The 328,906-nt window shown below is 53.1% G+C and carries 312 protein-coding genes, 17 tRNA genes, 1 rRNA gene, 1 other RNA gene, 1 pseudogene and 1 riboswitch (1 of these 333 running past the window's edge); of the genes and pseudogenes, 249 read left to right on the forward strand and 83 right to left on the reverse strand.

The genetic code is table 11. The features are described 5' to 3' along the window. From tsf to frr, 3 genes are all read left to right on the forward strand, one after another. A protein-coding gene (gene tsf / locus L2W58_RS00360; protein WP_236100961.1) for a translation elongation factor Ts crosses the window boundary here: on the forward strand, positions 1–27 show its final stretch. Its footprint begins 567 nt before the window's first position; 27 of the gene's 594 nt are visible here — the last part of the coding sequence; the start codon falls outside the window, past its left edge; the stop codon is at positions 25–27. 77 nt (positions 28–104) lie between these two features. Next, positions 105–827: a UMP kinase gene (gene pyrH, locus L2W58_RS00365; RefSeq protein WP_236100962.1), complete on the forward strand. Its 723-nt coding sequence runs from the start codon at positions 105–107 to the stop codon at positions 825–827. 41 nt (positions 828–868) lie between these two features. After that, positions 869–1,429 carry a ribosome recycling factor gene (frr, locus tag L2W58_RS00370; RefSeq protein ID WP_236100964.1) on the forward strand — a complete coding sequence of 187 codons (561 nt, stop codon included), beginning with the start codon at positions 869–871 and terminating at the stop codon, positions 1,427–1,429. Between the two features lie 59 nt (positions 1,430–1,488). Here the strand turns inward: frr and ade are convergent, their stop codons facing one another. Continuing rightward, positions 1,489–3,204 (reverse strand): adenine deaminase, encoded by a 1,716-nt coding sequence (gene ade, locus L2W58_RS00375; RefSeq protein ID WP_236100965.1) that lies wholly within the window; start codon positions 3,202–3,204, stop codon positions 1,489–1,491. A gap of 98 nt (positions 3,205–3,302) precedes the next feature. Further along, the gene (locus L2W58_RS00380; RefSeq protein ID WP_236100967.1) at positions 3,303–4,604 is read right to left on the reverse strand and encodes an NCS2 family permease; all 1,302 of its coding nucleotides are present in this window, start codon (positions 4,602–4,604) and stop codon (positions 3,303–3,305) included. Between the two features lie 178 nt (positions 4,605–4,782). Between L2W58_RS00380 and L2W58_RS00385 the strand changes: the two genes are divergently transcribed. Genes L2W58_RS00385 through L2W58_RS00395 form a run of 3 tightly spaced genes read left to right on the forward strand, consistent with a single transcriptional unit; the run spans position 4,783 to position 6,689 of the window. Further along, on the forward strand, positions 4,783–5,739 hold the full coding sequence (locus L2W58_RS00385) for a 2-hydroxyacid dehydrogenase (RefSeq protein ID WP_236100969.1): 957 nt from the start codon (positions 4,783–4,785) through the stop codon (positions 5,737–5,739). A 22-nt stretch (positions 5,740–5,761) separates the two neighbouring features. Then, positions 5,762–6,109 (forward strand): hypothetical protein, encoded by a 348-nt coding sequence (locus L2W58_RS00390; RefSeq protein WP_236100970.1) that lies wholly within the window; start codon positions 5,762–5,764, stop codon positions 6,107–6,109. Between the two features lie 13 nt (positions 6,110–6,122). Beyond that, a complete protein-coding gene (locus L2W58_RS00395) occupies positions 6,123–6,689 on the forward strand; it encodes a manganese efflux pump MntP (protein WP_236100971.1) in 567 nt (188 codons plus the stop codon). Positions 6,690–6,743: 54 nt separating this feature from the next. On the opposite strand, the gene L2W58_RS00400 is transcribed toward L2W58_RS00395, so the two are convergent. Continuing rightward, the gene (locus tag L2W58_RS00400) at positions 6,744–7,934 is read right to left on the reverse strand and encodes a pyridoxal phosphate-dependent aminotransferase (RefSeq protein WP_236100972.1); all 1,191 of its coding nucleotides are present in this window, start codon (positions 7,932–7,934) and stop codon (positions 6,744–6,746) included. A gap of 210 nt (positions 7,935–8,144) precedes the next feature. Here L2W58_RS00400 and hpf point away from each other — a divergent pair, with 210 nt between their 5' ends. The 14 genes from hpf (at position 8,145) to L2W58_RS00470 (ending at position 22,209) form a co-directional block, all read left to right on the forward strand. After that, a complete protein-coding gene (gene hpf, locus L2W58_RS00405; protein ID WP_236100973.1) occupies positions 8,145–8,693 on the forward strand; it encodes a ribosome hibernation-promoting factor, HPF/YfiA family in 549 nt (182 codons plus the stop codon). An 87-nt stretch (positions 8,694–8,780) separates the two neighbouring features. Further along, entirely contained in the window at positions 8,781–9,119 is a 339-nt protein-coding gene (locus L2W58_RS00410; RefSeq protein ID WP_236101335.1) for a hydrogenase maturation nickel metallochaperone HypA/HybF, read from the forward strand. Beyond that, positions 9,116–9,778 (forward strand): hydrogenase nickel incorporation protein HypB, encoded by a 663-nt coding sequence (gene hypB, locus L2W58_RS00415; RefSeq protein ID WP_236100974.1) that lies wholly within the window; start codon positions 9,116–9,118, stop codon positions 9,776–9,778. The genes L2W58_RS00410 and hypB overlap by 4 nt, the downstream gene beginning before the upstream one ends. Next, the gene (locus L2W58_RS00420) at positions 9,775–11,745 is read left to right on the forward strand and encodes an ATP-dependent helicase (RefSeq protein ID WP_236100975.1); all 1,971 of its coding nucleotides are present in this window, start codon (positions 9,775–9,777) and stop codon (positions 11,743–11,745) included. Before hypB ends, L2W58_RS00420 begins: the two co-directional genes overlap by 4 nt. After that, on the forward strand, positions 11,705–12,589 hold the full coding sequence (gene coaE, locus L2W58_RS00425; RefSeq protein WP_236100976.1) for a dephospho-CoA kinase: 885 nt from the start codon (positions 11,705–11,707) through the stop codon (positions 12,587–12,589). Before L2W58_RS00420 ends, coaE begins: the two co-directional genes overlap by 41 nt. After that, positions 12,586–15,216, forward strand: coding sequence for a CBS domain-containing protein (locus L2W58_RS00430; RefSeq protein ID WP_236100978.1), 2,631 nt, complete (start codon positions 12,586–12,588; stop codon positions 15,214–15,216). Before coaE ends, L2W58_RS00430 begins: the two co-directional genes overlap by 4 nt. A 4-nt stretch (positions 15,217–15,220) precedes the next feature. Beyond that, positions 15,221–15,823: a site-2 protease family protein gene (locus L2W58_RS00435; RefSeq protein WP_236100979.1), complete on the forward strand. Its 603-nt coding sequence runs from the start codon at positions 15,221–15,223 to the stop codon at positions 15,821–15,823. A 9-nt stretch (positions 15,824–15,832) separates the two neighbouring features. After that, a complete protein-coding gene (gene surE / locus L2W58_RS00440) occupies positions 15,833–16,624 on the forward strand; it encodes a 5'/3'-nucleotidase SurE (RefSeq protein WP_236100980.1) in 792 nt (263 codons plus the stop codon). Positions 16,625–16,885: 261 nt separating this feature from the next. Further along, entirely contained in the window at positions 16,886–17,056 is a 171-nt protein-coding gene (locus tag L2W58_RS00445) for a hypothetical protein (RefSeq protein ID WP_236100982.1), read from the forward strand. Positions 17,057–17,101: 45 nt separating this feature from the next. Further along, positions 17,102–18,148 (forward strand): threonine synthase, encoded by a 1,047-nt coding sequence (gene thrC / locus L2W58_RS00450; RefSeq protein ID WP_236100983.1) that lies wholly within the window; start codon positions 17,102–17,104, stop codon positions 18,146–18,148. Then, entirely contained in the window at positions 18,145–19,092 is a 948-nt protein-coding gene (gene thrB / locus L2W58_RS00455; RefSeq protein ID WP_236100985.1) for a homoserine kinase, read from the forward strand. The genes thrC and thrB overlap by 4 nt, the downstream gene beginning before the upstream one ends. A 1-nt stretch (position 19,093) precedes the next feature. Further along, positions 19,094–19,564: an ACT domain-containing protein gene (locus L2W58_RS00460; protein ID WP_236100987.1), complete on the forward strand. Its 471-nt coding sequence runs from the start codon at positions 19,094–19,096 to the stop codon at positions 19,562–19,564. A gap of 63 nt (positions 19,565–19,627) precedes the next feature. Further along, the gene (locus L2W58_RS00465) at positions 19,628–20,461 is read left to right on the forward strand and encodes an aminotransferase class IV (protein ID WP_236100989.1); all 834 of its coding nucleotides are present in this window, start codon (positions 19,628–19,630) and stop codon (positions 20,459–20,461) included. A gap of 68 nt (positions 20,462–20,529) precedes the next feature. Beyond that, entirely contained in the window at positions 20,530–22,209 is a 1,680-nt protein-coding gene (locus L2W58_RS00470) for a sensor domain-containing protein (protein ID WP_236100990.1), read from the forward strand. Here the strand turns inward: L2W58_RS00470 and L2W58_RS00475 are convergent. After that, the gene (locus L2W58_RS00475; RefSeq protein WP_236101336.1) at positions 22,201–23,223 is read right to left on the reverse strand and encodes an aldo/keto reductase; all 1,023 of its coding nucleotides are present in this window, start codon (positions 23,221–23,223) and stop codon (positions 22,201–22,203) included. The genes L2W58_RS00470 and L2W58_RS00475 overlap by 9 nt on opposite strands. A gap of 762 nt (positions 23,224–23,985) precedes the next feature. Between L2W58_RS00475 and L2W58_RS00480 the strand changes: the two genes are divergently transcribed. After that, complete coding sequence (locus L2W58_RS00480) at positions 23,986–24,918, forward strand: DUF5018 domain-containing protein (RefSeq protein ID WP_236100991.1); 933 nt, start codon at positions 23,986–23,988, stop codon at positions 24,916–24,918. A 1-nt stretch (position 24,919) separates the two neighbouring features. Here the strand turns inward: L2W58_RS00480 and L2W58_RS00485 are convergent. Continuing rightward, positions 24,920–26,469: pseudogene (locus tag L2W58_RS00485) on the reverse strand (IS3 family transposase). A 98-nt stretch (positions 26,470–26,567) separates the two neighbouring features. Here L2W58_RS00485 and L2W58_RS00490 point away from each other — a divergent pair. The 9 genes from L2W58_RS00490 to L2W58_RS00530 all read left to right on the forward strand — a co-directional run bounded on the left by L2W58_RS00490 (position 26,568) and on the right by L2W58_RS00530 (position 42,734). After that, positions 26,568–27,368: a Synerg-CTERM sorting domain-containing protein gene (locus L2W58_RS00490; protein WP_236100993.1), complete on the forward strand. Its 801-nt coding sequence runs from the start codon at positions 26,568–26,570 to the stop codon at positions 27,366–27,368. 205 nt (positions 27,369–27,573) lie between these two features. Further along, positions 27,574–27,753, forward strand: coding sequence for a hypothetical protein (locus L2W58_RS00495; RefSeq protein WP_236100994.1), 180 nt, complete (start codon positions 27,574–27,576; stop codon positions 27,751–27,753). A 411-nt stretch (positions 27,754–28,164) separates the two neighbouring features. Next, positions 28,165–28,656, forward strand: a complete 492-nt coding sequence (gene brxF, locus L2W58_RS00500) for a BREX-3 system P-loop-containing protein BrxF (RefSeq protein WP_236100996.1) — start codon at positions 28,165–28,167, stop codon at positions 28,654–28,656. Between the two features lie 16 nt (positions 28,657–28,672). Beyond that, positions 28,673–32,413 carry a DUF6079 family protein gene (locus tag L2W58_RS00505; RefSeq protein ID WP_236100997.1) on the forward strand — a complete coding sequence of 1,247 codons (3,741 nt, stop codon included), beginning with the start codon at positions 28,673–28,675 and terminating at the stop codon, positions 32,411–32,413. A 24-nt stretch (positions 32,414–32,437) separates the two neighbouring features. Beyond that, entirely contained in the window at positions 32,438–35,281 is a 2,844-nt protein-coding gene (locus L2W58_RS00510) for a DNA methyltransferase (protein WP_236100999.1), read from the forward strand. Beyond that, positions 35,281–37,089 carry an RNA-binding domain-containing protein gene (locus L2W58_RS00515; protein ID WP_236101000.1) on the forward strand — a complete coding sequence of 603 codons (1,809 nt, stop codon included), beginning with the start codon at positions 35,281–35,283 and terminating at the stop codon, positions 37,087–37,089. The genes L2W58_RS00510 and L2W58_RS00515 overlap by 1 nt, the downstream gene beginning before the upstream one ends. A 26-nt stretch (positions 37,090–37,115) precedes the next feature. Continuing rightward, entirely contained in the window at positions 37,116–39,992 is a 2,877-nt protein-coding gene (locus L2W58_RS00520) for a DEAD/DEAH box helicase (RefSeq protein WP_236101001.1), read from the forward strand. Then, a complete protein-coding gene (gene pglZ / locus L2W58_RS00525) occupies positions 39,985–41,979 on the forward strand; it encodes a BREX-3 system phosphatase PglZ (protein ID WP_236101003.1) in 1,995 nt (664 codons plus the stop codon). The genes L2W58_RS00520 and pglZ overlap by 8 nt, the downstream gene beginning before the upstream one ends. Further along, on the forward strand, positions 41,979–42,734 hold the full coding sequence (locus L2W58_RS00530; RefSeq protein WP_236101004.1) for a hypothetical protein: 756 nt from the start codon (positions 41,979–41,981) through the stop codon (positions 42,732–42,734). The genes pglZ and L2W58_RS00530 overlap by 1 nt, the downstream gene beginning before the upstream one ends. Before the next feature lie 146 nt (positions 42,735–42,880). On the opposite strand, the gene purE is transcribed toward L2W58_RS00530, so the two are convergent. The 10 genes from purE to purC are packed head-to-tail and all read right to left on the reverse strand — an operon-like array spanning position 42,881 to position 52,943. Then, a complete protein-coding gene (gene purE, locus L2W58_RS00535) occupies positions 42,881–43,396 on the reverse strand; it encodes a 5-(carboxyamino)imidazole ribonucleotide mutase (RefSeq protein WP_236101005.1) in 516 nt (171 codons plus the stop codon). After that, positions 43,393–44,673 carry a phosphoribosylamine--glycine ligase gene (gene purD / locus L2W58_RS00540; RefSeq protein WP_236101006.1) on the reverse strand — a complete coding sequence of 427 codons (1,281 nt, stop codon included), beginning with the start codon at positions 44,671–44,673 and terminating at the stop codon, positions 43,393–43,395. Before purD ends, purE begins: the two co-directional genes overlap by 4 nt. A 2-nt stretch (positions 44,674–44,675) precedes the next feature. Next, complete coding sequence (purH, locus tag L2W58_RS00545; RefSeq protein WP_236101007.1) at positions 44,676–46,211, reverse strand: bifunctional phosphoribosylaminoimidazolecarboxamide formyltransferase/IMP cyclohydrolase; 1,536 nt, start codon at positions 46,209–46,211, stop codon at positions 44,676–44,678. Beyond that, positions 46,208–46,798: a phosphoribosylglycinamide formyltransferase gene (gene purN, locus L2W58_RS00550; protein ID WP_236101008.1), complete on the reverse strand. Its 591-nt coding sequence runs from the start codon at positions 46,796–46,798 to the stop codon at positions 46,208–46,210. The genes purH and purN overlap by 4 nt, the downstream gene beginning before the upstream one ends. Further along, positions 46,795–47,787 carry a phosphoribosylformylglycinamidine cyclo-ligase gene (purM, locus tag L2W58_RS00555; RefSeq protein ID WP_236101009.1) on the reverse strand — a complete coding sequence of 331 codons (993 nt, stop codon included), beginning with the start codon at positions 47,785–47,787 and terminating at the stop codon, positions 46,795–46,797. The genes purN and purM overlap by 4 nt, the downstream gene beginning before the upstream one ends. Then, positions 47,768–49,141: an amidophosphoribosyltransferase gene (purF, locus tag L2W58_RS00560; RefSeq protein WP_236098680.1), complete on the reverse strand. Its 1,374-nt coding sequence runs from the start codon at positions 49,139–49,141 to the stop codon at positions 47,768–47,770. Before purF ends, purM begins: the two co-directional genes overlap by 20 nt. A 1-nt stretch (position 49,142) precedes the next feature. Then, a complete protein-coding gene (gene purL / locus L2W58_RS00565) occupies positions 49,143–51,290 on the reverse strand; it encodes a phosphoribosylformylglycinamidine synthase subunit PurL (RefSeq protein ID WP_236101010.1) in 2,148 nt (715 codons plus the stop codon). A gap of 2 nt (positions 51,291–51,292) precedes the next feature. Next, complete coding sequence (gene purQ / locus L2W58_RS00570; RefSeq protein ID WP_236101011.1) at positions 51,293–51,973, reverse strand: phosphoribosylformylglycinamidine synthase subunit PurQ; 681 nt, start codon at positions 51,971–51,973, stop codon at positions 51,293–51,295. Then, a complete protein-coding gene (purS, locus tag L2W58_RS00575; RefSeq protein ID WP_005662404.1) occupies positions 51,970–52,221 on the reverse strand; it encodes a phosphoribosylformylglycinamidine synthase subunit PurS in 252 nt (83 codons plus the stop codon). The genes purQ and purS overlap by 4 nt, the downstream gene beginning before the upstream one ends. Further along, positions 52,221–52,943: a phosphoribosylaminoimidazolesuccinocarboxamide synthase gene (purC, locus tag L2W58_RS00580; RefSeq protein WP_236101012.1), complete on the reverse strand. Its 723-nt coding sequence runs from the start codon at positions 52,941–52,943 to the stop codon at positions 52,221–52,223. Before purC ends, purS begins: the two co-directional genes overlap by 1 nt. Before the next feature lie 228 nt (positions 52,944–53,171). Between purC and lepA the strand changes: the two genes are divergently transcribed. The 7 genes from lepA (at position 53,172) to speD (ending at position 62,366) form a co-directional block, all read left to right on the forward strand. Further along, on the forward strand, positions 53,172–54,980 hold the full coding sequence (gene lepA, locus L2W58_RS00585) for a translation elongation factor 4 (protein ID WP_236098685.1): 1,809 nt from the start codon (positions 53,172–53,174) through the stop codon (positions 54,978–54,980). Further along, on the forward strand, positions 54,967–56,139 hold the full coding sequence (gene hemW / locus L2W58_RS00590; RefSeq protein WP_236101013.1) for a radical SAM family heme chaperone HemW: 1,173 nt from the start codon (positions 54,967–54,969) through the stop codon (positions 56,137–56,139). The genes lepA and hemW overlap by 14 nt, the downstream gene beginning before the upstream one ends. Before the next feature lie 2 nt (positions 56,140–56,141). Further along, a complete protein-coding gene (locus L2W58_RS00595; RefSeq protein ID WP_236101014.1) occupies positions 56,142–58,016 on the forward strand; it encodes a YgiQ family radical SAM protein in 1,875 nt (624 codons plus the stop codon). Then, the gene (murB, locus tag L2W58_RS00600; RefSeq protein WP_236101015.1) at positions 58,013–59,011 is read left to right on the forward strand and encodes a UDP-N-acetylmuramate dehydrogenase; all 999 of its coding nucleotides are present in this window, start codon (positions 58,013–58,015) and stop codon (positions 59,009–59,011) included. Before L2W58_RS00595 ends, murB begins: the two co-directional genes overlap by 4 nt. Before the next feature lie 88 nt (positions 59,012–59,099). Then, positions 59,100–59,882 carry an amino acid ABC transporter ATP-binding protein gene (locus tag L2W58_RS00605; RefSeq protein WP_255700285.1) on the forward strand — a complete coding sequence of 261 codons (783 nt, stop codon included), beginning with the start codon at positions 59,100–59,102 and terminating at the stop codon, positions 59,880–59,882. After that, a complete protein-coding gene (locus L2W58_RS00610; RefSeq protein ID WP_236101016.1) occupies positions 59,882–61,444 on the forward strand; it encodes an ABC transporter substrate-binding protein/permease in 1,563 nt (520 codons plus the stop codon). Before L2W58_RS00605 ends, L2W58_RS00610 begins: the two co-directional genes overlap by 1 nt. Positions 61,445–61,544: 100 nt before the next feature. Beyond that, on the forward strand, positions 61,545–62,366 hold the full coding sequence (speD, locus tag L2W58_RS00615; RefSeq protein ID WP_236101017.1) for an adenosylmethionine decarboxylase: 822 nt from the start codon (positions 61,545–61,547) through the stop codon (positions 62,364–62,366). 66 nt (positions 62,367–62,432) lie between these two features. Here the strand turns inward: speD and yedF are convergent, their stop codons facing one another. Next, positions 62,433–63,065 (reverse strand): sulfurtransferase-like selenium metabolism protein YedF, encoded by a 633-nt coding sequence (gene yedF, locus L2W58_RS00620; protein WP_236101018.1) that lies wholly within the window; start codon positions 63,063–63,065, stop codon positions 62,433–62,435. A gap of 175 nt (positions 63,066–63,240) precedes the next feature. On the opposite strand from yedF, the gene selA reads away from it, so the two are divergent. The 24 genes from selA (at position 63,241) to L2W58_RS00740 (ending at position 82,920) form a co-directional block, all read left to right on the forward strand. After that, the gene (gene selA / locus L2W58_RS00625; RefSeq protein WP_236101019.1) at positions 63,241–64,644 is read left to right on the forward strand and encodes an L-seryl-tRNA(Sec) selenium transferase; all 1,404 of its coding nucleotides are present in this window, start codon (positions 63,241–63,243) and stop codon (positions 64,642–64,644) included. Beyond that, positions 64,641–66,554, forward strand: coding sequence for a selenocysteine-specific translation elongation factor (selB, locus tag L2W58_RS00630; RefSeq protein WP_236101021.1), 1,914 nt, complete (start codon positions 64,641–64,643; stop codon positions 66,552–66,554). Before selA ends, selB begins: the two co-directional genes overlap by 4 nt. A gap of 66 nt (positions 66,555–66,620) precedes the next feature. Continuing rightward, positions 66,621–66,875, forward strand: a complete 255-nt coding sequence (locus L2W58_RS00635) for a Veg family protein (protein WP_236101023.1) — start codon at positions 66,621–66,623, stop codon at positions 66,873–66,875. Between the two features lie 30 nt (positions 66,876–66,905). Further along, the gene (locus tag L2W58_RS00640) at positions 66,906–67,760 is read left to right on the forward strand and encodes a 4-(cytidine 5'-diphospho)-2-C-methyl-D-erythritol kinase (protein WP_236101024.1); all 855 of its coding nucleotides are present in this window, start codon (positions 66,906–66,908) and stop codon (positions 67,758–67,760) included. A 9-nt stretch (positions 67,761–67,769) separates the two neighbouring features. Further along, positions 67,770–68,564, forward strand: a complete 795-nt coding sequence (locus L2W58_RS00645; RefSeq protein ID WP_236101025.1) for a phosphoribosyltransferase family protein — start codon at positions 67,770–67,772, stop codon at positions 68,562–68,564. A 76-nt stretch (positions 68,565–68,640) separates the two neighbouring features. Continuing rightward, complete coding sequence (locus L2W58_RS00650; RefSeq protein WP_236101027.1) at positions 68,641–68,823, forward strand: ferredoxin; 183 nt, start codon at positions 68,641–68,643, stop codon at positions 68,821–68,823. 71 nt (positions 68,824–68,894) lie between these two features. After that, positions 68,895–68,971 (forward strand) — tRNA-Ile (locus tag L2W58_RS00655). A 64-nt stretch (positions 68,972–69,035) separates the two neighbouring features. Then, positions 69,036–69,809: a Nif3-like dinuclear metal center hexameric protein gene (locus L2W58_RS00660; RefSeq protein WP_236101029.1), complete on the forward strand. Its 774-nt coding sequence runs from the start codon at positions 69,036–69,038 to the stop codon at positions 69,807–69,809. Between the two features lie 34 nt (positions 69,810–69,843). Then, positions 69,844–70,845 carry a tryptophan--tRNA ligase gene (trpS, locus tag L2W58_RS00665; protein ID WP_236101030.1) on the forward strand — a complete coding sequence of 334 codons (1,002 nt, stop codon included), beginning with the start codon at positions 69,844–69,846 and terminating at the stop codon, positions 70,843–70,845. Positions 70,846–70,883: 38 nt separating this feature from the next. Further along, positions 70,884–71,627 carry a segregation and condensation protein A gene (locus L2W58_RS00670; RefSeq protein WP_236101032.1) on the forward strand — a complete coding sequence of 248 codons (744 nt, stop codon included), beginning with the start codon at positions 70,884–70,886 and terminating at the stop codon, positions 71,625–71,627. After that, positions 71,599–72,186 carry an SMC-Scp complex subunit ScpB gene (scpB, locus tag L2W58_RS00675; protein WP_236101033.1) on the forward strand — a complete coding sequence of 196 codons (588 nt, stop codon included), beginning with the start codon at positions 71,599–71,601 and terminating at the stop codon, positions 72,184–72,186. Before L2W58_RS00670 ends, scpB begins: the two co-directional genes overlap by 29 nt. Further along, positions 72,167–72,889 carry a pseudouridine synthase gene (locus tag L2W58_RS00680; RefSeq protein WP_236101034.1) on the forward strand — a complete coding sequence of 241 codons (723 nt, stop codon included), beginning with the start codon at positions 72,167–72,169 and terminating at the stop codon, positions 72,887–72,889. The genes scpB and L2W58_RS00680 overlap by 20 nt, the downstream gene beginning before the upstream one ends. 21 nt (positions 72,890–72,910) lie before the next feature. Next, the gene (locus L2W58_RS00685; RefSeq protein WP_236101035.1) at positions 72,911–73,792 is read left to right on the forward strand and encodes an HDOD domain-containing protein; all 882 of its coding nucleotides are present in this window, start codon (positions 72,911–72,913) and stop codon (positions 73,790–73,792) included. Between the two features lie 8 nt (positions 73,793–73,800). After that, positions 73,801–74,469 (forward strand): (d)CMP kinase, encoded by a 669-nt coding sequence (gene cmk / locus L2W58_RS00690; RefSeq protein WP_236101036.1) that lies wholly within the window; start codon positions 73,801–73,803, stop codon positions 74,467–74,469. A 61-nt stretch (positions 74,470–74,530) separates the two neighbouring features. Beyond that, the gene (locus L2W58_RS00695) at positions 74,531–75,106 is read left to right on the forward strand and encodes a lysophospholipid acyltransferase family protein (RefSeq protein ID WP_236101037.1); all 576 of its coding nucleotides are present in this window, start codon (positions 74,531–74,533) and stop codon (positions 75,104–75,106) included. Further along, positions 75,096–76,190: a GTPase HflX gene (hflX, locus tag L2W58_RS00700; protein WP_236101038.1), complete on the forward strand. Its 1,095-nt coding sequence runs from the start codon at positions 75,096–75,098 to the stop codon at positions 76,188–76,190. Before L2W58_RS00695 ends, hflX begins: the two co-directional genes overlap by 11 nt. 24 nt (positions 76,191–76,214) lie before the next feature. Beyond that, positions 76,215–77,105: a YicC/YloC family endoribonuclease gene (locus tag L2W58_RS00705; RefSeq protein ID WP_236101039.1), complete on the forward strand. Its 891-nt coding sequence runs from the start codon at positions 76,215–76,217 to the stop codon at positions 77,103–77,105. Positions 77,106–77,111: 6 nt separating this feature from the next. Further along, positions 77,112–77,366, forward strand: a complete 255-nt coding sequence (locus L2W58_RS00710; protein ID WP_236098708.1) for a DUF370 domain-containing protein — start codon at positions 77,112–77,114, stop codon at positions 77,364–77,366. Beyond that, positions 77,359–77,952 carry a guanylate kinase gene (gmk, locus tag L2W58_RS00715; protein ID WP_236101040.1) on the forward strand — a complete coding sequence of 198 codons (594 nt, stop codon included), beginning with the start codon at positions 77,359–77,361 and terminating at the stop codon, positions 77,950–77,952. Before L2W58_RS00710 ends, gmk begins: the two co-directional genes overlap by 8 nt. 1 nt (position 77,953) lies before the next feature. Next, on the forward strand, positions 77,954–78,214 hold the full coding sequence (gene rpoZ, locus L2W58_RS00720) for a DNA-directed RNA polymerase subunit omega (RefSeq protein WP_236101041.1): 261 nt from the start codon (positions 77,954–77,956) through the stop codon (positions 78,212–78,214). After that, positions 78,189–79,403: a bifunctional phosphopantothenoylcysteine decarboxylase/phosphopantothenate--cysteine ligase CoaBC gene (gene coaBC / locus L2W58_RS00725; protein ID WP_236101042.1), complete on the forward strand. Its 1,215-nt coding sequence runs from the start codon at positions 78,189–78,191 to the stop codon at positions 79,401–79,403. Before rpoZ ends, coaBC begins: the two co-directional genes overlap by 26 nt. A gap of 2 nt (positions 79,404–79,405) precedes the next feature. Continuing rightward, positions 79,406–81,196 (forward strand): primosomal protein N' family DNA-binding protein, encoded by a 1,791-nt coding sequence (locus tag L2W58_RS00730; RefSeq protein WP_236101043.1) that lies wholly within the window; start codon positions 79,406–79,408, stop codon positions 81,194–81,196. A 10-nt stretch (positions 81,197–81,206) separates the two neighbouring features. After that, positions 81,207–82,541, forward strand: a complete 1,335-nt coding sequence (gene der / locus L2W58_RS00735) for a ribosome biogenesis GTPase Der (RefSeq protein WP_236101045.1) — start codon at positions 81,207–81,209, stop codon at positions 82,539–82,541. 103 nt (positions 82,542–82,644) lie between these two features. After that, the gene (locus L2W58_RS00740; RefSeq protein WP_236101046.1) at positions 82,645–82,920 is read left to right on the forward strand and encodes an HU family DNA-binding protein; all 276 of its coding nucleotides are present in this window, start codon (positions 82,645–82,647) and stop codon (positions 82,918–82,920) included. 64 nt (positions 82,921–82,984) lie between these two features. Here the strand turns inward: L2W58_RS00740 and rsmA are convergent, their stop codons facing one another. The 3 genes from rsmA to nifJ form a co-directional block, all read right to left on the reverse strand. Further along, positions 82,985–83,791, reverse strand: a complete 807-nt coding sequence (gene rsmA, locus L2W58_RS00745; RefSeq protein WP_236101047.1) for a 16S rRNA (adenine(1518)-N(6)/adenine(1519)-N(6))-dimethyltransferase RsmA — start codon at positions 83,789–83,791, stop codon at positions 82,985–82,987. Between the two features lie 65 nt (positions 83,792–83,856). Further along, positions 83,857–83,934, reverse strand: a tRNA-Pro gene (locus tag L2W58_RS00750). A 118-nt stretch (positions 83,935–84,052) separates the two neighbouring features. Next, entirely contained in the window at positions 84,053–87,577 is a 3,525-nt protein-coding gene (gene nifJ / locus L2W58_RS00755) for a pyruvate:ferredoxin (flavodoxin) oxidoreductase (protein ID WP_236101048.1), read from the reverse strand. 281 nt (positions 87,578–87,858) lie between these two features. On the opposite strand from nifJ, the gene trmB reads away from it, so the two are divergent. The 3 genes from trmB to coaD are packed head-to-tail and all read left to right on the forward strand — an operon-like array spanning position 87,859 to position 89,801. Continuing rightward, a complete protein-coding gene (gene trmB, locus L2W58_RS00760) occupies positions 87,859–88,785 on the forward strand; it encodes a tRNA (guanosine(46)-N7)-methyltransferase TrmB (protein ID WP_236101049.1) in 927 nt (308 codons plus the stop codon). Beyond that, entirely contained in the window at positions 88,782–89,279 is a 498-nt protein-coding gene (locus L2W58_RS00765; protein ID WP_236101050.1) for an RsmD family RNA methyltransferase, read from the forward strand. The genes trmB and L2W58_RS00765 overlap by 4 nt, the downstream gene beginning before the upstream one ends. A gap of 12 nt (positions 89,280–89,291) precedes the next feature. Then, a complete protein-coding gene (gene coaD / locus L2W58_RS00770) occupies positions 89,292–89,801 on the forward strand; it encodes a pantetheine-phosphate adenylyltransferase (protein WP_236101051.1) in 510 nt (169 codons plus the stop codon). Here coaD and L2W58_RS00775 read toward each other — a convergent pair. After that, complete coding sequence (locus tag L2W58_RS00775; protein WP_236101052.1) at positions 89,791–90,990, reverse strand: tRNA(Met) cytidine acetate ligase; 1,200 nt, start codon at positions 90,988–90,990, stop codon at positions 89,791–89,793. The two genes, coaD and L2W58_RS00775, sit on opposite strands and share 11 nt — an antisense overlap. Positions 90,991–91,072: 82 nt before the next feature. On the opposite strand from L2W58_RS00775, the gene L2W58_RS00780 reads away from it, so the two are divergent. The 25 genes from L2W58_RS00780 (at position 91,073) to L2W58_RS00895 (ending at position 112,688) form a co-directional block, all read left to right on the forward strand. Next, entirely contained in the window at positions 91,073–92,266 is a 1,194-nt protein-coding gene (locus L2W58_RS00780; protein WP_236101053.1) for an acetate/propionate family kinase, read from the forward strand. 156 nt (positions 92,267–92,422) lie between these two features. Then, on the forward strand, positions 92,423–92,881 hold the full coding sequence (locus L2W58_RS13190) for a YceD family protein (protein WP_420827980.1): 459 nt from the start codon (positions 92,423–92,425) through the stop codon (positions 92,879–92,881). Beyond that, on the forward strand, positions 92,838–93,035 hold the full coding sequence (gene rpmF, locus L2W58_RS00785) for a 50S ribosomal protein L32 (protein WP_236098722.1): 198 nt from the start codon (positions 92,838–92,840) through the stop codon (positions 93,033–93,035). Before L2W58_RS13190 ends, rpmF begins: the two co-directional genes overlap by 44 nt. Before the next feature lie 147 nt (positions 93,036–93,182). Further along, on the forward strand, positions 93,183–93,788 hold the full coding sequence (fapR, locus tag L2W58_RS00790; protein WP_236101055.1) for a transcription factor FapR: 606 nt from the start codon (positions 93,183–93,185) through the stop codon (positions 93,786–93,788). Then, complete coding sequence (plsX, locus tag L2W58_RS00795) at positions 93,772–94,791, forward strand: phosphate acyltransferase PlsX (protein ID WP_236101056.1); 1,020 nt, start codon at positions 93,772–93,774, stop codon at positions 94,789–94,791. The genes fapR and plsX overlap by 17 nt, the downstream gene beginning before the upstream one ends. Then, positions 94,791–95,795, forward strand: coding sequence for a 3-oxoacyl-ACP synthase III family protein (locus L2W58_RS00800; protein ID WP_236101057.1), 1,005 nt, complete (start codon positions 94,791–94,793; stop codon positions 95,793–95,795). Before plsX ends, L2W58_RS00800 begins: the two co-directional genes overlap by 1 nt. 10 nt (positions 95,796–95,805) lie before the next feature. Continuing rightward, on the forward strand, positions 95,806–96,750 hold the full coding sequence (fabK, locus tag L2W58_RS00805; protein ID WP_236101058.1) for an enoyl-[acyl-carrier-protein] reductase FabK: 945 nt from the start codon (positions 95,806–95,808) through the stop codon (positions 96,748–96,750). Between the two features lie 26 nt (positions 96,751–96,776). Then, positions 96,777–97,733, forward strand: a complete 957-nt coding sequence (gene fabD, locus L2W58_RS00810) for an ACP S-malonyltransferase (RefSeq protein ID WP_236101059.1) — start codon at positions 96,777–96,779, stop codon at positions 97,731–97,733. 1 nt (position 97,734) lies between these two features. Then, a complete protein-coding gene (gene fabG, locus L2W58_RS00815; protein WP_236101060.1) occupies positions 97,735–98,481 on the forward strand; it encodes a 3-oxoacyl-[acyl-carrier-protein] reductase in 747 nt (248 codons plus the stop codon). Positions 98,482–98,513: 32 nt separating this feature from the next. After that, a complete protein-coding gene (acpP, locus tag L2W58_RS00820) occupies positions 98,514–98,765 on the forward strand; it encodes an acyl carrier protein (RefSeq protein WP_005662313.1) in 252 nt (83 codons plus the stop codon). Positions 98,766–98,881: 116 nt separating this feature from the next. Next, positions 98,882–100,123 (forward strand): beta-ketoacyl-ACP synthase II, encoded by a 1,242-nt coding sequence (gene fabF, locus L2W58_RS00825; RefSeq protein ID WP_236101061.1) that lies wholly within the window; start codon positions 98,882–98,884, stop codon positions 100,121–100,123. 7 nt (positions 100,124–100,130) lie between these two features. Beyond that, entirely contained in the window at positions 100,131–100,865 is a 735-nt protein-coding gene (gene rnc / locus L2W58_RS00830) for a ribonuclease III (RefSeq protein WP_236101062.1), read from the forward strand. A 57-nt stretch (positions 100,866–100,922) separates the two neighbouring features. Further along, positions 100,923–101,924 carry a TRAP transporter substrate-binding protein gene (locus L2W58_RS00835; protein WP_236101063.1) on the forward strand — a complete coding sequence of 334 codons (1,002 nt, stop codon included), beginning with the start codon at positions 100,923–100,925 and terminating at the stop codon, positions 101,922–101,924. 73 nt (positions 101,925–101,997) lie between these two features. Further along, a complete protein-coding gene (locus tag L2W58_RS00840; protein ID WP_236101065.1) occupies positions 101,998–102,459 on the forward strand; it encodes a TRAP transporter small permease in 462 nt (153 codons plus the stop codon). A 1-nt stretch (position 102,460) separates the two neighbouring features. After that, a complete protein-coding gene (locus tag L2W58_RS00845; RefSeq protein ID WP_236101067.1) occupies positions 102,461–103,738 on the forward strand; it encodes a TRAP transporter large permease in 1,278 nt (425 codons plus the stop codon). Positions 103,739–103,830: 92 nt separating this feature from the next. Then, on the forward strand, positions 103,831–105,075 hold the full coding sequence (locus L2W58_RS00850) for a Zn-dependent hydrolase (protein ID WP_236101068.1): 1,245 nt from the start codon (positions 103,831–103,833) through the stop codon (positions 105,073–105,075). An 18-nt stretch (positions 105,076–105,093) separates the two neighbouring features. Then, on the forward strand, positions 105,094–106,380 hold the full coding sequence (locus tag L2W58_RS00855) for a dihydroorotase (RefSeq protein WP_236101069.1): 1,287 nt from the start codon (positions 105,094–105,096) through the stop codon (positions 106,378–106,380). A gap of 47 nt (positions 106,381–106,427) precedes the next feature. Then, positions 106,428–106,982 carry a bifunctional pyr operon transcriptional regulator/uracil phosphoribosyltransferase PyrR gene (pyrR, locus tag L2W58_RS00860; protein WP_338033049.1) on the forward strand — a complete coding sequence of 185 codons (555 nt, stop codon included), beginning with the start codon at positions 106,428–106,430 and terminating at the stop codon, positions 106,980–106,982. Continuing rightward, positions 106,979–107,899: an aspartate carbamoyltransferase catalytic subunit gene (locus tag L2W58_RS00865; RefSeq protein ID WP_236101070.1), complete on the forward strand. Its 921-nt coding sequence runs from the start codon at positions 106,979–106,981 to the stop codon at positions 107,897–107,899. Before pyrR ends, L2W58_RS00865 begins: the two co-directional genes overlap by 4 nt. Next, positions 107,896–108,825 (forward strand): amidohydrolase family protein, encoded by a 930-nt coding sequence (locus L2W58_RS00870; RefSeq protein ID WP_236101071.1) that lies wholly within the window; start codon positions 107,896–107,898, stop codon positions 108,823–108,825. Before L2W58_RS00865 ends, L2W58_RS00870 begins: the two co-directional genes overlap by 4 nt. 31 nt (positions 108,826–108,856) lie before the next feature. Continuing rightward, positions 108,857–109,603 carry an iron-sulfur cluster-binding protein gene (locus L2W58_RS00875; RefSeq protein WP_236101072.1) on the forward strand — a complete coding sequence of 249 codons (747 nt, stop codon included), beginning with the start codon at positions 108,857–108,859 and terminating at the stop codon, positions 109,601–109,603. After that, complete coding sequence (locus L2W58_RS00880; protein ID WP_236101073.1) at positions 109,596–110,510, forward strand: dihydroorotate dehydrogenase; 915 nt, start codon at positions 109,596–109,598, stop codon at positions 110,508–110,510. Before L2W58_RS00875 ends, L2W58_RS00880 begins: the two co-directional genes overlap by 8 nt. Before the next feature lie 29 nt (positions 110,511–110,539). Further along, positions 110,540–111,253 carry an orotidine-5'-phosphate decarboxylase gene (gene pyrF, locus L2W58_RS00885; protein ID WP_236101075.1) on the forward strand — a complete coding sequence of 238 codons (714 nt, stop codon included), beginning with the start codon at positions 110,540–110,542 and terminating at the stop codon, positions 111,251–111,253. Beyond that, the gene (gene pyrE / locus L2W58_RS00890; RefSeq protein ID WP_236101076.1) at positions 111,250–111,825 is read left to right on the forward strand and encodes an orotate phosphoribosyltransferase; all 576 of its coding nucleotides are present in this window, start codon (positions 111,250–111,252) and stop codon (positions 111,823–111,825) included. The genes pyrF and pyrE overlap by 4 nt, the downstream gene beginning before the upstream one ends. Before the next feature lie 8 nt (positions 111,826–111,833). After that, the gene (locus tag L2W58_RS00895; RefSeq protein WP_236101078.1) at positions 111,834–112,688 is read left to right on the forward strand and encodes a hypothetical protein; all 855 of its coding nucleotides are present in this window, start codon (positions 111,834–111,836) and stop codon (positions 112,686–112,688) included. Positions 112,689–112,721: 33 nt separating this feature from the next. On the opposite strand, the gene selD is transcribed toward L2W58_RS00895, so the two are convergent. After that, positions 112,722–113,759 carry a selenide, water dikinase SelD gene (gene selD / locus L2W58_RS00900; protein WP_236101079.1) on the reverse strand — a complete coding sequence of 346 codons (1,038 nt, stop codon included), beginning with the start codon at positions 113,757–113,759 and terminating at the stop codon, positions 112,722–112,724. Between the two features lie 150 nt (positions 113,760–113,909). On the opposite strand from selD, the gene prfB reads away from it, so the two are divergent. After that, positions 113,910–115,005 (forward strand): peptide chain release factor 2 gene (prfB, locus tag L2W58_RS00905; RefSeq protein ID WP_236101081.1). Its coding sequence is split into 2 segments (ribosomal slippage): positions 113,910–113,981 and positions 113,983–115,005, totalling 1,095 coding nucleotides; the frame shifts between segments, so codons are not numbered across the junction. After that, positions 115,002–116,780 (forward strand): SpoIVB peptidase S55 domain-containing protein, encoded by a 1,779-nt coding sequence (locus L2W58_RS00910; RefSeq protein ID WP_236101082.1) that lies wholly within the window; start codon positions 115,002–115,004, stop codon positions 116,778–116,780. The genes prfB and L2W58_RS00910 overlap by 4 nt, the downstream gene beginning before the upstream one ends. Positions 116,781–116,835: 55 nt before the next feature. On the opposite strand, the gene L2W58_RS00915 is transcribed toward L2W58_RS00910, so the two are convergent. Continuing rightward, positions 116,836–118,245: a zinc-binding metallopeptidase family protein gene (locus L2W58_RS00915; RefSeq protein WP_236101083.1), complete on the reverse strand. Its 1,410-nt coding sequence runs from the start codon at positions 118,243–118,245 to the stop codon at positions 116,836–116,838. Positions 118,246–118,287: 42 nt separating this feature from the next. Between L2W58_RS00915 and tmk the strand changes: the two genes are divergently transcribed. The 9 genes from tmk to L2W58_RS00960 all read left to right on the forward strand — a co-directional run bounded on the left by tmk (position 118,288) and on the right by L2W58_RS00960 (position 125,708). Next, a complete protein-coding gene (gene tmk / locus L2W58_RS00920) occupies positions 118,288–118,929 on the forward strand; it encodes a dTMP kinase (protein WP_236101084.1) in 642 nt (213 codons plus the stop codon). Further along, the gene (locus L2W58_RS00925) at positions 118,917–119,351 is read left to right on the forward strand and encodes a DUF327 family protein (protein WP_236101085.1); all 435 of its coding nucleotides are present in this window, start codon (positions 118,917–118,919) and stop codon (positions 119,349–119,351) included. The genes tmk and L2W58_RS00925 overlap by 13 nt, the downstream gene beginning before the upstream one ends. Beyond that, on the forward strand, positions 119,327–120,091 hold the full coding sequence (locus tag L2W58_RS00930) for a hypothetical protein (RefSeq protein WP_236101086.1): 765 nt from the start codon (positions 119,327–119,329) through the stop codon (positions 120,089–120,091). Before L2W58_RS00925 ends, L2W58_RS00930 begins: the two co-directional genes overlap by 25 nt. Continuing rightward, complete coding sequence (locus L2W58_RS00935) at positions 120,063–121,418, forward strand: PSP1 domain-containing protein (protein WP_236101087.1); 1,356 nt, start codon at positions 120,063–120,065, stop codon at positions 121,416–121,418. Before L2W58_RS00930 ends, L2W58_RS00935 begins: the two co-directional genes overlap by 29 nt. Then, positions 121,418–122,353 carry a signal recognition particle-docking protein FtsY gene (gene ftsY / locus L2W58_RS00940; RefSeq protein WP_236101089.1) on the forward strand — a complete coding sequence of 312 codons (936 nt, stop codon included), beginning with the start codon at positions 121,418–121,420 and terminating at the stop codon, positions 122,351–122,353. The genes L2W58_RS00935 and ftsY overlap by 1 nt, the downstream gene beginning before the upstream one ends. After that, entirely contained in the window at positions 122,353–123,093 is a 741-nt protein-coding gene (locus L2W58_RS00945) for a hypothetical protein (RefSeq protein ID WP_236101091.1), read from the forward strand. Before ftsY ends, L2W58_RS00945 begins: the two co-directional genes overlap by 1 nt. A gap of 5 nt (positions 123,094–123,098) precedes the next feature. Then, positions 123,099–124,400, forward strand: coding sequence for an adenylosuccinate lyase (purB, locus tag L2W58_RS00950; RefSeq protein WP_236101092.1), 1,302 nt, complete (start codon positions 123,099–123,101; stop codon positions 124,398–124,400). Positions 124,401–124,417: 17 nt separating this feature from the next. Next, on the forward strand, positions 124,418–125,431 hold the full coding sequence (gene glpX / locus L2W58_RS00955) for a class II fructose-bisphosphatase (RefSeq protein WP_236101093.1): 1,014 nt from the start codon (positions 124,418–124,420) through the stop codon (positions 125,429–125,431). A 79-nt stretch (positions 125,432–125,510) separates the two neighbouring features. Beyond that, positions 125,511–125,708: a cold shock domain-containing protein gene (locus L2W58_RS00960; protein WP_005662254.1), complete on the forward strand. Its 198-nt coding sequence runs from the start codon at positions 125,511–125,513 to the stop codon at positions 125,706–125,708. 68 nt (positions 125,709–125,776) lie between these two features. Here the strand turns inward: L2W58_RS00960 and hypF are convergent, their stop codons facing one another. Then, entirely contained in the window at positions 125,777–128,038 is a 2,262-nt protein-coding gene (gene hypF / locus L2W58_RS00965; RefSeq protein ID WP_236101094.1) for a carbamoyltransferase HypF, read from the reverse strand. A 68-nt stretch (positions 128,039–128,106) separates the two neighbouring features. Between hypF and L2W58_RS00970 the strand changes: the two genes are divergently transcribed. The 47 genes from L2W58_RS00970 to ribB all read left to right on the forward strand — a co-directional run bounded on the left by L2W58_RS00970 (position 128,107) and on the right by ribB (position 175,495). Then, complete coding sequence (locus tag L2W58_RS00970) at positions 128,107–128,628, forward strand: cob(I)yrinic acid a,c-diamide adenosyltransferase (RefSeq protein ID WP_236101095.1); 522 nt, start codon at positions 128,107–128,109, stop codon at positions 128,626–128,628. After that, a complete protein-coding gene (mnmA, locus tag L2W58_RS00975; RefSeq protein ID WP_236101096.1) occupies positions 128,612–129,661 on the forward strand; it encodes a tRNA 2-thiouridine(34) synthase MnmA in 1,050 nt (349 codons plus the stop codon). The genes L2W58_RS00970 and mnmA overlap by 17 nt, the downstream gene beginning before the upstream one ends. Positions 129,662–129,674: 13 nt before the next feature. Further along, the gene (locus L2W58_RS00980) at positions 129,675–132,137 is read left to right on the forward strand and encodes a Lon protease family protein (protein WP_236101097.1); all 2,463 of its coding nucleotides are present in this window, start codon (positions 129,675–129,677) and stop codon (positions 132,135–132,137) included. Continuing rightward, positions 132,134–132,853: an endonuclease III domain-containing protein gene (locus tag L2W58_RS00985; protein ID WP_236101098.1), complete on the forward strand. Its 720-nt coding sequence runs from the start codon at positions 132,134–132,136 to the stop codon at positions 132,851–132,853. Before L2W58_RS00980 ends, L2W58_RS00985 begins: the two co-directional genes overlap by 4 nt. A 19-nt stretch (positions 132,854–132,872) precedes the next feature. After that, complete coding sequence (locus L2W58_RS00990; protein ID WP_476700525.1) at positions 132,873–134,567, forward strand: GspE/PulE family protein; 1,695 nt, start codon at positions 132,873–132,875, stop codon at positions 134,565–134,567. An 11-nt stretch (positions 134,568–134,578) separates the two neighbouring features. Beyond that, entirely contained in the window at positions 134,579–135,670 is a 1,092-nt protein-coding gene (locus L2W58_RS00995; RefSeq protein ID WP_236101101.1) for a type IV pilus twitching motility protein PilT, read from the forward strand. A 14-nt stretch (positions 135,671–135,684) separates the two neighbouring features. Continuing rightward, positions 135,685–136,938: a type II secretion system F family protein gene (locus L2W58_RS01000; RefSeq protein ID WP_236101103.1), complete on the forward strand. Its 1,254-nt coding sequence runs from the start codon at positions 135,685–135,687 to the stop codon at positions 136,936–136,938. A gap of 77 nt (positions 136,939–137,015) precedes the next feature. After that, complete coding sequence (locus L2W58_RS01005; RefSeq protein ID WP_236101105.1) at positions 137,016–137,477, forward strand: type II secretion system protein; 462 nt, start codon at positions 137,016–137,018, stop codon at positions 137,475–137,477. 4 nt (positions 137,478–137,481) lie between these two features. After that, entirely contained in the window at positions 137,482–137,865 is a 384-nt protein-coding gene (locus tag L2W58_RS01010) for a type IV pilus modification PilV family protein (protein ID WP_236101106.1), read from the forward strand. Beyond that, positions 137,862–138,737 (forward strand): PilW family protein, encoded by an 876-nt coding sequence (locus tag L2W58_RS01015; RefSeq protein ID WP_236101107.1) that lies wholly within the window; start codon positions 137,862–137,864, stop codon positions 138,735–138,737. The genes L2W58_RS01010 and L2W58_RS01015 overlap by 4 nt, the downstream gene beginning before the upstream one ends. Beyond that, positions 138,734–139,312: a hypothetical protein gene (locus L2W58_RS01020; RefSeq protein ID WP_236101108.1), complete on the forward strand. Its 579-nt coding sequence runs from the start codon at positions 138,734–138,736 to the stop codon at positions 139,310–139,312. Before L2W58_RS01015 ends, L2W58_RS01020 begins: the two co-directional genes overlap by 4 nt. A gap of 14 nt (positions 139,313–139,326) precedes the next feature. Further along, the gene (locus L2W58_RS01025) at positions 139,327–142,497 is read left to right on the forward strand and encodes a pilus assembly protein (protein ID WP_236101109.1); all 3,171 of its coding nucleotides are present in this window, start codon (positions 139,327–139,329) and stop codon (positions 142,495–142,497) included. Positions 142,498–142,847: 350 nt separating this feature from the next. Then, a complete protein-coding gene (pilM, locus tag L2W58_RS01030) occupies positions 142,848–143,792 on the forward strand; it encodes a type IV pilus biogenesis protein PilM (protein WP_236101110.1) in 945 nt (314 codons plus the stop codon). After that, on the forward strand, positions 143,789–144,364 hold the full coding sequence (locus L2W58_RS01035; RefSeq protein ID WP_236101111.1) for a PilN domain-containing protein: 576 nt from the start codon (positions 143,789–143,791) through the stop codon (positions 144,362–144,364). The genes pilM and L2W58_RS01035 overlap by 4 nt, the downstream gene beginning before the upstream one ends. Then, complete coding sequence (locus L2W58_RS01040) at positions 144,361–144,870, forward strand: hypothetical protein (RefSeq protein WP_236101112.1); 510 nt, start codon at positions 144,361–144,363, stop codon at positions 144,868–144,870. Before L2W58_RS01035 ends, L2W58_RS01040 begins: the two co-directional genes overlap by 4 nt. Before the next feature lie 6 nt (positions 144,871–144,876). Then, a complete protein-coding gene (locus tag L2W58_RS01045; RefSeq protein WP_236101113.1) occupies positions 144,877–145,476 on the forward strand; it encodes a hypothetical protein in 600 nt (199 codons plus the stop codon). 21 nt (positions 145,477–145,497) lie between these two features. Beyond that, a complete protein-coding gene (locus tag L2W58_RS13150; RefSeq protein ID WP_236101115.1) occupies positions 145,498–147,210 on the forward strand; it encodes a type II secretion system protein GspD in 1,713 nt (570 codons plus the stop codon). Positions 147,211–147,306: 96 nt separating this feature from the next. Next, positions 147,307–147,879, forward strand: coding sequence for an elongation factor P (gene efp, locus L2W58_RS01055; RefSeq protein WP_236101116.1), 573 nt, complete (start codon positions 147,307–147,309; stop codon positions 147,877–147,879). 30 nt (positions 147,880–147,909) lie between these two features. After that, positions 147,910–148,350 (forward strand): CD1247 N-terminal domain-containing protein, encoded by a 441-nt coding sequence (locus tag L2W58_RS01060; RefSeq protein WP_236101117.1) that lies wholly within the window; start codon positions 147,910–147,912, stop codon positions 148,348–148,350. A gap of 7 nt (positions 148,351–148,357) precedes the next feature. Further along, complete coding sequence (locus tag L2W58_RS01065) at positions 148,358–148,909, forward strand: Asp23/Gls24 family envelope stress response protein (RefSeq protein WP_236101118.1); 552 nt, start codon at positions 148,358–148,360, stop codon at positions 148,907–148,909. A 51-nt stretch (positions 148,910–148,960) separates the two neighbouring features. Further along, a complete protein-coding gene (locus L2W58_RS01070; RefSeq protein WP_236101120.1) occupies positions 148,961–149,443 on the forward strand; it encodes a hypothetical protein in 483 nt (160 codons plus the stop codon). Continuing rightward, complete coding sequence (nusB, locus tag L2W58_RS01075; protein WP_236101121.1) at positions 149,440–149,871, forward strand: transcription antitermination factor NusB; 432 nt, start codon at positions 149,440–149,442, stop codon at positions 149,869–149,871. Before L2W58_RS01070 ends, nusB begins: the two co-directional genes overlap by 4 nt. Then, entirely contained in the window at positions 149,864–151,090 is a 1,227-nt protein-coding gene (gene xseA, locus L2W58_RS01080) for an exodeoxyribonuclease VII large subunit (protein ID WP_236101122.1), read from the forward strand. The genes nusB and xseA overlap by 8 nt, the downstream gene beginning before the upstream one ends. 4 nt (positions 151,091–151,094) lie before the next feature. Further along, positions 151,095–152,117: an S-methyl-5-thioribose-1-phosphate isomerase gene (gene mtnA, locus L2W58_RS01085; RefSeq protein ID WP_236101124.1), complete on the forward strand. Its 1,023-nt coding sequence runs from the start codon at positions 151,095–151,097 to the stop codon at positions 152,115–152,117. Beyond that, positions 152,114–153,364 carry an adenosylhomocysteinase gene (locus tag L2W58_RS01090; RefSeq protein ID WP_236101125.1) on the forward strand — a complete coding sequence of 417 codons (1,251 nt, stop codon included), beginning with the start codon at positions 152,114–152,116 and terminating at the stop codon, positions 153,362–153,364. Before mtnA ends, L2W58_RS01090 begins: the two co-directional genes overlap by 4 nt. A 4-nt stretch (positions 153,365–153,368) precedes the next feature. Continuing rightward, complete coding sequence (locus L2W58_RS01095) at positions 153,369–154,643, forward strand: amidohydrolase (protein ID WP_236101126.1); 1,275 nt, start codon at positions 153,369–153,371, stop codon at positions 154,641–154,643. Between the two features lie 15 nt (positions 154,644–154,658). Then, positions 154,659–157,295 carry an alanine--tRNA ligase gene (gene alaS / locus L2W58_RS01100; protein WP_236101127.1) on the forward strand — a complete coding sequence of 879 codons (2,637 nt, stop codon included), beginning with the start codon at positions 154,659–154,661 and terminating at the stop codon, positions 157,293–157,295. Beyond that, positions 157,292–157,708 carry a Holliday junction resolvase RuvX gene (ruvX, locus tag L2W58_RS01105; RefSeq protein WP_236101129.1) on the forward strand — a complete coding sequence of 139 codons (417 nt, stop codon included), beginning with the start codon at positions 157,292–157,294 and terminating at the stop codon, positions 157,706–157,708. Before alaS ends, ruvX begins: the two co-directional genes overlap by 4 nt. Before the next feature lies 1 nt (position 157,709). Then, positions 157,710–160,289 (forward strand): DNA mismatch repair protein MutS, encoded by a 2,580-nt coding sequence (gene mutS, locus L2W58_RS01110; protein WP_236101130.1) that lies wholly within the window; start codon positions 157,710–157,712, stop codon positions 160,287–160,289. Further along, complete coding sequence (gene mutL / locus L2W58_RS01115) at positions 160,286–162,043, forward strand: DNA mismatch repair endonuclease MutL (protein WP_236101132.1); 1,758 nt, start codon at positions 160,286–160,288, stop codon at positions 162,041–162,043. Before mutS ends, mutL begins: the two co-directional genes overlap by 4 nt. Positions 162,044–162,047: 4 nt before the next feature. Beyond that, a complete protein-coding gene (miaA, locus tag L2W58_RS01120) occupies positions 162,048–163,004 on the forward strand; it encodes a tRNA (adenosine(37)-N6)-dimethylallyltransferase MiaA (RefSeq protein ID WP_236101133.1) in 957 nt (318 codons plus the stop codon). Further along, complete coding sequence (gene ispH / locus L2W58_RS01125; RefSeq protein WP_236101134.1) at positions 163,001–163,828, forward strand: 4-hydroxy-3-methylbut-2-enyl diphosphate reductase; 828 nt, start codon at positions 163,001–163,003, stop codon at positions 163,826–163,828. Before miaA ends, ispH begins: the two co-directional genes overlap by 4 nt. A gap of 32 nt (positions 163,829–163,860) precedes the next feature. Next, positions 163,861–165,399: a S1 RNA-binding domain-containing protein gene (locus L2W58_RS01130; protein ID WP_420827976.1), complete on the forward strand. Its 1,539-nt coding sequence runs from the start codon at positions 163,861–163,863 to the stop codon at positions 165,397–165,399. Between the two features lie 80 nt (positions 165,400–165,479). Next, on the forward strand, positions 165,480–165,974 hold the full coding sequence (def, locus tag L2W58_RS01135; RefSeq protein ID WP_236101136.1) for a peptide deformylase: 495 nt from the start codon (positions 165,480–165,482) through the stop codon (positions 165,972–165,974). Further along, positions 165,971–166,906 carry a methionyl-tRNA formyltransferase gene (fmt, locus tag L2W58_RS01140; protein ID WP_236101138.1) on the forward strand — a complete coding sequence of 312 codons (936 nt, stop codon included), beginning with the start codon at positions 165,971–165,973 and terminating at the stop codon, positions 166,904–166,906. The genes def and fmt overlap by 4 nt, the downstream gene beginning before the upstream one ends. Next, positions 166,903–167,700 (forward strand): zeta toxin family protein, encoded by a 798-nt coding sequence (locus tag L2W58_RS01145; RefSeq protein WP_236101139.1) that lies wholly within the window; start codon positions 166,903–166,905, stop codon positions 167,698–167,700. Before fmt ends, L2W58_RS01145 begins: the two co-directional genes overlap by 4 nt. Before the next feature lie 41 nt (positions 167,701–167,741). Continuing rightward, positions 167,742–167,957 (forward strand): 4Fe-4S dicluster domain-containing protein, encoded by a 216-nt coding sequence (locus tag L2W58_RS01150; protein ID WP_040383460.1) that lies wholly within the window; start codon positions 167,742–167,744, stop codon positions 167,955–167,957. 11 nt (positions 167,958–167,968) lie between these two features. Further along, the gene (gene vorB / locus L2W58_RS01155; protein WP_236101141.1) at positions 167,969–169,027 is read left to right on the forward strand and encodes a 3-methyl-2-oxobutanoate dehydrogenase subunit VorB; all 1,059 of its coding nucleotides are present in this window, start codon (positions 167,969–167,971) and stop codon (positions 169,025–169,027) included. A 12-nt stretch (positions 169,028–169,039) separates the two neighbouring features. Next, positions 169,040–169,786, forward strand: coding sequence for a thiamine pyrophosphate-dependent enzyme (locus tag L2W58_RS01160; protein ID WP_236101143.1), 747 nt, complete (start codon positions 169,040–169,042; stop codon positions 169,784–169,786). 13 nt (positions 169,787–169,799) lie between these two features. Further along, the gene (locus L2W58_RS01165; RefSeq protein ID WP_236101144.1) at positions 169,800–170,363 is read left to right on the forward strand and encodes a 2-oxoacid:acceptor oxidoreductase family protein; all 564 of its coding nucleotides are present in this window, start codon (positions 169,800–169,802) and stop codon (positions 170,361–170,363) included. Between the two features lie 3 nt (positions 170,364–170,366). Beyond that, positions 170,367–170,909: an NUDIX hydrolase gene (locus L2W58_RS01170; RefSeq protein WP_236101146.1), complete on the forward strand. Its 543-nt coding sequence runs from the start codon at positions 170,367–170,369 to the stop codon at positions 170,907–170,909. A 50-nt stretch (positions 170,910–170,959) separates the two neighbouring features. Continuing rightward, entirely contained in the window at positions 170,960–171,853 is an 894-nt protein-coding gene (locus tag L2W58_RS01175) for a tyrosine-type recombinase/integrase (RefSeq protein WP_236101148.1), read from the forward strand. Positions 171,854–171,873: 20 nt separating this feature from the next. Next, positions 171,874–172,692, forward strand: a complete 819-nt coding sequence (locus tag L2W58_RS01180; protein WP_236101149.1) for a purine-nucleoside phosphorylase — start codon at positions 171,874–171,876, stop codon at positions 172,690–172,692. A 2-nt stretch (positions 172,693–172,694) separates the two neighbouring features. Further along, positions 172,695–174,005 carry a thymidine phosphorylase gene (locus L2W58_RS01185; protein ID WP_236101151.1) on the forward strand — a complete coding sequence of 437 codons (1,311 nt, stop codon included), beginning with the start codon at positions 172,695–172,697 and terminating at the stop codon, positions 174,003–174,005. Then, entirely contained in the window at positions 174,006–174,410 is a 405-nt protein-coding gene (locus L2W58_RS01190; protein WP_236101153.1) for a J domain-containing protein, read from the forward strand. A gap of 62 nt (positions 174,411–174,472) precedes the next feature. Next, positions 174,473–174,571: transfer RNA gene (locus L2W58_RS01195), tRNA-Sec, on the forward strand. A 68-nt stretch (positions 174,572–174,639) separates the two neighbouring features. Further along, positions 174,640–174,774, forward strand: a riboswitch (FMN riboswitch). 82 nt (positions 174,775–174,856) lie between these two features. Then, complete coding sequence (ribB, locus tag L2W58_RS01200) at positions 174,857–175,495, forward strand: 3,4-dihydroxy-2-butanone-4-phosphate synthase (protein WP_236101155.1); 639 nt, start codon at positions 174,857–174,859, stop codon at positions 175,493–175,495. Here ribB and clpB read toward each other — a convergent pair. Further along, entirely contained in the window at positions 175,492–178,089 is a 2,598-nt protein-coding gene (gene clpB / locus L2W58_RS01205; RefSeq protein WP_236101156.1) for an ATP-dependent chaperone ClpB, read from the reverse strand. The genes ribB and clpB overlap by 4 nt on opposite strands. Before the next feature lie 114 nt (positions 178,090–178,203). Continuing rightward, positions 178,204–179,613: a cysteine--tRNA ligase gene (cysS, locus tag L2W58_RS01210; RefSeq protein ID WP_236101157.1), complete on the reverse strand. Its 1,410-nt coding sequence runs from the start codon at positions 179,611–179,613 to the stop codon at positions 178,204–178,206. Between the two features lie 111 nt (positions 179,614–179,724). Here cysS and L2W58_RS01215 point away from each other — a divergent pair, with 111 nt between their 5' ends. The 38 genes from L2W58_RS01215 to L2W58_RS01395 all read left to right on the forward strand — a co-directional run bounded on the left by L2W58_RS01215 (position 179,725) and on the right by L2W58_RS01395 (position 216,219). Further along, entirely contained in the window at positions 179,725–181,194 is a 1,470-nt protein-coding gene (locus L2W58_RS01215; protein ID WP_236101158.1) for an excinuclease ABC subunit UvrC, read from the forward strand. Further along, positions 181,178–182,248 carry a bifunctional diaminohydroxyphosphoribosylaminopyrimidine deaminase/5-amino-6-(5-phosphoribosylamino)uracil reductase RibD gene (gene ribD, locus L2W58_RS01220; RefSeq protein ID WP_236101160.1) on the forward strand — a complete coding sequence of 357 codons (1,071 nt, stop codon included), beginning with the start codon at positions 181,178–181,180 and terminating at the stop codon, positions 182,246–182,248. Before L2W58_RS01215 ends, ribD begins: the two co-directional genes overlap by 17 nt. Continuing rightward, positions 182,221–182,874, forward strand: a complete 654-nt coding sequence (locus L2W58_RS01225; RefSeq protein ID WP_236101161.1) for a riboflavin synthase — start codon at positions 182,221–182,223, stop codon at positions 182,872–182,874. Before ribD ends, L2W58_RS01225 begins: the two co-directional genes overlap by 28 nt. Then, positions 182,874–184,118, forward strand: a complete 1,245-nt coding sequence (locus tag L2W58_RS01230) for a bifunctional 3,4-dihydroxy-2-butanone-4-phosphate synthase/GTP cyclohydrolase II (protein WP_255700288.1) — start codon at positions 182,874–182,876, stop codon at positions 184,116–184,118. The genes L2W58_RS01225 and L2W58_RS01230 overlap by 1 nt, the downstream gene beginning before the upstream one ends. Positions 184,119–184,131: 13 nt before the next feature. Continuing rightward, the gene (ribH, locus tag L2W58_RS01235; protein ID WP_236101162.1) at positions 184,132–184,611 is read left to right on the forward strand and encodes a 6,7-dimethyl-8-ribityllumazine synthase; all 480 of its coding nucleotides are present in this window, start codon (positions 184,132–184,134) and stop codon (positions 184,609–184,611) included. A gap of 5 nt (positions 184,612–184,616) precedes the next feature. Next, positions 184,617–185,894 (forward strand): serine--tRNA ligase, encoded by a 1,278-nt coding sequence (serS, locus tag L2W58_RS01240; RefSeq protein WP_236101163.1) that lies wholly within the window; start codon positions 184,617–184,619, stop codon positions 185,892–185,894. 247 nt (positions 185,895–186,141) lie between these two features. Further along, positions 186,142–187,764: a WecB/TagA/CpsF family glycosyltransferase gene (locus L2W58_RS01245; RefSeq protein ID WP_236101165.1), complete on the forward strand. Its 1,623-nt coding sequence runs from the start codon at positions 186,142–186,144 to the stop codon at positions 187,762–187,764. Beyond that, positions 187,745–188,215 (forward strand): CBS domain-containing protein, encoded by a 471-nt coding sequence (locus L2W58_RS01250; protein WP_236101166.1) that lies wholly within the window; start codon positions 187,745–187,747, stop codon positions 188,213–188,215. Before L2W58_RS01245 ends, L2W58_RS01250 begins: the two co-directional genes overlap by 20 nt. Further along, complete coding sequence (locus L2W58_RS01255) at positions 188,202–188,570, forward strand: hypothetical protein (protein ID WP_236101168.1); 369 nt, start codon at positions 188,202–188,204, stop codon at positions 188,568–188,570. The genes L2W58_RS01250 and L2W58_RS01255 overlap by 14 nt, the downstream gene beginning before the upstream one ends. Then, positions 188,567–190,483 carry a V-type ATP synthase subunit I gene (locus tag L2W58_RS01260; protein ID WP_236101169.1) on the forward strand — a complete coding sequence of 639 codons (1,917 nt, stop codon included), beginning with the start codon at positions 188,567–188,569 and terminating at the stop codon, positions 190,481–190,483. Before L2W58_RS01255 ends, L2W58_RS01260 begins: the two co-directional genes overlap by 4 nt. Continuing rightward, a complete protein-coding gene (locus tag L2W58_RS01265; protein WP_236098809.1) occupies positions 190,468–190,686 on the forward strand; it encodes an ATPase in 219 nt (72 codons plus the stop codon). Before L2W58_RS01260 ends, L2W58_RS01265 begins: the two co-directional genes overlap by 16 nt. Then, entirely contained in the window at positions 190,686–191,315 is a 630-nt protein-coding gene (locus L2W58_RS01270; protein ID WP_236101170.1) for a V-type ATP synthase subunit E, read from the forward strand. The genes L2W58_RS01265 and L2W58_RS01270 overlap by 1 nt, the downstream gene beginning before the upstream one ends. Then, complete coding sequence (locus tag L2W58_RS01275) at positions 191,263–192,303, forward strand: V-type ATPase subunit (protein WP_236101172.1); 1,041 nt, start codon at positions 191,263–191,265, stop codon at positions 192,301–192,303. The genes L2W58_RS01270 and L2W58_RS01275 overlap by 53 nt, the downstream gene beginning before the upstream one ends. A 13-nt stretch (positions 192,304–192,316) precedes the next feature. Beyond that, positions 192,317–192,589, forward strand: coding sequence for a V-type ATP synthase subunit F (locus tag L2W58_RS01280; protein WP_236101173.1), 273 nt, complete (start codon positions 192,317–192,319; stop codon positions 192,587–192,589). After that, positions 192,586–194,355, forward strand: a complete 1,770-nt coding sequence (locus L2W58_RS01285) for a V-type ATP synthase subunit A (protein ID WP_236101174.1) — start codon at positions 192,586–192,588, stop codon at positions 194,353–194,355. Before L2W58_RS01280 ends, L2W58_RS01285 begins: the two co-directional genes overlap by 4 nt. Continuing rightward, positions 194,342–195,709, forward strand: coding sequence for a V-type ATP synthase subunit B (locus L2W58_RS01290; protein WP_236101176.1), 1,368 nt, complete (start codon positions 194,342–194,344; stop codon positions 195,707–195,709). Before L2W58_RS01285 ends, L2W58_RS01290 begins: the two co-directional genes overlap by 14 nt. A gap of 1 nt (position 195,710) precedes the next feature. Then, positions 195,711–196,337, forward strand: coding sequence for a V-type ATP synthase subunit D (locus L2W58_RS01295; protein WP_236101177.1), 627 nt, complete (start codon positions 195,711–195,713; stop codon positions 196,335–196,337). Then, the gene (locus tag L2W58_RS13195; RefSeq protein ID WP_420827977.1) at positions 196,334–196,798 is read left to right on the forward strand and encodes a 23S rRNA (pseudouridine(1915)-N(3))-methyltransferase RlmH; all 465 of its coding nucleotides are present in this window, start codon (positions 196,334–196,336) and stop codon (positions 196,796–196,798) included. The genes L2W58_RS01295 and L2W58_RS13195 overlap by 4 nt, the downstream gene beginning before the upstream one ends. Before the next feature lie 17 nt (positions 196,799–196,815). Beyond that, a complete protein-coding gene (locus tag L2W58_RS01300; protein WP_420827978.1) occupies positions 196,816–197,133 on the forward strand; it encodes a YbaB/EbfC family nucleoid-associated protein in 318 nt (105 codons plus the stop codon). Beyond that, positions 197,133–197,744: a recombination mediator RecR gene (gene recR, locus L2W58_RS01305; RefSeq protein ID WP_236101181.1), complete on the forward strand. Its 612-nt coding sequence runs from the start codon at positions 197,133–197,135 to the stop codon at positions 197,742–197,744. The genes L2W58_RS01300 and recR overlap by 1 nt, the downstream gene beginning before the upstream one ends. Positions 197,745–197,788: 44 nt before the next feature. Continuing rightward, entirely contained in the window at positions 197,789–198,952 is a 1,164-nt protein-coding gene (locus L2W58_RS01310) for a PIN/TRAM domain-containing protein (protein ID WP_236101183.1), read from the forward strand. Further along, positions 198,949–200,097: a 2-C-methyl-D-erythritol 2,4-cyclodiphosphate synthase gene (ispF, locus tag L2W58_RS01315; RefSeq protein ID WP_236101184.1), complete on the forward strand. Its 1,149-nt coding sequence runs from the start codon at positions 198,949–198,951 to the stop codon at positions 200,095–200,097. The genes L2W58_RS01310 and ispF overlap by 4 nt, the downstream gene beginning before the upstream one ends. Positions 200,098–200,161: 64 nt before the next feature. Next, the gene (guaB, locus tag L2W58_RS01320; protein ID WP_236101186.1) at positions 200,162–201,637 is read left to right on the forward strand and encodes an IMP dehydrogenase; all 1,476 of its coding nucleotides are present in this window, start codon (positions 200,162–200,164) and stop codon (positions 201,635–201,637) included. 42 nt (positions 201,638–201,679) lie between these two features. Then, on the forward strand, positions 201,680–201,874 hold the full coding sequence (locus L2W58_RS01325) for a hypothetical protein (RefSeq protein ID WP_236101187.1): 195 nt from the start codon (positions 201,680–201,682) through the stop codon (positions 201,872–201,874). A gap of 122 nt (positions 201,875–201,996) precedes the next feature. After that, positions 201,997–202,542 carry a ribosome maturation factor RimP gene (locus tag L2W58_RS01330; RefSeq protein WP_255700289.1) on the forward strand — a complete coding sequence of 182 codons (546 nt, stop codon included), beginning with the start codon at positions 201,997–201,999 and terminating at the stop codon, positions 202,540–202,542. Then, a complete protein-coding gene (gene nusA, locus L2W58_RS01335; RefSeq protein WP_236101190.1) occupies positions 202,543–203,643 on the forward strand; it encodes a transcription termination factor NusA in 1,101 nt (366 codons plus the stop codon). A 57-nt stretch (positions 203,644–203,700) separates the two neighbouring features. Then, positions 203,701–203,958 (forward strand): RNase P modulator RnpM, encoded by a 258-nt coding sequence (rnpM, locus tag L2W58_RS01340; protein WP_236101191.1) that lies wholly within the window; start codon positions 203,701–203,703, stop codon positions 203,956–203,958. Then, positions 203,951–204,283, forward strand: a complete 333-nt coding sequence (locus tag L2W58_RS01345; RefSeq protein ID WP_236101192.1) for a hypothetical protein — start codon at positions 203,951–203,953, stop codon at positions 204,281–204,283. The genes rnpM and L2W58_RS01345 overlap by 8 nt, the downstream gene beginning before the upstream one ends. Continuing rightward, positions 204,276–206,237 carry a translation initiation factor IF-2 gene (gene infB / locus L2W58_RS01350; RefSeq protein WP_236101193.1) on the forward strand — a complete coding sequence of 654 codons (1,962 nt, stop codon included), beginning with the start codon at positions 204,276–204,278 and terminating at the stop codon, positions 206,235–206,237. The genes L2W58_RS01345 and infB overlap by 8 nt, the downstream gene beginning before the upstream one ends. Positions 206,238–206,322: 85 nt before the next feature. Continuing rightward, entirely contained in the window at positions 206,323–206,709 is a 387-nt protein-coding gene (gene rbfA, locus L2W58_RS01355; RefSeq protein ID WP_236101194.1) for a 30S ribosome-binding factor RbfA, read from the forward strand. Further along, on the forward strand, positions 206,678–207,640 hold the full coding sequence (locus L2W58_RS01360; RefSeq protein ID WP_236101195.1) for a DHH family phosphoesterase: 963 nt from the start codon (positions 206,678–206,680) through the stop codon (positions 207,638–207,640). The genes rbfA and L2W58_RS01360 overlap by 32 nt, the downstream gene beginning before the upstream one ends. A 10-nt stretch (positions 207,641–207,650) precedes the next feature. Then, on the forward strand, positions 207,651–208,571 hold the full coding sequence (gene truB / locus L2W58_RS01365; RefSeq protein ID WP_236101196.1) for a tRNA pseudouridine(55) synthase TruB: 921 nt from the start codon (positions 207,651–207,653) through the stop codon (positions 208,569–208,571). Then, positions 208,568–209,536: a riboflavin biosynthesis protein RibF gene (ribF, locus tag L2W58_RS01370; protein ID WP_236101197.1), complete on the forward strand. Its 969-nt coding sequence runs from the start codon at positions 208,568–208,570 to the stop codon at positions 209,534–209,536. The genes truB and ribF overlap by 4 nt, the downstream gene beginning before the upstream one ends. Beyond that, a tRNA-Arg gene (locus L2W58_RS01375) sits at positions 209,527–209,602 on the forward strand. The genes ribF and L2W58_RS01375 overlap by 10 nt, the downstream gene beginning before the upstream one ends. Positions 209,603–209,938: 336 nt before the next feature. After that, a complete protein-coding gene (locus tag L2W58_RS01380) occupies positions 209,939–210,343 on the forward strand; it encodes a DUF1850 domain-containing protein (protein WP_236101198.1) in 405 nt (134 codons plus the stop codon). A 27-nt stretch (positions 210,344–210,370) separates the two neighbouring features. After that, positions 210,371–212,329 carry a TRAP transporter permease gene (locus L2W58_RS01385; RefSeq protein WP_236101199.1) on the forward strand — a complete coding sequence of 653 codons (1,959 nt, stop codon included), beginning with the start codon at positions 210,371–210,373 and terminating at the stop codon, positions 212,327–212,329. A gap of 117 nt (positions 212,330–212,446) precedes the next feature. Beyond that, on the forward strand, positions 212,447–215,221 hold the full coding sequence (gene ileS / locus L2W58_RS01390; RefSeq protein ID WP_236101201.1) for an isoleucine--tRNA ligase: 2,775 nt from the start codon (positions 212,447–212,449) through the stop codon (positions 215,219–215,221). Next, positions 215,197–216,219, forward strand: coding sequence for an RluA family pseudouridine synthase (locus L2W58_RS01395; RefSeq protein WP_236101204.1), 1,023 nt, complete (start codon positions 215,197–215,199; stop codon positions 216,217–216,219). Before ileS ends, L2W58_RS01395 begins: the two co-directional genes overlap by 25 nt. Here the strand turns inward: L2W58_RS01395 and L2W58_RS01400 are convergent. Continuing rightward, entirely contained in the window at positions 216,143–217,858 is a 1,716-nt protein-coding gene (locus L2W58_RS01400; protein WP_236101206.1) for an Rqc2 family fibronectin-binding protein, read from the reverse strand. The genes L2W58_RS01395 and L2W58_RS01400 overlap by 77 nt on opposite strands. A 97-nt stretch (positions 217,859–217,955) precedes the next feature. On the opposite strand from L2W58_RS01400, the gene L2W58_RS01405 reads away from it, so the two are divergent. The 50 genes from L2W58_RS01405 to L2W58_RS01650 all read left to right on the forward strand — a co-directional run bounded on the left by L2W58_RS01405 (position 217,956) and on the right by L2W58_RS01650 (position 263,812). Continuing rightward, positions 217,956–218,030: transfer RNA gene (locus tag L2W58_RS01405), tRNA-Ala, on the forward strand. A 143-nt stretch (positions 218,031–218,173) separates the two neighbouring features. Then, a tRNA-Pro gene (locus L2W58_RS01410) sits at positions 218,174–218,251 on the forward strand. Positions 218,252–218,267: 16 nt separating this feature from the next. Continuing rightward, positions 218,268–218,343 (forward strand) — tRNA-Gly (locus L2W58_RS01415). 8 nt (positions 218,344–218,351) lie between these two features. Beyond that, positions 218,352–218,428, forward strand: a tRNA-Arg gene (locus L2W58_RS01420). Positions 218,429–218,440: 12 nt separating this feature from the next. Next, positions 218,441–218,517: transfer RNA gene (locus L2W58_RS01425), tRNA-His, on the forward strand. Between the two features lie 10 nt (positions 218,518–218,527). Next, positions 218,528–218,603, forward strand: a tRNA-Lys gene (locus L2W58_RS01430). Positions 218,604–218,633: 30 nt separating this feature from the next. After that, positions 218,634–218,709, forward strand: a tRNA-Lys gene (locus tag L2W58_RS01435). 20 nt (positions 218,710–218,729) lie between these two features. Further along, a tRNA-Leu gene (locus L2W58_RS01440) sits at positions 218,730–218,814 on the forward strand. Between the two features lie 190 nt (positions 218,815–219,004). Beyond that, a complete protein-coding gene (locus tag L2W58_RS01445; protein ID WP_236101207.1) occupies positions 219,005–219,316 on the forward strand; it encodes an Hpt domain-containing protein in 312 nt (103 codons plus the stop codon). An 82-nt stretch (positions 219,317–219,398) separates the two neighbouring features. Continuing rightward, the gene (tig, locus tag L2W58_RS01450) at positions 219,399–220,685 is read left to right on the forward strand and encodes a trigger factor (RefSeq protein WP_236101208.1); all 1,287 of its coding nucleotides are present in this window, start codon (positions 219,399–219,401) and stop codon (positions 220,683–220,685) included. Positions 220,686–220,715: 30 nt separating this feature from the next. Then, positions 220,716–221,294 carry an ATP-dependent Clp endopeptidase proteolytic subunit ClpP gene (clpP, locus tag L2W58_RS01455; protein ID WP_236101344.1) on the forward strand — a complete coding sequence of 193 codons (579 nt, stop codon included), beginning with the start codon at positions 220,716–220,718 and terminating at the stop codon, positions 221,292–221,294. A 119-nt stretch (positions 221,295–221,413) separates the two neighbouring features. After that, positions 221,414–222,709 carry an ATP-dependent Clp protease ATP-binding subunit ClpX gene (clpX, locus tag L2W58_RS01460; protein WP_236101209.1) on the forward strand — a complete coding sequence of 432 codons (1,296 nt, stop codon included), beginning with the start codon at positions 221,414–221,416 and terminating at the stop codon, positions 222,707–222,709. Between the two features lie 3 nt (positions 222,710–222,712). After that, complete coding sequence (gene lon / locus L2W58_RS01465) at positions 222,713–225,028, forward strand: endopeptidase La (protein WP_236101210.1); 2,316 nt, start codon at positions 222,713–222,715, stop codon at positions 225,026–225,028. Continuing rightward, positions 225,028–225,639, forward strand: a complete 612-nt coding sequence (gene yihA, locus L2W58_RS01470) for a ribosome biogenesis GTP-binding protein YihA/YsxC (RefSeq protein ID WP_236101211.1) — start codon at positions 225,028–225,030, stop codon at positions 225,637–225,639. Before lon ends, yihA begins: the two co-directional genes overlap by 1 nt. Before the next feature lie 12 nt (positions 225,640–225,651). Then, a complete protein-coding gene (locus tag L2W58_RS01475) occupies positions 225,652–228,315 on the forward strand; it encodes a valine--tRNA ligase (protein ID WP_236101212.1) in 2,664 nt (887 codons plus the stop codon). Beyond that, on the forward strand, positions 228,312–229,637 hold the full coding sequence (locus L2W58_RS01480; RefSeq protein ID WP_236101213.1) for a bifunctional folylpolyglutamate synthase/dihydrofolate synthase: 1,326 nt from the start codon (positions 228,312–228,314) through the stop codon (positions 229,635–229,637). The genes L2W58_RS01475 and L2W58_RS01480 overlap by 4 nt, the downstream gene beginning before the upstream one ends. 77 nt (positions 229,638–229,714) lie before the next feature. Then, the gene (locus L2W58_RS01485; RefSeq protein ID WP_236101214.1) at positions 229,715–230,368 is read left to right on the forward strand and encodes a purine nucleoside phosphorylase YfiH/LACC1 family protein; all 654 of its coding nucleotides are present in this window, start codon (positions 229,715–229,717) and stop codon (positions 230,366–230,368) included. A gap of 47 nt (positions 230,369–230,415) precedes the next feature. Beyond that, positions 230,416–231,387 (forward strand): Gfo/Idh/MocA family oxidoreductase, encoded by a 972-nt coding sequence (locus L2W58_RS01490; RefSeq protein ID WP_236101216.1) that lies wholly within the window; start codon positions 230,416–230,418, stop codon positions 231,385–231,387. A gap of 98 nt (positions 231,388–231,485) precedes the next feature. Further along, positions 231,486–231,734, forward strand: a complete 249-nt coding sequence (locus tag L2W58_RS01495; RefSeq protein WP_236101217.1) for a flagellar biosynthesis protein FliR — start codon at positions 231,486–231,488, stop codon at positions 231,732–231,734. Then, positions 231,727–233,559 (forward strand): hypothetical protein, encoded by a 1,833-nt coding sequence (locus L2W58_RS01500; protein ID WP_236101219.1) that lies wholly within the window; start codon positions 231,727–231,729, stop codon positions 233,557–233,559. Before L2W58_RS01495 ends, L2W58_RS01500 begins: the two co-directional genes overlap by 8 nt. A 30-nt stretch (positions 233,560–233,589) precedes the next feature. Beyond that, positions 233,590–235,272, forward strand: a complete 1,683-nt coding sequence (locus L2W58_RS01505; RefSeq protein WP_236101220.1) for an acyl-CoA mutase large subunit family protein — start codon at positions 233,590–233,592, stop codon at positions 235,270–235,272. 29 nt (positions 235,273–235,301) lie between these two features. Then, positions 235,302–235,715 (forward strand): cobalamin B12-binding domain-containing protein, encoded by a 414-nt coding sequence (locus tag L2W58_RS01510; protein ID WP_236098847.1) that lies wholly within the window; start codon positions 235,302–235,304, stop codon positions 235,713–235,715. Between the two features lie 4 nt (positions 235,716–235,719). Continuing rightward, a complete protein-coding gene (meaB, locus tag L2W58_RS01515) occupies positions 235,720–236,673 on the forward strand; it encodes a methylmalonyl Co-A mutase-associated GTPase MeaB (protein ID WP_236101222.1) in 954 nt (317 codons plus the stop codon). 12 nt (positions 236,674–236,685) lie between these two features. Beyond that, positions 236,686–238,245 carry an acyl-CoA carboxylase subunit beta gene (locus L2W58_RS01520; RefSeq protein ID WP_236101223.1) on the forward strand — a complete coding sequence of 520 codons (1,560 nt, stop codon included), beginning with the start codon at positions 236,686–236,688 and terminating at the stop codon, positions 238,243–238,245. 16 nt (positions 238,246–238,261) lie between these two features. Continuing rightward, positions 238,262–238,669 carry an OadG family protein gene (locus tag L2W58_RS01525; RefSeq protein WP_236101224.1) on the forward strand — a complete coding sequence of 136 codons (408 nt, stop codon included), beginning with the start codon at positions 238,262–238,264 and terminating at the stop codon, positions 238,667–238,669. A 30-nt stretch (positions 238,670–238,699) separates the two neighbouring features. Then, positions 238,700–239,104: a biotin/lipoyl-containing protein gene (locus L2W58_RS01530; protein WP_236101345.1), complete on the forward strand. Its 405-nt coding sequence runs from the start codon at positions 238,700–238,702 to the stop codon at positions 239,102–239,104. A gap of 16 nt (positions 239,105–239,120) precedes the next feature. Further along, complete coding sequence (locus L2W58_RS01535) at positions 239,121–240,242, forward strand: sodium ion-translocating decarboxylase subunit beta (RefSeq protein WP_236101225.1); 1,122 nt, start codon at positions 239,121–239,123, stop codon at positions 240,240–240,242. Between the two features lie 26 nt (positions 240,243–240,268). After that, the gene (gene upp / locus L2W58_RS01540; RefSeq protein ID WP_236101226.1) at positions 240,269–241,363 is read left to right on the forward strand and encodes a uracil phosphoribosyltransferase; all 1,095 of its coding nucleotides are present in this window, start codon (positions 240,269–240,271) and stop codon (positions 241,361–241,363) included. 38 nt (positions 241,364–241,401) lie between these two features. Further along, positions 241,402–242,253, forward strand: a complete 852-nt coding sequence (locus L2W58_RS01545) for a glycosyltransferase family 4 protein (RefSeq protein ID WP_236101227.1) — start codon at positions 241,402–241,404, stop codon at positions 242,251–242,253. 85 nt (positions 242,254–242,338) lie between these two features. Then, on the forward strand, positions 242,339–243,613 hold the full coding sequence (murA, locus tag L2W58_RS01550; RefSeq protein WP_236101228.1) for a UDP-N-acetylglucosamine 1-carboxyvinyltransferase: 1,275 nt from the start codon (positions 242,339–242,341) through the stop codon (positions 243,611–243,613). An 11-nt stretch (positions 243,614–243,624) separates the two neighbouring features. Next, positions 243,625–244,458 carry a hypothetical protein gene (locus L2W58_RS01555; protein ID WP_236101229.1) on the forward strand — a complete coding sequence of 278 codons (834 nt, stop codon included), beginning with the start codon at positions 243,625–243,627 and terminating at the stop codon, positions 244,456–244,458. Further along, positions 244,451–245,071 carry a uracil-DNA glycosylase gene (locus tag L2W58_RS01560; RefSeq protein WP_236101231.1) on the forward strand — a complete coding sequence of 207 codons (621 nt, stop codon included), beginning with the start codon at positions 244,451–244,453 and terminating at the stop codon, positions 245,069–245,071. Before L2W58_RS01555 ends, L2W58_RS01560 begins: the two co-directional genes overlap by 8 nt. After that, positions 245,064–245,762: a polyprenyl diphosphate synthase gene (gene uppS / locus L2W58_RS01565; RefSeq protein WP_236101232.1), complete on the forward strand. Its 699-nt coding sequence runs from the start codon at positions 245,064–245,066 to the stop codon at positions 245,760–245,762. The genes L2W58_RS01560 and uppS overlap by 8 nt, the downstream gene beginning before the upstream one ends. Further along, positions 245,746–246,573 (forward strand): phosphatidate cytidylyltransferase, encoded by an 828-nt coding sequence (locus L2W58_RS01570; protein ID WP_236101233.1) that lies wholly within the window; start codon positions 245,746–245,748, stop codon positions 246,571–246,573. Before uppS ends, L2W58_RS01570 begins: the two co-directional genes overlap by 17 nt. Next, positions 246,570–247,730, forward strand: a complete 1,161-nt coding sequence (gene dxr, locus L2W58_RS01575) for a 1-deoxy-D-xylulose-5-phosphate reductoisomerase (protein ID WP_236101234.1) — start codon at positions 246,570–246,572, stop codon at positions 247,728–247,730. The genes L2W58_RS01570 and dxr overlap by 4 nt, the downstream gene beginning before the upstream one ends. Before the next feature lie 4 nt (positions 247,731–247,734). After that, positions 247,735–248,772, forward strand: coding sequence for an RIP metalloprotease RseP (gene rseP / locus L2W58_RS01580; RefSeq protein ID WP_236101236.1), 1,038 nt, complete (start codon positions 247,735–247,737; stop codon positions 248,770–248,772). 14 nt (positions 248,773–248,786) lie between these two features. Beyond that, entirely contained in the window at positions 248,787–249,839 is a 1,053-nt protein-coding gene (gene ispG, locus L2W58_RS01585) for a flavodoxin-dependent (E)-4-hydroxy-3-methylbut-2-enyl-diphosphate synthase (RefSeq protein ID WP_236101238.1), read from the forward strand. A gap of 51 nt (positions 249,840–249,890) precedes the next feature. Beyond that, complete coding sequence (gene argF / locus L2W58_RS01590; protein WP_236101240.1) at positions 249,891–250,835, forward strand: ornithine carbamoyltransferase; 945 nt, start codon at positions 249,891–249,893, stop codon at positions 250,833–250,835. Positions 250,836–251,019: 184 nt separating this feature from the next. After that, positions 251,020–251,760: an NAD(+) synthase gene (nadE, locus tag L2W58_RS01595; protein ID WP_236101242.1), complete on the forward strand. Its 741-nt coding sequence runs from the start codon at positions 251,020–251,022 to the stop codon at positions 251,758–251,760. Between the two features lie 36 nt (positions 251,761–251,796). Then, a complete protein-coding gene (locus L2W58_RS01600; RefSeq protein WP_236101244.1) occupies positions 251,797–252,543 on the forward strand; it encodes a YebC/PmpR family DNA-binding transcriptional regulator in 747 nt (248 codons plus the stop codon). Positions 252,544–252,547: 4 nt separating this feature from the next. Next, positions 252,548–253,039: a crossover junction endodeoxyribonuclease RuvC gene (ruvC, locus tag L2W58_RS01605; RefSeq protein WP_338033054.1), complete on the forward strand. Its 492-nt coding sequence runs from the start codon at positions 252,548–252,550 to the stop codon at positions 253,037–253,039. Positions 253,040–253,043: 4 nt separating this feature from the next. Then, the gene (gene ruvA / locus L2W58_RS01610) at positions 253,044–253,652 is read left to right on the forward strand and encodes a Holliday junction branch migration protein RuvA (protein ID WP_236101247.1); all 609 of its coding nucleotides are present in this window, start codon (positions 253,044–253,046) and stop codon (positions 253,650–253,652) included. 21 nt (positions 253,653–253,673) lie between these two features. Beyond that, positions 253,674–254,699 carry a Holliday junction branch migration DNA helicase RuvB gene (gene ruvB / locus L2W58_RS01615; RefSeq protein ID WP_236101347.1) on the forward strand — a complete coding sequence of 342 codons (1,026 nt, stop codon included), beginning with the start codon at positions 253,674–253,676 and terminating at the stop codon, positions 254,697–254,699. Continuing rightward, a complete protein-coding gene (locus L2W58_RS01620; protein WP_236101248.1) occupies positions 254,696–256,075 on the forward strand; it encodes a SpoIID/LytB domain-containing protein in 1,380 nt (459 codons plus the stop codon). The genes ruvB and L2W58_RS01620 overlap by 4 nt, the downstream gene beginning before the upstream one ends. A gap of 54 nt (positions 256,076–256,129) precedes the next feature. Further along, on the forward strand, positions 256,130–257,164 hold the full coding sequence (gene queA, locus L2W58_RS01625) for a tRNA preQ1(34) S-adenosylmethionine ribosyltransferase-isomerase QueA (protein ID WP_236101249.1): 1,035 nt from the start codon (positions 256,130–256,132) through the stop codon (positions 257,162–257,164). A 47-nt stretch (positions 257,165–257,211) separates the two neighbouring features. Beyond that, complete coding sequence (mltG, locus tag L2W58_RS01630) at positions 257,212–258,186, forward strand: endolytic transglycosylase MltG (protein ID WP_236101250.1); 975 nt, start codon at positions 257,212–257,214, stop codon at positions 258,184–258,186. 29 nt (positions 258,187–258,215) lie between these two features. Then, on the forward strand, positions 258,216–259,352 hold the full coding sequence (locus L2W58_RS01635; RefSeq protein ID WP_236101251.1) for a GTPase: 1,137 nt from the start codon (positions 258,216–258,218) through the stop codon (positions 259,350–259,352). Positions 259,353–259,360: 8 nt separating this feature from the next. Beyond that, positions 259,361–260,716, forward strand: a complete 1,356-nt coding sequence (locus tag L2W58_RS01640) for a TldD/PmbA family protein (RefSeq protein ID WP_236101252.1) — start codon at positions 259,361–259,363, stop codon at positions 260,714–260,716. Between the two features lie 92 nt (positions 260,717–260,808). After that, on the forward strand, positions 260,809–263,067 hold the full coding sequence (locus L2W58_RS01645; protein WP_236101253.1) for an FtsK/SpoIIIE family DNA translocase: 2,259 nt from the start codon (positions 260,809–260,811) through the stop codon (positions 263,065–263,067). Continuing rightward, positions 263,051–263,812, forward strand: coding sequence for a thiamine diphosphokinase (locus L2W58_RS01650; RefSeq protein WP_236101254.1), 762 nt, complete (start codon positions 263,051–263,053; stop codon positions 263,810–263,812). Before L2W58_RS01645 ends, L2W58_RS01650 begins: the two co-directional genes overlap by 17 nt. Positions 263,813–263,827: 15 nt before the next feature. Here L2W58_RS01650 and rpmB read toward each other — a convergent pair whose 3' ends face one another. Further along, on the reverse strand, positions 263,828–264,022 hold the full coding sequence (rpmB, locus tag L2W58_RS01655) for a 50S ribosomal protein L28 (protein WP_005662052.1): 195 nt from the start codon (positions 264,020–264,022) through the stop codon (positions 263,828–263,830). A gap of 100 nt (positions 264,023–264,122) precedes the next feature. Between rpmB and xseB the strand changes: the two genes are divergently transcribed. The 13 genes from xseB to rsfS all read left to right on the forward strand — a co-directional run bounded on the left by xseB (position 264,123) and on the right by rsfS (position 275,419). Next, on the forward strand, positions 264,123–264,347 hold the full coding sequence (gene xseB, locus L2W58_RS01660; RefSeq protein WP_236101255.1) for an exodeoxyribonuclease VII small subunit: 225 nt from the start codon (positions 264,123–264,125) through the stop codon (positions 264,345–264,347). A 43-nt stretch (positions 264,348–264,390) separates the two neighbouring features. Then, positions 264,391–265,236, forward strand: a complete 846-nt coding sequence (locus L2W58_RS01665; RefSeq protein ID WP_236101256.1) for a polyprenyl synthetase family protein — start codon at positions 264,391–264,393, stop codon at positions 265,234–265,236. Between the two features lie 13 nt (positions 265,237–265,249). Continuing rightward, positions 265,250–267,115, forward strand: coding sequence for a 1-deoxy-D-xylulose-5-phosphate synthase (dxs, locus tag L2W58_RS01670; protein WP_236101257.1), 1,866 nt, complete (start codon positions 265,250–265,252; stop codon positions 267,113–267,115). Continuing rightward, entirely contained in the window at positions 267,087–267,899 is an 813-nt protein-coding gene (locus tag L2W58_RS01675) for a TlyA family RNA methyltransferase (protein ID WP_236101258.1), read from the forward strand. The genes dxs and L2W58_RS01675 overlap by 29 nt, the downstream gene beginning before the upstream one ends. Next, positions 267,896–268,780, forward strand: coding sequence for an NAD(+)/NADH kinase (locus L2W58_RS01680; RefSeq protein ID WP_236101259.1), 885 nt, complete (start codon positions 267,896–267,898; stop codon positions 268,778–268,780). Before L2W58_RS01675 ends, L2W58_RS01680 begins: the two co-directional genes overlap by 4 nt. Positions 268,781–268,784: 4 nt before the next feature. Next, positions 268,785–270,449, forward strand: coding sequence for a DNA repair protein RecN (locus tag L2W58_RS01685; protein ID WP_236101260.1), 1,665 nt, complete (start codon positions 268,785–268,787; stop codon positions 270,447–270,449). Between the two features lie 153 nt (positions 270,450–270,602). Next, on the forward strand, positions 270,603–270,914 hold the full coding sequence (gene rplU / locus L2W58_RS01690; protein WP_236101261.1) for a 50S ribosomal protein L21: 312 nt from the start codon (positions 270,603–270,605) through the stop codon (positions 270,912–270,914). Next, complete coding sequence (locus L2W58_RS01695) at positions 270,914–271,243, forward strand: ribosomal-processing cysteine protease Prp (RefSeq protein WP_236101262.1); 330 nt, start codon at positions 270,914–270,916, stop codon at positions 271,241–271,243. Before rplU ends, L2W58_RS01695 begins: the two co-directional genes overlap by 1 nt. Further along, a complete protein-coding gene (rpmA, locus tag L2W58_RS01700) occupies positions 271,233–271,526 on the forward strand; it encodes a 50S ribosomal protein L27 (RefSeq protein ID WP_236101263.1) in 294 nt (97 codons plus the stop codon). The genes L2W58_RS01695 and rpmA overlap by 11 nt, the downstream gene beginning before the upstream one ends. 127 nt (positions 271,527–271,653) lie before the next feature. Next, entirely contained in the window at positions 271,654–272,955 is a 1,302-nt protein-coding gene (gene obgE / locus L2W58_RS01705) for a GTPase ObgE (RefSeq protein ID WP_236101264.1), read from the forward strand. A gap of 8 nt (positions 272,956–272,963) precedes the next feature. Continuing rightward, positions 272,964–273,602 carry a nicotinate-nucleotide adenylyltransferase gene (gene nadD, locus L2W58_RS01710; protein WP_236101265.1) on the forward strand — a complete coding sequence of 213 codons (639 nt, stop codon included), beginning with the start codon at positions 272,964–272,966 and terminating at the stop codon, positions 273,600–273,602. 212 nt (positions 273,603–273,814) lie between these two features. Then, complete coding sequence (locus tag L2W58_RS01715) at positions 273,815–275,056, forward strand: LCP family protein (protein WP_236101266.1); 1,242 nt, start codon at positions 273,815–273,817, stop codon at positions 275,054–275,056. A 15-nt stretch (positions 275,057–275,071) separates the two neighbouring features. Next, positions 275,072–275,419 carry a ribosome silencing factor gene (gene rsfS / locus L2W58_RS01720; protein WP_236101268.1) on the forward strand — a complete coding sequence of 116 codons (348 nt, stop codon included), beginning with the start codon at positions 275,072–275,074 and terminating at the stop codon, positions 275,417–275,419. Positions 275,420–275,560: 141 nt separating this feature from the next. Here the strand turns inward: rsfS and tpiA are convergent, their stop codons facing one another. The 22 genes from tpiA to rnpB all read right to left on the reverse strand — a co-directional run bounded on the left by tpiA (position 275,561) and on the right by rnpB (position 298,219). After that, positions 275,561–276,304, reverse strand: coding sequence for a triose-phosphate isomerase (gene tpiA, locus L2W58_RS01725; protein WP_236101269.1), 744 nt, complete (start codon positions 276,302–276,304; stop codon positions 275,561–275,563). 13 nt (positions 276,305–276,317) lie between these two features. Beyond that, positions 276,318–277,502 (reverse strand): phosphoglycerate kinase, encoded by a 1,185-nt coding sequence (locus L2W58_RS01730; RefSeq protein ID WP_236101270.1) that lies wholly within the window; start codon positions 277,500–277,502, stop codon positions 276,318–276,320. 3 nt (positions 277,503–277,505) lie between these two features. Next, positions 277,506–278,525 (reverse strand): type I glyceraldehyde-3-phosphate dehydrogenase, encoded by a 1,020-nt coding sequence (gap, locus tag L2W58_RS01735; RefSeq protein WP_236101272.1) that lies wholly within the window; start codon positions 278,523–278,525, stop codon positions 277,506–277,508. A gap of 25 nt (positions 278,526–278,550) precedes the next feature. After that, positions 278,551–279,342, reverse strand: coding sequence for a DNA-binding protein WhiA (gene whiA, locus L2W58_RS01740; protein WP_236101273.1), 792 nt, complete (start codon positions 279,340–279,342; stop codon positions 278,551–278,553). Positions 279,343–279,441: 99 nt separating this feature from the next. Next, entirely contained in the window at positions 279,442–280,554 is a 1,113-nt protein-coding gene (locus L2W58_RS01745; protein WP_236101274.1) for a gluconeogenesis factor YvcK family protein, read from the reverse strand. A gap of 49 nt (positions 280,555–280,603) precedes the next feature. Beyond that, positions 280,604–281,485 carry an RNase adapter RapZ gene (gene rapZ, locus L2W58_RS01750; protein WP_236101276.1) on the reverse strand — a complete coding sequence of 294 codons (882 nt, stop codon included), beginning with the start codon at positions 281,483–281,485 and terminating at the stop codon, positions 280,604–280,606. After that, a complete protein-coding gene (locus L2W58_RS01755) occupies positions 281,486–281,857 on the reverse strand; it encodes an SPOR domain-containing protein (protein WP_236101278.1) in 372 nt (123 codons plus the stop codon). 299 nt (positions 281,858–282,156) lie between these two features. Further along, the gene (ftsZ, locus tag L2W58_RS01760) at positions 282,157–283,380 is read right to left on the reverse strand and encodes a cell division protein FtsZ (protein ID WP_236101279.1); all 1,224 of its coding nucleotides are present in this window, start codon (positions 283,378–283,380) and stop codon (positions 282,157–282,159) included. A gap of 26 nt (positions 283,381–283,406) precedes the next feature. After that, positions 283,407–284,699 carry a cell division protein FtsA gene (gene ftsA / locus L2W58_RS01765; RefSeq protein WP_236101281.1) on the reverse strand — a complete coding sequence of 431 codons (1,293 nt, stop codon included), beginning with the start codon at positions 284,697–284,699 and terminating at the stop codon, positions 283,407–283,409. Between the two features lie 27 nt (positions 284,700–284,726). Beyond that, positions 284,727–285,299, reverse strand: coding sequence for a hypothetical protein (locus tag L2W58_RS01770; RefSeq protein WP_236101282.1), 573 nt, complete (start codon positions 285,297–285,299; stop codon positions 284,727–284,729). A 244-nt stretch (positions 285,300–285,543) separates the two neighbouring features. Further along, positions 285,544–286,986 carry a UDP-N-acetylmuramate--L-alanine ligase gene (gene murC, locus L2W58_RS01775; protein WP_236101284.1) on the reverse strand — a complete coding sequence of 481 codons (1,443 nt, stop codon included), beginning with the start codon at positions 286,984–286,986 and terminating at the stop codon, positions 285,544–285,546. Positions 286,987–287,001: 15 nt separating this feature from the next. After that, on the reverse strand, positions 287,002–288,060 hold the full coding sequence (locus L2W58_RS01780) for a UDP-N-acetylglucosamine--N-acetylmuramyl-(pentapeptide) pyrophosphoryl-undecaprenol N-acetylglucosamine transferase (RefSeq protein WP_236101285.1): 1,059 nt from the start codon (positions 288,058–288,060) through the stop codon (positions 287,002–287,004). Continuing rightward, a complete protein-coding gene (locus L2W58_RS01785) occupies positions 288,057–289,151 on the reverse strand; it encodes an FtsW/RodA/SpoVE family cell cycle protein (RefSeq protein WP_236101287.1) in 1,095 nt (364 codons plus the stop codon). The genes L2W58_RS01780 and L2W58_RS01785 overlap by 4 nt, the downstream gene beginning before the upstream one ends. Further along, the gene (murD, locus tag L2W58_RS01790) at positions 289,148–290,509 is read right to left on the reverse strand and encodes a UDP-N-acetylmuramoyl-L-alanine--D-glutamate ligase (protein WP_236101289.1); all 1,362 of its coding nucleotides are present in this window, start codon (positions 290,507–290,509) and stop codon (positions 289,148–289,150) included. Before murD ends, L2W58_RS01785 begins: the two co-directional genes overlap by 4 nt. A gap of 18 nt (positions 290,510–290,527) precedes the next feature. Further along, complete coding sequence (locus L2W58_RS01795; RefSeq protein WP_236101290.1) at positions 290,528–291,481, reverse strand: MraY family glycosyltransferase; 954 nt, start codon at positions 291,479–291,481, stop codon at positions 290,528–290,530. Next, positions 291,478–292,848: a UDP-N-acetylmuramoyl-tripeptide--D-alanyl-D-alanine ligase gene (locus tag L2W58_RS01800; protein ID WP_236101292.1), complete on the reverse strand. Its 1,371-nt coding sequence runs from the start codon at positions 292,846–292,848 to the stop codon at positions 291,478–291,480. The genes L2W58_RS01795 and L2W58_RS01800 overlap by 4 nt, the downstream gene beginning before the upstream one ends. After that, positions 292,845–294,347 carry a UDP-N-acetylmuramoyl-L-alanyl-D-glutamate--2,6-diaminopimelate ligase gene (locus L2W58_RS01805; protein ID WP_236101293.1) on the reverse strand — a complete coding sequence of 501 codons (1,503 nt, stop codon included), beginning with the start codon at positions 294,345–294,347 and terminating at the stop codon, positions 292,845–292,847. The genes L2W58_RS01800 and L2W58_RS01805 overlap by 4 nt, the downstream gene beginning before the upstream one ends. Positions 294,348–294,354: 7 nt before the next feature. Then, the gene (locus L2W58_RS01810) at positions 294,355–295,974 is read right to left on the reverse strand and encodes a peptidoglycan D,D-transpeptidase FtsI family protein (protein WP_236101294.1); all 1,620 of its coding nucleotides are present in this window, start codon (positions 295,972–295,974) and stop codon (positions 294,355–294,357) included. Then, on the reverse strand, positions 295,971–296,378 hold the full coding sequence (locus L2W58_RS01815; RefSeq protein ID WP_236101295.1) for a hypothetical protein: 408 nt from the start codon (positions 296,376–296,378) through the stop codon (positions 295,971–295,973). Before L2W58_RS01815 ends, L2W58_RS01810 begins: the two co-directional genes overlap by 4 nt. A 20-nt stretch (positions 296,379–296,398) precedes the next feature. After that, a complete protein-coding gene (gene rsmH, locus L2W58_RS01820) occupies positions 296,399–297,298 on the reverse strand; it encodes a 16S rRNA (cytosine(1402)-N(4))-methyltransferase RsmH (protein WP_236101296.1) in 900 nt (299 codons plus the stop codon). Next, positions 297,295–297,810: a division/cell wall cluster transcriptional repressor MraZ gene (mraZ, locus tag L2W58_RS01825; RefSeq protein ID WP_338033051.1), complete on the reverse strand. Its 516-nt coding sequence runs from the start codon at positions 297,808–297,810 to the stop codon at positions 297,295–297,297. Before mraZ ends, rsmH begins: the two co-directional genes overlap by 4 nt. Before the next feature lie 71 nt (positions 297,811–297,881). Beyond that, positions 297,882–298,219, reverse strand: an RNA gene (gene rnpB, locus L2W58_RS01830) — RNase P RNA component class A. Positions 298,220–298,300: 81 nt separating this feature from the next. Between rnpB and L2W58_RS01835 the strand changes: the two genes are divergently transcribed. Then, the gene (locus L2W58_RS01835) at positions 298,301–299,110 is read left to right on the forward strand and encodes a CheR family methyltransferase (RefSeq protein ID WP_236101297.1); all 810 of its coding nucleotides are present in this window, start codon (positions 298,301–298,303) and stop codon (positions 299,108–299,110) included. Positions 299,111–299,166: 56 nt separating this feature from the next. Here the strand turns inward: L2W58_RS01835 and L2W58_RS01840 are convergent, their stop codons facing one another. The 34 genes from L2W58_RS01840 to rrf all read right to left on the reverse strand — a co-directional run bounded on the left by L2W58_RS01840 (position 299,167) and on the right by rrf (position 328,779). Next, positions 299,167–299,790, reverse strand: a complete 624-nt coding sequence (locus L2W58_RS01840) for a V-type ATP synthase subunit D (protein ID WP_005661995.1) — start codon at positions 299,788–299,790, stop codon at positions 299,167–299,169. A 12-nt stretch (positions 299,791–299,802) separates the two neighbouring features. Further along, positions 299,803–301,215: a V-type ATP synthase subunit B gene (locus tag L2W58_RS01845; RefSeq protein WP_236101298.1), complete on the reverse strand. Its 1,413-nt coding sequence runs from the start codon at positions 301,213–301,215 to the stop codon at positions 299,803–299,805. Next, the gene (locus L2W58_RS01850; protein ID WP_236101299.1) at positions 301,205–303,001 is read right to left on the reverse strand and encodes a V-type ATP synthase subunit A; all 1,797 of its coding nucleotides are present in this window, start codon (positions 302,999–303,001) and stop codon (positions 301,205–301,207) included. Before L2W58_RS01850 ends, L2W58_RS01845 begins: the two co-directional genes overlap by 11 nt. 22 nt (positions 303,002–303,023) lie before the next feature. Continuing rightward, positions 303,024–303,359, reverse strand: coding sequence for a V-type ATP synthase subunit F (locus L2W58_RS01855; protein ID WP_236101300.1), 336 nt, complete (start codon positions 303,357–303,359; stop codon positions 303,024–303,026). Beyond that, positions 303,349–304,362 carry a V-type ATPase subunit gene (locus L2W58_RS01860; RefSeq protein ID WP_255700333.1) on the reverse strand — a complete coding sequence of 338 codons (1,014 nt, stop codon included), beginning with the start codon at positions 304,360–304,362 and terminating at the stop codon, positions 303,349–303,351. The genes L2W58_RS01855 and L2W58_RS01860 overlap by 11 nt, the downstream gene beginning before the upstream one ends. A gap of 15 nt (positions 304,363–304,377) precedes the next feature. Further along, entirely contained in the window at positions 304,378–304,959 is a 582-nt protein-coding gene (locus tag L2W58_RS01865) for a V-type ATP synthase subunit E (protein ID WP_236101304.1), read from the reverse strand. A 30-nt stretch (positions 304,960–304,989) separates the two neighbouring features. After that, positions 304,990–305,466 carry a V-type ATP synthase subunit K gene (locus L2W58_RS01870; RefSeq protein ID WP_005661983.1) on the reverse strand — a complete coding sequence of 159 codons (477 nt, stop codon included), beginning with the start codon at positions 305,464–305,466 and terminating at the stop codon, positions 304,990–304,992. A gap of 63 nt (positions 305,467–305,529) precedes the next feature. Then, entirely contained in the window at positions 305,530–307,527 is a 1,998-nt protein-coding gene (locus tag L2W58_RS01875; RefSeq protein WP_236101306.1) for a V-type ATP synthase subunit I, read from the reverse strand. After that, on the reverse strand, positions 307,514–307,840 hold the full coding sequence (locus L2W58_RS01880; RefSeq protein WP_236101308.1) for a cell envelope biogenesis protein TolA: 327 nt from the start codon (positions 307,838–307,840) through the stop codon (positions 307,514–307,516). The genes L2W58_RS01875 and L2W58_RS01880 overlap by 14 nt, the downstream gene beginning before the upstream one ends. A gap of 207 nt (positions 307,841–308,047) precedes the next feature. Then, positions 308,048–308,123 (reverse strand) — tRNA-Gly (locus tag L2W58_RS01885). A 56-nt stretch (positions 308,124–308,179) separates the two neighbouring features. Continuing rightward, positions 308,180–309,544 (reverse strand): 23S rRNA (uracil(1939)-C(5))-methyltransferase RlmD, encoded by a 1,365-nt coding sequence (gene rlmD, locus L2W58_RS01890; protein ID WP_236101310.1) that lies wholly within the window; start codon positions 309,542–309,544, stop codon positions 308,180–308,182. A gap of 73 nt (positions 309,545–309,617) precedes the next feature. Beyond that, a complete protein-coding gene (locus L2W58_RS01895; protein ID WP_236101312.1) occupies positions 309,618–310,187 on the reverse strand; it encodes a 2-oxoacid:acceptor oxidoreductase family protein in 570 nt (189 codons plus the stop codon). Beyond that, positions 310,187–311,005: a 2-oxoacid:ferredoxin oxidoreductase subunit beta gene (locus tag L2W58_RS01900; RefSeq protein ID WP_236101313.1), complete on the reverse strand. Its 819-nt coding sequence runs from the start codon at positions 311,003–311,005 to the stop codon at positions 310,187–310,189. Before L2W58_RS01900 ends, L2W58_RS01895 begins: the two co-directional genes overlap by 1 nt. Before the next feature lies 1 nt (position 311,006). Beyond that, the gene (locus L2W58_RS01905) at positions 311,007–312,143 is read right to left on the reverse strand and encodes a 2-oxoacid:acceptor oxidoreductase subunit alpha (protein ID WP_236101315.1); all 1,137 of its coding nucleotides are present in this window, start codon (positions 312,141–312,143) and stop codon (positions 311,007–311,009) included. Then, entirely contained in the window at positions 312,136–312,345 is a 210-nt protein-coding gene (locus tag L2W58_RS01910; protein ID WP_005661975.1) for a 4Fe-4S dicluster domain-containing protein, read from the reverse strand. Before L2W58_RS01910 ends, L2W58_RS01905 begins: the two co-directional genes overlap by 8 nt. A 58-nt stretch (positions 312,346–312,403) precedes the next feature. After that, entirely contained in the window at positions 312,404–313,072 is a 669-nt protein-coding gene (tsaB, locus tag L2W58_RS01915; protein WP_236101317.1) for a tRNA (adenosine(37)-N6)-threonylcarbamoyltransferase complex dimerization subunit type 1 TsaB, read from the reverse strand. Positions 313,073–313,075: 3 nt separating this feature from the next. After that, positions 313,076–313,549 (reverse strand): tRNA (adenosine(37)-N6)-threonylcarbamoyltransferase complex ATPase subunit type 1 TsaE, encoded by a 474-nt coding sequence (gene tsaE, locus L2W58_RS01920; protein WP_236101318.1) that lies wholly within the window; start codon positions 313,547–313,549, stop codon positions 313,076–313,078. Beyond that, positions 313,546–313,779 carry a hypothetical protein gene (locus tag L2W58_RS01925; RefSeq protein ID WP_236101319.1) on the reverse strand — a complete coding sequence of 78 codons (234 nt, stop codon included), beginning with the start codon at positions 313,777–313,779 and terminating at the stop codon, positions 313,546–313,548. The genes tsaE and L2W58_RS01925 overlap by 4 nt, the downstream gene beginning before the upstream one ends. After that, positions 313,776–315,287: an NAD(P)H-hydrate dehydratase gene (locus L2W58_RS01930; protein WP_236101320.1), complete on the reverse strand. Its 1,512-nt coding sequence runs from the start codon at positions 315,285–315,287 to the stop codon at positions 313,776–313,778. Before L2W58_RS01930 ends, L2W58_RS01925 begins: the two co-directional genes overlap by 4 nt. Next, complete coding sequence (gene acpS, locus L2W58_RS01935; protein WP_236101321.1) at positions 315,271–315,660, reverse strand: holo-ACP synthase; 390 nt, start codon at positions 315,658–315,660, stop codon at positions 315,271–315,273. Before acpS ends, L2W58_RS01930 begins: the two co-directional genes overlap by 17 nt. 211 nt (positions 315,661–315,871) lie before the next feature. Beyond that, positions 315,872–315,946 (reverse strand) — tRNA-Val (locus L2W58_RS01940). 77 nt (positions 315,947–316,023) lie between these two features. After that, positions 316,024–316,836 carry a pyrroline-5-carboxylate reductase gene (gene proC / locus L2W58_RS01945; RefSeq protein ID WP_236101322.1) on the reverse strand — a complete coding sequence of 271 codons (813 nt, stop codon included), beginning with the start codon at positions 316,834–316,836 and terminating at the stop codon, positions 316,024–316,026. 29 nt (positions 316,837–316,865) lie between these two features. Continuing rightward, the gene (gene rlmB / locus L2W58_RS01950) at positions 316,866–317,675 is read right to left on the reverse strand and encodes a 23S rRNA (guanosine(2251)-2'-O)-methyltransferase RlmB (RefSeq protein WP_236101323.1); all 810 of its coding nucleotides are present in this window, start codon (positions 317,673–317,675) and stop codon (positions 316,866–316,868) included. Beyond that, positions 317,672–320,485 (reverse strand): excinuclease ABC subunit UvrA, encoded by a 2,814-nt coding sequence (uvrA, locus tag L2W58_RS01955; RefSeq protein WP_236101324.1) that lies wholly within the window; start codon positions 320,483–320,485, stop codon positions 317,672–317,674. The genes rlmB and uvrA overlap by 4 nt, the downstream gene beginning before the upstream one ends. Then, entirely contained in the window at positions 320,442–322,451 is a 2,010-nt protein-coding gene (gene uvrB, locus L2W58_RS01960; RefSeq protein WP_236101325.1) for an excinuclease ABC subunit UvrB, read from the reverse strand. The genes uvrA and uvrB overlap by 44 nt, the downstream gene beginning before the upstream one ends. 62 nt (positions 322,452–322,513) lie before the next feature. Beyond that, positions 322,514–324,436 carry an ATP-dependent zinc metalloprotease FtsH gene (gene ftsH, locus L2W58_RS01965; RefSeq protein WP_236101327.1) on the reverse strand — a complete coding sequence of 641 codons (1,923 nt, stop codon included), beginning with the start codon at positions 324,434–324,436 and terminating at the stop codon, positions 322,514–322,516. A gap of 18 nt (positions 324,437–324,454) precedes the next feature. Then, a complete protein-coding gene (gene hpt, locus L2W58_RS01970; RefSeq protein ID WP_236101328.1) occupies positions 324,455–324,997 on the reverse strand; it encodes a hypoxanthine phosphoribosyltransferase in 543 nt (180 codons plus the stop codon). Between the two features lie 15 nt (positions 324,998–325,012). Further along, a complete protein-coding gene (tilS, locus tag L2W58_RS01975) occupies positions 325,013–326,380 on the reverse strand; it encodes a tRNA lysidine(34) synthetase TilS (protein ID WP_236101329.1) in 1,368 nt (455 codons plus the stop codon). 227 nt (positions 326,381–326,607) lie between these two features. After that, positions 326,608–326,904 carry a YerC/YecD family TrpR-related protein gene (locus L2W58_RS01980; protein WP_005661955.1) on the reverse strand — a complete coding sequence of 99 codons (297 nt, stop codon included), beginning with the start codon at positions 326,902–326,904 and terminating at the stop codon, positions 326,608–326,610. A 95-nt stretch (positions 326,905–326,999) separates the two neighbouring features. Next, positions 327,000–328,016: a pyridoxal phosphate-dependent aminotransferase gene (locus L2W58_RS01985; protein WP_236101331.1), complete on the reverse strand. Its 1,017-nt coding sequence runs from the start codon at positions 328,014–328,016 to the stop codon at positions 327,000–327,002. A gap of 145 nt (positions 328,017–328,161) precedes the next feature. Then, positions 328,162–328,248: transfer RNA gene (locus L2W58_RS01990), tRNA-Leu, on the reverse strand. Between the two features lie 106 nt (positions 328,249–328,354). Next, positions 328,355–328,431, reverse strand: a tRNA-Met gene (locus L2W58_RS01995). Positions 328,432–328,437: 6 nt separating this feature from the next. Then, a tRNA-Met gene (locus L2W58_RS02000) sits at positions 328,438–328,513 on the reverse strand. Between the two features lie 151 nt (positions 328,514–328,664). Next, positions 328,665–328,779 (reverse strand): 5S ribosomal RNA (rrf, locus tag L2W58_RS02005). Positions 328,780–328,906 lie beyond the last annotated feature (127 nt).

The raw sequence follows: 328,906 nt of genomic DNA on the forward strand, positions 1-328,906 counted from the left end.
TTCGCCAGATTCTCGATCGGAGAGTAGTTAGATCAACGATAGAGGGGCTCAGGGATTCCTTATCCTGGCCCCTTTTTTTTGGAAAAACACGGGGGGATTCGTCAGTGGCAGAGTTTAAATACAAGAGGATATTGTTGAAGCTTTCCGGAGAGGTGTTGGCCGGCAAGCTCGGTTTCGGATTGGACTTCGACGCCATCAGAAGCATATCCCACCAGATCGTGGAGATCTCGAGAGCAGGAGTCGAGGTCGGACTGGTCGTAGGGGGGGGCAATTTCTTCAGGGGTAAACAGGCCGTCGACGAGGGCATAGAGAGGTCTCAGGCCGATTACATGGGAATGCTTGGTACTGTTATAAACTCCCTGGCTCTTCAGGACGTACTGGAGAAACAGGGCATCCCCACCCGGGTTCAGACGGCCATCCAGATGCAGGAGATAGCCGAGCCCTATATCCGAAGAAGGGCCCTCAGACATATGGACAAGGGACGTGTTCTCATCTTCTCCGCCGGGACAGGCTCTCCCTATTTTTCCACTGACACGGCAGCGGCTCTTCGGGCCGCAGAGATAGGTGCCCAGTGTCTCGTGAAGGCCACCAAAGTCGACGGCATATACGATAAAGATCCCATGAAGAACTCCGATGCCGTCCTCTATTCCTCCTTGACCTATATGGATGCTCTGAGGCAGAGAATAGAGGTCATGGATGCCGCTGCCTTCTCCCTGTGTATGGAAAACAAGATTCCCATAGTGGTCATGAACGTTCTGGAGGACGGTAGATTGGCCGATTTCTTGATCCGAGGTAAGAAGATTGGTACGATAGTTTCGGGGGAATAGCCGGATCACAGATCAGCGCCACCGAAAAGGAGAGTGTTTCCATGAGCGAGGTAACGAAGTTCGATCTTGAAGAGAAAATGGAGAAAGCGGTGGACTTCCTTAAAGGGGAGTTCGTAGGAATCAGGACGGGAAGGGCTCATCCTGGTTTGGTAAGCGACATCAAGGTGGACTACTACGGAGCGTCGACTCCGCTTAAACAGCTTGCCACCATAAGCGTTCCGGAGGGGAGATCTCTTCTTATAACTCCCTTCGACAAGACCGTCCTTAAGGACTTGGAGAAGGCCATCTTAGCCTCCGATCTCGGCGTAACCCCCCAGAACGACGGACAGGTCATAAGGCTGAACCTGCCGGAACTCACGGGAGACAGGCGTAAAGAGCTTACCAAGATGGTCCATAAGCTTTCCGAGGAGGCCAGGATCGCGGTAAGAAACCTGCGTAGGGACTGTAACGATTTCTACAAGAAAAAGCTGAACGAATCGGAGATAGGCGAGGATCAGTACCATGACTTTTTGGATCAGATCCAGAAGATAACCGATGGGTACATACAGGATATCGACAAGGTCATGAAGGACAAGGAAGAGGAGATCCTCACCAAGTTCTAGCCTTTTTAAAAAGCGGAGGAGAAGGGAACCCCCTTCTCCTCCGCTTTTATATGTTCTTTTCATACGAAAAGATCCAGCAGCCCCCCAGCGTCCAGATCGACGTATCCCTGATCCGTCAACTTGAGCGTAGGTATCACCGATAGAGACAGAAAGGCCATGATCATAAAAGGATGTTCCAGAGAACAGCCCAGCTTTTCGACCGATATCTCCATCCTCTCGTATTGCCCCATGATCTCTTCGGGGCTTTCCTGGCTCATAAGCCCTCCGACCGGCAGTGGTAGGGAGGACAGGATTTTTCCGTCCAACACGGAGACGAATCCACCACCTAATCGTCTCAGCTCCTGGAGAGCCGACACCATGTCGTCGTCGTTCGTCCCTATGACGCCGAAATTATGAGCGTCGTGGGCCACCGAGGATGCTATGGCACCTCCTGTTAAGCCTATTCCGTGAACGAACCCTATGCTCACCCTGCCGCTGTCGGTGTTTCTGTCGACCACCGCCATCTTTACGACGTCCTTCTCGATGTCGGATATAACAAAGCCGTCTTTTATCTTTGGGGGCATTATGAGATGCTCCGTCACCAGCTGTCCCGGTTTTGTGCCTATCACCCTTATATTCCCGCCTTGGAATTTTACCTTCAGATCTTCCGAGTCGGGGATCTTGGTCGTCTTGGACGGCGATGGATAGCGTCCCTCTCTGGCAAGAGGGTAGTTGGACAGGGACCCGTTTTCCGCCACCAACGTACCGTCCTTCCAGACCATCTCGGCTCTGCAGTTTTCCGTGGAGTCGATGAGGACCATGTCGGCCCTGTAGCCCGGCGCAATGGCCCCTCTGTCCTTCAGTCCGAAATAGTCCGCGGCGGAGAGAGTCACCATCCTGAGAGCGGTCAGGAAGGATATCCCGAGCCTCTGAGCCATCCTGAGCTTCTCGTCCATGTGTCCTCTGCTTAAGATGTGGGGGACGTTGAGATCGTCGCTCACCATCATGGATCGACATCCCCGTCTCTCGTCCTGGACTATCATCGGGGCCAGATCCTCCAGGTTGTGCTCGCTCGCTCCCTCTCTTATCATCACCCACATGCCTCTGCGAAGCTTTTCTACCGCCTCGTCCAGCTCGTAGGATTCATGGTCCGAATCGCATCGGCTCAGGAGGTAGGCGCACAGGTCCTTTCCCGTGAGGCCCGGAGCGTGTCCGGTCTTCACCTGATCTCCCGAGACGAGTATCTTGCCCCATAGATCGGGATCGCCTTCCAAAACGCCCGGGTAGTTCATAACCTCTCCGAGGCCGGTGCACCATCCTTTTCGAAACATCCGGTCCAGGGCCATAGAGTCCAGTCTGTCGAAGGGGGTCTCGAAGGGGGAGGCCGGAACGCAGGACGGAGCGTTCAGGAATACGTCCATAGGAAGGGTTCTAGAGGCCCTGTGCATATACTCCAGACCGGCCATTCCGGACGTGTTGGCTATCTCGTGAGGATCGGCGAATACCGCAGTAGTCCCTCTAGGAAGGACCAACTCGGCGAATCCCTCCGGAGTCAACATGGTGCTCTCTATGTGACAGTGTCCGTCTATGAACCCTGGAACCAGATATTTCCCGGCCCCGTCAACTGTTCTCTTGCCTGTGTATCCTTCTCCTACCCCGACTATGAGGTCGCCCGAAACGGCTACGTCGGTCACCTCCAGCTCGAAACTGAACAGATTGGGAACCGTGACGTTGGATATAACCAGGTCCGCCGTCTTTTCGCCTCTGGCCTGAGCCAGCATGGATTTCACGTTCATGTCGAATAACTCCCCTTTCTGTTTCATCTCACCCACTATAGAGAGGGGCAGGGCTCTCTAAACGAAAGCCCTGCCCCTTCTTTGTCGTTCGGTGAGTTTTACACGAATATCTCCTTGAGAATGAATATGACGAAAAGTCCCCACATTACGGGGCTTATCTCGTTTTTCTTACCGGCCGCGAACTTGAGGATCACGAAAGTGAGGATGCCGAACTCTATCCCGTTGGCTATGCTGTAGGTGAAAGGCATGATAAATATAGCTATAGCCGCCGGAATAACGTCGGTGTAGCTGTCGAAGTCCAGGTCCTTGAGGCTCATCATCATGTAGACCCCGACCATGATCAGAGCGGGAGCGGTCGCACAGGCCGGAACGATGGACACTATGGGACTGAAGAAAATGGCCAGAAGGAAGAGTACCGACGTCACGAGAGCGGTGAGCCCGGTCCTGCCGCCCTGTTCGACTCCGCTGGCGCTTTCGACGAAGGACGTGATAGTAGAGGTGCCGAGAACAGCTCCGCAAGTTGTCCCTATGGCGTCCGCCATTAAGGCGTTTCTGGCCCTGGGTAGGTTGCCCTTGTCGTCGAGAAGTCCGGCTCTGTTGGTGACCCCTACCAGAGTGCCGACCGTGTCGAAAAAGTCCACGAAGAAGAACGTAAAGACTATTATCCAGAAGGTTCCGTTCGCCAGCTGGGAGAAATCCATCTTCATGAAGATCGGAGCGATGGAGGGAGGCATGGAGACTATCCCTTCCGGCATGGAAGCCACTCCCATAGGCACAGCTATGGCAGTTACGGCCAGGATTCCCCACAGGATGGCTCCCTTGACTCTGTGGGCTTCCAGGGCCATCATTATGACGAAGCCTATTATCGTAAGTATGACCGGCTTGGAGGCCAGATTGCCCAGACCTACCAGGGTGGCGGGATTGTCTACGACGATTCCCGATCCCTCAAGACCTATGAGGGCTATGAAAAAGCCTATTCCGGTGGAGATGCTGATCTTAAGGGATTTCGGTATACTGTTGACTATAGCCTCTCGTACCTTGGTCAGTGTAAGGACTATGAATAGGAGTCCTTCCACGAAGATCGCCGCTAAGGCCACTTCCCAAGGTATGTTCATACCCAGCACCACGGAAAAGGCGAAGAAGGCGTTGAGTCCCATGCCGGACGAGAGAGCTATGGGGTAGTTGGCCATTAACGCCATGAGTAAAGTTGCCAGAGCGCTGGCGAGACAGGTCGCTACCATGAGAGGACCGAAGGGCATCCCCGTTTTGGACAATATGCCCGGGTTGACGAAAATTATGTATCCCATGGTCATGAAGGTGGTGATACCGGCCATAACCTCCGTCTTAACGTCGCTCCCGACTTCTTTCAGCTTAAACTGCCTTTCTAGCCAACTTGCCACGATGATCCCTCCTGAAATAATGAAGATGTCTTTACTTAAAGAATATAATATAAGTATAGACCTGGTTGAAAAGCATTTCAACGAGATGCCCTGTCGCAGGGGATCAGGATTTTAAATGCTTTCTCTCCGAATCGTCTTATGATACCTTTGAGATGCTCTGTTGAAAAGGAGGAATACCATGAATAAAGTCTATGTATGCCATAAAATTCCGGAGGCCGGTTTAAATTTATTGAATGGAAAAGTAGAATATCGGTGCTGGGACGGAGATGGACCGGTTCCGAGGGATCTGCTTTTGAAGGAGATATCCGACGTGGACGGAGTTATCACCATGTTGACCGAGAAGGTGGACTCGGAGTTCTTCGACAACGCCCCGAGGGTTAAGGTGGTCAGCAACTACGCGGTAGGTTACAACAACGTCGACGTGGAGGAGGCCACTTCTAGAGGGGTAAAGATAACGAACACCCCTGGCGTTCTGACGGAGGCCACCGCCGACATAGCCTTCGGGTTGCTTGTGGCGGCGTCCCGCAGGTTCACCGAGGCGGAGAGGTATCTTCGTTCCGGAAAATGGACCTGTTGGCATCCCACCATGTTGTTGGGACGGGAGATATTCGGCAAGACCCTGGGCTTGATAGGCTTCGGAAGAATAGGGAAGGCCGTGGCCCGAAGGGCGGCCGGATTCGGCATGAAGGTAATCTATCATACCCCTTCGGGAGGTCCTGCGACGGCTCAGGACGACTGTCCCCGATGGGTCTCATTTGAAGAGATCCTGGAGAAAAGTGACTATCTAAGCCTCCATTGCCCTCTGAACGATCGTACGAGAGGGCTTATCGGTAAGAAAGAGCTGGAAAGGATGAAGCCGGACGCGGTTCTGGTGAACACATCCAGAGGCCCTGTCGTGGACCAGACGTCACTCTACGAGTCTCTCAGAGACGGGGTCATCGGCGCCGCCGGTTTAGACGTCTACGACGAGGAACCGATATCGTCGGATGATCCCCTACTGTCGCTCGAAAACGTGGTCATGTTGCCCCATATAGGCAGCGCCACCAGGGAGGCAAGGGATGCCATGGCTACAATGGCCGCTTCCAATATGCTGGACGTGCTGGAAGGAAAGGAACCGAGAAACCCGGTGAATTGACATCGTGTATAGGGGGAGTTCGATGAAAAAGTATCTTGCGATTTTCTCAGCTGTTTTGCTGGCCTTAGCTTCGATAGGGACGGCCTGGGCGGCCTTGCCAGACTCGGGCAAGGTGGACGGTTATTTCAACCTGTCCTGGAGCAAACCTCATATAAAGTGGAATCGTCTCTATGTGACGGTAAAAAACGACGGCGAGCTCTTTCAGCCCCTGAAGGCGAAGGTAGTCTTTCAGGGAGCGGGAGGAGAAGACCTTGGAATAGCTGTGTTCGACGTTGGCATCCCTCCCAAAAAATCCCTCAGGGTCTACGGGCCTATAGAACGGGGGGAAAATATCGGCGAGGCGGTGAAGCTCGTCTGGTCTGCCAATTGAACGGTAACGGTGGATGTCCGAGATGGGTGTGGTAGTAGCTACGGCGTCCGCCCTGGCGATGGACGCTTTCTCGGTCTCTCTAGGCGCCGGGGCCTGTCGGTGCGGCATGCCGGTAAGGCAGATCCTACGGATGGCCTCTATGTTCGGTTTTTTTCAGTTTGCTATGCCTCTGTTGGGTGGGGTTTTGGGAGCTACCGCCGTGTCATTCGTGTCGGCCTGGGATCACTGGATAGCCGCCGGTCTTCTCTGGTTTGTCGGGGGAAACATGATATTCGAGTCTATCAAGCCAGACAAAGACTGCTCCGGTCTAGACACGGCCAAGACCAGGGTCCTGCTGGGATTGGCCGTGGCTACCTCTATAGACGCCATGGCGGTCGGTTTTTCCACCGCCACTTTAGGGGAGTCCGTCATGCCTTTGGCCCTCGCTGCTGGGGTTATAACCTACCTTCTTTCCGTCTTCGGAGCGATGGCCGGGTGTCGTCTGGGAAGCGCCACTGGACACAGAGCGGAGATGTTGGGAGGCCTTTGTCTCTGCCTAATAGGTTTGGAGATATTGGCAAGCCATATGAATTGGATATAGGTAAAGTAAACGGGGTCCTCTTCGAAGGGCCCCGTTCGTAGTACGTCGTTTCGTTTAACTCAGCTTCTCTATGAACTCCTTGAGTCGTCTCATTCCCTCTACGATCTCCTCCGTCGAGTTGGAGTATGAAACCCTTATGTGTCCCGGTGCGAAGAAGGCGCTTCCTGGAACCATGGCCACATAGGATTTCTCCAGCAGTTTCTGACAGAAATGGACATCGTCGGTCAGTTTCTCTCCGTCGCTGCTTTTGCCCAGGGCTTTTTTAACGTTGACCAGAACGTAGAAAGCCCCCTGGGGTTCTACGAACTCGATCAGAGGTATCTCGCCGAGGAGCTTGAGGATGAGGTCTCTTCTGTCGGAAAAATGACCGTGCATCTTCACGATGTCATCGTCGGCTTCCTTGAGAGCTCCGAGGGCTGCGTACTGAGCGATGGAGCAGGGATTGGAGGTGAGATGTCCCTGCACCGCTCCCACCTTGGCCATCAGTTCGGACGGTCCCAGGGCGTAGCCTATTCTCCATCCCGTCATGGCGTAGGCCTTGCTGACCCCGTTTATAATTATCGTATGATCCCGGACCTCAGGAGCCAATGCGACTATCTGATGGTGAGCGGCATCGCCGTAGACCAGCTGTTCGTATATCTCGTCGTATATTATGACTATGTCTTTCTCAACAGCGATGGCGGCCAATCCCTTAAGGGTATCCTCGTCGTAGACGGCACCGGTGGGGTTGTTAGGCGAATTTATCATCATGCATTTCGTCTTGTCCGAGATCATCCGTTTTACCTCGTCCAGGTCCGGTATGGAGTTGGTTTCGGATGTGTCCACTATGACCTCTTTGCCCCCGCATAAGCGGATTTGTTCCACGTAGCTGACCCAGGCGGGAGCGAACACCATGACCTCGTCTCCCGGATCTACGATACAGCTGAGGGCTTCGTAGAGAAGTATCTTGGCTCCCGCTCCTACGACGACGTCTCCTGGGGCGTACTCCAGGCCGAATCTCTTGGAGTAGTAGGAACACACGGCCTCCTTGAGCTCCGGTATTCCGGTTCCGGGAGTATAGTGGGTGTAACCTTTTTCCATTGCCTCTACTGCGTACTTGAGGGCGGACTCGGGCGAGTTGAAGTCCGGCTCTCCGGCACCGAAGGAAATTACGGGCTTACCCTCCCTCTTCATCGCCTTTGCCTTGGCCACCACGGCCAGAGTGGCCGAGGGTTCAAGCGTTCGTGCCCTTTCAGAAAGAACCATTCCGCTCATCTCCTTAGATTATTTGTCGTTCCGGAATCGCGTATAGCCATTTAAACAAAAAAAACGAGGAAAAGCTACAGCGCTCTCGTCCTTTTGACGAAAGTCGTTTATACTTTATGTAAGCCTCCATCGGTTGCAGGGATGTGAGGACAGGTGTTAAAATACGATTGCGTAGATAGACGCACCTGTTGGAGGAAGGGAGGAAATAGAATGGACATTCGTTTTGTTGCTCGCAACGTGGAACTGGCGGACGAACTGAAGGAATACATGGAGAGGAAGCTCTCCAAACTGGAGAAATTCTTCCCCAAGATCCTTGATAACCAGATCGTCCTCAATCTCAGTCGGGGTATTCACACCGTCGAGGTGACCTCCAACGTCAACGGCGTCATCATGAGGGGAGAGGAGAGGGATTCGGATCTGAGAAAGGCCTTCGATATAGCCCTCAAGAATCTTGAGAGGCGCATACGCAGGCACAAGAAGTATCTTGTCGATAGAGTTCAACTGAAGACCCACGACGTGTCGTTCAACATAGACGACATCTTGGCGGATATGTCGAAACCGTCGGTGGAGGAAAAAGAGGAGAAGATCGTCAAGGTCAAGAAGTTCCCCCTCAGGCCCATGAGCGCAGAGGAGGCCTGTATGCAGATGGACCTTCTGGGGCATTCGTTCTTCATCTTTTCCAACGCCGAGAACGGTGCCATGAACGTCGTCTACAAGAGAAAGTCCGGCGGATACGGCCTATTGGAACCTACGGACTAGACTTGAACCTTACCGGAGGGGCCCTAGGGGCCCCTTTTTAAATTGCTATGAGTTTTCTGCTTCGGCGGAGGTGATCGCTTGCACGAGATGTCTTTGGTCAGCGCTATTCTGGAAAGCCTCGAAAAGATGGTGGACGAAAACGGATGGTCCTCGGTCAAATCGGTGACCCTCAAGGTGGGAGCCATGCGTCAGGTAATACCGGACGTCATGAAGTTCGCCTTCGACGTATCGGTGAAAGGAACTCCCATGGAAGGGGCGGAACTTGCTATAATCTCGGTGCCCATAAAGTTTTCCTGCCGGGGCTGCGGAGCCCGTTGGGGCGAGGAGGAACTTGGGTATCTCTGTCCTTTCTGTGGAGGGACGAACGTGGATATGGACCAAGGAATGGAACTAGAACTGGAATCCCTGGAGGTGCAGGAACGATGACTACGAAAAAAGTAGAAGTTCAACAGGCGGTTATGGCGGCGGATCTCAGCTACGCTCAGAAGATCAAGGATCGTCTGAAGGAGAAGGGGATCCTCATGGTCAACCTCATAGGCTCTCCCGGTTCCGGCAAGACCACCCTTCTGGAGAAGACCCTGGGCAAGGACGGCCTCAGAGCGGCAGTGATAGAGGGCGATGTCGCCACCGACAGGGACGCTAAGAGGATCGAGGCCACAGGTGTGCCTTCGATCCAGATAAATACCAACGGAGGTTGTCATCTCGAGGCGAACTGGGTGGACTCCACCATAGACAAGCTGCCTTTGGACGAGCTGGACATAATCTTCGTAGAGAACGTGGGTAACCTGGTGTGCCCCGCCGAGTTCGACATAGGAGAGGATCACAAGGTCGCCATCTCCTCCGTGCCGGAGGGGCCGGACAAACCCCTCAAGTACCCTCTGCTTTTCACCGAGGCTTCCGCCGTGGTCCTTACCAAGACGGACCTGCTTCCCTACGTGCCTTTCGACCTGGATCTCTACTGGGGCGATGTCGGTAAACTGAACCCTAAGGCGAAGCGTTTGGATATGTCCTGTGTCAAGGGTGAGGGACTGGAGGAATGGTCTCGGATCCTTCGGGGCTGGCTAGAGGAGAAAAGGAACGGATGACGAAGGACTCTCCTGTCCTAGAGAGTCTTAATCCTCGACAGAGGGAGGCGGTCTCCTACGAGGGGACCCCTCTTCTCGTCTTGGCCGGAGCCGGAAGCGGTAAGACCAGGGTCTTGACGAGCAAGCTGGCCTGGCTTGTATCGGAACGGTCGGTTCCTCCCTGGCGGATCCTGGCCGTCACCTTCACCAACAAAGCCGCCCGTGAGATGAAGGACAGGGTCGACTCCATGCTGGACGGCGGATACCCCTACGGTCAGATCTCCACATTCCACTCCTTTGGGCTTCAGATGCTCTTCAGAAACAGAGATGCCCTGGAGGCTCGGGGTTACAGGAGAAACTTCGTGGTCTTCGACAGAGGCGACTCGCTTTCCCTGGTGAAAAAATCCATGAAGGCCATGAATATGGACACATCTCAGACGGAGCCGTCATGGGTCCTGGAATGTATATCCAAGGCCAAGACCGCTTCGGATCCGGTTACCATGGACGGAGCTATTCTGGAAGGGGATATGGCGGAGCTCTACAGCCGCTACACCAAGTCCCTTAAGGAACAGGGAGCTTTCGATTTCGACGACCTCATCGTCGTTCCGCTTCATCTCATGTCCACCGATCGGGATATACTGAAAAAAGAGAGGGATAGACTGGACTGGATCCTGGTGGACGAATACCAGGACGTGAATCGCCCCCAATTCGCCCTCCTTCGCCTTCTGGCCGGAGACTCTCCTAACGTAATGGCTGTAGGGGATCCGGATCAGTCGATCTACGGATGGAGAGGGGCGGACATGTCGGTTATCCTTGGATTCGAACGGCACTTTCCCGGATCGAAGGTGATCCTGCTGGAACAGAACTACAGATCGACCGAGACCATACTGGATGCCGCCAACTCGGTGATAGGCAACAACGTAAACCGTCCGGAAAAGAGGCTATGGACAGCTCGTTCCGGAGGAGAGCCTATAAACGTCGTGACCTTGGGGGACGAACGTTCCGAGGCCCGTTACGTATCCGATGTGGTCGAGGAGCTGCTGTCCCTCGGATACCGTTACACCGACATGGCTGTGCTTTACCGGATGAACGCCCTTAGCAGAAACTTCGAACAGGAGTTCGTGAAAAGGGGAGTCCCTTACAGGGTCGTCAAGGGCACCGCTTTCTATGACAGAAAAGAGATAAAAGACGCCATCTCCTATCTTCGTCTAGCCGTGAACCCCAGAGACACCAGCGCTTTGGCGAGGGTGGCCAACGTCCCCCCTAGAGGGCTGGGGGCAAAGGGATTGGAGTCGGTGGAGTTCTATCTCTCAACCCACGCTTCCGAGGCCAGGACGACCTGGTGTCGCATAGCGGACGGAGGTTGCGGCCTTAGAGGAAAGGGCGATAAGGGCATAAGGGATCTGGCCCGGCACATGATATCGCTGATAGACATAGGCTCCGACTTGAATCGTGCCGTTGAGTATATAATGGACGTTATAGGCTACGGATCCTATCTGGAGAAGGGGTACCCCGATCAATTCGAGGAACGCAGGGAAAACGTCATGGAACTTACCTCCATCTCTCCCGGGTCCGAGAGTCTGGAGGACGTCCTGGCTGAAATAGCCCTCTATACCGACCAAGAGGTAGACGACATACCCGATGGTATCAGCCTGTCCTCTCTCCACGCCGCCAAGGGGCTGGAATTTCCGGTGGTGTTCGTTGTTGGAATGGAGGAGGGGATCTTCCCTCACGGAAGATCACTGGACGGAGGAAGAGACGAACTGGAGGAAGAACGAAGGCTTTGTTACGTCGGAATGACCAGAGCCGAAGAGAGGCTATATCTGACCTCGTCTCGTTTTAGGCGTCTTTTCGGTTCCGTGATGAATAACGACGTTTCCAGATTCATATGGGAGATACCCGAGAACTACCGGGTCGTAGAGAGCAGAGCAGGGGAGGGACCTAATCATGTTCGTTTTGGGAATTACCGGGGATATCGGCGCCGGTAAGTCCACAGTGGCCTCTATCTTGGGTAACATGGGTGCCAGGGTCATAGACGCGGATCAAATAGTCCGTAGACTTTGGAACCACAGGGAGCTTGTGGATGCGGCCCGAGACAGATGGGGCGACACCGTCTTGAACGAAGACGGAAAAATATCCCCCTCCGCTGTCGCGGAGCGTTTTTTCGGAGAAGAGACGGAATATCGTTGGCTTTGCCGACTCATCCATCCCATGGTTCGAAGCGAGATGGCCTCCGGGCTTTCAGCGGAACGGGGCTGGGTGGTGGTGGAGATTCCATTGCTTTTCGAGTCCGACGTTCCCTATTGGTGCGATATGACACTTTACGTGACGGCGTCTCCGGAAAACAGGGTTGCGAGAAACTCCTTGAGAGGTCTGAACGGAGACGAACTGGACCGGAGAGAGAAATTCCTCACCCCTTCTGAGAAGAAAAAATCCATGGCGGATCTGGTGATCAGTAACGACGGATCCCTGGATGAACTGAAGGAGATCCTGAAGTCCCACGGCGAGAAGATGCTTCGGATGTCGTCCATATGCACGGTCAAGATCCAATGCGCCTTCAAGAAACAGGCCAAGCAGCTTATATCGGGTATTCTCGGCAAAAAACTGGCATACCAGGCCAACCTGGCCTCTCTGGAGACGGCCTATTCCAGATATGACCAGTTTCTTACGGATAACTGGGAGGTCCAGTTCTACACCCTGGCACCTCTGGTGCCGGAGATATCCCGAGTGGCTTCGGAGATAATGAAGAAGGAACCGACTCCTCTCGCAGTCGCCGATGTCCTGAGGGCTAGCCTGTCTTTCAGAGAGGCTCTCTGCGAGGCCTGTCTTTGAAGGTTATCACCAGTCACGTCGGCAGCGACTTCGACTCACTCGCCAGCATGATCGCCGCCGGGAAACTCTATCCCGACGGCGTTCCGTGTTTTTCCGGGTCGGCTGAACGAAACGTCAGGGATTTTCTGAAAAGACATCGAGACCGATGGACCGTCCTGACACCAAGAAAAATCAGGATGGACGAGGTCACCCAGCTGATAGTCGTCGATACCAGGTCCGTCCGGAGATTGGGCGTTCTTGCCCCTTTGGCGGGGCGTCCGGACGTGGACGTCCACGTCTACGACCACCATCCGCCCTGCTCCGACGAGATAGACGCTTCCAAAAAGGTGATAGAGCCTGTGGGAGCGGCGGTCACCCTCATACTCGAGGAGGTGCTCCGCAGGGGAATAGCTCCGACTCCCCACGAGGCCACCCTTTTCGCCCTTGGCATATACGAGGACACCGGAGGGCTCATATTCGGCGGAACCACCACGCGGGACTATGAGATGATGTGTCGCATGAGGGAATACGGCGCGGATTTCACCCTTATCCCCTCCGCTATCGAGATGGGCCTTTCCGCATCGGAACGCAGAATGATGGATAAGCTGGTGGAGAACGCCTGGGAGAGGTACATAGCCGGTGCCAGGGTCGTCTTCACAATGGCGGCGGTCGATACCTATGTCGAGGGGTTGTCCCTCTTCGTCCACCGTCTTCGCGATTTTTTCAGCGCCGACGTAGTCCTGTCCGCCGTGAGGATGGAAGGGCGCACCTACGTCGTGGGCAGAAGCAGGCAGAACGTTCTCGACGTGGCATCTCTGCTTAAACCTCTTGGAGGAGGAGGCCATCCCCAGGCGGCGTCGGCGACGGTAAACGACAGGAGTCCTCAGAGGATTCTCCTGTCTCTCGAAAGCCAGGTGGAGGAGCTTATAACCCCGGCTATGACCGTGTCGGGGATAATGACCAGCCCCGTCATGGCGGTGGACGAGGATAGCTCGGTGAACGACTCCTACAGGATAATGCTTCGCTACGGTCACTCCGCCCTTCCCGTTACCAGGAATGGAGGTCTGATAGGTCTTATAACCAGAAAGGACCTGGACAAGGCCCAGCTGCACGGATACGGAGAGGCCATGGTGGGAGAGTTTATGACGGAAGGGGTCATAACCGTTTCCTCTCAGGCCTCCATAGAGGAAGCCCATCGCTCCATGGTAACCCACAACATCGGCAGACTGCCGGTGGTACGAAACGGAGATCTGATAGGAATAGTCACCAGAACCGACCTTCTGAGGGCACTCTATCCCGCATCTATGCCCATGGAGGAAAGACAGATAGCTCCGGATTACCCTTGGACCGAGCCGATGGAACGTCTGTTGGACAAGGGGCTTTCCTGCTCCGACAGAGAACTGCTTAAAATGATGGGCCGCAGGGCTCACGAGATGGGAATGGCTGCCTACGTCGTAGGAGGTGTCGTGAGGGATCTCCTACTCGATCGGCCCGTCTCGGATCTTGACGTGGTGGTGGAGGGCGACGCTACCGGCTTCATAAAATCCTGGGAGAGAGACGGTGCCGACGTATCGCTTCACGGTCGCTTTAAAACAGGCACGATCTCCTTCCCCGACGGGAGAAAGGTGGATGTCGCCACTGCCAGGAGGGAGTTTTACGAATTTCCCACGGCCCAGCCGACCGTCTCCAGCGATTCTCTGAAACACGATCTGTACAGGAGGGATTTTACGGTCAACGCCATGGCTCTCTCCATCGGAGGGGAGACCTGGGGAACCCTTATAGATTACTTTGGAGGAAGACGGGATATCCTGTCCCGTAAGCTGAGAACCCTGCATAACCTCAGCTTCGTGGAGGACCCGACCAGGATCTTCAGAGGGGTCAGACTCGAGCAGAGGCTCGGTTTCGACCTAGACGACAACGCCCTGAGAACGATGAAAAACTGCGTAAGAGGCGGCTTGTTCGGCGGACTCTCCGGGTTTCGTTTGAGATCGGAGCTGGAGATATCACTGATGGAGCCCAGGCCCTGGCCCATAGTCAAGAGAATGGCCGAACTGGGACTCTGGGAGCCCCTCTTTCCGGGAATACACCTGGGCAACAGGGTAGCCAGAACTCTGCGTCGCCTCTCCGTAGCGAGAGGCAGAATGGCCAAGGAGTTGATCCCTCTGGGAGAAGACCTCTGGATAGCCCCTCTGGCCGCCTTGCTCCAGGAGGGACCAGACGACCTGTGGCCCAGGGTCGCCGATAGATTGAACCTCGGTGCCAGGGAAAGATCTCTTCTTCGGATGAGCGTTGACGGACTGGGAGGGGCGGAGGAAGCCATAGGAGGTCGATCTCCCAGAAAAAACTCGGAGATAGTGACCTTTTTGAGGGATGTCTCTCCGGTGGTCGCCCTCTACTGGGCTCTTTCCACCGCCCGTTGGCGTTTCAGGAGAAGGATACTGCTGTATCTGACCAGGCTCATCAAGGTGAAGCCCATGTTGTCCGGAAGCGATATATTGGCCATGGGATATTCAGAAGGACCTCGCGTCGGGGAAATCCTGGACTCGCTGCTTCTGGCCAGGCTGGACGGAGCTGTCGACACCAGAGACGACGAAATCGCCTGGGTAGCTCGAAATTTTAAAAGAGAAGTAGAGATGGAAGGGAGATAACCATATGTCTGGACAAATCGCCGATATACTTTTGGCCCTGCCTGCCGTGCTTTGGGCCATATCCTTTCACGAATTCTGCCATGGTTGGGTGGCCTATCAGCTTGGAGACCCTACCGCCAGAGACGCCGGCAGACTTACGTTGAACCCCTTGGCCCATTTCGACGTAATAGGGGCCATAATGTTGCTGTTGTTCCATTTCGGATGGGCCAAGCCCGTTCCCATCGACCCTCGTTACTTCGGCAAGCCCAGGAGGGACATGGTATTGGTATCGGTAGCAGGGGTGGCGGGAAACATCTTCACCGCTTTGGTCGTAGGTCTGATACTGCGTTTCTTTCCCGGTCCCTTCATGGCCAGCCCGGCTCTCGGAAGGGTCATGATACTGATGGTCTACGTAAACGTAGGGCTTGCGGTGTTCAACCTCATCCCCATTCCCCCTCTGGATGGATCGAAACTGATCTACCCTCTTCTTCCCCGATCCTGGATGAAGGGCTGGTTCTACCTCGAGAGGTACGGAATGATAGTGTTGCTGCTTTTGGTCGCAGTCGGGGTGGTCGGGGCAATAATGCGTCCCGTCATGTACCTTTTTCTGAGACTTATATTGGCTTGAGGTGGATATATGAGATTATTCATTACCAACGATGACGGAGTATACGCTCCTGGAATAGCGGCTCTGGCCAAGGCCCTTAGCGACGGAGGCCATCTCACGACAGTGGTAGCTCCCGATAGAGAGAGGAGTTCCGTAGGTCACGCCATAACCCTGACCAGACCATTGAGGGTCTGGTCGGTTGCCAGCGACCTCTACCCTAAGGACCTGGACGTCCACGCCTGCGACGGAACCCCCTCGGACTGCGTGGTACTGGGAGTGGACGAGGTCTCCTCCGGCACGGACATAGTCATCTCCGGGATAAACAACGGTCCCAACCTGGGAGACGACATAACCTATTCCGGTACGGTATCGGCTGCGATGGAGGGATCCATCATGGGGTATCCCTCGGTGGCAGTGTCGCTGAACTGTTCCAGAGGAGACGAAGAACTCCATTACGATGCTGCCGCGGCGGTAGTGGTCCGCTTGGTCGATTGGCTTTCCCACAACCCCATGACGAACGACATAGTTCTGAACGTAAACGTTCCGAACCTGCCTCTGACCATGATGAAGGGGTTGAAGGTTACCCATAAGGGAGTCAGGGTTTACGCCGATAAGGTCACCAAACTACAGGATCCCTTCGGACGTACCTACTATTGGGTGGCCGGTAGACCGGAAGACGATCTGGTCGAGGGCAGCGACGTATGGGCGGTTGCTCACGGCTACGTCTCGATAACCCCGATACACATGGATATGACCCATTACGGCACCTTGGATACCTTGAGATCCGGAGGTTTGGAAAAGACGAGAATTTCCGAGGATTGAGAGGATAAAAAAGTGGCGATGGGGGGGATCCCATCGCCTGGGGTGGTGGATTTTGGAGGGTTCCACAAAACGTCCGCTTCTTGCGGACGACTACATAATAGCATTGGCCCCCTTTATGTCGATATAGGGAAAACCCCCTAATTTACTCCGTACTTTTGGATCCATAAAATCGAGCGTCCCGTCCTTGACATAGTTATGTCGTTGCTGTAAAGTGCTTTATCAACCAAATCGGAATAAAGCGATGAAGAGAGCCAGTACCGATTGAAACCGGTCTCAGAGAGGGGAGCTCGTGGGCTGAAAGGCTTCCCGGCAAGGACTTTCGGGAATACCACCTCGGAGCTTGTCATGTACTTCTTTAGAGAGCCGGTTTTCTACCGGAACTGGAGTGGAACCGCGGCCGGAGTCGGTCGTCTCCAGGCATTGGGCCTGTAGAGATGATCGGGTCCGGTTTTACTTTATCTAGAGGAGGTCTTTTTCATGGCTCAGGGAATTTTAAGGAGATACGGCGAACACCTTCCTATAACGGACAGAACTCCCGATCTGTCTCTCTGCGAAGGGAGCACCCCGCTTATCCCTCTGATAAATCTCGGTAGGGAGTTGTCAGTCGAGCTTTACGCTAAATTCGACGGTTTAAATCCCACCGGGTCCTTCAAGGATAGAGGGATGGTTCTGGCGGTGGCGAAGGCGCTTGAAGAAGAGGCCCGTTCGGTGGTCTGTGCCTCCACAGGCAACACCTCTGCCTCCGCCGCTGCCTACGCCGCCAGGGCAGGTATCCCCTGCTTTGTGGTCCTTCCTGCCGGCAACGTCGCCATGGGAAAACTCGCCCAGGCCATCGCCTACGGAGCTAAGGTAGTGCCTATAGAGGACAATTTCGACGTCGCTCTGGACCTTGCAAGAAAAGGAGCGGAGGAGATGGGCATGGCGATAGTCAACTCTGTCAACCCCTACAGATTGATGGGGCAAAGAAGCGCCTCCTGGGAGATCTGCGACGAGCTGGGCGATCGGCCCGACTGGCTGGTGTTGCCCGTGGGCAACGCTGGAAACATCTCCGCCTATAGGGAAGGCTTCGATTACTATTCCTCTTTGGGACGCTGCTCCGGATTGCCCCGGATGGTAGGGGTTCAGGCTTCCGGTTCAGCCCCTCTGGCATTGGGACGGGAGTTCCCCGAGCCGGAAACGGTGGCCACCGCCATAAGGATAGGCCGTCCGGTAAACGCGGAGAAAGCAAAAAAAGCCGTGTCCGACAGCGGGGGAACCTTCCTCGCGGTGGACGACGACGAGATACTGAAAGCACAGAGGCTCCTGGCCGGTAGGGATGGGCTCTTCGCCGAGCCCGCCTCCTGTGCCGGAGTGGCGGGGCTGATGAAACTGAAGGAACAGGGCGAGTTGCCCGAGGGCATCAGAATAGTCACGGTTTTGACGGGGAACGGCCTAAAGGATCCGGACGCCCTTCTATCCAGGATCTCCCCGATCGAGCCGGTGAAGGCTCAATGGTCCGTCCTGGAGGAGATCTTCGGGTCATGATATCCGTAAGGGTCCCAGCCACCAGCGCCAACATGGGGTCGGGGTACGACTCCATAGGCTTGGCTCTGGGGTTTTACAATGTGTTCAAGGTCAAGGGATTTCTTGAAAGAGAAATCTACAAAATAGAGGTATTGGGCGAAGGGGCTGGCGAGGCGGAAAAACCGGAGGAAAACGGTTTCGTCCTGGCCTACGAGGCCACCTGTCGGCGATGGGGAATAGAACCCCCCGGGCTGGACTTGTTGAGCCTCAACGCGATCCCGTTTTGCCGAGGTTTGGGAAGCTCCTCTTCCGCCATAGTCGGAGGAGTGATGGTGGCGAACGAGCTCAGGGACGAGCCCCTTTCCAAAGAGGAGCTTCTGCCCCTCATGGTAGAGTTGGAGGGACACCCGGACAACGTGGTTCCCTGCTGCCTGGGCGGTTTCGTGGTCAGCTGCTGGCTCGATGGAGACCTGCGCTACGTAAGGCTCCCCTGCGGAGAGGATGAAATGACCGCCGTGGTGGCCGTTCCAGACGTGAGGGTCCCTACCTCTCAGGCGAGAGCGGCTTTGCCTAAAACTGTCCCTATGGAAGACGCTGTTTTCAACCTGGGCCGTTCCGCTCTTTTGGCCGCTTCCTGGGCCACCGGAAAGTGGGAAAACCTCTCATGGGCGGTAGGAGACCGTCTTCATCAGCCATTTCGGTCGAAGCTTTTTCCCGGAGGGGAGAAAATCCTCGAGACCTTGAGGGAAATTCCCGGATGCGATGGCGTGGCAATAAGCGGATCCGGCCCTACCATGGTGGCCTTCACCAGATGGTCTCCTGAAAAGCTCGCCAGGCCTATGTGCCGGATTTTCGCCGAGGCCGGAGTTCACTCCCGGTTTTTCGTATTGGACGTAGATCGTTACGGAGCATCGGTCGAAACGACGGCTGATTTTAGAGTTCCCGAAGAGAGGAGATGTCGATAAAATGTCCGGCTGTTCCATAGATACCATCGTCTGCGACGTCGACGTCGCTAAAGTGGCGGTGCTGGGGGTTCCCGATCGCCCCGGCATAGCGGCCCATCTTTTTTCCGCCCTTAAGGAGGCTCAGGTGCCAGTCGAGATGGTCATTCAGAGCGTCATGAGAGGCGACGTAAACGACATAGCCTTTCTGATAAAGGACTCCCGCATAGGCGAGGCCATAGACGTCTGTCGCAAGATGCCCGGCGAAATAGGCGCCCAGGGAGTGACCTTCGATACCGAAATATGTCGAGTGGCCCTTTACGGAAAGGGCTTTTCCGACCGCCCAGAACTGCTGTCCGACGCCTTTTCCGCCCTGGCCGAGAGAGGCATAAACCTGGAAATGATAGTGGAGACTCCGGAATCTCTGTGTTGCATCCTGGCTAAATCCAGATCGGAAGAGGCGTTGGATATTCTCAAGAAAAGGTTCGATTCCTGAATTTTTTGAGGTACAATACCGGGAGTGCCATGAAAGTTTACATAGACCTTTGGAGGGATCGATTTGAGACTTTGCTATATGGACGGAAACTTCCTTCCCTTTGATCGTGCCGCTCTTCCTCTCTCGGATCACATAATACTTCGAGGCATAGGAGTCTTCGATCTCGTCAGGACCTACGGCAGAAGGCCCATGATGATGACTTACCATCTGGAAAGACTCTTGAAATCCGCTTCGGCTCTGGGAATAGAGAACAAACTCGGAGTGGAGGCTATGAAATCCATAGTCAGAGAGGGAATCGGCCGGATGGATGGAGACGGAGAGGTTCTGGTGAACTTCTACATAACCGGAGGAGATAATTTCGTGGACGGATGTCGTTTCCCCGATCCACGTTACTTCGTTTCCTTTCAGGACCTGGTTCTTCCCGATAAGGAGCTTTACTCCAAGGGAGTCAGGCTTTTCCCCCTGGACAGAGCCAGGCTGATGCCCTCGGCGAAAAGCATAGACTACAGTGCCGCCTTGGCAAAAAACAGCGTCGATCCCGGGGCCCTCGAAGTGCTTTACTGTCCAGGGGGCGGAATAACCGAGGCGGGACACAGCAGTTTCTTCATGATAAAAGACGGAAAGGTCGTAACCGCTCCGGACGACGTGGTTCTAGCCGGAACCACTCGATCTCTTCTCCTTCAGATACTGACGGAAAACGAGATAGACCTGGAGCTGCGGGTTCCGTCTCTGGAGGAGCTGTCCGAGGCCCAGGAGGCCTTTATAACCGGATCGGTGAAGGAGATAATGCCGGTCGTTCAGGTAGGGGACATGACGGTGGGAGACGGCAATCCCGGAGAATTTACCGGTAGGATAAGGACACTATACAGAGAGAACATACCGAGATGGTTGGAGTAGGAAAAATCGTCTCTCTCGTTCGCTCGTTTTGCGAGAAAGCGGTAAAACAGGTTGAACCGATCGATCCTATGAGCCGTAAGGACAGAATTTCCCTGAAAAGACTCTTTCAGACCCTGCCGGACGGAGTGGTCCTGCTGGACCAAGACGAGAGGGTGGTGGACGTCAACGACGCTTTCCTCGGTATATTCCGTTTCTCCAAAAAAGACCTGCTGGGGAATAAACTGGACGAGATGATTCTTCCCCCCGACAGGGTGGACGAGGGACTGGCGATAAACCGAAGGATACTGGAAGATAAAAAAGTGGAGTTAGAGGGAACCCGTCTCAGAGGCGACGGAGAGATCATAAAGGTAATGATCTTCGGGTGTCCCATAGAGGTGGACCGAAAACTCGTCGGTTTCTACGGCATATATCGGGACGTCACGAGGCAGGCCGAGGTAGAGGCGAAGGTCCGTCGTCTGGCCTTTCGAGACGAACTGTGCGACCTTCCCAACAGGGTGTCTTTCGTGAGGGAAGGTCGTTTCAGGGTAAAGAGGGGCGACCCCTTCTCGATACTCTACATCGATCTGGACCGGTTTAAAAACGTGAACGATACCTTAGGACACGCCATAGGCGATGAGCTGCTCCGTTACGTGGCAGACCGCATCTCCAGGGCGCTCGACCCCTCCGCCATGGTATCTCGTCTAGGCGGCGACGAGTTCGGCGTCATGATATATTCCGGCGATTACTGCGACGCCTACTCGGTGGGTAAATCGATATTGGACTGTATGGACGGGCCGTTCAAGCTTTCCGAAAGGTCCCATATATCCATAGGCGCCTCGGTGGGAATCTCCGTCTATCCCGATCACGGCATCACCTGGGAAGACCTTTTCGGCCATGCCGATATAGCCATGTACGAGGCTAAGAAATCGGGGCGAAAGATAGTCTTCTTCGACGACGTAATGGGGGTCTCTTTTCGGGAGCGTATAGGAATGGAACGTCGCCTCGCCGACTCTCTTGTAAGAGAGTCGGGGCTCTCTTTGGCATACCAGCCAAAGGTGGACATGTCCTCCGGAGAGGTCTTGGGATTCGAGGCCCTCTGTCGTTGGAAAGACGGAGAGGAGGACCGCTCTCCCGAGCTTTTCATACCGGCCGCTGAGGAAACAGGCCTCATAGTTGACCTGGGACGATGGGTTATGGAGAAGGCCTGTCGTAGAGGAGCCCTCTGGCTGGAGGAGGGGCTTAGAGTTCCCCTGGCCGTTAATATATCGGCGAAACAGGTTCAACAGGACGACTTCGTACTTATGGTAGGTCGAATCCTGGAGGAAACGGGATTCCCTCCGGAACTTCTGGAGCTGGAGCTGACCGAGTCGACCCTGATGAAAGACCTGGACAGAAGCTGCAGTATGCTGGAAAGTCTGAAGGAACTGGGCGTCTCCCTCGCCATAGACGATTTCGGAACGGGATATTCGTCCCTAACCTATATGGCCCGTTTCGACGTGGACGTCCTCAAGATAGACCGATCCTTCATGCCGGGTAAAGAGGCCCCATCTTTGAACGAGGCTATAGTGAAGAGCGTCGTGGCCCTCGCCCGTGCGAGAGGGCTTAGGGTTATAGCCGAGGGAGTGGAGACGGAGGAACAGAGGGATCTGCTCCTCCGCATAGGCTGCGTATCGGCGCAGGGCTTCCTTTATAGCCGCCCCGTGCCGGAAGAGGCCGTCGCCGATATGTTTTCTCGTGGCTTCGGTTCCCTTCAGCCCTCCTTAGGGTAGTTTTTTGCCGGTTTTTTCCCTGTAGAACTCTCTGTAGAAGACGAGGTTTTTCCTGAGCAGCTCCGGGGTATCCAGGCCGTAAGGACAATGGTTCTTGCAGTGATCGCAGTGTATGCAGTCCTCTATCTTTTCCATCTTGTCACGCCACTCGTCGGACATGAAGGGCTGCCAGGGCATCCTTCCCAAAAGGAGGGACATCCTGGCTGCCTGAGGAATGTCTATTCCGGCGGGGCAGGGCAGACAATAGCCGCATGAACGGCAGAAATCGCCGGAAAGTGCCTTTCTGTCCTCGTCTATGAGATCCTGGAGCTCCTCCAGCGACGGGGGAGCCGCTTCCAACTCGATAAACTGTTCCAGCTCCGACTTTTTCTGCATTCCCCATATGGGCACCACGTTATCGAACTGTCTCAAAAAGGCGAAGGATAATCTGGCGTCGGTGATAAGCCCGCCGGACATACCCTTCATGGCGATGAACCCTACGTTCCTTTTCGAGCATTCCTCCACCAACTCCACGTCCCTCTGGGCCGACAGATGGTTCAGGGGAAACTGCACCGTGTCGTAATATCCCGAGCGAACCGCCTCCATAGCCCTGTCCAGGCTGTGGTTGGTGTAGCCTATGAAACGAACCTTTCCCTCTTCTTTCAGCTCTGCCAGGGCGTCGTACATGCCGTCCTCTCCGCCGGGCAGAAAGACTTTCTTCGGATTGTGAAACTGCAGTATGTCCACGTAGTCGGTCTTCATAGTCGCCAGACTGGTCTCCACGTGCTCCCTTAGCTCTTGGGGCGTCGTGGCGTGGCTTTTGGTGGATATAACGATGCTGTCTCGAACGTCCGACAACGCCTTTCCGATCTTTTCCTCGCTGTCCGTGTAGGCCCTGGCGGTATCGAAGTAGTTGATTCCCTTCTCGAACGCCTCTCTCAACAGATCTGCCGCATCCTCAAGCGGAATCCTCTGTACCGGAAGAGCGCCGAAGCCGCTTCTGGTGACGGAAAGCCCTGTCCTTCCTAAAATCATCTTTTCCAAATGAAGCCCCCCCTCTCTGTGTAGATTATAGGGCAAGAGAGTCTCTCTTGGGTAAGAGGAGTGGAAGATGTGCCTAAATATACGTTTAGGGTAGTTACGACTTAAAATGTCGTATGTCTGGTGTAGTGTTTTAATGTCAATCTTTCTGAAGGTCAGGAAAGGGCTGAGTGGAAGGTTTAGTTATTCTTGCTGAAAACATTATCTACAAAATGCAATTACTCAGCAAGCTAGGTTGTTGGAATGTCTGTAAGGGGGTGTTAGAACAGGGCAGGAAGATACCTTATTAAAGCTGAAATTCTTTAAACAAGGAGATCTTCTCAATTAAAAAGAAAGAGGTTTTTGTTGTGACAAAAAGATTTATTAGTCTGTTCTTGTTCCACCTGGGCCTCGTCTTTCTCACAGTCTCAAAAACCATCAGATCCCATACCAGCGGACAATGCCGTCGATGTTCCATTGGACCAAACGCTATCCTGGGCACGCTGTTATAACGAGGATGGAACTCCAATAGCAGGATATACTATTCAAGTAAGAAACGAAAAGGGAACGTACATGAGCAGTGGAAGTATTTCATCTATAGGGTCAAGTAGAATTACTTTCGAAACGTCCGGCTTTTACCCAGGGGATAAGTACACTTGGGAAGTTAGTGCTAGGGATAACAGGGGGGCTGTTTGGAAAAGTACGTTTAGTTTTACGACAACAGCCGTAGCATTGCAGACCGGAAAAGCAATTCTTGCGTACTCTATTCCCGGTCAGGTGAACTCTATAATCGACAGCTCCGCTCATACCGTCACCGTGACTATGCCTAGCGGAACGGATGTATCCTCTCTGGTAGCCGAATTTACCCTCTCAGGCGGAGCCTCTTCTGAGGTCGGCGGAGTAGCCCAGACAAGCAAGAAGACCGCCAACGACTTTACGAATCCCGTTACCTATAGAGTTACCGCCGAGGATAAAAGCGTCCAGAACTGGGTAGTCAGGGTAAACGTTGCCCCAGCTCCAAGGATCGGCAAGGATATAACCAGTTACTCTATTCCCGGTCAGGTGAACTCTATAATCGACAGCTCCGCTCATACCGTCACCGTGACTATGCCTAGCGGAACGGATGTATCCTCTCTGGTAGCCGAATTTACCCTCTCAGGCGGAGCCTCTTCTGAGGTCGGTGGAGTAGCCCAAATCAGTAAAAAGACCGCCAATGACTTTACGAATCCCGTTACCTATAGAGTTACCGCCGAGGATGAAAGCGTTCAAAACTGGGTAGTCAGGGTAAACGTTGCCCCAGCTCCAAGAATCGGCAAGGATATAACCAGCTACTCTCTTCCCGGTCAGGTGAGTTCTATAATCGACAGCACCGCTCATACCGTCACCGTGACCATGCCTAGCGGAACGGATGTATCCTCTCTGGTGGCTGATTTTACCCTATCCGACGGAGCCTCCGCTGAGATTGGGTCTCTAATTCAGGAGAGTGGGGTAACCGCTAATGATTTTACATCTCCCGTCCCTTACAAGATAATCGCAGAAGATAAGTCTTTTCTGAATTGGACTGTCACGGTATATCTAGATACCGATCCTGTTACACCGGTGATACCAAAGGTTGAGCCTTCCGATATAGAACCTTTTAAATTGGAAGATGAAGATATAAGCTCCGGAGCCTGTCAAGCGAAATGTCGCAAAAAGATCGAATTGGAATGACTCAGTCTCTGCGCTTTTCCTGGGACTCTTTCTCCGGGTTCAGATAGACCGCCTCCTCGATGGAGCAGTTTCTTATCGGCCTGTTTCTCCATCTGTCCGGGTGTTTTCTCTTGGCTTCTTCCAGGGTTTTCTTCCTCTTTGCCAGTATCTCCGGGGCTTTCCCGTTATGCCTCTGCTCCGGCGTCACGTAGTTTAAGGCGCTGTGACGGTGGGTATGGTTGTACCAGGACACGAACCGGTAGGTCCAGGCCCTAGCGTCCTCTATGTCCCTGAAGCCTCCGCTGGGGAAGGCCGGTCTGTATTTCAGGGTCTTGAAGATCGATTCACTGTAGGGGTTGTCGTTGCTTACCCTCGGTCTGCTGTGGGAGAACAGTACTCCCAGTTTTTCCATGGTGGCCCTCAATGTGGCGCTTTTCATTGGGCTTCCGTTGTCGGCATGCAGGATCAGAGGTTTGTCGGCAAGGCGGATCTTCTCCGACAGGACCGCTTTGGTTACCACCTCTGACGCCAGCTCTCCCGATTCTTCGTCGTAGATCTCCCAGTCGACTATCTTTCTGCTGTAGAGGTCTATTATGAGGTACAGGTAGTAGAACAGGCCCTTGGCCGGTCCGCAGATGTAGGTTATATCCCAGGACCATAGCTGGTTGGGGCCGTCGGCTTTATGGGTTGTTATAGGTCTTTTTACCGGAGCCGCCGTTCTGCCTCTATGGTTGATCTGTCTGTGTTTCCTGAGTATCCTGTAGAATGTCGATTCAGAGGCGATGTATATGCCTTTTTCCAGTAGATCGTTCACTATCTGGGCTGGCGGTGCGCTGGCGTATTCCGGGCTGTTGGCTATCTCGAGTACTTTCCGTTCTTCCTCTTGCGATAGTTTCTGAGGGGTCTTTCTGGGAGCGTGAGGTCTTTGGTCCTCTTTTACATGGCCCTCTTTGCACCATCTCTGGAAGGTTCTCTCAGTTATGCCGACCTCTCTACAGGCTTTAGCCTGGGTAGCTCCGCTCGATACGGCTTCTTCGATCAGTTCTACTGCTTTACGGCGATCCGAGGCACCGATCAGTCGTCCTCGTTTTCCCCCCAGATCGCCTGGACTTTTTTTCTCAACACTAGCAGGGCAGCCGCTTCGGCCAGGGCTTTGTCCTTACGTCTGAGCTCCTGTTCCAGCTTTTTGTGATCCTTCTTTACCTGGCTTACCTCATGCATAAGCTCCCTGACCTTGAGGCTCTGGCCGTCGTTTGCCTCCTCGCAGGAGTTTCGCCAGCTTATAACCTGTTCGACGAACAGGCCCTTTTCCCTGCAGTACCGGGCCAGCTCCTCCTCGTTCATGGTGTAGGTCTCGTGGACTATGAGAAACTTGTCTCTGGAACTCCAGCTGTCCGGTCTATCTTCATCGCAGGGAGCGGCCTTGCCGGACGCACGGAGCTCTTTTCTCCAGTTGTAGAGGGTGGTCACCGTTATGCCAGTCTCCTTCGATAACTTAGGTATGGATATGTTCTCCGGCGGCATCATTCTCTTTTTGATTACCTCTTTTTGTTCTTTGCTGTACCTAGCCATGTGTCGCACCTCCAGGGAGCCTCTCTCGACTCGCTAAACTAGTCTATCATGCGACACCTATTTTGGCAGGTAGGGGCTCTGACAGTGGAGCAAAGCCTATGACTTCCAGTGAGACAGCAGACATAGTCAACGGCAACGGAGATCTTTTGAAATTATTTAGCGAGGATAAAGTAGCGGAGATAGTTGCCGTGAATCTTGACGGTGATGTAAAGGATATAAAGTTTCCTGCAAAGAAGGATCACGCTAAGAACGTGACGGATATAGCCGTTAAATACGAAGGCTCTCAGGCTATAACTCCTGTGATTGCTCAGATAAAAAATAATGATTCTGATGATGGAGATAACTTTGATTTATCTCTTCCTGTGGCCCAGATCAGGTCTCTTATGGCGAACGTCTCCAATAACACCCTGACCTTCCGTCTTAAAATCTCCTCAAAAGAAAGCGTGATAATGTTCAACGGGAAAAATTTGGTAGCGGAAAGACTCGCTACGGTAGAGGAAAAGGACGGAGGGTACTACGTTGTTGTAAATGTGTCCAATCGTCCAGGAACTGGTTTGACCTTCGAGGATCTATCGGGGTCCGTGTTTGCTGTGGATACGGAAGAGCATCTGATACAGACTATCATGGAAAAGATAGGCTCAAAGAATTATAGCTATCAGGATCTTGTAAACATGGGATTATTGAATCTTGATTCGTCTAAATGGTATGAATATAAGAGTGAAATAGATAAACTGGTGGATCCAGTAAAAGAGGATATTCAAAAAGCTATCGATGCAATCAATACCGCAAAGCCTGTTCCCGCAAGCAGTGGAAGCGGTGGTGCTGGATGCTCTATAGGTGGGATTGCCCCAGCGGCATTTTTCTTGCTCTTGCCTTTGTTCCTGTTCCAGAAGAAATAACCGTATCAAAAAGTCCTCTTGCCTGAATGGCTAAGTTACCGAAGCCTAAACAGAGCGAGAGTTGCCACGGAGAGCGCCATTTTATGGCGCTCTCCGATCTGGTGCAGTTCAACTGAATCATCAGCTAATGTGAGAGCTAAAAACCCTATTTTTAAGATTAGCTTGCTATGTTTATGAAGCATTTTTAGATGTGAGGAGGGGTAATATGAAAGATACAAAATTAGAGCGAGAAAGCGTGGTCGATAATTCAGATCCGCAGCCTTTTGGTACTGAGACTATAGTAAAAATTTTCATGCTTGTATTTCGTGTGGTGGGCTTTATAGCAGTAGCTATAGTATCAATAGCTGCTGCATTAACTATACTCTATTCGGGAGGAAGGGATTGATAGCCGAAAAAGGGCCCACCATAACGGCACACAGCGAAGAGAATCGGTTCTCTGAGATGTTCCATGTTCATGTAGGCTCTTTTACTCCCACTTGTAGGATGTACATGTTTTGTCTTCCCGGTGTTATCTGTGGTATCGTAGATTTACGGTAGCCTTCCCTACCCTTCTGGGAGGGCTACTGCCACGTTGTACTTCAAGTAAACGTACGAAAGATATTGTACGTTATTGGCGAATTAGAGGAACAAGTGGTATGTTCCATTTTGGAACATACCACTCAACACGGAGCCATTGGGGGAAAACACAGATCCAACCGATCAAGCTCTGTGCATAGGTTGAGACTGGTGGCGCGGATACTCATACATCCGATGATAAATCGGATAAATAATTATGAGTCATAGATAGGAGCAATAAATGGTAGATCCAATAGAAAATCAAGTGATACGATTGCTCGAAGCAGCGGAAGATCTATATCACCGTCTTGTGTTGATAGTTGGAAAAAGTGGTTCCGGTAAAACTTCCGTTGTTCAAAATTTGGCAAAACTGTATGATGTCGAGCCTATCAATATCAATCTGTGCCTATCGAAGGAGTTGCTTGAATTAACTAGAAAACAAAGGCAATTGAGGTTGGGCAGGATTTTAGCACAGACAGTCAACGGGAATGGGGACAAGGTTTTTCTGGACAACATTGAGATCCTTTTTGATGTTGAGCTTAAGCAGGATCCGTTGCGCTTGTTGCAGGGAATATCCCGAAATTTAACTGTTGTGGCATCTTGGAATGGCACCTTTGAAAAAGGCAAGCTGATATATGCGGAGCCAGGTCACCGAGAATATAGAAGTTACGATTTAACAGACACTCTGGTTGTCTGCGTGAGCGGTGAGGCTACGTTAAATTTAAAAAACTAAGTGAGGGTAGACTAATATGAAGTACGGAGAGCTAATTCAATTTGATCCGATAGAATCGGTCGTTCAGCTACGGGATGCTGACAAAAAAAGTGCTGCTCATCAACTGGTTGATACCTACGTAATTTCTGATGAAATGGCAGAGCGAATGGTTCGCCTTGTAATTCCTCAGCTTCAGTTTGAACAGCCTCTAGATAACAAAGGCCTCTTGGTGGTCGGTAATTACGGTACCGGTAAATCTCACTTGATGTCTGTCGTTTCCAGTATTGCTGCCGATGCATCTCTGCTTGACAGTCTAAACCACGAAAGCGTTAAGTCGGACGCAGAAAAGATTGCCGGTAAATTTAAGGTCATCCGTACAGAAATTGGAGCAACGACCATGTCACTCAGAGATATTCTGGTGGCAGAGCTGGAAGAGCATCTCGAGAATATGGGCGTAAGTTACCTCTTCCCGGACTCGGGAACAATCACCAGCCATAAGCGGGTTTTTGAAGACATGATGTCCAAGTTTGGCGAAGTTTTTCCTGAACAAGGTCTCCTACTGGTAGTCGATGAGCTACTGGATTATCTGAGGACTCGAAAGGATCAGGAGCTTATCCTCGATTTGAACTTCCTTCGCGAAGTCGGCGAGGTTTGCAAGGACCTTCGCTTCCGTTTTATGGCCGGTGTGCAGGAAGCCATATTTGACAGCCCGAGATTCGCCTTTGTCGCTGACAGCATTCGTCGGGTAAAAGACCGGTTTGAACAGATACTTATTGCCCGAAACGACGTTAAGTTTGTGGTCTCGGAGCGTCTGTTAAAGAAAACCACAGAACAACAGGCAAAGATCAGAGATTATCTCACCCCGTTTGCAAAATATTACGGTGGCATGAACGAGCGCATGGACGAATTTGTCCGGCTGTTTCCGATACACCCTGATTACATAGATACGTTCGAAAGAGTGACCGTTGTCGAAAAGCGTGAAGTCCTCAAAACCCTATCCATAGGCATGAAGGGCTTTTTGGATAAAGACGTCCCGGACAACGAGCCCGGCCTGATCGCCTTTGACAGCTACTGGAATACCTTAAAACAAAATCCATCCTTCCGGGCTATCCCAGAAATCCGGGAGGTGATTGACTGTAGTCAAGTGTTGGAATCACGGATCGAAAACGCCATCACCCGCAAGCAATACAAACCCATGGCACTGCGCCTGATCCACGCGTTATCCGTCCACCGCCTAACCACTGGTGATATCTACGCGCCAATGGGAGCCAGCGCAGAGGAACTGCGCGACCGTCTCTGTCTGTTTGATCCATTGATTGCAGAACTTGGCAGCGATGAGCCCGATAGGGACTTGCAGACCCACGTTGAAACCGTTCTTCGAGAAATACATAAAACCGTCAGTGGTCAGTTTATCTCCTTTAACGCTGATAACCGCCAGTTCTATCTTGACCTAAAGAAAATCGACGATTTTGATGCCCTGATCGACAAACGGGCCGAGAGCTTGGGTGATGCACAGCTCGATCGATTCTATTACGAAGCCTTAAAACGAGTCATGGAATGCCAGGACTCGACCTATGTGACCGGTTACAAAATATGGCAGCACGAACTGGTCTGGCAGGAGCACAAGGCTGCCCGCACCGGCTACCTCTTTTTCGGTGCACCCAACGAGCGATCTACTGCCGTACCGACCCGGGATTTTTATATCTACTTCATTCAGCCAAACGACCCACCACGATTTAAAGATGATAAGGTCAGCGACGAGGTCTTCTTCCGCTTAAAGCCGTCAAAGGATACCGGTGAAGAATTCCAGACATCTCTGAAAAGCTATGCCGCAGCCCTCGACTTAGCGGGCACATCTTCAGGCCATGCCAAGGCCACCTATGACGCCAAAGCGAATGGCTTCCTGAAAAAACTGGTGCAATGGCTGCAAAAACATATGTTGGAGGCCTTCGAGGTTACCTATCAGGGCCGGGCCAAATCCATGACGGAATGGGCAAAAGGCAAGTCCATCAGAGACATTTCAGGTCTATCACCGCACGAAACCATCAACTTCCGGGATCTTGTTAACACCATTGCCGGAGTGTGCCTTGCACCTAACTTTGAAAATCAGGCACCCGAGTACCCGTTTTTTCCCGTCCTGATTACCGAGAGCAACAGGGCCCAAGCGGCCCAAGATGCTCTCCGGGCAATCGGCGGCCAGAACCGAACCAAACAGGCAACGGCTGTACTAGATGCCTTGGAACTTCTGGATGGAGAAAAGATAGCCCCTTACAAATCCAAATACATAAGTTTCATCCTCGACATCGTAAAGGCCAAAGGTCACGGCCAGGTCGTCAACCGGAATGAAATCATCAAGGACGATCACGGTTTGGAATATATGAATCCGGATAGCTCTCGTCTTGAACCGGAATGGGTAACGGTACTGATAGCCGCTCTGGTTTACTCCGGCGACATCGTTCTGTCTATCCCTGGGAAGAAGTTCGACGCTACCGGACTCCAGCAGCTTGCGGCAACTGGAATGGATGAACTCATCCGATTCAAGCACATTGAGCAACCCAAGGAATGGAATCTCCCGGCACTCAAGTCTATGTTCGAACTTCTCGGCATGACACCTGGAATGGCCCAGCTGATTACTCAAGGCAAAGAAGAACCGATTCAGGATCTGCAGCAAGCCGTAGGAAAACTGGTTAAACGGATCGTGATGACACAACAGGCCTTGCGTGAAGGGCTTTCCTTCTGGGGACTTGATCTTCTTGCCGGGACCGATCTGGCCAATCAGGTATCTGGACTGGATGCTGCCAAGACGTTCCTTGAGTCGCTCCAAGCCTACACATCACCGGGCAAATTGAAGAATTTCCGCTACAGCATGGACGAAGTGAAGGCCCATGAAAAAGCGGTAAAAGCGCTGGATGATCTAGATGCTCTGCGAAAATTTGTCATGGACCACAGTCCGACGGCCTCATGGCTTTCAACCGCCGAGGGCGTCCTACCTCCAGAGCATAACTGGGTGAACCGCATGAAAACCACCCGGCAGGATGTACTGGAAATGCTCAATCAGACTGACCTGACAAAGCTGGCGAACCAGTCCCAGGTTATCGGGGCAAAACTTCAGCAGCTTAAAAAAGACTACATCGTTGTCTACATCGGCCTGCATACCAAGGCCCGACTGGGCGTAAACGACGACAAACGCAAAGCAGCCTTGGTGGAAGACCATCGACTGCAGACGCTCCTTAAGCTGGCAGGTGTCGATCTGATGCCGAGACAGCAACTCATTGATTACCAGAACCGGTTGGCCGGGCTGAAAAGCTGCTTTGCCTTGACCGAAGGGAATTTGGATACCACACCGGTCTGTCCTCACTGCGGGTTCCGCCCATCGGTGGAAACTGGTGTCGCCCAAGGATCACAGATGATCGATCAGATGGATAACGATCTCGATGCCATGGTGGGTAAGTGGACTTCAACTCTTTTGGCTAATCTGGAAGATCCAATTACTCAAGCTAACATGGATCTACTGAAGGCGGAGGATCGTGAGCCGCTGGAAGCCTTTATCAAATCCGGGGAGCTTCCGGTTCCGTTGGATACAAACTTTGTCCACGCCCTGAAAGAAGTGCTGTCAGGATTGGTAAAAGTATCGGTTAATGCGCAGGAGATACAAAAAGCATTGCAGATTGAAAGTGGCCCGGCAACACCTGCGGAAATCAAAAAACGGTTCGACGATTTCATCGATCAGCTGACCAAAGGCCAGGATCCGGCTAATGTGCGAATCGTAATGGAATAATACCAGACGGGCGGGATATAAAATATGATCAAAAAAAAGAATTTATTGAAGAAAAACGTCGCTCTCGGCAAACCTGACGGCGGAAACCTTTTCGATGAAGAGGTTGTGTCAGATGATGGGCCGGTGAAATGCCTCGGTCTGGAATTTGAAAACGACGACGCCAGGCGTGCCCACTTTACGGAGGAACTGCGCAAAAAACTGCAGGATCCGGAATTCCGCAAGATTGAGGGCTTTCCGATCGGTGAAGATGAGGACATCCTAAAACTGAGCGATCCGCCATATTACACCGCCTGCCCGAACCCATGGATTGCCGATTTTATTGATGAATGGGAAAGGCAGAAGCCGGAAAAGCCAGCGGATTATCATTATCATCGGGAGCCTTTTGCAGCTGATGTCAGTGAAGGAAAAAACGACCCGATCTACAATGCTCACTCCTATCATACCAAGGTGCCTCACAAAGCAATTATGCGCTACATCCTGCATTACACCGAACCGGGCGACATTGTTTTTGATGGTTTCTGTGGAACCGGAATGACAGGTGTGGCTGCCCAGATGTGTGGTGATCGGGATGTGGTCACGTCGCTTGGTTATCAAGTGAAACCAGATGGTACTATTCTTCAGGAAGAGACTGATGAGGATGGCAAAAAAGTATGGAAACCCTTCTCAAAACTCGGCGCTCGCAAGGCCGTGTTAAATGACCTGTCTCCTGCGGCTACCTTTATCGCTTACAACTACAACACACCGGTTGATGTTTATGCATTTGAGAGGGAGGCAAAACGTATTCTCGCTGAAGTGGAAGAGGAATGCGGCTGGATGTATGAAACACTTCATACGGATGGTAAGACGAAAGGCAAGATTAATTATGCTGTGTGGAGTGATGTGTTCGTTTGCCCTGAATGTGCTGGTGAGGTTGTGTTTTGGGATGCCGCGGTCGATAAAGAAGCAGGAAAAGTTAGAGACTCTTTCCCATGTCCACATTGTCACGCTGAATTAACTAAACGAAAAATGGAACGTGCCTGGACAACGAAATTTGATTCCGCCCTGAATGATTCTGTTAAACAGGCAAAGCAAGTGCCCGTTATTATTAATTATTCGATAAAAGACCAGAGTGGTCGTTTTGAAAAAAGTCCGGATAAAAACGATTTAACACTGATTGAGAAAATTGAGAACAGCGAAATCCATTACTGGTTTCCAAATTATCGCATGATGAAAGGAAAAGAAACCCGCCGCAATGATCCTGCTGGTATCACCCATGTGCATCATTTCTATACAAAAAGAAATTTATGTGTGTTAGCTGCTGTTAGAATAAGAAGCTCTTCAAGTTTTTTGATTAGTCAACTTGCTATGTGGTGGACGTTAACAAAACTCTATAGATATAGATGGGCGGGTGGAATAGCGGGTGCTGGGGGTGGCCCAATGGCAGGAACATTATACATTCCATCTTTGATTAAAGAAATTTCAGTATTGGTCTCTGCAGTGGACGTATTCAATAAGAATATTCGCAAAAAAAAATTATTTGCGAACTTCTTGAGGCACCCGCTTTCAACGAGTTCCGCTAATTGGATTGATTATAACAACAACAGTGTGGATTACATCTTTACGGATCCACCTTTCGGAGCCAATCTCAATTACTCAGAGCTTAGCTTCATTTGGGAATCATGGTTAAAAGTATGGACGAATAACGTGCCAGAGGCTATTGAAAACTCTGTTCAAGGCAAGGGCGCTACAGAGTATCGAAACTTAATGGCTGGCTGCTTCAAAGAAGCCTACCGAGTGCTAAAGCCTGGTCGCTGGATGACGGTTGAGTTTTCAAACACCAAAGCATCGGTTTGGAGTAGTATCCAAACAGCCCTTACTGAAGCTGGATTTATTGTAGCAAACGTTTCGGCCCTCGATAAGAAGCAAGGAAGTTTTAAGGCAGTAACAACGTTAACAGCTGTTAAACAAGACCTTGTTATCTCAGCCTATAAACCCAATGGTGGCTTTGAAGAGAGGTTCGAGGAAGAGGCTAAATCTGAAGAGGGTGTCTGGGATTTCATCCAAACTCACTTAAAATACCTACCAGTAACTAAAAAACTGGGATTGGACTTTGTCGCAATACCTGAACGTGACCCACGAATCCTTTACGATCAGGTTATTGCCTATTACGTGCGCAAAGGCTACAACGTTCCCATCGACAGCCAAGATTTTCAGCTTGGCTTATCACAACGTTTCCCCGAGCGTGATGGCATGTACTTCCTGCCGGAACAGGTGGCGGAATACGACCGTAAGAAGATGATCGGTGGCGGCAGGCCACTGCAACAGTCGCTGTTTATTTCCGATGAAGCATCGGCCATCGAATGGCTTCGCAGTCTTTTGCGTGACAAGCCGCAGAGCTTTCAGGATATCAATCCACTCTTTATGAAGGAGATTGGTGGCTGGAGCAAAAGTGAGATAGGCTTGGAGCTCTCCACACTGCTGGAGCAGAACTTCCTGGCATACGACGGCAAAGGCCCCGTTCCCGACCAGATCCACAGCTACCTCTCCAGTAACTGGAAGGATATGCGTAATCTGCCGAAAGAGGATCCGGCGTTAGTCGCCAAAGCCAAAAATCGCTGGTATGTGCCCGATCCTAACAAAGCGGGGGACCTTGAAAAACTGCGCGAAAAAGCCCTCTTGAAAGAGTTTGAAGAATACAAGCAGGCCAAAAAGAAGCTCAAAATATTCCGGCTTGAGGCGGTTCGCGCTGGATTCAAGAAAGCGTGGCAGGAACGGGACTATAAAGTGATTATCGCCGTAGCCGAAAAAATCCCGAACAACGTGCTTGAGGAAGATCCCAAGCTGCTCATGTGGTACGACCAAGCGGTTACACGGGTGGGAGACGAGTAATGACGGAACAAGAAATTTTTGATCTTCTTAATCAGCATGAGTGGAAGGATGTTGAGTTTAAAGAAGCCCGAACTTCAGTTCCTAAGAGTGCTTATGAATCTGTCTCTGCCTTTGCTAATACTGAAGGTGGGCACCTTGTTTTTGGTGTAAAAAAAGATGGTTCCGATTTCGAGGTTGTTGGGGTCATAGATGTAGACAAGGTTCAGAACGATTTCATTACAGCTCTCAGGCAAAAGGACAAAATCAGTTGCATCATCGATGTAAAAGAGGACTTGAAAACGGTTTCGGAAAAAGACCTGCTTATTTTTTATATCCCGGAAGCAAATCGTTCTGAAAAACCAGTTTACCTGAGTGGTGATATGAAAAGAAGCTTTCTCCGCAAAGGTGCATGTGATGTCAAATGCTCTGATGCAGAATTGAAACGCCTGCTGAGCGATGCGTCAAAGGATCGATATGATGGTGGCACTGTTAATTATGATATCGGTAAATGCTTCAACTCAAAGGATATTGCCTGGTATCGTCGCCAATATGAAGAAAAAGCTGGAACACGAAGTTATGCTGATTTAGATGATGAAGAGTTTTTGTTTCAATTTGGCTTGGTTAAAGAGACTGAATCGGGTCGAAAACCAACCGTTGCTTCCATACTTCTATTTGGTCAGGATGGCTATCTGAGAGGTTTTCTGCCAAGGCCGATTATTGACTGCCAGCGTTATCTCTATAAGTCCGATGCCATCGGTATTGAGCGCTGGCATGATCGGATCGTTTGCGATTACAATCTTATACAGACTTGGGCCTCGATCATGGAATGGTATTATCGCTTTGCAGAAATTCCTTTTGAAGTTGATCCCAGAACCATGCAGCGGAAGGACCAGCCTGTTGACTACATTCCTTTCCGTGAAGCCATTGTAAATATGTTGATTCATCAGGATTACTCGGATCATGTCCGCAAGCCTGTTATTCAGCATTTTTCTGATTTAACCCGCTTCTGGAATCCAGGTGATGCGTTTGCTTCAGTCGAAGATTTACTCGATCCCGGCGAAAAAGAGACAAGAAATCCACTGATTGTCAGTGCTTTCAGGCGAATAGGATTCAGTGAAAACGCTGGTTGGGGTTTGCGTGATGTGTTCAAGTCATGGCGGGGATTGGGTCATGTTCCTCCCGAGATTATCAATGATAAACCAAAGAAAGCTTTCGAACTTATTTTAAAAAAGGAAATATTGATTTCAAACTATCAACGAAAGTTCCAAGAAGCTATCGGCGTTCATCTCTCTGAAGATGAAGCCGCTGTGTTTGCATTTGCATGTAAAAAGTTTACACCGTTTTCTCTGAGTGAAATAAGAGCTGTCATTAACAAACCTGTCTCCACCTGTACTGATGTGGCAAATCAGCTGGTTAATCAGGTTTTGCTGGTAAAACTGGCAGATAGCCTCTTTGAACTAACACCCGTTATGAGACAGAGGTTTCAGGCCGAGACCCAAGTCGAGGCCTATGTTGAGGAACAAGAGGCCCAAGTCGAGGCCTATGTTGAGGAACAAGAGGCCCAAGTCGAGGCCCATGTAAGCCTGACATCTACAGAGCGAAAAATTTTGTTTGCATTAGTAGAAAACGAGAAATCAGCCAAGGAACTCACTAAAGCCGCTGGTTATAAATCCAGGACCGGTAATTTCAAGCGTAGTCTTGAGAAATTATTGTCAGAAAAACTGATCCAAATGACAAACCCTGAAAATCCCAAGGCCAGCAACCAGAAATATGTTATTTCTGAACACGGTTTCAGACTTTTAAAAGCATGGGAGGATCCGAGTGACTAATTTGGCGTCGATGGAGATCGTTGTCTATGAGTAATATGTGGAAGTACAGCACCATACACAAAAGCGCCTGCAAGGTTGTTGATGAACAGACATTGTGGGGGCAGACGGTATGCCGTGTCTGGTTGCCGAATCAGGATGCAGTTGTTCGAGTTTCCCAATCTGACCTGCAGTCGCTGTCGAGCGACTGGCATCCGAGAATTGAAGGTCACCGAATAACCTATATCTCAGCAGCGGCCAAGGTGGCCGAGGTTTTGGAAGGATCCTCCAGAGGATCTGACGGGCATGTCTTGCTGGCTCCTATGGAGTCAAACGTGATCCCGCTGCCTCACCAGATTCACGCACTCTCACGGGCAATATCCAGTGATCGTGTCCGCTACCTGTTAGCTGATGAAGTCGGTCTTGGAAAAACCATCGAAGCCGGGCTTGTGATGCGTGAGTTGAAATTACGCGGTCTGGTTCGTCGTACATTGGTGGTGGCTCCAAAGAGTCTGGCCATGCAGTGGGTGTCAGAGATGAGTACCCATTTCAATGAATCCTTTTCCTTGGTTAACCCGAGCGATCTGGATGCTTTGGAACGTTTGGAACGGCCGGGTCAGTACGTCATCGGAAAAACAGATCACATAAGTGATTACAACCCGTGGATGCGGTTTTCTCAGGCAATAGTGACGCTGGATTCTGTTAAACCGATAGCGCGTCGTAGAGGTTGGTCAAAAGAAAAGATTCGGGCGTACAACCGGAATCGTTACGAGAGACTGGTCCAGGGCCAATGGGATTTGATCGTCGTGGATGAGTCACATCGAATGGGTGGTAGTACCGATCAGGTGGCTCGCTACAAACTGGGACAAGGACTCGCCGAGGCGGCACCGTATCTCCTCCTTTTGTCGGCAACACCTCATCAAGGGAAATCCGATGCCTTTCAGCGTCTGATGAGTTTGCTTGATCCGATGGCTTTCCCTGATTTGGAAAGCGTGACCCGTGACAAAGTTTCTGAGTTTGTAATACGGACCGAAAAGCGCAAGGCGGTGACGGCAGAGGGCAAGCCGCTGTTTCTGCCGCGAATCACACAGACGTTAGGTGTGGATCTGGAACGAAATCCGGCACAGGTGGCTTTGTACGATGCGGTTACTGACTACGTGAAAAAAGGCTATAACCGCGCGATAAAGGACCGAAAACCACACATCGGGTTCCTGATGGTTCTTCTGCAGCGAATTGTCACCTCAAGCTCTTACGCAATCCGCTGTACATTGGAACGAAGGCTGCATGCGCTGGAAAACTTGCGAGAAACTCATGCATCCCCAGGCGAAGAAGAACTTGAGGATTTCACAGACCTTGATGGACAGACGCAGCTGGACTTGTTGGTTGAGGTGAACGAACCAGGCAGAGCCAAAGAGATGGCGGAGGTGAATGCTCTGCTGGATCTTGCCCGGTCCGCTGAAATAGCCGGGCCTGATGTCAAAACAGAGGCTCTGATGAGCCTCATCTTTCAGTTACAAGGAGAGGAAAATGACGACCAGCTGAAACTGCTGATTTTTACCGAATTTGTTCCAACGCAGGTTATGCTCCAAACTTTTCTTGAGGAGCGAGGCATACCTTGCGCCATATTGAACGGCTCCATGAGCATGGATGAACGACGGATGGCTCAGCGTGATTTTCGTGATAATGCTCGGATTCTTATATCAACAGATGCTGGTGGTGAAGGTCTGAATCTACAATTCTGCCATGTAGTGGTTAACTACGATTTGCCGTGGAATCCTATGCGTATTGAACAGCGGATCGGTCGTGTCGACCGTATTGGTCAAAGCAAAATAGTCCGGGCAGTCAACTTTTTATATGAAAACTCTGTTGAAGGCCGGGTGCGGGAAGTGATTCAAACCAAGCTTTCCATCATTCTGAATGAAATGGGTATCGATAAAACCAATGACATTCTGGACACCTCACTGTCCGGCGAGGTGATCGAAAAGATGATGACTCACGTCATTATGGAGGACTCTGACCTGGATGCCGAGGTCGATCAGACGGTGCAGAACCTTCAGGAAGAAATGCAGCGGGTTCGAGAGCAATGTGCTGTATATGGAATATCTGAAGAGCCGGACCTAGCGGCGATGGAAAAACTGCGCAGCCATCCTCTGCCTTACTGGATCGAACAGATGACGACCCATTATCTGCAAACGAAAGAGTGTAAATTGGAAAAGGATCTGCTTGGCTGGAATTTCACATGGCCAGATGGCGAAAAGGTGCAAAGTGCGGTCTTCCAGTCTAGAGACCTTTCAACCGATGGGGACCTCCTGTCGCTTGAAAATGCTTGGATTCGCGGCTTGGCCATGAATCTGCCGCAGTTCATTCCCGGACAGCCTTTGCCTTGTGTATCTATAAACGGACTCCCTAAAATCGTTTCAGGTCTGTGGGGCCTTTTTGAAATCCGCTTGTCTGTGGGGCAACCTGATAACTTTCAAATCAGAGTTCCTCTGACAAGACGGAGTTACTTCCCGGTTTTCATGAGCAATGAGGAAAAGTTGTTCATGCCAACCGCAAGGCATATCTGGGATCAGTTGTTAACCAATGATCTTCGCATAGATAGCCTGAAAGGTTCAAAAGAGTCCATTGTGGCTGGCGAAAAACTTCTGTGGGCAGCCGAAAAGGTCGGACAGGAGCTTTTTGAGACGATGCAGGAAGCTCATTTTGCCGCATTATCCCGTGAAGAAGAGCGCGGTATGATTGCCTTTACATCACGTCGTAAAGCCATCAAACGGTTGGGATTGCCGGAAGTTCGACAGTTCAGACTGGCCCGTTTGAATGAAGATGAATTACAATGGCGCAGCGAGCTTAAGTCCGCCCGACAAATAGTACCGGAAATGCGGCCGCTGTTAATGCTCAATATTGAAAATGGAGGTATTTGTGAGTAGCTGGCGAAGCACCATCCTTGAAAATTTTGTACCGAATGTCGCCAAACTGACGCTGGTATCTGATCCTGATTGCCTGCTGACCGAGGAAAAACTGGCAATGGGGCTGCGAGACCGTGGGTTTGATCTCATCGAGTTTAATGACCCCATGGAGTTCAGATATGCCTATGAGTCGAAATATCGATCCATTTGGGACCGGGGCGAATATACCGATTTGGTTGTGGTCCTTCGCTTGCAGAATGCTGAGCTGGAATCGCTGCCTTACGACCTGCTCCAGGCTGGCCGCAAACTGTCGTTCAACCTGGGTGACCTCTTCCCCAATCTGAGCTACCCGGTCATTGAGAAACTCGACCGGGGCTTGCTGGACTTGCTTTATGAAGCCCAGCGCAAGTCGCCACCGGATCGCATGGGCGACAACACCACCAAGGATTTTATCCTTCGACATGTATTTGGTGTGGCACCAGAACTCATATCCACAGAGGTTGAGCTTCTCCGCTTTTTGTTGCGGTTACACTACGGGAATTTGGCAATACCATCAATGCTGGCAGATAGGTTGGTTGATGTATTTGAAAGCAGTGGAAGTTTTAAAGGCTGGAGTCTGTCTCAGATCATTCCAGATGCAGAGCAGTTCTTTGTATTCATACAGGAACGCTGGCCAATATTCCTTGAAAACCTGAATCAAGCAAATCAGGTCAAAGAAGATTCTGAAGCCTACGGCTTAAAGTTCCAAGGGCCTGTGATACTTCCTTTCGACCATCAAGATATTAGGGTTTATATCGATAATTTATTTGTTGAGGGTAAACTTACACCGGTCGACTTGCCCGGCATGGATATAGCGAAAGATTCGTGGGTTTTAAGCGGTATTTCAGCAGCCCAATCAGATGGCGAGGGTCTCAGGATTTCTCGGCTGTTTGAGATTGTTGATACAGCCGACTTATCGACGGATTCGAGATACACTGACTGGATTGCGTTCTCCATGAAATGGGCGGAGCTTTCAGCGCTCATACATACGGCAAGCAATGCCCGGTATAAGAAGCGTTATAGTGAAATAGGTCAAAAGCTGAATAGCTGCTTTGCCGATTGGCTGGAAACTCATTATGCTAGCCTTATAAACCTACCGCCCTCAACTCCAGCAATGTTGCACCACGTGCCGCGACATCTGGCCCGATCCATTGAAGATCAAAAGAATAAAAAGATAGCACTGGTGGTTATAGATGGCCTTTCGCTGGACCAGTGGATAACGGTTCGAAACATAATCCAGAAGCAAAACAGCGATCTTGTCCTGCGCGAATCAGCAACGTTCGCGTGGATACCAACGCTCACGTCTGTTTCACGACAAGCCATATTTTCAGGCAAGCCGCCGATTTATTTTCCCTCTTCCATCAACTCAACAAACAGCGAAGAGAAACTGTGGAAACAGTTTTGGCAAGGCCATGATGTTCCGAAGCTGGAGATCATTTATAAACGCAGTCTCGGAGATGGTGATGCCGAGGTCGTTATGGATAACTTAATCAATCCGGCACATACTAAGATCATTGGGCTGGTAATCGATAAAGTTGACAAGATCATGCATGGAATGCAGCTCGGAGCGGCAGGCATGCATAATCAGATAGATCAATGGTGCCGAGGTGAATACCTGACCTCTCTGCTTAATTATCTGAGTAACCATGGCTATGAAATTTGGATAACCTCAGATCATGGCAACGTAGAATCGATAGGCAAGGGACGACCAACGGAAGGTGCTATTGCGGAGAGCCGTGGAGAAAGGGTTCGTATATATCCGACACCGGAACTGCGCTCACAGGTCTCTTCTATATTTCCCTTTGCGCGAGAATGGCTTCCGTCGGGGCTGCCAGACAATTATTTCCCATTAGTTGCCTCCGGGAATGATGCATTTGTTGATGAAGGAAAGTTGATTGTCGGCCATGGAGGTGTTGCTATCGAAGAAGTTATTGTGCCTCTGATCAAAGTAGAAAGGAGGACACAATAATGAGAAAGCGACACGACAAACTGGGCATCAAGCAGACCATTCAAAAACACTGGATGGACTATGTTGTTAAAATGATGTTGGCTGGATTCAGGGAAAAAGAAATTAGAATGGAATTAGATGAATTTTTAGCAACGCAAAAACAAAGCGGTGGTACCGGTCAGAGAGGTAAAAAAACATATGGCATGGCTATCAGTATCCTCGCATCGTGGTTTGCACCGGATAAAGATTTAATTCCCTTTAGGGATCATGCTCTTGCACTTATTCGGAATGAGAATCCCCGAAACTGGCTTCCGTATCACTGGGCGGTTATCTCTGCGTCATATCCCTTCTGGTTTAATGTCGCAAAACAGACTGGGAGGCTTTTCAGCCTCCAAGATCAGATTACACAGGTTCAAGTTTTCTCCCGGCTCAAAGAGCAATACGGCGACAGGGAAACGGTGGCTAGAAATGCCCGGTATACAGTCCGATCTTTTGTTGCGTGGGGCGTGTTAAAGGATTCCAATGCCAAAGGCTGCTATGAACAATGCAAACCGACGTCGGTCAGTGAACCGAACCTGACAATTCTTTTATACGAAGCCGCTCTATATGCTGATAAAGAAGGAAAAGCCGCTCTTGGATTATTGAAAAGCAACCCGGCATTCTTCCCATTTCAATTACCCGTATTGACAGGCGACTACATCTCACAGCAGAGTAATACTATTGATGTCGTCCGCTACGGACTGGATGATGAGCTTTTGAAGCTGAAGTATTTATAAAAGGATATTGTACGTTATCTATCCTCCAGAATGCTATAAGGGAAAACTTGGGTATTCAGGATGAAAGAAAATACTAAAGTCCATGTCGAAAAGCAGTCTTCCCCGCCCTCTATCAAGAGGGCGGGGAAGACTGCTTTTTTCTGGGGCTATTTAAACGCTTCCTCCGGCACCTCCGGAAGCTCCAGGGTCGATCTGGATTTGCGGACCTTTTCGGCCTGTTCCACCCGGAGGTCTTCCAGGTTTTTCGCTGTTTTTTCGTCCAGGAGGGCCACTATCCTGGCAGCCAGAAGGGCGGCGTTGGCCCCTCCGTCTATTCCTACCGACGCCACGGGAACGCCCGGAGGCATCTGGGCCACCGAGTAGAGGGCGTCCAGCCCTCCCACGGTTCCGGCGGAAACCGGAACCCCTATGACCGGCAGGGAAGTGTGGGCGGCCAGCACGCCGGGAAGGGCGGCGGAAAGTCCCGCCACGGCTATGATGGCCATTAGCCCTCGTTTTTCTCCGTTGGCGGCGTAGGCCGCAGCGTCCTCCGGGGTTCTGTGGGCGGAGGCCACCGTCACCTCGTAGGGGATCTGGAGCTTGTCCAGCATGTCTCCCGCTTTTTTGGCGATCGCTTTGTCGCTTGCCGATCCCAGAACTATGCCTATCTTTGCCTTGGTCATCTGTCTTCCTCCCTCGGTCTCTCCGTGTTTGCCGCTATGTCCTTTCGATAGAAAGCTCCCTGGAATTTTATTTTTTCGGCTTTTCCGTAGGCCCTTTTTCTGGCCTCGTCGTGGGTATCTCCTGTGCCAACCACGGAAAGCACCCTTCCCCCCGCCGTAACCGTCTTGCCGTTTTTAAGCGCCGTTCCCGCCTGGAAGACTGTAACTCCTTCCTCTTCGTCGTTCAGTCCCTCTATGGGATATCCCTTTTCGTAGCTGCCCGGGTATCCTTCCGAGGCTATGACCAGGTTGACCGAGCACAGGTCCTTGAGAGACCACTTGGCCTCCGAGAGTTTTCCCTGGGCGCATCGGAGACAGGCCTCCAGCCAGTCGCCGTCGAAGAGGGGAAGCAGTGCCTGGGTCTCCGGGTCTCCCAGCCTGACGTTGTACTCCAGCAGGTCGATCCTGCCCTCCGGAGAGACCATCAGCCCCGCGTATATGACGCCACGGTAGTCTATGCCGTCTTTTTTCAGTCCCGACAGGGTTTTCTCCACGATCTCTTGCTCTATCTTTTTGGTCATCTCGGGGTCCACCCAGGGAACCGGAGCGTAGGCTCCCATTCCTCCGGTGTTGGGGCCTCTGTCCCCGTCGAAGGCCCTTTTATGGTCCTGGCTGGTGTGGAGGAGTCTCCATGTCTCTCCGTCGGTGATTATCATCACAGAGACCTCCCGTCCCGTAAGGCCGTTTTCCACCACGAGGGTCTTTCCGGCCTCGCCCAGCGATCCGTCCAGGAGCTCTTTGCAGGAGTCCAGCGCCTGGGAGAGGTCGTCGGAGATGAAAACTCCCTTTCCCGCCGCAAGGCCGTCGGCTTTCACTATGTAGGGGGGCTTCCTTCCCTCCAGGGTCTCTCTCGCCTTGTCCATGCTGCGGCATATTTTGAACGGGGCGGTGGGTATGCCGTGTCTGGCCATGAATTCCTTGGAGTAGGCCTTGCTGGCCTCCAGCATGGCTCCGGCCTTTCCCGGACCGAACACCGGAATACCGGCCCTGCGAAGTTCGTCGGAGACGCCGGATACCAAAGGCGCCTCCGGGCCCACCACGACCAGGCTTATCGAGAGGTCCTCGGCTAGTTTTACGACCGATTTCCCGTCGCAGGGATTCCCTTCGTGGCATGTGGCTATCCCGGCTATCCCCGGGTTGCCCGGCAGGACGTGCAGTTCGTCGCAGAGGGGCGATTTAGCCAGGGCCCAGGCTATGGCGTGTTCTCTACCGCCTCCGCCGAGTACGAGTACCTTCATGGTCAGTGCCTGAAGGTCCGCCAGCCGCTGAGAAACATGGATATGCCAAGTTCCTCGGCTCTGGACTTGACCTCGTCGTCTCTGACGGAGCCGCCGGGCTGGATTATCGCCACGATTCCGGCTTCCGCCGCCTTTTCCAGTCCGTCTGCGAAGGGGAAGAATGCGTCGGAGGCCATAACAGCTCCTTTGGCCTTATCTCCCGCCTGGGAGGCGGCGAACTCGACGGCGAAGACCCTGCTGCAAAATCCCATACCTATTCCTACCGCCGCTCCGTCTTTGACCATGGCGACGGCGTTGCTCTTGGACAGGCAGGCTGCCTTCCAGGCCAGAAGCATGTCCTCCCAGAGGTCGAGTCTTTTAGGGCCGATCCACTCGCCCGAGTCGGGGGAGGGCAGAGGAGGAAGCTGGTCTTTCTGTGCCAGCAGTCCGCTCCAGGTTCCGGTGATCTGCCAGGGCATCACCCGGCCTCCGTTCCACTTTATGAGCCTTAGTGAGGGACGGCGTTTCGTCAGGTATTCGACCGCTTTTTCGTCGAAGTCCGGGGCGGCGACTATCTCCGTGAAGTGTTCGCCTATCCTCTTGGCCGAGTCGAGGTCGACCGTCCTGGTAACCCCTACGACCCCGCCGTAGGCCGAAAGAGAGTCGCATTCGAAAGCCCTGTCGTAGGCGTCTCCTACTGTGTCTGCCACCGCCATGCCGCAGGGGGTGGTGTGCTTCAACACTACCGCTCCGACGTCCTTTTGCATCATGGCCATTCCTCTTAGGGCTCCGTCCAGGTCGAGTATGTTGTTGTAGGAAAGGGGCTTGCCTGCCAGCTGTTCCCATGGTAGTTCGGAGAGGGATGGCAGATAGAGTCCGGCGGTCTGATGGGGGTTTTCACCGTATCTCAGAGGCTGAGCCAGTTTAAGGTTGAGAGGCAGGTCCGAGGGTATCTCTTCCTGTTCCTCCATATCCCTGCCCAGCTCGGAGGACAGACCGGCGGTTATGGCCGAGTCGTATCCCGATGTGAGGGCGAAGGCCTTGAGGGCCAGAGACTGTCTGGTGGATACGGATATATCTCCCTCTTTGTCCAGCTCCTCTACTATGGAGTCGTAGTCGGCAATGTCAGATATCACAGTTACGTGGCGGTAGTTCTTGGCCGCAGCTCTCAAAAGGGTTACCCCGCCTATGTCTATCTTCTCTATGAGCTCGTCCAGCCCTCCGCCGGATCGGACCGTTTCCTCGAAGGGATAGAGGGTGCAGACCACCATGTCTATCAGGGGAATTCTGTGGGTGTCGACGTCGGCCATGTCGCTTTCGAGTTCCCGTCTGGCAAGTATGCCTCCCGATATGGCCGGGTGCAGGGTTTTCACCCGGCCTCCCAGCATGTGGGGCACTCCGGTCAGGTCGGCTACCTCTACGACCTCGACTCCGCCTTCTTCAATGGCCTTTGCGGTTCCCGAGCTGGAGACTATCTCCCAACCTCGCTCGGATAGCGCCTTGGCGAACTGGACCACTCCGGTCTTGTCGTAGACCGATATGAGGGCTCTTCTCTTCATCTGGAATCGTCCTTTCCTGTGTGAATTATCCCGGAGAAGAGTTTCTCCAGGGTTCTCCAGTATTGTCTGTGTTCCGCTCGGTGGATCCTTCTTTCCAGGGTTTCCATGTTATCGTCCGGTTTTACCCTTACCGGCATCTGGGACAGGATAGTTCCGTGGTCCACCAGTTCGTCCACCAGGTGGACCGTTACCCCCGTCACCTTTACACCGTAGTTCCAGGCGTCCTCTATTCCGTGGGCTCCGGGGAAGGAGGGGAGCAGGGCGGGGTGGATGTTCACGATCCTTCCGGCGTGAGAGGATACGAAGCCCGGCGAGAGTATTCTCATGAAGCCGGCCAGTACGAGCCAGTCCAGGTCGTGACGACGCCAAAGGCGGTGGAGATGTTCCTCCGCCGCCTCTTTGCCGTTTTCGTAGGGCAGTAGCTCGGTCTTTATCCCTCTGGCGGCTGCCTTCTCCAGGCCGGGGGCTCCGGGTCGGTCCGACGCCACGAAGGAGACGTTGGCCTTCAGATCTCCCGATTCCACTCGGTCCAGGATGGCGTCCATGTTGGAGCCTCTGCCGGATATCAGCAGTCCTATGGAGGTCATGCCACCGTACCGAAGACCACCGGGGTCTCCCCTTTTTCTCTCAGTTTTTCCGTAACTTCGTCGCGATTTTCCGGGGCAACCACCAGGGTGTATCCTATTCCGAGGTTGAAGACCCTGCGCATCTCCGATTCGTCCACGCCTCTGTCCGAGATGTAGTCGAATATGGCCGGTCTGTTCCAGGAGTCGAAGTCTATCTCGGGGAGCATTCCCTTCGGAAGGGCTCTCTCTATGTTTTCCTCCAGGCCCCCTCCGGTGATATGGGCCATCGCCTTTATCTTTCCGGTTTTTAGAGCCGAGAGAACCGGACGGGGATAGAGCCTGGTGGGTTTTAGCAGGGCGTCCGAGAGGGGCTCTCCCAGTTGGTCGATCTTTTCGTGAAGTGAGGCGGCGAGCTCTTTCTCCAGTGCCTTTCTGACCAGAGAGTAGCCGTTGCTGTGTATGCCCGAGCTTGCGAGCCCTATCATGAGGTCGCCTCTTTCGACGCAGGATCCGTCTATGAGGTCCTCTCTGTCTACAGTTCCCACAGCGAAGCCTGCCAGGTCGAATCCGTTGGGAGGGTACACCCCGGGCATCTCGGCGGTTTCGCCTCCGAGAAGAGCGCATCCCGATTCGAGACAGGCGTCCATGACTCCCTCGACTACGGGGATGAGTCTGTCCGAGTCCAGCTTGCCGCAGGCCAGGTAGTCGAGGAAGAGTATAGGTCTGGCTCCGCAGGTTATCAGGTCGTTTACGCTCATCGCCACCAGGTCCTGGCCCAGTCCTTTGAGTTTTCCCGCGGCCTCGGCTATCTCCAGCTTGGTGCCGACACCGTCGCAGCAGGCGGCCAGAAGAGAGCCTCCGCCCATGTCGTAGAGGCCGCTAAAGCCGCCTATTCCACCTACTACGTTAGGGTCCTTGGGTCTTTGGGACATGAGCTCGCCTATCCGCTTGACCCAGCGGTTGCCTCCGTCTATGGTGACTCCCGATTCCTCATATGTCCAGTTCTTCATATTTCTCTCCGTCCTCCATGTAGGATCCGCTGAAACAGGCGGTGCATACCTCGCAGGCCGGCAGGCCAATGGCCTCTACCAGGTCCGTCTCGGTAAGATAGGCCAGCGAGTTGGCCCCTATTTCGGCGCATAGGGCCTCTTCGTTGGATCGGGCCGCCGCGAGCTCCTCCCTGGTGGGGGTGTCTATGCCGTAGTAGCAGGGAAAACGCACCGGCGGAGAGGATATCCTCATGTGTATCTCCGAGGCGCCGTAGTTTCTCAAAAGCTCTACCATCTTTCTGGAGGTCGTTCCACGGACTATGGAGTCGTCCACCACAGCCAGGCTTTGACCCTTTATTAGCTCTCTTATCGGGTTGAGCTTTTTCCTTACACCCAGCTCCCTCACCCTCTGGGTGGGTTCGATGAAGGTCCGTCCGGAGTAACGGTTCCTGACTATGGCTTTCTCGTAGGCTAGCCCCGATTCCTCGGCGTAGCCCATGGCCGCTATCGTTCCGCTGTCGGGCATTCCAGTAACGCAGTTTCCCGAGCAGGGAGACCTTCTGGCCAATCTACGGCCCAGCTCTTTTCTTACCTGATAGACCGATTGTCCCGCTATCAGGCTGTCCGGTCTGGCGAAGTAGACGAATTCGAAGGCGCAGAGGTATCTCCGCCTTGGCTCCACCGGGATCCTGAGGGAATGGAGGCCGTCTGTGTCTATCACCAGGATCTCTCCCGGATCGAGCTCCCGGATCATCTCCGCCCCTACCAGGTCGAGGGCGCAGCTCTCGGACGATATGTAGTAGACGTCGTCTCTCTTGCCCAGGGCGAGGGGACGGAATCCCCAGGGATCTCTGGCAGCCACCAGGCGGTCCTTCAGGGCCACAGCGAGAGAGAATGCTCCCTTGAGTTTTCTCAGAGAGTCGACCAGGGCGTCCAGCTCCGTTTTGTGGGGTTGGTGGGCCATGAGGTGGAGGATGACCTCCGTGTCGGTGGTGGACTGAAATATGGCCCCTCTGTTCTCAAGGTATCTTCTTACCCCCGAGGCGTTGGATATGTTGCCGTTATGGGCTATTGCCACCGGGCCCCTGCAGTAGTTTGCCGCCAGGGGCTGCACGTTAGACAGTCCCGAGCCTCCGGCAGTGGAGTAGCGGACGTGTCCTATGGCGGAGCTCGCCGGGATGCCCGACAGTTCCGCCTGGTTCAAAGCCAGGTGTACAAGGCCCTGTCCCTTTATGGTCCTTATCTGATTTTCTCCGTCGATCCATGCTACTCCCGCCGATTCCTGTCCTCTGTGCTGGAGGGCGTAGAGGCCCAGGTAGACCTCCTCGAGGACCGGATTGCCGGAGGCGGAAAAGGCGCCGAAAACTCCGCACATATCAGAGATTCCAGCTTTCCCTGATCTCGGATACCGACAGATCTACCAGGTCGTCCAGGGTCAGGCGGTTTCCTCCGACCTGTCCTATCTCCGTCACGGCGTAGCCCTTCCAGAGGGCTCTGAAGAGAACCAGTCGGTTTTTAGGCACCGAGTAAACGGCCCTGGGGCCTCCTTCTCCGAAGATGAGTACGTCCCTTCTGGTGGGGAAGGGTATGGATATAGAGGCTCCCAGACCGCTGGTTCCGGCCTCCTTGGCCAGGGCCACAGCCAGTCCGCCTCCTGCTATGGGCATTCCCGACGAGGCTGCCCGTCTTTTGGCCGTCTCGATCGCCCTCAGGATGAACTCGTTTTCCAACTCTCCATCGAAGTCCAGAGGTTTGCCCCAGATGCGGCCGGTCTTGTTCTGTAGGTAGGATCCTCCGTCGAGCCTCGGGTTCGGCATTCCCACGTAGAAGAGCCTGTCTCTCTCTCTCCAGTTGCCGGAACTGAGGAGCTCCTCGGGGTTTTCGACGAATCCTACCGTTCCGACCAAGGGAGTCGGCAGAATGGGGCCGTTGGCGGTCTCGTTGTACAGGCTGACGTTTCCGGACACCACTGGGCAATTCAGTGAGGAGCAGGCCTCGGCCATTCCCTTGGCGGATTGCTCCAGCGTCCAGAATTGCTCGGGTTTCTCCGGAGATGGGAAGTTCAGGCAGTCGGTGGTCCCGGCCGGTTTCGCTCCGGCTACGGCGAGAGCCCGGCAACTTCTGGCCACGACCTCGGCTGAGCCGTTGTAGGGATCTAGCCAGCACATGAAGGGCTGGGCCTCCATGGACATGACGGCTATGCGGTCGGAGCCCTCGATCCTTACTGCGCTCACAGGGGAGCCCGGACCTATCACCGTGTTGGTCTGGACCATCGAGTCGTACTGTTCGAATATCTCTTTTCTGGAGCGATGGGAATGGGAGCCCAGAAGGTTCAAAATCTCCTCGTTCCAGTTTTCCGGAAGGGGAAGCGAGTCGAGGTCGAAGTTCCAACGGTCCTCCAGGTTTTTCGGTCTTTTGGAGGGCCAGGGGATCTCGGGGCAGTCGCTGCCTATGACCGATGCGGGCATGTCGGCGACGGTGTCTCCCTTCCAGAGGATGCGGTAATGATCGCCCTTTTCGGTCTCTCCTATGACGGCGCAGTCCAGCTCCCATTTTCCGGCGACAGCCATCACCTGGTCGACCTTTTCCGGCTCGACTATGAGCAGCATCCTCTCCTGAGACTCGGATAGGGCTATTTCCCAGGGCTCCATTCCCTCGGCCCTGAGTGGAACGGCGTCGAAGTCTATGGTCATGGCGATACCGCTCTTGGCGGCTATCTCGCTGGAGGAGGAGAGTATCCCCGCCGCTCCCATGTCCTGCATGCTGACCAGCAGGTCCTTGTCCCGCAGTTCCAGACAGGCCTCTATGAGGAGCTTTTCCGCGAAGGGATCGCCTATCTGGATGGACGGGACCCCCGAACCGTCCTCGGCTAGCTCCACCGAGGCGAAGGCCGCTCCGGCTATGCCGTCCCTTCCGGTCTTGGAGCCAAGTATCAGTACCTTCTGGCCAGAAGAGGCCGTCTGGGAGCTCACCATCCTGTCGGTCGGGACAAGTCCGGCGCAGAAGGCGTTCACCAGTGGATTGCCCCTGTAGCTTTCGTGATAGACCGTCTTGCCGCCCACGGTGGGAACGCCTACGCAGTTACCGTAACCTCCCACTCCCTTTACGACTCCGTCGGCCAGTGCCTGGGTCTTCCTCTCCTCCGGGTCCCCGAAGAAAAGTCCGTCCATGGAGGCTACCGGCCTGGCTCCCAGGGCCATTATGTCTCGGATTATGCCTCCTACCCCCGTGGCGGCTCCCTGATAGGGGGCGACTGCGGAGGGATGGTTGTGGCTTTCCACCTTGAAGGCCAGCCCGAGTCCGTCTCCGGCGTCGACGACCCCGGCGTTCTCCCCCGGCCCGAGGAGGACCCTGTCTCCGTCCTTGGGGAAGAGCCTAAGGAGCGGCTTGGTCGACTTGTAGCTACAGTGTTCTGACCACATTACCCCCATGATCTGAAGCTCCAGGTCGTTGGGCTCCCTTCCGAGTCTGGCTTTCAGGGCGTCGTATTCCTCTTTGCGGAGTCCCGCTTTGGAGTAATCCATAATCAGGCACCGGTCCTTTCGATCCATCTCTTTATCGACAGCCACATGGGAAGTCCGTCGTCTCCCCCTACGGCTCTATCGGAATATCTCTCCGGGTGGGGCATCATCCCAAGGACGTTCCCGCCTTCGTTGAATATACCGGCGATGTCGTTCAGGGCCCCGTTGGGGTTCCCTCCGCTGTAGCGAAACGCCACCTGCCCCCGTTTCTCCAGGAGATCCAGCTCATCCTCTGGAAGGTGGTATCGACCCTCGTAGTGGGCTATCGGTACCGTTATAACCTGCCCCTTTTCGTAGCCGGAGGTGAAGGCGGTGTCGTTCCGTTCCACCGATATCTCGACGGGGCGACAGATGAAGGCCAGGTCCCGGTTGACCAGTAGGGCCCCGGGAAGCATCTTGGATTCGGTCAAAACCTGAAAACCGTTGCATATTCCCAGCACCAGACCGCCCCGATCGGCGTGCCGTTTCACGTCGGCCATGATGGGAGCCGTGTGGGCCATAGCGCCGCAACGGAGGTAGTCGCCGTAGGAAAAACCGCCGGGCAGAACGACGAGGTCGGTCTCTCCTGGAAGCTCCGTCTCTCCGTGCCAGACCAGCTCGGCCTCGTCTCCCGTCGCGTGTTTTATGGCTTTGACCACGTCTCTGTCGCAGTTGCTGCCGGGGAAGACCACCACGGCGACGTTCATCTCAGTTCCTCCACCTTTACCGTGTAGTCCTCGACTATGGCGTTTACGAGAAGATCCTTGCACATTTTATCGAAGGTTTCCTTGGCGGAATCGATGTCGGAGGCCTCTATTTCGACCCGGATGTATTTACCTACTCTGACGGAGGGGTCGTCGTAGCCCAGCCTCGTCAGGGACGCCGCGACGGCCTTGCCCTGGGTGTCCAGGACTCCCTCTTTCAGATATACCAGTATCTCCGCTCCGTAACGCATCAGTTATCCTCCTTCTTCTCGGAAAGACGGCGCCATATCTCCCTGTAAGCTCCGAGCACGTCTCCCAGGTCTTTGCGGAAACGGTCCTTGTCCAGGCTCTGTCTGGTCCCCTTCTGCCAGAAACGGCAGGTGTCCGGGGAGATCTCGTCGGCCAGCAGAATGTTGCCTTCTTTGTCCTTGCCGAACTCCAGCTTGAAGTCCACCAGGTCTATATCTATGGAGGAGAAGAGCTCGCTAAGCACCGAGTCCACCGTGAGGGCCATCTCGGTCATCCTGTCCAGTTCTTCGTCGGTGGCCCATCCGAAGAGCACCGCATGGTCTCTTATGACGAGAGGGTCGTCCAGCTCGTCCTCTTTATAATAGAACTCCGCCAGAGGTCTGGGAAGCTTCATTCCCTCCTCGACCCCGAGCCTTCTGCATATGGAACCGGCTGTGACGTTGCGGACCACCACCTCCAGAGGGACTATGGTGACCGGTTTTACCAGCTGTGAAAGCTCGTCGATCCTTTCGATGAAGTGACTGTCTATGCCCTTGCTCTTCAGATATCTGAATATCCAGGAGCTTATCATGTTGTTCAGTTCTCCTTTTCCCTCCATCTCCGCCTTTTTCTTGGCGTTGAAGGCGGTAAGGGAGTTTTTATACTTCAGATATAGGGCGTCGGGGTCGTCGGTAGCGTAGAGTCTCTTTGCCTTTCCCTCGTACAGCATTTCACGGATCTCCATGGCAGTTACCTCCCGGAATAAGATACTGACATTATCACCTTGAGGTCTATAAATGTCAACTATAGAGAGAGGCTCGATGGAGGGTTCCGTTTCGGATGGGGTTCTACCTGAGACGGTGCGGTTTTGTCCCGTCTCTGATATCATAGTCTGGTTCGGGTCCCTCTTTCGGAGGGACCGAAACGGGCCCTTTAGGGGGCGCTCTTTCTATCTGTGAGGTGTTTTTTCTATATGGATCCTAAAAGGATAAGAAATTTTTCGATTATAGCTCATATCGATCACGGTAAGTCCACCATAGCCGACAGGATGCTGGAGTTTACCGGTACTATCGATAAGAGAAACATGAAGGAACAGGTTTTGGATTCCCTCGAGCTCGAAAGGGAGAGGGGAATAACCATAAAGTCCGTTCCGGTACGCATGGACTATACCGCTTCGGACGGCGAAAAGTACGTGTTGAACCTTATCGATACCCCGGGCCACGTGGACTTCAGTTACGAGGTATCCCGGTCTCTCGCCGCCTGCGAGGGGGCTCTGTTGGTGGTGGATGCTGCTCAGGGGGTGGAGGCTCAGACCCTTGCCAACGCGTATAAGGCCATCGATCAGGATCTGGAGATAATTCCGGTCATAAACAAGATAGACCTTCCCTCCGCACGTCCCGACGAGATTCGCCAGGAGATAGAGGACGTGGTCGGTCTGGACGCCTCCGATGCCGTGTTGGCGAGCGCCAAGAACGGAATAGGCATTGAGGATGCCCTGGAGAGGGTGGTGGGGATTGTTCCCCCTCCGAAGGGAGACGCAGACGCTCCTCTGAGGGCTCTGATATTCGACTCGGTGTACGATAACTATCGAGGGGTCATATGCTACATAAGGGTCGTGGACGGAAGGATCTCTGCCGGAGACGAGATAATTTTCATGGTCACCGGCAGACGCTACACCGTCGAGGATGTCGGGGTGTTCCGTCCGGGTTTCACCTCCGTCGAGTCCCTGGGGGTCGGGGAGGTCGGCTATCTTACAGCCAGCATAAAGACCCTGGACGAGGCAAGGGTCGGGGATACCGTCACCTTCTACAACAAAAAGGCAGATAAGCCACTTCCGGGCTATCAGGCTGTAAAGCCGGTGGTCTATTGCGGTTTCTACCCTGTGGACAGGGACGAATATACCCAGCTTAGAGAGGCTCTCGAAAAGCTGAAGCTGAACGACGCTTCCATAGAGTTCGAGCCAGAGACCTCGACCGCCCTCGGCTTTGGTTTTCGCTGCGGTTTTCTCGGGTTGCTCCACATGGATATAACCAGGGAGAGGCTTCAGAGGGAGTTCGACGTTCAGCTGGTGGCGACGGCCCCCAACGTCGTTTACAGGATGGAGACCAAAAAAGGCGAGGAGATAGAGGCCCACAGGCCCTCGGATTTTCCCGAGGTCGGGGATATCGCCTCCGTGTCGGAGCCTATGATAAGGCTCACCGTTTACGTTCCTTCCGATTACGTCGGGAAGGTCATGCAGCTCTGTCAGGAGAAGAGGGGTACCTTCGTGTCCATGGACTATATCACTCCCGAGAGGGCGAGGGCGATTTACGATCTTCCTCTGGCGGAGTTCATCGTCGACTTTTACGATAAGCTTCAGTCCCAGACGAGGGGTTATGCCTCCCTGGACTACGAGCACGTGGGATTCGGAGAGGCCAAGCTGGTCAAGGTCGACGTTCTCATAAACCACGAGCCGGTGGACGCTTTCTCCTTTATCTGCCATCAGGACGACGCGTATCACAGAGGTCAGCAGGCGATCAGGAAGTTAAAGGAGATAATTCCGAGACAGATGTTCGAGGTTCCTCTTCAGGCTTCTGTGGGATCCAAGATTATAGTCCGTTCCAACGTTAAGGCCCTGAGGAAGGACGTTTTGGCCAAGTGCTACGGCGGTGATATAACGAGGAAGAGGAAGCTTCTGGAGAAGCAGAAGAAGGGCAAGGAAAAGATGAAGATGATAGGGAAAGTTTCCATTCCTCCCGATGCCTTTATGTCCTTCCTCAACATGGACGATGAAAGTAACTAGTCATATCCTCGATTTCGAGGGAGGTAGAGAGGGGCTTTCCGAGCCCCTCTCTGTTTACCTTCACGTGCCTTTCTGTAGGTCCAAATGTCCTTACTGTTCTTTCGCCAGCTCTGTTCCTCGTCTTGGGGACGTGGACCTTTATCTTTCGGCTTTGGAGTCGGAGCTTATCGGACTGAGTCGGCTATCCGGAGGGCCCCTTTCGGTCAGGACCCTCTACATAGGAGGAGGAACTCCCACGGTCTTGTCAGTTGAGGAATGGATCAGGCTGATGGATCTGCTGGATCGATATATCGACCGTGGTTCGATCGAGGAGTTCTCCGTAGAGGCGAACCCCGAGAGCCTTTCCGACGGCCATCTTCGGTTTTGGAGGGACAGAGGGATCTCCCGAATCAGTATAGGGGTTCAGAGTCTGGACGACGACGAGCTTCGATGGCTCGGTAGACTTCACGATTCGAACGAGGCGAGACGGGCTGTTATTGCGTCGGTGGCGTCCGGTTTCGACGTCAGCGGTGATCTGATGTTCGGCCTGAAGGGGCAGACCCTCAGAAAATGGCACCGGAGCCTAAAGGCCTTGGCGGAGCTGGGGGTCGGTCATATGTCTCTGTATCAGCTTACCTTGGATAACGATTCCTTTTGGGGGAAAAAACCGCCCGAGGGGGTCTTCGACGGTTACGGCCACTATCGATGGGCCCAGTGGTATCTGCCGAGGATCGGTTTCGACCAGTACGAGATAGCGAGTTTCGCCCTCGAAGGGCGCTGGAGCCTGCACAACCTGGCCTATTGGAACAGGGACAACGTCCTGGGGCTCGGGCCGGGAGCCTGGGGATATTTAAACGGTCTGAGGTACGAGAACGATCCGTCCCTGTCTGGGTATTGCGATTCGGTGAGGTCCTCCGGTTTTGCGGTGGTCTACAGCGAGAGGATCGGCGGCGTCGCCGAGGCGTCCGAGTCGGCCATACTGGCATTGAGGACCAAATGGGGAATCGATCTGGACGGTTTCTGTCGAAGGTTCGGATCTGGAGCGAAGGCCCGGTTGTTGAAGTGTCTCTCGGAAATTCCCGATAACTGTCTCGACTGGAGAAAGGGCTCGGTGGCCCTGACCCGTAAGGGAATGAGGGTGGCTAATTCCATATGGGAGAGGCTTCTGTGGGAGGAGTAGATATGTTGGATCGCAGAGATTTTCTTCCTGTGAACAGGGACGATATGGAGGCCCGGGGCTGGAACGAGCTGGATTTTCTGTTCGTGAGCGGAGATGCCTATGTGGATCATCCGAGCTTCGGGCCCGCCGTGATATGTCGATGTCTCGAGGCGGCGGGTTTTAAGGTCGGAATAATCGCACAGCCGGACTGGCGGGGGCGAGAGGATTTTACCGCGATGGGCCGTCCCAGGCTGGGGGTGTTGGTGTCGGCGGGGAATCTCGATTCGATGCTCAACAAACTGACCGCTGCGAGGAACAGGAGAAGAAGCGATAGCTATTCGCCTGGAGGGGCGCTCGGTCACAGGCCGGACAGGGCTACCTTGGTCTACTGTAATATAGCGAGAGAGCTCTGGGGCGACGTCCCGTTGATTATAGGAGGGGTGGAGGCCAGCCTGAGAAGGATGGCCCATTACGATTATTGGTCCGATAAGGTGAGACGGTCCATACTGATCGACAGCCGTGCGGATATCCTTGTCTATGGAATGGGGGAACGACAGATTCTGGAGATAGCCTCGAGGCTGGCCTCCGGCGAGTCTGTGTCGGATTTGACCGATATCGGAGGGACCTGTTACAGGTCTTCGTCGGTTCCGGAAGAGGCCATAGAGGTTCCCTCTTTCGAGGAGGTTCAGAAGGACAAGAGGGCTTTTGCCGAGGCTTTTCGGCTTTGGTATGGAGAACAGGATCCCTTCAGGGGAAGGTCCGTCTGTCAGAGGCACGGAGATAAAACGGTTGTCCAGCTTCCCCCTGCCATGCCTCTGTCGACCGAGGAGATGGACGGCGTCTACGATCTTCCCTACGTCAGGGAGCCCCATCCCATGTACGACGATTTGGGCGGGATTCCGGCGATAGAGGAGGTCCGCTTCAGCATAGTGAGCCATAGAGGCTGTTTCGGAGACTGTTCGTTCTGTGCCATTTCGGCCCATCAGGGCAGGATAATCCAGGCCAGGAGCCATCGTTCCATATTGAAAGAGGCGGAGAGATTGGTCTCCATGGACGGTTTTAAGGGGTACATCCACGACGTTGGAGGTCCTACTGCCAACTTTCGTCATCCATCATGCTCGAAGCAGTTGAAGGTCGGAACCTGTCGAGATCGACGCTGTATGGCGCCTAAACCCTGCCCCTCTCTGGATACGGATCATTCGGACTATATGGCTCTTTTGAGGAAGATAAGGATGCTCCCCAAGGTCAAGAAGGTGTTCATACGATCGGGCATCAGATACGACTATCTCATGGAGTGTGGCGACGAAAGCTATCTCGAGGAGATATGTCGCCATCACGTCAGCGGAATATTAAAGGTGGCTCCCGAACACTGTTCCCCCCGGGTCCTTAAGCTTATGGGCAAACCCTCTATAGACGTGTTCCTCAAGTTCAAGAAGGCTTTCGATAGGATCAACGAAAGGATAGGCAAGAAGCAGTATCTCATTCCCTATCTGATATCCAGTCACCCCGGTGCGACTTTGAAGGATGCCGTTGTCATGGCGGAGTTCCTGAGGGACCTGGGGCACATCCCGGATCACGTTCAGGATTTCATACCTACGCCAGGCAGTCTGTCCACCTGTATGTATTACTCCGAGATGGATCCCTATTCTGGAAGGTCTCTCTTTGTCGCCAAAAGAGGTCACGATAAGGCGCTTCAGAGGGCTTTGTTGCAGTACGATAGGGCGGAAAACAGGGCCCTGGTGGTGGAGGCGCTGGAAAAAACGGGGCGGACCGATCTTATAGGCAGAGGTCCTGAATGTCTCGTTAGAAACTATACCGAAAAAAAGAGGACCGATAAAAAGACGGAGAAGGTCCGGGTACGAAAGGAAAAGAAAAGAGGACGGAGGGGTGGGAGATGATACGAGTTCTTCGTATGTTGGAGAGTATGGGGATTCCTTTCTCCTTAAACGAACCTCTGAAAAATCACTGTACGTGGAGGATCGGGGGGCCGGCGGACCTTTTCGTCCAGCCCCGCACCGACGAGGAAGTGGCCGCCACGGTCTCCGCTTTTCGCCGTAACGACGTTCCCTGGTTGGTGATAGGCAGAGGGTCCAACCTGCTCTTCGACGACGACGGTTTCCGAGGGGCGATACTGAAGATCGGCAGGTCCTTAGGGGGATTCGAGATCCGAGAGGACCGCGTTACGGTAAGAGCCGGCACGTGGGCCCCCTGTCTGGCGAGGGCCAGCGCCTCCGCCGGACTTTCCGGATTGGAGCACGCAGTAGGGATTCCGGGAAACGTCGGTGGATTGATAGCCATGAATGGAGGCAGTCTCAGAAGGTCCATCGGCGATTCGGTGGAGTGGGTTCGCTTCCTGGACGAGGACGGAGCCCTTAAGGTGTTCTCTCCCGACGAGTGCGGCTTTTCATATCGTCGTTCCCGCTTTCAGGATGGACGGAGGGTCGTGGTGGCGGCCGGGTTCCGGCTGAAGAGGTCAACGCCCGGCGAGGTGAGATCCGAGATGGAGAATGTTCTCAAGGAAAGAAGACGGAAGTTTCCTCTGAACTATCCGAATTGCGGATCGGTCTTCAGCAACGATACGGAGATATTCCCACTTTGGGGAGCTCCGGGAAGGGTAATAGAGTGTTGCGGACTAAAGGGGCTTCGAATGGGCGATGCCATGGTGAGCGAAAAACACGCCAACTTCATAATAAATCTAGGGGAAGCCGGCTCCTCCGATGTGATAGGGTTGGTCAGGACGATTCGGTCGGTAGTTAGGGATTCCATAGGTCGAGATATACCCTGCGAGGTCAGATATGTGGAGCCAGAAAAGGGCATGGTTCCCCTACACGAGATCTTCCGGTCAGGCGATAACCCAAGATTAGAGCAGAAGGAGCAAGAAAAAGGGTCATAACCCTTTCTCTTGCGTGGCTTTTATGTCATACTACGTCTCTGACGCCCTCAAGGGGCGATCCGTTTTAAGTTAGGAGAGTGAGAAGGAGTTGAAAAAGAACTGCGAGGTCCTCATAAAAGTAGAGGATCTCCACAAGAGTTTCGACGACGAGAAGGTGCTCAACGGGGTGTCCATAGACATCAAGGAGGGAGATCTAGTCTCCATAATCGGTCCTTCCGGATGCGGCAAGTCCACTTTCCTGAGGTGTATAAACGGGCTGGAACTTCTGGATTCCGGGACAATCTCAGTAGCGGGCAAGATTCTGAGGCGAGATCCCTCTGAACGGCAAACCGGACAGAGATTTATGAAGACCGCTCACGATATGAGGAAAGAGATAGGCATAGTGTTCCAGGGATTCAACCTTTTTCCCCATAAGACCGTGATCGAAAACGTCATGCTGGCTCCCATGGTCGTAAAGAAGAAGTCCTATGAAGAGGCGGAGGAGATAGCCAGAGCCATCCTTTCCAAGGTCGGCCTTCTGGGATACGCCGGACGATATCCGGTTACCCTTTCCGGTGGTCAGGCTCAGAGGGCCGCCATAGCCCGGGCCCTCGCCATGGCTCCGAAGGTGATGCTTTACGACGAGCCTACCTCGGCTTTGGATCCCGAGCTGGTCGGAGAGGTCCTCCAGGTAATGAGGGATCTCGACGCCGAGGGAATGACCCAGGTGCTTGTGACCCACGCCATGCATTTCGCCAGAGATGCTTCCGATTACGTCGTGTTTATGGACCGTGGCGAGATAGTCGAGATCTCCGACGGAGACGAGATGTTCTCAAACCCCAAGAACGAGAGGACCAGAAATTTCCTTCGTCACATGATGGAGGTTGCCTGATGTTCCGCCTACTGTCGGTCTTTTGTGCGTTCTTTTTCTCTTTTTTATCGGTTACCGGAGCCTTTGCCTCCAATACCATGTCTCCCGGCGTCCTGACCTGGGGAGGCGATACGGAGGGCGGAGCTCCCTATATGTTCCACCATGCTGACGACATAGGTGAACTCGTAGGCTACGAGGTGGAGATAGTCGAGGCCATAGCGGAACAGATGGGGCTTTCCACTCGATTCGTCCAGAACGGATGGGACAATCTCATCCCGGGGTTGGAAAGACATCTGTACGATATATCCATAGACGGGCTGGAGATTACGCCGGAACACAGCGACGTCGTCGATTTTTCCATGCCCTATTACGTCACCCATCTTCAGATAGCGGTGAGAAGGGACAATTTCGACATCACCGATCTCGAATCCTGCAAGGGCAGGGTGGTAGGGACGTTGAAGCAGTCTTACTCTCAGTACGTCCTTGACTCTCTGGAAGGGGTGGAGGTCCGTACCTACGCCGACGAGATAAACGCCTATACCGATCTTGTCAACGGAAGGCTGGACGCCACCCTTTTCGACGCCCCTATCGCCCTCTATTACGGAGGTCCTATGAGAGAGGTCAAGTTCGTAGGCCCGGAGATAGGCAGAATCGAGTACGGAATAGCGGTGTGCAAAGGTGAAGAGGAGCTTTTGAGCCAGTTGAATCAGGCCATAATGACCCTTAGAGACGACGGCACTATCCGTTTTATACTGGAGAGGTGGAACCTGTGGAATTCCCTGTCTGCAGAGGAGTTTCAGGATCTAGGGCCGGTCAAGACGACTCCGGACAGATACAACGGATGGATTGAGAGCCATAGGCCCGATTCCACATGGAAGGATACGGTTCGAAGATATATGTCTTTCATGCCAAAGCTTGGAAGGGCGGCTGTCACTACGATAGAGGTGTCGCTGGCTGCGATGGTATTGGCGGTGCTCCTCGGATTGTGCCTCGCCATCGTCAGGGTGTTCGGACCTGCGCCTTTGGCGGTGTTGTCGACGTGGTACGTAGAGATCATAAGAGGGACTCCCGTTTTGATTCAGCTTTTCTTCATTTTCTACGGTCTCCCAAACGTAGGCATAAAGCTCGATCCCTTCACCGCCGGGGTGATAGGTTTAGGGTTGAACTACGCCGCCTACGAGGCCGAGATATACAGGGCGGGATTGATGGCGGTTCCGGCCGGTCAGATGGAGGCGGCCTTGGGATTGGGAATGACCAGGAGAGAGTCTCTGCGCCACGTCGTGGTTCCTCAGGCGGTCAGGATGGTGTTGCCTCCTGTGACCAACGATTTTATCTCTTTATTGAAGGATTCCTCTCTGGTCTCCGTCATAACTTTGGTGGATCTCACCAAAGCTTACGGACAGATAGCTACGACCTATTACGATTATTTCGGGACGGGATTGATCGTGGCGGCGATTTATTTTCTTCTGGGATACCCCTTCATCCGACTGGCTCGTTGGACCGAGGCCAAGCTGGAGGCCTCTCTGATACCAGACAGGGTCCGCCGGCAGAGAAAAAGCGGTTTGGGAATGAGGCTTTTTTGAGGTATGGAGAATTGAGTGGTATATTCGGAAAGAGGCGTTTCTCCGAAAGGCCGTCCCGGCGGTTGTCCGGGCTACCCTGTTCACGTCTGGGGGGCTTACGATGACGGAAGATAGAATAAAACTGTATGGTTTCAACAATCTTACAAAGAGCCTGTGCTTTAACCTGTACGATATATGCTATGCTCAAAGTCTGGTGGAGCGTAAGGAGTACATAAAGTATATCGACGACGAGTATTCCGCCGATAGGCTCACCGCCATCCTGAGCGACGTGGCGGATATCATAGGGGCCACCATCTTGAACGTGGCCAAACAGGACTATGAGCCTCAGGGTGCCAGCGTAACGATGCTGATAGCGGAGGAACCCGTTCCTCCGGAGCTCAGAGGCAGCGAGTCGGAGAGAGGGCAGTCCGCTTCGCCTGGGCCTTTGCCCAATACCGTGATAGGTCATCTCGACAAGAGTCACATAACGGTCCATACCTATCCGGAACAACATCCGGATAACGGTATAAGCACCTTCAGGGCCGATATAGACGTGTCCACCTGTGGAAGGATATCGCCTCTGAGGGCTTTGAATTACCTGATCCACAGGTTCAATCCCGATATCGCCTGTATAGATTATCGTGTAAGAGGGTTTACCAGAGACATAGATGGCAATAAGTACTTCATCGATCACGATATAAACTCCATACAGGACTTTATCTCGAAGGACACCATAAACAGGTACAACATGTACGATGTCAACGTTTACCAGGAAAACCTTTTCTGCACCAGGATGACCCTCAGGGATTTCGACCTGGACGATTATCTGTTTCACATAAGTGCGGACGATATCCGACCCTCAAAGAAAAAGATAATCATGGACAAGATCAAGACGGAGATGGCGGAGATCTTCTCTGGAAGGAACCTGAAGTCCTTCAACTGATAAAGATAAAAAGGCGGCAGACGAGGATCGTTCGATCCTTCCTGCCGCCTTTTTACTGTTCAACGTTTACAGCGAGAGTATGGAATCGGCTTTTAGCATGGCCTCGGAGATGTCGAACATGTTGGATATCTCTCCGACTCCCACCTGATCGGCTATGCCGAAGTGGTTTACGCAGGTTCCGCAGACCAAAATCCTGCATCCCTTTTTCTCCAGTTCGATTATGCTTTCGCAGGTCGAACTGTCCTTGAGAGCCAGTCTTACTCCCTCGTTCATGAAGGCCAGGGTCTCCGGTATAAGTTCGTCGTCCAGTTGATGAAGGGTTCCTAGGAAGCCTTTTATAAGGATCTCCCCCAGGTCTCTATCGGCGCCTCCCAGGATGTCTTTGGTGATGATGACGGCTATGGCTTTACTGCCGCCGGATGGTCCATGGCTTCTTTCCTGTGTATCTTCGGTCGGGTTAGTTCCATCTTCTCCCTCGGAAGGACCTTCTCCTCTGACTCCCGTGACAGCTATATCCAGGTCGTTTTCCGCCTCCAGGACAACCTCGAATCCCTTGCTTTTGAGCAATCTCGTGACGTTCTGTCCGGCGATGGCGTTGTCCACTATCACCTTGATCTCCGAGGCCCCTGCCTCTATGGCTTTCTTCGTCATTATCACAGGCTGAGGGCACATCTTTCCCCTGGCGTCCACTGTTTGCATTACGATCGACCTCCTATGGATATTCTGTATGCAGCCGTAGCTCTAGGCTTGAAGCCTTCGGTCTGTTATCATCGATTGATCGAAAGGTCTTTCCATAACTGCAAAGAAATTATATCATTACTATTAACCTATTTCACCCCTGCGGGGGAATTCGTATCGGGTGGTGACGGTCCTAATGGCGGACAGAGATATACAGGGACTTCTTCGTGGAATTCCCGCGATGGAGAGGGTTTTGAACGACGAGAGAACCTCTAGGTATCTAGAATATCTGGATAGAGAGAGACTGAAGGAGCTGTGTTCCTCCATATTGAACGACGTTAGAGTCGAGATCCTGTCCGGAGAGAGGACGCAATTTAAGTATGAGGATCTGTTCTCTTTGCTGGACGACAGGGTTGAGTCCATGTCCGCACCCAGTCTGAGATCGGTGGTGAACGGTACCGGAGTTGTGGTTCACACGAACCTCGGAAGATCCTGTCTGTCGTCTGAGGCGGTAAGTGCGGTTTCCGAGGTCGCCGGTAGATACAACACGCTGGAGTACGATCTGGAAGCGGGGGAAAGAGGTCAGAGGAACAGTCACGTGGAGTGGCTCCTCTGCAAGCTTACAGGAGCGGAGGCCGCCGTAGTAGTCAACAACAACGCCGGAGCCGTCCTGCTCTGCCTCGCCGCTCTCTCCGCCGGTCGATCGGCTGTGGTCTCCAGAGGTGAGCTGGTGGAGATAGGGGGTTCCTTCCGGATACCCGACATAATGACCTTTTCCGGAACCAGGCTGGTCGAGGTGGGAACTACGAACCGAACCCACCTGAGGGATTACGAGAGGGCGGTCGACGAGGATACCGCCATGGTCATGAAGGTCCACCCGTCCAATTTCAGGGTGGTGGGTTTTCACAAGGAGGTCTCTAGAGAGGACCTGGCCGCCCTCGCTAGGGATAAAGGTGTTATCTTCATGGAGGATCTCGGCAGCGGTATATTGGTCGATCCAGGTAAGCTGGGGCTCTCGGGAGAGCCCACTGTCGGCGACTGTATCGATGCCGGAGTTGATCTGGTCACATTTTCCGGAGATAAGCTTCTGGGCGGACCTCAGATAGGGGCCGTGGTGGGAAAGAAAAAGCTGGTGGACTCAATTCGAACCTATCCTCTCTTAAGGGCCCTCAGGTGCGATAAGATGACTCTGGCAGCTCTAGAGGCCACTTTGAGGCTCTATCTCAGAGGGGATTGGAACAAGATCCCCACTTTGGGCATGCTCTCTCTCGACGGAGATGCGATAAAAGAGAGATGCCTATCCCTCATGGAGACCCTGGCACCGGTGCTCGAAGGGGCCCATATGGAGGTCGTCGCGGTGGACGACGCAGTCGGTGGAGGGGCCTTCCCTGCCACGGCAGTTCCCGGATTCGCTTTATCCGTATCCTTGCCCGATCTAAGCTCCGGAACTATTCAGGAAAGGCTCAGGTTCTGCGACGAACCTGCGGTGGTCGGGGCTAGGGACGGCAGGGTGTTGATCCACGGCAGGACCCTGATGGAGGGAGACCGGGAGCGGTTGGTTCGAGCTTTTTCGTCTATCCTGGAGGAGGGGTCGAGATGACCGAGGAAATGTCCCTCGTAGTAGGTACTGCCGGGCATATAGACCACGGAAAAACCCATCTGGTCAAGGCATTGAGCGGCGTGGACTGCGACAGGCTTTCGGAGGAGAGGAAGCGGGGGATAACCATAGAGCTGGGCTTTGCACCTCTGGAGCTTCCCAGCGGCCGAGTTGTCAGCGTGATAGATGTTCCCGGACACGAAAAGTTCATAAGACAGATGGTTGCGGGGGCCTCCGGTCTGGACGCCGTTTTGCTCGTGGTGGCCGCCGACGAAGGGGTTATGCCCCAGACCAGAGAGCATCTGGATATAATCGAGCTCCTCGGAGTTCGAGAGGGGTTCGTGGTGTTGACCAAGGCGGACCTGGTCGACGAGGAGATGTTGGAGCTCGCGGCGGATGACGTCCGAGATCTGGTAAAGGGAACCTTCCTTCAGGACAAGCCTATATTGGCGGTTTCCTCTGTGACGGGGGAGAATCTGGGTGCCGTCATGGACGAGATGGACAAGCTTGTGGACGAGGTCGTCCCCAGAGATAGAGAAGGGGCCTTCTTCATGCCTATAGACCGATCCTTTCCCGTGGCGGGATTCGGAACCGTGGTGACCGGGACGGCCTACAGGGGCAGGGTATACCAGGGCGACGACATGGAGATATTGCCGGCGGAGTTGGACACGCGGGTTAGAAGCCTACAGGTTCACGGTTCTTCGGTCGATTCCGCCGAGGCAGGTCAGAGGGTGGCCATGAGTCTGAACGGTCTTTCCGTGGATCAGCTCAACAGAGGAGACGTCGTGTGCGCCTCCGGCGTGTTCAGGGCGTCCAGCTGTCTGGACGTGGGATTGAAGGTCTTGCCGGGGGCTATAGAGGGAATTTCCCATTGGCAGAGGCTCAGGGTCCACCTGGGAACCTCGGACGTATTGGCGAGGGTGGCTTTCCTGGACAGAAAGGAACTTCTTCCCGGAGAGGAGGCGGTCGCCCAGCTCGTTCTGGAGGAACCGGTCGTCGCCTCCATATGTCAGAGGTTCGTCGTTCGCTTTTACAGTCCTTTAAGAACCATAGGCGGAGGAGAGGTCCTCTCTCCCTACGGGAAAAAAGCTCGAGGGAGAAGGGCGAGAGGGGAGGCCGTCGCCAGGCTGGAGGCGTTGATGGGGTCCGATTCTAGAGAGGATCGCATAGCGGCACTGGTGGATTTTCACGGAAGGATCCCTTTCGACGACCTGATAGTGCAGACCCAGGAGACCAGAAAGGGATTGACCGAAATATTGAAGGACCTTCTGAAATCCAGAGGGGTATCGGTTATACCCGTAGGCAACGGCATAGTCATCTCCGACGGAGAGAGAGTCCGACTGGAGGGTTCTATCCTGAAACGGTTGGAGACCTTTCACGAAGAGCACCCTCACCAGGAGGGAGAGGCTGCCGACAGGCTGGTGAACGGTCTTTTTGTCGACGAGGACAGGAAGTTCGGTCGTGCTTTCGTCGGCTGGATGGTTGACGGAGGGGTACTGATATCCAAAGAGTCCCTGCTCTCCCTTCCGGGGTTCGAGAAAGAGGACGATCAGGCTTTTCAGGCGAAGGTGGACGTTCTGAAAGGACTGTGCGACGATGCGGGGTTTCAGCCGCCGGTTTTGATCGATTGTCCTAAAGCCCTTGGAATGGACGAAAAAGAGTTTTCCCGTTTTCTGACCGATGTCAGACGGATGGGTTTGTTCTCCGTGGTTGACGGGACATTTCTGCTATCCTCCGATGTGGAAAAACGGCTGCTTTCCGCTCTTAGGGAGGTAGACGGAGGGATAACCATAGCTTCCGTGAGGGATATAACCGGAAGCAGTAGAAAGTTTGTCTTGCCCCTCTTGGAATATCTCGATGGCAAAGGGGTTACCAGAAGGGTGGGGGATAGAAGAATAATCTTAGGTGGTTAAAAAATTTGAATTTTTTGGATGGATATGTTAGAATGTCCTTATCCCTGTGAAAAGAGGAGGACTCTCATGGCCTGTTCCATTCAATCGATTCGTCAGAGGGTGGCTCGATACAAGGGAAACACGGTGCGGTATCGTGCCACCAAGGGACGTCGCAAGACGGAGGAAAGACGAGGGGTGATTCTGGAGACATACCCGTGTCTTTTCACCCTTTACGTGGAATCTCAACACAGCAAGGTTTCCTTCAGTTACGCTGAGTTGTTGACAAAAGAGGTGGAACTGGAGCTTATCAAGGATAACGCCAGTACCTCCGAATATCTCTGACCAGCATTCTTTTTCAGGAGTGATCCTATCATGGAGATCCTTGTTCCCAGCGACGGTAAGATAAACCTATCGTTGAGAATCGTCGGCCGAAGGGAAAACGGCTATCACGATCTGGTATCGGTTTTCATGAGGATGCCGTCGTTGGAGTCCTTGAACATCGTTCCGTTAAAAAAACAAGATGTCGATGATGTCGTAGAGATGAGGAATATATCGATAGACGGCGTCAATTTAGTCAAGAGGGTGATCGATCTTCTCCGTGGAAGAGGAGTTTCGGTCCCCTCTCTCTCGGTGTCCATAAATAAGGAGATTCCTCCTGAAACGGGTCTTGGATGCGGTTCCGGGAACGGTGTGGCCATATATAAGTGGATTGAGTCGTGTTGCGAGAACGTACCTCATCCGGATGTCCTGGCTTCCATAGGGGCGGATCTGCCATTTTTCGCCCAGGATGTATCTTTGGCCCTGGTGGAGGGAGTGGGGGAGGACGTGAGCTTTCTCCCTCCTTTGGAGCTCGGCTGCGCCCTCTTTATCCCCGTTTGGCGTTCTGCTACGTCCGATGCCTACGGAGATCTCGACCGCTGCTTTTCGGAGCTCTGGCCTAAAGGTCCCGAAGAAGCTCGGAAGGAGGCCTTGTCCATAGTGGAGGGGCTCTCCAAGGGATCTAAAATCGGGCTTCTTCCCAACGATTTTCTGAAACCTCTTATGGTCTCTCATCCCGAATACAGGTCGATATTCGATGGCATCGAAAAATCCGGAGCCTTGGCCTGGGGTCTCAGCGGCAGCGGTAGCGCGGCTTTTGCTTTATATCGAAAAGGTAGCCTCGTGAAGGGTAGGTTGGGCCACCTTTATGAGCTCGAGTGTATCGAAAAAATAATATTGGTGGAGTGATAGTGAATTATGAAAGGACAACGCACCGGGAGGCTTATAAGGATAGTATCTAAACTTCTGACCTGCCCTTCGCGCCAATTCTCGGTCACGTCGTTGGCAGACGATTTCGATGTGTCCAAGACGGTGGTCAGCGACGACGTCTCCATCATAGACGAGGCCCTTCAGGCCGAGGGGTTGGGGCGGGTTCGAGTGGACAGAGGTAGGTCCGGAGGGGCATTTTTCGTGCCTCAGGTGTCTCAAGCCAGAAGGGAGGTTTTTCTGGCTCGACTTGCCGAGGTGCTTTCCAAGGAGGACAGGATTCTTCCCAGCGGACTGATATACTACAGCGATATACTGTTCAACCCTAAGTTTACCTGGGAGCTGGGGCTGATATTGGCCTCCGATTTCTACGATACCCGTCCGGATGTGGTGATGACGTCGGAGGTGAAGGGTATTCCGCTGGGAATGTCCACCGCTCAGGCGCTAGGCGTTCCGTTGGCCGTGTGTAGATTTAGGAACAGGGCAAGCGATGGTCCTGCCGTATGCGTCCATTTCGCCACACAGACCGGAGATGTCCGTGCTATGTACATGGGAACCAAACAGATAGGCCAGGGCAGCAGGGTACTGGTCATAGACGATTTCATGCGAGGTGGAAGCACCGCTTCCGGGATGTGTCAGGTAGTCCGGGAGTTCAAGGCCGAACTCGTCGGGATAGGTGTCTTTCTCGCAGCTCTGGAACCTCGAAAGAAGGCCGTAGAGAGATATTCCGCCTTGCTTCGTCTGGATATGTCCGGCGAGGGGGCTAGGGTGTCCATCTCGGGGTGATTTTGTTGTATACACTAAGATTGACGCCGACGAAGCTATGGTATAGAATGCCCCACTATGAGGGGGGTGCCCTTGTATGCGTGTCAGTATCGACAGCGATAAATGCATTGGCTGTGGAGTGTGTGTCCAAATTTGTCCGGAGGCCTTCACCCTTGACGAATCAAGAGGTATCGCGAGGGTTCTTCGCCCTGAAGGGGCGGATTGTGTGGAGGAGGCTAGGGATAGTTGTCCCGTATCGTGCATAACGGTGGAGGAATAAAATAAAACCTCGAATCGGCGATTTTGCCTCTTGAACAAGACGATAGTACCGGTTATAATAAGCGCCGTTCCGGGCCCATAGCTCAACTGGTCAGAGCCACCGGCTCATAACCGGAAGGTTCCAGGTTCGAGTCCTGGTGGGCCCACCAAGAGCCAAGCCGTTCCTTCGGGAGCGGCTTTTTTTTTAGGAAAAATACGACTGAGGGGGAAATGATGAATATAGACGCTTTGAGCCGTGTGATGGAGGAAGTTGCTTCTTTGGCCTGGGCGGAGGATTGGGACAACTGTGGAGTTCTGTTGAGATCCCGATCGGGGAACGTAGGCCATATCGCCGTTGCCCTCGACCCTACGGCGGAGATCGTTCGATCTGCCTCCAGTGCTGGGTGCGACTGTCTCGTAACCCATCATCCTCTTATCTTCTCTCCTCTCCGGCGTCTTGATCCTTCTATACCTTCTAATGAGGCGGTTTTCGAGTTGATAGAGAGGGATATGTCGATTCTCTGCTGCCATACCAGTTGGGATAATTCCCCGGTAGGGACGAACGTCTCTCTGGCGAACTCGATAGGGCTAGGTTCGGTTGAGCCGATGCTGTTCGAGGACAGAGGATGGGGGGTAGGGGCCGTAGGAAGGCTGGAGCCCCGTCCCTTCAGGACCCTTGCTTTGTCGGCAAAGGATCGATGGCGACTTTCTTTCGCCCGACTTCACGGAGATCCTGAGAGGATGGTCTCTAAGGTCGCTTTGTGCGGCGGATCGGGAGGTTCTCTGTGGAGAGATGCTCTGGCTGCCGGAGCCGAATTGTATATAACGGCAGACGTGAAGTATCACGATGTACAGGATGCCGTAGCTTCCGGACTGTCGGTCCTGGAGGTGGATCACGGCGAGATGGAATGGGCTTCCATGGGGGATTTGGCCGCTCACGTAGGTAGGTTGTCCGGATTGGATACCCTCCTGCTGGAGAGACCGTCCTGCTCGGGAGAGCTCGTTTAACCTGACTGGGGTAGGAAAGGAGCTTCTTCTAGATATGAAACTTAGAACTTTCAGCGGAATGAGACCCACCGGTAAGCTGCATCTGGGGCATATGGCAGGGGCTTTGTCGAATTGGATAAAGCTTCAGGAGGATCCGGGGTACGATTGTTTCTATGGCATAGTCGACTGGCACGCCATGATGTCCGATTACGCCAACAGCTCGATCATAAAGGAAAACTGCCGGGAGGTCCTCCTGGACTGGCTCGCTGTGGGCCTTGATCCGGAGAAATCGACCATATTCGTCCAATCCCACGTTCCGGAGCATACGGAACTTTCCCTGGCTTTGGGGATGGTTACTCCTCTTGGCTGGCTTCAGAGAAATCCGACATACAAGGAACAGATTCTAAACATACAGAACAAGGACCTCAGCACCTTCGGCTTTCTGGGATACCCCGTGCTGATGGCAGCCGATATACTTCTGTATAGGTCTTCCGTCGTGCCCGTGGGAGAGGATCAGTCGGCTCATTTGGAGATCACCAGGGAGATCGCTCGTCGGTTCAACAACTTCTACGGCGAGGTCTTTCCCGAGCCGGATATCCTTCTTACCCCTACACCTAAAGTGCCAGGCACGGATGGTAGAAAAATGAGCAAATCCTACGGTAACAGTATCAACATAGCCGATACTGAAAAGGAGATGTGGGATAAGCTCAGGACCATGATGACCGATCCCGCCAGAGAGAGAAAGACCGATCCAGGGGATCCAGGCAAGTGTCCGGTATGGGATATCCATAAGGTATTCAATCACGACGAGGACGAAAAGGCGGGTCTAGCCTCCGGTTGCAGGGCCGGTTCCATCGGCTGCGTCCAGTGTAAAAAAGCCTTGAAGGAGCACGTTGTGTCCATTATGACTCCGATCTGGGAGAGACGGGCATATTACGAGTCTCGTCAGGAAACGTTGGACGATATACTGTGGAACGGAGCCGACAAGGCTAGAGTCGTCGCCAGGGAGACTATGGACGCCGTATTGAAAGGCATCGGCTTCGTCCCTCGTAGATAGATCTGCGGTCCATCCTTGTCTGAATCGGTGGTGATGCTATGATCCGTATAGATATCGAAGGTTTTTCCGGGCCTCTGGATCTGCTCTGTCATATGATGGAGAGCCGTGAGATCGAGGCCTCTTCGGTCAGCGTCGCCGAGGTCGTCAGGATTTACGGCGCCTATCACGCCCAGAAAGGCGAGGTCCCGATAGAGGCGGTGGCCCATTTTCTGGTCCAGGCTGCTCGACTCATATTGGACAAGGCTCTGGCTTTGATGCCTCAGAAGGTTACCGATGAGGCCGACGAGGTCTGGGATCAGGAGTTCGTAGAGGACTCTCCGGATATCGAGGATATGCTTCTGCGTTATCGTCCCTACAGAAAGGCCGCTGGTCTCTTGGCGGAGCTCTTGGCCGAAACGGGACTTCGTTCCTTCCGGAGTCCCTTGCCTCTTCCTCCATCCTACGATATAGGGGATCTCTACTCCCTGTCCTCCATCTGGTGGTGTCTGATGAAATCCAGAGAGATGGTCTTCTATGATCCCGAAGATGCATGGGAGGACGATCATCTGGCGGGGATGCCCGCCCCTATCCCCGAGGAGAGCCAGGTGGAGAACAGGATGGACCTGGTGATGGACGAACTCGGCAACGGCAGGATTTACCTTTCCGCTTTTCTGAGAGGTAGACCCGGAGCTTCCGAGTTGGTAGTTACGATTCTGGCCCTCTTGGAGCTTTCCAGAGGGAATAGAATAAGTCTTAGGCAGGAGGAGCAATTTGGTGACGTCCTCGTTCTTTCAAGAAGATAAAGGGCTTTCTGTTCTCAAGCGCATTGAGGCGGTCCTTTTCGTCGCCTCCGAGGGGGCTACCGTGACTGATCTCGCCGAAGCGGTGGGAATAGACGAAAAGACTGTTCTGTCCGGGCTGGAGGCCCTCTCTGAAAAATACAGGGAAGGGTCCCACGGCATAGAGCTGGCCTTTTTGGGCGGGGCATGGCATCTTTGCACCGTCTTGGACGTCGCCGACGCCGTCGACTGTTTCAGGGAGGCAAACGAGAGGGAGCGTATCAGACTGAGCAAAGCGGCCCTGGAGACTCTAGCCGTTGTGGCTTATAATCAACCTGTAACCCGATCGGAAATAGAGGATATAAGAGGGGTGAGATGCGAGAGGGTGATAGAGACTCTGTTGAGCCACGGTTTGGTGCGTATCTCGGGGAGAAAGAAGAGCACCGGTTCTCCCCTGCTCTACAGGACCACCGATTCATTTCTCAAGGTCTTCGGTTTGGGAGCTATCTCCGATTTACCTACGGTCTCCGAGATAGAGGAGCTGCGTTCCCGACGGGAGGACGATGACGGTGAGACTCAATAGATATCTCGCTTTGTGCGGAGTGGCATCCCGGCGTAGGTCCGAGGAAATACTCAGATCCGGCAGGGTAAAGGTAGGAAACGTGATCGTTACCGATCCTGCTATGGATATAACGGAAGAGGACCAGGTATCCGTAGACGGAAAGTCTGTATGCCTTCAGAGGTCCGTCTATATCGTTATGAACAAGCCCAAAGGCTACGTCTGTGCTGCCGAGGACCGGTTTTACCCTACCGTGGTAGGTCTTGTGTCACCTGATCTGATGGGTAAGAGGATCTATCCTGTCGGGCGTCTGGACAGGCAAAGCGAGGGACTCCTGGTCTTGACGAACGACGGAGATTTCTGTAATGCTTTGATACATCCCAGCGCTGGATATCAAAAAACCTACGAGGTATTGCTGGATCGAATCCTCACGGAAGAGGAGCTTTCCTCTTGGCGCAAGGGGGTTCCGATAAACGGGAGGATCGTGTCTCCGGTTTCGCTTCGGGTCATGGATAGAAATCCTGCCGGAAGGTGGATATCGATAGTTCTACAAGAGGGACTGAAAAGGGAGATCAGGGTAATGGCGTCTTATTTTTCCCTCTCGGTGGGTGTCCTCTTTCGTAGAAAAATTGGTAAAATGGAGTTGAGGAAACTCAAATCAGGGGAATACTGTGTTGTGGAACTCCAACGGTTATGGCGACTTATCCGTCAGGGAGGAAGCGTCTAGTTCAAGGCAGGAGATGGGTTGATGGACGATCGAACCAGACAGCTGATACAGAATCGTATCCTCAGCAGACTGAAGGAAGTCAAGTCCTTCCCTCAGTTTGTTATGGAGACCTTGAGAGCATTGGATAACCCGGACAGCAGCGCGTATAACGTCGCAGGCAGTCTCTCGAAGGACGAGGGGTTGGTCATAAGGACTTTGAAGTTGGCGAACTCGGCTTTTTACGGGCTTCCCAGAAAGATCTCCAGTATTCAGGAGGCGGTAGCCCTCCTGGGTTATAAAACGATCAAAAATCTGGTTATAGCCGCAACGGTCTATCAGAGGATGGACAACTCCTTTGCCGGTTACGCTCTCGATAGAGGGGATCTGTGGAAACACTCCCTCAGCGTAGCCTATGCGGCCAGATATCTGGCGGAGAGAACCAAGGCCTGCCTTCCCGATGAGGCCTATATAGTAGGTATGCTTCACGCCATAGGAAAGATAGTCCTAAACGACTATATAAAATTTGGTTATCAGATAATAGTGCGTATCGTGGATACCGATAAGACCCCCTTCGTGGAGGCGGAACGGATGGTGCTGGGGTTCGATCACGCCCAGGTGGGAGCCATGCTGGTGGAGAAATGGAATCTACCGGAATCTCACAAAGTGGCGATTCAGTATCAGTACTCTCCCGACGACCTTCCGGAGGATCTCCAGGAATATCGAGGGCTTGTGGACATTATCCATCTGGCTAACTCTTTGGTATTGATGCTGGGAGTAAGCGGAGGAGCGGATGCTCTTCAGTATTCTCTGTCGGAGACGGTTCTGCAACGTCTTGGGCTAGAGGACAGGGTTGAGGAGCTCTTGTCCGAGCTGGTCGACATCATGGACAAGGTATCGGAAGAGATGGAACTCATGGAGGAGTAAGGCCTGCTATGGCATCTAAGAATATAGTCATCACCGTCGATGGACCTGCCGGTGCCGGAAAGAGTACCGTGGCCAGGAGAGTCGCCTCTGAGCTGGGAATTGCCTATCTGGACACAGGGGCTCTGTACAGAGCCCTGGCCTATATACTGGATAGCCGTGGAATCTCTCCCGAGGAGGGGGGGGACCTGAATAGGTCTCTTAGATCCATCTCCGTTTCACTCGAAGGCGGCAGGGTCACGGTGGACGATGTCGACGTAACAGATATGATCCGTACTCCTAAAGTGGATTCCATTGCTTCGTCCTATTCCGCCCTTCCTTCGGTCAGAGAGAAGCTTTTGGATCTACAGAGAGAGCAGGCTCTTTCCGGTGGTTTGGTCGCCGACGGTAGGGATATGGGTACGGTGGTGTTCCCTCTCGCTCCTTTGAAGATCTTTCTGTCCGCCTCGGAGGAGACCAGAGCCGATCGTCGCTGGCGTGAGTTGAGAGAAAAGGGGCAGGCGTTTCCCTTCGAGTCTATATTGGAAGATATAAGACGGAGGGACAGGGCAGATATGGATAGGACCTGCTCCCCTCTGAGAAAGGCCGATGATTCGATTTCCATCGATTCATCGGATATGACGATCGACGAAGTGGTGGCGAAGATCGTCTCCATCGCTTCGGAGGTCCGACATGATTAATGCCTTTATATATCAATTGGTAAGACGGTTTTGTTTCGTTTTTTTAAGACTCCATAATTGTTTGAAGGTAGAGGGCAAGGATAAAATACCTGTGGAGAGGCCCTTCATAATGGTGGCCAATCACTGCAGCAATCTGGATCCCGTGGTTTTAGGCGCCGCTTTCCCCGATCGTTTGAGATATCTGGCAAAGGTGGAGCTTTTCGAGGGATCCCGCCTGTTCGCCTTGTTGATAAGGACTCTGGGAGCTATTCCGGTCAGCAGGGATTCCTCCTTGAGCGCCGGAGGAGCCCTGAGGACGTTTCTACAGCTTCTTGAGGGGGGAGAATCGGTTCTCCTTTTTCCCGAGGGGGCACGGTCTTTGGACGGCAGACTGAAGGAGCTGGAGGGAGGAGTGGCCCTTCTGGCGGTTAGGACCGGAGTGCCTATCGTTCCGGCTTACATATCCGGGACCTTTGACGCCATGCCGGTAGGTGCTAACAAGATAGGCTGGAACTCCATAGAGGTCAGATTCGGAGATTCTATAGACCCCTCCAAGATGCTCGAAGACGGGATGTCCTCCAAGGAATGTCGCTCTTTGATACTGTCTGAACTGGACAAATCCCTTAAATCCATGGAGGCAGTAGCTCTTGGCGGTTGAGAGGGGTAGAGCGGTTTTAATCGCTTTGGAGCGTATGGAGGAGGGGGAGCGCCTTCTTCTGGAACTTGAGCTTCTGTTGACGAACCTGGACGTAGACGTCGTCGAGAGGGTAATTCAAAGGCGGGACTCTCCGGACCCCGCTTTCTTTTTAGGGTCTGGAAAGGCAAGGGATCTCAAGAGGATCTGCGATGTGGTCGATGCAGGACTGATCGTCAGCGATAGGCCTTTGACCCCTCGGCAGATGGCGAATCTGAAGACGGAGTCGGGGCGGTATGTCTGGGACAGGCCTTTGATCATAATGAAGATATTCGAGGAACGGGCCAGGACATCGGAGGCGAAGCTTCAGGTGGAACTGGCCCGATGCCGCTATGAATTGCCCCATCTTCGCGGTCTTGGACATCAGATGTCCAGACTGGGGGGCGGAATAGGAACCAGAGGGCCCGGCGAGACCGAGTTCGAGAGACACAGGAGAAAGCTCGAGAGACGTATAAGAGATATAACGAGAAAACTTGTCCAGGTGAAGAAAAGGCGAAAAAGCCAGCGAAAGCGACGTAGCCGTTCCGATATTCTAACGGTAGCTATGGTCGGATATACCAACAGCGGAAAATCGACTCTTCTACGTCGACTATCGGGAGACGGATCCATATACGTGGCCGATGCCCTTTTCGCAACGTTGGACACGTTGGTACGTTCGATATCAATGTCAGATGGACGGACGATCCTACTGACCGATACGGTCGGCTTCATAAGGGAGCTTCCTCCTACCTTGATAGCGGCTTTCAGGACGACTTTGGAAGAGGCGGCTGCGGCCGATTTTCTGTTGGTCGTACTCGATGGAAGCGACCCGGATGCTCTGGAGACCCTTAGAGTCGTTAGGGATACCCTCAAGGATATAGAAGCCATAGAGATCCCTAGGGCGGTCTTGCTGAACAAGGCGGATCTCATAGATCGATCCACCCTGAACGGCCTCCTGACCAGGATAAGATCCGAAGGCGAGGACGTAGAGGCTATAAGCGCGTCGAAATGGGATGTAAAGGAGATAACTCCCGTCTTGGAAAAGCTCGTCTTCAGGACAGGTCTGTAGAAAAACGGAGGTGGATTGATCGTTATGTTGACAAGCATGACCGGTTTTAGCCGAGTATCGGTGGATAAGGATTGGGGTACCTTGACCGTGGAATTCTCCAGCGTCAACTCTCGCTATCTGGAGGTCTTCGTGAAGTCCGGGAGAGAACTGGCTTCGGAAGATCCACTGATACAGGGTGCAGTCAAGAAAAGACTCAACAGAGGAAAGGTCCAGGTCAGGGTAGAGTTGTCCTGGGCTTCCGAGTGCCGTATGGGCAGGATAAACCCCGATGTCCTTAGCTCCTATCTGTCACAGGTGAAAGACGTGGTGCTCTCCATGGGAGACGGGGCGGACGAACTTCCCTTGAACGGAATTTTAGGATTGCCAGGGGTTTTGGATCTTCCATCCGCGTCTTCCTCGTCGATGAAAGATGAAATATCCTCGGTTTTAGCCGATCTAACCTCTAGGGGACTGGACGAGTTGGTCTCTATGAGGGAGAGTGAGGGTGAAAAGCTCCTTGATGATATCTCCGGATGTCTAGAGGACTATCGGGCCATAGTATCCAAAATAGATTCTCTTTGGCAGGGATGTGCGGACAAGGCCTTTGAGTCGCTCAGAGATAGGGTTCAGGCGGTGGCGGATCGTTTCGAGATATCTGTGGACGAGGGACGGCTTGCCCAGGAAATGACGGTAATAGCGGATAAGTGGGATATATCCGAGGAGATCTCCCGTACGGACAGCCATATAGGTCAGTTCGAGAAACTGCTGGACGAAAAGGGCCCCAGAGGGAGAAAGCTGGATTTTCTTCTCCAGGAGATGAACAGAGAGATCAACACGATAGGCTCTAAAGTGGCGGATGCCGAGATACGATGGCTTGTGGTTGACGGAAAATCCTTGTTGGAGAGGATTAGGGAACAGGTTCAAAACGTGGAGTGATCGTCTGTGGGACAGAGGCTCGTTCATATAGGATTCGGAAACATGGTGGTAGCCGAGAGGGTCGTAGCCATAATACATCCTACTTCGGCTCCGATGAAACGTCTGAAAGAAGAGGCTAAGGAGACCGGTCGTCTCGTAGATGCCACTCAGGGACGAAAGACAAGGGCCATATTGGTGACCGACAGCAATCACGTTATATTGTCGGCCATCCAGCCGGAGACTATCGTCAACCGTTTTTCCGGCGAGGAACCAGATGGTTAAACGCTACCGCCGAGGGCGGTTGTTCGTCTTCTCCGGACCAAGCGGAGCAGGTAAAGGGACCGTACGCAAGGAGCTGTTTCGAAGGGTGGAGGATCTGGTTTTTTCCATCTCTTGTACCACTAGACCTCCGAGGCCAGGAGAGATCGACGGGGTAGATTATCGTTTTATAGAGCAGGAGGAGTTCAAACGCAGGATCGCCGCCGGTGACTTCTTGGAGTGGGCCGAGGTTCACGGAAATATGTACGGTACCCTCTGCTCCGATGTCGAACGGTACCTAGACGAGGGCAAGGACGTCGTGTTGGAGATAGACGTTCAGGGTACCCTGCAGGTTAAGGATAGATGTCCGGACATAGTTATGGTTTTTTTGACTCCGCCTTCTACGGAAGAGTTGGAACGCCGTCTTCGACAAAGGGGATCGGAGGACGAACGGACCATCAAGCTAAGGTTGAAGAACGCTCTGGGAGAGATGGCCTTGGCCGACAGATACGATCATATCGTGGTTAACGACGACCTTCAAAGGGCGGTTTCGGAACTGGAGCGAATCGTTTACGATTATCGCGAGGGAAGAGGTAAGAGGAGGGGTTAGGTTGAAGTTTTTCGATGTAGATAAGATCAAAAAAAACTCAGGGGTATCCAATAAATATCTTCTGACTACGGTCGTAGCAGCCAGGGCTAGGAGCCTGAGCGAGGACAGGGGAAGCAGGACGCTTGAAGAGACCGGAAAGGGAGAGAAGGTGATCTCCATAGCTCTTTCCGAGCTGGAATCGGACAAACTCTCGGTTAAGATGGGAGTTGTCGAAGAAGAGGGAGGATCCTCCTCCGATGAAGAGTCTGGCTCGGTCGAGTAGAGTCCTTCTGTGTGTGACCGGTGGAATAGCGGCATATAAAGCCCCTCACCTGGTGAGGGGCTTTATCCGGTCCGGATGGGAGGTTAAGGTGGTTATGACCGAGGCCTCGGAGGCTTTTGTAAGCCCCATGGTCCTAGCCACGTTATCCCATAACAGGGTATGGCGTGATCGGGACTATCTTTCCGACGAGTCTGGTTGGCATATACCCCATATCTCTCTGGCGGAATGGGCCGATGTTATAGTGATCGCTCCCTGTACCGCCGATACCGCCGCCAGGCTTGCCATTGGAAATGCCTCGAAGGTGATGGACGGAGCCGTTTTGGCCTCCAAGGCTCCAGTGGTAGTCTTTCCTGCCATGAACGTCAATATGTTGGATCACAATGCTACCCGGAGGAATCTGGATACATTGGAATCCATGGGATACGTCGTGGTCGATCCCGATTCGGGGGACCTGGCCTGCGGATACGAGGGCAGAGGTCGTCTTCCCGACGTGGACGTCATAGTGGCGGAGGTCGAAAGGGCTCTTCGTCCCAAAGATCTGGCAGGTCTGTCCGTGGTGGTCACGGCAGGCCCCACAAGAGAGTTCTTGGATCCCGTGCGATACATATCCAATCCCAGCAGTGGCAAGATGGGATACGCTATAGCCAAGGAGGCTTGGTACAGAGGAGCGGAGGTTCGTCTCATATCGGGACCGGTAGCCCTTGAGCCGCCTCATGGCATCCAGGTTATACCCGTCACCTCAGCCGAGGATATGCTCGAAGCTGCCATCCGAGCCATGGACGATTGCGACGTGATGGTAAAGGCTGCGGCTGTTGGGGATTACAGGTTCGTCTCCAGGTCGGAACATAAGATAAAACGAGAGGGGAAATCGGAGGTATCCTTCTCGATGGTAGCCAACCCCGACATAGCGGCTACCTTAGGAAAGATGAAAAAAACAGGGCAAATCCTGGTAGGATTCGCCGCCGAGACGGACGACCTTAAGGAAAACGCTCTGAGAAAACTGAGATCCAAGGGATTGGATCTCATAGTAGCGAACGATCTCACCGAACCTGGGAGCGGTTTCGGAACCGACACCAACAGGGTAACGATCTTCGACGTCCAAGGAAACCCGAAGGAGATTCAAGGGGATAAGACGGAGGTCGCCGGTGTTATCTGGGACGAGGTCCTCTTGCGACGAGAGGGGAGCTGAATGTGACTTGGTTTCCTGAAGTCCTGGTTCCGGGGCCTTGGTGGTCGGGGTTGACCTATCGTCATGATCGACCTTTGGAGTCGGGCGTCAGGGTAAGAGTTCCGATAGGACGAGGATACCGAATAGGTTTCGTCTCTAGGTGCGATGACACTTCCTCCTGGCCGGAGAAAAAGGTAAGGCCGATTATGGAGGTTTTGGATGAATCCTCTACGATACCGGACGTGTCCTGGCGTCTTATGACCTGGGTTGGTCGTTCCTTTCTATGCGGCGTAGGCCAGGCTCTTTCCTCTATGCTGCCGGAACAGATATTGAAGGGAGAGGATCTCTCTCCCTTCATCGATATATCAAAAAAAAAGGAGAAGTCGTCTTTTTCCATGGAGGGTCTTTATCGTTGGTTGGACGACGATCGTCTCAGCCGTTACGAGGAACTTCTGGGAAACGGTAGCACTAGGGCTATTATCTCCTTCCCGGAGCAGATCAGGGCCAAGGCTTTTCTGAAAAGGCTGGAGGACGACGGCATTGTCGGAGGCCTTCTCTGGCCCAATACCGGCGGAAAGAAAAAGATGGAAGCATGGCTTTCCGTCAGGGACGGAAACAGTCGTTTCGTGGTGGGGGGGCCGGGGGTGATGGCCGCCCCTTTTGAACCCGATCTCGTCGTGGTGGAGGACGAGGGTAACGACTCCTATCGTATGCAGCGTCATCCCCGGTTGAACGGCAGAAGTGTATTGACCAGGCTGGCCATGGACTCGGGATCCCGTCTGGTCGTGGGAGGGAGGATTCCGTCCTCCAGGGTGTTCCGAGAGATCCGTCCCGATGAGGAACGGGGACGTCCGGAATCGAGGATCGTTTTTATCGATCTCAACGAGTCAAACAGGGTATCTGTGCCGGGAGCTTCCGACGAGATTCCTCTGGCGGAGGGAACTATGACCAGGACCCTCGATACGATGGAAAACGGCAAGGTTGTCCTTTGGATACTGGATAGAAAGGGATACGTTGGAGACCTGAAATGCGACGATTGCGAACACCCGCTCAGGTGTGACTGTGGGGGGGCATTGAGGCTATTCGGAGGAAGGGGACGGTGCGTACGCTGCGGAAAGACCTTCGATGTTCCGAATAAGTGTCCTAACTGCGGTGGTCCGGTTATAATGGGTAGACGTCCGGGACTTGAGGCCCTCTTGCCGATAGCCCAGGCCATGGTCTCTAAGAAGAGGGTTTTCGTCTGGTCCGCCGACGATCCTAAGAGGACAGTGGATAGACGGAACAGAATAAAGGAGTTATCCTCGGGGGGCTTGGTCGTAGGAACCAGAAAGAGCCTGGAGTTATGTGATATATTGGATGTTGGGTTGGTCTGTTGGCTTGATTCGGATGGAGAGGCCAGAAGATCCGAACACGACGCCAGATACAGCGCCTATACCATGATATCCGAGTCCTGCTGGAGAGGTCCTTCTCCGGAGGGACGACAGGTTGTAGTCCAAAGCAGACGTCCCGGTAAGGGATGGCAGGTATCCCTCCTCTCCGGGTGGACCTCGTTTTGGAGAAGAGAGCTTGTGGAGAGATCTGAACTGGAGCTTCCGCCGTTTCGTTATCTTGTGGAGATCAGGGTGAGCTGCAGGTGCAAGGAAAGACTGATCGAGAAGTTGGTATCGGCGGGGTTGGACGTAATGGACCCCGATCCCTTTCAGGATCTGATATGGGTGGCAGTCAAGCACCTTCACCGGATTTATCTGGCCCTGGAATCAGAGTATGTCATAGGATCCGCCGAATATCCGAAAGTGGTCCTCTGGACCGACTAGGGAGGAAAAGATGGCAATCGTAACCATAGTGGGACGTCCCAATGTAGGGAAGTCCTCGTTGTTCAATAGATTGATAGGGGAGAGAAGGGCTATAGTGGATGACGTTCCAGGAGTAACCAGGGACAGACTCTACGGCCAGGTTGAATGGAGGGGAAACAACTTTTACCTCGTGGATACCGGTGGCCTTTTGCTGAGGGACGAAGACCCCATAATGGAAGGGATGAAGGGGCAGATCCTCCAGGCAATGGAGGAAAGCGACGTCATCCTCCTTTCCGTGGACGGCAGAGAAGGTCTGACATGGATGGACGAGGACATAGCCATGGTGATCAGAAAGGGCGTCCCGAAACCTGTTATCGTCGTCGTAAACAAGTTGGACGACATGAAGTTCGATGAGTTGGTCTACGAAGCCTATGGCCTAGGTTTCAAAGACGTCGTGGGCATAAGCGCCATACACGCCAGAGGTATAGACGATCTTTTGGACAGGGTATGCGAGCTTCTTCCAGAGGACGACAGGTCCTTTGAGGAGGAGGACGAGATAAAGGTCGCCCTGGTTGGCAGACCTAACGTAGGTAAGTCCAGTATTCTCAACAGGCTTCTGGGTGAAAATCGTTCTTTGGTGAGCGACGTTCCCGGAACTACCAGGGACTCCATCGATTCTCTCATGGAGTTGGACGATGGCAGAAAGCTTCGTCTCATAGACACCGCCGGCCTCAGGCGTAAGAGCCGTTTCAAGGATGACATAGAGTATTATTCCTTCGTCAGGACCATGGAAAGCATCGACCGGTCGGATGTCGCCATATTGGTGGTGGATGCGGTTGAGGGGGTCACCGATCAGGACAAGAAGCTCGCTTCTTCCATAGTGGAGAGAGGCAAGGGAATAGTCCTGGTTATGAACAAATGGGATCTTCTCAAGGGCGACGGAGAGAGGATAGGAGATGAAAAAAGGGATTCGGTAAGGGATTCCCTGGTTTTCGTAGACCATGCTCCTCTAGTGTTCTGCTCCGCCTTGACCGGAAGAGGTGTGGGAGCGAAGCTCCTAGACGCAGTATTGGGGGTCTACGATAGGCGTAAGAACAGGTTCGGAACCACTAAGCTGAACGGCTTGTTGCGAGACGTCCTGGCCTTCGAGAGGCTCCCTAGCGATAAAAAGGGGAAGCTTCTTAGGATCTATTACTGTACTCAGGCAGGGGTGGAGCCCCCTATGTTCGTGTTTTTCGTGAACGACAGAAATATAGTTACCAGGTCTTTCGAAAATCACATGATTAATCAAATCAGAAGACTGGGTGACTACGACGGGGTACCTATACGCCTTTTTTGGCGTAATAGTGACGGAAAAAGGCGCTGAGGCTTGACCACGACTGGCTGAGCTGATAAAAATAGCAGGGAGGACTTAGTTCTTCCCGCGTGTAGGAGTCGTTTTATTTATCCTTTTGAGGAGGTAGTTTGACGTGACCAAAACTGAACTTGTCGAGGCAGTGGCTAAATCTGCGGAACTAAGCAAAAAGGCTGCAGGAGAGGCGGTATCTGCCGTTTTGGAAGCAGTTGAGGAGGCCCTGGTCAAGGGTGAAAAGGTCCAGCTTGTCGGGTTTGGAACCTTCGAGGTGAGAGAGAGAGCGGCTAGAACCGGCAGGAATCCCCAGGATCCCGAGAAGACCATAGAGATTCCCGCCAAGAAGGTCCCTGTGTTCCGTCCTGGGAAAGCACTCAAGGACAGGGTCAACTAGAACATTCCCGGTCACGAAAGAGTGGCATGGTCGAGACGTTCCGTCTCTTCCATGCCACTCTTTTTTAAATCGTCTGTTTTAGGGATTCCACGAACTCCAGCCATTGAGATACCGAAAGGGTTTCGGCTCTCGCTTCCGATGGAATTCCTGATCGGTCCATGAGAGCTAGAATTTCTTCCTTTTTGATCCCGAGGGAGACTAGGTTGTTTGCCAGTTTCTTTCGTCTCTGAGAGAATCCGGCCTTAAGTACCTTTCGCCAGAGGTTGTCTGAGGGCAGATCTCTCCTTCTCTCTATCGTCAGTTCCACCAGAGCGGAGGATACCTTAGGGACAGGTCTGAAGGACCCGGGGGAGACTTTCATGTATGTCTTGGCCGAGCCCATGGCCTCCAGAGTTATCCCCAGAGGATAACGTTCCTTGGTACAGGCCTGTGCGACAAGTCGGTCCGCCGCCTCTTTCTGAACCATCAGTATCATATAGCTTAGGCCGTAGGGAGCCAGTTTCTCCAGTATAGACCATATCAAAGGGGTCGTTACGTGGTAGGGAATGTTTGCCACCACCTTGGACGGAGCCGGCCTAAGTTCTCCGTAGGGAAACTTCACACCGTCTCCCCAGTGGAGGGAAAAACGGTCGTCTCCTTCTATGTCCTGGAGGAAGGGCTCCAGCCTTCTGTCGATCTCTATGGAATGAAGATGGGAACAAGGAGACGATAGTATCTCCCTCGTAAGAACTCCCTGTCCAGGACCTATCTCGAGGATCACGTCGTTCTCCGTTATATGGGCTCTCTCCACCGTTCTTCGGACTATGTCCCTGTTGATCAGAAAATTCTGTCCCAGGCTGGTTTTCGGAGTAAAAGAGGGTGTATCTCTCATAGGATGTTGGACCTCCTGAAATATGAAAAAAACGGGAAGCCTTTACGGCTTCCCGTTGATAATTCTGGTCGGGACGAGAGGATTCGAACCTCCGACCACCTGAACCCCATTCAGGTACGCTAGCCAGGCTGCGCTACGTCCCGCCTCAACGAAGAGCATTATACACGGCCTACACCTTTCGGTCAACTGTCAAAAACGGCGGGAGACCGCTTTTTTACGGCCTCCCGCTTAGAAAAATTGTTCCGAATATATTTTTATGCTTTAGTTCTCGGCCAGCTTCTTGTAGGTCTCGTAGCGCCTCTTGGCGTCCCTCTCAGCGGCCTCGAAAAGCTGTTCCGCCACCTCGGGGAAGGTCTTCGTCAGAGAGGAGTAGCGTACCTCGCTGAGGATGAAGTCCTTGAAGGATGCCTTGGGCTCCTTGGAATCCAAGCTGAAGGGGTTCTTGCCCTCTTCCGCCTCGGGATTGTAGCGGTAAAGATGCCAGTACCCTGCCTCTACGGCCTTCTTTTCCTGATTCTGGCTGCGTCCCATGCCTTCCTTGAGGCCGTGGTTAATGCAGGGGGCGTAGGCGATGATGAGAGAAGGTCCGTCGTATGCTTCGGCCTCGGCCATAGCCTTTACAAGCTGGTTTTTGTCTGCTCCCATGGCCACCTGAGCTACGTAGACGTAGCCGTATGTCATGGCCATGCGTCCCAGGTCCTTCTTGGCTATCTTCTTGCCCGATGCGGCGAACTTGGCTACAGCGGCGGTCGGTGTGGACTTGGAGGACTGTCCGCCCGTGTTTGAGTAGACCTCGGTATCGAAGACCATGACGTTCACGTTCTCACCGGAGGCCAGGACGTGGTCCAGTCCGCCGTAACCGATGTCGTAGGCCCAGCCGTCTCCTCCAAAGATCCAGACGGATTTCTTGACCAAGTAGTCCTCAAGCTCGGCTATGTCGTCCAGCAGAGCGTTGCATTCGGCGCAACCAAGATCTCTGTCGAGTATAGATCTGACCTTTTCGGCGGCTTTCTTGGAGGCCTCTCCGTCGTTATAGGAGGCGAGCCATTCCTGAAGGGCTGCCTTGACGTCTTCGTCTATATCCTTGGCGACCAGGGCCTTTGCCTTCTCTACCAGGCCTCCTACGATGCTCTTGACCGACAGGGCCATTCCGTACCCGTATTCGGCGTTATCCTCGAAGAGGGAGTTAGCCCAAGCGGGACCCTGTCCCTTTGCGTTGGTGCAGTAGGGCATGCTTGGAGCGGATCCGCCCCATATGGAAGAGCATCCCGTGGCGTTGGCGACGATCATCCTGTCACCGAAGAGCTGGGTTATCAGCTTGGCGTAGGGAGTCTCTCCGCATCCGGCGCAGGCTCCGGAGAACTCGAGCAGGGGCTGAGAGAACTGGCTTCCCTTGACAGTCTTTACGTTGACCCTGTCGGACTTATCGCTTACTGCGACGGCGAACTCCCAGTTCTCCGCCTGAGGATCGGTTTGGGTGGCCAGAGGCTTCATCTCCAGCGCCTTGACCGGGCATATGTCGGCGCAGTTGCCGCATCCAAGACAGTCGAGAGGACTGACCTGCATCCTGAACTTGAGACCTTCCAGCTCCTTGCCCTTGGCGTCTAGGACCTCGAAGTTCTTCGGTGCCATAGACATCTCATCCTCGTTAAGAAGGACCGGCCTGATGGCAGCATGAGGACATACCATGGCACACTGGTTGCACTGTATGCACTTGTCCATGATCCACTCGGGAACGTCGACGGCCACGCCTCGTTTTTCGTATGCCGCTGTTCCGCTGGGGAAGCTTCCGTCCTCCCGTCCGATGAAGGCGCTCACAGGAAGCTGGTCGCCCTTCTGGGCGTTCATAGGCTTACAGACTTCCTTGATGAACTCGGGAAGCATGTCATCTCCACTGCAGCAGCAGGCATCCTCTGCGTTTTTCCAGCTGTCGGGGATCTCTATCTTCATGAGACCGTCCGCTCCCTTGTCCACAGCTGTATCGTTCATGGCGACGATCTTATCGCCCTTCTTACCGTAGGTCTTTTTGTTGGCTTCCTTCATATATTTAATGGCGTCCTCGTAGGGGATGACCTTTGCCAGTTTGAAGAAAGCGGACATCATTATCATGTTGATCCTGTTGCCCAGACCGATCTCCTGTCCAAGGTCGATTCCGTTGATCACGTAGAAATCGGCCTCTTTTTCGGCCAGAGCCCTCTTTACGTTGGCCGGAAGATTGGCCTCCAGAGCCTCCATGTCGGTCCACTGGGTGTTGAGAAGGAACGTGCCGTTCTTCCTGAGCCCGTCGAGGACGTCGTAAAGGTGGACGTACTCCTGTTTGTGGCAGGCTATGAAGTCGGCGTCCTTGATGAGGTAGGTCGACTTGATGGGCTTCTTGCCGAAGCGAAGGTGGGATATGGTGACACCTCCGGATTTCTTCGAGTCGTAGGAGAAGTAGCCCTGGGCGTACATATCGGTGTTATCTCCGATGATCTTGATGGCGTTCTTGTTGGCTCCTACAGTGCCGTCCGAACCGAGCCCCCAGAACTTACATCTGATCGTTCCCTCCGGAGCCGCGTTGATCTCTTCTTTGGGCTCAAGGGATAGTCTGGTGACGTCGTCTACGATGCCGATTGTAAAATGGTTTCTGGGCTCGTAGAGCTTGAGGTTATCGAAGACGGTCTTGAGCCAGCTCGGAGTAGTGTCGTTCGAGCCGAGGCCGTAACGTCCACCGACTATGATGGGACGCTCGGGTTTCTCGTTGAAGAGGGCGCATACGTCCTCGTAGAGAGGTTCTCCGAGGGATCCCGGTTCCTTGGTGCGGTCGAGGATGGCGATACGTTTGACCGTAGCGGGAAGCACCTTGAAGAAGTGCTTGGCCGAGAAGGGCCGGTAGAGGTGGACCTTGATGATACCGACCTTTTCCCCTTTGGCCATGAGATAATCCACGGTCTCCTCGGCCGCCTCGGTGGAGGAGCCCATGAGGATGACGACGTTCTCCGCCTCGGGATCTCCGTAGTAGTTGAAGGGGGCGTAGTGACGGCCGGTGAGCTCGCTGATCTGGTTCATGTAGTCCTCTACGATGTCCGGCACGTCGAGATAGAAGCGGTTGGCCGCTTCCTTGGCCTGGAAGTAGATGTCCGGATTCTGGGCGGTTCCCTTGTGATAGGGATGCTCGGGGTTGAGGGCTCTCTCCTTGAAGTCTCTGATGGCGTCCCAGTCGACCATATCGGCCAGATCGTCGTAGTCGAGAACCTCTATCTTCTGTATTTCGTGAGAGGTACGGAAACCGTCGAAGAAGTTGAGGAAGGGGACGCTGGATCTTATGGCGGAGAGGTGGGCTACCGCCGTCAGGTCCATGGTCTCCTGTACGCTGCCGGATGCCAGCATGGCGAACCCTGAAGCACGACAGGCCGTGACGTCGCTGTGATCCCCGAATATGGAGAGAGCGTGACCGGCGACGGCTCTGGCGCTTACGTCGAACACTCCTGGAAGCAGCTCTCCTGCGATCTTGTACATGTTGGGAAGCATGAGCAGAAGCCCCTGTGAAGCGGTAAAAGTGCTTGTAAGGGATCCTGCGGAGAGAGAACCATGGACGGCTCCGGATGCGCCTGCTTCGGACTGAAGCTCTGCTAGCTCGACGGTTCTTCCGAATATGTTCTTTCTGCCGTGTGCTGCCCACTCGTCCACGTATTCGGCCATGGGAGACGACGGAGTTATCGGATAGATAGCCGCCACCTCGGTGAACGCATAGGAAACATGGGCCGCAGCCGTGTTCCCATCCATAGTTTTCCACTGCTTTGCCATAAAATTACCCCCTCTTGATATGGTGAAGAATAAGAATTATCTTGTATACCCCATACAACCTATCATAGCACCGCCGTCTTGAAATGAAAAGCGTTTGCGATAAGAGGCTGAATTATACACCATACAGGCTACTCTCCTCCTGATTATACCAACGAGAGTTAAAGAGTCAAAGCAAATCGTCGACGATCGGGTTATAAGGTATAATGACGAACTGTCCTGTCCGACCTGGAAATGGCTACGACAGGGGTACTTGTATTTTTTTGTTGGAGGTTTTTATGGTCATGAAAAGACAGGATGTCCTATTGGAGCCGTCTGTATCGGGAGTGCCAGTTGATCCGGAGCAAGGTGGCAGAAAGATGGTGGAGATCGGCTTCGGAAACGGGGAGTTTCTTACGCACCTGGCCGAGTTGAACCCCGATACGACAATCTATGGATTGGAGATCTCTATGACCTGCGTCGGCAAGGCGGTAAAAAGGGCCATCAGGGAGGGGCGTGAGAACGTCAGGATAATATGCGGCGATGCCCGATTCCTCCTGAGAGAGTGTTTTGGCGACGAGTCTTTGGACCGAATATATATGAGTTTCCCCTGTCCCTGGCCCAAGGAACGCCATGCCAGAAGGCGGGTCACCCACAGAGGCTTTTCCGACGTGGTGGCGTCGGTTTTACGTATAGGCGGCTGTTTCGAACTGGCCACCGACGAGAAATGGTACGCTGACGAGGTCGCATCCATCTTGGATAGCCATCCCTCTCTTAGTTTGATCTCTTTCGAGGTGAACAAACGAAGGGAGATAACGACGAAATACGAGAGAAAATGGCTGGAACAGGGCAAGGATATATACCTCTTGGTCTTCGAGAAAATCGGTAATTTTACAGTGGATAGGATTGTGGACGGAAGGTGTGACGACATGCACGTAGCCGTGAAATCGGACGAGTTGGATATGGCGGTTTTGAAGGATGAAAAATTGGGTATCTCCGAGGGAGAGGACGGTTTGCACTGGACTTTGGAGAGGATCTACTCCGATTCTAGAAAATCGTGGCTTATTCAGGCGATAACCTCCGACGATGGTTACGAGCAGAAGTTTTACGTGAGGGTAGTGCTCAGGGAAAACGGAGCGTTGGTCAAGGTTGACGGGATCTGTTCTCCTTATCTTACCCCCGCAGTCCGTAGGGCCTTGGATGCGATCGCAGGAAGCATCAATAGATCATGAAGGAGGTTCGTCCCACTACCGGCCTGGTGGTTCAGGCTCTTTTCAATATCCTGGGTAACCTGAATGGGGTAGCCTTTCTGGACCTCTTTTCCGGAACGGGACGGATAGCCTTCGAGGCCTGCAGAAGGGGGGCGGATCCGGTCGTCTCGGTGGAGTTGGTTCGATCCAGGTCAAAGGCCATATGGAAGGCCAATAGCTTCGATTCTCACACCCACATTTCCATGGACGTCAGAAAAGGTTTATCCTGGGTATCTAGAAAGGGTTTCGTCTTCGACGTCGTTTTCGCCGATCCGCCCTACGGAGCCCGATGGAACGAGACTCTTCCGAATTTAATTCTCTCTCGCAGAGAGATACTGAAGGAGGACGGGGTCTTCGTGTTCGAGCATGGCAAGGAGGAGCCCGTAAAGGTCTCTTTCCCCTGGATCCTGAGAGACGAGAGATCTTACGGAAGGTCGGTACTTTCCTTTCTGGAGCTCTATTCGTCGGACTTATAAGGAGGGGTAGTGGTGAGCCATACCATCAGGGCCGTCTATCCGGGGTCCTTCGATCCCATAACGAACGGCCACGTCTACATAGCCGAGAGAGCCGCCGGGTTGTTTGACGAGCTGACGGTATCCATACTTATAAACCCGGAGAAGAGGGCTACTTTCAGCGTCGACGAGAGAAAGACCATGGCGATAGAGGCCCTGTCCCATCTCCCTAACGTCAAGGTAGATTCGTTCACCGGGCTTTTGGTAGATTTCTTGCGACAGGAGCGGAGTCGCATAATAATAAGGGGATTGCGGGCTCTTTCCGATTTCGAGTACGAGTTTCAGCTTGCCCAGATGAACAGACAGCTTGCTCCCGAGATAGAGACTTTATTTATTGTGACCGACGCCAGGTATTCCTATCTGTCGAGCCATGCGGTAAAGGATATCTTTAATTTCGGAGGTCCGGTGCAGGAGATGGTTCCCCCCGGTGTGTATCGTCGTCTCAGAGAGCGGTTTCCCCATTTCGACAAGGAGATTAGACGATGATGGGAGGGGTTATGGCGTCTTTGCCGGGCGCTCCCCCCGGAAGGAGTAGCTCCCAGATGTCACAGCTGCGTCTTTCCATCGACAGCATGGATTTGCCGTAATCCCGATCCAATTGGGCGAATTTAGATATCACCGGAAGGGTGCCTACCTTGTCTATTCTCTTGAGTAGATCTCTTCCTCTTTTGGTAGCTCCCAGTGCCCTCAGATAGGCCGGGCCTTTTTCTTGATATGCCCTGTTCTCCTCATGCCTTAGGCCGACGAGAAAGTGTATCATGTTTCTCTGAAGCCTTCCTCTGGGGTATCTTCTGGACGTGCACCGATCGATGAAGTCATCCCAGCCGGTGGATTTTCCGAAGGCCTTTATAAACCTGTTTTCTATACCCTCCCCGAACTCGGCGTATTTTCCGAGCTCTTCGCTGGAGGTTCTGGTTAGCAGAAAACGGATTTTTTCCCACAGGGTGTCCTTGTCAAGGAAGCATCTTCCTCTCGATATCTCTCTCTTCAGGATTTTACTGCAGAAGGGGGGAACTCTCTGAAAAGCTTTCTCTTCTTTTCCCCTTATGGCCTTTCTTATAGCCGTTGCGCTGGGGAATTCTACGGATATGGAACGATCATGATATTCGCCCCCGATTCTTTTTATGGGAAGAGGGGCTATATCGTACCCTTTTTCCTTTATCCTCATCATGTAGGATATGGCTAGGCTGTTGTTGGGTTGAGAGAGGATCTCTCCGGCGCCGGGTAGCAGGAAATCCACGGCTCTGGCTCTGGATTCCACGTAGGAAAAACCTTCATTTAAAAACTCATGAAGGTTTAACTTGAAAGGTTTAGGTTCCTCCACTAAAATAGCCACGATGTCCTGGAATTCAGGAGCAAGGGTCTCCATGCCGAAAGATATGCGGTCGATCACCCCGGTCGATTCAATTATGTCGACGCCGGCGTTTGCGAAAACACCGGCGTTGTGGCATGAAAAGACGACTGGAAGTTCCAGCACTAGGTCCGCTCCGGAGTGCAGGGCCATCTCCGCACGGCTCCACTTATCGATAAACGCTGGTTCCCCCCTTTGGGTGAAGTTGGAGGATAGAACCACTACCACCGGGTCTCCGCTGGAAGATGCCTTCTCGACGTGGTGCAGGTGTCCCATATGAAACGGGTTATATTCGGCGATGATACCGATCGCTTTTTTACACATCGAAATGCCCCCTTCGGAGTTTCCGTTCGGGGATAACATTATGCCATGCAATGCAAAATGGTCAAGGAGGCTTATAGGCGATATGAAAGTTCTGGTTATCAACTGCGGTAGTTCTTCACTCAAATATCAGCTTTTCGATATGGAGACCGAAAACGCTCTCGCCAAGGGATTGGTGGAGAGGATCGGTATAGAGGGCTCCAGGATCAAACATACCAAGGCAGGGCAGGACGCCGTGGTTACCGAGACCGCTATACCGGATCACAAGGTTGCGGTGAAGCTCGTGCTGGACGCTCTTCTCGACGGGGAGCACGGAGTGCTTTCCAGCCTGGACGAGCTCAGCGCCGTGGGGCATCGAGTCGTTCATGCCGGAGAAAAGTTTGCCTGTTCCGTCCGTCTGGATGACGCGGTCATGGCTGCGCTCAAGGAGTGTATCCCTCTGGCCCCTCTGCACAACCCGGCCAACATCACCGGCATAGAGGCTATCACCTCGGTGCTTCCCGACGTTCCTCAGGTTGGGGTTTTCGATACGGCCTTCCACCAGACTATGCCCAAGCACGCCTATATGTACGGTGTGCCTTATCGTTATTACGAGGACTACAAGGTCCGTCGCTACGGCTTCCACGGCACCAGTCACTTCTTCGTGGCCAACCGCTGCGCTGAGATCATGGAGCGTCCCATCGAAGAACTCAAGATCATCACCTGCCACCTCGGGAACGGCAGCTCCATCACCGCCGTCAAGGACGGAATCTGCGTCGATACGTCCATGGGATTCACCCCTCTTGCTGGGGTTCTCATGGGGACCCGCTGCGGTGATATCGATCCATCCATAGTCAAATTCATCGCCGATAAGGAAGGATCTGTGGACAAGGCCGACACGATCCTCAACAAAGAGAGCGGGGTTCATGGCGTTTCCGGTATCAGCAGCGACCTTAGAGATATCGAGGATGGCATGGAGAGGGGAGACGAAAGGGCTACCTTGACCTTTGAGATGCTTTCCTACAGTATAACTAAGTACATAGGTGCCTACGCCGCCGCCATGGGAGGCGTGGACGCCATAGTGTTCACCGCCGGTATCGGAGAGAACTGCAAGGCCATAAGAGAGACCGTCACCGAGAGCCTAGGTTTCCTGGGCGCCTCGGTGGACAAGAGCAAGAACGATTTCAGAGGCGAGGAAAGGGTCATCAGCTCCGACGACTCTAAAGTCAAGGTCATGGTGATACCCACCAACGAGGAACTCGTTATAGCGAAAGACACCAAAAAACTGGTGTCCTGTTAACCCAAGGAGGCGGTCCTTTTGGTTTTCCGCGATAGCCCACCGGAGAGTTGGCGTTTCTTTGTGGATGTTCCGGAAGAACCGCTTCTGCCCTCCGAGAAAAGATGGTCTCTGGATTTTCAGGATCTCATAAAGCTCGGGGGTGGTACCTATCGGTGCGTGTCCCCCGTCGAAATTTCGGCTAGGACGGTACGGAACGATGGAGCGGTCAGGATATCTCTCCAGCTCTCTTTTAGGGTTGAAACGGAATGTTCTCGTTGTCTCTCTTCTCTGGAGGTTGCAATAGACGAGAATTTCGAGTATTGTTATGTGTCGCAGCCCGACGAAGAAGAGACGGAGGATGTCGAACTTGACGAGGTGATAAAATCGTTACCTCAGATCGGAAAAACCATCGACATCTCCGGTGACCTTTGGGAGTGTTTCGTCGTCTCCATGCCCCTTTATCCGGTTTGTCCCGAGGGGTGTGATCCGATTGGGCCGAGCACTACGAGGAAAGAGGGAGAGGCGGCGGATCCCCGATTCCAAATTTTAGCCGATACATTCGGCAGCTCTTCAGGTAAAGGAGGGAAAATCGATGGCAACTCCAAAGTCAAGGGTATCTCATCGCAGGACTCATAACAGGAAGGCTCAGTGGCTTGGACGTCTCGAGACGCCAGGTCTGACGGCCTGTCCTCACTGTGGCGAGACTATCCAGAACTACCATGCCTGTCCCGAGTGCGGTTATTACAGAGGCCGTAAGGCTATCGAGGTCGCAGCGGACAAGGAAGCCTAACAAAGAGGCGAAGATAAAAAGAGGGGGCGGGATTTTCCCGTCCCCTCTTTTTTATGAGGTTCGCTCTTGACCGGCAGGGTAAAAATTCCTATACTTGCCTGGTATTCAAATCTGATGTTAGGACCAAGTGATAAGGGAGGGGGCGCCGTGGCACGTTCGATAAACCGTAAGATGCGACACGAACGGCTGTCTCAGCTCATAAGACAGAATCCTCTTTTGTCCGACGAAGAGCTGGCCTTGGCTTTGGATGTCAGCGTAAGCACCGTTCGTCTCGATAGAACCCTTCTGGGGGTTCCGGAACTCAGAGAGAGAACCAGACGGATGGCGGAGCAGGCTACTAGCAAGTTGAGATCTCTCAAACAGGAGGAGTTCATCGGAGAGCTACTGGAGCTCGAACCGAATCGTTGGGCTCTTTCGGTCCTGAAGACCAGACAGGAGATGGCCTTCAGACACACGGAATATGTCTGGGACCATTACATCTACGCTCAGGCCTCATCTTTGGCCATAGCCGTGGTCGGAGCCGATATGGTCATCGTTGGATCCATCAGAGGTAGATTCAAGGCCCCCGCAAAGGTGGGGGATGTCCTTATGGCAAGGGCCAAGGTGGGTGTCCATAAGGGAAATAAATACATAGTCAGCGTCAGAACCAGGGTCGGCGAGAAAGAAATTTTCGTTGGTCGATATATCGTCGTGGCGCTAGATTCAGAGGCTGAGAGAAAGGTAAGAGGTGAGAGGCTTGATACTGGCGCTTGACGCAATGGGAGGGGACTACGGTCCCGCTGAGAACTGTCTTGGAGCCGTAGAGGCCTGTCGGAAATTTCCCGATCTCGATATAGCCCTGGTGGGTGACAGTGATCGGATAAAAATGGCTGTAGATTCGGTCGAGTCCTCCATAAGGGGTCGTCTGCACATAGTGAGTGCGGAGGAGTCCATATCCATGGACGAATCCCCCGCCAGGGCCATAAGATCTAAAAGACGTTCCAGTCTTCGCTTGGCCATGGAGATGGTCCGTTCCGGTGAGGCCGGAGGATGTATCTCCGCAGGCAATACCGGGGCCATAGTCGCCGGAGGGGTCCTGGTGGTAGGGAGGATATCCGGCATAGATCGTCCTGGGTTGGGCGTGGTCTTGCCCACACTGGAGAAGCCTACTCTTCTGATAGACGTAGGTGCGACCATTAGGTGCAAGCCCCTCAATCTGTCCCAGTTCGCCGTTATGGGATCCTTGTTCATGAAACATATGGTCGGAGTGAACCGACCTGACGTGAGGCTTCTCTCCAACGGTTCCGAGGAGATCAAGGGAGACGAGGTCATATCGGAAGCCAGGACAATGCTTGTGGAAAACTCCCATATCGATTTTGGCGGATATATAGAGGGAAACGGAGTTCCTTTCGGTCATGCCGATGTAGTCGTCTGTGATGGCTTTTCCGGCAACGTTATGTTGAAGTCCTTCGAGGGGCTTGGAGAGCTGGCCCTTAAGATCTTGAAAAACGAGGTTGATAAAAGGATCCTTGCCAAGATGGGGCTCGTGTTCTTTCTTCCGATGCTCAAGGATCTGCAGCATCGGTTCGACTATCAGAAGTTCGGCGGGACGCCTCTTTTGGGCGTCAACGGAGCGGTGATCAAGGCCCACGGTCGTTCCAAGGCCCCCGCCATAACGAGTGCCCTCGGCGTGGCCAGGGATTTTGTGTTGAAAAACGGAGTTAGTAAGATCAAAGAGGAGATAACCGATCTCCTGCCTGGAGAGGAGGACGTTTAATGGCGTTACTTCAGGGACACCCCGTCCGTCTGGTGGCAACCGGGATGGCGGTTCCAGAGAGAGTGATGGATAACGAAGAACTGGCGAGGATGGTCGATACCAGCAACGAATGGATCTTGGAGAGGACCGGCATAAGGGAGCGCAGAATAGCTTCCAAGGACGAAAATGCCAGCGATCTGGCCATCGCTGCCTGTAGACAGGCTATCGATAGATCCGGAGTGGACGTCGAGTCCATAGACATGGTGGTAGTCGCCACCAACTCCCCGGACACCCTTTTCCCCAGCGTAGCTGCCAGGGTACAGGGAGCCATAGGCGCGTCCAAGGCAGGGGCTTTCGACGTCCAGTCCGGATGTACCGGTTCCGTCTATTCCCTATCCGTGGCTTCTTCCGGAATAGCTTCCGGCCTTTGGAACAGGGTGTTGGTGTGCGGTGTAGAGGTTTTATCCAGACTGATAGACTGGGAGGATCGGACCACCTGCGTGCTCTTCGGAGACGGAGCCGGAGCGGTGATACTGGAAGCGGGAGAAAAGGGAGATCCTGGAGTTATAGTTTGCGATATGAAGTCCGACGGGACCAAATGGGACTATATCACCCTTCCTGGAGGGCTGTCCTCCCTCCCTGCCAGCAGCGATACTTTGGCGGAAAAAAAACATTTCGTATCGATGAAGGGTAATGACGTTTTTAAGTTTACCCAGAGAGTTCTTCCAGGATATCTGAAGGACGTATGTTCCGATGCCGGCATATCCCCCTCCGATATCGATCGTTGGATATTTCATCAGGCAAACCTCAGGATCATGGAGGGAGTCCTCAAACGGCTCGGGGTCTCGGATGACAGGGCGATCAATAACCTGGAAAGGTATGGAAATACCTCTGCTGCCTCGGTTTTTCTGGCTCTGAATGAAGCCTACGAGGGTGGACGTATAACCTGTAACAGCGGACAGAAGGTGTTGATTACCAGTTTCGGTGCCGGAATGACCTACGGTGCCTTTATATACGAGGCGTGAGGTGAGAGACATGAGACTTGGTAAAAGGGTTACCGAGCTTCTTGGAATTGACTATCCCGTAGTCCAGGGTGGAATGGCCTGGGTTGCCGAGGCCGAGTTGGCCGCTGCCGTAAGCAACGGTGGAGGGCTCGGTATCGTCGCTGCGGCCAGTATGCCTCCGGAGCTTCTGGACAGGGAGCTTAAAAAGGTTCGCACCCTTACCGATCGTCCTTTCGGGGTCAATATAATGTTGATGTCTCCCACCGCGTCGGATGCCATAGAGGTGGCGGCTGCGAATCGAGTCCCTGTTGCCACCACTGGGGCGGGGAGTCCGGGAAAGGTCTTGGAACGCCTGAAGCCGTTGGGGACGAAGGTAGTTCCGGTGGTGCCTACGACCGCTTTGGCTCGGAGAGTAGAGAGACAGGGAGCCGACGCCGTGATAGTCGAGGGATGCGAAGCTGGAGGCCACATAGGAGAGCTGACCACGATGGTGGCGACTCCTTTGGTGGTAGACGCGGTAGATATACCTGTAATAACCGCCGGAGGAATAGCCGACGGAAGAGGCATGGCCGCAGCCTTTGCCCTCGGAGCCGAGGGAGTTCAGATTGGAACTCGTTTCGTCTGTGCTTCCGAGTGCAGGGTTCACGAAAACTACAAGCTCGCCATCTTAAACGCCAAGGACAGAAGCTCCGCTGTGACGGGACGTCCTACCGGACATCCGGTTAGATGTATAAGAAACAAACTAACCTCCCAGTTTGACCACATGGAGATATCCGGTGCGTCCGTCGAGGATATCGAGGCACTGGGTGCCGGTAAGCTTAGAGCAGCTGTGGTAGATGGGGACGTCGATTTTGGATCGGTCATGGCCGGTCAGATCGCCGCCATGGTATCTAGGATACAGCCGGCGTCCGAGATAATCGAGGAGATATGTAGAGAGGCCGAGGAGGTCCTATCTAGACTGGGATCGACGAAATAACGGTCCTGGAGAGGAGCTGTAGCCGTATGAGTATGAAGAGATTCGCGCTTTTGTTCCCCGGTCAGGGAGCTCAATCCGTCGGAATGGGCAGGGATCTTTACGAGAGTTTTCCCTTGGCTCGCAGGGTTTTCGACGAGGCCGACGAGGCTTTGGGTTTCTCTCTGAGTTCTATCATATTTGAAGGTCCCGAGGAAAAACTGACCTTGACGGAGTTCACCCAGCCAGCGTTGCTTACAGTTAGCGTGGCCATTTTCAGGGCCTTGACCGAGGACAAAGGAATACTTCTTACCCCCGATTTTGTGGCGGGGCACAGCTTGGGAGAGTATTCTGCCTTGGTCGCGTCGGGGACCCTCTCTTTAGCCGACGGCGTCCGGTTGGTCAACGCCAGAGGCCGTCTGATGCAAAAGGCTGTTCCAGAGGGAGAGGGAGCTATGGCTGCGATCCTCGGTTTGGAGGATTCGGATGTTCGGGGTATCTGTTCCCGATTCGACGGAGACAAGGTGTGCGAGGCGGCCAACTTCAACTCTCCTGGTCAGGTCGTGATATCCGGGGATTCCGAATCGGTGGCTAAAGCTATCGAAGCCGCCAAGGAGGCTGGGGCCAAGAGGGCTATCCCCTTGAACGTCAGTGCTCCGTTTCACTGTCGACTGATGACCGACGTGGCGGACGATCTCTCCAGGGAGATGGAACGTTGCGGTTGGTCCGATTCGTCCTATCCCCTGGTCGCGAACGTCTCCGCTTCGCCTGTTACCTCGGTGGAGGATATCAGATCTGGACTTTATCGACAGACCTACAGCCCGGTCCGGTGGGTGGAAAGCATGAAATGTATGTCCGATGCGGGGGTCTCCACCTTCCTAGAGCTCGGTCCTGGAAAGGTCTTGGCGGGGTTGGCGAAGAAATGCGTCAAGGGAAGCAAGACTCTCTCGATAGGTTCCGCCGAGGATTTGGATAAAGTCGTTGACTTTCTCGAGGAGGATAAATAAAATGCCCGAGAACGGCAGAGTTGCCTTGATTACCGGTGGTTCCAGGGGAATAGGAAAAGCCATCGCTCTGGAGCTTGCTTCTAGAGATCTAAGAGTAGTGGTGAACTACAGAAGCTCATCCAAGGCGGCCGACGAGGTAGTAAAAACCATATCCGACCTGGGAGGAGAGGCTATAGCCGTCAGAGCCGATGTTTCCGATCCCGATCAGGTAAAGGAGCTCTTCAAGATAGTCTCTACAGAGTTCGGTTCAGTGGATATACTGGTGAACAACGCCGGAATAACCAGAGACGGCCTCCTCATGAGGATGAAGGAATCCGATTGGGACGCAGTCATAGACGGAAACCTTAAGTCCGCATATCTTTGTTCCAAAGAAGGAGTCAAGGGAATGGCGAAAGGACGCTGGGGGCGTATAGTGAACATGGCCTCGGTGGTTGGACTTATAGGCAACCCTGGACAGGCTAATTATTGTGCCTCGAAGGCGGGTATAATAGGCTTGACCAAGAGCATAGCAAGAGAGTACGCTCAGAGAGGAATAACGGTCAACGCCGTGGCTCCCGGATTCATCGCCACCGATATGACCGATGTCCTTCCGGAGTCGGTGAAAGAGGAAATGTTGAAATCCGTGCCAGCCGGTCGTGCCGGGACAGTCGAGGACGTCGCCAAGGCGGTGGCTTTCCTGGTCTCGGAAGATGCCTCGTATATCAATGGTCAGGTCATAGCCGTCGATGGCGGAATGACCATGGTTTGATCCTGAATTTGACGAAGGGAGGTGACGTTGCCATGAAGAGAGATGAAGTACTTGCCCGCCTTAAGGAGATCATCATAGATCGTCTTGATGTGGAGGAGGAGCAGATTAAACCCGAGGCCTCCTTTGTCGAGGACCTGGGGGCTGACTCCCTCGACATCGTCGAGCTCATCATGGGAATCGAGGAGGAGTTCGACATCGAGATCCCCGATGAGGACGCGGAGAAACTCACCAGTGTCGGTGAAGCTATCGACTACGCCAGCAACAAGCTCGGAATCGAGGGGTAGAATACTCCCTTTTTCGATCCGGAGAGGGGCGGTCGACCGCCCCTCTCGCTCAAATCATGGCGAGGCAAGAGTTAGAGTGTCGTGAACTCCCCTGCGCCGTAAGGAGTGGACATCCTTTGAAAGACAGACGAGTCGTTATCACCGGGCTAGGGGTCGTCAGTCCCATAGCCAATGGTAGAGAGGCATATTGGCAGGCTCTTAAAGAGGGAAAAAACGGCGTTGGCGCTATAACGTGCTTCGATGCCTCGGAGTTCTCGGTTCAGGTCGGAGCGGAGGTAAAGGATTTTGATCCGACCCAGTGGCTTCCCAAGAAGGAGGCTAAAAGGGCCGACAGGGTCATCCAGTTCGCCGTGGCTGCTTCGGATATGGCCATGGAAGATGCCGGTCTCAAAGCGGAGGACCTTGACTCCAATAGATTCGGCGTTTATATCGGTTCCGGACAGGGTGGAATCGAAACCTGTTTCGATAGTTTCCAGACGATGATGACCAAGGGACCCAAGAGGGTCAGTCCTTTCTTCATCCCCATGATGATAGGAAATATGTCCGCCGCATACGTGGCCATCAGGCATCAGGCCAAAGGTCCAAATATGTGCGTCGTGACCGCTTGTGCTACCTCGATACACAGTATCGGAGAGGCTACCAGGACTATAGAGAGAGGCGACGCGGACGTCATGCTCTGTGGCGGAACCGAGGCCGCCCTTCGCTCTATCTGCGTGGCAGGTTTCGCAGCCATGAAGGCTCTCTCCACGAGAAACGACGAGCCCGAGAGGGCAAGCCGTCCTTTCGACAAGGACAGGGACGGTTTCGTCATCGGAGAGGGTGCGGGGGTTCTGGTCCTGGAGACCCTCGAGAGCGCCAAGGCCAGAGGGGCCCATATCTATGGCGAGGTAGTCGGCTACGGTTCTACCTGCGATGCTGGCCATATAACAGCCCCGGATCCGGAGGGGAAAGGAGCCTCAAGGGCTATGAAGATAGCTATAGACCAGGCCGGTTGGTCCGTCGACCAGGTCGATCTGATAAACGCTCACGGAACCTCGACCCCCCTCAACGACAAGGTCGAGTCCATCGCCATAAGAAACCTGTTCGGCGAGGCCGCCGATCGTGTCATGATCAACTCCACTAAGTCCATGATAGGTCATTGCCTCGGAGCGGCGGGAGCTCTAGAGACAGTAGCTGCCCTTCAGTCCGTGGAGGAAGGTATCGTACATCCGACCCTTAACCTCGACGAGAAGGATCCGGATTGCGACGTAAACGTCATAACCGAGACTACCGAGGCCAAGGTGGACAGGTTCTTGGTCAACAGCTTCGGTTTCGGCGGACACAACGGCGTCCTGGCTATCCAGCGTTTCATCGATTGATATTCTCATGTACGGACGGAAATGGGAAAGAAGTCTTTCTCTGATTCAGGACCGTCTGGGATACAGCTTCACCGATATAGAACTGCTCCGTGAAGCCCTGACTCATTCGTCCTACGCCCATGAGTCAGGGCTTCGTTCTTGGAACGAGAGATTGGAGTTCCTGGGAGATGCGGTTCTGGAGTTGGCTACCTCGACGAGACTTTTCAGGGCGATGAAGGATATGGACGAAGGGGGACTGACCAGGCTCAGGGCACGGTTGGTCCGTAAGGAAGCTCTTTTGACGTGGGCGGAGGCATTGAGTCTCTCGGGAGTTCTCAGGGTCAACCGGGGTCTAAGAAAAAAGGGGGAGGGTGGCGATCTCTCCTCCATGCATGCCGACGCCATAGAGGCCATCTTCGGAGCCGTCTATATGGACGGAGGTTTCGATATGGCGGAATCGGTGGTGAACCGCTATCTGGATTTTATGTTTGAAAGAGGGGATTATCTTCAGGACGGAAACTCGTCCATCGACCCCAAGTCGGAACTTCAACAGATCCTACAGATAAGGGGAGAGCCATTGCCGGAGTACAGGATCATTTCCCGTGAGGGACCTCCTCATAGTCCCAGATTCGAGGTGGAACTGTATGTATCGGAGGTCCTCCTGAGCAGGGGAAGAGGAAGATCGATAAAAGAAGCGGAGGTCCAAGCGGCTCGAGATGCGTTATCTTTGGTGCGATCGGTTGCAAAAGAGTTGCCTCGCTGATATAATCCTCGAATTCGAGGTCTCCTGGACTCAATCTATGTGATGGAGGTATAGACAATGAGACGTTTGATAACGGCACTTTTCGTTTGTTCCATAGTGATCGCCTCTACGGCGGCTTTTGCGGCCGACTATCCGAAGATGACGATACGCCTGAGCCACAATCAGCCGACGGGAAGCCCGGAGGATATAGGCGCAGAGACCTTCAAGGCCATCGTGGAGGATCGATCGGGCGGAAAGATGGAGGTTCAGATATTTCCCTCCATGCAGATGGGGTCCATGAGAGAGCAGACCGAGTCCGCCCAGATGGGGACCCTAGACATAACCATACAGCCCGTCTCTGTGCTGACCCCTTTCGTGGAGGAGCTTCAGATAATAGATTTCCCCTTTCTATGGCCTTCCACCGATGAACTCTATCGGGTGATGGACGGACCGGTCGGGCAGCGCTTCTACGAATTCACCGAGCCCAAAGGGCTGGTCTCTTTAGGGCTTTGGGCCTCCGGTTTTAAGCAATTCACTACAAAGGGTATCGATATCCACGTTCCGGAGGACTTCAAGGGAGTCAAGATGAGGGTCATGCCATCTCCCCTCCTGATCGCCCAGTATAAAACCTGGGGAGCCAACCCCATCCCCATAGAGTATGCCGAGCTTTATAATGCCCTTCAGCAGGGAATTGTCGACGGGCAGGAAAACCCGATCCAGACGATAGCGATGAACAAGCTCTACGAGGTCCAAGACAGATTGATATTGAGCAACCATGGTTTTCTGGCCTATATCTTCGTGGTCAACAAGGGCTGGTTCGACGGTCTTCCCGACGACGCCAGAGAGCTTGTACTGCAGGCGGAGAAAGAGGCCAGGCTTGCTGAGAGAGGGGCCCAGGCCAAGAAGGAAGCGGAATACCTGGACGAGATAAAGAGCTCCGGAATATCCGTCACGGAGCTGACCGACGAGGAATACGAGGCCTTTTCGAAGAAGAGCCGCTCTGTCCACGACCAGTTCGCAAGCACCGATGCCATGAAAGAGCTTCTCTCCGCCTGTTACGACGAGTTGGGGAAGAACTGATCGGATCTTAGGATCTTTTCGGGGCTGGAGGGATTCCTCTCGCCCCTTTTTTTAACCTCGGGGGATGGATATGATGAGGATTTTGGATCGTCTGGAGGAGGGTTTTTGCGCCATGGCCCTGTTGGCGACGGCTTTGATACTTTTCGTCAACGTCACCTTGCGCTACGTCTTCAGCGCCAGTACCAGCTGGGCGGAAGAGCTTATAAAGTATCTGATGATATGGATAACCTTCGTGGGAGGAAGCCTGTGCGTGAGAAGAGGAGCCCACATAAGGATGGATTTCCTGCTCGGAAAACTTTCTCCCAAGAGTAGAGGGGTGGTCGACAGGGTTATCTACCTGGTTTCCGCCGTATTTTGCGGCTTCCTGGCCGCCTATGGGGTGCAGATAGTTTCTTTCAATTTCAGGTCAGGGCAGGTGTCCCCGGCTCTGGAGGTACCTATGTGGATCGTCTACTCCGCCATTCCCATAGGATCGGGACTTATGACGTTGCGTTTTCTACAGCGGATGGCAACGCCCTCGGAAGGGGTGAACTGACTTGACCACTGTCTTGATATGCACCCTCCTGGCGGCACTCTTCGGCAGTGTCCCCATCTTCATAGCCCTGAACGGTGCCGTTTTGATATGCGTGCTTCTCTTCACCCATATGCCTCCTATGGTTATCGTACAGAAGGCCTTCGGTGGAATAGACAAGTTCGCTCTCATGTCCATGCCTTTTTTCATCTTCGCAGCGAACGTTATGGACGTGGGCGGACTGTCGAGGCGTATCCTCGACTGGACCAGGAGCATGGTAGGTAGCACCAGAGGCGGTCTGGCCTACACCACCCAGGCTACCTGTATGGTTTTTGGGGCCCTTTGCGGATCCAGCCCCGCCACAGTAGTGGCCATGGGGAAGCTGCTGTATCCCGAGCTGGTCAGGGAAAATTACCCTAAAGGCTTTTCCGTAGGGTTGATAACGTCGGCGGGGTCGGTTGCACTGATAATTCCTCCCAGCATAACCCTGATAATATATGCGGCCGCCACCGGTACCTCGGTGGGGTCTCTCTTCATGGCCGGAATCAGCGCCGGTGTCGTCTACGGACTTGCGAGTATAATCTATATCTGGTTTTTCTCCCGCTCTCATAATCTGGCCTTGTCCGCTCCCTCAAGCCGAAGGGAGATATGGGAAAAGAGCAAACAGGCCGTCTGGTCCCTTATGGTCCCGGTCATAATTCTAGGCGGAATATACATGGGCATATTCACCCCCACCGAGGCGGCGGGTATCTCTGTCGTGTACGCCCTTTTCGTGGGGATATTCATATACAGGGAGATAACTCTCAAAGGTCTATACGACGTATGCCTCAGCTCGGCGATTACCTGCGCTCAGGTCCTTATTCTGGTGGCTGCGGCTCAGACCTTTGGGTGGTTTCTGACAGTCGTCCGAATTCCTCAGGCTATAACCTCCGTGGTCGTCTCTAACGTGACGTCCCCCTGGATGTTTCTGGGAATAGTAAACGCCGTCTTGCTGGTGGTAGGGATGTTCATGGAGGGTATAGCCGCGATAATAATACTTGCCCCTCTGTTTTTTCCTATAGCCATGAAGATGGGAATAGATCCCCTTCACCTTGGTATAGTCATGGTGGCTAATCTCTCCATAGGGAACTTCACCCCTCCCTTCGGATTGAACCTCTTCGTCGCCAGCGGAGTTACGGGGCTTTCCATGTCGGAGATAATACCAGCGGTGATGCGGTTCATCCTGGTGAGTCTGGCGGGGGTGTTGATCATAACCTACATTCCGGCTATCTCCACTTTTCTTCCAAAACTAGTCTATCCTTGACGGTCTCCCCTCGTCGTACCGAAGCCCCCTTTTCCTGAGGGGGCTTTGTGCTATGCTAAAAGCCTATTCATAGATGGGAAGGGGCTGTTCTTATGCAGTCGGGGTTTAATCTTTGTCTCGATGCGGTCAGAAGGATAAACTCTCATGGCAGATCCGAGACAGGAGGGGTCTCCCGCATCGCATATACCGAGGAAGACCGTCTGGCAAGGGAGACATTGGTGGAGATAATGCACGAGACCGGTTTTCAGGTCGAGATAGACGAGGTGGGTAACATAAAGGGGACCCGTTGGGGGAGCCGTCCCAGCGCCCCTCCTATAGCAGTAGGTTCCCATATAGACACCGTGCCCGATGGAGGCGAGTTCGACGGTATCCTGGGAGTAGCGGCAGGACTGGGCGCCGTCCTCGACGTGGCGGAACGCTGTCCGGACCACGTCAACCCTCTTCAGGTGATAGTCTTTTCCGGTGAGGAATCCAGCCGTTTCGGGGTGTCGAACGTTGGCAGCAAGGCCGTTACGGGATATGTGTCCCTCAAGGATTTCTTCGATCACAGAGACGACCAGGGGATATCGATCTTCAAGGCTCTTAGAGACTTCGGCCTCTCTCCCGAAAAGGCAGATCGTTCCAGGATTTTGCCCTCGGACATGAAGGCTTTTTTCGAGCTCCACATCGAACAGGGACCGTTTCTGGACCAAACCGGCATAGACGTGGGAGTCGTGGAGGCCATCGCCGCCCCAACCAGGCTATCCCTGGAGATCCTCGGGGAATCGGCCCATTCGGGAGCCTGTCCCATGGATATGAGAAAGGATGCCCTGGCGGCGTCCTCCGAGATAGTTCTGGCGGTGGAAAAATTGGCCAAGGAGGAGTCGGCCTTCAAGACCGTCGGAACGGTCGGAGATTGTAAGGTATTCCCGGGTGTCATGAACGTGGTTCCCGGTAGATGTTCCCTTAAGGTGGACATCAGGGGTATAGACGGAAAAAGCATAGGTCGGGTTTTCGACGGACTTTTGAAGGAGATAGAGAGGATCTCCGCCTCTCGTAACGTGGAGATAAAGAAAAAGATTTTTTCGAGGGGAGATCCGGTGGTCCTGGATGGACGTTTGAGAAGGCTTCTGGGGCAGGTATGTGAGGATATGGAGATCGGATGGACCGATATGCCGAGCGGAGCGGGGCACGATGCAATGTACGTTGCGTCGGTTATACCTACTGCAATGGTATTCGTCCCCTGTGTGGGAGGGATAAGCCACAGTTCGGAGGAAAAGGTGGAGATTGGTCGTATCCGTCCGGGCTACAGGGTTCTCGCAGAGGCGTTATATCGTCTGGTGGCGAAAGATCGATAGTTGGGAGGCGTGTTTTAGATGATACGTTTGTTTTCAGGGGCTAGAGTGATCGATCCCCGTCAGGGATTGGACGATATATCGGACATATTGGTGAGAGACGGAAAGATCGCAGCGGTAGGCAAGGATCTGGCCTCGACGTTGGGACGAGACGTGGAGAAGGTGGACCTGAGAGGCTACGTCGTAGTGCCTGGCCTCATAGATCCTCACGTCCATTTCAGGGACCCCGGCCAGGAACATAAAGAGACCGTCATCTCCGGTTGTGCCTCTGCCGCTGCCGGAGGCTACACCTCGGTCATAGCCATGGCAAATACATCTCCCGCTGTGGATTCGGTGGAGACCCTCAACTACGTTCTGGAGAAAGGGAAGGGGGGCCCCGTCCGGTTTTGCTCCGTAGGGTCTGTGACTTTGGGACTGAGGGGGGAGGAGCTATCCCCGATGGATAGTCTGGCCGAGGCCGGCGCGGTGGCTTTCTCCGACGACGGCTTTTCTATCGTGGACTCGGAGGTCATGTACAGGGCTTTCGAAAAGGTCGCCGAACTGGGGCTTCCCATATCGGTTCACTGCGAGGACCCTCATCTATGGGGAGACAGGACGATGAATCGGGGAGCTTTGTCGGATGCCTTGAAGGTGAAGGGCGTTCCCAAGGTGGCGGAGGAGGTCATGATCCAGAGGGATATTCTTTTGGCCTCCAAGACGAAGGCCAAGGTCCACATACAGCATGTCAGCACCGCTTTAGGGGTCGAGATGATACGTCGGGCCAAGGAGGACGGCATAGAGGTCACAGCCGAGGCGACCCCTCACCATCTAATCTTGACCGAGGAAGTCGTTCCCGTTCACGGATCTCAGGCCAAGATGAGCCCCCCTCTGAGAGAGGCCATGGACGTGGAGGCCTTGAGAGATGGTCTCAGGCTGGGGATTATAGACGTCATAGCGACGGATCACGCTCCCCACTCCGAAGAGGAAAAGGGCAGAGGGCTTCTGGAATCGCCTAACGGAATAGTAGGTCTTGAGACTGCTGTTCCCATGATCTTGACCGAGCTTGTCGGCAAGGGGCATCTTTCGATAAATCGAATGGTGGAGGCCATGTCCTGCGCTCCCGCCGGGATATTCGGCCTTCCCGGAGGTTCCCTGAAGCCTGGCTGTGTGGCGGATATGACTGTGTTGGACCTGGAGGCGAGATGGACGATAGACGCCGATCGTTTCGAGTCCAAAGGAAGAAACACCCCCTTCGACGGATCTCCGGTTGTGGGGGCGGTTATAGGGACAGTTTTAGAAGGTTTGATGCAACCGGTTGCAAATAAATAGCGTAACTGCTATAATGCCTCCAGTTCAGATTATGAGGAGGCGTAGCGGTGAAGCTGAGGGAAAAAGCTGTCGTCATGACCGCGGAGGACATGGAGAGGGTGCTCCGCAGGATCGCAAACGAGATCATCGAGCGCAACCGAGGGCTTCAGGATCTGGTCATCCTGGGCATACAGAGGAGAGGGGTCTATCTGGCTTCACGTATCAGAAAGATCCTTCTCGAATCGGAGGGAGTTAAACTCCCTAAGGGAGAACTGGATATAACCCTTTACAGGGACGATCTGGCCGTTTTGTCCGACGAGCCTATCGTTCACAGCACCTCCATACCGGTGGATGTCTCCGGCAAAACACTGGTTTTGGTCGACGATGTCCTGTTTACAGGTAGGACCATAAGGGCGGCTCTCGAGGCTCTGATGGACCTGGGGCGGCCGGGGGCTGTCCAGCTGGCTATCCTGGTGGACAGAGGGCACAGAGAACTTCCCATACAGCCGGATTTCCTTGGAAAGACGGTTCCCACCTCCAAGAGCGAGGTCGTGGAGGTTCGAGTCGAGGAGCTGGACGGAGAGGATCGGGTCCTGATATGCGAGAGGGAGGGCCTGTCATGAGCTGGTCCAGAAGAAATCTTTTCGACCTGGAGGACTGGGACCGTCGTGATTTCGAGGTGTTCCTGGAGTTGGCCTCGAAGCATAAGGCATCTCTCGACTCTCCGAAGAGAAGGGGAGAGATACTGAGGGGCCGAACAGTGGTGAACCTCTTTTTCGAGCCCTCCACCAGGACGAGAACGTCTTTCGAGATGGCCGAACAGTTTCTCGGAGCGGAGGTCATAAACTGGGCGTCTTCCGGATCCAGCCTGTCCAAGGGCGAGACCCTCAGGGACACGGCCTGGACCTTGAAGGCCATGGGGATCGACTCTATAGTGATGAGACACGGGATGGCAGGTTTCCCCATGTATCTGGGAAAGCTTCTGCCGGATGTCTCGATAATCAACGGGGGAGACGGTGCGAGGAGCCATCCCACCCAGGCCCTGTTGGACCTCCTTTCCGCTTACGAGAGATTGGGCGGCCTTGACGGAGTTAAAATGGTAGTCGCAGGTGACGTCAAGCACAGCAGGGTGGCCCGAAGCGTAGCCAAGGCCTTCAGGACCATGGGAGCCTCGATCTCCTTTTCCGGTCCCAGGTCACTCATGCCCAGCGATCTAGGGTCCTTCGGGGTATCCTACAGGGATAACGCTAAGAAGGCTATGCGTGAGGCTCGGATCGTCTATCTTTTGAGAATACAGAGAGAGCGCCAGGATCAGGGCTTATTTCCGTCCTTCGAGGAATATCACCGTTTTTTCGGCGCATCCAGGGAGGACATCTCGGAAGGTGCGGTCGTAATGCATCCCGGCCCTATCAACCGGGGCGTCGAGATAGCCTCGGATGTGGCGGATGGTCCCAACAGCCTGATCCTAGATCAGGTCAGGAGCGGGGTCGCAGCCAGGATGGCCGTCCTCGAACTCTGTCTCGGAGGTGAGGCGCTATGAGGGTTAAGGGTTTTGTGGATCTTTTCGTCAGAGGAAATTCCCGCTCTGTCGATAGGCTCTGCGTACTGGCGGGATCAGGAGGTTACGGAGCTTTAGGGGTCATAGCCAACCTAGAGGCTTCGGAATTAGACGGAGTTGCGATCGTCCCTGTGGTCGATGCGTTGAAGCCCGATGGCACCATGGCCAACATAAGGACCTCCCAGGAGCTTTTAGGGGCTGGTATGATATATGGAGGTCGAGCTCTAGGCGGAAACAGCGAGTTGCTTAGAAATGTCATGGCATATTGCTCCGGTCTTGGGTGCCGTCTGGCGCTGGTGCCGGACGAGGAGCCTCTGACCAGGGGAGCTCTGGTATCGGAGGGCAGGGCTTCCTCCGTATCCGGAATGAAGGGCTTCCCGGTGGTAGCCGAATCCATAGGCATATTCAGGGCGATGGAGATGGCAGGAGAATACGATCTCCCTCTTCATCTTCACGGTGTCTCCACCAGCAGGGGACTGGATATGGTGAGAGAGGCCAAGGCAAAAGGTTCCGACGTGACCTGTTCGGTGACATCTTTTTCCCTGTGTCTTACCGAGGAAGACCTTATCAAGTCTCGATGGGATCCGTATCTCAAGACGGAGATACCCCTGAGGTCCGATAGCGACAGAAAGGCCCTCTGGGAAGGGATCGAGGACGGAACGGTTGATGCGATCACCAGCGGTCATGTCCAGATATCTGAGGAGGACAAGATGGTTCCGTTTCCGGAGGCTCCCTTCGGTTTCGAGACCTTGCCCGATGCGGCTCTATCGCTTTTGAGAACTAGACGGAGCGAGTTTCCCGACGTCTCGGAAAAGAAGTTGCTCGGATGTCTCACCTCGGGCCCTGCCGGACTTCTCGGTCTTGAACATGAAGGAGATCTCTCGAGGATAGCGGATGGATACCTGTAGGTATTTTTGAAAAAATAATGGGGGTGGGGATATGAGCGGCAATGTCGACGATTTTCCCTGTAAGATAACGGCCAGAGAGATGGTAGGAGAGGATATATTGTCGATCAGGGTGAGGTGTCCCTCTATAGCCGAGTCCATCTATCCGGGGCAGTTCGTGCTCCTTAGGGATCCCTCCTGGGGGATGGACCCTCTATTGATGCGCCCCTTCGCCGTGTCGGCGGTACATGGAGAGGATCTTGAGTTGCTGATAAAGCTGATAGGGCGGGGAACTTCCCTTCTGGCGGAACGTTCCGTAGGCGACGATCTCGTGGTCAGAGGACCTATGGGACGTGGCTTTTCATCTCCGAAATCATCGCCTATATACGTAGCTGGAGCTTTGGGAGCCGCACCTCTTTTATTTGCCAGGCAGGTCTTCGGGGCGGGACGATTCGTCCTAGGGGTTCCCGGAGAGGGGTGGGGGCCGTTCGTGGACCATCTGGAAGCGAGGTGTCCCGAGATAGAGGTCTTCTCCGACGATGGCTCCATCGGAGTCAGGGGAACGGCTCTCGACGGTCTTGAAAAAGGGGAGTCCAGTCCGATATACGCCTGTGGGCCCATGGGAATGATGGCGGCTATGGTAAAACTGGAGCCTGTATCGTGTCAGGTAAGCCTGGAAAGTCGGATGGCCTGCGGAATCGGAGCTTGCTGTGGCTGCGTCATAGAGACGGTCCAAGGCAAGAGGCGCGTCTGTGCCGACGGCCCTGTCTTCAATTTGGAGGAGGTCGTATGGAATGCTTGATCTTTCGGTGAATATCGGATCGGTGCCCCTTAGATCTCCTGTGATAATAGCCTCCGGTACGTGGGGTTATGACGAATCTCTTTGGAGAGAGGACCTTCTCCGTCATGTCGGAGCCGTCTGTTCAAAGGCCATAACCGAATCGCCTAAAGACGGCAACCCCGGCCATAGAATATGGGAAACCCCCTGCGGCTTGTTGAACAGCATAGGTCTTCAAAACACCGGAATAGATGATTTCGTCGACGAAAAGGTTCCCAAGCTCAAATCTTACGGCGTTCCTATAATAGCCAACGTGTCCATGGAGGACGAGATAGGCCTCGTCCGAATGGTGGAACGACTGGTGGAGGTGGCGGACTGCGTGGACGCCATCGAGCTTAACGTGTCCTGTCCCAACGTGGACAAGGGGTGTATGTCATGGGGGGTAAGTCCTGTCCTGACGTCTCAGGCGGTGTCTATGGTACGGGAGATCTGGAAAGGGCCTCTATGGGTCAAGATGACCCCTCAAGCCCCCGATCCGGAGGGTGTGGCCAGAGCCGCCGAGGATTCCGGCGCTGATGCATTGGTCGTGGCAAATACATGGCTGGGCATGGCTATAGACGTCGACGGCAAAAAAGCGGTCTTCGACAGGGTGGTAGCGGGATTTTCCGGACCGGCGGTCTTCCCGATGGCCCTTCGCCTCGTATGGCAGGTCTCTGCAGCCGTGTCCATTCCGGTCATAGGCTGCGGCGGAGTCTCCTCCGGTCGCGATCTTCTGTCCATGATAATGGCCGGAGCTACCGCCGTAGAGCTTGGCACCGGGATGTTCAGGGATATTCGTCTTCCCGAGAATATCCTCAGAGAAGTGAAGGCCTATATGACCAAGGAAAAAGTAGAGGATTTGAGATCTCTTGTAGGAATCGCCAAAAGGTAGGCGACGATTTGGAACGAGGAGGAATTTTTATGCACCGAGACGACGAGCTTCCCCTGATAATGGCCCTGGACCTCGAGACCCTGGCGGATGCCAGAAAGACGTTGAATCTAGTGAGGGGGAAACTTGATTACGTAAAGATAGGTCCGAGACTTTTCGCCCTCGGGGGAGTCCATTTCGTAAAGGAGATGGTGGACTATGGCTTCAAGGTCTTCCTCGATCTCAAACTCCACGACATACCTAACACCATACGTCTAGCGGTGGAGGCTTTCGGAGGGATAGGACTTTGGTCCCTGACTCTGCACGCGGCGGGAGGTCGAAGGATGCTGGAGGAAGCTGTGGCTGCAAGGGATAGAATGGGTTCCTCTATGAAACTTTTCGGTATCTCGGTGCTGACCAGCTTCAACGAAGAGGTCTGGTCGGAGGCGACCCCTGGTTGTCCCATGGAAGAGGCCTTGAGGCAGAGGGCATGGCTGTGCGACGACTCCGGACTCGACGGAGTGGTCTGCTCTCCTCTGGACCTTCCGGTGATAAAAGACAGAGTCAGCCCCGGACTTCTCAAGGTGGTTCCCGGGGTCAGACTGACCTCTCTGGGAGACGACCAGACCAGGATAGCCACTCCCTGCCAGGCTATAAAGAACGGTGCGGACTACGTAGTGATGGGACGTCCAATATACAAGGCGGACGACATAGAATCGGCCATGAACGTTATAGGGGATTCAATAAGAGAGGGGCTCAAGGGATGAGTCAGATAAGGGATAAACTTGAGGAGCTGATGGTGGCGTCCGGAGCGTATCTGAAGGGGCATTTCCTCCTGACATCCGGCAAGCACAGCGGCCATTATATGCAGTGCGCTATGATGCTTCGTTTTCCCGATAAGGCGGAGTTCGCCGGTCGTAGCATAGCCGAGACGCTGAAGGGAAAGTCCATCGATTTTGTCGCGTCTCCTGCTATCGGAGGGCTCATAATAGGGCACGAGGTAGCTAAAGCCCTCGGTGTTCCCTTTATCTTCTGCGAGAGGGAAAACGGAAAGATGTCACTCAGGAGGTTCCCTGTTCCTGTCGGAGAGCGGTTCGTGGTGGTGGAGGACGTCATCACCACCGGAGGCTCCGCTGCCGAGGTGGGAAAGTGCCTCTCAGAGGCTGGCTGCGAGTGGGTGGATACCGCCTGCATAGTGGACAGAAGCGGAGGAATGCACTGCTTCGATAGGGATCCCGTATCTTTATGGAAGGTCTCCTTTCCCGTGTACGATCCGGACGAATGTCCCCTCTGCTCGGACGGCAGCAAACCTTACAAACCGGGCAGTCGTCAGGTCTGATTTGTGTCATGATTTCTAAGACGACCATCGGGCCGAGGGCGAGGGGTTTCGCTCTCGCCCTCGCCGTCTTTTTTTTAGCCGAGAGCCCGTCCTTTTCCGCTTCTCCCTGGAAACTTGCCGTCACCGATCCCTGTCTGGCCTCCATGGCGTCCTTTTTGGGGGGGGTAAACCTTTCCGTAGTGCCTCTCTCCGGTTGGGACGACGGGAAATTTGTCCGGTACAGGATAAAGAGGGACGATATGCCGGATAGGGCCCTGTGTCTGGACAGGTCGGACGGTAAAAAATATGGGCTATCACTGGAATCTGCCGGAGTAGCCGTCCTCTACAGCGATTTTCCCGCCGACCGTCCCACAGAAGAGATCTTCTCCGATCCGGCCTCTCTGCCTTTCATGGGACAGAGAGTTTTGGTAGCCATAGCCGACCTTGATCCCGATGGCTACAGTTACTACCAGCGTCGCCTGGCGGAGTTTCAGAGTAGGCTGGACAGCACGGTGTCTATGGGGAGACAGCTTTTGAGAGGTGCCAGGGTCCTCAGTCTCTCCGGATCCTCTGACTTGCTTTTCTCTGCGGCCGGATGCGTGGTGGAATCTCCTACGGGGGACATGGTGTCTCAACTTGCCGGGATCCTTCCGGCAAAAAAAGACAGCGGAAAGAAAGACCTAGTCAAGATCTTGACCTCATGGAAGGAAGGATACGATGCGGTGTTGGTCGACCATCTATCCGATCCAACTCTGATAGATGTCGCTTGCAAAATCTCCGGGTTCGTATGGATGGATCCATTGACGGCGGAGACCGATCCGGTCGAGGTTTTGAACGACCGGTATCTTGCCCTGTGGAACGTCCTCAGATCCAAGGAAAAATGAGAGCTTCCCGGACCAGTCCGGGAAGCTCTCGGTTTAAACTATCTGGATTCTTCCGTCTCCTTCTTTGAAACGTCCTATGACCGTGGCCTTCTCGAAGCCGTTTTCTATTGCCAGCTCCATAAGCTCCTCACTTTTATCGGGAGGTACGGTCAGGAGAAGCCCTCCGCTGGTCTGAGGATCGAAGAGGAAATCTGCTTTTTCGCCCATCGAATCCAGTCCGTCCACCCTTCCCTCGTAAAGGGATCTGTTGGTGTATGCTCCTGCGGGAAGAAGTCCCATGGAGGCCAGATTCAGGGCACCGTCCATCAGAGGCAATTTTTCAGATTCCAGTTCCAGATTTACCTTTTTGCTCGAAAGCATATCTAGGCAGTGACCGGCCAGTCCGAAGCCGGTGACATCGGTGCAGCTCTTGATGGTTTTTCTCATCGATCGAGGCATCTTCAGTGGCAGATCGTTCAATTTGCTCATCCACTTCGTAGCGTCTTGGGCCCATGCAGGGTCGTCCACCATATCTGCCTTTACCGCGGTTGCTATTATGCCGCTTCCCAGGGGTTTGGTCAGTATGAGCAGGTCCCCCGGGTTCGCTCCGGTCGTCTTCCAGAGGGAGTCTCTTTCCACCTCTCCGAAAACACAGAGCCCGTACTTGGGCTCTTCGTCCTCTACACTGTGTCCCCCCATGAGGAAGGCACCAGAGTCGATTACCTTCGAGTAACCTCCTTCCATTACACCCTTTAGGGTATCCAGGGGAAGACAGTTTATGGGGAAGGCGACGATGTTGAGGGCTACGAAAGGTCTGCCCCCCATGGCGAATACGTCGCTTATGGCGTTGGCCGCCGCTATCTCTCCCCAGGCTTTGGGATCGTCCACCACGGGGGTTATGAAATCCAGTGTGAGTATACCGACCCTATTCTCGTCTATCTCCCAAAGAGCAGCGTCCTCTCCGCAGTCCCAGGTCGTTATAAGACGGTCGTCTTCGGGGACTGGAAAGGCCTTCAATACCTCGTTTAGGTCCGCCGGACCTATCTTTGCGGCTCAGCCGCTCGTCCTTGACATCTCGGTCAGTCGAGGCATGGAGACACCTCCTTTTTTATCGCTTATCTTCATGGTGATTATACATGAAAAGAAGTGATTTGTGTCCTCCGTCGTGCCCTATGCCGTACCTTAAGAGATGTTATAATGATGACCTTATCGATTTTATAAGTGAGAAACGGAGGACGGAAAGTGAATAATATATCCACATCCGCTGTATTGGAGGAACTTCAGGCTCTGCTGTCGGACCTGCAGGAAAGTCTTTGACCTGCCTTCATTAAGAGGCGAAACCGGCAGACTTCACGAGATAATGGCTTTGCCCGATTTCTGGGGAAGAGACGATGCCCAGCGAATATCCACCGATCTAGCCAGGCTGGAGAACAGGATCTCCTCTTGGGACAGGATGAGATCCGAGTATCAGGATCTGGTCGTCCTGGCGGAGCTTCTGGACGAGGAGGACGACCAGGAGTTGAAAGCGGAGTTTTCCTCCAGGTCCGAGAGCCTCTCCAGGTCGATGGAGGCTTTCAGCATGGAGCTTCTCCTGAACGGGGACTACGACGGTAACAACGCTATAATGACAGTCCATGCCGGTTCCGGAGGGCTGGACTCTCAGGACTGGGCGGAGATGCTATACAGGATGTACCTCCGTTGGTGTGAGTCCAATGACTATAAAACCAAGATCCTGGACTATCAGAGAGACGAGGAAGGTGGCATCAAAACGGTGACTTTGTTGGTCGAAGGCGATTTCGCCTACGGTTATCTCCAGTCGGAGGTGGGGGTTCATCGTTTGGTTCGCATATCTCCTTTCGATACCGCGAAAAGAAGACACACCAGTTTCGCCTCGGTAGATGTCGCTCCAGAGCTTCCTGACAACGTCGAGGTGGATATCAGGACCGAGGATCTGCGCGTAGACACCTTCCGGTCTAGTGGAGCAGGGGGTCAGCACGTCAATATGACCGATTCGGCGGTTCGCATAACCCATATCCCGACCGGTATAGTCGTATCCTGTCAGAACGAGCGATCTCAACATATGAACAAGGCGGTGGCGATGCAGGTGCTGAGGGGAAAACTATACGAGAGATCTATGTTGGAAAGACAGGATGCCCTGGATAGCCTCCATGACAAGAAGGAGATCTCATGGGGCAGCCAGATAAGGTCCTATGTTCTTCACCCCTACACCATGGTCAAGGATCATAGGACAGGCGAGGAGACGGGAAATGCCGCTGCGGTCCTGGACGGGGACCTGGAGCGGTTCATCCTGTCCTATCTCAGATGGAGAAAGAGATGAACCGCTTCTTCAGATATCTGTCTCTGTCTCTTGCCGTAGTCGCTCTATGGACAGCATCTCCTTCCACGGCAAACGTTACGTTTTCTCCGAATGTACCTACCATGGACGTCGAAGACGTGGTTCCCGGTCTTAAGGGAAGGGCCTACACCGTCGTCTCCGGGACTTCCGTGAAATCATTTCCCGTTACGGTGATAAGCGTGATTCCCCAGAGCGGATCCCCTTCTAATCTTGTTCTTATTCGGGCTGAGGGGCCGATAATCGAGGCCACCGGTGGAATCGCCGCCGGCATGAGCGGGAGCCCTGTCTTCATCGGTAAAAAACTGATAGGGGCCATTGGTTACGGATGGAACTTCAGCGATCACAGGCTTGGCTTGGTGACCCCGATAGATGATATGTGCCAGGTCTTCTCCTGGGAGGACATGGAGAGAAAGTTCGTGCCTCCCGTCGACTATCTATTAGAGACGAGCAAGGCTTCGTCGGATTTGGACCCCAAGGCGGAGAGGATGGTACTTTCCCTGTCAGGGATAGGAGGGCGATCTCGTCAGAGGTTGTCCGAATCCTTGGATATGCCTGTGGTATCGGCGGGATCTTCCTGGAGGGGGGCAGATACCGTGGAATACGGGGCCTCTCTGGTTCCAGGAAGCGCTATAGGGGTGCTTCTGGTATGGGGGGATGTCACCCTAGGTGCCACCGGAACCCTTTCCGCCTTGGCGGACGACGGTCGTTTCCTGGCCTTCGGCCATCCGTTCATCTCCAACGGGGCGGTGGCCTATCCAGTGACCAAGGCCTGGATACACCACGTCATACCGAGCGTCGAAGCACCCTTCAAGATCGGCTCATTCGGTCCCATAATAGGAACTGTGACCCAAGATAGACCTCAGGCCATTGGAGGACAGGTGGGCTCCTTTGCGCCTGCTCTGGATCTTTCTCTCCGTTTTCACGACAGAGATCAGGGGAAGAGGGAGATACGCCGTTTCAGAGCGGTCCCTGAGCCGTTTTTGGTCTCCAGAGCCGTTCCTGCCGTGTTCATGGGGTTGACCGACGGTCTCTGGGGCAGAAAAGGAGCGGGCACAGCCAAGTTGACCGTAACCTTCGAGGGAGGAGGGCTCCCGAGAGGTTGGACCTACACAAATTACCTGTTCTCTCCGTCCGATATAGTGGAGACAATGTCCAAGGAGGTCGAGGGGTTGGTGTCCACGGTGGCCTTGAATCCCTTCAGAGAGCTTCTGCCCCTGGGGGTCCATTTTGCGGTGGATGTTACCAGAGATCCCCGTATCCTATATGTCGACTCCATAAGACTGGACGGCGATACCTACAGCCCGGGGGACACCGTCACTGTATCGGTCGATCTAAGACCCTACAGAGGCAAATCCAGGACCAGAGAGTTCTCCCTTATAGTTCCGGAAAAAGCAGTCGGTTCATGCAGGGTAGCCGTCAGGGGCGGCGGTCTGGGAGAGCCCGACGGCGGTGAGATGGGGGATATGGATCGCTCGATATCCAGCCTTCCCGAGCTGTTAGGCGAGTTGGACGATAGGGAGAGGAATAACGAGGTCGTGATAGAGTTGATCTATCAGGACATGGGGGCCGAGATGCCCGAGGACTTCCGTTCTCCCCGGTCGCTGGAGTTCCCCGGCGAGATAAGACGGCGTAAGATAAAAGAGGGCTCGATGAGGGTCTATCGTTCGGATTATTATGTCGACGGAAGTCTTCAGAAAAGCTTCGTTGTGGTTCCTGAAGGCAAGGAAGGCGAAGGAGTTTCTAAGGAAACGGAGTAAGCGCAGAGAGAGGATGGCCGAAACGATCTTTCGTCATCCTCTCTCTGCTTGGAATCTATGTGGAAGGTCGAGATGCGTGTTCTAAATCGCTCCACAGCGCTATGTAGGACCGATATAGCGTCTCTACGTCGGCAACGCTGGCTATCTCCATAGGGGCGTGCATCGATAGGAGCGTCGGTCCCATATCCAACGTGTCCATCCCGGTCCTGGCCAGATATTTTGCGATGGTTCCTCCTCCGGCTTTATCCACCGTTCCGAAGCTGCCCGTCTGCCATGGAATCTCCGCTCTATCCAGGCAGGCTACCACCGACGCCACGAATTCGCCTCGTGCCTCGTTGCCGTCGTATTTTCCGCCGCTTCCGGTGAACTTGACCATCCCCACGCCGTTTCCTATGAGAGCCTGTTGATCTCTGACGTAGTTCTTCTTGTAGAGGGGGTTCATCCCGGAGGTCACGTCGGCGCTTATTGCACAGCTTTCCGAGTAGAGTCTTCTTAGGGAGAGAATATCCGATCTGTTCTCCGCAGATCGAAGGAGCTCCAGGAGGAATAGATCTAAAAAGGTTCCCTGGATTCCACCTATGCTTTCGCTGCCTATTTCCTCCCTGTCGACAGCTACGAAGACAGCTGTTTTATCAGGAGTCTCCATATCGCAGAAGGCCTTGTAGGACATGGAAGTACAGATCCTGTCGTCCAGTCCGTAGGCCGAAACCATCGACTTGTCCAGCCCTGCGAACCTAGCCGGTCCCGCCGGTACGAGGGCTAGATCGGCGGACAGAAAGTCCTGCTCTTCCATGGAGAACCGATCCTTTAAAAGAGACAGTATGCTCTCTTTGATCGGATTCTCCATCTCGTCGTCCTCTATAGGGCGATGGCCGACTATGGCGTCGAGGTCCTCGCCCACGACCGTCTCCGACGCCTTCCTCTTCGCCATATCCCTGTCCACGTGGGGTTCCAGGTCCGGTATCATGAGGATCGGTTCGAACGCATCCTCTCCTATGACGATGTGTTCGGAGGTTCCGTTACCTCTGTGGATCTCTCCGTGTAAGGCCAGAGGGACGTTAGTCCATTGATATTTTTTCAAACCTCCGTAATAATGGCAGTCGAGAAGGGCCAAGTTGCCTTCCTCGTAAAGAGGGCGACTTTTTACGTCGACCCTGGGAGAATCTATATGGGATGCAATTACCGTGACTCCCGAGGACAGGCCTTTTCTGCCTATCTTAGCTGCGAGAAGAGCCCGTCCTTTCCAGTTCATGTGAACCGTATCGCCCGGTTTTAGAGAGGGCGTCTCTCTTACCTCCTTGGATCCTTTTCTTTCGAGATCCGATTGGAGCCACCGTACCCACTCCCTCTCGGTCTTATAGGCGGTTACTGTGTCCATAAGAAATCTTAGGGATTCTGTCATGTCGACCTTGCCGTATCGGGTCCAGCTTTTGGTGCGGTCTTTTTTCGTTTTTTTGTCGGTCATGATGATCCTCCTTTTCTTTTTTATGAGAAACGAGGGTATTATATGCGACAATTGTCTTTAGCGCATCGTTCGGGGTTGTTCATATCTCTGGAAGGTATCGATGGCTGTGGGAAATCGACCCAGGCCATGTTGTTGAGAGATCACCTGGAGGAACGAGGGCGTTCCGTGGTCCTTACCAAGGAGCCTGGAGACTGGTCCCACGGCGGGGAGATCAGGCGTATACTCCTCGACGGGGATCTCCGTCACGAGCACACCGAGCTTTTCCTGTTCATGGCGGACAGATGCGAGCATCTTCTGCAGGTAGTGATTCCCGCCCTGGATAGAGGCGACATAGTCATATGCGACAGATACACCGACTCCACCCTGGCATATCAGTGTTTCGGAAGGGGGCTGGATCTGCCCTTCGTGGAGGGGCTTTTCGATTGGAGTAGGTTCCCCGTTCCCGACATGACCATCTGGATAGACGTTCCGCTTTCCTGTTCTCTGGGTAGAATCAGCTCGAGAGGAAAACTCGATCGCATAGAGGAGGACTCCGCTTTTCTCGATAGAGTTCGGTTCGGTTTTCAGTCGCTGAGTGAGAGCTATGAGGATAGAATTATAAGGATCGACGGAGAGGGAGAGGAACACGTCGTCTTTTCCCGCTTGATGGAGTCCTTGGAGGGGTTGATTCCTTGGCAGCTATAAATAGAATTTCCGGGGACCGTTCCGGTGGAGTGGAAGTTCCTCTGAAGGGCGACGGCCGGGCTGTTTCCTCATCAGGTGGAAGAGGCAGCTCCTTCGATCAGACTGTCCAGGTCATGGAGCTCGAGGCGCTTTTCAAGGAGCTCGAGGACGTAGGGACGAAGCTCTCCAGCGTTCCATCTACGGTTATCATGTCCAGATATAGGGAATTGGTAAGGCAACTTTTGGACAGGGCCCTTAAGGGCGTGAGGCTCCGAAGGGACCTAAAGTGGCGTAGAGGGGATAAAAGGGGTTTCCTGGTAGTCGAGCAGACCGACGCCTGGTTGGAGGAGCTGGAACAGGTGCTTTTCAGGGAGAACAATCGCACCAGAGCTCTCAGACTTATGGAGGATATAAAGGGATGTCTGATCTCTCTTCTTTTCTAGATTCCAGCGCTGCCTGGGGAGAAATGGAATCCACCTTGAAGAGGGGGATGCTGCCGTCCGCTCTGGCCATGGTAGCTCCTCAATCTCTGCATACATCTCTTTTGAGAAAGGCCGCCGAATTGTGGCTTTGCGACGATCTGAGCGGATGCGGGAGCTGTCATTCCTGCCTCTCATGGTCCGAGGACGGACACCCGGATCTCATCGTCGCCTCCGAGGAAGGTGCGCCTTCGGTGGACCAATGTCGTAGAATGTCGGAGGAGCTGTCCCTGCGTCCCGTGGTGGCCTCCAGAAGGATAGCGGTGATTCCCGACGCCGACAGGATGTCGCTCAACTCCGCCAACAGTCTTTTGAAGATAACGGAAGAACCGCCTGAATCGGGACACCTGTTTTTCCTGCTGGGAGAGGACCATATGATACCTACCCTGAGGAGCCGGGTCTGGACCCTTCGTTTTTCACCGAAGGACCTGCTTAAATCGGTGTCCTTGCCGTCGGGAAAGGGAGAATGGATCAACTGGTTGGGCAAAACTGCTCGTCTTGACAGGGGAGACCTGCTCCTGGAGCTGGAGGGTATGTCGAGAAAACTGGTCGAAGAGAGCAGGTTCAGAGCGGCGTCCGCCGTAGATCAGTTGATATTCATGGCGGAGCGGACCCATCTGTCTACGGCCATGATAGGGGATTTGGCTTTTTTATCTATCGAGGAGGAGTATCCTTTTGAGCGTATATTTGACGGTATTTGGTAAGCCCAGATATCTGGGCATAATGGAAGTCGACTCCCCCGTCTTGGTTCCGGGGGAGCCTGTGGTGATAGAGACTATGAGAGGCGTCGAGACCGCCACAGTAGGAGGTCCGATCTCGGAAGAGCAAACGGAGCTCTACAGAAAGGCCAACGAGAACAGCCCCAAGGACGGGGCACAGGGAGGGGAGCCGGGACTCCAGACCGTGGCTTTCGTGGCACAGGCGTCGGAGGATGATATCGTGGCGGATCAGGAAAACCGTCTGGACGAGGAAGACGTTCTTTTCAAGGCCAAACAGCTCCTGGGGGAACATGATCTGGCGATGAAGATAGTAGATGTGGAGTATCTTCTGGACAGAAAAAAACTCTTTTTCTACTTTACCGCCGAGCAGAGGATAGACTTCAGGGCCTATGTCCGCGATCTTGCCAGGGAATTTAGAACCAGGATAGAGCTTCGTCAGATAGGCGTAAGAGACGAGGCCAAGGTAGTGAGAGGGATCGCCCCCTGCGGAAAGCCCTGTTGCTGTAGCTACTGGCTGCACAGCTTCCTTCCCATCGGTATCAAGATGGTCAAGGAGCAGAACCTCGCTTTGAACCCTACCAAGATATCCGGACTTTGCGGAAGGCTGATGTGCTGTATGAGCTACGAACATCATGTCTACAGGGATCTTTGGAAGAAACTTCCCAATCCCGGCAGCAAAATACGGAGTTCCAGAGGCACCTTTATACTGGTAGGGGTGGATATAGATGGAGAAAACGCCCTTATGAGAACCCCTGAGGGAGCCCACGTTCCCATATCGGTGGAACGTTTTGCCGATTTTAAGGAAGCGGTGATGGCAGGAGAGGACTGGCAGCCCTTCGTAGCGGTTTCGGACCAGGAGGAAGAGAAGCCTCCGATCGAGCCGATGTTTGCCATGTCGACCTCCACTAAGTCGGTCCGGAAGGACAAGGACGAGCCCTCGAAAAGGGAAGTGCGCTCCGGTTCATCGGAGAAACCGTCTGGGAAAGGGGCTTCTGGAGACGACGGCCCTTCGGATAAGCCGAGAAGCTCCAGCAGCAGGAGGAGAAGGAGAAAGAAAAAGAAACCCTCGGTGCCATCTGGAGAAAAGACGACCGATAAGTCTCAAAGTCAAAAGCCCCCCAAGGATAAGGTCAAACAGGGAGATCCTGAAACCAAGAATGGAGGAAGGGAACAGAACTCCCCGGAAAAGGGAGACTCCAAACCCAAGCCCAAGCGTCGCAGGAGAAGAAAGAAACCTGGCAATAATAAAAATGTTGATAAAAACGTCAAAAAGGACGGAAACGACGTCTCCAAGGGAGGTACCACGGACTGATGGCTTTTTTCAAGGGCATTGCTTCCAAGTTGGCCAACGTCAGGGAAAAATGGAGCGAGGGGGTCGCCTCTCTCTTTTCCGGCAAGTTGGACGACGAGTTCTGGGAGGAGCTTACGGATCGTCTTATCGCCGGAGACGTAGGTGTAGAGCTTTCCGAGAAGTTGTCCGAAGAGCTTAAGGAAGCTTCTCGTAGAGAGGGAATAAAAGAACCGGAGCCCCTTCTGATTCGTTTCAAGGAGATGCTTTCCTCCCGCCTTGAGTCGGTTCCAATGATGGGAAAGCCTCTTTCTCCCGGATCGGGACTCTCGGTCGTGGTCATGGTAGGGGTCAACGGCAGCGGCAAGACCACTACCACGGGAAAACTGGCTCAGCAGTTGGTGTCTCAGGGTAAAAAAGTGGTGCTCGCAGCTGCGGACACATTCAGGGCGGCTGCCTCGGAGCAGCTTCACGTCTGGGGTGACCGTATAGGTATAAGGGTGATATCCCAGCATCAGGGCAGCGACGCCGGAGCCGTGGCATACGACGCCATAAACGCCGCTAAAGCGTCCGATGCCGATGTGGTCATAGTCGATACGGCCGGAAGGCTACAGGCGAAGCACAACCTCATGGAGGAGCTAAGGAAGGTCTATCGGGTCATCACAAAGGAGGTCCCGGCAGAAAGGATCGAATCCCTCCTGGTGTTGGACGCCGTCATGGGACAAAACGCGTTTCGGCAGGCCGAGGTCTTCAACGAGGTAACCCCTCTTACCGGAGTGGTACTGGCAAAATACGACAATACCGCCAAGGGAGGGATCGTCTTGGCCATCGCGGACAAGCTTAAACTTCCCATCAGATACGTCGGTCTTGGCGAGGCAATAGAGGACCTGGCTCCTTTCGTTCCGTCCGAGTTCGTCGACGCCCTTCTCAGATCCTCCGATGGATCAGGAGAGGAATGATGGAGGTGTCTGTCGAATATGGCACCGGCGTGCCGGTGGACGAGCTTCTCAGAAAACTTTATAGCTTGAGGATAGATTGGGTCGTCATAGAGAAAAAGAAAAAAAAGGTCGTTCTCCACAAAGAACGTCTCATCTCCTTCATGGGTATGGGGCTGGGCGATTCGCCAGTAGAAGAGGTTTTGAAGGGTAAGCGATTCTCTTCATTCGAGGACATTCCTCAGGGTGAAAAAGTCCTTTTTCTCGACGATAAGGGCGGCAGGATAGAGGGGTTCTATCGGGAACCTCCGGATGCGCCTGTCACACCTCCCTGGTGGTCCGTTCCTCTGCCAATAGTGAAGATAGACGGTGGTACCGAGTTGAACGAAAAGGCGGCGGCTCTCTTCGGTCGGCTGTCCCTCACCGCGAAAGAGATAAAATCCCTCGGAGAAAAAGGGGAGGCTCTTCTGTCCAAGGGGAAGAAACGACTATACCTTTCCGAAATAGAGGGGCCTTACTACCTGGCCGAGGACGTCAGCGGCGAGATCTCCATGGCGGAGGATATCGGATGGTGGGCCGCCGTAGGGCGGGCCTTGGCGGAAAGGCTTCGTCGTGAGGGCAAAGATTTGGTCAGAAGGGATCGTATGAGCCAGGCGGAGGCCGACAACGAACTGTTGCCCTGTCGGTGGGAAAACGATCTGTTAGGATATCTGGAGATAAAGGACGGAGGAACCGCCGGTTCCCCGTCGACGGGAGATGAATAGCTGTTATGATCGGTCGTTATGAGACTGAGGATATGCGCGGGATATGGTCCTTGGAAAACCAGTATAGAAGCTGGATGGAGGTAGAACTGGCGGTCTGTAAGGCCTGGTGCGATCTGGGAGTCATTCCGAAAGACGCACTTGAGGAGATCGAGACGAAAAGCGATTTCGACGTGGACAGGATCGCCGCTATAGAGGCGGAGGTTCATCACGATGTCATAGCCTTCGTGACGGATATGGCCTCACAGGTAGGTCCTAGCGGCAGGTACATCCATCTTGGACTCACCAGCAGCGACGTACTCGACACAGCCAGCGCCCTGAGACTGAGACAGGCTCTGGATGTCGTGGTGAAGCAACTGGACTCGCTTTGCGATGCCGTGTGGAAACTGGCCGACGGGCATCGTCATACCCCCTGTGTAGGAAGATCTCACGGCATCCATGCCGAGCCTACGACTTTCGGTCTCAAGGTATTGAACTGGTACTCGGAGCTTATGAGGGATAGGGAGAGACTTATCTCCGCCAGGGAGAATATCGGCTACGGAAAGCTTTCCGGAGCCGTGGGAACCTTCGCCCATAGTTCCCCTGAGTTCGAGGAGAAGGTCTGCGCTTCCCTCTATCTGAAGGCCGATCCGGTGTCGACCCAGGTGGTCCAGAGGGATAGGCACGCTCAGGTCTCCTACGCTCTGTCGAGCTTGGGCTGCGCCATGGAGAGGATCTCCACCGAGATACGCCATCTTCAGAGGACCGAGGTATTGGAGGTTCTCGAACCCTTCGGCAGCAAGCAGAAGGGCTCCTCCGCCATGCCTCACAAGAAAAACCCCATACTCTGCGAGAGGATAACCGGCATGTCCCGTCTCCTCAGATCCTATCATCTTGCCGCCCTCGAGAACGTGGCCCTGTGGCACGAGAGAGACATAAGCCATTCTTCGGTGGAGCGTATCGCCTGGCCCGACTCGTTTCATCTGGTCCATTATATGGAAAAACTTCTACAGAGGGTAGTATTAGGGCTCACGGTGAAGGCCGACAACATGAGACGCAATCTCGACCTTACCAAAGGACTTGTCTTCAGTCAGAGGGTGCTGCTGCAGTTGGTCGAGCGTTTTGGTCTGAGCAGAGAGGCGGCCTACTCGGTGGTCCAGTCGAACGCCATGAGGTGCTGGGATGGGGAGGGTGCCTTCATCGATCTTCTCTGGAAAGACGAGAGGATCAATGGAGCTCTCGAAAGGGAGGAGTTGGAGGAGTTATTCTCCGAGGACTATTATTTCCGTCACGTCGATTCGGTGTTCGATAGATTCCCCAGTAGGGAATAATTCGGGAGGTCTTACATATGGTTGTCGATTCTCGCTGCGATAAAACCCCTGACCGCAACATGGCTCTTGAGTTCTGTCGGGGGACCGAAGCCGCCGCCATGGCGGCGGGGCGTTGGATGGGACGGGGGGACAAAAACTCCGCCGACGGTGCCGCCGTCAACGCCATGAGGTATATGCTCAACACCATCCACATGGACGGAATAGTCGTCATCGGTGAGGGGGAAAAGGACGAGGCCCCCATGCTGTTCAACGGAGAAAAACTCGGTACCGGCGACGGCCCTCAGGTGGACATAGCGGTCGATCCCATAGACGGGACCAGACTCACCGCATTGGGACTGAGCGGCGCAATCAGCGTGGTGGCCATAGCCCCAAGAGGGACGATGTTCGATCCCAAGTGCGTTTTTTACATGGACAAGCTGGTGGTCGGCCCGGAGGCCAAGGACATGGTGGACATAGAGGCCCCCGTGGCGGAGAACATAAACAGGGTGGCGAAAGCCAAGAAAAAAGACGTATGCGACGTGACAGTAGTCGTTTTGGATCGCCCTAGACACACGGATCTCATCGCGGAGATAAGGGAGGCAGGCGCGAGGATAAAGCTCATTCCCGACGGAGATATCGGGGGAGCTCTCCTGACCTGCAAGAGCGAACGTGGGGCCGACATGCTGATGGGCATCGGAGGAACCCCCGAGGCGGTCATAACGGCCTGTGCCGTGAAGGCCCTTGGTGGAGGGATGCAGGGCAAGCTTTGGACTCGAACGGAGGACGAGAAAAACTGTGCCATAGGCCAGGGACTTGATTTTTCCAAGGTCCTGTCCCTTGACGACCTGGTCTCCAGCGACGACGTCTTTTTCTCCGCTACCGGCATCACCGACGGGGACTTTCTGACCGGCGTACGTTACGAGAGCGAGAGGATCAAGACCAGCTCTCTCGTCATGAGGTCCAAAAGCGGAACGGTAAGATACGTAGAGGCGATTCATCGCCCTAAAAAGCTTGACGCTATCAGCGGTATCGATTATAAAGATTGTAGGTAGGGGACGACGAATAGCAGTCGCTCCTGAGGAACTTGCAACGTTCGTCGCAGGTGTACACCCATTTTAGGAGGCACAAGTAATGAAAGGCACAGTCAAATGGTTCAACGGCACCAAGGGGTACGGTTTTATCACCACCGAAGAGGGGAACGATGTGTTCGTCCACTTCAGCGCGATTCAGATGGATGGGTACAAAACCCTTGAAGAGAACGACGTGGTCGAGTTTGAGATCACCAACGGTGAGAAGGGCCCCCAGGCGTCGAACGTTACCAGAGCGTAACTAGTCTCTACAGCCCTGAAAACCACAACGGAGGACGGCCCAATGGGCCGCCCTCCGTTTTTTAGTTCTCAAATCCGCCATCGCCATCCGGCGATTGCCGCCTGACCTACCGACACGGACTCGTCGTTAGGGGAAAGCCTTCGGTGGGTCAATACACAGAATCCTCGGTCCTCAAGTCTGGGCACAGTCTGCCTCAAAAGCATCCGATTTTGCCATACCCCGCCGGACAGGGCGACCCTCTTTACCCCGGTATCCTTCGCTATTTTCGTGCATATCTCCGATATTGACTTGGCCAAAGATGCGTGGAATGCCGATCCGCCCTGGGTCACGGTGGGTTTCTCCTCCATCAGCCACCTTATGAAGGGACGCCAGTCCAGAATGATCCCCTCTGCGTCGTTCCATATGTCCATATCGACGGGAACCTCGTCGGTATAGGAAGCCTGGGCCTCAAGCTCCATGGCGGCCTGTCCGTCGTAGCTTACTCTGTCTCTGCCGCCGAGAATCGCCGATACTCCGTCGAAAAGCCTGCCGCAGGAGGAGGTTGAGGGGGATGACTTCATGGTTTTCAGTATGATTTTCGCTTTCTCGGCTCGTTCCGGCCACATACGGCTGACTTCCTTCGTAGCCTCTTTTTTCCCTAGGGCCTCTGTCAGTAAAGACAGGGAGTAGCGCCAGGGCTCCAACACCGAACGGTCTCCTCCCGGAAGTCCGGCTGTCATAAAATGGCCCAGTCTTCTGTAGCCGGACCAGTCTCCCAGTAGAAATTCCCCTCCCCAGATCGTGCCGTCCGATCCGTATCCCGTTCCGTCCATTATGACCCCTATGGTAGGCTCGTTTATGTCGTGTTCCGCCAGACAGGCGGCCAGATGGGCATGATGATGTTGAACCGCCATGGATCTCTCCACCTCGCCCAGCGCCCTCAAGGCGGTCTGAGTCGATAGATACAGAGGATGCATGTCGTGTGCTAACGCCTTGGGCCGTATGTTGTAGAGCTCTGTGAAATGGTCCAAGGTCTGACGATAGTATTCCAGGGTATCCATCTGTTTGGCGTCTCCGAGATATTGACTCGGGAAGATCAACCCCTCCTGGGTCAGGGAGAAGGTGCTCTTCATCTCCGCTCCTGCTGCTAGTATGTGTGGCATGGATATGGATAGGTCGATCGGGTTGGGGACGTAGCCTCTGCCCCTTCTGAGCATCACGGTTCTATCCCCCGAAAGGGCGACAAGAGAGTCGTCCACCTTCATGCATATATCCCTGTTATGCATCAGAAAGCCGTCGGCCACGTTAGCGAGTCGGGATAGGGCCTCCTCGTTATCCGATATGAGAGGCGAATCGGTGGGGTTCGCGCTGGTCATCACGAGAGCCCCCATTCCCTCCACTATCAGATGATGAAGCGGTGTGTAGGGTAGCATTATCCCGACGCTGTTTTGGCCCGGAGCCACCGATTCCGCTACGGAGCCGGGCTTTTTCTCACACAGAACGATGGGACGCCTGGACGACGTCAGGAGAGCTGCTTCCTCATCCGATATGAGGGCTATCTCCTTGGCGGAATCCAGGCTCTCCGCCATTATCGCAAGAGGCTTGTCCGGGCGCCTCTTTCTCTCCCTGAGGGTGGATACCGGATCGTCCTCGAAGGGGTCGCAGGCAAGATGGAAACCTCCGAGACCCTTTATCGCCACCACCTTTCCCGCCTTCAGGTATTCCCTGCATCGACCGATGCCGTCTTCCCCGAGAGAGGTTTCTCCTCCTTCGGTTTGAAACCATACGGAAGGGCCGCAGTCGGCGCAGGCGTTGGGCTGAGCGTGATATCTTCGGTTTCCCTGATCGGTGTACTCGCCGTTGCACCTGTCGCACATGGGGAATACGGACATGGTAGTCTTGGGCCGGTCGTAGGGGAGCCCCGATACTATGGAGAACCGTGGCCCGCAGTCGGTGCAGTTTATGAAGGGGTAACGGTATCTTCTGTCCGATGGATCCCTCATCTCCGCCAGACATCTGTCGCAGGTGCCTATGTCGGGAGGGATCAAAACCCTCTGTCTCTCGGTTCTCCGGCTTTTGCCTATTACGAAAGGTCCGGGAGAGTCTCCGTCCGTCTCTCTCTCCGAGATTATCGTTATGGAATGGATGTCCGCCGGATCGGGCTTGGTGTCCTTAAGATCTTTGATATAGTTGTCTATGGACCTCTCCGTTCCTCTGAGGACGATAACCACGCCGTCGGAGCTGTTTATCACCGATCCTCCGAGTCCCAGAGAAGAGGCCAACTTCGCGCAAAAAGGACGAAAACCGACGCCCTGGACGACGCCGGTGACGAGAATTTCTTTTTCCGTCAACTTGATCCCTCCGTTCAGTGGCATTTTACTACTTTATGTGAAACAGTGGTGTGGAAGGAGATTTAACCGTGAGAGACAGAGGATTGATGCACGTATACTACGGTACCGGAAAGGGAAAGACCACCGCGGCCCTGGGATTAGCTATAAGGGCCTTGGGTGCTGGCTTTTCCGTCGGGATTGTGCAGTTTATGAAGGGTTACCCCTATTCGGAGGTCGCGCTGTTGGAGAAGCTAAATGGCCTGGAGCTGGTTCAGACCGGTCGTCCCGATTACGTCTACAAGGGAGAGGAGACCGACGAGGATCTAAGAGAGGCCGCCAGAGGAATGGAGGCAGCCAGGCGGTTCATCTACGAGGAAATTCGAGACCTGGTCATACTGGACGAGGTCTCGGTTGCCCTGGATTACGGTCTTCTGAAGGAGGGCGACCTGCTGGAACTTATCGACAACCGTTCGGAATCGGTGGAACTGGTGGTCACCGGTCGGTATCCATCGGAGGCGATACTGGAGAGAGGGGACTATCTGTCGGAGATAGTCTCCCGTCGTCATCCCTACGACAGAGGAGTTCTGTCCAGAAATGGCATCGACCACTGATCGCAGGGTCCTTCTGGGAGTCAGCGGCGGCGTCGACAGCTGCGCCGCCGCTCTGTTGCTCAGAAGGTCCGGATACGAACCTATCGGGGTCCGGCTTATCCTCAAGGAAAAGGAGGATCGGCTGGACGAGGCCAGGTTGAAGGGGCTTGACTCGCTGGGGATACCGGTGGTGGAGGTAGACGGCAGAAAAGCTTTTCGATCCTCCGTGGTGGAGCCCTTTCTGGAGGCCTACGAGAGGGGTACCACTCCCAACCCCTGCGTGCTCTGCAACGAGAGGGTCAAGTTCAGGCTCCTCTTCGAAGAGGCCGATCGAAGAGAAATCCACCTGGTCGGAACGGGACATTACGCCGGGATAACCCCCTATCGCGGCGATTCGGCCATAATCAGGGCCGAGATAGGGGGGAAGGATCAGAGCTATATGCTCTATCGACTTCCGTCAGAGTGGCTCGATCGTCTGATCTTTCCTCTGGAAAAATTGTCCAAACCGGAGGTTCGGGATCTGGTCTTCCGCGAGTTCGACGACGAGGAACTGAGATCCGGCGATAGCCAGGACATCTGTTTCATCCCGGGATCGCTTGACTCCTTTCTGGACGAGAATTTGAGGGAGGAGGCTGGCCCGGGGCCCATGATCTCACTTTACGGAGACGTGCTGGGCCGTCATAGAGGGTTGTGCCGTTACACCGAAGGACAGAGAAAGGGGCTGGGGCTGGGAGGAGGCCCATGGTTTGTCGTGAGGAAGGACAGGGCCGAAAACGCCCTGATACTGGGCAGAGAGGCGGATACCTCCGTTGTCAGAATAGGATTTTCTATGCTAAAATGGCAACATAAAGTAAATGAAGGATCGGTTTACATGATTCAACATCGTTATCGCTCCGCACCGGTCCCGGCGGTTTTATCCAGGTTAAATCAGGGCTATGCGGAGGTCCTGTTGGAAAAACCGGCAAAAGGAGTAGCGCCGGGGCAATCCTTGGTGCTTTACGATGGCCCCTGTCTGTTGGGTGGTGGAATCATAGATAGGGTATACAGCCGATAAAGGAGGAGTTTTTATGTCTTTAAAGGAATTGTTGCGTCTAGACCCCGAGGCGGTCAGAAGGACTACCGACCCCTCCTCGCTGGACTGTTCCTCGACCGAGGAGGTCGATTGCCTCACCGGTTTCATAGGTCAGGAGAGGGCTGTCCGTTCCATGGAGTTCGGTCTCTCGGTCAACAGCAAGGGATACAACATCTTCGTCGTCGGCAACTCAGGCAGCGGCAGGACGACCTATGCCCTGGACAGCCTCAGAAAAAAGGCGAAGGAGATGGATGTACCGGACGATCTGGTATATGCCTATAACTTCGACAATCCCGGGGAACCTGTGGCCTTATTTCTTCCCGCCGGACAGGGAAAGGCCATGGAGTCCGCCTTTGAAAATCTTATAGACGAGCTGAAGAGCGTCATAAACAAAGCCTTCGAAAAGGGGCACTACGAGGACACCAAGGCCCAGGAGGTCAAGGCCTTCCAGGAAGAGGTAAACGAGAAGATGGAGGAGGTCAAGGCCTGGGCCTGGGAAAGAGGCTTCTCCGTCAAGAGAACCCCTCAGGGATTCGTGAACATCCCCTTGACCGACGACGTAGACGAAGAGGGCAACTCCACCAGGAGGGAAATACAGCCTGAAGAGTTCGAGGCCCTTAGCGAGGACAGACAAAAGGAGCTCCAGAAGGAATCGGAGGAGATATCCCAGAAGACCCTGGGAGTTCTCAGGGATATCAGGGACAAGGAGAAAGACCTCAAGAAGAAGATAAGCGAGCTGGAGTCGGAGATATGCAGAAACGCCATTCAGCCCGCCATAGACGACGTCAGAGAGCGTTTCGGCGTTAACGACAAGGTCCTCGGCTGGATAGACGCCTATACCTCCAGCGTCATAGACAACTTCGGTGTGTTCGTGGCGTCGGCCAGGGACGACAATACCGAGGTCGATTTCAGCGTCTATCAGGTAAACCCCATAGTGTCCAACGACCCGGAAGACGGAGCTCCCGTCATATGGGAGACCAACCCGACCTACTATAACCTCATGGGAAAGGTCGAGTACGAAAGCCGCCAGGGATATCTCTATACCGACTTCAACAAAATAGTGGCAGGAGCCATACTCAAGGCCAACGGAGGATTTCTCGTTTTGGACGTGGACCTGCTTTTGAGAAACTTCATGTCCTACGAGGGACTCAAGAGGGTTTTGAGAACAGGAACCCTCCACATAGAGAACCTGGGCGAACAGTACGGCGCCGTTCCCATGTCGTCCCTCCGTCCGGAGGGAGTGGACATATCGGTCAAGGTCGTGTTGGTCGGTACCCACTATCTGTACCATCTGCTTCAGTACTACGATCCAGAGTTCCGCAAGATGTTCAAACTTCGGGCGGAGTTCACCTCCGACATGGAGAGGACCGCCTGTACCGAGCACCAGATGGCCCAATTCATAACCACGGTCGTCAAAAGAGAGAAGGGGCCTCATTTCACCGCCGAGGCGGTCGCACAGGTCATAGATTGGTCGGCCCGCCTCTCCGGGGATAAGGACCGCCTGTCCATACAGTTCAACCGGATAATAGAGGTCATAGTGGAGGCCATAACATGGGCCAAGCTGGACAAGGCTGAGCTTGTCTCCAGGAGCCACGTGAGAAAGGCGATAGAGGAAACCCGCTATCGAGCCAGTTTGGTGGAGGAGCGGATCCGTCGTGCCTTCGTGGACGGGGTCATAAGGATAGACACCGAGGGAGAGGCGATCGGACAGATAAACGGACTGGCCGTCATAGACCTCGGAGACTATGCCTTCGGACATCCCGCCAGGATAACCGCCAACACATACATGGGCAAGGAGGGAGTGGTCAACATCGAGAGGGAGACCGCCATGGCCGGCCCCATCCACAACAAAGGTCACCTCACCTTGAACAGCTATCTCGGCATGAAATACGCCCAGGATATGCCCCTGACCCTGTCGGCCAGCATATCCTTCGAGCAGAATTACGGAGGCATAGAGGGAGATAGCGCATCCTCCACCGAGCTCTACAGCCTTTTATCCTCTTTGGCGGAGGTCCCTATAGATCAGTCCATAGCCGTCACCGGATCGGTGGACCAGTTCGGAAACATCCAGCCGATAGGAGGGGTAAACGAGAAGGTGGAGGGGTTTTTCTCCTATTGCAAGGAGAGAGGGCTCACCGGCTCCCAGGGAGTGATAATACCCCATCAGAACGAACGGCATCTCATGTTGAACGAGGAGGTCGTAGAGGCCATAGAGGACGGGCTGTTCCACGTCTGGAAGGTGCACTCGGTGGACGAGGGAATAGAGGTGCTCACTGGGATACCTGCAGGAAATCCCAACAAGAGGGGCAATTATCCCAAAAACTCCATACACGGTAAGGTCAAGGCCAAGCTCAAGAAGTGGATGAAGGACGCCGCCAGAATACACAAGGAAATGTCCGGAACGGCGGATAAATCGGTAAAAGCCAAGAAGAATAAGGTGGAGGAACAGCTACTGTGAGCAGACTTCTGTCCGAGGTGGGGGGCGGGTTACTCAGCTCGTTTTCTTCAGTCGGGGACGATCTTCTATCGGTGCTCGATGTGCTGGAGGAACTGTGGGGTCAGGAAAAGAACCCCATGGTCTCCGCCTTCGACGATCCCCTGGACGGGCTGATGTTGACAATCCTGTCTCAGAACACGAACGACAACAACAGAGACAGGGCCTTCGATAAATTGAAGGCCCTGTATCCCCTTTGGGAGGACGTCGCGGCGGTCACCCCCGACGAACTGGCCGACGCCATAAGGGTCGCCGGCATCGCCAACGTCAAGGCCGCTCGAATGCTGGACGTGCTGAAGATAATCCACGACGAGCTTGGCGAATACGGTCTGACGAGGCTGAAAGAGCGGGAACCGGACGGCGTAAGGGCCTTTCTCGAGGGTCTTCCAGGCGTCGGCCCTAAGACCGCTGCCTGCGTCCTGGTCTTCGATATGGACATCCCCGCCTTCCCCGTGGACACCCATGTCGCCAGGTTCTGCCGTCGGATGGAGTGGGTTGCCCCCTCGGCTAATCCGGTAAGGATACAGGAATATATGGAGAAAATCGTCCCGGACGAGCGAAAGAAAGGCGCCCACCTCAACATCATCAGTCACGGTAAATCCATCTGTAAGGCTAGGAAACCGATCTGTTCGAGATGTCCTCTGGCGGATTCCTGTCCATCCTCGGAAACGGGGAGATAAAGTCCTTTCAGGAAAAGGAGTGTATGAGTTGGAATCGTTTAAAAACGTCAAACTCGGGGATCTTCTTATAAAGTCCAACGTCCTCACGGAAAAACAGCTCGAATCCGCTTTGGAGGAACAGAAGCAGACCGGCATGAGACTGGGAGAGATCCTCCTGAAAAACGGCAGACTGTCGGAATTTCAACTGGTGGAGGCTTTGTCTAAACAGCTTCATCTTCCGATGGTGTCCACCTCCAGATATCGTCCTATGCCGGAGGCCCTTCGGCTGATACCTCAGAACGCGGCGGAGAGGCTTCGTGTCATTCCTCTTACTATAACCGACGACGGAAACCTCATGGTGGCCACAGCCGATCCTCTGGATCTAGTGGCGGCCGACGAACTCAGGATGATATCCGGCAAGGAGATATCCTTCGGACTCTGTCCTGGTTCTCAGATACTCAGGGATCTTGGAAGGATATACACTATGCAGGAATCCCTGGACGACGCCGAGATAGAGGTGGTCGACTCCAGCTCGGAGGGCAGAGAGCTGGATCTGGGGATCGCGATCAGGGATGGTGCGGCGGCCGACGATGCCCCGGTAATAAAAATCGTCAACAACATACTGGAGCAGGGGGTCAGAGAAGGGGCCTCGGATATACACATAGAGCCTATGGAAAAAAGCACCCAGGTCCGTTTTCGCGTCGACGGACAGCTTTTCAACGCTTTGGACTTCTCCAGAGGGCTCCACCCCGCAGTGACGTCCAGAATAAAGATAATGGGTAATATAGATATATCGGAGAAGAGGAAACCTCAGGACGGAAGGATTCTGATAAGAGTCCTGGACAGAAAGGTGGACCTCCGAGTGTCCACCTTGCCCACCATCTATGGGGAGAAAACGGTCATAAGGGTCCTGGACCAGAGCAACGCAATGGTGGGTCTGGAAAAACTCGGATTCGACCAGGAGGATCGGGACAGGCTGGATCGGCTTCTAAAGATTCCCTACGGGATAATCCTCGTGACCGGTCCCACCGGAAGCGGAAAATCCACAACGCTGTACTCCTTTTTGGAGAGGATAAACAACCCCGACGTCAACATAGTGACCATCGAGGACCCGGTGGAGTACTCCATAAACGGCATAAGCCAGGTACAGGTCAGCGAAAAGGCGGGCCGAACCTTCAGCTCCGTGCTCAGAGCCATCCTGAGACAGGACCCGGACAAGATAATGGTCGGAGAGATAAGGGACGGCGAAACGGCCAATCTCGCCATAAGGGCAGCCTTGACGGGCCACCTGGTTCTGTCTACCTTGCACACCAACGACGCCACCAGTGCCCCTATTCGTCTGGAGGACATGGGGGTTCCTCCCTTTTTGGTCGCGTCCTCTCTCATCGCCGTCATAGCTCAGAGACTTGTTCGGCGCCTCTGCGAAAACTGCAAGGAAAGATACGTCATCCCCGACATTCTCTGTTCCGAACTGGGTATTCCTCAAGGATCGGAGGCCTATCGACCCCAGGGATGCGACGCCTGTCGGGGAACCGGTTATTCCGGCAGGACCTCCCTGTTCGAGATAATGGAGCTGGACGATTCCATAAAGGACGGGATCATAGACCAGGATACCGCCTCTAAAATACGAACCAAGGCTGTCAAGATGGGCATGAGAACACTCCGTGAAGCTGGCGTTTCCAAAGTCTTGGAGGGCGTCACCAGCATGGAGGAGATGATGAACGTCACGATCTAGGGGGAGATGTCATGTCCTTGTCCGTCAGAATCCACGATCTGCTGGGAGAGGTTGTAAAGAAGAGGTCCAGCGATCTTCATCTGAGCGTAGGGAACCGTCCGATAATGAGGATCGACGGGTGCCTTGTAAAGGTCTCCAACGTGGGTGTCGTAGAGGAGGACGATATGGAGACTATCCTGTCGGACGTCCTGTCCGAGGATCAGCGTGAGACCTTTTTCGAGAAGAAAGAGATGGATTTCGGCTTTTCTTTCAAAAGAGACGACCTGGAGGCCCGGTTCAGAGGAAACTGTTTCTACGAGCTGGGCAATCCCGCCATGGCCCTCAGGCTTATCCCTACGGACATAAGGACATTGGATCAACTTTTGTTGCCTCAGGCTCTCGAGTCGCTATGTGAGCAAAAAAGAGGACTGATGCTGGTCACAGGGCCCACCGGACACGGGAAAAGCACCACGTTGGCGGCGTGCATCCAGCACATAAATTTGACCCGAAAGGAACATATAATAACCATAGAGGATCCTGTAGAATATATGTACAGGTCGGAAAACTCCGTCGTGCATCAAAGAGAGGTGGGATCCGATACAGCTTCCTTCGCCGAGGCCCTTAAAAGGGCTTTAAGACAGGACCCCGACGTCATCCTTATAGGAGAGATGCGAGATCTTGAGACCATAGGAGCGGCCATAACAGCTGCCGAGACGGGCCATCTGGTCTTCGCTACCCTACACACCAGGGATGCCTCTCAGTCTATCGACAGGATGATAGACGTATTTCCTCCCCATCAACAGCAGCAGATAAGGCTTCAGCTTGCGTCATCGCTGATAGGGATCTGCTCTCAGCAGCTTATCCCTATGCCGGGGGGCGGCCGAGTGGTGGCTACCGAACTGCTCAGGGTGAATCCGGCGGTGAGAAACTGCATAAGAGAGGGTAAGACGGGTCAGATCAAGACCATAATGCAGACTGGCTCGGAGGTCGGAATGCATTCCATGGAGCAGGATCTGTCTCGACTGGTGTTAAAGGGCATGTTGACTTTCGAACAGGCCGGAACCTATGCCTACGATCGCAAGGACTTCGAGCGCCTCGTGTTCGAGGCCGACGATCTTGGATAAGGCGGTGATTGGCCGTGAAATATCGTTATAAGGCGAGAGCCTCGGACGGGAAAATAGACGTGGGAGTTATAGAGGCCAACGACACCCGATCCGTGGTCGCTCAGATTCGAAAGAAAGGCATGCTGCCAGTCTCCATAGAGGAGGGAGGCGGATCGGTAAAAGATAAGGATCGATCGTCAGGAGGTTCCCGGTTCTCTTCGTCGGAGGGACTTTTCGGTCGGCTTCAGAGGATCGGTACGGTGCCGTTGAAGGATAAGGCGGTTTTCTTTCGCCAACTGGCCACTATGGTAAGAGCCGGGGTCAACCTGGGATCCTCTCTGGATATACTGGCGGAACAGACTAAAAACAAGATACTCACCGATGGTATCTCCAAGGTCAAGAGAATGGTCGACGGAGGGCAATCCCTCAGCTACTCGATGGGGAAGCTACCGGTCTTCCCCCCTCTGTCCATATCCATAATCCAGGCCGGAGAGGAAGGGGGATCTCTGGACACCAGTCTCGAGAGGGTGGCCGATTTTCTGGAGCGTCAGGACGCCCTCAAGAAAAAGATCGTCTCCGCCGTAACCTATCCCGCGGTGGTGATGGCCTTCTCGTTGTTCGTTCTCTATCTCCTGATAACCGTGGTCATGCCCAAGTTCGCGACGGTATTCACCAACCTGAAAATAGAGTTGCCCTGGGCGACGAGGACGATGTTCTCCTTCGGACTCTGGATGGCCGATAACTGGGTGTATTTCGTCCTCTCCGTGGCGGGGCTCGTAGCCGCTACGATATTTCTAGCTCGGTGGGGTAGGACCAAACCCTTCATGGACAGGGTCAAACTGAAGTTGCCTATCTTCGGAGACCTGATATTCAGGGCGGGAATGGCCAGATCCACCAGAACTCTGGCGTCCCTCACCCATTCGGGTATCCCCATTCTCCAGGCCCTGGACATGACGTCTCGTATCGCGGGAAACACGGTATTCGAGGGGGCGTTCAAGGTTTTGGAGCGATCCGTCAGGAAGGGGGCCGGTCTGGGCGAGACCGCCAGAAACGTCAAGCTGTTTCCCCCCATGGTGGCCCATATGCTCAGCGTAGGGGAGGAGACCGGCCAGGTGGACGAGATGCTCAACAAGGTGGCCGACTGGTTCGAGCTAGAACTGGACGAGAAGATAAAGAGGCTCACGTCCATACTGGAGCCCCTTCTGATAGTCTTCGTAGGAGGAATAGTGGCCTTGGTGGCTCTCGCCATCTTTTCACCTATCGTTACGGCCATACAGGAGATGCTTTAAGGCTGGACCAATCAAGTGTGTGATGCTATATTCGGCATATAGATAAAAACATAAAAATAAATGGGAGGAATGTGAACATGAAGATGAGCGATAACGTAAAGGCAAAGAGAGCGAGAAAGGCAAGAGGGTTTACTCTGGTCGAGCTGCTGATAGTCATAATAATCATCGGCATACTGGCCGGAGGAATGCTTCTGGTTGCCGGAAGCGGAACCGACAAGGCCAACGCCACCAAGATAGTCAGCGACCTTAGGAGCCTAAAGTCCGCAGCGCTTATGTACTACGCCGACAACAACGCGTGGCCTGCTGAAGGTGACGTTAAGGACGTGTTGGGAAAGTACATGGACAGAGAGCTTGTTGCAGGAGACTATGAGTATAAAGTAGTGTCCTTCGACATGGTAGGGTATAAGGGGGATTTGGTTACTAATGAAGAAGGCGTGAGAGAGAAATTGACGTCCATGGCAACTGAAACTGGTCTTTACAACATAAATGGGACACCATACAACGACAATAACGACGGTGTCTACATGAGGGTTCGCTAGGAGCATGTCCCGCGGCGCCTTCTCTCTCGTAGAAACCCTGATAGCCATGCTAATACTGGCGGTCGCCCTGGTCGGTCTGGCGGTAGTTCCGATAGCCACCACCAGGTTGATGGTCCATGGCGCGGAGAGGGAGAGGGCTACGTCGGTTGCCATGACCAGGCTTGAGGAGGTGGAGGGGGTCCGTCTGGACTCCTCCTCCATCCCCGCCTGGGTCGTGGTGACCAGCGACGACAGAGGCTACCTGTGGAATCGAACGGTCCATAGCTCCGCCAGTTCGGACCTCTGGACTGTTACAGTCGAGGTCGAGTGGTCGGGGCTAATGGGAAGCGGATCTCTGTCGGTCTCCCGGGATTACGGACCTTTTTCCGTCAGAGGAGGTTCCCTATGATCCGTGTCTACGAAAAGGGGACGAAAAAAAAGAGGGCCTTCACCTTGCTGGAGGTCTTGATTGCGTTGTTGATAACCTCGCTCGTGGCCGGATCAGCAGTATCCCTCCTTTACACTTATTTGAGAAATTACGAGCAGTCCTCGGAGTACACGACCGCCCTTGAAAAGGGGCAGATGGTCCTGGCCTATCTGGAGTCCGCGGTCTTATCCGCCGGGCTGGGATTGCCATCCGATCCTGGCGGCTATTCTCACTGCGTCGAAAGCGATTCTCTTTTGAAATCCTGGGGCGCTCCTGTCTCCATAGTTGACGAAGGGAAAAGAATTCGGTTGGTTTATGCCGTCCCCCTGGACGTCGTGACCTCTGCGATGACCGACTTCTCCCCCGGAGGTTCGACCTCGGTTTCTCTTACCGGTAACGTCGGTGGGATGACCTTGGAACAGGCATATCTCTCCAAGTCCTCAGGGCAGAGATGGGTATCATTTTTGTCCGTAGAGGCCCCCTTTGTAACAGATTCAAACGGCAACCCTCTGGATCTGGTTTTCAGAGGAAAATCTCCGGCGACGTCCGCCCAGCATGACCCTCTTATCATGATTAGGACCATGGAAGCCTACGCCTCCGGCGGGGTCTTCTACGTAAATGACAATAACGTGTCATCTCAGCCGGTGGTAAAGGGGGTCCTGAAGGTGTTCTTCGAAGAGCTTCCCGGAAATGTGCTAAAGGTCAGCGTGTTGACCAGAGGGGATGTCAGGGAAGACAGCCCCGTACCTCAGGAAAACCTGCCGTGGCCTGATGCCGGCGATATGCCCACCGCGGACGACTATCGCTATCGGTTGAGTATGACGACCTCTTTTTGGCGGGTGAGAAACAGATGAGGCGTTCCGGCTTTTCTCTGGTTTTGGTGCTGATAGTCTTGACGGTTGGATCCGCCTTCGTCTTTGCCTCTCTCTACATAGTGGAGAATTTCCACAGAAGCTCCTCGAGGTCGATAAGAAGGATGGAGATGTACAGCATGGCCGTTTCGGAAATTGAACACATGAAGGCCTGGTTGACTCTGGAGCTTGAGGATAAGCCCTTCCCCCTGATGAAATATCACGGCGGATATTTCTCCTCCTGGGACGAAGATCCCGACGACGGCGTCTCCTTCGACGTCCTGCTGGCCAGGGTTGACGATTTCCCCATGATACGCGACGGGTCCACGGGTAACTTGACGTCCAAAACGGCGGTCTACGACCTGGTGTATAGGGACAGCGGACTTGCCTATATTGCCGGTTTGCCTCCCAGGCGTTCGGGTGAGTTGCACGTCGCTTCGGAGGGGGAATCCGAAAAGGAGGAGAACTACGGAGGAAACGTAGAGGGGCTGTCGGTATATCTAGTAAGGACTACAGTAAGGGACGATCAGGGGTTTCACATCACGCTGGAACAGACCGTGGAAAAATCGCAGAATTGAGGAGGTAGATTGTGATGAAAGGTACCGCAGCCTTTAAATATTTTATCGCGTCTTTTCTGTCCTCTTTGTTCCTCTCCCCCTTCGTCGCTGCCGCCTCAGACCTTCCCAGCGTATTCAAGCCCGTTCCGGAGGAATATTCCACCCCCGTCCCTCCAAACGTCCTTCTGCTCATCGATACGAGCGGCTCAATGCTGTTCGATCTTGAGGGGGATACCACTCACGGTGACGGAAGCAAGCCCTTTAGCGATCAATATTATTACGGAAGGGACACCGACCCCGGCAACAACGATCCCGACGACGGTTCTCTATCGTATTATCCTCCCGTAACCTATCTGTCCGACGAAGAGGTGTCCGATCTTCGATATGATACTCTTCTTGGCCTCATGGGACGAAAGGGGAATCGCTACCTGCACCCCAACGACAGCAGGATGTACATATTGAAGAAGGTCCTCTGGTCCATCTTCACAGACCCCTCCATGGTGGAGGGCTTGAAGATAGGTTTATGTACCTATCATCAAAGAGAGAGATATGGCGTTCCGGGAAGCGGATATGTCTCCTATGAGTTCCCCTCTTACTGGGGGGGGTGGTACTGGGAAAGACAGAGGCTCTCCTGGCAACCCACAGGCGAAAGCAAGGCGCTTATGAGATTGGGGCTGGACGTAATAGGTCCTTTTTTCTATGCTCCGTCGAACTTTTACGGCGGCGTGCCGGACGGTAAGCTGGGGACAAGCCACTGGTACGACCTTCTGGCCCTGATAGACGGAGTGGAGACCTCCGAAAACGACGAGTTGAGAGCCGTCGGTGGCACTCCCTTAGAGAGATCCATCCTTTCCAGAGGCAATAATCCCAAAAATTGCGCCTATGCCTTCATTCAGTCGGAGATAGAGTACCCCTGTCAGGACAACTGGTTGATAGTCCTCACCGACGGAGAGGACTCCGATCCCAGAGCCAAACCGGAGGACGCTGTCGAAAAACTCTACCGGGCCAACCTAGACGATCCCGACTGGCCTAACCCGTATGGAAAAAAAGCTCGGCCGGTCAGGACCTTTGTGATAGGTTTAGTCGATTTTCAGTCTGATACACTCGACGCGATGGCTGACGAGGGACGGGCTTGGGAGGTGGACGAGAGCATAAAGAAGACCGCCTATTACGCTACAGATACGGACTCCCTCCTGGAGGCGTTTCGAACTATCTTCAGGTTGATACAGAATGGCAGATCGTCCTCGGTTCCTCCCGACGTTCAGACGAACTTGTCCGAGGAGGGCGATATCGTCTATGCGGCCTCTTTCCTCCCTAGAACCGACGGTGCATGGCCGGGCTATCTCTACAAGAAAAGACTGACGTCTCCCGACGGATATGAGACTATTTGGGATGGATCGGAAGGGCTGCCTCGGTGGGACAGGCGGAATATATATCATGCTCCTTGGTACGATTTTTCCGGTGAGTCCCTTTCCGGCAGCAATCTAAAGAGGTTTCCTACGGGAGGGACGGAGGCTTCCTCCGTGGCCTACCAAGCCGGCGTGAGCGATTCCGATTCGGCTAATTTCGTCCGTTGGGTTCGAGGTGGAAGTTGGAATCATAACTCCGACAGGGTCTCTCCTATGGTGGATCTCTACAGGGGGGATATCTTGCTGATGGAAGGTCCTCCCGGGACCAGGTCCGACCCCGATTTTAGCTCTTTCGTCTATGAAAACCGCTCCAGAGACGTGGTGCTCTTTTCTCAGGGGAACGGCGGGATTTTGCAGTTTTTTGACGACGAGACAGGCAGGGAGTTTCTGGGGATTATCCCTCCCAATCTTCTTTGCCGTTCCCGTCTTGCCGGATTAGTGGACAACCCGGTAGAACCCGAGATGGGAAGTTCCAGGTATCTTCTGGCCGGTCCCATAGTGGTGGAGGACGTTAAGATAGAGACTCCCTACGGGGTTACCGGAGAGAGATACAGAACTATCTTGCTGGGGTCCCTCGGCTACGGCGGTTCCGGCCTTTACGCTTTGGACGTCACCGATCCCGTCAAGCCCCGTTTCATATGGGCCAGAGATAGCTTGGTCTACTCGGACAACGGTTTTATCCCTGAAGATAACGGGCTGGTGTGGAGTTACTCTCAGAAAGGATCCCACCTTACTTCCGGGGATAACGCAGTCCCATCCCTCAGGAGGGTGATAGGAAAGCCTTTTATCGGATGGATAGACGACGGCTGGGAGAGAAAATGGCTCGCCCTGTTCGGAGCCGGAGCGGGCAGCACTGTAAGATCCTCGGATGGAGCTATCTCCTTTCAACACGTCGACGATCAGGGGGGAAGGGCCATATACGCTTTGGACGTCTCCGACGGATCGGTGTTTAAAACCATCTCAGACGACAGAATGGGGCAGGTCATCGCCGATGTGGCCGTCAGCAAGGGGGATGGAAGGCCCGACTATCTCAGAATATCCCGTTCCTACGTCGGTGATACCGAAGGACAGCTGTGGCGCCTCAATTGGGAGGGGAACGATCCCTACAGCTGGAGTCTAGACATGATAGGGGACCTGGCGGATGGAGAGGATCGGCCTCCTCTGGTGCACGGGGTGGACCTCTCCTTGAAGAACGGACGGAGATGGATCTTTGCCGCTACGGGAGATCCTTACGATCTTGTCCCTAGAGGGTCCGATCGCCCTGGCTCGAATTGTCTGGTAGGCTTTAAGGAGCCGGACTCGGAATCCGGAAAGATAGCCAGGGAAGACCTCAAGGTTTTGGTCTTTAACGACGACCTTCTTGACGAGGACGATAGAGAGCCGGGATGGATTATACCCTTGGAGAGAGGGGAGTTCTCAACGACCCCGCCTTTGATCTACAGGGGAAAGTTTTTTGGAAGCACCTACATAGCTTCTCAGGGGAATCCCTGCGAGCCGGGGATCGCTAAGCTTTACATGTTGAAAGCTTTTGACGGAGCTGGGGCCTTTTCGGGAAAGTCCAGGAGTCTATCTTTGCCTGGCATTAAGATAACCGGAATGGAGGTCAAGAACGGAAAGGTCGTGATGGGAGTCCTTAATCCCGGCGGTAAGGAAGAAGATGAATTTGATCTTCCCGAGGGGCTGGGTGCTAAAATGGATTCAGACGGAGCTGTCCTCTCCATAGAGGTTCCCGATGATGAAGAGGGGGGCTCGAATGGGGACGTTATGCGTTCCGGATACTGGAGGAGGTTATGGTGACTCTTAAGGGAAAAACCAGGATCGCAGGGTTTCTTTTTCTGTATTTGTGTTGTCTGGCGTTGCTCCCTAAACGTGCAAGTGCCGAGGCTTTCGAGATCACCGGAACGATAACGCGAGTGGAGCGTTCAGCGAAGATTTTCTATTTGAGTCAGGAAGGCGAAATAGTACTCCCCATCCACTGGGACGATAAAACGTCCTTTTTCGACGTGGATGATAGCAGGATTTCGTCCGAACGTTTCTTTGATCTCTTTTTCGACAGTTCGACGTGGGTTTCCGTGGAGGCTGGACAAGAGGGAATGTTCGCTTTGTCCGCTTCGGTAGCTTTGGAAATACAGTGACGGAGGTTTTCAATGGCTTTATGGAATAGAAAAAAGACCAAAAACGGCTTTGCCGGCTTAGCCATAATGACCAACGGGATATATTACCTTGAAATCCTTCGATCCAATTCGATGCTGACGGTCAACCATTATGAGTTCGTCAGTTACGGCCACGGAGCGGTGAAGCAGGATTCCTTGGTGGATCAGGATGAGGTTGAGAGGGCCATTAAGGAGCTGTCGGATAGAATAGGCGGTTTTAGCTTTGACGTATCTCTTGGAGTTCCCTCCAGAGACGTCATGATAAAGAACGTCGATTTTCCCGATATGGATACGGAGATGGCCAAAGATGTCCTCCATTGGGAGTTCGACAAAAACTTCCCCTTCGACGCCTCGGAGGCCCTTTATGATTCGGACGTCATAGAATTGCCCGACGGGGGAAAACAGGATCGCGTTCACCTGGTGGTGGCCGCCGTAAGGAAGAGCAAGATGCAGGGATTTCTTGAGAAGCTGGTCGAGTCGGGGGTCCCCTTATCATCGGTGGAACCAAACAACGTAGCCGCTTTCAGGGCGATAAGCAAGGGGATGTCCTCTTCCGAACAGGGATACATGGTTCTGATAATAGCTGCGGAGTCTATTCAGGTCATGGTAGGCTTTAGGGAAAGCAGCCTTCTATTCCGTTCCGTGCCATTCCCCGCCGATTCGATGATGTCTCTCGATGAGCTGTCCAACCGGGTGGTCAGCGAGATTCAGGCCACAGGCAACTACGTTCGTACCCTTTTTAGGGGTATTCAATTGGATACCGTGCTTTTTGCCGGAGATATGTCCGTGAGGGAACAGATCGTCAAAAGGCTGGAGGACGAGTTTGATTTTTCGGTAAAGAGCGTCGATCCTTGGTTGAAATGGGGCATATCCGATTCGCCCGAGGAAACCGGCGATTCCGATGTGGTCGTTGGTTTGGCTGTGAGGGATCTGCCATGACCGTTCGTCTTAACCTCCTGCCTCCGGAGCTGCGTCCGGTAGAGAAGTCCAACAAGGTCAATCTGGTCAAGATCTTGGCCATGTCGATTTCCGCCGCGGCTATGGTCGTCTGTATCGGGGTCCTGTTCAGCGGTATCCTGCGTTCCTATTCGTTACAGAAAAAAATAGACGAAACCGAGAGCAGGAAAGAGGCCCTTTCCATTCAGTCGGTCAATCTCATCTCGGAACTGGAACGACTCAGAGAGAAGGAAAGTCTGGTGGCGGCGACTCTGAAGCTTTTACACGGGGATCTTCCTCTTCTGGAGATATTCAGACAGATAGAGCTTTCCTTGCCCGATGGAGTCTGGCTGGAGTCATTGAGAGCCGAGCCGGGGAAGCTTCAGATAAACGGGTTTTCCTATAACGAAAACGATGTGGTCCTGTTCGCTACCGGGTTGATGGAATCGCCGGCGATATCGCAGGTCGGCTTTCCCAATACCAGGAGGGTCTCCAACGAGGGGACAAGCTTGGTCGAGTTTCGTCTTTTATGCACGGTCTCTGATTTCAAGATCGGTGAGGAGGTATCTCCATGACCGAGCTTAGCTGGAGGAAGGTCTTCGCGATAGCCACCTTTGCGGTTCCATTGCTGATCCTGTCCCTTGCGTTGATTTTGACCTCTCACGTGGAGCGACTTCAGGAGGAGCTTCTGTCCGTTCAGAGAGATTTTGACGTTTTAAAACGACAGACCCTGTCCACGGAGAGGCGTATATCTATGTATAAGGAGATCATCGGTCCCATCTCGGATGCCTCCGTCGTCAACAGCCCCGAAAACGAGGTCGATCTGTTTTCCCTAGTACAGAGACAGCTTACCGCTAACGGAGTTCTATCCAGGGTTATAGACGAGGCCTCTATGAAGGGGAATACCGGCGATCAAGCCGTTAAAATAAGTTTTGAGGGCCCTTATTCTTCCTTTATAAAAACTTTGGCCGATTGGAGAAGGCTCGATGTCGCTTTGAGGGTTAAGAGCCTGACCTTTGGAGGTTTTAAGGATAAGCTAGTCCGAGGCGATATAGTCTTGGAGACGGTGGCGGGGAAGTGACGTCTGATGGGGTTTAAAACTACGTGGTTGGAAGGTGCCAAAGGATGGTTTGACGATCTGCTGGAAGGCGATGAGCGGTTTTACAGGGGGGCTCGTTGGACTTTTTTTGCCTTGATCGTCGTTGCCCTTGGCTGGGGCGGGTTTTGTTTCGTCGCCCTTTGGCGGGGTGCTCATATGGCAGAGTCGGAGAGGACGGTTCGTCCGCTGGATCTATCTAGGGATAGAGAAAGATTGGAAGCCTTAGCCTTGAATTACGATTCCGTTCAGGCAGAGAGGAAGGACAGCCTTCGCCTAGCCAACGATATCATAAGGATAGGGAGAAATCCGATGGTTCGTATGGAGGCTCCTAAAAACGTACCGGTGGCCTCTACCGAGCCGTCCGTGGAGGACCTGGTCGACCTGCCTCCTCTGGTGATAGTTCGAGCCGTCATGGTTATGGGGAAAGATGCCTCCGCCGTGGTGGATATAGACGGAATAGGCAACGGTATGGTGGTGAGAAAAGGAACCACCTTTGCCGATAAAAAAGGTCGATTCCTCGCCATAGGGACCGATAAGCTGATCTTTCGTTGGAACGGAACCAACGTATCGGTTCCGGTGAATCTCTAGTCAAGTGGGAGGGCTGTCGACGTGAGAAATAAAACTATCGCATTCTTCGTTGTTCTATTTGCCTTTGTCTTTGCGCCGGGACCTCTTTTTTCGGAGCCTCTGCCGCCATCGGTTCTTTCCGGGATAACTCCTCAACAGGTAGGGGCCGACAGGATAACCGTGACCGTCCAGGGAATGAATCTACCCCGTCCCGAGGTGGCAAATCAGGACGGAGGACGTATAGATCTGATATTCAAGGGGACCACTGTCCCCTCGTCTCGCTGGGAGAGGATCTACAATTTTCCCCTTCTCTCCAAGGTTGAGATGGATCACGTAGAGGGCGGTTTAAGGGTCAGGTTCATCACCGGAGAGAAGATAGTTCTTCACTCAGTAAAGGGAGATTCTCCCTGTAACAGGGTTTTTCTAGATTTCAGAACTGTCTCGTCTTTGAACAGGGAGGATAGTTCCAAAAAGCTGAAGGAGCCCCGTAGGATTCCCACCGACGGAAGCGATCCGTTTCAGACGAACAAGAGGATTTCCGTCGACTTCCGTTCCGTAGGTATACAGGACGTCTTCAGGATGTTGGCGGACATGATGAAGGTGAACATCGTTCTGGATCCCTCTGTGGCGGAGGTTCCTCCTCTCACCATGAGATTCGACGAAGCCCCTCTTCGGGAGGTCTTCGGCTATCTCATGAGGCTTTACGGCCTCAGCTACGCCAAGGTGGGAAAAACCTTGGTGATAGGCTCTCCCGAGGGTATATCCAAGGTAATGGGAGAGGAGAAGACCAGAGTCTACGATGTGGCCTATTCTGACGTAAAAACTCTTCCGGACATGCTAGGAGGCCTCACAACCATACCGAAGGAAAAGATCACCGTGGACGAGAGACTGGGAAGGCTTTTCGTCAAGGGGTCGGAGAATCAGCTCTCCGATTTCGAGAGGGTGCTTCAGACCGTGGACGATCCAGGCAAGCAGGTCATGCTTCGTGCTAGGATAATAGAGATAAAAGACGAGGCTTCCGACGAACTCGAGACGATGCTCAACGCGGTCTACAAGCATTGGTGGCTGAGTACCAGTTCCTCCGGAGCCGAGGGTGGCTATTCTTACGTGAAGGACCCCGATACCTACGATCCTCCTACCGGAGAGAACCGACCTGGAGGTATAGAGTTTCCCGGCATAGAGATACCCGATATAGGAACTGGAGGCATTCGCCTTCTCGATACGGGACTCAAGGCTCTGGTCACGGCCAACAAAGGCAAGGTGTTGGCCAATCCTTCGGTTATAACGGTCAGTGGTCGGAAGGCGTCTATAAAGTTGGTCGAAAACCTGAAGTATATCTCCGCCAGAGACGATGCCGGGAACCCAACCTACAGCGACGAGGAGGTAGGTCCAAAGCTGGAGTTTACACCCGTGGTCGGAAGGGACGGTATTATCTCGGTGGAGCTCTCCATCTCGACTGGAGAGGTCATAGCCTGGAAGGAAGGTAACCAGGGAGAAGAATTTCCCCAGACCAGCGAGAGAGAGGTGGTTACCTCCATAAGGGTGAGAGACGGGGAGCCCTTCGTGGTCGGAGGGTTGTTCAACGAGAGACATACGGAAAACACCACCAAGATCCCTATACTGGGGGATATCCCTCTGCTGGGAGAGTTCTTCAAGTCCAAGAGCAAGACGGACGACAGAACGGAGGTCGTCATGGTTGTGATTCCCTATATATTGAACGTCGCCGACGGCCCTATAGAACGATGGGACCTTTGATTCCTTCGTCATGGGGATAATCGACGTTGACAGGTACGGTCATAAGTCCGTATTATTGTGCTATTCGAGACGCGACACGAACTAGGAGGTTCATAGATGGCACAGGTAGTGGATACAAGCAAGTTTTACCCCGGCATCAAGATATTGTGGCAGGAAGGAATGTGGGAGGTCGTAGAGTTCCAGCACCATAAGATGGGAAGAGGCGGAGCGGTTGTAAAGACCAAGCTGAGAAACCTCGATACCGGATCGATCATAGAGAACGCTTTCCGCTCCGGAGAGAAATTCGATAGGATCGTCTTCGAGGAGAAGCCCGCTCAGTTTCTATACCAGGACGGAGATAGCTATGTCTTTATGGACATGGTAAGCTACGATCAGATCTATCTTTCCACCGAGGTGCTGGGCAAGGCCATCAAATACCTGACGGACAATCTCGAAGTTACTCTGGAGATGTACGGAGAGAGGATCATGGGAATAGAGCTGCCTAACAGCGTGACCCTGAAGATCATAGAGACGTCTCCTAACTTCAAGGGAGATACCGCCTCCGGCGGTGGAAAACCCGCGACTACCGAGACGGGGCTTACCGTGACGGTGCCGATGTTCGTGGAGGTCGGAGAGGATATAGTGGTAGATACCAGGACGGGGGCTTATCTGGAACGTGCTAAAAAGTAGGTCCTCTATCGTTGTCTGAGGAGGTTCGGGATGAGTGCGAGGGAAAAGATAGCCTATATCAAGGGATTGCTCGATGCGGGAACGCCGAGGGACGATTTTGAAATGGCCCTGTACGGTGCTATCGTGGAGGCCCTCGACGCCGTAGTGGACGACATGGATCGGCAAGATGAATCCTTGGTGGCCTTGACGGAAGAACTGATGGATCTCTCCGATTACTGTGATGGTCTAGGCGAGGATCTGGACGCCATCGAGGAGGGATGGTTGGGCGATCGGGTATTGGGCCAGGAGGACATCCTCACGGCGGAGGAAGACGAACCGGAAGGGGTCGACCTCTATCGGCCGATACTTTGTCCCTACTGTTCCACCATGTTCTACTACAGACCGGACCTATGCGATGAAAACGATACAGTCCAATGTCCCAACTGCAGAAGGACCTTTGCGCCTTCCGAGGTCGAGCTCGAGGAGGAATGATTGACCTATGGATGATATGAATCACACTGTGGTCGAGACGGAAAAGACGGAGATCGTCGACGTAGAGAGCGCCGTTGCCGAGGCGGAAGGCGAACTTCCGGGAGATGTGGCCGGGAAGGTCCATATATCCGAGGATGTCATAACGGAGCTTGCCAGACAGGCTCTACAGAAGGTCACCGGAATTCAACCGGCAAGCTCCGGAATTGCTTCCAAGCTTGGGTTGGGGCGAAAGGTGACCGAGGGAGTAAAGGTCTACGTCGACGAGGGAGAGAATCCGTCCATCTCGGTCGACGCTTTTCTCATGGTGAAATACGGTCTTCGAATTCCCGACTTAGCCTGGGACGTCCAGGAGACAGTAAAGAACGAGCTGGAGGGGATGACCGGTTACGCCGTCAATTATGTGAACATATACGTTCAAGGAGTGTACTTCGACGAACCGAAAGTCGACGAGTCCTCCGGGGAAGTCGTCGAGCCAGCGGAGTCTACGGAAGAAGAACCCCGAGATGATAACGAGGCGATAGACGAGCGTTCCGAGACGCAATCAAAGGACCAGGAATAGCTTGAGGGTCGGCTCGAGTTCGAGTCGGCCTTTTTTGATTAGGAGGCCACCGTGTACGTAAAGTGGATGGACAACGGTCGAGGTAGAATCTGGCTTTCTACGTTAGGGTTGAAGGCCTTCGTGGAGAGCCATCTTCCCGAGGGCGTCAGCTGTAGGGATATCGAGTTTTTAGGTGAGAAAAATCAGATCTTTCTCTCTCTGGTCTTGAGCGATACCACGTTGTATCTTGATAAGCTGTCGACGTCGGAGGAGCTGACGGAACGTCTCGAGGCTCTCGGGCTCGATGCAGTGGTCTCGTGGAAGCACGTCTCCGACGTGGAGGGCGAGGACGGTCCGGGGTTGACGGAGCGGCCTTACTTTTGGGGCATAATCGGCGCCGTCGTTGCGGCCCTTTTGAAGCTTGGACTTAAGGGGACCCTGGAATGTCTTCTGGCAGGTGCCGCTTTTTACGGATTTGCTTTTTTCTTTCGTTCCGATAAGGGGCAGCATTGGACCTCTCGGATCGCCAGGTTTTTCAAGGAGATGATGGATTGAAGGTCGGACGAGGTCATTATAAAAAACATCGGGCCCGGGAAGTGGCTCTTCAGCTTCTCTATTCCATGGACGTGACTAAAAAACACGATGCCGAGAAAGCGTTGAACGATTTTTCCTTCGAGGATGAGATCGACATCGAGGAGGCCGTCAGAGCCCTCTTATTGGGGGTTATGGACCATCTGGAAGAGATAGACAATCTCATAAACGTCAACGTCGTGGGGTGGAGGGGAGACCGTATGGTCGCAGTGGATCATGCGGCCATACGGTTGGCCGTTTACGAAGGCCTGATAGCCCGTGTTGTCCCCGTCCCAGTGGCCATATCCGAGGCAGTGGAGCTGGTCAAGGTCTTCGGTACCGACGAATCCGGTCGGTTCGTGAACGGAGCTCTGGCCAGAATATTCCGCGCCGTTCCGGAAGACGATGAGTGAGGTCGTCCCCAACAGGGGGATCCTCTCGGTAGACGAGCTGTCCTTTAGGATAAAAGACGCTATAGAGAGTTACCCGGGAATGGGGAAAATAGCGGTCCAGGGCGAGATCGTAGACCTGAAACGACATAGCAGCGGTCATTGCTACTTCACCCTATCTGGGCAGGAGAGCCGCATAGCCGGGGTTCTCTTCAGGTCAGATGCCGCCGGGGTCGTCAAATGGCCTCGTCCCGGCGACGAGGTCGTCGTCGGTGGACGGGTGTCCTCCTATCCTCAGAGAGGGATATACCAGTTGTACGCCAGGAGGCTGTTCCCCTTGGGAAAGGGGGCCATCTCGAGGGCGAAGGAAGAGCTCAGGGCGAAGCTCTCCAAGGAGGGGATTTTCGCTCCGGAGAGGAAAAGGCCTATCCCTCCCTACCCGGAAAGGATACTGTGTATAACCTCCGCCACCGGTGCGGCTTTCAGAGACGTGGTAAAGGTTATGGGGACCAGAAATCCGTCGGTGGAGTTGGTCCTCATCCCTGCTACCGTGCAGGGAATCGACGGTCCGGACGAGATAGTCGAGGCCTTTGCGAAGGTGCCATCCCTGTTGCCTGCCGATGCGGTGTTGCTCGTCAGAGGCGGAGGAAGCAGAGGAGATCTCAATCCTTTCGACGACGAGGCGGTTGTGAGGTCCATCTCCTCCTGCCCCGTTTCGGTCGTGGTGGGGGTGGGTCATCAGGTCGACTTCACCCTGTCCGATATGGCGGCGGACAGGCGTTGTGCTACTCCCTCGGAGGCGGCAGAGGTGGTCGTCCCCGACAGGACCTACCTCTACAGCCTTCTTTCCAACGGGAAAAACCGCCTTAAAAAGGCGATGGAGAGGGAGATCGATCGACTCGCCACCCGCGTCGTCGACAGGGAGATCCTCCTGACTCGACTCGTGGTGGGAGATATCGACCGTCTTAGAAAGGACGTCGACGGTCTGTCTCGTAGAGCCGTATCTGCGACTGAAAAGACGGTCGTTTCCGAGATCGGGAGGCTTGCAGGGCTATCGGCGGCTTTGGACGGTGCCTCCCCCCTGAGGATTCTGGGAAAAGGTTACGTTTCCTGTCGAGACGAAGCTGGTACTCCCGTCTGTTCTGTGAGGTCTATGACTCCCGGTAAAAAAATATCCCTCGATTTTCTGGACGGAAGAGCCGACTGTCGAGTGGAGTCGTCGTGCGTTGTGAAAAGGAGCTGATTGGATGGTCCCCGATACGTTGAAATGGAACGAAGGGGAGCTTGCCCTTTTGGATCAGACGAAACTTCCATGGGAGGTCGCCTTCGTCCGTTGTAAAACCTGTGAAGAGGTGGCCTCCGCCATAAAGTCCATGGTGGTGCGAGGCGCCCCTGCCATCGGGGTAGCGGCGGCCTACGGCATGGCTTTGGCCCGTCTGGGCGGAGAGGACATGCAGGAGGCTAGGTCTCTTCTGATGTCGACTCGCCCTACGGCGGTAAACCTCCGATGGGCCCTCGAGAGGATCGACAGGTTAACCGGAGCCTCTCCTGCCGCTGTCGTCGGTGAGGCAATGGCGATACATAGGGAGGATCTCAGCATAAACGAGGCCATCGGGGAATACGGAACCAGCCTTATACCGGACGGGGCTACCGTCGTCACCCACTGCAATGCCGGAGCCATAGCCACATCTGGCTGGGGAACCGCTCTCGGCGTCCTCAGATCCTGCGTGCGTTCCGGCAAGAGAATTCGGGTGTACGCCGACGAGACCCGTCCCAGGCTTCAGGGAGGACGTCTCACCGCCTGGGAGCTTCGGGAGGATGGGATAGACGTCACGGTCATGACCGATGGAATGGCGGCCTGGCTGATGAAAAAAGAGAAGGTAGACGCCGTCCTGGTCGGAGCGGATCGGATAGCGATGAACGGCGATACCGCCAACAAGATAGGTACCTACGGACTTTCCATCGTCGCGAAGTCCCACGGAGTGCCTTTCTACGTAGCCGCCCCTATGAGTACCTTCGACGAAGGTCTTTCCGACGGAGATGGCATACCCATAGAGGAGCGGGACGGTTCGGAGATAAGATCTCCCTACGGTTCGAAACTGATACCGGAGGACGTTCCGGTCTGGAACCCCGGGTTCGACGTCACTCCCGGCGAGAACGTGACCGCCATAGTTACGGAGATGGGGGTTCTCAGACCTCCCTACCTGGAGTCCATAGCGGAGACGATTGACCGTCGTCTAAAAGACGAGAGAGGATGTGCTGATCGATGAGGAATTTTTCCGTGGCCGACATGGATATGGCCCCTAAAGGCAAGCAGAAACTGGACTGGGCCTGGCAATATATGCCGGTCCTTTCGTCGTTGGAGAGGCGTTACTCCGATGAGAGACCCTTCGACGGTGTGCGATTGGCCGCCTGTCTTCATCTAGAGGCCAAGACCGCCTGTCTGTTGAGGACCTTCTCCCGTCTGGGGGCTGAGGTCTTCGCCGCCGGCAGCAACCCCCTTTCCACCCAGGACGACGTCTGTGCCGCTTTGGTCTCCGAAGGGGTGCACGTTTTTAGTCACAGAGGCATGGATCACGACAGCTACTTCGGTTATCTTAGAGACGTTTTGAACAGCGATCCGGAGATAATAGTCGACGACGGAGCCGATCTAGTGGCGACCTTGTTGGACGAGAGGAAGGACCTTATAGGAAAGGTCAAAGGCGGTTCGGAGGAGACCACCTCGGGGGTAAAGAGGCTCAAGGCTATGGAGAGACAGGGAATCCTTCCGTTCCCGATGATCTCCGTCAACGATGCGGACAGCAAGTACCTTTTCGACAACCGCTACGGCACCGGTCAGTCCGTGTGGGACGGGGTTATGAGGACCACAAACAGCCTCATCGCCGGCAAGGTAGTGGTGGTCGCAGGATACGGCTGGTGCGGCAGAGGGGTCGCCATGAGAGCAAAGGCCCTGGGTGCCAGGGTGGTCGTGACCGAGATAGACCCTCACAGGGCGTTCGAGGCCCTTATGGACGGCCACGAGGTAATGACCATGGATGCCGCCGCACCCTTGGGAGATATCTTCCTCACCTTGACCGGCAACCTGGACGTCATATGCGCCAGACACATGGATAAGATGAAGGACGGAGTCATACTGGGCAACGCGGGACATTTCGACGTGGAGATATCGAAGTCCGATCTGACCTCGATAGCCTCCGGTGTCTCCGAGGTCAGACCCAACGTTACCTGCTACAGGACGGAGGACGGTCGAAATATCTACCTCCTGGGGGAGGGACGCCTGGTTAACCTGGCGGCGGGAGACGGACATCCCATAGAGATAATGGATCTCAGCTTCGCGCTGCAGCTCCTGTCGGCTCTTCACGTTCACAGGAACCACGAAGACATGGATTCCAGGCTTTATCCGGTTCCGGAGGATATCGACCGTCTGGTTGTTTCCACCAAGCTGGAGTCCCTGGGAGTCTCTTTGGACGAGCTTTCCGAGTCTCAGAAGGCCTATATGGCAGACTGGAGGGAGTGAGTCAATGACGATGCTTCTGAAGGACGTGATGTTTCTCGACGGATCGATGGATTCTGCGAGGTCCGGCGATATCCTGATCGAGGACGGGAAAATATCATCGGTCGGGAAGGCAGGAAGCCTGATCGGAGACGATATGGTGGACGGCAAGGGACGGATGGCGGTACTGCCCGGTTTCGTGAACTGTCATACCCATGCCGCCATGAGCCTTCTGAGGGGGTTGGGAGAGGAGAGGCCTCTGAAAGAGTGGCTGGAAGAACAGATCTGGCCGGTAGAGGCGAACCTCAACCCGGAGAGGATATACTGGGGAACCCGATCCGCCCTCATGGAGATGGCCTCCTCCGGTACCACCTGTTTCGGCGATATGTACTTCGAGATGGACAAGGTGACAGAGGCCGCCAAGGCATGCGGTATGAGAGCAGGGATCTGCCGTGGTATAGTCGGAGGCGACGAATCCAAAATAGAGGAATCGCTCGCTTTGGCCGATAGATATAAAGACGATCCCATGGTAACGGTGCAGATGGGTCCCCATGCTCCCTACACGGTGCCCTTAGACGTCATGAAGAGGATAGCCTTCTCCGCCAAGGATAAAGGTATGTCCGTACATCTTCACTATCTCGAGACGGAGTGGGAGCTTGGATACCTGAAGGACGAGTTTGGAACCGGCGCCATGGAATATCTGGAGAAGACCGGATTGTGTGACGTTCCGGGACTCATTCTGGCTCACTGTGTATGGTTCCCGGAGGGCGAGCTCTCCGATCTGTCGAGGATACCGGCTACTGTGGTACACAATCCCGGCAGCAATCTGAAGCTCGGCAGCGGGGTGGCTCCGGTGAGCTTGATGATCTCCAGCGGCGTATCGGTGGCCTTGGGCACCGACGGAGCCGCCAGCAACAACCGTCTGGATATGTGGGGCGAGCTGAGAACCGCGGCATTGCTCCATAAAGGGGTATTGAGAGACCCGTCTATCGTAACCGCCAAGGAGATACTGGACGGGGCTACCTACAGGGGCTATCGAGCTCTGGGGTTCGAGAAAGCCGGACTGATCAGAGAGGGCTGGAAAGCCGACCTGGTCCTGGTCGATCTGGATGGGCCTAATTACATAGGGGTGAACGAGGAGAACCTGGGGGTTTTTCTCGTATATGCCGGTTCCTCTTCCGACGTGGCGGGGACCATGGTGGACGGTAGCTGGATCTACATAAACGGGGAATTTCCCGGACAGGACGAGGAAGAAGTCCTCTCCAACGCCCGTAAGGCACGGGCTGAACTGATACGCCGTTAGGGGTGACCGATAATAATGGAATGGAAAAGCGGCAAAGAGATCCGTCGACTGTTCGTCGATTTCTGGGTCTCCAAAGGTGCCAAACACTACGATAGCTTCTCTCTGGTTCCCGAGGATCCTACTCTATTGTTCACCATAGCAGGTATGGTCCCCTTTAAGAAATATTATCTCGGCATAGCCGAACCGGATGTGGACAGCGCAGTAACCTCTCAGAAGTGCGTCCGAACTAACGATATAGACAACGTGGGACGTACCGCCAGGCATCATACCTTTTTCGAGATGCTCGGAAACTTCAGCTGGGGCGGGTATTTCAAGAAAGAGTCCATAACCTGGGGGTGGGAGTTCCTCACCGAGGTCATCGGTCTAGATCCCGACCGTATGTACGCCACCATATATAAGGACGACGAGGAGGCCTTCGACGTCTGGACCAAGGACGTCGGACTTCCCGACAGTCGTATACTTCGCTTCGGTGAGGACGAGAACTTCTGGTTCATGGGACCTCAGGGACCATGCGGTCCCGACTCGGAGATCCTCTACGACCAGGGACCGGCCTTTTCCTGTGGGCCGGACTGCAAGCCCGGTTGCGACTGCGACAGATACCTTGAGATATGGAATCACGTGTTCACCCAGTACGATCGCCAGGAGGACGGCTCTCTGCTTCCTCTGCCGAGGAAGAACATCGATACCGGCATGGGACTGGAGAGACTCACCTCTTTGGTCCAGGGGGTCAGCAACGATTTCGAGACCGATCTGTTCCGTCCCATAATGGATCACGTGTGCGATATGGCCGGAATAGGATATGGCGACGGTCCCGAGGGGGATATGGCGGCTAAGGTGATCTCGGACCACATAAGGGCGGTCTCCTTCATGATAGCCGACGGCATTCTTCCCTCGAACGACGGGCAGGGCTACGTTCTGCGCCGTCTGCTCAGAAGGGCCGCCCGTTACGGCAGGTTGATAGGTCTCAAAAAGGCCTTTCTGACCGACCTAATACCGAACGTCATGGATATAATGGCCGATCCCTACAGGGAGCTTCTGGACAACCGTCTCACCATAGAGCAGGTGGTGGCGGTGGAGGAAAAACGTTTCGGTCGTACCCTGGAGCAGGGCAGCGATCTCCTCCATCAGGAGATATCCTCGGTGCTTGCCGGAGATGGAAGCATACTTTCCGGAGATGTAGCATTCGAGCTTTACGATACTTACGGTTATCCTCTGGAGCTGACCAGAGAGATCTGCGAGGAAAAGGGGCTCTCCGTCGACGAGGACGGCTTCCGAAGGGAGATGGAGGTTCAAAGGGAGAGGGCTCGATCCTCCAGCAAGCAGGCTAACGCCGTGATGACCGGAGACCTCTACGCCGAGTTGCTTTCCGAACATGGAGCTACTCCCTTCTTGGGGTACGATTCCCTTGAGATGGAGGCAGATCTGACAGTTCTGATGAAGGACGGAAAGGTTGTCGACAGCGCCTCGACGGGAGACTCTGTTGAACTTTTACTGTCCCGAACTCCCTTCTACGCCGAGAGAGGCGGTCAGGTGGGAGATCAGGGCTTCGTCAAGGGAGACGGCTTCGTCGTAGAGGTGGAGGACACACTTCACCCGGCGGGAGATCTCATAGTTCACAGGGGAATGGTCACCAGCGGAACCGTAAAGTCCGGTTGCGAGGTTAGGGCGATGGTGGACAGGGACAGGCGGGAAGCCATAACCAAAAACCACACCGCCACCCATCTTCTCCATGAATCGTTGATAAGGGTCCTCGGCGGGCACGTCAGACAGAACGGCTCTCTGGTGTCCGACCGATTCCTCCGTTTCGACTATACCCACTTCGAACCTCTGAGCTCCAGCGAACAGGACGAGGTGGAGCTTATGGTTAACCAGGAGATACAGAACAACAAACCTCTCAAGGTAGACGAGACCGATCTCGCAACCGCAAAGAACCTGGGAGCGAAGGCTCTTTTCGAGGAGAAATATGGGGACAAGGTAAGAGTGGTATCCATATCGGAGTTTTCCTCCGAGCTCTGTGGAGGGGTCCACGTTCGCGCCACCGGAGAGATAGGTCTGTTCAAGATCATCAACGACGAGAGCATAGGATCGGGCATCAGACGCATTACCGCCATGACCGGGATGAACGCCTTCAGAAACTACCAGAACATAACAGGAACCCTGAAAGAGCTTTCCTCTAATCTGGGGGTCCGTCCGGCCAGGTTGATAGAGAAGATACAGTCCATGGACGAGGAAAACAGGGAGCTTCAGAAAAAGCTTCAGCGCTACACGATCCGTTCGGCTATGGATGATCTCAAGGAGAGCGTGGTCAAGACCGACATAGGCCAGGGAGTGTCCCTCTACGTGGCCTCTATAGAAGGGGTTACCCCCGATCAACTTCGAGAGGTCGGAGACAGCATAAAGGATAAGGACCCCGGATCGGTGACCCTGTTGATATCCAGCGACGGAGATCGTACCCAGATGGTCTGCATGGTCGGTAGCGGTGCCGTGGAGAAGGGACTGCACGGAGGGAAGATCGTCAAGGAAGTGGCCGTTTTGTTCGGTGGAAAAGGCGGCGGTAAACCCACCATGGCCCAGGCCGGCGGCCCCAAGATCGACGATATGAAGGATATCCTCGATAAGGCTGTGGCCATAGTGAAAGGGTACGTAAAGTGACGAGAAGAATCGTGGCTTTGGATATGGGGACCGTCCGAATAGGGGTCGCCATGAGCGACCCCCTGGGATCTTTTGCCCAGGGGGTCGCGGTATGGGATGCCGAAGGAGACTGGCTCTCCGATTTGAGAGAGCTCGTCACCTCTCGGAACGTCTCCACCGTTGTGGTAGGGCTTCCCATAAGGGAGAACGGGACGAAGGGACCTTCCGCCGAGAACGTGGAGGCCAAGACCGAGGCGGTAAGAGAGGCATTTCCCGATTTGGAGATAGTGATGTGGGACGAGAGATACACCTCCACCATAGCCAACAGGGTGCTGATCGAGGGAGACGTGTCCAGAAAAAAGAGAAAGGGTCAGGTGGATAAGGTAGCCGCCACAGTGATATTGCAGGGATATCTGGATTCCCTGAGGAGGTAATATGTTGAAAAGCTTCACCTTGCCGGATGGAGTAAAAATGACTCCTATGTTGGAGCAATTCGTCCGGTGGAAAAACGAGTACCCCGAAGCTCTTCTTTTCTTTCGCATGGGAGATTTCTACGAGCTTTTTTTCGACGACGCCAAGGTGGCCTCGGAGGTTCTCGATATAGCCTTGACCGCCAGAGACCAGGGCAAAAAGATCCCCATGGCTGGGATCCCTCATCATGCGGCGGAGAGCTACCTTGGAAAATTGATAAAAAAAGGCTATCACGTGGCCATATGCGAACAGATGACCGAGCCGGACGGCCGTTCTCTGGTGGATCGTCAGGTTATAAGACTGGTTACTCCCGGGACCTATCTTCCGGAAGAGACCGGAAACGACGGACGACTGGTCGCGGTTCGGAGACTGGATCGGCACAGATGGGCGGTTGGATCGCTGGAACCGGGAACCGGTTTTCTGGAGGCGGGGGCGATGCCTTTGGACGAGGTAAGAGGGTTCCTGTCCGCCTACAGAGGATCGGAGATACTTCGCCCCAAAGGGAAGCTCCCGGAGGAGATAGCTTCCCTTATCGAGAGTGCCCCGATTGTCGAACTGCCTGTGGAGGAATTCGATCCAGCCGGAGGAGCCAGATGGCTTCAGCATAGATGGGACCTGGCCTCTCTTCAGGGTTTCGGTTTTCAGGATGGCGCTCCGGAAATAGGGGTCGCTGCAGCCCTGCTTCGTTATCTGGAGGAAACTCAGTTCGGAGCTGCCAGACACGTATCGGGAATAACCCCGGTGCTTTCCTCCCGATATCTGCACCTCGACGTAACCACTCAGAGGAACCTCGAGCTTTTCGACGGTGACGGACCGTCTCTTTACGACATACTGAACCGGTGCAAGACGGCCTGCGGAAGAAGACGTCTGAGAGAGTGGATAACGAGGCCTTTGATGGATCCAGGGGAAATCTCCCGCCGTCTCGACGTTCAGGAAACCCTTATTAACTCCTCGGACGGATTGAACGATCTGCAGGAGGGACTCGGGCGTTGCAAGGATATCGAGAGATCTCTGGCGAGGTTGCACATGCGATCGGGGAATCCCAGGGACCTGGCGGCGGTCAGGGATACCTTATCCGCTCTCCCCTCCATAGAGGAGGCCCTTAAAAGTGTGGGTTTGTCCCATCTGCTTCCCTGTAACGACGACTTTCACGGCATATCGGATCTTCTCTCCAGGGGGATTGAGGACAGTCCGTCCAGGGTTCTCGGAAGCGGAAAAATCGTGAGAGACGGTTTCGACGATAAGCTGGACGAATGGAGGAACTTTGCCGAGAGAGGTCAGGGATGGCTGAACGATTTTACCCAGAGGGAGAGAGATCGGCTTTCAATTCCCAGGCTGAAGACGGGATATTCCAGGGTCTTCGGGTATTACGTGGAGATAGGAAAGGGCTCTATGAGGGACGATCTCGAGCTTCCCGAGGATTACAGGAGACGGCAGACCCTGGTTTCGGCTGAACGTTACACCACTTCGGAGCTGGGCGATTTCGAGGAAAGAATGTCGAGATCGGAGGGGGAGGTTCGAAAACGAGAGACCGAGTTGTACGGTATGCTCTTGGAGAAAACCCTGGAAGAGACAGAAAAGCTCCAGTCTCTAGGCAGAGCGTTGGGGAATCTGGATGTCCTGGCCTCCCTGGCGGAGGTCTCCAGAGAGAGAGGATATATCAGACCTGAATTCAGCGATGGCGGAGACATCTCGATAAAAGGAGGCCGCCATCCCGTAGTCGAGGCCGTACAGAAAGAAATTCCATTCGTTCCGAACGACGTGGATATGAAGATGGAAGGAAACAGGTTGGCCATAGTTACTGGGCCCAACATGGCGGGCAAGTCTACCTATCTCAGGATGACCGCCCTTCTCGTCATAATGGCTCAGATGGGGACCTATATACCGGCGGAATCGGCAGAGCTGGGACTCTGCGACAGGGTTTTCACCAGACTGGGAGCCAGAGATGAACTGGCCTTCGGGAACAGTACCTTCATGGTCGAGATGGTGGAGACCGCCAACATACTGCACAACGTCACGGACAGAAGCCTGGTCATTTTAGACGAGGTGGGACGAGGAACGTCCACCTACGATGGCATGAGCATAGCCTGGGCCGTCCTGGAGTACCTCCAGGGTGCCTGTGGTCGCTGTCCCAAGGTTCTTTTCGCCACACACTATCACGAGCTCACCGCTCTGGAGGGGCGGATGCCCCACGTCTTCAACCTGAGGGTGGAGGTGGAGGAGCGTCCGGACGGGGTGACTTTTCTTCACAGGGTGGTTCCCGGTCCTGCCGATAGATCCTACGGAGTCGAGGTGGCTCGGTTGGCCGGATTGCCCCGAGTGGTTTTGTGCCGGGCTCAGGAGCTTTTGGAACGTTTCGAGAAAAGTTCGGAAGATGGGGCGTCGGTTCCGGAACCCTCCGTTCAGATGGAGTTTTTCGACCTGAAGGGAGATGCCATAATACAGGAACTAGCCTCTCTATCCCCGGACGAACTGACCCCTATTCAGGCTCTGGAGAAAATCTACGAGCTGCACGAGGAAGCCCGAAAGGCGGTGAAACCTTGACGATCCATAGATTGCCCCAAACTGTAGCCATGAGAATAGCGGCGGGAGAGGTCGTAGAAAGACCGATCTCCGTCGTAAAAGAGCTGATGGAGAACAGTCTTGACGCGGGGTCCTCCAGGATCTCCGTATCGGTGATCCAAGGCGGTCGCCTTTCAATCGTGGTCGAGGACGATGGTTGCGGCATTACCCGAGAGGATCTGCCTCTAGCAGTGGAAAGCCACGCTACCAGCAAGATATGCTCTATCGAGGACCTCGAGGCCATTGCGACCTTGGGGTACAGAGGAGAGGCCCTAGCCAGCGTGGCGGCGGTGAGCCGCCTGGACATAAGGAGCAGGACAAACCAAGAGGACAGCGGCTCCTGGCTCAGGATGGAGGGGGGGGGCTCTCCCGAGGTGGACGAGCAGAACTGTCGTGTGGGTACCAGGGTACAGGTGGACGATCTATTCTTCAATCTTCCGGCGAGGCGCAAGTTTCTTAAGAGCGCCAGAGCGGAACTTCGAAGGGTAACCAAAGTAGTTCAGGAGTTTAGCGTCGCCTATCCCTCGGTTGCCTTCATCTTGAACAGCGACGGTAAAAAGATCTACGAGACCCAGGGGACCAGGGACAGGGTGGATGTCCTGAAGGGCCTTTGGGGGAACGAACCGGAGATACTGACCTCGTCGGGGGCTAGAGGCCCTTACTCGGTCACCCTTTGGTGGCAGAGGATCTCCAAGGTCTCCCGGGTTTCCGTAATGGCTTTCGTCAACGGCAGGAGGGTGGAGGACGGAACGATCAGGGCGGCTATCTCCTCCGGCGAGACCCATCCGGGAGGGAACTGGGCCGTATGGATAGAGACCCCGCCAGACGAGGTGGACGTGAACGTACATCCGGCGAAGACGGAGGTCCTCTTCAGACATGGAGGCGATCTCTTTGCCGCGGTCAGGGACGGAGCGGTCTCCATGAAAGGCCGGACCTTGCCGGAGTGGAAAAGCCGTCCGTTCCCGCGAACAGGATCTCCTGCCGGGGCCTATGCTCCGAAATACGCTCCGAAAGGAGAAGCTCTCTTCAGAGGGGTGGAACCTTTCCCTTCCTCTTCCGGATCCGGCGGCGATACTCGCCCCAGGTCCTTTAAATTTTCCTCTGTCCCTGCAGCGGAATCCTCATTCCTTCCGATCAGGGAGCAGGTTAGCGACCCCGTGGAGGTGGACGAGGGGCCCCATATCTCATATCTGGGACAACTGAATTCGGGATACCTCGTTTTCGACGACGGTGGCGACATGGTCTTGATGGACCCCCATGCGGCACACGAGAGGATAAACTTCGAGAGGATAAAGAAGCGCTGTTCTTCCGGGTACGGAACTCAACACTTAGCCGCTCCCGTTCACCTGCCTCCTACGATGGCATCCGAGGTCGATCACAGGGAGGAACGTCTTGTCTCTGTCGGTTTCGTCTTTTCCGTCGGCGACGGGGAAACCACGCTGGAGGGGATTCCCGACGTCCCCGGTTGTTCTTCCGTATCTCCCGTCGATATGCTCAGGACCACCATCGCCTCGCTGTCGGAAAACACCGATACAGGCGAGATAATGTGGCTGAAGTGGGCTACCTTGGCGTGCAAGGCCTCGGTGAAACTTACCTGGAAGCTGTCTCGGGAGGAAGCCGTAGCTCTTTGGAGAGATCTCACCCATTGCGAAACCCCCTCCGCCTGTCCTCACGGGAGGCCCGCTGTGTTGAGACTTTCCTCTGAGAAGATGGCCTCCCATTTCGAGAGGAGTTGAATCTTTGGCTATTCCGATATTGGCCGTTATAGGCCCTACCGCCGTGGGGAAGACCTCCCTGAGTCTGGACTTCGCCAAGGCACTGAACGGAGAGGTTATATCGGTGGACTCCAGGCAGGTCTATCGTTATATGGATGTAGGCACCGATAAAGTGGATCATACGACCAGGAGGGAGATACTGCACCATCTCATAGACGTAGTCGACCCCGATGAGACCTTCAGTGCCGCGGATTTCGCCGAACAGGCAACCGCCGCTGCCGATAGAATAAGGGAGAGAGGGAGGGTCCCCATCCTGGTAGGAGGAACGCCGTTTTACTACAGGGCCATGTTGGACGAGGTCCTTACGATCGACGTTCCCTCCGATCCGGATATCCGAAGGGAGCTGGACGCAGTAGGAGACGAGGAGAACGGTCCTGCCAAGCTACATTCCATCTTGGAGGAGGTGGACCCAGATAGCGCCTCGAGGCTTCACGTCAACGATACGGTGAGGGTGATAAGGGCCATCGAGATATTCAAGCTCTCGGGCAAGCCCTCTTCCTGGTGGCGCGATCGTCCCAAGAAGGAGAGCGGACGGTTCGCCCCATTGTATTTCGGTCTGACCAGGCCGAGAGAAGAGCTTCATCGAACGATAGCCAAGAGGGTTCGTCAGCAGTTTCACGGTGGCTATCCCGAAGAGGTTCGCTGGCTTCTGGACAACGGTTTCTCTCCCGAGCTCCCGTCTATGAAGGGTTTCGGCTACAGAGAGCTGGTACTCTACCATATGGGTAAGATGTCTCTGGAGGAGGGAATCGAGTCCGACACCGCGGCTACCAGACGGTTTTCCAAAAGACAGATGACCTGGTTTAGAAAATTTTCTCCCGCCATATGGTACGATCTCTCGGAAAAAGAGTATAATAAAGTGTTGTCGTCGATGATCGATGAGGCGGTGCGCCATCTGAGAGCCGGGGGTGTCGTCCTGTGAAAGTAGCTGTGGCGGAGCCTACGGGGCTTTGTTTCGGAGTTAAGAGGGCCATCCGTACGATGGAGGAAGCCTTGGAGGAGAAGGGAAGGGTCTTCTGTATAGGCAGCCCTATCCATAACCCTCAGGAGGTTCAGCGATTGGTGGACAAGGGACTGGTCGTAGTGGAAGACGACGATTGGATCCCTCCTGACCAGCCCGTTTTCGTGAGGGCTCACGGGATATCTCCGGACGTGCATCGGCGACTTCAGGACAAAGGCGCCCGCATAATAGACGGGACCTGTCCTTTCGTTAGAAAAGCTCAGGAGATGGCAGGCAGGCTGTCGAGAGAGGGGTATTACCTCGTGGTTCTCGGCGACGAGAACCATCCGGAGATAAAGGGTATCCTAGGTTACGTAGAGGGACCTTATATGGTGGTTTCCGGGAAAAAAGATCTCCGAGCTATTGATAAAATCGATAAAATTGGTATTATATCTCAGACGACCCAGCAGGAATCGACCCTCAAGGAGCTGGTGTCAGAGGTGGTTGGGTTGGCTAGAGAGATAAAGGTCTCCAACACCATATGCAGAGCGACCGTGGAGCGTCAGGAGGCCGTTCGCCGTTTGGCCGATAAGGTCGACGGTATAGTGATAATAGGTGGCCATAACAGTGCCAATACGGGGAAACTTTTCCGCATTGCGCAGGAGTCCGGCACCCCTGCGCTCTGGGTTGAGCAAGCGGATCAGCTCGACGGGAGGTGGTTGTCGGGAAAGGGTACGATAGGTATCGCCGCCGGAGCAAGTACGCCGGATTGGCTTATCAAACAATTACAACAAGCGATGCTTTAACCATCGCAGGACGTCAGGGGGATGTCAAGATAATGAGTGAAGATATGCAGAACTACACAAACGAGGAAAACATGACCGAGACCATGGACGAGTCCGCACCTATGACTATGGAAGAGCTTCTCGAGAGCACCGGTGGGCTCGAGGAGATCCACAGAGGCAAGGTGGTTTCCGGCAAGGTAGTGGACCAGGTCGACGGTGGATGGCTCGTAGACGTGGGCTACAAATGTGAGGGTTTTCTGCCTACCAGAGAGTGGAGCCATCATATATTGGTCGACGACAACGAGGAGCCCGAGCTTGGACAGGAGCTTCAGGTCCAGGTGGTCAACATCCGTCAGGGTGAGGAATCTCAGCTCATCGTCAGCCGTTGGCGCTGCGAGTTCGATCGTAGATGGCAGGAGCTGGAGGAGAAGATCTCCGGACAGGAGACTTTCTCCGTCAGAGGACTTCGCAAGGTCAAGGGCGGACTTATGGTGGACTGCTGTTCGCTAGAGGGATTCATCCCGATCTCCCATCTCGCCGAGGAGGGAAGAGGGGTAAACCCCGGCAAGTTCATCGACGAGGTGTTCGACGTAAAGCTTCTCGAGAAGGATCGTCGCAAGCGTCGTCTCGTGCTGTCTCGCAGGACCATACTGGACGAAGAGCTCAAAGAACAGAGGGAAAACTTCTACAGGGACGTGACGGAGGGAACCGTTCTGGAAGGGACGGTCAGTAGCCTCACCTCCTTTGGAGTTTTCGTGAACCTCGGTCCTATCGACGGTCTTGTCCATATCAGCGAGCTTTCCTGGCAGAGAAACGCCAAGCCCAAGGACATCGCCAAGAAGGGCGACACGGTCAAGGTCAAGGTTATAGGTATAGATCAGGAGCACAACAGGATCTCTCTCAGCGTAAAGCAGACCCAGAGCGATCCGTGGGAGACCATCACCGAGAGGTGGAAGGACGGCGATACCGCAACCGGAACGGTCACGAACGTAACCGATTTCGGCGCTTTCGTGGAGGTCGAGGCTGGAATAGAGGGCCTTATCCACATAGGAGATCTGAGCTGGACAAGGATCAAGCATCCTAAAGAGGTTATCAAGAAAGGCCAGGAGGTCGAGACCGTCGTTCTCAACGTGGATCCGGTCAAGAAGCGCCTCAGCCTCGGATACAAGCAGCTCAACGATCCGTGGGATGGCATAGAGGACAGATATTCCAGAGGACAGGATATTCCGGTTAAGGTCGTCCGTCTAGCCGACTTCGGAGCTTTCGTGGAGCTCGAGAAGGGTGTGGAGGGCTTGATCCATATATCCCAGCTCAGCACCAGGAGGGTAGAGAAGCCCGGGGATGTCCTATCCGAGGGGCAGGAGGTCACAGCACGGGTGATCGAGGTAAACCCCGACGATCGTAGGATTCGTCTCAGCATAAGCGCTCTCGAGGAGGGCGATAAGAGGCAGAGGGCTCCTCAGAGTGGAGCTAGGAAGAAAAAATCCGACGGTGCCAACCGTCCGATGACCAACTTCCAGTCCGAAGAAGGCCCCATAACCCTGGGCGACGCCTTCGGCGAGGCTCTGGGTAACCTATTCGACAAAGAGTAGCATAGACAGAGTACGTTGCCGCTTACGCCATCCTCCTGAAAAGGGGATGGCGTTTTAGCGTTAATCAGGAGGTTTTTATCTTGTCAGATAGAACTATAAGGATATATCCCGATCCGGTTCTTCGAGAGCCTACCAGGGAGATAGAACGGTTCGACGACGACTTCAGATCTTTCCTAAAGGAAATGGAGTCCTTGATGTACGAGTACGACGGAGTCGGCCTGGCCGCTCCTCAGGTGGGGGAGTCCCTCAAGGTGGCGGTTATCGCCTACGAGGGAAAGCTTTACGTTTTGGTCAACCCCAGGATAGTCGACTATGACGGCCGACAGATGGACCAAGAGGGGTGCCTCAGTTTTCCTGGAATCTTCGAGGACGTAGCTAGGCCAGCTTCTGTGGTGGTGGAGGCTCAGGACGAAAACGGAGAGCCCTATTCGGTCGAGGCGGAAGGTTTTCTCGCCAGAGCGATGTGTCATGAGATCGATCATCTGAACGGCAAGCTCATGATAGACCATCTATCTCCCATGAAAAGAGAGATGGTCAAGAAGAAACTCAAAAAGAGAAAGAAAGAGGATCTATGAGCTGTTGGTTTATGGGAACCGGGAGTTTTGCCTCCCTCTGCCTGAGCCGCATAGTGGAACTGGGCCTCATCCCAAAGCTGGTAGTGACCATGCCTCCCAGAAGAGGCGGTCGAAGAGGGTTGGCTGAAACCCCTACCCCTGTGGACGTCCTGGCTACGGAGCGTAGCTTGAACGTCCACAGATCGATAGACGTAAATTCCGACCGAACTCTGCTGGATCGTATGGAATCGGACGGTCCCTCGGTTATATTCGTGATCGACTTCGGTCAGAAAGTCGGAGAGCCCTACCTTTCCATCCCGGAATACGGATGCCTGAACGTCCATCCTTCTGCATTGCCTCTTTACAGAGGAGCCGCTCCGGTCCAGAGGGCCATAATGGACGGAGCCAAGCAAACCGGCGTGACCGTTTTTCGTCTGGTCGAAAAGATGGACGCCGGGCCGATCCTGATTTCTCAGTCTATCGAGATAGATTCGGAAGAGACCGGCGGAGAGTTACTCTTTCGACTTGCATACATAGGTGGCGATCTTTTGAATAGAGGGGTACACTTATTGAAAGAGAAGGGAATTTCCCTTCAGGATCAAGATCACCTTAAAGCTACCTATGCCCACAAGATAGACAAGGCCGAGGCTCTTCTCTCCTGGGAGATGTCGGCTGTTGCTTTTCACAACACCACCCGAGCCCTCAATCCCACCCCGGGAGCCTTCACGTTTTTCCGTGATAAAAGGCTCAAGATATGGAGAACCACTCTAACGGAGAAAGACCTAGACGACGTCGTCGGTGCGGTAAGAATAGACGAGGAAGGCTTTCCCGTAGTGCGTTGTTCTTCCGGTTCCGTAAAATTGATGGAAGTACAGCCTGAGGGCAGGAGGACCATCGACGGGAAGGATTGGTTCAAGGGTTCTCACCTTTCGGAAGGAGATCTTCTGCTATGACCCAAAGCCGAAACAGATTCGTAGATCTCATAAACAGACATTCCTGGCCCAAGGCGATCGCTGTGACAGGAGCTTTGGGTTCCGGCAAGACCGAGTGGGTTCTTAATCTGGCGTTGGGGTTCAGTTCAGTCGGTGAGGACGTGACCATCGCGGACGTGGACATAATAAACCCCTATTTCTGCATCCGTCAGGTCAGTGAGACCCTGGAGGACAGTGGATTCAAGGTACTTACCGCTCCGGACAGCGCTAAATGGGCCGATATGCCCCTGGTGACGGCTCAGGTAGACTGGGCACTTTCTGAGCCCAACGGCAGGTTGCTCATGGACGTAGGGGGAGATGCGGAAGGAGCGCTGGCGTTAAAAAAGTACAAGGATAGAATGGTTTCCGCTGGATATCTGCTTATCCTCGTGGTAAACGCCTACCGTCCAATGACCTCGACAGTAGAGGGGATCTCCAAGATGAGAAAACGTATGGAAGAGATCGGCGAACTTGAAGTAGGAGCGCTGATCTGCAACTCTCACCTCATGACTGAGACTACTGTAGATGTCGTAGAAGAAGGCCTGAAACTGGTGGAGGCTGCCGGAAAAGAGATGGATCTTCCGGTCCTCTACACCGGAGTGCCACCTCAACTTGACGACGAGGCCGTAAGGAGATTCGCCAGCAGAGAGGCGTCCCCGTGGCCCGTTTCACGATATATGTTGCTTCCATGGGAAGAGGGTGCCATGTGGTCTACAGGGGTACCCTCCAAAAACCAAGGAGCTCGAATCCTCCGTCAGGAGGCTGACAAGGGCTAAAGTAAAGTGCAGCAAAAAACGCGAGAGGGGTGTTGTTGCTCATGGCAAAAGGGCGAATAGAAGTCGCCGAAGAGTACTGCAAGAGCTGTGGCCTGTGCGTGGCCGCCTGCCCGGTCAAGGTGCTTCGTATTTCGGATCATCTTAACTCGAAGGGTCACCGTCCAGTGGAGCAGTACAAGGAAGGTTGTATCGGTTGTGGGATGTGTGCCATCTCCTGTCCCGATGCGGTCATCGAGGTCTACAAGGAAACGGAGTAGGGGGGATCGATATGGCTAAGGTATTAATGAAAGGAACCGAGGCGATAGCTGAGGCTGCCATCCAGGCCGGTTGCAGATATTTCTTCGGATATCCCATCACACCGCAGAACGAGATCCCCGAGTATATGTCTGCTCATCTTCCCGAGCACGGAGGGATCTATATTCAGGGAGAGAGCGAGGTCGCTTCGGTCAACATGATACTGGGTGCCGCTGCCACGGGATACCAGGTAATGACCACGTCCTCCAGCCCGGGAATCTCTCTTATGTCCGAGGGACTCAGCTATATCGCCGGATCGGAGCTTCCGGCTGTCGTGGTCAACGTCATGAGAGGAGGCCCAGGTCTCGGAGGTATCCTACCGTCGCAGGCGGACTATCTTCAGGCTACCAAAGGCGGTGGAAACGGAGACTATCATCTGATGGTGTTCGCTCCCAGCACCCTTCAGGAAACGGTGGAGGTCGTACAGTCCGCATGGGATTACGCCTTCAAATATAGAAACCCGGTCATGATCCTGGCCGACGGCTTCATGGGACAGATGATGGAGCCGGTGGAGATAACCCCTCATGAGACGGAGAGAGGGGACTGGAAAAACTGGGGACTGGGAAACAAGGGAACCAGAGAGGGTAAAAAGAGATCTCTTATCAAGAGCATGTATCTCACCGCCGAGCTTCTTGAGGCACATAACAGCAAGCTTCAGGAAAAGTACGACAGGATGCAGAAAGAGGACGTCAAGTGGGAGGAGCTTCACGTAGAGGACGCCGAATTGGTCATAGCTTCCTACGGAACTACCGCCCGTATCGCCAAGTCCGCCATAAGTCACCTGAGAGAGCAGGGGTACAAGGTCGGAATGATCCGTCCCATAACCCTGTTCCCCTTCCCCTACGAGCCCTTCGAGAAGCTTACCGATAGGGTGAAGCATATTCTAGATCTCGAGATGAACATGGGGCAGATGATAGACGACGTCAAGATCGCTACGAAGAGCCGTTTCCCCGTCAGCTTCTACGGTCGTTGCGGTGGAGTAGCCCCCTCGGTCGAAGAGATCGAGAATCAGTGTAAGCAAATCCTGGGATAGGGGGTCCTCATAATGGCTGAAACCAAAGTTTATTCTCGTCCTACGACCTGGGCAAAAGACATCCACACCCATTATTGTCCCGGTTGCGGTCATGGAATAGCCCACAGGATGATCTGCGAGGTCATCGATGAGATGGGCATACAGGAAGAGACTGTCAGCATGTCCCCGGTGGGATGTGCTGCGATGATGTACGACTATATCGACATAGATTACGTCGAGGCAGCTCATGGTAGAGCTCCGGCAACCGCCACCGGTATCAAAAGGGTTCTCCCGGACAAGTTCGTCTTTACCTATCAGGGAGACGGAGATCTGGCCTCCATCGGCATGGCAGAGATCGTCCACGCCGCCAACAGGGGGGAGAAGTTCTGCACCTTCTTCATCAATAACGCCATATACGGCATGACCGGTGGACAGATGGCACCTACGACCCTTATAGGTCAGAAGGCCACCACCTGTCCTCAGGGAAGAGATCCCGAGCTTGCAGGATTTCCTATGAGAATGTGCGAGATGCTTGCCACACTGGAGACCCCTGCCTATATAGAGAGAGTCTCTTTGGCCAAGCCGAAGTACATCATGCAGGCCAAGAAGGCCTTTCAGAAAGCCTTTAACTACCAGAAGGAAGGCAGAGGGTTCTGCTTCATAGAGGTCCTCTCCACCTGCCCCACCAACTGGGGTATGAACCCGGTGGAGGCCTTCGAGTGGCAGATAGAGAAGATGATCCCCTACTATCCTCTGGGCGTCTTCAAGGACTTCGAGTAAGGGGGCCGGTGATATGTCCGATAAGTTTTACATGGATCTTCTAGCCGCCGGCTTCGGCGGACAGGGAATAATGATGTTGGGGCAGTTGGTAGCCTATTCGGGAATACACCAGGGACGTCACGTGACCTGGATTCCCGCCTACGGTCCCGAGATGCGCGGAGGTACCGCGAACTGCTCCTGCGTGGTGAGCAGCGAGGAGATCGGATCTCCCGTCGTGGGCTCCGCCGACGTAGTGGTTGTGATGAACCAGCCTTCGCTGGAGAAGTTTGCTCCCAGGGTCAAGCCCGGTGGGTATCTCATCTACAACAGCGATCTCGTTGAGTATTCCTCTCCCAGGACGGACGTAACGGTCCTTCCCGTTCCGGCTCAGACGATGGCCCACGATCTCGGAAGCGACAGGGTTGCCAACATAATAATGCTCGGAGTTATCGTCAAGGCCTCCGGCATGGTGTCCAAGGAGGATGCTCTTGAGACCATAAAGGAGAAGCTTGGAGCCAAGAAACCCAAGTTCCTTCCGATGAACCTCGAGGCCTTCGACAAGGGTATGTCCGTAGCCGAAGAGCTGATAAACAGATAGCCCATGGATCAAAGGGAGAGGTCGATAGCCTCCAGGTCGGTTTACGAGGGGAATATACTGAACCTTCGTGTGGACGACGTGGTAATGCCAAACGGTAGAGAGACCAAGAGAGAGGTCGTCGAACATTCTCCCGCGGTCGGAATCGTGGCCGTTCAGGACGGATGTCTGTTTTTGGTGGAACAGTTCAGATATGCGGTGAGAACCTCTATCTTGGAGATCCCGGCAGGCATAGTCGAAAAGGGTGAATCCCCCTTCGAGACCGCTTGCAGGGAGATACAGGAGGAGATAGGCTATCGAGCCGACCGAATGGAGGAGATCGGGAGACTATACACATCTCCGGGGTTCAGCGAGGAAGAACTGATTTTCTTCTGGGCCGAGGGGCTCTCCCCTTCGAAACTTCCCGCCGACGACGACGAATCGATCGTGGTACGCAAAGTGCCTATATCTGAAGTTTGGAATATGATCCGAGACGGGACGATCCGAGACGGTAAGACCGTTGCGATCCTTTCCCGACTGGCTTTAGAGGGAAAAATAGCATATCATTAAGGGAGGCCTTGTGCCTCCCTTTTCGTTATCCTTCGTCAGGAGCTGAGTCTATGACGTCTTTCTCTTCCATCCTAGGACAATTTTTAAGCTATCTCTCTCTGGAGCTGGGCGAGAGCCAGAACACCTGCAAAGCTTACCGTGTCGATATAAGTCAATGGAACGATTTCTGTTCCCGATCGGGCAGGGATTCCGTTGCCTCCGACTCGGACCTTTACGGAAAATACGTCCACTATATGAGATCGATCGACCTTGCTCCGGCTACGATTCAGAGGAAGTGCGCCGCGGTCAGGACATGGATTAACTTCTTGGTCGTGGAGGGCTATGTCTCGGACGATGTCCCTATGCCGACCTTGCCGGATAGGCCTAAAAGACTGCCTCAGCTTTTGACCGAAGGCGAGATCTCCAGGCTTTTAGGGGCCTGTGACGGGGACCCCATGGGGTATCTGGACTTCAGGGATAGAGCCATATTGGAGACCCTTTACGGATGTGGCCTGAGGGCCTCCGAGCTATGTTCTCTGAAGCTGAGGGATCTTCAATTCGAGAGGGGCAGTATGATAATATTCGGCAAGGGGAGCAAAGAGAGAATGGTCCCCTTGGTGGGAAGCGCTAGACGGTGGATTGAGCGTTTTATAGACGAGGCAAGGCCGTCGGTGGTAAAAGAGGGCGTCGACCAGGTTTTCCTGTCCAGAAACGGACGTCCAATGAGGCGGGAGTCTCTGTGGAAGATGATAAGAAAAAGAGGCTCCGTTGCAGGTATCTCTCAGAGTCGTCTTCATCCTCATGTGATAAGACATACCGTGGCCAGCCATCTTCTAAGAAGAGGCATGGATCTTCGGACTCTGCAGGAGTTTCTGGGACACGAGTCCATCGGCACTACGGAAAAGTATCTTCATTTCGATCAGGAGCTGCGGGATGTCTACGACCGTAGTCATCCTAGAGCATAGATACCCAGGAGGTAGATCGTATGATCAAAAAGATAGACGAGGCGTTAAGTACTATAAAGGACAGAGTCGGCTTTACCCCGGATATCGCGGTGGTACTGGGCTCCGGGCTAGGAGCCTTGGCCGATGCCATAGAGAATCCCATAGTGATTCCCTACGAGGAGATCCCCCATTGGCCTATGTCGACGGCTCCAGGCCATGCCGGTAGGCTGGTGGCAGGGTCTTTCTGCGGTAAATTCGTCGTAGCCATGCAGGGAAGGCTGCATTTCTACGAGGGCTATCAGATGGACCAGGTCGTCTTTCCGGTAAGGGTATTCGGAAGATGGGGAATACCCTATTTCGTGGCCTCCAACGCCAGCGGCGGGATAGGTTACGGACTGGTGCCAGGGGATATGGTCTTGATACACGACCACATCAACCTCATGGGCACCAACCCTCTGATAGGTCCCAACCTCTCGGAACTGGGAGAGAGGTTCCCCGATATGTCCTACGCCTACGACAGGGATCTTCTGGATATAGCCGAGGAAGTGTCGAGGGATAAAGGAATAACAACAAGAAGAGGGGTATACGTGGCCTTCACCGGGCCTTCCTACGAGACCCCGGCGGAGATACGCATGGCCCGTACCCTTGGGGCCGATGTGGTCGGCATGTCCACCGTTCCGGAGGTCATAGTGGCCAGACAGGCCGGCATGAAGGTCTTCGCCGTCTCCTGCGTGGCCAACTATGCAGCAGGTATGACCGCTTCGGCTCTTTCCGAGCAGGAGGTCCTCGACGAGATGGGCAAGGCAGCGGGAAAGCTTACCGCCCTTGTCGGCGGGGTAATAGAGAAGCTGGAAATGTAGCCATGTTCGACGTCTTGAGGTTCATAGAGACCAAAAGGGACCGAAGGAAACACGATAAAGGGGATATCGAGGCCTTCGTGACCGACGCTCTGACCGGACAGGTAAAGGAATATCACATCGCCGCCTGGCTGATGGCGGTCTACCTCAACGGGATGGAGGAGGACGAGCTCCTGAGCTTTACCTCCGCTCTCGCCGAATCGGGAAAGAGGGTTTCCTTCCCTAAAGGATTGAACTGCATCGATAAACACAGCACCGGCGGCGTGGGAGACAAGACCTCTATGGTTCTGGTCCCCTTGGTGGCCTCCTGCGGCGTTCCGGTGGCAAAGCTCTCGGGGAGAGGGCTTGGCTTTACCGGAGGTACTGTGGATAAGCTCGAATCGATCCCGGGATTCAGGGTCGATATGTCTCTGGCAAATTTCAGCGATCAGGTGGAGAGGATCGGTTGCGCCATCGCCGGTCATTCTCACGATCTGGCGCCGGCGGAGGCCCTTTTCTACGAGCTCAGAGACGTGACCTCCACCGTTCAATCCGTACCTCTCATCTGTTCGAGCATCGTGAGCAAGAAGATCGCCGGGGGAGCCTCCGGCTTCGTCTTCGACGTAAAATACGGTTCCGGGGCGTTGATGGAGAGTCTTCAGGACGCGGAGATCCTGGCGAAATCCCTGGTGGACGTATCCGATAAGCTGGGTTTCCCAAGCTCTGCCCTCATAACCTCCATGGAACAGCCACTAGGAAGATGGGTAGGAAACTCTATGGAGGTTGTCGAAGCCATAGAGGTTCTGGGAGGCGGTGGACCTGAGGATACGGTGGATCTGTGTCTTGATCTTGCGGGAGAGATGATCTTTCAGGGCGGCCGGGCCGATTCTCCCGATTCGGGGCGGGCCATGGCCCGAAATGCCCTTGATTCGGGAGAGGGACTGAGAAAATTCGCCGATCTCGTCAGAGAACAGGGTGGAACGGAGGAGGTTCTCTTTAATCCTGAAAGATATCTCAAACACGGTCCGATGGTGCACGAGGTTAAAGCCGAGACCTCCGGTTTCGTCTATTCGGTGGACACCAAATCCGTCGGAGAGGCGGTCCGCAGGATAGGCGGTGGACGAATGAACAGGGAAGATCAGGTAGATCCCGGCGCCGCTATAGAGATAATGGTCGGTATCGGCGATTCCGTTACGGCAGGACAGCCTTTGATGAGGCTTTTCTGTAACGATAGATCCCTGGCCGATTCAGGCGTTCCCTTTGTTGCGGGAGCTTTTTCCATTCGGGAGGAGCCTTCCGAGGCGCCTAAGCTGGTTCAGGAGAGGATAGGAAGGTAGATGGCCCTCATCCTTCGTCTGTTGCGGCTTCTGCTTCCCCTGTTTCTGTTTTATCTGATCGGCAAGATACTGAGGAGTTTCATAGCCGTTTATATGTATCAGAGAAGCCGGGGAGGCGGTGGATTTGGCGGATTCGGTTATGGAAATCCAGGCGGGGAGAGATCTGGAAGCGGAGGATTCTCCTACGATGGTCGTTCGACGATCGATCCCTATATCGTACTGGGTTGTTCCAGATCCAGTTCTACCGACGAGATAAAGAAAAAATACAGAGAGCTTATAGCCAAGTATCACCCCGATAGATTCGTGGGGATGAGTCTGGACGACGATTTCGTGAAATTGGCTTCGAAAAAATTTCAGGATATACAGGCCGCCTACGATTCCATAAGGAAAGAGAGGGGTTTTTGACGACTGCTTTCCTCGGGGTTTTCAAATCGATCCTTATGGGGTACAATACATCACGTTTCGCTGGAAGCGAATGTGTCCTGGTGGGCGCCCCGGGCTTCAAACCCGCGCGGGAGGCGGTATAGGCCGTCTCCGGTGAGTTCGATTCTCACACGCTTCCGCCAAAATTAAGACAAAAAGCCGCCTGTAAGGGCGGCTTTTTTTATGGTCTCATATATGCTATAGTTTCGACAGCCATTCTCGGGGCGGGGTGAAATTCCCCACCGGCGGTGTTCCGGATTTTTCCGGTAAGCCCGCGAGCGCTCAACGCGTTGATCTGGTGAGACTCCAGAGCCGACGGTCACAGTCCGGAAGAGAGAGGATGCCGCATCTTAAATGGACATTCCCCCCCTTTTGCCTTCCCTTGTCCCGAGCCATGGTATCTCTATTCTCTCGGGAGGTCTCTTCAAGTGGAACTAACGTGTACATCCAAATGCAGCTGCCCAGTGGAACAGGCCCTTTCGTCCCTCAGAAGAGGGGAGGGGGTCCTTGTCGTCGACGATAGGGACAGGGAGAACGAGGCGGACCTGATTTTCTCCGCCCGATCCCTCACCGAGCCGCAGATGACTAGGCTTATTCGGGACTGCAGCGGCATAGTGTGTCTCTGCATGACCGAGGAGAAGGCCAAAAACCTGGACCTTCCTCCGATGGTATCGAAGAACACCAGCCGTTACGGAACGGCTTTCACCGTCTCCATAGAGGCGGCGGAGGGCGTTACCACCGGAGTGTCCGCCTCGGACAGACTGACCACCGTCAAGGCAGCGTCGGCGGAGGGTGCGATTCCCTCCGATATACATCGCCCCGGCCATGTCTTTCCTCTTGTGGCCCGTCCAGGAGGTCTCCTGGAGCGACGGGGACATACGGAGGCCACGGTCGATCTTATGAGGTTGGCGGGGTTGGACCCCGTCGGGGTCCTCTGCGAGCTTATGGACCCCGACGGATCGGGCGAGATGGCCAAGGGCGAGGCCGTAGAGGAATACGGAGCAGCCAATGGTTATCCCATACTGTCCGTGGAGGAGATTGTATCCTTCCTCGGGGAGAGAGGTTAGTCTATCTTAACCGCCAGCTCTCCGTCTTCGACGGAGACGGCTACCTCCATCGCGTCCCTCGGGTCGGCGATAATGGCCCTCGCTATCTTGCTCTCCAGGACGTGGCTTATGAATCTCTTCAGAGGCCTGGCGCCGTAGACCGGATCGTATCCGTCGGCTCCGATCTTTCTCATCGCCTCGTCGGTAACCTTCAGGATAACGTTTCTATCCTTTAGGCGGGAGCGTAGGTCCTCGAGGAGCAGGTCCACTATGAGGACTATCTGTTCCTGGTTCAGAGGAGTGAACAGGACGATGTCGTCGACCCTGTTCAAGAACTCCGGGCGGAAATGTCCTCTGAGCTCTCCCATAACCGAGTTCTTGACGTCCTGAGGTATCTCCCCGGACGGCATGATTCCCTGAAGCAATCCGGCGGAGCCTATGTTGCTGGTCATTATTATCACGGTGTTCTTGAAGTCGACGGTCCTGCCGTGGCTGTCGGTTATCCTGCCGTCGTCCAGTATCTGCAGGAGGACGTTGAAGACGTCCCTGTGGGCCTTCTCTATCTCGTCGAAGAGGACCACGCTGTAGGGCTTTCTGCGGACCGCCTCGGTGAGCTGACCTCCGTCTTCGTAGCCCACGTATCCCGGAGGGGAGCCTATGAGACGGGCTACCGAGTGTTGTTCCATATATTCGCTCATGTCGATCCTGACGATGTTTTCCTCAGTGTCGAAGAGGGATTCGGCCAGGGCCTTGGCCAGCTCGGTCTTGCCGACCCCTGTCGGTCCGAGGAATATGAAAGAACCTATGGGACGGCGAGGGTCTTTTATGCCGGCTCTGGCCCTCATTACGGCGTTGACCACCAGGTCCACCGCCTCGTCCTGGCCTATGACCCGGCGATGGAGGATCTCGTCCAGTCGGAGAAGCTTTTCCCTCTCTCCCTCGACCAGTCGCGAGACGGGGATGCCGGTCCACTTGCTGACGATCTCGGAGACCTCCTCCTCGGTGACCTCTTCCCTGAGGAGCCTGGTACCTCCGGCTTCCTCCATGGCCCTCTCCCTTTCGGCCAGTTCCTTACGGAGATCGGGAAGCCTTCCGTGCTTCAGCTCGGCGGCCCGGTTCAGGTCGTAGTTTCTCTCGGCTTCCTCGATCTCTCGGCCGATTCGATCTATCTCCTCCCGGACGGAACGGACCGACTGGATTCGTTCTTTTTCCGCCTCGTAGCGGGACCTGAGGGAGGCGGCCTCCTCACGGAGGTCCTGGAGCTCCCTCTGGAGTTCCTTGAGCCTCTCGGCGCTGGCTTGGTCGTCCTCCTTCTTTAGGGCGGCCTCCTCGATCTCCAGTCTCATGACCTTTCTGGAGACCCCGTCCAGCTCGGAGGGCATGGAGTCTATCTCGGTTCGGAGCATGGCGCAGGACTCGTCTATGAGGTCTATGGCTTTGTCTGGAAGGAAGCGGTCGGTTATATAGCGGTCCGATAGTACCACCGACGCCACCACGGCGCTGTCCGTTATCCTTACGCCGTGATGTACCTGAAAGCGTTCTCTGAGACCTCTAAGTATGGATATGGCGTCCTCGACAGACGGAGGATCCACCATGACGGGCTGGAAACGCCTCTCCAGGGCGGCGTCTTTCTCGATGTAGCGCCTGTATTCGTCCAGAGTGGTGGCTCCTATACAGTGGAGCTCCCCTCTGGCTAGCATGGGCTTGAGCATGTTGCCGGCGTCCATGGATCCCTCGGTCTTGCCGGCTCCGACTATGGTGTGGAGCTCGTCTATGAAGAGAAGAATTCGGCCGTCGCTTTCTCTGACCTCGTTAAGGACCGCCTTCAATCGTTCCTCGAACTCGCCTCGATACTTTGCTCCGGCGACCAGGGAACCCATATCCAGCGCGAAGACCCCGTGCCCCTTGACGCTGTCCGGAACGTCTCCGTTCAGTATCCTCTGGGCCAGGCCTTCCACTATCGCCGTCTTGCCCACGCCGGGTTCGCCGATGAGGACGGGATTGTTCTTTGTCTTTCTAGACAGTATACGGATGACCCTCAGGATCTCCTCGTCCCGGCCTATGACGGGATCGAGTTTGCCGTTTTTGGCCTGTTCGACCAGGTCTACTCCGTATTTCTTCAGGGCCTCGTAGGTGGTCTCGGGGGTGGCGCTCTGGACCCTCTGGTTTCCTCGAAGGGAGGTGAGAGCTTTTAGGAAGCGATCTCGATCGACGCCGCAGGAACGGAGCAGTTTCGCCACCGGGTCTGGGGCTCCGTCCACCATGGTACCGAATATGTGCTCCACCGATACGTATTCGTCCTTGAGTTCCTTCGCTCTTTCCTGGGCTGACAGCAGCATCCTCGACAGCCTCTGGGAGACGTAGATCTTCTCGGGATCGTAGCCGCCTCCGCTTATCCGGGGCTTCTTCGACAGAGCGTCTCGGAGAGATGCCCTCACCGGCTCAATCGGGACGTCCATCCTGTCGAACAGGGATGGGACAAGGCCGTCCTCCTGAGAGATAAGCGCCGACAGGAGATGCTCGACGTCGACCTCCTGGTGTCCCTCTCTTATGGAGATGTCCCTGGCGGCTGAGAGGGCCTCCTGAGATTTTAAAGTCATTTTCTGTAGGTCCATGGGGTAAGCCTCCTCTTGTTTGACCTTTCTTGACGTATGATACAAGGTCAGGCTTAGTCAGTCAAGGGGGGGTAAAAAAAAGCGGCCGAAGCCGCTTTTAGATCGCTTTTTAGTCTATATTTTTTTCTTCCACTTGGTTCCCTGTGGGGTGTCCTCTAGTATGACTCCCTTGGCCGCCAGCTGATCCCTTATGGCGTCGGACGTGGCAAAGTCCTTGGCGGATCGGGCTTCCTCTCTCTTTCGGATCAGGGACTCGATCTCCTCCGAGTCGTCGTCTTGACCGTCCGAATCCAGGCCTATCAGGCCCATTATGGAGTCGACGTCCCGGAAGAAATCCTCTACCGCCTTTATGCTCTCCGAGGACAGGGAGTCGCTGTCCTTGAGGTAGCCGTTCACGGTGGAGACCGCCTCGAATATATGTCCTATGGCACCGGCGGTGTTGAAGTCGTCGTCCATGGCCGCGACGAAATCGTCTCTGTGCCGCTTTATGGACTCGACTACGTCGTCCTGTTCCTGGGAATGAGGACGGTTGTCGACGGCATAACGGAAGTCGCTCCAGCAGTTGTGGAGCCTTTCCAGGGCGGCGGTGGCCTGCTGGAGGCCCTCGGGACCGAAGTTAACCGGCGACCTGTAGTGGGCACCGAGCATGAACATCCTTATTGCAAGGGGGGAGTAGTGTTTTCTGGCCTCCCTGGCGGTCATGAAGTTGCCCAGCGACTTGGACATCTTTTCCTTGTCTATGAGGATATATTCGTTGTGGAGCCAGTAGCGTACGAAGATCTCCTCCGTAGCGGCCTCCGCTTGGGCTATCTCGTTTTCGTGGTGGGGAAAGGTCAGGTCCGTCCCTCCCGAGTGGATGTCCAGGGTGTTGCCCAGGTATTTCATCGCCATGGCGCTGCACTCTATGTGCCATCCCGGTCGTCCCTTGCCCCAGGGGCTGTCCCAGGCCGGTTCTCCTGGCTTTTGGGCCTTCCAGAGGACGAAGTCGAGGGGGTTTTTCTTGGAGCTGTTTACCTCTATCCTGGACCCGGACTGTAGTTCCTCTATGTTCTGTCGAGAGAGTTTGCCGTAGCCCGGGAAGGAGGATACGTGGAAGTAGACGACTCCGTCGACCTCGTAGGCGTGTCCCGATTCCTCCAGCCGTCTTACCAGGTCTACTATCTCCTCGATGTGTTCAGTGGCCCTGGGGTAGTGGGTGGCCCTCTTTATGCCCAGGGCGTCGGCGTCCTCGAAGTAGTCCGCGATGGTCTTCTCCGCCAGCTCCTGGACCGTTATGCCCATCTCGTTGGCGCGGCTTATCATCTTGTCGTCCACGTCGGTGAAGTTTTGGACGAAGGTTACCCTGTAGCCCGAGAATTCCATGTAACGTCGAAGGACGTCGAAGACGATGAAGGGTCTGGCGTTGCCTATATGGAAGTAGTCGTAAACCGTGGGGCCGCAGCTGTAAAAGCCGACCTCGCCGTCCTTTAGGGGGACGAAGGGCTCTTTTTTTCTTGTTAGATCGTTGTATAGAACAAGACTCATGACGTGAAACCTCCATCTTTTCGTTTGGGTGGAACTGGATTTCCAGATACATACTGATTATACTGTTCCTCTAATATTTTTCCACTTTTTCACCTATGTTCGGAGGTAGCCATGACGGATCGACTGGAACGTCTCAAAAAATTGGTACGAACCTTTCCCAACAGGCCGGGGGTCTATCTCATGCACGGCTCCGACGGCGAGATCATATACGTGGGTAAGGCGAAGTCGCTTAAGAAGAGGGTCTCGTCCTACTTTCGGCACGCTTCCGGCTACGCTTCCCCAAGGCTCAGGAAACTGGTGGCCTCCATAGAGGATATATCCACCATAAGGACCGAGACCGAGGCGGAGGCCCTCATAGTGGAGTCACGTCTGATAAAGAAGATAATGCCTTTCTTCAACGTGGATCTCAAGATGAACGAACGATATCCATACGTCCACGTCACGGACGACGATTTTCCAAGGCTGGAGGTGACTCTCCGCAAGGGCGAGGGACTCCATATAGGTCCCTATGTAAGCGCCGGAGAGCTTCGGAGAGTGTTGCGGCTGATAGAGAGATATTTCCCCCTCAGGACCTGCCGACACGATTTTTCCAAGGTCCATCTGAGTCGTCCCTGCCTGAGACACTCTCTGGGAAAGTGTCTGGCTCCCTGCGTGGGGTTTTGCTCCAAAGGCGAATACGGAGACGTCCTCGACGACGTGGTACTGTTGCTTCGGGGACAGACGCTGGAGGTTACCGACAGGCTCAGAAAGAGGATGGACAGGAGGGCCAGGGAGATGAGGTTCGAGGAGGCGGCGAGACTCAGGGATACCCTGAGGGCCCTGTGGCGTTTCTCCAGGCAGAAGGTGTCCGCCACACTGTCCGCCGATCTGGACGAAGATACCTGGCAGGTACTTTGCGATCTTCAAGGAATAGTCGGCTTGCCTACCGTTCCCTGGCGCATCGACGGTTTCGACATTTCCCATTCGTCGGGACACGAGACCTACGGGGTGGTCGTGGTCTTCGAACAGGGGTTGCCCAACCCATCCCTATACAGGCGCTTCGGCATAAGGGAGGTCCAGGGCATAGACGATTTCAGGTCAATGAGGGAGACCGTGACCAGGAGATACAGAAAATGTCTGGAGGGAGAGGCCCCTCTTCCTCAGCTCATACTGATAGACGGAGGTCCCGAACAGCTTCGCTTCGCCTCCGAGGCCCTGTCGGAGCTGGGCCTTTCGATCCCGGTGATATCCCTAGCGAAGAGGGAGGAACTCGTCTTCACCTTGGATTCGGAGGAGCCTATCGAGTTGGAGAGAAACGACCCGGCGTTGAGGTTGCTCCAGAGGGTGAGGGACGAGTCCCATCGCTACGCCATAACGACCCACAGAGGGAAGAGACAGGAGCGGCTCAGACGCTCCGCCTTGGAGGAGATCCCCGGAATAGGTAAGCGCAGGGCAGCCGCCCTTCTTGCTCGGTTCGGAAGCGTCCAGCAGATCGCCAGGCTCGGAGAATCCGCTCTGATGGAGGTTTCCGGAATAGGGAAATCCCACGCCAGGAATATATTGAGACATCTCGGAGGTATCGACGATGAAAAACAGGGTTGAAGACGCCACCTATATGAGGAGAGCCCTCAGTCTTGCTATGAGAGGGACCGGCTACACGTCCCCTAACCCCATGGTCGGATGCGTCATAGCGAGGGACGGTGAGATACTGGGAGAGGGGTATCACCGTCGTTGCGGAGCCCCCCATGCGGAGAGGGAGGCATTGAGATCCGCTGCCGGAGGGGTAGCGGGTGCCACTGCCTACGTTACGCTGGAGCCCTGTTCCCATCACGGCAAGACCCCTCCTTGTGCTCCCGCCCTGGTTGAAGCCGGTATATCGAGGTGCGTCGTGGCTACGGTAGACCCGGACCCCAGAGTTTCTGGGCGGGGAATCGAGATACTTCGTTCCGCCGGGGTGGACGTGTCCATCGGGGTTTTAGAGGAGGAGTGTCGGTGGCTCAACAGAGGGTTCATCAAAGGAGCTCTCGCCGGCATGCCCTGGGTAACGGTAAAGGCCGCCCTCAGTCTGGACGGCGATATGTCCCTCCCGGACGGGAAAAGCAAGTGGATAACCAACGGTACCTCCAGGGTAAAGGCTCATCTGCTCAGGTCCGAATCGGATGCGGTCATGGTCGGCAGAGGCACGGTAACCGCGGACGACCCCGCCTTGACCGTGAGGGATGCTCCAGGAAGGTCGCCTATTCCCGTCGTGATCGGAGGGATCGATGAAAATCGGCGTGTCTTTCTGGACGATAGATGTATAATCTATACAAAACGATTCGCAGGGCTAAAGGGAGAGAGGCTGATCCCAGAAAAGAACGGACAGGTCGATCTGGAGACGGTCCTGAGAGATCTCTACGGATCTGGAGTCAGGAGACTGCTGGTGGAGGGCGGAGGACGTATCATCTCGTCCCTTCTGAGTGATGGTCTCGTCGACGAGGTCTCCTTGTTCGTGGCCCCCAAGATTATGGGGAATGGACAGACGATGACGCCCGGCATGATTTTGTCTTCGATGGAGGACTCGATGAATTTATCTCTGATCTCGTGCAGAGATCAGGATGGAGATCTATGGTTGGAGGGGGTTTTCCCTTGTTCACGGGACTTATTGAGACGGTAGGAACGGTTCGTTCCATAGGAAGGAGCGACGGGGTCTTCGTGATCTCCGTCGATGCCGGTTCTATGGCGGATACGCTCTTTCAAGGAGAGTCTGTCGCGGTCTCCGGTGCCTGCCTGACCGTAAGGTCGTCCGGAGGAGGGCGATTCGAGGCAGACGTGACGGAGGAGACCATGAAGAGGACCAGGTTTTCCTCTCTTAGGCCCGGGGACAGGGTGAACCTGGAGAGGGCTCTAAGGCTGGACAGCGGTCTGGACGGGCATATAGTGACGGGGCATGTTGATGGGACGGCGATATTGAGGTCTTTCGTCCGTTCTGGCGGTTCGTCCGAGATGATCTTCGAGATTCCGTCGGAACTAAAGAGGTACGTCGTCCACAAGGGGTCCATCGCATTGGACGGCATCAGCCTTACGATAGCGTCTTTGGACGGTCCTCTGGTCTCCGTGGCGGTGATACCGACCACCCTGAGCGATACCAATCTGTCCAACCTATCTATAGGGGGCGTTGTTAACCTGGAGGTCGACGTGTTAGGACGTTACGTCGAGCGCCTTCTGGGTTTGAAGGTAGAGGAGAGCTCCCCCCGTGGGGGGGGATTGAGCATTGAACGACTTGACGAAATCGGATGGTGATGGCTGTGAGTTCGAATAAAGACATTTTTGCTTCCATAGAGGAAGCCATAGAGGATATATCTAAAGGTAGGATGGTCGTCGTCGTGGACGACGAAGACAGGGAAAACGAGGGCGATCTCGTGATGGCAGCCGAATGTGCCACAGCCGAGTCGGTAAACTTCATGATCCGCCACGCCAGAGGTCTGGTCTGCGTGCCAATAACGGAAGAGCAGGCCTCCCAGGTCGGTCTGGAGCCTATGGTGAGGGAAGGGAGCGACCGTCATGGAACCGCTTTCACCGTCAGCGTGGACCTTAGGGAAGGAACGACCACCGGCATATCGGCGGAGGAAAGGGCCATGACGGCCAGGGCTTTGGCCGATCCCGGGACCGTTCCGTCAGATCTGATGAGGCCGGGGCATGTGTTTCCTCTCGTAGGAAGAAACGGGGGAGTTCTTAAACGGTCGGGACACACCGAAGCGGCGGTGGACCTGGCGAGGTTGGCCGGAATGAGTCCCGCCGGGATGATATGCGAGATCATAAAAGACGACGGATCCATGGCCAGACTGACCGACCTCGGTGAGTTTTGCCGCGAACACGGTCTCAAGCTGATCTCAATAAGGGATCTCATAAGATACAGGACCGAGAGGACCGTTCTGGTTGAGAAGGTGGCTGAGATAGTCCTTCCCACCGAGTACGGCGATTTCAAGGCTCATGCCTACAGGAGCCTTCTGGATGATGTTCCGGACAAGCTTCACATCGCCTTGGTGAAGGGCGATCTCGACGGAGAAGTCCCCGTTCTGGTAAGGGTTCATTCCGAGTGCATGACGGGAGATGTCTTCGGATCCCTGCGATGCGACTGCGGTCCTCAGCTTCACGCCGCCCTTTGTGCGGTGGAAAAGGAAGGCAGAGGGGTGGTTCTGTATATGCGTCAGGAAGGTAGGGGAATCGGCTTACTGGAAAAGCTGAAGGCCTATCGTCTTCAGGAGGAAGGGATGGATACGGTGGAAGCCAACGTCGCCCTTGGTCATAAACCGGATCTCCGGGATTACGGACTGGGCGCCCAGATACTTAAGGACCTCGGGCTCTCCAGTATCAGGCTTATGACCAACAATCCCCTCAAGGTCGTGGGGTTGGAGGGATACGGTCTGACCATAGAGGAACGGGTTCCGGTGATAATAGAGCCGAACGAACATAACCGCAGATATCTGGCTACCAAGGAAGCCCGCATGGGGCACGTCCTTCACCTTAAGGATATTTTGAACTGAGAGGAGCTAAGTCATGAAGGTATATCAGGGAAAACTCGTGGCCGAAGGCGGACGTTACGCCGTCATCGTATCGCGATTCAACGAACTAATATCGTCCAAGTTGCTGGAAGGGACTAAAGATGCCCTTTTTCGCCACGGGGTCAAGGTAAACGACGTGGAGGTGTTCTGGGTTCCCGGAGCCTGGGAGATCCCTCTTGTCGCCAAGGAACTGGCTCTGTTGGGCAAGTTCGATGCCGTCATAGCTTTGGGGGCGGTCATAAGGGGTGACACCCCCCATTTCGAATACGTGTCCTCGGAGGTCTCCAAGGGGCTGGCCAATATAGGGTTGGACCAGAGGACTCCGATCAGTTTCGGCGTCCTGACCTGCGATAATCTGGAGCAGGCGCTTCTAAGGGCCGGAAGCAAGGCCGGCAACAAAGGAGCTGAGGCGGCGATCGCGGCTTTGGAGATGGTGAATCTACTCAAGGAGATAAGGATAACCCGGGAGGGATAATAGATATGCTCGATATAAAATACGTCAGAGATCACATGGACGAGGTCAGAGAGTTTCTGAAAGCCCGTAATCACGATTTCAACCCCGATTCGATTTTGGAGCTCGACGCCAGAAGAAGAGAGCTCATATCCGAGGTGGAGGAGCTGAAGGCGGAGAGAAACGCCGGATCGAAGAAGGTCGGAGCGGCCAAAGCTAAGGGCGAGGATCCAACGGTTATCATGGAGAGGATGAAGGCCATAGGGGAGGAGATCAAGGCTCTGGACCAAAAGGTGGGCGAGGTCGACGCCGGTTTGGACGATCTCATGCTTCAGGTTCCCAACAGGCCCCACGACTCGGTGCCGGTAGGAGTGGACGAGGACGATAACGTGGAGGTCAGGAAATGGGGAGAGCCTCGCGAATTCGACTTCGAGCCCCTTCCACATTGGGATCTCGGCGAAAGTCTGGGGATACTGGATTTCAAGCGAGGGGTCAATTTGGCCCAGAGTCGTTTTACCGTCATGGCTGGGCCCGGTGCCAGGTTGGAGAGGGCTCTTCTGAACTTTATGCTCGATCTTCACGTGGACCGTCACGGGTATAAGGAGATAAACCCTCCCTTTATGGTTAACTCTGCCGCCATGACCGGAACAGGTCAGTTGCCGAAGTTCGCCGACGATCTCTATCGGATCGCCGACGACGACCTATGGCTGATCCCGACAGCGGAGGTTCCTCTGACCAACCTTCACGGCGGAGAGATCATGGAGGAGTCGGATCTACCCCTTTACTACACTGCGTACACCCCCTGTTTCAGAAAAGAGGCGGGAAGCCACGGCAGAGACATTAGAGGGATAATGAGACTGCACCAGTTCGAAAAAGTGGAGATGGTGAAGCTTTCCACCCCGGAAAACAGCTACGAAGAGTTGGAGAAACTGACCTCCAACGCGGAAGAGGTCCTTCAGCTGTTGAAGCTGCCTTACAGGGTCATCACCCTCTGTACCGGAGATATGGGGTTTGGGGCCTCCAAGACCTACGACATCGAGGTATGGTTGCCCTCTCAGGGGCGCTACAGGGAGATCAGCTCCTGCAGTAACTGCGAGGATTTTCAGGCTCGCCGAATGAACACCAGATATAGACCCTCCGAAGGAGGAAAACCGAGATTCATCCATACCTTGAACGGATCGGGAATCGCTATAGGCCGTGCTCTTATAGCGGTAATGGAAAACTATCAGCGTACCGACGGATCCATAGAGATCCCGGAAGTCCTTATCCAATATATGGGCGGGCTTAAAGAAATTACTAATAGATGATCTTATAGGAAAAACGCCGGCTTCTGGCCGGCGTTTTTCCTGGAAAATAGCCGGGTCCGCTGGTACAATAGAAACGATGTTATACAGAGCGGTACTCCAAAGAGAGTATCCTTGAAGGGAGCCTTTTTTCGTCGTGATACATTATCTTTCCTCCTCGACTGCTTTTGTCCTATCCTCCCTGGTGCTCGTGTCGTTCATGTTGCAGAGACTCTACCGGAGGACTTTATCGAAAGAACGTTATTTTTATATGAGAGATCTGACTCTGGTGGGAGTCTGGATGCTGTTTGCCCTTTGGACCGGAGACAGCGAAATTCGTGTCGTCGTAGGTATGGCGTTGTTGGGGTCTATAGTCGGCATGGTGCAGCACACTTCTCCGAACAAGAAACTCTCTTGGCTTTTCGGAGTGGTCGGCTTTTTTTTCGCCCTGGTAGGTCCTAGAATCTCATTCGTAGGCATGCCGGGAGGGCAATATCTTTATCTTTCCTCTTATTCATCGATCCTGATGACAGCCCTTTGGGTGACGGTTTTTCCTCTTTTGTTTCAGAGATTGGACGATATTCCTGGGTTGGCCGGACATCTTCTCGGGGTAAGTTTTTCCTTAACCTTGCTGATATCCTCGATTTCGGGGCAACAGGTAGGAGACGCTTTTCTCATGTCTATTGCGGGGGTCTCTTTCGTCGCGGTCTTCTGGAGCAGACTGGGCCATAACTATCGCCAGCTTGGAAAGCCCCTTTCCTCGTTTTGGGGTATGTTGGTGGCGGGGGCCTCTCTGGTCGGGGTGACCAAGGGTGTGACCTTCACCACTTTGATGGTGATACCGATGGGGCTCTACGCTCTTCCGATGATGGAGCTATCCCTGTATTTGGTCAGCCATGCTGTCCCTCTGGGTAAATGGGGCAACGTGTCCATCTATCACAGGATGATGGACAGAGGGGTGGATCATCCTGGTGCGGTCAAGTTCGTCACGTTCCTCTGTCTTTTGATCGGTACGGTAGTATCCTTCGTGCAGATAGGCATAAACGATACCACCAGGCCGGCCTTTTTATCCCTTTTGGCTGTGTCTATAGCAGTAGTGGTCTCCTGCCTCAAAGGTTCGCAAAGCAGGGCTAGAACCGGTCTTTGGGGAGTCCGTATCGATGGCATGTCGATGAACTACGCTCTTTCCAAAGTAAGGGGAAGGTTTTTGTCCGGGGCTCCGTCTGCCATGATAGTGACGGCTAACGCCCTGTCTTTTTATAGGGCTAAAAAAGACCCTCTGTACAGGGAAATTGCGGATTCAGCCTGGCTTACCCTGCCTGACGGTGCCGGATTGGTCTGGGCTCTTAAGTTCTTGGGCGTTCCTGTGGTCGAGCGGGTGGCCGGCATCGATTTTATGCATGGATTATGCCGTCTTGCCGCAGTGGAGAGATGGCCTATCTATCTGCTGGGAAGTAAGCCCGATGTCGTATCCTCTGCCGCCGTCGAACTGGAGCGACTTTATCCCGGCTTAAAAGTCGTAGGCTATCGTGACGGTTATTTCGACGATTTGGAGGATCAAGATATCCTGCAGGGCATTCGGAGTTCGGGGGCTAAGCTCCTCTTTACTGCCTTGGGTGTTCCTAAACAGGAGGCCTGGTTGAGCCGTTATCTTCCCGAGATGGACGGTGTCGTCGGGGTCGGTGTCGGAGGAAGTTTCGACGTGATATCCGGAAGGCTTAGAAGGGCTCCTCTTTTGTGGCAAAAATGTGGTCTGGAATGGCTGTATAGACTTATTCAGGAACCTTGGCGTTTGCGCCAGGATGTCGATTTGGTGTTGTTCGTATTCTCCGTTCTATTGGAGAAGATAGGGTTCTCCGGCTGGAGGGGTAAAGATGAAAACCATCGTAGCTGAAGACATTATGAGCCGAGATCTCACGGCGGTGATGTCTCAAGACCGCGTTTTCGACGCCATCCATGTACTGTACTCTCATGGGTTGTCCGGTCTTCCCGTTATAGACGATGATTGGAGGTTGGTCGGGTATCTGTCCGAGTCGGATATTCTGAAGCCAACCATCCCGACCTATCTCGAGATATTGGCTCAAAGTACGTTTTTCGGAAACGAGGAAAACCTTCTTTTTCAGCGTTTTGGAGCTATGAAGAACGACCTGGTTCAGGATTTTATGCAGAAAGACCCCGTTTTCGTCTCTTCCGATACGAGCATAATGACCGTTGCGGATATGATGCTCAGAAAGAAGTTCAAGCGTCTTCCCGTTACCGAAGAGGGCAGGCTGATAGGGATAATCGACAGAGGTGCTTTTTGCGAGTTTCTGATGGAAGGCGGTATCGAGGGTGTCTCATCGTAAGGATAACCCCGTCGACTCCCTTTCCTCGACTCTATGGTCCGTCGAAAACGATCGACTGGAGCAAAGCAGGATTGAGTTGGCGGCGGATCTAGCCCAAAAGGAGAAAGAGATAGAGGCCGAGCTGGACATGGCCAAGTCGAGGCTGAAGGAGATGGCGGACCGAACCATAGAGTTGTTGGGGGAGGAGTTTGCCGCTATGGAGTCCGAGGTGTTGGATGAAGAGAGGCGAGGTCGGGCCGAGAACCTCAAGGTTCTTGAGAGTTTAAGGGAGGATCTCTCCCATTGCGGGATGGAGGATATCGTGGATAAGGCCTTTACCCTGATCGCTTTTCCCGAAAAGGAGGATTGCTCTTGATCCGTAAGATGATCCGAGTTGCCATATGGGGTTTGACCTCAAGGCAGAGAGAGATCGTCTCTTTTCTTCACGATCAGGGAGTCCTGCACGTGGAGCATGGAGAGACCGTCAGGATAACCGATGAGGAAGCCGACTCTCTGCGCCTTCTCAGAGGCAAACTGTTGGGTATGATCGAATCCCTTGAATGGGATAGTTGGAACGAGATAAGGGACGAGGATCTAGACGACTTAGGTCGGAATCTGACCTTGCCTTTCTCTCAGATGATAGAGGAAACGAACAAAAGTTTGGACCATTTCAAAAAAGAGCTATCCGATCTTCTGGAACGGAGAGAGGAAGCTCGACGTCTTAGGAATAAGCTCAAGGGAGCCAGCCATATATCGGTACATTTCAGATCCTTCGTACAGTCAGAAAACGAGGAGAATAGGGATGCGTCGATATGGTGGCTTCGAAAGGAGCAGGTTCCGAAGATCCTGTCAGAGATTCAATCCATCCTCGTGTCCGATCATAGTGGAAGGGGCCCCGTCCCCGAGCTCCATCATCATGTCTTTCATATAAGAGAAAAAGAGAGTCTTCTTGCCGTGGGGATCCCTCTGGAATATCGCGGGCCGGTCAATCTATGCCTAGAATCGGAGGGTCTCGTTTCCTGGACGCCTCCAGGATGCGATCCCGGTACGGGATTGCTCCGATGTATGGAGTACATGGACGAAAAGTTGAAAGAGAATCCAAAAGTCTGTGATTGCATAGAGGATACACTTTCCGGTGTTAGGACTCAATGGGGGAGTCGTCTAGGAGCATTGTTCATATTGATAGATGAGAGACTCGAAGAGCTGGTCGTCGAACAGAGGGGAAAGGACATGGGAGAGGCGTTCATGTTGGAGGGCTGGCTTCCCGAGGACGAGCGAGATCCCCTATGTGAAAAGCTGAAAAAAGTCTTCGGTGATGACGTCATGGTTCGTTGGCGATATCCTACCTCCGATGAATGGCAGGTGGTACCCACTGCTATATCGAATCCAACCTTGTTCAAGCCTTTCGAGATATTTTTGAAGCTGGTCTCACCTCCGAGCTATAGAGGTACCGATCCTACTGTGATGATAGGAATATTCTTCCCCTTCTTTGCAGGATGTATCATAGGGGATGCCGGTTATGGGGTTGTTTTAGCGTCTTTGGCCTGGTGGATAAGAAAGAGGACAGACAATCCGATGGTAGCCGACGGGGCATTTGTTTTGCTGACCATGGCCTTTTGGAGCGTTATCTGGGGTGTAATCTACGGAGAATATTTTGGAGACGTAGCTCACCGTATTTTCGGCATAGAGCCCTTGGTGGTAGAGAGGTCTCATGCGGTTGTTCCCGTTCTGGCTTTCACAGTGGCCTTGGGGCTGGCCCATATATTGTTGGGATTGGCGTTGGGCGTGATAGAGGGGATCAAGAACAGATCTCACCACCTGTGGATGGAGCGTGGAGGAAATATAGTGGTAATTCTCTCTATGATCGGGGCTTTATGTGCCACTAAAGGGGTTATACCACAGAGTTTCTTCTCCGTCTCTATGATAGTCTTGGCGATCGGCCTGATATTGTTGATAGCCGGAGGCGGAGTTGGAGGGCTTGTCGAATCTATGAGCTCTTTCGGCAGCATCCTCAGCTATGTGAGGATAGGTGCGATCGGTCTTTCCTCGGCCATATTGGCCATGGTTGCATCCAAGTTCGTCGATGTGTTGGGTGTTTCCTTTTTAGGGATTTTTATCGCTTTAGCGATACATCTGTTAAATTTCGTTTTGGCGACGGCCGAGTCGGGGCTGCATTCCGCCAGGCTACACTACGTAGAGTTTATGGGTAAATTTTACAGTGGCGGGGACACCGAATATCGTCCTTTCGCAAAGAAGAGAAGGAGGAGTTTCAATTGGAAAAAGCGATGATTGCCTTGGCTGCTGCTCTGGCGGTTGGACTGCCCGCACTTGCTACCGCGATCGCTCAGGCTAAAATAGGAAGTGCCGCTGCCAGTACTATAGCGGAAAAGCCGGAGACCGCGGGGACGATGATAATTTTGGAGGCGATTCCCGAGACGATGGTTATATTGGGCTTCGTCGTGGCTATAATGCTCATCCTTCAATTTGCGTGATGACCGTCTCCGATAGATCCGATCTGGAGGATTTTCTCTCTTCTATCCGTAAGGAAGGGGAGGAACGCCTGGAGAAAAGGAGATCGGAGATAGAGGATCGCATCGCCGATATGATAGCTCTTCGCAGGCAAGAGGTCGAATCCCTGATGAAGGATATGAGGGAGGAGCAGCGAAGAAAGATCGATGGCATGAGGCGAGAATCCAGGCTGAAGCTAAGGGGAGAGATGCAGAGAGCCGTCGAGGATATCCAGAGAGAGCTTGCGGAAAAGGTAAGAATAGCTCTTGAAAAACGACTGGATTCATTGACGGTATCCGAGGGTGACTATCTAGCCTCGGTGGAAGCTTTGACCGATGAGGCTTTGTCTGTTTTGGGAGAGGACGCCTCTTTCTCGGTATCGCCCTCTTTGGTGGATTGCCTTTCCCGCGACGGTCGCGCTCCGTCACCTCTCGACGAGGACGATTGGGGTGGCTGTGTGGCAGTCGACACAGAAGGAGGGGCCGTAGTTGACAACACCTTCAGATCCAGGCTCGATAAGGTCTTCCAAAGGGCAATCGGAGAGTTGGCTGTCCGGTTTGATGAGGTCATGGAAAGACACCCTGACGTTCGGGGACGACTACGGCTATCTTAACGCGAGGCTTGGAGGAGAATGGGGGTATTTCTACCCTTATTCCTTTTTTTACGGTATGGCGGACAAGAATTTGGAAGAGCTGGAACAGATCTTCCTTTCGAGCCCTTATTCATCCCACTATCGTAAGGAGTTAGCCACCTCGGAGACGTCGGTTTTAGAGCGCATAAAGAGGTCTATGGCGGCGGGATCGGCGGAGAAATTTCGTAAGATGAAAAACTGGTCTCCCGAAGAGGGGAAGATCTTGATGCCGATAATATCCATAAGGGCCGATATATACAACGGCAGAGCTCTGATAAGAAAGTATCACAGCGATAGAGCTCCTGTTACAGCGCCTAAATGGCATGATTACGGTTTTCTAGGCGGAGATTTTTTCGACGAGATATGGAGAGAGGGGAATCACGTAGCGGAGGCTATCGAGCTGTGTTACCGTCTAGGTTCTCCTGCGGCCTTCGCCTTGTCCGAGGCATTGGACGTGCTCCAATCGTCGGGAAACCTCGCTATGGCGGAGAGAAATTATCTAAAGGGATTGCTCTCCATATGTTACGGATCCCTCAAAAGAAAAAACGATAATTACGCTTTGGTCGAAGATTACCTTGGTCGGACGGTGGATCTTTGGAATCTCCTCATATGGTTCAGGAGAAATAGCGGAGATTCGGCTTTCCCTGTAGAGTATCTCGACGGTGGAGCTTTTTTCCCCGTGAATCGTCTCGAGGAAAGCAAGACTATAAAATCCCTGTTGCGGCACACCCCTTGGATGGAGGCTTCCATCTCGGAGGAAGACAGACATTCCGAGGTCGGGCGAATCTTACAGGATAAATTCTTCAGGTGGCAGATATCCCAGAGAAGAAAGAGTTTTATGGGTATCGGAGTTGCCATGGCCTATATGGCTCGCCAGATAGTGGAGTGGCGAAACATGGAACTGTTGGCCGTGGGCTTGGCCGCAGAGCTTTCGCCGGAGAGGATTCGTACCCTCCTGTGGAAAATTTAGAGGAGGCCCGCCGATGGAAGATCCGCAGCGAACTGTAGTGTTGGGACGCAGGCTCTTCATAGACCTATGGAGTCTTTTGGGGTTGGAGCCGGTATCATGCGAGACCCCGGAGATGCTAAAAGACTGTCTACCCAGGATGTTGGACAGAGACGACGTGGTCTGTATCGTCGTCGAGGAAAGCTGGTTCGACAAAGTTCCCGTTGCCCTTAAGACGAGACTTGAGCGGATGGAAAAACCCCTTTGGGTCACCTTACCTACGTTGAATATAGAGGAGCACATGGAATGAGAAGAGAATCCACTATATGGGGTATCGCAGGACCGGTCATAAGGGCTGCCGTCGATTTCCCGGTATCGATGTACGAGGTCGTTCATGTCGGCCGTCAACGTCTATTGGGAGAGGTCGTCAGGATACAAAAGGGCACGGTTGACATTCAGGTCTATGAAAATGCCGACGGGATCGCTGTGGGCGATCCTCTTTTTTTCTCTGGCAATCTTCTTTCGGTAGAGCTGGCTCCTGGACTTCTGGGTTCGGTTTTCGACGGTATCGGTCGCCCTCTGAAGGTGCTGGGTAAAGAAGGCCCCTTTTTGGAGAGAGGAAGATCTATTCCGACGGTCGACAGGTCGAAACTCTGGCATTTTATCCCCCTCCTCAAGGTCGGAGACAGAGTGAACCCGGGGGATATCGTCGGGACGGTGAAGGAGTGCGATGCCGTCGAACATCGCATAATGGCTCCCCCGGATTTCCGATCCTCCGAGATACTTTCGATCTTAGCGGAAGGCGATTATACCGTAAATACAGTCATTGCGACCTGTGACGGAGGAGATATATCCATGTTCCAGAGATGGGACGTGAGAAGATCTCGACCTGTAGGGAAGCGTCTGAACCTGGATAGGCCACTGATAACCGGTCAAAGAGTTTTGGATACCCTGTTTCCCCTCGCTCTAGGCGGGGCCGCTGTCTTGCCCGGTGGATTCGGAACGGGAAAAACGGTTACCCAGCAGTCGATAGCGAAGTGGTGCAACGCAGACGTAATAATATACATAGGATGCGGCGAGAGAGGCAACGAGATGACGGAGGTCCTTGAGGAATTTCCGGAGCTAAAGGACCCCTATAGGGACGCTCCCCTGATGGACAGGATGATCTTGATCGCCAACACCTCCAATATGCCAGTTGCGGCCAGGGAAGCCAGCGTCTATCTCGGTATAACCATGGCCGAGTACTACAGGGACATGGGGTTGAACGTGGCTATAATGGCCGATTCCACCTCTCGTTGGGCCGAGGCCCTCAGAGAGATCGGAGGGCGACTGGAGGAGATGCCCGGAGAGGAAGGATATCCTGCCTATCTGGGAACCCGACTGGCCGAATATTACGAAAGGTCCGGCCGATCGGTACTTCTGGGATCTCCGGAGAGAGAGGGGTCCATAACGGTTATCAACGCTGTCTCTCCTGCAGGTGGAGATTTCTCCGAGCCGGTCACCCAGGCTAGTCTGAGGCTCTCAGGGGTCTTCTGGGCCTTGGATAAGACCTTGGCTCAGCAGAGGCATTTCCCCTCTGTTCAATGGAATCAAAGCTACAGTCTTTACGAACAGGAGATGGAGCGGTTCTATCGGGAAGAGGTCTCCGATCTGTGGGACGACCTAAAAGCCTTTCTTAGAGGGCGTCTCGCCCTGGAAAGAGAGCTCAGAAATCTGGTCCAGCTGGTCGGCAGAGACGGGCTTTCCGATAAGGATAAATGGATTCTGTCGTTCGTGGACATATTGAAATCGGTTTATCTCCAACAAAATGCGTTTGACGATGTCGATGCCAGCTCATCCTTGAAAAAACAGTTTTCCCTTTTGTCCAATCTTAAAAGATTGGACGATATGGTGGTTGCTGCCCTGTCCTCGGGAGCCAGGCTCGAGACTATATCCGATTTCCCCATGGTCAGGGACCTTCTCGATCTTCGAGGACAGGATGAGACATCGATGGGGCGAAACTTTTCGTCCTGGATCTCCAAGTTGGAGGAAAGGCTCAAGGCTTCCGTCGTGGAGGTAGAAGATGAAACTCTATAGAGAAGGTTACAGAAATATAGCGGGTATAGCGGGCCCTTTGCTTTTCGTCAGAGGAGTGAAGAAAGGGGGCTATGGCGAACTCGTGACCGTGGAAGACGGAAAACGGACCAGAAAAGGTCAGATACTTCAAGTAGAGGGAGATCTCTGCGTCATACAGCTTTTCGACGGAGCCATGGGACTCTCCACCGGAGATACGACGGTATGGATGGACAGGGACGTCGTCAAGGTTCCGGTCGGGATGAACCTAATAGGGAAGATTCTGAACGGCAGGGGGCTGGACGAACGGGGCGAGGAGATACTTTTCTGCGAGGATCGAATACCGGTTTCCGGACTTCCCATAAATCCAGCCAGAAGACGCAGCCCTAGATCGTTTATTCAAACCGGAATATCGACGATAGACGTGATGAATACCTTGGTCAAAGGGCAAAAACTGCCCATCTTCGCAGGGTCGGGACTTCCGGCAAACGAGGTAACTACACAGATAGTCCGTCAGGCCAAGGTAAGGGAGAATAGCCAGTTTCTGGTGGTTTTCGCCGCCATGGGGATAACGAAAAGGGAGTCTCAGTATTTCATCGAAAGCTTCAAGAATACCGGAGCGATAGAGAAGGGGGTCTTTTTCTTAAACCTAGCCAGCGATTCCGCGGCGGAAAGACTTCTGACTCCCAGGATGGCCCTCACCGTGGCCGAGTATTTCGCCTTTCAAAAGGGCTACGATGTATTGGTCGTAATGACCGATATGCTCCATTACTGCAACGCTTTGAGGGAGATAAGCGCCGCTCGAGAGGAGGTCCCCGGCAGGAGAGGATATCCTGGATATATGTACTCCGATCTAGCAGATCTGTATGAAAGAGCCGGTTCGATAGACGGTTCCGCCGGAAGTATAACCCAGATACCGATAATAACCATGCCGGACGACGACATGACCCATCCGGTTATCGATCTGTCGGGATACATAACGGAGGGGCAGATAGTTCTGGGAAGGGACCTTCACGATAAGGGCATCTTTCCTCCTATAGACGTTTTACCCAGTCTCAGCCGTCTTATGAATAAAGGCATAGGCAAGGATCAGACGGTGGATTATCACAGGGCTATGGCGGATCAACTTTACTCTGCCTACGCCAAGGCCAGGGAGCTCATCAAGCTCAGGCTCATAGTCGGAGACGACGGTCTGACCGAGATAGAACACAGATACATCGCCTTTGGCAAGTCCTTTGAGGAGAGTTTTATCGACCAAAGAGGCGGAGATCGTAACCTGGAGGATTCCCTAGAGGAGGCTTGGAGAGCCCTTCGGGCCCTCCCGGATCAAGAACTTTTTAAACTGCCCCAGGAGATGGTCTCTCGGAGGGAGCGTTAGGATGAGCCAGTCCTCCGCCACAAGAGACCGACTTCTAGAGGTATCGAGCAGGATAAAGGATATCGCCTTTGGAAAAGGGCTTTTGGAGAAAAAGAGAGATGCCTTTATCCGCGCTATGGAGGGGGAAAAGAAACTCTTCTACGAGCTTCAGGACCAATATAGAAAACTCTGCAGCAGTATAGCGGCGATATACGGTCTGATCAGGGTCTATGAAGGTTCTCACACCATAGATCTTCTAAGGCTTCAGCATCCCCTTCTAAATCTGAGGCTCTTCAGGGAGTCGCTTATGGGGTGTCGATACACCAGGTTCGAATCAGAACCCTCGGAAATCGAGCATCGGTTTAGATTGGACATGGATCCGGCTTTATCGTCGTTGTACATAGAGGAGCTTCTGTTCCTGCTGGAACAGGCCGAATCGATGTTGTGGCGCTATATAACGTTGAGAAGCAAGATACAGGCCTTCGAGAGGGAACTGAGAAAGACCAATCTGAAGATAAACACGTTGGAACACTCGCTTTTGCCGTCTCTATCGGAAGAGAAGAAGAAGATTCTAGAGGTGTTGTCCGAGAGAGAGAGACAGGAAAGATATGCCATTAAAAAACTAACCGGAAAGAAGAAACGTAAATGAAGTTATCCGTTTTGGCAGTAGGCAAGCCCAAGGACAAGTCTATCCTCAAGGGGATTGACTCTTACATAAAGAGAACAACACCTCATCTGCCGATATCCTTGGATTATCTTCCGGATGGGAGAGGTCTTTCTCCGGAAAAATCTACGGAAAGGGAGAGTAAAGCCATTCTCAGATATCTTACGCCTCGAGATCACGTGGTCCTTTTGGACGAGAAGGGGTCGACAATGACCAGTCGGACCTTTTCGTCCTATTTGTTTTCCAGGTTGAAATCGGCTCATGGGAGGTTGGTCTTTATCATAGGAGGTCCTTTCGGTTTCAGTGAAGACGTTCGTAAAAGAAGCGATGAGATGTTATCATTATCTCCGATGACCTTGACCCACGAGATGTGTTTGTTGTTTTTTTCTGAACAGATATATAGAGCCTTAATGATATCTAAGAACACGTCGTATCATCACGATTGATCTGTGGAGGGATTTATATGAAAATGAACAACATCATGAAACAAGCTCAGAAGATGCAGGCCCAGATGCAGAAGGTGCAGGCTTCGTTGGCAGATGACCGCGTCGAGGGGAACTCCGGTGGGGGGATGGTCACCGCTATCGCTAACGGTCACGGTGAGGTTCTTTCGCTTAAGATATCTCCTGAGGTGGTGGACCCCGAGGATATCGAGATGCTGGAGGACCTGGTTCTGGCGGCGGTGAACGAGGCGGCCAGAAAGGGACAGGAACTGGCTCAGAAAAAGATGGGGCAGATAACCGGTGGTCTGGGAGGTGCCCTAGGAGGGCTAGGACTCTAATGGCTCTCCCTGGACCTTTTGAACGGCTGATAGGTCTTTTGAAGAGACTTCCCGGAGTCGGAGAGAAGAGCGCCAGAAGGATGGCGTTCTTCGTTTTTCAGGCTCCGGAGGGATATTCCATGGAATTGGCTGACGCTATCCTGTCTTTGAAAAAAAGTCTATCGGTATGTGAGATATGTGGTAATTTAACGGATAGACAGCCCTGTAATATATGCTCCGATCCCTTAAGAGATCGTTCTATCTTATGTGTCGTGGAAGGGATAGAAGATCTTCTCAGTATCGAACAGGCCGGGGTGTACGATGGACTTTACTATGTCCTTGGAGGCACCGTCTCTCCACTGGACGGAGAGGATCTCCCGGAAGGGAGTCTCGATGGGTTGATAAACATGATAGAGAGGGGGAAGGTCTCCGAGGTTATAATAGCCACAAATCCCCGGGTAGAGGGGGACATGACCTATCACGCCGTCCTGTCCGCCCTGAAGGGTATGTCGGATCTCAAAAAAAGCAGGCTCTCTTATGGGCTCCCTGTTGGAGGAAGCATAGAATTTGCCGATAGGGTGACTCTCCATGCCGCTATGGATACCAGAATTTTTGTCTCCGGAGAAGATTGATCTTAATGAATAATTAGGTATGATATCCAGGAAGGGGTGATTTTATGACGGAAGGACTCATAAAAATAATGAAATTCATCTGCAGGGTTCTGTTGGCTCTGTTGGGAGGAATGGCAGGTTATCAACTGGCCTTCGCTATAGTTCCACATCTGTCCGAGTGGATTGGGACCGATCGTTTTTTAAGTAAATTTGCTCTTAGTGGTATCTGCGTCTTTATATGTGGTTCAATCGGCTTTTTAATAGCTCCGTTTTTTCTTCGCATACTCGGCCTTATAGGGACTCTTTTCGAGAAACATCTGCAAAGCACGAAATGGCAGGATATATCTGCTGCCACGACTGGACTTTTCGTCGGTCTTCTGCTGGCCAACCTGGTGGCGATGCCTTTTTCCGGTCTTCCCGTAGGACCTTATGTAGCGGTATTTCTCAATATAGTGATAGGTTACGTTCTGGCTAGGCTGTTCGTTAAGAGACAGAACGATATCAGGGGGGTATTGGCTCCCTTCGTAGGTCTCAAACAGAAGATAGCCTCTTTCAAGGGCAAGGGCAACGAGGTAGTTATAGAGGACATGGAAGGGAATACCGCCATGTCTATGGCCATACCGGGGAAGATACTGGATACGAGCGTGATAATAGACGGTCGAATATTGGATATAGCCAAGACCGGTTTTCTAGAAGGCGCCATCATTCTTCCTCGCTTTATACTGACCGAGCTTCAATCCGTAGCGGATTCCAAGGATCCCAACAAGAGAGCCAGAGGACGAAGAGGTCTCGATGTCGTAAAGGCCTTGCAGAAGATCTCATTTTTGGAAATCGTAATAACCGAGGTCGGTTTGAAGGATCTGGATGCCGATTCGGTGGACAGTGGCTTGATCGTTTTTGCCCAAAAGATAGGCGGGAAGATCCTCACTACGGATTACAACCTGAACAAGGTAGCACAGATCAGGGATATCGTGGTTCTCAACGTAAACGATCTGGCCAACTCACTGAAACCCTCTCTTTTGCCGGGAGAATCGGTGGTCGTCGACGTCATCAGGGAAGGGAAGGAACCGCAACAAGGGGTAGGCTATCTCGATAACGGGACAATGTTGGTCGTGGAGGACGGAGAGAACTACATCGGCCACAGAGTAGAGGTCGTCGTGACGTCTATGCTTCAGACCTCCGCCGGTAGGATGGTTTTCGGAAGGATAAGAAGAGAGGTCCGCGAGTGAGCGAGTGGGCTTTTATTATCATGGCTGCCGGCAGCGGCAGCCGACTTGGTGGAACACCTAAACAGTTCAGATCGCTTGGAGGTCGCCCCATGTGGGAATGGTCCTTCGATTTGGCTCGTAACCTGGGGATCGAGGAGATAGTTCTCGTTCTGCCGGAGGATTGGGACGATAGGGTATACCCTGTGAGGACCAGGGAAGGGCTGTCGATCATAAGGGGTGGCCGTACCAGATCCCTTTCCGTTAGGAACGGAATCGCTTCGGTTAGGTCAAATAAGTTGCTGATTCACGATGGGGCCAGACCCTTTGCGAAGATCTCCATGTGCGAAAGGATCATGTCCGCTGTGTCGCGGGATACTGGAGCTATCCCTTTGCTGCCGGCAAGGGACGCATTAAAGAAGGTCTCCGTCGACGACGTCGTGAAGACCATGGATCGTTCAGATATCAGAATGACACAAACCCCTCAGGGTTTTCCCAGGGAGGGGCTGTTGAAGGCGTTGTCTCTCTCGTCGGAAGAGGCCAGAGACGAAGCCGAACCCTGGATTTCCAACGGTGGCGTCATCGTCCCTGTCGAGGGCGACGAGATGAATTTTAAGGTCACTACCGAGGGGAATTGGGAGATGGCCACCTGTTTGGCCGATAGAAACTCGGCCGGAGAGATAAGAACCGGAATAGGTTTCGACGTCCATCCGTTGGTGCCGGGTCGTTCTCTTGTCCTAGGCGGTGTGCCGGTTTCCTCGCCGATGGGGTTGGAGGGACATTCCGACGCCGATCTGATATGCCACGGTATTTCGGACGCAATCCTGGGAGCGGCGGGGTTGCCCGATATCGGCCGTCTTTTCCCGGCCTGCGATGACGCTTATAGGGACGCTGATAGCTATGAGCTTCTACGAAAGGTAGTCTCCAAGGTGGAGGAGTGCGGATGGTCGATCGTCTGGCTTGACGTCGTTTTGCATGCCCAGTTACCCAGAATCGGTGAAACCGTGATCGACATAACCAGGAATCTTGATTCCATATGGAACGATGGGGTACGTAGAGTCAATCTCAAGGTGAAGTCGGGAGAGGGCGTCGGATCGGTAGGATCGGGGCATTGTATGATGTGTTACGCGGTCGCTACGATAAAAAAACACATTCATGGGGTTGCATAAAGCGGCAAATCCACTATAATGCTCACAATTTACGACTAACCCGATAAAATATGAGGAGGCTGTCATGGATATTTCTAAAAAATTCGCGCCCTATGACGGTTTTACCTTCGACGATGTGTTGATAGAGCCTCGATACAGCGAGGTCCTTCCGTCGGAGGTCAAAGTCGAGAGCTGGCTTACGCCGGAGATAAAGCTTAACATACCCATATGCAGTGCGGCTATGGATACCGTTACGGAAGGTCGCTTGGCTATCGCCGTGGCTAGAGAGGGCGGGATTGGTATAGTCCACAGAAACACGCCCTTGGAGAAGCAGGCCAGAGAGGTGGACAAGGTAAAAAGATCCGAGTCGGGGGTCATCGTCGATCCTTTTTATCTTCATCCCGAGGATCATCTGAGCCAGGCTCTTGAGCTGATGTCCCATTACCATATATCGGGAGTTCCGATAGTAGACGATGGCAAAAAACTGGTAGGTATAATAACGAACAGAGATCTCCGTTTTATCCGTGACTATGATCAACCGATATCCGAGGTAATGACCTGGGAAAATCTGATCACCGCTCCGGAGGGGACCACCTTGGACGACGCACAACATATATTGATGTGCCATAAGGTGGAGAAGCTTCCGATAGTCGATTCCGGTGGGGTCCTGAAGGGACTTATAACCATAAAGGACATCCAGAAAGTCAAGGATTTTCCCAACGCAGCTAAGGATCCGTCCGGAAGGCTTAGGGTCGGAGCCGCTGTCGGAGTGGGGGCAGACGTCTACGACAGAGTGGACGCATTGGTAAAGGCTGGGGTAGACGTGGTCGTAGTAGATACGGCCCATGGCCATTCGATCAAGGTCCTGGATACGGTGGAAGCTATACGCAGAAGACATCCGAATTTGCCTCTTATCGGAGGAAATATCGCCACAGCTGAGGCCGCTAAAGCCCTTATAGACAGAGGGGTGCAGGCGGTCAAGGTCGGAGTGGGTCCCGGATCGATCTGTACTACCAGGATAATAGCTGGCATAGGGGTTCCTCAGTTGGCTGCTATAATGAATGTAGCGTCCGAAGCGACCCCTAGAGGGGTCAAGGTTATCGCCGATGGAGGCATACGCTATTCCGGAGACGCGGTAAAGGCCTTGGCTGCCGGTGCCGATTCGGTCATGATCGGCTCCCTTTTGGCAGGAACCGAGGAAAGCCCGGGAGAGGTCATCATCTATCACGGCAGGTCCTATAAGAGCTATCGTGGGATGGGATCCCTGGGTGCTATGAAGGGCGGATGCAGCAAGGACCGTTATTTTCAGGAAGGTGCAAAGGAAAACAAACTGGTCCCAGAGGGGATCGAAGGATTGGCAGCCTACAAGGGGTCGGCGGGAGACGTTATCTTCCAGATGACCGGTGGCATTCGCTCAGGGATGGGTTACGCCGGAGCCTCCGATATCGAAGATCTGCATCGTCATGCTCGTTTCGTAAAGATGACCTCCGCCTCGGTCAAGGAAAGCCATCCTCACGACGTCGTAGTTACCAAGGAAGCTCCGAACTATTGGGTCGATTGATCCTTACGGGCTTTGACTAGATAGACAAAGGGGGGGAGTCCCTTGATTTCCAGAGATTTCCATTACTATAAGAAGATCAATATGGATGGTTCTTCACTGTTCTTCGGATTGGACGATCTCGAAGGTCTGGAGGAAGAGGTCTTCGCAGACCAGGAAATCCGTCTTATACCGGAAGAGGATTTTACCGCTACGGTGGACCTATGGTGGGGGGATTTCCTCTCCGATGTCTCAGAATAATCTTGTTAGGCATAGTTATGCGTGATATACTAATTCAGACGCTGGGTCGAATGTCCTGGACCGAGAAGAGTGGGCCCCCCCACTCTTCATTTTTTATGTAGTTATATAAGGAGTCGAAAAGCATGGAGGGGAAAAACTTCCCTAAAGAAGAAATACGTAAAATCGTCGAAAGCTTAGGTTACGAATTCGTCGGTCTCGAGGTGAAAAAAGAATCTGCCGCCTCTTTCGTCAGAGTTTATCTGGATTCTCTGGGTGGAATATCCGTGAGGGACTGCGAGATTGTCTCCCGAAGGATCAACAACTGGCTGGAGGAATCCGGAGAGGATCTTCTCGACGAACGCTATTATCTGGAGGTTAGTTCTCCCGGTTTAGAGAGACCGTTATTGAGTTTGGACGATTTTCGCCGTTTCTCGGGGAAAGAGGCATCCATCCGTTTTAACGAACTCGTAGAAGGACGTCGTCGTATAAACGGAGTCATCTCGGTGTCTCAGGATGATTCTATAAGAGTGGAGAACGAAGACGGTGTATTGGAGTTCCCTCTAGAAGCAATCCTCTCAGCTAAGTTAAAATATGTTCTCGAGAAAAATAAAAAGCCCAACAACACCAGGAAGAAAAAAGGCACGAAAAAGAAAAACAAGAGTAAGAAAGTACGTGAGGAGGATCAGTAGATGCAGCTGGGGAGCGATTTTATTCGAGCTTTGATGCAGCTAACGGAGGAGCGTAATCTCTCGCAATCCATAATTCTGGGCAGTATTGAGGCGGCCCTGGCTTCGGCTTATAAGAAATACAAGGAAAAAAACCTTGAGCCCGAGGTGAAGATAGACGGAGAGACCGGAGACATCTCGATCATGGAGATCAGACGGGTCGTAGATGAGGTGAGAAATCCCGATGCGGAGATAACTTCGGAGGACGCTGCAATCCTGGGTTTCCCTGGGCTGGTCGAGGGAGACGTGGTCAAGACAGAGGTAGAGATCGCCCCTGAGAGTTTCGGACGTATAGCGGCTCAGACCGCCAGACAGGTGATAATTCAGCGCTTGAAGGATGCCGAGAGGGAGATCATCTTCAACGAGTTCTCCGAAAGGGTAGGAGATCTCGTCAACGGTGTCGTGTTCAAGGCCGAAAACGACCAGATTCTCGTCCGTATAAGCGAGAGGACCGAGGCAATGCTCCCCAGGGAAGAGCGCATAAACGGAGAAAACTACGAATTGGGCTCTAGGATGAAATTTTACCTGTTGGATGTTCGCCAGACGACCAGGGGTCCTAGAATCGTGGTCTCCAGAACCCATCCGGGGCTATTGCGCCGCCTTATGGAGCTGGAGATACCGGAGATCCGAGACGGAGTGGTCGAGATACATGGGATCGTTCGGGAGGCCGGAGCCAGGGCCAAGGTTGCAGTGACCACCTTGGATCCCAATGTCGATCCTGTCGGGGCTTGTGTCGGAAACGGTGGCTCCAGAATCAAGACCATAAGCAACGAGCTCAACGGAGAAAAGATCGACGTGGTAATATGGAGCGATGATCCTCTTCAATATATAAGAAATACCCTTTCTCCCGCTAAGGTGGTCAGGGTAGAGCCGGTTTTGGAGCAGGAGAAATCCGCCAAGGTATTTGCCCGTCCCGATCAGCTTTCTCTCGCCATAGGAAAGGCGGGACAAAACGTTCGTCTTGCTGCCCGTCTTACCGGGTGGAAAGTGGACATCAATCCCCTAGAGGCTCCGGAAAAGGATTCGATGCCTACTTTGCAGGATTTGTTCGAGGATATCCCATAAGAGGCGAGAGGTTGTAAAATAGTGGTGGTTCCCAAAAAGAAATCGAAGAACCCTAGGATGTGTCTAGTATGTCGTAGACACGACGTACCCGCGAACTTTATTCGTGTAGTTCGTCGTCCCGACGGAACCGTCGTCGTAGACGATTCAGGAAGGGTCAACGGTCGAGGGGCATATCTATGCCCCTCCAGTCGCTGTGTTCAGACGGCGTTTCGTCAAAAACGTCTGGATAAAGCCCTCAAGGTAAGGGTGCCGGAGGACATTTACCTTCGTTTGCTTGATAGGGTTAGGGGCTTGGAGGATAGCGACGATGCCTGACCTCTCGTGGATGTCCTTTTTAGGGCTCGCCAGGAGGGCGGGGGTCTTGGTTATAGGACAGGATAACGTCTTCGCCGTCTTACAAAAGAACAAAAAAAACTACGTCGTGATAATGACTTCCGATAGATCCGATGCCGTAGCCAGAAAGGCTAAAAAAGAGGCCTTTTCTCGCCATAGTTTTTTTCAGTTGAGGACGATAGAGAGAGAAAAACTAGGCGAGGCCATAGGGTTGGCGGGTTGTCAAATTGTAGCCCTCCCCGAAGGAGAAGGGCTTACCGATGCCGTAATTTTGCGATTAAAAGAAGGGGGAGAGGCCATTGAGTAAAATCAGGGTCTACGAGCTTGCAAAGATGCTGGAAATGAGCAACAAAGAGCTTATGGAGATACTGCACGATATGGACGTGGAGGCTACGAGCCATATGAGTTCTTTGGACGTGGAAACGGCTCAACAGATTGAGGATATAGTGAAAAATTCCTCTGGTAATGAAAGAAAAACCTCCAGAAAAGAGGATAAACCTAGGGTAGGAATCTCCGTTCCGGAAGGATCTTCCATCAAGGAAGTGGCGGATATTCTCAAGGTCTCCCCTGCAGATGCCGTAAAGACCCTTATAGCTCAGGGCGTGATGCTACCTGCATCGGCACAGGCCGACGATTCGGTGTTGGCCATGCTCTCGGATGCTTACGAGGTCGATATCGAGTGGGCCGTCGAGGTCGTCGACGAGGAACCTCATAAAACCACGTTGAAACCGGAACTTAAGGGCAAGAACCTTCAGCCAAGAGCCCCTATCGTGACGGTTATGGGGCATGTCGATCACGGCAAGACAACCCTTCTGGATACCATCAGGAACACGAACATAACGGCTAGGGAAGCTGGCGGAATAACGCAGCATATAGGGGCTTCCAGGGTTAGCCATGATGGCAAGGATATCGTCTTTCTCGATACCCCGGGACACGCCGCTTTTACCTCCATGAGGGCCAGAGGTGCTCAGTGTACCGATATCGCCATTTTGGTGGTGGCAGCCGACGATGGTGTAATGCCTCAGACCATAGAAGCCATAAACCACGCCAAGGCCGCCGGAGTTCCCATAATAGTGGCGGTCAACAAGATGGATAAGCCTGGAGCCAATCCCGACAGGGTCAAACAGCAGCTCAGCGATCAGGGACTGATTCCCGAAGATTGGGGCGGAGACACCATAATGGTCCATGTCTCGGCGAAGTCCGGCGAAAACATAGACCAGCTTTTGGAGATGATCCTTCTCGTCGCTGAGATGGAGGAACTCAAGGCCGATCCGACCGTTTCTCCCGAGGGAGTCGTCGTAGAAGCCGAGTTGGACAAGGGCAAGGGCTCGGTTGCCACGGTTCTGGTTCAGCAGGGAACCCTTAAAAGAGGGGACATCGTGTTGCTGGACTCCTCCTGGGGAAAGGTTCGGGCCATGATAGACGCATCGGGCAAACAGGTGAAGGCAGCCGGCCCCAGCACTGCGGTGGAGATCCTGGGGCTTAACGAGGTTCCTCAGCCGGGAGAGCGTTTCTTCGTGGTGGAAAACGAAAAGACCGCAAGGGATGCTATCGCGGCCAAGGAACAGGAGAAGCGCCTGGAGGCTAACAAGATGGCTCCCAGGATGACCCTGGAGGAACTCTACAGCAAGATGCAGGACGGCGAGACCCCCATGCTGAACTTGCTGATCAAATGTGATGTCCAGGGAAGTATAGAGGCTCTTACCGGTTCTTTGGACAAGTTGACGACCGATGAGGTCGGAATAAACATCGTCCATACCGGTGTGGGTGGATTGTCCGAGTCCGATATCATGTTGGCATCCGCATCGGACGCCATAGTCATCGGTTTCAACGTTCGTCCCGACGCCAACGCCAAGAAAATGGCGGAGAAAGAGCACGTCCAAGTCCGTCTCTACCGGGTTATATACGATATTATCGATGACATCAAGGCGGCCATGGAGGGAATGCTTGCTCCGGACATAAGGGAAAAAATAGTCGGTCAGGCGGAGATAAGGGAGATCTTCAAGGTTCCCAAGGTGGGAAAGGTCGCCGGATGTATGGTGACGGAAGGCTCCGTCAAGAGGGGGTCGAAGGTCCGGTTGATAAGAGACAGAGTGGTCTACTGGGAAGGAGAGCTTTCCGCTCTCAGGAGGTTCAAGGACGATGTTGCCGAGGTGACCTCCGGTTACGAGTGTGGAATGAGCTTCGCTAAATTCCAGGATATAAAAGAAGGCGATGTCGTAGAAGCCTACGAACTGATAGAGGAAAAGAGAACCCTATAGTAACGGGGACTGTCCGCCGGAGGCCGCATCGCTGGACCTCCGGCGAATACTTTCGAAATTATCATCGATAAGTGAGGTGATTCCTATGGCGGGATTTCGAATAGAGAGAGTCAACAAAGAACTTCAAAGGGAAATATCCCGTCTCCTGGAGTTCTCCGTAAAGGACGAAAATGCCAAAAGAGCGGTTATAACCGGGGTCGACTGCGCTAAGGACTTGAAATCGGCAAAAATCTATTTCACGACTATTTCTCAGGAAGATCGTCGTTCTGTCTCGGAGTCCTTGAAAAAAGTGAGAACTTTCCTCAGATCCTCCCTCGCTCAGAGTTTGAGGATAAGGACGGTTCCAGAGTTGCGTTTCATCTACGATACGAGCGGAGAATACGGGAGATCTATCGACAGACTTCTAGATATGGTGGTAACTCATGACGAGGACTCCGATTATGTCGAGGGTGACGATGGAGAACGAGAATAAGGCCCTCTTGATTACCACCTTAAAAGATAGCGATATTTGGATATTGGTAAGTCACGTAAAGCCCGACGGCGATACTCTGGGGTCCGCAAGCGCTCTTTTTAAAATAGGTCTGTCTTTGGGAAAGGATGTTCGATGGTACGGCAAGGATCCTTTTCCCGAGCGCTATCGTTTTTTATTCGCCTCCGAGCGTTATGAATCGGTCCAATCCCTGCCGGACATCCCAGAGCACTCCGTAGTTATCGCTTTGGACGTGAGTACCCTCGATAGAGGAGTAGAAGGAATGTCTAAAGGGGAAAAACTGGTGGTTATCGACCATCACGGCGATAACGCCAGATTCGGGGATATCAACTTGATAGAGGATGTCTCCTCGGTCGGGGAGATGATCTACCGTTTGGCAGGAGATCTGAACGTGTCGATCTCGGCCGATATGGCAGAGTCCATATACGTGGCGATAGCTACCGATACAGGTGGCATGACCTTTTCCAACACCGGTGGGAAGACCCTGAGAATCGTGGCCGATCTTCTTGATTGTGGGTTGCCCCTTCAGCGCGTCGTAAGGATGCTTTATCATAACGACACGGTTGAAAGACTTCATCTTTGGGGACGGGCATACGAACGTGTGGTTCGACTAGATGGTCTGTGTTATTCGTGGTTGTACGATGCGGACTTCGAGGAGACCCATACAGAACAGGACGATACGGAATCGTTGGTCAACTCTCTTATGAAAATCAAGGATACCAAGGTCGCTGTATTGTTCGTCGAAAACGATAAAGACGTGAAGGTAAGTCTTCGCTCCGACGGTAGTTTGTCCGTCAGAGAGATAGCTCATCTATGGAACGGCGGAGGACATCCATGTGCCTCCGGATGCCGATTGACAGGTCCCATGGACGAGGTGATCGCCCGTGTCCTCGACTCGATTTACAAACGGTAGAGACGGCTTTTTGATAATAGATAAACCCGAGGGAGTCAGAAGCACCGCCTGTGTCTCCGCAGTAAAGAGGGTTTTCGGCAGAGGCGTCAAGGTGGGGCATGCCGGTACGCTGGATTCCACGGCCCAAGGGCTGCTGATCGTCCTGGTCGGGAAGGCCACCCGTCTATGTCGTTACGTTATGGATCTGCCAAAAAACTATCTGGGAATCGTCAAGTTCGGAATGAAGACCTCCACCGACGATGGAACCGGAGATATCCTGAGCTCTATGGATGGTGAACTCTCTATCGACCGGAGATCATTGGAATCTTTAGTGCCATCCTTTTTGGGAATAAGGATGCAGCGCCCTCCCTCCATATCGGCCTTGAAGGTCGACGGTCGGAGAGCTCACGTCGTATCCAGATCGGAGAAGTTGATGGCGTTACCGTCGAGACCGGTCTTTATAACCTCCTTAGAAGTTCAGGGGGTTTTTGCCGATAAAGGAGAGGCCGTCATAGAAGTGGTCTGTCATAAAGGCACCTATATAAGGAGTATCGCCAGGGACATGGGAGATATGTCCGGATATGGGGCCCATCTGAGCTCCTTACGCAGAATCTCTACCGGGCCCTTTGACGTATCGGATGGGGTGTCCTTTTCGGAGGAGATGGACTGTCTCGACAAAGAGGTGCTCTCGCAATTCCTGCTTCCTGTGGATTTCATATCCCGAGCTTACAGGAGCTATGAGATAACGAGGCATGAAGATCTTGGATCTCTCAAGAATGGACTTTCTCTTCCCCTTTCCACGCTGAGGCCTATAAAAAACGATAAGGCCTGGTGCTGCTCGAGGGCTGTAGTCACAGGGGAAGGTCTTCTGTCGGTATGCAGGTTCCGTTTTGAGGACGACCGTTGTTATCTGGTTCCTGAGACCAATCTGCTGCTGGAGAGTCCTTCATGATAGTCGTTCTGGGGGCCTTCGACGGCTACCACCTAGGGCATCAGAGGCTTTTCTCCGTCGCATCCTCCATGGCCGAGAGGGAATCCTGCGGATGGGCGGTAGTCTCTTTTACCCCTCATCCCAAGACTGTACTGATGCACGAAAGAGTCTCCTTGCTCTTCACTGAGGAAGAAAAAATCCTTTTGAGAGAAATACTGTCCATCCCGACGATGATACAGTTTCCCTTTACCTCTCGGCTTTCCTCGATGGACCCGGAGGATTTTTTTTCCTACATGGATAGAGAGATAGGCGTCTCTGGTGTAGTCGTAGGGGATAATTTCAGGTTCGGGAGGGAAAGAAGGGGAGATGTCGGCACCCTTTCGGAGATATGTAATGCCAAAGGAATTCCGTTTAGTTCAGTGCTTCCGGTTACCATCGATGGTTCCGTGGTAAGCAGCACCTCGATAAGGGATCTAATCTCTAGGGGCAAGGTTTCGGAGGCCTCGACTAGACTAGGTTATCCCTTCTTCATGAGAGGTCACGTAATAGAGGGATGCAGAAGAGGACGGAAGATGGGGGTTCCTACTGCTAACCTATCCTTCCCGTCCACTAAGATAATTCCCAAACCAGGAGTGTACGCCGGTGCTGCCTATCTGGACGGCGAATGGTGCCCTGCAGCCATCTCGATCGGAAATAATCCCACGTTCGGCGATATATCGGAAAACAGGGTAGAGGTCCATATAATCGATAAAAACGAAGATCTCTACGATCAGACTCTATACGTTCTGTTTTTCGATAGGCTCAGATCCGAACGACGTTTCCCCGATCCCGAAAGGCTCGCAAGTCAGTTAAAGGACGACATAAAGAGGACCAAGGGAATTTTCGGGGGTAAAAGCGATATCCTTAGACCTTTTTATAATTCCTCGGCCTTGAATTGTATGATATACCGTGGTACAATTCCCTTCGTTCCAGGTGCGGGCCTGTAGCTCAGAGGATAGAGCGACGGCCTCCTAAGCCGTAGGTCGAGGGTTCGAATCCCCCCAGGTCCGCCATTTGATTTTGATATCGCTGAATAGAAGGGTCTCTCCTTAGGGGGAGGCTCTTTTTTCTTTATCTGATCTTTGTCTGAACCTTTTTCGTGGTGGTTGGTTTATCAAATAAAACGATAGGCCATATAAGCGGTTTTCTTTTTTCTGATTAGATAAAAGGGCGTATCTTTTTAGACTACTCCATTGTGATTAGCTCCCTGAGGCGCTATAATTTGTAAATGCGTTCACCTGTGAATGGGGGGAGGGGCGATAATAACGATCAGAAGGGCTGCTTTATTTATAATATGTGTTTTTTTAATTTATTTTGTGTGTGTCGACGTAACCGTAATATCTCTAGCGGTGGGAGAAGAGGTCCTGGTCGACGAATATATGTATCCCGGAAGCTTGTTCGAGACCGGTTATATTCACTCTGTTCAAAAAACCCCGGTGGAGGACGTCTACGTCGTTGTCGATGGAAAACTGTGGCTTTGGGAGGAGCGGGTGGTCTCTCACAACGCAGGTCTTCCGTCGGAATCCCCTTATCGTGGGTATTATCTGTCGGATAAAGAGTGGATGCATTTTTTCGGTGGACGCTACAGCACAAAGAGGTATATGCTGAGAGTCGGAGATGATGTGTTGGGGCGAAACGTATGCCGTTTTTACGGTCGGCCCGACTGGATCGATCTGTTCGATATCGTTCCAGGTAAAAGATGCGTAGTCTCTGTAGAGACGAAGCCTTTTTTGACGACTCTCGTGGGGATGTGAAGTTAAAGATAAGAGGGAGGGGTTTGTTTGAGCGACGTCTTAGAGGGAAAGATCGCCGAGGAAAATCAGACCATTGATCTCGACGATCTGAGAAAAAAATTCGATACCGAGGCTAGATACAGGGAATTAGGGGATTGGCAGGGTATGTTGATAACTATCCTGGCGGTCTCTATGTCCGCGTTTCACTTTTATACCTCGGGTTTCGGGCTTTTGCTTGCCCTTCAACAAAGGGCGGTACACTTGGCTTTCGTCATGGCCCTGGTGTTCCTGCTTTATCCGGCAAGGCAGAGCTCTCCCAAGGATAAAATTCCCCTGATGGATTTCGCCTTGGCCGCAGTGGCAGCTTATTCCGCTCTTTACCTGGTGATAAATTTCAACGAACTAGTCAACAGGGCGGGGCTTCCGACTCAGATGGACATAGTTATGGGCTTTGTCTGTATATTGCTTTTGCTAGAGGCAACCAGAAGGGTGTCCAGTCCAATATTGCCCTGCATAGCTATTTTCTTTCTCATCTACTGTTTTTATGGGAGGGCCTTTCCCGAGCTTTTTCAGCATAGGGGATTCAGCATAAAGAGGATCATCAACCATATGTACCTCGGGACGGAGGGGGTTTTCGGTATCCCTCTCGGGGTGTCGGCGACCTTCGTCTTTATGTTCATATTGTTTGGCTCAGTCCTTGAGCAGACCGGACTCGGAAAGTTCATCATCGATCTGGCCATGGCTCTGGCCGGACATAGCACCGGTGGTCCCGCCAAGGTCGCGGTTTTGAGCTCCGGACTTATGGGATCGATATCCGGTTCCTCTGTGGCTAACGTATGTACTACAGGTATGTTTACCATCCCATTGATGAAGAGCGTGGGCTATCAGAGTCATTTCGCCGGAGCGGTTGAGGCGGTTGCATCTACCGGAGGACAGATAATGCCACCGGTGATGGGGGCGGCGGCTTTCATAATGGCTCAGTTTCTTGGTATTCCCTACATACATGTGGCTCTCGCTGCTATCGTTCCGGCCTTGCTTTACTACTTTGCCGTTATGATTCAGGTCCATCTGGAGGCCAATCGACTTGGTCTGAAGGGACTTCCCAAGGAACAACTGCCTAAATTGGTTCCCCTTCTGAAGGAAAAGGGGCTTTTGTTGCTTCCCATAATCGGGATCATCTATTTCCTGATAGCCGGATATACTCCCCTGAAGGCCGCTTTTAACGGCATTCTTATAAGCATAGCCGTGTCTTATTTCAACAGGGATACCTGGCTTACCCCGAAGAAGCTGGCAGCAGCGTTTGAAAACGGAGCCAGAGGCGCTATAGGAGTGGCCTGTGCCTGTGCTACCGTAGGTATAATAGTCGGGACAGCCACATTGACCGGACTGGGCCTTAGAATAGCCAGCGCCGTAGTCGCCATCGCTGGCGGCAAGCTCCTTCCAACCCTGCTCCTGACCATGGTTGCATGTATACTTCTCGGGGCCGGGTTGCCTACGACTGCCAACTTCATAGTCACGAGCACCATGTGTGCACCAGCTTTGTTCCAGTTGGGAGTCGCTCCTATCGCGGCCTATATGTTCGTCCTCTACTTCGGTATAGCAGCGGATCTAAGCCCGCCCGTCGCGTTAGCAGCCTATGCCGGAGCTGGAATAGCGGGAGCCGATCCGTTTAAGACCGGGGCGACGGCTATAAAATTGGCCCTGGCGGGTTTCCTGGTTCCCTACATATACGCGTACAATCCGATATTGGTTTTGGTTAATTTCACTTTGGGAAGATTCGCCATGTCAGTTGGCACGGCCGTGCTAGGGGTGTTCCTGCTGGGGATGAGCACCGTCGGTTTCTACAAATGTCCCATGAACCCGGTCTTTCGTATAGTCGCTTTGTCCGGTGCTCTCTGTCTGTTGATACCGGGTATTTACAGCGATTTAGCCGGACTCTCCGTTTTGGTGGTGCTGCATATTCTTCAAGCTGCTAAAGCGAAACGGTTGAACGCTTCCGCCGCCTAGAGACAAAAAACATCACGTATCGTCCCAGTTAGGGACGATACGTGATACAATTTTATTGTTCTATTTTGCGCCGCCTCTCCCGGGGCGGCATTTCCGTATTGAGAGGTGACCTGGTTAATGTCGAAAGATTTTAAGGAGACTTTGTGTCTACCTAAGACCGATTTTCCCATGAGGGCCGGTCTGGCCAAGAAAGAGCCCGGTTTTATAGAGGGTTGGGAAGAGATCGATCTCCATTCGCTGATGTTGAAGAAAAACGAGGACAAGCCTTCCTTTATACTGCATGATGGCCCTCCTTATGCCAACGGTGATATCCACATTGGGACGGCTTTTAATAAAATTATTAAGGATTTTATAGTTAAATTTAAGTCCATGCGAGGCTACAGATGTCCCTATATTCCAGGTTGGGATACCCATGGCCTCCCCATAGAGCTGAAGGTACTCAAAGGTGAGGGCGTCGACAAGGATTCTATCGATCCGGTGGAGCTTCGCCGTCGCTGCACCGACTATGCCCTTGGTTTCTTGGATTCCCAGCGCTCCCAGTTCAGGCGTCTCGGCGGTGTCGGCGATTGGGAAAATCCTTACATAACCCTGAAGCCCGAGTACGAGGCTGCACAGATAGGTGTCTTCGCAGATATGGTGGAGAAGGGATTAGTCTATAAAGGCCAAAAGCCCGTATATTGGTGCATCGACTGTCAGACGGCTCTGGCCGCTGCTGAGATCGAGTACGGTGACGAGTCTTCCCCGTCGATTTACGTGGCCTATTCCATGCCGGACGTAGCCGAAAGGATCCCCGAGGTAGCAGGGAAGGACGTCAACGTAATAGTATGGACGACGACTCCCTGGACCCTGCCTGCGAGCATGGCTGTAGCCATTCATCCTTCCTACGAATATGTCTTCGTCCCTTCGGGGGACTCGGTTTACCTTCTGGCCAAGGCGTTGATAGGCGACGTAGAGAAGGCCACGGGAATGACCTTTGGAGAGCCACTCGCTACGGTTAAAGGGGCGGAGCTGGAGAAGGTCGAGGCAGTTCATCCTTTCTACGAGGACAGGAAGACCCCCGTCCTTTTGGCCGATTACGTTGTCCTTGATACTGGGACGGGCTGTGTCCACACGGCTCCGGGACACGGAGTCGAGGACTACGAGACAGGTGTCAGATACGGCATAGAGGTATATAATCCGGTGGATCCGACCGGAAGATATCTTCCAGAGACCCCTTTAGTCGGCGGTATGACTCTGGACGAAGGTGCCTCGTTGGTTCTGAAGACCTTGACCGACAACGGCAGGCTTTTGGGACAGCTTGAGATACTTCACTCATATCCTCATTGCTGGAGATGTAAGAAACCGGTGATCTTCCGTTCCACCGATCAATGGTTCGTAAACGTGGCTCAGTTCCGTCAACAGGCGTTGGACGTCATAGAGAACGAGGTCAAGTGGATTCCCGATTGGGGCAAGGATAGGATCTACAACATGGTGCGGGATCGCTCGGATTGGTGTATCAGTAGACAGAGGGTATGGGGAGTGCCTATCCCGGTCTTCTACTGCCAGGATTGCGGAAAGATGTTGCTGGATCCCGATGCGATAAGACTGGTTCAGGAAAAGGTCAAAGAGAGGGGCGGAGATGTCTGGTGGCAGGAGTCGCCGGAGGAACTGCTGGGCGACCTGTGCAAGTGTCCCTCTTGCGGCAGCGGCAATTTGAAAAAAGAGAAGGACATCATGGACGTGTGGTTCGATTCCGGCATCAGCCATTTTGCGGTTCTGGAAAATCGTCCGGAACTTTCCTGGCCGGCGGACCTTTACCTCGAGGGCAGCGATCAGCATAGAGGATGGTTCCAGACCTCTCTGTTGACCTCCGTCGCCACCAGAGGAGTAGCTCCCTATAAGGCTGTCTTGACCCACGGTTTCATCGTCGACGGTAAGGGAAAGAAGATGTCGAAGTCCATCGGTAACGTCGTGGCTCCTCAGGAGATCATAGATACCAACGGTGCCGATATACTGAGACTCTGGGTAGCCTCGACCGATTATAAAAACGACATTCGCATCTCGAAAACGATCATAAGGACCTTGAGCGAGGAGTACAGAAGAATAAGAAACACGGCTCGCTTCCTGCTGGGGAACCTGTGTGATTTTAACCCGAGTACCGATTCCGTTTCGGAGGCGGAGATGTCCTCTTTCGATAGGTGGATCCTGTCCAGGTTGAACAGGCTTATTAAGAGGGTTACGAAGGGATACGATTCCTACGAATTTCACATCCCGACCGTATCTATCCATCAATTCTGCGTAAACGAGTTGGGCTCTCTCTATCTCGATGCAGCCAAGGACTCTCTTTACGCAGACACCCCGAACTTCAAGGGCCGCAGGGCTATTCAGACCGTCATGTGGAGGATCGTTACGGCTTTGTCTACCATGCTGGCTCCCGTGCTGAGTTTTACGTCCGAGGAAATATGGCGGGAACTCAGAAAGATCGACGAGTCTCTGGAGAGGAGCGTTTTCCTGGCAGATTGGCCCCTCTTCGAGGAAAGAGCCGACGATGAGGACCTTGAGAAAAAATGGAGTGCCGTGATAAAACTAAAGGGCGCCGTCAGCAGGGCACTGGAGGCTTCCAGAGGCAGGGGCGAGATCGGGCAGTCCCTGGAGGCCGCCGTATCGGTGGTGAAGCCGGACGGAGATATCTCCGACTATCTTTCTCGAGAAGATTGGGAGTACGTGACCATAGTATCGTCCTTCAAGTGGGTGGATAAGGAAGGAGACGGTTTCGTCGAAGATCAGGATACGGGATATAAGGTCCTGGTGGAGAACACCCCAGGCGAGAAGTGTCCTCGTTGCTGGAAATACGTTACAGAGGTAGATGAAGAAGGTCTGTGTCCCAGATGCCAGAGCGTAATGAGAGGCTAGACCCGATAAAATCATTAGACGAGGAGAGCCTGTCCGATCAAGGACAGGCTCTCTCGGCCTGTCCTGAAGAAGAGGAGATACTGGTTCCCTCGGATATGGACGGTGTTCGTCTGGATGCCTTCTTGTCCGATTTCCTAGGCGTCTCCCGAACCTTTATACAGAGAGTGATCAGAGACGGTTACGTGAAGGTCTTTCAGGGAAAGAGAGTGAAACCGTCCAGGCCGATTCTGGCGGGAGAGTCTCTAAGGTTCAGGCTTCCGCCTCCACAGAGGATGGACCTCGTCCCCGAACCGGTCGATTTTTCCGTCGTCTACGAGGACGACGATATAATCGTCGTGGATAAGCCTGCTGGAGTGGTTGTACATCCGGCTCCCGGACATTGGAGGGGAACCTTGGTGCACGGTTTGCTTTACAGCTATCCCGATATAGGCACCATAAACGATGTGGTCCGGCCTGGTATAGTCCATCGACTTGACTCGACTACCTCCGGTCTCTTGGTCGTAGCCAGGAACACCGAGTCCTTGAACGAACTTCAGCGTTCCTTCAAAGACAGGGAGGTGGGGAAGTTCTATCTGGCCTTGTCCGATGGGCGTGTCGTCGGAGAGAGGATTTCCTTGGACGCTCCTATCGGAAGGGATATACACAACCGTTACAGGATGACCGTGACGGATGACGGCAAGGACGCCCGTACGGATGTCTACCCTCTCTGGAACAGAGGAAGATACTCTTTTCTGATATGTGAACTGCACTCGGGGAGGACCCATCAGATAAGGGTGCACCTCAGATATCTGGGCGCACCCCTGGTGGGAGATGAACTTTATGGTTTTAGGAAAAAAGTCAGGAAAAACGATTCCCTTCTGGAGGGGCGAGTTTTTCTCCATGCCTGGAAGCTCGTATTCCCTCATCCTAGGACGGGCGAGATCATGAATTTTCGTTCCGTTCTTCCTCTAGAGCTCTCGTCGGTTCTTTCAAGAGTTCTCTCCATAGGCCGGAATTGACCGTTATGGAGTCGCTGTTTTTATAGGTTACCTGCGCCGGTCCGGCTCCCTGTATATGACGGACGTGTTTTCTCCTCGTGTAGTCCACCGAAGAGCTGGGGAGGTTGGCTCCCTTGGAATAATAGACGGATAGGGATGCACATATCCTTATCGCCGTATCCAACAGAACTTGGTCGTGGGGGGGGGCTTTTAATATGACATGGCTTCCCGGCATTTCATGTATGTGGAACCATATGTCTTCCGGCCCGGCCATACGGAAGGTCACGTGACGATTTCCTCTCTCGTTCATGCCTACCAGGATAAGACTGTCTTGGAAGTCATACCGTATATATGGAGGTTCTTTATCCTCTTTACTCTTCTTGCGTCTTTTATCTCTCGTGGCGTCGTCGCTTTTTCCCGATATTTCCGAGACCATCTGTCGGAGGAGGCCTATGTCTTCGATTCTGTCCAGATTATCCAGCTCTGCCTCCATTTCCTCTTTCTCTTTAAGTACCTTTTCCCTGTGTGCGAGTACCGACTTTTCGTCGGAGGCGTACTTTTTGTATTTCTTGAAGTATGTAGCGGCGTTTGCCGACGGGGAGAGATCGGGGTTGAGTTTCACCGACAGCCTGATTTCTCGTCCCTTTTCGTCCCAATAGGGTAGTTCCATTTCCGGCGTCCTAGGCGGTATCACATGTAGGTTAGACAGGATGGCCTCTCCCTTTATACGAAAAACCTCGGCTTTGTCTATCATTTTGAGCTGGCTAGACACTCCTTCGATGTGTCGATCGAGGCTTTTTATCCTCTTGGAAAGTCTTTTTTTGCCCTCCGATATCAATTTGGATCGAACCTGTTCCAGGGCTTTCCAAAGAGATATATGCCTAAAGACCTCTATGGCCCCTCCTTGCCGAACTTTTCCCGACTCCAGAGGACGAGGCCATATGGAGGTATAATCTCCTATGTCCTGGACGATCCCCTCGCCGTTTAACATCTTCTTCAGATCAAAAAAAACCTCGTCCTGGGTTAGCGATCCTTTTTCGATCTCTATCAGTAGTTTTTTAGACAGCTTTTTGCCTATGCCTATCGGTTTTCTTAGATAATCTATGATGTTCAATCTCTCTATGCCATCGGGCGATATTCCCTGTACTGGCGGTGGAGATACGTAGGTTTGCCCTGGGAGCACGCTTCTGTAGCGGTTTACGTCCGGATGCACATGTCTGGCAGGCTCTATTATGGTTCCCTCCCTGTCCAGAAGAATTACGTTGCTCAGCCGCCCCATAAGCTCTATTATCACGGTGTATTCGTTCTCTATCCCCGCCCCCACGAACCGTCTTATGTCGATGGCTATTACCCTGTCCATCTTTTCCTGACGGATGCTCTTTATTCTTCCTCCCGATAGATACTTGTTGAGTGCTAGAGGAAGCCCGCCTCGGATCGGTTTTAGCTCTCTGCATAAAAACGCCTGTTTCGTAGAGAGAAGTGTCGCCCCGAAGTTTTCCTGTCCCCAAGATATAAAAATGTTTTTATCCCTCATTCTGAAGAGAATCCAGTCCTTACCGCCCTCTATTTTTGAGGTCGATTTTCCCTCCAACAACGAAGAAAGCTCTATCGAAAGGGCACGAACCAGTTCTGGGCCATATCCCATAAAATCACGCTCCATCCTCGATTTTTTGCCGTAGGATGTTAGGGTAATCCTTTTTTCTTCGCTTGACAAGATCGCCTCATATCCGTACAATTATCGCCGTCTTGTGACGAGAGGGGCTGTGGCGCAGAGGGAGCGCGATTCCTTCGCAAGGAATAGGTCGGGGGTTCGAGTCCCCCCAGCTCCACCAGATTAGGTCATCGGTCTTTTTTGTCTTTTCTGTGGATCGTCATGGGGTTGGGAAATGCTTGACGGAGTTGGTTTCCTGTTGTATCATTTCCCGGTACCGAGTTTGGGCGCTGCTAGGTCAAGTTTCACCCTTCAGCTAGAGTACGGGGCGTAGCGCAGTCTGGTTAGCGCACCTGCTTTGGGAGCAGGGGGTCGAAGGTTCGAATCCTTTCGCCCCGACCATATTTACGATGGATATGCGGAAATAGCTCAATTGGTAGAGCACTAGCCTTCCAAGCTGGGGGTTGCGGGTTCGAGTCCCGTTTTCCGCTCCATTTTTTTTGCGCCGGTAGCTCAGTTGGATAGAGCAACGGCCTTCTAAGCCGTGGGTCGCGGGTTCGAATCCTGCCCGGCGCGCCAAGAGTCTTTATGGTGAGTGTAGTTCAGTTGGTTAGAACGCTGGATTGTGGTTCCAGAGGTCGGGGGTTCGAATCCCCTCACTCACCCCATTATCTTTGTGGATCGTTAGCTCAACTGGCAGAGCACCTGACTCTTAATCAGGGGGTTACAGGTTCGATTCCTGTACGATCCACCAATTTTTCCGTCTTGGTGATGCCTTTTAATGGGACCGTTAGCTCAACTGGCAGAGCACCTGACTCTTAATCAGGGGGTTACAGGTTCGATTCCTGTACGGTCCACCATTTTTTCCGCCAACGACGATGCGAGAGTGGTGGAATTGGTAGACACGCTGGATTTAGGATCCAGTGCCTTCGTGCGTAGGGGTTCAAGTCCCCTCTCTCGCACCATTTTCCTCGTTAAAAGCTTTCCCTTCATCTATCACCCTTCCCTTGAGTATTTTTATTCTCCTTTGTATGATAAGCTGTTTTTGGGGACGTGTCGTTTGGGTGTCCTCTATTTTGTATATAAAATTCAACTAATGCAGGGGTGTTGCCCGTGTCCGAGTCCTCAAGTCAACGAGAAAAGCGCTTGCTTGACATGGCAGGGGGAGACGTAAGACTAGCCGTAGAGTTGGCCCGCATCTTTTTATCTCATTACGATGAGATGCATCGTTCCCTGGCCGATGCCGTAGGGCGTCGAGATCCGTTGGAAGTCCGGCGGATGGTCCATTCGATAGAGGGTAGCTTAGGGGCAATGGGAAGCCTCGAATCGATAGAGAGGCTGTCCGCTATAGGTCAGGCCGGCCGTGACGAGCGTCGCGATCTTTTAGAGAAACTGTTTTCCCTCTATGAGGAGTCTATCGAACGTTCTAACGACGAGATACGTCTGTTCATAGATGCACAGAAATGAATGATTTAGTAAAGGAAGTTCGTTTGTGATATACTACCGTGGTTGTTCAAGATATAGGTTGTCGTGAAAGGGGTTGCCTCTCGTGAGATCAGAGATGCTGTCGCAGGAAAAGAACGTAGTTACCATAAAAGCGGTTGTTGAAAAAGAGGACTTCAAAAAAGAGGTCTCCAAAATGTATGATAAGCTTGCCAAAAACGCGGCTATTCCAGGGTTTCGCCGAGGGAAGGCCCCCAGAAAAGTCCTAGATCTTCGCTTTGGGAAAGAAGCTATTTTGGCAGAGGCTCTGGAGGAGATGATTCCATCTCTTCTGGGAGAGATAACCACCGATTACGATTTGAACCTTATCGAGGATCCGGATGTTAAGATCGACGTTATGGAAGACGGTAAGGACGTGGAGTTGACTTTGGTGTTCGAGGTCGAGCCTGAGGTATCACTGGCCGATCTCTCCGAGATCCAGGTTGTAAAGCCTAAGATGAGCGTGACCGACGATCATGTATCGGAAGCGATCGATGATCTTCGTAAGAGACATTCCTCTCTAGAGTCGGTGGATCGTCCCAGCGCTCCGGGAGACGTCGTCGTAGCGGATTACTCGACGGTAGTGGTCGATGACGAGGGAGAGGAGATAGTCTCCCATCCTGCCGAGACCCACTCTTTCGACCTAGTAGAGGAGACCTTGAGGCCCGAGATCTATCAGGCCTTGGTTGGTGTATCTCCCGAGGACGAAAAGGACTCGCAGGTAGTTATAGACGAGGATTATAAAGACGAGAAGTTGGCGGGAAAGACCGCTAAGTATAAGTTTACCGTAAAGGAAGTCAAGGAGAGGGTTCTGCCGGAGCTGGATTCATCCTTCTTTGGTCAGGTATTTGGTGAAGAGGGCGAGGCCATGGAGGAAGGCTCTTTCAGGGAAGCTATCTCTCAGCGTCTCGGAGATCACATGGAAGGTGAGGCTCAGCAGGCTGCCGAGGGCAACATGGTCAGAAAATCGGTCGACGCCTCCGAGGTGGAGGTTCCCGTCTCCATGGTGAACAGACAGGTAGAAAACCTCAAGAAACGAATGGAAGAGCAGGGAGTCGCGGATGTCGACGATTCTAAGCTGACCTCTCAAGCCGAACGGGACGTCAAGGAGTTTCTGGTCCTGGAGGCTTATGGCAAGGAGATGGCAGTGGAGCTCACCAAGGAGGATCTCGACGAGGAGTTCCAGCGTGTAGCCGATAGTTACGGAGTCGGAGTAGAGGCGGTAAAGGGAGCTTTTCTTAAGAACAAGGATAAAATCAACGAGATAGCTCATAGCCTAAAGGTCAAGAAGACGATCTCCGCCATGATGGAAAAGGTCTCCGTCGAGGAAAAGGAGATGGGCCAGGCTCAATAGCCAGGACAGGGAGGAGTTACCTCGATGTCGATGTATGTCCCTTACGTCATAGAGCAAACGGGCCGAGGAGAGAGATCCTACGATATCTATTCCAGGCTCTTGAAGGACCGAATCGTCTTTATAGGAGACGAGATCAACGATGGTCTGGCGAACTCGGTGATAGCCCAGATGTTGTTTTTGGAGAGCGAAAACCCCGATAAGGACATCTATTTTTACATCAACTCTCCCGGTGGTTCTACCACCGCGGGGTTGGCGATATATGATACTATGCAGTACGTCAAGTGCGATATCTCGACCATAGTCGTAGGTATAGCCGCCAGTATGGCGGCGGTACTCTTGACCGCCGGTACGGCGGGGAAAAGGGTATCCCTTCCTCGAAGCAGGGTGATGATCCATCAGCCTTGGGGGGGCGCCAGGGGCAAGGCGTCCGACATGGCTATTCAGATCAAGGAGATTTTGCATACTAAAGAGACGTTGAATCGGATTCTCGCCGATCACAGTGGACAGGATTTCGATAAGATATGCGAAGATACGGAAAAGGACTTCTATATGTCAGCTGACGAGGCCATGGCCTATGGGCTTGTGGACAAGGTCATCGATAGACGATAGAATTCGTAACCGCCGAGACGCAGATAAGGGAGCCCGCAAATCGGGTATCCCTTATTTGTGCATTATGGGCGTTAAAGCGTCGTCCAGGTTCCTATCCGATCGCAAGGAGGACGAAAAAAATGAGAAATTTTGATGAAAAAGGCCGGACCGGAGATAAAGGGATTCGTTGTTCCTTTTGTGGAAAAACCCAGGAAGAGGTGGTCAAGCTTATCGCCGGCCCTGGTGTCTACATATGCAACGAGTGCATTAACCTCTGTTCTCTGATACTTCAGGAAGATCAGGCCTCTCAAGAGTCGGGAAAGACCCTCTCGGTAAGGGAGCCTTTTATGGACTTCAATAACATCCCTAAACCAAGGGAAATCAAATCCTACCTGGATCGCTACATTATCGGGCAGGAAAAGGCCAAGAGGGCTGTCTCCGTATCGGTCTATAACCACTACAGGAGGATTCAGAACAACGTCGCTAACGAAAGCGATGTGGATATCCAGAAAAGCAACCTGCTGTTGGCCGGTCCTACCGGGTCAGGAAAGACCCTGATCGCCCAGACACTGGCCAAAAAACTGAACGTTCCCTTTGCTATGGCGGATGCCACCGTTCTTACAGAGGCCGGATATGTCGGAGAGGACGTCGAGAACATCCTCGTCAGGCTTCTCCAGGCCGCCGATTACGACGTTTCCGCCGCGGAGAGAGGGATCATCTACATAGACGAGATAGACAAGATAACCCGTAAATCCGAGTCCACGTCGATAACCAGAGATGTCTCGGGGGAGGGGGTTCAGCAGGCGTTGCTCAAGATACTCGAGGGAACTTTGGCCAATGTGCCCCCCAAGGGTGGCAGAAAGCATCCCTATCAGGAGTTCATACCGATAGATACCACCAACATCCTCTTTATATGCGCTGGGGCCTTCGACGGTCTTGAGGATATAGTAGCCAGAAGGATGAACAGAAAGATGATAGGTTTCGGAGGCGAAGTCCACAGCAAGGTGTCGGCCAAGAGGTTTGAGCTTCTCTCTCATGCCGAACCGGATGACCTGATGGCCTTCGGTTTTATACCGGAGATCATAGGCCGTATACCTGTTTTGGTCCCAATGGAGACCCTGGACGTGGATGCCTTGGTCAAGATACTTACCGAGCCCCGTAACGCTCTGGTCAGGCAGTATGAAAAGCTTCTTGAGCTTGAGAACATCGACCTGGAGTTCACCGAAGGAGCCCTAAAAGCCGTAGCCGAAAAAGCCATGATCAAGAATACCGGGGCCAGAGGACTAAGAACGATAATGGAGAGCAGGATGTTGGATCTTATGTACGATATCCCTTCCAGAGAGGACGACGTCGTCAAGATAATTCTGGATGAAGGGTTTATCGACGGATCGGAGCCGCCCAGATATGTTCTCGGAAGCGATGAGGAGGTAGCCTAGCCTATGGCCTATGTTCTTCCCGTTCGGGACATGGTGATGTTTCCGGGGGCCATCGCTCCTCTTTTCGTAGGACGTCCCAGATCCCTCAAGGCCATAGAGCTTTCCATACTCGAGGATCGCAAGATCTTCGTAGCGACCCAGATGGACCTATCGGTAGAGGACCCCGGAGAGGGAGATCTTTACTCCATGGGGACCCTCTGCAACATACTTCAGATGGTCAGGGTTCCGGACGGATCGACCAAGGTGTTGCTCGAGGGGCTCGGACGCATGAGGGCCAGGGCGTTCGTCAAGGAAAGGGACGTTCTGTCGGCCGATATCGTCTCCGTGGAGACAGGGCGCTGGAGGAAAGACGAAAAGATAGAGGCGCTAAAGAGAAGCGTAATGTTGGCGTTCGAGGAATACGTGACCCTTCACCCAAAACTTCCGTCGGAGATCCTCATCTCGGTCAATTCGGTGAAAGACCTGGATAAGATGTCCGATCTGGTCGCGTCCCATCTGACCATAGATGTCGACAAAAAACAAAATCTACTGGAATGCAACCGCATGGATACCAGGTTGGAGCTTCTTCTCAAGACGTTACTGGAGGAAAACGAACTTCTGAAATTGGAACACGATATCCACGACAGAGTTCAACAGGAGCTGGAACAGGGGCAGAAACAGTATTATCTGAGGGAGCAGCTGAAGATCATTCGTTCCGAGTTGGGACAGGACGATTCGGAATCCGAACTGGACGGGTACGAAAAGAAGATCGTCGATGCAGAGCTTCCTGATGAAGTGGAGGAACGGGCCAGAGAGGAACTTCGAAGATTGGGCAAGATGCCGCCTTTGTCGGCGGAGGCCACGGTCGTGAGGAGCTATATAGACTGGATCTTGGGGATGCCTTGGCACAAGGAAACGGAGGACAATCTCGACCTCTCCTCGGTGCGTTCCGTCCTGGAATCCAATCATTACGGTCTCGAGAGGATAAAGAAACGCCTCCTTGAGTTCATAGCGGTCAGAAAACTGGCGGGGGACCAGGCCAGAGGAGGAATCCTCTGTCTTGTCGGACCTCCCGGGGTCGGAAAAACCTCGTTAGGCCGTTCCGTCGCCGATGCTATGGGAAGAAAGTTTGTCAGCATGTCTCTGGGCGGAGTAAGAGACGAGGCGGAGATACGAGGCCATAGGAAGACCTATATCGGATCCATGCCTGGCAGGATAATGCAGAAGATAAAGCAGGTGGGGACAAAGAACCCGGTTTTGTTGATGGACGAGGTCGATAAGCTGGGCAACGATTTCAGAGGGGATCCGGCGTCGGCCCTTTTGGAGGTGCTCGATCCGTCGCAAAACGATCGTTTTGTGGACCATTATCTGGAGGTACCTTTCGATCTCAGCAAGGTCCTGTTCATTACCACCGCCAACGTCACCCATACGATACCGAGCGCCTTGTTGGACCGTATGGAGGTTATAGAGCTTTCCGGTTACGTAATGGAGGAAAAACTGAGGATAGCGAAGAAGCACCTGTTGCCCAAGCTTCTCAGGGAGAACGGCCTGACCAGGAAAGACCTTACCATCTCCGACGGAGTCTATCGAAAGATAGTGGGAGAGTACACGAGAGAGGCGGGCGTGAGAAACCTGGAGAGGAACATGGCCTCCCTCTGTAGGAAAGCGGCGATGAAGATCGTCGAATCGGAGAGTTCCGACGAGGAAGTCGGCCCTGTTAGGGTGACCGCTAAAAACCTGAAAGACTATCTTGGTGCTCCCAAACGGTACGATCTCAGGCTTCCCAAAACTCCCCGCAGAGGAGTGGCTTTGGGCTTGGCCTGGACTCAGGCCGGTGGAGAGGTCCTGGTGATTGAGGCTATCTCTACTGAGGGGAAGGGGCAGGTCACCTTGACCGGCAACCTCGGTTCCATTATGCAGGAATCGGCACAGACCGCCATGGGGTATCTGAAAGGTCACGGTGGGCAGTTCGGTCTTAAAGACGTCGACTGGAGCGGCCTCGACGTCCATCTACACGTTCCTGAAGGCGCTATCCCGAAGGACGGACCCTCGGCCGGTATAACCATGGCCGTAGCCATATTGTCGGTCTTGGCCGGTAGAAGATACCTCCCGGACGTGGCTATGACTGGCGAGATCTCCCTCCTGGGACAGGTCCTCCCGATCGGGGGCATCAGGGAAAAGATTTTGGCAGCCAAGAGAAACGGTATCAAGAGGATTGTCGTTCCCGAGGGCAATCGCCCCGACGTGGAAGAACTGGAAGAGTGGGTTAAGGACGGTCTTCGTTTCGTATTCGTCTCTTCCGCTAAAGACGTCTTTAAGCACGCCTTGGAGTCCGATTGATGTCCAGATGGAGAGCGGAGCTTGTCCGTACAGCTTTCGAGGCCCGTCAGTTTCCAGAACCTAAGTTGCCGGAGGTCGCCTTGGCAGGCAGGTCGAACGTGGGAAAATCCAGTCTGCTGAACGCTCTTATCGACCAGAAAATAGCCCATATCAGTTCGAAGCCGGGAAAAACGAGAAGCATAAATTTTTTCGAGGTCTCTTCTGGAGGAGCTCCTTTCACCTTGGTAGACCTTCCTGGTTACGGATTTGCTTCGAGGAGCAAAAAAGAACAGGACCAGTGGCGTAAGCTTATAGAGAGGTACGTATCTTCCAGGCAAAATCTGTCCTTGGTCATACACTTGGTCGATTTTCGTCACGGACTTCTGAAGAACGATGTAGAGCTTCAGGACTGGATCTCCGCTCTCGGCGTGCCAATGCTCACGGTCTTTACCAAGGTGGACAAAATTGCCAGGGGCAAAAGAAAGGGCGAGCTTCACAAGTACATCAAGTCCGGTCTGAAATCCGTCGACGTCCCTATCCTCACCTCTACGGAGGGGAAGTTGGGAATAGACGAGTTACGAACCTTTATATCGGCCTATCTGGAAGAGTGGAACCGTTATGTGGATAGTTAAGGGGGAAAAAAGATGACAGAGAGGAACAGGGAACTTCCTAAAAACTACGATCCTAAACCGATCGAAGACAGGTTTTATCGGTGGTGGCTGGACAAAGGACTCTTCGAGGCGGACGTAGACAAGGAGAAAGAGGCTTTCAGCATAGTCATCCCCCCCCCTAACGTGACCGGCTCTCTTCACATGGGGCATGCCTTCAACAACACCTTTCAGGACATTATATGCAGATACAAGAGGATGAGAGGCTATAACGTTCTGTGGCTTCCCGGAACGGATCACGCCGGGATAGCCACCCAAAACGTCGTGGAGAGGGAGCTTGCCAAAGAGGGTATCTCCAGACACGACATGTCCAGAGAGGATTTCATCGACAGGGTATGGGCGTGGAAAGAGGAGTACGGCAACAGGATAATAAATCAGCAGAAAAAGCTAGGGAACTCCTGCGATTGGCGTCGTCTGAGGTTCACCATGGACGAGGGGCTCTCCAAGGCGGTACGTGCCGTCTTCGTGAGGCTTTACGAAAAGGGACTCATATACAGAGGGAAATACATCATAAACTGGTGCCCCAGGTGTCAGACCGCACTTTCCGATCTGGAGGTAGAGCACTCGGAGGAGCCGGGTAAGCTTTACTACGTCGCCTATCCGATCGTCGGGGAGGATGGACATATCCTCGTAGCCACCACCAGACCTGAGACCATCCTTGGAGACGTTGCAGTAGCCGTCCATCCCAGAGACGAGAATAATCGCTCTCTGATAGGCAAAAAAGTGGTGGCTCCTTTAACCGGAGGCAGGGAGATACCCATAATAGAGGACAACATGGTGGATCCCGAGTTCGGAACGGGATTCGTCAAGATAACCCCCGCTCACGACCCGAACGACTTCCTGGTGGGACAGAGACACGGTCTCGAACAGCTCCAGGTGATCGATGCGCAGGGCGTGATGAACGAGAACGCTGACCCCTATGCAGGCATGTCCGTCGAGGAAGGACGGAAAAAGGCCGTATCGGACCTCGAAGAACAGGGTTACCTCAAGAAGGTCGAGGATCTTCCTCATCAGGTCGGCCATTGTTACAGATGTAACACCGTCGTGGAACCCTATCTGTCCGAACAGTGGTTCGTCAAGGCGAAGCCGTTGGCCGATAGAGGAGTCCAATCGGTCGAAAACGGCGAGATCCGATGGTTGCCTGAACACTGGACTAAAACCTACTACCAGTGGATGGAGAACATCAGGGACTGGTGTATCTCACGTCAGCTTTGGTGGGGACATCGGATCCCTGCCTGGACCTGCCAGGACTGCGGACATATAGTGGTCGCCGAGGAAGACCCGACAGGATGTCCTAAGTGTGGATCGTCCGCCTTGATTCAGGACGAGGACGTGCTTGATACATGGTTCAGCAGCGCCCTGTGGCCTTTCTCGACCTTGGGCTGGCCCGATAACACCGAGGAGTTGGAGCATTTCTACCCAACTTCCCTGATGGTAACAGGATTCGACATAATATTTTTCTGGGTCTCTAGGATGATAATGATGGGACTGGAGTTCATGGACGAGATCCCCTTCAACGACGTCTACATCCATGCCTTGGTGAGAGACGAACAGGGACAGAAGATGAGCAAGTCCAAGGGTAACGTGATCGATCCTCTTATCATGATCGACCAGTTCGGTGCCGACGCCCTTCGTTTTACCGTAGCTGCCCTTACGATGCCCGGAAGGGACATACTCTTGAGTCCAAGCAAGATAGAGAACTACAGGCATTTCCTTAATAAAATATGGAATGCCAGTCGTTTTGCTCTGATGAATCTGGGCGATTCGGAGCCCTCCCGACCCGATGAGAAGGATCTTAGGCTTCACGATAAGTGGATAATGGATCGGCTGTCCAAGGTGAACTCACAGGTCACCGATTATTTGGACGAATATCTCATAGGCGATGCCGCCAGGTTGCTCTACGATTTCATCTGGGGAGACCTTTGCGATTGGTATGTGGAGATGAGCAAACCCGCTCTCTGGGGAGACGAGGGCGAGGACAGAAAGGAAGCCTCCCTCTGGGTCCTTCTCGACGTCTTCAAAGAGACCCTCTCGTTGCTTCACCCCTTTATTCCTTTTCTGACGGAGGAGCTGTGGCAGGCTTTCGGTTTTGGACAGGAGCCGATGGAAAAGGAGACGTGGAAGGTCAGATCCTCCGACGAGAACTCCGATGTCCTGGAGAAATCCATGGAGACCCTCCAGGATATGATAAGGGCTATAAGGAACCTTAGAGCCGAGGCCGGTTTGCCTCCTCAGAAATCTGTAGATTCCGTGATGGTGAGGACCGATTCGACGGACACTGTCGAACTGGTAAAGGAGAACGAGGATATGATATCCCTTCTCGCCAGGGTGGAGACGATATCGGTGGTCTCGACCGGATCCGACGCTCCCGGCAAGTCTCTCAGCTCCGTGCTCGGTTCGGGGATAGTCTATCTGCCGGTAGGAGATCTTCTGGATATCGACTCTGAAATACGGAGATTGGAGCAGGAAAAGGAACAGGTGGAGAGCAACCTTTCCAAGAGCGAAAAGAAACTGGCCAACCCTAATTTCGTAGAAAGGGCCCCCCAAGACGTCGTGGAAAAAGAGCGCTGTAGGATCGAGGAGTTCCAACGAAGAATCCATAGGATAGCGGAAAATATCGCCAGCCTTTCCGAAAAATGAGCGAAAAAATAGAGATAGAGAGATACGACGAGATCGAGAGGCTTATGATGGACCTGTCCAGCCCTGGGATACATCCCGGGCTAGGCAGGGTCATCCGTCTTTTAAACATCATGGGAAATCCTGAAAGGTCCTTTCCCGCCGTCCACGTGGTCGGCACCAACGGTAAGGGATCCACTTCCGCCATGATAGAGGCGGCCTTACGAAGCTCGGGATATTCTACAGCTCTCTACACCAGTCCCCATCTTCTGCATTTCGGCGAGAGATTAACCCTAAATGGCGAATGCGTGTCTCCGGAAGACTGGAGGAGATCGATCCTTCGGATATTCGAATGTGTCGATGAAGACCCCTCGCTAAAAGAGGACAGGCCTACCTACTTTGAGATCATGACGGTATGCGCCTTGGCTTTGATCTCCGATAGATCTCCCGACATAGCGGTGATAGAGGCTGGCATGGGAGGCCGTCTGGATGCCACCAACGTGTTAGGCGACGTCAGGTTGTCGGTGGTCACGCCTATCGCATTGGATCACAGCGATTTTCTCGGAGATACTGTGGAGGCGGTGGCGGAGGAAAAATTCGCAGTCGTAAGAGATGGAGGACGAGCCGTCTTCGCCGGAGACGGAGGAGGAAAGCTCTCTCGACGTTTCAGGGAGATATGCGACAGTCGAGGCTGCATCGACGTTGTGGCGGATGAGACGATAGATATAGATCTGGACAATTTATCCCTGTCCCTTTCAGGTACGACGGTATCTCTTAAAAGAGAGGGCGAGACCGTCGATCTCGGCCTCTCTTTATTGGGTAGATACCAGGTAGACAACGCACGTCTGGCCTATCTGGCCTGCGATATCCTCAGGGAAGATTTTCCTCGCATAAATAAGACGGATCTCCTGAGAGGTTTCTCCATCACCAAATGGCCCGGGCGCTTGGAGGTATTGAGAAAAGAGCCTCCTCTGCTTCTGGACGGGGCTCATAACCCCCACGGGATGTCGGCTTTAGTAGCCTCTTTGGGCGATCTGGTCGGATCTCGAAGCCTCGGAGTCGTCTATACGTCCATGTCCGACAAAGACTACACCGCCGTGTTGGGCATACTGTCCGGCAGAATGTCCTGCCGGCTGTACTGTACCGAGATCCCCGACAACGAGAGGTGTGCCGAAGCCGAAAAACTGGTCCAAGCTGCGAAGGACATGAGATGGACGGCCCCTCCGGTCGCCGTAACCGATCCATCGGAAGCCCTGGATCTTGCCTCCGAGGAGTGCGATATCGTCCTCGGCTGCGGGAGTCTCTATCTATTGTCCTGGATATACAGGAACTACGTAAAGCCATGATCCCTTCTTTTCTCATATCGACCGGAACAAATGGAGATGTGCTCGAGTTTTTGGAGGGGGACTCCGTTCGTGGCGCTATGACGTTGCGTTCTTTTGATCGTCGTCCTCAGGACGACGTGATAAAGTCTCTGTCAACCTTGGGAACCGTGATCTCCCCTAGACAGGTGCATGGCGTCGATATAGTTACCGATCGGGACGACATCGCCTCCCGCGCCTTCGGGGACGGAGTCATTCTGACGTCCGGAGGATACATAGGGACGATTCAGGTAGCGGATTGTTACCCCGTACTGCTCTCGGGAAGCTCTCCCGCACCTTGGCGCCTTCTTCTCCATTCGGGATTCAAGGGAACCGTTGACAATATAGTCCTTGCCGGATGGCGCAGACTGCTGGAGATGATGGACGTGGATGTCGGGCTGTCTCGTGCCTGGATAGGTCCGGGAATAGGTCCTTGCTGTTATAGCCGAAGAATCGACGATCCCTGGACCGATAAAGCGATGTGTTTGCTTAAAAGTGACTTTTGGAGACAAGACGGCGACTCCGTATGGTTCGACATGGCTTTCGCTATAAGAAGTCAGATCGAAGGATTGGGTATTGACCCTAAGAACATCGCCGTCCATGGGGAATGTACTTTATGCAACTCTTTCCGATATCTATCCTATCGAAGCGGGGATAAAGAGAGCCGAATGGTATTTTTTTCATCCATAGATGCCACTTTCGACGCTTATCTGTGATACTGTAGACGGAAACAATAGAACCAGGCCGATTGGAGTGAGTACTGGTGGAATTGAAGAGAATGGGCGTCGTTGGAGTAGGCCATCTTGGGCAGCACCACGCCCGAATTTACACCGAGATATTGGGAGCTCAGCTTGTCGGGGTGATGGATGAAAATTCCGAAAGGGTTTCCTCTATAGGTCAACATCTCGGGGTTCCGTATTACGACGATATAGATGAGTTTCTCGATTCGACACGTCCTGACGGTCTCAGCGTGGTGGTCCCTACGGTGAACCACTTCGAGGTCGCTAAAAAAGCTCTCCTTAGAGGAATCAACGTATTGATAGAGAAACCGGTTACCACGACCGTTGACGAGGCGGAACAACTTTTGACAATGGCGGCGGAAAAAGACCTGGTACTTCAGGTCGGACATATAGAGAGATTTAACAGTGCCATACAGTACGTGTCAAAGATATCTCACAAGCCCATGTTTCTTCAGTCCAGACGACTCGGTCCTTTCTCGTCCAGGATCAGCGACGTAGGGGTAGTTTTGGATCTTATGATTCACGATATAGACATAGTCCTCTCTCTGGTTAATTCGACCATAGTGAATATCTCCGCTACCGGTAGAAAAATTCGTTCCGACTACGAGGATATAGCCTCCGCTCAACTTTCCTTCGAAAACGGGTCGATGGCCCATATTCTCGTGAGTAGAGTCTCGGAGAGGCGGCTTCGTCAGATGGAGATAATGGAACCGGAGAGGTACCTCTCCATAAACTACGAGACTCAGGACGTATCCATACATCGTTGCGTCAATCAAAGCGGTACCGGATTAGTTGAGGTCATAGAGCACCCCATATTTCCCAAGAGCGAGCCTCTGAAGTTGGAACTGCAGCATTTTGTAAGCTGCGTCAGAGACGGCAAGCAGCCATTGGTGGGCATTTCAGATGGCAAGAGAGCTCTGGAGATAGCTGTGGAGGTATTGAAACAGATACATCGAAATAACTCACTGTCGGATCATGCGGAAGAGGCTGTATAGCCCTATTCTATGACCCCAAGTAGTGTAAAATGAAGGGAAGAGGCTTGCCTCTTCCTTTTTTTTATATCGGTTTCAATAACTGTAGGGGAGGGTTCCGAATGAGTATTTTTACGTCCATACCGGCGGTAAACCTTCAGGCGTTGTTGGCCTTGGGATGTTTCGGCCTGTGTCTGTTTTTCGCAAGGGTAGTGAGGAGAATATCAGAGGGAACGATACCGGGAGGAGCGGGGTCTATCCTTTATCTTAGAGTTTTAATAGGTTTTCTCTTTGCCGCTTCTATCGCTCTCGGACTGGCCTCTTTCGCCGGTATCGACATCCTTAAGGGAGGAATCTTCTTTCATGGTTAAAAAGATCTGTGTGTTGGTTGTTATGTTGATTTTCGTGTCGGTGGGGTCCTTGAAAGCTCAGGAGCCGATTCAACCGGTTAAGGGAGACAGAATGATCTCCGAGCGGTTTTTTACCGATTCTTACAGAAAATTGATCCAAAGGAAGTATTGGAGCTCTCTAGAGAGCATCGACGACAGTCTCAAAGCGGACCCGTATAACGTGGATTGCTATCTGTTAAGAGCCATAGTGGAGAGGGCTATGGGACTATCGGAAAGGGCTCTGGGAGATTTGAATTCCTACCTAGAGGTTCGACCTAGAGACGCTACCGCAAAGGGCTTTTTCAAGGGATTCTCTGAGAATGACGGTGACCCCTTTAGAAGAATTCCGGTTAAGTATCAGGGGTATTCGCAATCGTTGAAGACGTTTTTCAAGTTATCTCCTCAGGTTACGACCGGTACCTTGGGGTTGGCTGGTATCGGCTTTTTCGGGGATAGTCTGGCCGTATGCGATCGTCTTTCCGACAGAGTTCGGTTTTTTTCCTCTATGGAAAGCAGTGAGCTGTCTTTTAACTCCCCCGTCGCTTTGGTACCTCTGAGTTTGAATCGTTTCGTTATGGCGTCGGAAAAGGGAACAGTCGTTGAGTACGAGAAGGACGAAGGTCTTTTTAACGTAGTCAGAAGCGGAGATCTTGAAGAATCCCTAGAAAGCGTCGCGTTTTTGTCGGATACCAAAATGGTAGCCGCTCTTCCAGACGCCAGAAAAGTGGTGCTCTACGACTATCCATCCCTGAACCGAATATCCGAATGGTCTCCTCCCAAAGGAGGCCTTTTCGAGCCTCGAGGCTTGGCCGTAAGGGGGTCTTCGATAGCGGTATCCGACAGGAGCGGCGACAAGATCTTTATCTTCTCATGGAATGATCAAAGCTACGTTGAACTGGCTAAAGAGGCTCCCCGTTCTCTTATATGGGGGGTAGGAGGCGATCTGCTCTCCCTTTCCGACGATGGGACTATGACGGTCTTCTCTCCCGAAGAGGACGGGAGCTGGCATATCTCCGACGAAATAGAGATAGAAGAAGGCTTTTCCATGACAAGGATGAAAGACCAAGTCTATATAGTCAGAGCCGATGGAAGGGCGATAACCGCTTTGCTTCCAGTTCCGTCAGTTAAGAATGGCGTAACGAGAGACATGATACTCTACGAGCCTCTTCTCGAGGGGATAAACGAGGACCAAGGTACGGCGATATCGGTGAGGATGTCCATAAACGGTCCTCTGATAAGTTACACAAAAGACCAGAGCGGGGTTCTGTCGACGGTATGGCAGGATACCATGAAGCCCGGCCGAATCCTCTCGATTCAAGATGAAGTAGGCTCCGAAGCCATTCTGGTCTCCGGTAAAAACCTGCGTAGAACAAGCGATTCCAGGGCATTGGTGATATCCCAAGAGGACGATTCTCTGGAAAGAGGGCTCAGGATGATCTGGGAGGAAGGCCTTCCCGTATCTCAACTTATACTCGACTCATCTATAGATCTGAGTAAAGAACAAATTTCTCGAATTTTGAGGTTTTGTCTTATGAACGGTGTTTCAATCTCAGCTTGGAGCACGAAAATACCTTCAGATAATTTGATATTGGCGGTTGAAAACACCGGAGGAACGGTTTACTATTCCAACAGTCTGTCGAAAGAAAATATTTTTCCTTTAAAAACGAACAGTTTCTTTATCAAGATTTTTTATCCGGATACTGTATATTCTTCGGGGTATCCCAGCAAAAACATGTTATCAACCATCGCAGATTTTGGTATGATCTCTTATCGAGGTTGGCTTCCGGTTTGGCCGGACCTTTTATAGGCTATAAGCGTACACTAAGGGGGAAAGAGCGTGTTTGACAAAAAGATTTTGGAAGAAGTCCGTAGGTTGAAGGAAAGCTACGACGCTTCGGTGGAGAAGACCATCGTCAAGCGTCCGGAGCGAAGGAAGAGTTTTACCACCGGTGGTGGTATACCGTTGAAGCGTCTGTATACACCTCTTGACATCGAGGGGGTCGATTACGAGAGGGATCTGGGCGTTCCGGGATCATATCCCTATACCAGAGGAGTCCAGTCTACCCAGTACAGAGGCCGTTTCTGGACAATGAGGCAATACGCTGGGTTCGCCACCGCCGAGGATTCCAACCGTCGTTACCGTATGCTCATGGATCAGGGAACGATGGGGCTTTCCGTCGCCTTTGACCTTCCTACCCAGATAGGTTACGATTCGGATCATCCCATGGCAGCCGGCGAGGTCGGCAAGGTTGGAGTCGCCATAGACAGTCTTGCGGATATGGAGATCCTGTTCAACCAGATCCCGTTGGACAAGGTCTCCACCTCCATGACGATCAACGCTCCTTCTTCCGTCCTCTTGGCGATGTATATAGGGGTTGCCGAAAAACAGGGTATCTCGATGGATCAGCTTTCCGGCACGATCCAGAACGACATCCTCAAGGAGTATATTGCCAGGGGAACCTATATATTTCCGCCTAAACCTTCTATGAGGTTGATAACGAATATCTTCGATTTCTGCAGCAGGAACGTACCGAAGTGGAACACCATATCCATCTCGGGCTATCATATCCGCGAAGCTGGAAGCACCGCCATTCAGGAGGTAGCCTTCACCCTTGCCGATGGCATCGCTTACGTGGAAGCCGCTATAAAAGCGGGGTTGGACCCCAACGTTTTCGGTAAGCGTCTCTCCTTCTTTTTCAACGCTCACAACGATTTTATCGAGGAGATCTCCAAGTTCCGGGCCGCCAGGAGACTTTGGGCCAAGATCCTCAAAGATCGTTTCGATGTCACCGATCCCAAGGCTCTCTCCCTTCGTTTCCATACCCAGACCGGTGGTTGTACCCTCACGGCTCAGCAGCCGGAAAACAACATCGCCAGGGTCACCATACAGGCCCTTGCCGCGGTATTGGGGGGGACGCAGTCTCTACACACCAACAGCATGGACGAGGCTCTTGCCCTTCCCACGGAGAAGAGCGTCCGAATTGCCCTCAAGACCCAGCAGATCATAGCTCATGAATCCGGAGTCTGTAACACGGTAGATCCCGTGGCAGGATCCTATGCTGTAGAGAGCCTCACCAACGAGATCGAGGATCAGGCTATGGCCTATATCTCCAAAATAGACGAGATGGGCGGAATGATGAGTGCAATAGAGAAGGGGTACGTCCAGAAGCAGATTCAGGACGCCGCCTACGATTATCAGCTGTCCATCGAGGAGAACGACAGAATCGTCGTAGGGGTGAACAAGTTTACCGTCGAGGAGGAAAAAGGGAGTCTTCAGCTCTTAAAGGTCGACGAGTCGGTCGGTACCAATCAGGCCAAGAAGCTCAAGGAGCTTCGCGAGTCCAGAGATAACATAGCGGTGAATAACGCTCTCGACAAGATAAGAGAGACGGCCAAGGACGAGGGGGCAAACTTGATGCCCGCCATCCTGGACGCTGTTCGCTGCTACACCACCGAGGGCGAGATCTGCGGAATCCTTCGGGATGAGTTCGGAGAGTACAAGGAAAATATCGTCCTGTAGGACGTATCCATTTGGGGGGAGACTGTTCAATGAGTGATCGTAAAATTCGAGTTGTCGTAGCGAAACCCGGTCTCGACGGTCATGACCGCGGAGCCAAGGTAATAGCCAGAGCTCTCAGGGATGCCGGCATGGAGGTAATCTACACCGGTCTTCGTCAGACCGTCGATCAGATCGTGGACACCGCGATCCAGGAGGACGTTGACGCAATCGGAATAAGCATACTCTCCGGAGCTCATCACCATTATTTCAAGGCTATCATAGAGGGTCTTGCCGAAAAAGACGCAAAGGATATCATAGTCTTCGGAGGTGGTGTCATACCGGAAGCCGATATCCCTTCTTTGATGGAGATGGGAGCTGGCGCCATTTTCGGTCCCGGAACGCCTACGTCGACCTGTGCCACATGGTTGAAAGAGGCGGTCGCCAAGAAACGGGAAGCCGAGTAGATCGATGATAGAGAAAGCCCTGTCCGGAGACGTCAGGGCCATGGCCCGTCTCATCTCTGAGGTGGAGAACGAGACGGCTAGGTCCGAAAAGATCATGAGAGAGATATATCCTCATACCGGGAAAGCCCATATAATCGGTGTGACCGGAAGCCCGGGATCGGGTAAGAGCTCGCTGGTCAACAGGATGATCGCATCGTTCCGCGGGCAGGGAAAGACGGTTGGCATAATAGCGGTGGACCCCTCCAGTCCGTTCAGCGGAGGGGCCATCCTTGCGGACCGTATAAGGATGCAGGAGCATAGCGGAGATCCCGATGTGTACATTAGGAGTATGGGTAGCCGTGGTTCCCTAGGTGGACTAAGCAAATCCACCTACGAAGGTGCCCTCATTCTAGACGCCTGCGGCAAGGATATCGTCATCGTGGAGACCGTGGGAGTCGGTCAGTCCGAGATAGATGTGGTTAAGATTGCCGATACCGTATGTCTGGTGTTGGTCCCCGGAATGGGCGACGATATGCAGATAATGAAGGCCGGAATAATGGAGATAGCCGACCTTTTCGTGATAAACAAATCCGATCGAGACGGTGCCGACAAGGTCGCCGCCGAGGTCCAGCTGATGCTGAAGATGTTCCACGATGGCACAGGATGGTATCAACCGGTTACCCTTACGTCCGCTGAAACCGGTAGCGGACTGGAGGAGCTCTCCGATACGATAGAGCGTCACCGTCGTTATCTCGAGACATCGGAGGAGGGAGAGCTTCGTTTAAAAAGACGACTTCAATGGGAGGTGGAGGAAATTGTCCGTCGCCGTATCGCCAAGGCAACAGAGTCCGCCTGGGATCGGCGTCAGGAGGAGTCCGTGCTGGAAAGTCTCTATCAAAAGGAAACCGATCCCTATCGGGTGGCTCAGGATGTGCTCGTGAGCGCTTTGGACGAGGTTCGATCCGGTCAATACGTTTAGGAGGGAATGGGAATGGCTATAAAGTCGATTGATGAGCTCTGTAACGGCCTTTTGGAAAAAAGAGAAAAGGTCAGTCTTGGAGGCGGCGAGAAGGCCGTAGCTAAGCAGAAAGAGAAAGGCAAGCTGACCGCGAGGGAGAGAATAGACCTTCTGCTCGACGATGGGTCTTTCGTCGAGATAGACGAATACGTGGAGCATCGTTGCCATAACTTCGGAATGGAGACCAAGAAATTCCCCGGAGACGGTGTCGTAACGGGATGGGGAACGGTTGAAGGACGGAAGGTTTACGTCTTCAGCCAGGATTTCACCGTCCTCGGAGGTTCTCTCGGGGAGATGCACGCAAAGAAGATCTGCAAGGTCATGGATCTGGCACTTCAGAACGGTGCCCCCGTAGTCGGGATCAACGATAGCGGCGGAGCGAGGATACAGGAGGCGGTGGATTCTCTCAACGGCTACGGAGAGATCTTCTACAAGAACACCCTCGCCAGCGGAGTCGTCCCCCAGATCTCCGTTATAGTCGGTCCTACTGCCGGTGGAGCCGTCTACAGCCCCGCTTTGACCGACTATATCTTCATGGTGGATAAAACCGGAATTATGCATATCACAGGTCCCGCGGTGATCAAGGCCGTTACCGGCGAGGAGGTCACCAGCGAAGAGCTCGGCGGAGCCAAGACCCATAACAGCAAGTCCGGCAACGCCCATTTCTTCGCCAACGACGAGGCCGAGTGTTTCAAGCAGGTCAGGGACGTTTTGGGCTTTTTGCCGAGCAATAACATGTGCGATGCTCCCATCAAGGAGACCTCGGACAGCCCCAACAGGATGGATATGGACCTAAGGAACGTGGTTCCCACCAATCCCAATAAAGCCTACGACGTCAGAGATGTCATCTCCAGGATCGTGGACGACGGACGTTTCGTCGAGGTGCAGCCGATGTGGGCCACTAACATGGTCATAGGTTACGGTTCTTTCGGCGGACAGCCTGTCGGTATAGTGGCGAATCAGGCCAACAAGATGGCTGGCTGTCTGGATATAGACAACTCCGACAAGGCAAGCCGCTTTATCCGCCATTGCGACGCTTTCAACCTTCCGATCGTGACCCTCATCGACGTTCCCGGCTATCTTCCTGGGAAGAGCCAGGAGTGGGGCGGTATAATACGCCATGGAGCCAAGCTTCTCTATGCCTACAGCGAGGCGACCGTGCCTCTCGTGTCGGTGGTACTTCGTAAGGCCTATGGAGGAGCCTACCTGGGCATGTGTGCCAAGTCCCTGGGTGCCGACACCGTCTTGGCCTGGCCTCAGGCTCAGATAGCCGTCATGGGAGCCGAGGGAGCCGCTAACATCATCTTCAGAAAAGAGATCTCCGGTGCCGAGGACCAGCAGGCCATGAGGCAGAAGAAGATCGACGAGTACGAGGAGGCCTTTGCCAACCCCTATCAGGCTGCTAGCAGGGGATTGGTCGATAAGGTCATACTTCCGGAGGAAACGCGACAGGAGGTCATCCTGGCCCTTCGCTCCAACGGAACGAAGCGACAGGCCCTTCCCCGAAAGAAACACGGCGTGATGCCTCACTAATCGAAGGTGACACAGCATGAATCAGTTATTTGAAGGGGTACATGGTGCCATCAGCCTGTCTCTGATAGCTTTCAGCATAGTTTTCTTCGTCCTCTTAGGGCTTACCTTCGTTATCTATGCGATAAGGTTTTTCGCTGGACAGAAAGGATCTACACCGACGTCCAAGGTCTCTACGGGAAGTGCACCGAGTAAAGCGGCTCAGCCCAGTGCCGCTTCGGTCGTACAGTCCAGCGATTCCTCTGAGGAGATAGTCGCGGCTATCACAGGAGCTTTGATAACCAAGCTGGGACGGGGGGTCCGGATCGTCAACGTAAGGCCCGCCGGTAAGGAAAACGCCGGGGCCAACGGGTGGTCCAGTTGGGGACGTTTTGACGGTATGCAGGGATTGGATCGTTCCGCCTGGAATGTCGGCGGAAGAAGATAACATATAAAACACGAGAGGATGACTATTACTATGGCGGATAAGTACAGAGTGACGGTGAATGGAACTGCTTACGAGGTAGAGGTAGAAAGTCTTGGCGGCGGTGCTCAGAGCGCAGCTGCCCCTGCGACACCCTCTCCTGCCCCTAAGGCGGCTCCTGCCGCCGCTCCGGCTCCAAAGGCGGCTGCTCCTGCACCCGCTCCCGCGCCTGCCGCTCCGGCTGGAGGAGAGACGGTGACGGCACCTATGCCTGGCAAGGTCCTCAGGATAGTGGCCGGACAGGGATCCTCAGTCGCTGCCGGAGATGTGATCATGATTCTAGAGGCCATGAAGATGGAGAACGAGATCGTTGCTCCCGTAGGAGGAACGGTAACCCAGCTGGCGGCCAAAGAAGGCGCATCTGTCAATAGCGGCGACGTCCTGGCCGTGATCGGCTAGAGCGGAGGAGCGGGCCATGGAGCTGTATCTCCAGTCTCTGGCTAAGGTCTTAGGCGAGTCCGGATTCGCCGCTTTGACCTGGGGCAATATAGCGATGCTCCTGGTGGCCTTCGTCTTCCTTTACCTGGCCATCGTAAAGGGCTTCGAGCCTCTGCTTTTGGTGCCTATCGCTTTCGGATGCGTCTTGGTGAACCTTCCCCTATCGGGAATAATGGACCAAGGCGGGTTTCTCCGATACATATTTTTCGGTACCCAGCATGAGATATATCCCGTTATAATCTTCATGGGTATAGGGGCCTTGACGGACTTCGCCCCTCTGCTGGCCAATCCGATAACATTTTTGCTCGGCGCTGCCGCTCAGCTAGGTGTTTTCATCGCCCTTTTCGGAGCGATGATGCTGGGCTTCTCCGTAAAAGAGGCAGCCTCCATCGCCATCATCGGAGGTGCCGACGGTCCCACCAGCATCTATCTCACCATGAAGCTGGCACCTCAGATTTTGGGAGCTGTAGCTGTGGCGGCCTACAGCTATATGTCTCTGGTGCCTCTAATTCAGCCTCCGGTGATAAAGATGTTCACCACCAAGGCCGATAGGGCTATCAGAATGGATAACCTCAGACCGGTCAGCAAACTGGAAAAGGTCCTGTTTCCGATAGTCTGTACTGTGGCGGCGGGATTGTTGCTTCCTATGTCCGTTCCCCTGATCGGTATTCTGATGTTCGGTAATCTTCTCAGGGAATGTGGAGCCACCGAGAGATTGAGCCAGGCCGCCCAAAACGAGATCCTCAACGCCACCACGATCTTTCTCGGCCTTTCCGTCGGTGCGACCATGAGCGCCGCCGACTTCCTCACGGTCGACACCATCAAGATCATACTCCTTGGCCTGGTTGCATTCGTCGCCAGCACCATGGGAGGAACCCTCTTCGGTCAGCTCATGAAGGTTATGAGCGGCGGGAAGATAAATCCGATGATCGGTGCCGCAGGGGTCTCCGCCGTTCCCATGGCGGCCAGGGTCGTTCAGAACGTTTCCCAGAAGGAGAACCCTGGAAATTTCCTGTTGATGCACGCAATGGGACCCAACGTTGCAGGCGTTATAGGGACCGCCGTCGCCGCATCGGTTATGTTGACTCTTTTGAGTTGATGAAAAATAACTAGGGGGTGTGTGACATGCGTATAGTGATAGGTTCGGATCACGCAGGATATGAATTGAAGATGAAGCTCATCCCCGTCTTGAAAGCTATCGGTGCCGAAGTCTCTGACTTCGGCACCGATAGCGGAGAGGTATCCTGCGATTACCCAGATATAGCCCTGCAGGTCGCTAAAATAGTGGCCACCGGCGAAGCGGAAAAAGGTATTTTGGTCTGCGGAAGCGGCATAGGAATGTCCATCGCGGCTAACAAGGTTCCCGGTGCTTATTGTGCGTTGTGCAGGGATGTCTCGGATGCGGAGATGAGCCGCAGGCATAACAACTCCAACATGCTGGCCATAGGTGGACGTACGACCGATTTCTCCGTAGCGGAGGAGATTGTGAAAACCTGGTTAGGCACCGATTTCGACGGAGATAGACACGTCCGTCGCACTCAGAAGATCAAGGCTTACGAACATAGCCTGTCAAAGTCTTTCGGACAAAAAAGAGGAGAGATCGTCATCTTCGACCATCCTCTCGTTCAGCATAAGGTCAGCATAATAAGGGATGTCAAGACGTCGGTAAAGGAGTTCAGAGAGCTGGTAAAAGAGATCTCCAGCCTTATGGTCTACGAGATAACCAGAGATCTTCCTCTCGAGATGATCGACGTCGAGACACCTCTCACTACCACAAAAGCCTACGCCTTGGCGGGGAAGAAACTGGCGATAGTCCCCATTCTGAGGGCAGGTATCGGCATGGTCGACGGAATAATAGACCTGATCCCGAACGCAAAGGTCGGTTTCATAGGCCTATACAGGGATCCCGAGACTCTCGAGCCGGTGGAGTATTACTGTAAACTGCCTGGAGACATAGAGGATCGGGAGATCTTCCTCCTGGATCCGATGTTGGCCACCGGAGGGTCCTCTGCCGCCGCCATCGATATGATCAAGAAAAAAGGAGCGAAGAGGGTGTCACTGGTGTGTCTGATCGCAGCACCGGAAGGTGTCGAGAGGGTCCATCAGGCTCATCCTGACGTCAACGTATACTGTGCTTCCCTGGACAGTCACCTCAACGATCACGGCTACATCGTGCCAGGCCTGGGCGACGCCGGGGATCGACTTTTCGGAACGAAGTGACAGATAATATCGTGATAACCGGAAAAACTATCTTGGAGATGACCCTCATGTTTATATGGGGCGTCTCTCTTACTCCACTGTCTATCAAACTTGCGGGGCGTTTCGGACTTATGGATCTTCCGGACCCCCGCAAGATCCATAATGAGCCTATACCCAGAGGAGCCGGCCTGATCCTATGGGTGGGATACCTCTTCTGGTGTCTTATGTTCGCTCCTGCCGGCTGGTATTTCCCCGCCTTGGCCACCGGCGGTTCGATGGTTTTTCTCGTCGGCTATATGGACGACATGTCCTCCTTGAACCCCATGGTTCGTCTATCCGTGCATCTATTGGCTGCGGGGTTGATGGTCCTGCCGTTTCAACAGGGCTCTCCCTTTTTTATCTTGATTTCCATTTTATGGATAGCCGGATGTACCAACGCATACAACCTCATAGATGGAATGAACGGCTTATCTCTGTCAATGGCTATAGTGGCGATGCTTTCGCTTGCTTGGGAGGGTGCGGCTCCCTTAGCTCTTCCCGTCGTAGGCCTTGCTTCCGGTGTGCTGATCTGGAATTTTCCCAGAGCGAGGACTTTTCTGGGGGATGGCGGGGTTTATTTGTTAGGGTTCGTAGTCGCCAATCTCATTCTCCGATGGGGAGCGGATAGACTGTCCGAAGTGGGATCGTCTTTCGTTCCAATCATGGTCCTCCTCGGAGGCATTCCAGTTTTGGATACCCTCGTAACTATTTTGCGAAGGCTGATATCCCGGAAATCTCCCTTTTCTCCCGATAGAGGACACATTCACCATCGCCTTTTGGATATGGGGTTACCGGTCTCTGTAATACTCGTGATTTTGTCCTCTCTTCAGATGATTCTCTTTCGTCTTGGCATCCTCCTACTTTCCCTGTGATCTCTTCGAGAGATGATATAATCTTTGAAGACCTCGATCGGACGATTTTACCGATATATCGATTAGATAAGCTAGGAGTGGTACCGTGGAAGATATGCTGAAGATAGTTGGAGGAACTCCTCTGAAGGGAACTATTAAAACTCAGGGGGCTAAAAACGCCGCATTGCCCGCTATGGCGGCGTCTTTGCTGCTTAAAGACGCGACATTGACCCTGGAAAACGTACCAAAATTAAAGGATATAACCACGATGGTCGACCTGCTTAAAGTCTTGGGAGCCGACATATCTTTTCACGATCATACGGTATCCATATCGATTCCTGACTCGATATCCTGGGAGACCCCGGCTCCTCTGGTCCAGAAGATGCGGGCCTCATCTCTCGTCTTGGGACCGTTGTTGGCGAGAGAGGGAAGGGCAGTTATGCCTCTTCCGGGAGGATGTTCAATAGGAAGTCGCCCTATAGACCTTCATCTCAAGGGTCTGGCTAAAATGGGAGCTTCTATAGAGCTTCAGCACGGTGCCGTACATGCTTCCACGAGGGGACTAAAAGGATGTCGGATCTACCTGGATTTTCCCTCCGTAGGAGCTACCGAAAATCTTCTCATGGCGGCTACCTTGGCTAAGGGAGAGACTGTTCTGGAAAACGTCGCTAGGGAGCCCGAGATAGTCAATCTCGCCGATTCCCTCAGAACTATGGGGGCAAAGATAGAGGGAGAGGGCACCGGAGTTCTCAGGATCCAGGGCACCCCGGACCTTCAGGGCGGCAACGTCAGGATAATCCCTGACAGGATAGCCGCCTGTACCTACATTCTGGCCGGGGTCATCTCCGATGGAGAGGTTACCGTGTCGGACGTTATACCTCAACATTTCGACTCCCTTCTTGCGAAGCTGGAGGAGGCTTCGGTAGACGTAGCCTTCGATGGCAACAGCGTATCGGTTGCCCCCTCCAGAAAAAAGCTCAAGGCCATATCCTTGAAAACCCTTCCATATCCGGGATTCCCAACCGATGTTCAACCTCAGCTGATGGCGGTCATGTCCTTAGCCCAGGGCACGAGTGTAATTAAGGAAAGCATCTTCGAATCGCGATTCCTGCATGCCAGCGAGCTCAAAAAGATGGGAGCCGATGTGGAGCTTCAGGGAAATACAGCCATAATAAAGGGGGTTCCCCACCTTAACTGCGCGGAGGTGATGGCAACCGATCTGCGAGCCGGAGCTGCCTTGATATTGGCTGGATTGGCCACAGAGGGTGAAACGGTGGTTCACGGCATGGGGCATGTCGAGAGAGGCTACGAAAGTATAGAGGTCAATCTATCGTCGGTAGGTGCCAACATAGCGAGCGGTATAGGTGGCGAGGACGGTTAAGGAAGCTGGTCATGGCGGGAATGCTTGAGGACATAAGAGTAATATCTTTCGTTGGTCCGGCAGGGACGGGGAAAAGTCTCAGAGCGCAATTCGTCGCAAGAGAGAAGGACGTAGACTTCATCATCGACGATGGATTGGTCATCCATCGTGGACGAATAGTGGCTGGCAAAAGCGCCAAGACGGAAAAGAACATGGTTCGTGCGATTCGTAGAGCGATGTTTTTGTTCCCTGACCATAAGGCCGAAGTTATCAATTTCCTCAAGTTGAATTCCCCCTGCTCCTTGATGGTCATAGCGACATCTAAGGGTATGGCGGAGAAGATATGCTACTCCTTGGGACTGAAACCTCCGGAACTTTTCATAGATATAGCCGATATAGCTTCGCCGGAGGAGATCGCCAAGGCCCAATACGAGCGTAAACATAAGAAACAACACGTTATTCCGGTATCGCAAGCCCAGATAAGAAAGAACTACACCGGCAAGTTAGTGGGAAGACTGAAGAATCTGCTCAGACTAAAGGACAATTACGAAAAGACCATCGTAAGGCCTCCCTTTAGTTTTTACGGAGATATAAAAATAGAGAGCGATGCGGTCGTTCAGATAACCCGTCACGTTGTATCCTCCTACAGCAAGGTCCACAGCGTAGATGACGTACAGGTAAGGGATCTGGACGGATCGTCGGTCGACATCGTGATGAATCTATCGGTCATACTGGGCTCCCAACCACTCCTCTCTATCGCCGGATTTCTCTCGAAAAGGGTGAAACTGACCGTCGAATTTCTATGTGGTCTAGAGGTCCGGAGGGTCGACGTTAATATCGACAAGGTGGTGTCGAAAGGTGTCTGATTTACGGAAGCTCCTCCCTCTGCAGGAACGGCTTTTGGCTCGACTCAGCCATGAGGTTTTCTCCTGTCGAAGGTGCGATCTATGTAAGGAAAGGATTCAGCCAGTTCTGGGAGAAGGGCCGCCGGATGCGGCCCTGATGTTTGTAGGGGAGGGTCCCGGAGAGGATGAGGACCGTTCGGGGATTCCCTTCGTCGGCAGGGCCGGTAGACTCCTGGATAAAATACTGGAAGCGGCGAAAATAGAGAGAAGGGGGGTCTACATAACCAACGTGGTCAAATGTAGGCCGCCTAAGAACAGGACTCCTATGGTGGAGGAGACCATGGTCTGCCAAAGATTCCTGGAGGCTCAGATAGCTGTGATAAATCCTCGAATAATAGTATGTCTTGGGAACACCCCCATGAAATGGTTTTTGGGAACCTCCGAGGGGATAACCAAGTTGAGAGGTCAGTGGTTTTCATGGAAGGGCATAGATGTAATGCCGATGTTCCATCCTAGCTATCTTTTGAGGAATGAATCTCGGAAGAAAAACAGCCCCAAGGCCCTGACGTGGAGAGATATCCTTGAAGTTCGCCGTCGCTTGGACGAACTGAAGGCTGGAGGATGCCATGACTGAAATCGACAACAAGGTCGCTCATCTAGCGATCATAATGGATGGAAACGGACGGTGGGCGAAGAAAAGGGGACTTCCCCGTCTTTTAGGTCATAAAGCGGGAGTGAATGCCCTCGAGAGAATCGTATATGCCGCTAAAGACAGGGGCATCCGATATCTGTCGGTTTACGCTTTCTCCAACGAGAACTGGAACCGTCCTCCCGTCGAGATAAAGGGATTGATGAAGCTTTTCAGCTATTACGCCCGTAAGAAACTCCGAGATCTGGTCAAAGCGGATATAAGGGTCAGGTTTGCCGGTAGAAGAGAAGGTCTGCCTGAGTCGGTCGTCCAGGCGATGGACGCGGCCGAGGCCGAGACTTCCGATTGTGAAAAGATGACCCTCATAGCCTGTTTCAACTACGGAGGAAGACAGGAGATCGTCGATAGCGTAAACCGTTTCGTGAAGGAACATCCAGGTGATCCGATATCGGAGAACGCTATATGTTCCAATCTTTATCTGCCGGAGGTCCCCGATCCGGACCTTATCGTTCGTACCAGCGGAGAGCTCCGGTTGAGTAATTTCTGGCTGTGGCAGAGCAGTTACAGCGAGTTTTTTTTCACATCCTCTCTCTGGCCGGATTTTACCCCCGAGGTTTTGGACGAAGCCTTGAATACTTTCAATAATAGGGAAAGACGTTATGGCGGGCTTAAATAAGAAGGGCAGAGAGCTTCTGACTCGAAGTCTATCCGGCGCTCTGATCGTTATAGCCATATTGGGCGGCGTCTCCTATGGCGGATGGCTGTGGGGAGTCATGGTAACCCTCGTGGGAATTATATCCTTGGATGAGTTTTACCAGTTAGCTGCCAAGAGGTTGAAGATATCCAAGGGGATCGGACTTATCTTCGGTGCTGTTATCCTTATGGCGGTAGGACTGGGACATGCGGAATCCCACGTGGTCCTAGTCTCGCTGGCTTTGGCTTTTATAGCCGTACTCTCCATAGAGATGCTGAGACGCCAATATTCAAGGGTAAGTACTGCAATAGAAAACGGGGCCGGGACTTTGGCAGGATTGGTCTTCGTCGTCCTGCCCTGGAGTTTTTCCGTGGTACTTAGAGGGGGGCCATACGGCAAGATCCTCTTGTTATCGGTCTTCCTGTGCACCTGGGCTTGCGACGTATCCGCCTATGTGGTGGGAACCCTCTGGGGAAGGCATAAACTTTGCGACAACATAAGTCCTAATAAAACTTGGGAGGGCTTTTGCAGTGGCGTCGCCGGCAGTTTCCTGATGGCTTCCGCCATCGCCTATGTCAGAAGCTTCCCTCCGTTCCCTCTCCTGATCGTGGGATTGATATGCGGGATAGCTGGCCAAATGGGCGATCTTTGCGAATCCATACTGAAGCGAGAGGCCTCCGTCAAGGACACCGGAAAGATACTTCCCGGACACGGAGGAATGTTGGACAGATTCGACAGCGTTCTCATCAGTTTGACCCTGGTCTACTTCGTCTTCGAGGTTGCTTGGAGATGACCGATATTACTCCGTTGAACCTGGCTATAATAGGGTGTACCGGAAGCGTTGGGTCTTCCGTGATGAACGTCTGTAGGAGTTATCCCGATAAGTTCAACGTCGTAGGACTTGCCGCAGGGGAAAGCATCTCCAAGTTAGAGGCGTTGGCTGGAGAGTTTCGCCCCGAGATGGCGGTTCTGTCGAAAATTCCGAGAGGTAGACTTCCCAAGTCATCCACCGGTACTAAGTTCTTAGGGGGACCGGAAGCCCTTATAGAGATGGTCCGTTCCGGTACGGTCGATCACGTGGTGGTAGCATCTTCAGGAACGGACGGTATTCCCGCGCTTCAGGAAGCTCTCAAGGAGGGCAAGACGATCTCTCTAGCCAATAAAGAGAGCATCCTGGTGGCAGGGAAATGGGTTATGGCGTCCGCCTCTCGAGACCAGATAAGGCCTCTCGACAGCGAACATAACGCCGTATGGCAATGTCTGGCAGGGGAGGACCTCTCCTCAGTCTCGGAGGTATCCTTGACGGCCTCGGGAGGACCCTTCCTCTATACGCCTCTGAGCGATATGGAGTTTATAACTCCCGCCGATGCCGTCGCTCATCCCGTTTGGAACATGGGAAGGAAGATAAGCGTCGACAGCGCTACCATGATAAACAAAGGGATAGAGATCATAGAGGCAATGAGACTTTTCTGGTTGCCTCACGACAGGGTAAGGGGGTATATCCACCCTGGATCGTCGGTACATGGAGCCGTCAGGTTTGTAGACGGGGCGGTGAAGATGCTCATGGCTCCTCCCGACATGAGATTGGCGGCGTTGAGCACTTTGGGATACCCAAAGAGGCTTCCTCTGGAGCCGCTCGGTATTGAGCCTTTGACCATGGATGGAAGGAATTTGTTTTTCTTCTCCCCCGATAGGGATAGATACCCCGGGTACCATCTATGTCTGGATATAGCTCGTATGGGAGGAAGCTATCCCACGGTGCTGGTGGGGGCCGACGAGGTGGCTGTCGAAGCCTTTCTTCAGGGAGCCATAGCCTTTACCCATATCTGGCAGATAATAGCCAAGGTCATAGACCTCTACGATGGGAGGGAAGGCTCCAACCTCGAGGACGAGCTGCAAATACTCGAATGGGCTAGGGATAAGGCCCGTTCGATCTGCTTTAGGAGGTGAAGCGATGATCGTAGATATCCTGGCATTTGTATTCATAATAGCCGTATGCGTCGTAATACACGAATATGGTCATTATAGAACCGCCATAGCCTGCGGCGTACAGGTCCACGAATTTTCTTTCGGAATGGGGCCAGCGATATACAGCTTCAAAGGGAAGAGGAACCTTTGGTCCGTAAGGGCTTTTCCCATAGGAGGGTTCGTACGTCTTGCCGGTATGGAGGAGGACAACGAGGACGAGATAGTGACCCCTGGAATGGGGTTCAACGAGAAGTCTCCGTCCTCCCGCCTTGCGATATTGTTTGCAGGTCCCCTGTCGAACGTGTTATTGGCGTTTTTTCTAACTGCCCTGTTGTTGTGGGGACACGGAATCCTCGATATGGAACGGGCTAAAATCGGAACTGTTATGGATGGATATCCGGCGCAGTCGGCTGGACTGATGCCAGGCGACCTAGTGCTATCCGTCGGAGGTGAAGCTGTAGAGAACTGGCCGTCCATGGCGGAGAGGATAAGAACCCACGATGTGGAAAAGCCTCTGGTCCTGAGGATAGAGAGAGGAGATGAGATCTTCTCCCTCTCGCTGTCAGTCCCTAAAGATCCCGCGACCGGTTATCCTCTGTTGGGTATACAACCCGGGAGGGTCAGGTTTTCTTCTCTGGAGAGCGTGAAGAAATCTATTTCCTACACATTTGCCATGACTTTGGCAATGGTGAGAGGACTGTTTTCCTGGATAGTCGGTCAGAACCAGGTAGACGTATCCGGCCCCGTCGGTATCGCGTCCATGGCGGGACAGGCCGCGAAACAAGGTGGCTGGGCTCTGCTCTCCTTTCTGGCTATAATCAGTTTGAACCTCGGGATCGTCAACCTGTTTCCCTTTCCTGCCTTGGATGGAGGTCGGATAGTGTTTATACTAGGGGAGATCCTGACCGGGAAGAAATTACCCGAAAAGGTAGAGGGGTATGTCCATTTTACTGGTTTCGTGATACTGATAGGGTTGATCGCCTTTATAACGTGGCAGGATATCCTCAGGTTGCTTGCCAGGTAGGAAGGTGGTTTTTTATGTCGCGACCTGTATCGGTAGGTTCTCTCGGAATCGGTGGGGATAACCCGGTAAGGGTGGAGAGTATGCTGAAGACCCCTCTCAGCGACAGGGAGGCATGTCTCGATATGCTTCGGAGGCTTTCCGTGGCCGGATGCGAGATGGCCAGGGTCGCTTTCCCGGCTATGGATCAGGAGAACGATCTCAAGAAATTGGTGGAACTCAGTCCTATCCCATTGATGGCCGATATACACTTCGACCCCGCTCTGGCGGAGAAAGCTCTCGAACAAGGCTGTCCTGCGATCAGGATCAATCCGGGAAACATGGGAGATCCGAGAAAACTCGAGAGAATCGTGGAAATGGCGAGGGAAAGAAAGGTCCCGATCCGGATAGGGGCCAACAGCGGGTCCGTCAGCCCTAGACAGGTAAAGGAAGCCGGAGGGGACAGGGGGCTAGCTCTAGCTCTAGCCGTGGAAGAACAATTTCTCATGTTGTTGCGCCACGATTTTCACGATGTAATCCTTTCGGCAAAATCGACCGATGTCGGAGAAACCCTGGAGGCAAACGGAGTCCTCCATGAAAGGTATGGAGAATACCCCTTTCACGTCGGTATGACCGAATCGGGGTCCGGTATCCCGGGAATAACGAAGAGCTCTGTCGGGCTGGGGCTTCTGTTATCCAAGGGAATAGGCGATACCATCAGGGTTAGCCTCAGCGACTCTCCCGTTCTGGAGGTTGAGACCGGCTACGAGATACTGCGATCTCTGGATTTGAGGCACAGGGGAGTGGAGATCATATCCTGTCCCACATGTGGAAGGAAGAAGCTCGACGTGGTGGCTGTGTTGTCCAAGATAAAACCCCTCCTTGTCGACCTTCCCGACGGTTTCAAGGTGGCGGTGATGGGGTGCGAGGTTAACGGACCTCAGGAAGCCCGACACGCCGATATAGGGGTGGCGGGGTCTCCTACGGGTATAGTCTTTTTTCAAAAAGGGGAGATCGTAGGAAGGTGTCCTCTACATAAACTTGAAAAAGAGATGAGTTTACTTATTGAGCCATATCGTCTAAAATCCTAGATGGGTTTTCGAGAATATCGTTGCCCATAAAATCGAAAGGAGTGCTTTGTAATGGCGATCAACCTCAGAGGACGTAGTTTCTTGACCCTTAAGGATTTCACCTCCCGTGAAATCGCATATCTTCTCGATCTTTCTATGGATCTCAAGAGGAAAAAAAGAGCGGGCATAAAGGGTGACCTTTTGGAGAATAAGAACGTTGCACTTATATTCGAGAAATCGTCCACCAGGACCAGATGTGCCTTTACCGTTGCCTGTATCGACGAGGGAGCACACCCCGAGTTCTTGGGAAAGAACGATATCCATCTCGGTAAAAAAGAGGACGTCCAGGACACGGCAAGGGTCCTCGGCCGCATGTTCGACGGAATCCAGTTCCGCGGTTTCAGCCAGGACCTCGTAGAGGCTCTCGCCAAGCACAGCGGTGTTCCCGTCTGGAACGGCCTTACCGATGCCTATCATCCTACCCAGATACTGGCTGACTTCCTGACCATCCAGGAGGCTTTCGGAAAACTTAAGGGGCTGAAGCTGGTCTACATCGGAGACGGAAGAAACAACATGGCCAACTCCCTCATGATCGGTGCTGCCAAGGTCGGAATGCACTGCACCATCGCAGCTCCCGAGAGCCTGTTCCCCGAGGCTTCTCTGGTAGAGGAGGTAAGAGCTATCGCCGCCGAGACTGGAGCTCAGATAGTCTTGGAAAGCGACCCCAAGAAGGCCGTAAAGAACGCAGACGCCATCTACACCGACGTCTGGGCCTCCATGGGCGAGGAGGACAAGGTGGCGGAGAGGATATCCCTCCTGACTCCCTATCAGGTTAACTCGGAGCTTATGGCTGCTACAGGCAATTCCGAGACAATCTTCCTTCATTGCCTTCCCGCCAACAAGGGACAGGAGGTCACGGAAGAAGTGTTCGAGTCGTCTCGCTCCCTGGTGTTCGACGAGGCGGAGAACCGGCTTCACACCATAAAGGCGGTTATGGTCGCGACCTTGGGTAAATAGACATAGGAACTACGACATTGAATCACAGAGGCGCGGAGTGAACTTCACTCTGCGCCTCTGTACTTTGGAAGGACCATTTTCTCCTACCCTGAGGTGACAATAATAGAGACCCCGTATCGGATCGTTCACTCCCGTATTGGGCCATGTGATACAATAGCGGGGCCATATAAAAGGAGGAGACACCATGGCAGAAACGAGAAAAAAGGCAGAAGAGATGGTGCGGATCATAGAGGACTGGCTTAGAGAGAAGATGGACGATGCCGGATGCGCCGGAGGAATCGTCGGGCTGAGCGGAGGAATAGACTCGGCAGTTGTGGCCGCTCTTCTCAAAAGAGTCTTCGGGGAGAATATGCTGGCGGTCAAGATGCCCTGTCACAGTCTATCCGAGGACGGTGATCATGCCGATCTTATGATCGATTCCTTTGACTTGCCATGGAGCTCGGTGGATCTATCGGATATATACGATCGTTTTACCGAAATATTGGACTTGGACGAAAAAAGCCTCGTCGCCGCCAACATAAAACCGAGATTGAGGATGACTACTCTTTACGCTTTGGCTCAGGATCGCAAATTTTTGGTCTGTGGCACGAGCAACAAGGCGGAGCTTACGGTAGGTTACTTCACCAAACACGGTGATTCAGGAGCCGACCTGCTCCCCTTGGCGGAACTCACCAAGGGGGAGGTCCGGGAGGTGGCTCGTTTTCTGGGAATACCTTCGATTATCGTGGAGAAAGCTCCCTCTGCCGGTCTATGGGAAGGCCAGACGGACGAAAAAGAGATGGGGCTTTCCTACGATCAGATAGACGAGTATATAATCAGAGGCGGTAAATGTGAAGTATCCGACGAGATCGACAGGAGATTTAAGATTACGGAGCACAAGAGGAAACTCCCCGAAGCTTGTACAGTTTTCGAGGATCGTATATAAAGAAACGGAAATTCAAAGCACGAGGTGATTTATCGTATGTCAGGACACTCGAAATGGGCCAATATCAAACACAGGAAGGCCGCACAGGACGCCAAAAGGGGAAACCTGTTTCAGAAACTCATCAAGGCCATCATAATAGCCGCTAAAGAGGGAGGCGGCGATCCGGCTACCAACATTCGTCTGAAAGCCGCTCTCGACAGGGCTAAGGCTGCAAGTGTTCCCTCTAACAACATAGAGAGAGCCATAAAGAGAGGCACCGGGGAGATAGAGGGAGCTACCTACGAAGAGCTGGCTTACGAGGGATACGGCCCCGAAGGCGTAGCCGTCATCGTGGAGTGCCTGACCGATAACAAAAACCGTACTACTCCTGAGATAAGGATGATCTTCGATCGAAACGGCGGATCTCTCGGAGCCACCGGCTGTGTGGCCTGGATGTTCGAGCGCAGAGGGGTCATAAACATCGGGGGGGACGACCTGAACGAGGAGGATCTGATGGAGGCCGCCCTGGAGGCCGGGGCAGAAGACGTGGAAAACGACGGAGGTTTCGTAGTCTATACGGATCCTTCCGTCGTGGACGAAGTCAAAGAAGATCTGGAGTCCAAGGGATTCGCCATAGATGAGGCGGAAAGCCAGCTCGTTCCGAAAACGACGGTAAAGATAACCAACCCCGACAAAGCCAGAAAGATCCTTAAGCTTATGGATCTTCTGGAAGGACACGACGACGTTCAGAACGTCTCCTCGAATTTTGACATTCCCGAAGAAATCATGGACCAGGTCGAGTGATCCGATTCGCTGTCTAGGGGTAGACCCTGGAATAGGCCGAATGGGCTTTGGGGTAGTTGAGCAAATCGGAAGTAAGTACAGGGCCTGTTCCTTCGGGTGTCTGGAAACCCCTTCCGACATGTCGGTACCTCAGAGGCTCGACGAGCTTTACAGAGGGTTGAGGGAGCAGATAAACGGCTGCTCCCCTCATTTTATGGCCGTGGAAAAACTGTATTTCGGGAGAAACACGACTACGGCTGAAAACGTATGGCAGGCCAGAGGGGTCGCTCTGCTTGTGGGAGCTCAAAATGATCTTTTCGTTCTGGAACCGAAACCTTCGGAGGCGAAGATAACCGTCTGCGGCGACGGCCGGGCGGAAAAGTCTCAGGTCCAGAGGATGGTCCAGGTCATATTGAGCCTAAAGGAGATTCCCCGACCGGACGATGCCGCCGACGCCTTGGCCATCGCCTTGGCGGGACTGGCCCTTTTGCCTACTTCCGCTATAGGGAGGAGATGATTCCATGTTGGCGATGGTTACCGGAACCGTGTTGAATGTTACCACCCAAATGGCCGTCGTCGACGTCTGCGGCCTCGGTTTCGAGATGCAGCTCAGCAGAAAAGCCTCTTCCCTGTGCAGCGTGGGGAAAGAGGTCTCTCTTCATTGTCACGTACAGTTCTCAGATGCCGGTCCCACCCTGTTCGGTTTTGCGGATGGACTGGAAAAGGCCGTTTTTCTGAGGTTGCTCTCTGTGAGGGGGATAGGAGGCAAGCTGGCGCTTCAGGTACTACAAGGGATGACGGCTGAGGCGGTCGTGCAGGCGGTCTCTTTCGGCGACCCCTCCAGCTTGACCGGAGTTCCCGGTATAGGCAAGAAAACGGCGGAGAGGATCTGCTTCGAGCTTCAGGAAAAGATGTCAGAAGGCCTTCCGGAAGGATCTACCGATAGCCTGAGGGAGATGGCCGTTCCCGACTCGGAAACCGTTATGGAGGCCCTTGAATCCCTGGGATTCCCGAGGCAGTCCTCTTCGGAAGCCCTGGCTACCATAGCTAAAAAGAGGGGCTCCGTCGATGGGTTGGGTGTAGAGGACCTCATCATGCTGGCGTTGAGGGAGCTGAACTCCGGAGCTTAGGAGGTGCGTTGATTGGAACGGATGGAAGACAGAATAGTGGATGTCTCCGAAAAAGACGACGATCTATCGCTGCGTCCTCTGTCGCTCGAGGATTTTACAGGGCAGGAACCCATAAAAAATAAGCTCAGGATTTACGTCAAGGCCGCCAGAAAGAGAGGGGAACCGTTGGATCATTCTCTGTTCTACGGCCCCCCCGGTCTTGGGAAAACCACCCTAGCAGGCATCATAGCCAGGGAAATGGGGGGAGATCTCAGGATAACCACAGGCCCTGCCCTGGAGAAAACCGGAGATCTCGCAGCCATACTCTCCAACCTTCAGGACAACGACGTCCTCTTCATCGACGAAATTCACAGGATGAACAGCAGTATCGAGGAGGTCCTCTACTCGGCTATGGAGGACTTCTCTTTGCATATCATAGTGGGGAAGGGCCCTCTGGCTAGGAACATATGTCTTTCTCTTCCAAAGTTCACCCTCGTGGGAGCTACCACCAGACTGGGATTGCTCACCTCGCCGCTTCGGGCCCGCTTCGGAATAGTGGAGCAGTTAAGCCTCTACTCTGCGGAAGAGCTTGCGTCGATAATATCCAGAGGAGCCGGGGTACTCAACGTCTCCATAGAGGGGGAGGCTGCCTTGCTTATCGCTGGTCGATCCAGAGGGACCCCCAGGATAGCTCTGAGGATCCTCAGGAGAGTCAGAGACGTGGCGGAGGTCGCGGGAGACGGAGTTATAACTCCTGCCATTGCCGAACGAGCCATGTCCATGTTGGGTCTGGACGGCTTCGGTCTCGACGACGGGGATCGAAGGATTCTGGAGGCATTGGTCGATCTTTTCTCCGGCGGCCCAGTCGGGTTGTCTACCGTTGCTGCGTCGTTAAACGAGGAATCTCAAACCGTGGAGGACATATACGAACCCTATCTGCTCCAGCTGGGACTTTTGGAGAGGACCCCCAGAGGAAGAAAGGCGACCGCGAGGACCTATGAATATCTTGGACGGCGACCTCCTCGTTCTTCTCAGTTGACCATACCTACAGAGGAGGATACAGAATGAAGCAGAATAGATATAGACTGACCGTCTTGTTTTTGACGGTTATCTCCTTCGTTTCCCTTTTTTTTACCTCTCCCGTACTTGCCAGCAGAGACATAAAGGTGGGGTTGGGCGAGGGGAAATCCACCGTGTCGCTCTATTCGTCAGCTCCGCTAAAGGCGTCGGATAAAAACGGAACGGTTATGTCCGGCAAAAAAGCGCTCTCTTTTTCCGTTTCAGGAAATCGCTTGATGTGCCAGGGGCGAACCATGGTCTCTCCCGTGACGATCATATCCTCGTCTCCCATAGTATACGAAAAGAGACCTTATCTAGGGTCTTTTTCTCTGATATCGATAGGCGGCAGGCTATCGGTGGTAAACGTCCTTGATATAGAGAGTTACCTGAGAGGCGTGCTTAAGATGGAGGCCAATCCCAAATGGCCCATGGAGGCGCTGAAGGTTCAGGCCATTATCTCCAGGACCTACGCCCTGAGATCCATAGGCCGTCACGGAGCCAAGGGGTACGATGTATGCGCCACCCCTCACTGTCAGGCCTATAGGGGGATAAACGCCCATGATCCTGTGACGGACCGAGCCGTAAGAGAGACGAAAGGCATGGTGGTGAAATACGGGGGGACTCTGGCCAAGACCTTCTTTCACTCAGACAGTGGAGGTACGACTGCATCAGTGGAAGACGTCTGGGGAGGCTCCATTCCCTATCTTCGATCCGTGAAGGATCCTGTACCCTCCAACTCCCCTCACTCCAGGTGGTCGATCAGCCTTAGCGGATCTCAGTTGGGCAAGGCACTCGCCAGAGGCGGCTATTCCATCGGAAGCGTCACAGATATTAAGATAAACTCGCTGGACGGTTCGGGCAGAGTGCTCTCGATGACCCTTAGGGGAACGAAGGGCAGCAAGACAATGTCCGGTCATCGCTTCCGTATGGCCGTGGGAAGCAAGATCGTAAAGAGCACGGCGTTCAAGATAGTGTCCGGGACCCAAAGCCAGGCTTTCGATTCGATCAAGTCGAAAAAAGACTCGGCAAGGTCGGACGAGGGGCTGACCTTAGAGGAAGAGTCTTTGATAATGACTCTGACCAAACAGGGAGCTTTCTCCTCGGAAGAGCTGATAGCCATGTTGGTCGATCCGGCTAAAAAAAGGGAACTTTTGGATCAGAGGCGAGGAACCGTGACTCGAAATGCCCCGAATCCATCTCCTTTTCCCAGTAGCGGTTATTCCCGGTCCAACGGGACCTTCATCTTAGAGGGGACGGGCTGGGGACATGGGGTCGGTTTATCTCAGTGGGGGGCTAGAGCCCTGGCTTTGGCCGGATGGGACGCCAAAAGGATAGTGGAGTACTATTATCCCGGTACGGTAGTCACGTCGAACGGTCTCCGATAGAGATCTGTTTCATATAGGGATGTAACGTAAAAAACTGGAGGTTCGTTCTTTTTCATGGAAGAAAACATATTCAAGGTATCCTCTTACGATTACCGACTGCCGGAGGAACTCATAGCTCAAAACCCTGCAGATCCTAGGGATAGCTCTCGGCTGATGGTGCTCTCCAGAGAGGATGGAAGCCTGGATCACAGGGGCTTTTCCGATCTTGTAGAATATCTAAGGTCTGACGACGTTTTGGTGAGGAACGATACCAAGGTTATGGCAGCTCGACTGAAGGGCAAAAAGGTCGAGGGAGAGGCTGAGGCCGAGATTCTGGTGCTTTCCAGATTATCCGAACAGACCTGGGAGGCTATGGTACGCCCGGGTAGAAGGCTGAAACCGGGAGTCTCTGTTCAGCTTTCCGATGGGACCATTGTCAAGGTGGACGGTATCAGGCCAGAGGGGCTGAGATCTGTGACCTTCCCTGATGACGTGGATGTTCCATCTCTTTTAGATGAAGTGGGGACCGTACCTCTTCCTCCCTACATAACCAACTCGAAGGCCTCACCCGAGGCCTATCAGACAGTCTTCGCCAACAAAATAGGCTCTGCTGCGGCCCCTACCGCCGGCCTACACTTTACCCCGGGGCTTATAGAGAGGATAGAGAAAAAGGGTGTCGAGATACTGGACGTAACCCTCCAGGTGGGATTGGGAACCTTTAGACCGGTGAAGGAGGAGGACCTGAGGCATCATCCGATGCATCGGGAGAGGTGTCAGATCTCTTCCTATACAGCCGATCGTATAAACGAAGCGAAGGCTCAAGGACGACGAATAGTGGCCGTAGGGACCACATCGGTCAGGACCTTGGAGTCCATGGTGGATTCTGAAGTCTTACTTTCCGGAGAGAGGGATACGTCTTTGTTCATATATCCGGGGTTCGAATTTAAGATAGTGGACGCTATGATCACCAATTTTCACCTACCTCAAAGCACCTTGTTGATGCTGGTCTCCGCTTTCGCTGGTCGAGAGAGGACGTTGAACGCCTATAAAGAAGCGGTGTCTATGAAGTACCGCTTCTTTTCCTTTGGCGATGCGATGTTTATATACTGATGGCTCCGATGAAGGTAAAAAAGAAGCTGCTTTTTAGATGTTTTTGTATGGTTTCCTTGATCGTATCCATATCGGCGGCGACGTTGTGGCTTATGTTTCCCGATTGGTGGTACGATGTATGTGTTATGTCCTTCCGTTCGTCTCCTGCGGTTGATTTTAGGATTTCCCCCGGGATGAGGGCATCTCAAATAGCGGAGGATCTCGTCGACGAAGGGATATCTGTCAGCAAGGGGAATCTGGTTCGTTTTATGGTCCGATCCGGACTGGACAGAAAACTAAGACCGGGACTTTACAGCCTGATCCCAGGGCCCAGCTGGAGGGTCGTGGAACAACTGTTAAACCAGGAGCCGTTGCAGTTCAAGATAACCTTGATTCCCGGAACTCCACTGGACGACTATTTCCCATTCGAGGAAAATTCCGTATCCAGAGACGACGAAATCCAGCTTTCCAAGAGCTTTTTCCCCGGAGAGATGGTGGACCTTTTGCCGTCCATGCCCGCTTACAGGGCGGCCTATCTTCTCCCCGAGACATATCACCTACCGGAACTGAGTCCGGAATTTCTTGTCTCTCAGGCCTCGAGCCTATGGTGGAATTTGCTTGGAAAACGGATGCCAAAAGCATCCAAAGACGTCTTCGATCTTGCCATAAAGGCATCCCTGGTGGAGAGGGAATCCCTTAAAGACGAGGAACGTACCGTGATCGCCGGGGTCATAGAAAACAGATTAAAAAGAGGGATGCCCTTGCAGATAGACGCCACCGTTGTCTATGCCTTGAAACTTAATGGACGAGACGTCAAGAGGGTGTCCTACGAGGACCTGAAGGTCGATTCCCCTTACAACACCTACAGGATACCGGGGTTGCCGCCTTCTCCGATATGCATACCCTCGGCTGCATCGTGGGAAGCGGTGTTATCGCCGGATGAACACGGTTATCTCTACTATGTGGCGGACGGCACGGGAGGTCATATCTTCTCCTGTACCTATGAACAGCATAGAAGGGCCATAAGGAAGGTACGTAATTGACGATCCGAAAGATCGAGGAGGGGAACCTCATGGAAGAATTAAAGGATAAGAGATGTCCCGGGTGTGGTGCCCGTTTTCAGAGAAACGATCCGGATGGGGCAGGCTATCTTCCGGAGGGTAAGGACCCCGACGGTAACGTAATATGCAAAAGATGCTTTCAGATGAAACACTACGGGGTTTTCAAAAAGGCCTCCATAAAGGACAGTTCGATTAAACGAGACATCTCCAGGGAGGTCTCTGGGTGTTCCGCAATCTTTCTCGTAGTGGACATATGTCAGTTCGAGATATCCTCCAGTGCCTTGGACTGGGTAGCCGACCTCAACAAGCCGGTTTTCGTCGTTATAAATAAATGCGACGTCCTATCCAAATGGATCGCTCTAGGAGAAATAGCCTCCTGGGCATCCGAAAGGCTATCGGTACCGCTCCATAGGATATACCCTCTGTCCGCCTTGAACCGGAAATCCGTCAGAGATCTTAGAAATAGGATAGAGGATGCCTTCCCTCCGGGAAGTAAAATATTGCTTCTAGGAACCACTAACGTAGGGAAAAGCACTCTTCTGAGCGAACTGACGGGGGACGATACTCCTACTATCTCCCGGCTCCCTGGAACGACTTTAGGGATAACCCAGGTAAAGAGTCGCCATAGCGCTATCACCTACGTAGACGTGCCTGGATTGAAGGAGGTCAACCCATGGCTAGGGAAGCTGTGCGCTGACTGCCTGACCGGGCTGATACCACAAAAAAAACTTCAGAGTTATTCCACCGTGCTTAAGCCGGGACAATGTCTGTCTTTAGGGGCTATAGGCTGGTTTGTCGTAGACGGTGCGGGAGAGCGAGGATGGATAAAGGTGGATGCCTTTGCCGCCGACGAGATGATCTTCCATCGGACTACCGAGAATCGATTGCATGAACTTCTGGCTCCCTACAGGGAGGACCTTTTCTCTCTTCCCTGTTCGAGTTGCTGGGCCTCTCTGGAGGGCCCCGACTACGTCGAATACAGGGAGGATTTTCACGTCGGCCTCGATGTAGTCTTGCCTGGATGTGGCTGGTTTTCCGTCCGGAGCGGTTACGGTAACGGTAGATTTTACCTCCCCAAGGGGATCTCTCCTATACTGAGGCCCGCTCTCGTTCCGAGTCAAAAGGATAGAAAAGGACAATCTCGATGACTGTTTTTATGGATTCATTGAGGGATTATTGGTCCTCCCTATGTTCCCGATCTGAAATAGTTCTTGGGGATCTTTACCTACAGAGCTCTTCAGGGCATCATATGACTTTGGACGATGGACGGTTGGAGGACATAGGCTCCTCCAGCTCCTCTGGAATAGGGGCGAGACTCCTCAGGGGGGAGGAGACTATATACGCCAGCAGGAACGGTACCGATGGAAATGCCTTAAAAACAGTGATGGAAGAGATATCCACCCTAAGGGGTTGCGGCGCAGGTAGGGCCCCTGAGGGTGACAGTCTACTGGCAATCCCCGTGTTGCCCTCTGTGGCGATGGGGGATGAACTGATCAGGCTCGATAGGAAAATCCGATCTCTGTCGTCCAAGGTGGCTCAGGTGAGTCTAGCTTTTTCGTCTTCGGAGAAAAACGTTCTCATAATTCGAGAGGACGGTTCCGTCTGTAGAGATAAAAGACGTTATTCCATGTACAGCGTCAACGTAGTGGCCGAGAAAGACGGATATCTTCAGACCGGATCGAGGGTAGTAGCCCAGATGACCGATATCGACGGTCTTTTAAGGAAACACGATCTGGACGAGATCGCCTCGGAGGCCTTGCGAACAGCCGAAACCATGTTGGAGGCCACCCTGTGCCCTGCCGGAGCCATGGACGTCGTCTTCGCCGGAGAGGCGGGAGGTACCATGATTCATGAAGCCTGCGGCCACGGAATGGAAGCCGATATAGTCGAAAAGGATTTCTCTGTTTATAGGGGTAGGATAGGAGAGACCATAGCATCTCCTTCCGTCACGATCGTCGACGATGGCTCTATCCCCGGTCTGTACGGAAGCTTTGAGGTCGACGATGAGGGGACTCCCTCGAGAAGAAACGTCCTGGTCGACAAAGGGGTGCTCAAGGCCTATATGACCGATAGACAGACCTCAGAGAGGGTCGGCTTCCCCTTGACGGGCAACGGCAGGAGGTCGTCCTACAGAGTGCCCCCTCAGGTCAGAATGAGCAATACCTTCGTGGAGCCGGGAGAGATCGCTATGGATGAGCTACTGGGGGCGGTCGACAACGGTTTGCTGGTAAGACAGATGGGCGGAGGAGAGGTCAATCCTACCTCCGGTGATTTCGTCTTTCACGTCACCGAAGGGTATCTGGTCAAAAGAGGCAAGGTGACCGTTCCGGTAAGAGGTGCCATATTGACCGGCAACGGCCCTGATGTCCTTCGACGTGTCGTCGGAGTCGGAACGGATCTTCGATTCCTTCCCGGTATGTGCGGGAAGGGTGGTCAGAGTGTCCCCGTAACGGACGGACAACCGGCCCTTTTAGTTGAAAATATAACCGTGGGAGGGAGTTCGACAGATTAATGCCCTTGAATAACGAACAGGATCAAGATCGCGTGATCATAAGAAGAAAGAAAAGAAGATCGGGGAGAAAAAACGAGAAAACCGGAGGAGTTTTGGCCCTCCGTCTGTTTTTCATGCTTTCCTTTTTTCTAGTCGTCTACTTGGTCGGAACCCTCGTCTGTCCTTGGACCGGACTTTGGGGGCGGTCTTTAGGGGACTTCATCCTGGGTCTTTTCGGAGGATCCACGGTGATACCCTTGCTCTTTCTGGCCTATTCTCTTTTTGCCCTCGGGACCGGTAGAAAGATAACCTCCCCTCTAAGGCAGATCGGAGGGACCGGGCTTCTCTTTATCTGTGGGGCCATCTTGACCGGGATAATGTCCATGACCGGTCCTCAGCCCAGAATTCTGACCCCGGGCATCATGGGAACCATGCTGGCAGGGTTGTCGGTAGAATGGGTCGGAGCCTTGGGCACACTGATAGTAGGTATTTCCTTGACGGTGTTGTCGGCCTACCTCTACGGTATCTCTACAATTAGGTTCGAGGCCGTTCTCGGCTGGATTCAGGGCATGATACTTCGGTTTAGGGCGAGACTGCCAAAGAGGCCGCTTTCCGATGGATACGACCCCTCCGAAGACGTATCGTTGGACTGGGAAGACGATCCGCTTCCAGAGATATCCATAAGGACGGTGTCCTCCGATAATTCGGACGAACGTCTCAATGACGACCCATATGAGGACCAGGAGGAAGAGAAGCTCCCCGTAGAGGGATGTCAAGAAGAGATTCTTTGCGAAGACGACGAGGATGATTTTTTCTCCTCCGATGAGAAAGATGACCAGGAAAAACGATCCTTTTCCGACGCATCTCCCGCCTACCGCGAAGAGGACCACGAGTTGGACGATGACGAAATCGACGAGGAAGATCTCCCGGAGGAGGAGACTGATCCTACCGGTCCATTTCCTCCGCCGATGGATCTTTTCGGACCAGGAGAGACCGGAGACCCTAGAAACGATCCGATGATACTCCGCCAGAAGGGTTTGGACATAGTGAGCGCTCTTTCTAGTTTCGGAGTGGACGCCGAGTTGGCCCATACCGTCGAGGGACCTACTGTCATACAGTATCAGATCCAATTGGCTCCGGGGGTGAAGGTCAGCAAGGTCGCTGGACTGAGCAAGGATATCGCAGTTGCCCTGGCTGTCCCGTCTTTGAGGGTGGAAGCCCCCATCCCAGGGACATCCTACGTAGGCATCGAGGTTCCCAACAAGAAAAGGCGCCCTGTGACGCTCCGTTCCGTGATGGAATCCGGAGAATTCTCCGATTCTGACGTGATACTCCCTCTCCCCCTGGGATTTCGTGTAGACGGATCCCCCTTGGTGGTGGGATTAGAGGAACTTCCTCATCTCCTGGTAGCTGGGACGACCGGTTCGGGTAAAAGCGTCTTCGTCACGAGCTGTATAACCGCCATGTGCGCTAGCAGGACACCTGCGGAGCTGCGTTTTATACTGGTCGATCCCAAGCGAGTCGAGATGGCTATATACGAAAAACTTCCTCACGTCTTGGCAAAGCCGATCGTGGATCCCCAAAAGGCGATACACGCTTTAGGTTGGGCTGTCCGCGAGATGGAGAGACGATACGAGGTCTTTGCCAGAACAAGGGTGCGTCAGCTGTCGGGCTACAATCAAAAGGTGCTCCCGAAAGACAGGCTGCCCCATATAGTGATCGTGGTGGACGAGTTGGCCGATTTGATGTTCACCGCCTCCAAAGAGGTGGAGGATTTTATCTGTCGCCTGGCTCAGATGGCTCGAGCTACCGGTATCCACCTGATATTGGCTACCCAGAGGCCTTCCGTCAACGTCATCACGGGGTTGATAAAGGCCAACGTCCCCGCCAGAGTGGCTTTTACCCTTCCGTCACAGACCGATTCCAGGACGATAATCGACGTAACGGGAGCACAGCAGCTTTTGGGTAAGGGCGATATGCTGTTTTCCAGCACTAAATTCCCGAGACCCATAAGGATCCAGTCTCCTTTTATAGACGAGGATACCACCTTACAGGTCATAGACTCTCTTCGACGTTCTTTTGGGGATCCCGAATACGTTGAGCTCGAGGACCAACAAAATGGCAAAAAAGGAGGCAACGTTGACTTCTCCTACGACGATAGACTGGAAGAGGCGATCAGGCTCGTTCTCGGCAGTGGAATCGCCTCGGCCAGCAGGTTACAAAGACAGATGCGGGTAGGATTTACCAGGGCCGCCAGGATGATAGATACCATGGAACAGATGGGAATCATAGGTCCTCAAGACGGATCTAAACCCAGGGAGATCTACGTCGACGAAGAAAGGGCGGAGGAAATACTTGAGGAATATCTCTGATGACGAGGGGAGAAACGCCGTCGAACTGCCTCAGGTAGACCTGTTTTTAGAGGGTCTTCACGAACGACGGAGAGGAAGGGTCATGGTCGCAGGAGGCAGAAAGCCGATATCTTCCTGGCTCGAAGACCTCTGCCGCGAACGAGAATTATGGGCGGTGGATTCCGGTGCCGATTCCTGCGTGAAGGCAGGTATCGTCCCCGATCTATGTCTAGGCGATTTCGACAGTCTATCTTGTTGTTCCCTCGATTGGCTGCAAAAAAAAAATGTCCCGTTGGAACGACATCCCGCCGACAAGGACCTTACGGATTTTCAGTTGGCCGTAGATAGGTCTAGGCGAGACCCGTCAGGATATCTTATAATAACCGGATGTTGGGGAGGGCGATTCGACCATCTTTGGAGTTTGGTGATGACTGCCTTCGAGACGGATATCTCCACACATACCCCCGTCATCTTAGCCGATCACAGAGAGCTGATGTTTTTCTTGAAGGAAGGGGAGTCCTGTACGGTCTCCCTGAAAGGCAAAAGGCTGCCTAAGGCACTGTCACTTCTGGCCCTGTCCGACAAGGCGGAGGGAGTTTCGGTCTCCGGAGTGAAGTGGCCTCTCTCGAGAGCCTCTCTGAGGAGAGAGACTCCCTATGCTGTAAGCAACGTGCCCTTGCCTGAGGTAGAGGAAGTACCCGTCAGCCTTGAGAAGGGGGCTTTAGGGGTCTACATCACCTGGGAAGATGAAGGGGATTTTTCCTAAAAAGGAAGCGGGCCCCTAGAGGGCCCGCTTAACCTTACCGGAACGAAGACAGCGAGAACATATGCGAAGCTTTCTCGTCTCACCGGCACCGAGATCAACCCTAACGGAATGAAGGTTGGGAAGCCAGCGCCTGCGGGTCTTCCTGTGGGAGTGACTTACGGAGTTGCCCGTTACCGGCCCCTTTCCGCAACAGTCGCACACCTTAGACATGATATAGTGGCCTCCTTACATAGGTTCAAATCGACTGGAGCATTGTATCATAGAAGAGCCGAAAGGGGCAACGATTCTTTACAGCTAGGGGAGTGTAAATATGAGATTTTCCGAAAAGATGGCCCTTTTAGAGGAAATCGTACATAAACTGGAGACGGAAAAACTTCCTTTGGAGGATTCTCTGGAGCTTTTCGAACGAGGGGTATCCTTGGTCTCCGAGGCTAAGGGTTTTCTCTCCGAAGCTGAACAGCGCATATCCATGGTTACCGATAAAGGGCGGGAACCAGTTGTATTGGAAGGGGCAACGAAAGATGGTGAACTCTGATATCCTGAAAATAGAGCTGAAAGATAAAAAAGAGATTTTTGAGATGTATATGGGAAATTGGGTAAAATCTCGCCCCGAGGGCGTTCCTCCTCGTATGTGGGATGCCATGGTCTACTCTCTCAAGGTGGGAGGCAAGAGGCTTCGTCCCGTGCTCTGTATGGCGGCCTCAGAGCTTTTAGGAGGAACGTCCGACCTGGTTCTCCCCATGGCCTTGGCCTTGGAGATGGTCCACACCGCGTCTTTGATACACGACGATCTTCCCGCCATGGACGACGACGTCCTCCGAAGAGGACAGCCTACAAATCACGTCGTCTATGGCGAAGCCTTGGCCATACTGGCGGGGGACGCCCTTCTATGTCAGGCTTTCGAGCTTCCTCTGACCGAGCTTTCCTCGGAGATTCCCAGAGGAAACGTTGTCAAGGCGGTGGCTCACTTCGCCAGATCGATCGGCCCTGGCGGAATATGCGGAGGGCAGGTGCTGGATATGGAGTCGGAGGGATCCGAAGAGGGCTGTAGTTCTCCTACGGAGATATCTACCTTGAAGACGGCCGCTTTGATCAGGACGTCTCTGATCACAGGGGCCATCCTGTCGGGAGGAAGTGTCGAGGATCTAGATGCTTTGGAGAGCTACGGTCTGGAACTCGGAGTGGCTTTTCAGATAGCCGACGATATACTGGACGTGAAGGGCGATCAAGAGGAGCTTGGCAAATCTCTGGGAAAAGACGAAGCTCACGGCAAGAGGACGTTCGTGAGCGATCTCGGCATGGAAGGCGCTATGAGGAGACTGAAGGAGAGGACCGAACGGGCTATATCGTCGTTGGATCGGTTTGGAGAGAGTAGCATCTTCCTCAGAGAACTGGCCCTCTATCTGGAACACCGGACCAGATGAAAGGAGATCGGTCATGTCTATACTCGAAAACATGGAAGGACCGGATGAACTGGAGAGATTAAGCTATGCGGATGTAGACGTCCTCTGTCAAGACGTCAGGGATATGATAACTGACGTGGTATTCGAAAACGGTGGGCATCTCGCCTCGTCCCTCGGAGCGGTGGAGCTGACGGTATCGATATTGAGGAACTTCGATCCTTACAGCGATCGAATCGTATTCGACGTGGGACATCAGACATATCCCTACAAGATACTGACCGACAGGAAGGATCGTTTCCACTCGGTCCGAAGTCTGGGGGGAATCAGCGGCTTTCCCAAGAGATCCGAGAGTCCCTGCGACCATTTCGACGTGGGACACAGCAGCACATCCCTGTCCGCTGCTTTAGGCTACGCAAAGGCCAGAGACCTCCTGAAGGAAGATCACGAGGTCGTGGCGATAATAGGGGATGGTTCCATAATAAACGGGATGGCTTTCGAGGCTTTGAACCACCTCAAGGAAGCGGATACCAAGGTAATATTCGTCCTGAACGATAACGACATGGCTATAAGCCCCAGAATCGGTGGCGCTGCGAACCATTTCGCTCACCTCAGCGCCAATCCCTACTACCGCAAGTTCAAGAAGGCCATCAAGGAGTGTTGCAAAGGCATCCCTAAGGGGGAGACCATTGAGCACATCTTGGGGAAGGCAAAGGATCAGATAAAAAGCCTGGTGAAGCCGGAAAACATCTTCGATTCCCTTGATATAGATTACTGGGGGCCTTTCGACGGACACTCGGTGGAGGAGATGGACTTGATCTTCTCCCTCGCAAAGAAGTTCGATAAATCGGTGCTGATCCATCTCATAACCCAAAAGGGAAGAGGTCTCGAGATCGCAGAGAGGGAGCCGAGCGTTTATCACGGAGTCCCTTCCGCCCTATCCCGGTTGAAGAAGGCCTCAAAAAGCTGGAGTCAGGCCGTAGCGGACGAAATCGGAGATCTGGCGGAAAGGGATCCTCGTGTCGTGGCCCTCACCCCTGCGATGAAAGAAGGATCTAAGCTCAACGGTTTTGCGGAAAGCTTTCCCGATCGTTTTTTCGACGTGGGGATAGCCGAAGAACACATGGTTACCATGGCCGCCGGAATGGCGGCAGGGGGGCTTAAACCGGTCGCTTTCATATATTCCACCTTTCTTCAAAGGGCGATGGATCAGATGGCCCTGGACGTCTGCCTCCAAAATCTACCGGTCTTATTTGCCATAGACCGAGCCGGCATGGTCGGAGAGGACGGAGAGACCCATCAGGGACTCTTCGATATCGGATGGTGTCGAATGATACCGAACCTGGTCGTTCAGGCTCCCAGAGATCTGGTGGATCTTAAAGCCATGATCGCCGAAGCGATGAATAGAGATGGGCCTACCGCTATAAGGTACCCCAGAGGAGCGGTGGTTACCTCTCTTTGTCGAGAGGGATCGATATCGGTGCAGGGGCTTAAGGCGGAAATACTCTATCCCTCGCTGGGAGAGGTCACCTATATGGGCATAGGGAAGACAGTGAATTTCCTAGCCCAGGCCAGAGACGAGGCCATAAGGAGGCTTTATCCTTCTCCTGGCCTGGTGGATCTGAGAACCATCGCCCCTCTGGACTATGAGACCCTGGATCCCCTTCTTCTGAGAGGCGGCACTGTGGTAACCGCCGAGGATGGCTATCTGGACGGAGGCATAGGAGAGGCTATAGCGGCCAGAGCTGCGGAGCTCAACGCCGACGTGTCCATTCACCGTATGGGAGTGAAAAAAGCCTTCCTTCCTCATGGGACGGTTGAGGATCAATGGGATATATGTGGCATGACCCTGGAGAAGGCGGTGTCTTTTTGCGGTGAAAAAACGGAAAGAAAGACTGGATAAAAGGATGGTCGAGCTGGGTCTCTCAGAGACGAGAAGTCGAGCTCAGGCCGTTATCATGAGCGGCGAGGTACTGTTGAACGGCGAGGTCGCGGATAAGGCCGGTACTCCTGTAGACCTGGATGACCTGGTCGAACTTAAAGCCAAAGGGCGCACGGAGTGGGCAAGTCGTGGAGCTTACAAACTTCTGGGAGGATTGGAGGCTTTTCCCGTGTCTCCAGAGGGTAGGGTCTGTCTGGATGTAGGGGCTTCCACCGGAGGCTTTACCGATGTCCTGCTTTCCAGAGGGGCGGAAAAGGTCTATGCCGTGGACGTGGGGTACGGGCAGCTTCATTGGAGGTTGAGGACCGACCCCAGGGTCGTCATAATGGAGAGGACGAACGCGAGGTACATCGTCCCGGAGGATTTCTCGCCTCTGCCGTCACTGGCCGTCATGGACGCCTCTTTCATCTCGATAAGGCTCCTGCTACCTGCGCTCGAGAGGATCCTTCCCGACGGCGGAGAGATCTTGACCTTGGTAAAGCCTCAATTCGAGGCAGGGCGAGATAGGATCGGGAAGGGTGGAGTGGTGAAATCGTCCAAGCTACATTTGGATATCCTGAGAGAACTGAACGACTTCATCTCTTCCGATACGAACCTGGGGCTTCGTGGCTGTATCCCATCTCCCATAAAAGGCCCCAAGGGGAACGTAGAATTCCTTTTTTATCTAGTTAAGGGGGTTCCATCGCTCTCCGTTGACCTGGCAGCCGAGGTTGAAAAAGCCCACGAGGGGGAAATGGACGGATGACCCAGAATAAGGTCTTGGGACTTATCGTCAATACCCAGAAACCGAAGGCTATAGAGACTGCTATTAAGCTTTTGCGCTGGGCACCGGAAAACGGAATAACGTTTAGACTTCCGCCTATGGAAGCCTCCGTGTTGGGAATGCCGGTAAACGACAGAGGCTGGAAGGACGGCATATCCGTGGCGATCGTCATAGGGGGAGACGGTACGTTTCTTAGGGCCGCCCGTTATGTATTGGACGATCATATAGCCCTTTACGGAGTAAACCTGGGACGCCTAGGCTTTCTCGCCGCCGGTGACAGGGAAAACGTGAAAGACGACGTCCTCAAAATAGTCGCCGGAGACTATCAGATCCAAAGAAGACAGCTCATGCTAGGCGAACTCTATCGATCGAATCACAGGGAGCATGTCCTATACGCCCTCAACGACCTGGTCCTGACCAAGGGGGCCCTCGCCAGGGTAATGGAGGTCGATATCAAGGTCTGCGGCAAGCCGACCAGCGTCCTCAGGGCGGACGGCATAATAGCCTCGACTCCGACCGGGTCGACGGCATATGCTCTATCGGCGGGAGGACCGATAGTACCTCCTCACGTACCCTGCATGATCATGGCCCCCATATGCGCCCATACTCTCTATGCCAGGCCCATGGTGCTCGGTCCGGAGGACGTCCTGACCCTCTCTCCTAAGGGAGAGAGTCGTGACCTCACCCTCACACAGGACGGCCAATTGGGGTACGAGATACTTCCGGGAGACAGGATAGACATAAGTTTGGCCAAAAACAAGGCGGTAGACACCCTTTGGCTGCCTGGAAGGGACTACTACGACCTTTTAAGTAAAAAACTCATGTGGGGACAGACCTTCTACGTCTCCGACGGCGAGGAGTGATCTCTTGATAGAGGAGCTTCATATACGTCATATAGGAGGTATAAGGGAGAGTCACCTTCGGTTTTCCTCCGGCCTGACGGCCATAACAGGAGAAAGCGGAGCTGGCAAAAGCAGTGTGGTCAGAGCCCTGGAGCTTGCATCCGGAAAGAGAGCCTCTTCCTCCATGATAAGGTCCGACAGCGACTCGGCAGATGTGGAGGCTGTGTATCTTTTCGACGAGGAAGCCCCCGACTTTCTCTACGGTTCGGAGGACGGGCGTCTGTTTGTAAGAAGGGAGATCGTTAAAAACGGACGAGGAAAGGTGCTCCTTCAAAACAGACAGGCTCCGGTCGGAGCTCTCTCGGAGGTCTCTCAAAAACTGATCACCATACAGAGTCAGTTCGCCCAGTTAGAGCTGCTGGATCAGGATAAACAGCTGTTTATCCTCGATCTCTGCGGTGGAGATAGTCTGAAAAAACTTCGGGGAAGCTTAAAGGATCAGGTCAAGGCGACCATCTCCATAGAGAAGGAGCTTCAGAGCCTCAGACAACGACAGAGATCGATTACAGATCGATTTAAAAGCGCCGAGGAGGTCGTCCATCGCTGGAGAAAGATGGATATCTCCGAGGAAAGCGAGGCCCTCTGGGAAGAGGAATACAGAAGGCTGTCGGAGGAACTCGAGCGTCTGAACGACCTTCGTAAAATCGTCATAAGGATGAAAAACGATGAACCGGGGAGCGTCAAGGAAGAGTTGGACGATTTGATCCAACGTTTGTCTCAACTTCTCCCCAGAAAACGATGCGACGACCTGTCTCCGCACATGGAAGCCATCGTGGAGGGATATGGAGCTCTCCTAAACGAACTCGAAAGCGATTCCGACGAGGATCGTCGATCCGCCATAGAGGAAAGCGTAGAAGAGCTAGAGTCAAAGATAGGTCACCTCAGAAAGCTTAAAAGGGCAGCCGGTGTTACCTCTCTGAAGGATCTCATCCTTTACTGTAGGGAGGCGGACCAGGAGTTGGACTGGTTGTCCAAGAGCAACGACCTTAGACAGGTTCTGGAGAAGGACGTGGAGGAGCACAGGAAGACCGCATCCAGGATGGCCTTGGAACTTCGAAAGCTGAGAAAAAAAGCGGCTTTATGGCTTGAGGCCAGAGTAAATCGATGTCTGAACGAGATGGCTATGGAGGACGCTCGCTTTTCGGTGGGGCTGATAGAGGAGAGAAAGCTCAGACCTAACGGGGCGGACTCGGTCGAGTTTCGACTTTCATGGGGAAGGAACGAGCCTGGACCGGTCTCTAAGATGGCATCTGGAGGGGAGTTGAGCCGCATTCTTTTGGCCATAAGACTCTCTCTTCCAGAGGAGGATCGGCCTCCTACCGTCGTTTTCGACGAGGTGGAGGCCGGTTTGGGAGGTAGAGCCGCGGTGTTGGCCGGTCTGAAGTTGAGGGACCTATCCCGCAGGTGCCAGGTGATAATGGTTACCCATGAGGCATCTATAGCGGCCTTGGCGGACGTACACCTGGTCGTCAAAAGGGACGGGATGGACAGCGAGATATCCGAACTAGAGGACGAAGAGAGAATCTCCGAGATAGCAAGGATGCTCTCCGGCGATCTGGATATGGACGAGGCCAGATCCCATGCCTTTATGCTCTTGAGACGAGGGGAATCGCCCACCTCCACGGAGTAAATAGAGGTGCCGAAAAGCGCAAGTTCTCGGTGAAAACCATGTCTCCTTGACTTGTATGGCCCTTTCCCTTAAAATGCAAAGGCTGTTGATATACCGCATGAGACGGGTCTTTAAAAGCTAAGCTACCCGTGCTCAGCGAGAGGAGGAAATATAATGTACGCTATAATCGAAACCGGTGGAAAGCAATATCGAGTTCAGCCAGGAGACGAGCTCAAGATCGAGAAGTTGGCGATAGAGGAGAACGATCAGGTCTCCTTCGACAAGGTCCTTCTTGTAGGCTCGGAGGACGACGTTAAGGTCGGGACCCCTCATGTAGAGGGAGCCTCGGTAAAGGGAACCGTTCTTACCAATGGCAAGAACAAGAAACAGATCGTCTTCAAGTACAAGAACAAGACCAAATATAGGAGATTCAGAGGGCATAGACAGCCCTTCAGCTTGGTCAGAATCGACTCTATCGACAGCTGATGACCAAGGTGGTGATCTCCCGACGGAATGGTTTAATACACGCTCTGTCGGTGGAGGGACATTCAGGATATGCCCCTTCGGGGGAGGATATCGTCTGTGCCGCGGTCACCACGCTTGTCCAGGCTCTCCATATAGGTCTTTCCGACGTCCTAGGTAATCCCGTGGATAGTCGCGTAGACCAGGAAAACACAAAGATAGCCCTTGAATGGCACGGCATGTCGTCGGAGGTCCAGGCGATAGCCGCAACGATCTGCGAGAGCTTCAGAGCTCTTGCGGAAACCTATCCGGAAAATGTACAATTGGTGGAGGTGCAGGAAGATGCTTCGTAATCTATTAAGTCTTCAGTTTTTCGCCCATAAAAAGGGACAGGGGAGTAGCTCGAACGGAAGAGACTCTCGCGGACAGAGGCTTGGCCTCAAGCTCAGCGACGGTCAGATAGCCAAGGCCGGCAATATCATAGTTCGTCAGAGAGGTACGTCCTTTCACCCTGGCGTTAACGTCGGACTCGGCAAGGACTACACCCTTTTCGCGTTGAAGGACGGTATCGTCCGTTTCAAGAACAAGGGTGCTAGAAAATACGTCACCATAGAAGAACTCACCCCGGCCGTTTAAGAGAGCTTCCTGCTTGGTCGAGAGTGATCTACTCAGGAACGTAAGTTCTTTTATCCAGCTTTCTAGCGGGCCTAGGTAATCCTTGGCCCGTTTTTTGTCATTCTCACCCCGGAGGGTAGGTACAACTATGAAATTTGTAGATATAGTAACCATACAGGTGGCTGCCGGTAGAGGCGGTAACGGATGTATGAGTTTTCGCAGGGAAAAATTCGTTCCCAAAGGAGGTCCCGACGGCGGAAACGGCGGTAGGGGTGGCCATATTTTTCTCGAGGCCACCACGGATCTGCATACCCTGGCGGACTTCGAGTACTCTAGACATATTTCGTCCAACAACGGAGCTCATGGACAGGGAGCCAGAAAATTCGGTGCCAACGCATCGGACGTGGTGATAAAGGTTCCATGTGGTACCATCGTCTTCGACAAAGATACGGGCGAGCCCCTGGCTGACCTGGTGGAGCCCGGTGACCGTTGTCTGGTGGCCAGAGGCGGGAGAGGCGGGAAGGGCAACGCCCATTTCGCCAACTCCAGGAGACGGGCCCCCCGTTTTTCCGAAAAAGGCGAGGACGGGGAAAAACGAAAGATAACCATGGAGCTCAAACTGATAGCCGATGTAGCCTTAGTAGGGGTCCCGAACGCGGGGAAGTCGTCCCTTTTGGCGGCGATATCCAACGCGACCCCTAAAATAGCTGATTATCCCTTTACCACTTTATCCCCTAATCTTGGAGTCATGAGGATAGACCAGGATAAAATCGTAGTAGCCGACATACCGGGACTGATCGAAGGAGCTCATCAGAACAAAGGACTAGGCCATTACTTTCTTCGTCATATAGAGAGGACCAGGGTCATCGTCCACGTCCTGGATCTCAGCTCCGGTTCCCTTGAGAGCGTCGTTAATCAATGGGAAACCGTTTTGGACGAGTTCCGGGCATACAACGCCGATCTGTTGGAGCGACCCTATATAGTCGTGGGGAACAAGATCGACATAGACTCGGGCAGGGATTTGATCGATAAGGCCGATGAATTCTTCTCCCAAAGGGATATCCGCTTTATCGCTACAAGCGCTTTGACTGGAGAAGGGGTCCAGAAATTCATGGATCATATAGTCTCACTGTCCAGAGAACATCCAAGACCTACGGGGACCACCAGGCTGTTCGCTACGGTGGAGGAGAATCTTCCAGAAAAAAGGACCAGGGATAAGGTCCAGATCCTCAAGCTTCACGAGTCCGGCTGCTTCCGGGTGATTCATCCCAGGATAGAGGCAGCTTCCGCCAGATACGATTTCGGTCAAGAAGAGGCTGCTGTGAGGTTTATGAGGATACTTAGACAATATAAGGTGGAAGAACTTCTGGAAGCAAGCGGAGCTCAGGAGGGAGACACCATATATATAGGCGACGTCGCGTTCGAGTTCCAGCCGGAACGGGCTTACTGAGAATCGCTATGTCCTCTGTCCGTAAGATCGGCGTGATGGGAGGAACCTTCGATCCTATACATCACGGGCATTTGGTAGCGGCGGAAGAAGCCTACCATGCCTTGGGCCTGGAGAGGGTTATATTTATCCCCACCGGAGATTCTTTTCATAAAAAGGACAGGAGAGTCACGTCTCCGGAAGACAGATACATGATGACCTGTCTGGCTACTTTGGAAAACGATCATTTCAGGGTCTCTCGGATCGAGATAGACAGGCATGAACCCAGCTATACAGTGGAGACCATGAGAGAGATGAGCCATTGGTATCCCGAGGGTACCGCTTCTTTCTTCTTTATCACAGGAATAGATGCGGTCATGACCATGGAGAACTGGCACGAGCACGAGTATCTTCCCGGATTATGCACCATCGTGGCGGTAAGTCGTCCTGGTTACGATCGTGATGAAATCCAAGACGAGACCTGCTTTCCCACCTTTCTGGAGAACTCGGTCGTCCCTCTATCCATACCCTCTTTGTCCATATCGAGCACCGACATAAGGAAACGGGTCGCAAAAGGGGAGAACATAAGGTATTTAGTGCCTCCCCTGGTGGAGAAGTTTATAGACAAAAAAAGGCTTTACAGGAAGGAAGAATCGGCACATAGAGCATGAGAATCCTTTAAAAAGACAAGCCTTCCGTAAGATCACCTTGGCCTTGCCCCTGTTTTAGTCCATTCGATCGCCTCGGGGACACGTCCTGTCGTGCCATCCGTGCTGTGCGAGGCCAGGTCGAAAATACGGATCGACCGGACTCCGCCGGTGCGATTTCAAGGAGGAGACTCGGACGTAAGTTTTTAGAAGTTTTTATAAAAGAGGTGAAATCGATGATACGAAAGACGAGGATCTTTTTACTTATATTCGTCGCTCTCGTCGCCACTGTCGCCGGAGGAGCCTGGCGATTGAAGGGATTGATCTCTCCGGAAGCGCAGGATATAAAGCAAAAAATCCAATTCGACGAAAAAACCGGAAGCATAAACATACTGGCCTTGGGGGTCGACGATGTAGAAGGGGTGCATCGGTCCGATACGATAGCCTTCATCACTCTGGACATAGACAACAAGAGGATAAAGGTTATGTCCCTCCCGAGGGATACCAGGACGACCATAAGGGACCATGGAACTCAGAAGATAAATCATTCTTACGCTTACGGCGGGGTAGACCTTCTCAAGGAAACTGTCGTCAACCTGATAGGCATGCCTATACATTATACCTTGGCGGTAAACTATGAAAGCTTCCCCAAGATAGTGGACTCTCTCGGCGGTATCGACGTCGACGTTCAAAAAAATCTTCACTATAGGGATAACGCCGGTGGGCTATACATAAATATCAAAAAGGGATGGCGTCATCTGGACGGCAAGACCTCTCTCGAGTACGTTCGATTTCGTCACGATGCTCTCGGCGATATAGGACGTATTCAGAGACAGCAGAGATTCTTGAAGGCCCTGTTAAAAAAACTCTATGATCCCTCTACCATGTCCCATTTGCCGGAGATAACAGAGGAAATTCTCTCCGTGGTGGAGACCGACATACCTCCGAGTCAGGCCTTACAGCTGATAGGTTACCTAAAAGACATATCTCCCGAGAGGATTTCCTTTTTCACCATGCCAGGAAAGGCCGCGATGATAAACGGAGCTAGCTATTGGTCGCCGGATCTGCTTCAGACATCTACCTTGTTGACGTCCAGTCAGGACCTTTCGAGTGCCATGAATCTAAGCGGTCAGGACGAAGCGAAAGTAGGGGGAGTAGAGGATCTCGTGTCAGAGATAAACCGACCTATAGCTATATTGAACGGAGACGGTACCTCCGGGCTTGGAAAAGAGATATCCTCCAGACTCGAAAAGCACGGCATAGAGGTGGCTTACGTAGGCAACGCCAAGCATTTTGACTTTCACTACAGCACTATAAACCATAAACCCGGAGAGGACTCCAAAGATGTCGCCCTTGCTTTGGCTAGGCTTTCCGGTATCCCGGAAAATCTGGTCAAAGAGGACAGAGGGGCCTCCTATAGTGCAACTTTGATATTGGGACACGACAAAGACAGGATAATCGCTAATTTAGACAGATAGGGGAGGGATACCTTCGTGGAATACAGCAAACAAGCCGATTCGGTAGCCAAAGCCGTTTCCGACAAAAGAGGAAACGACGTCACGATAATGGACGTCAGAGAGGGTTCTACCATTGCGGAGGAATTCGTGGTCGTCACCGCTAACTCGGACGTCCATATGAAGACGCTCTGCGAAGCCGCATCGGACGCTTTAGACGAGTTGGGGGTATCTCATACTGTCGAGGGCCAGACCAGCTCTATGTGGCGTTTGATAGATGCGGGATACCTACTGGTTCACGTATTCAGCTCCAAGGGCAGAGAGTTCTACGATCTGGAGAGGATATGGGGAGATCATCCTAACGTGAAGCTGCAAAATCAGGACTGATCCTAGCATGGCCCGGATCTCGGTATATCGGGCCATGTCTTTATCGAAGCCATGTCCTATAATATATCTTATGTTGCTTTTAGGGCAAAAACAAAAAGATACAGGGACACATAAAATTGCGTCCCTGTATCTTTTTCTCTTTTATCGAACCATGTTCAGGAAAGATCCAGGATCTAAGGAAGCTCCTCCTACGAGTCCACCGTCTATATCGGTCATGGAGAACAGACTTTCCGAGTTGTCCGGTTTTACGCTTCCTCCGTATAGGATGGGAATCGTGGCACCGGGGAAGCGACCTGATAGCCATTTTCTTATGGCCCCGCATACTTCCTGGGCGTCCTCGGGAGAGGCAGAACGTCCCGTTCCTATAGCCCATACGGGCTCGTAGGCCACTACGATAGAATCGGACGGGATTTTATCTCCGGAGAGTCCGGATTTCAACTGCCTCTCTATCGTCTCCCAGGTAACTCCCCCATCCCGCTCCTCCAGCGTCTCTCCTACGCATAAAACGGTCTTCAGGCCTCGGCTACAACAGGCGTTCACCTTGGCCGCTATACGTTCTTCCGACTCTCCAAAGACGTGACGTCTCTCGCTATGACCGATCAAGCTGTATACGGCTCCACAGTCCAGGGCCATTTCCACCGATATCTCGCCCGTATAGGCGCCCTTGTCGGCCTCGTGAACGTTCTGAACCCCTATGGAGAGCTTATCTGCAACGCCCATGGATTTCGCAAGTTTGACGGCCCTCTCCAGATAGACGAATGGAGGGAATATAGCCATTACCGTTTCCGATTTTTCAGGAAAACTGGAGGATAGATCTTTAAAAAAACGGTCTATCTCAGACCCGTTCATGTTCATCTTCCAGTTTCCGAAAAGATAGTTTTTCATGGCTCCTACCGCCTTAATCGAGTATAAGAGGAGCTATGCCGGGAAGGACTTTGCCCTCGCAGAACTCGAGGCTGGCTCCTCCTCCGGTGGACACATGGGAGACCTTCGACCTATACCCCATCGAGGATACCGCCGAGGCGGTGTCTCCTCCACCTACTACGGAGAAAGCCCCTTGCGATGTGGCTTTGGCCACGGCGTCGCATAGCCCCTTGGTTCCCCTAGAAAAAGTCTCGACCTCGAAAACCCCGGACGGTCCGTTCCAGAGTATGGTCTTTGCTCCTTCGATGATTTTAGAGAAAGCCTTTACGGATTCGGGGCCTATATCCAGCCCCATCAAATCGTCGGGGATTCCGTCGGCGGGACAGGAAGTAAGACCCGATAGATCCTCTATAGATGTAGCCGCTACGACGTCGACAGGTAGCTCCATCGTCACGCCCGAATTTGCCGCCTTCTCAAGCATGGAAGCGGCAAATTCGAGATGTCCCTCGTCGAGAAGGGATCTGCCCACCGCACCACCTTTTGCCTTGAGGAACGTGAAGGCCATGCCCCCTCCTATCACTATGGAGGACACCTTGGACATGAGGTTGTCTATGACCCCTATCTTATCCGAGACCTTCGCTCCTCCCAATACAAGCACGAAAGGGGGTTCGGAATGATCTCTCACCTTTGACAATGCGGCTATCTCCTCGTCCAAAAGATAACCGGCGTAGGAATCGAGGTGTTCCTGAACTCCTACGGTGGAAGCATGAGCTCTGTGGGATGCACTGAAAGCGTCCAATAGGAATACCTCGAAAGGAGCCGCCATGGAACGAGAGAAATCGGGGTCGTTGGCCTCTTCTTCCTTGTGGAATCTGGTGTTCTCCAACAGGAGGATCTTACCCGTCGAGTTTTTTAGGGCTTTCTCCACTTTGGGACCGACACAGTCCTCGACGAACTCTATGGTGCCGAGCAGTTTTTCCGCTGCCGGCACTACCGCCTTCAGGCTGAACTCCGGATTTATTTTGCCCTTCGGACGACCTAGATGGGAGGCCAAAGCTACGATAGCTCCAGCGTCCTTCAAGGCCTTCAATGTCGGCAGGTGGGCCCTTATCCTCGTGTCGTCCGATACGATACCGTCTTTCAACGGAACGTTGAAGTCCACCCTTACCAGGACTTTTTTGCCTCTAAGAGAACCGTAGTCGGGGGTCCTTAGGTTCAAGTCCTACAGCCCCTTCCTGATCATGTGATTGACCAGGTCCAGACAACGGCACGAATAGCCCCATTCGTTATCGTACCAGGACAGTACCTTGACCATGTTGTCTATAGCCATAGTGTGGTTCGGGGCGAAAATAGAGGATCGACTGTCATGGACGAAATCCATGGACACGCAGTCGTCCGTCTCGTATCCCAGATATCTGGACATGGATCCCTCGGAATATTTTTTGACCGTAGAGTTGATTTCCTCTGTCGTCACCGATTTGGGAAGCTCTACGACGAGGTCGACTACGGAGACGTTAGGAGTAGGGACCCTCAGGGCCATTCCGTTCAGTTTGCCCTTGAGTTCCGGTATTACCAAGCCTACAGCCTTAGCTGCTCCAGTGGAAGTTGGGACCATGGAGACGGCGGCCGCTCTTCCTCTGTGGAATTTTTTATGAGACGAGTCGACCGTCTTCTGATCTCCTGTATAGGCGTGAACGGTGGTCATAACCCCTTTTACGATGTTGAATTCGTCGTTCAGTATCTTCGCCACAGGGGCAAGACAGTTGGTCGTGCAGGAAGCGTTGGAGACGATGTGATGTGTCGCAGGATCGTAGGACCCCTCGTTGACCCCCATCACGAAGGTTCCCAGCCCTTCTCCGCTGCCAGGTGCAGTGATTACCACCTTCTTAGCCCCTGCCTCGAGGTGAGCTTGGGCTTTTTCCGTATCCTTGTATATCCCCGATGCCTCGATCACGATATCCACTCCAAGGTCGCCCCAGTTGAACTGGTCCGGGGTCGAGTGTCGGAGGGTGGCTATGGCCTTGCCATCCACGAAGATATTTTCGTCGTCGTAGTCGACTTTACCCTGATATCTGCGATGGACCGAATCGTACTTGAAAAGATAGGCTCTCTGCTCAGAGGTCGAGCGACTGTTTGTCGCCACTATGTCTATCAACCCCTCCTGGTCGTACTCATGGAGGGCTCTCAGTACCAATCTTCCTATTCTACCAAAACCGTTAATTGCGACTTTCACCTTAGACATGGCGTATGACGCTCCTTTCGAGTTTTTAATCATCGTAGCTAAAACCGTAGATCTCGGCGATGGACATGATCTTTTTCCATCGATAAGTTACGGTACTCTTGCTTACGGGAGAATTCATTGCAGCTCCCAGTTCGTTCAGGCTGGCACTTGGATTGGCGATTCTCAGTTCGATAAGTTCGGCCAGATCGGGAGATAGCTCATCTTCATGGCCGTTTTCCTTAAGGAATGTCGCAAGGGCTATCTGACGTCTTGCGGCATCGACAGTCTTCCTTATGTTGGAGGCATCGCAATTTACCAGACGATTGGCCCTGTCCCTCATGGATCTGACGATGGCTTTTTCCTCCATCTTCAGAGCCGCGTCGGATAACCCCATGCCTATCATGAGATCTACGATGTCGTTTTGGCCTCTCACCATGACCTCGACACAGCCAGAGCCCCTCCGATAGGAGACGGAAAGGTCGTTTTTCTGAAGGTGATCCTTCAGGCCCGTAAGTATTTCGTCGTAAGGAACTCGAAATAGAAAGTAGTACCCTCGTTTAGGGAAAAATACAGAACCTACGGCACCGAATATCCCTCTGACCCAGGCCCAACGGATGAAGGATCCGCTAAGCTCTTTCGACTGAACCGTTCTGAATAGGTCCATGGGCATCTCCAGTTGTACGGTCCCTCTGTGTCTTGCCGGGACATGCAACATTTTCCCCAGGTCAAAATCGCTCCCCCATGAGGTTTTTTTCCATAAACGTCTCATGCGATGGAAAATCCACAGTCTTCTGGAGGAGAGAACCACCCTATCTGCTTTCGTGATCTTTCGTCTCATACAGGAAAATGTACCAGCTATTTCCGAGTCGGCCGATATCCGATCCGGAACATGGGATGATATCCATTCATCCCATATCTCACTGCTTAGAGAGTCCACTTAGAAAGTTCCACCGTCCTTCTTCTGTATCAAGGAGAATATGGCCTCCGATAGACGTCCCCCGTCATGTCTGATGACCGGTTCTCCCTTTACTCGATCTACCCTTAGAAAAGAACCCCGTAGGACCTTGCAGCCTTTTTCGTACAACTCGACCTCTTCGTCGTCGTTCAGGTAGAGAGGTTCCGCTCCATCCGCTTTATATCGTTCCAACAGTCCTCGCGGGACCTCCTGATCGTTCACTATTACGTAGTCTGGGAGTTTTCCGAGGACTCTCTCTATCCAATTTAAATGTTCCGTTATCGACATCCCCTCGGTCTCTCTGGGCTGGGTCATTATATTGGCCACATACACGGTGGGAGCCAAACCATTTCTTATTCTTTCTCGAAAATCTCTTATAAGGAGGTTGGGGATCACGCTTGTGAAGAGACTTCCGGGGCCCAAGACGATAAGATCCGCCGTGTCTACAGCGGCGATGACCTCCTTGATCGGTTTTGCATCCGACGGCTCCAGCCATATCTCGTTCAGGTCCGTGCCGAAGTTGGAAATCTCAAGCTCTCCCTTGACGTCTTTGCCGTCGTTTGTCCTTCCCCGAAGAACGATGTTTTCCGTGGAGACCGGGAGAACTCGACCTCTTATAGCTAGAAGTTGATTGATTCTCTCAACCGCCAGCTTGAAGTCTCCTGCCATCTCGGCAGAGGCGAGCAGCATGAGGTTGCCCAGACTATGTCCGGCTAAGTCTCCTTTATCGAAGCGAAAATCCATAAAGGACCTCAACACGTCGTCGTTCTCGCTCAAAGCGACGATGCAGTTTCGGATATCTCCGGGGGGAAGAACACCCCAGTCTCTTGTGATACGTCCCGAGCTACCGCCCTCATCGGTGACTGTGACGACCGCCGTTATGTTTTTCGTGAATCCCTTCAGTCCCATCAAGAATGCGGATAGACCGGTACCTCCACCTACCGCTACTACATAAGGTCCGAACGAAAGACGAAACGAAACACCGGAGTCGGCCGTGGGGGGGGATGATCGGAATCCCGTTCTTCTCCTCTTAAAGAGCACTCCACCGATAACACCTACCGAAAGTCCCCATAAAAAGGGCCATAGATGCCTCATTGAGTCATCTCCTCCCTGAAGCGTATCGTTGTATCGTCAAAAAAGCTCCTCAAGGCTTATCTATGTCTCTATGGGAATGGGTCACACGATAACCCTCTTCCTCAAAAATTGACTCGAGCCATTCGACCACGGCTACGGATCTGTGTCGTCCTCCGGTGCACCCTATCGCTATGTGCATGGAGTTCTTTCCGACCCTTACATATTGAGGGAGCAAAAACTCGAAGAAATCGACGGTTTTGTCTAAAAAAAGTTTCCAATCAGGAAATTGTTCCTTTATATAGCTTTTTACCGGTTCGTCCGCACCTGTAAGATCTTTCAGGTTGGAGACATAATAGGGGTTAGGCAAAAACCTGACGTCCATGACATAATCGCTGTCGTTCGGTATTCCGTGTTTAAACCCAAACGAGGAAAAAAGAACCGTGAGCTGAGGATCCGGCGATCCCAGAGCTTTTAAAAGTGCGGGTCTAAACGATCTTATATCCAGATCGGAGGTATCTACGATTATATCCGCCTCCTGTCTTATGGAGGCAAGAAGTTCCCTTTCCCTTTTTATCCCCTCTAGTATGGTGACTCCATCTCCCAGAGGATGGCTCCGTCTGGTGGTGTTGAACCTCTGTACGAGAACATCCTCGGTGGCGTCCAGAAAGACGACGGAAAAGTCCTCTACTCTCGCCCTGAGCTTCCTGGAGATCGTCACGAATCGATCCAGGTCTTTCCCTCTCACGTCTACAACGACGACCACGCCGTTTACGACGGCGGAATCATGAGTTCCCAAAAGTTCCAGAAGCTGAGGAAGAAGAGCCGCCGGGATGTTGTCTACGGCGAATAAGCCTTGATCCTCCAGGATATTAAGGGTACTGGATTTACCGCTGCCGGAGAGTCCGGTGACCACCACCAGCTTCTTGACCTTGTAGATTCCCAACAGAGTCACCTACCTCCTGAGAAACACAAAATAGGGATATCCTAGCTTTTTGAGTCTCTCCCCGATCGCAGTAGCCTGGTTACGCGAGGTTCCGCCGGGGATCCAAACCCTATAATATCTGGTTCCGTTCACTATCCCCTCTCCTATTATAGCGGAGTACCCTTTGGAATCGACCTTAGACGCCAATGCCTTAGCCATTGACCGTTGTTCAAAGGCACCTATCTGAACGTACCAAGAGGAGTTTTTCGCGTTGGCAGAGGGTCTTGATGGGGTGCTTGCAGGCTTTGGCAGGGTTGCGGTTTTTTTCGGAGAAGGAGCTTTCGTTTTTTCCTTCGCCTTTTCCACGGATATGGGAACGGCAACCACAGTGCCGTTTTCCACAGAGATTTCGTCCTCTTTCAGAGAGCGGCCCTCCGTGGAATCGTCTGTCTTACGAGTCTGAGGAGGAACGGGGCTGGCCTCCTGAACGTATTTTCCGTAAGGGTCGTCTTTATCGGGAAGGAAAAAAATTTTTATCCCGAAAACCAAAAATCCCAACGCTACCAGGCCAAGTATAGGCAGCATCAGATCTCCAAAGGGCAACAAGCTCCTCTTTTTCCGCTTTACCTTCCTAGCCATAACAACACCATTCCCTTAAAAAAGCGGGACAAACCTACTAGAGGTCCGATCCCGCTAAATGTCTATCTTCCTCCGTTGTCTTTGTCTTTATCGCGGGTCCTACGAACCTTTCTTATGTAGGACGGAACGTCATATGAGTCTTTAGGAAGCCCTGGGAGCTCGAACATGTCCGGCCCGTCTTCCTCGGGCGATAGGTCCGTAGGTTCTAATTTTATACCGGAAGTCTTCTTCTCGTTTCTCTGTGTGGTGGTGGACTTGGATCCTGATCCATGGTTAACGTTCCCAAAGGGAGTCGCCTTGGATTTTGCCTGTTCGTAGTCGGAGAACCCTGTCGCGATGACAGTTATCTTTATCCTGTCCTCCATCTCGTCGTCTATGGCACTTCCCCATATAATGTTGGCATCCTCGTCGGAGGCTTCGTTTATTATCCTGGCGGCTTCGTGGATCTCGAATATACCGACGTCCGCTCCTCCGGTTATGTTAAAGAGTACTCCTTTGGCTCCGGTCATGGGTATGGACATAAGAGGACTGTTTATCGCGGCCTGGGCTGCCATAACCGCCCTGTTGTCGCCTCGTCCTTCTCCTATGCCCATGATTGCCGAGCCTGCGTTCTGCATCACCGATCGGACGTCGGCGAAATCGACGTTTACGAGTGCTGGTCTCAAGATTAGATCGGTCACCCCTTGAACGGCTTGGCGAAGAACGTCGTCTGCCATCCTGAAGGCATCGGTCAAAACGGTGTTTTTATCGGAGATCTCCATTAATTTGTCGTTCTCGATAACTATCAGAGCATCGACCTTTTCCTGAAGGGCCTTTATTCCCATCTCGGCCTGCGACTTCCGTCTTTTGCCCTCCCAGAAGAAAGGCGTCGTAACAACCGCGACAACGAGTGATCCAGTCTCTCTGGCTATCTCGGCTATGACCGGACTGGCGCCGGTTCCGGTGCCTCCTCCCATTCCTGCGGTCAAGAAGACCATATCGGCTCCGACCAGGACCTCTTTGAGCTCGTCGAAGGACTCCTTGGCTGCTCCGTGTCCTATCTGAGGGTCCGCTCCGGCTCCGTGCCCCTTGGTGAGCTCTTTGCCCAATATCAGACGGGTCGGGGCTTCCGATAGACTTAACGATGCCATATCGGTATTGACGGCTAAAAACTCTACTCCGGTTACGCCGCTTCGGATAATGTTGTTGAGGGCGTTGCCTCCGCCCCCTCCGACACCGACGACCTTGATCACCTCTCTGTTCGGATTGCTCTCCGAGGTGACTTTAAAGACACCATTCATGTCCATATCACAACCTCCCAGCGGCTGGTTCTTTAAAACAGATCCTTAAAGGCCCTCTTTATGGAATCGAAGACCCCTCTTCCCTCTCCGAAGCTCGGCACGTGCCTAGGCGACGACTCTCTTGCCGAGTACCCCCCGCCCCTTAAAATTCCCACAGAGGTCTCTATGTAACGATATCTATGCCGATCTCTCTCCACAAGGTAGCGAACGATTCCTGCCAAGGAAGAATATTGACATGAACTCATCCCAGGAGGCATCTGATGGGATACGATGGGGGCTCCGACTCTCACCGGCAGCGCCATGACATCGGAGACGAATCCCTCCAACCCTTCCGTTAAAGCCACGCCTCCCGTTAGGATGATTCCCGAGGGGAAAGCATGATAGTTCATACCGTCCAGAATCTCTTTCACGTGATGAGAGAACAGCTCTTCCAATCGACAGGAGACGACCTCTACTAAGGCGTCTATAGGCATGGTTTTGGCCTTGCCTCTTATCACTACCTCGAACTCCTCATCCTCTTCTGGCGGCTCTAGAGACAGACGCTTTTTCAGTTCCTCCGCCACGCTTATAGGGATCTTAGCTACATAGGCAAGATCGTTTGTGATGTGGTCTCCTCCTATGGGTATTACGGAAAGGCGAACCGGGCGACCATCTACGAATACAGCCACCCCGGTAGTACCTCCACCTATGGATACCACCACAGCTCCAGCGGTCCTCTCCTCAGAGGAGAGAGCCCCTAGGGCCGCTACGAGAGGCTTTACGACCAGTCCGTTGACTCTAGCACCGGCTTTTTCGACGCAGTTAACCACGTTTTGAAGCGCTGTGGTGGGCACAACTACAGACTGTAGCTCTATCTCGAGACGAATTCCAGTCATTCCCAAAGGATCGTCTATACCGGAATTTCCGTCTATCGAATATTTTACCGGAATTGTATGGAGTACGCTCCTGTTGGATGAAACAGAAAGCTCGCTTTGCGCCGTCTCGATGACTCTCTCGACGTCGTCTATCTCTATCTGCCGGGGTGTCCTTCCCAGAGAGACCATGCCGTGAGACATGACGCTGTCAACCTCTACTCCGCTAAAAGCCACGGTAACATCGTCCAGAGAGAACCCCACCATGGTCTCCGCTTCCTTTAAAGCCCTTCTTACCGCTAAAACGGCCTGTTCCAGGTTGACTATCATGCCCTTTCTTATCCCTGCGGAGGGAGCCTGCCCCACCCCTATGATCTGGGCCTCGTCAGAGCGAACGTCTCTTTCCGCCACGACGACGGACACCTTAGAGGTGCCGAGATCAAGACCTACGAAAATGTCAGGCTCTTTTTTCACAAACCCATCGCTCCCTTCGCGCCTGGTTTAATCGTTCAGCCCTTTTACGACTATCTTATCACCGTAGGAGGCGTCCACGATTTCACCGCTTTTGAACTTGACCCCAGAACACAGTAGCTCGTTTACGGCAGAGGTCTGAGAGTACAAGTCCTTATCTCTATCGATTATAACAGTCAAAAAACCTCGGTCTTCTCTCTTTATATACAGAGAGGCCAACTCCATACCGCCTTCTCTATAGATCCTTAAAGACAGGATTTCTCCAGGTAAATCCATATCTGTGAGGCCTCTTATGGTCGACGAATACTCATCGAGATCGTAATTGAAATCCATTACCGATTCTTGGTCGTTCGATATCATTTCCACCGGAGGAGGCATCGAGCCATCTATAATCACCAAGGGATTATCCGGCTTCCCGTAGATATCTTCGTTCATAGGATGAAACTCGGACCAGACCTTTCCTCCGAGGGAAAGATACCAAGAGTTTTTTCCCCAGGAAAAGGTACTCAAGACGGTCAAGGGCTTTATCCTGCAAAGCAGGGTCCCCCACCTAACTTGGACATCTATGGACAACGGCTCGCTCTTCTCTACGCCATCGACCAAATCGTCTACTCGCGTAAACGATAGGGGCCAAAAACGTATAGCATCCGGTGGTATGTACGACAGGATCTTTTTCTCTATCCTTAACGACGGACAGGAATCCAATACCATCGACCTCAACCTCAAAAACTGATAGTTTCTCTCCAGTTTAAACGGAAACGCTGCGAGAAACGACACCAATAGGAGGAAAAAAAATACCCCTAGACGATTTTCCGGCATATGGAGACACTCGTCCCAATGGTCTCGCTCAAACCCCTACTGCTATAGAATGAGGGGCAACGTTCCTGCGGCCTATCTCTTTTACAAGTATATCTCCCAGGTCCTCGATATCCCCCGCTCCTAGGGTCAATATAACATCGCCATCCTCGACCAAGGAGATGACCTTATCTATGGCGTCCTTTTTTCTGTCCGTCACGAAAAAGGACGGGTGGTTTTTCTTCGATAAATGATCCCCTATCAGGTGGGACGTTACCCCCTCAATGGACGATTCGTCCGCAGGGTATATGGGCAAGACCACTACCTTATCGGCATAGGTAAGGACTTCGGCAAATTGCTCTGCCATGGCTGCCGTTCTTGTGAATCGATGGGGCTGAAAGGCCACCAGGATTTTTCTCTCCGGAAATATCTGACTTATCGCCTTCAGGGTAGCCTCTACCTCTCTCGGATGATGACCATAATCGTCGTATACGTCTATATGTTCTATTCCACCCTTGAACTGTAACCGTCTTTTTGCACCTTTAAACTGACGCAGGGTTCTCTTTATCACGTCGAACGGAACGGATAACGTGTCTGCCACGATACAGGACGCAAGAGCGTTCAAAACGTTGTGGTCTCCCGAGACCGATAGCTCTATTCTGCCTATAGACCTACCGTCTTTCCTGACGGAGAAGGAAACTCCACCACCATGATTATACTCTATGTCTGAAGCTCCCCAATCCCATCTATCGCCCCAACCATAGGTGATTTTGGGACTGCTTTCGTCCATCATCTTCAACAGAGACTGTACTCCCCTGTCCTCGCCGCAAAGGATGGACAGACCGCCCTTTCTCAGGTTTTTAGAGAAAGATTCGAAAGTATTCAAGACGGAATCAAAATCAGGATAATGGTTTACGTGATCCCAATCGACGTTCGTTATAACCGATATGGTTGGATGGAAACAGAGAAAGGAGCCGTCGCTTTCGTCAAGCTCGGCAACCATGTGGGGACCCGACCCCAGCCTGGCGTTGCACCCGATGTCGCACAGCTCTCCGCCTATTGCGACGGTAGGTTCAAGCCTGGCTCCGCTGAGTATGAGCCCTATCATGGAAGAGGTCGTGGTTTTTCCGTGGGTACCGGCGACTCCGATACCGTATCTAACGTCGAAGATGGCACTCAATACCTGAGCTCTCTGGGCGACGGTTATGCCAATTTCTCTAGCGGCCACAAGCTCCTCGTTGTCGTCGGGAATCGCACTGCTGTAGACCAAAAGGTCGGGAGAAAACTGAGATAGATGGTCCGGACTATGACCTATATTGAAGTCTATGTCAGCTTGAGCCACCTTTTCGACGTAGAATCCATAGGACATATCGCAACCACTTACATCGAAACCTAGCTCATTTAAAAGAAGGGCTAGACCGCTCATTCCGGCACCGCCGATCCCCATCAGATGTATATGGCGAACCTCATCCAAGTTTATCTCCTTTATTTCCAAAGCCGGACTCTCCCTTCAAATATGCGAAAGAATCAATCGCCACAACGCCGAGGCTGCATCATCGTCGTCGGTCGAGTTTTTCAATCCACTGTCTTTTCTATCAGATTTTCGAAAAGCTCCATTCTCCAACTCGTCTATCACCTTTATCAGCTTGGAAACGCCCATTTCGGGACTCCAGATCCGTCCTGACTCTCTATCGTCCAAAAAAGACAGGGCATTTTCATATTGATGTCCATCGGAGGCTTTCTCCCAGGGAATTACCACGGCGGGTATGCCTAACTTGCCTATTTCGGCCAGTGTGGCTCCTCCGGATCGACAGATAACCATATCTGCCACCCCGTAGATCGGCGACATGTCCCATCTACTGGAGAAATATGCTACTTTATCATCTAAGCGGTCCTTGTCGGCCCCCAATACGATGAAAAAGCACCTTGCAAATTCTACCATAGATAAGGTGATCGTTACCAAGTCGATTAGACTCGAGCTTCCCAGAGAACCGCCAAATACCACTATGATACGATCTTCGCTGTCGACCTTGTCGATTAACCCTAGTTCATTGAGGGCCGACTCCCGAGAAAGTTTTCGAAAGTCTCTTACCGGTATCCCCGTGTATGTTCCTGTTATCCCTCTACATTTTCGCCATCCCATAGCGACAGGAACTTTCCATATCGAGGCTATACGTGCCACCTTTCCTGCCACGACGTTCTGTTCGTGGATAAAGACGGGGATTTTCATGATTTTGCTCACAACGAGGGCGGGGAAAGAGATGTAACCTCCAAAAAGGACCATGCAATCGGGCTTAATCTTATTGATCTTCTCGTACATGATCACGATGGACTTTATCATGCCCCACGATCTTTCGACGACGCTTTTAAAGGTCCTTTTCCCTAGAGGAGACCCCTCTATAGGCAGGATCAAAGGATGAACGTGATGGCTTTCATATATGGATTTTTCTATAGACCTGGATCCACATACGTAACATACTCGATCTCCCGCTTTTTTTCTCGAGTCTCCGAACGCTATCGCCGGAGTTATATGTCCACCGGTTCCTCCTGCAACTAAGATTATTTTCAATCCTCCACCCCCCGTTTTTCATCGTATAACTCTCTCAAAGCTCGAAGGATAAGCCCTATCTTAAGCCAAGATATTACCAGAGAGCTCCCGCCGTAACTCAAAAAGGGCAAAGGCATCCCTGTCATCGGCATGGCGTTCGATATTCCTCCGATATTTATAACCAGGGGGAGAGCTATGGAGAGAGCTCCTGCCCACAACAGCAAGGCTATCGATGAATCTTGGGCCTGACGAAAATGACAGTAAATCCGAAAAAACCAGAGAGAGAACAACAACAAGACGGTTACGCTTCCCAGTACTCCCAACGTCTCCGCGATAGCGGCAAACACGAAATCTGTATGAGCTGCCGGTAGAAATCGACTTCTCTGTACAGCCTTTCCCAATCCGGTTCCCCAGAAACCTCCGTTAGCGAATGCTATCAAACCCTGAATCGTCTGATATCCGATATCGGTAGGATCTGACCAAGGATCAAGCCATGCAACGATTCGTCTCTGTCTGTAGCCTTTCTGAGATAGAAATACGAAAACGGGCGACAACAATATGGCTGAGGTAAAAGGCAGAAGAAAACCGTAAGCTTGTACATAGATGCCCATGGCTAGGAAAAACAATAACATGGTTCCACCAAGATCGGGTTGCAACAAGATCGGAATTGCCACGATAAATATCAGCAATAACGTCAAGGAGAATGCTCTGAAGGATTTTAAGCTCTTTTCTGTGTAGATTTTGCACAGGTGAATCATCAGAAAAAAAACGAGCAATTCCAGTGGCTGAAAGCTTATAGAACCTACTTTGATCCATCTTGAAGCTCCGCCTCCGCCGGTCCCTATCCCTGGTATTAATGTCAGCCACGTCAACAACCAGGATGACAGCAGGAAAAGTCCACTACGATTCCACCAGAAAGCCAACGGTAAGGCGCTCGACATCAACATACATATCAAGGCCAAAGCTAACCACTGAGCCTGCCTCTGTCCTATCACAAACGATATTGAACCGTCGCCTAGCCTAACCGTGGTCAAAGACAGTATCACCACTATTCCAAGAGCGGAAAGGATAAGGGGTACGATCCATACGATAGGGTCCCTTCCCGACCTCACGACCCGACGTCGATCCCCTCTATCGCTTTCGCCAACCCACTGAAATGGTCGCCTCTCTCCCTGTAGCTTCCGTACATATCCCAACTAGTGCAGGCAGGGGAGAGCAGCACAGTATCTCCTTTTTTAGCCTTCCCGGATGCTTCGATAACGGCCTCTTCCATGGAGCGGACCATCTCCCAGTCGGTTATGCCCTGTTCTTTCAGGGCCTCGGCTATGGCAAAACGCTCTTCTCCCAGTAATATGGCGTATCTACAGTTATCCTTCACCGCCAGGGCCAACTCGCGGTAACTTTCTCCCTTACCTTTTCCTCCCAAAATGACTACCTTTCCTCCCGGAATGGATCTAAGGGCAGTACAGGTAGAGGCGACGTTGGTTCCCTTGGAGTCATCCACATAGGATATCCCGTTTTTCTTCACTATGAACTGGCATCTATGTGGTGGCGCTTGATAGGAGGCAAGCCCTATGGACCAATCCGTCTCCTTGCAAGAGGACAATATACAGGCGGTTGCAGCCATAGCAGCGTTCTCTATGTTGTGTCCTCCCAGCAAAGGGACCTGTTCCGACTTAAAAAGATCGTGGCGAATTCCCTCTATAACGGCGGTCGCCCTTTCATCGCCTATATATATGCCGTCTTTCTTTAAATCGTTCTCCAGCGTCAAACCTATGGTCCTTGGATCGCCCTGCCCTCCTAGGAGGACACGATCCTTTTCCTGAACGATGGACCACCCTGTATCTCCTCTGCGAGAGATAGCTTTTTTCTTGGCTAAAATGTAGTTTTCGTAGGATCCATGCCAATCGATATGGTCCGGTGCGATGTTGGTGACTACAGAGATATCGAACTCGGCTTTTTCGGTCCAGTAAAGTTGAAAACTGCTCAGTTCTATCACGAAAACGTCTCTTTTTTCACCTGCGAAGGTCCCTAAAGGCGAACCTATATTACCCACGGCTAGGGCATCAAGGCCGGAAACTTTAAGCAGATGAGCGATCAGAGAGGTGGTGGTGGTTTTTCCGTTAGTCCCCGTCACGGCGATAACCTTCCCGTCCAGGTTGGGCAACACGAAATCGACCTCGCCGATCACCTCGATACCGAAATCCCTCGCTTCCAGAAGCAAAGGAGCCGTAGGGGAAACTCCGGAACTCACCAGCATGAGATCACATTCCAAAGCCTTGGAGGAATGCCCTCCTATCTCGAAGTCGACTCCCATACCCTTTAGGGCAAGCCGTCTCTCCTCCGGTATATCGGCTTTGCTTTCGGTAACAAATACGGAAGCCCCCGACCTGACCGCACAGGACGCCAAAGCCTCGCCGCTGATCCCGGCCCCCAATACGGTAACTTTTTTACCGAAAAAATCTTCCACGACGACTGCCACCTCTCCTTAAAAGTGAAGACCAAGGCCCATTCCAAACAGAAAAAGGGCGACGATACCGACTAAATGCAGGATCCAGAATCTCAGAACTATCTGAACCTCGCTCCAGCCGGATAACTCGAAATGATGATGGATCGGGCTCATCTTGAAGACCTTTTGGGAAAAAAGCCTTATAGCTACTATTTGAATTGCCACGGATAATATCTCTACCCCGAAGAGAGCTCCCGCAGGAACGACGTACAGCAAGCCTCCCCCACAGACCGATATTGATACTAAAAGCCCCCCGAGAAAATGAGAACCGCAATCTCCCATGAATATCCTGGCAGGGAAGGAATTGTACCACAGAAAACCGAGCGTCATGGCTAGTCCAGCTACCACCCCGCTGATTCCGGACGATACTACTGTACAGAGGAACATCAACGAGATCGACGAGGCTCCCGCGGCCAGTCCGTCCAATCCGTCTGTAACGTTGACCCCGTTGAGCATGGACACGACGAGAAAAGAACATATGAGAACCGACAGCGTCGGGGACAGGTAAATTCCGGGCAAAACGGCAATTCCTAAATATCTTTGAACTATCACGGACCAAATCAGGGATATCAATACCTGAGCTGAAAGTTTCTGCAGGCTGGATAGCCCTTCACTGGAGGATCTCGAGTATTTCAGAAGGTCGTCCCATAGCCCGATTCCGCCCGACGCCAGAGGCAAGGACCATAAAAGGATTTGGAACCTTAAAGACCCATCTCCTAAAGCCCAGCCTATCAAAATTGACGGCAGCACCGTTGTCATAAACACCGCCCCTCCTAGGGACGGGGTCTTGCCCTTTTGTTCGTCTCTCGCCGGTCCGTAGCTTTTCTGGGCCAATTTAAAATCGCGACGTTTCAGCCATGCTATCCATCTGGACTGAACCAAGACGGAGAAAAAAAACAGGATCAATCCCCATATTAAAAGACCTATTGTCATGGAAAGATCTCCATAAGACGTTCTAGCTCGTTGGACCTGGATCCCTTTATCGCGATGAAATCCCCCTCTGAGAGAAGGCTCTTCAAATCGGAAGACAACGATTCGATGTCCTCGTACACCTTTACAGGAGGCTTCAAATGGCCCCACATGACCCCGAAAAGAAAGACCTTGCCCAATGGCAGAGCTTTCTTAAGAATTTCTTCATGTAGAGAGAGAGAGCCTTCTCCAAGTTCCCCCATCTCACCGAGAACGAGGATCCTTTTTTCTCTAGGGAAAGGACTCTGGGCCACCAGATCCAGCATGGCTCCCATGGATTTCGGGTTTGCATTGTAGCTTTCATCCAGCACCAGGATCCCGTCTCGATCTTTCAAGACCCCTCTTCCACGGTAGGGTTTTATCGACGATAACCTGATAGAGGCCTCCTCGGGGGATACTCCCGATTCCACAGCAGTAGCCCATGCCATACCCAACAGGCTGGCGTTATGTATTCCGGCGATCTCCGCCGAGATTCCGTAAGAGCTTCGATCCAGTTCTCTCCCGATAGTCATAGAAAGAACAGGACGTTCCTGCCAGTCGAGGCAGATATTCTCCAATACGTAGTCTCCGGAAATACCTACCGATATAGCCCGCCAGTTCGTTCCCAGGGACCTGTTCTTCAAGGCGGAGGACAATATGAAATTGTCGCCGTTAAATATGACCTTCCTCAAATTTGAGGATCCCAGTATTTCAAGTTTTGCCTCAAGAACGCCTTCCAGGCTACCCAATCCCTCTAGGTGAGCCGGAGCTATCTCGGTTATAACCGCAGTGTCTACAGGATATAGATCGATCATCTCGGAGATCTCTCCTGGGTGGCTGGTCCCCATCTCCAGGATCAGGACGGAAGTGTCCTCCGGCATCTCCGCTGCGGTAAGAGCACAGCCTATTCTCGTATTGTGGCTGCTTCTGGCCCTGTAGACCCCTGACGAAGTCCCTCCTAAAGCGAGAAATATCATCTCTCTGGTGGACGTCTTGCCTACGCTTCCGGTTACGGCTATCGCTTTTTTCAGCCCTTTGAGCCGATGACGGGCTATTCTTATCAGTCCCTGCTCTGGGTCATCCACCTCTATAACTCGAAATCCCACGGGGAGGGTCTTTATTTTCTCCCTCCAAGAGGGACTCACCAGAGCGCAATGGGCTCCCCGGGAAACTGCGTTCAGGATGAAGTCATGTCCATCCACGTTATTACCCGGCAAAGCCACGAATAGGTCTCCCTCTTCGATCTTTCGGCTGTCCACCCGGATAAGGCCGGAGAATTCGCCGTCGTCACCCTTGAGCGTCCCCTCCGCCAACGAGGCATATTTAGACCACGAACGGATCTTTGTGCTCATTTCCATGAAACTCCTCGATCTTCCCCCCAGCTTCGTACCGACTCGGAGTCGCTGTAAGGAGTTTTCTTGCCTTTTATCAGGATATAATTCTCCGGCCCCTTGCCGGAAATTACCACGACATCTCCCTCTCTAGACATATCCAGGGCTTTGTAGATAGCGTCTTTTCTATCGATGACGACATCGTAGCTGTTACCCTCTACCTTATGGACGCCTTCCAGTATATCCTTGACTATCAACAGTGGATCCTCTCCTCTGGGATTATCCATCGTCAGAACCAGATGGTCCGCCTTTTGTGCCGCTATCTCGCCCATTGCCCAACGGTTTCCTCTGAACCTCTCTCCGCCGAGGCCGAATACCCCTATAAGCCTCCCGTTACATATATCCCTGGCGGCTGAAAGGAGATTGCTCAATGCGTCAGGAGTATGGGCGTAATCCACGATGGCGCAAGCTCTCTTATCGAAAAGGTAACGTTCCATTCTGCCCGGCACCTGGGGTATGTTCTCAAGACCGTGTTGGATCTCATCGTAGGAAAAACCCATGGAATGGCAGGCCGCCGCCGCCGCTAGGGCATTGCTGACGTTATACCTTCCGATAAGGGGCAGACGCACCCGATTAACCCGTTCCTCGATAGCGAGGTCGAAGAGAAGCCCGCCGACATCCAGGGCTATATCGGATCCCGTTACAGTGGCCGAGCTGGACTTGGACGAATAGGTTACGACGTTGGAGCCGGTACATTCTCCCAGCAATCTTTTTCCGTAGGGATCGTCCATGTTGAAAATCTTTTTACAGTCGGGTTTCATGTATCGTGTAAAAAGCAACTTTTTAGCCTCGAAATAGCGCTCCATATCTCCGTGGAAGTCGAGATGTTCCGAGGTCAGGTTTGTAAAGACCGCCACGTCGAAAAGACATCCCGATAGTCGTCCCTGGGCGAGACCGTGAGAGGATGTTTCCATGACGCAACCGTGACAGCAGGATCGGACCATCTCGGATAAAAAGGCCTGTATCTCCGACCCCTCTGGAGTGGTCCTATCGGCCTCGATTTCCTTGTTCCCGTCGTCGTAGGTGATTGTCCCCAACAGACCGACCTTGCCTCTTCCTCTCATGATGGATCGAATCATATAGGTAGTCGTGCTTTTGCCGTTGGTTCCGGTAACCCCGACCATAGAGAGAGACCTAGAGGGATGATCGTGAAACGAAGAGGCTATCGCTCCTAAGGCACTCCTTGAATCCGCGGTCAAGATGATCGGCACATCTTTTTCCACCCCATCGGGAATATGTTCACATAAGAGAGCCGTCGCTCCCGATTTTACGGCAGCGACGGCGAAATTATGTCCATCGTTGTGGACTCCGGGAACGCAACAAAAGAGAGTTCCCGACGTTACCCTACGGGAATCGAACTCGATAGAACGAACGATCTCATCGTGAAGTTGACCTACGGTCGCCGATACCATTCCGGAGGCCCTAAGATCCTCAACAAGTCCTCTGAGTCTTTTAATCATGGCGTAATTATCCTCCAGAGTTCAATCTCTCTATGTCCTCAACTATAGCCTTAAAGACCGGAGCGGCTATGTCTCCTCCGTAATATCTGCCTTGGCCGGGCTCTCCGAGAACGACCAACAAGGTATATTCAGGAGAGTCGTAAGGCCAAAAACCTATGAACGACGCCACCATACGCTCTTTGGAGTACTCGCCTTTTGTAGCCACCTGGGCGGTTCCGGTCTTTCCTCCTATTTTAACTTCTTGACAGTCGGCTTTTTTGCCGGTTCCCTCAACTATCACTCTTCGAAGCGTCTTTCTAAACCAATCGACGTAATCCGGGGGGAGCAGGTCTCTCAGGACGACCGTCTGAGATCGATATATGGATTTCCCCTCTCCATCCTCTACCCTATCGACTATATGAGGAAGCAACAGTTTCCCCCCGTTTATGATGGCGTTGAAAGCTGTGATAAGTTGAATGGGAGTAACGGCTATTCCCTGTCCGATCGCTACGTTAGCAGGGATTACCCCGTACCACCTTTCGGGAGGGAGCAACAACCCGTTCTCCTCTCCGTTCAACTCCACTCCGGATTTCTTTCCGAACCCCCAGGCTCCCAGATCTCTGTAGGCTTCGTAGGGATTGAGTTTTATGCCGATCTGAGCCATCCCGACGTTGGAAGAATATATAAGCACATCGGAAAGGTCGATCTTACCCCTACCTCGTCCATGAGAGTTTGAAATCCAACCGTCGGCGACCTTGATCCTGCCGTTATCGACAAACCAGGAGTTTTTACCCACTAATCTAGACTTAAGGGCCATGGCCACTATAATCGGTTTCAATGTGGAGCCTGGTTCGTAGACCCTGCCGATACAGTTATTCGTCATGTTTTCGTCGTTTATAGTTGTTCTTTTGTTGGCATTAAAGCTAGGCCAGCTGGCCATTCCGACGACTCTCCCGGTATCGCTTTCCAAACAAAGGGCGGCACCCCATTTGACCTTTTCCTTGGCCGATATATCCGAGAGTCGCTTTTCAAGGATATATTGAATACGACGGTCCACGGTCAAAAAAACCTTGCCCTCGGGGTTCATGAGGTCGAAGTCCCTTTGACTTCTGGTTTTCATTGTCCAACCGGAAGGAGTGTAAAGTACATCGTTCCATATCAGTTCCAATCCGGCCAGCCCTATCCCATCTATATCGCAGTATCCCAAAACATGAGACAGTAGATTCTCGTTAGGATACACCCTCTTATTCTCCTGAAGAACATGGAGTCCATCCAACCCCATGTCGAGTATTTTTTTTGCTTTTTCATCCTCCATTTGCCTCAGGAGCCAATAAAAACGACCTTTTTTAAGCGACGACAGTATGGTCGCTTTCTCCTTCGATACCCACTCGCTCAGCTTTCCGACGCTATCGGTGTTCCATTCCTGGGGATCGATGTACAGGCTTGCGGTAGGGACGGAAATCGCCAAAGGCTCGCCTCTTCTATCCAAGATAGGCCCTCTGGTTGAACAGGTCCTACCAAGTCTGTTATTCTGAGTTCCGAGCCTCTCTAAGACCCTATCGTCAGGATGTATCTGAAGAACGACGATCCTACCTATGAGTCCAGCCATAACCAGAAAAAGAAGCATCCACGGGAAAAATTTTTTCATTTATAGCGCTTGTCCGGCAGAGACCCTCTCCAGCCTTCGGAATCGGATATCGACGACGCCGTTTTTTCTGAGAACTGAACCTTTATTATCCCCGCATAGGACTTCTCCGTCATCCCCAATTTTGTGCTGGCATAACCATATACCGACGAAGGAGATTCCATGGCCAAACACCTTTTATGGATCGACGTAACCTGTAACTCCAAGTCTCTGACCTTTGCGGTGAGCTCATCCAGCTCGGATTCCAGTACTAGACCGTACATCCTCAGGCAGACCAAGGAAGAGCACAGCAACATGGCCAGAACGAGAAAGAGCACGAATACAGGGCTTATCTTGTTTTTATTTCTTCCGACACGGACGTCGCCAGGCCAATTGCGATCTTCTCCGGTTTTATCTTTGATAAGCACGACAGCCCTCCTCTGTGCGTCTATCCTTTGGCGAAAGCTCTAAGCTTAGCACTTCTGGATTTGGGATTATTCTCTATCTCAAGATCCGAGGGCGTCAGGGCTTTTTTAGTCAAGATAACCCCTTCTCCCTGGTCCTTCCATTCCCTGAATTTCCATTTAACCACTCTATCCTCAAGGGAGTGATACGATACCACCACCACCACTCCCCCAGGAGATATTACCTTTAGGGCGGCATCCAGCCCGTCGTTCAGGGCATCCATCTCCTTGTTTACAGCAATTCTAAGAGCCTGAAAGACCTTTCTGGCTGGGTGTCCTTTGGCTTTTCTCATAACTGGAGCGGGAAGTGCCTTACGAATGACCTCCACCAGGGTATCCGTATCCTCTATAGGACCGCTCTTCTCACGATGGCGGACTATGGATTTTGCTATCGGCCAGGCAAAGCGCTCCTCGCCATATTTCCTAAAAATCTCGCTCAGCTCGGGGGCGGTTAGCTCTCTGACCATATCGGCAGCACTCTCGCCTCCGTCTTCGTGGTTCATTCTCATATCCAAAGGCCCGTTTTCCCTGAAGGAAAAACCCCTTTCCGGTAGGGATATCTGCATATTGGAGACCCCTAAATCGAAGACGACTCCCCCCACCGGGGTTCCATTAATATCTTCGAGCAACCCCTTTAGATCGGAAAAGTTACCCTTTATGGGAATGAATCTCTCTCCAAATGAACTCAATCTTTCCGAGGCCATGGTCAAAGCCTGAGGGTCTCTGTCTATCCCGAAAACCTTTGCCTCTTCTATGCGATTCAGAATCGCTTCCGAATACCCTCCCAAACCTAAGGTAGCGTCTACTATACGTTCAGGAGAGCTCGTTTTTATCAGATATTCCAAGACCTCCTCCAACATAACTGGAACGTGCTTGACCTTCACTGCATCACTTCCTCGATCATCTTCCCCAGGTCTCCAAGCAAGGTAGACCTTCTGTCGTTCCAACGGACACGGTCCCATATCTCTATGTGGTCCTCGACACCTATAACCGAAACGTCCTCTTCCAGCCCTCCATAACCACGAAGAGATGGAGCGATGAGAATACGTCCGGTTTTATCCGGCACAATTTCGTCAGCCATAGAGAAAAGGACTCTCTTGAAGTTTCTGGATTTCTCTTTAGAAAAAGGCAGTTCATCGAAGCGAGCTACGAAGGTCTGCCAACTATCAAGTGGGTATACTGACATGCATCTCTCTATCCCGACGGTACATACGACGGGGGATCCGAGGGCGTGACGAAATCGGGAAGGAAGGATCATCCGCCCCTTATCGTCTATTTTATGGTCATAGTTCCCCATAAACATGACTTCTACCCCCATAATATCCCATTTCTCTCCACGATATACCAAGTAAACAGTAGGACGTAAAGGCGAAAGAGTCAAGAGGCTCATGGCCATTCAGAGGATGAAAGGACAAAAAAAAGGACCTAGGCCTTTTTTTTCTAGGTCCTAGGTCCCAAGAAACGGTATTGGAGAGCCTTCCTGTAAGCCGGGTTTTGTCGTGGGTAGTCATTTATCTAGGACGTCCCTCGCGAGACATCTCGAGCGACCGTACCCGGAGGTCGGCGGGCCGCCTCATCCCCCCCTATTCGGTCTTGCTCCGGACGGGGTTTACCTGGCACGACAGTCACCTGCCGTCCGGTGGGCTCTTACCCCACCTTTTCACCCTTACCTCTCAAGGAGGCGGTATATCTCTGTGGCACTGGCCTGTGGCTTACGCCAACTGGGCGTTACCCAGCGTCCTGCCCTTCGGAGCCCGGACTTTCCTCTCCCGATAGCTATCGGCAGCGACTACCTAGAAGACTCTCAGGAGGCAGTATAGCACATTTCAAGTAATCCGCCGACATGGTATGATTGTAGACGATAACATCATAAAGGAGGGATTCCCTTGGTCGCTAACGAAAAAGACTACGATTCGCCGGAGTACACACGCTTCAAACAACAGGTTCAAAAATTAACTGGATTAGATTTAAATTCATATAAAAATCAAATACATCGTCGTGCTCATATGCTCATGAGCCGATGGAATTTGACCGATTACGACCAGTACTTCACCATGATCAATAAAAACGAGGATAAACTGAGGGATTTTCTCGACTATCTTACGATAAACGTTTCGGAGTTTCTAAGAAATCCCCCACGGTGGTGGGATTTGAGAGATCATGTAATTCCAGATCTCATCAAGACCAAAGGCAGTAAAAAGCTTCGTCTTTGGAGCGCCGGATCTGCAACCGGAGAGGAACCCTACTCTCTCGCGATGTTGTCCAGCGAATGCGGGCTATCCTCCACTCCTCCTGTTCATGCGAGGGATATCGATGCCGGTGCAATCGCCATAGCCCAAAAGGGAATCTATCACAAGAGACAGCTGGTAAACGTTCCTCCCGATTGGATAACCAGGTATTTCAATGTCGTAGACGAACAGACCTATCAGGTTAAAGACGATCTCAAAAAGAGGGTCGATTTCGCCAGATTGAACCTGATAGAGGATAGGTTCGAAAAAGACTACGACCTCATACTGTGCAGAAACGTAGTCATATATTTCAGACCGGAGACGAAGGCAGTCCTTTATCAGAAGTTTTTCGATGCACTCAGACCGGGAGGGTATCTCCTAGTGGGATCCACGGAGCAGATTTTCGAGTATAAATCCTACGGATTCGAGGCTGCAAAGCCCTTTCTTTACAGAAAACCCCTCAAATAGAAGGGAAGACCGAAAAAGCGGAGGTGAGGCTTTAAAGCCCCACCTCCGCTTTTTGTTTAGTGAGATCTGACGATATCTTTGATCTTCATTATACGGCTGAGAGTCGACCGCTCCTGTTCCTCCAGCTTCATGGTGATGTACTTTATGGTCTCTATCGTGGCCGGAATCAGGACATGCTCCAACGCGTTGACCCTTCGTCGGGTCTTCTCTATCTCGGTTGACATGAGAGCTATGGCCTTTTCCTCCGCCGCAAGCTCTATGAGTTTCGGCATTATGGAGGAAAAACGCTCGAGAGCGACGTCGAGACTGCCCAGGGTCGTTGCAAAACCGTAGTTGAGAGCCTTGCCTTCCTGGTCTATACCGTATTCAGGGACCACAACGCTCATGACGTTGCGATGTTCCACGGAGATACGGCACTTCGCCCCGGGAATCATAAGTGCCTGTTCCAACATGGCGGGCAAGGTCTGAGCTCTGGCGAGGAGAAAGCTCTCGTAACATCTACGGAGCTCTTCCTCCACCGCTTCGCGTTGCTCCTTGACCTTGCGGGCCTTTTCCAGAAAGGCCTTTATCAGGGCGTCCTGTTTGTCCTTCAGGAGTTTGTGGCCCCTCTTGGCCACCACCAGGTTTTTCTTGAGCCTGGATAGCTCCATTCGGTTCGGGTTGACGTTCAGACGAGCCATGACATCACCCCGCTAAGCCTTGACTTCTTCTGCGGACTTCTGACCCTCTTTGAGAGGCAGCAGATACCTCTCTATATACTCGTCGTGGACACGCTTGAGTTCCTTGACAGGGACCATGGTGAGGAGCTCCCAACCAAGCTGAAGGGTTTCCTCCACCGTCCGGTTTTTGTACTCTCCCTGACGGACGTACTCGTCCTCGAAACGGTCGGCGAAAGAGGCGAAAGCCTTGTCGTCCTCGGACAGAGCACCCTCTCCCAATATGACGGCCAACTCCTTGGCCTCCTTGCCCCTGGCGTAGGCAGCGAAGAGCTGGTTCATCAGGTCGGCGTGATCCTCTCTGGTCTTTCCCTTGCCGATACCCTTGTCCTTGAGTCTGGACAGCGAAGGCATGACGTCCACCGGGGGATATATGCCCTTACGGTGAAGGTTGGGACTGAGGATTATCTGACCCTCTGTGATATAACCCGTAAGGTCCGGAATCGGGTGGGTCTTGTCGTTTTCCGGCATGGTAAGTATGGGAACCTGGGTTATGGATCCGCTGCGCCCCTTTATCTTACCGGCCCGCTCGTACATAGTGGCGAGGTCGGTGTAGAGATATCCGGGGTAACCACGTCTACCCGGAACCTCTTTTCTGGCCGCCGAGATCTCACGAAGAGCCTCGCAGTAGTTGGTGAGGTCGGTAAGGATGACCAAGACGTGCATATTCTTTTCGAAGGCGAGATACTCCGCCGCAGTCAAAGCCAAACGGGGAGTGGTGATTCGCTCGATAGCCGGATCGTCGGCCAGGTTGACGTACATTACGGTTCGCTCCAGAGCACCGGTTCTCCTGAAGTCCTCCATGAAGAAAGAGGCCTCCTCGAAGGTTATTCCCATGGCGGCAAATACGACGGCGAAAGCCTCGTGGCCGCTGATTACGTTCGCCTGACGGGCCAGCTGGGCCGCCATTCTGTTGTGGGGAAGCCCTGCTCCGGAGAATATGGGCAGTTTCTGGCCTCGAACCATGGGATTCATCCCATCGATGGTCGATATACCGGTCTGTATGAACTCCTCCGGATAGTCACGGGAATAGGGGTTCATTGGCAGACCGTTGACATCGATGTTGTCGGCGGCGATTATCGGAGCCCCTCCGTCGATGGGCTCTCCTCTACCGTTGAAGACCCGTCCCAGCATGTCTCCGCTGACCGGCAGGGTGAGGACCTTTCCGACGAAACGGACCTTGGTATCCTCTATGTCGATCCCGTCTGTACCCTCGAAAACCTGTACCAACGCTCTGTTGGAGTCTATCTCCAAGACCCTCCCACGACGATGTTCGCCGTTGGAAAGCTCGATCTCGACCAGCTCGTCGTATTTAACGTCCTGGACTTTCTCAACCACGAGGAGCGGTCCCTGAAGGCTGCTGATGGTCTTATATTCTCTAGGCAACATTGGATTCGCCTCCCGTCGGAACCAGTTTGGCGATCTCTTCCTTCATCACGTTCTCAAGATCGTCGATCTGCTGAAGCGAGTCCTCGGCAACGAGTCCCATCCTGGCTATCTTCTCTCTGACAGAGAGGTTGAAAAGCTCGTTCATGGGAGCACCGTTTTTCAGCGCCTCGGTTCCGTAATGATGGAATTTTATGATAGTCGAAAGCATCTTGAACTGCTTCTTCATCGACGTATAGGTGTCGGTCTCGTGGAAGGCGTTCTGGTGCAGGAAATCCTCCCTGAGGGACTTGGCCGTCTCGAGTATCATCCTCTCGTTTCTGGAGAGGGCGTCTATTCCGACCAACCTCACTATCTCTCGGAGTTTATCCTCCTCCTCAAGCAGTCCCATGGCCTCGACCCTAGTGTGAGTCCACTCATCGTCGAACTCTCCGTCCCAGTACTCGTCCAGCTTGTTGGTGTAGAGAGAGTAGCTTTGAAGCCAGTTGATGGCCGGGAAGTGGCGCTGATAGGCCAACTGGGCGTCCAGTCCCCAAAAGACCTTTGTAACTCGAAGGGTATTCTGGGTTACGGGCTCGGAGAGGTCTCCTCCGGGAGGAGAGACGGCCCCGATAACCGATACGGATCCCTCGGCAGCCTCTCTGCCGTAGCAGACTGCACGACCAGCTCTCTCGTAGAAGGATGCCAGTCGGGTTCCCAGATATGCGGGATAACCTTCCTCTCCTGGCATCTCTTCCAGTCGACCGGACATCTCTCTGAGGGCCTCGGCCCAACGGCTGGTGGAGTCGGCCATCAGAGCTACCGAGTAGCCCATGTCCCTGTAATACTCCGCCATGGTTATGCCGGTATAGACGCTAGCCTCTCGGGCCGCAACCGGCATGTTGGACGTGTTGGCGATGAGGACCGTTCTCTTCATCAGAGGCTCTCCCGATCTGGGGTCCTCCAGATGGGGGAACTCCAGGAGGACGTCGGTCATCTCGTTTCCTCTCTCGCCACAGCCGATGTAGACGACTATCTGAGCCTCCGCCCACTTGGCCAGCTGGTGCTGTATGACCGTTTTGCCGGAGCCGAAGGGTCCGGGCACACAGGCTGTTCCCCCCTTGGCTATGGGGAAGAAGGTGTCCACTACCCTCTGACCGGTGGTCAAGGGAGTCACGGGAGGAAGCCTCTTCGCTACCGGACGGGATTTACGGACGGGCCATTTCTGGGCCATCCTTACATCGTGCTTCTCCTTGTCGTCGCCCTCTATTACAACGACCACGTCGTCGACGGTAAAACTTCCCTTGGAGATCTTCTTTATCTTGCCGGATACGCCGATAGGCACCATTATGCGATGTTCGACCAGCACGGTTTCCTGTACTACTCCGAGGACATCTCCCTGGGAAACCTGATCCCCTTCCTTAAGACGGGGTTCAAAATCCCATTTTTTCGAGTGATCCAGGGCGGGGACGTCGATCCCCTTCGCTATATAAGGACTCTGAGCGGCGTCCTCGATGCTCTTGAGAGGTCTCTGAACGCCATCGTAAAACTGCTCTATCAGTCCGGGCCCAAGCTCGACGCTAAGGGGTTCTCCGGTGCTTACGACTGGTTCGCCGGGTTTTAGCCCCGACGTCTCCTCGTAGGCCTGAATCGAGGCATATTCGTCTTTCAGCTCAATAATTTCGCCGACAAGACCTATTTCCCCGATACGGACCACGTCGTACATGCTGGCACCGATCATTCCCTTAGCGACTACCAGGGGTCCGGATATTCTTTCTATGCTGCCTTTTATGACCTTATCCGTGGCCACTATGAATCGCCTCCAGCCTTAACTATTTTTCAGCAAAGATATCCATTCCCACGGCTCGCTCCACGTTTCCGCGAATTGCGGAGAGTCCGACGTTGAGAGACCCTCTTATGCCTGGGATGGGGATCATGCTGGCGGGATACTCCTGGTTGAGCTCCGAGATGAGGTCCTGATTCTCGACGAAGAGGGCCTCCTCCACGAAGACGACTGCGTAGTTCTCTCTGGCCAGTCGTTCCAGAAGTTTCTTGACCTCATCGGAATTCTCTCCGACAGGGAAGGGCTTTACGCCTACTGCCTGAAATGGCAACACCGTATCATACTGTCCGATCGCGGCCATAGGGCGAGAGCTTTTATCCGACACGACGCATCAGCCTCCTCACCATATCTCGATCGGCTCCGTTGGCGATGGAAACCAAGATGACCCTCAGGTTTTTAGCTTCCATCTCCTTCAACCAGGAAAAACGAAGTACGTTTTCCGGCTCGAAGCAGCCGTACTTAGCCTCTTGCAGTACATCGGTGACGTAATCATCTAGGATCTTGTCGAACACCATCAGAAGTGTCTCCATGTCGGAGGAATCCTGGATATGGTCGAATACAGTTCCTACGTCAGCGAAGGCCAGAAGCCTTCCCCAGCTTTCGATAGGCTCTGCCAGAGTGGATATAAGACGGTCTATCGATATATCCCCGCCTTTATGTAGAAAATCCACCGCTGTAGAGGATTCCACCTGGGCTCGACTTAACCTGATGAGAGTACGGACGTTCTCCGCGTCTACCCGCCTCTTGAACCAAAGATCCACCTGCGGCATCGAGAGCTTGCCGACCAAATCGGACATGGCCTCGAAGAGACCTCTGTCCAAGGCACACTCGATCGCCAGCATATCGTGATTCTGATCCCAATGAGTCAACACCTGCGGGATAGAGCGATGCAGGCCAAATGGCAAGAGGCGATACTCCTCGCTCTCCACTGCCATGACCAAAGAATCGGTGTCGATGGTCCCCAGAGACGTCAGGAGATCGAAGCGACGATCTCCCCCTTCTTTGGAGAGGATCAGGCTCTTCACCAGAACCTTGACATTGTGAAAATCGTAAGGCAGTCGGCAAAGCTGAACCAACTCCTCGTCTGGGGTGAATCGGCTGATCTCATCGTAAGCGAGATGAAGTTCCGCCTCGATGGCCGAGTCAAACTCCTCGTTGGACTTCATCTCCATGATCCATGGGGCATAAACGGTCTCCCCAAGTATTTTTATGGCTCCGTCCAGACCGTCACACTCGATAAGCCTCTGGAAGAGGGACTCGTCGAGTAACCGATTCTCCATCGCCCTCAGACGCGCGACCGAATATCCATATCGTTCCGCCGGGGCCATGTGTTCACCGCCCAACTACTCTGAGAACAGCCGTTTTACAACGTCTGCCTCAAGATCGTCCCGAAGCCAGCGGACCAACATATCGAAGGAAGCGTTTTCGCTTATTTTATCCCTCTTGAGTACAAAGCCTCCGGTTATTGGAGTCTTTTCTCCCGACATAGTCAGGTTGGTCTTGTGCTTTTCGTTGTATCCCTTGAGCCAGGTCTCGCTGAGGTGTTTGTCCCCTTTACCTATGACTATCTCCTCGTCGCCTGTCTGAACCGCTTTCCCCAAGAGGGATTCGACGAAAGAAATATACTTCGCGGCGGAAAGGGCTCTGAGTTTTTCAAGGGATCCCTTGTAAACCTCGTCGACGAGCTGTTGCCTGGCACCGAGCTCGAGTTTCTTGACGTCCAGCTTCGCCACTATCTCGCGACGCCGCATAATTTCCGGTTTTTCGCTCTCGAATCGAGATTCGTAGGAGTCCTTCATAGACTCCACCTCTCTCTTTACCTCGGCCGTTATCTCTCCGGCCTGTTCTCGAGCTTTATCCAGGATTTTTCCGGCCTCTGCATTGGCATCGGCCTCGATTTTTTTCTTTATATCGGATAAAGACATGCCGATCACTCCAACTCTTCAGGCCTAAGCCTAGGAGATCCCGTTAAGCAGGAGGATACTCACCAAAAGGGCAAGAACGGCGTAGGTCTCGACCATAGCGGGAAGGATAACGGCTTTACCGGTCTCCTCCGGACGCTTGGCGATCATCTGAATACAGGAAGCGGAGGTCTTTCCCTGAGCTATTCCGGAAAAATATCCGGCAATGGCGATGGGAAGGCAGGCGAAAAGCACACCGAGTCCGTTGAGCCAGGTTATCGCCATCGTAGGCTCTCCTCCGATGAGGCCGGCCTTGAGCATGGCAAAGAAAGCAATTAGAAGACCGTATATTCCCTGAGTTCCCGGAAGGGCCTGAAGCAGAAGCACCAAACCAAATTTACCGGGATCCTCCGTCATGACTCCAGCGCCGGATTCACCGGCAATACCAACTCCGATAGCCGATCCAGCACCGGCGAAACCGGCGGCCAAAGCTGCACCAAGAATCGTCAGCATAACACCGAGATGTTCCATAAAGTACGACACTCCCCTCACAAAAATAAATGGTGACTCCCTATTGCGGGATAGACCAATCTACTAGCCTTCGCCGCCCTCTTCTGATATGGCGACGTACTTCGTGTTATACCGAAGAGGTTCGAAAAGGCGGCCTCCTCCGGCGTAGAACTTGCTAAAAAACTCCACGTACTGTAGACGCAGAGAGTGGACGAACGCTCCCAGAACGTTGACTGCAACGCTGAAAAGGTGACCTCCCAGGAAAAGCACGATGGCTATCAGCCATCCTACGTAAGGAATGCTCGAGGAAAGACCGGCCAACATGTTTATTATCATAGCGATGGCCGAAGTAGCCAATCCCAAGGCCAGGAGACGACTGTAACTGAGGACGTCCCCCAAGTAGGCTGTCACGTTGTACAGGCTCAGGAGCCCAGAGATAGCCTTTTGGATCATGCCGTCTTTGTCTCTGCCCTGTGTCGCCACCAAGGTTATCGCTCCAGCTGCTGTTACGAGCTTGCCCAACCAGGAGATTGCCGGCAACTTCGCGGAAGCGCCTAAAAGAAGAAGTCCGGTAAGAAAGACCATCCATCCGAGTTGGTCCGCGAAAGCGCCCATGTAATCGCCTTTTTTGAGGCAATCCTTCATAGCTACGGCCATCCCAAAGAATATTTGGACTATACCGAAAACCAGAGAGATCCCTAAAAAGGCCATAGGATCGTTCATGGGAATCAGAAGGACCGGGATATCCTTGATGGGCTTAAGGAAACGAAGGAACGGTACTACGTCTATCATGTCTCCCATCCAACTTCCGGTTAAGGCGCCGACCAAGGTGGCGGCGATGCCGGACAGAACGAAAAGAGAGAAGAATTGCTTGGTTCCCGAGGGCATTTTCTTGAATTTTTTAAGGAAGGCCATGAAGAAACCGACCATGATGAGACCGTACCCACCGTCTCCCAGACACATTCCGAAGAATATGAAGAAAAACGGCGCCAACAGAGGAGTCGGATCTATACCACCGTATTTGGGAGCTCCGTAAAGCTTGGTCAAGGTCTCGAACGGAAGAGACCACTCGGGATTTTGAAGCAGGGTCGGAGGCATGTCGGACTCCCCCGGATCGTAAAAACGAAGTTCGGTAAGATCGGACACAGGAGAAAGAGCCTTTACCAGTTCGTCCTCTTCTTCCACCGGAACCCAGGAGCGGATTAAAACGACTTCGTCGGTGTACTCTCCGCCCTCCAATGCTCTCGCGCGATCGGCAAGGACAGTCCAATAGTCGCTGAACCTTCTGACGTCAGGGACCAGATCCTCCGCCTTTTGATGCATCTTAACGTCCAGATCCTCGGCCTCTTTTAGAAGCCGCTCCCTCTTCTCGACGAGGCGTTTTATCTCCTCCTGCGAAGACAGGGACAGGTCTTTCGAAACATCGATCTTTGAAAAGCCGAAACCGCCGGCTATCTCCATAGCCCTCGATTCCAAGGCTCTTAGCCCCACCATCACGACCCAGGTCTCTTTATCCTTGGGGCCGAACGGCACATGATAGGTCTCGATGTCCTCTCCCAAAGCGTCTAAAATGGACCGATTCCACTGGTCTATCTTTTCGACCGGGATGGTCCCAATTACACCGGAGACGCTTTCGGTTCCGGAGGACATGAGGCTCATCGGATAGGGCATATCCTTCAACTCGCCAAGAAAAGAGATATATCCGTCCGTTTGAGATATATCCGATCGAATTTCGACGAGTTTTCTCTCCAGGGCGCGAACTTCCTCCGCCCTCTCCTTGACCTCGAACGATTCGGACGCGGAAGCCAAATACCGAAGTGAGCACTCCGGTTTTTCCCCAAAGGATCTAGCTATAGAGCTGACCTCGTCCACATAATAGGGCTCCAGTATCCTGAGGAGATATCGGGCTTCGCTGATCTTATCGTCCAAATCCGCCAGAATTGCCGGAGACTTCTGTCCATCCTCGTCTCCATCGGGAAGGACGATCTCACAACACCCTAACTTCTGAAGCGTGGCGAGAACCGTGTCGACCACGGTGTTGTGAGCGTAAAGCTCCAGCTTTTTGACACTAGCTACGCCCATATCTAGCCATCACCTCTTCCGCAACCCAGGAGGACACAGCACCGACACCTTTTCTACCGGCCTCGATAAACTTCTGAGCTTCTTTTTCGCCCTCCGCAACGATGGAGTCGGCCTTTTTTTCCGCCTCCGCCTCGACCTCGGTCAATCGGCTTTTGTACCTCTTGTAGGCCTCCTGCTTCGATTCCTTGCGCATAAGATCCGCCTCGTCCCTTGCCTTGGAGACTATCCTAGCTGCCTCGGATCTGGCTTCAGCCACCCGTTGTTTAGCCTGAGCTTCGACCTTTTTGATCTCTTCGGTAAGACTGGTCGCCATTCCGCTCACCTCCTTTCGAGGAACAAAATCCTTCAAAAGGTCTGTACTCTCGTGTACAGACCGGGACACCACTCAATTTTAGTGATCGAGGATAGTCGTGTCAATCAAAACAAATGGCCGAAAACGAATTATCCCCTAAAAAGAGCTATAAAAAGCAAAAGAGCCCAACTGTCAATTAAAGACAGCTGAGCTCTTTTGCTTTTTATATGGAGCGGACAACGGGATTCGAACCCGCGACCCTTAGCTTGGGAAGCTAATGCTCTACCGACTGAGCTATGTCCGCACACTGACGTCTGGAATCGATCGACGCCCGTAATTATAGCGATTCATGCAGATATGTCAACCTCTTGCGATACGTTTGAACGAGGCCAGGGTTTCGACGTGGACGGTCTGGGGGAACAGGTCGAAACACTCCAATGTGGTCAACTCCCAACCGTCGGAGACCAGCTTGGCGCCGTCTCTTGCCAGTGTAGATGGATTACAGGAGACGTAGACCAACGTATCGGCGGAGCTCTCCGTAACGGCGTCCAGTACCTCCGAGGCGCAGCCGCCTCTCGGAGGATCGACGACGATCACGTCAGGCTGGGCTTCCACCATGGTTCTAACGGTATCCTCCGCCCTGTTGCATATCCCCTTGACGTTGTCCAATCCGTTACGGGAGACGTTTTTCAAAAGCCCTTCGATCGCCGGTGCCCACTCCTCCACCGCCAATACCGTTTTCGCAGCTTTGGCTAAAACGACGGTCAGGGCCCCTACTCCGGCGTAGAGTTCCACGACCGCCCCTCCCCTTTCGGCAACGATAGAGGACGCTCTGAGGAAGAGCCTTTCCGCCTGAAACGGATTTACCTGAAAGAAAGCGGTCCCGTCATAGGATAGATCGTAGTTGGAGATCTTTTCCGACATGACCCCTTCTCCCCATATCGTCGACGATCTCTCTCCAAGTATCCTGTTTCCCCTGGAGGGGTTTTCGTTCCAGACTCCGGAAAACGGCGCCTGAGTCGTCTCCTTCAGCCTAGCTAGGGATCGCTCGAGAAGCTCCTTGCCACGGCAGTCTCTGAGGGATGTCACCACGGCTAGAGCCAAAAGAGAGCCCCCTCTGTTGCCCCTGATAACCATGTGTCGCAACAGGCCTTTATGCCGTCTCTCGTCGTAAAAGGGAACTCCGTCCCTTTTCAACTCCGGCATCACCCTATTCCTGAAATCGACGTAGAGTTTTTCCACGTGGGGCATGAGAACGGGACATCCGTCGATGGGGACCAACTTATGGCTACCGGATCTAAAAAAACCTATTTCCCCACCGTTTTCGGATCTTACGGGAAACGAGGCCTTGTTACGATAGCCCCATTGAATAGGACTCGGGTGACAGATGGGTCTCTCTACCTTCATCCTTCCGATCCTCTCCATGGCGTCTTTCACGCTCTTGGCCTTTATCTCCAGCTGTAGATCGTAACTTCCGTGTTGGAGCTGACATCCTCCGCAGAGACCGTACCAGGGACATCTAGGGGTTATCCTATGTTCCGACGGAACCTCGACATTAAGGACCTTAGCAGTGGCGTAGTTTTTTTTCTCCGTCTCCAGGGAGACCCTTACTATCTCGGAAGGCAGACCTCCATCCAGGAAGACTACTTTGCCGTCCTCTCCGACTGCCACCCCTTGTCCCCTGGAATTCACGTCCCTGACTGTAAGAGTGATTTCTTTGCCCACGGAGATCCCCCCAAAAATATGCCGGGGTAGAGTTTTTATCTCTCCCCGGCACGATATATGTTCTTATTCTACACTAAAAGTGGAGCGACTGGCTGTTCTTGAAGACTTTATAGCCCTCGTCGAAAGCCTTGCCGTTCATCTCCTCCGTTCCCTTGGGGACCCTGGAGAGGATGGCCTTTCTTATCGCTTCGGGTTCCGCCACTTTTTCAAGCTCGAGCACCCTGGCCACCATTCCGAGAGATACCATGTTGGTGACAAGCTCTCGTCCGATGACGTCTCTCGCCGTCTTCACGATGGGAAGATGATAGATGTTGGCGTCCACCTCAGGTATATCCTTGACATAGAAATCGTCTATTATCAACCGTCCTCCGGGCTTCGTCTCCGCAGCATACTTCTCGCAAGCTTGGGAAGTCAGGATAACCTGTAGATTCGGCTGAACCGGCATGGGATAGTCTATGGGCTCGCTGGAGATGACCACCTCTGCCTTGGAGCTGCCTCCTCTGGCTTCGGGACCGTAGCTCTGGGTCTGAACTGCGAACAGCCCGTCGGCGTAAAGAGATACGGCCTCTCCGACTACAACCGAGGCCAAGATAACGCCCTGTCCGCCGGAGCCGGCGAAACGAATTTCGAAACGATCGCTCATTAGCCTTCCCTCACTTTCTTGGTCATGGCAAGGTATTGCTCGGTGTACTCGGCAGCGGTCTTGTTGACGAACTCTCCTACGACTATCTTGCCGTAAAGCTCCTCCGGAGACATGTCCTTTGCCTTTTCCTTGGTGACGGTGGCGGACTTGAGGAACTCTATGTTGGATATGGGAGTACGCCTGTTGTTCTTACGACCGAACTGGGTGTGACAGCTGGAGATTATCTCCACCACGGAGAACCCCTTATGTTTTATGCCATCGACGATATATTTCTCAGCCTGTTTGGGGTTGGCGATGGTCGATCTTGCCACAAAGGTAGCTCCGGCTCCCTCGGCCAAACGACAGAGATCGAAGGTGGGATCCACTGCACCGTAAGGAGCGGTGGTGGCCAAAGCCCCGCCGGGGGTGGTGGGGGATGCCTGTCCTCCGGTCATACCGTAGATGTTGTTGTTCATCACGATGGCCGTTATGTCGATGTTACGTCGGCAGGCGTGGATGAAGTGGTTGCCACCTATGGCGGAGCAGTCTCCGTCGCCCATTACGTCTATAACGGTCATCTCCGGCTTGACCATCTTGATGCCCGTGGCGAATCCCAGAGAACGACCGTGGGTCGTGTGAAGGGTGCAGGCATCGATATAACCGGGCATACGGCTGGAACATCCGATACCGGAGGCTATGACAGTGTTGCTCTGGTCTTTCTTAAGGTCAACCAACGCCCGGAACAGCGAATGCATGATTATGCCGTGGCCGCATCCGGGACACCACATATGAGGGAAAAACCGAGTTCTGAGCCAGCTGTATACTTCTTTCGAGGGCATCTTATCTGACCTCCTGGGAGATTTTTTCGAGGATATCCTTGGGGTGGAACAGATCCCCGTTTACCAACTCCATGGGTATTACCCTGGATTTTCCGTGAACCGCACGCTCCACTTCCAATACCATCTGGCCACAGTTCAGCTCGGGGACTATGATGGTCTTGACCTTGCGGGCGAGCTTCTCCAGCTCCTTGTCGGGGAAGGGCCACAGGGTTATGGGGCGGAAGTGTCCTACCTTCATTCCCCTGGCTCTGGCGTCCTTGACGGCTCTGGAACTGGAACGAGCCACGCTTCCGTAAGAGACCACCAGGATATCGGCGTCCTCGACGGACTCGGTATCGTAACGGACTATATCGTCTCTGAACCGGTCTATCTTTCTCATCAGACGGGTCATCTTCTTCTCTATCTCGTCGGCGTTATTGGTCGGGAATCCCCAGTCGTTGTGGGTAAGACCGGTCACGTGCCAACGATAGCCGTCGCCGAAGGAAGCCATCGGAGGGATATCGTCCTCTGGGTCTGCTTTATATGGGACGAACTTGTCCATTTCCACGGTCGGCTTTTTCCTGTTCGAGATTCTGATGTCCTCGGGATCGGGAATCTCTATCTTCTCTCTCATATGACCGATCTCGGCGTCACTCATTATCAACACCGGCTGACGATATTTCTCGGCGGCGTTGAAGGCCTCTATAGCCATGGTGTAGCACTCCTCCACCGAGGAAGGAGCATAGGCTATAGTGCCGTGATCCCCGTGGGTTCCCCAACGAGCCTGCATGACGTCCTGCTGTCCCGCTTTAGTGGGAAGCCCCGTGGAAGGGCCGCCTCTCATGACGTCGACTACGACTATCGGTATCTCCGCCTCGTAGGCAAGACCCAGGTTCTCCTGCTTAAGGGAAAAACCAGGCCCGGAGGTCGCGGTGAGAGCCTTGGAACCGGCGATGGAAGCGCCAATGGTCGCTGCTATGGCGGAAATCTCGTCCTCCATCTGGATGAAGCGACCGTCCAGTTTGGGAAGCTCTTCCGCCATCTTTTCAGCAATCTCGGTGGAGGGGGTTATGGGATAACCGCCGAAGAAACGACAGCCGGCAGCCAAGGCCCCCATAGCCAAAGCCTCGTTACCCTGCCAAAACGCTACCTTACCCATTTTTTTCCGCCTCCCTAATCGTTATAGCCAAGTCGGGACAGATATTCTCGCACTGGCGACACCCTATGCACTTTTCGGGCTCGAAAGGCTCGGCTTTCTGTCTGTCGTCGATGCCGAGGACCTTCTTAGGACAGATCTCCACACAGAGTGAACATCCTTTGCACCAGGTCTTGTTGATGATTACCTCAAACTTCTTCGCCAAAAAATTCACCTCCAAAGGTTTTCCGTTCCCCCCAGGAACGGTTGGTGCACATGTAAGTTTATCTTGAAAAACCACCTATGCCGGGATCTCTATGATATCTAGCCTTTACGGCCTCGGGGTCTACCGCATAGTCCTTGCGGTGCCAAGCCGTCAAGGCTGTAGCGATACCACCGATACTCGGAATAAGGTTTATGGAACCATCGTATTGCATGCCTCGACATGTACGGTCTTCCGTCACCACTACCTTGGAAAAACCGTCTAAATCGTTCAAGGCCGACGATAGATCGGATAAAGATCTCTCTTTTTCGGCCATGACCTCCTCGAATCCGTCGTCGGTTAGATAAAAAGCGGCGGAATAGACAGCATCTCGGCCAGCTCTTATACAGGGGACGGTCAGATCCCCTATGATAGGGGTAGCTCCCCTAGCCAGGGCTTCGAGAGAGCTTATCGGTATAACCGGAAGCCTCAGCCCCTTGGCGAGAGAGACGCCATATGCCACGGCTATGCGTATTCCGGTAAAATACCCGGGACCTACCGTAACCGCTATCGCATCTATATCTTGCAAGGACATCCCGGAAAAAGAGAGAAGTGAATCCACGAGAGACGGAAGCATGGCTGCCTGGGTCCTTCCGAGATCCACGTTGATCTCGGAAACCGGGATCCCCTCGGAGACGATTCCCCCGCAGGTCCAACGATTGGAACAGTCCAGGGCCAGAATTCTATCCATGTATCAATGCCTCCAATCCTCTAGGTCCAAGGAATCAAAAAGATCTCTACTGACATCGTCCAGAGGATCGACCTCTATGGTTCTGAGGAAAGCATCGTCCTCGTCTCCCTTGAAAAAGACGGAAAAACCCTCCAGCTTAGGAACGGAGGTCAGTCTCTCGGGCCATTCGATCACGACAACCCATCCGTCGTCGCTGTATTCGTCCAGCCCCAGCTCTCTGAAATCGACCTTTTCCAGACGATAAAGATCGGCATGGGCTACCGGGATGGTCGAATCGTACTCGTTAACCAAGGTAAAAGAAGGGCTTCTCACTTCCCTCCATCCAAGTGCTTTGAGCATCCCTCTGACGAAGGTGGTCTTTCCCATACCCAAAGTACCGTTCAACAGGACTATCGACCCCGGAGTCAGGGCTTTTGCGAAGGCGGCACCGAAAGACTCAGTCTCCTCCGACGACGTGGTTGTAATCGAAAAAGTCATCTTTTCCACCTTTTCATCAATACGAGAAAGATGATCCCCATGGCGAAAAACATCGCTATGGCAGGCAGAAGGGCCTTAGAGATGGCGACCTCCGGACGATAAAACTTGACTCCGCCTATCATGGCCAAGGCAAACAACAGGGATAAAGCCGATATTCCCAGACCTCTACGCTGTATTTTCTTTGTTTTAAGCAGCTCTTTATCCCAATCGACCGGCTCTCTTCCTCTCATAGAACCTCTCCCATCACCGATGGAATCTCGTCGGCTATCTCTGAAGCTCTTAGTCCATCCACGCTTTTCTCAGAGAGATTTTCTCCAGAGACTCCATGGATCCACGAGGCCATAGCCCCAGCCTCCATGGAGGATAGACCTCTAGCCCACATCGCTCCGACCAACCCTGAGAGGACGTCTCCCGAACCCGGTATGGACAGGGCCTGATTACCCGAGGAGATGACAGAACGCCTCCGACCGTCGCTTATCAATGTTCCGTATCCCTTCAAAAGACAGAGGCCGTATTTTTCCCCTAGCTCGGTCACGGCAGACAACCTTCGGTAAGCCACATCGGATGGAGTCCAATCTAAAAGCCTGGCGGCCTCTCCCTCGTGGGGAGTTATCAATAGGTTTTCCCGGCGATCCTTTCGAGAGGCCAAGAAGAAAAGCCCGTCTCCGTCTACGACGGTTTTATAGCCTCCATCCTCCCAAAAGCAGGAGAAGATCTCCTCTGAAAGGCCGTTCCTGTCCAGACCTGGCCCCACCACGGCGACGGAACACCTCTCTCTCCATCTGTCGAGAATAGCGCTCAGTTCGTCGGGAGTGTTCATCGGCTCGAAAATGACCTCCGGGAGAGAGGAAATATAGGGCCTCACGATCTCTGGAGCCGCCAAGACGCAGAGCCCAGCGCCTCCTCTGAGAGCCCCCATGGAGGCCAAAGCGGCAGCCCCCGGATATCTGAGAGACCCGGCGATTATCAACACGCCTCCGCGGCTTCCCTTGTGGGCGTCCAGACGGGTAGAAGGGTATCTCTCCTCTACCCACCGTCTGTCTATCAGGTCCATGGACAGCTCCTCGTCGTCTCTGACGATGACCTCGTCGTCCACGCCTATATGAGCTATAACGAGATCCCCTGAATAAATTCGCCCTGGGGAAACGAAATGGCCGATCTTTCCGGCAATCATGGTCACCGTCACGTCTGCCTTTATCACCTCTCCGAGAACGGTACCGTCGCTCAGGTCGACACCTGACGGGCCGTCTATGGCTAAGATCTGTCTAGCCTTTCGGGCGGAGCATACGGCACGGAGGACCTCCCCTCTGGGAGCTCCCTTAGCACCGGTACCGAGCAATGCGTCGATTACCAGGGAAGCTCGACCGACCGAGTCAGCCAACTCCGTATCGGAAAGATCCTCTGTTTTTACACACGGTATGTGAAGTTTGGTCAGGATGGAATAGTTTGCAGAGGCGGCACCGGACAGACGGGACTCGTCCCCAGCGAGAAAGACGGAGACACGTCGGCCCATTCTGGCAAGATGCCTGGCCACTACGAATCCGTCGCCTCCGTTGCTTCCGGTACCGGCTAATATGGCCACTTCGTCCCCGACTGCGGACATGGAGGCTGCCATATCGGCACATGCGATACCGGCGTTTTCCATGAGTATCTCAGAGGGTATGCCCAGGCGATCCATGGCGTACCTATCTGCGGACTGTATGACCTCAGAAGGATAAATCTTATTTAAGGTTTTCATGGTATGGCCCCTCCTCCATAACCACAAAAGCTAATGCGTAGTCACCGTCATGGCTCAACGAAAGGTGAAAACGGTTCTCTCTTAAATATTGTCCGATCTCCGGAGAAAGTCCGCCCAACCTGATGGAAGGACCTTTCTCCGTTCGGGAAACCCAAACTCCTTGAAAGACCACCTTGGCCAGGTGAACGCCGGAGGCCTTTGAGAATGCCTCTCTGGCAGCGAAAGAAGCGGCCAAATGTCTGGCAGGAACCGGACGGGACATGGCGTAGTCTATTTCCTCAGGAGAGAAGACCCTCTTGAGAAAACGATCGTTTTCTATGCACCTCGCCAGTCGAGATACTCGACAGAGATCGACGCCTACACCGAGAACCATGAATTCCCCTCCCCCGTACAGAACAATACTATACTCTATTTTTGAGAAATCACAATTCCCCCGAAGAAAAAAGATGTAAAAACAGATCTTCTGGAGAAGTGTTTTTATCGATAACCATGTTTCTTCATGATCAAACAACAGTCGCGTCAATAAACTTCACTATTTAAAGTTACAAAAAAAGCTCCGACCGTAGTCGAAGCTTTGCACTCAATGGTGGGTGGTAGAGGAATCGAACCTCTGACCTCTTCCGCGTCAAGGAAGCGTTCTACCCCTGAACTAACCACCCGCCAACGCCAGAGAATTTTACATGGGATAGGGCTTCTTGTCAATCTCCGATCTCCACTACTCCGGCATAAAGAGCTTCTATCTACTCGATAAATTTTCTCTCAAGGCACGAGCACCGGAACGTCCCTTCTCGCTGGCAACGACGACCGCCTCGATAATGGACGTCCTGAGACCACCGGATTCGAGAACCCTCAAGGCATCTATGGTCGTGCCAGCGGGGGTGCATACCCTGTCTTTATAGGCCGCGGGATGCTCTCCCCCCTGCAGGGCGAGCTCGGCGGATCCTATCAGGGTCATCGCCGCGGCCTCGAAGGAGACGTCCGCTTTCAGACCGGAGGCCAGTCCGCCCTGGATGAAGGACTCCAGGATGGTGAAGACATAGGCCGGACCGGAGCCGGATATTCCTGTAATACCGTCCAGATCGCCTTCGGAGACTTCTCTAGCCAGCCCGATAAAGGATAGAACCTCGCGAAGAAACTCTCTGTCTTTTTCGGTAACCTCAGCCGATAGGCTATATCCGGTGAAAGCCTTGCATACCGACGCACATATATTGGTCATGGCTCTGGTCCAACGGGCATCGGAAGCGCTCTTCTTCAATAGTTTCAAATCCACGCAGGCCGCCAGAGAACAACAGAGTTTTCCGGAGAGTTTGTCGGAGTTGGTCTCTATCACCGACAAGACGATATGGGGCTTTAAGGCCCAGAATACAATTTCACCGTGCATCAGGGCCTCGTCCATTTCATCGGCTACGGAGATGCCCTTACCCTCCATGTCCAGACGTCTTTCGGCGCTAGTATCGTAGACCATGACGTCCTGTCCCTTAAGATAGAGCCCCTCGGCGACGGCACCTCCTAAAGCACCGGCTCCGATTACAGCGATTTTACGTCTCACATCGTTCAATCCGGACAGCTCCTCTCGTTCTATTCAGCCAATGGATTTAATCTGCGCCATTCAAACATACCCAAAGCCGCAGCGACGCTGGCGTTCAGAGACCCGGTCTCTCCGACCATGGGAATTCTGCGAAGATCGTCGCATCTCTCCGAAGAGAGCCTGGACAGTCCCTCCCCCTCTGAACCCACTACAAGCACAAGTTTATCAGGCAGGGGGCTGGACCATATATCTCTAGGTGCCTCATGGTCCAAACCGACCACCCAGTATCCTTCCTTCTTGAGGATTTCCATAGAGCGAACCAGATTGGTCACCTCGTACAGGGGGACCCTGAAAGCCGCGCCAGCGCTGGTTTTTATCACGGTTCCCGTTACGCCTACAGATCTTCTGGAGGGGTATATCACCCCGAGTGCCCCTACAGCCTCAGCCGTTCTTATCATCGCTCCGAAATTATGAGGATCCTTCACGTGATCCAGGGCCAGCAAAATAGAAGGGCCTTTTTCCGGAGCCAGCTGCGATAGGTCCTTCGGCTTCGGCAGATCTATATTCGCCACTATACCCTGGTGTTTTTCTCCTCCGGTGATCTCGTCCAGATAGGATCCGTTGGCCTCGGTCACCTCAACGGCGCTCCTGCCAGCCAAACTCAGAAGGTCGTCTCGAAATGCGGTCTGAATACCTGTAGCCAGATATATCTTTTTACAGGCTGAGGGGACCGTCTCGAGCATCGATATTACCGCGTTTCTTCCCCAGCATAGATCTTTATCTTCCGAACGACGGGAGCTCGTGGTTCTTCCTTTGGAACGATCCGATCGAACTTTTCTTTTGTCCTTCAGGTCAGTCATCTCCCTTCCTCAAGATAACGGTCTATATGATAACCGGTATATCCCGATTTTTTCTCAGCCAAATCCTCGGGAGTTCCCGAGGCGACCAAGTTTCCGCCGCCTACGCCGCCTTCCGGGCCAAGGTCTACGACGTAATCTCCGGAACATATGACGTCCAGATTGTGCTCTATGACCACCACGCTGTTTCCCTGATCCACCAATTTTCTCAGTATCGTTATCAACTTTACTACGTCGGTATAAAAAAGACCGGTGGTCGGCTCGTCCAAGAGATACAGGGTTCCCTTTCCCGATCTGCGGCCAAGCTCCTTTGCCAACTTCACCCTCTGGGCCTCTCCTCCGCTGAGGGTCAAAGCTGATTGACCGAGCTTGATATAACCCAGACCGGCATCCTGTATGAAGGCCAATCTGGAGGCAATGGCCGGTATTTCGCTGAAATGCCCTAGGGCTTCATCCACCGTCATGTCCAGCACATCCGCTATGCTTTTACCTCTATAGGTAACTTCCAAGGTCTCTCTATTGTACCTTTTTCCTCCACAGACCTCGCAGTCGACGTAGACATCCGGCATAAACAACATCGAGACCTTCTGGACCCCCGCCCCTCCGCAGGCCTCGCAGCGACCGCCCCTGACGTTGAAGCTGAACCTCCCGGGAGCGAATCCCTTTATCTTGGCCTCGGGCATCCGAGAGAAGAACTCCCTGATATGGGTAAACAATCCGGTGTATGTAGCCGGATTAGACCTGGGAGTACGGCCGATAGGGCTTTGATCCACCATGACGACCTTACGGATCTTTTCCCAGCCCTCTATGTTTCGATGAGCTCCAGGTCTTATCCTGTAGGATTTATCCATCTTTCTCTTTATCCCTCTGTAGATGACGTCGTACAGCAACGTGCTTTTCCCAGATCCGGAAACCCCGGTCAGACAGACCAGGTTGCCCAGGGGAATCTCTACGTCCATATCCTTAAGGTTATTTTCCGAGGCTCCAAAAATCTTCAGTTTGTCTTCCCCGGGAGAGAGTCTTCCCTCTCTGTATATGCCTGAGGCCTTTCCTTTTATGTAGGGACCGGTTTTGCCCACCGAATCGTCGAATTCATCTCTATATCCTTGACGAATCAGCTGTCCTCCCTGTTCTCCTGCCTCCGGCCCTATCTCTACTAAATAATCGGCGGCGTTCATAACGTCTCTGTCGTGCTCCACGACCACCACGGTATTGCCTATGCTCTTTATGGTGACAAGTGTCTCTATGAGCTTGCCCGTATCTCTCGGGTGCAGGCCTATCGTAGGTTCGTCCAAAACGTATAGTACTCCCGTTAGTTTCGAGCCTATCTGGGTAGCCAGCCTTATCCTCTGACTTTCCCCTCCACTCAAGGTATCAGCCCTTCTGTTCAGAGAAAGATATCCCGCTCCTACCTGCACCAAAAACTCCAACCGTTTTATAAGCTCGGAGAGAACCTGACCTATTATAGAGCTGTCTCTATCGTTTAAGGAGAGATTTTTAATCACCTGCAACAGCTCGTCCACCGGCATGGAGACCAACTGGCCTATGTTCCACTCTCCTATGAAAACGCTGAGGCTCTCCGGTCTAAGTCTCAATCCGGAGCAGGAACGACAGATATCCTCCGATAGATACTGGGACAGTTCTTCTCTTACCGCCTCCGAGTCGCTTTCGCGCCAACGCCTGTCCAACCAGGTCAGAAGGCCTTCATAGCGTCCCATATACTCGGAAGTAATCCCTTTTCTCTCGAATGTGAGCCGAAGTTTTCTATCGGAGCCGTTAAGCACGATGGATCGTTCTTCCTCCGAGAGATCCCGGTAAAGCCGATCCCCGTCTATCCCAAGCGAGGACAGCAGGGATGTGAGACGACGAAGCATGTAGTGGTTTTTACGCCACGGAAGCAGCGCCCCGTCCAGAAGAGGCAAATCGGTCACTACCGCCAGGTCCTCGGAGAAAGCCCTATGGCTCCCTATACCGGAGCAATCGGGACAGGCTCCCGAAGGGTTGTTGAACGAGAAGAGCGCCGGCTCGAGATCGGGAAAAGAGGTATCGCAATCGGGACAGACGTGTCTTTCCGTAAGTCTACGGGGCTCTCCGTCCTCGGTCTCTACCGAGACGAATCCGTCGCTTAGATCCAGGCAGACCTGGATGGCCTCGGCTATCCTGCTTTTACGGTCCTCCACGATCTTCAGACGATCGACCACGACTTCGATATCGTGAGGACGTTTTTTATCCAACTCCAGATCCTCTTCCAGCCAATAGACCTCACCGTCCACTCGAACCCGCAGAAAACCTTTTTTTCTGAGGTCGACGAAGAGGTTTTTAAACGCTCCCTTTTTTCTCTTCACCACCGGCGCCAAGATCTCCGCTTTTTTGCCCTCTTTTTCCCTCAAGAGCAGATCCACCATCTCGTCCACGCTGTGCCTGTGAAGCTCGGCACCGCAGGACGGACATCTGGGAACGCCGATCCTGGCGAAGATGAGCCGTAGATGATCGTATATCTCTGTTACGGTTCCCACAGTCGACCGAGGGTTGTGGGAAACCCCTTTCTGTTCGATGGATATTGCAGGTGAGAGTCCGTCTATATCGTCCACGTCCGGTTTTTTCTGAACCCCGAGGAACTGTCTAGCGTAGGCTGACAGGGACTCAACGTATCTTCTCTGCCCCTCCGCATAGAGGGTATCGAAAGCCAGGGAGGACTTTCCCGAACCGGAAGGCCCGGTTATGACCGTCAGGGTATCTTTCGGAATATCCACCGATATATTCTTCAGGTTATGTTCTCTTGCGCCTACGATGCGAATTACCCGATGCGACACGGGGCATCTCCCCTCCCCTTATAGTTCCCAATATGTCTCTGAGGGTAGCCGCCCTCTCGAATTGAAGTTTCTCCACGGCCTCCCACATCAGCCTCTCGAGATCCCGTTCCTCCATGCCCTCGAAAGTCTCCTCCCACTTGTCAGGCCCCTTAGGAAGGGCGTCCTTCATCAATTCCTCCGGAAGAAGAGTCCTTATCTCTCTATGTACCGTCTGAGGCACGATGTTGTGATCTTCGTTGTACTTTATCTGGAGCTCCCTGCGTCTTACCGTCTCGTCCACCGCTTTGGATATGCTGTCGGTCATCTCGTCGGCGTAGAGGACCACCTTGGAATTGACGTTTCTGGCGGCCCGTCCCATAACCTGTATGAGCGAACGGTAGGATCGAAGGAAGCCCTCTCTGTCCGCGTCGAGTATGGCCACCAACGTCACCTCAGGAAGGTCCATCCCCTCGCGAAGCAGATTTACCCCTACCAGAACCGAGACGCCCCCCGACCGTAGCTCCTTTATAAGGTCCGCTCTCTCGAAGGTGTTCAGATCGGAGTGGATATATTTGGCCTTTAGTCCGAGGTCTACCAGATATCCTCCGAGGTCCTCCGCCCCTTTCTTGGTCAAGGTGGTCACCAGTGCCCTCTCGTCCCTGCCTATGACCTCTCTCAATCGCTCGAGAAGATCGTCTACCTGACCTGTGGCGGGGACTATCAAAACCTCCGGATCCGGTATGCCCGTCGGTCTTATGACCTGTTCGACTATCCGCTCCGACACGGACGACTCCCAGTCTCCCGGCGTGGCCGATAGAAAGAGGGTCCTGTTCATGTAGCGGGCGAATTCCTCCCAACGAAGAGGACGGTTATCGAGACAGGACGGCAGACGGAATCCGTGGTTGACCAGGGTCTCCTTTCTGGCCCTGTCTCCGTTGAACATCCCTCTGACCTGAGGCAAGGTGATGTGAGACTCGTCCACCACCAGCAGAAAATCGTCGGGGAAGAAGTCTATCAACGTACCGGGAGGCTCTCCCTCGGAGCGGCCGTCCATATACCTCGAGTAGTTTTCTATGCCGGAACAATATCCCGTCTCGACCAGCATCTCCATGTCATATCTGGTCCTGCTCTCTATCCTCTGAGCTTCTATGAACTTTCCCTGAGAGGTGAAAAGGTCCACCTGCTGCCTCATCTCCTCCGAGATCGCCTTCATCGCTCCTGCCACCGCCTCGTCCGTCGTGACATAATGCTGAGCGGGATATATGGCAGCTCTCTCCTTGCGAAGAACGGTCTTCCCAGAAACGGGGTCCGTCTCCTCGATGGATTCTATCTCGTCGTCGAAAAACACCACCCTGAGACAGGTATCGCTGTAGGCCGGGAAGATCTCCACCACATCCCCTCTTACCCTGAAGTTACCGGGGGAAAGGGCGACGTCGTTTCTGCTGTAGTATCCTGCCATCAAGGATTCCAAGAAGGTCCTTCGATCCCAGGTCTCCCCCACCGAGAAGGGTATCACTGCTTCCTCGTAGTTTTTTCTCTTTCCCAGACCGTATATACAGGATACGCTGGCGACCACTATTACGTCCTCTCTCTCTATCAGCGCCTTGGTGGCGGCGAGACGTAGCTTCTCTATTCTGTCGTTGACCGAAGCATCCTTCTCTATGTAGGTATCCGACGAAGGTACATAGGCCTCCGGCTGATAGTAATCGTAGTAGCTGACGAAATAATGGACGGCGTTGTCGGGGAAGAAGTCCCTGAACTCACTGTAGAGCTGAGCCGCCAGGGTCTTGTTGTGAGCCAGGATCAGTGTGGGTCGCTGGACCTTCTGTATCACATTGGCTACGGTAAAGGTCTTTCCGCTCCCGGTCACCCCCATGAGAGTCTGATACTTCAATCCCTTCTCGAATCCCTCGGATAGTTTGTCTATAGCCTGGCCCTGATCGCCCGAAGGAGGCCAGGGAGACTTGAGTTTGAAAAGACTGGGCATATCTTTCACCTCCCGAAAAGAGACGAAGGGAGCGTGGGGAAATCCCCTCGCTCCCGATCTAATTATGCCTGAAAGTTCACTCCGTCTTCTTCTGGATTCTCTTTGGGGATGTCGTCTTGCGGTGAATCTTCGTCGGAGTTAGCATCGTCCTCCTGTGGCTGAGGCGCCTGTTTTTCTTCCTCCTCAATGACTTCTCCAAGAAGAACGGAAAGTTCCTTCCCGTCTATTATCTCCCTTTCTAGAAGGGTCTGTGCGACCAGGTCCACCTTATCCATATTGTCCGAGAGGATGGTCTTGACCTTTTCGTAACAGCCCTCGACGATTGAGCGAACCTCTCTGTCTATGGCGTAGGCGATCTCCTCGCTGTAGTTCCTGTCCTCCGCAATATCTCTGCCCAGGAATATCTCGTGCTGTTTTTTCCCGAGGGTGACAGGACCCAGACTTTCGCTCATTCCATATTGAGTCACCATCTGTCTCGCTATCTGAGTGGCCCTTTCCAGGTCGTTGGTGGCTCCGGTGGTTATATCACCGAAAACCAGCTCTTCAGTGACCCTTCCTCCTAAAAGGACGCAGATGTTGTTTAAAAGCTCGTTCCTCGACATGAGGAAACGATCTTCCTCCGGAAGCTGGAGGGTATAGCCCAAGGCCATACTGCCTCTGGGAATGATGGATATTTTATAAACCGGATCGCATCCCGGAAGAAATTTCGCCACCAAAGCGTGGCCTGTTTCGTGGAACGCGATAATATTCTTTTCCTTCTCTCCTATCAGACGGCTCTTTCTCTCCGGACCGGCCAGGACACGGTCGATCCCTTCCTCCAGCTCGTCCATTGAGATCCTCTCCTTGCCGGATCTGGCAGCCAATAGGGCGGCCTCGTTTACCAGGTTGGCCAGGTCGGCCCCCACGAAACCGGGAGTTCTCTTGGCGACCACCTCGAGGTTCACCGACTCGTCCAGTTTTTTCTCTTTTATATGGACGTCCAGTATGGCCTTACGCCCTCTGACGTCGGGGCGATCCACCACGACATGACGGTCGAACCTTCCCGGCCTCATCAGGGCGGGGTCGAGTACATCCGAACGGTTGGTAGCGGCGATCAGGATTATGCCGGTCTTCTCGTCGAATCCGTCCATCTCCACAAGGAGCTGATTCAATGTCTGCTCCCTCTCGTCGTGTCCGCCTCCTAGACCTGCTCCCCTCTGTCTTCCGACCGCGTCGATCTCGTCTATGAAGACTATACAGGGTTGATATTTCCTGGCCTGCTCGAAGAGATCGCGAACCCTCGAGGCTCCTACCCCTACGAACATCTCCACGAAGTCGGATCCGCTGGTGCTGAAAAAGGGTACCGCAGCCTCCCCCGCACAGGCTCTGGCCAGAAGGGTTTTCCCGGTACCGGGAGGCCCGAGAAGAAGGACCCCTTTGGGAACGGTGGCACCGAGTTTGGTAAAACGGGACGGATCCTTCAGATATTCTATGACCTCCTGAAGCTCCTCCTTAGACTCGTCGCATCCGGCTACGTCGTCGAAGGTGACCTTGGGACGATTGTCCAGGAACATCTTAGCCTTGCTCTTGGCGAAACTCATGACCTTCCCGCCACCTCCCTGCATGTGGTACAGGAAGAAAATCCAGACCCCTATGAGCAACAACGTCGGGAACAAAGAGGACATCATGGTGACCCACCAGGGATTTCTCTGCGGAGGGGCTATTTTGACGTCCACACCTTTTTTAGTGATGTCCTGGGCGATATCTCCCGCCCCTATCACGTAGGTGACAAAATCCTTGCCGTCCACCGTCTTGCCTGTAAGGGTGGAATCGTTTATGACCACCGATTTTATACGACCGCTATCAACTTCGTGAAGAAACTGGCTGTAGCTCAGGTCTCTTACGTTGACCCCCCTCTGTTCCGGCGAGAGAAAGACGTTTACCAGACTCACAACCAGAACGATCAGGATCAGGTAGAGCCCGAGGTTCTTTACCAATCGCTGCAAATTTTTACCTCCTTCCAGCTATGCCTCGACCGTAGGCTCCACCGAGTGGACCGACCGAAGGTTACGCCATCTCTCCGCATAATCCAAACCGTATCCTACGACGAAAAGATCGGGTATATCGAAGCCAACGTAATCGACGGAGATATCGGCGATCCGCCTCTCTTTCTTGTCTAACAGGGAACATATCGCCAGACTTTTCGGTCCTCGCTCCATCAAAACCCTCCTGAGATAGGAAAGGGTAAGTCCCGTATCGACGATATCCTCCACTATGAGAACGTCTTTGTCCTTTATAGAGTTATCCAGGTCTTTGTTTATGCGCACCACGCCACTGGACTTCGTAGAGTCCCCGTAAGAGGATACACTCATAAAATCCATGCTGACATCGACATTATCGTCTATAGCCCGAACCAGATCGGCCATGAAAATGACCGCTCCCCTAAGTATTCCTATAACGATGAGCTCCCTGCCGTTGTAGTCGACGCTTATGGCCTTTCCCAATTCCGTTACTCTTCGGGCTAGCCTTCCCTCGTCTATGAGGGTTCCGGCAACCTCGTAATCCATCCGACGCTCTCCTTCCTACCCCTGACGGGGATGGGTAAACCTTATAGAACAAACACCATCACATTTTACACTATCCAGCGGAAAAACCCACCGCCCGAACCAATTTCCGATCCTGGGAGACCAATAGGGTATTCCGTTTATCCTCACTACGGGAATTTTGTTTTCGATACACCAGGGGAAACTACCTCTTACGGCTTTTTTCTCCTTATTTTTTATAGAAGAGAGAGGAACTACGTCGATTAGGCATTCCCCATCCTTCGGCAAGACAGGGACGTTGGCCACGAGACCTTCTCTGAAGGGGATTCCTTCCTCCAGACAAGACCAGGAGATCTCCTCTCCAAACCACTCCGATTCTCCTCTAGTAAGGGACAGAACGATCGTTTCGGAAGACCTTTCCTCCAGGGACTCTCTAGTCAGCCATATAAGGTGATCCTTGCAGCAACATAGCTCGACGTCCTCTGACCATTGAAAACGCCATCTGGAAGAACGTTCCAGTAGATCCGAAAGGATCTCCGTCCTGTGTCTAGACAAAGTCCTCAGTCCAAGCTCTCTACCTACGTGACGGAAGAGCCAAATTCTATGCCCTTTCGATAGATCCATCACGCCGGATCTATCCAGAGAGTAGAGAGACCAAGGCATAAAGGAGAACAGAGAACGAGATAGGTCGGAGGCGGTTCTCTCTTCTTCCCTACGGAGATCCGACATCTCCTCGATCAATGAGAGAACGTGACGACGGACTCCACTGTTTATCCTTTTCTCCAAGAGGGGCAGGACCTCGTGTCTTATCCTGTTTCGAAGATAGATGTCTTCCTGATTGCTTTCGTCCTCGACCCAGCTCCATCCGACTTCCTTCAGCAGCTCTCTCAGCTCATCCCTGGAGATCTCCAGGACTGGCCGGACGAAACGATCCCTGACCTCGGGAATTCCGGCAAGCCCGTAGGCTCCGGAACCTCTGGCCAGGTTGAGAAAAAAGGTCTCCACAGTATCGTCCGAGTTATGGGCCAGGGCCACGAAATCCGATCCTATCTCCTCTGCCTTGGACGCCAAGGCCTCGTGGCGTATTCTACGAGCAGCCTGTTCCAGGGACTCTCCCTTCATGGCCTCGCCTGGGACGTTCCTCGAGACTACGCAACACGGTATGTCCAGCTTTTCGCAGTGTTCTTTGACGAAGCAGGCATCCGCTTTTGAAGAATCTCCCCTTATCCCATGCTCGACATGGATTACAGAGATATCGTTGGGCCAACAGTTAAGCATCAGCCAAAGCAACGCCATTGAATCACTTCCTCCGGAGACTGCCACCGCTATCCTTTTAGCATCCCACCATCCCTGTCTTACGCCGGCACGGTGTAAGGTCTTCCCTAATTTCTCGGAACAACGTCTCACCTTTATCACACCTCCGGACGGGATAAAAGGGGAAAAAAAAAGAACCTCTCCGTGAGGTCCACACGACCACATACATGGAACCCAGGGGAAATACCCTCCCTAGGGACAGCCTCCGTATTTTACAACAGAACTGACGGAGCTGCCATAAGACGACGAGAGATAGAGAGACAAATTGGGGGAAGTCCTGACATCGGACCTCCCCCAAAGGATTCGTAATTATGTCGGAATTATTCCTTTGTGCCCTTTTGGAGGCGTTCCAGGACAATTCTGTAACCGTCGGCACCGTATTCCAGGAACTTTTTCACCCGACTTATAGTGGCGGTGCTGGCGCCGGTCTGCTGAGCTATCTGAGGATAGGTATAACCATCACGTAAAAGCCTTGCGACTTCAAGGCGTTGCGCCAACGCTCTTATCTCGCCGATAGTGGCGATATCCTCCAGAAACGAATAGACCTCTTCCTGGGATTCTAACGACAGAACGGCTGAACAGAGCTGATCTGTAAGACGATCTTTCCATTTCTCCACGTCCTGAATCCTCCTTTCCTGCCTCCTGATATCTTCAAAATCTCCACATCATAGTATCACCAACCAATAGAGTCTACAAGTACACAAGAAAGGATTTACAGTTTCTCCATTATAGAGAGCAAACGATTCATCTCGTCATCGGTACCTACGGTTATACGGACCCACTCGCCCTCCCAGGGCAGATTAAACCTCTTCACATCAGCATGTCGATCCCTCAACATAGAGACCGATTTCTCTCCAGGTATAGGACCATCGACCAGGAGAAAGTTGCCATCGCTGGGTAGAGCTTTCCATCGAGACATCTCCGCGAGGGACTCTCTGAATTTTTCCCTGGTCGAGACGATGGTCTTTATTCTCTCCTCCAGCCAAGACCGATTTTTCAGCAGGGTCAGGGCCACTGCCTCGGAATATACGTTGATGTTAAACGGACTCCTTAGATCGTTCAGAAAACGGGATACCTTTTCTGAGGTCACGAGACACCCCACCCTCAATCCGGCGATACCCCATGCCTTGGACATCGTCTTCAAAACGGAGACCCTTTCGGGAAGAGTCTTTGTGGTAAAACGATCAAGATATCTCCTAGAGGCGAACTCACCGTAGGCTTCGTCCACTATGACGGGACAGGAGGAGTTCTGCACCACCGAATCTATAAAATCGTCGGAGAGGAGCATCCCGCTGGGATTATTGGGGGAATCCAAGAGTATCAAAGACGGGGAAGCCTTTTTTATTGCCCCCATAAAAGCCGCCTCGTCCACCGAGACCTTAAAAGCAGTCTCGTCGAAGACCATGGGAACCGAGAGAGACCTGGCTTTGAACACCTTACACATATGTTCGTATTGAGAGAAAGACGGATTCAAAGTCAACACCGTATCTCCAGGTTTTACCCACGCAGCAAAGATCATCCATAGGATTTCGTCTCCGCCGTTTCCCGGTACGATTGAACTTGCGGGAAAATCGACATAATCTCCCAACACCTGACGAAGCTCTCCGTAAGAGGGATCGGGATACCTGTTGGGTTCCACGGATAGAAGGGCCCTATCGACATCATCCTTTATGTATGAAGGGATCGAATAAGGACACTCGTTCTTATCAAGTCTTAAAATATGGCTCATAGTCGCTCCTCCTCACTTTAAAGCAATAAAGCGAGAATAACTTTATCACGACGTCGAACACGATGCAACTTAACCGGCAAGAAAATGGGAGGACTCCACATGGAGTCCTCCCATACCGCCATTAACAGACGATAAAAAACGATATTGGTGCCCGAGACCGGGCTCGAACCGGTATGCCCTTACAGGCGAGGGATTTTAAGTCCCTTGTGTCTACCAATTCCACCACTCGGGCATCATTTTAAACGAGGAGATGATATCATCGCAGAACTACTCAGTCAAACAATTTTGGAGATACTCTCAAAAAAAGAAAGCCCCTCTCAAGGGGCTGAATAATTCGATGGTGGCGGTGACTGGAATCGAACCAGTGACACTACGGGTATGAACCGTATGCTCTAGCCAACTGAGCTACACCGCCGCATATTGGTTGCGGGGGCAGGACTTGAACCTGCGACCTTCGGGTTATGAGCCCGACGAGCTACCAACTGCTCCACCCCGCGATGTCCTCGTTTCTTCAAGACTTGGAGAGTATAGCAGAGATGGAGTTTCTTTTCAAGAGGGGCGCAGGAGAGGAAATATACAGAATAATAACCTACCAGCCCCGACCATCGAAGGATGATCGGGGCTGGTAGTAGAAAAAATAGAAAAGACTCTTGGCAGCGACCTACTCTCCCACGAAGCGAATCGCAGTACCATCGGCGCTGGAGGGCTTAACTGCCGGGTTCGGCATGGGACCGGGTGTACCCCCTCCGCAAAAGCCACCAAGAATCTTTCCAAACTATATAAAGCACCAAGACAAGGAACAAAGAAAACAAAAAGAGGTTAAGGCCTCGGCGTATTAGTACCGGTCAGCTCCACGCGTTGCCGCGCTTCCACCTCCGGCCTATCTGCCC

Origin of the sequence: Dethiosulfovibrio faecalis (genome assembly GCF_021568795.1) — a bacterium.
Lineage (GTDB): Bacteria > Synergistota > Synergistia > Synergistales > Dethiosulfovibrionaceae > Dethiosulfovibrio > Dethiosulfovibrio faecalis.

Bases quoted from the DNA above. Each gene is read 5' to 3' on its own strand.
- frr (WP_236100964.1), top strand. From the start codon at position 869: ATGAGCGAGGTAACGAAGTTCGATCTTGAAGAGAAAATGGAGAAAGCG.
- ade (WP_236100965.1), bottom strand. From the start codon at position 3,204: ATGAACGTGAAATCCATGCTGGCTCAGGCCAGAGGCGAAAAGACGGCG.
- L2W58_RS00385 (WP_236100969.1), top strand. From the start codon at position 4,783: ATGAATAAAGTCTATGTATGCCATAAAATTCCGGAGGCCGGTTTAAAT.
- L2W58_RS00390 (WP_236100970.1), top strand. From the start codon at position 5,762: ATGAAAAAGTATCTTGCGATTTTCTCAGCTGTTTTGCTGGCCTTAGCT.
- L2W58_RS00395 (WP_236100971.1), top strand. From the start codon at position 6,123: ATGTCCGAGATGGGTGTGGTAGTAGCTACGGCGTCCGCCCTGGCGATG.
- L2W58_RS00400 (WP_236100972.1), bottom strand. From the start codon at position 7,934: ATGGTTCTTTCTGAAAGGGCACGAACGCTTGAACCCTCGGCCACTCTG.
- hpf (WP_236100973.1), top strand. From the start codon at position 8,145: ATGGACATTCGTTTTGTTGCTCGCAACGTGGAACTGGCGGACGAACTG.
- L2W58_RS00410 (WP_236101335.1), top strand. From the start codon at position 8,781: ATGTCTTTGGTCAGCGCTATTCTGGAAAGCCTCGAAAAGATGGTGGAC.
- hypB (WP_236100974.1), top strand. From the start codon at position 9,116: ATGACTACGAAAAAAGTAGAAGTTCAACAGGCGGTTATGGCGGCGGAT.
- L2W58_RS00420 (WP_236100975.1), top strand. From the start codon at position 9,775: ATGACGAAGGACTCTCCTGTCCTAGAGAGTCTTAATCCTCGACAGAGG.
- coaE (WP_236100976.1), top strand. From the start codon at position 11,705: ATGTTCGTTTTGGGAATTACCGGGGATATCGGCGCCGGTAAGTCCACA.
- L2W58_RS00435 (WP_236100979.1), top strand. From the start codon at position 15,221: ATGTCTGGACAAATCGCCGATATACTTTTGGCCCTGCCTGCCGTGCTT.
- surE (WP_236100980.1), top strand. From the start codon at position 15,833: ATGAGATTATTCATTACCAACGATGACGGAGTATACGCTCCTGGAATA.
- thrC (WP_236100983.1), top strand. From the start codon at position 17,102: ATGGCTCAGGGAATTTTAAGGAGATACGGCGAACACCTTCCTATAACG.
- thrB (WP_236100985.1), top strand. From the start codon at position 18,145: ATGATATCCGTAAGGGTCCCAGCCACCAGCGCCAACATGGGGTCGGGG.
- L2W58_RS00460 (WP_236100987.1), top strand. From the start codon at position 19,094: ATGTCCGGCTGTTCCATAGATACCATCGTCTGCGACGTCGACGTCGCT.
- L2W58_RS00470 (WP_236100990.1), top strand. From the start codon at position 20,530: ATGAGCCGTAAGGACAGAATTTCCCTGAAAAGACTCTTTCAGACCCTG.
- L2W58_RS00475 (WP_236101336.1), bottom strand. From the start codon at position 23,223: ATGATTTTAGGAAGGACAGGGCTTTCCGTCACCAGAAGCGGCTTCGGC.
- L2W58_RS00490 (WP_236100993.1), top strand. From the start codon at position 26,568: ATGACTTCCAGTGAGACAGCAGACATAGTCAACGGCAACGGAGATCTT.
- L2W58_RS00495 (WP_236100994.1), top strand. From the start codon at position 27,574: ATGAAAGATACAAAATTAGAGCGAGAAAGCGTGGTCGATAATTCAGAT.
- brxF (WP_236100996.1), top strand. From the start codon at position 28,165: ATGGTAGATCCAATAGAAAATCAAGTGATACGATTGCTCGAAGCAGCG.
- L2W58_RS00505 (WP_236100997.1), top strand. From the start codon at position 28,673: ATGAAGTACGGAGAGCTAATTCAATTTGATCCGATAGAATCGGTCGTT.
- L2W58_RS00510 (WP_236100999.1), top strand. From the start codon at position 32,438: ATGATCAAAAAAAAGAATTTATTGAAGAAAAACGTCGCTCTCGGCAAA.
- L2W58_RS00515 (WP_236101000.1), top strand. From the start codon at position 35,281: ATGACGGAACAAGAAATTTTTGATCTTCTTAATCAGCATGAGTGGAAG.
- L2W58_RS00520 (WP_236101001.1), top strand. From the start codon at position 37,116: ATGAGTAATATGTGGAAGTACAGCACCATACACAAAAGCGCCTGCAAG.
- L2W58_RS00530 (WP_236101004.1), top strand. From the start codon at position 41,979: ATGAGAAAGCGACACGACAAACTGGGCATCAAGCAGACCATTCAAAAA.
- purE (WP_236101005.1), bottom strand. From the start codon at position 43,396: ATGACCAAGGCAAAGATAGGCATAGTTCTGGGATCGGCAAGCGACAAA.
- purD (WP_236101006.1), bottom strand. From the start codon at position 44,673: ATGAAGGTACTCGTACTCGGCGGAGGCGGTAGAGAACACGCCATAGCC.
- purH (WP_236101007.1), bottom strand. From the start codon at position 46,211: ATGAAGAGAAGAGCCCTCATATCGGTCTACGACAAGACCGGAGTGGTC.
- purN (WP_236101008.1), bottom strand. From the start codon at position 46,798: ATGACCTCCATAGGACTGCTGATATCCGGCAGAGGCTCCAACATGGAC.
- purM (WP_236101009.1), bottom strand. From the start codon at position 47,787: ATGAAGAACTGGACATATGAGGAATCGGGAGTCACCATAGACGGAGGC.
- purF (WP_236098680.1), bottom strand. From the start codon at position 49,141: ATGTGCGGAGTTTTCGGCGCCTTTTCCGCCTCCGGCAATCCGGTCCTC.
- purL (WP_236101010.1), bottom strand. From the start codon at position 51,290: ATGGATTACTCCAAAGCGGGACTCCGCAAAGAGGAATACGACGCCCTG.
- purQ (WP_236101011.1), bottom strand. From the start codon at position 51,973: ATGAACGTCGCCGTGGTGGTCTTCCCCGGCAGCAACTGCGACAGAGAC.
- purS (WP_005662404.1), bottom strand. From the start codon at position 52,221: ATGCGTTACGGAGCGGAGATACTGGTATATCTGAAAGAGGGAGTCCTG.
- purC (WP_236101012.1), bottom strand. From the start codon at position 52,943: ATGGAGATCCGTGAAATGCTGTACGAGGGAAAGGCAAAGAGACTCTAC.
- lepA (WP_236098685.1), top strand. From the start codon at position 53,172: ATGGATCCTAAAAGGATAAGAAATTTTTCGATTATAGCTCATATCGAT.
- hemW (WP_236101013.1), top strand. From the start codon at position 54,967: ATGAAAGTAACTAGTCATATCCTCGATTTCGAGGGAGGTAGAGAGGGG.
- L2W58_RS00595 (WP_236101014.1), top strand. From the start codon at position 56,142: ATGTTGGATCGCAGAGATTTTCTTCCTGTGAACAGGGACGATATGGAG.
- murB (WP_236101015.1), top strand. From the start codon at position 58,013: ATGATACGAGTTCTTCGTATGTTGGAGAGTATGGGGATTCCTTTCTCC.
- L2W58_RS00610 (WP_236101016.1), top strand. From the start codon at position 59,882: ATGTTCCGCCTACTGTCGGTCTTTTGTGCGTTCTTTTTCTCTTTTTTA.
- speD (WP_236101017.1), top strand. From the start codon at position 61,545: ATGACGGAAGATAGAATAAAACTGTATGGTTTCAACAATCTTACAAAG.
- yedF (WP_236101018.1), bottom strand. From the start codon at position 63,065: ATGCAAACAGTGGACGCCAGGGGAAAGATGTGCCCTCAGCCTGTGATA.
- selA (WP_236101019.1), top strand. From the start codon at position 63,241: ATGGCGGACAGAGATATACAGGGACTTCTTCGTGGAATTCCCGCGATG.
- selB (WP_236101021.1), top strand. From the start codon at position 64,641: ATGACCGAGGAAATGTCCCTCGTAGTAGGTACTGCCGGGCATATAGAC.
- L2W58_RS00635 (WP_236101023.1), top strand. From the start codon at position 66,621: ATGGCCTGTTCCATTCAATCGATTCGTCAGAGGGTGGCTCGATACAAG.
- L2W58_RS00640 (WP_236101024.1), top strand. From the start codon at position 66,906: ATGGAGATCCTTGTTCCCAGCGACGGTAAGATAAACCTATCGTTGAGA.
- L2W58_RS00645 (WP_236101025.1), top strand. From the start codon at position 67,770: ATGAAAGGACAACGCACCGGGAGGCTTATAAGGATAGTATCTAAACTT.
- L2W58_RS00650 (WP_236101027.1), top strand. From the start codon at position 68,641: ATGCGTGTCAGTATCGACAGCGATAAATGCATTGGCTGTGGAGTGTGT.
- L2W58_RS00660 (WP_236101029.1), top strand. From the start codon at position 69,036: ATGAATATAGACGCTTTGAGCCGTGTGATGGAGGAAGTTGCTTCTTTG.
- trpS (WP_236101030.1), top strand. From the start codon at position 69,844: ATGAAACTTAGAACTTTCAGCGGAATGAGACCCACCGGTAAGCTGCAT.
- L2W58_RS00670 (WP_236101032.1), top strand. From the start codon at position 70,884: ATGATCCGTATAGATATCGAAGGTTTTTCCGGGCCTCTGGATCTGCTC.
- L2W58_RS00680 (WP_236101034.1), top strand. From the start codon at position 72,167: ATGACGGTGAGACTCAATAGATATCTCGCTTTGTGCGGAGTGGCATCC.
- L2W58_RS00685 (WP_236101035.1), top strand. From the start codon at position 72,911: ATGGACGATCGAACCAGACAGCTGATACAGAATCGTATCCTCAGCAGA.
- cmk (WP_236101036.1), top strand. From the start codon at position 73,801: ATGGCATCTAAGAATATAGTCATCACCGTCGATGGACCTGCCGGTGCC.
- L2W58_RS00705 (WP_236101039.1), top strand. From the start codon at position 76,215: ATGTTGACAAGCATGACCGGTTTTAGCCGAGTATCGGTGGATAAGGAT.
- gmk (WP_236101040.1), top strand. From the start codon at position 77,359: ATGGTTAAACGCTACCGCCGAGGGCGGTTGTTCGTCTTCTCCGGACCA.
- coaBC (WP_236101042.1), top strand. From the start codon at position 78,189: ATGAAGAGTCTGGCTCGGTCGAGTAGAGTCCTTCTGTGTGTGACCGGT.
- der (WP_236101045.1), top strand. From the start codon at position 81,207: ATGGCAATCGTAACCATAGTGGGACGTCCCAATGTAGGGAAGTCCTCG.
- rsmA (WP_236101047.1), bottom strand. From the start codon at position 83,791: ATGAGAGATACACCCTCTTTTACTCCGAAAACCAGCCTGGGACAGAAT.
- nifJ (WP_236101048.1), bottom strand. From the start codon at position 87,577: ATGGCAAAGCAGTGGAAAACTATGGATGGGAACACGGCTGCGGCCCAT.
- trmB (WP_236101049.1), top strand. From the start codon at position 87,859: ATGAAAAGACAGGATGTCCTATTGGAGCCGTCTGTATCGGGAGTGCCA.
- L2W58_RS00765 (WP_236101050.1), top strand. From the start codon at position 88,782: ATGAAGGAGGTTCGTCCCACTACCGGCCTGGTGGTTCAGGCTCTTTTC.
- L2W58_RS00775 (WP_236101052.1), bottom strand. From the start codon at position 90,990: ATGTGTAAAAAAGCGATCGGTATCATCGCCGAATATAACCCGTTTCAT.
- L2W58_RS00780 (WP_236101053.1), top strand. From the start codon at position 91,073: ATGAAAGTTCTGGTTATCAACTGCGGTAGTTCTTCACTCAAATATCAG.
- rpmF (WP_236098722.1), top strand. From the start codon at position 92,838: ATGGCAACTCCAAAGTCAAGGGTATCTCATCGCAGGACTCATAACAGG.
- L2W58_RS00800 (WP_236101057.1), top strand. From the start codon at position 94,791: ATGGCGTTACTTCAGGGACACCCCGTCCGTCTGGTGGCAACCGGGATG.
- fabK (WP_236101058.1), top strand. From the start codon at position 95,806: ATGAGACTTGGTAAAAGGGTTACCGAGCTTCTTGGAATTGACTATCCC.
- fabD (WP_236101059.1), top strand. From the start codon at position 96,777: ATGAGTATGAAGAGATTCGCGCTTTTGTTCCCCGGTCAGGGAGCTCAA.
- fabG (WP_236101060.1), top strand. From the start codon at position 97,735: ATGCCCGAGAACGGCAGAGTTGCCTTGATTACCGGTGGTTCCAGGGGA.
- acpP (WP_005662313.1), top strand. From the start codon at position 98,514: ATGAAGAGAGATGAAGTACTTGCCCGCCTTAAGGAGATCATCATAGAT.
- rnc (WP_236101062.1), top strand. From the start codon at position 100,131: ATGTACGGACGGAAATGGGAAAGAAGTCTTTCTCTGATTCAGGACCGT.
- L2W58_RS00835 (WP_236101063.1), top strand. From the start codon at position 100,923: ATGAGACGTTTGATAACGGCACTTTTCGTTTGTTCCATAGTGATCGCC.
- L2W58_RS00840 (WP_236101065.1), top strand. From the start codon at position 101,998: ATGAGGATTTTGGATCGTCTGGAGGAGGGTTTTTGCGCCATGGCCCTG.
- L2W58_RS00850 (WP_236101068.1), top strand. From the start codon at position 103,831: ATGCAGTCGGGGTTTAATCTTTGTCTCGATGCGGTCAGAAGGATAAAC.
- L2W58_RS00855 (WP_236101069.1), top strand. From the start codon at position 105,094: ATGATACGTTTGTTTTCAGGGGCTAGAGTGATCGATCCCCGTCAGGGA.
- L2W58_RS00865 (WP_236101070.1), top strand. From the start codon at position 106,979: ATGAGCTGGTCCAGAAGAAATCTTTTCGACCTGGAGGACTGGGACCGT.
- L2W58_RS00870 (WP_236101071.1), top strand. From the start codon at position 107,896: ATGAGGGTTAAGGGTTTTGTGGATCTTTTCGTCAGAGGAAATTCCCGC.
- L2W58_RS00875 (WP_236101072.1), top strand. From the start codon at position 108,857: ATGAGCGGCAATGTCGACGATTTTCCCTGTAAGATAACGGCCAGAGAG.
- L2W58_RS00880 (WP_236101073.1), top strand. From the start codon at position 109,596: ATGCTTGATCTTTCGGTGAATATCGGATCGGTGCCCCTTAGATCTCCT.
- pyrF (WP_236101075.1), top strand. From the start codon at position 110,540: ATGCACCGAGACGACGAGCTTCCCCTGATAATGGCCCTGGACCTCGAG.
- pyrE (WP_236101076.1), top strand. From the start codon at position 111,250: ATGAGTCAGATAAGGGATAAACTTGAGGAGCTGATGGTGGCGTCCGGA.
- L2W58_RS00895 (WP_236101078.1), top strand. From the start codon at position 111,834: ATGATTTCTAAGACGACCATCGGGCCGAGGGCGAGGGGTTTCGCTCTC.
- L2W58_RS00910 (WP_236101082.1), top strand. From the start codon at position 115,002: ATGAACCGCTTCTTCAGATATCTGTCTCTGTCTCTTGCCGTAGTCGCT.
- L2W58_RS00915 (WP_236101083.1), bottom strand. From the start codon at position 118,245: ATGACCGACAAAAAAACGAAAAAAGACCGCACCAAAAGCTGGACCCGA.
- tmk (WP_236101084.1), top strand. From the start codon at position 118,288: ATGCGACAATTGTCTTTAGCGCATCGTTCGGGGTTGTTCATATCTCTG.
- L2W58_RS00930 (WP_236101086.1), top strand. From the start codon at position 119,327: ATGTCTGATCTCTCTTCTTTTCTAGATTCCAGCGCTGCCTGGGGAGAA.
- ftsY (WP_236101089.1), top strand. From the start codon at position 121,418: ATGGCTTTTTTCAAGGGCATTGCTTCCAAGTTGGCCAACGTCAGGGAA.
- L2W58_RS00945 (WP_236101091.1), top strand. From the start codon at position 122,353: ATGGAGGTGTCTGTCGAATATGGCACCGGCGTGCCGGTGGACGAGCTT.
- purB (WP_236101092.1), top strand. From the start codon at position 123,099: ATGATCGGTCGTTATGAGACTGAGGATATGCGCGGGATATGGTCCTTG.
- glpX (WP_236101093.1), top strand. From the start codon at position 124,418: ATGGTTGTCGATTCTCGCTGCGATAAAACCCCTGACCGCAACATGGCT.
- L2W58_RS00960 (WP_005662254.1), top strand. From the start codon at position 125,511: ATGAAAGGCACAGTCAAATGGTTCAACGGCACCAAGGGGTACGGTTTT.
- mnmA (WP_236101096.1), top strand. From the start codon at position 128,612: ATGGCATCGACCACTGATCGCAGGGTCCTTCTGGGAGTCAGCGGCGGC.
- L2W58_RS00980 (WP_236101097.1), top strand. From the start codon at position 129,675: ATGTCTTTAAAGGAATTGTTGCGTCTAGACCCCGAGGCGGTCAGAAGG.
- L2W58_RS00995 (WP_236101101.1), top strand. From the start codon at position 134,579: ATGTCCTTGTCCGTCAGAATCCACGATCTGCTGGGAGAGGTTGTAAAG.
- L2W58_RS01005 (WP_236101105.1), top strand. From the start codon at position 137,016: ATGAAGATGAGCGATAACGTAAAGGCAAAGAGAGCGAGAAAGGCAAGA.
- L2W58_RS01010 (WP_236101106.1), top strand. From the start codon at position 137,482: ATGTCCCGCGGCGCCTTCTCTCTCGTAGAAACCCTGATAGCCATGCTA.
- L2W58_RS01015 (WP_236101107.1), top strand. From the start codon at position 137,862: ATGATCCGTGTCTACGAAAAGGGGACGAAAAAAAAGAGGGCCTTCACC.
- L2W58_RS01020 (WP_236101108.1), top strand. From the start codon at position 138,734: ATGAGGCGTTCCGGCTTTTCTCTGGTTTTGGTGCTGATAGTCTTGACG.
- L2W58_RS01025 (WP_236101109.1), top strand. From the start codon at position 139,327: ATGAAAGGTACCGCAGCCTTTAAATATTTTATCGCGTCTTTTCTGTCC.
- pilM (WP_236101110.1), top strand. From the start codon at position 142,848: ATGGCTTTATGGAATAGAAAAAAGACCAAAAACGGCTTTGCCGGCTTA.
- L2W58_RS01035 (WP_236101111.1), top strand. From the start codon at position 143,789: ATGACCGTTCGTCTTAACCTCCTGCCTCCGGAGCTGCGTCCGGTAGAG.
- L2W58_RS01040 (WP_236101112.1), top strand. From the start codon at position 144,361: ATGACCGAGCTTAGCTGGAGGAAGGTCTTCGCGATAGCCACCTTTGCG.
- L2W58_RS01045 (WP_236101113.1), top strand. From the start codon at position 144,877: ATGGGGTTTAAAACTACGTGGTTGGAAGGTGCCAAAGGATGGTTTGAC.
- efp (WP_236101116.1), top strand. From the start codon at position 147,307: ATGGCACAGGTAGTGGATACAAGCAAGTTTTACCCCGGCATCAAGATA.
- L2W58_RS01060 (WP_236101117.1), top strand. From the start codon at position 147,910: ATGAGTGCGAGGGAAAAGATAGCCTATATCAAGGGATTGCTCGATGCG.
- L2W58_RS01065 (WP_236101118.1), top strand. From the start codon at position 148,358: ATGGATGATATGAATCACACTGTGGTCGAGACGGAAAAGACGGAGATC.
- xseA (WP_236101122.1), top strand. From the start codon at position 149,864: ATGAGTGAGGTCGTCCCCAACAGGGGGATCCTCTCGGTAGACGAGCTG.
- mtnA (WP_236101124.1), top strand. From the start codon at position 151,095: ATGGTCCCCGATACGTTGAAATGGAACGAAGGGGAGCTTGCCCTTTTG.
- L2W58_RS01090 (WP_236101125.1), top strand. From the start codon at position 152,114: ATGAGGAATTTTTCCGTGGCCGACATGGATATGGCCCCTAAAGGCAAG.
- L2W58_RS01095 (WP_236101126.1), top strand. From the start codon at position 153,369: ATGACGATGCTTCTGAAGGACGTGATGTTTCTCGACGGATCGATGGAT.
- alaS (WP_236101127.1), top strand. From the start codon at position 154,659: ATGGAATGGAAAAGCGGCAAAGAGATCCGTCGACTGTTCGTCGATTTC.
- mutS (WP_236101130.1), top strand. From the start codon at position 157,710: ATGTTGAAAAGCTTCACCTTGCCGGATGGAGTAAAAATGACTCCTATG.
- L2W58_RS01130 (WP_420827976.1), top strand. From the start codon at position 163,861: ATGAGTGAAGATATGCAGAACTACACAAACGAGGAAAACATGACCGAG.
- fmt (WP_236101138.1), top strand. From the start codon at position 165,971: ATGAGCTGTTGGTTTATGGGAACCGGGAGTTTTGCCTCCCTCTGCCTG.
- L2W58_RS01145 (WP_236101139.1), top strand. From the start codon at position 166,903: ATGACCCAAAGCCGAAACAGATTCGTAGATCTCATAAACAGACATTCC.
- L2W58_RS01150 (WP_040383460.1), top strand. From the start codon at position 167,742: ATGGCAAAAGGGCGAATAGAAGTCGCCGAAGAGTACTGCAAGAGCTGT.
- vorB (WP_236101141.1), top strand. From the start codon at position 167,969: ATGGCTAAGGTATTAATGAAAGGAACCGAGGCGATAGCTGAGGCTGCC.
- L2W58_RS01160 (WP_236101143.1), top strand. From the start codon at position 169,040: ATGGCTGAAACCAAAGTTTATTCTCGTCCTACGACCTGGGCAAAAGAC.
- L2W58_RS01165 (WP_236101144.1), top strand. From the start codon at position 169,800: ATGTCCGATAAGTTTTACATGGATCTTCTAGCCGCCGGCTTCGGCGGA.
- L2W58_RS01170 (WP_236101146.1), top strand. From the start codon at position 170,367: ATGGATCAAAGGGAGAGGTCGATAGCCTCCAGGTCGGTTTACGAGGGG.
- L2W58_RS01175 (WP_236101148.1), top strand. From the start codon at position 170,960: ATGACGTCTTTCTCTTCCATCCTAGGACAATTTTTAAGCTATCTCTCT.
- L2W58_RS01180 (WP_236101149.1), top strand. From the start codon at position 171,874: ATGATCAAAAAGATAGACGAGGCGTTAAGTACTATAAAGGACAGAGTC.
- L2W58_RS01185 (WP_236101151.1), top strand. From the start codon at position 172,695: ATGTTCGACGTCTTGAGGTTCATAGAGACCAAAAGGGACCGAAGGAAA.
- L2W58_RS01190 (WP_236101153.1), top strand. From the start codon at position 174,006: ATGGCCCTCATCCTTCGTCTGTTGCGGCTTCTGCTTCCCCTGTTTCTG.
- clpB (WP_236101156.1), bottom strand. From the start codon at position 178,089: ATGGACCTACAGAAAATGACTTTAAAATCTCAGGAGGCCCTCTCAGCC.
- cysS (WP_236101157.1), bottom strand. From the start codon at position 179,613: ATGAGTCTTGTTCTATACAACGATCTAACAAGAAAAAAAGAGCCCTTC.
- L2W58_RS01215 (WP_236101158.1), top strand. From the start codon at position 179,725: ATGACGGATCGACTGGAACGTCTCAAAAAATTGGTACGAACCTTTCCC.
- ribD (WP_236101160.1), top strand. From the start codon at position 181,178: ATGAAAAACAGGGTTGAAGACGCCACCTATATGAGGAGAGCCCTCAGT.
- L2W58_RS01230 (WP_255700288.1), top strand. From the start codon at position 182,874: ATGGCTGTGAGTTCGAATAAAGACATTTTTGCTTCCATAGAGGAAGCC.
- ribH (WP_236101162.1), top strand. From the start codon at position 184,132: ATGAAGGTATATCAGGGAAAACTCGTGGCCGAAGGCGGACGTTACGCC.
- serS (WP_236101163.1), top strand. From the start codon at position 184,617: ATGCTCGATATAAAATACGTCAGAGATCACATGGACGAGGTCAGAGAG.
- L2W58_RS01245 (WP_236101165.1), top strand. From the start codon at position 186,142: ATGAGAGATCTGACTCTGGTGGGAGTCTGGATGCTGTTTGCCCTTTGG.
- L2W58_RS01250 (WP_236101166.1), top strand. From the start codon at position 187,745: ATGAAAACCATCGTAGCTGAAGACATTATGAGCCGAGATCTCACGGCG.
- L2W58_RS01270 (WP_236101170.1), top strand. From the start codon at position 190,686: ATGACCGTCTCCGATAGATCCGATCTGGAGGATTTTCTCTCTTCTATC.
- L2W58_RS01275 (WP_236101172.1), top strand. From the start codon at position 191,263: ATGAGGTCATGGAAAGACACCCTGACGTTCGGGGACGACTACGGCTAT.
- L2W58_RS01280 (WP_236101173.1), top strand. From the start codon at position 192,317: ATGGAAGATCCGCAGCGAACTGTAGTGTTGGGACGCAGGCTCTTCATA.
- L2W58_RS01285 (WP_236101174.1), top strand. From the start codon at position 192,586: ATGAGAAGAGAATCCACTATATGGGGTATCGCAGGACCGGTCATAAGG.
- L2W58_RS01290 (WP_236101176.1), top strand. From the start codon at position 194,342: ATGAAACTCTATAGAGAAGGTTACAGAAATATAGCGGGTATAGCGGGC.
- L2W58_RS01295 (WP_236101177.1), top strand. From the start codon at position 195,711: ATGAGCCAGTCCTCCGCCACAAGAGACCGACTTCTAGAGGTATCGAGC.
- L2W58_RS13195 (WP_420827977.1), top strand. From the start codon at position 196,334: ATGAAGTTATCCGTTTTGGCAGTAGGCAAGCCCAAGGACAAGTCTATC.
- L2W58_RS01300 (WP_420827978.1), top strand. From the start codon at position 196,816: ATGAAAATGAACAACATCATGAAACAAGCTCAGAAGATGCAGGCCCAG.
- recR (WP_236101181.1), top strand. From the start codon at position 197,133: ATGGCTCTCCCTGGACCTTTTGAACGGCTGATAGGTCTTTTGAAGAGA.
- L2W58_RS01310 (WP_236101183.1), top strand. From the start codon at position 197,789: ATGACGGAAGGACTCATAAAAATAATGAAATTCATCTGCAGGGTTCTG.
- guaB (WP_236101186.1), top strand. From the start codon at position 200,162: ATGGATATTTCTAAAAAATTCGCGCCCTATGACGGTTTTACCTTCGAC.
- L2W58_RS01330 (WP_255700289.1), top strand. From the start codon at position 201,997: ATGGAGGGGAAAAACTTCCCTAAAGAAGAAATACGTAAAATCGTCGAA.
- nusA (WP_236101190.1), top strand. From the start codon at position 202,543: ATGCAGCTGGGGAGCGATTTTATTCGAGCTTTGATGCAGCTAACGGAG.
- rnpM (WP_236101191.1), top strand. From the start codon at position 203,701: ATGTGTCTAGTATGTCGTAGACACGACGTACCCGCGAACTTTATTCGT.
- L2W58_RS01345 (WP_236101192.1), top strand. From the start codon at position 203,951: ATGCCTGACCTCTCGTGGATGTCCTTTTTAGGGCTCGCCAGGAGGGCG.
- rbfA (WP_236101194.1), top strand. From the start codon at position 206,323: ATGGCGGGATTTCGAATAGAGAGAGTCAACAAAGAACTTCAAAGGGAA.
- L2W58_RS01360 (WP_236101195.1), top strand. From the start codon at position 206,678: ATGTCGAGGGTGACGATGGAGAACGAGAATAAGGCCCTCTTGATTACC.
- ribF (WP_236101197.1), top strand. From the start codon at position 208,568: ATGATAGTCGTTCTGGGGGCCTTCGACGGCTACCACCTAGGGCATCAG.
- ileS (WP_236101201.1), top strand. From the start codon at position 212,447: ATGTCGAAAGATTTTAAGGAGACTTTGTGTCTACCTAAGACCGATTTT.
- L2W58_RS01395 (WP_236101204.1), top strand. From the start codon at position 215,197: ATGCCAGAGCGTAATGAGAGGCTAGACCCGATAAAATCATTAGACGAG.
- L2W58_RS01400 (WP_236101206.1), bottom strand. From the start codon at position 217,858: ATGGAGCGTGATTTTATGGGATATGGCCCAGAACTGGTTCGTGCCCTT.
- L2W58_RS01445 (WP_236101207.1), top strand. From the start codon at position 219,005: ATGGCAGGGGGAGACGTAAGACTAGCCGTAGAGTTGGCCCGCATCTTT.
- clpP (WP_236101344.1), top strand. From the start codon at position 220,716: ATGTATGTCCCTTACGTCATAGAGCAAACGGGCCGAGGAGAGAGATCC.
- clpX (WP_236101209.1), top strand. From the start codon at position 221,414: ATGAGAAATTTTGATGAAAAAGGCCGGACCGGAGATAAAGGGATTCGT.
- lon (WP_236101210.1), top strand. From the start codon at position 222,713: ATGGCCTATGTTCTTCCCGTTCGGGACATGGTGATGTTTCCGGGGGCC.
- yihA (WP_236101211.1), top strand. From the start codon at position 225,028: ATGTCCAGATGGAGAGCGGAGCTTGTCCGTACAGCTTTCGAGGCCCGT.
- L2W58_RS01475 (WP_236101212.1), top strand. From the start codon at position 225,652: ATGACAGAGAGGAACAGGGAACTTCCTAAAAACTACGATCCTAAACCG.
- L2W58_RS01480 (WP_236101213.1), top strand. From the start codon at position 228,312: ATGAGCGAAAAAATAGAGATAGAGAGATACGACGAGATCGAGAGGCTT.
- L2W58_RS01485 (WP_236101214.1), top strand. From the start codon at position 229,715: ATGACGTTGCGTTCTTTTGATCGTCGTCCTCAGGACGACGTGATAAAG.
- L2W58_RS01495 (WP_236101217.1), top strand. From the start codon at position 231,486: ATGAGTATTTTTACGTCCATACCGGCGGTAAACCTTCAGGCGTTGTTG.
- L2W58_RS01500 (WP_236101219.1), top strand. From the start codon at position 231,727: ATGGTTAAAAAGATCTGTGTGTTGGTTGTTATGTTGATTTTCGTGTCG.
- L2W58_RS01510 (WP_236098847.1), top strand. From the start codon at position 235,302: ATGAGTGATCGTAAAATTCGAGTTGTCGTAGCGAAACCCGGTCTCGAC.
- meaB (WP_236101222.1), top strand. From the start codon at position 235,720: ATGATAGAGAAAGCCCTGTCCGGAGACGTCAGGGCCATGGCCCGTCTC.
- L2W58_RS01520 (WP_236101223.1), top strand. From the start codon at position 236,686: ATGGCTATAAAGTCGATTGATGAGCTCTGTAACGGCCTTTTGGAAAAA.
- L2W58_RS01525 (WP_236101224.1), top strand. From the start codon at position 238,262: ATGAATCAGTTATTTGAAGGGGTACATGGTGCCATCAGCCTGTCTCTG.
- L2W58_RS01530 (WP_236101345.1), top strand. From the start codon at position 238,700: ATGGCGGATAAGTACAGAGTGACGGTGAATGGAACTGCTTACGAGGTA.
- L2W58_RS01535 (WP_236101225.1), top strand. From the start codon at position 239,121: ATGGAGCTGTATCTCCAGTCTCTGGCTAAGGTCTTAGGCGAGTCCGGA.
- upp (WP_236101226.1), top strand. From the start codon at position 240,269: ATGCGTATAGTGATAGGTTCGGATCACGCAGGATATGAATTGAAGATG.
- L2W58_RS01545 (WP_236101227.1), top strand. From the start codon at position 241,402: ATGACCCTCATGTTTATATGGGGCGTCTCTCTTACTCCACTGTCTATC.
- L2W58_RS01555 (WP_236101229.1), top strand. From the start codon at position 243,625: ATGGCGGGAATGCTTGAGGACATAAGAGTAATATCTTTCGTTGGTCCG.
- uppS (WP_236101232.1), top strand. From the start codon at position 245,064: ATGACTGAAATCGACAACAAGGTCGCTCATCTAGCGATCATAATGGAT.
- L2W58_RS01570 (WP_236101233.1), top strand. From the start codon at position 245,746: ATGGCGGGCTTAAATAAGAAGGGCAGAGAGCTTCTGACTCGAAGTCTA.
- dxr (WP_236101234.1), top strand. From the start codon at position 246,570: ATGACCGATATTACTCCGTTGAACCTGGCTATAATAGGGTGTACCGGA.
- rseP (WP_236101236.1), top strand. From the start codon at position 247,735: ATGATCGTAGATATCCTGGCATTTGTATTCATAATAGCCGTATGCGTC.
- ispG (WP_236101238.1), top strand. From the start codon at position 248,787: ATGTCGCGACCTGTATCGGTAGGTTCTCTCGGAATCGGTGGGGATAAC.
- argF (WP_236101240.1), top strand. From the start codon at position 249,891: ATGGCGATCAACCTCAGAGGACGTAGTTTCTTGACCCTTAAGGATTTC.
- nadE (WP_236101242.1), top strand. From the start codon at position 251,020: ATGGCAGAAACGAGAAAAAAGGCAGAAGAGATGGTGCGGATCATAGAG.
- L2W58_RS01600 (WP_236101244.1), top strand. From the start codon at position 251,797: ATGTCAGGACACTCGAAATGGGCCAATATCAAACACAGGAAGGCCGCA.
- ruvA (WP_236101247.1), top strand. From the start codon at position 253,044: ATGTTGGCGATGGTTACCGGAACCGTGTTGAATGTTACCACCCAAATG.
- ruvB (WP_236101347.1), top strand. From the start codon at position 253,674: ATGGAAGACAGAATAGTGGATGTCTCCGAAAAAGACGACGATCTATCG.
- L2W58_RS01620 (WP_236101248.1), top strand. From the start codon at position 254,696: ATGAAGCAGAATAGATATAGACTGACCGTCTTGTTTTTGACGGTTATC.
- queA (WP_236101249.1), top strand. From the start codon at position 256,130: ATGGAAGAAAACATATTCAAGGTATCCTCTTACGATTACCGACTGCCG.
- mltG (WP_236101250.1), top strand. From the start codon at position 257,212: ATGGTTTCCTTGATCGTATCCATATCGGCGGCGACGTTGTGGCTTATG.
- L2W58_RS01635 (WP_236101251.1), top strand. From the start codon at position 258,216: ATGGAAGAATTAAAGGATAAGAGATGTCCCGGGTGTGGTGCCCGTTTT.
- L2W58_RS01640 (WP_236101252.1), top strand. From the start codon at position 259,361: ATGGATTCATTGAGGGATTATTGGTCCTCCCTATGTTCCCGATCTGAA.
- rpmB (WP_005662052.1), bottom strand. From the start codon at position 264,022: ATGTCTAAGGTGTGCGACTGTTGCGGAAAGGGGCCGGTAACGGGCAAC.
- xseB (WP_236101255.1), top strand. From the start codon at position 264,123: ATGAGATTTTCCGAAAAGATGGCCCTTTTAGAGGAAATCGTACATAAA.
- L2W58_RS01665 (WP_236101256.1), top strand. From the start codon at position 264,391: ATGTATATGGGAAATTGGGTAAAATCTCGCCCCGAGGGCGTTCCTCCT.
- dxs (WP_236101257.1), top strand. From the start codon at position 265,250: ATGTCTATACTCGAAAACATGGAAGGACCGGATGAACTGGAGAGATTA.
- L2W58_RS01680 (WP_236101259.1), top strand. From the start codon at position 267,896: ATGACCCAGAATAAGGTCTTGGGACTTATCGTCAATACCCAGAAACCG.
- rplU (WP_236101261.1), top strand. From the start codon at position 270,603: ATGTACGCTATAATCGAAACCGGTGGAAAGCAATATCGAGTTCAGCCA.
- L2W58_RS01695 (WP_236101262.1), top strand. From the start codon at position 270,914: ATGACCAAGGTGGTGATCTCCCGACGGAATGGTTTAATACACGCTCTG.
- rpmA (WP_236101263.1), top strand. From the start codon at position 271,233: ATGCTTCGTAATCTATTAAGTCTTCAGTTTTTCGCCCATAAAAAGGGA.
- obgE (WP_236101264.1), top strand. From the start codon at position 271,654: ATGAAATTTGTAGATATAGTAACCATACAGGTGGCTGCCGGTAGAGGC.
- nadD (WP_236101265.1), top strand. From the start codon at position 272,964: ATGTCCTCTGTCCGTAAGATCGGCGTGATGGGAGGAACCTTCGATCCT.
- L2W58_RS01715 (WP_236101266.1), top strand. From the start codon at position 273,815: ATGATACGAAAGACGAGGATCTTTTTACTTATATTCGTCGCTCTCGTC.
- tpiA (WP_236101269.1), bottom strand. From the start codon at position 276,304: ATGAAAAACTATCTTTTCGGAAACTGGAAGATGAACATGAACGGGTCT.
- gap (WP_236101272.1), bottom strand. From the start codon at position 278,525: ATGTCTAAGGTGAAAGTCGCAATTAACGGTTTTGGTAGAATAGGAAGA.
- whiA (WP_236101273.1), bottom strand. From the start codon at position 279,342: ATGAGACGAAAGATCACGAAAGCAGATAGGGTGGTTCTCTCCTCCAGA.
- L2W58_RS01745 (WP_236101274.1), bottom strand. From the start codon at position 280,554: ATGAGGCATCTATGGCCCTTTTTATGGGGACTTTCGGTAGGTGTTATC.
- ftsZ (WP_236101279.1), bottom strand. From the start codon at position 283,380: ATGGACATGAATGGTGTCTTTAAAGTCACCTCGGAGAGCAATCCGAAC.
- L2W58_RS01795 (WP_236101290.1), bottom strand. From the start codon at position 291,481: ATGACAATAGGTCTTTTAATATGGGGATTGATCCTGTTTTTTTTCTCC.
- L2W58_RS01800 (WP_236101292.1), bottom strand. From the start codon at position 292,848: ATGAGCACAAAGATCCGTTCGTGGTCTAAATATGCCTCGTTGGCGGAG.
- L2W58_RS01805 (WP_236101293.1), bottom strand. From the start codon at position 294,347: ATGATTAAAAGACTCAGAGGACTTGTTGAGGATCTTAGGGCCTCCGGA.
- L2W58_RS01810 (WP_236101294.1), bottom strand. From the start codon at position 295,974: ATGAAAAAATTTTTCCCGTGGATGCTTCTTTTTCTGGTTATGGCTGGA.
- mraZ (WP_338033051.1), bottom strand. From the start codon at position 297,810: ATGGCCATGAGCCTCTTGACTCTTTCGCCTTTACGTCCTACTGTTTAC.
- L2W58_RS01840 (WP_005661995.1), bottom strand. From the start codon at position 299,790: ATGGCTCGTCTGAACGTCAACCCGAACCGAATGGAGCTATCCAGGCTC.
- L2W58_RS01845 (WP_236101298.1), bottom strand. From the start codon at position 301,215: ATGTTGCCTAGAGAATATAAGACCATCAGCAGCCTTCAGGGACCGCTC.
- L2W58_RS01860 (WP_255700333.1), bottom strand. From the start codon at position 304,362: ATGGCCCCGGCGGAACGATATGGATATTCGGTCGCGCGTCTGAGGGCG.
- L2W58_RS01865 (WP_236101304.1), bottom strand. From the start codon at position 304,959: ATGTCTTTATCCGATATAAAGAAAAAAATCGAGGCCGATGCCAATGCA.
- L2W58_RS01870 (WP_005661983.1), bottom strand. From the start codon at position 305,466: ATGGAACATCTCGGTGTTATGCTGACGATTCTTGGTGCAGCTTTGGCC.
- L2W58_RS01875 (WP_236101306.1), bottom strand. From the start codon at position 307,527: ATGGGCGTAGCTAGTGTCAAAAAGCTGGAGCTTTACGCTCACAACACC.
- L2W58_RS01880 (WP_236101308.1), bottom strand. From the start codon at position 307,840: ATGGCGACCAGTCTTACCGAAGAGATCAAAAAGGTCGAAGCTCAGGCT.
- L2W58_RS01895 (WP_236101312.1), bottom strand. From the start codon at position 310,187: ATGAGCGATCGTTTCGAAATTCGTTTCGCCGGCTCCGGCGGACAGGGC.
- L2W58_RS01900 (WP_236101313.1), bottom strand. From the start codon at position 311,005: ATGCCCTCGAAAGAAGTATACAGCTGGCTCAGAACTCGGTTTTTCCCT.
- L2W58_RS01905 (WP_236101315.1), bottom strand. From the start codon at position 312,143: ATGGGTAAGGTAGCGTTTTGGCAGGGTAACGAGGCTTTGGCTATGGGG.
- tsaB (WP_236101317.1), bottom strand. From the start codon at position 313,072: ATGGATAGAATTCTGGCCCTGGACTGTTCCAATCGTTGGACCTGCGGG.
- tsaE (WP_236101318.1), bottom strand. From the start codon at position 313,549: ATGACTTTTTCGATTACAACCACGTCGTCGGAGGAGACTGAGTCTTTC.
- L2W58_RS01925 (WP_236101319.1), bottom strand. From the start codon at position 313,779: ATGAGAGGAAGAGAGCCGGTCGATTGGGATAAAGAGCTGCTTAAAACA.
- L2W58_RS01930 (WP_236101320.1), bottom strand. From the start codon at position 315,287: ATGAAAACCTTAAATAAGATTTATCCTTCTGAGGTCATACAGTCCGCA.
- acpS (WP_236101321.1), bottom strand. From the start codon at position 315,660: ATGGTTCTCGGTGTAGGCGTCGATCTCTGTCGAGTATCTCGACTGGCG.
- rlmB (WP_236101323.1), bottom strand. From the start codon at position 317,675: ATGACTGACCTGAAGGACAAAAGAAAAGTTCGATCGGATCGTTCCAAA.
- uvrB (WP_236101325.1), bottom strand. From the start codon at position 322,451: ATGCCCAGTCTTTTCAAACTCAAGTCTCCCTGGCCTCCTTCGGGCGAT.
- hpt (WP_236101328.1), bottom strand. From the start codon at position 324,997: ATGGATTACGAGGTTGCCGGAACCCTCATAGACGAGGGAAGGCTAGCC.
- L2W58_RS01985 (WP_236101331.1), bottom strand. From the start codon at position 328,016: ATGAGCCATATTTTAAGACTTGATAAGAACGAGTGTCCTTATTCGATC.